A 461373-nucleotide genomic window follows, 5' to 3' on the forward strand; every position below is an offset into this window, starting at 1 on the left:
CAGCATCGTTTCCTTCCGCCTACTGCTTCTTGCGTGAGGCGAAACCGCATTTAACGCAAGCCGCTCGATGCCGTTTAGGCGCAGGGCGGCTATAGTTTTGCCATGGGTTGCTCTGCCAGGACAGCGCCGTTGAGTCGCACTTCACAACAACGTCACTCGAAAAGCTGGGAGGTACCATGAGCGAGAAAGATCAATCGTTTTCCATGGGTCGTCGATGGTTGGTTTTCTCCATCGTCTTCATCATCGGAATTCTGTCGGCGTACAGCATGTTCAAAGCGCCGCCTTTGTTTTCGACGATCATTCCCGAACTCGGATTCACTGACGAGAACATCGGATGGGTCATGTCTATGTTCTCGATCATCGGCGTCGTGCTTGCATTCCCGGCAGGCGCGATCCTCGCAAAGCTGGGTATCAAAAAGAGCCTCGTCATCACTGCCGCGAGTTTGGCCATCGGCAGCGCAATAGGGGCCGTAGCCAACGATGTTCCGGTTCTTTTGGCTTCGCGTTTCATCGAGGGAATCGGCATGGGCTTGATTTCGGTTGTCGGGCCGGCCGCCATTGCGACCATCATCCCGCGTGCGAAACAGGGTCTGGCGATGGGCATTTGGTCGGTATGGTTCCCTGCAGGCACCGTTCTCGCGTTCAACACCGCCCCCGCGCTGGCCGCAAGCCTCGGATGGCGCTCGGTATGGTGGGTCGCCGCAGCGCTTTGCCTGGCGGCCCTCGTATTCGCGCTGGTATGCTATGCGCAGCCGCCGGCCGAGAAGGTCGAAGAAGGGCACGTTGCGGGAGGCATCACACGCAAGCCCGACATGTTCAGCATCATGATGGTCGCCATAGCGTTCATGACATGGAACGCATTCAACGCCGGTGCCATCAGCAGCTTTTACCCCACGTTTTTGGCCGACGTCCATGCGATGGACCCCCAAACGTCGGGCTTCGTCGCAAGTATCACTAACCTGTGCGTACTGGCGCTCGGCCCCATCTCGGGCATCGTATCGGACAAGCTCGGCACGCGCAAAGGACTGCTCGTGTTCGCATTCGTGGGAGCAGTCGTATTCTTGACGTTCGGTTTCTCCGACAACCTCGCGCTCATCTACGTGTTCGTGATCGGGTTCGCATTCTTCTCGGCGTCGTGCGCGACGGGCACGTTCTCCATCATCCCCGAGCTCACGCACCAGCCCGAAAAGATCGGATTCAGCATGGCCATCGTCGCATTTCTGCAAAATCTCGGCATCGTCATCGGCTCGGCCGTCTTCCCGGTAGTCGCCGCCGGACTTGCCTGGGACTGGAACACCGCCTCGCTCGCATTCTGCGTACCGCTGGCTGTCGTCGGATTGATCTGCGTCATCCTCGTACGCGAGAAAGCGAACCGCAGCTGATCGACGCGGATTCGAACCCTTTGGCCGCTTTGGCTCACCTGCGAAGCCTCCGTGCGCAGCGCAGTTGGGCAGGTTGATTTCGACAGAAGGAGGTAGGTATGGACCGAGCGGAATTCATGGCACTGGACCCGTCAAAGAAGGCCGAAAAGCTGAACGCGCTTATCGCCGAAGGCAAAAGCCAAAAGGAAGCTATGGATGCCTGCAACGTCACCATCAGGGATCTCATGGCGACGCAGGTGCTTTTTTCAAAATCAGAAGGAGCATTCATCTCCAAAGCAGTGGGTGGTTTTTCGAACTTCCACAGCGATACGACCGCCGAAGCTGCAAAGTAATGGTTTTTTGCGATTGCGGAAGCCACGCGCATCCAGCTGAGTTGTCTGCGTAACCGCTGGTCAAGCGATGGTTATCCCGTATCGCATGAGTATTCTTTTTATCGCATTGCCGATAAGAGAGGAGGCACAATGTCAAGAGAATCGATCGTAGAAAAGCTGAGCGAGCGCCATGAGGGGGTGGAGCATTTCTACACCACGTGCCACAACAACGGTTGCTGGGATGCAACCTGCCTCATAAAGTGCAGCGTGAAAGACGGCAAGATCGTCTCCATCGAGCCGGACGATTCCGTGAATGCGGGCGTTGCGCGCGAAGATGACGACGAACAAGCCGTGCAGACCGGCATGCTCCAAGCCCGCGCGTGCCCCATGGGGCACGCATGGCGCCAGGAGCTGTACTCCGAAGATCGCCTGCTGTACCCCATGAAACGCGTCGGCGAAAAAGGCGCGGGCAAAGGCCACTTCGAACGCATCTCCTGGGAGGAGGCGCTCGACACCATCGCGAGCAAGATGAAGCAGATGGCGGAAGAGAACCCCGACAACCCGTGGCTGTACTACTGCTATTACGTAGCGTTCGAAAGCTCCGATTTTCCGTTCGCATCCTACATGCCCGGCACCATCACCGGCTGGGGCGACCATTCCACCTCAGGCGGTGCTGCAGCTGAAGATTTCCATCTGGGCGTTCGCCTGACCGACATCCTGATCAAAGGCACAAGCGACGCTTACCCCGGCTTCGAGGCTCCCGACCTGCTGAACTCCAAGCTGGTTGTTCTCTGGGGCTTCGATCCCATGGTCGCCTGGTTCGGTCATGTTCCCTACTACATGAAGCTCGCCCAGGAACGCGGCTGCAAGTTCATCCTGATCGATCCGGTATACAACGTCAGCGCCGAATGCCTGGGCGCCCAGTGGATTCCCATCCGCCCCGGCACCGACACCGCGTTCGGCCTCGCTGTCGCCCACGTCCTCTATACCGAGGATCTCTACGACCACGACTATGTTGCCGAGTGGGTCGAACCCGAGGGGTTCGAAGCATGGCGCACATACATTGTCGGCGAAGTCGACGGCGTGGAGCACACCCCTGAGTGGGCCGAGCCTATCTGCGGCATCCCCGCCGAGACCATCCGTGAATTCGCTCGCTACTACGCATCTATGAAACCTGTACACCTCCAGCAGATGTACGGCGTCTCGAAGCGCAACCTGGGCGATTACGCAGCGGCGGTCGCCATGCTCCTTCAAGCCATGACCGGCAACCTCTCCATTCCGGGCGGCTGCGAAGGCGGCGGCGCGTCTCTGGTAACCCAGCCTCGCGTGTTCCCCCCGGTTCCCGACACCGGCCAGATCAAGGGCGACGTGGTAAATCCCATCACGAACAATAACAACAAGGTCACCGAGATCATGCACTGCCAGAAGCTCTACGCTGCCGGCGAGATCACCGAAGAGGAGTTCCGTCGGCGCATCGGCTGCCCGAAGGGAAGCCCGCTTCCCAACCTCAAGATGGCCATCATCCCGAACAACTACATCAACAACCAGCACGATGTTTCCAAGCGCATGGCAGGGTTCGCCGACATGGAGTTTTCCTGGGGCTGGCAGTACTTCCCCGACCAGCCGTCCATCGAGTTTCTGGACATCGTGCTCCCGTCCCCGATCATCCAATTCGAATCCACCGACATGCACTTCTTCGGCATCAACCGCTACTGGGGCGCACCGGCCGGTATGCAGAACTACTTTTTGTTCGCAGGCAAGGGCGTCAATCCCCCGGGCGAGATCCGCTCGAAGGATTGGGTGTGGATGGAGCTGGCGCGCCGCCTCGGCTTCGCCGACAAGTACTGCCCGAAGATGCTGGACGTCACCGATTGGCGCGATTGGGACGAGCAGGTCATCGAGCGCATCTACAAACCCGCATACGAGGAGTGGGCCAAAGACGAGACCGGGATGCTGGAATACAGCGGGGTCGTGCCGCCCTCGTGGGAGGAGTTCCAGAAGATGCCGATCATCCGCGTTCCCGGCGAACCCGGCGAATGGTTCCATCCCTTCAAGAACACTATCCCGTGGGGCAGGTCTCCCTTCAAAACGCCTTCCGGCAAGATCGAATTCGAAAGCTCGTACGTGAAGAACACCGATCTGACCCAAACCCGTTACGGCGGAAAGATGGACGCCTATCCCCGCTGGCAGCCGACCTACCAGGATCTACCCGCAAACGACAGCTACTACCATCCGTGGACGAAGAACTACCCGCTGTCGATGGTCACCCCAGTTTCCACGTACCGCCAGCACTCCTCAAACGACCGGAACCCTTGGCTGAAGGGCGATTGCTACGATCACATGGTTCGCATGTCACCGGCAGATGCGGCGGACCGCGGCATCAAGACCGGCGACCGTGTTTTGGTATACAACCAGTTCGGCGAAGTGGAGATCACCGCATACGTCTCATCCAAGCTGCTTCCCGGCACAGTATCCATCGGCCACGGCGAGTGGTCCCGGTTTGACAACGTCCGCAAGTCCAAGCTCATGCCCTACGGCATCGACACTGCGGGCAACTGCAACCTCCTCATCGGGGATACGCATCTGCCCCATGTTGTAGGAGCGCTGCTGACAGCAGGTCTTGTGGAAATCAGGAAGGTAGGCGATGAGTAATGACGCAGTACGGTTTTTACTTCGACCAGGGCAGATGCTATGGCTGCAAAGCCTGCACCGTCGCGTGCAAGGATTGGAACGATATCGAGCCCGGGCCAGAAAAGTGGATGAGCGTGTACATGTGGGAGAAGGGCACGTTCCCGAATACCTCTATCGGGATCCTGGCGTTCAACTGCGGCCATTGCGATAACCCGGTATGTGTTTCCGCCTGCGATCGGGGAGCTGTGTTCAAGGAAGAGAAGTACGGTGCTGTCTTGGTCGATCAAGACTTGTGCGAGGGCGACCGCAACTGTTTTGCAGCATGCCCCTACGGTGCTCCGAAGTTCGCGAGCGACGATGCCGGCACCAAGATGAGCAAGTGCACCATGTGCATCGACCGTCTTGAGAAAGGCGAGCTGCCCACCTGCGTGGCGGCGTGTCCGATGCGCGCCTTGGATTTCGGCCCCATCGACGAGCTGGTCGAGAAGTACGGCGACATTCGCCAGATCGAGACGATGCCCTCTGCCGACATCACGACCCCCAACTGGATCGCGAAGCCGAACCCGCCCAAGGAGCAGCTGATTCCCTACGATGTTGAAAAGGCAATCGAACTTACCAAACCGCGCACGAAGACCGACGATGTGTACTCCGACATCAAGAACCTCACGGAATTCGAAAGCGACGTCATCTGCGCAACCGAACTGTGTATGAAGAACGCCACCGTCGCTGAAGTGATGGCCGCTACGTCAAGCGACCAAGGATAAGGAGCCCGCGTACTCGGGGTGCGGCCTTCAGTTCGGGCCGCACCCTTTTTTGTTTCAGATGCCAGCGATCCTCGCATTCGAGCGACGCTGCGAAACACGGCCGCTATCTGGTGCCCGAACCCGTTGCCTACCTGCGCGAGGATGCAGAGTCGCCAGTCACCGGAATGCGAATGACGACGCGGGCGCCGAGAACGCCACCCGCCCTCCCGATCCTGTTGGAAAGCTCCACCGTACCGCCGCACGAGCGCGCTGCCTCGGACGCCGTAGAAAGGCCGATGCCGTAATGCCCGCCTGAAACCGCACCGGTTCGAGAAGCATCTCCGCAAAAGAAGCGCTCGCAGCCGTGCTCGAGGGCTTCGGGCGAAAAGCCCGGCCCGTCGTCTTCGACCTCGATCGCAAAAACGGTGCGCCCATCTTCGAAGCCGAAACCGAGGTCTATTTGGTCGTGCGCGTAATCGAGCGCATTCGCAACAACGTTGAGAACGGCTCGCCCAAGCGCCTCGCGGTCAGCCTCGATACACGCGTCTGCGAGCGCCGGATCGTACGTGGCTTCAAGTGCGACATTCGCCGTACGGGCGAGAGCGCCCGCCTCGCTGCCGAGCTCGGCAGCGAAAGCGTCGAGCGAAACGGGTTCCTTCGCCCCAACTGCCGCTTCGCCGTGCGAAACCTCGATGAGCAGGCGAACGTAGTCGTCGAGCCGCTCTGCCGCCGCAGCAGCATCGCGGGCCGCAGCGGCGATATCCGCAAGCCCGTCGGACGAAGACATGCACGGCGCGTCTACCGCGCCGCAAAGATCGACTCCATGTGCAAGCCCCTCGGGCGCAAGCGAGCCCTGCGTGTCTGCCGTGCCTGAAAGCCCAGCCGTTTCAAGTGCATCCGCAAGCTTGGTCGCTGCAGGCACGCCGTGGGCATCGACTCCATGCGCAAGCCCAGCCGTCTTAGCCATATCCCCTGCTTCTTCGGCGACGTAGTCGGCGTTAGCCCGCACCACGGTGAGGGGCGTTTTGAGATCGTGGGCGAGCGCGGCTACCTGGTTTCGCTGCGCCTGCTCGGCGCGCCAATGGGCCTCAAGCGATTCTTTGAGCGAAAAGCGCATGCGCTCCATCGCCTCGAGCACCTCGTTCACCTGCCGCACATTGCTCGACCCCACCTGAAACTCGAGGTCCTCGTTCGCTATCCTGTCTGCTGCATCGGTAAGCGGTGCCATCGTGCGCGCGATAACGCGGCTCGCACGATGCGAGATGAGCAGAATGGCCGCAACGCTTCCCGCGCATGCGGCAATCAGCATGAGATCTTGGGGGTTGGGCAGCGCATCGCGCAGCGCACGTGAAGTAAACTGCGGCATGAACTCGCTTACCAACAGGCACATCGTGTTGTCGGGAAGCCTGAACACCGTGTAGGTTGCCCCGTTGCGCCCGGTTACCGCAGCAGGTTCTTTTCCGGGCTCGCCGTCCTCGCTGCCGAGACGTTCGCGAACGACATCCAGAGCAGCTTCCCGTTCTTCATCGGGTATATCGCCCGCAAGCACCGCGCCCGTATCGTCTACAAGCAGGTAGCGGTACGCAGTCGGAACCTCGTCGGCGTCGAATACCTCCGCCGAACGGAGCGCCTCGACCGTCTCTTCTATGTGGCCCGCTCCGTAACTGGCAGCATACACAGCGCCCATGTTGATCGCTATCGAGATCGCGATGAACGAAGCTGCCCACACGGCGATAAGGGCCGCGATGACGTACGCGAAATAGCGTACGATCACCAGCGAAAGAGGGATTCCCCGCTTAAAGGGTCTCAAAGCTGCCATTTGTACCCCACTCCCCAGACGGTTGCAATGGGGTCGGCACCTGCCTGGGCAAGCTTTTTGCGGGCGCGGCTCACATGCATCGATATCGCAGCGTCGTCCGAATCGCTGTCCCAACCGAGCGCCGCCTCGCGAATCTGCTCGCGCGAAAGCACCTGACCACGCCGCCGAGCAAGCAGTTCGCATAGTTCGTACTCGGTGGGCGTGAGCGCAACGGGCACGTCTTCCACGGCAATCTCTTTGGCGCCGAGGTTCAGGCGTACGTTGCCGAACGAGAGGACATGCGTGCATTCTCGCTGATCACGCCGTAGATGCGCACATATCTTCGCCCGCAGCTCGGCAGCTCCGAACGGTTTGCGCACGTAGTCGTCGGCTCCCAGGCCCAAGCCTGCGACGGCATCTTCTTCGGCCACCTTGGCCGTGAGAAACACGATGGGCCCGTCGAAGCGAGGACGGATGCACCGCACGAGATCGAACCCGTCGAGATCGGGCATCATTACATCACAGAGGATGAGGTCGAAACGCGCAAGGTCCATGTCGGGCACGCCCGCGGCCTTCGTGGTGCACACAACCTCGTGCCCGTCGCGCTTGAGCACGCGGGCAAGCGCGTCGAGGATCGCCTGCTCGTCGTCAATCGCCAGTATGCGCGCCATCGTACTCCTTTCGCTCGTCGGTCGTACGTATTGCCCTGTGTATCGGTGTCCGTCCTCTTCCGACCGGTTGCCTTCCGCCAACCGCCGCCTTTGCGGCGCTGCGGACACTTCGCCATGATACCCGACATCTTCAATGATTCCATAGCTCCGCTGTAAGCGAATCGAATGCATGATGTCCGCCAACCTCCGGTAAACGACATGTATCGGAGCGATTTATCGGGCTTAGAAAATACGAACAGGTTTTATTCGGATTCTGCATATCTGAAATGTCGTTTACCGGAGGTTGACGGACGGGCGGCGGACCCCCCCGGCGGGACCCCTCAAAGCCCAATAATCGCCGCCGTGAAGGGTTCCGTAATGCATTCCCGATGCAAGCAAATTCCTTGCTAGCGATAACCCCTGTTCACCGACTTGTCGGTTTCTCGGTGCATGCGGCAGCCTCTCACTTGCGCATCCCGTCGGTGCCTTAAAGCCCATTGAACGCTTCACGGCGGCGGTTTTTGGGCTTCGAGGCGACTTTCCGCCGCCGAAACGCCGTCGGCACATGCCCGTGCCCCGGGAAGGGCGCTGCGTCGATCTGGTTTAACAGCGGAGCATACCGTCACCGCCCAACGTATTCAGCTTGCGTCTTCCTGCAGCGCCCGTTCGGCTTCCTCGGGCACGTCGGATTCGTCGACGCCGCGGTAATGGACGCCCGATGAACCCTTAGCGTCGATTTCGAGGTAGCCCTCGCCCGTCGTTTTGCTGCCGAAGGAGATGATCGTGAGCTCGCGGATATCCCCCCGCTCGGTTGCGGCGTCGATTTTGTACACGTAATTCGTCCCGGCACCCGTCGCATCGCTATAGCTGTCCGTGTAGGCATCTGGCTCGGGCACCTGCGCCCACATCGTGATCACGGGATTGGGCATGAGCCGGTCGAGCACCGACTGCGTCGCCGCACCCCAGCCGCCCGAGCAGCTCGGCAGCAGCAGGACGAGCACCACGAGCACAGCCGCGATCGCGATCACCGAAACCGTTCGGCGCTGCATTCGCTTTCCAGAATCACGCATAGCTTCTTCCTTCCTCGAACTTCTCGAACCACACAAAGAGTCCCGCAAGCGCCGCCACCAACACGACCGAGCACAAGGAACCGGCAACCATCGCAGCATCGCCAACCTGCGAAACGACCTCGATCTGCCCTTGCGCCGAGGCAAGAGCGCCCTCGATTGCAAGCGACCCTAAACGCGTCGGCAGAGCGAACGGCTCGAGGCCGAGCAAGCCCGACCCCACCGCCGTAAGCTCGCCGGTCATGAGACCGTGGGCGAGACCCCCCACCGAGAAGAACGCGAGCACGAGGCCCGCCGCACCCACGCCGATGGAAACGTTTCGCCCGAACCGAAGCGCGAGCGCCGTCATGAGCGCATAGAGAGGCGCGCTGCCGAACGCAAGACCCGCAACCGAAAGCACAAGCGTGCCCGCGCCGAGGGCGAGCTTGCCGGCTGCGGCGAGGATGACGGCAAAGAGCGCGACGGCAAAGGCGAGGGCGAGAAATCCCATGAGCCAGAGCGCCGTGCCCTTGGCCGCGATGGCGATGCGGCGCGAGGGAACGGCGGTGAGGTTCGCAAGTCCGCCCGCACGCCGCTCTTCGTCCACCGCAAGCCCGCACACGATGCCCGCCATAAGGGGCATCATCGCGCCGAGCAGCTGCACGTAGGCGTCCGCTCCCATGGAAGCATCCCATGGCGCAACGGCGAAGTACGCTCCGCAGGCAAGACCCCCGGCAAGCGCGCAGGCAAGGTGCGCGAACACGAGCGGCGAGCGCACAAGGCGCACGAACTCGGAACGGAGCGCTCGCGGAAAGGACATGCGCGGCCTCATAGCTCCTCCGATCGTTTGAGCCACGCGGCGCCCGCAAACGAAAGCGCCGCGAACACTACCGCAGCAACCGCGAGCCCCGCCACCGTGAGCGCACTCGATGCGGCGAGCGCGCCGCCGAGCACCGTATCGGCCGCAAGCGGCTCGCCGCTTGGCAGCACCGGCAAAAACGCCGTGGGGATCACCATGGTGGCAGAGGGCGGGAAAAGCTGCGGTACCGGTATCGCCGACCAGGCGAACCCTCCCACAAGCTGCACCGCCAGCGGCACGAAGATGCCTGCGAGCATGCCCGCACGGGCCGTGAGAAAAAGTCCGACCGGGATCATCCATGCGCTCGTTACCGTAACAACGAGCGCCGCCGCCAGCATCGTAAGCGCCGATGCGAACAGCATGTCCGCACTGGGCACTCCCCCGCCGAACACTGCCGCAACAAGATAGATGGCGAATACAACGAGGTTTGACAGGAGCGAAAGCCCGAGACAGTACGAGACTTTGGCCCACCACGATACGCGAAGTGAGGTGCCGATTCCGAGGATCGAGCGGTTTTTGAGGCGCGCATCGGCATTCGCCACGCACGCCGTCACGAGCGCGATCGTCACAGGCATGAGCAGAGCGTACCAGTAGTTCCAAGGAGAGAACGAAAGCGCACCGCCAAAGCCCGTCATTGCCCCGAAGAGCGCAAACGGCAGCGCCATGACGATGGCCAAGCGCAGAGGTGCCGCATGGCGGAATTTGAGCGCTTCGGCACGCAGCGCCGAGAAGAACGGGGTGCGCACGGACACGGCACCGGCCGCCTGTGCTTCGACGCGCCGAGAGGCGTCGGGCGCAGCGGTTTGCGCGAGCTGCGCTACCTGTGCTGGTTTCCTTCCCTGTTGCGCGCCCATCATGCCGCCCTTCCCTTCCGACATACATCCATGAAGAGCCGCTCGAGATCCTCGTCCGGGCGCAGCACGTCCTCGTAGGCAAGCCTTCCTTCGTAGATGATGCCGATACGGTCGGCCATCTGCTGCACCTCGGAGAGTATGTGGCTCGACACAAGCACTGTAATGCCGCGCTCGGGAAACGAGCGGATCAGGTCGCGCAACTCTTCGATGCCGATGGGATCGAGCCCGTTGGTAGGCTCGTCTAAGATGAGAAGGCGCGGGTGCGCGATGAGCGCAAGCGCGATGCCCAGCCTCTGCTTCATGCCCATCGAAAAGCGGCCTGCGCGCTTCTTGTCGGTGTTTGCGAGGTCGACCGTGCGAAGCACCTCGTCGATCCGCTCGTCCGGAAGGCCGAAGAGCGCCGTACGCACTGCAAGGTTCTCACGTGCGGTGAGGTTGGGGTAGATCGGCGCCTCCTCGATAAGCGAGCCGATCGCGTAGAGGTCGTCGCGCTGCCACGGATGCCCGTCGAAGAGGATTCGGCCTTCCGTGGGGCGCAGCATTCCGCAGATCATCTTGAGCGTAGTCGACTTACCTGCGCCGTTCGGCCCCAAAAGCCCGTACACCTCGCCCTTTCCTATATGCAGGTCCACATCGGCCACGGCCGTCTGGGCGCTATCGCCCCGACCGAAGCGCTTGGTGAGCCCCTGCGTTTCGAGCATGCATTCCATGCCGTCTCCCTTCGCTCGCGCCCGCCGTGCGGCGGGTGCTTTTCGGTTACTGCTACTCAGCATGGAGGCCAAATCTAACGAAGCTGTAACGATACAATGAAAAGAAGAGCTTTCGTCGAAATACCGAAGCGATTTTCCGCAACCGCACTCGAAAATCCTGATCTGGGCACCTCAAGCGCTTGCAAAGAAAGCGGGCGGAAACCCCATGGTAGAATGCTGTGACGATATCGAAAGAAAAGGCCATGGCCAAGGGGGCATCGAACGCCCGCCTTGCAGCCGACAAGACAACGAACAGGCGGGTTTTCCATGGTGCTCAATGAAAAGGACATCCGGAAATACTGCAAGGACAAGCCTCGCGTAATCCTCACCATTGCGACGCACGAAAAAGGCATCGACGAGATCAGAAGTTTCGGCAACAACGGCGCGCCCGTCACGCCAGAAACCCGTTCGTACGAAATAGGCTCCATTTCAAAGGTCGTCCTCTCGACCCTTCTTGCAAAATGCCTGGAGGAAGGCTTATTGAGCCTGAATGACACCATCGATCGATACATCGATCTGCCTCCTGAATGCAGCTACCCGACCATCCTTCAGCTTGCAACCCACACTTCCAGCTACGCCGACCCCGATCTTTTCGACTCCAAACTCGCTGCTCTTTCCTGGTCTTTCTCTTCGAGCAAAAAGCAGTTCAACCCGTTCGCTCGCTTCGGATCCAACTGGCTCATCGATTCGATAGTCAAGGCTTCGCGCAAGCCGCGAAAGACGGAAGGGCGCTTCCGCTACTCGAACTTCGGGTATTCGGTGTTGGGGCGGACGCTCGGAGAGGCGATGAACAGCGCGTATTACGATTACATCACCTCTTACATCAGGGAAGACCTGGGGCTTTCGTCTACTTCCTGCAACTCGAACGAATTTCCTATGGTTCACGGTTTCAAAAAAGACAACGATCTGGGAAATTGGATATGGCTCGATGATTCTGCGTATGCTCCCGCCGGATGCATCTGCTCGACTGCGGCGGATATGCTCGCATTTGCCAAGATGAACCTGTACGACGAGAAAAGCTACCTCACTTACAGCCACCAAAAGCGGGCTTCCGACAAGCATCTCGATGTGGGGCTCGGGTGGATACTCGAAAAAGACGACGACATCATATGGCACAACGGCGAAACGGGTTTGTTTCATGCCGTTCTTGCCTTCAGCAAGAAGAGGGAACGAGCCGTGGTGGTGCTCTCGAATTGCATCACCAGCATGCTTATGCCCGAGGATGCGCTTGCCCTTTCGATCATCAAGGGCGAATAGACGCGTGACCAGGTGCTGACGTTGCTGCGATGTCAAACGTTCGGCGGCGTCTGCGAGAACGAGAACGCTGGAACAAGGTACAATACGCCTCGCACCGAAAACGACCGCACCTGCAACGACCCCATACCGAAGGACGGCTATGAACCATATGATTACCGAGGTCACCTCGAATAAGAAAGACTACCTGGACCTGCTGCTGTTGGCAGACGAGTCGGAAGACATGATCGACAGGTACTTGGACGACGGAAGGCTTTTCGTCCTTAACGACGAGGGAGTCAAATGCGTCGCGGTCGTGGTTGCGTTGGGCGCCGAGGAATGCGAACTCAAAAACATAGCCACCTATCCCGAGCATCAGAACAAGGGATACGGCAAGGCGATGGTCGACTACCTTTCCGAGCAGTACCTGGGCGAATTCAAAGTCATGTACGTCGGCACGGGCGACGTGCCGAAGATCCTGAGATTCTACGAGCGCTGCGGCTTCCGCATCTCGCACCGAGACGAGAACTTCTTCATCGACAACTACGACCACCCCATGTTCGAAGACGGCATCCAGCTGCGCGACATGGTCTATCTCCGCAAGGACGCGTGAGGCTCGGTTCGACCGAGCTTACCCCGAGAAACGGAAAGGCAGCCGACCCGGACTCCGTGCGCCGCAATCAGATCCGCCGCCCCAGTTCGAACGCCTCTTCCAGCTCACTGCGGTCTTCTATATCTCCCGGATGATGAACCCCGCCCGCCAGCACGCGGCCGAGATCAGTCCAATCGATATGGGTCATCAGACGCTCGTACCAATAGACGGATTCTTCGAACCCGTTTCCTTCGGCCACCATCAACAGCACGGAACCCTTCACCGGGTTTCGATAGCCGGAATCCCTCTCGGCAACAGCGAATAGGCGGTCGAAAGCGGTTTTGAGCTGGCCGCTTATACTCCAATAATACAGGGGCGAGGCAAGCACCACCACGTCAGCCTCCTGGTAAGCCGGGTAGATCGAATCCATGTCGTCCTTTATCGTGCATGGGCTTTCGGGGTTTTTGCCCCCGCCCCAACAGCCTTTGCAGCCCTTGATGTCCATATCATGCAAAAGAAACGCGGTAACCTCATGGCCGGCTTCTAACGCCCCCTTGGTAAACTCCCGAACCAGAGCGGAGGTATTGCCTTTCTTTCTCGGGCTTCCGTTCAATACGACTATGCGCTTTCCCATGGCGATGCTTCCTATCTTTCGGCGTTTGACTTTACGTCTGTTCACTGCAAAGATACTTCATGCACCACTTGAAACAAGTACGCACATTCAAGTGCGATACTAACCGTAAGGAGAGCGTTAATGAATTTCAGCTCGATCGAAGAAGCCGACTTAGAGCAATCGGGGTTCAGCTACACCCTGTCTCTGATCAGCGGAAAGTATAAAATGGCGATTCTGTACTGCCTCATGGAATACAAGGTGGTCAGATACAACGAGATCAAGAGGTACCTTAAAACCATCTCCCACAAAACCCTGAGCACGGTGCTGAAACAGCTTGAAGCAGACGGGTTGGTTCATCGGGAAGAGTACCCGCAAATACCTCCGAAAGTCGAGTACAGTCTTACCGAAAGGGGCAAATCGCTCATACCCATCCTCGACAGCATGTGCCTTTGGGGAGAGAAGAACCGGTAAGAGGCGCCTGGTGGGGTTTCGAAAACCCGGGGCCAAGCCCGTGCGCTCGGCTCGCAAAGACGACAAGCGCCGCTCGGATGCTGACGATCTGTTTCCCGCTTACGGTACATCCTTTTCACCTGCCTCAATCCGCGCCTTCCGCTTTAATCCGACCACCTGTCCTCGATCCTCTTCCATGCCTCAGTTGTAATGCAACCCTCGTCGATTCCTTCCTCGATTTCTCGGTACAACTGAAAGGGCATCGTCAAGGTGAGAAGCTCTTTGGGAAGTCGATGTCTTTGCGAGATGTCGAATCCGCCCAGTATGGCTTTCGGCTCATCGCTCCCGATTTCGTCGTAGGCAAAAAGAATGGATTGGCAGGCAGCTGCGAAGGGGGCTGAAACATTGAGGCCGCTGCCCCTGGAATATCCCGACATGATGACAAGAGCCGAGAGCTGGTCGGGGTTCGCGAAGAGCAGCGCTATCGCCGGCGGCTCGTCGTCGCTGAAATCCGCAAGGGGCCTGAAGACGGCATACTCGGTCTGCGCATCCGCATAAGGCAAGGCGTCTTTCCAGCGTTGCACGACTTCCGGCGACTTGAAGAAACGCTCGCCGTACTGGACGTGCTTCGGCAGTTCGTTCGGATCGTCGCATTCGATGCCCGTAGAAAGCAATTCTGCGGTCTTATGGTTTCTCCTCGTAAAGGCGTCGCCTCGGCAAATCCCAACCGCACCGCCCGGGCACGCGCACGTTTCATCCGATACGGCAACCGTCTTGCCCTTCGAAGCGGCAAGGAGCATCGATACCACACATACCCTTTTGTCAGGGGGGAATTCGATGGCGTCGTCAGGCTTCTTGTCAGAAAACGATATCCCTATAGGCTGTATGCGGAAATCAAACCTATCAACGATTTTGCTTTTCATGTTCCTACCTCACTTTTGCAGTACATCGCCGTCGAAAGAAAACTCCATAGCCTCGTTGAAACCGGCAGGAGATCGCGATATGCTTCCTCGCTCCGATTGGGGGCGCTCCGATATTCGCTTGCCGGTTCTCCTTTTCCCCTTGAAAGGTTTATATGCCGAGATGCCTATCATGACGATTGACAAGATAAGCTGTACGGCCACCATCGCAACGAGGATAAGAAGATTGGCGTTGAAGCCGTCCATCGTCAGAGCTTCCAACCCGTAGTGTACGACAAACTCCCTCATCCCCTCGAGAAGGGGAAGGAAGAACAGGGCGGCAGGAACACAGGCCACCAAGAAAAGCACCCATTTCAGCAGCACCCATGTATGTGCAGCAAAACCCCAACCGGTACGAAAACCGTACATGAACCCCACGGCAATGCAGAGGGCGACACTCGGAATGATGACGAAGTAGTCGAAAGTCTCAACGAGAGCGATCTGAGCAAGGACGGCTTCCGGGCTGGCCTGCTGCACGGAGGTCAACAAGGCTGCGAGTATGCAGGCGATGCCACCCGTCCATAACATCGCCCCGATCAGGTGGACGATCTTTACCGCTCGCACAGCAGAACCCGTTAGTTTTTTCATAGGGAAGACTCCTTTTCTTTCATTGGACGATGTACCAGATTTGGAAAAACTCAAACGAAATACCAAGCCGATAAGAGCGATGGCCAAAACAGTAAGCCAAAGAAAAAGGGTAGTTTCTTCTAGTGCGAGGGAGAAAGGAGCACCCAGCGAGTTGACGAGCCAAAGAAGCATCGGGGTCTTCACGAACGCATAGCCCCCTATCATGACCGAGCAACAGAGAACGAGCTTTTTCAAGAGCCATGCATGCTTCCCGAAAGAGTATTCCTCTTTTACCTTGACCAAAACCAAGCCGGACAAGACAGCCGCTATCGCGCAAGGAATAACGAGCCACTCATCTATCGCGTGATAGACGCCGAGCCGATCCCCTTCCGCAACGTCAAGAGGAACGGCCAAGCAAGCCAGCATTGCAACGAGCCCCAACAGCCAAAGGCCGCCCAAGGATATGTGAACGATTCGCAATGCCGATGCGTATGTTTTTCGAATCTTCATAGGCCACCTCCGGAAAGAAAGCTTACTCTTTTGCGGAAATATCAGATTTCTTCTCTCTTAACTCATCAACAAGTTTGGTGATAAGCTGTTCGAACTGTTTTCGCTCTTCGGCGCTGAATGCTTCTTGGTGCAAATCGATCAGCTCTCCGAATACTTCGTTTATGCGAGGGGCAATCGCTTTCCCCTCTTCGGTCAGGTAAAGTCGGCTCACCCTCTTATCCATTGCATCGACTTCCTTGCGGACATATCCGGCTGCAATCATGTTCTTCACCGCTTGAGTAGTGGCAGATTTGCTGACCGAAAGGAGGCCGCTTAGCTCCTGCTGGCTCAGGCCTTCCCTATTGGAAATAACGTACAGGGAATCGGCTTGCTGAGCTTCGATGCTGAGAGTGGCAAGCTTTGCTCGAAGGATGGACTGACTGAGCCGATAGGCCGCTGCAATGGCCTTGCTGGGAGTGTAGTGCTCCATGAAACCTCCGTCACATTAGTTTAGATATTAACCAATTATAGTTAAGATGTAAACTAATGTCAAATCGAGTAGCCTCTCGTTTGAAGTCCGTTGCGCGGCGGAAGGCATTTTCTCTATCGAATGACACCTGCTAAACGCCTCTCACCCAGATTGAAGGTTGCAAGTAAAGCGTCAGGATGCTTTGACGGTCAAGCTTCCTGCCATCACCGTATCCATTTCACAAGCGGTAGCTCGTGTTTCGTCGCTGAGTGCCATGGAGGTTTCATAGGAGCAGTGTTTCCCGTGGTAGATGGGATTAGCACCTTCTTCTTTTCACGGGGCTTAGTGCGGAGACCACTAGGGAAAGCGGGAGGTAGAACCCATACGGTAGAATGAAAGCAGCTATACTGGAAGTCGTCGGAAGGTACATTGAATTCGGCGTAGATACTTACCGGAGGTAGAGATAGACGCTTTGGATTACATACTAAAAGATGGTGAAATCTGGTTGCAATATGCCACGAGAATAAACATCTTGAATGAAGACAGAGAGAGCCTAGCCGCCTTGAAGGAGCAGGTTCTTATCGATCCTCGAATCACGGTATACCTTAATGATGTGACCGATTACCACGGTATCCTCGTGCGCAACCATAAAAATCCCGACTTGCCGATCCATAAACTCATTTTTCTTTTAGACATCGGCCTTGGGAGTGAAGTGCCTGAAATACAATGTGCAATTGATAAGATCATGGAAAACAAAGATAGCAATGGCGTGTATAAATCGCTAACCAATATCCCTAAACATTTCGGAGGAAGTGGCGAAGATTCATTCGGATGGTGTCTTTGCGATGCACCATTACTGCTGTATGCGCTGAATAAGGCAGGGTGCGATTATGAGAACCATATAAAGCAGGGAGTGGATCACCTCGTTGGGTTCTACGAGGATTGCGGGTTTCCCTGCACGGTATCCCCCGAGCTTGGAAAGTTCAGAGGACCGGGTAGAAAAGGTGATATCTGTCCTTATGCTTCATTGATTATGCTGAAGCTCATGTCTGGCATTCCCGAATATCGTGATTCTGGGGTTTCAGAAAACACAGCGATGGCTTTGCTGTCTTTATGGGAAAACAGCTTAGAGCGACACCCTTACATGTTCTATATGGGTACCGATTTCAGAAAACTCAAAGCTCCGGCTATATGGTATGACTTGGTGAGCGTCGTTGATGTGCTCAGTAATTTTGAGGTGGCTAAAGCAGATGCCCGCTTTATCGAAATGCTCAACCTGATCAAAAGCAAGCAAGACGAAAACGGGCTGTTCACACCCGAAGCAGTTTTTCAGAAGTTCAAAGGTTGGGACTTTGGGCAGAAGAAAAACCCGTCTCCCTACCTGACTTATCTGTGCTATCGCATCTTTGGCCGAGTGGGCTAGGTTCTAGAAATCCTGAAGCATTTCGTTATTCACACACAATCGGCGAATCTTTCACTCGTTTCCAGACTTAACGCGCTGATGATGCGCTAACCCTGAAACTCGTTGCGCTACAGAAGACATTTTCTTCTTTCAAATCCCAACCCACCCCCGCAATCTCCATCGTTTGTTCGCTTGCGTTGTCGCGCCAATAATGCGAACATCTGTACCCTGTTGAAGAGAACACCTTACAAAGACATGCATACGGCAGTCTCGCGATGATGGGGGTCATTCATGGACGAGCGAATCATCATGCACAGCGACATGAACACGTTCTACGCGTCGGTCGAACAGGCGGAGCACCCGGAGCTTAGGGGCAGGCCCGTCGTCGTGGCGGGCAAGGAGGAGCTGCGCTGCGGCATCGTGCTCACCAAGAGCCAGGAGGCGAAGGCCTACGGCATCAAGACGGCCGAGGCGCTCTGGGAGGCGCGGGCGAAATGCCCCGGCCTTATCGTGCTGCCGCCCGACTACCCGCTCTACAAGAAGTACTCCGCCATGGCGCGCGACATCTACTACCAGTACACCGACCTCGTGGAGCCGTTCGGCCTCGACGAGAGCTGGCTCGACGTCACGGGCTCGGTGCAGCTGCACGGCGGGAGCCCCCGCGTGATCGCCGAGGAGATCAGCGAGCGCATACACGCCGAGCTCGGGGTGACCGTGTCCATCGGCGTGTCGTGGAACAAGATCTTCGCGAAGTTCGGCAGCGATTTCAAAAAGCCCGACGCCATAACCGAAATCACGCGCGAGAACTACCGCGACGTCGTATGGGGCGCGCCCGTCGGGGAGCTGCTCTACGTGGGGCACGCCACCGAGCGCAAGCTCGCCGCCTACGACGTGAGGACCATCGGCGATTTGGCCCACGCCACAGACGCCTACCTCACGCGGCGCTTCGGCAAGATCGGGCTCATGCTGCGCACGTTCGCCCGCGGCGAGGACGCAACGCAGGTGAAGACCTACGACCCTACGCGCAGAGATGTCGAGCGCACCGTGAAGAGCTACGGCAACGGCCTCACCGCTCCGCACGACATCCTCGACGCGGGCGACGCCAAGGCGCTCATCTACCTGCTCTCCGAATCGGTGGCGCAGCGTCTGCGCGAAGACGGCATGCGCGCCCGCACCATCGCCATCGGTGTGCGCGACGGCGATGACCTCACGAGCTACACGCGCCAGACCAAGCTGCCTTTCCCGACGGCCGCCACGCGCGACGTGGCGCGCACGGCCTGGACGCTCGTGCTCGCCAACGAGCGGTTCGACGGCACGCGCCCCATCCGCGGCCTCCACGTGCGCGCGACCGACCTCGTGGCGATGAGCGAACCCGAGCAGCTCTCGCTCTTCGAGTCCAAGCGCGAAGTCGTCGAACGCCTCGACTTCGCGATCGACGAGCTGAGGCGGCGCTTCGGCAACCTCTGCGTCCAGCGCGGCGCCGAGCTTGCCGACGAGACGCTTGCCGGCGTGGACATCAAGGGCGAGAACACCGTGCACCCGGTGGGCTACCTGCACTCGTAAGGCGCGCGCCGTGAAGGGAATCGAGAGCAGGAGGAAGCGCTACGTGGAGGTGATCGCCCGCCACGCCGAGGACGGGACCGTTTTGCCGCTCGCGGTCGTATGGGAGGACGGTCGGCGGTTTGCGGTCGACCGCGTCCTCGACGTGCGCCGCGCAGCCTCGCTCAAGGTGGGCGGCACCGGCGTGCGCTACCTTGTACGCATACAGAACAGAGACACGTTCCTCTTCTACGAGGAACCCCGCTGGTTCGTGGAGGAGAAGATCCGTTAAGCGGGCGCAGCGCCCGAGCTTTCTATCCGTTTAGTTTTCCACAACGCTGTAGTAATTTCATGTACGCTCTTTGTGGAGGCTTTGTGAAATACCGAGCGCTGTTATCATGATTTTCGTGAAGAGGTTGCGAGCCGGTATGTCCGTCGCAATCCGCATGGACCGCCTTCGGGCGGTTTTTGCGTCTAAAAGGGGACGAAACATGGACAAACCATTTAAGACAATCGACGAACAAATCGAATTACTCAACAGCAGAGGCTTGATTACCGACAAAAGAAGTCGAGATATTCTGAGCCGAGAAGGATATTACTGTGTCGTAAACGGCTACAAGGATCTCTTTATCGACAAAAATGCGAAGTCCGCCGCAGGCGGAGATGATCGTTTTTACAAAGGCGTAACCTTTGACCATGTTTACCGCCTTTTTGAATTCGACAGAGACCTGCGCCTGAGAATGTTTAGATACTTTGCCCGTGCTGAAGCAGTCTTGAAGACCGCATGTTCATATTGCTTTACAGAACGCCATCAAACCGAATGCGAACCGTACCTAAACAAAATGCTTTATCGAAGAGAGGATAGATATAGGCGCGATATCGACGCTCTGATACGGAATTTTGAGAAGATTCTCACCAAGGATCCTTCTGGCACCTCTGCGCGCAGACGATCTTACATAGATCATTACTTGAACAACCATGATGAGGTGCCGCTTTGGGTTCTCGCTAATTTTACGAGTCTAGGGATGATATTCAAGTTCTTCACCTTCCAAAAGGAATCCATGCGAAACGAAATAGCTCGGTACTTCTCAACGCTCTATGAAACCACACATGGCGTTAAGAAACGGTTCAACCCCGAGCAATTACGGCTCGCATACGACCACATCAAGGATTTCAGAAACATATGCGCCCACGATGAAAGGCTCTACTGCGCTCGCGTATCGCCATCGAAGGACGTTTCGCTCTCCAACGTGATCGATGACCTTTCCGACATTATGCAAGTTGACGAAATGGTTGAAATGAGAACGGAGGTGTCTCGGCTAATCCTTGGGGTTATTCGTGATACACCGTCGCTTATCTCCGAATCGCTTTTGAAAACGATGGGGTTCTCGTCGGTCAAGGCGCTTATCGAATAATCGCGCATGCCGCCCAGTCTTCGACGCGTGTCCTTTGGCTGAAGCTCTCCTTTCAAGCTGGCTTCTCGAAGGTCGTTGGTGTATACAAGATGCCAACTGGAAAAGCGAAGGAGCGCGATCATGGATGCCGAGCGGTTTCTCCGATTTTTGCACGAGGACATACGGGAATGCGCGTTCGCAACAATCGGAGGCGACGGGCGCCCCGCCATCCGCATCATCGATCTCATGCTGCATGATCGCGATAGCGTGTACTTCCTCACGGCGCGGGGCAAGAACTTCTACCGCGAGCTTACCGAGCAGGGCTTCGTCGCGGTTACCGGGCAGAAGGGCTATCGCATGGTCTCGCTGCGCGGATTTGTCCGCCAGGTCGAACACGAGCTCATCGATACGATGTTCGAGCAGAACCCCGATATGGCCATCCTGTACCCCGGCGAAACCCGCCACGTGCTCGAACCCTTCCAGCTCTTTGCAGGCAAGGGAGAGTACCTCGATCTCACCGTGCGTCCCGTCGTTCACGAAACGTTCGCCTTCGGAGACGACTGCATCGGCGAAGGCGGCGCTCCCCTCGCGAGAAACGCCGATGCCCTCCCCGATGAAGACCGCACCGCAGCCGTCCCTTCGGGATCCTACTTCGTCACCGACCTGTGCACGGGATGCCGCTCGTGCCTCCCCGCATGCCCGCAGGACTGCATCGTCCTTTCCGCCGAATCGCCGAAAGCGCGCATCGAATCGGACCATTGCCTGCGTTGCGGCGCGTGCGCCGAAATCTGCCCGCACAGCGCAATCGAAAGGAGCGCGTAATGGACGGCTTTGACTACGCGGCTCGCATCGAACGGGCACAACGGGCACTCGCCGCCGCCGACAAAGTCATCATCGGGGGTGGAGCGGGACTTTCGAGCGCAGCTGGCCTCGAATACGGCGGAAGCAGGTTCGAGAAGCTGTTCTCCCCCTGGATCGAGCGCTACGGCATCCCCGACATGTACGCGGGAGGCTTCTACCCCTACGCTACCGAGGAAGAGCGTTGGGGGTACTGGGCCCGCCACATCCTTGCGAACCGCTTCGAGGAGCCGCCCCTTCCCCTCTACGCCGAGCTGCTCCGCCTCGTCGAAGAAAAGGATTTCTTCGTCATCACCACCAACGTCGAGAGCCAGTTTGAGAAGACGGGTTTTCCCGCAAGGGGCATCTTCGAGGTACAGGGGAACTACGGGCTCATCCAGTGCGCGAAAGGATGCCACGATACGCTGTATCATGACGAAGAGCTTGTTCGCATGATGGCCGCACGCACCGATGGCGACCTTTGCATCCCGAGCGAACTCGTGCCTGCGTGCCCCGTCTGCGGTGGCCCCATGGAGGTACACGTGCGCAAAGACGCCTTCTTCGTCGAGGATGATACCTGGCACGAGGCAAGCGAACGGTATGCGGCGTTCGTCCGATCATGCGCGGGCACGCGTACCGTTCTGCTCGAGCTCGGCGTGGGGTTCAACACGCCCGGCATTATCCGCTACCCCTTCGAGAACATAGCCTACCGAAACCCGGAGAACGTGACGCTTATCAGGCTGAATCGCAACCACCCGAGCGGTGCCGATGAGAACAGAGATCGTACCGTCGCTTTCACCGAGGACATGACCCGAGTGATCGGCGATCTTCGGGAAGGAGCCGAACGTCCATGACCGAACAATCCTGCGAACCGGAAGGCATGATCGAACTTATAGAAATGCTACTTGCCGAGCGCGCCGATAAGCGTACCGTTACCGTCCCCGGAAACCCGCTCGATCGCTGGAACCTTCTACGCGCGCTTATGAACACGCGAGAGCCCGCGCCCGCGCCCGACGACATGCTCGCGCTGCAAGACAACGTACTCGCCCGGATTCACGCACTGCGCGAGACAACGCACGTCTCGAACCTTTCGCACGTACCTCTCGATGAACGGATGGCTCTTTGGCAAGGCGACATCACCACGCTTGCAGCCGATGCCATCGTCAACGCCGCAAACAGCAAGCTGCTCGGATGCTTCGTTCCCGGGCACCGCTGCATCGACAACGCGATCCACACGTTCGCCGGCATGCAGCTGCGACTTGCCTGTAACGACATCATGAGCGTGCGCGTGCGAGACGAACCCGTTGGTACCGCAACCGTCACATCCGCCTTCAACCTGCCCGCAGCCCATGTGATCCACACGGTGGGCCCCTTCGTCTTCGACGCGCCGACGATGAGCCACGTAAGCGAGCTCGCCTCGTGTTACGCTTCGTGCCTCGAAGCGGCTGCCGAACGGGGTTTCGCATCCATTGCGTTCTGCTGTATCTCGACAGGAGAGTTCCGTTTTCCGCATGAGCAAGCGGCCGAGATAGCCGTACGCAGCGTCAAGGACTTTCTTGCAACCGACACCACGCTTGAAACCGTGGTTTTCAACGTGTTCACAGATGAGGACCGTCGCATCTACGAGCGCTTGCTCATGGTATGATCGCCGAAGACGAGCAGGAAGGAACGGTATGTGCGGGCACTTCATCATGGTTCCTCGCGACGAGATCGAGCTGATCATCCGCGACATCGAGATCGAAAACCATGTCAACGTCATGCCTGACTGGCCCGCCCGCATCGTCGACGCCTATCCGGGCTCAACCGTCCCGCTTATCGTTTCGACCCGGGAAGGTCTCAAAGCGGAGGAAATGACCTGGGGCTACACCATCCCGAACAAAAGCGGCCTCGTATTCAACGCCCGATCCGAAACCGCGCTTTCCGAATCGAGCATGTGGCGCGACTCCCTGACGAAACGCCGGTGCGCCGTTCCTACGTTCGGATTCTTCGAGCCGCATAAAACCGAGTTGTCGGTAAGCGAGCGCACAGGCAAGCCGATCAAGCGCCCTTACCGCTTCGACGGACCGCGCAGCCTGCTGTTCTTGGCAGGAATCTACCAAAGCGGTCGCTTCTCGATCATGACCACCGCCCCGAACGCCTCAGTCGAGCCCGTCCACGATCGCATGCCCGTGGTGCTGCTGGAACACGAGCTTCCCTTATGGTTTTCACCCGACTTCATGCACCTGTTCGACCGCACCGGCATCGAGCTTATAGCGACTGCCCAAGAACCTGCCGCAACCGATCTGCCCGCACCGCCGAGCAAGTCGTCTTTTCCCGACCAGCCCGCACTGTGGTGAGAAACCGCCCGGGGCACCGCTCGCTCAATACGCTTGCCTTTCGTGAATGAGACCGTATACGACGGCACGGTTTTCAGAAGGAAAGTACTCGTAGATTATCAAAAACGGCGGGCAGGAAATCTTTCGCACCCCGTTTCCGAACTGCTGCAGGATAGACTCGGGAAGATGAGAAGACCCGACTGTCGGAATCGTTTGGATCGTGGTAATCGCATACTCTATATCGTTGAGAACTCTGAGCGTTTCGACGCGACCGGCAACGTCTTCATTGAAGGTGTCGGTTCGTTCAACCGTCACCATTACGCAAGGCCCTCTCTGATCGCCGCGAAGAAATCTTCATGGTCCGAATGCACTCTCCCGGCATTCATGTCGGCCCTCCCGGCTATGATGGTATCGCGCAATCGAGCCTCGTACACCGCTTCCTCTTGAGCCCTGCGTATTGCCTTTTCGTATTGTTCTTCAGAGCTGAACACGTATGCTCCCGCACCCTGTTCGGTTATCCGCACAACTCCGCGCTGTGCCGCTTCCTTGACTTCTTTCTGCTTCTTTATCAGTGCGCTGATCGGGTATATCTCATCCAACGTACCTGCTGTATCCATGCTGGGCTCCTTTGCTTTCGCCTTGTGCCGACATCTTTTCCTAGGTGCATAGGTAGTATTATAGTTATGCTTTTGTATATACTATTATTTGTATAAAATGTATACTTTAACCTTGAAAACAGCATCGCTATTCCATTGACACCTCTAACAGCGAGCACGGCTCTGGCATAAGCCGGAGAAAAAACACTTGCATTTCCCGTCGAGTCGTTTATGATACATACCGTTGGTATGTTTAAGGTATCTGCAACCGAACGAGCGCGAAGGAGGACCGATGGCCCGAAACAAGCATCCCGAAGAAACCGTCGCCAAGATCCTCGACGTGGCGCTCGAGCTCTTCTTCACCAAGGGCTACGACAACACGAGCATCCAGGACATTATCGATCAGCTGGGCGGACTTACCAAAGGAGCGGTATACCATCACTTCAAATCGAAGGATGAGATCCTCTCCGCCGCGCTCGACCGGGAGAACGAAACGCTGTACCGCGAGCTCAAGCGCATCCGCGACGACGGCGAGATGACGGGCGGCCAGAAGCTCCAGGCGCTGTTCGAAACCTCCATCAACGGCCCGCAGCTTGAAATCTGGTCCACCATCGCGCCGGCGACCGATCCGGTGAAGAATTCCCGGCTGCTCGGCTTGCAGTACCAAGCAGTGCTCGAGGAAACCGTGCCCTTCTACGTCCAACCCATCATCGAGCAGGGTGTCCGCGACGGAAGCATCGTGACGGATCATCCGAAGGAGCTGAGCGAGGTTCTCGTGTTCCTCGCCAACCTCTGGGCCGGCCCGATGTTTCGCAAATCGACGCCTGAAGACCTCAAAGGCCGCATCGCCTTCTACGTTGACCTCGCCCGCTCCCTCGGCGTCGAACTGGCTGATTCGGGCATGTCCGAAGCCCTCGAGCGGTACCGCTCCACCTTCGAATCGCGTACCGATCTTTTCGATGACGAAGAGGAGGCATCGTGATGATATAGCAGAAACGCAAACCGAAGCTCCCCGGTTCCACCCGGCGAATCCCGCCCCGCTTCCTGAGTTTTGTCCTACGTTGACTGAGCTTCGCAAGTCCACTCGTCCCGCTGCCTCGCAGCTTTTTATTTGCCCTTGATACATACCAACTGCACGTATGTATAGTTACGAAACGATCTAAGGAGCCACCATGTCAGAAACCTCGCAGCAGCAAAGCCGCCTGTTCACCAAACCGTTCGCGGCCATCGCCATCGCGCAGCTGTTTTCGTTGCTCGGCGGCGCTATTCTCAAATTCGTCCTGCCGCTGTACCTGCTCAACCTTTCCGGATCCGCAACGCTTTACGGCATCGTCGTGGCCTGCGCCTTCGTGCCCTACATCTTCCTCACCCCCATCGGCGGCACGCTGGCCGACCGCGTGAACAAGAAGTACATCATGGCAGTGCTCGACCTCGTCATGGCTGCATCGGCGGTCGCCTACATCGTGCTCGCCCAGACGGCGGACCTCGTGGTGGTGACCATCGTCATCCTCATGCTTCTGTACGCGGCCCAAAGCGTCTACCAGCCGACGATCCAATCGTCGGTGCCCTCCGTCGTTGCCTACGATCGTATCCCGTCGGCAACGGCCATCGTCACGCAGGTCAGCGCGTTGACAGGGCTTGTGGGTCCGGTGGTCGGCGGCCTCGTGTTCGGTTTCTTCGGCGTCATGCCCATCGCCATCGTTTCGGCCGTCGCGTTCCTCGTCTCGTCGGGCCTCATCGTCGCCTTCGTCAAAATCCCCGTTGCGGAGCACCGTTCGGCCGGCAACCCCTTGTCCACGCTGAAAAGCGACATCAAAGATGCTGCCTCCTTCCTCAAGAAGAACCCCATCATGTGGAAGACGATCCTGCTACCGTAGTCAACCTCGTCGCTTCGGCCTTCATCATGGTGGGCACCCCTTATATGATCACCGAGGTGCTCGGACTGTCCAACCAGCTCATGGGCTTTGCCGAAGCGTCGCTTGCGCTCGGCGGGCTCATCGGCGCCGTCCTCATCTCGATCAAGCCCGCCCTCTTCCCCATTACGCGGGCCCCGCGCTTTCTGTTCGGCGCAGCGTTCGGTTTTCTGCCCATCGCCGTCGTGATGGCATCGGGAGCAGCACCCATGGTCGCATACGCGGTCCTGCTCGTCAGCCTTACGTGGACTATGGCGATGTGCACGTTCTTCTCCATCGTGGGAATCTCGTTTCTGCAGATGAACACGCCTGGCGATCTCATCGGCAAAGTGATCGCGCTCACGATGTCGGCTGCGAACGTCGCCTTGCCGGCAGGACAGCTCATCTTCGGATTCGGCTTCGATGCGATAGCGGCACCCATCCTCGCGACGTTCGTGCTGGCGGTCATGCTCGGTGTTTCGGTATTCGCGGTTCGCACGTTCAAAAAGGCGTTTGGCAAGGGCGCACCTGCCGCTCAAACGGCTTTTGCAGAAAGGACGGATGCCGAGGGCTCAGCCGCCCTGTAGCCAAACGCCCATCGAGCCCGACCGCTGCGCGCCTCCTGAGAAACGAGCGCCCCTCAGGAGGCGCGCAGTCCCTTTTCTTCCATAAGCGTGCAGGCCACCGAAGGATGATCGCGGAGCACGCGCATCAGCGTATCGGCGGTTCCGTTTTGAAACACCGTTCCGTTTTCCCAACGAACCACCGTTTTCGGTCCCGCTCCCAATAGCTTTTCGAAGCGGGCTTGCGACAAGCCCAACTTCTCGCGCAACGCACGGATCTCGGTACCCGAAAGCAACCCGTGTCTCTGTTTGTACTCATCAACCGCCCGACGGTGAACATAGCTCGAAACATCGCCTTCGAAGTAGACCTCGCCGCACTGCGAGCACATCGCATGCTCGACGCCACTTACGGCAACGCATTCGCCTTTCACATCCCACTCAACCGTACCGTGCATCGCCGTTACCGAACCCCCGCAGATAGGGCATGTATCAACCATAGTCACCACCCATACCCCCATTCTTTGCATGACATCAATACTAAGGTGAGTTCGTCATCGGTAATGACAAATTTCACGTAAAACCGCCCACCGATCTCGTCGTCTTCGTAATCGCATCGGTATACATCGGCCCATAAACCCTGTTCGTGTTTCGGCGGAAGAGATTCCATGTACTCATCCTCCGCCAAAGAGAGTATCAATCTCTTTGCAATACCGGGATCGTACCCGTGGGCTCTCAACCACCGTGTGCTCGTCTTGGTTTCGATGTACTTGCTCGTACGCACAAGGCGCTGAGCTCGTGCGAGGCTATACCGTGGCGATCTGTATTTCATGGTAGCATCACGCTACCTTTTTTACAAGATTTAGTAGGAAAACACGATAAGAAATGAACCGCTTTCCGGTATCGCATCATGACAGCCTCCAAAAAAACACGGCTGTCCTCTGGCTAAGCAGAGTTAGGGGTATCCCAGCCTTAGCGCAAATCGCCTAATAATTTATGAGCGAAGTATAGAACGTATCCATCCCCTTTTCAAGATAGGTGCCAAAAAATAGCGCGCCTATATCCTAAGCATGTAAACCTTTAGCTCATAAGCGTGCAGGCTACCGAGGGGTGATCGCGGGGGCTACACGTTTCCGAGGTACACGTGCGCAAGCGATGCTTCCGCGATAGACCGGAACCGCTCAAGCACAGCCAAATCAGTCGGCTTTTCGCGGTAGGCGCGATAGGCTGGAAAGAACCGCGAGAGGTGAAGCGGGATCTCGGGATCGATTTCGGAAAGCCAGGCGCACTCCTCGCGAAACAAAGCCTCGTCATCCGACAACCCCGGCACCACGAGCGTCGTCACCTCCACATGCACGCCGGCAGCTGCCGCCGCCTCGATCGAGCGCTTGACAACGGCGAGTCCCCCGGGGGCGCCGAGCAAACGGTAGCCCTCTTCGGAATAGCACTTCACATCGATGTTGAGCGCATCGAGGTGCGAAAGCGCATCAGCCCACACATCCGATGAAACGTACCCGTTCGTGACAGCGACGTTTACCAGTCCCGCCTCATGCGCAAGCCGCGCGCAATCCATGAGGTATTCGGGCGCGATGAGGGGCTCGTTGTACGTGTAGGCGATGCCGATGGTTCCGCGTTCGCGCAGATCGAGCGCACGCTCGACAAGCTCTTCGGGCGACACGAACCGGGCCGCGCTCGCAACCCTGCCTTCGGCATCGGCCATCGAGATGTCGCTGTTCTGGCAGAACGGACAGCGCAGATTGCATCCGAAGCTCCCGTACGAAAGCACAAGCGATCCCGGATGAAACCGGGCGAGCGATTTCTTTTCTATCGGATCGAGCGCAAGCGCCGTAGCCTGTCCGTAACTCAGCGAGACGATGCGGCCCTCGCGGACGGTGCGGGTGCCGCAGACGCCGAACGACCCCTCGCGAAGGCGGCATTCGTGAGGACATACGGTGCAGGTACGCGCATCGGACATGCGACTGCGGTCGAGCAGCGCTTCGGGTGCTTGAGCGCGGTCGGCTGAGACGTCGTATGCTTCATGCATGGCGCACGACCTCGAACCGCTCGATGTCGATGGCATCGAAGCCCGCGCGCGGGTCGATACCCGCCTTCATGCAGGCGATGTGAAGCTGTTCGCGAACCGTATCGACTCCTTCGAGGTCGGGAAGGAGCAGCCCGCGTTTGAACCCTTGGCTGACGATGACCCCGTAGCGCTTCGGGTCAAGATCGCCTACCGTCGCCGACTCGGGAGGAAACAGCACGTCGACGCTGATTTCAAGGTCGTCCAGTTCGGGGACCGTGATGGCGGGAAAGCGCGGATCGCGCGTAGAAGCCGAGACGGCGTTTTCGATGACCTCGTCGGCAAGCGTTGCCCGCACGGGATCGATAGTGCCGATGCAGCCGCGCAGCTCACCGGTCGAAGCGGTGTGGATCGACACGAAGCAGCCCGCTCGATTGGGTAAATCGCCGGGCAGCGTCAGCGCCACGGGCACCGTACGGGTGCGCACGTACTGCTCGATCGTGGCTCGGGCAAGCGCGACCAGCGGATCGGCTTTTGAAAGGGCAGGCTCCCTTCGCTCGAACGCCGCAACGCCGTACCCGACGCCGAACGGACCTTCGAGGGAGAGCAGCTCGGAAGTGAATTTCACACCATCTTGCGAACGTGCCTCGGCGAGTGCGCCAGCCAGCATGATGAACCCCGACAGTCCGCATTCGGCCGCGTCCTCGCACAGAGCGGGGTCGAGGTCCGCAAATCCTGCAGGATCGCCCGATTCGACTACGCGCGCGAACGCCTCGTCGAAGCGCGGACCGGCAGGATCGAACCCGTAGGGTCCGTCGGCCTTGAGCTTGTGGGAAAGATCGCCGCTCACCAGCAGGACCGTCCGCCTTCCGAGGCCGTGGGCGGTCCTCGCCATGCAGCGCCCGAACGCAAGCAGCTCCTCGCGCGGCACACCCGAACCCCCGATCGATACGGCGCGGTACCGATCGCTCGGATAGCATTCCTCAAGATAATACAGCGGCACCATTATCCCGTGATCGAGCTTTTTCGCGCGCGCCGAAACGCACCCGACCGACAAACCCTCGCCCTCGCCGCACGCAGCAAGCGCATCACGGAATTCGCCGTCGTAAACGAGCGAAGCGCGCACCTGGGGAGTTCCAAATTGCTCAAACGAGCCGCATGCGCCCTCGCCTGCCCCAAGATAGATCCAATCGCCGAAGTAGGCGCTGTGGGGGCTTACGACCAGAATGGTTTCAGGCTCATGCGCAGCAACGCGACGGGAGACTTCGCGGTATCCCGCAAGCGTATCGGCGATTTTCAACTCCTCGCCCCTCCCGACTTCGGGAACGGCGAGCGGCGGATGGGGAACGATGTATGCGGCTACAAGCGACATGGCGGCCTCCTGTCCGAATATCTTACCCCGATTGTACCGCGGATGCTCGCCGTACGTACAGCATCGCCTCGTTAACGGATCGCCAGTCAATCTCCGGATACGCCGCTTCCCGCCGCGACCCGCTCCACGAGGTAGCACTTGTGGATCTTAGGGTTGCGGGCGAAATCCTCGGGGATCGTCTCGGCTGAAATATCGGTCAGGTGCACGCCGTAGCGCTCGAGTTTTTCGGTGTCGGGCTTGAATGAACGGAGGTTGCACGAGAAAACGGCACGCCCCCCTTGCGCAAGCAAGCGGGAGACGCCGATTACTAGCTCAGCGTGGTCGCGCTGCACCGACCACGTTTCCTTGCCCATCGATTTCGAGTTGGAGAACGTCGGCGGATCGACAAAGATAAGATCGTAGCGCCGCTTGCTCGCCCGCTCTTCTGAAATCCACCGCAGGACGTCAGCCCGCACATAGGTGTGGTTGCGGCCCTTGAAGCCGTTCAGGCGCATATTGCGCTCGGCCCACGAGAGGTAGGTTTGCGAAAGATCCACCGTCACCGTGCTTACCGCACCGCCCCCGGCCGCATGCACGCTGGCCGTTCCCGTATAGGCGAACAGGTTCAGAAAGCGCGCACCCTTCGCCAGAGAGCCCACGAGCTCTCGCGTTTTGCGGTGATCGAGGAAAATACCCGTATCGAGGTAGCCACCCAAGTCGACCTCGAACCGGTAGCCCGATTCTTCCGTGCACACGATATGCGAGCGCCCACGCGCATCGCGGTACTGCCCGCCGCCCTTGTCGCGCCTGCGGGTTTTCGAGAACACGTGCGAGGGGTCCAATCCCAAAACGGTCGGCACGATAGCAAGCGCATCGCGGAACCGCCGCTGCGCCCGCTCGGCATCGACAGTCGGCGGTGCCTCGTATTCCGAGATGTGCACGTATCGCTCGCCTGCCGAGCTCGCACCTCCCCCAATCGAGGTGCTGTTCTCGCCCACCCCGCGACGCGCCTTGCCGCAAGCCTGTTCGACAGCATCGACAACCGACGGACCCGCAGTTTCGTAGAGATCGACGGCAACAGCGAAATCGGGCAGATCGGCGTCGTAGAGGCGGTAGCACGAGATCCCGTTTTTCCGCGCCCACTTCGTGCGCTCCTTCGCCACCTTGCGAAACCGTGCGATGAACTGGTCGCTCGTGGGCTCGGCTACCGTCACGTACCGCTCGTCGCCGGCAAGCGAAACGACCTTGAGCTCGATGCGCGCAGAAGGAGCCGTCTCGTAGATACGCAGATCGGCTGCCAAAGGGCCGTTGTACAACCCCAGGGTTTCGCGCGGCACGAGACCGAGGGCGGTATCGATAGTCGCGTCGGGCGTGATGACGGCGAGCGTCCATCCATCGGGTACCGCAGAGACCCCTTGCGCGAGCGCGGCGTACACGCCGGGAAGCTGCGCCTCCGACGAAAGGCGGCTTCCGTAAGGGGGATTGACCGCCACAAGGCCCGGCGCATCGGTTGCGCCCGTAGCGCCATCTGCTAGAATCTCGCCCATCTGCGCGGCATCCCCTCCGCGGAAATCCACGTACCGGGCAAGACCAGCGCGTTTAGCGTTTTCCCGGGCGATTTGCACGCTCTTTTCGTCGACATCGGTCCCCACGAGGCGCGGCATCGATTCGAGCCCTGCGGCTAGACGGTCGTCAGCTTCGTCGATAAGAGCATCCCACAGATCCTCGTCGTGCAGCGCCCATCCCGAAAAGCCCCAGTAGTCGCGCATGATGCCCGGCGCCCTATCGGCTGCGATCATGGCAGCCTCGATAACGAGCGTCCCCGAACCGCACATGGGGTCGATGAATGTGCCGCACACACGGGCGGTCCGTTCCCATCCCGCCGCGAGCACGATGCCTGCCGCAAGCGTCTCTTTGAGCGGTGCCTCGGTTTGCACGCCGTCGGTCCGGTAGCCGCGGCGATGAAGCGGCTCGCCCGAAAGGTCGAGCGAAATCGTAGCCTTCTCGCCGCGCACCGCAACGTCGATTGCCACATCGGGACGTTTCGAGCGCACGTCGGGCCGCGCTCCCCGCGCCTCGCGCAGTGCGTCGCATACGGCATCCTTCACCTTCACGGCAGTAAACTGGGTGTTGCGCAGATTGTCGTTCATGCCGTGCGCGTACACGGCGATCGTTGCTCCTTCGCCTACGTGCTCGGTCCAATCGAGGGCCTTCGCACCTGCATAAAGCGCCTCAGCGTCGGACGCATCGACACGGGCGAGCACGAGCAGTACGCGCGATGCGACGCGCGACCACAGGCAGGCGCGATACGCTTCTCGCACGGTGCCGAAAAACGCAACGCCCCCTTTGAGGGGACGTACGCGCTGTGCTTTCAGATTCTTCAGTTCGGTTGCCAGAAGCGCCTCGAAGCCGCTTGCGCACCGTGCATAAAACTCGTAGGTTTCCACGTTGTCCGTTCTAGTCTTCCAAGTAATCTTTCAGTTTGGAGGAACGGGAGGGATGGCGCAGCTTCGCGAGCGTCTTGCTCTCGATCTGGCGGATGCGCTCGCGGGTGACGCCGAATTCGCGGCCTACTTCCTCAAGCGTGCGCGGGTGCCCGTCCTCAAGCCCGAAACGCAGAGAAATAACCTTGCGCTCGCGCTCGGCCAGTCCGTCGAGCACCTTGGAGAGCTGTTCTTGCAGCATCGAGAAGCTTGCGGCGTCGGGCGGCACCACGGCTGCGTCGTCTTCGATGAAGTCGCCGAGCTGACTGTCTTCCTCTTCGCCGATAGGCGTCTCGAGCGATACCGGCTCCTGCGAGATCTTCTGGATTTCGCGAACGCGCTCGGCAGGCAGGCCCATCTCCTTGCCGATCTCCTCGGGGGTGGGTTCCCGTCCGAGCTCCTGAAGGAGCTGGCGCTGGATGCGGACAAGCTTGTTGATGGTCTCGACCATGTGCACCGGGATGCGGATGGTGCGCGCCTGGTCGGCGATTGCGCGGGTGATTGCCTGGCGGATCCACCAGGTAGCGTACGTCGAGAACTTGAAGCCCTTCGTGTAGTCGAACTTCTCGACCGCACGGATGAGCCCAAGGTTGCCTTCCTGGATGAGATCCAAAAACAGCATGCCGCGGCCGACATAGCGCTTGGCGATGGACACGACGAGGCGCAAATTCGCTTCGACGATCTGCTGTTTGGCGTCGAGGCCGACCTGTTCGATGCGTGAGAGGCGGCGGCGTTCCCGACGCTCGAGCTCGATGCCCTCGTCCTCGGCCTTCTCAAGCTGCTCGCTCGCTTCGATGCCGGCTTCCATCTTCATGGCGAGGTCGATTTCCTCAGCGGCAGTCAACAGCGGTACTTTACCGATTTCCTTCAGGTACATGCGCACCGGATCGCCCGTGAGCATGGTGACCGAGGTATCGGTTGCACGCTTGCGCGATTTGACCTTGCTCTTGCCGCCCACCTTGGGAAGCGGAAGCTCGGCGGCCGCCTTGAGCTCGTCTTCGGGAATGTCCTCGAGCAGCTCGTCTTCGTTGAAGTTGGTATCGATCTTATCGTCATCGAGAGAATCGGAAACCGACGAGTCGTCGATGACCGAATCGGCATCGGGTTCGACGTCGAGGTCGTCATCCTCGATCATATCTTCTTCTAATTCAGTGTTCTCGCTGATGGGTTCGTTTGTTGAGGAGATGTTCTTGGAGGCTGGAGCCACGTAGTCTTCCTTTCCGATCAACGTGTTGCCCATGCTACGGATATCCTGTTTTTGGGCGCAAAGATTCAGCGAATTAATATACCACAAAAACGGCTTGAGCAGAAGACGGTTTTTTATTCGTTGAGAAAGGTAGAGAAAGCTCAGCTCCTCAGCACCTTTTCCATGGTTTTGCCCTTCGCCAGCTCGTCAACCAGCTTGTCAAGCCAACGGATCTGCTGGATCAGCGGATCTTCGATATCCTCGACTCGGATGCCGCACACGGAACCGGTGATCTTGTCGGCATCCGGGTTAATGCGCGGAGCTTCCGCGAAAAACGTCTCGAAATCGACTCCGCGCTCGATGCATGCGCGCAGCCCTTCCTCGTCATAGCCGGTCAGCCAGCATATGGCCGCGTCCACTTCTTCGCGCGCACGCCCTTTCTTCTCGGCTTTCTGAACGTAGAGCGGATATACGCTCGCAAAATTCATAGCGTATAGTTTCGGTTTCGTTTGTTTTGTCATGCGCGCTCCTTCACCGTCACATGCACCGAATCGCCTATGTGCTTGCCAAGCTCGGCGCGGATACTTTTAAGAATCCCGATCACATAGCACACCGAGCCGTCCTCGTGCGTGCTCCCCATATTGACCACACTGCCGTCATACGGTATGCCGTCGAACGTAGCATGGACCTTCACGCGCCCTTTGCCGAATTCCTCGCGCACGTTGTAAGGAAACGTCACGTATGCGCCTCCCTTGCCGACCTCGGACGCCTGGATCATCGCATCGAATTCGTAGGTACGCGGATTCACGACCGCCCCCAACTTGCGCATCCCCCGATACGAGCTGCACGCCATTGAGCGATCTCGGCAATCAAACCGTAGTCGATCGGCTCATCGTAGGGAAACTGGATCGCGCCCTTCGTATGGCGAAGCGTACCCACCCTGTCCTGGAACGGGGTAAGCGACAAGTCTCCCGGATAGATTCCGAGATGGTGCTTGAACGCTGCGAAGTGGATGATGTTCTCGCCTTGCCAGTACGTCGGCATGCGCCACGAAATCTTCTCCTGCGCATTCGGCACCGCCGCGCGGATGGTTTCCCTCACCTTGTACAGCAGCGGCTGAACCGCCTCGGGCTGATCGGCGATATAGGCATCGACCGCTTCAACATCACCGCCGTAGCAGCTCGCCGCAGCGTTCTCAAGCCTCCGATCGCCGTTCGGGCCTCGCTTCATGGCACGCCTCCTTTCATATGCGAATGCATACAGGGTACCCGTGCGGATCGAAGCTGCTGCGGTAAAAGGTAATCTGTTTTCAAGCTGGCATGCAAAAGTGCGAATCCGCCCCTGCCTGAAACCGCGCGCTCCCTCGGCAACGGACCGTCACGCAACCACCACAAGCTCGTAGGTCTGCGAGAATCCTGCCCAACGCGGCGCTCCAGTCACGAAGTCTCCACGCCACCCCCATCAGCTCAGTTCGCGCCGCGCTCCTTCCGTCTCAGAAACTCCCTGAGTGCGTCGTAGAGCTGTTCGGCATCGAAGGGCTTGGGAACGAACCCGTTCATGCCGGCCGCTTTCGCGCTGTCGCGGTCCTCCTGAAACGTATTGGCGGTAATGGCGATAATCGGAACCGTACGTGCATCGTCGCGGTCGAGCGCGCGAATAGCCTTGGCGGCCGCGAGGCCGTCCATCACGGGCATCTTCACGTCCATGAGCACGAAGTCGAAACCGCCGGGTTCGCTTGCAGCGAATAGGTCGACGGCCTTTCTGCCGTTGTCGGCCCTCACGACCGACACGTCTTCCATCTCGAGCAAAGCGATGGCGATCTCAGCGTTGAGGTCGTTGTCTTCGGCGAGCAAGAGCTTCGATCCAGAAAGCGATACCGCCGCGCGATCGTCGTGCGTATCGGACGCAATCGCGCATTGGTCCGAGATAGGCAGATCGATGGAGAAGTAGAACTCGGTGCCTCTTCCCACCGTGCTGTTGACGCGCAACGTTCCGCCCATCATCTTCACAAGGTTGCTACTGATGGAAAGACCGAGGCCCGTACCCTGCACGTTCGTGCGGTTCTCGGCTGCCTGCTCGAACGATTCGAACACGCGCTCAAGATCCTCAGGGGCGATGCCGATGCCCGTATCGCGTACGGCGAACCGGATGCGCGCCGATTTCTTGTCGCGGGCGACTTCTTTGATGACAAGCGTGACCGTTCCGCCGGGATCGGTGAACTTGAACGCGTTCGAAAGCAGATTCGCTAGCACCTGCTGGATACGGATCGAATCGCCTACCACACAGCCGTCCTCGGCCTCGCATTCGGTCACCATCGAAAGACCTTTTTTCTCGGCCTGAATGCCCACCATGCTCTGCATCTGCTCGGCAAGCGCCAACACGTTGAACGGCGCGCATTCGAGCTCCATTTTGTTGTTCTCGATTTTGGACATGTCGAGGATATCGTTTACAAGCGCTAGCAAGAACTGGGCCGAAGTGTTGATCTTCTCGAGGCTCGTCCTGATGGCGGGCGTCGCATCGCCCGATTGCGAGGCGATGGTCGAAAGTCCGATGATCGCGTTCATGGGCGTTCTGATCTCATGGGACATGCGCGAGAGGAAGTCGGACTTCGCGCGGCCCGTCTCTTCGGCCTTCTCGAGCTTAAGCGCAAGGATGCGGTTTCTGATCTTGGAGCGCGCGATCAAAAGGATGATGCCGATGATGAGGAGCAAGAATATAACGCCGAACGCGAGCGTGGCCACGGGGTTCTCGTACATGAACGATTGGAGGGATATCTGGCGATTCGCAACCGAAATGACGTTATTCGATAGGACGGTTTCCATCTCTTCGGCAGTAAAGCTGTTGATGGCCTTGTTGATCACCGAATACAGTTCGGAATCGACTGGCTGGGGAAACGCGATCGAAAACGTCGATTCGATATGGTCTGCGGCCACCGGCGTCAGGTTGGCGTAGTAGTGGTCTTGGTAGAGCCCCTCGGCGTAGGACGAGGGAAGGCACGTCAGATCGACCCTGCCCGTGTTCACCGCCTCGAGGCACAGCTCGTAGCTCGGGTAGTACTCGATGCGGGCGGCCTTGATGCCGGCGGGCTTCGCTCTTCCTTCGGGCAGAGCGAGCGTCAGATCGCTCGAGGGGTATTCCGACGATTTGTTCCTCAGCACCACCGCATCGAGCTTGGTATAGCTTTTCGTGAGCGCAAGGCCCATGTCGTTCGCGAAGTACTCATCGTCCATGAACCCGCCCGCAACATCGGCCTCGCCCGAAAGCACGAGATCGATCATGTCTTGGTAGTTTTCAGCCTCGACGTATTCGAACGTGAGCCCGGTATGTTCGGCTATCAACTCGAATGCGCCCTTGACGATGCCGCGGTACGTTCCGTTGCGCTCGTAGTACACCGGGTACAGATCCGAGATGACCGCGACCCTGACTGGATCGGCCTTTTCGATGAACGCACGGTCCTCGTCAGTGAAGTTGATGGAATTGACGTGCGCATCTGCGTAGTATTTTTCGTACAGCTCGTCGGAGAAGCCGGGGTCGGCCGCATAGATGTTCTCCATCGCCTGGTTGAGCTCCGATGCAAGCGAGGGCTCGTCTGCTGCGGCAACGATATAGTACGGCTCCGATTTGAACCGGGCGGCCACATCGCAATCGTCGCGCATCTCGATATCGCTGCTGAGCAGCACATCCACCCCGTCCGAATCGAGGCATTGGCGAAGCGCCACCTCATCGTCGTAGTAGCGGATCGCGCAATCGAGGTTGTTGAACTCGAGGAAGTTCTCGAGCCGCTCTATCTTATCGGTCGCCTTCGAAAGCACGCCGATCGTCTTGCCGTTAAGCGTATTGAGGTCGAAGCTCTTGATGTCGGGATCGGTTTTCTTGTACAGCAGCACCGAGTAGTTCGATCCCATGATGTAGTCGGGATACAGCACGTCTGCCGTAAGCTCATCGCGGTAGAACATGCCTCCCATGAGGTCGTATTCACCATCAATCATGGCGGGCAGCAAATCGTTTATATCGCCCGTGACAAACTCGTAGTTCCACCCGGTGTACTTGGATATCTCGACGAGCCAATCGTAGAAACTCCCGGAATGGATGCCGTTCTCGTCGGTTTCGCTGATGCCCTTCGCGTAGGGGAAAGCGACCTTAAGCGTGCGTCCCGCGTCGGCATGCATGTCGACGTCTGCGCCTTCGCCTAAAAACGACGAGGCACGTTTCGTGTCCGTACCGGAAGGGGCATCCGAACTCGAAGAGCGGGTACTGGATGCATCTGTATGCGGAACCGAGACACCGTCTTCGGCGCCGGCGACTCCGGGAAACAGCGAGATGACGAGCATCGCGGCGCATACGACTGCCACTAGCCTTCTCATCGACCGCACCGTCCTTCCTAAACCCCGATCCGAACCCGCGCATCGCGCGAGCACCACCGATTGGTATGGTAGAACGAGCAAACCGATTTGATGCCTACTGACAATCAATCGTTACCGTAGGGCTACAGCATGTCATGGGGATCGACGTCGACGGCGACGTTGACGGTTTTGCTCGCCTTGCGTTTACGGAACAGCGGCAAGAGCACCGACGAAACATCGCTTCCCATCGGCGCCTTCACCACGATGTGCCAGCGGTACGTACCCCGCAAACGCGAAAGCACGCACGGGTTCGCAGGAAGCACCGACCACTGCTCGCCCGCCTGCTCGAGCACCGTTCGCTCGATATCGGCCGAGAGCTCGCGGGCGGCACACTCGACTTCGGATTCATCTTTTCCCCACACGAGTACGTTGGCCATACGAACATAGGGCGGATACCCGAGCAAACGCCTTTTGGGAAGTTCGTCTTTTAGGAAAAGGGCGCGGTCGTAGGTTGCCGCCGCCTGTATGGCGCACGAATCGGCCCAGTAGGTTTGCACCATGACACGCCCCGGCAAATCGGCGCGGCCAGCGCGGCCCGCCACCTGTTCGATAAGGGAGAACGTCCGCTCGGCGCTCCTGAAATCGGGGAGCTTCAACATCGTATCGGCATTGATGACGCCCACGAGCGTCACATCGTCGAAATCGAGTCCCTTCGCAATCATCTGCGTGCCGAGAAGCACGGCGGCCCCCGCCGAAGCGAACTCTTCGAGAAGCTTCTGGTGCGCGCCCTTCGCCGACGTCGTATCGGCGTCCATGCGCACGACGCGCGCCCCCGTGCCTTCGAGCACGCTGACGAGTTCTGCTTCGACCCGCTGGGTGCCCGCTCCGAACTTCTTCAAATACGGGCTGCCGCATTCGGGGCATACGGGCGGCACCGGCTCCTTGTGCCCGCAGTGGTGGCACACGAGCACGCTGCCCTTTTCGTGGTAGGTCAGCGATGTCGAGCACGACGGGCACTCGGGCACGAACCCGCACTCGCGGCAGAGCAGAAAGCTCGCGAACCCGCGTTGGTTCAGGAGGAGCACCGCTTTCTGACCAGCCTCGATTGTTTCGATCAGGGCTTTCGTGAGCTTGCGCGAGAACATGGAGCGGTGCCCGCTTCCGAACTCGCGGGCCATGTCGATTACGGTTACTTCGGGCATCGGCTTGCCGTTGGCACGCTCGGCGAGCACGACGCGGTGCCAGTTGTCGTACTTGTCGCAGCGGTAAAGGGTCTCGATCGACGGCGTGGCCGAGCCGAGCACGAGCGTCGCGCCCCTCTCGGCCACCATCCATGCCGCTACGTCGCGCGCCACGTAGCGTGGTGCGGAATCCTGCTTGTAGGAACCTTCGTGTTCCTCGTCAATGATGATAAGGCCGAGATCGGGCATCGGGGTAAAGAGCGCGCTGCGCGCGCCTACGACTACGCGCGCCGCTCCCGAGCGGATGAGGTCCCATTGGTCGTAGCGCTCGCCTTGGCTCATACGCGAGTGCATGACGGCGACGGTATCGCCGAACCGCCCGCGAAACCGCGCAACCGTCTGGGGCGTGAGCGATATCTCGGGAACGAGGACGATGGCCCCGAGCCCGGATGCGAGCGTCGTCTCTATGGCACGCAGATACACTTCGGTCTTGCCCGAACCGGTTACGCCGTCGACGAGCACCACATCGCCCGCCGAACGCTGCTGGGCCGCGTCGATCGCCTCGAGGGCCTTCGCCTGGCCGCACGTGAGATCGGGCTTCGCGCTCGGCACGAACGACTCGGCGCGCGCACCGTGCGAGCCCGCTTCGCCGGCCCCCGTCCCCCGAAGCCGCCGCCGCGTCTCAAGCACGACGACCTCTTTTTCGGCAAGCGTCTTCAGCACCGACGAGACCGATCCGAGCTCCATCGAGAGTTCCGCCACGCGCAGCTCGCCAGATGCGAGCGCATCGACGATGGCCTTCTGCTTGACCGCGGTCTTCTTGGGTTCGAATCCGGCTGCAGCGGGCCCAAGGCGCACCCACCGGTCGTCGACGGGACCGATCTGAGGCTCTTCGAGCCGCCAGTACTTTCCGGTATGGACCATACGCGGCACGCCGCCCGGAGGCGTGAACAGACGAACGCACGAGCAGAGGGGAGCTATGTACTCCTCGCTCAGGTAGTGCGCGCACGCCGCCCCCAGCTCATCGAAATACGAATGCGACAGCACGCGCTGGACAGCTTTGAGCTTCACCGGATCGACGCCGCGAACCACAAGCGCGCTCGCATCTTCGGCATCGACTTCCTCGAGCGCGACCGCATAGCCGATCGCCTGGCGGTTGCCGAACGGCACGAGTACCGCGCAACCTACCTCGGCATCAACGAGATCGTCGGGCACTGCATAGGTGTAGGCCGTATCGAGCGACTGCGTGGGAATGTCGAGTATGATCTGCGCGAGTCTCACGAGACGTTGCAAGCGGCCTTCAACTCATCGACCTTATCGGTGCGCTCCCAGGTGAATTCGGGAAGCTCACGGCCGAAGTGCCCGTACGCAGCCGTTTTGCGATAGATGGGCCTTCGCAGATCGAGTTGATCGATGATGGCGCCGGGACGCAAATCGAAAACCCTTTGCACCGCTTCGGCAATCGTCTCCTCCGAAACGGCGTTCGTGCCGAACGTGTCGACCATGACCGAAACCGGTTTTGCCATGCCGATGGCATAGGCGATCTGGATTTCACAGCGCTCGGCGAGCCCTGCGGCCACGACGTTCTTCGCCACCCATCGTGCCGCATACGCAGCCGAGCGGTCGACCTTCGTGCAGTCCTTGCCCGAAAACGCGCCGCCGCCGTGGCGGCCCATGCCGCCGTACGAATCGACGATGATCTTGCGGCCCGTAAGGCCCGCATCTCCCATGGGGCCGCCGATGACGAAGCGGCCCGTGGGATTCACGTGTATCTCCACGTCGTCGGCTAGCGTCACGCCTTCGCGCTCCACGACCGGCATGATGACGTTCTTGACGAGTTCCGCGCGCAAAGCTTCGTGCTCGATGTCCTCGGCGTGCTGGGTCGACACGACGATCTTTTCAACCTGCGTGGGCTTGTTGTCGACGTAGCGCACGCTCACCTGCGTTTTTCCATCGGGGCGCAAATACGGCATCGTACCTTCTTTGCGCACGCGGGAAAGCTCTTCGGCAAGTCGGTGAGCCAGATAGATCGGCATCGGCATGAGCGTTTCAGTCTCGTTGCAGGCGTATCCGAACACCATGCCCTGATCGCCCGCGCCTACGTTGTCGTATTGGTCGCCGGCTTCGCCGTGCTGGGCTTCCCACGACGTATCGACCCCGAGCGCGATGTCGGGCGACTGCTCGTGGATGGCGTTCATGACGCCGCACGTTTCGCTGTCGAAGCCGAACTTCGCACGGTTGTACCCGATGTCGGCGATGACGGAGCGCACGATAGAAGGAATGTCGATGTAGGCCTGCGTGCGGATCTCGCCCGTAACGACCACAAGCCCCGTCGTCGCAAGCGTCTCGCATGCGCAGCGCACGGCCGCCGGATCGGCGGGCATGCCGCCTGGTGCCACGTAGCCCGCTTCCGCAAGCTCGATCTCCTTTTCGAGAATCGCATCGAGGATCGCATCGGAAATTTGATCGCATACCTTGTCGGGATGACCTTCGGTCACCGACTCGGATGTGAATAAATACGTTGTTTGCTGGTTTGCCAAAACTTCCTCCTCATCGGTGTCGGCAGGACCACCTTGACGTGTTCGCCAGGTTGGTGCCGGGATCTTCGAGCCAACTCTCTTCCCCGGCTCTTGATAAAAACGGACAAGTACCCAAGAACTCGCAGACGTGTCTGCGAGCCTGACGATGGTACCCCAAACGAGCGGGCCGCGCAAGGCTCGCGAAGCACGATCGGGTCATCGGCCGTTTGCCCCCGAACATCGGACAGACGCGAGCGAGAGGCGAAGGAAGGGACATGCGGCGATGCGCTGCGAACGCGTCCGTCGCCGCAGCGGTCAACGAACGGGAAACCGTTCTATGGTGGTCGTACGCGAATACGCACGGCGAACCGAAGCGCATGGTACACTTTCCGCCGAAGATCAGACGAACGAAAAAGGAACAGCCATGCCTACAAACGCAGACTACACAAGCGAATACCTTGCAATCATCGACCGTCTCGACGGCGATGTGCGAAGCCGCCGAAACGCCCTTGCGTACATGGAATCGTCTACCGCCATCGTGCACCACCAAGTAGTCGCATGCTCGTTTCTGCCGCGGCTTTTCAACGCAGAAACCTACACTACCTTCAAACGCACCGCCGAGACTGTGCACCGCATCCTCGTCAGGGTGATGCAACGCTACCTCGACGACCCCGAGTACCGCACGATCTTCTCGTTCGACCCCCGACTCGAGGAGCTCATCTTACTGCCCCGCGGCTACGATGCGCTGCTTCCATTCGCCCGCGTCGACGTCTTCCTCGACGAGGACACCTACCGCATCGGGTTTTGCGAATTCAACGCCGATGGTTCTTCGGGCATGAATGAAAATCGTGAGATCACAAACTCCATCGTCGACTCCGAAAGCTTTGCACGCTTCGCCAACCAGCACGAGGTCCATTCCTGCGAGCTGTTCGAATCGTGGGTCGATGAGTTCCTTGCCATATACGAAACCTACGAGCACCGCGTCGATCAGCCCCATATCGCCATCTGCGACTACCTAGAAAATGCCGTCGTTGACGAGTTCAAAGTGTTCGCATCGCTCTTTGCCGAGCGCGGTGTCGCATGCAGCATCTACGACGTGCGAGAACTCTCGTTCGACGGAAAAGAACTCACCGGACCTGATGGAAAGCGCGTCGACGCAATCTGGCGGCGCAGCGTAACGAACGATGTCATCGAGCATTGGGACGAATCCCAGGCGCTCATCGAGGCGGTTCGCGCCGAAAAGGTCGCCCTCATCGGTAGTTTCGCCGGGCACATCGTCCACGACAAGCAGATATTCGAAGCGCTCACGCATCCCAAAACCGTCGAGATGCTCGATGCCGACGAAATCGATTTCATCGAGCAGACCATCCCGACGACCGCGTTTTTAGACGACGAGCACGTCGACCTCGCGCAGATACGCGCGAACCGCTGCGAATGGATCATCAAGCCGACCGACCACTACGGCGCCGACGACGTTTACGCCGGAGCCTACGTGGATGAGGCTACATGGAACGAGCTCATCGACCGCTTCGCGAACGGGGCCGCAGGCGAACCCTTCCTCGTCCAGCGCTACATCACACCGTTCAAGACCGTTACGCTCCCGCCCGATACGCACATAAGCGAACTCACCGACGAACAAGTGCGAGCTCAAACACAAGGCGAGCTGTACAACAACCTTTCGGGCCTGTACCTCTACAACGGCACGTTCCGGGGCGTGTTCTCGCGCCTGGGGCCCCGGCCTACCATCTCCAAGGATATGGCGGGTATCACAGCCGCAACCATCTGGGTTGACTTCGATCCCAAAACCTTCAATGAAGCCATCCGATCCGAAGAGGAAGGCCGGTAGCGCCCGATGCCGAAAACCGAATCAACGCATCGCGGCGGGCCTCTCGCCAGCGTGCTGACCGCGATCGCCGCCGTCACCCTCGCCGTCACGCTCGTTGCCGCAGGGCTCGCCGCTTGTTGCGCGCGCCCCGCAACCGCCATGCTCTCGCAGGCCACAAGCGCCGCCGACCTCTCGCCCTATTCGAGGGGGACGCTCATCGACCTCGCCGTCGCCACGCGCGATTACACGGTCGACGGCATCCCGCGCGAAGACGTGCTCGAAGCAATCGCGGCAGCCGCACGCGCCGAAGCGCCCGAGGTGCTCGCCGACTCAGACGATCCGGCCATAGCCCTCGCCGACGCTCCCGAGCGCTACACGCTTACCGAAGATGCGCTCTCGCACCTCGACGACGTGTACGCCGTCATCTCCACAGCTGTACCCGTGCTCATCGGCTGTGCGATCGTTGCACTTGCGAGTCTCATTGCGCTCGGATTCTTAGCGGGACGGCGGCGCGTCGGCAACACGCTCATCGCTGCACCGATCATCGTAATCGCAGCCTTCGCTGCCCTCGCCGCATGGGTTATCGTCGACTTCAACGGCTTCTTCGCCGCGTTCCACTCGCTCTTTTTCGCGAACGGCACGTGGACGTTTTCAGCCGATTCGCTTCTCATCTGCATGTATCCGCCTGATTTCTGGATAGGCATGGGAGCTATCTGGCTTGCGACCACGCTTGCGGCAAGCATCGTTGCCATCCTCGTCGGCATTGCCGTCAAAGGAAGAGCGACGAGGGCTTGACCACTCCCATTCGACGACTTACGTTCGATCTATCCTGAAGCCGAGTGCCCACCGCGAGTCCGAGCATGAACCCAATTCGAGACACGTCACGTTTGGCAAAGCCAGATCGCCGTCGAGTGCTTCTGGCATCCGAACAACAGCGGTTCGATATCTGCTCAACAGCAAAATTGCTTTCTTTCGCACAGTTTCTCGCGTCGTGTTGCGTTTGGAACCCTCATGATGCACAACGGCCATCGCCCAACACGCATCCATGGGGTGTTTCAGCAGGTGGCTTGTAAAGAATGGCCTGGGCGAAAGGAATGCAGGCCGCTAAAACGCAACACGACGCGAGAAACTGTGCAGACTGGAGCGCTTCCGCTGTCACACCCCTGCCGATACGCTCTCGTTCGAGTTGATAGGACAACCAGATCGCTGCCAGACGCACTGCGGGGCCGGAAAGCATAACCTCAATAGCCGGCAATCTCCCAATCCATTATTCATATCCCACAGAAAGGCCCAGTTGTCTTCTCAACTTCAGCTTCCTTGCATGATAATCGGAAACGCGAGGCTGCGAGCGTTTCCCAAGATGCCGACGAAGCGTCTGCGCTATCGTTTCCGTTGCGGCAAAGCTGTCCAACTCGTCATTGGTAATGCCGACTACCGTCCAGCCCATAGCCATAAGAGCATTCGTTCTCCTCGAATCCGCAAGCCTGCTTTCCTCCCCCTCATGGCATTCCCGGCTTTGATATTCCACATCGAGCTTGTGCTCGGGCCAGCATAAATCGCAGCGAAAACTCGACTTCCCCGATATCGCACGCGCTGCTTTGTTGGCGTGCACTTCGTAATTCATGCGAGGGATGCCCAAGCCGTAACCTCCATATCGCATGGGAAGCCCGAAAACAATGGCTTGCTTCGTTTCGCGCGGCGAAGCTGAGCCGTCAGCAAGATAGCGTATTGCATGTTGCGCTTTTCTCGCACCTTTGAGAGATGGGTTTTTCGACACGTAGCAGCGCAGCGCGCGAACCGACGCAAGGGGTTTGACCTGATAGCGCGTCGGCACCCCCGTTAGCCAGCTCTGATATGTCCCACACAGCTCGTATCCTAGCTGGAGAAGAAAAATCAGGTCGTTTCGTTGTGCCGCCTGGTGAATGAAGGCGAGGGCTGGAGCACTGATGCAGACATCGTTTTCGAGTCGGTAGAACGAGGTTCCCGCAAGGCGAGATGTGCATACGTGAAGTTTGTACGCGCTCGATGCCCTGCATCTCGATGAGCTGCCCACAAGTACATGGGCGGGCCTTTCAATGGAAAGCCCCGGATACGCCGACTCCGTACCCCCGATCGCATTCTCTATCTGACGCTTGCAAAGCCCCCGATCGGGAAGGCTCTGCGTTGCAATGCGTGCCGGAGCAAGCGTACGAACGTCTACGGTTCGCAGTATCTGCAAAGCGGTTTTGTATCCAAAATAGATGCGACTGTCCAGTGAAGCACGGGAAGCAGAATCAGGCGTTGTCGCATGAGAAGATAAAGCAGGCATAGTACCTCCTTCGCCCTTGGCTTGAGAGGATCCCGCAAGCGTGGTACGGGAAGGAGGGCATCACTTCCACAATGGGCCGCTCTGCGTGGCAAAGGGCACTTGCACTGGCTCTGTGTATAGGCGATTCTAGCATCTAAAACCATTTTAATTGCGCAGAAATCTTCCTAAATGTTGCGTTTCCTGACCACAGACAGCTGGTTTCGGGAATCGCGGCAGCACTCTTTTGGATCCGCGTTCGAAACAAAGCCTTGATCAGGCAATATTATTCTAGGAAAAACAGAAATTCGTTGGCAAAGCCCAAACGCAACACTTGGGAGGAAAACGTGCAAAATGCAGCTTAGCGCATTCTCGCGCGAACCGACGATACCGCACGGTACGCGCCTGGCCCATCTCGGCGCATGCCGAAAAAGCGAAGACGGGGGCTCATCGTAGTATGACGGCCTTTCTTGCAGTAGAATATGCGAATCAAGGAGCGCGAGCAGAAGCACCGCCGCGACGAATCGGCGATGCGGATCGCCCAGCCGCTCCTGCTTGACGAAACCCGTTCACCCTGTAGAAAAGGAACGACCCCAGATGACCGAATCCTCATCGAACCGACCCGTACGCGTGCGCTTCGCGCCCTCCCCGACCGGCATGCTCCATATCGGCGGCGCCCGTACGGCTATCTATAACTGGGCATTCGCCCGCGCCATGGGCGGAACGTTCGTCCTGCGCATCGAAGATACCGATCCCGAGCGCTCGACCGATGAGAACACGCGGATAATCCTGCTCGCCATGAAATGGCTCGGGCTCGATTGGGATGAAGGCCCCGAAATCGGCGGCGAGTTCGGGCCGTATTTCCAGATGCAGCGCACCGACACCTACGCCGAAGCGCTCGAGCGGCTCAAGGCGAGCGGAAACGCCTACCCGTGCTTCTGCACCAAAGAGGAGCTCGACGCCAAACGCGAGATCGCCGAGAAGACCGAGGGCGGCTATGCTGGATACGACCGCACCTGCCGCGACCTCGACCCCGCCGAAGCCGCACGCCGCATCGAAGCGGGCGAGCCGCACGTGTGGCGCCTGAAGGTGCCCGACAACCGCGGCGTGATCGAGTTCACCGACGCCGTGTACGGACCCATGAGCTTTCCCGCCGACGTCATGGACGACATGATCCTCGTGCGCACCGACGGGACACCCACCTACAACTTCGCCGTCGTATGCGACGATGCGAACATGCAGATCAGCCACGTTATTCGCGGCGACGACCACCTGTCCAACACCCCGCGCCAGATACTCATTTACGAGGCGCTCGAATTCGAAGTGCCGATGTTCGCGCACCTTTCCATGATCCTCGGCGCAGACGGCAAGAAACTCTCGAAACGCCATGGGGCCACGTCGGTCGAAGAGTACTGCGAACGCGGCTACCTACCCGACGCGCTTGTAAACTTCCTCGCGCTTTTGGGCTGGTCGCTCGATGGTGAGACCACCATCATCCCCCGCGAGGTCCTCACGCGTGAATTCTCGCTCGAGCGCGTCACCAAGAAGGATGCGGTGTTCGACGAAACCAAGCTCGATTGGATGAACGGCGTGTACATCCGCGAGATGAGCCCCAACGAGTGGTTCAAGGCGTCGCTGCCGTGGCTGTTCAGGGCAGGTGCCACGCTCGAAGACATCGAAGCCCGCCCCGAGTGGTACCTCGCGTTGTACCCGCTTGTGGCCGAGCGCCTCGTGCGGCTCGACGAAACGGCGGATAAGCTCGCCTACCTGTTCTGGGGCGCTGATGTGACGCTTGATGAGAAAAGCGTTTCCAAGGTGCTCACCAAGGAAGGTGCACGTGCTGAGGAGGCACTGCGCGGATGCCGCGCCGTGCTCGCCGACGAGACCATCCCATGGGAGTGCGAACCCTTGCAAGAGGCGTGCCGCGCGCTCACCGAAACGCTCGACATGAAGGCGAAGCTCGTGTTCCAGCCCTTGCGCGTAGCTGTATGCGGCAATATGGTGTCGCCGCCTTTGTTCGAAAGCATCGAACTTTTAAATCGCGACGACGTACTCGCGCGCATCGACAAGACGATCGCGGAGGTGTTCGGTGGCTAGCGAGCGAGACGTTGCCCGCACGGCCGCAAACGACGGCGCGCCCCAAAATCTCGACGCGTCCGCCGAGATTTTGGGCGATGCCCTTGGTGCCGAAGGCGCAAACGCATCCGACGCGATGACCGACGAAACGTTCGACCAGGCGATGGCCGAAGAACTCGACCGCGAAGAAGCGGGCGAAGGGCCGCGTCGGGCTCCGGCTAAAGTGATCGTCATCCGAGACTACTGCGTACGGCACAGGGGAGCTGCATGCAACCGCTGCGAGATCGCGTGCCCGAAGGGCGCCATTTCGTATTCGGAAGAGGAGCTGCCAATCATCGACGAGGCGCTCTGCACGCGATGCGGCATCTGTTTCGGCATCTGCGACGCGCTCTCCTCCACCCGCATCACGATGATCGACCTGCACGCCCGCATACGCCGCATCGCATTGCGCGGCGAAGACGTGTACCTCACCTGCAAAGAGAACATCTTTCCGGGCCTCGAGCCCGCAGCGAACGTGGTCGTGCTCCCGTGCCTCGCGTGCCTTTCCCCCGAGCTTTGGACGCTCATCCTTGCAGAGAACATCCGCGTGAAGGTCGCCTGCGATTTGAGCTACTGCGCCGACTGCGAACGGGCGGGAGAGATGGCGGAAATGCTCTACACCCACGCTATCGAATCAGCAGAAGCATGGACCGACGAGAAGGTGCTGTTCTCCAAAGAGATTCCCGAGAAGGAAAAACTCATCGAAAGCCTCGCGAACCCCACGGGCGTCGATCGCAGGTCTGCGTTCACGAACCTCGTGGGCGATGTGGGCGACATCGCTTCGGGCAAACGCCGCCTGCGGAACTCCGAAGTGCTCCAGCAGTTCTACGAGCGCCGCGAGCGCGCCCGCGCCATCGCACGGCTGAACCTCACCGACGAAGATCTTTTCAACGACTTTTTGCCGATGGGAACCACGAAAAAGACGATGACGCCCAAACGCCAGCTTCTGCTCGAGGCCATCGACCGCAAACCCGCCATCGCGCCGCGCGTGCCGATCTACCTGTCCCAAACGGATTGCGAGCGATGCACGAACACGCTCGAATGCGCGAAGGCCTGTCCCACCGGAGCCCGTTTCCCCGATCCCGAAACCGGCGTCATTTCGATGGACGTGCGCTACTGCATCGGGTGCGGCATCTGCGTCGAGGCATGCCCCGAGAATGCTGTGGACATGATCGAGACGACGGCGGAAGCGCTTACGACCGTCGAAGATGAGGTTGGAGAGAACGCCGGGGAGCAGGAATAGGCTCGTTGCGGTAGCCTATCGCTACTCAAGGAGCGTTCCCCCGTTTAGCTCGATCATATGCGACAGCTTTCGCTCGAACCCCTCTTTGAAGAAGGTGCATGCGGCGGGATCCGAAGCGAAGTAGTCGTTCTCTGCGATCAGCGCCGAGGCGCGGCAACCGCCTCCGCAAAACAAGAACTGGTCGCAGGTTCGACATGCTTCGTTTTTGTCGGCGAATTCGCGCAACGTCGTATCGACGGACTGGGCATACATCGGTGCGGATAAAGCCTCCTTCAACGGCATGGATACAAGATCGGGCATGGATTGCTGGAAGGAAAGTCCCGAGAGCGGGATACACGGCAGCAGCCGGCCGTCGGCGCTGATATACATCACTTGGTTTGCACAACCGCACAATGGCGAATCAAGAGCGTCTTCGCGTCCACCGAATCGCTTGAGGGGAACGGTGCATGCTCTGCTTCCCGCGTTGCAGGCAAAGAAACCGCCCAGCATCAAGTCGAGGGGAGATCCGCTCCGAAGAAATTCCGAAATCACGTCGAGCCAGGCACCCATCAGCTCCGCTGCCGTTAGATGATACTCCCCTGCCTGCGCAATCCAGTTTCCAGAATCGCTGCACGGACTCACCTTGCAGCTTTTGACGCCGTGCTCCGAAAGGAACAGGATACTGGGCCACACGGCTGGCAGGCTCTTTTTATGAACCGCCATCTCCACCCCGACCTCGAAACCGTTCTCGATGATCAGATCGATCGCCTCAACAGCAGCCTTTTCGGCACCGGGGACCCCGCGCAGCCAATCATGCCAGCCCAGCCCGTCGAAACTGAGGCAAAACTCCGGACGCTCGCCGCGTCGACGGATGTCGTCGAGAAACTCCTGTGTCACCAGGACTCCGTTGGTGTATATCTGGTGCAGCCGGATATCCGCCTCGGACAACGCGTCGAGCAGCGCGGGCAGATCATCCCGAACCAGCGGCTCCCCACCCGTAAGGCACACAAGCCCTATGTTGGCTTCAGCCAGCTGGCGCACGATGTCCAGACACTCTTCCAGGGAAAGCTCCCCGTATTTGCCTTGCGGTGCGGACAGATAGCAGTGCCGGCAACGCAGATTGCACAAACCCGTTATCGACCACAGGGCCTTGCCGACCATGCGCATGTCCGCTTTCGCATAGCGCTGGCGATCCGAAATCGTTTCGCTGGGCGCAGCGAGGCGCACGATTCCGTTTCGCGCGAGCATCTCGATAATGTTGCGATGGGCAGGAAGCACCAGCGCACTGTCCGAATCGATGCCGCCCGTGCAAAACCCGAGAGCATGGAAGACGCTCTCTTCGATAGCCACCGTTCCGCCAGTGGCAAGATCGCGCAGAGCGTAGGGTCGGTCGACCCACCCGCGCAAGGCGTATTTGGGATCCAGGATGTATTTCGGCACGAAGCGTCCTTCCGCCATCAGAATTCGCCCGGGCATGCAATCATCGAGCATGCGCATGTCGGACCCACAAAAAATAATGGAAGCAAACCGAGCTTGCTTCCATGAGGCATTGCGGCGCGCCGTCGGCCTTTACACGAGATAGCCGACTCCGACGCAACAGATGAAATGTCTATAGGAATCCTTGCTGCCTCCGCCTCCGAAAAAGCAGAAGCACTTGTGGTCCCCAGCGCTGCTTTTTTGAAACCGCCTATGGAGCATACAGCACCGGATCGAACCAAGGCGGAAAATCCGGGGCAAGGGGTTGGGGAAGCGGGGATCGACGTAATACGCGCAGCCGCTCGCCGCATCCAGTTGATTCTCCACAACGGGGTTCGGCAGGCTCTCCTGAAACGAGATAAGATCGCCTTTAGTGAAATCGTATCCCTCCGATTGGGCGAACGCAACCACCTTTTCGAGAATCTGATCCATATCTAAACTGCTTACCGAATCGGTAGACACCTCGGACTCATGCTGCATCCGTTCCTGTAGAGCATCGCTTGTTGACAGATCGTCAAAATACCGTTTTACCTCAGCATTCATCTAGAACACCTCCTGGGACGGGGCGATCGATTCACTTGGTGCTTCATACGGATTTAATGTATCACATTAAATCCGTATGAGCAATCTATAAGCACTGTACATATAATATTGCTGCCAACGAAAGACTCGGATGCCAACCGTGCCATCCACCTTGCCGCCGCAAGGGATACGGTATACTACGTGCCGTCCTTGCACGACGAAGCCGACGCACGCTTTGCACCGCCCGAACGGAGCTTATGGCACTCTACGATGACATACTCGCTTACGAGCCCTTCAACGAGCAGGAAGCCGTCGACAAGGCCGTCATCCTCGAAGAGCTCGCCACGCGACGCGACGTGTTCGATCGGACTGCTCTCGCGCATATGGCATGCTCGATTTGGACGGTCGATCCGACCAAGACGCGTACGCTCATGGTGCATCACAACATCTACAATTCGTGGTCGTGGATCGGCGGTCACGCCGACGGGGAACGCGACCTGGCTGCCGTTGCCCTGCGCGAGCTTGAGGAGGAAACGGGCGTGCGAGAGGCCCGGCTTGCCCCCTGCGGCATCTATTCGCTCGAAGTCCTTACCGTGAACGGGCACGTCAAGCGCGGTGCATACGTGGGATCGCATCTTCATTTGAACGTGACGTACCTGGCCGTGGCATCGCCCGACGAGCCGTTGCGCGTGAAAGCCGATGAGAACAGCGGGGTGCAGTGGGTCGCCCTCGACGATGTCGTCGGCATATCGAGCGAGCCATGGATCGCCGAGCGCATATACAAAAAGCTCATCGCCAAGCTTCCAACCGTCGACCTCGCATAGCATCCTCGAAAGTGACAGCTCGAACGAAGGCGAATCGCGCAAGCGCTTCCTTAAGGTTTCCTTAAAGCCTGTGGGAACGGTGCGCTTTCTCGATATCGCGCAGCGCGCAAATGCCGGTCCTCGCGAAACGCTGTGATATCATGCAAGAGATTACTCTGAACGATCCGAACGCGTACATGCACAAGGAGATACGATGAGCGACCAGAATACCGGCGGCGGCGTCGTCCCGCCCGCAAACGACGACACGCAAAGCGACCCCGGCCCCTCCCCTGAACCAGTCGGAGCAACCCGCGAACGCCCCCGAAGCCGATCCCCAGAACACCTCCGAGCCCGGGGCAACCTGCACGAATCCAGCTGCGTAGAAAATGCGGATACGCAGCAGACGCCGCCTCCCCGCCCTCCCCGTACGGCACGCCGCCTGCGCAGCAGCAGGCCCAGCCCTACGTAGCGCCGAGCGCACCGCAACCCGCGGCGCAACCCGAGCAAACGGCGAATCAGGCGCCCGCCTATCCCCAAGGCTACACGCAGCAGATCCCGCAACCCCCCGCCCAGCAGGCATTCGGGGCACCGGCACCAAGCCCTTACGGACAGCAGCAGCCGGCGTACGGGCAGCCAACCCACGGACAACCGATGGGACAGCAACCCCAAGGGTATCAGCAGCCCCCCGCATACGGGCAGCCCTACCAGCCACCGCACCAGCCCTACGGCGCAGGCGGCTACCAGCCCCCGCAACCCCCGCAGACACCGCAGCCCCCGTACGGTTCGTACAACCAAGAGCCTCCCAAGAAAAAGGTCTGGCCCTGGGTGCTCGTCGGCTGTCTGCTTATCGGATTGCTCGGCCTCGGCGGATGCGTCGGCTGCGTAGCGTGCTCAGCCATCGTCTCCTCTGACTACGATCGTTCGAACTCCCGATACTACGACTCTTACGATTACGATCCGTACGAGTACGACTACAACTACGATTACGACGACTTGTACGACGGCTATTTCGACGATTACTCGTCGATGTACACCTACACGTATTCCGAAATCATGTCCGATAAGAACAGCTACGACAACGTGATCGAGAACGGCAGGATCTCCAACGGCGTCTACGAAGTCGGCGTCGACATCGAACCGGGGCGATACTTCATGGAAGGCGATCCGACCGAAGAAGGCTACTACGTTCTGTACGATCCCGACGACGATAGAGCCGACAGCTACGAAATGGACGAGTCGGTCGCGTACTTCGGCAACTACTACGTCGATCTCGACAGAGGCGACATCATCGTGTTCAGCCCTTCGGGCGATCAGTCGATGATGGCCGCAGCCGATGCCTCGTTCGCCCCGACGGCCCCGTATGCAGGGGGGCTCTACCTCGTGGGAACCGATATACCCGCCGGCACGTACACGGTGAACCTCGACGAAGCCGCTGCCGCGAACGCGGCGTCGGAAGCCGCGGCGTTCATCATGAAAGACCTCGAATGGGACGATGACAGCATCACCGACCGGTACTACACGGTCAAAGGCGGAAGCCATACCATCACCGTCAAGAACGGCCAGTGGCTCGAGGCGTACGCCGTAACGCTCACCCCCACCGACGCCTCGTAGGAACGGGGCGGGTACGCATATGTCCGAACAAGAAAAAGCCCCCCTCGAAGAAGGTGCGTCGCTTGAAGAAGTGCGCGCCTTCTTCGCCGACGACCGGTTTGCAACCAAGGCGTGCAATGCGCGCATCGTTGAAGCCGGGCGCGGGCACGCCGTCTGCGAATTCGTCATCGAGGAGATCCACCGAAACGCCATGGGCGGGGTGATGGGCGGTGCCATATTCACCCTCGCCGATTTCGCCCTCGCCATCGCTTCGAACGTCGGCGAAGCTCCCACCGTGTCGGTCAGCAACTCCATCGAGTTCGTTGCAGCCGCCAAGGGAGAAAAGCTCAGAGCCACCTGCGACGCCGACAAATCGGGCCGCTCGCTCGGCTTCTACACGGTCCGCATCGTCGACGACTTCGACAGGCTCGTCGCGATCATGACGGCCACCTGCTACCGTTAGCAAAGCCTGCGCATTACAGCACCTCATTGCGCTCGAAGAACGCAAGCGCGTTGTCGAAGCACGCCTTGTCGGCCATGCGGCGGCCGAAGTGGTCGGCGATGAGCGCATGGAGGCTTCCCACCTTGCTCGCAGGCACAAGCCAGCTCGGCACGTCGCAGCCGTCGTAGTCGCTGCCGAGCGCGAGCACGTCTTCCCCGCCGACTTCACAGATGCGGTCGATGTGGCGCAGCACATCGTCGCGAGACGGATCGGCATGCGCCTCGCTTAAAAACTGCGTACAGAAATTGAGTCCGACGATGCCGCCCGCCTCGGCGATCGCGCGTATCTGCGCATCGGTCAGATTGCGCTTGTGCCCGCACACCGCACGCGCGTTGGAATGGGATGCGGCGAACGGACGGGTGGCAACGTCGCATACATCCGAGAATCCGCGGTCGTTCAGATGAGATACGTCCACGACGATCTTCTCGCCCTCAAGCGCAGCCACAACGCGTTTGCCGTAAGCAGTGAGTCCCTGGGTCGTATCATGGCCGCTGCCGACGGCGTTCTCACCGTTCCAGGTGAGCGTGAGCATCCTCACGCCCGCTTGGGCGATCCGCTCGATCCGCTCGAGCGATGTTCCGTCGAAGAAGGCCCCGCCCTCCACGGTAAGGAGCGCCGCCGTCTTCCCGCTTTCGAGCACCTCGGGTATGCGCCGCGCGTCACGCACCTGCTCGACCCGGTTTGCATGCGCAGCCATCTGAGCGTCGAAGTACGCACGCACGTACTCGAAGAAATCCCAAGCCGCATCGCCGCGCAGCTCGTCGGGTACGAATACGGCGAAGCACTGGCACCACGCGTACGCTCCGATAACGTCGAGCGAGATATGCGCGTCGTTATCGACAAGCGAGCTCATACGCTCGTGGGGCACCGCCTTATCCTGCGGCGCGAACGGCGGATACTCCTTCGATGCATGCAACGCAAGTCTGTCAAGCGTATCGCAATGCAGGTCGAAGATGCGCATCGCGCCTTCGAACGGCACGTCGATGCGGGGATTCGCAGACGCGTCGAACAGCGCCGCCTCATTCTTTTCGCATGTCTCGATCGCACGTTGCGTTTGTCCGTTCATCGCAAACCGCCTTCCGCACAATTTCTCCGTCTTGCTGGGGCCCTCCGCCCGACACCAAGAATATCATGGCTATCATGATCACCATGCCTGCAATGTCCCATCCGGAAAACGCGGTGCCCAGCCACAAGGCCGAAACCACCGTAGCGCTCACCGGCTCCACCGCGCCCAGAAGGCCGCCGCGCACCGAGCCTACGATGGACACTCCGTGCAGATACAGTGCGAACGCGGCGAACGTGCCAACCAACACGAAGAGGGCGAGTACGGCGAAGCCCGCACCATCCAGTATCGGAAAGGTGAACGGTGCGCCCGAAAGCCAGCCCACCGCCAATACGGCGCACGCAACGACGCCGCCCAAAAGCATCCCTGCGCCCACAGGCGCGAAGCTGCCCCAACGGGCGAACAAGCGCTTCGGATACACCAGGTAGAACGCTACCGACAACCCGTTCGCCAAACCCCACACTAGCCCGGGCACAGGCAAGCTCAACGTGCCGGGATCGCCCTGCGTGGCGATCATCCAGGTTGCAGCGACGGCTGCGACGAGCCCCGCCGCCTCGCGCAACCGAGGCAGTGAACGAGCGACGAGACACGCCCAGACCAACACGAAAACGGTGCCGGTCATCTGGAGCACCGTCGCCGTGCCCGCGTTCGTATAGCCGATGACGATCGTATAGGTGACCTGACTCAGATACAGCGCGATGCCGAACGCGGCCAGCTGAACGAGCGTTCGTCGATCCGCAACCATAGCCCGAAGCACCGCGCGGTGACCGAGCGCGATCACAGCGAAAAACACCGCGCCCGCGCCCACCATCCGCACTGCCGTAAGAAGCGCCGGATCCATTCCATAGCCGTTCAGCAGAAACTGCGCGCACGCTCCCGAGAATCCCCAGAGCGACGCTCCCGCAAGCGCGCACGCCACCCCGCGCAAGAACCGTTGCCGTGACAGCGCCCCTCGCGCCTTTCCACCCTCGCTCATCCCGCCAATTCCTTCAAGAACGCGAACACAGGACCCAGCAGGTTATCGCCTTCATCCAGTTTGAAGTGGCGCAGGGGCAGCTGAAGCTTACGCTTGTCCGCCAGATACCGGCCGCCAGAGCGGCGCAGTTTCGTCATCTGGTCGCGCGAAACGTCGATCGGCTCGACCACAAGCTTGCCCCCCGCCACCGACACGGTCTTGATGTGGCGTTCGGCGGCGAACGCCTTGATGCGCGCCTTCTCGAACAGGTTCTTCGCCGCTTGCGGCATGTCGGGACGCTTCTCCCCCAAATCCTCGTAGACGTCTTCGACCGCACGAGCGGTTGAGGCAACGGCGATCTTGCGGTACCACAGCACCCGTTCGTCGGCATCGGGCACGTAGTCTTCGGGGAGGTACGTGTGCCCGGGCACGTTCACCGTGATGTCGGAAAGCGCCGGAGGCAGCGCGTCCATCGCTTTGAGGTCGCCCTCGCGGGTAGCGTTGACGGCCTGGGAGAGCATCTGCGCGAACAGATCGAAACCTACGGCGCTCATGTTGCCCGACTGCTCGGCCCCGAGCAGGCTTCCCGCGCCGCGGATTTCCAGATCGCGCATTGCGATGCGCATGCCGCTGCCCAAGTCGGTATGTTCGTCGAGCGCGGTCAGACGCGCCTGAGCCTCCTCGGTGAGGCTGATCTTCTCGGGGAACATGAAGTAGGCGTACGCCTGCGTGCACGAACGGCCCACGCGCCCCTTGAGCTGGTACATCTGCGACAGGCCATAGCGCTGCGAGTCTTCTATGATGAGCGTGTTGGTGTGCGGATTGTCGATGCCGCTCTCGATGATGGTCGTCGCTACGAGAACGTCGAGCTCGCCTGCCGAGAAATCCTCCATGACGCGCTCGAGCTCGTCTTTGCCCATCTGGCCGTGCGCCACACCCACGCGCGCCTCGCCCGCAGCAGCCGTCACGCGCTTCACGGCCTCGTCGATCGAGCGCACACGGTTGCTGACGTAGTACACCTGACCCCCTCGGGCAAGCTCGCGGCGGATGGCGGCGCTTACCAAGTCGGGGTCCCACTCCCCCACGTGCACCTCGACGGCGCGGCGGTCGTCGGGCGGCGTGAGGATAAGGCTCATGTCGCGCACGCCTGAAAGCGACATCTGCATCGTGCGCGGGATGGGGGTAGCCGAAAGCGTGAGCACGTCGATCGATTCGCGCAGGTTCTTCAGCTGCTCTTTGTGGCCCACGCCGAACCGCTGCTCTTCGTCGATGATCACGAGTCCCAGATCATGCGGATTCACGTCACGCGAAAGCAGCCGATGGGTGCCCACGAGCACATCGACGTCGCCCTCGGCGAAGCCCTTGAGCGCCTCGGCTTGCTGTGCGGGCGTGCGGAACCGCGAAAGCACTTCGACGCGCACCCCAAATGGCTCGAAGCGGTCGCGGAAGTTCGCGTAATGCTGCTGTGCCAGAATAGTCGTCGGACACAGCACCATGACCTGCTTCGAGTCCTGCGTCGCCTTGAACGCGGCCCGCAAGGCCACCTCGGTTTTACCGAATCCAACATCGCCGCAGATCAGCCGATCCATGGGTTTCGCCGATTGTATGTCGGCCTTCACATCGGCAATGGCGGCCAGCTGGTCGGGCGTCTCCTGGTAGGGAAACGCCTCCTCCATCTCGCGTTGGGCCTGCGTATCGGGCCCGAACCGGTATCCCTGCACCGTCGCCCTGCGCGCATATACGTCTACAAGGTCGAACGCAAGTTTCTTGGTAGCGGCGCGCGCCTTTTTCATCGCCCTCGACCAGTCGGCAGTGTTCAGGCGCGTCAGGCGCGGGCTCGCGCCCTCCGGTCCCACATAGCGGGTAACGCGGTCGAGCTGCTCTACCGGAACGTAGAGCTTGTCGCCTTCGGAGTATTCAAGCAGCAGGTAGTCGCGCGACGTGCCGTCCACATCGCGGCGGACGAGTTCCTTGAAGTGCGCAACGCCGTGAGCCGCGTGTACGACGTAATCGCCCGGTTTGTAGGGAAACGTGATCTCGGTGATGTCGACGTGCTTGCTCGGACGGGCGGAGGATGCGCCCTGGGTGTCCGACACGCTTACGAGCCCGAGCTTCGCCTTCGGGATGATCATGCCGAGCGGAATATCCACGTCGACCACGTTCACGACCCCGCGCCTGAGCCTGCGCTTGGCAGCACCGGGTTCCTCATCGCCCGCAGCCGAATCGAGCCATTCCTGAATGGGAAGTCCTTGGTCGACGAAGGCAAGCTTCATATCCTGCCGTGCGCGAAAGTTCGGTGCCGAGAACACCACGGTGTAATCGGTGTCGACCAACGTCCGCAAGCGCCCGAACAGCTTGTCGGGATGGCCCGCCACCTCGACCCGCTTCACCGGCAGCTCGTCGTCCACCTGGCCGCCCACGCGCATGATCGAAACGTAGGTAGCCCGCTGCCCTTCGCCGAAGCTCACCTTGGCGGGTTCTGCGAACAATCCCTCGACCGGGATGCTCGTGCCCTTCGCGCGCCCGGTTACGTCGTCGAAGAGATGCGCCATATCGTCGAACAGCGAGCGCGGCTCCACAAGCACGCTCAGCGCATCGTTGCGGACGTACTCGCCCAGCGTCGCCGTATTCGCATACAGATACGGCAGAAGCGCATCCGAGCCGTCGAAGCGCAAGCCCCCGTCGAGCTTCTCGAACAGATCGCGCATCACGGCGTTGGTTCGGGCGGGCCGTTCGAGCTTTTTACGGGCGCGGGCGAGGGTTTCGGCGGAGCAGTCGAATTCCATGACGGGATAGATGCTCACCGAGGGAAGCGAGGCGATGGTCTGCCCCGTCGTGGGCACGATGCGCCGTATCTCATCAAGTTCGTCGCCGAAGAAATCGAGTCTGACCGGATAGATAAGGTTGCCGGGAAACACGTCGATCGTGCCGCCGCGCACGGCAAATGTGCCCGGGCCGTCGAGCTCGCCGGTGTTCGCGTAACCGCGGCTCTCAAGCGCGCGAGCCACCTCCTCAAACGACGATACGCCCGCTTTTCCGGAAGCTTCATCATTCGAGAGGTCGCACCCCGCCTCGAACGTAAGCGGGCGGAAAGCGCCGGCTCCGACAGGCGCGAGCGCGCGCACCAGCGCCCGAGCGCTCGCCACCACGACGGCCTTTTTGCCGCTTGCGAGCGCATGGGCCGCTTCCATGCGGCGTGCAACCTGCATCGGGTCACTCGGCTTCGGGGCGAAGGGGTAATCGGTACGCTCGGGAAAGCGCATGACGCGCTCGTCGCCGAGATAGGCCGCAACCGACCGCGCGAACGCAACGGAGGCATCCTCCCCCGCCACCACCACGAGCGTCGTTTGCGGCTTGTGGGCGAAGCGGGCGGCCACGAGAAACGGGCGCGCCGACGAAGCGACGCCGAGCGTGCCGTCCTCGCCCGCATCGAGCTTGCCCCAGAATCCGTCGAGGCTCCCAGATTCTTCGAGTTTGAAGGTGAGCGAATCTATGAGCATGGCACTGTCCTCTTCCGTATCAGAGCAGCACGAAAAGCCGCGATGCGCGGCTCTGTGCGAGGCTTCAACGCTGCCCGCATCATACGCGAGCAGCGTTGCCCAGTGTATCACAGCTACGGACCCCGTCGTACAACGGTGGGCTTCCGAGAACCTGGCCGTTGCCTGCTCGGCAAAGAGTCCTTGCACTGAGAAACCCTTTCGCTTCCAAGTGAATCCGATGAGGTATCATTGGTGAAATGACTTAGAGGAGGTCTTATGCCCCGCGAAACCAAACAAGCAAAGCTCGAGCGCGCGCTCGCCGTAGCAGACCGCATGAACGAGCACTATCCGCAAGCCGAGTGCGCGCTTGTGTACGGAGGCAACCCGTTTCGCCTCCTGATCGCCGTGCTGCTCTCGGCGCAGACCACAGACAAGGGCGTGAACAAGGTAACGCCCGCGCTCTGGGAGAAGTACCCCACCGTAGCCGATCTCGCCCAGGCGAACGTCGCCGACGTCGAGCAGATCATCAAGACGATCGGCTTCTATCACACGAAAGCCGCGAACTGCATAAAGTGCGCCCAGATGGTCTTGTCCGAGTACGGCGCCGAAGTTCCACGCGATATCGACGAGCTGCAAAAGCTCCCCGGCGTCGGCCGAAAAACCGCGAACGTCGTGCTCAATGAGGCGTTTGGCATCGTCGAGGGCATCGCCGTGGACACCCATGTGTTCCGCATCGCGCACAGGCTCAAGTTCTCCGCCTCAGACACCCCGTCAAAAACCGAGCAGGATCTGCTCAAGCTCTACCCGCGGGAATACTGGGGGCCGATCAACCACCAGTGGGTGCTCTTCGGACGCGAGACGTGCATCGCCCGCAAGCCGAAGTGCGACACGTGCTTCATACAAGACCTCTGCCCCACGTACGCCGCAAGCCGCAAAGCCGCCGAAAAGCGTGCAGCGAAAAAATAACCCGATTCTTCCCGACAATTTTCTGCGCACACTCGTATCCGATACAGAAAGGAAAACCCTCTGCGAACGAACGAGGACATAACCGCGCTGTACCACCGTCACGTCAAGACGGTTTACCGCCTGTGCTTTTCGTTCCTCAAAACCGAGGCTGATGCAGAGGATGCCGTGCAAAACGTGTTCATGAAGCTCATCCGCTCGGACAAGCCCTTCGAAAGTGCCGAACACGAGAAAGCGTGGCTCATCGTGTGCGCGTCGAACCACTGCAAAGACGTTCTCAGGAGCGCTGTGCGCGCCAAGGCCGGCGTCATGCCCGACGATGTGCCCGACGAGCGTTCGAGCGCAGCACCCTTTGATGAGACCCTCGAGGCAGTGCTCGCCTTGCCGGAGCGCTACAAAGAATGCGTGTATCTGCATTACTACGAAGGTTACAAGACCGATGAGATCGCCCGCATGCTGGGCCGCACACCCTCGACGGTCAGAAGCCACTTGAGCGAAGCGCGTGCATTGCTTCGGGAAACCCTGGGAGGTGAAACCCGTGAACGGTAACGACATCAAAGGAGCCTTCGAGCGCATGGGGCCCACCCCCGAGGCCGAAGATCGCATGCTCGCCGCCATCCTCGCCGAGAACGATGCGCTCGGCGATTCTGACGATTCGATGAATACGAACGGCACCACCCTGAAAAAGTCTCCCGCAAAAAGGCTCGTCTTTCCCCTGGCAGCCTGCCTCGTATTGCTTGTCGGCATTGGGGCGTTCGCAGGCGCATCGTATTTTGCGAGCCTCAATAGCCAGCTCGGCGGTGCAAGTCCCCATGCCGCATCGACGGCAACGCTTTCGGAAGAAGCCGAAGGCGAGAAGTCCGCCGCTTCGCCATCCGATGCCACCCCCGCAACACCCTCGCCTGCCGCGAGCATGCCTCGTATCGAACTCGAAGACGGAACGCTCCTTCGCATTGCAAGCGTAGGCGAAACGGAAGCGGGCGAATCCGAAGTGCTCACAGCCGATTCGAACCTTGTCGGCGACGAGATCGGCCAGGCGACGGCGCGAAGCGAAAGCGGTGCGGAGGTGATGGATTGTACGGTGTATGCGTACCCCGACGAGCGCAACCCCTACGCAATCCGCTACACTGCCGGCACCGACCTCTACCTCGCTGCCCGCGACGACGCACAAGGCGAACCGGCACCTGCAGCATAAAAACCCGACAATCCTTTCGTTTCGCTCGTATCCAAGGCGAAGGGAAAAGGGGGATTGTCATGTCCGCAATCAAAAAGCCCGTTGGTTTCCTCGTCTGCGCATGCCTGTCTGCAGCGCTCTTCGCCGGCATCTCCGGCTGCGCGATGCTCGACGCGGGCGGCAGCGCTTCGCTGAACGCTGCACCGGAATCCGGAAGCACCGCAGCCGATACGGCGTACGGCACAACCGAGGAGCCCTACAGCAAAGAGGCGCCCGTACCGCCCGATATGCAGTATCCGAAAAACACCGAAGAGTACAGCGCGCTCGACGAGCCGGGATTCGTCTCGACCGCCGCCGCTCCGCTCTCGACATTCTCGGCCGACGTCGACACCGCCTCGTACTGCAATCTACGCCGCATGGTTTCAGAAGGAATGCGCGCAGAAGACATACCCAGCGGTTCTGTGCGTATCGAAGAGATGCTCAACTACTTCGACTACGACTATGCGCTGCCTGAAAACGGCGACTTGTTTGGCGTAACGTCCGAACTCGCAAACTGCCCTTGGAATCCCGATACGCAGCTACTCGTCATGGGCTTCGCCACCGAACCTGTCGACTATGACCGTACAGCAGGCGCTAACCTGGTGTTTCTCATAGACACGTCGGGCTCCATGGGCACGCCTGACAAGCTCCCGCTGCTGAAGGATGCCTTCGCCGAACTCGTCGGGGGATTAAGCGAGCGGGATCGCGTCTCCATCGTCGCGTATTCGGGCTACGAGCGCATTGTGCTCGAAGGCGCGTCGGGCACCGACAAACGAGCGATCATGCGCGCTATCGACAGCCTCGTCGCAGACGGGTCCACAAACGGCGAAGCAGGACTTGCCATGGCGTATCACGTTGCCGAGCGAATGCGCATCGAAGGCGGTGTGAACCGCATCGTCATGGCGTCCGACGGCGATCTCAACGTCGGGATATCCTCGGAAAGCGAGCTCCACGACTATGTGAGCGCACAACGAGACGAAGGCGTATACCTTTCGGTGCTCGGCTTCGGATCAGGAAACTACAAGGACAACAAGATGGAAACCCTCGCCGACAACGGTAACGGAACATACCACTACATCGATTGCATCGACGAAGCACGCAAAGTGTTCGGCGAAGACCTCGCTGCGAACGTCGTGCCGCTTGCCGACGACGTGAAAGTGCAGGTCGAGTTCAATCCCGCCTACATCAAGGGCTACCGCCTCATCGGGTACGAGAACCGAGCCCTCGCCGACGACGACTTCGCCGACGACGCGGCGGATGCAGGCGAAATCGGCACGGGACACCAGTTCACCATTGCCTACGAAATCGTCGCGCACGATTCCGCGCTCGAAATCCCCACGATCGAACTCAAATACGGAGATACAGGCGATGCCGGCAGTAGCGGGAACGGTTCATCGAGCAGAACCGATGCCGAACTAAGCAACAACAGCTTCGTAGACGACGGCACCCGGGAAAGCGCCGAAACGAACGGCGATGCTCTTGCTGAGAGCGCAGATGAGCTCAGCGGCGAGCTGCTCACCTGCTCTGTGCGCTATAAGCCCGCCGGTACGTCTGCCTCCGTCGAGCGCTCCTACCCGATCGACAACACGTGTTTCACTGAAAACCCAAGCTCCGATTGGACGTTCGCCGCAGCGGTCATCGAGTGCGGCATGGTGCTGCGCGATTCGAAGCACTGCGGCACGGCGAGCCTGCGCGAGGCGCGTGCGCTGGTGGATGAGCTCGACCTGAAACGGTCCGATCCGAAGGCGGACTTCGAGCGGCTCCTTGCCAAACTGTAGCGCTACAGACGCTCGTCGATCATCGTTTTGAGCACCTCGACGTGGCTGCGGCGCTTGTGTGTGGCAGTGCCGAGCAAACAGACGCTTGCACGGTCGCCGTAGACGTCGAAAAAGTGGTCGATCGAGCCCCGCTTCTCGATATCGGCGCGGTAGCTCGCTGCATACTCGTCCCAGCCTATCGCGCCTTTGAGATACTTCTCAAGGGTCATCGGCTCGGGCGCGAACAGCAGGTCGTGGACGTAGTCGGCATGCACGATGGTGGGTACGAAGTACTCGAGGTCAGCCTTCTTCGTGAATCCCGCAAGCTGGTTGGTGTTCTTGCGCCGCGTGTCGATGAGCGCATCGACCTTCCATGCGATGAGGTCGTTGAAGAAATCCTCTGCTGTGATTTCATATGCACTGATGGTTCTTACTTCCATGAAACGTCCCTTGTCCGCTGAACAACCGTATCTCGTTTGCCTCCATGGTAGCTAATCACCGCATGCGGACGGATACAGCGTACGATCGCTTGCATCCTCGTCGGCAAACCGTTGCGGCACCGTAACCCGCAGAGGACAGCTACGGGGGAACCATCGGTTAGCCAGGTCCGCATCGGCCTGACTCGCCCATATGTTTATTGATAATGCGATTTCGCACGAAAACAGCCTCGAAATGGTTGCGAAGGCCCGCTTTGCGAAACTCGTGCGCGCTTTCGCGCCCGTTTTAAGGTAGAAAGTTCTCCTTGGAAAACCGCGATCAGGGTATACTGTGAAGCGATTCTTGCTCGAAGCCCTGCGGAAAGCCTTCGCGCTTCGCAAAGCGGGCCTTCGCAACCATCGTGGAGCTGTTTTTCGACAAAACCTCGCGAAACGGATCCACGATTGAGGTCATGGCACTCGGTCCGACGAAACGAATCGCAACGCCCAGCCCAATGGGAGATCACGGCGCCACCCGTGCATCGAGTCGATGGAGATCGCAGCGCGACCTGCGCAACAAGCTTCCGCTCAGCGGACCCTACGCGCAGCCTTCCGTGGGCTCGGGTTCCATGACGTGGCGCCATGTAGGGCCGACCGTTTCGCCCGTTGCCTTGACCCGGACAGCGGCGCCTGCCCTCGTGAGGTCGGCGAGCACGGTGTCGACGAGCCGGGGCAGCGCCTCGTATACCGGCGGAGTGAGCCCGATCGTGAGGTCGAGCGGATTCATGTTCTCAACCTGCATGCCGAAGCAGCGACCCTCGGCCTCATAACCCATGAGTGCCGCCGCATCGAACAGGTCGACGAGCTTCAAATCGTGAAGCGATTGCATGGCACCGGTATGGCGCGCCATGTCGGCGGGCTCGAACTCGAAGATGGTGCCTGGCTCGGCACCTGTGCCGTCGACCGCATCGACGGTGATCAGATAATCGTAATCGCGCACGTGCGGCAGCATATCGAGACCCATGCATCCCACATCGAACAACGTCACCTCGTCGGGCATGTCGTAGGCGGCAACGAGCTCGTCGTATACCGCAGGCCCGATGCCCTCGTCGAGCATGAGCTTGTTTCCCACGCAGAAGACCGCAATGCGCTTTGAACTCGAAGCTTCGGCACCGCTCACGCTACGACCGCCAACGTCGGACGCTGAAGGACGACGCGCAGCTGACTCATCGCCGCTCACGCCCGCAGCCGAGCGCTTGGGCGTATCCTCGGCACCGCTCACGCTACGACCGCCAGCGTCGGACGAATGACCAGGTTGTAATAGGTAGCCGCGGCGATCATCGCAAGACCGACGATGACGCACACAATCGCCCAGATTCGCTCGCGCTTGAGGTAATCTTCCTTCGAAACCCCGCGACCTGCCGCCCGATGGGCCGCAAGCGGCTGACCGACGAGAGCGAACGCCACCGTTCCCGCCGTCAACGTGACGAAGATGATAAGCGCGATCACGATCGAGAGCACGGTGCGCTCGGTAAAGGCGGCGTAAAACGCGTTATCGGCGAACAGCCAGATGGGATACCAGAGAATCGTCGCCCAGATACCGTGGGCAGGGCCCCAGATCGGCGGCAAGAACAGCGCTCCGATGTTCACCCGCGGTATGCCTTCGAGGAATTTCTCTTCCCGTGCAATCTGCTCGTCAGTCAGCTCAGCCATAGTTCCGCCTATCGTGTACGCCCGGTCACCGCCAGGGCCTCAGGTATCGGCCCCATTATAGACAAACACACGGCTCCCGTGACGCTCGTCTTTCAGTTTCACGGTTGGCGGCATCCGGGTGCGCCCGAAACCGAACGTTGTGCTAGCATGGAAGAGAACTTCGATAAGGTACCAGCCGCGAAAGAAGGACCCATGAAGATACTCGCCATCGTCGGATCGCTGCGAAAAGAAAGCTACAACCGAAAGCTCGCCGAGGCAGCGCGATCGGTTCTAGCCGAAAACCACCCCGACGTCGAATTTGAGATTCTCGATTGGGCCGATGTGCCGCTCATGAACCAAGATATCGAATACCCTGCTCCCGAGCCGGTTGCACGAGTTCGCGGGAAAGTAGACAGCGCCGACGGCGTATGGCTGTTCAGCCCCGAATACAACCACTTTTTCCCCGGCACGCTCAAGAACCTTCTCGACTGGCTCTCGCGCCCGATGAGCGAAACCCAAGGGCAGGTGCTCGCCGGCAAACCCATCGCGCTCGCCGGCACGACGCCCGGCATGAGCGGCACTACCCACGCGCAAGACCATCTCGTCACGATGCTCTCGTTCCTGCAGGCCGACATCATGAACGCACCGCGCCTTGCCATCCCCCATATCGGACAGCAGATGGGACGCGGCGAGCTCTCGCTTGCAAGCTCCGCACCTTATCTCGAAAAGCAGGCGGCGGCCTTCGTCGAGTTCATCGGGAAGCGGCAAGCTTTCTAGCGCCCAACCGTACCCTGCCTCGCGCTCTCACGTCCCGTTCCCTTGCGCGCCGCCGCGCTCGCACTTCCCTTCCCCCACTCTGAGATAACGAGTCCTGCACAGGTGAGAATAACGCCGCAGGCAATGAGCGCGGTCAGCGGCTCGTGCAAAATCGCAACAGAAGCCGCCACGGTGATGACGGGTACGAGGTAGATATAAGCGCTCGTCTTAACCGCGCCGAGCGTCCTGATCGCGAGGTTCCACGTGACGAAGCACGTCGCCGATGCCCCGAGTCCGAGAAAAGCCATGTTGGCCGACATGAGCGGATCGGCGAACCGCTCGAAGCCGAACTCGAATCCGCTTGCGCCGAGCGCGGGCAGCATGAACAGCAGCCCCCAGAAAAACGTGCGCTTCGTCATCTGGATGCTATCGTAGCCGAATGTGCCGATCTTCTTCGTGATTACGGAGTACACCGCCCATACTGCCGCAGCTCCCACCGCGAGCACATCCCCGAGCGTACCGCCCGCAAGGCCTTGCGAGCTCATGAGAAGGATTCCCGCCATCGCGATGGCGAAACCCACGAAGAAACCTGGACGCAGCCGCTCGTCGCGGGCTGCGAAAAACGAGACGATCGCCGTGAAGAACGGAGCCACCGCAACGATCACGCCCACGTTCGACGCCGTCGTATGCACCAGCGCGATGTTCTCGAGCAGAAAGTACAGCGTCACGCCCGTGAGTCCCGCACCAGCGCACAGCACCTCCTGCTTGAGCGTGAGCTTGATGTGCCGCGGCCTCAGCGCAAACAGCGCGATGAAGCCGATGAGGAAACGGTAGAAGAGAATCTCGACCGGCTGGAACTCGGTCAGAAGCACCTTCGTCGACACGAACGTCGTTCCCCAGATGAGTATGGTGACGAGGGCGAACGCATGCCCCCGCACCTCAGAGGACACTGCCATCGAATCCGCCTCCGATGCGCGATGCACGGTACGCACCCGGCGCTATGCCGGTGATATCTTTGAACACGCGCCCGAAATGCGCCTGATCGGCGAACCCGAGCGCACCCGCAACTTCTGCTGGCCCCGCCCCCGACGCAAGGAGGCCGCGCGCTTCGATTATGCGCAACGTGAGCATGTAGCGATACGGCGTGATGCCCTTCTCGCGCGTGAAGGCGCGGATGAGTGCGTAGCGGCCGACACCGGCTGCCCGAGCCATATCGTCGAGCGTCATCCGCGAACGGAAATCCTGCTCGATAAGGCGGCACGCCGAGGCGACGGCTTCGGATCCGGGAAGCGCCTCGAAAGCTTCAAGCTCTTCGCGACGCACGGCGCTTGCAGCCAGCAAGCGCTCGATGAAAAGGTAGAACGGCTCGACGTTCTCCACCGCCCCGTCAACGCATCCTTGATCGGCGCACCCCCGCACATGACAGTCGAGCGCGAGGGCGAACAGGCCCGCATCGCGTACGATCGGCTCGGGAAAGAGCGGTCCGGTCTCCCTGTCGAACTCCGCGCCGAAATCGGCGAGCAGCGCATCCATGACCGGGGCGGCGATGCTGAAGCTGCGGTATTCGAGTTTTGTGCCGTCTATCGACTCGCATGAATGAGGGTCGCCTAGGTTGATGACGAGCAGGTCGCCTGCGCGAAGGTCGTACTCGCGCCCGGAAACAGCGAGCCGGCGGTTCCCGCCCGCAACGACGCCCACCATATAGTAATCGTGAAAATGGCTCGGGAACGGCTCTATCACCCCGAGCAGGGTGCAGAGCTCTACGGTGATTCCGCTTCCGTACGTCCGCACCGCGACGCTTCTCGCCGCCGATTCGATATCCTGTTGCACGCATATCCTTTCCCGTAGCGGACCAGTATACCGCTCCCGTCCCTTTTGCTCTTGAACGATATTGCACTCACCAGCATGCGCTGGGTACACCTTGGAGCAGACGCACCTTCACCAAGCGGCTACGCATCAGAGGCGCTCGAGGTGCTCATCCGCAAGAAGGCGCACTCCGTCTACCGCCATCAAAAAAGGAACCCGACTCGAAAGCCGGGTTCCTGCAGTGCGCGGATATCGGTGCATCGAGCTAATGCTCCATGCGATCCTCTCCGACGATGGTGTGCTTCTCGGGGTCGTACACCAACCCGCCGTGCTCCTTCCAGAAGAACATGAGGAGCGTGGGCGAGATGCCTTCGATGTTCGCCAGGTAGATGTGGATGAACATGAAGACGATGAAGACGTACATCATAAAGTAATGGATGATGCGCATCGACATGAGGCCGCCTACAAGGTTCGTGCCCGCCGAGAAGAAGCCGAGATCCATCGTGGGAGCCCACAGGGCGAAGCCGGTGTAGGCCATGAAGATGATGAGGATCGGGATCAGCAGGTACGAGATCTTCTGCGGGACGCCGAGCTTGGCGCCGAGCGGATGATCCTTCTTGAAGAACAGGTAGTACTTGATCCACGCACCGAGCTGGTGGCGGTTATCGGCCTGGGGAAGCCAGGTCTTGTAGTCGGTAACCTGCTCGCGCGTGCCGCCCGTGGGCGAGCTCTTCACGAAGAACGCCATGATGAGGCGCACGATGCAGTTGATCAAGAGGATCGCGCCGCAGAATACGTGCACGCCGCGGGCGATACCCATGAAGTACGGCCAGAACGGGAAGTGGATGGAGAAGCCGGTGACGATCAGAAGAATCATGCACACGAGGTTGATCCAGTGCGTGATCACGAACGGCATCGGATGCGCTTCGCGGTAGTGTGCGAGATGTGCCATCTTATTTCACCCCCCAGGGGCTCGTGACGGTCTTGAAGCTCTTGCCCGTCGCAGGCTCGGTCACATGCACGGCGCACGCGGTGCACGGGTCGAAGCTGTGCACGGTACGCAGCGCGTTGATGGGCATCTCGATGTCCTCCACGGGAACGCCGATGAGGGCTTCTTCCATGGGGCCGTTGTTGCCCTGCGCGTCGTGGGGTGCGAGGTTCCACGTGGACGGGATGATGATCTGGTAGCCCTTGATCTTGCCGTTCTCCACCTTTTCGCTGTGGTAGAGAGCGCCGCGCGGAGCCTCCCAGAAGCCTGTGCCTTCGCCGGTGATGGTTTCGGGCTTGCGGAAGTACTCGGCGTCGCCGCCCTTGAGGGCTTCCATGAGCTCCTGCACCCATTCCTTCATGAGACCGGCGATATAGAGCGTCTCGATCTGGCGCACGGCGGTACGGCCGAGCGTGGACTGCGCCGCGCCGAGCTGGATACCGAGTGCCGACGTGAAGGCGTTAACCTGCTCGACGATGAACGGCACGTTGCGCTTGTAGGCGACGAGCACGCGCGAAAGGCCTCCGGCCTCGGCTGCTTTGCCGTCGTACGCGGGGCACTTGACCCACGTGTAGCGATCGCTCACCGTATCGGTACCCTCTTTGTAGTACTCGGTGAATTCGGGTTCGGTCACGAAGTACGGAGAGGTGAGGGTCTCATCGCCCTTGTACCAGGAATGACCCATGTACTCGGTGATCTTGCTCTCTTCAACGTCGGAGAGGTTCAGGCTCTCGTCGAGAACGCCGGCCGGCAGATAGCGGTCGTTCATTTCCATGTTCTCGTTTTCGAACACGCCCCAGGCGATGTAGCGGCCCACGCCCTTACCCCAGTTGAGCGCGTCAGCGTAAGCCGGAGCGATCGCGAGGGTGTCGGGGATCATGGTCGCCTCGACCCAGTTGTAGATCTCGTTGACGAGCGCCCACAGATCGTCGAGCTTCTCCTCGGTGGGCACCCACATGGTGCCGCCCGGGATGAGCGTCATAACATGGGGCATCTTGCCGCCGAGCAGACCTGCGACCTCGGACGCCTTTGCCTGCATCTGCAGAGCTTCGAGGTAGTGGGCGGTGCAGATGAGATCGAGCTCGGGATCGAGCTTGTAGGCCTGGCCCTTGTCGGCCTCGAACCATGCGCCCGAGAAGATCGAGAGCTGGCCGTTGTCGGCGAACTTGGTCAGGCGTTCCTTCAAAGCGACGAAATCGCTGTTGGTGGAGGTGCCTGCCGCAAGCGCCAGATCGTACGCATCGGCCGGATCAGCGGTGAGCGCGTTCAAGGGGTTCACGTAGTCGAGCGCAGCCAGGTTGTAGAACCACAGGATATGGCTGTGGAGGAACTGGGCGCCCTCGATGAGGTTGCGGATGATGCGCGCGTTGTTGGAGATCTTGATCCCGTAGGCATGTTCACCGGCGATAGCCGATGCGTGCGCATGGGAAACAGGGCATACGCCGCAGATACGCTGCACGATCTGCGCAGCATCCTCAGGCGTGCGGTCCTGCACAACGAGCTCCATGCCGCGGAAGCAGCCGCCTGAAACCCAAGCCTCCGATACCTTGCCGTTGGTGACTTCCATCTCAACGCGCAGGTGGCCTTCGATTCGGGTGATCGGATCGATGATTGAACGAGTCATTACTCCTGGCCTCCTTTCGCGTCGTCATCGTACTTGCCGATGGATTTATCGGGGTGTTTGGCATCCCATGCGCGCTTCTTCTCGAAGTCTGCGCCGCCGTCCATGCGGCCGGAGACCTTCATGCCGAAGCCGTGGACGATAAGCGCCCCGGCGACGACTGCGGTCACGATGAGGGCCACGGTACCGGGCTGGAACACGAAATCGCCTACGCGCAGATCGCGATGGCGCTTGTAGAACGGGGTGTTGGTCTCGACCCAGTTCTGACCCGGATTCATCGGATTGGCCTCGCAGCATCCGATGCAGGGAGCGCCCGACTCGACACACCAGCTGCGGCGGTGGTTCCAGCGAACGATTCCGCAGTTCGACTTGGTCTGCGGGCCGCGGCAACCGACCGGATACAGGCAATAGCCCATGGCCTCTTCGGGAGAGCCGAACTCGTACACGAATTCGCCGTTCTCGAAATGACCGCGACGCTGGCAGTTGTCGTGGATCGTCTGGCCGTAGATGACCGACGGCTTGTTCTCGTCCGTGAGGGCGGGAAGCCGCTGCATCATGACCACGTCGACGAGCACCGCGACGAGCCACTCGGGGTTCGCCGGGCAGCCCGGAACGTTGATGACCGGCGTATCGACGCCGGCTTCCTTCAGGTACTGCTGCACGCCGAGGGCCCCGGCAGGATCCGGATGAGCGGCCATCCAGCCGCCGTTGACGGCGCAGGAGCCGAGCGCGACGACCGCGTTGGCCTTCTCGGCCGCGTGGACGAGGATATCGGTACCCGTCTCGTTGGCCACACGAAGAGCCTGGCCACCCCAACCTTTGAGCACACCGCCCTCGTACACCAAAATGTAGTTGCCCGCCTCGATCGTCTGCTCTTTCGCTTCCTCCATCGACCAACCTGCCGCAGCGGAAAGGGTCTCGCAATAGTTCAGGGAGATCATTTCCAAAACGACGGTCGCCGGATCAGGCGCATCGGCCTGGGCGAACGATTCGGTACAACCCGTGCAGGACGCTCCCTCGATCCAGATAACCGGATACAGGTTGCCCTTGGTTGCGCCGATCACAGATTTTTCGAGGGCCTGGGCTACCTGCGGTGCCGCGAGCTCGGTCAAACCGGCCGCCACCGCAACAGCGCCGCAGAGTTTCATGAAATCGCGGCGGGTTACCCCGCGAGCGGATAGCATTTCCTGAAACTCTGATACAGTGGCCTCTGTTTCCATGTGCACACCTCCTCAGGTGCTCTCGTCTTACTACTACTGTTGATATTTTCTCCGAGGATGGTTTTTTTGTCGTGCTCGGACATGCCAAGTGATGCTTTTCAGCCGCAAATGGCACGAAAATGTTACAAAGTCATGCGCTCGTAACATAGGTACGACATTCCTTGCATAAAGGTGTGCCGATATGCAGCGACCCCGCGCTCTCACGGGGTCGCTTTTGCATGTTCATGCAGAATTCTGCATCGCCGATCACCCGCGCGATTGGGCGGTCGGTGCACGGTACGAAACATCCTCATTGCAGGTGGTCACCGCGCATTTTGTACCCCGTCGTACGACGGGGTGTCGCGGCGCTGTGCCATATCGAATGTGGCAGAGGGCGCAACGAACCCGTATCGGCGCATTCCGCCTAGTAGTTCTCGCAGCGGATTTCGAAATGATCGCGCGGATGAGCGCACACGGGGCACTCCTCGGGAGCCTCGGTGCCGATGTGGATGTGGCCGCAGTTGTTGCACTTCCAGGCGTACACTTCGCCGCGTTTGAACACCTCGCCGCTGTTGATGCGCTCGATGAGCGTGCGGTAACGCTCCTCGTGCTCCTTCTCGACGCCGGCAACGCCGTCGAACAGCTCGGCCAGATCCTCGAAACCCTCTTCACGCGCTACGGTTGCGAACTCGGCGTACATCTGGGTCCATTCCTCGTTCTCGCCCGCTGCCGCGTCAGCGAGGTTCTCGAGCGTCGTAGGGATCGCGCCGCCGTGCAGCGCTTTGAACCAGAGCTTCGCATGCTCGGCCTCGTTTTTCGACGTCTCCAAGAAGATGTTCTGGATCTGCACGTAGCCGTCTTTCTTCGCCTGCGACGCGTAATAGGCGTATTTCGTATGGGCCTGCGCCTCACCCGCAAACGCGTACCACAGGTTCTTCTCGGTTTGGGATCCCTTAAGCTCCATGATGCTTCTCCTCACTGCTGCGGGCGCATGCCCGCTCGCGGTCCGACTGACGCCGTGCTCCGCATGCAGGGCATGGGAAACGCGGCATACGAGCACTATAGAGCATCGCGGGGGCACAGGTGCCTATCGTGGAAATATTCCGATAACTCTTCCAAAGTACCCGATGGGTCCCGTTGCTATGGCTACTATGGTTTGATTATCGAAACGCCGTTTTCAACCGCATGCGCAAGACGGCCCAACCGGAGGATGCACCATGACCGAACCGCACGCTCTCGCCTACCTCGGACCGCTCGGAACGTACACGCACGAGGCCGCCCGCGCTTTCGCCGCGCGCTTACGTATGGACGATCCCGAATTCGTCGAATGCTCTTCGTTCGACGAGGTGTTCGAGTGCGTCGACCGCGGCAGGTGCGAATACGGCGTCGTCGGCATCGAGAACTCGCTCGAGGGTTCGGTCACGGCCACGCTCGACAACTTCGCGTTCAACAGCACAGCGAACATTCTCGGCGAAGAGGTGCTCGACATCCACCACAGCCTGCTTCTGCACCCCGAAGCGAAGCTCGAGGACGTCACCACGATCGCATCGCACCACCAGGGGCTCGCCCAGTGCCGCCGCTACATCGCAGAGCACCTTCCCGGCCGCGACACCATCACCACTTCGTCAACCGCCGAAAGCGCGCGCCTCGCCGCCGGCAACAAGCATATCGCGGGCATCGCCAACGCGTTTGCAGCCGATCTGTACGGCGCCGTTGTGGCCGACGAGCAGATCGAAGACCATTTTGGCAACCAAACCTCGTTCGCGCTCATCGCGCGCCAAGGACATCAGGCGGTGTTTCAGGGCGATCGCCACAAGACGTTTCTTGCCCTGTTCATGCAGATCGACCGCGCAGGCACGCTTTCGATGATCCTCTCCGAGTTCGCCTACGCGGGCATCAACCTCACGATGATCCAGTCGCGTCCCACCAAACAGGCGCTCGGCGACTACATGTTCTTCGTGAGCTTCGAGCGCTCGGTCGCCGATCCCCAGGTGCAAACCGCCCTCAACTGCCTGCGCCTGAAACTGCGCGAGGTGAAGGTGCTCGGAAGCTATCCCGTCTAGCACCCGCGCTGACCGCCAAAGCCCCTTATGCGAACGGATGTTTCACGTGAAACATCCGTTCGTGTTATATGCCCATCCGCGCTTACCTCCGCAGACGGCAACGGGCATCCGAAGCTATCCGATGATGCCCAGGTGCTCGAGCAGGATCTTCACGCCGATCAACACGAGCACGATGCCACCTGCGATGCTCGCGGGCTTGCGGAAGCGAGATCCGAACGAATTGCCGGCCGCCACGCCGACGAACGAGAGCACAAACGTGGTCACGCCGATCGTAAGCGCAGCCGACACGATGTCGACCCGCAGAAACGCGAACGTGATACCTACGGCGAGCGCATCGATGCTCGTGGCGATCGCAAGCATCACGAGCTCTTTGACATCGAGGCGGTCCTTCTCTTCCTCACTGCACGCAACGCACTCATCGTCGTCCTCGTGAAACGCATCCCAGAGCATCTTGCCGCCGATAAACGCAAGGAGTCCGAACGCGATCCAGTGATCGATGCTCGCGATATAGGCTTCGAACTGCGTGCCGAGCGCCCAGCCGAGCACGGGCATGAGGCCTTGGAACGCCCCGAAGAACAACGCGATCACGAGCGCATGCCCCCAATTGAGTGAGCGCATGCCGAGCCCTTTGCACACCGACACGGCGAACGCGTCCATCGAAAGCCCGATGGCGACAAGCGCCAACTCCACGAAACCCATGGGTATCTCCTCTCGCATGCGCCGCTCGCAGTCCTCTTCTGCAGGCGCAAAAAAGCCGATGCATCGCACCGGCCATGAAAAAACGATGCGACAATACGTCACACCGCAAGTCTTGTCAATTAAGGCCAGCCAGCTTCTCGAAGCAGTATGTTGACATGGCCGCGGCCGAAACCGCCGACTACTCCCCTACGGGTTTTCGGTATCCTACCACATATCGCTGCTCACGCAAACAGCGCGTTTTCCTCGCATCGAAAAAAACCTTCTGCGAGCATGTCGGCGAGGATCGAATCGTACTCGGCCCGATCGGCGCTTCCCCTGCCCGCTTCACGCTCGAATCCGTCGAGCCGGTCGAACAGCACATCGGGCGCTATGCCGGGTTCGGCGAGCACGCACCTGAGCAGCTCGGCGCGCTTCTGACGGCGCGATCCCGTAAACGCGCTCTGCCTCGTATAGTGGGCGCTGCGCCGGGAGGGGTTCACCGTCACCTGCTTGAGGTGCGCGCCCCAATCGAGCAGCGCGTAGTACCACGCGCGGGGGTTATCGGCCGAGCAGGTTGCTTCCACAAGGGGCCGAAGCTCCTTGTCGGACACCGATTCCGCATCGGGAAACAATTCGTGCAGAAAGACGGTTCGCACGTTGGTTTCAAGGTAGACCGACGGCTTGTTGTACGCGAACGCCATAACGCCCGCAGCCGTAGCTGCACCGATACCGGGCAGCTCGATAAGCTCGTCGTACGTTTCGGGCAGCGCGCCGCCGAAGCGAACAGAGCATTGCTCGGCCGTGCGTTTGAGCGCGAGCGCACGGCGGTTGTAACCGAGCCCCTGCCATTGTTCGAGCACCATCGCCGTATCGGCCGCCGCAAGCGCATCGGGCGTCGGAAACAGCGCCAGAAAGCGCTCCCAATGCTTGAGCACGCGGACTACCTGGGTTTGCTGCAGCATAACCTCCGACACGAGCACTGCATACGCATCGTCGATATTACGCCACGGAAGCTCGCGGTAGCGCGATCCGCCCTCAGCCCAGACGCGCTCGACGAACCGTTCGAGCGCAAACGGCTGTATGCGAGCCTCTGATTGAGCCATACGCGAAAGATCCTAAACCGCTTCGGCGCGGTCTGCCTTGTCCGAATCCCCTTCGTCGGCAGCCTTCGGCCTTACGCGCCCCGCGCACAGCCATTTGTCGTATTGGGCCTCAGGCCCGAGCACTTCGACGACTTTCGGATGCTCGTCGCCGAGCGTGAGGATATCGGCGAGCGTGAAGGCGGCGAAGTAGTCGTTCAGAAGCTTGTCGGCCCCTTGCCACACGCGATTGTACGCGCATCCGCCCTGTTTCTCGCAGTACTCGGGATCGACCGAGCACAAAGCCACACTCACCGGCCCCTGCACCGCCTCAAGCACATCGAGCAGCGTCACTTCGCCCGGATCGCAGTTGAGCACAAGTCCGCCGCGCGCGCCGCGGACCGTCTTGATGAGGCCGCCCTTCACGAGGTCGTGCTGAATGCTGCGCGCGAACGCGTACGGAATGTCCTCCTTTTCGGAAATCTCGGAAACCGAAACATAGGTATCGCCGCTTTCGAAAGCAGCACGGAGAATACGGCACGCGTAATCGCAGCGTCGTGTTACATCCATCGGTTAATCACCCACCCCATTCAGAAGGTCGTCCATCCGGTCTATCTCGGCGCGGAAGTCCTCGATCACAGCATCTTCGAGCTGTCGGTACTCCTCGGAGTCGAGCGGCTGATAGGCAGCCAACTTCTCGTACATGTTGTCCGCCTTCACCGGTTGGTAGCGACGCGCCACCAAACTCGCCTTGTAGGCATCCTCCACCGCTTCGCGGGCAGCCATGTATATATCGAAACGGGACATGCCCGCCGAGTATCGCACGAGCGCGGAGCGGTCGATGGAGCGCATCGACGGGTGCTCCGACGCGATATGTATCCACAGATCGGCGCGCTCGGAAGGCGATGGGTCGTCGATGTCGACAACCGTGACCGGATCGAGCAGATCATAGAAGAACCCATCGACCTCGCCGTCGCCGCCAGCGCTGGCGAGCACGTACACATCGGGGTTCTCAACTGCGGATCGGATGAGGTTGATAGCTTCGCGCGCACCGCGCGAAAGCTGCGCGTACGCGAACATGCCCATATCGTCGGCAGCGGCGTCGGCGATGGGCGAACCCCACAGGTCGATGTCTTCGAGCACAAGCACGCCGCCGCCTTCGAACGAGTTTCTCGCAGCATTGAGCTTGGGCTGGTTGTCGGCTTGGGCCATGACGCAAAGCACCGGCATGCCCTGAAGGTTCTCCTCCATGTGCATGCGGATGGCAGGCAGGCCGATCTCACCGAGCGTTGCGGACATGAACTGGTTCGCATCCTCGCGCACCGGCGCGCGGAACAGATAGGTGTCGATGATGGGCATCTTCTTGAGGCCATGGCGCACGTTGAGCGTCTCCACGAGTTCTTTGAACTGAGGATCGTCCTGCATACCCACGCCGAATCCGTTCATCGTGGCCACCGCATCGCGAAATCCGACGATATCGCGGTACGTGAGTCGCTCGATGTACTCGGTGGTTGCAACCTGATCGCCCGTCTTCTCGACGGCTTTGCCCTCGTCGGGTTTTTTCTGCAGTTCCTTGACGTCGTCGTGCCCCGAAGGCACCGATGAGGGCGTTTTGCTTTGGCGGTGCTCGACCTTCATCATGAAAGGCGCAGCCGATAAGCCGAGGAAATCCTGGGAAATCATGTCGGTCATATCCTCGAGGTCCTCGCGCGTGAGCCCGAATTCCTCGAGCTTGTCGAGCGCAAGGCGCTGAAGCTGCTCGGCGCTTTGGGCAACCTCTTCAGGAGTCATGTACGGCTCGAGCTTCTCGAAGATGTACTCGGCCAGCGAACGCTCTTTGAGCTTGCAGGCCAAGCGCCACGCCTGGCGCAGCCCGTCGACGGCGGCGCTGTCGGACAGGTAGGCACCGTGGGACGCCTTTTCGAAGGCGGCCAGATAGAGGTGCATGCCTAAAACGGCATCGCCTGCCGAACACGCCTGGGCGGCGCGGCGCAGGTACTCTGCCGATGAGTTGTTCGTATCGTTGTTCTGGCTTGGTGAGCTGTTCGTATCCGCATCGTTTTCAAACATGGTCTCTCACCCCTTTTCGCTCGCATCTCTGATTCGTCACAAATGTGTAAGTTCAGGTATCATTTTAATATGCCGACGGCGTATGCACGTGCTAAAGATCGTAATATGCAGAAAACGTCACACAACCGGGAGGCTATCGCCATCATCCGCATACACCATAGCACAGGTGCCCTCGGTAAGCTCCTACGGTTACGGCCGAAGGAAGAAACGCACAATCACGACCAGTCGAGAATCTCCCACCCTTTGCGCCGTGCCGTACGCGCGAGCGGCTTGTCGGGCGTGACCGCGAAAGCGCGGTCGGCCGCTTCGAGCAGCGTTCGGTCGGAGTGGTGATCGCCGTACGCGCAGGCGAGCTTCCAGTTGCCCTGCCCGTAGCGCGCATCGGCGTATTCGGTGATCGCGGCGACCTTCTGCGCACCCTCGACCGGCAACCCGTCCACCTCGCAGGTGTAATGCCCGTTTTCATCGATCTTCATACGGGTTGAAACCTGCTGGTCGAAGTCATGGCGCTCCATCGCACGCAAGATGATCGGCTCGAACGTCGCCGACACCACGACGACCTCGCGCCCCGCAGCCCTGTGGGCGGCCATCGCCTCATCGGCCTGCGCACGGAATTTCCGATCCACCTTCTCGTCGTAGAATGCGCGCATGAACGCATCGGCCTTTTCGTGCGGCATGCCGAGAAACGCGCGGAATACGAGCCCGCGCACCCAGCTCTCGTTCTGCGGAAGGCGGAGCTTGTACGCGGCTGCCCACAAGACGATGCGCAAAACGACGCTGTTCTTGAGCATGCCGCGCTGCTTGAGGTAGCGAACCAGCATGACGGGCGAGTTTCCCGAAATGCTCGTTCCGTCGAAATCGAACACCGCAAGCTCGACGGGTCCGCTCTCATTCGACGGCTGCACCGAAGCCGATGCAGCCGTCAAGGTATCGTTTTGTCTCTCAGCCATGCCCACTCTCACAAGATGTGCTCGACTCGTGGGTCGCAAGCAGGCAGCGGCATGCGCCGTGCGGTTTACTCTTCCACTTCGTCGATACAGTCAACGAACTGTGAATTATACAGCTCCGAGTAAAAACCGCCAAGAGCGAGCAATTCTTCATGCGTTCCCTGCTCGACGATATCGCCGCTTTGGATCACGAGGATCAAGTCCGCGTTTTTGATCGTAGAGAGCCGGTGCGCGATTACAAACGACGTGCGGCCCTTCATGAGGTTGTCCATCGCCTTCTGGATGCGCTCTTCGGTGCGGGTGTCGACCGAACTTGTGGCCTCGTCCAAGATGAGCATCCGGCGGTTCGCGAGAAACGCGCGCGCGATTGTCAAGAGTTGGCGCTGGCCTTGGCTTATGTTGCTCGCATCCTCGTTGATCTCCATATCGTAGCCGCCGGGCTGCGTCTGGATGAAGTGATGCGCGTATGCCGCCTTCGCAGCCGCCTCGACCTCTTCGTCGGTCGCGTCCAAATCGCCGTAGCGGATGTTCTCGCGGATCGTGCCCTTGAACAGCCACGTATCCTGCAAGACCATACCGAACATCGAGCGCAGATCATCGCGCGAGAAGTCGCGGATATCGTGACCGCCCACGCGGATGGCGCCCTCGTTGACGTCGTAGAAACGCATGAGAAGCTTCACCATCGTGGTCTTGCCCGCACCGGTCGGTCCGACGAGCGCCACCGTCTGGCCCTCGGTCACTTTGGCGGAGAAGTCGTTGATGACGATCTTGTCGGGCGTGTAGCCGAACCGGACATGGTCGAACTCGACGGTGCACTCGACGTCTTCCGACTTCACCTTTACGTCATCGGGTGCCTCTTCAGGCTCTTCGAGGAATTCGAATACGCGCTCGGCTGCGGCAGCCATCTGCTGGAGCACGTTGGATACCTGGGTGAGTTGCGTGATCGGCTGCGTGAAATTCTTCACGTACTGGATGAACGCCTGGATATCGCCCACCGTGATAATGCCCTGCACGGCCAAGAAACTGCCGGCAATGGCCACGGCGACGTAACCCAGGTTGCCGACAAACGTCATGATCGGCATCATGAGGCCCGATATGAACTGCGATTTCCATGCGGATTCGTACAGCTTCGCGTTCGTCTTGTCGAAGCGCTCGGCCGCAGCGTCCTCTTGGTTGAACGCCTTCACGATGGCGTGGCCCGAGAACGTTTCCTCGACTTGGCCGTTGATGGCGCCGAGCGTGCTTTGCTGCGCCTTGAAGTAGCCTTGGCTGCGTTTGACGACTACGGCGATGAGCACGATGGAGATAGGCACCATAACCACGGTGATGAGCGTCATGAGCGGATTGATGGAGAGCATCATGATGAACACGCCGATGATGGTCGTGATTGAAGTTATGAGCTGCGTGACGCCTTGGTTCAGGCTCTGACCGAGCGTATCGACGTCGTTGGTGATGCGCGAAAGCGTATCGCCCACCGAGTTTCGCTCGAAGTAGCCCATGGGCATGCGGTCGATCTTCTCCGATATGCGCTTGCGCATAAGGTAGCTCGTGCGCTGCGATACCGAGCTCATCATCCAGCCCTGCACAAACGAGCAGAGTGCCGAGAGCACATAGAGCCCGAGCGTGAACACGAGGATGCGGGCAACCGCGTCGAAATCGATGCCGCCCGTACCCGCGATCTTCGCACCGATGCCGTTAAACAGCTCGGTCGTGGCGGTTGAGAGGACCTTGGGACCGATGATGTTGAAAATGGTCGAACCGATGGCGAACACGAACACGATGACGAGCGCCACCTTGAAGTTGCCCATGAATTTGAGCATTTTCAGAAGCGTGCCCTTAAGATCCTTCGGCTTTTCACCGGGAATCATGGCTCCGGGACCGTGCCCGCCTCCGCCGAATCCGCGACGGGGGCCGCGTTTGGTTTCTGCTGCGCTCATGCTGCATCACCTCCCCCAAGTTCCGCGGCCGAGAGCTGCGAAAGCGCGATCTCCCGATACGGCTCGCATGTTTTCATGAGCTCGTCGTGCGTACCCTTGCCGACCACGCGGCCCTCGTCGAGCACGATTATCTGATCGGCGGAGAGCACCGTGGAGATACGCTGGGCCACGATGATGACCGTCGCACTCCCAAGCTCGTTCTTGAGCGCTTGGCGCAGCGTCGCGTCGGTCTTGTAGTCGAGCGCCGAGAAGCTGTCGTCGAACAAGAACGCGCGGGCGTCGGTGGCAAGCGCGCGGGCGATCGCGAGCCGCTGACGCTGACCGCCCGAAACGTTCGTGCCGCCCTGCGACACTTCGCTTTCGAAGCGGTCGTCTTTCGCGTCGATGAACTCGGTCGCCTGCGCGATCGAAGCCGCCTGCTCGATACGGTGTTCGGGCATATGCTCGTCGGAGTACGCGATGTTCGATGCGATGGTGCCCGAGAACAGAAACGCCTTCTGCGGCACGTAGCCGAGCATGCTTCTGAGCTTGTCCTGGGACAGGTCGCGCACATCTATGCCGTCGATGGTGACCGAGCCGTCCGTCACGTCGTAGAAGCGTTCGATGAGTTTGATGACCGTCGACTTGCCCGAACCGGTCGAGCCGATGATCGCGGTGGTCTTGCCGGGCTTTGCCGTGAAGTCCACATGCTCGAGCACGCATTCGTTCGAATCGGCGTACTTGAAGCACACGTCGTTGAAGGCGATGGTCGCTCCGCCCGCCGGGCCGATCCGATCGTCTGCGGGTGCGCTCGGATCGCAGATGGTCGGCTCGGTTTCGAGCACTTCGTTCACGCGCTGGGCGGCTACATCGGCGCGGGGCAACATGATCGAGATCATGCCGATCATCAAAAACGACATGATGATGACCATCGAGTACGTGATGAACGCGATCAGATCGCCTGTCTGGATGGTGCCGGCATCGATGTAGGAGCCGCCCACCCACACGATGAGCACCGAGATGCCGTTCATGACGAGCATCATCACGGGCATCATGAACGTCATGACACGGTTCGTGAACAGCTGCGTTCTCATGAGCTTCGTGCTTGCTTTATCGAAGCGCTCCTCTTCGAAGTCTTCGCGATCGAACGCGCGGATGACGGGAAGGCCGGTAAGGATCTCGCGCGAAACGAGGTTCACCCGGTCAATGAGCTTCTGCATGATCTTGAACTTGGGCATCGCCACGACCATGAGCACGACCACGAGCACACCGATGATGGCTACGGCGAGCACAATGATCCAGCTCATGGCGAGATTCGTCTGCGAAACCATGATGATGCCGCCGATGGCGAGGATCGGCGAGTACAGCACCATGCGCAAAAGCATTACGGTAACCATCTGTATCTGCTGGATATCGTTGGTGCCCCGCGTGATGAGCGATGCCGCCGAGAAGCTCTGTACCTCGGCATCAGAAAACGAGATAACCTTCTTGAAAAGCCTCTCGCGCAAACCCCTGCCGATCTTCGCGGCGGTCCGCGACGCGATGAGGCCTATGAGAATGGCGGCGACCATGCCGAGTCCGGCAAGTCCGAACATGATAGCCCCGATGCGCAAAAGGTAGTTCATCTGCATGGCGCCCATATCGTAGCCGAGTTCTTCGTATTCGCCGATGGCCGCTTGGATGGCCTGCTGCTTCACCAAAGAATCGCCCGCCTCGCCCATCTTGGCCTTCGCCTCGTCCACCATCTCGAGCAGCTGGTCTTTCGAAACTGCTCCCGAATCGTAGGCAGCTTTCAGCTGATCGAGATCGAAGTCGGGAATCTGGCCCGCGTAATGGACTGCCACAAGCGGCACAGCCAAGATGGAGTCGAGCTTCTCGATTTCGCTTCTGCCCGTGTCGTTGAGCTTGTAGGTTCCTTCGTCGGTTTCGGTGTAGGCCGCACGGATGGTCGCCTCGTCGTCGGCGGGCGCGAGCATGCACACCTTCTCGAACGTGTCGGCGCGCATCTCGTCGAGCGCGACGTTTTCGACGCCCGACTGCTGGATGCCGACGTCGACGATGTGCGACGTGTAGCGCGGTAGCGAAAGGTCGGTGAACGCCTGCACGATGAGCAGCATCACCACCAACAAGACCGCGACTTTGGAATCCTTGAGATAACGGATTATGCGCATGGGTATCCTTCTTGAATCGTCGTTAAGCTTTCTGGTCATTTTCGCCCCGAACGGAGTGTCCGCTCGGTATCGTTTCGCCTTTGTTATCGCGTTGTTCGCGCGCAGTGATGATGCTCAAGGCGCTCGATCCTGCCCGACTCCGCCTGCCGCTCGTGGAAATCCAGAACCTTGTGCAACGTGGCGATGAGGTGGTCTATGTCGTCAGCGCCGACGTATTCCACCAAGTCGTTCAAGTGCTGCTCGCGCATCGCTTCGGCCTGCCGGGCGAGGCGCTCGCCCTGGTCGGTAAGCTCGAGCGACACGGCACGGAAATCGTCGCTGACACGGTGGCGCTCGACGTAGCCCTTCTCTTCGAGAAGCTTGAGCGTCTGCGAAAGCGCACTCGGCGTCATGCGCATGCGTTCGGCGAGAAACCGCGGTTGGACGGTATGCTCACCTTCGAGCTGCGCTGTGTAGATACCGAGTACGACGCGCGATTCCGAAAACGTGAGCCCCTCGGGCGTGACGAACGGGACATACGAGTTCTTATGGAACCGCCGCATGATGTCGAGCAGCCCCTGCTTGGTCTCTTTAGGTATATCAGCCATGGCTTCGTTCCCTCTCGTGGCGTCCAAATGCTCCTGCGGCGAACCCTGCCAGCCCGATGCCGCGCTCGACAGACGTCCTCGAACAGAGGGCGGCCGCGCACGAGCAGACGGCGAACGGGCGCGTTCGAGCCAAGCCGCAAGACGGGCCGCTCGATGCCGGGCCCGACCGTGCGACCGCGAACGACCCGCATGGTAGCGAGGAGGGGCACGTCGCTTCGTTTCGAACCTGTATCTGCAAGCAGGAACAGGAACCCGAAACAATTTAGCTTCTAAACAATATCACTCCTTAATTGTTTTGCAACCTCGATACGAAGCCGTAAGAAATCTTTCATAGTCCGCACATCGCCGAGCGGGATCTGGCAGGAGCCGAACGGCAGACAAGCGGGTGTAGCGTGGGAGCCAGCAGGAGTCTCGCGGAATCCAGCGAAGCCCCGAATCACAGATCGTGCCATATGGCACGATTTTGGTCCAACAAGATGCGCTCACTCCCGCCGTATCGTGGGCATGCATGCATCGTGCCTGATCGAAGGTCCTTACCCTGAGGTCCTTCGATTTATCCTAAGAAAAGATAATGCCAAATGGCACGATTTTGGTTTCGGTCCCCTCGTGCTGCCGAAAAAGTCGAAAATAGGGTATTGCGCAAGTCTTGGTTGTCCAGTAGAATATCCAACGCTGCTGAAAGCACGGGGTGTTAGCTCAGTTGGTTAGAGCGCCGGCCTGTCACGTCGGAGGTCGCGAGTTCGAGTCTCGTACATCCCGCCATCTGAAATCAAACCTCCCTCTTGGGAGGTTTTTTCATGCCCGAACATTCGAAAAACAGGCTTAAAGGCTTATAGGACAAAACGTGTGCCCTAGCTTTATCAGTCGTAGTCCATCTTATAACCCCCACTCGAATGAAGCTCGTGCCATGCGACAGCAGTTCCCCATTGGGCGATTGCAGATTCGGTGTCGTTTGATCCTTCAAGCGAGCGATACAGATCGGCTATGGAGCCATCGGTTGGCATCTCTTGCAAGATGGCCGCTGCCGAGGGCGGGTTTTCGGTATGCATGAGGCACCACCACGACACGGCCTTGATACGTCTGTCGATCTTCATGCCGCGGTGGCATCGAAGCATCGCGCGCAGCTGTGCATTCACCCCGCCTTCGATCAGGTTCGTGGTAGCAGGAACGCCGCCTTGCTCGAGCAGGCTCTCATCGATGTAGGTGAACAAGACGTTTGCACGGACAAGCTTCTCGAGTCCTCTCCGGGCGCGTCTGAGCCTTTCGTGCCTGTACTGCATCCTCCCCTCAACCATGGTCTTCTGCTTGAGATAGCTCTCCCACCGCGAGCACCACATGGCAAACTCCGCCGTCCATGCCGCGGCTCCGTCGGCGTCGGCAACGTGCAAAAGACCCTTGGCGACGCCGTAGAGCTCGACTCCCGCCTGAAGCTTCGGTCTTGTCGTAGTTTGCCGTTTCACCTGGCAAAAGGCATGGAAGGTGCATCGCTGCACGCGGGTATGCGGCCACACCGCACGTCGCGCCTTCTCGAATCCGCTTCCCCCGTCGGTCGCTACGACATCGGGCGGAGCGATACGGGCCATGAGGGCCGCCCATGCGCCTGAGTTCTCGCTTCTTGCCGCATGCCATCCGATAACGTGGTCTTTCGTGCAGGCGATGAGCACTACGGCATTTCTGCCAAGCCAAATCCCGTCTACGTATACGACGTGGTGGATCTCGTCGCACGCAGGGGCTATCGGCCATATCTTCCAGAACCTTTCGGCCGCTCTTCTGAAGCTGCGTCCCTGCCCCGGCATCCCGGCTTGGGTCTTTGCAGACAAGAGCCACCCGAGAAAGGCGTCGAGCTTCTTTGCGCCGCTGTCTATCTTGCGCGTTTTAGTCGCCTTGCAGGACATGCACTGCCACCTCTGGGAGCCGGCAGCGGTCTTGCCATGGCGCTTCATATTGCCCCCGCACACAGGACATCTTTGGGAAGTCATCGCCCTATTGAACCAAAAAGCGACCCGAGTGCGGGGCTTAAGTGCTCCGACCTGCGCTGTCAAGCGGATTCGGGGCACACGTTTCGTCCGACCTCGAAGTTGCGCCGAGACAACTCCACGACCAAAAACAACTCTTGCATCAGCGATTACACGGTGATTCGGGGCACACGTTTTGTCCTATAACCCGAAAACAAGACGCAGAAGCGACGCGCATCGGCATGAGATGCATAAACCCATGTGCCGTACCGAGCTGCCGGCTACCCCGCCCGCTGCTCGGTACGAGTGATCGAAAGCGCGTAGATCCCGGGGCTTTTTTTGAGCAATTCGGCAAGCAACACGTCGGGGCGCAGGCTGCCGGTCGGCTTGGCACAGAGCGTGAAGGTTAGGATGTTCTGGTTCTGCTCGATATCACCTACGAGAAATTCCGAAGGCACGAGCACCCTTTCCTTCTTCTTGCGCACGACGGTGATCTCGTCGGGCACAGAAAGCTCGTCGGGGGCAGCCGAGAGCACAACGCGGTACGTGCTCACCGGATACGCCACCGAAGCGGCCGCATCGCGCGGACCGATGTACTCGCACGAGGTCACCATGAGATCGGGTACGCTCGCCTCGACAAGCGCATCGGCCGCCTTCTCAGGTGCGATGTAGCGCGTCATCTGCAAATCGAAGCACTCGCGCGAGCCGCCGACGCCTACAGGTAGCGCCGCGCCAAACGCGATCTTCATATGGGGCGAGAATCCTTGCGAGATGGCGTAGGGAAGCCCTGCGCGTCGCACGGCGCGTTCGAGCGCGCGGGCCACTTCGAGATGCGACAGCATTGCGAGGCGGCCCGTCTTGCGGAAATACACGCGCATGCGGAAGTTCGACGGATCAGGCATGGCGAAACTCCCTCGTCACGATATCGGTTTCGAGCGCGGGGCACGCGCCGCAAGCCGTGCACGAGGCAAACGAACAATCGGACGTCGTCTCGCCCGATTCGGCCCGCGTTCGCTCGAGGCGCATGAACGCATCGCTCACGCCCGTCGAGATATGGCTCCACGGCATGGTATAGGAGGTGTCGAACGAACGCTGGGCAACGGATGCAGGATCGAACCCGAGCTCGTCTGCCGCAGCCTTCCACGCCTGCTCGTTGAAACACTCGGTCCATGCGTCGAACCGCGCTCCGTGCGCGAACGCACGCTCGACCCACTCGGCGCACTCGCGGCCTCCCCTGCTCATCACCGCTTCCACGAAACTCGTTGAGGGATCGTGCCAATGCACGTCGACAGCGCGGTACTTCACCGACGAGCGCAAAAGGTTCACCCGCCGCATCGCCTCCTCGGGCGCTATCTGGCCGTCCCACTGAAACGGCGTCTGGGCCTTCGGGACGAACAGCGCGCACGAAACGCTCATGCGCACGTGTCCGCGCTGCTCGGGCGCAACTGCCGCCTTCGCGCGGTCGTAAGCGCGTTGGGCGAGGCTCGCGATGCCCTTGATATCGTCGTCAGTCTCGGTGGGAAGCCCGATCATGAAATAGAGTTTGCAGCGTCTCCATCCCGTCCCAAACGCCGCGTCGATTGCGGCGAACAGATCGTCTTCGGTGACGTTTTTATTGATGACGTCGCGCAAACGCTGCGTACCCGCCTCGGGAGCGAACGTGAGGCCGCCCTTCTTCTGACCGGCGACCAATCCCGCCATATCCACCCCGAACGCGTCGAGTCGCTGCGAGGGAATGGAGATGCGGATGCCCTTGCCCTCGCATGCGCGGTTGAGACGCGTGAGGATATCGCCGATCTGCGAATGGTCGGTCGAGGAAAGCGAGGTGAGGCTCACCTCGTCGTAGCCCGTCTCCTCGAGGCCCTTCAAAACAGATTCGACGATGTTGTCCGCGGAGCGCTCGCGCACGGGCCTGTACATCATACCCGCCTGGCAGAATCGACAGCCGCGCGTGCAACCGCGCAGTATCTCGACGTTCAACCGATCGTGTACGGCCTCGGTGAACGGTACGATGCACGGCTCCCACGCCGAGCTTTCGGCAAACCCGGTAAACAGGCGCTTGGTAAACGTAGTCGGCACCCCCTCGCGGATCGGGCGGATCCACGAACCTGTTTTCTGCGCTTCGTCCTCGCTCGCCCAATCGTAGAGCGAGGGTACGTAGCATCCGGGAAGCTGCGCGAGTTCGAAAAGCGTCTCTTCGCGCGTTGCCCCCCTCTCTATACAGGAGCGGTGCACGGCGAGCATCTCGGGCACCGACTCCTCGCCCTCCCCGATCGAGAACGCGTCGAAGAACGGCGCGTACGGTTCGGGGTTGAACGCGCAGGGGCCGCCCGCGAACACGAGCGGATCGTCCTCGCCGCGATCGGCCGCATGCAAGGCAATGCCCGCAAGGTCGAGCGTCTCAAGCACGTTGGTTGCCGCAAGCTCGTGCGGAAGCGTGATGCCGATAGCGTCGAACTCGCAAAGCGGCGCACAGCTCTCGAGTGAGAACAGTGGAAGACCGTGCTCGCGCATGAGGTCGCAGAATTCGGGAGCCGGGAGAAACGCCCGCTCGGCAGCCATGCCCGCATGCGCGTTCACGGCGTTGCACAGGATGCGGATAGCCTGGTTCGCCTGGCCGAGCTCGTAGGTATCGGGATACACCATGCAGAACCGATACGGCGCATCGGACTTGTAGGTGCATCCCCACTCATGGTTGATGTAGCGGGCCGGGCGCTCGGCGCTGTCGAGAAGCGCGGTCAGGCGCGGCCACAGATCGGTCATGCGCGAGCGCCCTTCTTGAAACGGTGCACCACCGTATCGGTCAGACGTCCGGCAACGTCGCTCGCGGCTTGCGCAGCCGGTTTCGGCACTACGCCCGACGAAGCCACGGCATCGACTGCCGAGTTGGCCACCGACGCTGCCGTGGGAACGACGCGGCTTGCAGCACCGCTTGCGGCTTTGCCCACCTTCGAAACGGCGCTTTTAGCCGCTGCCTTCATGCTCGGTTGCTTGCGCGCCGAATCGGCGGCCATGACCGCCTTATCGCGCGCACGGCCCACCACTTCGGCGAGATGGTCGATCTTACCGTCGCCCTCGAAGTATTCGATGGCGGCACGGCCCATGGCAAGCGTTCCCGTGTAGCCGATGGCGGCCTTGATGGCCCAGCCGAGCGCCGGCACGAACGCGATGAGCTGACGGGCGACCGCACGGCAAGCGAACGCGCCGCCCACAACGGCCGCAAGCTCCTTCACGCGGGCGATCTCCATAGGCTGGCCGTACGCGGCGGCTATCTGCAAAAGCATTTTAGCCTGGTTGAGCGTCATGATGGGCATGTCGGCGCCGGGTATGAACACCACGAGCCCGATGCCCGCGTTCTGCGCAGCCGTCGCACTGACGGCTTCGAGCGAAAGCGGCTTGCGCACGAAGCGGAACGCGAGGGCGAACGCGAGGCGCTTGTCACGGCAGGCCTCGATGACCCACTCCCCCATCCTCATGTTGAGGGAGGCGGCACCGTCGACCGTGAGCGGATACGGCTCCGCCTTGCCGTTTGCCTCAGCAGGCAATGCGAGCACATCGTCGATCGAGGGGGCCACGGTGTCGTCTTCGAGCAGCGGATACCCGCTCTCGGCGGCGATTTCGGCCGCGAGGTCGGGAAGCGTGGTCACGACCATGACCGGCACGCCCGCTGCCCGGATTTCCGATGCGTACTTTCCGACGTGTTCGTCGAGACCCGCCACGATAACCGCCATATCGGAACCTGCGGCTGCGACCACGGGAAAGCTCGGAAAATAGACGGTGCTCACCCGCGCATGGACGCTTGCGCTCGCGAACGCCTGGCGAACGTGCGCCTGCACATCGCCCGGTGCCGTCTCATCCATGTAAATGCTCACCGAAATCGGCGTGGCGCGGGCCTCATCGATGTTGGTAGCCTCGTCGATGACCGCCTTGATATCTACGGGAATCTGCATGGTGCCTCCTATCTATCGGCCGTTATGGGCCCAAACCGACCCGATGAGCCCGAGAAGCATGAAGTTCACGACCATGAACGACGATCCGTAGCTCATAAACGGCAAAGGTATGCCGGTGATCGGCATGAGACCGCACGTCATGCCGATGTTTTCAAGAATCTGGAACAACCACATGCCGACGACGCACATGACAATCACCGTTCCGAACAAGTCGGATGCAGCGCCGGCAATTCGGAAGCATACCAAAACGAGCGCGGCGTAGAGGGCGATGAGGACCGCTACACCGAAAAACCCGAGTTGTTCTGCCAAGACGCAGAAGATGAAGTCGGTCGGCGCTTCGGGCAGGTACCCGAGCGTCGCCTGCGTCGCATTGAAGAGCCCCTTGCCGAACAGGCCGCCCGATCCGATAGCGATCTGGGCCTGGCGCAGGTTGTACCCCTCGTCGGAGAGGTTCACGCTGTCGTGCTCGAGAAACACGAGCAGGCGGTTGCGCTGGTACTGCTTGAGGAGCTTGTACTCGCCGGTCGAATTGTAGATCAGCTGGTCGATGGCGAATACAGCCGCAACGGCAAGAATGCACGCCACGAGCGTTATGAGCAGAAACTTCGGCCGCGCACCGCCCACGACGAGCGCGACGGCGGCGATGAACAGGTACACGAGCCCCGTGCCCAAGTCGGGCTGTGTCATGATGCAGAGAAACGGGATGAGCATGATGCCGAGCGCCTTGAGGTACTCGCGCGGATCGTCGAGTTTGCCGCCGTAGCGCGACATGACGCTCGCCGCCAGAAGGATCACCGTGAGCTTTGCGAATTCGCCCGGCTGTATCTGCGTACCGATATTGATCCACGACTGCGCACCCTTCGCATAGACACCGATGATAGGCAGGTGCGGCGAGAGGATAAGCACCACGTTCACGATGATGAGCAGCACGGTGAAATCGGACAGGTTACGGTAATCGAAGCGCCAGATCGCCATCATGAGCACGGCACCGAGCACGACGGTGGTAAGCTGGCGGCTGAAGCTGTAGTCCGGCTCGTTGTACACGGCCGTGTACACGATGAGCAGACCATAGCCTACAATGAGCGCGACGATGGCGAGAAACGGCAGGTTGAGGTACTTGAAGCGGCGCGGCTTCGTCGCGTCGACAACGGCCTTGTCAGGAGCCTTGACCGTGCTGATTTGAGGTAACTCAGGCATCGGCGCCCCCTAGTCCGTTCGTCCCGAGCCGTCGCTCTTGAGCGGCAGATCGATGTATTTGCCCGAGGAACCCGCGACAACGCCGATCGTCGGTTCGAGCTCGCCCGCATCGTAGCGCAGCGCGGTCGCCATGATGTCGACGCCGAGCGGCGCTGCAACCTCGCTGCCGCCGCCACCGTGGTTCACCTGGCAGACGACGACGTACTTCGGATCGTCGTAGGGAGCATAGCACGCAAACCACGCCGATTCGATCTGCCCGTCGGAATATTCTGCAGTACCCGTTTTCGCCGCCGCGTCGATGCCGTATTCGGCGAACAGCTTTGCGACGCTTTCGTTTTCTGTCGCGACGCCGTGAAGCGCGTCGCGCATGATTGCAAGGTTCTCTGCAGGCACATCGGGCACACCGACCACTTCGGGCTCGTGTTCGACAACGACGTCGTTGGATGAATTGCGCACCTCTTTCAGGAAGTGGGGCTTCATGAGGTTGCCCGTGGCGATGGCTCCGTAGGCAACCGCCACCTGCAACGGCGTGACGAGCACGTCGCCTTGGCCGATGACCATATTCGTCAGATCGCCGCCCACCCACTGCTGGGCCTCGGGCACATCTTTCCAGTATTCGGCCTTCCATGTCGGAGTCGGGATGCGGCCGGCCCCTTCGCCGGGGATGTCAACACCGGTCAACGTTCCGAACTGGTACTTCTTCACGTAATCCTGCATAGCGGTATCGCTGATCGTACCGCCTTGCGACTCACCTGCCTGAAAGAAGCTCTTGCCGATTTCGTAGAACACCGTGTCGCACGACTCGACGATGCCTCCACGGAACCCGAGCGCGCCATGGCCCGTACGCAACCAGCATCGCTGGGGCGCGCCCGTGTTGAAGCCATCCCACGAACCCGTACAATCCCAGCTTCTCGACGTGTCGGCGAAGCCGTAGGCCAATCCCGCAAGCCCCGTGAACGCCTTGAACGTCGAAGCTGCGGCGTATTGGCCCGCGATGACGCGGTTCAGCAGCGGCTCGAATTTCTTGTCGGTGCTGTAGAGCGACCACAGATCGTCGCTTATTTCAGGAACGAAGCCTCCGGGCGTAAACGTGGGATAGCTCGCCATCGCGACGATGCTGCCGTCGCGCACGTCCATCACGATCGCGGAGGCGGAATCGCCCTTACCCGTGCCGATCGTCGAATCGGTGGGGGCGACCAAATCGGCGAGCATTCTGTCGACCGCGTATTGTACGGGAGCCTTAAGCGTGAGGTAGATATCGTTTCCCTTTTCCGGCTGGCTTTCAGACACGATACCCTGAACCGCTCCTTTGGCATCGGCCACGACTACCTGCATGCCGTGCGCGCCCGCAAGGTAGCGGTTGTAGCTGTATTCGACCCCCGATTGCCCGACCACATCGCCCATCTCGAGCTCTTCGCCGTCCACAACCGCTTCGAGGCCATCGGATGTCACGGTTCCCACGTATCCGAGCGCATGGGCGGCAAGCGCGCCCCACGGATACTCGCGCACCGCCCGGTCCTGAGTCGTCACACCGGGAAACGCTGCCTTGTGCTCGTCGATGAACGCGATGGCTCTCAGATCGACGTCGCTCGCGACAACGCGCTGACTTTGCGCCCCGGTAGTCTCGTCGAGAATGCGCATGCGGACGATGTTATGGGGAATGCCGAGCACCGCCGAGAGGCGCTGGACGACGGTCCGGTCCTGTGCGACCTCCGCGTCGGCGAGCACGGTGAGCGAGGTGCGGTTGCGCACAAGTTCGTAGCCGTCCGCATCGTAAATGTAGCCGCGCGGGGCGGGTGTGTACACCGTGCGGTACTGGTTTTCCTCGGCTTCCCTGCGATACGCCTCGCTGTCGAGGATCTGCAAGCTCCACACCTTCGCCGTCAACGATCCGAAGACCGCCGCCGCAAGCACGCCCATGGCCGCAAAGCGCGATTTAAGCGTTTCGCCGAGATTCACGGCAGAGGTTTGGGGCGCGTTCACGTGGGTGTCGCGGCTGGCACCGCGACCGGCGGGCATGCCGACGGTCTTGATGGCGCGCACATCCATGCGCTTGCTCGATGCCTTCGGAGCCTTCGTACGGTTGCGGATCGTGAACGCGATCACTACGGCGATGACGAGCACGACGAGCGTCGCTATGGTTGCGATGATTGCTGCAAGCATGGCAAGCCCCGATCAGCGGCGCTTGGGCTTCGACGACGATTTCAGCACGGGTCGGGCCGTCGGGGCGGCCGTCGATTTGACGAGGGGGCCGGCCGAGGGGGCGGAACCCCCGAGCGGCGAGCCCGATTGCAGAAACCGGACGGCGATCGGATAGAGCACGAGTGCGATAACGCAGTCGTAGAGCGCACAGGGAAGCGCCCGGTACAAAAACGCATCGACGAGACCTGCCGTATGGCCGAGGGCAATGAGGAACACCGCGTAGAACGCCTCGATCAAAAGCAGCGAAACGACGAGGATCACAAGGGGCATGAACAGCGTGTCGTTGTTGAGGACCGAAAACGCCCGCGAAGCGGCGAACGCCGCAAGCACGAGCAAAAACGCCATCGCACCGACCGGGCCGTACCCCAAAAGATCGTAGATGAGACCGAGCGCGAATGCGAGCACGAGAGACGAATTGGTCGGCCGCACGATAGCCACCACGAGCACGTAAGCGGCGAGGAAGTTGGGAACAGCAGAAAGGATAGCGATGTTGGGCGCAATGACCACCTGCGCAAACACGGCTATCACTGCACCGATGAGCACGGCGAGTGAATCACGATTCATTGGAAACACCTTCTCCCGGGTTGTCTGAAGACGGATTCGTTCCGTCAGCATCCCCGTTGCCCCCCGCAGTGTCCGATCCGTTTGCATCGCCCGAAGCCGAGCCGTTTGCATCGCCCGAAGCCGAGCCGCCGTCGGAACCGGGATTGCGAAACGTGCTCGACGCCGCGCCCTCGGTTTGCATGTCGAGCACGACGAGCACCTCTTGGAGGGGGGCGACCTCCCCGTTCTGCGCCACGACGGCGCGCACGGTCGAGCCGCTCGCGTTCTTCTCCACCTTCGTAACCGTGCCGATGATAAGGCCGCGGAAGAAATTCCCGCCCACACCCGAGGTGATGACGACGTCCCCTTCCTCTACCGAAGCGTCGGCAGCCATATCCTCGAGGTACAGCACGCCCTCCACCGATCCGTGCACGATCCCCTCGACACGGCTGGATTGCACCATCGCCGAGACACCGCTTTGCGCATCGTTCAAAAGCAGCACTTCGGCCGTTGTCGGCGTCGTCGAACGGATCATGCCGACAAGCCCCGCCTGTCCCATAACGGGAAGGCCGCTTCGCAAGCCGTCGTTTCCGCCCTTGTCGATCGTGACGATCCGGTTCCACGCATCGGTGCTTCTGCCGATCACGCGCGCGCCGGTTGATTCGAACCCGTACGCATCTTTGATGTCGAGCAGATCCTGGAGGCGCTCCGATTCCTGACGGTATTCCTCCAGCTGCGCATTAAGTTCGCGAAGCTGCTGGTTCTGGTCGCGCAGGCCGCTCATGGTCGAGTCGGACGCGGTCGCATCGGAAAGCGCGGTACCCGCCGTATCGAGGGCCGACCCGCCGAGCGAACCGACAAACTTGAACGGCGCGACGATGCCCGACACGGCGTTTTGCACCGTGTGGAGCACGCCTGAGTCCTCGTCTTCAAGGGCGTAAAGCGCCATGCTCGCAAGCGAGAGCGCTAAAAGCACAATCAGCAGCACAGGGCCGCCGATTGCAAGGGGTTTTCTCTGCTGGTTGAGAGCCACGGGGTGCGTCCCACCGCCTTATTTCGATCGCATGAGGGTCTGTTTGAGCGCTGTCGGGGTCTCGAGCACCTTGAGGCATCCGGTAACGACGTTGGTGAGCGCCGTCTCGCTGACCCACACCGGAATTTCGAGCTTGTCGGTGAGGTAGCGGTCGAGGCCAGAAAGCAGGCCGCCGCCGCCGGTGAGCAGGATGCCGTTCTGGATGATGTCGGAGGCCAGATCGGGGTTGGTCTTCTTGAACGTTTCCTTGATGTGCACGACCATCTCGTCGATGGGCGCCTGCAAGGCAGCACGCACGTCTTCGGATTGGATGGTGACCTCTTTGGGCTGTTCGGTAACTACGTCCTGGCCGGAGATGATCATATCGCGCTCGCGACCGTCTTCGAACGGGAGGATCGAGCCGATCTTGATCTTGATGACCTCGGCGGTGCGCTCGCCGATCTTGATGCCGAGCAAATCGCGCAGATGCACGGCAATCGCCTCGTCCATGCGGTTGCCCGCAAGGCGCAGCGACGAAGACGTGACGATACCGCCGAGCGATATGACCGCAACCTCGGTGGTGCCGCCGCCGATGTCGACGACCATGGAGCCCGTAGGCTCGGTCACCGGCAGATCGGCACCCATCGCCGCAGCCATAGGCTCCTCGATGAGGTAGGCTTGGCGGGCGCCCGCCTGGATGGCGGCTTCGAACACGGCTCGCTTCTCGACAGAGGTCGCGCCGCAGGGAATGCAGATGACGATGCGCGGCTTCGCCTGCCACGGATACTTGCGCACCGACGCTTTGCTGATGAATGCCGAAAGCATGGCCTCGGTCACATCGTAGTCGGCGATCACGCCGTCGCGCAGCGGGTGCTCTGCGGAAAATGCGTCGGGCGTATGGTTGATCATGTTCTTCGCCTCATGACCGACGGCTAAAACGCGATGCGTGCTCTTTTCGATGGCGACGACCGAAGGCTCGTTGATCACGATACCCTCGCCCTTTATGGCGACAAGCGTATTTGCAGTCCCGAGGTCGATGGCCATGTCGGACGACATCTGACCCCCGAACCCCGAAAACATATCGAAAATGGACATAAAGGCAAACCCCTTTATCATCATTAAACATGCGAACCTGCATTTTAGCACAGGGCAAAATGCAGGTGCGAAAATCCACAGGTGGTACATGCTGCGCTTGAAGCGCGCACCCACGCAAACGGGGTCTTTGCCCATCTGGGCAAAGACCCCGTGATCGCGCGTTTCGCTGCAAAAGCGCGGCTAGTGCACGCTGCAGGACAGACACGGGTCGTAGGCCCGCACAAGCTTCTCAATTTCAAGGCGGATCGCATCCTCGGTGCACCCTTCCCCGCTCATCTTCTCGGCGAGCAGGCGCATGTCGGCTTCGAGGTTCGCGACGTTTTGCGCCGTCGGTGTCATGATGGACGCGTGCAGAACCTTGCCGGCCTCGTCGAGCTCGAGATCGTGGAAGAGCGCGCCTCTCGGGGCTTCGGTGAACCCGACGCCGCGTCCCGCCCTCACCTCGAAGTCCACGGGCTTGCTCGATCCTTCAACTTCGTTCGATGCGAGCATGCGGCAAATACCTGAGCATCTATCGAGCGCATCGACAAGCTCGACGGCCTGCGCGACGTTGTTCATGAAGGGATTCAACTCGGGAGGCCGAAGGCCTGCCTTCGCAGCCGCGACCTTCGCCCGCGAGCTCAAATGAGCCCATGACGCGTTGATGCGCGCGAGCGCGGCCGTCATGTACGGCGATCCCGTCTCTCTGACCCGCGCGAACAACGCGCCCGAATGGGTGACGGCGTACTCTTCGATATGTTCGCCGACGTCGTTTGCGTCGAACTCGATACCCGCTTTCAAGAAGCGCGCCGTGTCGGAGCATTCGATGGGATAGTACTCGTCCATCACCATGGCGAGCATGTCGCCCTGCGTAGCGATATCGGGCGTTTCGAAGGAGTCGAACAGATCGACCGTCTTAAGCACGAACGGGATCATGGCCTCCATCTTGTCGGCGAGCTTAAGGTAGTCCGGAGCCTCTATCTCGTGGGTGAATCCGCCTACGACCGCCGTGATGGGATGGACGCTTCGGCCCCCCACCTTCGTGCAGAGCTCGTTTCCGAGCGCCTTGAGCTCGAGTGCCTGCTGGAACAGCATCGGATCGCTCTCGGCAAGCGGAAACACGCTCGGCAACCCCACGAAATCGGGGGCGGCGAACACGAACAGGTGCGTCGCGTGGTTCTGCAGATACGATCCGTAGATCAAAAGCTCGCGCAACGCGCGGGTGCGAGGCGTCGGCTCGACGCCGAAGATGCGCTCGATGGCCTTCAGATCGGTGACCACGTGGCTCGCCGAGCAGATGCCGCAAATGCGCGAGGAGATGTAGGGGATTTCAGAGAATATCCTGCCCTTGACCATGCTCTCGAACAGGCGGGCCGGCTCGACGACGTTCATCTCGACCGTTTCGACGATGCCGTCTTTGATGACGACGTGCACGTTGCCGTGGCCTTCGATGCGGGCGATGTGATCGACGTGTATGGCTGTTTTCGTCATGGCTTACCCCTGGCCCTTCGCTGATCTGGCAGGATTGGTCTGGTTGAACATCTCGAGCGCCTTGTCGAACGCCTCGACCGAAACGCCGTAGCGCGCCACCGACTCACGGGCCGATTCGAGGTTCGCATCGGGAGAGATGCCGCGGCATCCGTTGCACGGACGACCGAGGTTCACGCAGCGCGCCCCGCACCCGGCAAGCGTCACCAACCCCAAGCAGAGCGTCCCTTCGCCGTAGAAGCAGCCCGTCTCGTTGCGTTTGCAATCGCCGCACATCGTACGTGTGGAAACCGTCGCGTTCGAGCCGTACAGCGCGCGGGTAAGCGTTTCGATGAACTCGAACGGATCGATCGGACAGCACGGCACACGGTACTCCACCTCGATGACGCTCGGTACCGAACGCGGCGCGATCATGCCTCCGCACGCCTCGGGAACCGTATCGTACACCTCGGCCGGACGCGAAAGGTGATGGGCGGCCGCCATACCGGGAATGCCCGCAGTGTTGGCGCACGCGCCTATGGCGATGACCGCTTTCGCCTTATCCCGCAGCTCCCGTACCAGCGATTCGGACTCCTCGGTCGTTACCGCGCCCTCGATGATGACGACGTCGAACTCGTCGGGCATCGGTTCGCTCGAAGCGAGCTGCCAGTACGTAAGCTCGATCTGTCCGAGCACGTCGAGCAGGTGGGATTCGACGTTGGTTATCTGCAGCTGGCAGCCGAAGCAGCTGGCCAGACCCACGATTACCACGCGAGGCGGCGTGGGTTTCTCATCGCATGCTATACAGTTCGCGCACATATCACATCGACCCCTGGATATTCTTGGCTTCCCAATAATTGAATACGGGCCCGTCGATGCAGACGTATTGGTGCCCGATCTGGCAATGGCCGCACTTGCCCATGCCGCACTTCATGTGGCGCTCGAAACTCACGTAGATATGGTCGTAGCTGATGCCCTTCTTCCGCATCTCGTCGATGACGAACCGGTACATGACCGGCGGTCCGCACAGCGCCCCGAACGTGTTCGACGCGTCGAGCTCGAGGTGCTCGAACGGCTTGGTCACAAGCCCCACTTCCCCGTCCCACGTCTCGTCGGGCACATCGACGGTGAGGTAGAGGTCGAAATCCTTGCGATGGCGCCACATCTCGAACTGGTTGCGGAACATCACCTCGCTCGGATTCTTCGCCCCGTAGATGATCGTGACCTTGCCGAACTCGCTACGCTCGTCGTGGATGTTGTTGATGAGCGAGCGCAAAGGCGCGATGCCGAGGCCCCCTGCCACGCACAAGATGTCGTGGCCCTTCATCTCCTCGAACGGGAAACCGCGCCCAAACGGGCCGCGCAACCCCACGATGTCACCGCACTGCATCTTGTGGAGCACTTCGGTGAATTCGCCGGTACGCCGCACGCACAGCTCGATGAAGCCCTGCTTCGAGGGCGAACCCGATATGGATATGGGAGCCTCGCCCACGCCGAAGATGCTCACCTCGACGAACTGGCCCGGCTCATGGCGGAACGCCTCGCGCACCCGCTCATCGATCAGGCGGAACTCGAAGAGCTTCTCGGTCGGGGTAATCTCGACGATCGAGGTGATGCGGGCGGGCCACGGACGATACGGATTCGCCGCCATCATCTCCTCGCCCGTGAGGGGACGCGTGTACTCGGCAACGGGAGACACGTGCACCGTGTTCGCCGCACAGCTATTCGCCATCTTCGGCCCCCTTTCGCTCGAAGAACCTGAGCACCTCGATCGGGTTGATGTTCGCCTTGCATGCCTTCACGCAGCGACCGCAGCCCACGCACAGCATGCGGTCGTGGTTGGCGAGAAAGCCGTTGAGCTTGTGGTACATGCGGTGCCGCACGCGCCCGCGCCCGTTTTCGCGGAAGTTGTGACCGCCTGCGACGAGCGCGAACTGCGGTGCCGTGCAGGCATCCCAGGACCGCTCGCGCCTGCCGGTTTTCCCGTCGGGGTCGAGGGTGTCGCGGATGTCGAAGCAGAAGCAGGTAGGGCACACCGCCGAACACGCCGTGCAGGCAAGGCAGCGCCCGCCGAGCTCTTCCCAGTACGGATCCTTGTGGAAGGCGTCCATGAGCATGGCGACTTCTTGGATGTCGGGGATGTCGCGGTTGAAGCTCTCCTGCCGAGTGCGCGTAGCGTGGCGAAACGCGATGCGGTCCTCGTCGGTCGCAACACGGGGATTACAGGCCGCTTCGAGGATGTTCGCCGCCTCGACGCTCGAGATGCTCACGAGGTACTTCCCGCCGATGTCCTGCAAGAACAGATCGTAGCCGAACCGGGCCTCGTCGCTTCCGAGGATGTTGCAGAAGCACTTTTCGCCCGGCGTACAGGAAACCCCCACGATGAGCGTTGCTTCGCGGCGGGCGACGTAATAGGGATCAGGGTATTTGCCGTCTTTGAACACGAGATCGAGCCGGTTGATGGCGTTGATATCGCAGGCATGCGCGCCGAAGATGACGCGCGGCGTGATTTCCACTGCGAATTCGGTAACCTCGTTCACGGTCGCATCGAATTCGAACAGCGTTTCGGTACTGGGAAGGAAGTACTTCTTGGGCGATACGATAGTCGTATCGTAGTCGAGCGCTATCTCGTCGGGGCTTTCGATCGCATCAAACACGTAGCCCCGGTCGCGTTTGACCGGAGCTACGACTTCGTACGAATCCATGAAAGCCGAAACGAGTGAGGGAAGCTCTGTCGCGTCGATAACACGATATAGCATGCACCTGCTCCTCTTCTTTCGAACCCGTCGTATGAAACGGCCTGCTTCGCAGGTCCGCCAGGCTTTACGCGAAGAAGATACCCATCTCGCGCTCCGCCGACTCGGGGGAATCCGAGCCATGGATGACATTCTCGTCCATAACGAGGCCGAAATCGCCGCGAATCGTGCCGGGGGCAGCATCGGCGGGATTAGTGGCACCCATGAGCGTACGGCACTTTGCAACCGCGCCTTCGCCCGAAATGATCATCTTGACCACAGGACCCGAGGTGATGTACTCGATGAGCCCGTTGTAAAACGGCTTGCCCTCGTGCTCCGCGTAGTTGGCGGCCGCCTGCTCGGGCGTAACATTTCCGAGTTCGAGGCGCTCGATCGCAAGGCCTGCGCGCTCGAAGCGGTTGACGATCTCGCCGATATGCTTGTTCTTTACGCCGTCGGGCTTGATCATGATGTAGGTTTTCTGTACTGCCATGGTTTTCCTTTCGAATGGTATCGCGTTGTCGTGCATGCGAAAGCGCAAAGCGCAGCCGCACAAACTCCAGGGGGATCGGGCATGATTGCAGCATGCCCGCATCGGTCGGACGGCTTTGCGCCGTCCGACTCGGTTGATGCTATTGGTTTTGGGATGCGAAGTACAGCTCGACGTTCGAGACTTTCCACCCGATGAGGTCGCGCACCAGCGAAATCTGGTACGTCACTTCGCCGCCCTCTGCCGTTTTCGCATTGACGAAGGCGGTCGATTCGCTCATCGACTTGTTGACGCCGTCGATGGTCGCATTGGGATCGGCCTCGACGGCAGCGAGCATCGATTGGATCTTCTCATCGGAAAGATCCTTCGCGAATACCGAAGACGAAGCCGCCTCGGGATCGGCGAACAGCTCTTCGACAACCGTTTCCTGACTCGGGATGCCAAAGCCCTGCGTGAACAAAAACACCCCGGCCGCAAGCGCGATCAGGATCAGCGCAATGAAGAACACGAGGATCTTGAGGCCGACGTTGCGACGTTTGCGATCCTGCTTCGCTAAACCCTTAGACCACTGCTCGAGCTCTTCGTCGCTCGCGTTGAAGAAACGGTCGTCGGGAGCGTAGCCGGGCATCTGCTCGGCGCCGTAGGGCTCGTTGTAATAGTAGGCATCCTGCGGATTGCCGTACGCGTACGGATCTTCGACCGGATAGGCAGGCGTCCCGTCGGCGGGAACGTCGAGGCCCGACATGTCGGCGCTCACCGGCGACATGATGGCCGTCATCTCCGACGTGCCGCTTGCGACCGACCCGACGGCTCGCTGGTAATCGACGTTGGCGGAATCGCTCAGGAAGTACGTCTTATCCGCGAGCGCCGACTCGAACGCGGATACCGCCTTCTGCATCTGACCGCAGGCGACGTAGGCCTGCCCGAGGTTAGCGAACAGCTTGTTCCTCGTCGCCGGAGGCATGTCGAATTGCAGAGCGCTTTCGTACGAGGTCACCGCATCGGAGGGACGGTCGAGCGCCATGAAGCAGATACCGAGGTTCAGAAGCGATTTCGTCGGATCGGGATTGCCCTCGTCAAGCGCCGCCTGGCGAAACGCCACGCCTGCCTCAGCCGACTTGCCGAGCTTCAGAAGCGCGCTTCCCATAGCCGCATAAGCCTTGTAGGGCGTGTCGTACTTCGCGTCGGACACCGAGATCTCGAAATGCCTGACCGCATCCTCGTAGTCGTGAAGCGCCGCATACGCCATTCCCAGATTGTAGTTGACCGCGCCGACCGCGTCGTACACCGAATCAGCCGTTGCCTGGGTGTAGGCATGGATAGCCTCGTTGTAGTCGTCCAGCTTGACGAGGCAGTTGCCTATCTGGTGGTACAGAAGGCCCATCTCCCCCGGAGCCAGCGGATGGCTGACATCCTGCAAACACTGCGTGTACGCAGCGAGCGCCGCTTCGTAGTTCTTCGAAGCGTATGCCGAGCGGGCATGCTGGAAAATCTCGTTGTTCATCTGCTTCCTTTGAGTGTCGTTTGGTTCGAGATGCCGAGCGCGCTGGCTTTATGCGTTGGCGTTCTCGATTTCGATGCCCTCGATCACATCGCCCACACGCAACTGGGAGATGACATCTTTGCCCTCGATGGTCTGGCCGAACACGGTATAGCCCGAGTCGAGCGAATATTGGGGGCCCAGGCACAGGTAGAACTGAGAACCCGCCGAGTTCGGATCCTGCGAACGGGCCATAGCGAGCGCACCGTCCTCATGGACGTTGTTGGGATTGGTGGAGAACTCCTCTTTGATGGAGTAACCGGGGTTGCCCGTCCCGAGTCCTGCGCGGGGGTTGTTGGCCGCGGCCTTCACCTGCTCGGGATCGAGGTCGCGCGTCTTGGGACAACCGCCCTGGATGACGAATCCGGGAACGTAGCGGTGAAACTTCAGGTTGTCGTAAAAACCCTTCTGCGCAAGCTCGATGAAGTTGCCCACGTGGATCGGGGCGTCCTTGCCGGCGAGCTGTACGCGGATATCGCCCTTGGAGGTTTTGATGACGGCGATCTCGTCGCCCGTGGGCTGATACTCGGGAGTATATAACGCCATGGTATGGCTCCTTTTCGCATCGCTTCGACCTCCCTTGTCGCACGCGGCGCGCCTTGCGGGTGCCAACGTCGTCCGAACAGGGCGAGGCCATGGTTTTTCAACATACACGATTGGAGATTTTAGCAGGTAAGTACGCGACCTGTCCAAAAACCTTTCATCTTGACCTCAAAACCACACCCGCGAAGCTCGGCGCATGAGCCTCAAGGCTTGCAGGAGCGCGACCGTGCGGCCGTTGTACCAGCGGATGTGCCACTTGATGTACCAGCGACAAAAAAGAGGCCGGAAACACCTTCCGACCTCGCATAATCAAAGTGGTGCCCTTGACAGGATTCGAACCTGCGGCTTTCTGCTCCGGAGGCAGACGCTCTATCCCCTGAGCTACAAGGGCACGGGATGAGATTATACGCTATTATGTCTCAATCGTAATAATAAGTTCGCAAGAATTCACAGGGGCGTATGGAAGAGACGATTTGCATCGAGCGGCTGAGCTACGGAAGCGCCGCTATCGGACATCGGGCCGACGGAAAGACCGTCTTCGTTGAAGGCGGCGTGCCAGGCGATACGGTGCGCATTGCCGTTGACGAGGAAAAGCCGTCGTTCTGCACTGCGCACATCGTCGAAGTCGTAGAAGCCTCGCCCGCGCGCGTGCAGGCACCGTGCCCTTACGTCGATGTATGCGGGGGATGCCCATGGCAGCACATCGCGTATCCCGCTCAGCTCGAGGCAAAGCGGGCGAACGTGGTGTCGGCCCTCGTGCGCACGGCGCGTTTCGATCCGCAGGCTGCCGAAAGCCTTGTTGCAGCCCCCCTGCCGAGCAAACGCGAGACCGGCTACCGCAACAAGCTCGAATTCGGGGCGGAGCGCACCGATGCGGGCCGTTTCGCACTCGGGTTTCGCAAAGAGCATTCCCACAAGCTGTTCTCCCCCGACACGTGCTTGATCGCGCACAAAGCCATCGCCAAAGCCCCCAAGGCGCTGCGCGGGGCGCTCGGGTACCTGCAGCGGTCCCAAGACCTCGGCATCTTCCGCGTCGGCGTGCGTCATAGCGTGCGCACGCACGATTTGGAGATCGCTCTCTGGACCGAGCCGGGGCCGTTTCCCCGCAAGGCAGTCGCGAGCACGCTCAGAAGCGCTCTTCCCGCCACGAGCATCGTGCGCGTTATGGCCGATCCGGGCAAAATCCGCACGATCAAAGGCGTGGAAGCGCTTGAAGGAAAGGGCTTTTGGGAAGAAGATCTTGCGGGCAATCGCTTCCGCACAAGCGCCCCCTCGTTTTTCCAGGTGAACACCGCCCAGGCGGAGCGGCTCGTCGAAGCCGTCCTGCAGGGCCTCGAGCTCGAGGAAGGCGACCTCGTCGCCGACCTCTATGCAGGCGGCGGCACGTTCTCGATTCCGCTTTCGAAAGCGGGGGCCGAGGTGCTTGCCGTGGAGTCGGCTGCGTCATCGGTAAGGGACCTGCGCCGCAACGCCGAGGCGAACGATGCCTACGTGGAAGTCATCGGAGGCGATTCGGCACGGGAGCTGCCGCTTTTGGGAGACCTCGATGCTCTTGTAGTCGATCCGCCGCGCACAGGCCTCGCCAAAGGCGTAGCGGAAAGCATCGCCGAAGCCGCCCCGGCGCGTGTTGCGTACGTAAGCTGCGATCCGGCAACCTGGGCCCGCGACGTGACGCGCTTCCAAGAGGTCGGTTACCACCTTGCCCGCGTGCAACCGGTCGATATGTTCCCGCAAACGTACCACACCGAGATAGCAAGCATCTTCGAGCACCGCAGCTAAACGGCGCTCGAAGACACGCGAGGCGATCTAGGGAAAACGCCACCTCGGTTCTATGCACCCGAAACGGCGTTCTCGGCATCCTTCGCACCTTCCGCCCGAGCGGTCGACGCAAAGGCGCTTGAGTCGAAATCACCCCTCTTTGCCCTTTACCGACAACCGCTTCATGGGGCTTACTGCAATAGCTACGAGGAACAGCACGAGCGCTGCGATGCCGCACACGGCAAGCACGATGAACCCCATGTTGAATCCGAGGTTCTGCATAACCGCCGCCACGATCACAAATACCGCTGCACCGCCAAGGTAGAACCCGCCCATCCCGAACGCGTTGATCGACGTGTAGTCCTTCATGCCGAACAGCTGGGGAATGAACAGGGCGGGAAGAATCTGAACCGGCCCTATAAGCGCGCACGGCACCAAGCTACCGACAGCAACGGGAAGCGCTCCCCCGTCAGCCCACGCCACCATCAAGCCGACGCCCACCGCAAAGCCGACGAACACGATGACCGATGTAATCGACGCGCCGAGCTTCTTTGATACGCTACCGGATACCAAGCTGATGACAGCGACGATCATCGCGAAGACGGAAAGCAGCGTTGCCGCCAGCGAGGCGGACAGGCCGTTGCCGACGAAGAAGTACGATGCGTAAGCCGAATACCCGTTGAGCGGAAACGATGCGAGCACCATCGCAAAGAAGAACAGGTAGAGGGCTGGCGAGCGTAAAGCATCGTGCAACGTAAAGCCTGACTCTTCCGCATCCGAGGAAGCGGAATCGCTGCGAAGGCCTTCGTCATCGCGCCCGTCGGCGGCATCAGCCCCGACGCCGGCCGCCGAAGCCTTTCCGGCACCCTCAGACGGCAACTTTCCGATGAGGACGAGGTTCGAGAACAAGCCGAACACGAGTGTGACGGCCGCGAAAATGTAGACGATCGTTCGGTAGTCGAGCACATTGAGCATCACGGACTCGACAAGAACCTCGCCTGCCACGAGGAAACTCATGACGCCGACAACGATACCGAAGACCGTCGGCGTTCTCGCTCCGTAGAATTCGGCGAGAACGCCCGCAGCGGCGGCGTGGGCCCCGATAGCAAGCACAATGCCGTTGATGACGTTTGCGACATACCAGAGCGCTGTGCTTGTCGCCGTCGCTATGAGGCACAGAACAACGCACACGCAGATCGTCCCGATGAGAAGACAGCGCCGCGCCCCGATCTTCGTGATGAACTTTGCGCCGATCAAACTTCCGACGAATGCGAAGATCGTTGCGAGCATAGGCCCGAACGAATAATCGGTGACAGTAGCCCCCATGCCCTCGATGAGCAAGGGCGCAATGGCGTTCAAAACAGAGGTGGATCCGATACCGACCGCAAGGATGATCGCGCATCCCGCAGCCGCCATCGCAGGTCTTTTGCTACGCGTTTCAGCCATAATAAAACCTTTCCTTCGGTGTGCGAGGAATAGAGATACTGAAATCCCGAAGCCGGGCGTCGGCGATGCATACGGAAACATCGAACCGCCCGATTGCCGGAAGCCGCTGGCCCTGGCGGGCCGCAGCGGCTTCCGTTCTTATGTATTTGGGTGCATAAACCGGCTACGCCGTGAAAATGGTGCAGTGGCGTCCTTCGGCTTCGCGCACCATATCCATGAGCGAACCTATCTTGAGCGCTCCTGCGGGGCAGCCCGTCACGCACAGCGGGGTCGGATCGTCGTTGTAGCAAGCGCGGCACTTGTCGAGCACCGGGGCTACCAGGTGGTACTGGCGCAGTTTGCCGTCGACGAGAAACGGCGCACGGCGCTCGGTTTTCATCCAGTCTTCGTCGTACGGATAGCGATGCGTCTCGCGGCAGGCCGATTCGCATCCGAAGCAGCCGGTGCAGTCGTCGAGATCGAGGAGCAGGGCGATGCCTTCGCCGTCAACCCGTTTCATCACAAATCCCCCCTTCCGGATTCGATCTTGCACAAAGACGAGCGCATGGGAGTTGCGCCGTATCCCGGTTCGGCAGGAACCGACGGAACGAGGATGTTGCCGTTCGCCTTATCCCAGCCGTACCCGGGCAACCCGAGCTCGGGGCATTCGTCACGCCAACCGGGACGGGGAACCGCGATGACACCCTTCTTGGTTTCGCGTGTCACCTCGGCTTTTGAGATGATATGTCCACGCGGAGATGAGATCGTGATCCATTCCCCGTCGGTGATGCCGTACGCGCGCGCATCGTCGGGGTGCACAAGCACGAACGGATCGGGATAGAGGTTGCGCTGCGAGGGAATGTTCGTCCACGCGGAGTGGAAGAACGAGTACACGCGATGGCCTGTGATGAGTGTCAGCGGGTATTCCTTCGCAAGTTCGGGCTGGCTGATGGGGCTCTCGGCCGGCTCGGTGTAATCGGGCAGAGGATCATAGCCGAACGCCGCCATGGTCGCGCAGGAGAATTCCACGCGCCCGGAAGGCGTCGGGAACCCGGGGCTGCCATCGGGCCGGAGCATGCCTTTCTCGTACTTCTTGTACACGGGCTCGCCCGCCTGACCGCCCGGCTCGGTGGAGCGTACGGGAACAGCCTGGAACTCGTCCCATGTCACATCGAAGCCGTAGAACTCCTTCAAACGCCAGAGCACCATGTCTTTCTCGTTTTCCCATGGCCAGTCTTCGGGTTTGATGCGCTTGCCCCACTGAAGGAAGAAGCGCCAATCGTCCCAGCACTCCCCCGGCGCTTCGACCGCTTGATCGAACGCGAGGATGAGGTTGCCGTCGAGTTCTTCGTCGTAGGTGCAGCGCTCAGACCAGTCGGCAGAGGGCAGTACGATATCGGCGAGCTTCGCCGTCGGAGAGAAGTAGAAATCCTTGACCGCGATGAACTCGAGATTGGGAGACGTCAGAGCTTCGTACGTGAGATGCGTATTCTCGTAGCACAGAAGCGGGTCGTTCGCAATGGCGATGAACGCCTTCACGGGCCGAGGCTCGCCGGTGATCATGGCTTCGAACGTCGCATGCGGATCGTTCGAACGCCCGAACGATTTGTACAGCGGGTGCTCCTCGCCGCCGAACGTGAACAGGTCGGGACGTCCCGGATCCTTGCCGTCCCACAGCGTGATCTTGTCATCGAGCATCACGGAAAACGAAAGCGGTACGCTGACACCGCCCGGCACGTCGATCCAGCCGAGAAGCCCCTGCAAACAGGCCAGGGCGCGGCCGTTCTGGATGGCGTTTGAATGCATGCATCCAGGTCCGAGGCCGATCATCATGCCGACAGGGCCTTCCGTCCCCATCATTCGAGCAGCGGTAATAACCTCTTCGGGCGTGATCTCGCACACCTGGGCCGTCTTCTCGGGGGTCCATTCCTCGACGCGCTCGGCAAGCTCGTCGAATCCGTACGTCCACTTATCGATCCAATCCCGGTCGTACCATTCGTTGCGGATGATCTCGCGCATGATGCCCAATGCGAGCGCCGCATCGGTGCCGGGGCGCGGTTGGATGGCGAGGTCGGCGTGCTTCGACATGTCCTGAAAGCGCGTATCGATGACGATGAGGTTCGCGCCCGCCGCCTGGTTGTCGTACAGGATCTTCGTGAAGGCGCGCTCCATAGCGGGGTTCTGACCCCAAAGCACCATGGTCTTGGAGTTGCCGAGATCCCCCGAAGCCGGACTGTAGATGCCGAGGCTTATGGCGTTGGGCAAGATATGGGGCATGAGGCACACGTGCGTCGGTACGAGCGACCAGCCCTCGAGACCGAGCGACGAGTTCAAACGGCAATGCCAGTGATTCGTCGTGCGGCCGGTGCCCTGCCCGGTGATGATGGCCTCGGGTCCGTATTCCGCGATGATGCGCTTGCAGTTGTCCGCGATGGCATCAAGCGCCTCATCCCACGTGATGCGCTCCCATTCGCCCGATCCGCGCTCACCGACGCGCTTCATCGGATAGAGGATGCGGCCCTCGGTGTTGTTGTGGATTTCGCGCTGGGACATGCCCGCACCGCAGATGACTCCTGCAGACTTGGGATTATCGGGGTCACCCTCGACTTTGATGATCTTGTTGTCTTCGTCGGAGTACACGATCACCCCGCATCGCGCGTGGCACGTCGTGCACATGGTCTTGGTTTTCTTAACGCCCATAACCGCTCCTTTCGCGTATCCCGTCTTGGCTTCGACCCCGCAAACCCCCTTTCGGTACAGTTCGGTACGAGCGCCGACGTTTGCGCACGTCGCCGCCTTTTCGCTCATCGTAGAGCGGCCGATGGGCTTTGTCCAACAGAGAAAGGTTCTCGATAGACAACCGCACGTTGTAAACGGACCGAATGCTCTTGAGCATGGGAGGTGCGTGGGCAGCGAGCATGCACGGAACGTATCTCCAAGGAGTACGTCCTGCCGAGCCGAGCAAACCGTGCGGGGTTTTGCTATCATGTAAGAAGGTTCGGTACAGGTTGGGGGCACGCATGCGGATCGAATCGCTTCAGTATTTCCTCGAGGTGGCTAAAACCGGCTCGTTCTCCTTAGCCGCCCGCCAACTCTACGTCTCCCAGCAAGGGCTCAGCAAAGCCGTGCAGACGCTCGAGCGCGAACTCGGCGTAGATCTGTTCGAGCGCATGGGCAAGCGCATCCGCCTTACCGACGCAGGCCGCGATCTCGTACCGCTCGCCCGCACGTGCATCGAGGACCAGAAGGCGCTCGAAGAAGCCATGCGCATGCATGCCGAACGCTCCCAAGCACACGAGCCGATGAGGCTCATCGCCATGCCGTTTGCAGCAAGCGGGCTGTTCACGCTCATGAAAGACGTGCTTGAAGTCTACGGGCTGCGCGACGTGATCCTCGTGGAGAAGAGCCTTCCCGAAATACTGCACGACGCAGCCGCCCCCGCCCGCCGATCCGCGACCGCTGCGATGGTAGTCGTTCCCGACAGGATGCTCGCCTGCTTGGAGGAAAACCTCGAAGCCGACTACGTGCCGCTGTTTCGGTCGAACATCGTGATCGCAGGCACGAAGGCGCTGCTCTCGCCGCGCAAACGCGCCTACTCGATCGACGAGATCGCACGCATGCCCATCGCCTACTACAACGAACCCGTACTCGAAACCATACTCGGCGACATGTTCCACGAGCACCCGTTCGAACAGGTCATCATGCACGCCTCGAACCTCTCGATGATCAACGAGTACGTCGCAAGCGGACGAGCCGTCACGTTCAGTGATTCTTTCAGCGCCTACATGAGCGAAAACGACGGCGAAACCCTTTCGCTGCCGATCAAAGGTGCCGCCTCGTTCACGGTGGGGTTCGTCTACGCGCCCGACGCCGACACCGATGGATGCACCCGCTCCTACATCGACCGCTTCAAATCCTGCATTGAAGAAGCCTGCGGGCCGTATCTGGCGAAGCATCCCCTCACAGGCGCGCGTCGGTCGTAGCAGTGCGTCGACAGCGCCGGTTGCCGTTGCGCGACATTCTGCACTGCCCGGGCAAAGCTCGTAGTACAATGCCAGCCATACGTTGATCGAAGGGACAACCATGTTCGAACAAGCACGCCTCGAAGACCTGACTGCGTTTCGGTTCGGCCACGCGCACAATGCCCAAGCCGCCACCGGGTGCACCATCATCATCGCTCCTCAGGGGGCGGCGTGCGGCGTCGACGTGCGCGGCGGAGGTCCGGCCACACGAGAAACCGACCTCCTCAAACCCGAGAACATGATCGAAGCGGTGCATGCAGTCGTGCTGTCGGGCGGCTCGGCCTTCGGCCTCGAAGCGAGCTCGGGCGTGATGGACGCACTTGCCGAGAGGGGCATCGGGTTCGCCGTCGAGTGCGCACGGGTGCCCATCGTAGTGGGCGCATGCTTGTTCGATCTGCTGGTAGGCGAGCAGGCTCATCCCGATAAAGCCATGGGTCGGGCGGCCGTTGAGGCGGCGTTTGCGGGCGAACCGCTTTCCCAGGGCAATGTGGGTGCAGGCACGGGAGCCACCGTCGGCAAGCTTCTCGGGGGCGAGCGCGCCATGAAATCCGGGTTCGGATACCATGTTATGCGGTTCGGCGAACTCGTCGTCGGAGCGCTCGTGGCAGTGAACGCGCTCGGGAATGTGCGCGACGAGGACGGCACCTGGATCGCGGGTTGCCGCGCTGACGACGGATCGGTGATGGACGGGGGCGTTGCCTTCGAGGTTGCGGCCCGCGCAATGACCGCTCAGACCGCCGCAGCTTCGGCTGAACAACCCTGCCCCAACACGACGATCGGCGTCGTCGTCACCAACGCGCGCCTCTCGAAGGCGCAGGCCACAAAGGTATCTTCGACCTGCCACGACGCCTATGCGCGCGCCATCAAGCCCGTGCACACCTCCAATGACGGCGATACCGTGTTCTCCTTCGCCTCGGGCGAAATTGAAGCGCCCGCCGATCTTGTAGCCGCCATGGGAACCGAAGCCATGCAGCAAGCCATCTATGCCGCCGTATCGTCGGCAGAACCCGCCTATGGGTACCCTGCGATGGGCGAGGAAGCGTAAGGGCTATGGCTGTCGATTTCCACAAGCTGCGCAACCGCTCGCTCTTCCTCGTCGCGGTCATCCTCACCGGGGCGCTCGCGGGCGCTTTTATCTGGCTGTTCTTCTTCCTCATGAACATCGGCTTGAACTTCATCTGGAAGACGCTGCCCGAAAAGCTCCACTTCGCATTCTTCCCCCTCGTAATCTGCACCATCGGCGGCCTTATCATCGGACTGTACCAGAAGCGGTTCGGACCGTACCCCGAAGAGCTCAACTCCGTCATGAAGAAAGTGAAGAAAAACGGCCGCTACGAGTACAAGGACATCGGCGTATCCTCGCTCGCCGCGCTCCTGCCGCTTTTGTTCGGCGGCAGCATCGGCCCCGAAGCGGGACTCACCGGGGCGATCGCAGGACTGTGCACCTGGGTCGGCGACCGCATGAAGCGCTTCGGCTCCGATTTCAAGAACCTCACGGCCATCGGCACCTCGGCTGCGCTTTCCGCCATCTTCACCGCACCCCTCTACGGATTCGCCGCACCCCTGTACGGCAGCGCCGACGGAAACGACGACGAAGACGAACTCGTATTGCCAAAAACCTCGAAGATCATCGTGTACCTCTGCGCCATCGCCGGTGCGCTCGGGGCCTTCATGGGACTCGGCGCCCTTATTGGGGGCGGCATGGGGCTTCCCCGGTTCACCGACATCTCCATCGGCGCGACCGAGCTTATCTGGCTCGTTCCCCTCACGCTCATCGGAGCGGCAGGCGGATGGCTCTACCATCTATTCGACCGTTTCTCGGAAGGCTTTTCGACACTGCTCGGCAACAGGCCGGTCATCAAGGCGGTCATCGGGGGCGTCGTACTCGCATCGTGCGGCATGGTGTTGCCGTTCACGATGTTCGCCGGCGAAAGCCAAACCCATGTGCTCGAAGCCACTTGGACGACGATGCCCGCGCTTGTGCTTGTGCTCACCGGGTTCGCGAAGCTCTTCACGACGCCGTTCTGCATCCACACCGGCTGGCGCGGCGGACACTTCTTCCCCGTCATTTTCGCCGGCATCTCGATCGGCTACGGATGCGCGATGCTCACGGGAGCCGATCCCGTATTCTGCCTGTGCGCTTGCACGGCCGCCGTGGTCGGGGGCGTCATGCGCCAACCGCTCATGGCAGTACTGCTTTTGTTTCTGTGCTTTCCTGTCAAGGGCGTCGTGATCATGCTCGTGGGGGCCGTCGTGGGTTCGGCGATCCCCCTGCCTGCGTTCCTTAAGCCCGAGAATTCCTCCGAACCTCTTACGCCCGAACGGCAGGCGGAAGGCTAAGCGTCCGTTTTTGCGCGTGCAGCCTCGAGAAGCTTGGCGATCCGTTCGGAGTATTCCATATCGGTCAGTCCCGCTTCGACCGCAAGATCGAGCACTGGGGCGTCGTTCCACAGCGCCTCGAGACGGTAGTACTCGCGCGTTTCGGGCTGAAACACGTGCACGACGAAATCGCCGTAATCGAGAAGCGCCCACAGGCCGTCTGTCGTGCCCTCGCGATGCAGCGGCTTTACGCCGGCGAGCGATCGCTCCTGCTCTTCTATCTCATCGATGATCGCTTCGACCTGATGGCTGTTCGCCGCAGTCGCGATCACGAAGTAGTCGGTAACGGAGATGAGGTCTTTGACCTCCTGGACCATGATGTCGGTCGCCTTCTTCTCGTCGGCGGCGCGCGCTGCGATGAGCGCGCACTCCTTAGCGGTCGGCGTGTGCGTCACGTGCTTCCTTTCCCTGTGCATGTCTGAGGTTCTTCTTCGAGCCGGGCAATTTGGGCGCCGGAGCGCTCCTCGCCCGCTCAACGTAATAGTTCCATACCTTGACGGTATCGGGATGCATCCTGCGCTTCTTCTCCACGAGAAAAGCGATCACGTGTTGAAACGTGCCCAGGAACAGCTCTTCCAGGCTCACCGCGCCGATTGAATCCCTTACGGCTGCCATGCTGTCGAAGGGGCGCAGCGGCTCGATCGCATCGGCGGTGTAGACGATCATGTCCAGATCGGTCATGCCCACCTCGGCTGACGTGTGCCGTGCGATCGCCTGGAGCACATCTTCGCCGATTCCCGGGAATTCGCGCGCAAGTTCGATGGCAGCCGTCGGCCCGTGAAGAAGGCGCGGCATGCTCTCGAGCACGACGGGGTTCGCCGCAACGCGAAGCTCTTGGGCGCGCTCGGTGATGTCTTTGTCGGAGTAGCCTTTGTCCCAATCGTGGAGGAGTCCGGCAAGGCGGGCCTTGCGCTCGTCGACACCGTACGCGCGTGCAAGCTGCACGGCCGTATCGGAGACGCTCAGCGAATGCTCGTAGCGCTCTTTGTCAAGCCGCATGCGCAACCGCTCTTTCGCGGCCTCGAAATACTCGTCGGTCAACGTTTCATCTGCCATGGCATCGTCCCTCCTTCCACACATTCAGTATCGGCGAGGCGACGCTTGAGCGCAAGTACCGATCCAAGCCGTGTCCCCCGCGGCACCGTTTCGACATGAGTCCGTACGGCTTGGCAGATCAGCATGCGTAGAGTCCGTGTTCGGCGATGTAGTCGAGCACGCTTTGCATGACGAGGTAGCGGATCGACTTGCCTGCGCGTACCCGCTCGCGCAACGCGCTCGACGAGATGGCGAGCGCCGTGACTTCAGTATAGGATACCGAGAAATCGGAGCGTTCGGCCAAATAGCGTTTCTTTTCGGCCGAAAGCTCGTATCCGGGGCGCGTTACGCCGATGAGCTGGGCGAGTTTCGCGATTTCCGAGCTTTCGCGCCACTTCACGATACTGAATACCGCGTCGGCCCCGGTGATGAAATGCAGCTCCACGTTTGCGGGATAGTGCGCCTTGAGCTGTCTGAGCGTGTCGACCGTATAGGTATCGCCGCCTCGTTCGATCTCGATAGAGCTCGCATCGAATGCGGGGTTGCTTGCAACCGCAAGCCTGCACATCGCAAGGCGGTGCTCGGGCGAAGTGACCTGCTTGTCGCGTTTGAACACGGGATTGCCCGCCGGCACGAAGATGACGGCGTCGAGCCCGTAGATCTCGCGCACCTGCTCGGCACAGGCGAGGTGTCCGATATGGATGGGGTCGAACGTGCCGCCCATGATGCCGAGACGATAGGTTTTGCGGGGATCGGCGAGGCCGAGGCCGTCGAAGCGTTCCGATACGACGGCCATACTAGCTGCGCACCTGCCCCGTGCCGCGCAGCTCATACTTGTACGAGGTTAGCGCTTCGAGGGCGAAGGGGCCGCGGGCATGGAGCTTTTGAGTGGAGATGCCGATTTCGGCGCCCATACCGAACTGCCCGCCGTCGGTGAACGCCGTCGACGCGTTCGCGTACACCGCCGCTGCATCGACCTGCGAAAGAAACGTCTCGATAGCCGCCGCGCCCGCCGCATCGCTTTGATCCGCCACGATGGCCTCGGAATGCTTGGTGCCGTAGCGGTTCACGTGCTCGACGGCCTCGCACACGCCGCTTACGCATTTGACGGCCAGCTCGGGAGCCAGGTATTCGGTGTCCCAATCTTCATCGGTTGCCGCCACGAACTGCGCCCCCCGAACAAGGCCCGCAGAAGAGGCACACGCGTATGCCTCCTCGTCGCAGTGGAGCAGCACCCCCTCGCCCGCAAGGGCGGCCAGCATACCGGGTAGAAACGCGCGCGCGATCGATGTATCCACAAGCAGCGTCTCTGCGGCATTGCACACGCCAAAGCGGCGGCACTTCGCATTCATCACGATGTCGCGCGCCATAGCCTCGTTCGCCGTAGCGTGCACGTACACGTGGCAGTTGCCCGTCCCCGTTTCGATGACCGGCACCTTGGAATGCTCAACGCAATGGCGGATGAGCCCCGCACCGCCGCGCGGAATGAGCACGTCCACGATGCCGTGAAGCGCCATGAGCTCGTCGGTCGCCGCGCGATCGGTCGTTTCGATACCGCGGATGCAGTTTTCAGGAAGCCCGGAGGCCACGGCAGCCTCGTGGAGAATGCGGGCGATTGCTGTATTGGAGCGCGCCGCAAGCGAACCTCCGCGCAGTACGCATGCGTTCCCCGTTTTCACGCAGATGCCTGCCGCATCGGCCGTAACGTTCGGACGCGCTTCATAGACCATGCCCACCACGCCGAGCGGCACGCTCACGCGCTTAAGATCGATGCCGCTTTCGAGCTCGCGGTGCACCTGCACGACGCCGAGCGGATCGGGCAGCGCCCCGAGGTCTTCAAGTGCCGCAGCCATCGCCTCGACACGGTTTTCGTCGAGCATGAGGCGGTCGAGCAGACTTTCTGCGGTACCCGCCTCGCGGGCGGCATCCATGTCCCGTACGTTCTCGGCGACGATTTCGCGTGCGTGCTCGCGCAGCGCCTCGGCCATTGCGAAAAGGGCCGCGTTGCGCGCCTCGGCCGAAGTACAGCCGAGCTTGAGCGAAGCGCCTTTCGCCGCAAGCGCGACCGAGCGCACCGATTCCGTTTCTTGAACCTGATCGGTCATTCGAACACCACCAATTCGTCTCGATGTATTACCGGTTTATGGGAGAGCCCGGCCAAAAGCCGATTCGCCTTGAGCACGTCCTGCGAAAGCCCTTGGGCAAGCTGGAGCTCGTCGCTCGACGCCGAAACCTTGCCTCGGGCGAACAGATGGCCCGATCCGTCTTTGATGTCCACGATATCGCCCGCCTCGAAACTCCCCTCGACGCCGGAGATACCCACCGGCAAAAGCGAGCTTCCCTTCGCGATGAGCGCGGTTTTTGCACCCGCATCGACCATGAGCGCACCCCGTGCGGAATCGCCGAGCGCGATCCAGAGCTTCTTAGGCGTGATCTCGTGAGGCTTCGAGGCGGCCACGAACCGCGTTCCCACCGCCTTTCCTCCTGCGATGTCGATGAGCGCATTGGGCGTCCTGCCGTTGCAGATGACCATCGGGATGCCCGCCACCATGAGCACGCGCGCCGCTTCGATCTTGGTTATCATGCCGCCGCTGCCCACTGTCGTGCCCGCTTCCCCCGCTACGCTCATGACAGACGCATCGATCTTCTCGACACGGGAAATGAGCTTCGCCGTGGGCACGTGGTGGGGGTTCGCATCGTAAAGCCCGTCGATATCGGAAAGGATCACCATAAGATCGGCATCGACCAAGCAGGCCACGAGCGCCGCAAGCGTATCGTTGTCGCCGAAGCGAATCTGCTCGACCGACACCGTATCGTTCTCGTTCACGACCGGCACCACGTCGAGCTCGAGCAGGCGCGAGAACGTATCGCGCGCATGGAGGTACGCCGATCGGTCGGCGGTGTCGCGGCGCGTGAGCAATACGACCGAGGTCATGATGTTGTAGGGTTTGAACGCTTCGGCATAGGCGGTTGAAAGCACGCTCTGCCCTACCGATGCCGCAGCCTGCAAGCTGGGCATATCGCTTGGCCGCTTTTCAATGCCAAGCGCTTCCAGGCCGCAGGCGATGGCGGCGCTCGTGACGATGATCGGCTGCCATCCGAGTGCTTTCACCCGCGCGATCTGATCGACGAGCCGGCTGAGGTACGCGTAATCGATCGAGCTTTCGCTTGTCGTAAGCGTCGAGGAGCCGATTTTTATGACGAGAGTCTTCTTCACCGCATTGCCTTAGATATCGAGATCCTTGTACATGTCTTCCGCCGTGTTCGCCGATTCGAACTCGAAGGAGCGCCCGACGATGCGTATCTCGTCCCCGTCGACAGCCCCCGCACGTTCAAGTGCGCGCTCAACGCCTGCCCGCTTGATGCGGTGCTGCAAAAACGCGATCGCCTCGTCGTTTTCCCAATCGGTCTGCACGACCATGCGCTCGATGAGGGGACCCTGGACGCGGAAGATGTTATCGGAGAGCTTTACCACCTCGAAGCGCTTGTCGCGCTCCTCGCGTTTGTGCTCCCAGATATGATCGTACTGCACCTCGCCCGCCAGCTCATCGCGGGCCGCCTCGCGCAGTTCGTGCACCTTCGCCGCAACGGCAGCCTTGAGCTCGCCGACGCCCGCGCCCGTGAGCGCGCTGATGCGGTACAGCTTCGGATCGATCGGACTCGGCGCGTACTCGTCTCCTCCGGCAGCCTCGATCGAATCGGCCCGTACCTGTGCGGCAAGCTTGTCTGCCGCCTCTTCGGTTCCTGCGACGTCGATTTTGTTCGCCACGACGATACGGGGGCGCTGCGCAAGCTCGTCGGCGTAAAGCGCCAGCTCCTCGTTGATGATGCGGTAGTCTTCGAGCGGATCGCGCATCTCGTAATCGCCCGTAAGATCGACCACATGCACGATGAGCGCCGTGCGCTCGATATGGCGGAGAAACTCATGCCCGAGCCCTTTGCCCTCATGCGCACCCTCGATGAGACCGGGAACGTCGGCCACCACGAAACTGTAATCGCCGCTTTTCGCGACGCCGAGGTTCGGAACGAGCGTAGTAAACGGATAATCGGCGATCTTAGGTTTAGCGGCGCTCAGCTTGGCGATGAGCGACGATTTACCCGCAGAGGGCATGCCCACAAGCGCCGCATCGGCCATGAGCTTCATCTCGAGCTCGATCCAGCCCTCCTGAGAAGGTTCGCCGAGCTCGGCGAAGGCAGGCGCCCTTCGCGTCGGTGTGACGAAGTGAATGTTGCCGCGCCCCCCGACGCCGCCTTTCGCGACGATGACGCGTTCGCCGTCATGCGTCAGATCGGCGATCATCTCGCCGGTTTCGCGGGTTTCTTCGCTGTACTCGCGCACGACCGTGCCAACCGGCACCTTGAGCACAAGGTCCTCGCCGTTGGCACCGTGCATCTTCGATCCCTTGCCGTGCGTGCCGCGCGTTGCCTTGAAGTGGTGTTTGAAACGGTAGTCGATAAGCGACGAGACGCCCGCATCGGCCTCGATGACCACGTTGCCGCCGTGCCCGCCGTCGCCGCCGTCGGGGCCGCCTTTGGGAACGTGCGCCTCGCGGCGAAACGACATGCACCCGGCACCGCCGTTGCCGCCTTTTACGAAGATTCTGACTTTATCGATGAACATAGGGGTAAAAACTCCTCGCATGTGTGCGAATCGGGTTGCTCGACCATTGTATACGAAAATGCCCCCTGCGATGGCAGGGGGCACCGGGTTCACGGTTTGCGTACGCCGTTGCGCCGCAGTTGCGTTTACGCGCTGGGACGGACGTGCACCTTGCGGCGATTGCCCTTGGTGAACTCGACCGTACCGTCGCACAAAGCGAACAGGGTATCGTCTTTGCCACGGCCGACGTTGTCGCCAGGGTGGAAATGGGTACCGCGCTGGCGAACGATGATGTTGCCGGTGATCACGCTCTCGCCGCCAAACTTCTTGACGCCGAGTCGCTGTGCATGCGAATCGCGACCGTTGCGGGTAGATCCAAGACCTTTCTTGTGTGCCATGTCGAATCCTCCCTTCCGTTATTCAGCGTCTTCGGATGCAGCTTCGGACTTCTTCGCTGCCGGCTTCTTCTCGGCGGCGGGCTTTGCCTCCGCGTCGTCCTTCTTGGCAGCGGTCTTCTTAGCCGCAGGTTTCTTGTCTTCGGCAGCCGCAGGCTTCTTCTCGGCAGCAGCTTTAGCCGCAGGCTTCTTCTCGGCAGCATCCGCTTTGGCAGCCGGTTTCGCATCGGCCTTCTTCGCAGCCGGCTTATCGGCCTTGACATCCGCCTTAGCAGATCCTACAGCCGCAATCTGGATACGGGTCAGGTTCTGGCGATGGCCGCGCATCTTCTTGTAGTTCTTGCGCTTCTTGAACTTGAACACGAGCTGCTTCTCGCCCTTGAACTGCTCGAGCACCACAGCCTCGACCTTGGTTTTTGCAGCCTTGGCCGGATCGGCCTCGACCTTTTCGCCGTCGACGATGCAGATTGCCTCGAGTTCGACCTTTTTGCCCGGCTCGACTTCGAGTTTCTCAACTTCCAGAACGTCTCCGGGAGCAACTTTATATTGCTTTCCACCGGTTTTCACAATAGCGTACATTAGTTATGTCTCCTTGAAATGTGTCAAAACGCAAGGCGATATCTTATCAGCCGAAAAAGCCCAAGTCAATAAAATACCCGTAAATATTCGAGGCGCACATAGTATCCGCGCACCCAAGCATAGAGCGCTCGGCCACTGGAATGCTCGATGCGCATCGAACGCATGAAAGCCGCCCTGCTGACCGAAGTTGCCGCGCTCCTTTTGCAACGCCTAGTGCGCTTCGGCCCAGTTATCTCCGTAGGATATGTCCACGTCGAGCGGCACCTTGAGTTCGGCGGCGTTTTCCATGATATCGCGCACGATCTCGGAAAGCGGCTCGATCTCGCATACCGGCACCGAGAAGTCCAGCTCGTCGTGCACCTGCAGCAGAAGCTTCGCCTCGAATCCCTCTTCGGCAAGACGCCTTTCGACGCGCGACATCGCAAGCTTGATGATGTCGGCCGCCGATCCCTGCATGGGATGGTTCATGGCGGTGCGTTCTCCGAAACCGCGCTGCACCTGATTGCCCACCGTGAGCTCGGGGATATGGCGCTTGCGCCCGAACATGGTGACCGCGCAACCCGATGCCGTGGCCTGCTCGATCGTTTCGTCAAGATAGGTTCGCACCCGCGGATACGCTTCGAAGTACCGGTCGATCATCTCCTTGGCCTCGCCGTAAGGTATGTCGAGGCTCTGGGCGAGCCCGTAGGCCTGCTGCCCGTAGACGATGCCGAAGTTAACGGCCTTCGCCCGGCTGCGAAGCTCGGGCGTGACCTGGTCGACGGGGATGTCGAACACGCGCGAAGCGGTACGCGCATGAAAATCCTCGCCCGAGCAGAACGCTTCGATGAGCCCTTCGTCGCCCGAAAGGTGGGCTAAGAGCCTGAGTTCGATCTGCGAATAGTCGGCTGAGAGGAACTTGTGGTCGGGTTTGAGCGGGATGAAGCATTCGCGGATATGCCTGCCGAACTCGGTACGGACCGGAATGTTCTGTAGATTAGGATCGGAAGACGAGAGCCTGCCTGTGGTCGTGACCGTCTGGTTGAACGAGGTGTGGAGCCGCCCGTCGCCTCCGCGCATGCGGGGCAAAGCGTCGATGTAGGTAGATTTTATCTTCGCGAGCTCGCGGTAACGGATGATGAGCTCGGGAAGCTCGTGCACCTTGGCGAGCTCTTTGAGGACCGCTGCGTTGGTGGAGTATCCGCGCTGCGTTTTCTTGGTCGGCGTAAGCCCGATCACCTCGAACAGGATATGGGCAAGCTGCTTCGGGGAATCGATATTGAATTCCTCGCCCGCCGTCTGGTATATCTGGGCGGAAAGCTCGTCGAGATCGGCTTGCGTGCCTTCGCCGAGGGCCTTGAGGCGCTCAACGTCGATCTCCGCCCCCGTCCTCTCGACGATGGCAAGCACGGCCACAAGCGGGAAGTCGATCTCGCTGCACGCTTCCCAACCCCCGTCCTCGACGAGCGCCGAAGTCAATGGCTCGATGAGCGTGCGCGCGGCGGCGGCGTTCAGAACGGCTGCACGCTCGTCGCTCTCTGCCTCGGGCATCACGCCGCCGCAGAAGCCATCGAGCAGCGCGTTGTAGGTGTACTCGCTCACCGACGAGTTCATCACGTATGCCGCAAGCCCCAGATCGAACGCATCCATGGCCAAAAGGTCCCGATCCGCCACCAGCGATTTGAGCGATGTGTCTGCAGGATACACGTACTGGATGGCCTTCTTTACATCGAGCGCCGCGAATGCTCCTTCGCACACGATGCGAGCAAGGGCGCCGAGCGCATCGTCTTGTTCGAACAGGGCCGTTCCATCCGAGGCGTTCACCGCAAGAATCAGCCCCGCATCGAACAGCGATGCTTGGTCGCTTTCCTGAAACGCGATGCCAAGGCGCTCCCCCCTCGCGATCGCCTCTTCGAGAAGCTGATTTGCGGCTTGGCCCTTTACAATCGGCTCGCAGGCGAGATCGGCTTGGCTTCTGCTCGTTCCGCTTGCAAGCGAAAGCACCTTCTTGAGATGGGCGTTGAACCGAAGCGAACCGAACGCTTCGGTCACCTTCGCTTCATCAAAAGCCGGGAAGGCAACGGCTTCGAGATCGAGGGGAAAATCGAGATCGCACACGATGGTCGCAACGCGACGGCTCGAAAACGCTGCATCCTTGTTGTTGCTGAGGTTCTCGAGCTGCTTGCCGCGGAACTTATCGAGGTTCGCATATACGTCTTCGAGTGATCCGTACTGCTGGAGAATCTTGGAGGCGGTTTTCTCCCCGATGCCGGGGACGCCGGGGATGTTGTCGGACGGGTCGCCTTTCAGACCGAGGTAATCGGGTACCTGCGAAGGCTCGATGCCGTAGCGTTCCACCACCTCGCGAGGCCCGTACATCGCCACATCGGTGATCCCCTTTTTCGTGGTGACGATGCGTGTAAGCTCGGATGCGAGCTGGTAGGCATCCTTGTCGCCCGTTACGAGCAGCGTCTCGTAGCCGAGCGCTTCGTCCCGAGCGGCGATCGTCCCTAAAATGTCATCGCCTTCCCAGCCTTTGACACGTACGACTGGAATCGCCATCGCTTCGAGCAGCTTCTCGATCATAGGAAACTGAACCTTGAGATCGTCGTCCATGGGAGGCCGTTGGGCTTTGTACGCTTCAAGCGCCTCCATGCGAAACGCAGGGCGACCCTCGTCGAACGCGCAGATGATGGCATCGGGATTCTCCAGCTCGACGAATTTCAAGAGCATGGACACGAACCCGAACACGGCGTTGGTGGGCCTGCCGTCGGGAGCGTTCATGGTAGGCGGTACTGCATGGTAGGCACGGTGCATCAGCGAATTGCCGTCGATAACGGCTATCTTTTTTGGCATAGGGGTGTCCTCCATCGTTTTCGTTCACGGGAAAGTATAGACTAGAATCGATTCGACGGTATGCGCGATACCCAAAAGGACGGCGGATCACACGTCTGCTCTACGAAGCCCGCAGATTCGGTGCAACACGACCGCGCGCTGCGTATCCGAAGCCCGCGAACCGCACGCGCTTAGGCAGAATCTTGGTCGGGCAGTCGGTAGATCGCGTTATCGGGCCCCGCCAGGCACTCATCTGCCGGCAGTGCAAGGTAGCCAACCTTCGCGGCGATGTTGAGGATGCCGAGCGGCGTCTGTTCGATCTTCGTCGCTTTCCACTCGTGCACAAGTTCGCACTCGTTTCTCACGGTGTCGTAGAACGCGAGCGCTTCCGCATGCTCGGGATTGCCAGGATCATAGCGCTCGTACATGTAGCTGCTGATGATGACGTACTCGATATCCCTGCCGTCATCAAGGGGGATAAGCGAGGTCGCATCGGTGAACGCGTTTTTCGCATGTCCCGCAAGCCGTAAGTTGAGCGGGCTATAGCCGTCGTACGCGCTGTTTTCGTACGCGATGTTATGCTCTTCGCAAAAAGCGAGGGCTTCGATTCTCGTCTGGGGCACCACGGCTGTTTTGACCAATACCGCAGAACTTACCAGCGCATTTAAAGCGATTACAGCCGCAAGGGCTGCAGTTGCACCAGCCACGGCAACGCGTGCCGCACGAAAGCCCCCGCCCTTCGAATCGCCGAACGCGCCTCGGTCACGAGCGAGAAAAACAGATGATGCGCCGACCATGGCATAGAGGCCCAGTCCCGCTAAAACGAGCGGCCCTACGTACATGGGCAACGCCCACCTGAGCCAATGGAGGCTGAATACGCTCAGCACAACCCAGAACATCAGACACAGGGCAAACGGAAGCAGAAGACGCGCCTTGGTTCGAGCAAGACAGAAGACGCCGATCACCAAGGGAATAAAAGTTTCGAAGTTCGTATAGGGAGTATCGTTGTACGTCGCATCGGGAATGGAGAAAAAGCCCGTCGCATAAAACTGCAGATTGCCGAAGAAACCAAGACCGTCCGCACCCAGATGGTTCGGGCGAGACTCGTTTTTCAACGAGGCGAGTACCGAGCCTAGGTCGGTTACCAGGTTGGGCGATATGGCAAACAGGCACACAAACGCAACCGCAGCCACGAGCAGAACGCGCAGCGCCACGGCTTTTGCGCCGCGGGTGCGAAAGCCTTCGAACGCGATAATGCCCGCTACGTAGAAACAGCAGATGGCGGCAGGGTACTTGGTCGTCATGCCGATGGCCGTCGCAACGCCCAGGGCGATCACCAATCCGAGTCTCCCGTTCTCGATATAGCGTACCCCGAGGTAGATGAGCACAAGTACGATGAGCGACAGCGGCACATCGGGAGACGCATATCCCGAATGCGTGATGTAGGCGGGGAAAAAAGCAACCGCAAAAGCACCGAACACGCCGGCTCCCTGCTTGATTCGCTCAAGCAAACCGTGGGCAAGTGGGATCATTGCGATTCCGCAGAGGGCCGTGATCAAGCGCGCGATGACGTAAAAGGCAGGAATGACGCCCACGGTAGCCGCGTCCACACCGTATCGGATAAACGAGTACGCGTTAAACAGCAGTGCGCAGAGTTTGATCTGCATATGATCGGGATGAAAGTACACGTACGTAAGGTACGAATCGCGCGCAATCATGTCGACGGCAGGCTCGACCACGTTCATCTCGTCGGCATGCAATTCGAACGGAAACCCGATGAAGCACATTGTGATGCGTGCAATAGCTCCGAGTACGATGATGACCGCAAGCGCCGAATACCGTACACGAGCGTTGAGAAACGGGTTTTTCCAGTCCGAAACGGCTGTGCCGAGATTACCCAGTACGCCCATGCTACTCCGCTACATCCTCGACGATATAGCGGGGCCGATGCTTTACCTCAAGGTAGATCTTACCGACATACTGGCCGACGATCCCCAAAGAAAGCAGCATGAGGCCGCCCAAAAACCACACCGACACGATAAGGCTCGGCCATCCAGCGACGGTGTTTCCCAACGCATACTGCACAATGAAGTATACGAACAGGACAAGGGAGAGCGCAGACACACCCCCCCCCAGCAGCGTCACGAACTTGAGGGGCTTCGTGCTGAAGGACGAGATACCCTCGAACGCGAACGACAGCATTTTCCCAAGCGGGTATTTGCTCGTGCCCGCAAACCGCTCCGCCCGTTTGTAGTACACGACGCTGCTCGGATAACCGACGAGCCGCACAAGTCCCCGCAAGAACAGATTGACTTCGTCGAATTCGGACAGCGCCGACAGCGCACGTTTGCTCATGAGGCGGTAATCGGCATGGTTGTACAACACGTCCGAACCGAGCTTTTCCATGACCTTGTAATACAGTTGGGAGAACGTTCGTTTTGCGAAAGAATCCGTCTCGCGCGATTCTCGTACCGCATACACGATATCGCTTCCGCCTCGGTACCCCGCGAGCATGTCGGGAATGATGTCGATGTCGTCTTGCAGATCGGCGTCGAGCGAGATCACCGCATCGAAGCGATCCTTCGCATACATGAGCCCCGCCAGAAGTGCGTTTTGGTGTCCGCGGTTGCGGCTAAGTTTAAGCCCCGTGAATAGGGGATCTCTCTCGTGAAGTTCACAGACGATGCGCCATGTCTCATCGATCGATCCGTCGTCGACGAACAGAATACGGCATGCGCGCACCTGACCCCTCGCGCTGAGATCAAAGACAAGAGCCTTCAGGCGCGAAGCCGTCTCGCCGAGCACCTCTTCTTCGTTGTAGCACGGCACGACAATGCAGAGGCTCGGTGCCTCGTGAGCTAGCTCGTCGTTGCGGTTCCCTGAAACAGGCTGAACAGTATCCATGATCCCTATGGTCTTTAACGGCTTCGACTATCGTAAGAAAGAAATATACCACAGTTTCGAAGCAGGAAGGTAACTACATGGACCAGAGGTATCCCACGCCGCGCACCGTTTCGAGGCGCTGCGCCAACTCGGGGCCGAGCTTAGCCCTCACGCGGCGCACGTGCACGTCGACCGTACGTGAACCCCCGTAGTAATCGAACCCCCACACCCGCCGCAAAAGCGCATCGCGCGAATAGGTGCGTCCCGGATGGGTGACAAGGAAGGCCAGAAGCGCGTACTCGAGATACGTGAGATCGAGCGGTTCGCCTGCGATCTTCACCTGATACGTCGCAAGGTTAATGGTCATAGCATCGACGGCGATGTAATCGGACGTGGAGCTTTCGTTTCCCGGCCACAGAAGCTGGCGGATGCGCGCCGAGCATTCGTCGGCACTCGAGCCGTGGACGACGAAATCGCTCTTCACTTGAACGGGAAGACGAAATTCGGCAAGCTGATCGTCGTTGACGATGACGAGCAGTGCGCCGCACCCATCTTCGAGCAGCGCCGCCTCGACTCTGGATATGTTCTGCATCGCGTCGCCACGCGCCTCGTATACGACGAGATCGCAGCTCGGATGCTGTTCGAGCAACCGCTTGAATTGAACGGAAGACCCCGCGGCAACATCCACGTCAAGCGCTGAGAGCACCGCTTGGAACTTGTGCGCGTTATCGAGGCTGTCTGCCACGAATATGACCTGTTTACTCTGCATGCGCGCCCCCTACAACGCGGCCAGATAGCGATCGAGTTCCCATCGGGTCACGTTTCGCTGGTAGCTGTTCCATTCCGCACGTTTCGCCTCCACAAGATAGCCGTGAATGTGCTCGCCGAGCACGTCGCGCATCAGCTCTGATTCAGCGAACAGCTCGATCGCTTCGCCGAGGCTATCGGGCAGCGTTGCGATACCGAGCTTTCGAAGCTCTTGGCGCGACAGCCTGAACAGGTCTCGATCCTCGGTGGGAGGATCGAGTTCAAGCTCGTCTTCGATCCCCCTGAGACCCGCCGCAAGCATGACCGCGAACGCAAGATAGGGATTGGCGGCCGGATCGGGGCTTCGTAGCTCGATGCGGCATGCGCTTTCCTTCCCAGGCTTGTAGCCGGGAATGCGTACGAGGGTGGAGCGGTTGCGCTGCGCCCACGAGACGTACAGAGGTGCCTCCCCCCCGTCGACGAGGCGTTTATAGGAGTTCACGTACTGGTTCGTGATGGCGCAGAATTCAGGGGCGTATTTCAGAAGGCCCGCGATGTAGTGCTTGGCGACCTTCGACAGGTTGTAGCCCTCGGGATCGGCAATGTCGAAAAACGCGTTGTTGCCGTCCATATCGAAGAGGCTCTGGTGCACGTGCATGCCGCTTCCCGCTTCGTCGGCGAGAGGTTTGGGCATGAACGATGCGTGTACGCCGTGCTTCATGGCGATTTCCTTCACCACGAGCTTGTAGGTCATGACCGCGTCGGCCATGGAGAGCGCATCGGAATAGCGCAGGTCGATCTCATGCTGCGAAGGGCCGTTCTCATGGTGCGAGTACTCCACGGGAATACCCATCTTCTCGAGCGTGAGCACGGTATCGCGCCGAAGATCGCTTGCCGAATCGAGGCAGGTGAGGTCAAAATACCCGCCACGATCAAGCACTTCGGTCCCCTCGGCATCCTTGAAGTAGTAGTACTCGAGCTCGGGTCCGACGTTGTAGACGTAGCCCATCTGCGCAGCCTTATCGACGACGCGCTTGAGCACCGCACGCGAATCGCCCTCGAACGGCTCGCCTGCAGGTGTCTTGATCGAGCAGAACATGCGCGCGACGGCATTGGAGTCGGGGCGCCACGGCAGCACCTGGAACGTCGACGCGTCCGGATAGGCGAGCATATCCGATTCCTGCGTGCGACAGAAGCCCTCGACGCAGCTTCCGTCGAAACCCATGCCCTCGATAAACGCGTTTTCGAGTTCGCTCGGGATGACTGCGAACGATTTCATGGTGCCGAGCACGTCGGTGAACCAGAATCGGACGAAGTGAACGTCGCGGCTCTTGATGGTTTTGAGCACGAAGTCCTGATCGGGGTTTGTCGTCATGGAAGCCTTCTTTCGATTGCGGTACGGCGCTCGATCCCTGGAAAAGCTTATCTGTGATGGCTTCCATTATAAAGGCAATGGTTTCAAATATGTTACGGGCGCAGCGCTTCCAAAAACGTTGGACCGAAAAACGGCACGGGCCGAATGACGAAAAGAGGCCGACTTCCAGAAGCCGACCTCTTTCGGTAGAGCGTAATGCGGAGAGAACCGCATCACGCCTGAATTGTGTGCTGGTTAGAACGTTGCGATAACCGCCCCATCGTAGGTGGAGTCGATGAACTGCTTCACCGTATCGCTTGTAAGCGCCTTCACGAGCGCCTGGATCTTCTCGGAGTCCTTGTCGGCGGGATTGACCGCGACGACGTTGACGTACTTCTCGGCAGCCTCGGAATTCGCCTCTTCGCTTGCGATGGCGGTAGAGGGATCGAGTCCCGCGCCGATGGCGTAATTGCCGTTGATGACGGCCAGGTCAACGTCGGCAAGCGTACGCGGAAGCGCGGCGGCTTCGGCTTCGATGATCTCGACGTTTTTGGGATTCTCAGCGATGTCATTCTTCGTTGCGGTCAGACCAGCGCCGTCTTTGAGCGTGATGACCCCCTGCTCTTGCAGCAGGAGAAGGGCGCGGGCTTCGTTGGTGGCATCGTTCGGGACGGCGATCTGGGCGCCCTCAGGCAAATCGTCGAAGCTTGCGGACTTGCCGGGATAGACGCACAGCGGCTCGAAGTGGATGCCGCCCGCGGAAACGAGGTCGAGGCCGCGCTCGGCGTCGAAGTCCTCAAGGTAGGTGATGTGCTGGAAGTAGTTCGCGTCGAGCTCGCCGTTCGAAAGCGCGAGGTTCGGCTGCACGTAGTCGGAAAACTCCTGGATTTCAAGCGTGTAGCCCTGGTCGGCAAGCTGGGCCTTGACCTGTTCGAGGATCTCGGCATGGGGTGCCGGCGATGCGCCGACCTTGATGACCTTGTCCTCGCTTGCAGGAGCGTCGCCCGACGACGAGCCGTTCGAGTCGCCCGATCCGCATCCGGCCAGAAGGCCGAGGGTGCCGCAGGCGAGCGCAGCGGCAAGTCCGATCTTAAGTACGTTTCTCAATTTCATGGTGTAACCCTTCCCTTTTCTTACGATACACGAATACGCGTATGAATTTTGGATTCTAGTACATGTACGAGGAAAAACCTGTTCGGGCGATGCCGATTTACGGTGAACGCGCTATCTCGTGCGCTTGTCGACGCGCCGCGCGACCACGTTCATGATGCTCTGCATGATCTGCACGAGCACGATGCAGATCAGAAGCGCCGCAACCATAACCTCGACCTCGTAGCGCTGGTAGCCGTATCTGACCGCAATGTCGCCCAAGCCGCCCGCGCCCACCATGCCGGCGATGGCCGAATAGCCCAGAAGCGTAATGAGCGTAATGGCCGCACCGCGCACGAGCGAAGGCACGCTTTCTTTGAGGTAGACCTTGATAACAACCTGCCAGATGTTCGCACCGAAGCTTTGCGCCGCCTCGACGAGCCCCGCATCAACCTCGGCGAGGCTCTGCTCGACCATGCGCGCAACGAACGGGATCGCAGCGATGATGAGCGGAAACACCGCACCGGGAACACCGAGCGTCGTGCCGGTGACAAAACGCGTGGCGGGAATCAGCACGACGATGAGGATCACGAACGGAATGGAGCGCCCGATGTTGACGATCCAGCCGAGCACCGTGTTGAGCACCCGGTTGGGCCTCAGGCCCCCAGGTGCGGACACGAACAGAAGCACCCCGAGCGGAATGCCCACAAGATAGGCGATGATGGTTGGTATGCCCATCATGAGAATCGTGTCCCAGGTGCCCTGGGCAAGCAGACCTCCGTACTGCGCGAAAAACCCTTGCAGCCACTCCATGCTACCCCACCTGCCTTTCGGCGGGGTCGCCCGGCAGATAGTCGCTTCCCAGTAGTTCGCGAGTCACAGCGCTTCGCGGGTTCGAGAACACGGCTCTCGTATCCCCCGTCTCGACGATGCGCCCCTGGTCGATGACCGCGATCTTGTTGCAGATCTTCTCGGCTACGGCAAGCGAGTGGGTGATGACGACCATCGTCACCCCGAGCTCTTCGTTGATGCTCTTGAGAAGCTTGAGTATCGAAATGGTCGTCCGGGTGTCAAGTGCGCTTGTAGCCTCGTCGCACAGCATCACGCGTGGGTTGTTGGCAAGTGCGCGCGCGATGGCAACACGCTGCTGCTGTCCGCCCGAAAGCTGGCTCGGATAGCTCTTCGCCTTCTCGGTAAGCCCTACGAGCTCCAAGAGCTCCAGCGCACGCGCCTCGCGATGCTCTTTCTTATCGTGGCGCAGCTCGAGCGGAAACGTCACGTTCTTCAAAACCGTGCGCTGCTGGAACAGGCTGAAATTCTGGAAGATCATGCCGATGGATGCGCGCAGCGAAAGCAACTGCTTGCCCGCGTAGCCCGTGACATCCTCGCCGTCGATGACGATACGGCCGGACGTGGGTCGCTCGAGCAGGTTGATGCAACGCACGAGCGTCGATTTACCCGCACCCGATTCGCCGATGATACCGAAGATATCGCCATCAGCGATAGTGAGGCTGACGTCGGTAAGCGCATGGTGCTTCGACGCGCCGTCGTATGTTTTTGACAGATGCTCGATCTGGATCATTGTTCAGATTTCCTCGTACAGAATAACTAACATGATATGCGGCCGTACATGGTTTGAGATATGGCCGCTCGGAAGCTAGGCCTGAGTGTCTGCGCGCACGCCGACGAACCCAGGCTTGGGCATGCACATCATCATGCTATGTACGAATTCGAAATTCATAACGGGTCAATACTACTCGATGATTTCGAGATGTCAAGTACGCACATCCCTTAAAATCCACGACAAGCTGTGTATAATAGCTCGGATGAACAGCGCAAGGAAAAAAATCGCAGTGGTAACCATGGGCGTGAAGCTCGGCGACGAGACGCGCGGCTACACCCGGTTCCGCTTCCTTTCGGAATTACTGGTCCGCGAGGGATTCGAAGTCGACCTCATCACGTCGAGCTTTCAGCACTGGGACAAAGCGCACCGCGACACCTCGAAGGCGTGCTATCGGAACCTTCCCTACTCCCTCGTGTTCATCGACGAGCCGGGCTACACCAAAAACCTCGATCTCGGGCGCATCAGAAGCCATGCGGTGGCAGCCAAAAACCTCCGCGCCCACCTCGAAGCGCACCAAGGCGAGTATGCGCTTATCTACGCCGAGATTCCGCCGAATGACGTCGCTCGCGCATGCGCTGAATACGCGAGCGGACACGGTATTCCATTCGTAGCCGACATCAACGATCTATGGCCTGAAGCCATGCGTATGGTCGTGAACATCCCCGTCGTAAGCGACATCGCATTCTACCCGTTCGCCCGCGATGCGAGACGCGTGTACGAGCTTTTGTCAGGCGCGGTCGGAACCTCTGACGAATACGCCGATCGACCGACGAAGGATCGCGAAAAGCCCTACCCCAAAGCAACGGTCTACGTGGGAAACGTCCTCGCCGATTTCGATGCCGGCGTGCGGGCTCATGCCGCCGAGATCGAGAAACCGCAGGGCGAGGTGTGGGTAACCTATGCGGGCACGCTCGGCGCGAGCTATGACATCGCGACGCTCGTCGAAGCGGCATCGCTGCTCGCAAAACGCGCGGACTGCGTGCGCGTTAAGATCCTCGGCGACGGTCCCGACCGGGAGAAACTCGAAGCGCTCGCGCACGAAAAGCAAGCGCCGGTGGATTTTCTCGGCTACATGGATTACCCGCACATGGCCGCCTTTCTCGCCGCCTCCGACATTACCGTGAACTCGCTTGTGCAATCGGCCGTGCAAAGCATCGTCACGAAGATCGGAGATTACCTGGCAAGCGGAAACCCTCTCATCAACACCGGCACGAGCCCCGAGTTCAAAAAACTCGTTGCAAGCGGCGGTTTCGGCGTGAACGTCGAGGCGGAAAACGCCGAGGTGCTTGCAGAAGCTATCGAGAAGCTCACCCTGAACCCCAGCATGCGCAAGATCATGGGCGCGAAAGCGCGCGCCGTCGCCGAAGAGTCGTTCGACCAGCCGCGTTCGTATATGAGAATCGTCGACCTGATTCGAACTCTGATCTGATTTCTGTGGTGCAATCGACCGCACGGCGCGCCTTGCCCTATAATGGACGCATGGAAGCAACCCGACATATCTCATTCTCCCCGCCCGACATTACCGAGGCGGAGATCGACGCCGTTGCCGAGGCCCTGCGATCAGGCTGGATAACCACCGGCCCGAAAACAAAAGAGCTCGAACTGAGCATAGCCGCCTACACGAAAGCAACGAAAGCCGTATGCCTTTCATCGGCAACCGCAGCGCTCGAATGCGCCTTGCGAGCGCTCGGCATCGGTCCCGGCGACGAGGTCATAACCTCGGCCTACACCTACACCGCATCGTGCTCGCCCATCTGCCACGTGGGAGCAACGCCCGTGCTCGTCGATACCGCGCCCGGCTCCTACGAAATGAACTATGCCGAACTCGGCGACCTCATCACCGAACGCACGAAAGCCGTTATACCCGTCGACATTGCAGGCAGGATGTGCGACTACGACAGGCTTACAGGCGTTCTTTTGACGAAGAAGGCCCTGTGGCACCCGGAAAATGAGCTGCAGCGCGCTTTCGACCGTGTCATCATCGTGGCCGATGCCGCCCATTCGCTCGGTGCAGACTACCACGGGCGCGCAAGCGGTTCGGTTGCCGATTTCACCACGTTCTCGTTCCATGCCGTGAAGAATCTCACGACAGCCGAAGGCGGGGCGCTCGTATGGCGCGAAGGCGGATTCGACTCCGAGGCGCTCTACCGAGACCTCATGCTGCAATCTCTCCACGGCCAAACGAAAGACGCGCTTGCCAAAACGAAGGTCGGCGCCTGGGAGTACGACATCGCGTTTCCGGGCTGGAAGTGCAACATGACCGACATCCAGGCGGCGATGGGGCTGGCTCAGCTTACACGCTATCCGAAACTTCTCGCCCGCAGGCGCGAGATTATCATGCGCTACGAAGCGGGTCTCGCCGAAACCGGAGCATGCGTGCTCAAGCACTTCGGTGACTGGGCGAATTCGAGCGGTCACCTCATGCTCGTGCGGCTGCCGGGCAAGGACGAGGCGTTTCGCAACCGAGTCATCGAGCTCATGGCCGAGGCGGGCGTTGCAACGAACGTCCATTACAAGCCCCTGCCCCTGTTCACTGCGTACCGTACCCTCGGATTCGACATCGCCGACTTCCCGAACGCGTATGCCCAATACCGAAACGAAATAACGTTGCCGCTCCACACCCTGCTCTCCGACGAAGATGTCGACTACGTGATAGGAACGTTCAAGCGGGCTCTCGAAGCTGCGGACGAGCAGGATACGCGAGGGCGCGGCTGATGTACGCCCGCTTCGTGAAGAGATGCCTCGACATTCTCATCGGAATCGTCGCCTCGCCCTTCGTCGCCCTGATACTGCTTATCCTGGCACCGTTCATCCATTTCGAGGACAAGGGGCCCGTCTTCTACAACGCGCCGCGCATCGGCAAAGACGGACGGGTTTTCAAGATGTACAAGCTCCGGTCGATGAAAGTGGATGCGCCCGATCTCACGATGCCCGACGGATCGACCTATAACGGAGCAGATGATCCGCGCATGACGCGCATGGGACGCTTCATGCGAAAGACGAGCATCGACGAGCTTCCTCAGATATTCAACGTGGTCAAAGGCGATATGAGCCTCATCGGCCCCCGACCCGATCTCGAACGCGAAACCGAACTGTACGTGGGCAACGAACGCGAGAAGCTACTCGTACGCCCCGGCATCACCGGCTACGCCGCCGTGTGCGGCAGAAACGCGCTCCCTTGGCACGATCGGCTCGCGCTCGATGTCTACTACGTGCACCATCTCACGTTTCGGCTCGACGTGAAGATATTCTTCAAGACGTTCGCGACGGTGTTCGGACAGGAGGGCGTGTTCGTCGAAGACGAAGAATAGCTCCGCCTTGCCTTCTATCCCGCACGACTCCGAGTCCTAAAATCGCCCTGCACTGTCCTACTCGGATTGGATTCCGAACGGATCCCACGTATCCGATATGCCCTCGAATGCGCCGCGCTTCTCAAGCTCGCGGTAGAAATCCTTCGTATACCGGTACATCGTCATCGGATATTCCCCGAACTCCTGCCCGAGCGCCTGCTTGTACTCCGCCCACATGCACCAGAGGAATCCGCCGAGCGCCACGTAGAGGTAATGGCGCGTCCATTCGTTCTCCGTCGGCTCATCCCCAACGTACAGACGCAGAGCAAGGTCGATGCGTTCTTTATCGAGTTCGGCGAAAATGGCGTACATCGCAACGTCCATGATCGGATCGCCCATGCCCGCAAATTCCCAGTCTATGACACGCCCCTCGCCGTCCGGCAGCATGAGGATGTTGATGTGAGCGTAATCGCCGTGGCAGAGAATCTCGGGCACCTCGACGCGCTTTTTCAGCGCGAACAGGCGACGTACCTTGCGATTCGTCTCCTCGATGTCGCGAAACCGAATCGCATGGGCGCTTTCGGCGAGTGCATAGTAGTCGGCGATCATGCGCGCGATATCGAAGCGGTGCGGAATCTCGATCGCAAGCTCGTGCACCTTTTTTATCTGCTGCATCGATATTTCGAGATCGCGATCGTCAAAGGGATCGGCGGAGCGCACGTCGTGCCAGTACCGCGTGATCTTGATGCCCGTTTCGGCATCGAAGCGCACCACCTCGTCCGATATGCCGAGCGGCGCGATCGAGTCGTACACAAGCTTCTCGCTTCGCCGGTCGATCTGCTTGTCGGTGCCGATGCCGGGTACGCGCAGCACATATTCGTCGCTTCCGAGGGCGAAGTGGAACGAATTGTTCGTGACGCCCTCTTTGAGCGGGAAGATGTCGGTGATGGCCGACTCTTCGACGCCGAACGAGTCCGCGATGAAGCGCATGACCTCGTTGCGCGAATCGGTGGCGTAGGAAACGTCGTACGCGCGCAGCTCTTCGAGGCACTCGAACTCGTGCACGTTGCCCGTCTGGTCGTTCACGTACATGACGAGTTCGTCGATATGGTCCTTGAGAACCTGCTCCCAATAGAAATCATCGGCATCCGGACAGCGTGCGTACTCGTCCATGAGCTCCTTGAAGCGGTTGGAGAACGCTTCGTCGAAGAACGCGGGGCCGACGATGGCAAGCGCATCCGCTCCCCCGATTTCGATGCTTGTAATTCTACCGCTTTCATCGGACTCGATGCACCACTCGTCGGTCGGCCCGTCGAATCTGAGGCACGAGAACCAACTGTGCGACTCGTGCGCATTGAACGGCGATCGCTCGATCCAGTTATCGGCCATAAGCACGTAGGAATTCTTCAGATACGGCGCGGCCAAACGCAGGCTTTCGAGGTTGTTCTTCGTCGCATAATCGGGATTGTAGATGAGCTTCACGCCGTAGGCGTCGACCAGGTACTCGAAGGCTTCTTTCATGTATCCGATGACTATAACGATGTCGGTGATCCCCGCCTCGATGAGCTGTTCGATCTGCCGTTCGAGCATCGGCTTGCCGTGTACTTCGAGCAGCCCCTTCGGAGTATCGTAGGTCAGCGGCACGAACCGCGATCCGAAACCCGCCGCAAGGATGATCGCGTTGTCGACCGGCTTCAAATATGCTTGCGTATCCCCCATTGCTTTATGCCTTCTCGTTTACGGGAACGAGTGCCAGGATCCGCTCTTCCTCGGCTTCGAGCTGCTCGTCTTCAGCCTCAAGTTGTTCGGCCTTCTTCACCGCGAGAAGCGTCGCAAACGCAATAGCGCAAATACCTGCCGAAAGCTTACCGATAAGAACCGGAACGATCATCGAAGGTTGGAAATTCGCCGTAAACGAAAGGTGATCGCCAAACAAAAACGCGCAGCAGACCGCAAACGCAAGGGTGATCACCTTATCGCGAGCCCTCAAATCTTTAACCATGGCTAGAAGCGCTAGCACGTTCGCCGAAGCAGCAAGAAGACCGGTCGTGGCATCAGAGCTGAGACCGAAGACGCCGCCGATTTTCGCGAGCGGCTTAGCGAGGTAGCGCTTGATGAGATACACCATGGGAAACGCGCCACACAGCATCATGCCGATCGCTCCCGAGACCTCGAGAGCCCTAAAGATATCTTCCTCGTCGGCAATGATCGGATCGAAGCCGAAGGAGCCGAAGATCGTTGTAAACGCACCCGTGAAGTATTCGATGACGGCGAGAACGAACACGAGCTTGAGCACGCTTTCGAGCACACGGCCGAACACGATGAAGCCCTTGATCATCGCATCAGGCGCGAACCGCAAGCCGAGAGCAAGCGCCACGCAGATAATGATGAGGGGAACGAGGTTCACGCCGATTTGAGCAAAACTCAACGCAAGCTGATAGGTCGCATCAGCGTTAGTCGATACCACCTCGCGGATGACGGGGTTCGCAAGCGCAATGATAACGCTGCCGACAAGCACGCCGATGGGGATAGCGAGAAGCCCGCTCATGACGCCGAGCGCAAGGTACTTACGATCCTTCTTCTGAAGCATTTTCAAAGCGACGGGAATCGTGAATACGATGGTTGCCCCTGCCATATAACCGGTAATCATGGCCATCATCCAGCTCTCGCGCGTTTGGGCGAGCGCGTCGGCGAGCTGATAGCCGCCCATATCGACGGCAATGAAGGTCGTCGCCGCCATAGCGGGATCCGCACCGAGCGCCCCGTAGACCGGACCGAACACCGAGCTCACGAATGCGGTCAGAAACGGTGCCGATGCCATGATGCCGGCAACAGGAAGAAAGATCGGACCGATCGAATCGATACCCGCCACAAACTGCTGTCCGAGTTCGCTTTCGGGTTTGAAGATCGAGGCGACGCAGCCTGCGAACGCGCACGCCATGATAATGTAGACCACAATGGTCCCGAACAACTCCATATGATTTCCCCTTCTTCCGAAAGACCGCGAGAAGCGGCTTCCTTGCATTTTCAACCGCTGTATGCAACCGCATGCAGCGGCTTTTGATTCCTAATCCATTGCCTCGTAAAGGCAAAGCGCAAGCTTTCCGTATGTTTTCGCCGCGCGATACCACAAGTAAAGCCAATTCCCGACAGGATCCCCCGTCGACTCTTTATACAGGGCCCATACGAACCAGTAGTAAGCGCTTATGCTCACGTATGCGAGACAGTGCCTGCGCTCGGCAGCGGTTGGAGGCCTTCCGAAATACTTCGCGATGACCTCTTCGGCCTCGGCAACTGTATAGTCGGAGCAGCATACGAACGTGCCCAGATCGCTTGCGTAATCAGACATGGCCGAATACTCCCAATCGACGAGGTACATCACATCGTCGCGAACGAGAAAGTTCGGGTTGTAGAAGTCGTTGTGACACAGCACTCGCTCAATACCGTCTGATTGTACGAAATCGTTGAGCCGCTTTGCACGATCGGCCAACTCGGCAAAATCGGGAAACGAAGGATACGACTTGCTTCCGAGAAGCACGACTATCTCCTCGGCTTTTTCGTACACGTCAAACGACCACGCCGACACTTCTCCGCTTGCATGGAGCTTGCGCACCAAGGCGAGTCCGCGCTCAACGTGATCGGGGTCGTGATAGTCGAACGCTATGCAATCAGGAATGAATGCCGACAGCTTCCATCCCCTTTCGGGATCCTCGAAGATGAACGTCTCATCGATGCCGAGCTTTTTGGCGACGCCCTGCGAATACGCCTCGCTCTCGCGATTGATGATCTCCTCGGTCCCAGCACCGGGATGACGATACACGTATGTCGAGTCGCCGCATGAAAAACGAAACGACAGGTTAGTGAGTCCTTCTTTGATGGGCGCGATGTCGATTATTGCCGAGCGAGGACATCCAAGTACCGCACAAATATTGTCGAATATTTCCGAATCGACGTTATCAATGAAATCATGGTCGAATTCGCGCAGATCATCGAGCGAATCGAACTCGTACACAACGCCCTCGTCGAAAGGTTGCATGACCATTTCGAGTTCTCTGATATGGTCGACGTAGATGTCCTCCCACAATTTCGGTGCCGTCTCGGGCTTGTCGTACTCCTCTTCGAGGATTTTGACGAATCCTTCCGAAAACGTCCGATCGAAGTATACATGCCCGAGCATTCCGTAAGCATCCGCTCCCCCGTAGCTCACCTTTACGATACGGTTGCCCGCTCCCACCGTTATGCAGTATTCGTCGGTTTTGCCGGGAAAGTACCGGGCTGCGTAAAACGCTTGGTACTCGTAAGCTGAAAATACGTTCTCAGTGAAATAATCGTCCGACGAGCAGACGTACGTGTTGCCAAGCCGCTCTCTTACAAGCATGAGCGTAGAGTTGTTGTTTCGCGTTACATACTCCTCGTTCACGACGATGCGCACGCCGAACTTGTCTTCCAAATGAAAGAACGCTTCCTTCATATAGCCGACCACGACGGTGATGTCTTCGATGCCGGCCTCTTGCAACTGGCGGATCTGGCGCTCTATCAGCGCTTCGCCGCGCACCTTCAACATTCCCTTCGGCCTATCGTAGGAAATCGGCGCAAAGCGCGATGAAAAACCTGCGGCCATGATGACCGCGTTGTCGACCTTGTAGGGAACAAGGGCATCCATGCCGCGTGGGGTTATCCGGTATTCCCCCTCGAGCAGCCCGTCTTCGATGAGCTGTTTGCACGCCGCATTGATCGACCCGAGCGACAACCCGGTCGCGTCAGTCAGGTCTCTCTGCGTCAGCGGACCTTCGCCCTTCGAACATTCCCGAAGCACTAAGAACTCTTTCTTCTCGAGAGACATATCCGCCTTCTCACTCCTTACTCATTCGACCTTGCTATACCAGTAAGAGATGTTTTATCCGATGCACCCGCAACCCCGCTAAACCGTCTTTGGCTCCAGCTCGTGCTCCACCTTGCCTTCCAGCCCGTCTTCAAGCAGCATGTCCTGCTCTTCGAGCTGCTCAGCCTTTTTCACCGACAGCCACCGAGCAAAGACGATAGCGCAGATGCCCGCAACCAATTTACCAAACATGATAGGTACGATGAGCGTTGGTTGGAAGTTCGCGGTGAACGAGAGGTGATCTCCGAGGACGAAGGCACAGCACACGGCAAACGAAAGCGTGATCACCTTGTCGCGCGCCTTCATCGATTTGAACATCGCAAGCAGTGCGAGCAGGTTCGCGCATGCAGCGAGGATGCCCGTCATGGCATCGGAGCTCAGTCCGACCGTCCTGCCAAGCGTATCAAGCGGTTTGGCAAGGAATTTCCTAATGAGCCATACCATGGGAAACGCACCGCATAGCATCATTCCCGTTGCGCCGCATGCCTCGAGACAGCGCATGAGATCGTCCTCGGTGGCAAGGATAGGATCGAAACCCCACGCCGCGCCGAGCGTCGACGAGAAGAAGCCGGTGAAGTATTCAACCACGCACAACACGAGAATGATCTTGAGCGCCGATTCGAGCACACGGCCGAATACCATGAACCCCTTGATCATGGCATCGGGCTTGAAGCGCAAACCGAGCGCGAGCGCCACGCAGATGACGATAAGGGGTACGAGATTGATTCCGATCTGACTGAATGTGAGCGCAAGTTGGTAGGTCGCTTCGGTGTTGGTTGCAGCAGTTTCGCGGATGAAGGGGTTCGTAAACGCAAGGATGACGCTTGTCACAAGAACACCGATCGGTATCGCGAGGAATCCGCTCATTGCACCGAGGGCCAAATACTTCTGATCTTTGCGCGGGATCATCTTGAGTGCGACTGGAATGGTGAACACAATAGTTGCTCCAGCCATGTAACCCGTGGTCATGGCCATGATCCATCCCTCATAGGTCTGCGCAAGCGTTTCTGCAAGCTGGTAGCCGCCCATATCGGAAGCTATGAATGTCGTTGCCGCAAGAGCGGGATCGGCCCCAATCGCGGCGTATGCCGGTCCGAATACCGCGCTGATGAACGCTTTAAGATACGGAATCGAAGCCCACACGCCTGCAACCGAAAGAAAGAGCGAGCCGATCGCCTCGATGCCGAACTGCCACTGGAGGCCGAGCTCGCTTTCGGGTTTGATAACCGAGGCTGCACACCCCACGATCGCACATATCATTACGATGTACACGACACCTGTGCCGAGCATCTCCATCTTTCTCTCCCTTTCCTCTAATCCAATCGCGCGTGGATATGCGGCACCACCCCGCTCCCAGGCAGATCGGGGTATTTCCGTACTACTTTTCGTACAGACCGAGTGCTTGCTTCATCATCCTCTTGCAAAACCGGTACCAGTTGAATTCGTCTTCGCCGATGGGTTGATCGAGATACGCCTCGTAGCCCGCCCACACGGTCCAATAGAACTTGCTCAGACCCGTTCCCGCAACGCTGTGGCGATATTCTTCCTCGGTTGCCTTACCACCGAAATACTGGTCGATGGCGTACCTCGTTTCCTCTTCGGTCATAAAGTGCTGCAGAAACGATCCCATATCGAGCCCGTAGTCGCCTGTCGCGGCGTATTCCCAATCGATGAGGTCGAAGCCGTCTTCCGATACGAGGATGTTGTTGCCCCATGCATCGCCGTGCACGAGCACGGGAGCAACGCCGTCGGCATCGACGTAACGCTTCGTTTCTTCGGCCAGTTTGAAAAGTTCGCGATAGCTCTCCGGATAGCGGTCTGCGCTTCCGTACATCAGATCGGCGAGCTTGCGCGCCTCTTCGTAGGCATCGAAGCGACGCGGTACGGTTTTGCCGGCATCATGCAGCGTTCGAACCATCTTCATAGCGGTATCGACATGTTCTTTCTTGCCGTAGTCGAACGTCTCGACCACCTCGACGAACCGACTGATTTTCCACCCCTGCTCGGGATCCTCGTATACAAAAGTACGATCCAACCCCAGTTCGCGAGCAAGATGCTCCGCTTCGGTCTCGCTTCTGCGATCGACAAGGTTCTCGCTCCCGTTGCCGGGATGTCGGTAGACGTATTCGCTGCCGCACGCGGAGAACCGAAACGAAAGGTTGGTAAGTCCCTCCTTGATGGGCTGTACGCCATGGATGTCCGTCCGGGAGCAGCCGAGGATCGAGCAGATGTTATCGAGTATGGCCGAATCGACGTTGACAATGAAATCGGGATCGAAGGCCCGCAGGTCGTCAAGCGAATCGAATTCGAGTATCGAACCCGGCTCAAACGGCTTCATAACCATGTACAGGTCTTTCGTATGCTCCGCGAATATCTGATCCCATAACTTCGGCTTCGTTTGAGGGAGATCGTATTCGCGTGCGAGTATTCCGACAAACGCTTTGCTGAATGTTCGGTCAAAATACACCTGCCCGAGCGCCACATAACGATCATCGCACGTCGTTTCCCCGTATTCGATAATCCGATCGTCTTTTCCAAGCTCCATGACCCATTCCGTCACGCGGCCCTCAACGAGCACGCCCGGTATATTCGCCTCATACTCGTAACGGGAAAACACATTGTTCGGAAAATAGTTATCCGACGAGCAGACGTACGTGTTGCCGAGCTTTTCGCGAACGAGCCATAGAGAAGAATGGTTGTTCCTCACGGTATACTCCTCGTTTACGACAAGGGATACGCCGAATAGATCCTCAAGATAGAAGAACTGCTCTTTCTTATAGCCGACGACAATCGTGATGTCGTCGATACCGGCCTCCTTGAGCTGGCGTATCTGCCGTTCAATGAGCACATCGCCTTTGACGTTCAGGAGTCCTTTAGGCTTATCGTAGGAAATGGGGGCAAAGCGGGAAGCGAACCCCGCGGCCATGATAACAGCGTTCTCCACACGATAAGGCTCGAGCCGCGCATACGCCACTTCGGTTAGCCGGTATGCTTCGCCGAGCATATTTTCTGCTGCAAGTTTTTTTGAAACCGCATTAACCGTTCCAAGCGAGAGCCCCGTGCTTGCCGCGATCTCGCGTTGCGAGCGCGTGCTGTTTCGAAAGCATGCTTCGAGTACCAGAAATTCCGGTTTCGAAAGCGGCAGTGCATTGCTTTGCATAGTCTGACACTCCTTGCTAGACCGAATACGCAGGATCTATTTCCTGCAGTTCGCGAAACGTATCGATTTCCACAACGTCTTCGAATCCGCATTCCCGGATGCGAACCGTGTAGTTCTTGGCGAAGTAGTTGAGCGGAACCTCGTCCCAGTAGCGTTCTTTGCCTCCGGGCATAGTGAATGTCGCTTCGATATCGCTTGAGAGCTTTTTCCCATCCTCGGAGGTCCAGTACGATATCCCGAACATGTGGTGGCAGTTCGTACCCCCAACCGTAAGCTTCGTGATAACGCCTCGCTTAGATTCGAAGCACCAATCGTCGGTCACTTCGACAGGCACGCCAAGGTAATTGGAGTCGTATTGGTATCTCGTGATGAGCGAGCGGTTGTATAAAAGCAGGTCAGATTCCATAACGTATGCGTTTTCAAGCAAGTCTTTGGCAGCGAGCGCAGACGATATGTTGTTCGCCTCGTTGTAGAACGGATTTTCTATGAACTCGATATTCGGATAGCGGTAGCGCAGTTGGTCGAACTGTTCGGAAAGGTATCCGCGCACGATGTACACCTCTTCAATCCCCGCCGCGCTGAGTGCTTCGAGAAGCGAATCGATAATACGATCTCCGCGGACGCGGATGAGGGGCTTGGGCGTATTGAGGGTAATCGGTACGAGTCTCGTACCGAACCCCGCCGCAATGAGCACAGCGCGCTGGACACGATACGGCTCGAGCGCTTCAAACCCAGCCTGCGTTACCGATCCTTCGGTCATGAGGTCGGCACCTGTCAAATCGGCCACCACCTTGTTCACGGTGCCGACCGAAAGGCCCGACATCGCGGAAAGCTCCCGTTGCGTCACGGAAAGGCCGCGTGTCTCATCGAGCGTTGTCAGTAGTTTGAATTCCTTATAGTTGAGCTGGCCACGCATTGTTCCTGCCTTTTGCCGTCATGTATCGTTGTATCGAGAAATTCACGTGAGGTGTTCCATCGCACGCATGCGCTTCGGGACCTTGCTTCACGCCCGCGCCCTTACGGCCTTCTTCACGCCCGTCATAACGAGCTTGAGCGCCACGTTCGTCCCGAGGATCATGAGCGATACGAAGGCGGTGCACTCGGTCAGACGCTGGGCGTCGAGGTCGGTGATCAAGAGCGCAAGCGGCATATCGAGCGTCGTCGCCAAAAACGCTACAGCCGAAATGGTCACCATGCAGTTCACGAAGAAATACGAGAACATCTCGATGATCGTATCGGCCGTTTGGGGTATCAGCACGTCTTTCAAGATGCTCGCCCTACTGATACCCATGGTCGATCCGACCGCCTCGAGGTTTTCGTTCGCTTTTCCGAGCGAATTGTAGGCCATGAGATACGGGGAGGCGAAGAAATGAATGAGGTTCGCGAGAATGAGTATGGCGAACGTGCCATAGATAAACGTACCCTTGAAGAACAGCACGTACGACAAACCGAGCACGATACCGGGAATCGCAAGGGTCGTGATCGCAACGAGATGCAGAATTCTGCCCGTGCGTCCCTTGATGCGGGCGGTAATGTAGCCGGCAAAGTACGCGAGTACCGTGCCGATGGCGGCAACGGCGAATGCAATGAGCACCGAGTTCACCCAGTAGTCGCCCGCGTTCAGATTGAACGCGCGTCCGATGTTTTCGAGCGTGAACGTCATGTCGATCGGGTACTTCGCCACGAACGACACGATCGCGAACGAGCAGAGCGGAAGCAGGATGAACAGCGACATACCGAGGCTCATCGCGTACCCGAGCGCATCGCGCAGACGGTTCTTCGCAATATCAAAGCCTTTCGATACGAAGGAAAGCTTGCCCTTGTCGGCATTGAGCATATCGACGAGAAACGCCACCACTGCGGGAATGAGCAACACGAACCCGATAGCTACCCCGGTATCGAAGTTCATGAGGCCTATGACCTCTTGGTACATGAGCACGGGAAGCGTGGTGCACTTGCCGCCCACCATAAGCGGTACGCCATAGTCGGTCACCACAAGCGTGAACGTTGCAAAAACCGCCGATATCAACGGCTTTCGCAAATACGGTAGCGTGATGTTGACGAATTGACTGAGTTTGGGGATGCCGAGAATGTCAGCCGCCTCGTAGGGCAGCGCATCCTCATACTTAAGCACGTCATATACGATCAGGAACGCCGAGGGGAACGAGTAGAGCACCGAACCCATGACGATGCCCCAAAACCCGTATATCGAGCCATCGAGACCGAATAGGTTCGTGATGATACCGTTTGAGCCGAACAGGAATACGAGTCCCATGCCGTGAGCCAAGGAGGGAATGAGCATCGGCAGTGTCATGAGAACACCGAGAGCTCCTTTGAAGCGAATGTTCGTACGGCAGAGAACCCAGGCCATGGCGATAGCGAGCGCGATAGCGATGACCGTTGAAGTGAGCGCAACAGCTACCGAGTTGAGGCATGCCGTGACGAACTGCTCGGTGCCAAAGACCGCGCGCGCTTCGGGATTCGCCAAGTTCGCGAAGAGCGTGATGAGCGGCAAGATCGCTGCAAAAAGAAAGAACAGCGCAAGCACGACGCGCGTGACGGTAAGTTTTCCGTTGCCCTTCACGCGCCTTACGCCTCCATGAATCGTGCGAGCGAGTCCATCTTTATACGGAGGTTTTCGACGACGAACGCAGAGACGTACTCGTCAGCCGGATGCGCGATGATCTCCTCAGGTGTTGCAAGCTGATGAATCCTGCCCTCCCCCATGACCATGACGCGATCGGACAAGGCAAACGCTTCTTCTTGGTCGTGGGTGATGTAGATCATCGTCGTGCCGAACTCCTTCTGAATGCGTTTGAGTTCGCCACGCAGCGAAAGCCTCGTCTCGACATCGAGAGCGCTCATCGGTTCATCGAATAAGATGATATCCGGGTTGAGCGCGAGCGTGCGCGCGATACTTACTCGCTGCTGCTGACCGCCCGAAAGCTGATGCACCTTCTTGCCAAGGTGTGCCGAAAGCCCCAGCTGATCAAGGATGGCGGTCGCGATTTCACGCCGACGGCCCTTGAGCTCGTCGTTAAACTTGAGTGCGTACTCGACATTGCCAAGCACGGTCATGTTTTCGAAGAGCGCGTAATCCTGAAAGACAATCCCCATATGGCGCTTATCAGGTTGCTCGTGGGTGATATCCACACCGTCAAGTAACACCGTGCCCTCATCGGGAGCGAGCAGGCCGATGAGTATGCGCAGCGTAGTCGTCTTGCCGCAGCCCGACGGTCCGAGAATGGAGAGGAACTCGCCGTCGTACACGTCGAAATCGAGCGCGTGGAGCGTGTCGTTCCCATCGAAGCGCTTGGTGAGACCCCGTATGGACAGTTTTACCGTATCGCTCATGGTTCTAGTACTTCCATCTCTCTAAAAGGCGTTGCTTTTCGTCAATGTCGAAGATGCCAGTCATATCGGCGTATGCTGCATCCGTCGGATAGTTCGGAATCGACGTATCCTGCTCAATGAAAACCCTGTCGGGCACGAATTCTTGCTTATCAAGCAGTATTCCCTTGTCGTACATCCAATCCATAACGGCCTGAACGCCGGGTTTTTCTTCTTTTCCCTCAATGACGCCAATACCGTTCATAGTCCAAGGAGATCCCTCCGTAAACTCGACGATCTCGATCGGTACGTTCTGATTGATTTCTGAAACCGCCTGGTACGTCAAACCGAGACCAACGAGTGCTTCTCCTTGCACAAGCGCGTTTACGGGTCCTGAGCCCGAAGAAGTGAACTGGTACACGTTTTCGGCAAGGCCGTCGAAATATGCGAATGCCTCTTCTTCACCCCGTTCGTTAACGATGCTCTTCACAAAGTTATAGCCCGTACCCGAGGATTTGGGGTTCGGCATACAGATGAGTCCCTTATACGCAGGATCGAGCAAATCGTCATACGTCTCGGGCACGGCAAGCCCGCGCGCCTCGAGCTCGCCCCGGTTGACCGCGATACAAGCGCTTTCCCGCCGAAACGGCAGGTACTTCTGCGTTCCGTCGAGCAAGTCATCCTCGAAAACGGAGAAATCGTATGCAAGAGGAGCGAGCACATCCTCGATCTGACGCAAATAGCCGCCTTCGAGCATGAGGATGATGTCCGCCTCGCTCTGCACGCCCTCGGTTTTGATGCGGGCGGCTCCCGAACCCGTCGACACGTAGTGGAGCCTGATGTCGTATTCGGGAAGATCCTCATGCATTGCGGTGAGAAGCATTTCGTTGGCAGCGCCCTCCCCGCACGAGTAGATGACGACTGTGTTCTCGTTTGCGGGCGAGCAGCCCGAAAGAAGCAACGACGATGCGAGCAGGCAGCCGACGGCCACCGCCCCCCTTCGGGTTATCGGGTATGCAAGATACGCTGCCAGATCTTGTTGGGTGTGTGTGGTGGTAAGCATAGCGACCAGTGTAGCCGTACTGTTCATTTTTGTAAAGAAAAAGTAAAATTTGAACAAGCAAACTATCAAAAGCGCCTTGCAAAAGACCCAGGCCTTACTTTGCTGAGAATATGCTGCACCTCCGATGCAGTTCGCCGCGACCGAACCGCTCGTGGTACGGAAGGAAAAAATCCCGCCTACTTGGACGTGCTTTCGTCATCTGCCTCGTCGGGATGAACTCGACGCCATCGATCATTCTCTTTAAGGGCTATCTCCTGCGAAAGGATATCGAGTCGCTCTTTGAGATTCGATACCTCTACCGTCAGCGTAAAGCACCTTATGAACAAAAAAGCAATCACGCACAGAAAAATAAAGTTCGAGGGGGACTCGATGCTGAGCAGATCGGAAAAGAAAAACACGACAGGGGGAAAGACCGCTGCAATCACGAGCGCAGCAGCGAAAAGGAGCCAGAATACCGAATTGGCAATGCTCATCTCGGTTTTCTTGAGCTTTCTCAAAACGAATAGAAAAACGATCAAGGCACCGAGAACTAGAACCGCCCGAAAATACCAACTCATCGTTTCACCTCAGCCATTGCACGATAAGTATCGACACGAAGGCACGCGCCATGTACATGATTGATTTCGAAAAGCTTAAATAGCTCTCCCCTGTTTCCCGATCCCTCATTTCAGCCTGCACCTCTACAACTTTAAAACCCTTCCTCATAAGATAAGCAAGCGTATCGGGTTCAGGACCGAAGTCCGATCGGTTCACGAATTCCTCTATCGTCCGACGATTGTACATGCGCATACCCGATGTAGGATCGAAAAGCTTCTTGCCCGTTGTAAGCTTAATGAGAGACGAAATGAGCATCGAGCCAGCCATACGGGCGGACGCATTTTTCTTCTTCGTCACAAAGCGAGATCCGATGACGATGTCGGCACCCGTTGCCTCCATGGCCTCGAGCATCGGCGTAACGTATTCGGGCCGGTGCTGGCCATCGGCATCGAATTGCAGCGCGCAATCATACCCGTTTCGCCATGCGTACTTCATGCCCGCCTGAAAACCCGCTGAGAGCCCCACGTTAATCGGCAAATCGAGGAAGTTGTATCCTTCGCGACGGCATATCGCACCCGTTTCATCGGTAGAGCCATCGTTGATTACAAGGATATCGACGTCGGGCACCGCCTGACGCAACTCCTCGATCGTCCCCACGATGCAGTCTTGCTCGTTGTATGCTGGAATAATCGTTAATAGCTTCATCGCTCTATTATAGCCTAAATAGATCGCCATCGTGCAGAACCGCACTGCCCTGTGCGCACCAGCAGAGCGCTCATGCCCCGCTACCTCACGGACGTTTCGAAACGCCTGCAGCGCGTTTGACGAAATACACGTTGAGCGCAGCGAATATTACAACGAGCAGCACCATGACGCCGTCGTACAGATATGCGGCTCCCATCATGCCGAACTGTTCGATCGAGAGCCGGGAAAACAGAAGCGCTGCCAGGGCAGCGATGGCGTATCCGGGCAATATGGCACCCTGATGCCGCGTGGTAATAAGCCCATAGTACAAGATAACGCTCGCTGCATTGAACGCCCCGCCCACGAGCAGAGTCATGAGCACCGGCCGATACCCCGACAAATCAACACCATACAGAAACGAAAGGACGGGTATCCCGATGAAGTATGCAACGACGAGGGCAAAAACCGATGTGACGGCGACAGCGGCAAGCCCCTTGGCGATAATCGACGCAAACCCCCGCCTCGAGCCGTTTTTCCAATGGTTCGCCAATGTGGTAAGCAGTGGCTTGAATATGAATCCGCTGATGAGATTGATTACCATGGCGGGCATGAACAGGATGGCGTAGTAGGTTTGGAATTCTTTCGAAAGCACCTCTTCGATCCCGTAGCGCGGCGCATTGACAAGATACATGAGCAGGAAAGACCCGAGGAACAAAGGGAAGCACGCGACGAGCAGTTGCCGGATTTTCTTGAAATCGAATATCGGTTTGATGGTGACGAACGAACGCGCGGGTGGTATGTTGAGCACGACGAACGTAATCGTCGAAACAACGATCGACACGACGCACGCGACGAAAATGTCGCGAGCCAGAAAAGCCGTCACCGAGAACGAAACGACCGTCGAGAGAACCCGCCAGAAGAACGCTTTGCCCGCAATATCCAACCTCCCCCTCTGTTGGAACATGCCGTGGAATACGTCTTCGAACGCGTCGAAGAACCTGAGCCACCCGACAAGAACGAGAAGCACGGCTTCGTAGCCGAGTCCGTTCGAATAGATCGCGTATAGGACGATGCCCGCTATCATAAGGCCGCAGGTGACGATACGCGCAGCATAGTACACTCCGAAGCTGAACTTGTCTTCGACATCGGTTGCCTGATAGGGGCGCACCTCATACTGCCCGAGCGTTTGAAACTGCTGCGCGACGGCAAAGGCGAGGGCAAAGATACCACCGACATACGCGCCGAGCGATTGCGTTACCACCATGAGCAGAAGGACGCTTGCAACCGCGCTCATAGCGCTGCCGAGCGTATTCCAAAAGTAATCCTTCTTTATCTGAGTGTTCGAGGACATGGATGAAAGTCGCCGACGAATCAGTAGCTTCCGAAATCAAGTTTCGAGGGCAGATGGTTCCATCGGTCTTCGACAGGGGGAAGTTTAAGGTAGTCGCCGTAAATGCGCCTGAGCATCGCGTCGTCGTCTCGCGCGGTTTGCACTGCAAGCCCCTCGAACGCAACGGTCTTCGTCGGAAACAGCTCGTCGAGTCGCGCGCTGCACGACTTCGGATCCTTGTCCATGAAATCCGCAACGCACACGCCATCCGTGCCGTTGTAGAGCGTCGCAGCCTGCTCCCATTTTCGGTAGATCCATTGCGGGGATACGTTTGCGACCTTCATGACCGAATAGGCAATCCGGCAGGCTGCGAGAACCAATCCGCGCTTCCATCCACGCAGCGAAAGATGAGGCGTCGGCGTAGCGCGCAGAAAGGCGAGACGGCCCCACATCCACGTCCTTCTGCTCTGACGCTTGTAGCGTTTTGGATCGTCTACGAGTTTGTCGAACGCAAAGATACCGATGCCGATGGCGTACTGGTACGGACAGTCGTCGAACTCCTCGGGAACGCCCAAAGTACCCTTGAGCGACAGATTGGCGTTGCAAGCGGGAAAATAGCGTTCGGTATACGAGCTCACCACTTCAAATCGATCGCCCACCACAGCGGGAGCTTCAGCGAGAAACCGGTTATAGTCCTCGCGCAGAAGACCGACGTCGATGTCGTCATCCCATGGAATGAACCCCTGGTGCCTCACCGCGCCGATGGCGGTTCCCGCGTAGATGAAGTACGGTATGTCGAGAACCTTGCATACCCGGTCGAACTCTTCAAGAATATCGGTCGAGACCAGTTGCAACTTCCTCAACTCTTCGGGGTTCTCGTATTCTTTGTATGTCATGGCTGTCGCTCTTGCTCCTTATCACCTGAATACGATATCGTTGTTTGGACATTGCCCCATACCGAGCCTACACTATACAGGAAGTAACTATGTACTCGTCATCAAACCACACTTTTGCCGTATGCGCTTACAAAGAAAGCCCGTATTTAGAAGAGTGCCTGCAATCGCTTCTCGCACAAACCGTCGAGGCGAACATCCTTATCGCAACATCGACTCCAAACGAGTACATCGAAAGCCTGAGCAAGCGCTATTCCATTTCGCTCCACGTCAGCGACACGGAGCCAGGGATCGCATCCGACTGGAACCATGCGGTCGATTTCGCCGAAACCGAGCTCGTTACCATCGCCCATCAAGACGACGTATACGAGCCGGCTTATCTTGAAAACATGCTTCTGATGATGAACGAATCGAACGATCCGCTCCTGTATTTCACCAACTACGGGGAGATGAGAAACGGCGAGCGCATAGACGACAACCAGCTTCTCCGTGTAAAGCGAACCATGCTCGCTCCCCTCAAACGAACGTCGCTTCGCCGCAGCAGGTTCGTCCGAAGGCGAATCCTTTCGTTCGGCTCCCCCATCTGCTGCCCCTCGGTCACTCTCGTCAAAAACAAGATAACCCCGAACTACTTTAAAGACGACTACCGATCGAATCTCGATTGGCAGGCATGGGCCGCTCTGGCCCTCCAAGAAGGCGACTTTCTGTACAATCCGTCGATCATGATGTATCACCGCATCCACGAGGACTCGGAAACGTCTCACCTGATAGAAGACAGCAGCAGGGGTGCTGAGGACCTGCGGATGCTCCAGAGCTTCTGGCCGAAGCCAATTGCAGCGTTTGTGTACCGCTGGTACTCCAAAGGCGAGAAGAGCAATCAAAAAGGCTAGCCGTGTACCCTTCGTACAGCAAAGCGGTTCGCGCAGAATCAGTACGGCCCGAAATCCAACCGGGCGGGAAAATGGTTCTTGCGCTTTTCTTCGGGGGGAAGCGTCATGTAGTCGCCATACAAATCGACGAGATGCTGTTCGTAATTCGAGGGAAAGGCGATCTGGCGGCCTTCGTACTCGAGCTTTTTCAGGGGAAGCAGGTCGTCCCATGCGATGGTCTGAGAAAACCGATCGGTATCGCATAGGTAGGCGATACGCTTGGTTTCGCAATCCCGATAGCGATTGCGAGCCGCTTCCTCGTTTTTGAACGCCCTCTCGCTCGTCATGCCTACTTTGTTGAAGAACCATGAGGCGAACTGGCATATTTTCGAGGCAACCGCTTTGAGCCCCCCCCCGAAAGGAAGAACCGGTTTGGGAATGCTGAGCAGGATGCGTACATGCGACCACCACCACGCATCCCATGCCTGCTTGCGGTAGGCCTTCTCATCATCGGCAACCGCGTCGAACGCATACAGGTCGAGGAATATGCCCATGAAGCACGGTACGCTCTGCAGTGCTTCTTCGCAAAACTGCGTGCCCTTGAGCATCATACGCGTGGTCGGTAAGGGATAGTGGATGTCTTCGGCCGCGTTCATGATCACGTATTTATCGGAGTAATCGGCCTTCACGACTTCGATAAGCCGTTCGAGGTCTTTGCTTGGAAGCCCGACATCGATGTCATCATCCCAGGGAATAAAACCCTTGTGCCGCACAGCGCCGAGCGCCGTACCGGCGAGGCCGAAATACGTGAGCCCTTCGGAATCGCAGATATGCAGAAAATCGTCGAGTATCATCAACTCGCATTGCTGCAAATGCCCGAGCGTTTCGTCGTCGTATTCTCTCATTGCCACCCAACCTTCATCGCGCTAGCGCTGCCCCCTGTCGGCATCGCCTGCTATGCCGACGATTTGCTATGGTATCAGATAACAGCAGCGATGTCCTTGAGGCATGGATGCTTTTTGTCTTTGTCGCTCAAGACCAGTTCCATGCCCTCGGGTATGGGCCATTCGATCCCGATTGCGGGATCGTTCCACATAAGCCCCCCCTCGTCGTTGGGATGGTACACGTCGTCGCATTTGTAGCAGAATTCCGCAGAGTCGGATAGCACGAGAAATCCATGCGCGAAACCATGCGGCATGAAAAGCTGACGTCGGTTTTCGGCAGAGAGGATCACTCCCTCCCATGTGCCGTATGTGGGGCTTCCCGCCCGAAGGTCCACAACCACATCGAATACTTCGCCAGATACTACACGCACGAGCTTGGACTGCGGATGCTCAATCTGGAAGTGCAGTCCGCGCAGCACGCCTCGCGTCGATGCCGATTGATTGTCTTGCACGAACTCGGCATCAATGCCGCCAGCAACGAAATCGGGTTTCTTATACGTCTCCATGAAATAGCCGCGTTCGTCGTCGTATCGGACGGCATCGACAACGATGACGCCCTCGATCGATGTTCTCGTAAAGATGAAGTTGCCGAACGTAGTGCTTGATTCCAGAGTCATTATCGATCCCCTTCTTGCGAAGCCGCCGAACGCCCTCGATACATCTTCTCGTAATAATCCTGATACGATCCGTCGGTAACGCCAGCCATCCACGCTTCATTTCTGAGATACCATTCGATCGTCTTGACTATACCCACCTCGAACGGGGTCTCAGGATACCATCCCAGATCGGCCTTGATCTTGTCGGGCGCGATGCCGTACCTACGGTCATGCCCTTTGCGGTCTTCGACATACGAGATGAGCGTTTCGTCGATCGCAGTATCCTCCGCAACATTCGAGGTTTCCTCGATGATCTTTTGAACGATGAAAATGTTGGGCCGTTCGTTGTGGCCTCCGACATTGTACACCTCGCCCACAATGCCTCGTTCGAGCACCAGGTCGATGGCCTTGCAATGATCTTCGACGTAGAGCCAATCCCGCACGTTCAGACCGTCTCCGTACACGGGCAGCTCTTTATGAGCAAGTGCATTGTTGATCATGAGCGGAATGAGCTTCTCGGGAAACTGGAAGGGACCGTAGTTGTTCGAACACCGTGTGATATTGATCGGAAGCCCGTAGGTATCGCCGTACGCCATCACGAACAGATCGGCCGAGGCCTTCGATGCGGAATAGGGGCTGTGGGGATCGAGCGGCGTGTCTTCCCTGAAAAACGCGTTTGGATCATCGAGGGGGAGGCTTCCGTACACCTCGTCAGTCGACACCTGCAAGAAGCGCTTGCCCGAAGGGTACGATCCGTTTGGCTGCTCCCATGCGCTTCGGGCGGCGTTGAGCAGCGCAACGGTACCCATAACGTTGGTCTGAGCGAATACCTCGGGGGTTTCTATAGAGCGGTCGACATGGCTTTCCGCTGCAAAGTTAACCACGTAGTCAACGTCATGCTCCTCGAACAGGCGCTCGAGGACAACTTTATCGCAGATATCCGCTTGAACGAATACGTGGCGCGGATCGCCCTCCACCTCTTTGAGATTCTCGAGGTTTCCCGCGTAGGTGAGTTTGTCAACGTTGACGAGGCGGATATCTTCGTGCTTGCGCAGAAGGTAGATCACGAAGTTGCTGCCGATGAAGCCGGCACCGCCGGTAACTAAATACGTTTTCATAGCGTCGTTAGCCTTCCAGATCAGGGAAATTTCTCATGTATTCGGAAAACGCTTCGCGCCAAGAGCGCATGTCGTCGCCGATTGTCTCTTCGAGATGCGCATTGCGCAATGCGGAATACGCAGGGCGTCGAGCCGCATTGGGATGCGCCGCGGCGTACTCCTCGGACGTGCAGCGCACCACTTTGCACGCAAGCCCCGCCTCGTCCATAATGGTCTCGGCGAAATCGGCCCACGAACATATGCCGTTGTTGGTGCAATGATAGATTCCGTACTGCTTCGTTGCCGCAATCCGAAGAATTTCGTAGGCCAGATCGTTGGCCGAGGTGGGGTTGCCCACCTGATCGTCGACCACCGCCACTTCGTCGTGAGTTTTGCCGATCCGCATCATGGTTTTGACGAAGTTTTTGCCCACGTACCCATACAGCCATGCCGTACGCACAACAAAGCAACGGCTGCAGCCTTCGAGAGCCTTTCGCTCCCCCGCAAGCTTTGTGCGTCCGTATACCGAAACGGGACCAGTCGGATCGCTTTCGAGCCGCGGCCGCGGCTCGGTTCCCGGAAACACATAGTCGGTCGATACCTGGACGAAAGTTGCCCCCGAAGCCTCCGCCGCACAGGCAAGGTTGCCCGGAGCTTCGGCGTTGACGCGCCACGCATCGTCTTCAGCCGCTTCGCAACCATCGACGTTGGTCATGGCGGCGCAGTTGATGATAACATCGAACCCGCCCTCCGAAACGAACGAGGACACGGCATCGGCATCGGTGATGTCAAGCGTCTGAACATCGGTCGAAACGACATCCGCATGCGCGTAAACGGCGGGCAAAGGGCCCAACTCGGCCTCACCTGTGCGCACTATGCGCTGAAGTTCACTGCCGAGCTGACCGTTTCCGCCGGTAACGAGAATCCTCATGCCCGCTCCTCCCCATCCTGAGGAACGATCCTGCCCTCGGCAACCTTCCTCAGATGTCGGCCGTACGGCGACTTCCCGTAGCGCTCCGAGCATTCCAGCAGTTTGTCGCGGTCGATCCACCCGTTTCGATAGGCGATCTCCTCGATGACGGATATCGCGAGGCCCTGGCTACGCGCGACGGCGCGCACGTAGTCGGACGCCTCGAACAGGGATTCCATCGTGCCCGTATCGAGCCACGCGTACCCCCGCCCGAGGGTGACCACGTTGAGCGAGCCCTCGTCGAGGTACATGCGGTTGAGGTCGGTGATCTCGAGTTCCCCCCGGGCGGAGGGAGTGACCCGCTGCGCGAGTTCGCACACCCGTGCATCGTAGAAGTACAGCCCCGTGACGGCGTAGTTGCTTTTAGGGTGCTTCGGCTTCTCTTCGATGGACACGGCGTTGTACCGCTCGTCAAATTCGACCACGCCAAACCGCTCGGGGTCGTCCACGTGGTAGCCGAAGATGGTCGCGCCGCCGCACGTCTCGGCCGTTTCGACCGCACGGCGCAGATGCCGCTCCAAACCGCTCCCGTAGAAGATGTTGTCGCCCAGCACGAGCGCGCAGCTGGAACCGCCCACAAACGTTTCGCCGATGATGAAAGCCTGGGCAAGGCCGTCGGGCGACGGCTGCTCGGCATAGGACAGCTTCACACCGAAATCCGAGCCGTCACGCAGAAGCCGCTCGAAATTCGGCAGATCCTGCGGAGTCGATATTATGAGGATGTCCTGTATGCCCGCCATCATAAGGACCGACAGCGGATAGTAGATCATCGGCTTGTCGTAGACGGGCAAAAGCTGCTTGCTCGTCACCGTTGTGAGCGGGTAGAGACGGGTTCCGGAACCTCCGGCAAGTATTATTCCCTTCATCCGCGCTTCAAGACTCCTTCGCTTTGGACTGTGCAATCAGAATATTATAGTGTGAGAGCGCTCGAAAATACGATAATCATAAACTTGACTCTTCTTGCATCCATTGTAATCGACAAACGTCGGTACACCCAACAATGCGTATCGCGCTCTTCGAACCGTTTTCACGAAATATCTTTTCGAGAAGCATCTTTGAGGGTACTATGCTCTAGACGTACAAGGAGCCCTATTCGTGAAAACAAAACTAGCCGAGGTGGCATCATCTCGAGACAACAACCTCGATATCATCAGGTTCGTCGCGGCGATCGCTGTTATTTTCTCCCATTCGTATACCATAACACTTGGGATTGATGCCTCGGGGCACCTTTCAAACTGGACCGACGGACGCCTGAGCACGGGCGGTGTGGCCGTCGGCGTATTCTTTTTGTTCGGAGGATTCCTCATCGCGAAAAGCTGCGAATCGCATCGCTCGGCGAAGCGCTATTTCGCCTTGCGTTCGTTTCGAATCTTTCCGCAGTTGATCTTCGTGGTTGCCCTGATGGCTCTCGTAATCGGACCCTTGCTCTCGAATCGATCGATTCCCGAGTATTACAGCGATCCAAAGACGTACCGCTATCTGCTTAACGGCATTCTCGTCATGCAGCACAATCTGCCAGGCGTATTCGAAAACAACCCCTATCCCAACGACATCAACGGAGCGCTCTGGACGCTGCCCGTTGAATTCGCCTGCTACGTCTTATGCTACCTCGGGTTCAAGCTTACGAGCTTCGATAAGAAGAAGTTTGCGCTTTGTTCGATTCCCTGCATCGCTCTGATCGGCGTGTACTTCGCCGTCTTCAACTTGTTTCAACTCAGCGTCGTGCGAGCGATCGTCCTGTTTTATATTGGAGTTGCGTTTTACGTGTATCGCAATGCGATAGCGCTCACGACGAAAGCGGGTTTTGCCGCACTTGTGCTGTTCGTTGCGCTGATCGCGCTCAAGCTTGACGTACCGGCGATGCTGCTCGCTTTCCCGTATGCGTTCTTCTGGCTCGGGTACGGTACGAAAAAGAAATTCAGCGGCTTCGCCCGGCGCGGGGAATACTCCTACGGCATCTATCTTTGGGGATGGCCCGTCCAGCAAATGCTCTGCCTCTTCTGGGCACATCCCATGCTGCCGATCGTCAACGCCGTCCTCGCGAGTCTGATTGCCGTAGGTTTGGGCGTTGCGAACTACCGCCTCGTCGACGTTCCCGTTAAAAAGCTGCAGCGAAAAGTCATGGCCATGCGACGCATGCAGTAAGCCGGTGCATTACGGCAACGAAGCCAGCTTCGCAGAACATCGCACCGCCCTGCGCGAAATACGTTCGATCGTATGCATTGCCGATGATCTGCTTCCAACAGCGACAGGTTCAAACCTGCTCGACAACCGGCCTTCCGATCGACTCGTAGCGGACACCCGTACCCTCAAACGACTCGGGCGGATACAGGTTGCGTCCATCGTACAGCTCCGGGTCGCGCATCAGCCTGCGATACTCGCTCGGCGAAAGCTGCGAGAACTCGTCCCATTCGGTTAGGATGAACGCCATGTCGGCACCGTCGAGCGCAGCCTGCGGGCTTTCTGCATACACGATCGAGCCCTCTTGCTCCGGATAGCGCTTTTCGAAAGCCGGCATACCGCAGGGGTCGTACAGCGCCATGGTCGCCCCCTCGTCGGCAAGCATGCGCACCACGTCGAGCGAGGGAGCGTCGCGCAAGTCGTCGGTGTTCGGTTTGAACGTGAGGCCGAGCACTGCTATCCGTTTGCCGCGAAGCGATCCGTGCCGCTTTTTCGCCTTCGCGACGAGTAGCGTCTTCTGCTCTGTATTCACCTCGATGGCGGCCTTGATGGTTTTGATCTCGTGTCCATGGCACACGCTGAGCCAATGGAGCGCCTTCGTATCCTTCGGAAAGCACGATCCGCCGTAGCCGATGCCCGCACGCAAGAATTTCTCGCCGATACGCGGGTCGGCCCCCATACCCTCAGCAACGCGCTCGACATCCGCACCGACCAGATCGCACAGGTTCGCGATCTCGTTGATGTAGGATATCTTGAGGGCCAAAAAATCGTTGCTCGCGTACTTGACCAGCTCGGCGCTGCGCAAGTCCATAGCCATGACGGGAGCATCGAACGGTTGGTACAGTTCGCGCATGATGCTTTCGGCGCGCTCGCTCTGCACGCCGACGACGATGCGCGAAGGATACAGCATATCGCGCACGGCCGTACCCTGCGAAAGGAATTCGGGATTCGAAACGACTTCGAACCGTGCGTTGCCCTGCATGCCCGTCAGCTCGTCGAAATACGCCTGGATACGGTCGTTCGTACCCGGAGGCACGGTTGATTTGATGACGACGAAGCATCCCTCGCCTCTGCTTTCGACGATTTGGTTGCACGCCTGCATGACGTAAGACAGCTCCGCCGAGCCGTCCTCCTTCTCGGGCGTCGGCACGGCGACGAAGATCGCCTCGGCATGCGCGTACGCCTCGCGGTAGTCGGTCGTGAACGCGAGATTGCCCGTCGACTCGGCCATGAGCTCCTCAAGCCCCGGCTCGAAAAGGGGCGATACGCCGCGCTTTAGAAGCGCTACCTTGCGATCGTCGATATCGAGCCCGACGACCGTATGCCCCTTCGAAGCAAAGACAACTGCGGCAACCAGACCGACGTAGCCCGTACCGCATACCGTGATGTTCATGCTGATGCGCCCTTCTTTGAAAACACGTCCTTGATGGCACAGGGTAGGGCCATAAGGGCCTTTCCTACGGTATACGTTCTTGATTGCAGCACTTCCTGCTTCTCGCGCTGCAGACGTTCGATCGTCTCGTCGCGCCATGCCAGCTCGCCGTCAAGCTTCTCGGCATGGGTGCGCAACCACGCATTGTCGCTTCTCAGATGGGCGGCCTGCGACGCGAGCAGCATGCCGCACCGTATGGCGGTTGCGCGGTCTGCTCTCAAAAGCTCTGCGGCAACGCGCTCACGCTCGTCGAAGTAAAACCCGTCGGGCGGATCGGCGGGCAGCTTCGGCGCAAGACTGTGCTCCAAGCTTTCGACCAGCCCATCGCGCGCCTCGCCCTCAAGCGTTTCGAGGTTCCACAGCGAGAAATTGAGAAACCAGTTCAAGTAGCTTTTTTCGAACGCGTCGTAGCGCTCGCGCTCTTCGAGCCCTTCTCCGATAGCCAGCGCAGCGTTGACGGCGTTGGCCCACGATCGGCTTCTCGTACGTTCGAGAGAGCCGGCGTTGTTCGTCCGATGGAAAACGTACTCCTCGTTCGAAAACGCGATGCGGTCGGCGAGCATGAGTGCCATGAACACGAAGTAGGCGTCGTTCGTCGTACGCGTATCTTGGAACTGCAAGCCGTGACGGCGCACGAAATCGACCCGGAAAAGCTTGTCCCACGGCCATCCGACGCAGAACCTGAACATGACGTCTTGGAGCGCAGAGCCTGAATACACTTCGGTTGGATCGACGTAGAGCAGACAAAAATCGATGGGCTTGACCTCTTCGGTCACGTCGTCGAAGAACAGCGAGCGGCACACGACGACATCGGCTTCGGTGTCGGCCGCGCGCTTGACGAGGCCGCCGATCATGTCGGGTTCGAAGAAATCGTCGGCGTCGAGAAATGCGACGTACTCCCCTCGTGCATGGGAAAGCCCGTAATTGCGAGCCACGCCCGCATAACGGTTCTCTTGCGTAAGAACCGTTATGCGGGCATCCTCGATCGCATGGTTGCGCACATGCTCAAGCGTGTCGTCGGTCGAACCGTCGTCGACGACGATGATCTCGAGGTTCGCGTATGTTTGCCCCTTGATGCTCGTCAGGCATTGGTCGATATACGTGCCGACGTTGTACGCCGGCACGACGACCGAAACAAGCGGTGCCATCGATCCCGGCGTATGATTATCCACCATACTGCATCCTATCTTCCCCTCAGTCTCCTTGCAGCAGCGCCGAGAGCCACCCTAAGCCCTTCGTATTTCACATAAAACCGGAACAACGCAAGTGAGCCTGCTTCATGTGCCTTATTATAAGCCGTCTTTTTCTCGATTTGATAGTTATATTCGGCACAATACGCACGGGGATCGGCCATGATCTGTTGCAGCGCATCCCACTCCTCGGGCCAAAACAATGTCTTGTCAAGCTCATCCAGACGTTCGGCTTCGCGGTACTCTGCGGCATACCGCTCAAGAAACGGCATCTGAAACTGCGGCGCCAAAAGAGAGAACGCAAAATTGAGATTATGCATCTTCTTGTAGTGGAACACACCGATGAAACGCTTCTCAAGCTCGGGGTTCGCAGCGAGAAACTCGCGAATCCAAGCGTACTCGTCAGGCATGCAGAACACTTTGTTGTTCTGGTTGATCGAAGAAGCTGCGTTGTCTTGCCGATAGCAGTAAAACGCCTCGGGAAGCGCGTATATCCGTTTCGCCCAGCAAAACGTCTGGAACCAGAACCCGTTGTCCTGATACGACGCACCTGGACTCTCATGGTGCACGATACGATGCTCGCGGATGAAATCGGTGCGATAGATGCCCGTCCAGTTGAGCATCTGCATGTTGAACACGTCGAGGTTTTCCGCAGGGTTCATGACCGCGTTGTAGTACTCGTCGTGCGGCGTGAGCTTCTCTTCCCAGAACACGCGCTCGCCGTCATCGCCCGTCTTGAATTTCGTGAAGTCGGACCGCACGAAGTCGACGTCGTGCTCGATTGCCGCCGCATAGAGCTTCTCGTACATGGTGGGACGGATGAAATCGTCGGATTCCACGATTCCGATGAACTCGCCGGTGGCCGCCTCCATGCCCCTGTTCATGCTGTGACCGTAGCCGCCGTTGGGCTTGTCGATGATCACGACGCGCGGGTCTTTTGCGGCGTAGCGCTCGATGACGGCAAGCGTACCATCCGTCGACCCGTCGTTTACGCAGATCGCCTCGATGTTCTCAAGTGTTTGGCCCAAAACGCTGTCGAGCACTTCGGGAAGGAAGGCTTCGACGTTGTAGCAGGGAATCACAACCGAAACGGCCGGACGAACTTCTGGGATGCTCTCGCTCATCGGTGTTCCCCTTTCACGGGATCGCTTTGCTCAGACGAGCACCTGTTGACATAGGGAAGCAGCGCCCCGCGATCCTTCGCGCGGCGCTGCGCATCGCTGTCCTGAGCCTTCATCTTCCCGATAAGCCAGTAGACCACATCGCCGACGGCCGATTTGAAGCCGCGCTTCTGCGCTTCGGCGAAGAAGGCCGTCACATAGCTGAGGCGCGGATGCTTTTCGTTTTCGCGCGGATTGCAGGGGGCGGCCCCGTCGAGCTCTCTCACCAAGCTTGCATACCTTTCATGGCAGTCGGGTATAAGCGTGAAGTATCCGACGCCATGGTGCATAAGCTCGATCTCGGGAAAACCGTCTTGCGAGAGCCTCTGGATAAGCTCGAGCCTCACCGCCCCCTCGGGAAGCGTTTCGATATTCCACAGCGTATAGTCGAACGCCCAGTTGAGAAATCCCCACGACAGACGCTCATAGCGAACCGGCTCTTCCCTGAGCTTTTCTTTGAGAAGGCATATGCCCTCGTAGAAATCGGTTGGATTGGCCGTACGCGAATTCGACACCGAACCGGAACGGTTCACCCGATGCCGTATGAGCACTTCGTCGAAGAAGCTGATGCGCTCGGCCAAAACGAGCGAAAGAAATACGAAATACAGATCTTCGCTGTTGTTCAACGCGGGAAACCGCAGGCTGTACTTTTCGATGAACGAACGCCGGTACAGTTTGTCCCACGGCCATCCGATGAATGCAGTCAGGATATAATCGTTCATGTCGCCGCATGAGAAAGGGTCTTTCAGAGGTATCTGCTCCACCTTGGCCGTCCAAGGCGCCTTCGACACGGTTTGCGTGCAGTGATCGTATTCGACCGAACGGCACACCACAATATCCGCATTCGTTTCTTTTGCGCGGGAAAAAAGCTTCTCGATCATGTCATGATCGTACAGATCGTCCGAGTCGAGGAGCATGACGTAATCGCCCGAAGCAAGATCGAGCCCGCGATTGCGGGATCGGGCCGGACCGACGTTTTCCTGCGTGAATACCGTCACCCGCCCATCATCGCGTGCGCACTGCTCGAGGATCTCAAGCGACGTGTCGGTCGAGCCGTCATCAATGCAGATCACTTCAAGATTCCGATACGTCTGCGACAAAACAGAGTCCATGGTATCGCGCAAGCACGACTCCATGTTGTACACGGTCAGGATAACCGAAACTGTATCCGCCAAACCGGCTCCTCAATCCTCGACGATACGCTCAACAAGGGATGCAATTCCCTAGGGCTACGATAGTAGCAATACACGCGGTTCGTGACTAACGAAAATGAGGCAAGAAGCCTCTATTCCACCTTATCAGCATCTGGGCTTGCAGCTTTTCGCTTCGCAAACGATCCGAGGGCGCGAGCGGCTCCGATACAACCCTGCGCCCTGAGCCGTACGGCGAATTCACGCGCAAGGTGGCATGCGTAGGGGAACACGGGGAAGCTTTTCCCCTCGCACCCCGTCTGCTCTACGTAGAACCGCTTTTTCGCAGGTGAAAGCTTGGGATGGTCGAGCACGATATCGCGCTCCATCAAAGCCATGTCGTCGACAATCGCGCCTTTGACCCGCTCGCTTTCCCATCCGCCCTGGGCGATAACGTCGTCGATGTAGTTGAACCCCCGCTGGTAATGCGCCTGCCAGACCGCTCGATCGACCGTACCGTATGCGCGAAGGGCCTGCGTCATATCCTTCCACCGGACAAGCGGCATGACGAGCCGCTCTTCGGCGACTGCCGCACCGGTTTCGGGCGGAAGCTCGTTTCGGTAGCAGTAGTGCATCGCATCGAGATACACGATAGTCCGAGCTTGGCAGAGCGTATCGATGAGAAACGGGTTGTCGGCCCATCCCGCTCCGGGATACTCGTTGAACCTGATCCCGCATTCGACGAGAAATTCCCGTCGGTACAGCGCCGACCAGATGGCGGGGTGGCCCTCGAGGAGTACCGGCATCGCTTCGATGGCCTGGGGAGCCTTCGATGTGCTCAGCCGCTTGTACAGATAACCCGGCACCCTGCGCTCGGTTGCCGGATCGTCCCACGCAAGCACGTCGAACCACGCTTCCTTCACCACGTCGATGGGTTCAAAGAACGCTTCGGCAAACGACGTCAGGGCTTCGTACATGTCGGGAAGCAGGTAATCGTCTGGCTCGACGATGGCAACGTAGGTCCCCTTCGCCTGATCGATCCCCCGGTTGCACGTTGCCCCGTAGCCTTCGTTCGCCTTATCGATCACGCGGATGCGCTCGTCTTGGGCGGCGTGGCGCTTGATAATGGCAAGCGAGTTATCGGTCGATCCGTCGTTCAGGCAGAGTATTTCGATATCGCGCAGCGTTTGCGAGCGAATACTGTCAAGGCACTGATCGAGAAAGCGGCCCACGTTATAGATAGGAACGATAACCGACACGCACGGCGATGTTGATTCGAAGCTCATGCTAGCGCCCCATGATCTTTCCCAGTTTGGCAGCATCGACGCCGAAATAGTGCAGAGCCAGCGCTTTTCGGTAGCGCTTATCTGTAAGCTCGGCATAGGAAGGATACCGCTCGTGCAGCCACGTGCGAAACGCTTTAGCACGTGCAAGCCCCTGTTTGCGATCCTTGTCGAAGATGAGCAGCACGTTGTAATGCGTGTTGATGACGAGCTGGATCTTGCGCGTCACATAGGCTTGAATCGCCGCGCTGAAAGCGTTTTCTTCATCGAACTGCAGCAGCTCCCTCACCACGGTTTCATGATGACGGTAGCGCTTGACCCAGTTTTCGGCCGCAACGCTCTGGTTCGCGTTGCCGACGAGGTATTGGTATATCTCTATCGGGAAGAACGTAACCGTATCGGCACGGCTCGTCGCCTTCACGATGTATTCGTAATCGACGTAGAAGATGTGCTCGCGAATGGCGATGCCGCTCGAACGCAGCAGATCGGTTTTCACGGTGAGCGTGTGGATGGTGATACAGGATTCGGTGTCCTCGCGATTGCATACCTCGGAAAACGACAGCTCGGTTCCGGTTTCGACGTACTCGGGCAAAAACACGACGTCGCCTTGCATCGAGGCCATGTCGACCTCGCGTTTGACGTCGACGACTATGTCGGAATCGGCGGTTCGCAACCGCTCGAGCAGCAGCACGAGATTGTCCGTGTTGACCCAATCATCGCCGTCGACGATACGGAAATATTTACCCGTCGCATGCGCGATACCCGCGTTGATGCCCGATCCGTGCCCCCCGTTCTCTTTGTCGATAAGCGTGAATATCGACGGATGGGCGTCAACGAACCGCTGCGCGATCTCCTTTGTCGAATCGGTCGAGCCGTCATTTACGATGAGAACCTCGAGATCGTCGGAAAAACGCTCATCGGCGAGCGAGTCCAGACCGCGCTCGAGATACGCTTCCACGTTGTAGCACGGCATGGCTATAGTGAGCAGCTTACCCACGGCTGCCTCCTTGTTCGCCACGCGATGCCGCCCGAAGCACTTTGAATTCAAGGCGGAGCAGACCTGGGCAGTGCTTGAGCTGCCATGCCGCGATCTTCTTGCCCGCCGACATCGGCGATTTCATCAGGCGAGCGTAGTTGTCCCCGAAATCGTCGAACAGTCGCGCCACCGTCGATTCCTCGTCGAGATCCGGGTCGGTCACGCCGAACCGCGCCCACTTGATGAGCAGCGAGAACGAGCTTTTGGCGGCACGGTCCTGCGCAAGCGAAAGCACCTGCTCGCCTGCGCACGTTCGCAACGTTTCGACCATGATCCGATCGGCCTCGAGCAGATCGAGTCCGCGCGCATCGAGGCCGTTGTACGAAATGCTCCCGAGGTTCTGGAAATAGAAGTACTCCACACGGCTCGATACCGCAACCCGCCTCGCCTGCGAGAGCAGCTTCGCGTTACCCACACGATCCTCGCAGGTGAGCCCCTCGGGAAAGCACGCAGGTCCGCATGCTTCGAACAAACGACGGCTGTAGATGCGGTTCCACACCGCGTACTCCTCTTTGACGAGCATGTCGGCAAGCGCCTCTTCCGAAGACAGCACCTGCACGGATTCGACCCCGTTTTCCACGGTGCGCGGCCCAGAGCACAGCACGTACTGCACCTGCGCTGCATCGCTTTCGGTTTCGGTCGCTATGCGATAGAGCGTTTCGAACAGGGTGGGCGCCGCCCAATCGTCCGCATCGACGAACCCGACGTAGGCACCCCTCGCCGCTGCAACTCCTGCGTTGCGCGCCGCAGAGACGCCGCGTGCCCGCTCATGGCGGATCACCTGCACGTTCTCGTGCGCAGCGGCGAATTCGTCGCAGAGACTCCCCGATCCGTCGGTCGAACCGTCGTCGACGAGGATCGCTTCGCAATCGCGAAACGTTTGCGCCTTGAGGGAATCCAGGCACCGTGGCAGATACGCTTCGGCGTTATGGATCGGTATGACGATGCTGACAGCGGGCTCGCCCATGCTATTCCCTCATCGACCGGTACGCTTCGCACACCTCTTCGACCGAGCCGTTCATGCGCAAGTGGCCTTTCTCGATCCAGATGGCCTTCTCGCATACGCGTTCGACCTGTTCGATGCTGTGCGACACGAACAGAACCGTCGTGTTATGCTTTTCGATAAGCTCGCTGATGCGCTTCTCGCATTTTTCCTGGAAGAACATATCGCCCACCGACAGCGCTTCGTCGACGATGAGGATATCGGGGACGATAACCGTAGCAACCGAAAACGCTACGCGCGCGATCATGCCCGAAGAGTAGTTTTTCATGGGAAGCTCGAGGAAATCCCTCACCTCGGCAAAATCGACGATCTCTTCGAAATGCTCGTCGATGTAGCGTTTCCGATACCCGAGTAAAGCGCCGTTGAGATAGATGTTTTCGCGAGCCGAAAGTTCCAGATCGAAGCCTGCTCCCAGCTCGATGAGCGGTGCGATGTTGCCGTTGATGCTGCAGGCACCCTTCGACGGCTCGAGCACCCCGGCGACGATCTTGAGCATGGTAGACTTGCCCGACCCGTTCGTGCCGACGATGCCGTAGACATCGCCCTTGCGGACCTCGAAGCTCACCTTATCGAGCGCAACGAATTCCTTGAAGAAGAGTTCGCGCCGCGCGAAGGCAATGAAGAATTCCTTCAAGCTGTTGAGTTGCTGGCTTGCCATGTTGAAGATCATGGTTACATCGTCGACCTTAACGGCAAGGTCGAGCGCATCCATTTCTTTGGGGTTTAAAGGCCGGACGCCTGTTTTGTTTTTTTTCATAGCTGCAACCCTACACGTTTACACATAGAGGATGAATTTCTTCTGTGACTTGTTGAATACGACGATACCGACGGCGAGGGTGATCGCTCCCATCGCAAAGCAGAGCAGATTGCTTTCGAGGCTGGGCGTTTGCGCATAAAGGGCTATCTCGCGAAAGTACGTGACGAAGTGATACATGGGATTGAACTGCATGAGCACCTTCATCCAATCGATCAGCATATCGAACGGGTAGAACAAAGGAGTCGCATAGGTCCAAGCCATGATTATGACACCCCAAAGATGGATGACATCGCGGAAAAACACCGCAAGCGACGCGAGAATCAAAGCCAAACCCGTGCAAAACATAATCATGTACACGAGCAAAAGCGGGAGGAACAGAATGTTCCACGTCGGCGCAACTTGAAAGTACAGCATGACGATAACGACCGCAACGAGGGAGATGACGAAGTTGACGAGCTCGAAGATGACCTTTTCGAGCGGAAACACCATCTTGTTGATGCGGATCTTTTTTATGAGCGAGGCCGAATCGAGAATCGACATCATGCCGCCGTTCGTGGCAGCCGACATGAAGTTGAAAAGCGTCGTTCCGAGAATGAGATAGAGCGGAAAGTTATCGATCCCCGCTCGAAAGATGAACGAGAACACCGCTGAAAGCACGATCATCATGAGCAATGGATTGAGTATGGACCAAACCACGCCCAACACGCTGCGGCGGTACTTGAGTTTGAAATCCTTCGTCACAAGCGATGCGAGGACGAACCCGTCTCGCTTGAAGTTGAAGTTCGCGGTATTCATATATGCTGCAAGCCTTCGCTTTCATCCCGTTCATGCAACCGAATAACCAAGCAATGATAGCACGCACTGCTGCACCCTGCCGAGGTCTCCATGACTCCCACGTAAGCAGAACCCATCATCGAAACTTGCGCCGAAGCTTACATGTATTGCGCCGAGCTGCACCGAACCGACTTCACCAAAACCAGCGAATGACCGTCATGAGAGAAAACGCGTTGATGGCGAGCATGGCGACGGCGAAAGCCGTCACTGGAATGCGGTCGAGCCTCGTCGGTCGCGAAAGCACGAGCGCATAGAGCAGAAGGAACGCCGGCGGGATGAAATACCGACCCTGAAGCCACGTGACGGCGCCTTCGGCCCCCATCCACAAGGCGGCAAATACTACGATTATCTCGAAAAGACCGACCGCAACCAAGCAGATGCGCTCCCACCGTTTGAAGGCTGCCTTCTCATCGGCACTCGCAAAAGCTGCGAGAACGAGCAGCGCCAGAAACACCGTCCAAACCACCGGTACGCGCACGGTCGCACCTGCATCGACGTAGTTCATGTAGGGCCATCCGAGATTGCCGCCCGCGAACTGCCAGAGCATCGTTACGCCCTCCTGCGCAGTCGTGGCGCCGAGGGAACCGAAGAACGTATCCACCTGAAACGTACCGAGCAGCCGGGAGAGAGAATCGCCATAGCCCCGAAGAACGACAAATGCGACCGCTCCGATCATCAACGCGACGATGACAACGGGAAGGGCCTTCTTTACCGCTGTGCTCCGTATCTTCGGATAAAGGATGATAGCCGACAACAGCAAAGGCAGATACACGTACTTGCACACCGCGACGAGCACGGCGAACGCGAACAGCACGAACCATTCCCGCTTCGGGAAATGCGATTCGCGCCCGAAACGCATCGCGATAAGCTGCACGAAGAAGCAGAGTATGGCGATATTGCACAGCGCATCGGCAGAGCACGATGCCTCCTGCTGAAGCAGCATGGGATTGAGCAAGAAGACGAACGCGAGCTTCTTACCAAACGGAAGCCGACCGATCATCCAGTAGCATGCAGCGAGATACAGTGCGGCGTTTGAAAGTCTCGCAACGAAAATCAGCACGTAGCCGTTGATGCCGAAAAGCTTCCCGACGGCAACGACCAGTGCGGGGGGAAGATAGTTGATCTCCGAATACGTCGACGCGCAGAACTCGGTTTCCTTGGTAAGGGAATAATCGAAATCCAGAGCAAGAAAACCGCCGAGCGTTTGATAGGTGTCAATCCAAGCATACGCATCGAGCAGTTGCGCAGGCGTGGTGAGGGGGCAGGCAGACCGATTGTCGAAGACTCTGTTGATATGGGTAAACTCATCGGGCACCGCGAAGGGCATCATGAAGAGAGCGAACCCCGCCAAAAGCGGCGTGGCAACCAGTATGAAAAGCGTTTGCTCCTTCTTGTGCGCCCTGCTCCAAAGCATGAAGAACAAAGCTGCCGCCGCAATGAGAAAGACGAGAGCAACGGCGGTCTCGAACGTGAACCAACCATCCTGATAGTGATAGCAGATGGAAGCGAGCAGGCCCGCTTCCCCGATGATGACGAAAAGACCGTACAGCAGAAACTGGGCGACGTATAAGGATCTGCTTGTACCGAGCATCCGAGAATCCGCTTTCGTAAGAACCATGGTATCCAATCCGCTCGCCGCCGTATACAAATCTGCTCGCCCAGAGAACAGGTAATGCTATTATGAGATTCTGATAGGATACCATACCGATATGCAACGCTCCATGCGGGCTTCGCAATGCCTCCGGTGGGGCTTTCACGTTATCTTTTCTGGGGGGATAATGGCAAAACGAACACTGTACTTCGACCTGCTTACCATCGTATCGTGCTTTGCAGTCGTCTGCCTTCACTGCAACGCGCTCGTGCACTCGTTCGAGCCCACCCCCTCGTGGGACGCCGCGCTCGTCGTCGAGGTCGTCGCCTACTTCGCCGTTCCGGTTTTCTTCATGCTGACCGGTGCCAACAATATGCGCTATCGCGAAAAGTACGGCACGGGCGAGTTTCTCAAGCGGCGTCTCAAGAAGCTCGTCATACCGTTTGTCATCTGGTCGCTTCTCATCTATCTCCTTCAGCATGTCGTCGTAGCCCAACCGATCGATGCGACGATCGGCGGGTTTCTCACGAGCTTCATGGCCGGCACCATCGAACCCATCTACTGGTTCTTTTTCGCAATCATCTCGCTGACGTTGGCGATGCCCGTCCTTTCGCTGCTCGCCGACCACCGAAAAGCACTCTGGTATCTGGTCGGGGTTTCGTTTGCCCTGATGTCGGTAGCGCCGCTTCTTTTCAAGGCGGTCGATCTTCCCTGGAATTCGTCGCTCAACCTCCCCGTAGCAGGGGGCTACGTCATGTACGCCGTACTCGGCTACCTCGTGGCAACCGGTGACGTCCCCAAGAAATATCGGATCGCCGTCTACGTTGCGGCAGTCGCCTGCCTGGTATTCCGCTACGCTTTCACCTACGTCGGTTCGTACGAACTCGGCGCAACGGACAGAACGCTGTTCACCTATACGGCTTTCACCGCGGTACTACCGGCACTGGCGGTGTTCCTCTTGTTCAAACAGCACGATTGGAGCTCGCCGTTCTTCTCCAAGCACGCGCGCGCCATCACCGCGATATCCGGCTGCAGCTTCGGCATATACCTCATACACAAGATCATCCTCGACTACCTGATCGTCGGATACCTGGATATCGGCTACGACCGGATCCTTTTGAGAATCGTCTGCCCGTTCGTCTTATATCTGGGCACCCTGGGAATCGTGTATCTCATAAAAAAGATACCCGTGATCAGAGGCATCGTTCCCTGATTGCACGGTTCGCCCGAAAGAGAAGATCGCTTGGTGGCCTTCGCTTTGCATAAAGAAAACGCGCGCACCGGTTTACGGATGCGCGCGTCGTGCGGATAAGGAAATGGCTATCGAACTTTAGCGATACCGCGGCACGTCGAAGCGCAGGCCCGCCTTGTCCACCGGGATGCTGTTGTAGGTGTAGCAGTCGAACATGACGCTTGAGATGCCCGTCGCCCAGGTGCGGCTCGTGGCGTACTGATGCCATACCTCGCCTTTCAACACCGCCCGTTGCACATCCCATTTCATGCGGTACAGCGTGTTCTGCGGACCCGACACCGCGCCCGACGAAACCGTGGGCTTGTGGTAATTGGCCGAAATCCACTTCGCGGCGCCGAGGATGGCTTTCTTCGGCGTATTCCAGCCCTCCTTGATGGCCATGGAACGTCCGCCAGCCAAGGGAGAACCGTCGTAGGCACCGATGCCGAAGAAATTGTAGTACGTTCCCGCAGGGTACTTCTTTCCGCCGATCTCCGTCTTGCCGTCGTAGTAGTACCCCTTGGCGAGCGTCGACGTGCCCCACCCGCTTTCGAGGATCGCGTTCGAGAGCAAGTACACCTCGTTCATACCGTAGGTTTTCGCCGCTTCGACGAAGTACTCGCCGGTTCCCGCGAGCATGCCGTTTCTCCCGTTAGAAGTGCTCGCGATGAACGAATTCAGCTGCGAGGCCGAAACGATGCCCGAGTACCCGTCGGTCAAAACGGCGAACTGGTAGTACGACCGCGTGCCGAACGCGAAGTTGTTCGGGTCGAGGGATTCGAGCACTTGACTCTTGCTGTACTGGGGGTAGCCCTCCCCCGAAACTGCCTTAACCTCAAGATCGGCGAGCGCACTCAAGGAGATGCTGTAGTCGGTATACGCCACTCGCGCCAAGTTGAGAGCCGAGATGAGGGTAACTCGTGAAGTCGAGGAAACCGAAGGGGTATCGCCGAAGAACTTCACGTAGCTGACTCCCGAACCCTTGAGCACACTTGTAGCGTAGCCGCACCACCCGTCGTCCACGAGCAGGAGCGGCGAGCGCTCCCTGCCCTGCAGCGCGCCGCCGCCGAGCGCGTCTGCCGGGTTCTGGCCCGTGGCGAACGCGGAGCCCTCCCAGGAGCCGAGGAAGCCGTTCTGGATCCCCCACTTCGCGACGCGCGCGCTCGTGTCGTAGCGGTCGGCCCCCGCGAAGCGCTCGGTGCGCCCCGAGGCTGCCGCGGCGGCGGACTCGGCGGCCTTCGAGACCCGGTTCGTATCGCCCATGACGAGCGCCGTCGCGAACCCGCCGGCCGACGAGAGGGCGGCAAGCTGGTCGGCGTTGAGCGAGCAGGAGGCGTCGGCCAGGAAGACCGGGGCCTTGGCGCAGAACGCGACCGGCGAGGCCGACAGGGCGTCGGCGGGCGACACGCCCGAGGCGAGCACCACGGCGTCGGAGCCCCAGAGCACGCGGCCCTCGGGGTTCTTCGACGGGTCCGCCCCGTAGCGGTATATCTCCATCTGGGTGGCGTAGCGGTCCGCGCCCCCGAGGCGCTCGACCGCGATGCCCTTGGCCCCGATCGCGTCGGCCGCGGCGGCCGAGACCGCGTTCTCGTCGCCCACGACGACCACGTGCGACACGCCGAGCGAGGAGAGCGCCTGCGAGGCGGACGCGTCGAGGCCCTCCTTGGGGGTGAGCAGCACGGGGCAGTCGAGCGCGCCGGCCAAGCTCGAGGCCGTGAGCGCGTCGGGCCAGCCGTAGCCGCCCGCCACGACCGCGTAGCGCGAGCTCTGCCAGCCGTAAGTCGCCTGCAGGGCCGCGGTCTCGTAGCGGTTCGCGCCGGAGAACGGCCGCACCGCCCCTTGGGCGGAAACCTCGCGGGAATCGACCGACAAGGGGACGATCAAGGCATCTTGGGCTTCGCTATCCGATTCCGATAGTACGGAGGCGATCTCCTCGTCGGTTATCGCGCTCGCGAACGGCGTGCCTTCCGACTGCTCGTACGTCTCGCTTTGCCCAGCGTCTTCGGCGAAAGCGAGCGAGGGCATCAAGCCGACGGCAAGCATACAGGCAAGTGCAACACGCACGGATGCGCGCGCCATGCCACTGCGAAAACGGGACTGCTTTGCATTCGTTTGAGATTGTTTTTCCATGATCAGCTCGCTATTCCCGACGCGATCGCTTTCGCTACAGCGTCTTTTCTCCCAAGGTAGGTACGTATGTCGGATGCGTTGTCGATGAAGCAAACCTCCAAGAGCACTGCGGGAAGCTCGCCCCCGCACACGGCGAATTCGGCATCCATCGTGCCGCGATCGCGAAGTCCCATGGCCTTAACGAGGCTCGGATGGACTTTCGCTTGCAAGTCTGCCGATTTCCAATCAGCCCTGTAGGAATGGATGTAGGATTCGGTACCCGAGCCGCAGCTTGCGTTGAAGTGGATGGATACGAACAGATCGCACCCGCGATTGTAGGCATCGGTCTGGCGCAGCTTGTACCAGCCGCCTGTGTTGTTCACGTACACATCCATACCGTACTCGTTCTTGAGCTTTTTACCCACGCGATCGGCCAGATCCTTGGTAAGCTCCCATTCGGTGAGCCCGTTGCCGGTCGCGCCGTAATCCATGACGCCGTTATTGCTCGAATTCCACCCGTGGCCCGCATCGATGTACACCTTCAAGCCGGGTATGTCGGCATAGGTCATGCCGTTTATCGTATCGGCGATCTCCATGCGGATGGAGCCCGACACCGCATAGCGGTCGCCGAACACCTTGACCGACGACACGGTTTTGATGTTGGGCATGGCGTAGCCGCACCACCCGTCGTCCACGAGCAGGAGCGGCGAGCGCTCCCTGCCCTGCAGCGCGCCGCCGCCGAGCGCGTCTGCCGGGTTCTGGCCCGTGGCGAACGCGGAGCCCTCCCAGGAGCCGAGGAAGCCGTTCTGGATCCCCCACTTCGCGACGCGCGCGCTCGTGTCGTAGCGGTCGGCCCCCGCGAAGCGCTCGGTGCGCCCCGAGGCTGCCGCGGCGGCGGACTCGGCGGCCTTCGAGACCCGGTTCGTATCGCCCATGACGAGCGCCGTCGCGAACCCGCCGGCCGACGAGAGGGCGGCAAGCTGGTCGGCGTTAAGCGAGCAGGAGGCGTCGGCCAGGAAGACCGGGGCCTTGGCGCAGAACGCGACCGGCGAGGCCGACAGGGCGTCGGCGGGCGACACGCCCGAGGCGAGCACCACGGCGTCGGAGCCCCAGAGCACGCGGCCCTCGGGGTTCTTCGACGGGTCCGCCCCGTAGCGGTATATCTCCATCTGGGTGGCGTAGCGGTCCGCGCCCCCGAGGCGCTCGACCGCGATGCCCTTGGCCCCGATCGCGTCGGCCGCGGCGGCCGAGACCGCGTTCTCGTCGCCCACGACGACCACGTGCGACACGCCGAGCGAGGAGAGCGCCTGCGAGGCGGACGCGTCGAGGCCCTCCTTGGGGGTGAGCAGCACGGGGCAGTCGAGCGCGCCGGCCAAGCTCGAGGCCGTGAGCGCGTCGGGCCAGCCGTAGCCGCCCGCCACGACCGCGTAGCGCGAGCTCTGCCAGCCGTAAGTCGCCTGCAGGGCCGCGGTCTCGTAGCGGTTCGCGCCGGAGAAGGTTTTCATCATGGTACCCTCGACGACAGCCGTCGGAGCCGCCTCGGAAAGGGCTTCGACGCCGCCCTCGTCGTTCGGTGAAATAACCTCGCCGCTCTCGATGGCCGCTTCGATTTCCTCGTCGGAAAGAAGCGATTGGTCGCCCTCGACGAAGGCCCACGCCGGCTGCACGCCGAAGATAAGCGTGATCGCCACGGTGAGGGAAAGTGCAGCTGCTAAGAAGCCGCTTGTGCGTTTTTGTTCCATTTCAGCCTCGTATACACTCGTTGGTAGCCGTTCGTGCGGGATTATAGCATGTCCTTCGGATCGGGTATCGTAACGTTTCGCCACCAGCACTTCTTATCAAGAGGCCGTCCATATCCCGAACCCTTCCGAATCTGGGTGCCCGAGAGGAACCGACGCGTGAAGGCAGCCTACTCCCAGTAAAACCCGAACCGCTCGATATCGTCCTCAGTGAGCATAGGGCCGAGCTGTACTTCGACGATATGCAGGTCGGTGCGAGCCCTTACCCCGTGAAGCGATCCGTGGGAAATGCTGACGGCGTCGCCTCGTGCAACAGCACGGACCTCCCCGTCCACAACCACTTCGCCCGACCCGTCCACCACGGTCCATATCTCGTCGCGCAGCGTATGGCGTTGGTAGCTAATCTGCCGCCCTGCGGCGATCTCCAAGTACTTGGTGAGCGATTTGGTTCCCGAGTTGTACACGGAGTGGTCGAGCACGCGATATTCACCCCAGTTCCGGGATTCGCACATAGCCCGCCCCTCGGCCACCTGCTCGACATACGGCTTCATAGCCGCGCTTGCCTTTTTATCGGACACGAGGATTCCGTCGGGCGTCGCCACAATGACCGCATCCGGGATACCGAGGGCCACAAGCGGTATGTTGAGCTCGTTGACGATATGGGTGTTCGGGTTGCCGCTTCCGATCGCCCTTCCCGCCTGAGGGTCGCGCATCTCCTCGGTAAGGGTGTTCCACGTGCCGAGATCCTTCCACATGCCATCGTAGGCGATCACCGACACCGATTCCGCCTGCTCGACCACCTCGTAGTCGAAGCTCTTCTTGGGAAACGATCCGTATTCGGCAGCAACTTCATCGTACGAAGTTGCTTCGGTGTACCGGGCCGCGATAGAGCGGATATAGCCTAATTTGAAAGCGAAAACACCGCAATTCCAAAGAGCGCCCTCGTCGATAAGGCGCGCAGCATCGCTCGAGGAGGGTTTCTCCTTGAATGCCCGCACGGCAACGGCACCGCCGGCACCCGTGCCCGAAGCTTTGCTGTCAGGCACGATATACCCGTACGATTCGGCGGGATGCGTCGGTTTCACGCCAAGAAGCACGATGTCGGATTCGCCGCTGCGTACGGCCGCATCGAGCATCCCGATAAGCTCGAAATAGCCGTCGTCCACGTACGAATCGATGGGCATCACAACAATCGGCTCGTCGTCGGCAAGGTGCTTTTCAGAGTGCAGGTACGCACCTGCGAGCATAATGGCCGGAGCGGTATCGCGGCGCGACGGCTCTACAGCAACGCCGAAGTCGCCGTCAACCTGCGCGTATAGGGACGATACCTGCGAGGCGCTCGTTGCTATGACGATATCGCATGCGGGATCGGCCTTGCGTATCTGCGCGATAACGCGCTGCACCATCGATTGGGAAGCCCCGCTGTCGTCGCGCAGCACTTTGAGGAACTGCTTCGAGCGCGCTTCGTTGGAAAGGGGCCACAGCCGTGTGCCCGAGCCGCCCGACAAGAGGACAACGGTGCTCACGATGCCATCACCGACCAACGATCCGGCGGTAGAGGCGTCGCACGCACCCGGGCTCGTCGGCAGGCTCAGAGGCTCGGCTCTGCGCTTCGCGCTCCTCGATCGCCTGTACCAACGTGCGCTCTTCTGAAGGATAGCGCTCGAAGAGGACTTTGAGGATGTCGTTGTTTCGCCCGCCGTTGAGGTTATCGATATACAAGCCGCCATCTTGCGTGCCGGGCACGTAGGTCAGGTTTTCGTTGCAGCCGGTACTGACTACGAAAACGCCGAGCCTCAATTCGTTGACCATGAGCCACAAGTCGTCGGCCATAAGCGAGGTTTCACGAATGACAGCTTCATCGAACGTGGCCTCGTCGAACACATGCGGCGGATACAGCACGCCGCCGACCCCGGTCGCCAGAAGATCGCGCCTGGGGGTACCGCAAAGTGCCGACTGCTCGAACACCCAATCGCGGTACGGCGCCACCGCACCTTCCGCATTGCGGGTTACGATGTGCGTACGATTGGCGATAACCGCTTCGGGAAAACGGTAATGCATCTCAAGCAGCTTTTGCACGAGATCGAGCGGATAGACGATGTCGTCGTCGACGGTGATAACGATATCATCGGGGTGCTCGCGCAATGCCCCGTAGTACTTAGTGTGGGGTTTGAGGCTTCGCGGCAGCCACTTGATCGAGAGTCCCGCCTGCACGGATTCTTCCAAGCACGCGGGCAGACCGTCAAAGCGCGACACCTCGTCTTCGGCAAGCCACAGCTCGATGCCATCGGGCGCCACAGTCTGCTTGAACAGGGGCTCGAGCGTTTGCGCAACGGCCTCGAACCTCGCAGGATACGAGGTAAGCGATACGATCACTCTCGGAAACGACATGCACGTCCCTTCGACAAAAGCACGGATTCGGTCTTCCCCATTCTAACCGATTATGACCCGTGTCACAGAAAGCCCGCAGCTGAACGCGCGAAGGGCGCTACCCGAGGCGGGAAAGCACGGCAGCGCGCAGCGACGAGTTGAGCGTGTCGGTCGAGCCGAGCCAGTACACATGGTTCACCTGCCCCGACGAAGCCGCGGCATCGACGGCCGAATACGATCCGGAGTCGACGAGGAGCAGCACGGATCGCTTGCTAGCGCACAACGGTCCCCCGGCCAACGCATCGGGGAATTTCTTTCCCGTCGCGCATGCGGCATTGTTGTATGAGAACCCTTTGCCCGACTGGGAGACAGTCCAATTCGCAATGGCAGCCGATGTGCCGTACCGATCGTTCGAATACGCGTTTCCCACGCCCCCCGCCAGGCGGACGACTTCGAGCGAAGAGCCCTTGAGCGAGCTTTCCACCTTGCCTGACACCGAATCGGTGCTGCCCACGATGATGACGCGCTCGTAGGCGGCAAGTTCTTTGAGCATCGCCTTGCTCGGCGCCGTACCCGGGGCGATGAGGAACAATCCCGCATAGGAAGCCGCACAATACGGCGAAATCGAGAGCGCATCGGGGTAATTGTCGCTTCGTGCGATGACCGCCGTCGTTGCGCCGGCCCCGAGCTGAGAAACGGTAGAGCGGAGTCGCGCAGCCGTATCGAAGCGATCCGTTCCGCCGATGCGAACGCACGACGACACGAGACCGGATACGCTCGTCTGAACGCGCGATGAGAGCGAGTTTCGATCTCCGATGAGCACCGCCTGCTTGACGGTCGGCGTGCTTCGTAGGTAGCTCGAAACCGCCGACGACAGCGAGCCTGAATCGCTCATGAGGATGGGATAGCCGAGCGCGCCGGAAAGCGACGAGGCAGCAAGCGCATCGGGGAAGTTGTCGGAGCGTACGATGATGACGCCGCCTGGGCCGCTTGGATACGCTTCCCGGGCAATGGCAACGCTCGTCGCTACGCGGTCGGCTCCCGAGAGCTCGGTAGACGTGAGAGGTGTCGGTTGGGGCGGGTCCGGGTTCTCCGGAGGCTGTCCCGAGCCTAAGGCGATCGCGCGCGTGACGGCGCCGTACGCATTCACCTTCCCGTGGCCGTAGTACTGATCCCATCCCAGAGCCCCCGCGTCGGTAGCGGTATCGTAGAGGGCCTGCCGCACCTCGCTTCCCGAAAGATCGGGGTTCGCCGCGAACATGAGCGCGCATACCCCCGCCACGACAGGCGAAGCCATCGACGAGCCCGATTTCATGCCGTACGACCCGACGCCGCTGTAGAGCGTACTATAGATGTTCGTACCCGGAGCGGCGATGGTCTTTCCCGGACCGTAGTCGGAACGCTTGTCGATCGTGCCGGAAGCATCGTACCATGTCACCGAAACGACATCGCGGAGATCGGCGGGATAGGACGGCTGCGTGCCCTGAGGTTTGTCCCCCTCGTTTCCTCCTGCCGCCACAATCACGATGCCTCTGTCCGTAGCAACCGAAACGCTTGTGGCCAGAGCCTGGTCGTAAGCGTAGCCGCCCATGGAGATGTTGACGACGCGGATGTCGTTGAGCTCTCGGTTGTTGAAGTCCAGAATGTAGTCGAGCGCCTCGATGAAATCGGCCGTGGTGCTTTTCCCGGCGTACTGGCCGCTCGGATGCACGACGTTGATAGGGATCACCTCGGCGTTGAAGGAAGAGCCCGCAACGCCTGTGCCGTTGTCTGCCTCTGCGGCGATGATACCTGCCACATGGGTTCCGTGACCGTAGCGGTCCTCTGCTGCATCCCTTCCCGTTTGGTTGGTGAAGGTGTTGTAGGCGCTTGCCAGGTTCAGGTTGTTCTTGAGATCTTGATGGTCGGTTTTGACGCCGCTGTCGATGGTGGCCACCCGAACGGCTTTGTTCGCCTTCGCGCTGTCCCAGGCACGGAATGCGTCGATGTCTTCGAGGTGCCACCATCGGCTCTCGGATTCCTGAAACACCGGATCGTTGGGAACGTACTCGAACGAATACAGATAATTCGGCTGCGCGTAGGCAACCTCTTCGGCTTCCATGAGCTCGTCGACCTTCTGGGCAACCGAGGCGCCGTCCTCGACCGTTACGGCAACGGCGCTCTGGCCCCCGATCGCGGGCTCGTCGAGCGGTTCTATCGGCGCCACGCCCGCTTCGTCGAAGCGCTGCTCGACTTCGCTTGAGGCAGCCTCGGGCGCAAGCACGACGAGCACCTCGCCCTCGGCGTACGCAGTTCCCTCTGCAGCTTCGTCGACCTCGGCGGGCGCTTCTTCTGCAAGCAGCTCGGCCAGGGGGACTGCTGCCGATTCATCAGAAAGCGCCCCGCCCTCTTCCATAGTCGCTTGTTCAACAAGTGCGCGATCGGGTGAAACAGGATCGGCCCAAGCGCTCTGCATACCCGAAAACCCGCCCCAGCAAGCAAGCGTCAAGGACAGGAGCAGGGCTATGGCGGGGCGAATTCTAACCATCGGTATCTCCTTGCAACCGACCCGCCTTCAGAAAGCGGATCACGATGCGGACTTCGTATCCGCTCATTGTGCCATAGTTGCTTAGCTGGTTACCGTTTTGTTTCCGAAAACCGCACGAGACATCGACAAGCGCGCATGCATGCGACCCCGACGAACGCAGCCCACCAAACCCCAAAGAAGCGATCGACTCCGCAAAGGGCTATGCATCCTCGGACAAAACGATCCGGTACAGTCGCATGTCACCCTCGGCAAGCACGATCTCGAATCCGGGCGTACTGTCGTCGATACGGTCAATGCCGAACCAATCGTTGGCCTCGTACGAGAACAGGAAATGGTTCCCGTCATGCTTCCCATTCTGATCGAGCTGCAGCACGTACTCGGCTCCCAGCGAACGTACCGCGTCAGCCACGCTCGGATCGGAAGCGATCACATCGAGGCTGCGCCGAATGATCTTGCTCTCTTCGGATTCGGTTTCGCCGCCCCATCCCGATACGTAGCGTTCGTACACATTCACGTCGTTCGCACCGTACGCGAACACCGATCCGTCGTTCGGCTCGTTCAAGATGAGCGATCCTTCGGGCACCACGCGCTTTGCCTTCTCGATGAACGCTATCTCTTCGACGCCGTAGAGCTTGGGGCCCGAGAGGCTGTAGGCCACATGGAGGAAATTATTCGAGGCGCTGAAGGCGGACGTGGGCCCTGGCTCTCCTTCCTGAAGATAGCCGGGGTAGTAGTTCACCGCAGCGAACGCCACCGCAACCGACACCGACATGCCGACCGAAAGCGCCTTGCCCGGCGCACCGCCTTTACGCACCCGTTGTGCGCCGCGTATAAGGGTGGCAGCGACCACCTGCAAACCAACGCTCGCCAACGGCACGCCAATCATGATCATGCCCGCCGTGATGCGCAGCGCGTCGGTGTACCAGAATCCGGTGAGCAGCTGCTTGGGCAAACCCCCGAACGATGCGGCCGCAACGAAGAGAAAGCACATGATCGCATACGATGCCGCAATCCATCGATACCCCTTGATCGTCAGAACGCGCACGAACCCGACTGCGACGACCATACCTAAAACGGCTTGGGCGACCGTTTCCTTCGATGAATAGAGAAGCACGTGCGCGAGCGCCTGGGGCACATCCGAAAGCGGTTTCCACACATAGGATACGACCCCGCTCATGAACGGCGCATTGAACAGCCCGATCCATACCGCAGCTACGACGATGACGAACAGACCCACGAACAGAGCCTTGCATCTTAGCACGTGCGAACGGTTTCCATCCGCGCGCACCTCGCATGCCGAACGTATCCGATCGATGCAGAAGGGAATCAAAAGCACCCCTGCCGAGAACACCGCATTGGGTTGCGAGAACACCAACGCGATCGACCCCGTGAAAAACAAACAGCCCGAAGCGATGCGCGCCCGCCGGTCAGTACCGATCGAAAACAGCGATACGAAGCAGAACAGAACCGCCGGAAGCAGTGAGAACGCGGTGAGGTTCGGAAGCAGGGGGCCCCACGCGAGGAGCTTCCAGGGAAACGCGATGAACGCAAGCGAGGTAAACGCACCGAAGAGAAGCACTTCTCGTCGTGCAGCGAACAGCTTTCTCATGAGCACGAACATGGAGCAGGGAAACACGATCGCGCACAGCATGAAGTTCACCGCATTCGCACCGAGCGCGACGGGCACGCCGAGCGCATCGACGAGAAGCGTTGCGAGGCAATGCCATGCCGAGGGGTAGAACGCCGATCCCGAAAACGGGGGCTGAAACGAGGTGATGTTTTCGGGATAGAGCGTGCTCGACATCGAAGACCAGATGCCCGAGTCCAAAAACGCGCGGATCGTATTGATATGATGGACGTTATCGAACTCTTGCACGAACGACGCTGCGTCGTCGAACGTTCCCATGAACACGCACGAGGTCACGGCAATGCCGAGTGCCGCATACAGCGCAAGATACCGTGCATCCTGCACGCACGTGTTCTCGAAACGCGCCCCCGCGCCGTTTGGATCGGCCCCGAAAGCCGCCGCTTGCGGGCGAACGAGCACCCGGATCAAAGCGAACAGCAGAAGGGAGCACCCGAACACCGGCAAAACCACCGATTCCCATGAGCTCGCTATACCGAAACGCTCGTAGGCGATGGGAAGAAGGCTGTACGCCACGATTGTGACGAGCGGCGCGCACGCAACCGACACAGCGTGCGGCAGCTTGAACGCCCGCAGGCACAGGTAGCCGGGAGCGTACAGAAACAGCACGCCCACCGCGACGGAAAGAAAGAACGTATCCCACATACAGCCCCCACCGCCCAGGCGCTCGGCTGGGCGTCGATCACAAACAACGAAGCTCTATACTATACCAAAAGAGCAGGCATGACGCACGGTTCGCGCGGCAAGTACCCTGCTTATCTCTCGGTTCCTGCGTCGAGAAACAGTTTCCGAGTCACGAAATTCCACACCATAACGATTGCCGTCACGACTATCTTCGAGATCCGGTAATCGATGCCGAACACGTCGACACCAAGCCAGAGGCATACGTTGTTAATGAGAAGACCGATTACCGACAAGATGACGAAGAGGGCGAATTCCCGACGGCGGCTCAATCCTTCTTTGTGCGCGAATACGTAGCGCATCGATGCGAGGTAGTTGAACACCACGGACACCGTAAACGATATCGTAGCGCTGATGAGGTATTCTATGCCGAACACTTCCGTGAGGAAAACGAGCAGGCCGTAATCGATGACGAAGGCAATAGCTCCGACGACGCCGAATTTCATGATCTGCGCGATGAGCCTGTTCATGACGCTGAGGTGTCCGACCCTTCCTTCTGTTTGAAAAACTCGTCCATTTTGTCATACACGCTCTGAATGGCAAGGGGTTTGCTGATATGGGCATCCATTCCACACGCAAGGCTCTCCCGCACATCCTCGGCAAAGGCGTTCGCCGTCATCGCGAAGATGGGCACCGAAGCCGCGTCGGGCCGATCTGTAGACCGTATCTCGCGCGTCGCCTCGTATCCGTCCATGACAGGCATCTGCACGTCCATCAGGATGAGATCGAAATGCCCTGCCCCCGACGAGCGAAACGCCTCGACCGCATCCTTTCCGTTGACGGCAGTCTCAACCGATGCGCCCGTCATCGCCATGAGCTCGGCTGCTATTTCTAGGTTGAGCTCGTTGTCCTCGACGATAAGGACCGTTCTGCCCGTGAAATCATGCGTCGCACGCCCGCCGTCTGTCGCGGGAGCATACGCCTCGCCGATGCCCGCGCTCATCGAACCGGAATGGTCCGCAAGCCCGTAGGGCAGCTCGACGGCGAAGGTGCTGCCCGCCCCCTGCACGCTGTCAACCGAAACAACGCCTCCCATCGCTTCGGCCAACCGCTTGGTTATGGCAAGTCCAAGCCCTGTTCCGCCGTGCATGCGCGCAACGTCAGCGCTCTCCTGCTCGAATGATCTGAACACCTTATCGATGTTCTCGGCGGCGATGCCGCATCCGGTATCGGTGACCACAATCCGAAGCCATGGGCACTCGCCGCCCTTCTCGAGCTTCTCGAACCGCAGCTCCACGCGACCTCCCGGGGGCGTGAATTTGAACGCATTCGATAAAAGGTTGTAAACGATCTGGTTGATACGCAGGGAATCGGCTACGATGGCCTCGTCGACTTCACCGACGAGGATCGTCTCGTATTCGATGTCCTTCTCGCTCGCCTGCACCTGGAACACAGCCGTAATCGACTCGACAAGGCGTTCGAAATCGAATCGCTCGCGCTTGATCTCCAGCTTGCCGCTCTCGATTTTCGACATGTCGAGTATGTCGTTGATGAGCGAGAGCAGATGGTTCGACGACATCGTGATCTTTTGCAAGTACTCCCCCATTTTAGCCTCATCGCCGAGATGGTGGGTGGCAATATCGGTCATGCCGATAATGCCGTTCAAGGGCGTTCTAATCTCATGGGACATGCGCGAGAGGAAATCGCTCTTCGCCATGTTCGCATGCTGCGCCGCCGAAAACGCCCGCTCGGCGCGCTCCTTCTCTTCGAGAATCCTCTTTTCGTTCACCCGCGTCACGGTGTAGGAGAACAGCGCCGTCAAAGCGAGCACCCCGAGCACCGCAAACGACACGATCGCGACGTTGCGCATGAGCGTCGCGCTGAATGCACCGACCTGTTCGTCGATGACGTTGTACGGCACCGCCGTGTAGAGAAACCAATCGGTGCCGGGAATGGGCGCGAGATAGAGGTACTCGTGCATCCCATCGAACACAAGCTGCGTAACGAACACCGATTCGGTCTCGAGCGCTTCACGGATGTCGTCGAGCGAATGATCGCTGCCGAGTTCGGCATAGGAAGCGAACAGATCGAAGAGGTTGTCGTCAACCGGAGCGTTCGATGTTGCCGGCGAGTACAGAATGTAGGTTCCGTCTTTCGCAACGATGCTCGAATGCGAGTTTCCAATATGTCGGCTCATGACAAGCTCGCTGCCGAGCACCGACGTTTCGAACGACGCGATAGCTCCGATGAACACCGTATCCCCGTATTCAACCGGATCGACCGCATCGACGCACACGATATCGGATACCTCGAACGGCACGTCAGAGGATGCGAGCATCGAAGGGCCGCCTTCGACGAGCGCAAGGATCGAAGCGGTATCGTACTCGCCATCCACATACCCGTCGGCAGAAAAGCATGCACCCTGATCATCGACTAGATAAAACGTTTCGAATCCAGTGATGCGCTTCTGTTCCGCAAGGTAGCTCATAAGCGCCGCCTCGTCCAACTCCCTAGGGCGAAGCGCCGTGACGATGGTGTCCATCTGAGCTATCTTGCTTTCCCTGCCCGCATCGAAATACGCAATCGTCTGCAAGCTCATCTCTTCGAGGTACATCTCGTTGATTTTTTCGATAGTTCGATCAGCGGCCTCGTTCGACGTCACCGTCACAAACGCCATGATGACGGCAAGCGTTGCCGCAACAGCTGCCGCAACGCCGGCAAACCGCCGTACGCTTTTGCGCTTCCTGTTTTCACCCATAGTACTCCACCCGATAATCGTCGGATTCGCGCAAGCGAACCCGGGAATCCGCAGACTATTGTAACATCTAACCTTTTCACGTCGAGTGCACACACCGTAAATGCTGTGGCGAAACGCCCGTTGAGAGCGCGCATGGGCCGCCGTTTGTGTACAATACGCTCTACGAAACCGACGCATCCGAGGAGCCGCCCGCAAGGCGGACGGAGGGAAGAGGGCCGTGAGAGAACCCGCAACGGGCGGCGCCGCGCGCATCGCCGTGCTCATACCGTGCTACAACGAGGCCGTGACGATCGGCAAGGTGGTCGACGACTTCAAACGCGAGCTGCCGGGCGCCGAGGTCTACGTCTACGACAACAACTCCTCCGACGGCACCGCCGACATCGCGCGGGCGCACGGCGCGACCGTGAGGATGGAGCCCAGGCAGGGCAAGGGCAACGTCGTGCGCCAGATGCTGCGCGACGTCGACGCCGACTGCTACGTCATGGTCGACGGCGACGACACCTACCCCGCCGAGGCCGCGCGCGCCCTCGCCGCGCCGGTGCTCGCCGACGAGGCCGACATGGTCGTGGGCGACCGGCTCTCCAACGGCACCTACGGCCAGGAGAACGACCGGGCCTTCCACGGCTTCGGCAACGACCTCGTGCGCGCGCTCATCAAGTGGATCTACGGCTTCGAGTACTCCGACGTCATGACCGGCTACCGCGCGTTCAACCGCGTGTTCGCCAAGACCATGCCCGTGCTCAGCCCCTCCTTCGAGATCGAGACCGAGCTCTCGATCCACGCCGTCGACAAGCGCTGGCGCGTGGCGGAGGTGCCGGTGGCCTACCGCGACCGGCCCGAGGGCTCGGAGAGCAAGCTCGACACCTTCTCCGACGGCGCGAAGGTGCTCCTGACCATCGGCTCGCTGTTCAAGGACTACCGGCCGCTCGCGCTGTTCTCGTGGGTGGCGCTCCTTTTGTGCCTGCTCGGCCTCATCGCGGGCGTGCCCGTGATCGTGGAGTTCGCGCAGACGGGCCTCGTGCCGAAGCTCCCCTCGGCGCTCCTCGCCGTCGCCCTCGTGTTCGCGGGGCTTCTGAGCTTCTCGTGCGGTCTCGTCCTCGACACCGTGGTCAAGGGCAGCCGCAAGGCCTACGAGCTCGAGGTGACGAGGGTCTACGGGGAGATGCGGCGGGAGCCCTAGAGCAAACCTTATGCGCTCAAGTCCCCTGAAATACGCACTCATCGTCTTTCTTGCCGGCGCAAGCTACGGCATCATGGCCACAACGGTCAAGTTCGCCTATCGGGAGGGCTTTGCGTGGACCCAGGTTGCCGCTAGCCAGGCCTGCTTCGGAGCGTTCATCTTCGCCGCCGTGCTCATCGTACGTCGCTTGTTCGGAGCTCGTCTGCAACGGCTGGGCCTGAAGCAGGTTCTCAAACTGCTCGGTCTGGGCATGACCACGTGCACGACCTGCTTGCTGTACAGCTTCTCGCTTACCATGCTTCCCGTGTCGGTTGCGATCACGCTGCTGTTCCAATTCACCTGGATCGGCATGGTCATCCAGATCGCAACGACCAGACGCGCGCCGAAGCCGGCCGAAATAGCCGCTCTACTCGTCATCATCGGCGGCACGTTTCTCGCAAGCGGCGTGTTCGAGGCCGATCTGAACCCGAACCTCGATCCTCTCGGCATCGTATGCGGGTTGCTTTCGGCTGTAAGCTGTGCTGCGTTCGTGTACCTGTCGGGCAGGGTAGAAACCGCCGTCGCCCCCATCCAAAGAGGTCTCGTCGTCTGTTGCGGCGCATCGCTTCTCGCGCTTATCGCATGCCCCGATTACTTCGTCTCGGGCGCACTGCAGGCGGGCATTTGGAAGTACGGCCTCGTGCTCGGGTTCTTCGGATTGTTCGCACCCGTCATCCTGTTCGGCATCGGCACGCCCCATCTGCCCGCAGGCGTATCCACCATCATGGCTTCGTCCGAACTTCCCGCAGCGATCCTCATTTCGGTGTTCGTCTTGCAGGAGGCTATCAGCGCGCTGCAGGGCATAGGGGTCGTCGTCATCCTCGCAGGCGTGGTTATCTCACAACTTCCCAACCTTCTGCGCCGCGCTGATCGACCTCCGCGAAACTCTGTGGCACAATAAGCGAAACGAAGTTGCACCCACCCGTTACAGAATCGAAGCCGAAAGGGAGCACGAAATCGCCGTGGCCCAGATCCATCTGAACATACAGCAAGAAATGGAGCTCATCCGGCTCATCGAGTTCGAGCGCGCGAAATCAGCCACAGCCGAAGGCCAGGGACGGCGCTGCGCGTTTCCCCTCAAACCCGACGACCCGCTGCAAGCCGAGCTCATCTCGCTCGGCGCACTCGCCGTCGCAACGCAGACGCTGCCCGATGGCCGAGCCAACCCGATCGTCGCCATCACATCTGCCGGCTATACGTTCTTTACCGAAAAAGCCCGCAGGGAACGCGAGCTGCGCAGACAGCAGCGTCGCGACTACCTGCTCGTGCTCATTTCGGGCGCGTTCGCCATGCTCTGCACCGTGATCGGTTTTCTCGTCGGCCGCATGGCGTAGCCGCGAAAAACAAAACGAACGGGTAATCCCGTCCGTTCAAATAAGCTATGGTGCCCCCAACGAGAATCGAACTCGTGTCTCAGCCTTGAAAGGGCCGCGTCCTAACCTCTAGACTATGGGGACGGTTCTGCGCGCGATTTCGTTCCCGAAAAAGCAGCTTGAACATTATTGCAAAGCCTCATCGGGAATGCAAGAGAAAATATTCGAACTCATGCAATACGGGTTTTCACTGGTCGGCTCCGCCGTCTTCGCAGGTTCAACGGGCGAATGCGAACAAACCCGGCAGCCGTATCCTACGATTTCGCAGTGAACGAGTGCTTGCACTTGGGACAGGTCACTTTCACCGTCCCCTTCCCCTTCGGAACGCGCAGGCTCTGGCCGCACTGTTCGCAGCGGTAGATGCGATGCGTCGTATGGTATGCCTTCCATTCTTTGAAGCGAGCGTACGCGCTGCGCAGAGGCGCGGTGAGTTTCGTGCGGAGGCTCACGTAGGCGCGGTTCTCTTTGAAGCGGTTCGCCTTTTTGCGCGAGAACACGCGAAAATAGCAGTATGCGACGCCTGCGAACGCGCACGCCATGAGCACCTGGCTCGCAAGCGCATCGTTCACGAACACGCTGACAAGCATGAACGCGAAGGCGACCGCAAGCGAAAAACGCGCAAGGTCGTCGGGGCCGTTGCGTCCGATCATGAACTGTTGGAATTTTCGACCGAGCTTCTGAAACATAGGACCTTCCGAATTCTCTCAAGCGCGCGTGCGGGCGCGCGCTATGCCGAGTGTGCGCGCCCACCGCACTCGCACAGCATAGTGTAACCGCCGCCCGACTCGGCGGATCCACAAGCGCGCACCGTCACCCGATCGTTACACATCGTACTCCATCAGGTGTACAGGCCGAGCATATCGATGAGTTCGTCACGCGAATGGATATCGAGCTTGCGGTAGATGTGGCGGATATGGGTCTTCGCGGTGCCGTTGGCGATGAAGAGCTCCTTTTCGATAGAGCCGACCGTCTTTCGCTGGGCGAGCAGGAGCAGCACTTCCTCTTCGCGCTGCGAAAGTCCGAACTGCTTGGCCAGGTCGTGGCAGCGGTTGGCAAGCTCCTGCTTCTTCACGATAACGCTGTCGCCTTCCTCGTCGTTTCCCCCGAGAAACGTGACACCCCACCTGCTCGAGAGCTCCTTTTCCGAGAACAGGATCATCGTCATCGCCACGACGAGCAGGATCACGATCGCGTTGAGCATGAACTCGGAAGGCACGCTCGCAAACTCGAAGCCCGAAAGCGCAGCCTCCGTTTCGCGGCCGAGCAGGCTGAACAGCGCGCGCACGCCACGTTCGATGCCGAACAGCCAAATAGCCGAGATACCGTAGCGGTAGCTCATGTTCGCAAGGATGAGCATGATGAGGATGGAGAACGCCGTATACGAGGCGGTCACGCAGAAGTCGGCGGCGGCGCTGTTCAAGAACCCGAGGCTCGGCAGAACGAGGAACGCCGCCACCATGAGGGGAAGCGCCACACGGTAGATCGCCCCGAAGTCGAAGCGGCCGCCGCGGGCCACGATGCCGACGAACACGGCTAGCGCCACCGCAAGCGTGCCGAACGCCGAGTGGGGCCCGAACGATCCGGCGTACGTCGAGGATTCCTTGAGACCGTACGCGAACGCGTACACGGCCATGAGCAGCACCGGCTTCCATGGAAACGAGAAGGCGCCCCCGAGCGAGCGCGGCAGTTCGTTTTCGGGAAGCGAGCGAAACCCGAACGCAAGGCAGGCAAGCGACACGAACGGCATCGAAAGCGCGGCCGCGAAAAGCCACGGGTACAGAAACCCGCGGCAGATATAGAGGATCATCGCCGCGGCGATGATCGAGGCGGAGTAGTACAGGGCGACCCGTACGGGATTGAGGCAGCTGTAAAGCTCCGACCAGAACAGGATCACGAGCGCGATGCCGAATCCGCCGAGGATCGCGGCGGGCGTCGCCGCGTACGGCGCAAGCTCGGGCACGTACATCGAGGCGAACACCATAACCGTTGAGACGGCAAGCGCAAGGCCCGCTATCCAGTGCAAAGAGCGCTTGCGGTAGAACACACCGAGCCTCCGCGCGCCGAACGCGCACGAGAACAGCGTCGCGATCATGGCGATGTCGAATACGTTGTGCCCAGCTAACGGCGCTGTCGGGAAGTCGACGAACGAGCCGACGAAGACGACTTCGATCCACGCACGGTACACGCCGAGACCGAGAAAGAACAACGGGATATGGGGCAGCCGGTCGATGATCCCGCCCGCTCGCTCAGGCGCATTCCCGTCCTCGGCGCATTGCTCGGCTTTTCGCTCTGTCACGGCATCGTCCCCTTGCTCGTACGTGAGATCGTGTGCTTTCCTACCGTTCGCCATTGTAGAGGATCATGCGCCTTTGACCAACCCGCCGATCGTGCGCCCGAGGAACAACCGCATCGTTTTACCTGTTCATTATAGGGTTATACGGAAGGATTACCGAAATCATCCCCCCGTGCTGGCTTTGGACGAATGACAGGCGGCCTTTTCGTACGTACAGTTTTCCAAGGCGGACGAAAGCTCGCCGACAAACGGTTACGGCGCACGACATAGATGCGGGCGCCGCAGATTCAAGGAGGTATCCATGGGAGGATCCGTTCGCACTTCAGGCGTTACGCGCCGCGACCTGTTCAAGTTCGGAGGCATTGCAGCAGCCGGCGTCATCAGCGCAGGAACGCTTGCTTCGTGCAGTCCGAGCTCGAACACGGCAAATGCGGAAAACAGCGCAGCGCAGCCGTCCGAGGGCACCACGACGGCAGCCGGCCACACAAGAGACGGCCTGCCGAGCTTTCTCAAAGCTCCCGCGCCCATAACCGACATCGCTGAAACCAAGGACTTCGACGTCGTCGTAGTCGGCGCGGGCGCCGCAGGCGTGCCCGCGGCGCTCTCCGCCGCAGAGGCAGGGGCGAAGGTCGCGCTCATCCAGAAGGAGGCGACCGCCATATCGCAGGGCAACACCGGCTCGGGCATCGATCTGTCGAAAAGCGATCCGGCTGATGTGCAGAACCTCGTCTCGGTGCTCATCGAAGAGGGCCAGCATCGCACGAAACGCGAGCTTCTGGAGCTTTGGGCGAACCACGGCGGCGAAGCGGTGAAATGGGTCATCGAACGGTCTGCTGAAAGTGGCGGCCCCATCATCGACCAGGGAAGCCAGCAGCAGGCAGCCACTATCGCAAAAAACGGCTGGACCATGGAGTTCGTCACCTCGTTCGCAGGTCCGAAGCCCCTCACTGCGGGCGATGCCATGCGCGCGCTTGCCGAAACGGCCGAAAAGGAAGGCGTCGAGATCTTCTATTCGACCCCGGCCGAGCAGCTCGTGCGTGACGGCGATGCGGTCACGGGCGTCATCGCGAAGGGCTCGGGCGGATACATACAGTTCAACGCAAGCAAAGGCGTCATCATCGCCACGGGCGATTACCAAAACGACGAGGAGATGAGCTCGTATTACCTGCCCGACCTTGCAAACTTCACCCGCAAGCAGATGAACAAGACCGGCGACGGCCACAAGATGGTCATCTGGGCAGGCGGTGCCATGGAGCCGATCAACCACACGAAGATGCTCCACGACTTCGATGCGGGTCCTGCCTCCATGTGCGACATGCCGTTCCTCGCCGTGAAGAACGACGGCACCCGCTTCGTGAACGAGGTCGTGGAGATGTCGCTTCTCAACAATTACCTGCGAAGCGCCGAGGATCAGGGCTGGTATTCGCAGATCTTCGACGCGAACTACATGGAGCAGGCGGCGGATTGGCCAGGCAAGCTCTACTCCCCCGAGGAGCTCGCGCTCTACATGCCCGAAGAGGACGTCGACCGCGACGGTGTGTTCAAAGACCTCATCCGCACCTTCAAGGCCGATTCACTCGAAGAACTCGCCGAGAAGCTCGAGATCACCGACGTGGCGGCATTCGTCGCCACCGTCGAGCGCTACAACGAGCTCGCCTCTGCTGGCGCCGACGAGGATTTCGGCAAGCCGACTCAGTATCTCAAGCCCATCGACACGCCCCCGTACTACGGCATTCACCGCTGGCTGCGCGTATCGGCCCTCTGCTCGGGTGTACAGGTCGACGAAAACCACCAGTGCCTCGATGCCGAAGGCGCGCCGATCGGCGGGCTGTACGCCATCGGCAACTGCTCGGGCGAATTCTACGGCGGCGTGGACTACCCCATGACCATTCCGGGCCTCTCGCTCGGCCGCTGCTACACCGAGGGCTACCTCGTCGGCCGAGCGGTCGCCGAACAGTAGGCGCACAAGACGCACCATCGCCAACCCGTCGGGTGCTCGGCGATCCGAGCCGGCACCCGAAGCCATACGGCCGCAGCTTCGCTTTTCCCTCCCTCGTAGCGAAGCTGCGGCCATCTCTGCTATGATGGTCGTCATGGAAAACGACGCACACACTACGCAACCCCCCGAACCTCAGACCGCGCTCGCCGAAACGGAGTTTCCCGAGCTGTTCGCAACTCCCGTACCGGCGCAACCCTGCGAACGGCCTGCAGACGACATATCCGAAGTCCCCCCTCGCCCTACCGTCATCGTCATGCACGCTTCGGTGGGATCGGGCCATCGCAGTGCCGCGAATGCGACCGCCGAGGCGCTCCGCATCCTGCGCGACACCGACGACCCCGATCTGCTCCAGGGCATCGAGGTGCCTGAAGATCTCGACATCGAAGTGCTCGACATCCTCGAATTCGGTCGGCACGTCTTCGACGGCGACCATGCGGCGAGCCTGTTCACCGGCGCAACGCGGCCGCTCTACGACCTCACCTGGCGCTATACGCTCACCGGGCGGCTTCTGTGGGGAGGCGGCACCATTTGGTCGCACGTCAACTTCCCCAAGTTCACCGAGCATGTGCGTGAGAAGCAACCGCTCGCGATCATCTGCACGCATATCACAGCGGCCAACGTCGCCGTGGGCGCGCGCATGATCACCGGTCAGCGCTACCCGATTCTGAGTATTCCGACCGACTACGAAACCGAGGGTCTCTGGCCTCACCGGACAACCGATCTGTTCTGCGTGGCAACCGAATCGATGGCAGAAACGCTGCGTCCCCGCAAAGTGCCCGACGACAACATCCTCATCACCGGCATCCCCACGCGCGACGATTTCCGCAAAACCTACGACAAGGCCGAAACGCGCAGAAAACTTGATCTTCCCGAAGACAAGATGGTCGTGCTCGCCCTCGCAGGGGCCTACCTTCCCCGCCCCTACGTGCACTTCAGGGATACGCTCGACAAACTGCTTCCCTACCTGCACACCTATCCGTCCATGCACTTCGTGTTCATCGCGGGAAGCGATAAGCACTATGCCGAGCATATGCGCCAGCAATGCGCCGAGTTGGGCCTTTCGAACACGACTGTGCTCGGCTACGTGAACGAGATGGCGGCGCTCATGGCCGCAAGCGATCTCGTGATCTGCAAATCGGGAGGCCTCACCGTAACCGAGTGCCTCTGCGCGCAGGTGCCCATGATCCTTTTAGGCCGCGCCTACGGACAGGAGAAGGCCAACGTCCAGATGCTCACCGCCGTCAGCGCCGCCATGCACGTGACCACCGCCCGCGAACTGCTGGAAAGCTTGCGCCACATCGCCAAGCACCCGCAGAGCACCCAGGCCATGCTCATCAACGGCGGCATCATCCGCCGCCCGAACGCCGCGCTCGATGTAGCGCGCGCGGCGTTTCGCCTCATCGAGAAATCGAGGGCAGGCGAGCTTGCCGAGCACCGCAAGCGCTTTTTATGGCTTTACTGGGGAAAGAAACCCGCACATATCCGCTAGGAGGAAAGAAACCTATGGCATTACCGTTCAACGAACTCGGCTTGTCCGAGAAAACCCTCGCCGCCGTGAAGCGTCTGGGATACGAAGCACCCACCCCGGTACAAGAACAGGCCATCCCGCTCGTGCTCAAAGGCCGCGACATCATCGCGGCAGCAAAAACCGGGACCGGCAAAACCGCTGCGTTTTCGCTGCCCGCGCTTGATCGGCTCGGCCACATCCAACGGGGCCAAGGGCCCCTCATGCTCGTCGTAAGCCCCACGCGCGAACTCGCCGACCAGATCGGCGATGTGTGCCGCGCCATCGCCACCTCCACCCACCATCGCATACTCACCGTCGTCGGCGGCCTTTCGCTCGATCCGCAGATCAAGCAGCTCAAGCACGGCGTCGACATCCTCATCGCCACGCCGGGCCGCTTGAATGACCTCATGGAACGAGGAGCCGTACGGCTCTCCAACGTGGAAATGCTCGTGCTCGACGAAGCCGATCGCATGCTCGACATGGGCTTTTGGCCGCAGATGAAGAAGATCATCGCCGCTTGCCCGAAAAATCGCCAAACGCTGCTCTTTTCAGCCACCATCGACGACCAGATCGAGAAAAGCGTCGGCTCGCTTCTGCACGATCCCGCCTACGTCGAGATCGCCCACCGCGGTGAAACGGCCGACACGGTCGAGCAGTTCGTCATTCCGGCAACGCAAACCACCAAAGCCGATCTGCTCAAGGCAGTGCTCGAAGAGAAGGGCTCCGATCGCGTGATCGTATTCGCCCGCACCCGTTCGCGCGCCGATTCCTGCACGAGAAGGCTCAAGCGCGCAGGTTACACCGTCGAAGCCATCCACTCCGACCGCTCCCAAGCCCAGCGCAAACGCGCACTCGACAACTTCAGCAGCGGAAAGACCCACGTACTCGTGGCAACCGACGTCCTCGCCCGCGGGATCGATGTGACCGACGTCGACTACGTCATTAACTACGACCTTCCCAACCAGCCCGAAGACTACGTGCACCGCATCGGACGCACCGGGCGCGCCGGCGAGACGGGCTTCGCCGTATCGTTCGTAAGCCCCGAACAGGAGCCGTGGCTCAAAGACATCGAGAAGCTCATCAAGCAGAAGATACCCACCATGGAGCTTACGAACTTCGACCCCGAACAAGCCGAAGCCGACGCCGCCGCGCGAGCGACGCGCGCTGCGGGCAGGCGCGATCCCGAGCTGGCAGCTGCGGCCGCCGAGTATGCGAAAGCGCAGAAGAAGAAAGCGGCCAAGCCCGCCACCGATGCGCCAAGCGGTAAGCCGGCAAAGAAGAAGAGCTCTCGGGCACCGCAGCAGCAGCCTGTGAAAACGAATCGAAAAGCGCCGAAGCAGACCCAAGCCCACCAGGCGGGAGCGAAGCCATCGAAGCAGGGGCAGGCAGCTCAGGCGAACTCGAAAGGCCCGAGGCAGGGGCAAGCCCTCCCATCGAAGGCAAACGCACCGAGACAGGGACAGGCTGCGAAGGGATCCGGCCGCACGCAAGGATCCGATCTGCGTCCCGGCCGCGCCCACCGCGCCGCCGTGGCTCGACGCCGCAGCCGGTAACGGAGCCGGGCGGCGCATCGGCGAGGCTGGACTAAGCTGGCTCACAGCTGCGTTTCAGGCTGCACACGGACCCGAAAGCGCCCTACCCCATCGGATCTTTGTTCTGGTTGGCAGCGATTCGCATGACCCTGCCCAATATCCACACCAGCAGGAAGAATGCTGCAACCGACAAAACGGCGAGGAGCCAATCGGATTGGATCAGCCCGGCGAGTGCGAAAAAGCACGCTGCCGCCGCTGCAACCACGATGATCACCGCAAGGACCGCAACAACGAGCGTTCCCAGTATACGCGCGCTTCCGGGCGCCTCGCCCACCTGCCTCCGTACAGCGGTTTCTTCCGATTGTTCGGCACCGCCCGCTAGGCACAACCCATCCTGTTCGGCAGCATCGTCCGGCTCGCCTTTTTCAGCCGATCTGGAGGTTTCGTCCAAATCACTGCTCTCTTCGTCAACCACGCGCAACTCCTGTCATGTTCACCTGCTGCCTCCTGCCTATCGAAAAGCTTAGCGCACCTCGGTCAGCTCCACGCCTGCGATACGCCCCTCTTTTCACGAGCGGCCTCTTTTCCGAGCTCGCGGAGCACCTTGTCGTATGCGGTATCGGGAGCGTAGGATTTCGCGCGCGCGTAGCCTTCGCCCACGAGTATTGCATTGACCATGACCTCGGCGGCGGCGTGGTGGTCAAGCGCGCCGTCGGGCTCGTCGAGCCACACGTAGCGAAGCAGCCGATCGTACTGATCGCGATCCGATACGTCCTGCTCGAGATACACGACTGTCCGAGCAGGCAGGAGCTCATGCAGGTACGCAGAGGCAATGCGGCCCTCCTCGGTGTTGCGGCTCTCGTCGGATGCAACGCTTTCAGGAGCATCGATGCCGATGAGCCGCACTTTTTCCTCCGATCCGTCAAGGCGTTCGACCACCACCGTATCCCCGTCGACCACCCGCACGATCTCGACCTGCTCGATTTCGCGCGACGAGGACTGCTGCGGATTCACCGAAACGTCGTCAGACGCTTGACTCCCACCGAAGGCAGATAACGCGACACCTGCGACAAGGAAGAAGACGAGCGCGAGCAAAGCGGCAAGCTGCCGGCGGCGGTGCGCAGGCTCAGACGAAAGGCGAAGCCGCATCAGGGAATATCCTTGGTCGCGATAACCGCAATGCCCGTTGCGCAGACGTCCTCGATGAGCACCGCACCTGTCCGCACGGGGGCCTCAAGGCGCAGGGCGCGGATCGCTTCGAGAACCTCGGCGATCGATTCCTTGGGTACGGGCGATGCGGTTTTCACACTCAAAGGCTCGAGGCACCCCTTGGCGCACACGATCGCCGTAACCATTCGCTCGGGCCGTATCGCCTCGTTCGCCGCGTATTCCTTACCCCGCGCACAGCTGTAGCCCGAAACGTCGGTCACGCAGCCGTCTTCGTCGATCGACACCTCGATCGAACATCCGAGCGGACAGCAGATGCAGGTATAGGTTCTCACTTCAGTTGCGAGCTGCATCAGCAAGCACCTCTTTCATCGGCTGCAAAACGGCGTGCCGCGTTCTGCGCACATGCTCCTTGCATCAGTCGGCACCTCCCCCCTCGACCATGGTTGCAGCACCTTTCGCACGCGGTGCCGAACCGTGGCTTGACTGCTTCGCCTCATCGCCGCTTTCGGCCCACACGCGCACAACCGGATAGCCGGCGACGTCTGAACCCTTGAGCTTGATCTGAACCATTTCAGCAGGAACCGCAACCATCGTCTTTGCCGTCTTCACCGCATGCACGGCTCCCGTATCATCGATGCCCTCCACGAAGAAACGCGGTGTGCGAAGCGTGCGCGCAACCCGAAACGAAAGCGTTATCGCATCATCGGAAGCTGTGGCTGACGCTATGCGCTGAGGCACCGCGTAGCGCACGTTCTCGCCTGCGACGACCGAAGCATCTTTTCCACGCAACACACCGGACGCGCCGCATGCGAACCGAGCCGCAGAGCGCCCCGCTATCTCGCCCTCGTCGGATGCATGGTCGACTAGATCGTGGACATGCAGCGCGTTGCCGCATGCGAAGATGCCCGCTACATCGGTTTCGAGGCCGTTATCAACCGAAGCGCCCCCGGTTACCGGATCGAGCGTCACCCCGGCAGTCTTCGCAACCTCGTTCTCGGGAAGCAAACCCACCGATAAAAGCAACGTGTCGCATGCGATGCGGCGCTCGGTTCCCGGAATCGGGCGATGCGTTTCTTCGTCGACGTCGGACACGTACACGGCGCTCAAACGGCCTTCGCCCTCAAGACGGGTGACCGTGTTGCCCAAATACAGAGGAATGCCGTAATCGTCGAGGCACTGGACGATGTTTCGCCGCAGGCCCGACGGATACGGCATGAGCTCGTAGACGCCGAGTACGTTGGCCCCTTGCGAAACGAGCCTGCGGGCCATAATGAGCCCGATATCGCCCGAACCGAGTATGACGACGTTTCTTCCCGGCAGGCAACCCTGCAGGTTCATGAAGTTCTGGGCGCTGCCTGCAGAGAACACGCCAGAAGGCCTCGAGCCCGCAACGTTCAAGGCACCGAGACCGCGCTCGCGGGAGCCGGTTGCAAGAACAACAGCCTTCGCCGACACGATACGCTCGCCTCCGCGCCCCACGGACACCGCTTCGTACAGCCCTTCCCTGTTCGTTCTAAGCGAAAGCACCGTGGTGTCGCCAAGGACGTCGATCCCCGACTTCGCGAGTGCAGAAACCTCGCGAAGCGCGTACTCGGGGCCCGTCAACTCTTCGCCGAACCGATGGAGGCCGAACCCGTTGTGGATGCACTGCTTGAGAATGCCGCCGAGCTTCATCTCGCGATCGACAAGGGCGACGCGCAGTGCTCCCTCGCGTGCTGCCGCCTTCGCCGCAGCGATGCCCGCTGCCCCACCCCCAACCACCACGACATCGTAGGGTTCACCAGCAGAGCAGAGGCGCTCCGAGCATGCAGAATTCGAGTGCGAAGGGGCTTGAGCACGGCACAGATCGAGATAATCGCCACGCGACGAAGCGACCACGGACGAGCCTAGCAGCCGCTTGTCGATGCGCTCCGGCGGCTGATCCGTCACCCGAGCCATGATCTTTACGATCTCGGGCGAGCAGAATCCTCCATGGCAGCGCCCCATCATCGCCCGAGTGCGCCACTTGAGCGTATCGAGCGAATTCACGGGAAGAGGACTCGCAAACGCATCGGCAATCTCGGCTTCGGTCACGTTGCAGCATCGGCACACCACATGGCCGAAACGCGCGTCCCGTTCGATCGCTTGCGCCCGCTCGCTCTCGTCCATGAGGGAAAACGGCTTTGCGTGGGCGCGCGCAGGATCGAACGACTCGTTGGGCGCGGCGCCGAGGCGTGCGGCGACAGCGCGCGCGACATCGACAGCGACAGCCGGAGCCGAGGTGAGCCCTGGTGAATCGAAGCAGGCGATATTGAAGAACCCCGGCGCGTCGCACGCTTCGCCGATCACGAAATCGCCGCTTTCACCGCTTGCCCGTAATCCCGCGAAGTTCGTGATCATGCCGCGCATCGAAAGCTCGGGCCAGGTTTTCTTTGCCGCCTCGAGCACGAAGGCAAGGCCCTCGGCCGTCGTCGACACGTCGCTTTTGCTCGATTGAGCCACTGCGTTCGGGCCGACGAGCAGGTTGCCGTGCACGGTGGGCGTCATGAGCACGCCTTTGCCCGACGAAGAGGGAGCCTGGAACATCGTGCTCGTAAACGTATCTCCCATATCATCGTCGAACAGGCAGTATTCTCCGCGGCGCGGTGTTATGTGCAGCGCATGCGCGCTCACCTGGTTGTTGATCTCATCGGCGTACACCCCGGCGGCGTTCACCACCGATGCAGCCGTCACGCGCCCGCCCGCTTCGGTGACAAGCTCGTATCCTTGCCCGACATCGAGCGGCCGGACTGTGCGTACCCGTTCGCCGAAGAAGAACGATACCCCGTTTTCCGCAGCGTTCTCGGCAGCGGCGAGGGCAACTTCGTACGGATCGCAGATCGCCCCGGACGGGGCGAAGAGCGCGCCGAGCGCAAGACGGGATACGTGCGGCTCCTTCGCTCTCAGTTCGGCTTGCGAAAGCTCGCGCACGCCCGCGATGCCGTTTTCCCGCGCACGCTCGACGAGGCCGCGAACCGCCGCAAGTTCCTCGTCGGTGAACGCGAGTACGATAGAGCCGTTGTTCACGTAAGCGAATCCGAGCTCTTTGGCGAGTGCGGGATATTGTGCCGATCCTCGCGCATTGTAAAGGGCTTTGAGCGTACCCGGCTCAGGGTCGTAGCCGGCATGCACAATGCCGGAATTGGCCCTGGTTGCACCCGAAGCGATATCGGTGCCTTCTTCGAGCACGGCAATCGAAAGGTCGAAGCGCGCCAATTCGCGCGCTGTACATGCGCCGGCTATGCCCGCACCGATCACGACGACGTCGTAGGAGGAATCGTGTAGTTTCATCATGCCGCAAGCTTACTATTTCTTCCCGCTTGGCGGAAGGAGGAACATTCAATACCTAGAATCGCGTATTGTAACCGTTACAAGGTTGCCACGAAAGGAACGATATGAGGATTGCAGTCGCGAGCGAGGGCCTTGACGTTTCTCCTTATTTCGAACACTGCACCAGCTTCACCTTCTATACCATCGATTGCGGCATCATCGCCGAATGCCAGAATATGCCCAACCCGCAGCTGCCGTCCGGCAGTCTTGCATCGCTGCTCGTCGAACTCGAAGTCGACGTGCTCATCGCCGGTTGCATCAAACGCACGTCGATCCATGCGCTCATGGAAGCGGATATCGAAGTCGTGTCGGGTGTCGTGGGCACAGCGCGCGCCGCCACCGAAGCGTATCTTGCCCAGACGCTCATCGGCTGCGACGAATGGTGCGATTACGACGATGAAAGCGATGTTGAACCCCAACTCGCCGAAGCGTAAACGCAAAAAGCAGCCAAGCCAAGCCAAGCCAAGCCAAGCCAAGCCAAGCCAAGCCAAGCCAAGCCAAGCCAAGAGAATTCTCCCATACAAAAAGCCCGGCACCACTGGTGTCGGGCTTTTTAGATTACGCAAGCAGCACGTGTCGTGCCCGTTTACAGGGCCTTCTTCGCCACCTCGGTCACCGCAGCAAACGCAGCCGGGTCGTTCACGGCCATGTCGGCGAGCACTTTGCGGTCGAGCTGCACGCCTGCCTTCTTGAGGCCGTTCATGAGCACCGAATAGGAAAGGCCGTTAATGCGGGCGGCGGCATTGATGCGGGTGATCCACAAACGACGGATCTCGCGCTTCTTGTTGCGACGATCGCGATACATGTACTGAAGCGAATGCTGCACCTGCTCCTTCGCGGCACGGTAGGAACGGGATTTCGCACCGTAGTAGCCCTTCGCACGGTTGAGAACGGTACGGCGCTTCTTATGAGCGTTGACTGCACGCTTTACACGAGGCATTGTTCAATCCTTCCTGATCGATTAGCGGAGTCCAAGGTTGCGCTCGACGACCTTCTTGTCGGCGGCGGATACTTCGGTCTCGTGGCGGAAATTGCGCTTGCGCTTCTGGCTCTTCTTCTCAAGAATGTGGTTGCGGCCCTGCTTCGAGCGCATGATCTTGCCGGAACCGGTAACGCGGAATCGCTTGGCGGTGCCGCGATGGGTCTTCATCTTAGGCATTATTCGTCGTCCTTTCCTTCTTCTTGCTTTTCAGCTTCCTTTTTCTTCTTCGCCGCTGCGGGCAGTGGCGCAATGAGCATGTGCATGTTGCGGCCCTCCATCTTGGGCTGGCTTTCGATGACCGCTTGATCTTTCAAGTCATCCGCCAAACGCTCCAAGATCGTCAGCCCCTGCTCGGGATGCGCCATTTCGCGACCGCGGAACATGATGGTGATCTTCACCTTGTTGCCCGCATCGAGGAAGCGCAGCACGTGCTTTTTCTTGGTCGTGTAATCGCCCACGTCGATCTTGGGGCGGAATTTCATTTCCTTCGTTTCGATCTTGCTCTGGTTTTTACGGGCCTGTTTGGCCTTGATGGCCTGATCGTACTTGAACTTCCCGTAATCCATGATGCGGCATACCGGCGGTTCCGCATTCGGAGCGATCTCGACGAGATCGTAGCCCTGTTCGTCGGCGATCCGTTGAGCCTCGGAAACCGCGTAGATCCCGAGTTGCTCACCGTCGTAGCCGATCAGTCGGCATTCCCTGACAGTAATTTCTTCGTTGAGCCGTGGCTCCTGAGCAGCTATCGCGCTCACCTCCTCTTTCTTGCGCTTGCGCGCAAACAAAAAACCCGCAGGCGCAGGCCGCGGGTTCGCATTCGATTTCGCACCGCTTTCGCGGCTTGTATCCAAGCAACCCATCAGCAGCCGAAGCGCCGAACCAGGTGGGGGTTTGGGCCCCTCTTGAGTAATCAGCTTGCATACTTTAGCACATGTGCAAGCGATTGTGCGGATGTTTTTCCGAAAACGTAGGTTTCTGCACGAACAGGACGCCTGGGAACGCCCGAGGACAGAGAGCCTACCGATCGAACAGCGCGTCGAAATCTTTGCGGGAATGCACGCCGAACTTGTCGTAGATCCGGCTGGAATGAGCGCGCACAGCCCCGTTCGAGATGAACAGCTCCTCGCTGATTTCGGTCGCGCTCTTCCCCTTCACAAGCAAATGGAACACCGTCGTCTCGCGTGCCGAGAGACCCCTCGATGCGGCGATGTCCTCGAGCCGTTTTCGCTCGGCCGATTCGCCCTCGGGCTGAAACCGCGAATAGTCGCGCTGGCTTCCCAAAAGCGGAACGAACACCGCGATGCCCGCCGCAAGCGTCGCCAAAATGGTCACCGTCACGAGGACGCCCCTGTTCCACGACAGGTTCAAATGCATGAGCAGGATGGCAAGATCGGCCGCGATGAGGGCGAGGATGCGGATGCAGGATCCGGGCAGCATCGCTGACGTTCTGCTCCGATACGCGTTCGAGCATACCATGGTGTACACCAAAAGGTCGAACGCCGAATACGCAGCACTCACCATCACCTGGGAAAACGAAAGGGATATCCCCAGAAATTCGACACCGATGAGGCCCACCGTCATCAGCGGCAACGCGATCGCGTAGAGAATCGTACGGTCGAACCGATCACCCATCTTGAACGCGAGGATCAGGATGACGAGAGAAGGCAGGAGGTTTCCCACCCCCGTCTCATGCGTCGAATGGGAAAGCTGCGTCGCACTGCCGCCCACCCCGTACGCGAAGGCGAACACGCACACGAACAGAAACAGCATACCGTACCCGGAAAGGCCCTTGGCGCCGAGCCCCTCGCGAGGTCGGTCTTCGGCAATCGGGATGGCGCTGAAGCAAAACGATACCTGGACAAACGACGTGGCCGCCAGACAGATGATGACGAGCGTGCTCAAGAGCTCGTCGACTCCCGTGATGATCGGCAGCAATACGAAACGCGCTGCGAACGAGATCGCGAAAACCTGGATCACTTTCACAGGGGGTAGGCACCCGCAGAACTCGATCCATTGCCCGAACAGCATTCCCGCTCCCGCGCCGATAAGGACAAGGCTCGCGAGGATCGCCGTTTCGCCCGGATCGAGTCCGAGCACCACGCCAAGCGGAACCAAGCACCCGACCACGATGAGAGCGCTCGGCAAGATGAGCAGCACGCTGCTCCTCCGATGTTTGTCGAAGCCGTAGCACAAGATGAGATAGACGATCAAACCCACGACTTTACCGACGTCGACAAGCAGAAAAAAACTTTCGCCGACGAACAGCGGCGGCACGCCCACCTGGGTAACCGTCGCATTGAACCATAGAGGCCATTCATGAGCGCATCGATAGATGCCCATGCCGATACCAGCATAGAAGATGAGCGCGTTTTTCCGAATGAACGCGAACAGCTTTTCGAGAAACCGATCCACGAACAACAGCCTCCATCGCAACCGCGAGAATGCGCGGACAATGCACGGATGATACTCGTTTTAAGCATCCTGCACAACGTTTAAGCACGTTTAAACATCCGTGCGCACTTGCTTGGCAGTAGGGTGTGCTCGATTCGAACCCGTCGCTGTGCAGGCATTGAAAAAACCGTGCACCTGCAAAAGGGTCGAACGACCAGACTATACGTACGGAGGAAGGGAAGCATCATGCAATCATCGAAACGAACCCAGCTGGATCGACGCGGTTTCCTCAAGGGAGCCGCAGTCGGCGCGGCGGGACTGGCAGCATTCGGGCTTGCCGGCTGCGCGCCTGAGGCGCAAGGCGAAGCGGGCGGGCAGGCGGCGAAAGCACCAGAATCATGGGATCGCGAAGTCGATGTCGTCGTCATTGGCAGCGGCGGCTCGGGACTGTCGGCCGCTATCGAAGCTGCGGGGGCAGGGGCGGACACGCTCGTGCTCGAAAAGGGCAGCGTCGTGGGCGGAACGACCGCGCTCTCTGCCGGCATCACGCAAGCCGCAGGAACGGAATACCAAAAGAAGTTCACCGAATATCCGGACGACACCCCGGAAAACCACTTTAAGTGGTACATGGCGCTCGGCGAGGAGTGGGTCGACGAAGAGCTTGTGAAGGATTTGGCCTACGGGTGCCCTGAGGTTATCCGCTGGTATGTGGAGGATCTCGGTATCACGATCGGCGATTTTTCAGGCCAATCGCACGTGCCGTATGCCGACGAGTACTACGCCGTGCGCATCCACCGTCCCGACGGCGAGGGCGCGGGTCTCATCGCGGCAATGAAGGCGAAGGCCGAAGGCAACGGCGCAGTCATCGAAACCGGAACCGAGGTTACGCGTCTCATCACCGACGCCGAGGGAGCCGTCATCGGCGTCGAAGCCGAAACGAAAAAGGGCTCCGCTACGATCAAGGCGAACAAAGGCGTCGTCGTCGCCACGAGCAACATCGACCACAACACCGAAATGGCCCGCCAGTTCTGCCCGCAGCAGGTATGGGCGATGGAACTCGCCGATTGTCTGAGCGCCCCCACCAATACCGGCGACGGCATCCGCATGGGCATGGAGATCGGTGCCGACATCCGCAACCTCGGAAGCGGCATGGACGCGATTCTCGACCTCAAGCTCACTTCGGGCAAAGACGCTTGGGGCCTCATCTTCGTGAACCAAGCAGGCACGCGCTACGTTTGCGAAGACGCGCACTACGCCTACAAAACCCGCATGCAGTTCCAGATGGAGCGCTCGACGGGACACCCCTGCTACGCAGTCTGGGCCGAAAGCAACCTTGAGAACTGCCGTGCATGGGATGCAACCACCATCAACGATGCGGTAGCCGACGGCACCGTTGTCGCAGCCGCTTCGATCGAGGAACTCGCGGCTGAGATCGGCGTCGACGCTGCGGGCCTCGCGAACACCATCCAATACTGGAACGACGTCGTGGTTGCCGCAGGCGAAGACAGTCAGTACGGCCGCATCAGCGGATTCGAGCGCATCGAGGGCGCGACGTACTACGCGAACCGCATGCGCCCCGAAATCATGGGGCCCTGCGGCGGTCTGCGCATCGACGTCGAGGCGCACGTGCTGCGCCCCGACGGCTCGCAGATCCCCCGCCTGTTCGCAGCGGGCCTGTGCACCGGCGGCTGGGTCGGGCCGTTCTACCCCGGGTCGGGCACGGCTATGGCCGCGAACGCGCACTTCGGAAGGAAGGCTGGGAGAAACGCCGCGGAGATGGCGTAACGACCCAATGGATGCGAAACGAGGGGGCCATCCCGCCCCCTCGTTTCGTGCGACACAAGCTATCTGCTTCCGCTACAAGCTATCTGCCTGCCTCTTGCGAAGCAGCGTCAACGGCAATGCGCCCGAAGACGTAGCCTTGACTCAGGCCTGACGTGTAGAGCAACCCTTCTCGAATCTCCGAGGATGCGCACACCTCACCGCAGGCAAAAAGACCCGGTATCGCTGTACCTTGCTCATCGAGCACGTGGGCGTGTTCATCGATATCAAGACCGCCGTACGAGTAGTAGATGCACGGTTCAATGCTCATTGCGTAGTAGACGGGACCGGTTATCGGAGCGAGGTACGTCTCCCTTCCGAAATCTTCATCGACGCCAGCTTCCATCATTTCGTTGTAGCGGGCGACCGTTGCCGGAAGCCCCGGCGCGTCGATCTCTTCAGCCAGCTCTTCGAGAGAGCTTCCCCCAAGAACAATGCCCTCGTCGAAATACTGTTCAAAAAGATCGTACTCCTGGCGGATGGTTTCATCGAACACATAATAGGCCCTGTGCTCAGGCTGTTTCATGCCGAGCTTTCCTGCAGTGTCGTAATGGGAATCTTCCGCATGGAAACGGTCACCGTCGATATTGACGACGATGCCAGGCGCGCTTGAGGGGGGAACCGACATGTCGGTCATGCTCTCGGTGCTGACAAAGTACGTATGCTCGCCAGCATCGAGAGCAAATGCAGCGGCTCCGATATCCTGAGCCATGATCAACCCGTCGCCTTCGGCTCCGGCACTCGATATAACGCGGACGCCTACGTAATCAGGCACGTATTCAGCCACCATTTCGGGATTGTTGGTAAAGCCCCCGGTAGCCAGAACGACTGCCGAACCCGTATACAGCTCACCTTCTGCGGTAGTCACGCCAACGACACGACCTTCTTCGACAACAAGGGTTTTCGCTGCGGTTTTCGTTCGTATGTTGACGCCCGCATCGATGGCGATCTGTTTGAGGAACGCAATCAAGGCGCCCCCCGCTCCTTCCACGTTGTGGGCTCGCGTATCCCAATCCTCGATCGGTAAGAACCCTAAGCCCCTCGCATTGAGGTCGTCGACCATTTCTACCGCCCCTTCGTAGAGAATGCGGCAGAGAGGTTCGCCCTGCGAGGTGAACTGAGGATCGGGCAACTTCATGTACTCGATATAGGCGTTCACTGAATCGCCGCCGTAACCCTGCGTTTCCTGAAGCTTCGTACCCGGCGCATGAATCGTCCCGGCGCTCAGAGCCGAGTCGCCACCGACCATGGCTTCTTTTTCCAGGACAATTGCCGATTTACCCGTCTCTGCTGCCCTGATCGCCGCACCAAGACCGCCGACCCCTCCGCCAACGATGACGAAATCAGCTGCTACCGATTTCGTGGCATTTTTTTCTGCTTCTTCTTTCGAACACGCGCTCAAGCCCCCGATCGCCATGAATGACGCTCCAGCAACGGCTGCGAGCTGAACGAAGTTCCTTCGAGTAAGATTTGCTTTCATGATGGTTCCCTTCTCCCTATTTTCCGACCCATCGGTCGCATCGAGGAAACCATCGGCTAAAAAAGAGCAGTACGCATCCCTTGGGCGAGGGTAAGCGGAAAATACCCTTGTTTTAGGTATGCGCGACGAGGACTTTCGATATGGCGCACGACGACATACCGATATAATCGTGCTCGAACGATTCGGAGGCTAATGAAACGCTTACGGGCAAACATAACATGGGAGGCCTGCGGCTTGGGGCTTTTTTGGGCATGGTGTTATTGCCTCTGGTTCGTTCCGAATTTGTATTCGAGCGGCACCGTCGTATCGCCGGGCCAGAATTACTCGTGGCTCGTCGTGCTCGGATCGGCTGCAGTAATTCAGTTTGCGGTGCCCGCATGCCTTAAAACGCGTCGACTGTCGTCGCATCCCTCACTGGCCTATCTCGTACCGACAATCACCTGCGTAGGCACGATTTGTATTGAGCTTACGAGTACCGTGCTTCCCCTCGAATGGCTATACTACCTCGGCGCAATTGCCTCTGGAGCATCTTCTGCACTCCTGTGGCATCTCTGGGGAGACTACTATGCTGCAGCGAGAAACGACAACGCCGAGAGCATAGCCCTCGGTTTCGGAATAGTCGTTCTTTTTTCGGTCGTCATCACATCAATCTTGCCCCACGTGCTCTCAAACGCCTACGTCGCGGCAACACCGCTCGCATCGGGAGCAATCCTCGCAGGTGTAAAGATGCGGGCGAAAAAAGCAAACTATCCAACGCTTTTGCCGAAAGCAACAAGGAAGACAAGCAGAAGCGCCATTGCAAAAGTCTGCATGATCGCCTTTGCCGTCTGTGTTATCTGTACGTTCACTTGGGCGTCCATTCCGCTCGAAACCCTTCCCCTCAAAGACGATGCCATGTCGATCGGCGTCGCGGTAGGAGCCATCTTCATGATCGCAGCCGCGCTCCCGAAGCTCCTCTTCGATGAACCCATGCCAACGGCAAAGATCCTCAGTTGGATGGTATTCCTTGCCGCCGTTGCATTGGCGCTTTCTCTTGTCGGCAGCGAAGAACTCGCATCCGCCTCCTACATCGTCAGCCTGGCTTCTTCAGTTGTCCTCGATGTTCTGCTCGCGACGTATTTTGTGGCTCTCGTCGTCAAAGGATACGTTGCCTCTTCGACCGCGTTCGGATACAGCGAAGGCTTCATTTGCGCGGGCATGCTTGTCGGTAACATGCTGAGAAACGGTCTCGCCTCATATGGACTGCTCGAAACCGATGATATGCTGTCTATCGGATTGTTGTTGATATGCGTACTTTTTGCGTTGCTCATACTGCTTAACGAACAGCGCCAAGGCATTCACGAAATTATGACCGCGCCACCCGTCGCCTCGGACATCGAGCGTAATTGCGCAGCGATTGCCGAGGAGTTCTCCCTATCGAGCCGCGAGTTCGAGATACTTGTCTTGCTCGGCCAAGGACACACAGCCCAAAGCATCGCCAAAAGGATGGTCATCTCGCCCTTGACCGTACAGACGCACATCAAGCACATCTACCAGAAAATGGATATCCATAGTCGAACAGAGCTACTCGATTACATCAATCTCCAGAAAACGGAATTCAGCAGCCGATAAGGGTATTTCGAAGCATGGTATATGCGATAAAGCCGAGTGCGTTGATAACGGAAATATTTCTTTTGGTTTCCAACCAGTTATGAAACAATTATTTCTGTTATGGGTAGAAAGCGAACAACGGTGATGCCGAGTTCTCGGACAGCGCTCGTCCAGATGGGCGACAATCCCTCACTCGGTTTCTCGCGCACAGGTTCTTAGTTCTTATCCTCGTACAGCTCGATCACCGCGCCGTCCTTCTCGACGAACGCGAGGCGCACGCCCGGGCCCGCATCCATCGGGCCGCAAATCGTACGGTCGGCATCTTCTACGTAGCGATCGAGGTCGTCGACCGCGTAGGCCACGTGCCACCGGCGATGCAGCTCCTCGGGAAACGGCGTGCCCTCTTCGAACTTGAGGTACTCGATTTTGTAGTCGTAATCGTCGACATCGGACACCCAGAATTTCATGTCCTTGTTATACGTCATGTTCGGTTTCTTCTCGGTAATCGGAATCCCGATGTGCATATACGTTGCAGTCATAGTAAACCCTTTCAAATCGCTGGTCGGTACTGCGTCACTTCATCGAGAACAGCTCCATGGCGGCCTCGGCATCCGCCTGCATGGCTTCTGTTGCGGCATGCGCGAGCGTATGGAAGTACTTCGGGTGCTCTTCGGCCAGAACCCGTTCCACTCCGCGCACGCCCGCGTTGCTCATGTAGCTGAAGTAGTTGATCTTGCGGATACCGCATTCGATCGCGTGGCGGGTATCCCCAGCCGAGAGACCCGATCCTCCGTGCATCACAAGCGGCACGCCGCAGCGACGCTTCAGCTCGGCGATGCGATCGAAGTCGAGGTTCGGCTCGACTTTGTAAAAGCCGTGCACGGTGCCGACAGAGGCGGCGAGCGCATCGACGCCGGTCGCCGCCACGAAACGCTCCGCTTCGGTAGGGTCGGTGTAGACGTTCTCGCGCATATCGTCGGCGTTTTCCAAACCCTCGTGGCCGGTTGTGAACCCGATTTCGGCCTCCACATCGACACCGCGCACGTGGCACATCTCAACTACTTTTCGCGTCATGCGCACGTTCTCTTCGAACGGATCCTGGCTCCCGTCGTACATGATGGCCGTGAACCCGAGGCCGAGTGCCTTCTTCACATATTCCAGATCTTCGCCGTGATCGAGCATCACGCACACCGGCACGCTCGCCTTCTCGGCGCACATCACCATGATCGGCCCGATCAGGCTGATCGGCGTTTCCGCCTCATGGAGCTGCGCATGCTGGATGATCACCGGCTCGCCTCGCTTCTCGGCCGCGCCGATGGCGGCGAGGAGCAGTTCGAGATTCGGCGTATCGAACGCTGCGGCCGCGCATTCCATGCGCTCGGCCCACGCGAGGACTTCTCTCATCGATGCGAGCATGGCGCTACTTCTTCAGGTACGGCGTGGTGCAGGGCGCGTTCCACAGCCGCAGGAGCTCGTCGTCCATGCGGGCCATGAACATCTGGAAGCCCGCCTGCTCCTGCACGGTGAGCATCTCACCCACGAAGTTTGCTACAACCTCGATATTCTTCTTCTCAAGCTCCTTCACGGCCGCGCGGTACACAATGAGCTGCTCCATGAGCGTCGTCGCCCCCGAGCCGTTGATGATGAGCATGACCTTCTCGCCGTCTTCGATGCCGATGTCGGCGACCAGTGCATTCACCATAATGGCTGCCGTTTCATCGGCCGATTTCATCGGCTGGCGCCCGCCGCCTTCCTCGCCGTGCTGGCCCATGCCGATTTCCATTTCGTCGTCGCCGAGATCAGCGAGAAGCGCTCCTGTTTGGGGATGGGTCGCACCGCGCACGGCTACCGCAAGCGTGGCCATGCTGTCTGCGAAGCGCTGTGCGACGGCGGCGACTTCTTCGAGGCTTCTGCCTTCCGCAGCCGCAGCTCCGGCGATCTTGTAGGTGGGAATGCAGCCGACGAGGCCGCGGCGGTCGTCGGCGTTCTCGCGGGGAGCGTTCGAAACGTCTTCCTGCGTGACCACCTTCACCACGTTCAAGCCCTGTTTTTTACACTGCTTCATGGTCATATTCCCCGTGAGCATGTCGCCTGCGTGGTTAAGCACGATGTAGAGCACGCCTTTGCCCTTGTCGGCGAGCTTGATGGCATCGACGCATGCCTGGGGGCCCGGAGCGGCGAACACATCGCCTACGACATCGATGTCGACCATTCCCTCGCCTACGAATCCCTCGATCGCCGGTTCGTGACCGCTGCCGCCTTGCGTCACAATGGTCACGCGGTCGGCATGCCCGAGCTTTTTGTTGATGACCATGTTCTGCTCGCCAAGCTCGATGATATCGGGGTTGGCCATCGCCAAGCCTTCGAGCAGTTCAGAGGTGAGGTTGTCGGGATCGTTGATGAACTTCTTCATCTTCATGGTGCTTCTCCTGTCGATCGATGACGTGTCGGGCGCGCCCGAAAACGAACCTGCCGCTCAAGGCGGCAGGATGAAACCGAAGCAAGAAACTCAATCCGCTTGAGCGGCCAGGTACCCTTCGTAAAGCCCGTGGATGAACAGCGAGGTGGAAACGGCACCCGCATCGGGCGTGCCGATGGTAGCCTCCTTGTAACTTTTCGCTCGGCCGAACTTCGACGCGTAGCGTTCGGAATCGCGTGCGCCGGCCGCGGCTCCGTCGCTTGCCGCTTCCAGAATGGCCTCGACGTCGTCGGCTGCATCAGCGGCAGCCCCGCAGGCGGGAATGAGCGCGTCCATCATGGTCTTATCGCCCACCTGAGCCGTCGTGATGTCCTGCATCTCTGAAAGGCATCCGGAAAACATGCGCTTCACCGCATCGGGGCCGAGCTCGTCCTCGTCATCGTCGAGCTCATAGCCCAAGCCGCTGATGAGCGTACCGTACAACGGCCCCGCCGATCCGCCCTTTACCTCCATAGCCTTGCATCCGAGCGCATCGAGGAAGCTCCCGATGGGCTCGCTGTCCCATGCGGCTACCTCCTGGTCGATCAGTTTGGCTATCTTCGTCATGGTGATGCCGTGGTCGCCGTCGCCGAATTTCGAATCGATCTCGCTCAGAAGATCGCTTTCAGTTGCGAGCGCCTGCGCGCTTTCGGCGAGCATGGCCGACAGTATCCGCTTGTCGATCAACGCGAACCTCCTCTTGGACGGTGTTTCGTCACATCGAACTCTACCACGCGGCGTCAGGCGAGGTCAATCGGCGGTACCGGGCGTTGCATGCACGCTACGCGGCAGGCTCTTCAGCCGGCGGCTCTTCTTCGCCCGGCTCCTCGGTCACCTCGGCTCCCGGAGTTTCCAGATAGATGTAAATCTGCCGTATCGTGTCGGCGAGGTTGCCCGAAGCGTTCGCGAGCTTGTAGTCGTACATGAGCACGGCAGACCAGTTGTATTCGGTGCCGCCGATCTCGACGGTACCCGAGAACGAACACCGCTCCTGCACGAGCGTCGTGCCGTCCGAAGCGTACGTGGAGTACTCCGTCTTATCGTCCGGAAGCTCGACGGTGCCCGCATCAACCTGAATACCTGCTTCGCCGAGCGTCTTCTCCACGATGTTCTCGTTTTTGACCGCATCGGCAAAACTGAGCGATCCGAATCCGAGCGCTGACATGGCAGCGGAATAGCCCGTCATCACAATCGCGTCGTCCTCGTCGAGGCCGAGATACACCGTCGGCGTTCCGAGCCTTGAATCGGCCGGCTCGTCGGTGAGAGCGACGGTGAGCGAACGCTTGACGGGATTGCCCTCCTCGTTCACCTGCCGTTCGCTTGAAACGGTAGCTCCGCGCTTGAGCGTCTCCACCGCTTCGTCCTCGGTCATGCCCATGAGTGCGGAAAGATCGGGTACCTCGGTGGTTTTCGCCGTTGCCGTCGATGCATCTTGAGCTTCGTTTTGGGAAAGCGCGTCGACTTCCTGATCGCTTTGCTGCTGAGCCTGCTGGATCGCCAGATTCTGACTTTCCTCAAACAGGGTCCAGGTGAAGTACGCGAGCGCTCCGATGAGCGCAATGAGCAAGATGACCACGGCGATGAGCAGTCTGCGCATGCGCCGAGATTTTCTCTGCTGCGCCGTAAGTTCCGCCTTCGGCTTCTTGCTGCCGTGCCTACCCTGCGCCGCCGCTTGTTCGGCAACCACCATCTCGGTCTGCAGGGGCTCCTCGTTGTCGAAGAGCAACGGCGCGTCTACCTCGGGTTCGAGGCTTTCGACCGCATCGGGATACTCGTCTTCCAGAAATTCTTCCGTACGTTTGTCGGTTCGTGCATGTTTCGGCATCGTGTAAACCTTCCTTGCGAACAGCGCGAAAAGCGCTCGAGGTCAGCGATATTCTACCGTAAGAACAGGTAGTAGACGACGAACCCGACGATAAAGAGGAACACACACCCGATAACGGCCTTCTGCGTGTTCGACATGGGCTCGACGGTTTCGAGGTCTTCTTTGGTGGTTTCGCGGTAACGGGGTTTCTTTTGCCGCGGCGCGACAGGCTCGCTCTCCGTCTCAGCGGCCTCGGCGTTGCCCCCGGATGCCCGCTCGCTATCGGCTTCGATCGAAGGATCAAGAGCGATACCGGCTTTTCCATGGTAGTCGCCTTCGCGCAGGGCGCCTCCCTCATCGGCGCCTTCGGCCGGCTCGGACTGCTCGCCTTTGGCCTTGCGCACACCGGTTTGGATGACGATCTCTTCGTCGTCTCCGGCGTTCACCGATATGAGGGAATATGTATCGTCTCGGTCCATGGGCACCCTTTCGCGTATAGAGCGATTATAGATTGATTCTAAGCCCTGATGCCCTTGTCCAAATAATATCCATTGGCCGAGAAGCGCTTGCGATAGGTCGTGAAACACGCCATGACGATGGCGATGGTGTTGGCAGCTGAAAGCATGAGCATGACGACGATCTGGTACTTCGCCGCTGCAAGAGGATCGGCCCCCGCAAGCAGCTGGCCCGACATCATGCCAGGAATCGTCACGATACCCGCAGCCGACATAGAGGCGAGCACCGGCGTCATACCCGCTCCGATTGCGGCCTTGAGCGACGGGAACGCAGCTTCGCGCGCGGTGGCCCCGAGCGCGACGAGCGTGAACATCTCGTCTGAGCGGGAGTCCATGTCTGAGAACAGCCGATCAATGGCCACAGCTATGGCAGACATGGCGTTTCCGATGATCATACCTGCTATGGGGATGAGCTGCCGTGCGTTGTACCACGGATCGGCATGGATGACGCCCTCGACCACAATGAGCCCGACTGCAACCGACGAGACGAACAACGAGATGAACACAGCGAAGACGAGGCCCCTGACCTCGCTTTTAACACGCGATGTGGCAATCTGGGTGGCTGCGGAGATCATGAACACGAGCACGAGCAGCACAAGCCACCACGTCTGCCACTCGAACAGGTATTTGAGCACGAACCCCGCAGCGAGCAGCTGCACGAAGCAGCGTACGATCGAAACGGCGATACGTTTGGTCTGGCCGAGTTCGAGCTTGTACGACACGAGGCCCGCCACGAGCATGAGCGCGCTCGCTGCGAAAAGCTCCAAGTAGCCGATATCGACGACGCCGGCGTCCATCAAAGCTCGCCTTCCTGCTGCGACTGGCTGCAACCAGTCGCACCGTCCGCCTTGCGATACGCAAGCAAGCCCCCCGAAAGCTCGAATGTCCCCGCAGCAAATCCGTCTGCCGCACGATGGCGAATGCGCATACAAGTCATACGAGGCCCCACGAGCGCTTTCGTGAGTCTGCCGACGGCGCACGCCGATTCGGCATCGAGCGCCGCATCGACCTCGTCGAGTAAGAGCACGGGCGGGCGCGTGGCGAACGCACGCAGAAGCGCCACGCGCGCCTGCTGGCCGCCCGAAAGCTGCGAAACGTCGCGGGCGAGCCCGACATCGTGCAGATCGGCTTTGGAAAGCAGGTCGGATAGCTCGTCGTCTGACGGGACCGACTCGCCTGCATGCACCTTGAGCGTCCAGGGCAAAACGAGGTTGCGTCGTACGGTTCCCGCGACGAGCGCGGGCTTCTGCGGCACGAGGCACACGCGGCGGCGCCACAACGTCGCTGCCATGGAATCGCTCGACACGCCGTCCAGAAGAAGCTCGCCTCGATCTCGCGCGAGCATGAGCGCGCATGCGCGCAGAAGCGTCGATTTGCCCGAACCGGACGGACCCACAAGATCGTAGATCGTCTGCTCTTCGAGCGCGAACGAGACGCCGGAGAACAGCGGCACCCTCCCGCCGTCGCGCGGGTAGGACACCGACAAGTTTCTGACCTCGAACAACGCCACGGTTTACTTCTGCCGCCTATTCCACCACCACGCGCCCACAAGCAGCGCGCAGAAGACGATGTCCGCGAATGCCGCCGCCGATCCGTTCATCGCACGTCCTTTCGCCCACGGTTCCTCGAAACGGTAAGGCTTTCAGTATAGCAAGGCCGATCGCCCCGCGAGCGCTCAGCCCCGTTTCGTTACCCTCAAAGAGCACAGAGGGACGGTCCTTTTGTGCTGTATCGATCTACGTCGCACTTTCGGATCGAGCAAGGGAGCACAAAAGGACCGTCCCTCTGTGCTCCCCCTCTGTGCTCCCCTCCAGCTCGGTTACTGCACGCCTGGGATACTCGGGATGGTGGCAAATCCTACCTCGAGCTCTTCGTCGGTTGGGATGTGGTCGGTCATCTCGCCTCGGTTGAACGCATCGTAGGCGAACATGTCGAAGTAGCCTGTGCCCGTGAGGCCGAACAGGATCGTCTTGGCCTCGCCCGTCTCGGCGCAGCGTTTCGCCTCTTCCATGGCCTGGAAGATGGCATGGGCGCTTTCCGGCGCAGGCAGGATGGTCTCAAGCCGTGCGAACTCGACTGCGGCGGCGAAGATGTCGGTCTGCTTGACGGCCACGGCATCGAGGAAGCCGTCCGCCTTGAGCTTCGAGACGATCGGACTCATACCGTGATAGCGAAGGCCGCCCGCATGGTCGGGACTCGGCAGAAAGCCGCTGCCGAGCGTGTACATCTTGGCGAGCGGGCAGGTTTGGCCCGTGTCGGCGAAGTCGTAGGCGTAGCGCCCGCGCGTGAGCGAGGGGCAGCTTGCAGGTTCGACGGCGATGAACCGCGTATCGGGATGGACTCCCTTGATCTTGTCGCGCATGAACGGCGCGATGAGACCGCCGAGGTTCGAGCCGCCGCCCGCGCAGCCGATCACGATGTCGGGGTACTCTCCGAGCTCCTTGAACGCCTCGTACGATTCGAGGCCGATGACGCTTTGATGCAGCACCACCTGGTTGAGCACCGAACCGAGCGTGTAGCGCCCTTTGTTTTCGGGAATGTTGAGCGCGCGCTCGACCGCTTCGGAGATAGCCGTGCCGAGCGAGCCGCTCGAATCGGGGTTCTGGGAGAGCATCTTCTTGCCGATCTCGGTCGTATTCGACGGCGAGGGCGTGACGTTCGCGTTGAACGTTTCCATGACGCTGCGGCGAAACGGCTTCTGCTCGTAGGAGCACTTCACCATGAACACATCGAGGTTGAGGCCGAAATGGTCGGCCGCCTCGGCGAGCGCGGTGCCCCACTGCCCCGCCCCGGTCTCGGTTGTGATGCCGTCGAGATCCTGCGCTTTCGCGTAGTAGGCTTGCGCGATGGCGGAATTAAGCTTATGCGAGCCTGAAGTGTTGTTGCCCTCGAACTTGTAGTAGATCTTAGCAGGCGTGCCAAGGGCTTTTTCCAGGTTGTACGCACGGCACAACGGGGAGGGACGGTATATCTTGTACATCTCCTGGACCGGCTCGGGGATGTCGAAATACGCAGTCTCGTCGTCGAGCTCTTGCGCCACAAGCTCGTCACAGAAGACTGGAGCGATATCCTCAGGCTTCGCGATCGCGCCGTTCGTCAAGCGCATCGGCTCGGGCGGCTCGGGCATGTCGGCGCGCAGGTTGTACCACTGCGTCGGAATCTGATCTTCTTTGAGGTACAGACGATGCGGTACTGCTTGTTCCATGACGGTTCCTTTCGTTTCGTTTCAACACGTACCTGCGCTTCGGTTTCGCCCTTGGTGCGCCCGCTTCGCGTGGTTGTGGTTTCCCGGCCAGCCTGCGTTCGCGCAACAAAAAAGCTCCCGGATCACCGAGAGCTGTTCGTTTTGTATGTAAGCGAGAACAGAAGCTTCGATAACCCGAATTATTGCGTTCCGTTCCACCACCAAGCACCGTTCATCGACGCGCGTTGCGCGGTTGCGATGAGAGCGTTGTTCTTGATCGTGAACATGCGAACCTTTCATTCGAGTTGCCGGTTAGTATAGCGCAGATGCCGAGAAACGCAAGAGCGGCTGTGCGGAATATTCCCGTGGAATATTCCCTGGGAATTATTCCACGGGAATATAAACCTATGGAAATGCCGAGAGCGAGGCGAAACCACAGGCTGCACCTCGGCAGCGTCAGAGGAACCCCGAGTCGGCCCCGAAACCGTTAGCGCTTCGCTCTTGCCCGCATACGTCGATAAGCGAAACCGCCGGCAATACCGGCTGCGGCAAGCGCCAGCAGAGCCATGCCCGAAGAGACGGCGATATCGTCGCCGGCGCGAACGCGGGCGCCCCCGTTGCCGTCCGCGTCGGCGGTGTTGGTTGGGTCGGTGATGCCGGGGGCGATTTCCGCCGCCATGACCGTGAGCGTAAAGGCCTGTGCGGCGTCGGGTGTTACGCCGTTTCGAGCCGCAACGGTGAAACGGTATACGCCGACCGCGGTTTCAGGCGCTATCGCGAGTTCGCCCGTGGTGCCGTCCATGCTCACCCCTGCGGGCTCGCCGGACAACGAGAAGGCGGGTGCCGGGTTACCCGTGGCCGTTACCGAAAAACTGCCGCCGACGCCCTGCGTGACGCAGCAGCGATCAGCCGACGTGATTACCGGAGCGCTGTCGATCGGAACCACCTCGGGCCGATAAAAGGTAATGGATAGCTTCGGAAGAGCCGAAAAACTTTCTTTTGCGACTATGTTGAACGGGAGGGAATACCCCAGGGCCGTAAGGTCGACGGTTGCCGGCTGCGAGGAGTCGTACGCAGATTCATCCCATGCAACCTCAGCATACACAGTCTGCGTTACGAATGAATATATTCCCGTGGCCTTGGCCGATATTGTATTCGGCAGCTGCGCGTCCACAAGGCTCGTGCCCATTGGAAGCCTCAGCGCAAGCTCGTCGTCGAAGCTTTTCAGGTAGTAGAGGTAGGCGTTTCCGCTCGGAACGCTTTCGCTATTGCGATGGCTGACCCCGTCGCCGTTCGCCCGAACGGAGAAATACAGCGAGATCCGCCCTCTGCCGTCAAGGGGCGACAGGCCGTCGAAGAAGCTTTTCGCGATTTCCTGCATCCGGGAGGTTACGTCATAGGACGTATCGGTTCCGGTATAGACTTCTTCCGCCACATAGTTTTCCGCCGCGCTTCCATCGGGACGGTTCACGTAGAGCGTGTACGATACGGCATCCGAAGACGGATCCCACTTGGCAACGCCCCCGCTCCACCTGAGGTTCGTCGGCGGAGCTGCATCGGGGATCACCGGTGCGGAAAACGCCTTCAACTCCGGCCCGGCATCGCCGAAAGCCCAGAGGGACGGATCGAACCCCGGGAAATTGGCGGGATCTTTGATTTCCCGAGCGTCCAAGCCGGCCGTCCCCGGAGGAGACGGGTTAAAATCGCCGATGGCGAACACCGGCATGTTCGACGGGCCCTGTAAAAAACGAAGGGACTCGTATACGGGGCTGCCATCGCCAGAACCAACCAACGCGCCGGCAAAGGGATCTTGATCAGGTTGCGAATCGTTTGTTGTTTCCGCGTAGCAATAGGAAATCGTATTGTTGTCATCAAGAGCGCCCGCAATGCCGCCCAGCGCCGTCACGGCCGACAGAGTCACCTGAGCGTAGCAGTTGCTCACCGTCGAATCGAACATGGTGGCGGCGATTCCGGCAGCCCAATCCCCGTGGGCCATGCCCGAGACACGACAATTCTCGATTCTGCTAGCATCACAGTAGCCTACTAGAAGAGCCGCACCGTAACCTTCGTGGAAATTGTTGACAAAGGCCCCTTCGATGTTCAGGTTCTTGAGGGTCGCCCTGTACGTAGCCGAGAACAAACCCGCTTCTTCGTCGAAATCGGCAACATGCAGACCGCTGACGGTATGTCCGTTTCCGTCGAGCGTACCGCTGAAACCCCTGAAGGTAGGGTACTGCACCGCGCATAGGGGCTTCCAACTCTCACCCGTCAAATCGATGTCGTTCATAAGAACGTAATCGGCCGACGGGTTGTCTTCGATCGCCTTCAGCTCGGTAACGTTTCGTATTTCTATTGTTGCCTGTGGCGCGGAGGCATCCGCCAACGCAACGGCCGGTGAAAGCATCAACGATAACGCGACCGCTAGGCAGAAAGCTCGCTTGATGATCTTGATTTGCTTCATGACGATCCTCCATGAACAGGTCGCGCGTACAGCAAAAATATATATCTATATTGCTTGCAGTAACCAGTACAGTATACCCGCAAAAAGAGATGGGGCCTCGAGCGAGCTGACTGGAAGTGCGCGATACTGCGAGAAAAACTTGAAAATCCGTGATTGCGCCCCCACCCTTTACAAAACTAGCAATCGCTAGTATATTTGCTAGCAACTGCTAGTTACAGCACCGAAACAACCATACCTCAGCCGAAAGGAGGTCCGCCATGCCCCGAAACGCCAGTCGCAACACGAAAGCCGCCATCCTCGATGCAGCTATGCAGCTGTTTTCCGAACGGGGCTTCCGCTCCACCACCGTACGCGACATCGCCGCCGAAGTGGGCATCAAGGACGCCTCGCTGTACAACCATTACCCGAGCAAGCAGGCCATCTTCGACGCCATCATCGAACAGGCGATCGAGAACATGGGCGGGGCCTTCCGCAGCCGCGGCGCGCTGTTCCTTACCACCGACGATCCGTCGGGCTACGGAAACATCCCGCTTGGCGCGCTCACCGAGAAAATCGTGAGCACGTTCGAGTACCTGTTCACCGATCCCTACATCGTGCGGACGCGAAAACTCCTCGTCATCAACCAGTTCGAGAACCAGCGCACGATGGAAGTGTACCGCCTCATCTTTTCCGAACAGCCGCTTCGTTTGCAGGAAACCGTTTTCACGTACCTGATGGGCACAGGCGAGTTCAACCGCGCAGACGCCCGTCTGCTCGCACTCGAATTCTACGGACCCGTGTTCCTCATGTTGCACAACGGCACGCCGTGGTCCGAAGCACGCCCGATCATCGAAGCACACCTCGCCTCGTTCTACCTCTCTCACGCCTCGAAAAAGGAGCTCCCATGAAACCCGTCGTCGTCTACTGCTCGCAAACCGGACACACCGAACGCTACGCCCGGTGGCTCGCCGAAGAACTCGGATGCGAAGCGATCCCCCTCAGCAACCGAAACACCGTGCGAATCGACGATTTCGATACCGTGATCTTCGGAAGCTGGTTTCATGCCGCATCGATTCCCGGCTCGAAATGGCTCAAGCAGCAGATAGCCGCCCATCCCGACAAGCGCTTTGTGCTGTTTGCCACCGGAGCAAGCCCCATGCCCGAGCAAGGAGGCTCGGCCGAAGAAATCGAGGAGGCGTTTCGTCGCACGTTTCCCTCGAGCGAGTATCCCGATCTGCCGTGGTTCTACCTGCGCGGCGGTTTCTCAATGGAAAAACTCGGTGCTGTCGACCGCACGCTCATGAAGCTGTTCTTCAAGCGCACCTCCAAGCTTGCCGAAACCGATCCGAAGGCCGCTGAGGCGGACGCGGACATGCGCGCTGGCTTCGACGGGACCGATCGAACCTACCTCGAACCGCTGCTCACCCACATCCGCAACCTCAGCGCCTAGCCTTATGCAAGATACGAAAGCAACCGAGATCGGAGCATCGATGAGCGCATTCTTCGTGCCGGAACAACCTGAGACCGACAAAGACTGCGACACACGCAACGCCGAACCCCATTGCGAGCTGCGTTCGAAAGACGATCGCAAGCCGCACCGTTACGAACAGCGTCCCCGAACCGACTGCGAGCAGCACCGCTTTGCCGACCGCGAGCCGCGATTCAAAGTCGATATCGCCCTGCACATCATCTGCGCCCTGAACGGCGTGTGCGCCGCTGTCTTCGGGGCGATCATGATGATAGGGGCAGACGATGCGCCCCTGGGCCTTTCGGAACTTTTGCCGCTCATCCAAACGATGCCGCTTCCCGCCTTCATGACCGAAAACCTCTTCTGGCCGGGTCTTGCCCTCCTGCTCGTAAACGGCGTTGCCAACCTCGTTGCCGCCTCGCTGTTTTTCGTTCGACCCCGCCTGGCGCGAAGATGGGCCCTAGCCGCAAGCATCTTACTTATCTGCTGGTGCGCGTTCGAGATGCTGTACTTCCCGAACGCCGCCTCAATCGTCTACCTGATCGTCGGAATCGTGCAAGCGGCGCTTGCCTTGGCATCTCGCTTAGAGGATTCGGTGCTCCGCCGATAAACCGACGTACGCCCGCCCGGAGCACCGATGCGCCAGATGGCCGTCAGGTGCCATGCTGGGTCGTGTTAATATTGAGCGGCGGAGCCCCCAAAAGCCCAATAATTGTCGCTGTGAAGGGTTTCGTAACGCATTACCGATACAAACAGATTCCTCGATACCGATAACCCCTGTTCACCAGCTCATTGGTTCCTCGGTGCATGCGTCAGCCTACCGTTTGCGCATCCCGTCGACCCTTTATAGTCCGCCGAACGCTTCACAACGGCGGTTTTTGGGCTTCGGGCGGCCTTCCGCCGCTGAACCGCCGCCGGGACATGCCCGCGCCCCTCGCTGATCCCTTGTGCCGATTCTGGTTTGACAGCGGGCTTTGGCGGACATCATAAGTCGCCGCCACCAAGTCGGCTTCGGCTGCCCCGAAGAGGGCACTAGCCCAGCAAAGACGGCGATCGTAACCGGTTCGCAACGGTTCCGATGGTGATCCGCGAACCCCGCGTCAGCACTGTCGCATTCGCGGTATCATAGTCGACGATACACGAACAAGCGCGTCCTACCCGACTCGCCCGATCGGCCCGATCGGCTCTCGACTGACAGCTTGAGCCCTGAAAGCCGCACGAGCGACGTTCGCACGTTCTGCGCATCCAATAGAGAAAGGCAGCGAACTTTGGCACCCGAAAACGATCTCGCAACCGGCACGAGCCTGCAGGGATTCACCGTCGAATCCGCAGAAGAGCTCGAAGAAATCGACGGCAAAGCTTTCGTACTCCTCCATGAGAAAAGCGGAGCCAAGCTGCTCTACTTGCAAAACGACGACGAGAACAAGGCCTTCTCGATCGCTTTCAAAACACCTCCCGCCGACTCCACGGGCGTATTCCACATCCTGGAACACTCGGTCCTCTGCGGTTCGCGGAAGTTCCCCGTGAAAGAACCGTTCGTCAACCTCATTAAAAGCTCGATGCAGACGTTTCTGAACGCGATGACGTTTTCGGACAAGACGATGTACCCGGTCGCAAGCACCAACGAGCAGGACCTGCTGAATCTCATGGACGTCTACCTCGACGCGGTGCTTCACCCGGCCATCTACGAAAAGCGCGCTATCTTCGAGCAGGAGGGGTGGCACTACGAGCTCGACGAAACAAGCGAGGCCCTCAAATACAACGGCGTCGTCTACAACGAGATGAAAGGCGCGCTTTCCGATCCCGATTCGGTGCTCTACAACGCGCTTTCGGCGGCGCTCTTCCCCGACACCGCCTACGCGTTCGAATCGGGTGGCGATCCGGCCGTCATTCCCGAGCTCACCTACGAGGCGTTCCTCGACGAGCATGCGCGCCACTACCGTCTCGACAACAGCTACATCGTGCTCTACGGCGATATGGACGTTCGCCGCGTACTCGCCTTTCTCGACGAGAACTACCTGAGCGAGGAGCAGAAACCCGTAGGCAACCCGAATCCGCTTACGCTCCAGGCTCCCGTTTCAAATCTTGATGTGGTAAAGAAGATGGAAACCGCGCCCGAAAATGCCGCCATGGGGCTCGGCTACGTAGTCGGCACGTCCGCCGATCGTCTGCGCGTGATCGCCACTGACATCCTCGCCGACGTGCTTCTCGGCTCGAACGAAGCGCCGCTCAAAAAGGCGCTCCTCAAAGCCAACATTGCCGACGATATCGACGGCTACCTCATCGACGCGCAGCTGCAGCCGGCGTTCTACATCCTCACGAAGGGTGTGAAGCCCGGCACCGCCGAGCTGTTTCGCGAAACGGTCGAGAACACCTGCCGCAACCTCGTCGAAGGCGGCTTCGACCGCGAGCGCATCGAAGCCTCGCTCGCCCGTGCCGAGTTCATGCTGCGCGAACGCGATTTCGGAACCGCAGACGGCGTGGTGCTGGCCATGAGCGCGATGTCGGGGTGGCTCTACGACGATTCCATGGCCACCGACTACCTGCGCTTCGAAGACGCGTTCGCCGAGCTTCGCCGCCGTATGGAGCAGGGGTATTTCGAGGATCTGCTGCGCGAAATCGTGCTTCGCAACGACCATAGGGCACTTGCCGTACTCGAACCGGTCGAAAGCCTCGACGAAACCTGCGAAGAAGCGCGCCTTGCCGCCATCCGCGCCGATATGAGCGACGATGACCTCGAAGCCGTTAAAAACGAAGTCGCCGAGTTGAGAAGGCTCCAGGAAAAGCCCGATTCGCCCGCCGCCTTGGCAACGTTGCCGCTGCTCACGCTCGACGACATAGCCGACCCGCCGGTGGAACCCGCTTGGGAGCTCATCGAATCGACGCCGTATCCCTGCTTGTACCACGAAGCGCCCACACGAGGTATCGATTACGTATACACCTATTTCGATATGGGCAGGCTGGCCTTCGAGGACCTTCCCTACGCAACGCTTGCCGCGATGCTGCTCGGCAAGCTCGACACCCGCGAGCACACGGCCGAAGAGCTCGACAAGCTCACGCAGACGCACCTGGGCAGTCTGCGCTTCTTCGTCGACGTGTACACAAGCGAGAAAGACGGCTCGATCGCACCGAAGTTCGTCATCGCAACTAGCTCGCTTTCCGAAAACATCGAGCATGCAGTTGCGCTCTCACGCGAAATCCGGTGCGAGACCCGTTTCAACGATAAAGATAAGATCCGCGACGTGCTCACCCAGACGAGGATTCGCATGGAGCAGGCCTTCGCCACCGCAGGAAACTCCGCGGCGCTGCTGCGCTGCGCATCGTACGTTTCGAAATCGGCGCTCGTGCGCGAGCGGCTGAGCAATGTCGATTTCTATCGGTTCTTGAAAGGTGTCCTCGCACACTTCGATACGGACTTCGAAGCAACGGTCGAGCGCATCGAAGACGTAGCGGCACGCCTATTTGCAGCCGACGGCACGATCGTGAGCTTCACGGGTGCGCCCGAGGATCGGGATCGGTTCTGGGAGCTCGCAGGTACCATGGACCTGCCTGAAGCGAACGCTCCGCGCGTGCTCGCCGTCCCCGAGCCTAAGGTCGGAAACGAGGCGTTCGTGGTTCCCGCCGATGTGTGCTTCGCCGCGAAAGGCTACGATGCGAAGCTTCTCGGCATCGGCTTTGAGGGAAGCTGGCAGGTTGCCGCGAAGGCGATCTCCTACGACTACCTCTGGAACGAGGTGCGCGTGAAGGGCGGCGCGTACGGCGCGGGCTTCAGGGCGCTTCGCTCCGGCACGATGCAGTTCTACTCGTATCGCGACCCCAACCTCGATGAAACGATCGCTCGCTTCGACGGCGCAGCAGCATGGCTTTCGGCGTTCGACCCCGACGAAGCCGAGATGCGCGGCTACATCATCAGCTCGATTGCGGGCATGGACGCCCCTGCGAAACCGCGCGATATCGCCCGGCGCCAAGACGGCGACTTCTTCTGCGAACGGCCGCTGGGCTATCGCGAAAAAACTCGCGAGCAACTGCTCGAGACGACACCCGAAAGCCTGCGCGCTAAAGGCGGCGAGCTTGCCCGCGTGAGCGCCGAAGACGTGCGCTGCGCGTTCGGTAACCGAAGCATCATCGAAAGCTCCGTCGCCGAATACGCAATCGTCGACCTACTCGGTTGAAATACGCCTCGTGCGCGCACGGTGTTACGCCTTTTGCGCGCGCGGACGCCAGATTCGCTCTGATCGGCTAAAATCACGTGCCCGCCTTCGCATTTAACGGTAGAATATGCCCGTGAAACTTAAATGCCGGTTTGATGCTTGACGGCGGTTGCCCGCAATGTTACTTATTGAGTATCAAATAGTACGAGAGACGGAGTAAAGCATGTTAGAGATCAAGGACCTCGTCTTCGAAGTCCCCGTTTCGGAGGGTTCGAGCGAGAAGAAGCGCATCATCGACAAGCTGTCCCTTTCGATCGCCGATGACAAGTTCACGGTCATCACCGGCCCCAACGGCGGCGGCAAATCGACGCTCGCCAAACTCATCATGGGCGTGGAGGTACCCACGTCGGGCACCATCGTATTCGACGGCACCGACATCACCGAGCTTCCCATCGACGAGCGCGCAAAGCTTGGAATCGGCTACGGATTTCAGCAACCGGCCCGCTTCAAGGGCATGAAGGTGAAAAAGCTCCTCGACATCGCCGCAGGCAAGAAGCTCCCGATGCTGTCATGCAACGAGTACCTTTCGAAAGTCGGCCTATGCTCGGCAAACTACCTCACCCGGGAGGTCGACAAGAACCTTTCGGGCGGCGAAGTCAAGCGCATCGAGATCGCTACGATCCTTGCGCGCGATCCGAAGCTCGCCATCTACGACGAGCCCGAGGCGGGCATCGATCTGTGGAGCTTCGATCGGCTGACCGAAACGTTTCGCGACATCCACGAAGCGCGCGACGGCCGCTCGATCGTGATCATTTCGCACCAGGAGCGTATCATCCAGCTCGCCGACGATATCGTCTGGCTCAAGGATGGACAGGTTGAGGCACAAGGACCCGCCGAAGAATTGATCCCCCAGCTCGGCCTCATGGCCAAGGACAACCCCGTCTGCAGCTTCACGCAGCCCCCCGAGCTTCATCTGACCGAAATCCCGACGACGTGCTAAGCGCCGCCTGAACGACAATAAGGAGTACATCATGGCAGTCGATCTTTCCCCCATCGACGAGGGGCTGCTTGCAGAGATTGCGAACATCCACGGCATGCCGAAAGGCGCCTTCAACATCCGCAAGGACGGCGAGCTCGTCGAGCGCCACTCGTCGGCTAATATCGAGATAGCAACCAAAACCGATAATCCCGGCATCGACATCCACATCAAACCCGGCACCAAAGGCGAAACTGTCTACATTCCCGTTATCGTCACGCAAGCGGGTCTGAAAGACGTCGTCTACAACACGTTTTACATCGGCGACGACTGCGATGTCACCATCATCGCCGGCTGCGGCATCCACAACGAAAGCCACCAAACTTCCGAGCACGACGGCATTCACAGCTTTTACTGCGGCAAGAATTCGCACGTGAAATACGTAGAGAAGCATTACGGCGAAGGCAAGGGCACAGGCGAGCGCATCTTGAACCCCGTCACGAACGTGTTCATGGAAGACGGCTCGAACTGCGAGATGGAACTCACCCAACTGCGCGGCGTTACCTCGACCGTACGCGACACGAACGCCGAACTCGGCCGCGACGCCAAACTCGTGCTGAACGAGAAGCTCTTGACCCACGACGATCAGATTGCCACCTCGAACATGAAGATCGAGCTCAACGGCGAAGGCTCGAGCGTGCAGGTCATCTCGCGCAGTGTTGCCCAGGATAACTCCGAGCAGGTGTTCAACCCGCTCGTCGTCGGCAACGCCGCGTGCCGCGGACACGTACAATGCGATGCCATCATCATGGGCAAGGCGAAGGTTACGGCCATCCCCGGCATCGAGGCGGCGAGCGAAGACGCGATGCTCGTACACGAAGCCGCAATCGGCAAGATCGCAGGAGATCAGATCACGAAGCTCATGACGCTCGGCCTGACCGAAGAGGAAGCCGAGCAAGAAATCCTCGAGGACTTCTTGAGCTAAGGGGAATCCGAGCGCATAACCCAGCGAACGAAGAGCTATGCGCTCGGGAAATCTTCCTTCTCTGTCACATCGAGGCAGTCGATCAGGATTGCATCGGTCTTATCTTTCCAGGTAACCTTCTTAACCGTCGAAATCAGCGTACGTCCGTTGTCCATCACTTCGATCGGCGGAAGAATCGATCGTTCACCGAGCATGGCAACCGGGCACAGCCTACACGGTTCGTCTTTGCTTCTAATGGCGCGATAGCAGGCTTTGCCTTCCTCAACCTCAGGCGAGAACAGCTTCAACTGCTGGTTCGCATACAGAATGGTGAGATCGTTCGGATCGACGATATACGTGAACGCATTCGATCCTTCGAGTATCGACTGCTGCGTCGCGCAAAATTCTTGAAGCCTGCGATTGTAGCGCTCGCGCAGCAGAAACGTCGAGATGATCTTCGATACGTAAACAAGCGAGCTTTTTTCGTTTTCGCTCCAAACACGCCCGCCAACGCAATCGTCAACACCAAGCACCGTCGCCACATATCCCTCGTCCTTGACTTGCGCATGGAAAAACGAACGGATACCGTGATCGTCCAACATGCGAGAAGCTCCTGGATGATCGATGTGAGAGCAATCGTCGCACGTTATGGCTCCGTCGGCATCGAGTTCGAACAGCTCGTTCCATGGTTGTTTCTCAAAGTTCTGAAGGCGGTCGATGACAGAAGGCGTCTTCGCATTGCACCATTCGAACGTGTTACTGTAGTGCACACCTTCATCGAACGTTTCGAAAACATAGCATCGGTCGGCCTGCATCTCGGCACCGATGAATTTGATGACCGCATTCACCGAGGTCTCGATGTCGTTCGTTTCGTAGAGAAGGTTGAAGGCGGTCGAGACGAGCGCTGCATCGAAGCGCTCGTATGCCGAGCGATCCGCGTTCTCGACAGCGGTTTTATCTACCGTGGTACCGAAGACCATGCTGGTATCGTATAGAGTGAATCCGCCCTTCGCCCGCTTTTTCGTCTGATACAGCGCCTTGTCAGACGCTTGGTAGAGTTCGCTGAAAGATGTTCCGTCCAAAGGATAGCGAGCCACCCCGACGCTCACCGTGATTCGATAGCTGTCGCCCAACTCGGCACTAACCCGACCGAGCATCAAGGCTATCGTGCGCGCCGTCTCGACAATGGAATCCACGTCCTCGAAACCGTTGGAGAATACAACGAATTCGTCTCCGCCGATCCGCCCTATCACGGCATCCTCTTCGAAGCACGACCGAAGCCCCGCAGCCAACTCGACTAAAACAAGATCTCCGAAATGATGGCCGAGCGTATCATTGATGGCTTTGAAATCGTCGATGTCCACAATGAAGAACGCATAATCGTCATGCGCCCGCGGCGCGTGCGCCGCATTTTGCCCATCAGCCGATGAGGCAGCTGCCCCCCGCTCTTCAAGCGGCATGCGCGCAATGAGAGCATCGACCTCTTCCTCGAATGACATCTTGTTGTAGCACCAGGTAAGCAGATCAATGCGCGCCTTCTGCTCAAGGTCTTTTTCGGCTTGAATGTCGACGGCTTTGCCCGCCGCCATAACGGGCTCGCCGTCTGTTCCGTACAGGCAGTCGTATACGATGCGATACCAGCGGCATTCGCCGCTTGCAAGAACGAGCCTGACGTCGATCGGCTCCACGATACCGGCAAGCATACGGTTACCGAACGTGCGAAACAGCGGAATATCGTCTTCGTACACGATGCCCCGCTCGATAACGCATTCGGGGAAGCCCGTCATGAACGGTTCCATATCGAACGAATTGACCATACGCCCGAAGTTCTCGACCGCTGTGGACGCTATCGTGAGTCGGAAAAACAGCTCATCCGATATGCTCGACACCATATCCCAGAAACTCTTGTCTATCCGCAAGGCATCGATAAGGGCCTTGTTGCTGCTTACGTCGACGATAGTGCACACGACGATGTCGGATCCCACCTCGCTGCGCTTCAGCGAGCCGGTGAGACTGACCCATTTCTCTCCGCGGCCCGTCGAAATGCGGAACTCGAGATTAACGTTATCGCCTCTCGCAAGCTGCTCGCGCCACTCAGAACGCAGTTTTTGCCGATCTTTCGGCGAAACGACGTCGGCAAAACTCGGATCGGGTTCGATTTCGGCAGAACCGTCGTCGCCGAAAACCGTTTCGAGTATGCAGTGATACCCGTCGTTGGCATAGTTCACGGTCATGGCATCATCGGCCGTCAGGATTGCGACTCCGTAGGGCAGAAGTTCCGTCATGTCGTAGAAGAACGCTCCGCTCGACGCTTGGGCCCCTGTGGCGCTTCGCAACGAGGCGCTCCGATCGCGCATATCGCGGGTGAATCCGGCGACGAGGTCATGACCCTCGTCGTCTTGCATGTCGATCTTCACAAGCGTTATCTCGGCGGGTATCTCCTCGCCGCTGAACTTGCTGTGCATCCATCCGAACGTGCATTTGCCGGTTCGAAACGCCTCCTTTACTTTTTCGCGTGCCTTTTCTCCGCTCGGTTTGCCATCGGGTTGGTAAGGAGGCGAGAGGCACTCGAACTCATCGAGGTATTGCTGTTCGTTATCCAGGTCGAACAGCTTAACCGCCTCTTTGTTGCACATGACGTTCTCGAGCCGATGGTTCCATAGGTTCAAGCAAAACGGCATTGCATCGAGAATCGCACTGAGCTTTTGATTGAACCTGCGCTCACGCTGTTCGGCTTGTATCTGCGGACGAAGATCGCGCAAGAAACAGGCAAGGAGGTTCTCGTTGTATTCATCATAGATATCGAGCTTGACGAGCGTTACCTCGACCGGAAGCGGTTCGCCGGTTCTGCTCACGTGCTCCCAGGTAAGCGTCAGCCTACCCCGTGCGCGGACAAGCGAGATCTGTTCGTTCGCCTCTTCAGCGCTCAGCCTTCCGTCTGGCTGGTATTGAGGGGAAAGCTCGTCGAACAGGCCGATCTGATCTTCGTCCGCAGGGCAGCCGAAAAGCTCGAGCATGGCCGCATTGCACATGACTACTTCGTTTCGACTGTTCATGAGATGCATGCTGATGGGCATGGCGTTCACGATGGAACGGAGCAGGTCTCGGTTGCTCGAGAGCTGCCTCGTACGGAACGCAGCATCAGGCGTGAACAAAAGCACCGTGCCGTCAAATCCCGTTTCGAGAAACGCCTTTTCGAAGCGATGTTTGCTTACCGGCCTCGAAACGTAGAATCCTTGGATGTAATCGGCCTGCATCGAATTGATGGCCTGCAAGTCCTCAATCTCTTCGACACCCTCGACGCAAACGCGCTTGTTGCTTTTATGACACAGCTCGACAACCGAATGGATGAAATCGTAGTTCGCAGTGTTCGCGTTGAGCATGGGGACGAATGAGCGATCGATCTTGATGACATCGCAATCCATGACCATCAAACGCGATAGCGACGAATACCCCGTACCGAAATCGTCGACGGCAAAGCTGAAACCCATCTGCCGCAACGTGCTGATATTTCCAACCACGGCCTCGTCGTCGTCGAGGTAATAGCTTTCTGTAAGCTCGAGAACGATTCGCTCGGGATCGACCGCGTACCGCTCGACCAAGCGCATCACCGCATCGCTGAAAGACCGATCTGCAAGCTGCACAAGGGAAAGATTGACATTCATTGCAAAGTCGGGCTGATACTCCAGCCATTCGCTGCATGTCGCAATCGCCCGCTCGAGCACCATGAGCCCCACCGACTTGATGAGGCCGGTTGATTCAAGCAGCGGAACCAGCTCTGCGGGACTTACCGACTTACCCGCTTTCGTGCTATAGCGCAGCAGGGCTTCGGCGCCATGTATCGAAAGGGTGCCGCTCTCGCAAACGGGTTGGAACGCAAGCTCGAATCCGCGGAAGCCATCGTTCACATCGTCGGCAACCTGCAAGACAAGTTCCTGCTTGCGCATACCCTCCGCAAGCAGCGCATCGGTGAACAAAACCGCCTGTCCTCCGCCGTCGCTCTTTGCTTTTTGGAGTGCGAGGGACAGGCTTTTCTCGATCTCATCCCACTCGGTTCCATCATCTGGATAAAAGCCGATGCCTCCCGACACCGAGAAACGGTACGACACCTTGCCGAGCACGTTGCCGTGCTGGGCATATCGGACAATCGCCCAGTACAGCTCGTCCATATCGTCAATGGATTTCCCGTACCCGGCAATCAGCATCTGATCGACTCCGTACCGGCAGGCGACGTAAGGTTCTGAAAACAGAGCTGCAATATCGCCCATGGTCTTTTCGAGGAAGAGATCTCCGAAGCTGTGATCGTACAGGATATTGAATCTACTGAAATCGTCGACATCGACGAGAAGGAACGCAGCCTTAGTAAGGCCATTGCTTTTCTCAGCGTCGAAACGTCTCTTGCATTCGCTGCGAGTCAGAAGATCAGATGCAGTGCCCTCTTTCATGCTCCGCCACCTACGTTGTCCGGCTCCGACACCCGAAGCGAGTGCGTTCGCGCATCGGATCTATCCAGCCGCCACGATGCCCCTGTTTCATATACCCTCGCTATGGTTTCGATATATAATAATGCAACATATATATAAAATGAATACCTAAAATACTAGCAACCCGGGATGCGGCTCGTGCTGCCGCTTCCCGGGTTGCTAGTATGCGACGAGGCCTCTAACCTGCGATCAGCTCGTCGCTCCCGGCTGCTGTACGGCGTTCGACCCAGGCTCCATCTGCTCGTCTTGGGATTCTCCCTCGCCCTCGGTCGGCGCAGTATCCTGTCCTTCGGCCTCCCCCCCTGCCACAGCATCCGCACCTTCGCCTGATTCGGACTCATCGGTTGCAGTGCCCGTCGTAGCACGCACCGCCCCCTCGGTCATCGGCACGGCCGACAAATCGATCGACGTGCCGAGCCATTTGCTTTCGATGAGCGAGATTACGCCCCCCCCCGAAAGCGTTGCGAGCGCATCGCTCACCGCAGTTTTGAGGTCGGTGTTCGTGTCGAGCACACCGACGCTGTAGCCGCTCGGAGTCTGCATGAGCGCGACGATGTGCACGTCGATCTCCGAGGCGTTTGCCGCATATGTTCCGATAACGGCATCGGCAGCAGCGTACGAAGCGGTTCCGGAGCTCACCGCCTCGAAAGCGCCCTTCAAATCGGTCGTAGCGTCAAGCGCGTCTTCGCCGAACTGGTTCGTCACTTCCCAGGCGCTCATCGACGAGCTCTGCGCGGCGATAGTCGGAGCGGAATCCTTGGTGGGAACCGCAGTCGTCGCAGGTGCGGCGAACAGGGCGACGGCGCTTTCGACGTACACTTCGGAGCGCCAGCACGTTACCTGCGTGCTCGTTTTGTCGACACCCATCACGATGTCGACCTGCTTGTTTTCAAGTGCCGTATCAACGTCGGTCCCCACGTCGACGATTTCGAGCTTTAAGCCCAGGTTGTCGGCTAAAGCAGCTGCGATGTCCACATCGAGGCCGACGATTTTACCGGACGCCTGCCCAGCGAAGGGAGTATTGTTTTCGGCGGTGACGCCCACGCGCAGCACGCCCGCCTCTATGATAGTATCGGGCGAAACGGTCGGGCTCTTCTCCTCGGGCTTGTAATCCTGGGTAGCGCACCCCGCCAGCGCGAAGGCCGTTGTGAACGCAAGCATGCATCCGAGCATGAGCGTTCCGAAACGCTTAATCACTGATATGCCTCCATCTAGTTAGTACCGTGTGCGCTTCCTTCGACTGACCTAGTCTTTGCCCCCACACTCGCATACCGGGGATGAGCTTGCACCCATGACCCTCTCGCCCGAGGCGACCGTATGTCGCACGAAATCGGGCGGTACGACTTACCTCTAGGATGCGCCATGCTCGCTTGTCTCCCAAGGGCGACAAACTTACGTGGGTCCTTTCGACCGCATCTGCCGTGGACTAGGGGATCACCCCGCAACTACAGACTCGAAAGAAGCGTGTCTGATAGTGTAGCAGATATGAAATGCGCCGAGTGCAGCGCATCTAAAAAACGCAGGCCCCGTGCTTTCCACCCTGTCAAATGCACCCCTGAAAACCTGCGACCCCAGAGGCGATCAGGCGCGTTTCGCACACAGTTCCCAAGCACATGTAAACCGCGTAAGGTTCGCATGCAGATCGCGTAAGGCCTTTGTGCTAAGCTCGCGCCATGAACAACCCGAAACGCATAGCGAAGACACCCCGTATCGGCGCCGCAGGCTCTTTCCTCGTGCAAGCAGCGTGCGAGACGCTCTGGCCGACGCGCTGCGCGGTATGCGACGAGCAGGGCGCCGTACTGTGCGAGCGCTGCGCACGATCGCTTCCCTACATCGATTTCTGGCGTGCCTGCCCGAAGTGCGGAGCACCGTTCGGCTCAGTGCAATGCACCGAATGCAACCCCGTCATGCTCCGCACGATCGGACGCACCGCCTTGCCGTACCGCTCATGCGCAAGCGCCGTTGCATTCGGGCCTGCAACCGCCCGCATCGTGAGCGCGTTCAAGGATCGCGGCGAGCAACGGCTCGCCCTGCGCATGGGAAGGGCGATGGCGCTAACGGTCGCACCCGAATGGATCGACGGGAACGAAGGTGCTGTAGCCGTTACCTTCGTTCCCGCCACTGCCGCAGCGCGCAGACGGCGAGGGTTCGACCACGCCGAGCTTCTTGCCCGTGCCACCGCCGAAGAGCTCGGTATCGCAACCCTTCCTTTGCTCGCTCGGCCCAAGAGCGTCGATCAGCGCACGCTCGGACGGAGGCAGCGCGCACGCAATATAAGGGGCCGCTTCTTGCCGCTCCCGAATGCAGTCCCCCAAAAATTCGTGTTGCTCGTCGACGATGTGTGCACGACGGGATCGACGCTCGCCGAAGCGGCCGATGCTCTGTGCGCTCTCGGATGCGAAAGTATACGGTGTCTCACGTTCGCCCGCGTCTGGTAAACGCAAAGCGGCGGCCCGACCGCCGCATGACATTGCATGAACCGAGTCGGAAAGCCTACACGATGCGCTCGCCCTTCTTCTGGTTGTGGGCATCGGAGAGCTCGGCGACGTCCACCGAGATGCTGTGGCGGATCGGCTTCCACTGGCATTTCTTCACGAGCGCAACGAGCGCGATCGGAATGTAGGTGAGCATGAAGATCGGGAAGGTGAACATGTAGCGCACCTTCTTCGCCGGCGTCGAATGGATGGAGTCCCACTCGACGAACGTGGTGAGCACGCCGAACATGAACATGAACACAAGGTAGTTGAACAGGCAGAAGAATATCGAGGAAACCGACGAGGCGATGGCGACGCCCGTCGACATGAAGCCCGCGGCCGTGAGCACGAGGATGATGGCGTTGAAGGTAACCGCCACGATGGTGAGCAGCATGCCCGGCGCGATGGTCATGAGCATGTCGTAGCAGGCGAACCGCTTGCCCTTGGGGTTGGTGACGGCGCCTTTCGCAAGCCGCGCACCGTAATGGGCGAACACCTGGTAAAAACCCTTCGCCCAACGAAAGCGCTGGTTCCACGAATCGCGAAACGTTATCGGCTGCTCATCGTAGAGCACCGCCGTCGGCGTGTAGCTGATGCGAATACCGTCCAAGATGCTTTGCGCTGAGAACTCGATATCCTCGGTGAGCAGGTGCCACTTCCAACCGCCGTGCTTTTCGATGATGTCCGCTGAAATATAGAAGCCCGTACCCGAAATGGCGCAGCTCGTGTTGAGCGTGAGGCGCGCCTGCGAAAGGAACTTGGCCTCGCGCAGAAACCACACCGCATAACCCGCCGAGATCCAGTTGGAATCGTAGTTCTTGGAATTGCGGTAGCTCGTCGAAACCTTCGCGCCCGAATCGAATGTCGCGTTCATCTCGCGGAAGTAGTTCACATCGAGCACGTTGTCGGCGTCGAAGACGAAAAACGCCTCGTAGCCGCGGTCGGCGTACCGCTCACGCAAACACGTGAACCCGTAATCGAGCGCATAGCCCTTACCCACCTCTTTGGTGTTGAAGCGCTTGAACACGGTAGCGCCCGCTTCCCGTGCGACCTCGGCCGTATCGTCGTCGCAGTTGTCGGCGATGACGAACACGTCGATAAGCTCTTGCGGGTAGTTCTGGACCTTTATGCTGTGGATGAGATCGCCGATGACTGCACTCTCGTTGCGAGCCGAGATCATAACGGCGAACTTATGATTCTTGGTTGCAACGCGCTTCGGCGGCTTGCGCGTCAGCACGACGAATACGTAGTAGAGCTGATAGGTGTAGCAGATGCTGAACGTGATGAATACGCAGAAATTGAATACGTCGATAAACGATATCTGCGAAAAAAACTGATCGAACACTTCTCTCTAGCTCCTTTTACGGGCCGTCCTACCGTTTTTAGACGACCGTTTGCGCTTAGCCGTGCGTCAGCGCGGAAAGGCGCTTCGCATCTTTCCGTCACCGCGCATATGTTCACTAAGCTGGAGTGATTATAGCCACTTCAGGGGCTTGCGTCTTCGATGTTGAGCCGTTCGTTACCTTTTCTTCCGAAATGCCACGATGAAATGCCCTGTATGCACAAACGTTCTGCATATGAACTCCACAACCGAGGCACCGCGAATATCGGGATCGAAACAGAAAGGCCGGACGATCGATCGCCCGGCCCCGTGTTTTCTGGAGCCAGTGACAGGATTCGAACCTGCAACCCGCAGTTTACAAAACTGCTGCGCTACCGTTGCGCCACACTGGCATGCGCTTTCGCGCGAATGCGTATTGTACGACAAACCTTCCGAAAGGAAAAGCGGCGATATCAAGCTTCCTAGACGGTGCCCATCTCCCACGAGTTCATGTACGCGACCTGCTCGGGGGTAAGCTCGTCGATCTCGACGCCGAGGGTTGCAAGCTTCACCCTCGCGATCTCGTTGTCGATGTCGACGGGCACATCGTAGCAGTCGGGCTCCATGTCCTTGGCATGAGCGAGCATGTATTCGGCACAGAGGGCCTGGTTCGCGAAGCTCATGTCCATGACCGACGCCGGATGCCCCTCGGCCCCCGAGAGGTTCACGAGGCGGCCTTCGGCCAAAAGGACGATCGTGCGACCATCGGCGAGCGTGTATTCGTCGACCATCGGCTTGAGTTCCTGCTTTTTCGAGGCGTGCTCTTCGAGCCAAGGAATGTTGATCTCGGAATTGAAGTGGCCCGAGTTCGCGATGATCGCGCCGTCTTTCATGTTCTCGTAGCACGGCTCGTCGATGACGTTGAGGTTGCCCGTCACGGTCACCCAGATATCGGCGATTTTCGCGGCCTCGGCGCGCGGCATGACCCTGAAGCCGTCCATGTGGGCTTCGAGCGCAGCCGTGGGATCGATCTCGCATACGACGACGTTGCAGCCCATGCCTTTCGCGCGCATGGCGAGACCCTTGCCGCACCAACCGTACCCGGACACCACGAACGTGCGACCTGCAAGCAGGCGGTTCGTCAAGCGCACGATGCCGTCGAGCGTGGATTGGCCCGTACCGTAGCGGTTGTCGAAGAAGTGCTTGGTCTTGGCCTCGTTCACCGCGATGATGGGGTACTTGAGCGCACCCTGCTTCGCCATCGCCTCGAGACGGATGACGCCCGTGGTCGTTTCCTCCGTACCGCCGACGATGCTTTCGAGCGCATCGGAGCGGCTTTCGTGGATGCGTCCGACCACATCGGCACCATCATCCATCGTGATCTGGGGTTTGGCATCGATTATGGCGTCAACGTGGCTGTAGTACGTCTCGGTGTCCTCGCCTTTGATGGCGAACACCGGCACGTCGAAATGCTTCACGAGGGCGGCGGCGGTGTCGTCCTGCGTCGAAAGCGGGTTCGACGCGCACAAATACACGTCGGCACCGCCCGCGACGAGCGTGCGTACAAGGTTTGCGGTTTCGGTGGTCACATGCAGGCAGGCGCCGATGCGTACGCCTTCGAGCGGGCGCTCGCGTTCGAAGCGCTCGCGGATGCTTGCGAGCACGGGCATGTCGCGGTCGGCCCAAAGTATCCTCTCAAGTCCCGCGTCCGCCAATGCAATGTCTTTGATGTCGTAGTTCTCGGGCATGGTGCCTCCGTGTCGGTAACGTTTGATTTCACTGCCGCTAGCGTAGCACACGGGCAAAGCCGAAGCCTTCGATCGCGCACCGTTTCATAAAACTGACGGATGGCCTTACGTGCTGTCGCTCTTTGCCGAAGAGCGACAGCACCGCGCCCGCGGGTGCGATGTCAGCCCGGCCCACAGCGGCGAGCGCTTCGCGCAAACGTGTCCGTGCCGCGCGAAACGCTCGTGCGACTCGAAGAGCCGTTGCCACCGAGCAGGCCGTCGACTAAAATCGGCATCGGGGGTTATCGTCCCTAACCGAATACGCTGAACGGAGCCCCATGAAACCGAAACATCCCTTGCGCTGGATCATCCCCATCGCCTATGTCGTCTCACTCGACGGTTGCGTCGCCCTTTTTCTCGTTGGAGCCTTCTTCGAACTTGAGGAATCGAATGCGTTCGAGACGGCGGTCGTGGCCTTGATGGGTATCGGGGGCATTCTGCTTATCGCGAGCATCGTCGAATGTATCGTTTTGCATGCCGTGAATGCTCCGTACCGCCAAACGTTTTCACGGCGCATCATGCTGCTCACGAAAGTCGGCCTCGTCCCGTTTTTCTGTCTGTACGGATTCGCTCTGGCCATTCTGATAGTCGGTTCTACCGATCCCCTGCTTGCAACAACCAGCCGACTCAGTATTTTCGCGGCAGTCCTGATCGGGTGGACGGCCATGATGGGCGGCTCGGCGTGGGCGATCGCATATGCGTTCAGCCTGTACCGCGAGAAGCTCATGTGCGCAGGCGAATTCGTCGTCCACACCCTTTTGCAGCTGATCTTCTTCGCTGACTTCTTCGACGCACTCGTGCTGTTCGCGGTCGGACGTGCCCGAGAAGCGCTGTCGAAACGGATATCTTTCGCTCAGCCGGTTCGCCCCTAAATCCAGGGCTGGGCCGTTACCTCGAACGTCGCATAGGCGGGAATTCCGTATCCGAACACGTCGAACGACGTCGTAGAACCGGCAGTGAGGTTTCTCGCGAACCCGGTGTAGCCGGCAACGATAGCTCCCGCTTCGTCGCGCAAAAGCACGCTCACCGCAACGCTGTCATAATCGGCCGACTCGTGCAGGTTCGCGATCTCGCCGACGAAATTCACGGTGCCGAATCCGCTGTCCTGAGCAGTCGTCCCGCTGATTTCAAACGCCGTAGCATCGGATGGGGAATCGATCCAGTTCCTCTCCGAAACGCTCACGTTGAACTCGACGGTTTCGGGAGCGGTCCCGGTCCCCGCCTGCCCGCCCCATGAGGCTGTCTGGCCCGGGTGAAGCTCCATGAGCACCTGTTCGTCAGACGACACGACGTTGCCGTCGGCGTCCTTGCCGGTGATCGTGACGGCCGGGAACTGTGCGCTTTGCTTTCCCCTGTTCTCCAAAACGATGCCGTAATGGATATAGCCTTGATCATCTGCCGACCAGCCCGATTCGACGATGACCACTTCGTTGTGCTGCACGGCTTCCGCCGCCTCTCCCGCAGAAGGACGATCGGCCTCTGAAGCGTTCGGTTCGGAGGCCGCCTCGCCTTCGGAAGAGCAAGCGGCGAGCGTCAACGCCAACACGGCTCCGCAGCCGATCAGGGCAATCCTGGTAACAATACTGAGCATAGTGCACTCCTTCGCAATACAGTCGCCGATGCGGCGGCGACACGGTAAACTGATGCCGCCCGAACGGTTGCCGAAAAACAATCGGGTCGACAAAGCGTTTCAAGCGAAGGCACAGGATATACGAGAGCGATGCGCGTTGCCGCGTTGCGCGGTCGCCCAGCAGCGTCGAACGGCAGCACAGTACTCCGAGAACAAAAGGATTCCACGATCGCGGTTTTCCGTACGTCCTGCGAAGTACGCTTTGGAACCGACCGATTGCGAATCGGCCCGATTCGGCTTTCGCTGGAAAAGCGCAGCCCCTTATGGTACTGTTTTCCTGTTTTATCCAAAACTGTACTACCAGACGGACTGACGAGAGAGCGGAAGCATATCCGCGAAACCAACCCCGGCCACCGACAGGAGCAAGCATGCAGGACTCCGACGTGCACGCGTCAGGCAGCGATATCCCCCCAAACGAACACGACCCGAAACCCGATCAGGCACCCGTCGATCCCGACGCTCCGCTCGACAACAAGAAAATCCCCCTGCCGCTCAAGATATTCGGCATCCTCTGCATCCTCGGCGGCGTGGCGACCACCCCCATGATCGCGTTCGTAAGCCTCGTGATGGTGGAGGCGTTTCGCGAAGGGCTCTTCGCCGACGATTCCATCATTTCGAACGTCCTGTTCGTAGCGCAGATCGTTCTACTCGCGGCGCTCGCCATCATGTTCATTGTGCTCGGCATACGCCTTCTGCGCAACAAACGGCGCGGCGCGCGGCAGACCGCTGAAGTGCTCATCGTCGCCACCATCCTCATCATCCTCTGCGACATGATGCTCTTCGGCTTGAACGAAGACGATATCTTCTACGCGGTTATCCTGGTGATCCTGATCGCGCTTTCTAGCTACATCGACCCCTCGCTCGCCGAAGAACGCGAGCTGCAGCGCAAGCTGCGCCTCATGGAGGATCGCTCGATCGCCGAACTCGGCGACGAAGCGGGGCGCGACCTTTCGGGCAAGGGCTTCATCACGCTCAACTTTTTCAACATATTCTGGATATTCGTCGTCTGTTGCGTAATCGGCCTTATCCTCGAAACGATCTACCACTTCGTTCTTTTCGGCGGCTACGAAGACCGGGCAGGGCTTCTGTTCGGCCCGTTCTCCCCCATCTACGGATTCGGCGCCGTCCTCATGACCGTCGCGCTCAACCGGTTCCACGACAAGCCCATCATCGTGATCTTTCTCGTAAGCGCGGTCATCGGCGGTGCGTTCGAGTACCTCACAAGCTGGTTCATGCAGTTCGCCTTCGGCATTGTGGCATGGGATTACACGGGCACCTGGCTTTCCATCGACGGGCGCACAAACGGCATGTTCATGATCATGTGGGGCATACTCGGCGTCGCCTGGATCAAGCTTCTGCTTCCCCAGATGCTCAAACTCGTGAACCTCATCCCATGGAACTGGCGCTACGCCGTCACGACCATAGCCGCCACCCTCATGATCCTCGACGGCGTCATGACGCTCATGTCGCTCGATTGCTGGTACGAGCGGGAGTCGGGCCGCACACCCGATACGCCCGTCGAGCAGTTCTTCGCCGACCATTTCGGCAACGACTACATGGAGCACCGATTCCAGAGCATGTCGATCGATCCGAGCAACGCCACGCGTACCGATCGGTAAAGAGCCCTCGTCGCGAACAACGAAGCGGGAAGCGAAAACGGCGGCCACCTCGGCTGCCGTTTTCTTACATGGCGCATGATTGGGCACTTGTGCAGGCAAACCCCTCTCGCGAGCGTTCGATTCGGCGGTGCTTGATTGCGGGAAGCCTCGAATCAATCGAAGTAGAACAGCTCTTCGAATTTCTTGTCGAGGGCGATGCAGATGATGAGTGCGAGCTTTGCCGTAGGATTGAACTGCCCCGTCTCGATCGACGAGATGGTCTGACGCGATACGCCGATGAGCCGCGCAAACTCGAGTTGCGAGTATCCCGCATCCTTACGTGCCGCAGGAAGGTTGTTCTTGAGGATGAGCTTCCCGTCCATCAGATATCGATCCCGTTCAGACGAAGGATGTACGTACCTAAAAAGAGCAGTCCGCCCAAAGCGAAGATGATACCACCCGCAAGATGCGCCCTATCGCGTGAAAATCGAAAGCGGGTGAAGAACGTCACCGATGCGCCGAAAAACGCCAAACCCATGATGTCGTTCGCCGATTGACCGAGCACGATCGATTTGACCTGAGCGTATATCACCATGAGCGCGAACGATACCCACATGCCAACCGATGCCGCACGGATTTCGTCCCTCTTCTCGCGTTCATCGACAATGCCGTATTCCTCACGGCTCTTTTCGAGTATCTCATCCTTGTTCATGGATGCCTCCTTGACGGGAAACGTTGGAACCAATCGACCTCGCATGCGCAACTACATGCAGCGCATGCTTGCCGCTTTCGCCCATAATGCCAAGTTTTCTTGACATTTCGAGTATACGCTGTGCCAAGTTTACTTGTCAATACCAGGTAGACGATCAGGAGGATTCTTCCTGCTCGCCAGCTCACCGAACGCTGCGCCGCCGAGAACGAGCGCCGCACCGAGGATCTGCACGACAAGCAGTTGTTCGCCGAGAAACACCGCGGAGAACGCGAGTGCCGAGAGGGGCTCAAGGTAGCCCAGAATCGAAACGGACTGAGCCGGAAGGCGCTTGATCGCCGAGAAGTACCAAAAGCACCCAAGCCCCGTGTTGACGACCCCGAGGAAGAGCAAAGGCGCGATGCTCGATGCAGAAACGAGGAGCTCGCCTGTATGATTGGCAACCGTGAATGCGCCCACCGTCACACACGCGAACACGAGCTGCCACATCGCGTTCTCTATCCCCTCCACACCGACGGCCTTCTTGTTGGCGATCACCATGACGGCATACAGGACGGCGGAGAGTATCCCGCACGCAAACCCCCACGATGCTTCACCCGAAAGCGGCGTCAACCCGTTCACGCACACCATGCCGATAAGCACGGCCCCGAAACCCACCGCCATAACAGCCGTCACCCGCTCTTTGAAAACAAGCGGCGCAAGCGCCATGACGATGATGGGACCGCAGTAGTAAAGGAGCGTAGATACGCTCACGCCGATCAAGCGGTACGCTTCGAAGAGCAGCATCCAGCTCGCACCCATGGCAGCGCCCGAAAGAACCACGAACCACGCTCGACGTCCCAGGCTGAAGAGCGTCGGCCTTTTCCTGCGGGCGGCGAAGACGGCTACAAGGAACAAGCCGCCGATCACCGTGCGCGCGAACACGATCTCGTAGCTCGGCAGCGCGATCATGCTCGCGACGATGCCGTTAGTGCCGAACAGGACAAGAGCAGCTATATACAGGATGTACGCGCGCTTCATCGAATCCTTCCAAACATCCAGGTATCCCGATGCGATACCGAGCAGTCCATGATACCCGATGAAGCACACCGCGCCAACGACAACAGGTTACTTATTCTTTGCCGCTCGCTTCCGATACGCCTCAAGCGCCTTATCGTAGCCGCCCGCAATCTTTCTGTAGTACAGCGTATAGCCGACGGATATCACGGCGAATAAGACGAGAAAGATGGCGAAGAACCCTACCGCAGCTTCGATGCGCTGTGGAAACCAACCGGCGATCCATCCGCAGAGGTATATCGCGGGTGCTGCCGTGAGCGCGAACCCCGCGAGCCGTACCGTGTAGCGCATGCGTGCAAAGAACACGCCGCTGAACCAAAATCCCTGCAGCAACGCCGCCGCAAGCGCGGCTGCGAGCATGCCGACGCTCATGTTGAGGCCCTCGCTCGGACCGGCAAACGCGTACGCGAACGGCAGGCTCATAACCATGATCGCCGTAAACAGCACGCACGCGGTCACTGCCGCTCTTCCGAAAAACCGTTTCATCGCAATGCCCCTTCCACTGACGTGCGATCAGCTAGATCGCACCGATCTTCTTCTTGATAGCTGTCGAGTACTGCCGCGTTACAATCACCGATTCGCCGTTTTCCAACACGAGCTGCAGTCGTGCGTTGAAATCGGGGCGGATTGCGCGAACCTTGGCGAAGTTAACAATCATCTGCTTGGATACGCGTACGAAATCGAGTGAGGCGAGCTTGTCTTCCGCTTCGTACAGCCGCAGGGCGCACTCGAACACGCCGTCGGCCGTGTAAGCGAACACGCGACGATCCACCGCTTCGACGTAGAGAACGCCCGACGCGTCGATCAGATGCGTGCTCCCCTCCCGCTTGCCGACGATGCGCTTGTCGAACGCCTCGAGGTTCGCGACGATGCGCCCCACGCGCTCGTCGACATGCGGGCAGCGGATATCGACGAGGATGTCGTCGAGATCGCGTTCTTCGTTGATGGATATGCGCATGGCACGCCTTCCGTTCGCTTTCGTTCACGTTGTAGTATCCCGAAGGATGCGCGCAAGGACAAGCGAGAGGTGCGCAACCTGCATCGAAGGCGACATGAGATGCAGCAAGCGGCATCGAATTGTCGCCCGCACGCAATCGGAAAGAAAGAACCGCAGATCTGCAGTGCTCTATACTAAACGGGAAAACCGAGCATGTCGTCAAGCAGATGCGCGATGCGATGCTGCGCTCTCGTCGCGCAGAGGAAGGAGGATGCCGTGTTCTATGTAACAGGCGACACCCACGGCAGCTTCTCGCACATACGGCGGTTCGCACGCAGCCGCGACCTCGGCACAAGCGATACTATCGTCTCCCTCGGCGATACGAGTCTGAACTACCACGGCGACGAACGAGACGACAAAGCGAAGCGCAAGCTTGCCGCCCTGCCGTTCACCCTGCTCTCTCTGCGCGGCAACCACGACCGCAATCCGCTTGAAGTGGACGGAATGGAAACGCATCCGTGGAACGGCGGAACCGTGCAGTGCGAACCGGCTTATCCGAACATTCTCTACGCCGTCGATGGCAGCGTTTTCGACTTCGAAGGCCTGTCAGTGGCGGCTATCGGCGGTGCATACAGCGTCGACCGCGGTTACCGTCTTGAAAACGGATACACCTGGTTTGCCGACGAACAGCTCGATGACGAGCAAAAGCGCACTGTCGAAGCGGCACTCGAGGCGCGCGGCTGGGCGGTCGACTGCGTACTGACGCACACATGCCCGAAGAAGTACCTCCCGCATGAAGCGCTTTTCGACACCATCGACCAGAGCACCGTCGACGACAGCACCGAAGCCTGGCTCGATATACTGGAAGAACGGCTCACCTACCGAAGATGGTACTGCGGGCACTTCCATATCGATAAGACCGTTGATCGCATGCGCTTCCTCTACCGCACCATCGAAGCGCTGAGCGTTTAGGCAGAGCCTGCGTGCGGCACGGGCAACCGGGCCCGAGCCCTCGCGCATTCGGACTTCCGCCGACTTCGGATTACCGTTTGGCCGTCGGGAAACCCCGGGAAGAAAACCAGAGTCCCAAGCATACCTTCTTGACAACGAACATGCGTTCTCGTACCATAACACAAACAAACATTCGTGTCAGGGAGCAGTATGGACGTAGCGGATAAACTGGAGATACTCGCAGATGCAGCTAAATACGATGTCGCCTGCACCTCGTCGGGCATCGATCGCGATGCGCAGAAGGGCAAGCTCGGCAATACGCTCGCTGCCGGCATCTGCCACAGCTTTTCAGCCGACGGGCGCTGCATCACGCTCCTCAAAGTGCTCATGACCAACGTTTGCGTGTACGACTGCGCCTACTGTGTCAACCGTTGCTCCAACGAAGTCGCCCGCGCCGCGTTCAAGCCGCGCGAGCTGGCAGATCTCACGATCGGCTTCTACCGCCGCAACTACGTCGAGGGCCTCTTCTTAAGCTCGGGCGTCATCAAAAGTCCCGACTACACAACCGAGCTCATGATCCAAACGCTTTCCATTCTGCGCTTCGAACATGGCTTTCGCGGCTACATTCACGCGAAAGCCGTTCCGGGCACCTCCCCCGAACTCGTGTACCAGCTCGGCCACCTTGCTGACCGCATGAGCGTGAACATGGAGCTGCCTTCGCAGAAGAGCCTGCAACTGCTCGCTCCCGAGAAGAACAAGCAGAACATCCTCGCCCCCATGAAGCAGATCAAGGAGAACATCGCCGAGGATAAGGATACGCGCGCTATCATGCGCAAGCACACCACCTACATGGCAGAATGCACGCCGAAGAAGAAAACGCGTGCATTCGTTCCGGCGGGCCAGAGCACGCAGATGATCATCGGCGCCACACCCGAAAGCGATTACCACATCCTCAACCTATCGGCGTCTCTGTATCGTACGCTCTCGCTCAAACGCGTGTTCTTCAGCGCGTACCTGCCGGTGAACGACGATGCGCGCCTCCCAGGAAAGGATGCGATCGAACTCAACCGCGAGCACCGGCTCTACCAAGCCGATTGGCTTCTGCGCTTCTATCGGTTCGACGTCAACGAGATCATCGACGAAAAGCATCCGTTCCTCGATCCGCTGCTCGATCCGAAGGCTAACTGGGCTATCAACAACCTCGACAGCTTCCCTGTCGAAGTGAACACCGCCCCCCTCGATATGCTTTTGCGCGTGCCGGGCATCGGCGTGCGCGGCGCAAAGCTCATCGTGCGCGCCCGCAAGCATTCAACGCTCAGAGAACCCGAACTGCGCAAACTCGGCATTGCCTACAAGCGCGCGCGGTACTTCATCACCTGCAACGGCACGTATGCCGGCACGGGAGCCGATTTCTCGCGCGAAGGCCTGCGCGCGCAGCTGGCAGCGCCCATCCAAGGCGGCAGGCACGGCCGTCGGGCCGACAGGGTGATTCCCGGTCAGATGAGCTTGTTCGAACAAACCGATACGCCCGGGCCCCGAATCACGCGCCCCGATGCGCTCGGTGCGCCGGATCCGCTTGCCGCCTCGGTGCCCGAATGGTTTCGAGCTCCCGGGCAGATGGCAGCCGACAAGCTCGCCATACTCGGCACCCCCGGCCGCGAGCGCATCAGTGCGAAAGCGTCGGCATGATCGATATCGCCTACACCTACGACGGATCGCTCGAGGGCCTGCTGTGCGCCATCTTCGCCTCGTATGCGAACAAGGAGGATCCGACCGACGTCGTTTCGAGTACGGCTCTGCAAGCGCGCCTCGGACAAACCGTTCGCGAGGTGGAAACCGACATGGCCGTCGCGCTGCGCGTGCAGAAGGGAATCTGCCGCAGGTGCGGACCTCTTGTATTCGATGCGGTCAAGACCGCTTCGCTCTCCGACGAGCCGCACACGGGAAGCATCGTCTACCGCTTCGTCCGTTTTGCCATGGCCCGACACACGCCGCACGATTGCACAGGCTGCCCGCGCACCATGCGCTGCGGGGGGCTGTGCACCCGCAACCAGAAAAACAGCGTGCTGGGCGACCTCGCCCATCCGATTGTCGCGCCGTTTCAGAAACTCAACCGCTCGGTGTACAACGAACGCCACCGCATGATGCAGTTCTTGCGCTTCGAGCATCTCGAAGGCGACGTCTGGTTCGCCCAATGCAATCCCGCAGCTTCGGTGGTGCCGCTCGTGATGGACTGGTTCGCCGGTAGGTTCAATACGCAAGCCTTCATGATCTACGACGAGGTGCACCATCTTGCGGGCGTGTACGAGGGCAAGGATTGGTACCTCGTCAAAACCGACTCCCTCATACTGCCCGAGCGCTCGGCCGAAGAGCGCGTCATGCAGGCTGCCTGGAAGCGGTTTTACGATACGATCGCCGTCGAATCGCGCTACAATCCCGAGCTGCGCCGGCAATTCATGCCCAAACGTCTTTGGAAGAACATCGTGGAGATGAAGGAAACGCTGCCGGGCAGCGAGATCGCCCTTTAAGGGCGCATCTCTGCCCACTGCGCCTTATGCGTTCATCGTGACGTGCAGGTCAGACGATCCCGAACTCGATGCGCAGGACGGACATGAGCCCGTTGTGCGCCGATGCGGATCGGCACGCGGCTACACTCCGCTTCCGTCGAATGCGGGAACGAAGCTCTCGCCCACCGCATCGCCCTCTTGCCAGAAGTAGTCCTCTATGCCGAGTTCGTCGGCGAAATCGAGCAGCGCCTCGTAGTCCTCGGCGGGCACCCGCTCGTTCAGCTCGGGGTGGCCGGCAACCTCGCGCAGAGGCGTGTACTGGTTCATGAGGCTCAGGGTGATCGAGTTTCCATAGCGCTCAGCGAGAAACGCGACCAAGGCCTTGGAATCGTCGAGCAGGCCGGGAAGCATCATATGCCGCACGACGGTTCCCCGCGCAAGCATCGGCTGCTCTTCGCCTGCAACCTCGCGGTATATGCACGGACCCGTTTGAGCGACCATCTCGTCAAGCGCGGCGATAGCGACGTCGCGGTAGCCGGGAGCGTGCGAGTAGGAGCGGGCCGGTCCTTCCGACCAGTACTTGAAATCGGTCAGATACGCATCGACGACGCCCGCAAGCGAACGGACGGCCCCGACCGTTTCGTAGCCCGAAGTGTTGTACACGATCGGAACGCCGAGCCCGTTTTCCCGTGCGGCTTCTACGGCATAGCGTATCTGCGGAAGGTAATGCGTCCCCGTCACGAGATTCACGTTGTTGGCACCTTGGTCTTCAAGCTCGAGAAACACGTCAGAAAGCCGATCGGCCGTGATTGCCTTCCCCGCTTTCCCCGCCGCAATCTCGAAGTTTTGGCAGTATACGCACCGAAGCGGGCAATGGGAGAAGAACACCGTACCGCTTCCCGCAGTGCCGCTGATCGGAGGCTCCTCCCAAAAATGCAAAGCCGCACGCGCCACCATGAGTTCGGCCCCAGCGCCGCACACCCCGCGCTCGCCGTTTGCGCGGTCGGCTCCGCACGCGCGCGGGCAGAGCATGCACGGAACACAAGGGGACGGTCCTTTTGTGTCGTACCTCGATGAGGGGGCACAAAAGGACCGTCCCCTTGTGTTCTCTACGTCGGCCATGGTCGGTTAGTTTGCCGAATATCCGCCGAAACCGCCGGAGTACTCGTCGAGGTGATGGTGGCCGCCGCAGTCGCATTCATCTTCGTCGGCTTCGCCATCGCCGTAAGCTTGCTCGGCACGCGTCCAATCGAGGCCTTGAGCCGCACATGCGGATTCCTCGCCGTACACGAGGCTCAGCGACGATACCGCCATGTCGGTGCCTCCGATGATAGCAAGCAGTTCAAGCAGGTGAAGGCCAGCTTCCGCTCCCGGCAGGATCAGATCTATGTCATCGGCGGCCATGAGCGCTGCGGTGAGCTCGGCCATGCAGACCCGCACCGTATACTCGCCCACGAACCGCTTTTCGGCCACAGCAGCATAGAGGCGCGCAGCCGACTCAGTCACGAATCCCTGTTCGCGCGCAAACCGAAACGCGCCGGAACTCGAAGCCCCCGACGCACGGCAGAGCGCATCGGCTTCCATGACCGATACGAGCTGTAACGCAGTATTGAGCGTCAGCGCCGCACGGGCAAGCTGAGCCGAACCCGAGGCACCGGTCGGTTCCACCGTTGCGGCAAGCGCCTTGAGCATCGGTAGAATTTCGGCAACGTCGCCCTCTTCGCCCGCAACAAAGCAGATGAGGTTTTCCGGATCGGAGTAAGCGTGCTCGACCGTGACGTCGCGCACCGCAAGCGGAGCTTCGATAGCCGCAAGCTCGCTTACGATGGAAACCGCGTTGAGTTCGCGGGCGAACCCGGGCGTCGAGGGGCTCAGATCGACGAGAAACGCTCCTTTTTGAGCCGTCTGCACGAGGCCCTCGGTATCGAAGTACACATCCTCGAGATCGGTCTGCGTCGCGCAGAACGTAAACACCACATCGGCGTCAGAGATTCCCGAAGCGGCTTTGTAGCCCGCTTTCACCAGGTTATCGGCCAGCACGGCGCCGATCGCCGTATCTCCCGCATACACAAACGTCTTACCCATCGTACAACCCCATACCTTACTCGGCCCGCAGGCCGCACCGTGGTTCTTCCCTGCCTTCGACAACCCGCGCATCGTCATGTCCGTCGAAGCGCTGCGGAGCAGGAACCGCCATCGAATCGAAGTGCCTTAGCCTTGGCTGCCCTTGACCTTCCGGGCAATCTTATCGGCGACCGACATTTCCTCACGCTGATCGTATCCCCAAAATACCACGGCGATCATTCCCGGACCGACATGGCTTCCGATAACGGGGCCGATGTAGCTTTCCAAAAACAAAATGTTCTCGTCGATTTTCGAGAGGAGGTCCTTCAAGCGTTCGGCATCCTTCGGACAGTCCGAATGCGCGATCACGACGCACTGGCCGGGACTTTTGGAGGCAACGCGCTTCTCGTAGTAATCGGCGAGCTGCTTGATGCCCTTCTTGCGCCCGCGAGCCACGCCCGACAAGGTCAGCTTGCCTTCGATGTCGATCGTCAGAAGCGGCTTCACATCGAGCTTCGATCCGGCGTAGGCGACCGAGCCGGGAATGCGTCCACCTCGACGCAGCGATTCGAGATCGTCGACCATGAATTCGGCGTCCACATAGTTGAGCGCCTCTTCTGCCCACAGGGCGAGCTCTTTGGCCGTCATGCCCTTGTCGCGCTGCCTGATGGCTTCGTATACGAGCAGGCCTTCGGCTACCGAAGCGAGCCTGGTATCGACAAGGTAGAGCTCCGCATCGGGATTCTGGGCTTTGACCTGCTCCATAACCATAGAAGCGACATCGAAGCTCCCTGAAAGACCGCTCGAGAAGCTCAGAAACACTGTGGGTACTTTACTGTCAACCGCACGCTGGAACGCTGCCTGCAGCGTCGGTACCGAAATCTGCGCGGTCGAAGGCGTCTCGCCGTCGCGCATACCTTGGAAGAAATCGTGCGCCGTCGTCGATTGGTACAGATCGTCAGAATGTTCGCCGTCGCTCATGATATAGGGAAACTCGATAAGCTCGATGCCCTCGTGGTTCACGACCTCGAACGGAAGGTCGCAGCAGGAGTCGATGATAAGGTTGCACTGGTGCTGCATGCTGTGAATCCCGCCTTCCTATTGGACGCAGAACGAACGGAGGGAACCGTTTATCTTGTTCTGAATCGCCTGTTTGCATTCGTAGGCGATCCCGACGGCGGGTCCTACATGCAATCCGATGACGGGGCTGACCGGAAGCACGCGCACCGACGAGCCGACGAGCGGCTCGATGACGTTTTTAGCCCATTCAAGCGCTGGCGTCCTGTCGCCGATGTAGTGCACGACAATGTTCTTTAGACCGTGCTCCTCGCAATCGTCGAGAAACGTCTGAACAATCTTCTCGAGCGCCTTTTTCCTAGTCCTCACCTTGGCGAACGTGGTCGCCTCGCCATCGCGCACCGTCAGCACGGGAGCGAGTTGGATGAGGTTGCCCAAAAGCGCCGCCGCACCGCCGATGCGCCCGCCCTTCTGGAGGAAGGTAAGCGTTTCGGGCGTGAAGAGAAAACGGCTTGCGGCCATAGTCGAAAGCGCTGCTTCGGTGCACGCATCGAGATCGCCTCCCGCCTCGGCAGCGTCGGCCGCAGCGAGCACGGCCCATCCCTCGTCAAACCCGCACGACGTCGAATCGACGATGCGGTAGGTGAAATCGATATTGCGCGCTTTAACGGCGCGCGCCGCGCGCAGAGCACCGTCGAATGTTCCGGAAAGGTGCGATGAGATGAATATCCCAAGCACTTCATCGCCCGCCTGGGCGGATTGCTCGAACAGCTCTTCGAGCGTAAGCTGGGAGGGCTGGCTCGACGTCGGGATGTTGTCGACCATGTCGTAGATATCGGCGTAGAACGCATCGAGATCCATCGTAGCATCGGCGTATTCCACGCCTTCCCTGTTCACGTACAAGGTAACGACCTCGACCGGCTTGCCGGCAAGCATATCGGGAGGTATCGATGCCACGGAGTCGGTTATGATCTTGATCATGGTATCCTCTCGTCTTGGTAAAACCCTTCGACCGTCCGCCGAACCGTACCAAAAGGCCCGATCGCAGACCGCTTCCTTAAAACTACTCAAAGCCCCGCAATTGCACAACCAAATTAGTCCGACGCTCAAAAAGACCACATTCCAAACCGACCGGATAGGAATGAGGGTTGAGCATGCGCTTCTGACTCTCGTCGAGCATCGCAACCTGTTCGGCCACGCGACCTTGTGCCGCCATAGCATCGCGATCTGCCGGCGCAAGCACCGTCCGCCCCTTGCGCGCAAGGGGCGCAAGCAGCGTATCGAAGCGCTTGTTCGCAAGCATTTTGCGACGCAGGCTGTCGGCTGGATCGACGATGACTTCGCGCTCTGATACGCCGTGGTTCACGTCGTACACCATATCGCCCGCGATGCGGTTGTCTTCATGGTAGTAGCGCCGCACGTCGAGCACGCCGGGAACGGTGAGCTTAGCAGCTTGTTCGGTGATCTTGATGCGGTCCTGCCACGCCGTATCGGATGCGCTTTTCGTAGCGGAAAGCTTGTACACGCCTCCGAGCGTTGGCTGGTCATACGCAGTGGCGAGCTTCGTTCCCACCCCGTACGACGTAACCTTCGCACCTTGGTCGCGCAACGACTGGATAGTGTATTCGTCGAGATCGTTCGAAAGTACGATGCCGCAGTCGGACAGACCAGCTTCGTCGAGTCGGGCGCGGGCCATCTTCGAAAGCCACGCCAGATCGCCCGAATCGATGCGGATGCCGGCAAGCCGATCCCCCCGCTTTTGCATCTCGAGCCCGACCGTGATGGCGTTTTCGATACCCTGCTTCACATCGTAGGTGTCGACGAGCAGCACGCAGTTCTTCGGCATGGCCTGCGCATAGGCGCGAAACGCTTCGAGTTCGGTCGGAAACGACATGACCCACGAATGGGCGTGCGTGCCCGAAACCGGGATGTCGTAGAGCTTTCCGGCAAGCACGTTGCTCGTCGATGCGCATCCGCCCACGACCGCCGCTCGGCTGGCCCACAGGCCGCCTCCCGCACCCTGCGCGCGGCGAAGTCCGAATTCGGCAACGGGGGCCCCGTCTGCAGCAAGACACACGCGCGCCGCTTTCGTTGCGATGAGCGTCTGGAAGTTCACGCAGTTCAAAAGGGCCGTTTCGAGCAACTGGCAGTGCATGATGGGGCCTGTGACCCTCACGAGCGGCTCGTTTGCGAACACGACGGTACCCTCGAGCACCGCATCGATGTCCACGTTGAGCTCAAGCGCACGCAAGTACTCGAGGAATTCGCGTTTGAAGAGCCTGCCGCCGCCAGGTGCCGGCAGCGAGGCGAGATACGCGATATCGTCGTCGGAAAACGCGAAGGTTTCCACCATCTCGGCGAGCATCGCCATACCGCATGCGACGGCGAATCCTCCCTTGAACGGGTTTTCGCGAAAGTACATGTGGAAGCAGGCGAGGTCGTCTGTTTTGCCCGATTCCCAGTACCCCTGCGCCATAGTGATCTGGTAGAGGTCGGTCAGAAGCGAGTACTCGTAGGTCTCACCGCTATTCATCGGCCGCACCGCTTCCTGCTGCGCCTTCGCCGCTTCCCGCCTTATGGCTGCGGCGGCGCGTCTTGCGGTGCGCTCCCTCGCCCGACCCCTGTTGGCTCGAAGGTTTCTGCCCTTGCCCTTGCGGACGCGAAGCGGGTTTCTTCTGCGAGCTCTCAACGCCGCGCAACCCCGAGGACTTCTGGCCGGGGCGCGGGCCTTGTCCCTGCTTCTGGCCCGCCTTGCCGCCCGAGCGCTGCCCCTGCTTCTTGGATTGCTGGTTTGAGCCTTTGTTCTGGTTCTGGCTCTGCCCGCCTTGGCCCTGAGCTTGCCCCTGACCCTTCTTGCGCTGGCCGGAACGCTTCTTTTGACCGGAGGATTGACCCTGCTTTTGGGGCTCGCCCGCTGTCGCGCCCTTCTCGGCACCGACGGTGGTCGAGCGCCTTCTGCGCGGCTTGCGGCTTTCGGTTGCGGGCTGTTCGGATCCCTTGCGCTTGCCCGACGATCCCGAACGGCTCTTCGATCCGCTCGATTTGCGCGCTTTCGCATCGCCGAGCTTGTCCGATCCGGTGAAATGAGGTGTGATGAGCGGAGACTCGCCGAGAGCATCGAGCACGGTCTTGTTCGCGTAGGCATCGAACACATCGGCGCTCACCGAATCGGGGCGCGCCGCACCTTCCGATGTGTCCATTTCGGCAAGTGGAATCTTGACGGTCTTGCCTTCCGGCGTCCTTAAGCTCACGAGCTCCTTGGGCATGTCGAGCTCGACGACCTTTGCGGGGCCGACAGGTGTTTGGATCATCGCGTTTTGCTTGGGAGCGCGAGCCTTGAACTCCTTGTACGCATCGAACTCGTAGCGCAAGCAGCACATGAGACGGCCGCACACCCCCGATATCTTCTGCGGGTTCAGGGAGAGGTCCTGCTCCTTGGCCATGCGGATGGACACGGGGCAGAACTCGCCGCCGAGCCGTTTGCAGCAGAGCTCTTGCCCGCAGTGGCCGAGGCCCCCGACCATACGAGCCTCGTCGCGCACGCCGATCTGGCGCATATCGACGCGCACATGGAAGTGCGAGGCGAGCTTGCGCACGAGGTCGCGGAAATCGACGCGCTCCTCGGCCTCGAAGTAGAACACCGCCTTATCGCCGTCGAGCAGGTACTCGACCGACACCGGGTGCATGTCTTCGCTCGCCTGGGCGGCCATCTCTTTGAAGATGGGAAGCGCCTCTTTGGATTTGAGCTCCATCTCGGCGGCCTTCGCCTCGTCGTCGGGCGTTGCGATCCTCAAAACCGGCTTAAGTTCGGTTTTGAGCTTTTTGATGTCGGCCTCTTCGACTTCGATGATGTCGTCGGCATGGCCGAATTCGGTTCCCCGCGCCGTCTTCACGACGACCGGATCGCCTGCGTGGATATCAAGGTCCTGGGGGTTGAACCACAGGGTCCTCGGATTATACTGCAGCTTTATGGGTGCTACCCGTACCATAGAGGGTACTCCTTATCTCGAATAGCAGAGCATCGAGGCATGTTTCAGGTGATACATTATACGACAACGCCCGATCGGCTTCGGCGCACGCCGCAAGCGCGGCCGCCACGCGGGCTTCGTCGGTTTTACGGGCCGCCTCTTCGATGGCAGTACGCGCATCCGCGTTGATGACGAGCTCGGGCGTTCCCGCGCACACGGCGAGCACGTCGCGCAGCCATGAGCGGATGATGGCCGTCATTTGATGGAGCGATTCGAAGCTCTTCGCGGTAAGCGCCCGCTTGTTGCGCATCTCGATCTGCCTGATCGCCGATTTAGCGAGGAAGTCGGCCGACTCGGCAAGCTCTTCTTCCTGAGCGGCGCGCACGACGTCGAGCGGTGCCTTCGCCTTTACGACGAGGTCTTCGGCATACGTGATCACATCCCAGTCATCTGCGAGCTGAAGCGAAGCGAGCACCTCGAGGATACGACCGCGAAACACCGTACGCTCGTTGGACTTCAAAAACTCGATCGCTTTGGTGATGGAGCCGTCGCATGCCTGAATGGCGATGTCGGCGGCCATCTTCGTGGCACCGGTGTTCTGCATGAGGATGCCTGCGGCCTCGGTCGCCGGGATATGGCGAAACGGCACCACCTGGCAGCGTGACACGATGGTGGGCAACACGCTTTCGCGCGTGCGGCCCAAAAGGATGAGCACCACGTCGTCAGGCGGCTCTTCGAGCGTTTTGAGAAACGCGTTCGCCGCCGAGGAGCCGAGCAGATCGACGCGATCGAGAATGTAGACCTTCTTCGAAGCGCGGATGGGCGCAAGCGACGTGTCGGCTACGATATCGCGGATCTGATCGACCAGATAGCCGCCTGCACCCTCAGGGGCGAAGTAGCGCACATCGGGGTGCTTTCTGCGCATGACGCGCTGGCAGCAGTCGCATTCGCTGCATCCCGCCTTATCGCAGAGGGTGGCTTGGGCGAACGCGTATGCGGAAAGCGTCTTGTTCGATCCCGCAGGCCCCGTGAACAGATAGGCGTGGCTCACCTTGCCGCCCGCGATCGTCGCACGGAGAAACTCGCGAACCTGTGGCTGTCCCAAGATATTCTCGAAAGCATCGGCCATCGGATACTCACATGCCCTTGCGCGACGCCTCGGCAGCATCGCCAAAACATCCGCCAAACGGAGTCTCGCCGATATCCTCGCCGAACAGGACATCGCCTGTGCCGCATGAATGCTCGCACTCATCGTCGCACGCGCCGATGGCTTTCTTGTTGCCGTAGTAGCCGGTATCGATTTTCTCGAACAGCGCGTCGTCAGCGCACGCAGGATCGCCCATCCACTCGAAAAGATCGGCAAGCTCCGAGAACACCGCACGAGCTGTATCCGATTTCCGCGCAGCGGAAGCCACCACGCGGATGCGATCGGGCTCGGCTGCGGCGATTTCCATGAACCCCTCGTTTACGCGGGCATGGAACCGAGCGCCTTCAAGTTCGAGGCGGTCGGCTTCGCCGTGGTGAGTGGCGCGCTTGAGACCGTCATCGGCCGAACCGCCTACGGCGAGCAGGATAGTGCGATCGGGGCGCACGCCTTGGCTTGCGAACCGGTTGGCGGCATCCACAAACGAGCGGTCAAGACCGCGCCCGAACACCTGGTAGGCAACCGTCGAATCGTAGAAGCGGTCGCACAAGACAACCGCCCCGCGCTCAAGTGCCGGAGCGATCACCTCCGAGACGATCTGCGCGCGGGCTGCCTCGTAGATCAAAAGCTCCGCCTCGTCGGCAAGACCCGCGTTCTCGGGATCGAGCACGATGGAGCGCAGATCCTCGCCGATGGCCGTACCTCCCGGTTCGCGCAGGCATAACACCTCGAAGCCGCGCTCCTCGAGCGCTTCGGCGAGGAAGCGAATGTGCGTCGATTTACCGGCGCCTTCGCCCCCCTCGAACGTTATGAAGATGCCAGGGGCATGCGCCCCGCGATATGGTTTCTCTGTGTCCACGAATGCAGTACCTCTAACCGTTAACCGCTTTACAGCGAGTAGATATCGTTTCCTGAGGCATCGAGCCCCACGAATACCGGAAAGCCCGCAACCTCTATGCGACGCAGCGCTTCCGTACCGAGTTCATCATACGCCAAGGTCTCCGAACTTTCCACGCAACGCGCGAGAAACGCCGCAGCGCCCCCGCATGCCACAAAATAAACGGAACCCGTTTCCCTGCACGCTTCGCGCACGTCAGCCGAACGCGCGCCCTTGCCGATGGTTGCGACGATGCCCGCCCGATAGAGGTCGGGCGCCGCGAAGTCCATGCGCGATGCCGTAGTGGGACCGACCGCGCCGAACGGCCGTCCGGCGGCCGGGGGCGTGGGCCCCGCGTAGAAGATCGTCTGTCCGGCAAGCCCGTAGGGAAGCTCGCCTTGCTCTTCGAGCTCCGCAAGAAGCCGGATATGGCCCGCGTCGCGCAGCGTATACATCGGACCCGTCAGCGTGCAGGCATCGCCCGCGCGAAGGGTTGCGGCTTCTTCTTTCGAAAGCGGAAGCGACAGATTCTTAGAGCTCAACGGTACACCTCCGCATAGCCGAGCACCCCATGTTCACGGCAACGGGCAGCGCCGCGATGTGGCAGGGTGCGGTCTGCACGCGCACGCCGAGCGCCGTCGCGTGTCCGCCGAGCGCGCCCGCGCCGATGCCGGTTGCGTTTATCGCTTCGAGTAGTTCGCGCTCGAACGCCGCGGTTTCCTTGTCGGGGGCAGGTTGGTCGAGCGGTCGCATAAGCGCTCGCTTCGCAAGCCCAGCCACCTTGTCGAATGTCGAGCCGATGCCGACGCCGACGATGAGCGGGGGGCATGCATTTGCGGCCTTCTCGCGCACGCACGAAAGCACGGCTTCGACCACACCCGCTCTTCCCGCACCCGGCACGAGCATAACCACGCGACTCGCGTTGTCCGAGCCGCCTCCTTTGAGCATGATGCAAAGCCTGGCCGCCCCAGGCTCGTCCACAACATGGATATCGGTGAACGCCGGCGTGTTATCGCCGGTGTTTCCCCGGTCGAACAGCGCGTCTTTCACGACCGATTTGCGCAGGTTCGCCTCCTGGTAAGCGCGCGCAACCGCCTCGTCGACGCACGAGAACACATCGCCCAAAACGGCGACGTCGGGTCCTATTTCCAAACTCACCCACACCGTGCCGGTATCCTGGCAGATAGGCACTTGGTCGGCTGCGGCGATGCGGGCGTTCTCGACAAGCTGGTCGAGCACGATACGGCCGCGAGGGTTTTCCTCGGCATCCCGCGCCGCCTTAAGGCCTGCGCGTATATCGGCGGGAAGCTCGCATGCCAGACGCGGAATGGCCGCGTAGACGGCATCGGCTACCTCATGCGCTGTAACGGTTCTGCCCATGCGGCAAGCCTGCTACTCGGGTAAGTTCGCAAGACCCGCGCGAACGCTTGCGGCCGAAGCCTGCAGTGCGGCGAGCTCATCATCGGTCAGGTCGAACTCGACGATCTCTTCGACACCGCCCTTTCCGAGACGCACAGGAATGTTCATGTAGAGGTCCTCGATGCCGTACTCGCCGTCGATGTAGGCGCATACGCTCATGATCTCTTTGGTGTCGCCCAAGATGGCCTCGACCATCTTGGCAATCGAAGCGCCTGGCGCGTAATAGGCAGAGCCGGTCTTAAGGTGCGCCACAACCTCGGCACCGCCCTTGACCGTGCGCTCGACGACCGCCTCCACATCGTCCTCGCTCATGAGCTCGGTGATGGGAGTGCCCTGCACCGTCGTGAAACGCGGCCAGCACACCATGCCTTCCCCGTGCGCACCGAGCGCCCAAGCCTCCACATCTTCGGGAAGGCAGCCGAGCTTCTCGCAGACGGCGAACGACAGACGCGACGAATCGAGCACGCCGCCCATGCCCATGAGGCGGTTGGTCGGCAAGCCCGACTTCTTGTACGCAAGATACGTCATCACGTCAAGCGGGTTCGTCACGCAGATGTAGACGGCATCGGGAGACGCTTCGAGCGCCGCATCGATGACCGAGGACATAATGCCCGCGTTCACACCGAGCAGATCTTCGCGTGTCATGCCGGGTTTGCGGGCGATGCCTGCGGTAATGACTACGACATCGGAGTCTTTCGTAGCCTCGTAGTCGTTCGAACCGGAAACGGTGACCGTGAACTTCTCGACCCCGCGCATGTGCATCATATCGAGCGCCTTGCCCTGGGGTAGCCCCTCAGCGACATCCACGAGCACGACGTCGGCAAGGTTCTTCGACGCGATGATGTGGGCCGCCGTAGCTCCGACGTTTCCTGCTCCGACAATGGTTACCTTAGGCATACTGTATCGCTCCTTACTCGTGAAAGTTTTCATCGGCATTGTATCGCGAACCGGCTCCGACGCACAATGTCTGCGAAAACCTTACGCCGAACGGCATCGCAAAACCAGCGTCGCATCCCGACCGAGCACGATGGAAGAACCTCGTGGCAACCGCTGACGCGGTTCCAGCCGAACAACGATAGGCATGAAGACTCGGCACGAAAACGGACGACTTTCAGCAGATTTTTTCGACTTGTGCACAAAACTATACGGCAGTCCGGTGACGCGGCGACGGAACAGCGGTCGCGCGAACCGTCGCAAAAATGCCATCAGGGCAAACGCAGCCGCGTGCGAGCCAAAGTCCGCATACTCATCGTTTCACGTAACGAAACGAATCTCTCAGTGTGCACAAGTCGCAAAAAACTGGCTGTGTTAGACCACTGTTGACATATTCCAGTACTCTCCGAAGGGAAACGGAGTTGAAGGATAGTTCCTTCTGGTCGTCTCGTATGTTCCGCTTATGGCATTTGAGTACAGCACCTCACGACGGTCAGCATCGCTTTTCCTGAATTGCTCAACGTAGCAAAACCAGTCAAGGTAATGTTTAAGGCGCCTTGTGGAAACACCTTTGAACGGGAATAGGAAATCCCTCAAGCGTGAATGGAGAGCATTGACCATGTTGATCTTATACCCCTTACCCGATGATGTGCAATAACGCCTATGCCCCGCACCGATCGATGCCAAGGCTTTGGGGTAAGCTGCATCCCAGTCACTTGATACGATGGCCCCTTTTTCGACCTTGCCCTTTAGGAGCGCCTCGATATCTTCGATGCTCGATTTGCCCCGACAGCACACCTCGCAGAAGCAGTCTCCCCGGTCACTGATGCCGGTTAAGATGCTGATCCTTTCCCTGGACGACCCCGAAACATGTATGGCGTTCCCCCGCTTATGGGGTTTTCTCGGTAGCGAAACAGACCCTGATCTGGTCCAGTTCCCCGAGAGATTCTCATTGACTATGGTTTCATCGATCTGGCAGGCTGACCCTTTCCCGACACGAAAAGGCATGAGTCTTTTCGCCATCACCTCACAAAGGCGGTGGCGCATGAACCAGGCGGTGGAAAGGCAGGTATTGCAACGCTTGGCAGACTCCCGAAGACTCAATGCATCCACCATGCATGCGGCAAAGCTCATCCACGCCCCTCCGCTGAGCTTCGAGTTTGCCAGCAGTCCTTTGGTCGCACCGGAAAAGGTCCGCGCACAGCCGCCGCAAAGCCATCGTTGTTCTCTTGAGCGGCCATGGCCCTTCTTGGTGAAGCGCGCACAGCCGCAGTGCGGACAAACGGAAGGTCCGTTGCCTTCAGAGCTAACGATCAGCTCTTCGGCAATGGCTTCTTTTAGGTGGGCGAGCATCTCGATTTTCTCAGCGCGGGTTAGCTGGGGCAAAAGTTGGTGTAGAATCTCAAGCATAGGCTCTTCTCCTTACTGGTCGTCTGATAACTTTCAGTATAGTTGGAGAGCCTTTTTGGTACAAGTGTTCTTGTCAACAGTGGTCTAACACAGCCAAAAAACTGGTACTCGATTCGAGTTTTTCCGCCCGCAGTACGTTCGAGGATTCCAGCGCGAAAGAACGCCGTCCATACGGAGGTTCCCGGTACACTCGCTCCCGACGTACCCGGCCACCGCCTCGCCTGCGGCGGTGGTCGGGCATCCGCATCCTATCCGTTCAAGCTAAAGCAGAGAACCCGTGGGGCCCTTCGGTCTGCACTGCAACCCGCGGCACAGCCCGAAGGCGCGAGCTCACACACCTACCGCTATTTCTTCTTCGCAGCAGGCTTCTTCGCACCCTTTTTCGCCGACGTGCTCCGGGCGGCGGGTTTGGCGCCCTTCTTCGCGCCCTTCGCTTCGTCTTTCTCCTTGCCCGGGCAATCGAAGTTCGGGCAGAGCTTCCAGGGTCCGCGGTTCGTGGTGACGATGACCATCGGAGCTCCGCAATGCTCGCACACCTCGTCGGTGGCGGTAAGCTTGCCGTACTGCGGCAACGGATACCCCGTGCCGCATTCCTCGTGGTTCTCGCAGCGGATGAAGCGCTTGAGCGTGCGCGGGTTCTTCTGCGCGATGAGCTTTGCGGTCTTGCCCGCAGCCTTGCACGTGGGGCACTCGCCCACCTCGATGTCGGGTTCCTGGTTCGTCTCGCATGCGGGATCGATGCAGAGCGTTCTCGGTTTCGAACGGAACGCCGTCACCTTGATCTGGGGCATGCCGCAGGTCGGACACGGCTCCTCGGTCGATTCGACCTTGCCTTTGGGTACGGGATAGGTCACATCGCAGTCGGGCCATCCCGAACAGCCGATGAACATCGAACGCGTCTTCTGCGACGCGCGCAGCTGCAAATCCTTGCCGCATTTCGGACATTTCCCGATGTAGGCGTCGGCGGCCACCGCGTCGGCGAGCGCCTCTTTCACCTCTTCGGAATGCGGGATGAGTTCGCCGAGCTGCTCGGAGAGGAGGTTGCGCGAGTTGGTGACGACCACATCCTTCGAGGTCGAGCCGGCCGCTATGTTGTCCATCTCGCTTTCGAGTTCGGCTGTCATGTCGGGGTGCGTGATATGCGGCGCGAACTTGTCGAGCGCATCGCATACGGCCATACCGAGCTGTGAGGGCTCGATCGGGTCGTTCATGATGTACTTCACGGCATACAAACGCTCGATGATGGAGTGGCGCGTCGATTTGGTACCGAGGCCCAAGCGCTCCATCTCCTGGATGAGCTTGCCCTGGCTGTAGCGGGCGGGCGGCTCGGTCTGCTTTTTGGTGCACGTCGCGCCGCCGAACGCAATCTCTTGACCCTCGGAGAGCACGGGCAGCTGCTCGTCTTTCTTGAGACCGTACGGGTAGATTGCGCGGAAACCCTGTTTCACGAGCACATCGCCGCGACCGACGAACGTCTCGCCCCCAACCGAAAGCCCCACCTTCGTACCCTCGACGACAGCCGCCTCGGAGAGCGTCGCCAGAAAGCGGCGGGCGATGAGGTTGTAGAGCTTGTACTCGGCCGCGGGTAGATCGTCGGGCGTCACCGATGCGGTCGGATAGATGGGCGGATGGTCGGTCGTTTCCTTCTTGCCGCGCGTGGCGGTGAGCTTCGGTTTCGCCAGAAGCTCCTTGCAGTACGGTGCGTAAGCGGGATTGCCCATGAGATTCTGCACCGTCTCGGCCAAATCGAGCGAGGCGGGATACACCGTGTTGTCGACGCGGGGATACGAGATGTAGCCGTCCATGTACAGACTCTCGGCGATGCGCATCGTGCGCGCCGGTGAAAGGCCCTCGGCGGATGCGGCGGCCATGAGCGAAGTGGTGTTGAAGGGGGCAGGAGGTGCAACCGTGCGCTTTTTCTTCTCGACCGAAGCAACGGTAGCGGAGGTCTTGCCCTCGATATGGGCCATGACGGCCTGCGCCTCGGATTCCACTTTGAAGCGTGCCGTCTCGTGCGGGGCTTCGAACGCGTCGTCTCCCTCGCCGAACATGCCCTTGATGACCCAGTAGTCCTCAGGCGTGAACGCAAGGCGCTCGCGTTCACGCGCGACGATGAGCGCGAGCGTGGGCGTTTGCACGCGGCCCGACGAGCGCACGTTGCCGTAGCCTGCGAATTTCACGAGCGTGAGATAGCGCGTAAGCACCGCACCCCAGATGAGGTCGATGTCTTGGCGCGAGGCGCCCGCTGAGGCAAGATCGGTATCGAGCTCGACGAGATTGTCGAAGGCGTGCGTGATCTCCTCTTTCGTAAACGCCGAATAGCGGGCCCGCGAAACGGGCGCGGTCGGGTTGACCTCCTGGATGCAGGAAAGCGCATCCGAGCCGATGAGCTCGCCCTCGCGGTCGAAGTCGGTAGCGATCACGATGGAGTCGGCCTTCTTCGCAAGCGTCTTCAGAGAGCGGATGATCTCCTTCTCCTTCGGAAGCTTCTCGATGGGCGCGTACACGAGATACGGCAACGCGTCCATCTTCCATGCCTTAAGCTCAACGCCATCGGGAGTGAAGGGCTTCTTTTTCTTGAAAGGGGGCTTGGGCAGCGTTGCGGGCAGCGTAGCGGGCAGAACTTCGCCCTCTTCCGTGACACCCTGCCAGCCCTTCGATTTCTTGTATACGAGCGATGGCGCGAAGTCGGGCTCGAGGATGTGGCCGCGCAGGCCTATCGTCACCCATTCCTCGCCATCGATGTCAAACCGGTATACCGGCGTCGAATACACCTTATCGGCTTTAGGTTTTGTCGCGCCGAGCAAATCGGCGATCTTCTGAGCCGCGTCGTTCTTCTCGGTTACCACCAGTTTCACGCGGTTCCTCCTGTTCTTGCTGCCAGATACCGTCCGGCGCTTTCGTCCACACGATGCCCCATTCGTTTATTTACGTGTGCGGGGATGGTGCTCGCTTCACTCCGTTACGCCGATTCAGTCGATTCGTTCGGCGAAAGACGGCAGCGGAGCCAAAACAGTTTGTTAGCATACACGATTTTCGCACCATGCAACAGATTTGTTTTTTGTCGATCAGTTTTGGTTAATCCGTAGAGATGTTGTCCGCACCCGTTGAAGATACGGCGCACATTCTATGAATCGCCGCGTTATGGATTACTCTACGGTTACGGGAAGCCGTCGACCTGCCCGATACACGCACCGTAAACGCACCCTGTATACCAGCAGCATCGACGACGCACACATGAACCAGCGGCGGCACCCGTCACGAACCGCAACGAACCGAAAGGAGCGCAGTATGAAGAAAGTCATCGTGGCTTTTACCGGTCTCATTGCACTCCTCATTGCAGGCATCCTCGTCATCATGTTCGTACCCACCATCGCCTCGTCGGATGAAAACGACCCCATAGCCGGTCTCAGAGCGGCCAGCATGAACGCGCTCATAGACGTGAGCGGCCTTAAGAGCAAGGCGGCGAGCGCGCTCCATGACAACCTCGATACGATATCCGCAGCCACCGGCTTGAGCGAAGCCGATTGCGCCCAGATCGTCTACAGCCTCGACGTGCAGAATTGGGAAGCCGCCGTACTGCCGAATTCAGCCGAAGAGCTCGGCTCGATCTCGGGCAGCTACGCGGGCCTCGATGGAACGCTCACCTACTACGATGACCCCGAATACATCACCGTGAACGCCTACGGGCAAAACGTGACTATGAAGATTCCCGAATCGGCTCAGGCGTATCTCCCCTATCTGCAACTCGCCGAGCAGTACCTCGACCAAGCGGCATAGGACGCGCCGCGCACTCGACGCTGCGGTCGGAGCCACAACGAGGGCTCCCTGGAAAGGCCCGCCGGATCGACGGAATCGGCGAGTCGGCTCAGCTGTTTTTGATCGACGGACCACGACCGTTCACCGCGCGCGGACGATAACGCTTTGAACCGATTACCATCCACGACTCAGCATGCTCGGCATAGCTTGGTATGGTATGGCGAAAATCATGCCATATGGCATGATCCGCGAAGGGGAATAATATCCTCAAAAAGGGAGCATACTGCTCTGATCAGGCACGACGCGGAGGGCGCTTTCATTCGTTGAAGCGGAGCGGAGATAGCGCGTCAGCAATCGTGCCATGTGGCTCGATTGCTGACGCGCCTCGAAAACACGGTAGGCAACCTGGTCAGGCACACGTTGCGGGGCTTCCTCATGCTCCGCAATGCAACAACGAGCATGTTTGACCCGACTCGATTCAGGTAACAGCGATGATACGCGTAGGTTCGCCATATCCGGAAAAGATCAACCGATGCGACTCCCACAAACCTGGCCGCACCGCGCTCAGCCCTAGCTTTCCCTTCCCTTCTTCAGCTTGCGCTGATAGGCGCGTACGATCTGGGAGAGGGTGAAACACACGATGAAGTACAGCACGGCCATAATGCCGAAGATCATGAAAATCTGCTCGGTCGAGTTGTAGCTGTTCATGAGGATCATGCCGCGGCCCATGAGCTCTTGAAGCGCCATAGCGCCCCAGAGGAAGCTCGTATCCTTGATCGTGGTCACGAATTGCGAAAGCAACGCAGGTATCATGTTGCGCAACGCTTGCGGCAAGATGATGAGCACGTAGGTCTGCACGAGCGAGAAACCCTGGCTCTTGGCCGCCTCGTACTGGCCGAACGGTACGCTCGCCAACCCGCCGCGCACGATTTCGGCAACGCTCGCACTTGTGAACAGCGTAAACGCGAGTACGGCGGCACCCATCGGCGGCAGTTGCGCCACGAAGAACGTGAACATGATCCACAGAAGCAGCGGCGTGTTCTTGAAAATCTCGATGTACACCGTTGCAATGGCGGAAAGCACGCGGCTGTTCGACGTGCGCATGATCGAGATGATCGTTCCGAGCACGATTGAGCATAGAATCGCGATGGCGGAGATGAAGAGCGTCATGCCGAGACCTTGCAGCAAGAACCGCATGTTCACCCAAGTGAAGAGTTCTGCCATGGCTACTTCGCCTCCCTTCCGTCATCGGATGTGCGCGTATGAGGATCGCGCCCGTCGAACGCGTCTTGCGGATCGGTTCCGGACTCGTCGATCGGCTCGGTGTCGCGGGCGTTCTCGCCATCCGCGCTTTCAAGCTCGGGGTTCGGGTGTGCGTCCTTGGCGCCGCCGCCCTCGCCCGCCGCCTGGCCGCCGAGGCTCTGGTGGAGCTTCTCGAGCGCCTCGATCTGATCGGATAGAAACTCGTTGTCGTCGAACGACTCGACGGAAAGCGCTGCCTCTTCGGCAGCCTTCGCACGTTTTACCTGCTCGTCAGTGATCTTCGGGATGGAACCAGTATCCTTCACCGTTGCGGCGGCTTGCTTCACGGCCTCCTTCGCCTCGGATACCACCTGCACCGTCTCCTGCTTTACGGCTTCAGCATGCTCGGCGGCGCGCATGGCGGCCTTACGGTTCGCCTCGGCACGCTCGACCGACAGGGCGCCTTCAGCCATGCGGTCGGCAAGCGCATCGGCTACTTCGGGGTTCTCCGCCGCCTCTTGGACGATCTTCTTCGCAAGAAGCCTTCTCTTTGCACCGGTGCGGCCCGCTTTGGTGTAGGTTCTGCGCCTCACGCACGCCTCATCGCCATCGCACTCGTCTTCGATCTGCTGCTGGATTTCGCGACCGATCTCGTCGGCGATCTCTGCGGCGCGGCGGCCGGTGATCGGATAGGCTTGGCGGATCGAATCGGGGTCGTTCGGATCGACGATTACATGGAGCGGATGGCGCGGCGAGGGAGCAACGACAGCGGGCGCGATATCCACGGTCTCGTGCATCGTCTGGACGCCGGCAGCCAAACTGTCAGCTGCCGCCTGTCCCGTGATGTCATGCGAGCCAGGCGTAACCTCGGTCGGATCGGCGGCCAAGTGCTCGGTCGCGTCGCCCGTGGTCACATGCTTGTGCGAGCGGGTGCGGTGCTCAAGGTAGAGCGCAAGGCGCGACAGGGGGAAACAGATGATGAAGTACAGCACCGCTGCGATCAGATACACCGGCCCATAGTAGCTCGTGGAGCCTGCGAACGAGTTCGAGAAGTACATGATCTCGCCGCCCACGAAGAATGCGAGGATCGATGTATTCTTTACAAGGTTCGCTGCCTGCACCGCCAAAGGCGGCATGATGATGCGCATGGCCTGCGGCAAAATGATGACGAACATGGCCTGCCAGTACGAGAATCCCTGGCTTTTCGCCGCCTCGAACTGGCCGCGGTGGATCGAGCCGATGCCGCTTCGCACAACCTCGGATATGTAGCCGCCATGGTAGATGCCGATGGCGAATATGCCGATGTAGAGCGTCTCCATGCTGATACCGATGAGCGGCAAAAGCGCATAGAACACGAATGCCTGCAACAGCAAGGGAACGTTCTGCACCACTTCGACGTACACGCGCGTGATCGCGCGCAAAACGGCGAACCGCGATACCGAAAGCACGCCGAACACGATGCCGAGCACAAGCGCCAAGATGAGCGCGAAGAACGACACGAGCACCGTCGTACCGAAGGCTGAGAGGATTTCGGGCCAGCGCGCAAACAGCGCTTCCCACTTGAACCACGCGAACGCATCAAGCATCTTCGAGCCCCCATTTCTCTTCGAGGGAGGCAAGCGTGCCGTCGTCCATCATGTCAGTGAGCGCGTCGTCGATCTGCGAGGCGAGCTCGGTATTGGTCTTCTTGGTGGCGATGCCGTACTCCTGGGGCGCGAACTGCGCATCGAGCAGCATCGTCGAATCGTCGAGATACCCCATAAGGATCGAGCGGTCGACCGAGAACGCGTCGACGCGCCCGGTCACGAGCGCGATCTTGATTTCGGGATAGGTGGCGTACTCGGCGAACTCCATGTGGATGCCGATCTCGTCGCCCGCTTGCGTGAGCTTGTCGCGCGTCGTCGCGCTCGAGGCGACACCGACCGTCTTGCCGTTTAAGTCGGCGAGCTCGCGTATGCCCGCATCCTTTTTCACGAGTACCCCGATGTGGTCGGTGAAGTAGGGCTGCGAGAAGTTGTAGCTTTTCTTGCGCGCTTCGGTGATGGTGAAGGTGGCGAGTGTCGCATCGAGCGTGCCGTTGTCGAGCATGATGCCGCGCGTGGTCACGTTCACGCCGGTGACCTCGAGTTTGTCGGGGCTGCCCTTGATGCGCGCGGCAAGCTCGCGGGCGATGTCCACTTCGAAGCCCTCGATGTTGCCCGATTCGGGATTCTGGAACCCGAAACCCGGCACATCGATCTTCGTCCCGACGCGCAGCACGTCGCCGCTTGCGCATCCAGCCAACCCGCCGCCTATCGCAAGGCTGCCGGCCGCAAGGGCCGCAGTGCGTATGAAATCTCTTCTCGTCAGCATGGCAGCCGCCTAGAGTATCTTCGAGAGGAAGCTCTGGATACGCGGGTTGCTCGTATCGTCGAATATATGAGAGGGCGTTCCCTGTTCGACCACCAGGCCGTTTTCCATGAACACGACTTTGTCGGCCGCCTCGCGGGCAAGGCCCATCTCGTGGGTGACCATCACGATGGTCATGTTCGTTTCGGCAAGCGACTTGATGACGTCGAGTACTTCCTGGACCATCTCGGGATCGAGAGCGCTCGTGGGCTCGTCCAAGAGCATGATATTCGGATGCATGTTGAGGGCGCGTGCGATGGCGACGCGCTGCTGCTGGCCGCCCGAGAGCTGATCGGGGTACTTGTCGATCTTGTCTGAAAGACCGACGCGCTCCAGATAGGCCAGCCCCGTCTTCTCGGCCTCGGCCTTATCCACCTTGAGCACCTTCACCGGCGCGAGCGTGACGTTTTCGAGCACGGTCTTGTGCGGGTAGAGGTTGTAGCTCTGAAACACCATGGCCACTTCGCGAGCGAGCGCTCGCGAGGTAACCTTGCGATCGGACAAATTCATGCCGTCGACGACGATCTCGCCCGAATCGGGAATCTCGAGCGCGTTGATGCATCTGATGAGCACGCTTTTCCCCGAACCGGAAGGGCCGATGATAACGACTTTCTCACCCTCTTCAACCTCAAGCGAAACGCCTTTGAGCGCTTCGACCTTTCCGAAGTTCTTCGTGATGTTGCGCACTGATATCATGACAGCTCCCAAACGTTCGTCCGACACGCTCCCGCGCACGTGAGACAGCAAACGCCTTAAAACCGCGCAACGGGAAGAGACCGTTTGCGTCCATCAGGCCAAACGGATGGCGCTATTGTACCGCTCCGCTTAATCCGCTCGGTAACGAGCGTATGACGGTTGCGTTGCCGTATCGGGACGGCCCAGATGAGAGGCAAGCGCGCAAAAACGGCCAACATAGTCCAAAATACGAGCATGCGTCTATCTCTTTCGCAGAAGGCAAAGCCATGCTGTACGGCGCGGTAATGTTCGGATCAGAAATCTGATAGTTGGCTCATTGTCTTTACAACAGATCAAACTAGATTTATAATGCTCATTATTTATTGATTTTAAGGAATGCCAATGAAACAAGATCGGAAGTTCTTTGTCGAGAAAAAGAGCTGGTCGAAAACCAAGGATGACCTTCTTTCGGCTTACCTGGTACCCTATTTTGCAAAAATCAGCATGAGAGCTGAAAAGCTTATCTATTTTGACGGGTTTTCGGGTCCAGGCTTGTTTCACGATGGATCTTCAGGATCGCCCCTTATCGCTCTAGGAATCTACGACAAGCACGTCAAGGAGCATAACCCTCGATACAATGATGCTGCATTCTTCTTTTCGGAAAAGAAAGCCGACTACAGAGCCAGCCTTGAAGAAGCGATTGGGACAAGGATGCATGCGGCAAGCGAAACGGCCGTTTTCGCTTCTTACGAAGAAAACTTAGCTGCAGTTGTAGATGCTGCGAGAACGACGTCTAAACACCTCTCGGCCTTTTTCTACATCGATCCTTTTGGAATAATCGACTTGGATTTCGGACACATTAAAACGATTCGAAACAATATCACATCATCGGAGATTCTTCTTAACTTTTGCTCGCCAGGCTTATTAAGAGAAATGTTTTGTGTGAAAAAAATAAACGGGATGGTTCCGAAAGACGTGGAATACGGAAACGAAATGCGTTTCGAAGGGAGCGACGAGCAGCGGACGCTCAGACTCGACAGGATACTTGGAGGTAACTGGTGGCTCGAGATGGCGCAGTCGCACAAGTCAGGAACAGATAATTATTGGGATCTCGAAAAGGCCATATCCGATCGATATCGACAAAATGCAGCGAATCTTTATACGTACGTTATCAGCATGCCGATAACCATACCTGGAAGCAAAACGCTCAAATACCGTATGATGCATATGACGAACCATCCCGATGGATGCATTACCATGAATGACAACATGATAGTCCGCAAAAGGCATCACAATCCCCAATCGAGCCTTTTCGATGAGGACATCGACGGCGAACTCTTAGGATCATCTCGCGACGATGAAATACAGCAAACCGCAGAAAAGCTCGTCGCCACCATGCCGTTTGACCGAAAAATACAACTTGGTGTCATAATCGCAAAACTCATTTCTGCAACTGGAGTAACATACAGATCGTCAGAACTCGGAAAAAGATTTATAGCTCCATTCGAACATGACGGCGTAATCCAACGAGCTGATCCGCACGCCAATTCGTCCTCCTGGAGCAATAACCGCATCGAATTCATAAGAAGACGCATGGGGAGCTGAACGACACCTTGGAACACATCACAAGAAAAAGCATGCTATACAAAACCGGCGTCGAATACGGCGATTACACCATGAACCACGTTCAGGGATGCAGCCATGGGTGCAGATATCCGTGCTATGCTTTCTTGATGGCGAAACGGTTTGGAAAAGCAAAAACCTACGAACAGTGGTGCGAGCCGAAATTGGTATCGAACACGCTCGAACTGCTTGATAGCGAAATTCCGCGATACAAGGAAAAAATCAATACTGTTCAGCTTTGCTTCACCACGGATCCATTTATGTACGGATACGACGAAATTTGCTCGATGAGCTTGGCTTCCATTGCAAAATTGAATGAGAACGCAATCCCCGTAGTAGCCCTCACCAAAGGAATCCTCCCTCGCGAGCTGTCTGGGTATTCCGCCGAGAACGTCTACGGAATTACGCTCGTATCGCTTTCGGAAGAATACAGAGTAGAAGCCGAACCAGGGGCTTCACCGTATCTTGAACGCATAGCGGCGCTTAAGGCGCTGCATGATGCCGGATGCAAAACATGGGTAAGCATAGAACCCTATCCGACCCCGAACATCATCAAGCAAGAACTCGATACGCTGCTCAATGCCGTTTCCTTTGCCGACCGCATCATATTCGGACGAACCAACTACAATAAAACGGTATCTTCTTTTCCAGAAGCCAAGAGATGGTATACAGACAGAGCGTATGAGGTCATTACCTTCTGCAAAACCCATGGCATCGATTACCATATCAAAAACGGAACGATGCTTGATTGCGCAAGGCCCACCGAAACCGAATCGAATAAAAGGGTTTTATCGCACCGATAAAACCAGCATCCCGTCCCTATGCGCCGCTTGCTGCTCGCGCCGCTTCGCTCGCCGGCTGACCCGCCGCCTTGGCTTCTTCGGCCCGTTCGCGCTCGAGCACGAGCTGCATGGCAGCGATTGCGCACTCGATCTGGCCGTCATCGGGCTCGTTGGTGGTGAGGTACTGCATTTGCATGCCGGGCCAGAGGATCACCTTGACAAGCGGGTTGTCGGGGTGGCTCCCCGCCCACTTCACCGTGATCTCGTAGGAGATACCGGCGATCACGGGCATGAGCAGGATGCGCACGAGGATGACGAGCGCAAGCTTCGGTGCCCCGTCGGGCACGCCCCATGCGTCGATGAGCGCGTTTATGGGCGTCACCGTGTACACGATGATCGCGATCACCATGACCATGATGAGGAACGCCGTGCCGCAGCGCACGTGCAGGCGCGGGAAGCTGCGGGCGTTCTCGGGCGTGAGATCAAGGCCGTGCTCGTAGCAGTGGATGGTCTTATGCTCGGCACCGTGGTAGCCAAACATGCGCTTGATCTCGCCCATGCGCCCGATCAACCAGATGTAGAACACGAACACCGCAACGCGCAGAAGGCCGTCGACGACGTTCCAGAGAAGCGTGTTCTGGTCATACTCGCCCACGATGAGATTCGTGATGAACGCCGGGGCCACGATGAACAGCACGACGCCGAGCACGAGGCCGAGCACCATGGAGAGGGCCATCTCCTTCTTGCCGAACTCGACTTCCTCGTCCATGAACGATTTCTTCTGCTTTTCTTCAGGCTCCGAGAACTCCCCTTCGAGCAAAGCCGCCTCGGCAGCAGCCACTTCCTCGGCGCGCTTCAGGTGCTCGCGCCCCGATTCCTCGATGTGCTCGACCTTGAGCTCGGTTTGCGCTCCGAGCGCGTCGATTACGGTATCGGGGCGTCCGAAATCGTCATTCCACGAGAAGGGCCGCTCTTCGGCGACGCCAGCGGATCCTTCCGAACTCGCACCGTCATCCGAAGCGATCGGATCCGCAGCAGAGCCCGTCTCGCCGCCGTCAACCGCACCCGTAGCAGGCGAAGCGGCCGCTTCCTGTGTCTTTGCCGGTTTACCGTCTTCCTTCTCGCCGGATTCCTCTGCAAACGCATGGAGCGCGGCGATCTCGAGCGCTTTGTAGCCGAGTATGAGCGACTCGACGAGCGCGCGGCACCCGCGCACGAGCGGCCAGTACATCCAGCCGTTCTTCTTTTTCCCGGAGTTGAGGTCGTGCTCCTCGATGTAGATGGAGCCCGACGGCTCGCGTACGGCCACCGACCAGTTGAACTTGCCGCGCATCATGATGCCTTCGATGAGCGCCTGGCCGCCGACATGGGTCTTGAGCGCGCCGTCTTCTTTGAATGCGCGGGATAGATCGCTCTTGTTTTCCGCCATCGCTACTGCCTCGTAATCCGGGAAAAGGGGTTCCCGCAGGTCATTTTACCCTCAGGACACGCCCCCCGAATGCACGGGGCGCCGGCATCCATGAAAATGTAGGGAGCCGTCGGTTTCGCGAGGGCGAGCATCTCGTCGGCCATCGCGCGAATCTCCCATTGCGCGCGGTTGCAGCAGCGCAACTCGAAGAAATGCAGAAGCTCCCGCACGTTCATCGTTATGACGATCTTCGTCTCGGCGGCATTGGGAAGCAGGTAGCGCGCATCCTCTGCGGGCACCCCCGCTTCGAGCAGCTTCGCGTATGCGGTGAGCGCCGCCCCGATAGCCTCGTCGAACACCTCGCTCGTTGCGGGATCGGCTGCAACGCTTTCGGGCTTGATGACCGAAAGGCCGTCGGTGAACTTCACGTAGCGTTGGCTTTGCTGGTTGAAGCTCGCAATGCGATGGCGCACGAGCTGGTGGGTCAGTGCACGGGACACGCCATCGACCGCGAACGTGTAGCTCGCATGTTCGAGCGTGGAGAAATGTCCGCTCTGCATGATGGTGGACAGAACGCTTTTCACCCGTTCTTCGGGCATCGTCTCCATAAGCTCGGAGGCGCCGACTGGCGCATAGCACAGACGCGCCGCCGTGGCGATGGCGCGTTCGGGGTCGGGGGTGTGGTATAAAAGCTCGACTTGCATGGACGTCTTGCACTCCTCGTCGTATGGTTCGGAACGGCTCGCCGGCCGCCCATCCCGATCCAGAGGACGGCTGGGCCGTACGCGGTCGGATCGGAAGAACGTTTGCGGGCGCGGATCGATCCGCGTTTTGTTAGTATAGTACTAGAAGTTAGGATGCTCCGTACGGCGAAAGGATCCCCATGACGCAAAACTTCACACCTCTGCTCTCGGCGACCGATTGGAACGAGGAGTGGAAGCGCCTGCAAATCGCGCGCCGCAAAGCCGATAACGCGGAGTACTGGGACAAGCGCTCCAAAACGTTTTCCACCAAAGACGCGCCGAACGCCTACGTCGAGCGCTTCCTCGAGTTGGCCCGCATCGAGCCGGGCGAAAGCGTGTTCGACATGGGATGCGGAACAGGGAGTCTGTCTATTCCTCTCGGAGCCGAAGGACACAAGGTCGTCGCCTGCGATTTTTCCCAAGGTATGCTCGACGTCATGGAATCCGAACTGCGCGAAAAGAACGTGACGACCGTCTTCCCGAAGCTCATGAGCTGGGAGGACGATTGGGAGGCGCACGGCGTGCGCGAAAACATGGTGGATGTGTCCATCGCCTCGCGCTCGATCGCCGTTTCCGACATGAAGGCTGCGCTCGTGCGCCTGAGTCGCGTTGCGCGCCGACGCGTATGCATCACGCTTTCAACCGGCTCGTCGCCGCGTATGGACGCACGCATCCTTTCGGACCTCGGCGTGAAAAACGAGTTCGGCAACGATTTTCTCTATGCGTTCAACATCCTCGCGACTGCGAGCATCCTGCCCGAGGTGAGCTACATACAGAGTACCCGCACCGATACGTTCGACAGCGTAGACGACGCGTACGAGGACCTCTCGCGCATGGTACTCGACGCGATGGCAGACAAGGAATCCCCCGAAGCGCACGCAGCGCTCAGCCGACTGCGCGACTGGACGCACGAGCACGTGATCGCTAACCCCGATGCAGGTGCGCCCGACAAGAAGGGGCTTCCCCAAAAGAAGTTCACGCTCGACTATAAGCGCATCGTCACCTGGGCGTTTTTGGCATGGGACGCAAAACACTGAGTGAGCGCGGCATCTAGAGCTCGATTCGCTCGAAGAGCTCTCTGCCGACCCCGCACACCGGGCATATGAAATCCTCGGGAAGCTCGTCGACCTCCTCGATGTGGCCGCAAACGGTGCAGCGCCACGCGATGCGAGGGGTTTCGCTCGCTTCGGCAGTCTCGCCGAGGTAGCTCGAAGCCTTCGGAGGCGTTTTGCCCCCCTTGACGCTGTGGTAGTACGCATACGTCATCGGCTTATCGTCGGAAAGGATTTCCGCCTCGATGACGGTGCCGATGAAGAGAAGGTGCGTGCCGAGATCGATCGAATCGCTCACCTGAACGGTGAAGCGCGCGACCGTCTGCTCGGCGATATAGGGAAAGCCGTAGCCGTCGGCCTGCACCGAATACGATTCGAATTTGTCGACGTCACGGCTGCAGAAGAACCCGAACCGCCCGATGAGCTCCATCGAAGCATTCTGCGACAAGCTCACCGCTGTGTACATGCCCGCTTCGCAGATAACCGAAGCCGTATGGTTTTCTTTGTTGATCGCAACGCTTACCTGCAAAGGATCAGATGTTACCTGCGCGAAGGTGTTGACCGTGCATCCAGCCGCTTTCCCATCGACGTAGGAAGATACGAGGTAGAGTCCGTACGATATGCTGCGAAAAGCGTTCGTGTCGAGCATGGTTGTCCTTTCGGTTGTTGACCGCATGCAATTCTAGCACTTGTAGAGGGATGCGGAACAAAATGGTGACTTTGTGATGATCGGCGGATTTTGCGGTATTTGCAGATCAGATCATTACAGTAGCTTGCTTGTAATCCCTTTTTTGGGTCGCGTTCTCTGAACTGAAGGAGATGTTCAATGAACCTGAACCAATGGCTTGTTCAGCCGCAACGATTCCTCGGGCCCTTCGGGCTCATCGCCCTGCTCGTGGTGACCAGCCTCGCCACTCCCCTCTCGCTCGACATGTACACGCCGGCGATCCCTCACATGACCGAGTATTTCGAGACCGATGCAGGAACCGTCAATCTCACCCTAGCCGGGTACTTTCTCTTCTTTGCCGTCGGATTGCTTTTGTTCGGGCCGACAAGCGACCGCTACGGACGCAAGCCCGTGCTGGTAGCGGGCATGGTCGTCTACACAGCCGCAAGCGCGCTCTGCGCGATGGCCCCCGATATCTGGGTTCTCATCGGCATGCGCGTCTTGCAAGCACTCGGCGCGGGAGCTGTGAGCGCCGTTTCGACCGCCGTCGTGAAAGACGCCATCATTCCCGAAAAGCGCGAAGCGATCCTATCGATCGTGCAGGTCATGTTCGTGGTCGGTCCCGTACTCGCACCGGTGGTGGGAGCCCTCGTGCTACAGATCGCCGATTGGCATATGACGTTTTGGGTGCTTGCCGCCGTCGGGCTTCTCTGCACGGTGCTTGCACTCATGTTTCAGGAAACGCTTCCCGAAAAAAGCCGCTTCGACGGGTCGATTCTCGGAAGCCTCGCTCAACTCGGCACCGTTGCGAAGAACAGGGGGTTCACATCGTTTCTGTGCATCGTCGGCCTCTTCAATCTGCCGTTCATGGCCTACATCGCCGTCGGCTCGTACATTTACATCACGTTCTTCGGCTTGACCGAGCTCGAATACAGCTATTTCTTTGCCATAGCCGCCCTGCTCACCGCCGCAGGCCCCCTCATCTGGCTCAAGGCATCCCACTATCTGAGCGCACGGAGATTCACGACCATCCTGCTCTCGGTGGCGTTCGTCTCGGGTTTAGCGATGCTCGCTTTCGGCGAGCTCTCGCCCTTCCTCTTTTGCGCGACGTTTCTCGCATTCGCCATGACGGAAGCGTGCATAAGGCCCTATAGCACGAATATCCTGCTTTCCCAGCAAAAAGGCGAAACGGGCGCAGCGGCTTCGCTGATCAACTTCGCCCACACCGCGATCGGTTGCGTGGGTATGGTGCTTGCCGTGCTTCCCTGGCCGAACTTCGTCATCGGAGTCGGAGCGATCATCGCAGGCACCATGGTCGTTGCAGGCCTTGCATGGGCTTTCCTGCTGCGTTCGAAGGTCTCGCTTGCAGGAATCAAGGACACCGATCCGTCCTCCCCCGCGCATCCGATAGCCGCACCGCATCGGCGCTGAGGTTGCGTCTGGTACCGTAACGCTTCAACGCGCAGCCCGCGCCTCTCATCAAAGGTTGCGGCACGGGCCCGCAAGCGCTCAATCGTCGCGCTTTATTCCATTCCGTACGCCGCCAAAACCGCATGCCAGCCCGCTTCGTCGGGGCCGATGACGGTCGGCGTGCCCCAAGCATCCTCGAAACGCCGCGCGGCCTGGCCTGCAAGCCAATCCCTCACGACAACGAGGGCGCAGGGCCTAAGCGGCGAGGGGCCTTCATCGAGCAACCGCATTGCCGCATCGAGTCCGCGTTTCTGCTCGAGCTCCAAACGCCCTATCTCGTCGACTATGAGGAATTCCGCAGAACCCGCCGCTGCGGTTGCCGATTGTCCGCCGCATCCGAACGGCACGCGCATTCGATCCGCCGCAGCGCACGCGAGCGAAGCCGTCCCCAGACTTGAGAAGTAGCCATTCACCCGCTCGAGCGCATCGTCGAAGATCGCCCATCCGAGCCGCGCTTCATCGCTTTGCGATGTCGCACCGTCTCTCACCCATCGGAAAGATCGCGTCTTCTCGCAAACGAAAACCGATCCCCAGCAGGAAGAAGTACGTTGTCGATGCCCACCTTCTCCCGATCGCCCTGCTCCGAAGCCTCTCGCCATACACCGGGCGCGAGCACCCCGACGCATACGACGCCTCCCTCATCCAGCGTAGCGGCAAGCCGCTCGAGCCAGCGTGTTTTACCGGTCTGCACGGCCCCAGTCAGGATAAAGAGCATCGAAGACATTCCTCTCGCGTCGGTTTGGGAGTATTATACTGTATCAAAGACAATGTTTCGCGCAAGCGGATGAGCGCTTGCACCCAACAGGGAATCGATAGGAGAAACCAATGGGATGCCCCGAGAAAGACTGCTGCGCCTCGAATCCGAACCAAACCGAGATCGCGTTTCCCGGCACCTACGATCATGCGACGCCGTGGAAGTTCTACAACCATCTGATCGGCCATATCCCCGACGACATACGCGTAACCGATTACTGCCTCGGCACCCATTGGTCCTACGTCGAAGCCGAGTGCGGCATGGGCGTGAGCTTCACCTGCAAGGGCGGCGCACGCCGCACCTACACTACCGATCTGCGCGGGATGCCGCTCAAAGCCGTTGCCGAGCTTTCGAAGTCGTGGTGCTTCGAGGAAGCCTCGCTCGGCGTTGCGGGCCTGAACGCCTGGTATTCTCAACCCGAGCTGCTCGATCCGCTCGGCGCTGTATACGACGAAGCAGTCAACCTACCCGATGGAACCGTTCGCAAAATGGACGCCTTCGAACTTTACCGCCCCCGAATGGGCGGTAAGCGTGTTACCGTAGTCGGACACTTCCCTCACGTCGACCGCATAGCCGAATACGCCGACCTAACGGTGCTTGAGCGTTCCTGCACCCAAGAGCTCGACACGCCTGACCCCGCCTGCGAGTACGTGCTTCCCACGACGGACTTCGCGTTCGTCACCGGCGTGACCATTATCAACAAAACCGCTCCCCGCCTGCTTGATCTCACGAAGAACGCGACAACCGTCATGGTGGGTCCGAGCGTTGTGGCTTCCCCGTTCTTGTTCGATTGGGGCGTCGAATCGCTTGCAGGCAGCGTGGTAGCGGATCCCGACAAGGCGCGCTTTGCCGTCATGTCAGGTGCGGGCAAGCTGTTCGGCGAAGCGCTCGCGATGATGACGATCTCGCGAGAGGCCCGCTAGCCGCACGGGCATTGCTGTGCTCGAAGAACCTACGCGGGAAAACGCAAACCCGAACGACGGGCTTGGTGGGGAGCGTCCAAGTAGGTGCACCACAGGCACTCCCCCCGAGAGGATCGCAGCGGATGAGAAGCGCATCGCAGCCGACAAGGCCCCACGCAAAAGATCCGGCCCAAGACCGGATCTTTGGTTCGTGCTCGATGTTCCTCGATCAAGAAGGGTACTACTCGGCGCTTTCCTCAGCCTTGGCTTCCCCTGCGGGAGCCTCGAGTGCGGTTTCGGCGGCGGCGTCGGCGATAGCCTCTTCGGCAGCCTCAACCTCGGTCGCCGTGGCTTCTTCCTCGGCTTTCACGGCATCGGCTTCAGCCTTCTTGGCAAACTCGGCAGCGCGTTTAGCCTTCTCGGCGGCTTTCGCGTCGCGCTCCGCCTTCTTGGCGGCTTCGGCAGCTTCAATGGCTGCCTGGCGCTCGGCTCGTTTAGCAGCCTCGCGTGCGGCGACGGTCTCTTTTGCGGAACCGAACTTATCGGCGAAGCGCTGGACGCGTCCACCGGTGTCGATGAATTTCTGCTGGCCGGTGAAGAACGGATGGCATTTGTTGCAGAGGTCGATCCTCAGCTCGGGCTTCGTGGAGCGGGTCTGCCAGGTGTTCCCGCAGCTGCACGTAACCGTGCAGTCCATGTAGTCCGGATGAATTCCCTGTTTCATTGGTTTCTCCTTTACAGGCCTTGGTTTCCGACCAAGGCGAAGACAAGCTTTCATATAATAGCACACTCGCGGGTGATTCCACACAGAGTTTCCAGCGGCTGCAGTTTTACCGATTGCCCTCACAAACCCTGCACACAAGAAAACCGGCCGCACTGCGACCGATTCTGCGATGCTTCGATTCAACGATCCGAAGTGCTTAGAGTTCTGCGACCCACAGCCCATGGATGTTGCAGTACTCGTATACCTTGAGCGGTTTGTCGCCCTCGGCGACGGCGAAGTCGGCCACAGGCGCATCCTCGGGGTTCAGTTCGGCGATCTGGTAGCCGTTTTCGGTAACAAGGCAGATGAACGTAATATAGTGCTCGGGCGTCATGGGATGCAGCGTGCTCCCCACTTGCACATGGACGTTCGCGCCGTCCACCTTCACGTCGGGAACATGCTTCTCAAGCGCCGCATCGGTGGTGTTCGCGTTAAGCTCTTCCATCTTCTCGCCGCAGCATACCAGCGGCACTCCCGAATCGAACGGTTTGACAGCGATGTTTCCGCAGTGCGTGCAGTGATAGAACGTAACGTCCATGGTTTCCTCCTCGGTGGGTTTTCGTCTTTTCTTATATGCTACTCTTTTGGTTGCAATTCTGGAAGCCCCTGCTGAGGCAGCTTCATCTTAATCGCATAAACCAACACACCGATGCCCACCACGATCAGGGGCACCGAGAGCAGCTGGCCCATGGTAAGCCACCCGCCCCACAGATATCCTAACTGCACATCGGGCTCACGGACGAACTCGATGACAAACCGAAAACAACCGTACAGAATGAGGAACACCCCGAGAAACGTGCCGCGCGGCCGCGGAGGCAGCTTGCGCGACAAGATGAAAAGCACCGCGAACAGAAGCACGCCTTCAAGCAGCGCTTCGTAGAGCTGCGAGGGATGGCGCGGCATCATGCCGGCACTGCCGCCGAACACGACGCCCCAGGCAGCATCAGCGGGAGCACCCCAGAGCTCGCCGTTGATGAAATTGGCGCACCGTCCGAAGAACAAGCCGAGCGGAGCGCCGATGCAACCCATGTCGGCTAACGTCAAATAGGGGATCTTCGTTATCTTCGCCGCCACGATTCCCGCGAGCAAAGCGCCTATGAGCCCCCCGTGGAAGCTCATGCCTCCATGGTTGAACGCGAGTATCTCAAGGGGGTTTTCGAGGTAGGCTCCGTTGGTGTAGAACAGTACGTAGCCGAGCCTGCCGCCGACGATGACGCCGACGATGACGCAGAGGAGTATCGTGAGCAGGGAGTCCGCATCGATGCGAACCCTCCAGCGCTTGGACACCCGATACATGATATAGCCTGCGCAGATGAAGCCGAGCACGTAGGCGATGCCGTACCACCTGACGACGATCGGACCGAGCGAGAACGCTATCGGGTCGAGGTTCTGGTAGATGTCGTTGAGCATGTATCCTCCAAGAAAAAGCGCCGCTTTCAAGCGGCGCGACTATACACCAGTCAGCTGGACACTTCGAATTATCTTGCGTCCGGCCCGCTCGATCCCTATCGAAGCGCTACTGCCCCGCTCCCATGCCCGCGCCGATCTCGATCGCCGCGAACTTGACTTCTTCGCGCAGCTGCACGGGAATGCCGTGAACCGACGAAACCTTGGCACCGCACTGCGGACAACGCAGGGAGAACAGCGCCGTATCCTTGCTGAGCACCATCATGGAATCGTACTTACATACATCGAGATCGGTGGCCCCGCATGCAGGACAGGTCAGATTGGCCGCCATCGCTCTCACATCTCCCTTCGCACGCTCGCTCTCAGTCATGTGCCTTTCCTGACATTGTAGCAGAACGTTTTCGTCAGAGCAGGAAACGATTGGGATTCCCTTGGCGGGAAACGTCGCTTGCGCGGTCGGCAAGCGCAGGGCCGTTCGACAGGAAGAACTCGCAGAAGCGGCATACCTCTTTGACGGAAGCCTCGTAATCGAGTTCGGGATTGAGCAAAAGCTCGAAATCGGTTGCCACTGCATGCGTTTCGCGGTGGCATGCCGCGTAATGGCAGTCGGCGGGACACGGCTCGCCCGGTTGATTGTGCGGGCACCGCGACTGCATTTCATCATCGCAACCCCGCTTCTCCCAGCACTTTGCCATGACCCGCCGACCTTTCTCGTAAACTCCGTGCAAGCCGCAGGCTACATCGCCGGAACGACTTTGGTTACACCCGGCACGCGCTCCTTCAAGATGCGCTCGACGCCGTTTGCAAGCGTCATCTGCGACATGGGGCAACCTTTGCAGGCACCCTGCAACTCGACGGTCACGGTACCGTCTTCGGCGACATCGACGAGCGAAACGTCGCCGCCATCGGCCTGGAGGCTCGGACGGATGAGCTCGAGCACTGCGGCCACATCGTTTTTCTCTACCATAATGCAATTCCCTTCTCGAAGTATGTTCCGGTCGATTGTATCACACCGCACTCAGCAAGAACCTTTGTGCGGCAAGCGGACTAATTGAGCGGCTGCCAGTCTTTTCCGAGCACGACAAGCACATCGGTCTCGAACGTATAGAACCCGTTCGAAGCGATGGCACGCCCGGCTCCGAGGTCGTGCACCACCGATTCGGCTGCATCCTTGAAATCGTTGTCCTGGTACACCACCAGCGTCTCGTTGTACACGTACTGATCGGCGTTGCCGGTATCGGTTACCTTGTAGCCCTTCCCGACAAGCGCGTCTGACATCTGCTGAGCTCCGCCCGTAATACCCGAACCGTTGCGCACAGTGATCTCGAAGCTTGCGGGATCGACAGCAGGGCCCGCCGCAGCAGCGGGAGCAGGGTCCATCCCCGCGTCGAGCGCTTCGAGCATGGCGGTCCATTCGTCGGTCGAAGCGACGAAGTACTCGTCTCCCGTCGAAGAGCTGGTGACGTCGTATCCGGGCATGCGCACGGCATGGACTTGGGAAAGGTCGATGCCGCGCAGCGCGTCGATCAGCGCAAGCGCGTCGGAGGCCGAGTAATCGGTTCTCACCGTTCCCGCAACGACGTCGAGCGTCGGGATGATGCTCAGCGCATTGGTATCGAGCAGCTTGCCCGCAAGCGCGAGCACGACCTTGCGCTGGTTCTCGGCGCGCACCTCGTCGCCTTCGGCGAAGTTGAGCGCCCGGGAAAGCACAAGAACGCCCTGTCCGTCGAGCGTCTGCTCGCCCGCAGGCACATACAGGTCGCCCGCGTTCGGATCGTCGACTTCCTGAGACACGTCGATCGTGAGGCCTCCGAGCGCATCAACCAGCTCGACGAGGCTTTCCTCGTCGGTCTTGATCACATGGGAGATGCGCGCTCCCGTATAGTTCGCTATCGTCGAGATAAGGTAGCTATCTCCACCCATAAGCTGCGCATCGGCAATACGGTGGGTTTTGCCGTCGTTGAGCGAAACCTGCGCGTTCGCAGGCACCGACACGAGCGAGATCTGTTTGTTTTCGGTGTCGATGCGCGCGAGCATGAGCATGTCGGGACCCTCATAGCCCGCTCCGGGCTTCGAGAACTCTCCGACGAGCAGCACGTAGGGCACCTTGCCCTCTTCAGGCGAAACGAGCGCGCTTTTCGCATCGGAATCGCCGAGGCCCATCTTGTCTGACACAGAACCGAAGTAGGCGGCAACGCCTGCCGCCCCCGCAACGCACGCGACGACGAGCACGACAACAAGCGCGATGACGATGCCCTTCGCTTTCGCCTTCCTTTGGAGGCCGCCCTGGAAATCGCGCTGCGCGACGCGTTTCGAGTACGCCGAGTCGCTTTCGCGCGTCGACGTTGCGGGCGTGACGTGGTCGACGATGCCGCGCTTTGCCCGCGAGCTCTTACGCGGATTGGAGAATTCGACCGTACCGCTGCGCACCTTGCCTGCAGCGCGCCGCGCGCTCGCGGGATTGTGCGTCCCGATGCTCGCATTGCGGATGCGACGCGACGTGTGCTTCGAATACGATGCTGATACCTTTCTCGGCTTGTACGCCATACAGATCCTAACCTATCGCAGACAGACCCTAGGAAAGGGCCGTCCTCTCGACATCGGCGCCGAGGGAGCGCAGTTTGCCTACGTAATCCTCGTAGCCCCGGTCGATATGGGATATCTCGTGCACCTGGGTCTCGCCGTCTGCAACGATGCCGGCCAACACGAGCGCCGCTCCGGCGCGCAAGTCGGTTGATGAAACCGGGGCACCCTGCAATCGCTCGACACCGCGCACGAGCGCATGGTGGCCCTCGATCGTGATGTCGGCGCCCATGCGGACGAGCTCGGATGCGAACATGAACCGGTTTTCGAACACGTTCTCGGAAATGACGGAGTTTCCTTCGGCGAGAGCAGCGAGCAGCATGAACTGCGCCTGCAGATCGGTCGGGAAACCCGGATGGGGAAGCGTCTGGATATCGGTTGCCCGAATGGGGCAGCTGCGCGAGACCGTTACGGAGCTTTCCCCTACCTCGACCGTACATCCCATCGCATCGAGTTTCATGAGCGCCATGCGCAGAAACGACGGATCGATGCCCTCGACGGTAACCGGCCCGCCCACAAGCGCCGCACCGGCAAGAAACGTGCCCGCCTCGATGCGATCGCCCACGGTCGTATGCTCGCACGGGTGCATCGACGCAAGCGGCACACCCTCGATTTCGATGATCGACGATCCGCCGCCCGAAATGCTCGCCCCCATGGAGTTGAGCATGTTCACCAAATCCACGATCTCGGGCTCGCGCGCGGCATTCTCAATGACGGTCGTACCTTCGGCCACAACCGAAGCCATGACCATGTTCTCGGTCGCACCGACGCTGGGAAACTCGAGTACGACGTGCGCCCCGTGAAGGCCGTTAGGCGTAGTTGCCTCAAGAAACCCGTGATCGATTTCGAAATGGACGCCGAGCGCCTCAAGCCCGATCATGTGCATGTCGATCTTGCGTGCGCCGATCTGGCATCCGCCCGGCATGGCAACGCGCGCCCTGCCGAACCGGCCGATGAGCGGTCCGAGCACCGAGATGCTCGCCCGCATCTTGGAAACGAGCTCGTAGGGCGTCTCGCAGCGGGAAATGGCAGTCGTATCGATGACGAGCGTATGGCCGTCGCGCTCGACGGTCGCTCCGAGCTTTCGAATGACGTCTGCCATGATGTTGATGTCGGAGATGAGGGGCACGTTGTGCACCACCGAGACGCCCTGGCCGAGAATCGCCGCCGCGATGAGCTTGAGCGCCGAATTCTTCGCACCCGAAACGGACACGGTTCCTGCAAACGTCGAGTTCCCCCTGACGATGATTATTTCCTCTGGCATAACCCGTCTTTCTGCTCGGATACGTCCCCCTCACGATAAAAGAAGCCGCTGCCTTTGGCATGCCCTACCATCGAACATCCATAACGTTAGCAGAAGGATACGACGAGGGTTCAACGCGCGGTTTGGGCACACGCCGCCGGAGGCGGGCCGTGCTCCGCGGTCGTTCGAGCGGCAAAGCAAAGCGCCGACAGCACAACGGCCGCCGGCGCTCGGTTCGACGCGTATGCGCGAAGTTTATTCGGCCTCGCCCAAAACGAAACGGATGAAGCTCTTGATCGCGATCGAGCCGCCCAGGTTCTTGGCGACTTCGGCGGTGTACTCGGACACGCTCTGATCGGGGTTCTTCACGTATGCCTGCTCGGTCAGCGTGTTCTCCTTGAAGAACTTCTCCAAACGACCGGTCGCCATCTTCTCCTGGATGGCCTCGGGCTTGCCGGACTCGGCAGCTTGAGCCATGTAGATGGCCTTCTCGTGCTCGATGACGGCAGGATCGACCGCATCGCGGTTCGCCGCAACGGGGCACGCGGCTGCTACCTGCATGGCGACATCGCGGCCGTACTGAGCGAACTCGGAGGACGCGGGATCGATGCCCTCGACGTCGAATTCCACAAGCACGCCGATCTTGCCGCCGCCGTGGATGTAAGACGAAACAGCGCCCGCCTCGGCAACTGCAAAACGGGAGAGCTGGATGTTCTCGCCGAGCGTGTGGATGGCGTCGGTAACAACTTCCTCCACCGTCTCGCCGTCGGCATCGGCGGCCTTGAGCGCATCGAGATCGGCGGGCTTGGCGGCAAGCGCGGCCTTGGCGATCTTCTCGGCGTAGGCTTTGAACTTGTCGTTGATGCCCACGAAGTCGGTTTCGCAGTTGAGCTCGATGACGGCGCCCGAAGTGCAGTCATCGGAGACGACGGCCATAACGGTGCCCTCGTTGGTGGCGCGGCCGGCCTTCTTGGCGACGGCGGCGAGCCCGCGGGTGCGCAGGACATCGACTGCCTTCTCGATCTCGCCTTCGGCCTCGACGAGCGCCTTTTTGCACTCCATCATGCCGGCGCCGGTCATCTCGCGGAGCTCTTTGACCATAGAAGCTGTGATGTCAGCCATGGTGGTTCCTTTCTCGATCAAGCGGTTGCGCGGGCCGCGCCCGCGCTGAGTCGTATCGTTTCAGTCGTTCATGCCGACGTTGTCGGCATACGCAGTTCGGTCTGCATCCGCAAGGCGAACGCAGCCCCGTCGCGAAAAGCGCGCTTATTCCGCAGCCTTCTCCTCGGCGTCGGCCTCAGCCGCAGCGGCATCGACGACGGCCTCGACAGCAGCCTCGATGGCGGCCTCGGCAACAACCTCGTCGGCAGCGGCCTTCTCGACGGCCTGGGCGGCCTCGGTCTCGGCGATGGCGGCAACCGCCTGAGCTTCGACGGCAGCGGCAGCGGCATCGTCGGCTGCGGGCGCTTCTGCGTCACCTGCCATGTCGGCAACCGTCACCGGCACAACACCGCCGGCGATAACGGCATCGGCGATGAATTCGGAGAGCAAGCGCACCGAACGGATGGCGTCGTCGTTGGCCGGGATGCCGAAATCAACATCATCGGGATCGCAGTTGGTATCGAGCGTACCCACAACCGGGATGTTGAGACGACGGGCCTCGTGGATGGCGATGGCCTCGCGGTTGGTGTCGATCACGAACACGGCCTCGGGAACCTTCTTCATATTGCGGATGCCGTTCAGGTTGGTCTGCAGCTTGGCGAGCTCTTTGCGAAGCAGGATCTGCTCCTTTTTGGGCAGAAGCTCCATGCGGCCGTCGGCCTCCATGGCCTCGAGCTCCTCCATGCGAGTCACGCGCGAACGGATGGTCACGAAGTTCGTGAGCATACCGCCGAGCCAACGAGCGTTCACGTACGGCATGCCACAGCGGTTCGCCGCATCGGCAACGGCCTCCTGAGCCTGCTTCTTCGTACCCACGAACAGCACGGTGCCGCCCTTGCGCGCGGTTTCAGAAATGAACGTGTAGGCCTTGTCGAGACCGAACAGGGTCTGCTTGAGATCGATGATGTAGATATCCCCGCGGCTGCCGAAGATATACGGCTTCATCTTGGGGTTCCAACGGCGCGTCTGATGGCCGAAGTGGCTGCCCGCATCGAGCAGCGAAGTAATGCTGACCTTAGTCATGTTCTCTCCATTCGTTAATCCTCTGCGCATGGTCTTCCCCAGTCCCGCAGCCTTTTTCGGTTGGCCACTGGCGGTGCCGGGTCGCACACGCATGTGTAATTAGAAACTTGCAAAGTATACCACCGATTGTAAGGAATGCAAGAGCGAGTCTTAATTCCAAATTCCGAATCCCAAGCCCCAAGTCACAAGTCACAAGTCGCTCCGATTTTAGGCCTTGGAAACGCTGTGGGATTCCCTTATACTAACGGTCGAGCCGCACGGAGTTGGTTCCTCCGCACGGCTCTCGGATCGCTTCGGCGGTTCGGGTTGGTTTAGTGCTCCTTGTCCGGCTCTTCGTCGGACGGGAGCTTTTCTATTTTGTCGATGACGAAGTCAACGACCCGCAAGATAAGCCCGATAAGAGCGATAAGAACCTGCCAAACTTCAACCTTCATAGGCGCCACCCCTTCCTGAGTATCTAGAATTCAGAAAATGGCCGGCACGTTTCCCGCGCGGGCTGCACCCCAACATCCTGTATCATGGGAGAAAACGAAACGGCATACAAAAGCGGGCGTTCGCGGCGGCGCAGACGCGAGGGCACCCGTCGAACGAGAAGCCGCATACGGAAGAGGACATCCCATGAACTACAACCTGGCAGCATTCACGGCGGCGTACGGCACATCCGAGCAGCTTCCCCCTTCAGTCCACCCCGAAGTCGCGTTCGCCGGGCGCTCGAACGTGGGCAAATCCTCGCTTCTCAACAAGCTCTTCAACCGCAAGGCGCTTGCAAAGGTCTCATCGGTGCCGGGCAAAACCTCCACCATCAACTTCTTCTCGGTCGAAGGCGTCGATTTCGTCGATTTACCGGGATACGGGTATGCCAAAGTGGCGAAGTCGGAGAAGGCGCGCTGGTCGGAGCTTATCGAAGGCTACTTCAACCAGGAACGCTCGCTCGCACTCGTCGTCTCGCTCATCGACATACGCCATCCGGCAACCGACCTCGATACGGGCATGGTCGAGTTTCTATCAAAAGCCGATCTTCCCTTCGTACTAGCGCTCACCAAAGCCGATAAGCTCTCGAACATGCAGCGACAAAAGCAGGTGGCTGCGCTTCGCAAGCAGCTGAGGCTTCCGAAGGATCAGACGGTCATCCCCTGTTCGGCGGAAAAGGGCATCGGCATCGACGAGCTGCGCAAACACATCGAAAACGCCGTATCGTAGCAGCGCTCTACACAAAACGCAGCTTCGAGCGGACCCCAGATGCACCCAACCAGCGGATAAGCAGGGCACACGTGCGCGCCACGAAGAAACCTCGGAGCTCGCCTTACGCCAACCCCATCGTAGGGCTTGACGCAGCAGCATCGCCGCTCTCGTCGGCACTGTCGTCATCGCTTTGCCAAACGAGGTCCATCATCTCCTGGCGGTCGTGCACGTCCATCTTCGCGTAGATATGGCTCACGTGCGTCTTCACGGTACCGTTCGAAAGCACGAGTTCGTCCTGGATGAACGCGCGGGTGCGGCCCTGTGCGAGCAGCACGAACACCTCGGCCTCCCGCGGCGAGAGGCCGTAGCGGGCGGCAAGGGCCAAACAGGTATCGTGCACGCTTTTCGTCAAGGGCGTGCTGGGCTTTGCATCAACGCGGGGAGCGTGCGCCTCCCAGGTATCCGCTTCATTCCCCGTTCGTGCCTCTGCCGCCCGCCGCAAACCACCGCTCGCGGCCCTTCCCTGCACGATCGCCTCGTCAGTTCGCCTCTTGCCGCCGAACCACGTCGCACTCATAGCGACGATGACGATCACATAAGTGGCAAGCAGCACGAATACGTTGCTGATAACCGCCGATTCACCGAGCAGAAGCACCCATGCGATAGAAGCGCCTGCGTAGATGGCCCCCGCTATGCCGATGACCCGATACGAAGGCAAATCGAGCGCATCGAGCGCGGTGATGACCACGGTCCAGAACAGCAGGTGCGCGAACAGCTCGTCGATCTGGATGACGTCGATGAGAAGCGACATCGAAGCGCTATCGGAACTCGCTTGCACAACGACCACGAACAAGCCGGCAAGCGTAAGCAGCATCGCAGGTTGGAAGCGGATAGCTAAGGTGAAATCGGACATGCGAATCAGAGCGAAGTATGCGAACGCGGCAACGCTCAGCGCCGGCACTACCAGACCCATCAGCCACGGAACGCTATCCGATATGTTCGCATTCGTGTTGCCCCACATGCCCAAATAGCTCACCGAGCGAATGACTGCAAGCAGGATGGCCGATACGGCGACCATGATGAAGGTGTTGCGCCGAAACGTCTGCGACGTCGGCGCCGCAATCTTCGGTTTAGCGGGAACCCCGTATACCGTCCGCACGCTCGCAGAAAAGTCGCCACCGTCATCGCCTTCCGAAGCGCCACGCGCGAGCGAGCACGCCACTTCGAACACCAGCGCCGAAATGACCGGCAAGGCGATGGCCACGACAACCTGCCACTCGGGTCCCATAAGGACGCTCAGCGCAAACAGGATAGGCAGCTTGACGATCAGGCCGCCCGCGACCGACCAGACCGCGCACGAGTAGCCCTGCGTGCGGGCGAGCATGAGGTTATAGCGGGCAACAAGCCAGAAGTACCCGACCCCCGCGACGAACAGGCCGCCTACGGCAAGCACTTGGGGCGCAAAGAACGTCTGGTGGTACGAGAGCCCGAAGCAGGCAGTGCCCGCCGCGGAGATAAGCGGGAGCACGTAGCGCAGTACGCGATCGGACCGCTTGAGTTTGCGCGGTGCGATCACATAGGAAACCGCCAGCGCGAAAATGCCGAGGAGAAAGAATATCCGGGGGTTGACCCACGACTCGATACCCGTAGCCGACGACATGAACCCCATCGTATGGCCCATAAGCGTGCACCATACGAGATTCAAGCCGAGCCCGAGAGCCGCGAACACCCCGCATGGGTTCAAAGGCATGCTGCGCATATGCATGATGTGATGCTTCCCTCTTCTTTCCGTCCCTTGCCGCGCATCCCTGAGCGCCTTGCGCGTCGAACCATTATCGCACGAGACGTCCCCCGATGCATCCCGTACCGCGTCTCATCGAGAAAATCGGGTATTGCGCAGCGGCGTTCGATGCCGGCGAGCATCCGCATCCCCCAAAGTGGACGATGCGGATTTGCCTGGGGTTTTCTAATCGGACCTTTGGGGGATAGTGAGGTCTGTCCGCCCGCGATACCATCGATGCCGAGCCGTAGCGCATACGAAGGAAGGAGAAGAACGATGCGGTGCGGCAGAGGACGCGGCGGTTCCGCCTACGCCTGGCTCGATGCCGGTTTTAACAGCGTAGCGCGAAGCGCCGTATGCAAGGAGCAAAGAGAAAGGGGACCTATGTCGGTCAAAACGAAACTCGTCATCGCGACGATGTGTCTGGCATGCACCTTCTGCCTGATCGCCGGCTGCTCGCCGAATCAAGGCGAAGACCAGCAGCCTTCGGGCAAGGAGCCGTCAGGCGATACGAAACCCGCAGCCGAGGAAAGCCTTACGCCCGAGCAGCAATCGATCATCGACGGCGCGGAAGGCACTACCGATGCGGACATCAACGAAGAGTTCTATCCGGGCAAAGAATACCTCGACGGGCTGTGGGATCGCTGGGATCAGATAGCCGAAGAGTACGCGCCCGAAATCCGCACGCTTCCAAACGGCCAGATGGTGCAGCGCACTCCCACCGAATACGCAGTGAACCCCGATGCCTGGCAAATCCAGGCCGGTTCCAACTCGTACAACACCTACTGGCTCGACGCCGATAACCGCGGATGCGAATCATGCCATCCCGATATGAATTCGCTTCTGAAGAACCTGCCCTACGAGCATCCCGTGGCTTGGAACGATGAACTCGACAACAAGACGACGCTACAGCAATGCCTGTTCTGCCACTCGTACGCACCGGGTTACATCGCCAAGCAGTACGAATTCGGCACGCTCATGCACGGCATCCACTTCAACACGCGCAACAAAGCCGAGTTCAGCACCCAGTTCCAAGGCGACTGCATGTCGTGCCACAACGCCACCGAGAACGACGAAGGGCTCGAAATGTGGGATCTCACCAAATACGACCGTCTCTGGGGCATCAACAAAGTTGCCGACGTCGAGGGCGAGTTCGCTATCGACCAGGAGAAGATCCAGGATCAAGACGGCGTGTTCTCGTACGACTGGATGCACGCCTACTACGACAACATGCGCCACGGCGCAGGCGTGAACGGCCTTAACCTCGAGATGCCGCAAAGCCTCTTCGACGAATGGGAGATCACCGTTTCGGGTACGGTGGCAAACGGATACACTGCGAAACTTCCCGATCTCATCGAGGAAGCCGAAAAAGCCGGGGTCGTCGTAGAGAAGACCTCCAAGATGGTTTGCAACTGGAATCCAGTCGGCGGCGGTGGCGTAACGAACACCGAAATCACGGGCATTCCGGTAAGCTGGCTCATCGAAAAGGCCGGCGGCTACACTGACGACACGACCGGCGTACGCGCGCTTCGCGCCGACGGCAGCTCCAAGCGCGCCTTCCCCGTCGATAAGGTGGACAGCAACGAGGCTTTGCTCGTGTACAAGATCGGCGGCGAGTACCTCGACGCAACGCGCGGATATCCGTGCACGAACTGGGTCGAAGGCGTCGATGCGCAGATCAACTCCAAGCAGATCGACACCTACGAGGTGACGAACGAGGACATCGACTACACCGATAAATGGGCCGGCAACCCCAACGGATGGCAGAACGAGGCGAACGTTCCCATGAACAAGCCCAATGCCACCATCCTGGGCGTGCCCGACGGACTTCTCGTGCAAAACGGCGAGCCTTTCACGTTCGAAGGCTACGCTGACGCGTACGACGAGAAGATCGCTTCGATGGAGTTCTCCATGGACGGAGGCGAAACATGGACGGCCTTCGAACTCGGCGATACCGACCGCAACAAGATGGTCTGGTGGAGCTTCACCTATACGCCCGAGCTTGAGGGGGCGTACTGCCTCACCGTACGCGCTACCACCGAAAGCGGAGCAGAGAGCTTCGAAACCCAAACCGTCATGTTCAACGCCAAGGACAAGCTGCCGAGCGCCGAGGAAACCACCGTACTCACCTCCGGTTCCCTCATTCCGCCGAAAGTCGACCTTGCCGCCACCAACGAAGAAGAGAAGTAAGGAGGACGCACATGCCATTCACTACACCGAAAAAGATAGCGGCAGGCGTTGTTAGCTCCGCACTGCTGCTCTTCGGGGGAGCTACAGCCATCGCCTCGCCGCTCCAATCGCAGACCGATGCGCGAGCCGACGAACCCCAAACGACCACCCACACCGTCGGCGACCGCGAGATCATCTCGCGCTGGATGGGCGACGAAGAAAGCCCCTATACCAAGGTGGCGAACGTTCAGGGAATCTTCGCGTTCAACCAAGAGGGCACAACGCCCAACGACGAGCTGTTCAACATCTTCGGCGCCACGCTCACAAGCATGTGCTCGAAGCCTGCAGCAGACCTTGCTGCAGAACAGGGCGGGGTCGCGAACTACTATGTAAACGTCGGCGGCAATATCAAGAAGAACTTCACGGTGAACGTGGAGGACCTTTCCGAAGATGTGGGCGATCAGGCGCTTATGGCCTGCTCGTGCGCTACGGGATCGCCCTTCGGACAGGTTGCCGTCATGGGTGTGCCGCTCTCTGCCGTGGTCGAAATGGCCGATCTGGAAGACGGCGTGAACACGGTAACGGCCTTTGGCGCGGACGGTTTCGGTCAGCCGCTTCCGCTCGAATACGCGCTTGAGAAGAACGCGCTTTTGGTCTACCAGGTCAACGGTCAAGAGCTCGCGACCACGGGCGAAGGATCGAGCCTGCAGCTGTTCATGCCCGAAACGGTGGCCCGCTACTTCACACGCAGCATCGTGGAGATCGAACTCACCGCCCAGGAGCAGGTACCTGACGTGCAAGCGGTCGATCCGACGTACCGCAACAAGGTTAACATCTTGAACAGCGCAGAAGAGTGCCTGTTCAAGGTCGGCGACGAGATCACGTTTGAGGGGGTAGCCGATGATCTCGGCAGCCCGATCACCGCGATCGAGTTCTCATTCGACAACGGTGCCACCTGGACGAGCTGCGAAACGGCTGGCGCCACCGCCGATAAATGGGTCAACTGGCAGTTCACCACCACGTTTGGCGAAGCGGGCGATTACCGCATGACCGTCCGGGCGAAAACCGCCGACGGCATGGTATCGCCGCTTGAAGCAACGCTAGCCTTCGAAGTCGCATAAAGCCGAGGGACTTTGCAGACCCGTCTGCACCCGAGCGCCCCGTCGGATGCGGGGCGCTTTCGGCATGCTATTTGAACTGGCTCGGATGCTTCTCGAAGAAATCGGTGCGCGGGGGCAGTTCGCGAATGCGATGGCGGCCCTCGGTGATCTCACCGGCGCTGCAGAGTTCCGCGTTGTCTTCGAAGTCGTAGTTCCAGCTGAAGAACTCGTCGAACTCGAAGCTCAAGTAGTCGCAGATCTTCTCGGTTCCCGCAGGCACGACCGGATGCATGAGCAGCGCGGCCACGCGAAGCAAAAAGAAGCAGTCCACGAGCACCTGGCGGCGCATCGCATACACCGCATCCGCGCTCGATGCGCCACCGACGGTGCCGTCAGGGTGGGAATCGAATTCCGACGCGCTCTCACAATGAACGGCATCCGTCGCTCCCGACGCTGCCGCAGCTTGCTCGACTTCGCGAATATGCTCGGTCCAGTACTTGTTCGACCAGCGGATGAACTCGTCCATGATCGACATGATGGCATGGAGCTCGGCTCGGTGCATCGTGTGATCGTAGGCGTTCAAAACCTCGTGCACCTTTTTGACTACGTCGTCCGATACGCTTCCGAGGGGCATGTAGCCCCCGAAGTGCTTTTGCGCTTCGTAGAAGCAGCTGCGCGCGAGGCGGTTGAACACGTTCGTGAGCAGTGCGCCCTCCTTGAGCACGGGATCGGCCACACGCGGATCATCGCGCTTCTTCTCGTCCTGCTCGAACGGCTTGGGCTTGAACCCGACCGATTTCTGATCGAGGCCGAGAGCGAGGAAGTGCGCCCGGAGCTGCTCGGGCGTGTAGTAGTCCAGCAGCTCATCTGCCGTCGGCGGCTTGACAGCGCCCGATGACGAAGCTTTTTTATCGCCGAACAGGATGTGGTAGTTCGCGATGAGGTTCGTCTGCCGAAGCGGATGCTCGGCAATGCCCGGCTGCAATATGTCGCCCGGCCTGATCGCCTCGAACAGCGCCGGTTGCGCTACACCGTAAAAATACAGGTTGTCCTGACCGATGAACTGGTAGACCTCTGCATCTTCCGAGCACCAGAAATCACGCCAGCTGCCGCGCGGCATGCCCATCTTGTCGTTGACCGCCATCGTGAACGACATCGGAGCCCACAGGCTTTCGGGCCAGCACCATACCGTAAGTCCCTCGATGCCCTCGAGAACCGGTGCCTTCACACCCCATTCGATATTGCCCGTGATGCGAAACGGCGTAAGCGTCTTTCCCATGCGGAAGCGAATGTTCGCACGGGCGAGGATCTCGCGAGCCTCGTCGCGTTCGTCGATGGTGGCAAACTCGATCTCGAAACTCTGCTTGCCCTTCCCTGCTTCCCGATACGAATGGACGGGAAGCGTCTCGGCAAGGGCGAGGTACTCGTCGTACGCCTCGTTTTTGATGTAGACCACCGGGGGCGCCAAAAACTCCTTCACCGTGTTGTATACGACGGGGCGCACCTCCGGGTCGGCTTCGAGTTCGGCGGTGCGCGCACGGAGGAACCCCGCGAACGCGGGCAGGTCGAAGTACCAGTTCTCGACGGGCCTCATCTCGGGCGTAACCCCGGTGACAGACGACTTCGGCGCGATGAGATCCTCGGGCGCGTACTGGTGCCCGAGGTCGCATTCGTCGGCGTAGGCATGTTCGCTCTTGCAGCCCTGTACGGGGCAGCGCCCCACCACCTGGCGGCCGTTCAGAAACGTCTCGGCCTCAGGGTCGTAGAACTGCAGCGTCGCGCGCTTGCGCAGATACCCGTTCTCGTAGAGCTTTTCGATGAACGCTTCCGAAATCTGCTGGTGCACCTCGCCCGAATGGCCCATGCCGCTGCCCTCGTAGATGGACAGGCTGATGTTGTAGGCATCGAGCGTTCTCTTCTGCGTCTCGTGGTTTTCTTCGACATACTCGGCAATCGTGCCGTCGAATTCCCCGGCTTCGACAAGCTTGCGGTACCCCTCGTTGATGGGCGAGCCGAAGCAGTCGGTACCCGATATGAACCGCACGTTCTCGGGCCCGATGCGGTCGCGCAGGAAACGCGCGTAGCAGTCGGCTGGCACGAACACGCCCGCTATATGGCCGAAATGCAGCGGTTTGTTGCCGTACGGCATACCCGCCGTCACGACGGCTCGTTTTGGCCAGTTCGGTTTATCGGATGCTGGCACCATCGTGTTCAAGCTCCTTCAGCGCGGCGGAAAGGTCGTCGGTCGAAGCCGAAGCTCCGAGGATGTCGAGCAAATCGAGCATATCGAGCGCCGAAGAGCTCTGCAGCTTGACGGTCGTGTACGAGGAGACGTTCGCAAGCTCCGCCGCCTTTTCCACCGCATCGTCGAGCGTGCCGATCTCATCGGCGAGCCCGTTCTCGACGGCGGTCATACCGGTGAACGTAAGACCGGTCGCGAGTGCGCGCACTTCCTCGACCGACATGCCACGACCCTCGGCGACCGTCTCGATGAACGTCTCGTTGATCTGATCGACCATATCCTGGTAGTAGGCGCGCTCTTCTTCGGTGAGCGCGCGATTGCCGTAACTCGAATCCTTGCTGTCGGCTGAGGTGATGTCCTCGATGCGGATACCGAGCTTCTCGTAGAGACCGGAAAGATCGGTGACCTGCATGGCGGTGCCGATCGAGCCGATCGAGGTAGTTTTCGCCGTGAAGATGTAATCGGCCTGCGACGATATCTCGTAGGCGGCGCTCGCGTTCATCGATGCGCTCGATACGACAACGGGCTTCGAGAACTCTTTAAGGTATTCAGTCATCTCCTCGCCCGCCGTTGCCACGCCACCGCCCGAGTTCACACGCAAAACGAGTGCCTTGACATGCGAATTCTCTTCGGCCTTGTCGAGCTGGGCTTTGAGGCCTTCAGGACTTGAGGTGGTGCCGTCGTATTGGATGGTGCCGTCGATGGCGATGATGGCGACCGCGTCGCCTGTCAGGTAATCGATATCGCTCACCGTCGACGACGAGAACGATGGGAAGGATCCCATCGAGGTGAACATGCTCGTGCACGACACCATACCGATGACGATGACGAGGAAGATGGCGAGCACGGCCACCAAACCGACAATCCACCCCTTGCCCTTCTTCGGGGGCTCGGGTGCGCAGTATGCAGGTTGACCCTGGTAATAGCCGTGCGGCTGGGGCTGTTGCTGAGGTTGGGGCTGTTGCTGGGGTTGCGGCTGCTGCCACGCCTGCTGCTGCCAGTTGCCTTGATCGGACATGTTGTCTCCTTATCGTCCGCTTCACCGTCGTGCCCTGAAACAGGGGAACCGTGTACGGTGCACACGGTTCCCATTATAGTAGCCGACGCGCAAAGCCATCGTTACAGAACCCTTACGGTCTCCATCATGCGGCTCACCTTCCGACCCGCCGCCTCATGCGGCTTCGGCGAAGCTCGTTCGCTTCGCTAAACCCGCTACCAGGGTGCGGTACTCGGCGAAGATAAACCGTGCGCCTTACAGCTCGATGGTATCGTCGGATTTGTTCATCTGCGCTTTCTTCGCCGTCCGCAATAAGAACTCCTGGTTCGTCGTGGTCTGCTTGAGCGATTTGATAAGCATGTCCATAGCGCGCTCGGTGTTGTTCATGTTCGCAAGAATACGGCGGACCGCCCAGATAAGCGGGGCCTCCTGCGGCTCGAGCAGCAGGTCCTCCTTACGCGTACCCGATGCGACCGGATCGATCGCCGGGAAGATGCGGCGGTCGGCGAGATTGCGGTCGAGCTTGAGTTCCAGATTGCCCGTGCCCTTGAATTCCTCGAAGATGACCTCGTCCATCTTCGAACCCGTATCGATGAGCGCGGATGCAAGGATGGTGAGGCTGCCACCGCCTTCGATGTTGCGGGCGGCACCGAGGAACCGCTTGGGCGGATAGAGCGCAGTCGAGTCGACGCCGCCCGAAAGGATGCGCCCACTCGCCGGCTGCGCAAGGTTGTACGCACGCGCAAGGCGCGTGAGCGAGTCGAGCAGGATCACCACGTCGGCACCGTCTTCGACAAGGCGCTTGGCGCGCTCGATGACGAGCTCCGACACCGCGATATGGTTCTCGCAGGGCATGTCGAACGTCGACGAGATGACCTCGCCTTTGATGGAGCGCTCCATATCGGTAACCTCTTCGGGACGCTCGTCCACAAGCAGGCACATGAGGTGCACTTCGGGGTTGTTCGCCGAGATGGAAGCCGCGATGTCTTTGAGCACGGTTGTCTTGCCGGCCTTCGGCGGAGATACGATGAGTCCGCGCTGGCCCTTGCCGATGGGCGCCGCCAAGTCGATAACGCGCGACGTGATGGTGTTCTTGCCGTGCTCCATCCACAAACGCTCGTCGGGATATACTGGCGTAAGATCGGCGAAGCGGACGCGCTTGCCGAGCTCGTCGAGGGATTTCCCGTTCACCGAGATGATCTTCTGAACGGCGGCGTACTTCTCGTTCTCGCGCGGCGGCCTGGTCTGACCCACCACGAAATCGCCCTTGCGAAGACCGTTGCGGCGGATGGTCGATAAGCCCACGTAGGCATCGGTTTCGCTCGGCAGATAGCCCTGCGTCCGCAAAAAGCCGTATCCGTCGGCAAGGATGTCAAGTACGCCTTTGACCTCGATGAAGCCTTCGGCTTTGACGCACGCTTCGTAGACTTTCTCGATGAGATCGGCCTTCAGGAGCCCCGTGTGGTCGAGCCCGAGCTCTTCGGCTTTCGCACGCAGTTCTGCGACTTTGAGCTTCTCGATATCTTCGCGCGTGGTCTGCGGCACGACAGGCTCGCGGTTCGAGCCTTGATGCTGGCGGCGCTGCTTGCGCTGGTTGGCGTTGTTGCCTTGCTGCTGGCGGTTGTTCTGCTTGTTGTTCTGCTTGTTCTTATTCTGATTCTGGTTCTGCTGCTTGCCGCTTTGCTGCTTGTTCTTGCTCTGGCCGTTTTGGCGCTGCTGGCTTGAACGCTCTTCGGACGATTTGTCGGCCTGCGGCGTTTCCGCCTTGCTTTCGGTCTGCTTTTCTGCCGCCTGCTTAGCCGCAGTGCCCTCCGCCTCTTGCTTCTCGGCGGTGCGGGAACGCGCGGTCCTGCGCGCTGCGGGGCGCTTGGTTTCTTCGGTTGCGCCCTCGGTTGGTGCGGCTTCTGCTTTCGGAGGCGCGGCGCTACCCGTTTCGACGACGACGCGCTTGGCACGCGGCTTGCGGACGGGCTTCTTCTCCTCGGTTTCGGGGGCCTTCGCTTCGGACGGTTTCGCCTCCGAACTCTCGGGGGCTTCAGCTGGTGCGGTTTTGCGGGCACGCGGCTTGCGGATGGGCTTCTTCTCCTCGGCAGGGGCGGCTGCCGCTTCTACCGTGCTTGTTTCGGTTTCACTCATGCGTTTTGAACTTTCTCCCAGTCTTTCATGAAGGCATCGAGGCCTCGATCGGTCAGCGGATGGGCCACCATCTTCTTCAACACGCCGAAGGGAACGGTGGCGATATCGGCGCCCATGAGCGCCGCTTGGGTAACGTGGTTGGCGCTGCGAATGGACGCCGCGATGATCTCGACCTGCTCGCCGTTAACGGTGTTGGGGGTGAAATCGTAGTTGTTGATGGCTGAAACGACGTTTTCGAGCTGGCTGAGGCCGTCGTCGGAAATGTCGTCGAAGCGCCCGACGAAGGGGCTGATGTAGCGGGCGCCCGCACGGGCAGCCAAGATGGCTTGCGGTACCGTGAAGCACAATGTCATGTTCACCGGGATGCCTTCGGCTGCAAGCGTGTGGGTGGCCGCTAAACCCTCAATCATCGTGGGCACCTTCACGACGACGTTCGGGGCGATGGCGGCGAGCTCGCGGCCATCGCGCACGATCTCGTCTCGCTCCATCGCGACGCTTTCGGCGGACACGGGCCCGTCGACGATATCGCAGATGCGCTTGATGTGGTTATGGAAATCGGAGAGCTTTCCCCCGATACGAGCGTACAACGAAGGGTTGGTGGTCACGCCCGCGAGAGCGCCCCAGCTTGCTGCCTCCTCAATCTCGCTCAGATCGGCGGTGTCCAAAAAGAATTTCACCCAGGTCCTCCTTTAATACAGGCCTCAAGATATACGACGCGACAAAGCGCGCATTTTCCAGAATGGGGTTGTTAGCTATGAGAATAGGCTATCTTTCAAAAAAGAAGTATAAAGAACTGCGACCATGGTAGCGTATGCGGTCTGCGGTTTCAAGAAAGTTTTTCGATACGTAACAGAAAGAACCCTGCACGACGCCATCGGGCGGAGGCGTTTCTTAGCCCAGATGGGCGCGCGGGGCGTAGCGTTTCGCCCCCATGGCGTCGGGGTGTACCACGCGGAAGCGCCAAGGCGCGCACGCACGTGCGGCGTGCGCGCCGAAACGGATTTACAGCGGGTACGGATGCGGGACGTGCTGGACCGACACCCAGTGCGTACGCGTCATCTCTTCGAGAATCCAATCGCCGTTGAAGCGGCCGAGACCCGAATTCTTCTCGCCGCCGAACGGGCAGTGCTGCTCGTCGGCCACGCTCATGTCGTTCACGTGCGTCATGCCCGCATCGATCTTGAGCGCAAACGCCACCCCGCGGGCCTCGTCCTTCGTGCACACGGCCGACGAAAGCCCGTAGCCCGACATGTTCGCAAGGCGCAGCGCCTCTTCCTCGTCGGCGGCCACGATGAGGGGCGCCAACGGGCCGAACGTCTCGTCGAGCGCAAGCGAGGATTCGGGATCGACGTCGGTGAACACGTACGGAGAGATGACACGACCCTCGATGGAACCTTCGAGCGCCATGGTCGCGCCTTGCGCCTGGGCCTTCTCGATCTTGGCACGCAGTCCATCGAGCTGCGTATCGTTGATGACCGGTCCGATGTTCGTGGCCGGATCGAGCGGATCTCCGCAAACGAGGCGCGATGCACGTGAGACGAACTGCTCGGTAAATTCCTCGGCGATGGACCGATCGACGATGATGCGGTTCGTGCTCATGCAAATCTGGCCTTGATGGAGGAACCGCCCCGCGATGGCGATGTCGACCGCCTGCTCGATGTCGGCGTCATCGAGCACCACAAGCGGGCAGTTGCCGCCAAGTTCGAGCGCGATCCGCTTCAGATGCGCGCCGTTCGTAGCAAGCGCGCCGATGCGCTTGCCCACCTCGGTCGACCCGGTGAAGCTCACCATCTTCGGTGTGGGATGTTCGACGAAGTAATCGCCGATCTCGCTTCCCCGCCCGGTCACAACCGATAGCAGGCCCGAGGGAAGTCCCGCCTCTTCATAGATCTTCGCAAGCAGCAGCCCGCCCGTGATAGGGGAATCGCTCGCGGGCTTGAGCACGACGGCGTTTCCGAGCGCAAGCGCCGGGGCCACGCTTCGGTTCGAAAGGTTCATCGGGAAGTTCCAGGGGCTGATGACCGCGATCACGCCGAGCGGTTCGCGGTAAACGCGGTTCTCTTTGCCGGGCGTGTCGGATGCGAGAATCTCGCCGTGCATCCGATACGGAAACGATGCCGCCTCGGCGGCGATGTTGCGAGCGGCGCCCACTTCGAATTCCGCCTTTGCGCGAATGCTGCCGGTTTCGAGCTGGCACCAGCGCACAAGCTCGTCGTGGCGCTCATCGAAGATGCGCACGACCCTGTCCATAAGCGCCGCACGCTCGGACGGAAGAGCGAGCGCCCACTCCTTCTGGGCATGCACGGCCGCAGCATACGCTTCGTCCACGTCGCCTTTATCGGCGAGCACGTGGGTGGCGAGCACCTCGTCGTTGTAGGGGTTGCGGTCGTGCAGGCTTTCGCCGCTTGCGCCGTCGCGCCACATTCCCGCGATGAACTGCTTGTCGAGTCCGGAATAAGGTTCGGGGGTTTGGCTCATGGGATCCTCCTGCGTCTCAGGAATCATGACAGATAGCCTGATTATACGGAGGATTGCCCCGCACAGCCTCGAAAGCCCGCCCCCGAGACGCAGGCGAGGGCAAACCGTAGGCGTTCGGTTACCCGACGTCTAGAGCGATCGGAAAAAACAGGTGCGCTCGCCGGTGTGGCACGCAGGCCCCGCAGGTTCCACGAGGGCGAGCAGCGTATCGGCATCGCAGTCGTAGCGCAACTCGACGAGCTTTTGGGTATTGCCGCTTGTGGCCCCCTTGTGCCAAAGCTCTTCGCGCGAGCGCGACCAGAACCACATGGTGCGTTCTTTCACCGTAAGGCAAAGGGCCTCGGCATTCATCCACGCCATCATGAGCACGTCTTTGGTCTTCGCATCCTGCACGATGCAGGGTATGAGTCCCGCCTCGTTGTACGCAAGTTCTATCTCGTCCATAGCAACCCTCCTGTTTGGAAGGCCCCCAAAACCAGCCGACCAGAGCGCCGAATGCGCTTGGCCGCCCGTTTACGGAGGCACCTAGCCGACGAACGGCTCTACTCAACGCCCAGGGCTTTCCGTTTCGGCTACAGCCTCACCGGGATGCCCTGGCTTGCCATGTATTCCTTGACCTGGCGGATCGTCAGCTCGCCGAAATGGAACACGCTTGCGGCGAGCACCGCATCGGCTTCGCCTTCGATGATGCCTTGGGCGAAATGCTCGATCGCGCCCACACCTCCCGACGCGATAACCGGTATATCGACCGCGCGGGCAACCGCACGCGTGAGCGCGCAGTCGAATCCGTCGCGGCTGCCGTCGCGGTCCATGCTCGTGAGCAGGATCTCCCCCGCGCCCCTGCGCGCCGCCTCGGCCGCCCAGTCGAGGACGTCGATGCCGGTAGCCTTGCGGCCGCCGTGCACGTACACCTCCCATTTGTTGGGATTGTCGGCCCGCTCTTTCGCATCGATGGCGCAGATGATCGCCTGCGTGCCGAAGGCTGCGGCGGCAGCGGTGATGATCGAGGGATCGGCGATGGCCGCCGAGTTGATGGAAACCTTGTCGGCGCCGGCGGCTATCATGGTGCGGATGTCGGCGACGCTTCTGAACCCGCCTCCCACGCAGTACGGCAGATGGAGCTCTTCGCTCGCCCTGCTTGCCAGATCGATCGTGGTCGCGCGGTCGTCGCTTGTGGCCGTGATATCGAGGAAGATCACCTCGTCGGCCTTCTGCTCGTCGTAGCGCTGCGCGAGCTCGATCGGATCGCCCGCATCGCGCAGGTTCACGAAGTTCACGCCTTTGACCACGCGGCCGTCTTTCACATCCATGCACGGTATTACGCGCTTCGTCAGCATGCGCACCCACCTCCGCACGGATTCTCGGATGCCAACGCCGCCTCGAAGGCCCTGGTTGCAGCTTCGCAGGCCGCCACCGCTTCGGCCACGTCGAGCGACCCTTCGTATACGGCACGCCCCGCGATCACGCCCTCGATGCTTCCCGCGACGCTGCCGAGCCGCACGATGTCGTCGAGGTTCGCAACGCCGCCCGAAGCGGTCACGGGATTGCCGAACACCTTCGCCATCGCCGCGTACGCCGTTTCGTCAATGCCCGTCTGCATGCCGTCGCGCGCGATATCGGTGTAGACGAGGTGCGAAAAACCCATCTCGGCAACCTGGGCCGCAAGCTCTTCGGCGGGAACGCCCGCGCCCTCGCGCCACCCCGACACGGCGACTTCGCCGCCTTTCGCATCGATGCCGGCAACGAGCAATCCCTTGTACCGCGCGATCGCCTTATCGGCGAAATCGGGGTCGGCCACAAGGCTCGTGCCGAGCACCACGCGCGAAACGCCTGCATCGTAGAGGCGCTGTATCGTATCGAGCGAGCGGATGCCGCCGCCGACCTCCACCTTAAGAAGCGTTTTCGCAAGGATGCGCTCGATGAGGGCGATGTTCTCGGGAACGCCCGACTTCGCGCCGTCGAGGTCGACCACGTGAAGCCACGTCGCCCCCGCCTCCTCGAAACGCTGCGCCTGATCGGCGGGATCGTCGTTGTACACGGTCACCTTCGCATAGTCGCCCTTCGCCAGGCGGACCGCGCGACCGTCGAGAATGTCGATTGCCGGTAGCAGATGCATCGGATCACCTACCTTTCGTTTCTGAAATTGCCCGATGGGGGCAGCAGCACTGGTGTATGGTTCGCCTCATGCCCTTACGCTCCCGTCGCACGCCGCGCGATCGCTGCGAAATTGCGCAGGAGCGCCGCACCCGCATCGGAGCTCTTCTCGGGATGGAACTGCACGCCGAACGCGGTGTCGCGGTAAGCGACAACGCTCGGAAAAGCGACCGAGTGCACCGTCGTCGCCACCGTGCAGGGCGTATCGGGCGCGATGTAGCTATGCGTGAAGTAGAAGTACTCGCCCGGCTCGATGCCCTCGAGCAGTGCTGTCGAGGCTTGAGCGTCGAACTCGATCGAGTTCCATCCCACATGCGGCACCTTGTAGGCTGCGCCTTCGGCATCGGTGCGCGGCATGCTTGTGGCCACCCCTGGCAACACGGCAAGCCCGCAAGCGTTTTCGGCCTCGTCGTTGTCGACATCGGTACCTTCGGTTCCCTCGTCGAACATGAGATGAAGCCCCAGGCAGATACCCAGAAACGGCACGCCGTGAGCGATCCGCTCACGGATGGCAGCGGCCTGCCCGAGCGCATGCATCGTATCCGCGGCATCCGCGAACGCCCCCACACCGGGCAGCACGATGGCATCGGCGCGGGCGATCTCTGCGGGATCGGCGGTCACGAATCCATCGGCGCCGACGTGCCTGAGTCCGCGCTCGACGCTCATGAGGTTGCCCTTGCAGTAGTCGACCACCGCGATACGCGGTGCGCGGGCCGATGCAGCGCCGACGTTTCCCGTTTCGGCTTTTGGGCCGTTCTGCCCGACCGTCACAGCGAGCCCTTTGTCGAAGGCAGTACGCCCGCTATACGCGGATTGATGCGTGTCGCGTCGCAGAGCGCGCGACCGCACGCCTTGAACGCCGCTTCGATGATGTGGTGCGAATTCTCGCCCGAAAGGCTTCTGATATGGAGCGTCACCCCCGCGTTCGTCGCAAGCGCGATCATGAACTCCTTCGCAAGCGTCGTATCGAACGTGCCGATGATCTCGATCGGCAGATCGACCGCGTAGTGCAGTTGCCCGCGCCCCGATAGGTCGCACGCGGCCAGCACGAGCGCCTCGTCCATGGGTACGTAGCTCGACCCGAACCGCACGATACCCCGCTTGTCGCCGAGCGCCTGGGCAAACGCGCCTCCGAGCACGATGCCCACGTCTTCGACCGTGTGGTGCGCATCGACTTCGATGTCGCCTCTCGCACGCACCGTGAGGTCGAACAGTCCATGGCGGCCGAACGCGTCGAGCATATGGTCGAAGAACGGCACCCCCGTATCGACATCGGTCACGCCCGTGCCGTCGAGGTTCAGCGTAAGCTCGATGTCGGTTTCCTTCGTCGCACGCGCAACCGTGGCGATGCGCGAGCCGCCTTCGGCGGCACAGTGTTCGGTCATGCCCTCCGCCTTTCTATGAGTATCTGCTTCAGTTCCATGAGGAAACGATCGTTCTCATCGGGCGATCCCACCGTTACGCGGAGGCAATCGGTAAGGTGCTCGGCGCCCGAAAAGTCGCGTACGAGAATGCCCCGGTCGTAGAGTCCCTGCCACACGGACGGTGCACCCTCTGCCCTGAAGAGAATGTAGTTCGCATCGGACGGGTACGCCTTGATTTCGGGAAGCTTGCTCAACTCGTCGACAAGGCGAGTGCGCTCTTCGATGATCGAGACGATGCCCCGCTCGAAGCTCGCACGGTTCTCGTACACCGCTTCTGCGATCGTTTGCGACACCGCGTCGACCGAATAGGGCTGGCGCACCTTGATGAACTGGGTGATCACATCAGCGTTACCGAGGATGTAGCCGAGCCGCACGCCCGCAAGCGAGAACGCCTTGGAGAACGTGCGGAGGATGACGAGGTTTCGGTGCTGGGCCAAATACGGTCTCATGGTCATGCGGGAAAACTCGAAGTACGCCTCGTCTACCATGACAAGCGCATCGGTCGCATCGAGCAGCTCGAGCAAGAACCCCTCGTCGGCGAGTTTCCCCGTGGGATTGTTCGGACTCGCCACGATGAGGTAGTCGATGTCGCCTTCGGCCACTCGGGTCAGCACGGCGTCCTCGTCAATCGTATAATCCTCTCGGCGCGCTACGTTCACGACGCGGGTTCCCGTCAGACGGGCGTTCTGCTCGTAGACCGAAAACGTCGGCGGCACGTTGAGAAACGTGCGATCCGGTCCGCCCCACGCAAGCGCGATGTTGAACAAAAGTTCGTCTCCCCCGTTGCCCACGAGCACGTTTTCGCGCTCGAGCCCGTTCGCTTCGGCTATCTTGTCACGCAGGCCGTTTGCGAGCGGATCGGGATAGCGGTTGAAGCTCATGGTCTTCAGACGGCGGTTTATTTCGGTGCGAACCTCCTTCGGCACATCGTGCGGGTTCTCGTTCGCCGAGAGCAGACACGTTGCCGGCAGGTACTTCGGATCGTAGGGCGAAAGCGCATCGAGGCGCTCACACGAGGGCCGTACGCTATTCATGCGGATCTTCGATTCCGTACAGGTTTCCGGTTTTCATGAGGTTGCAGCGAAGCTCGACGCTCTTGGCGTGAGCCCACAGGCCTTCGTGCTCGGCGATGGTCATGACGGCCGATGCGTCGTTGGCGAGCGCTGCCGACGAGTACTGGATGACGCTCGATTTTTTGACGAACTCGTCAACCGAAAGCGGCGAGGCATAGCGCGCGGTGCCCCCCGTGGGAAGCGTGTGGTTCGGACCCGCCACGTAGTCGCCGACCGCCTCGGGCGTCCAGGCGCCAAGGAAGATGGCGCCTGCGTTGCGAATCATTCCGAGCAGATCGAACGCGTGGTCCATGTGGATCTCGAGATGCTCGGGCGCGATCGTGTTGACGGCCTCCATGGCACTTGGAATATCGGGGCACACGACGATGAGGCCCTGATCGGCAAGCGACGCGCTCGTGATTTCGGCACGCGTCGTCGAGACCATGTGCTTTTCGATGGCAGCCTCGACGGCATCGGCATAGCTTTCGGAGAAGGTGACGAGATAGCAGCTCGCAAGCGGATCGTGTTCGGCCTGAGCCATGAGGTCGATGGCTACAAGCGCTGCTTCAGCCGTCTCGTCGGCGACTACGCACACCTCCGAGGGGCCGGCGATCATATCGATGCCCACATCGCCCGACACGACCTTCTTCGCCGCAGCAACGTACGCGTTGCCGGGACCGGTTATCTTGCACACCGGATCGATCGATTCGGTGCCGTAGGCGAGCGCGGCGATGGCCTGCGCGCCTCCGATCGCGTATATCTCGGTGACGCCCGCGATGCGGCACGCCTCGAGGATAGCCGGATCAAGCGAGCCGTCTTTCGCGGGCGGCGTGACGCACACGATGCGCTTCACGCCCGCCACTGCGGCAGGCAGCGCGTTCATGAGCACCGACGAGGGGTAGAGCGCACGCCCGCCGGGCACGTAGATGCCCACCGAATCGAGCGGCTCGATCTTGCTGCCGACAAGCGCCCCGTCCGCACGCACGCTAAACCAGCTCTGCTGGCGCTGCCGCTCGTGGAAATCGCGGATCTGGTCGGCTGCCTGGCGAAGCGCCTCGGCCGTCTTCTGGTCTACATGCACGATAGCTTCGTCGATGGCCTCATCCGCTACGCGAAATGTCTCGAGCGTGACGTCGTCGAACTTCTCGGTGTATTCGGATAAAGCCGCATCACCCCGCTCGCGTACGTCCTCGACGATCGAGGTAGCCGCGATGAGCGCCTCGGCGTTGAACGCGCCAGTACGGTTGAGGGAGCTTTCCTTGAACGTCTCCCCTGGCTGCAAGACTATCCTGCGCATGGTTCGTATCTCCTATCGGTTGAGGCCCTGGAGGGCTGCTGCTAATTCTACGATACGCGCGTCGGTGCGAAACGAGCATGTGTTGGCAAAGAAGCGGGCGGTCGAGTCGAGTACCTCATCGACGATGGCGAGGTTATTTTCCCGCAGCGTCGTGCCCGTCGCCGTAATGTCCACGATGCGCTCGGCCATGCCCGTGAGCGGCGCGAGTTCGATGTTGCCGTGCAGCTTCACGATTTCTACCTGCATGCCCGCTTTCGCATAATACGCGCTCGTGATGTTGGGGTACTTCGTTGCCACGCGGATGGAGCCGAGACGCCGGTAGTGCTCGTCCACCGAGGGACCAGCGCCCGCAGGCTCGGCAACCACGAAACGGCATGCACCAAAGGCAAGGTCCACGAGCTCGACCACGTCGGCATCGGCTTCAAGCAGCGAATCCTTGCCGCAGATGCCGCAATCCGCCGCGCCGAGAGCCACGAAAGCGGGTGCGTCGGTGGGCCGCACGATGATGTAGTCGACACCCTCGTTCGAGATGATGAGCTGACGGCCCGGATCTTCGAGACCGGCCGTATCGAGCCCCGCAGCCGAAAGCGCCGCGATGGCGTCGGCGTTGAGAGAGCCCTTGGGAACGGCAATGCGCAGGGGACGCTCGGGGAGCGCATCGAGGGGCACAGGTCCGGCGGAGGCGGCAGCCATCGCCTGTTCGAGAGAGAACGCGAATCCTGCTGCAGGGCGGCTCTGACCATAGGCTGCAAGCATGTTGTCGTAGCGCCCACCGCTTCCGAGCGGCGAACCGAGTCCGGGCGCGTACGCCTCCACCACGATTCCCGTGTAGTAATCGAACGAGCTCATGATCGAGAAATCGACAACGATGCTGCTTTCGAGTCCCGCTTCGACAAGCAGGTCGTAGGTCTTCTCGAACGCGTCGAGCCCGTCGACGCATCCGAGCGGCGAAACGAGCGAACGCACCTTGTCGATTGCGTCTTTCCCCCCGCGGATGCGCGGAAGCGACCGTATCGCAGCGGCGTAGGCGGCATCGACCGAACCGTCCGAACACAGTGTGTCGAGGTCCACGAAATTTGAGGCATGGTACGCCTGAAGGACGTCTTCTTTCCAGTCTGCCGCCGCCCCGCTTTGCTCGAGCAGCGCGCGCAGTACCCCGACCGTACCAATGGCTAGCTTGAACCCGACGATGCCGCACGTGTGTAACGCTTCGGCGAACAGCCCGACCATCTCCGCGTCGGCGGCGGGGCCTTCTTCTCCGATGTACTCGATGCCCATCTGGGTAAGCTCGCGCGCAACCGCCTGCATGCCCGATTCGGCCTCGCGAAACACGCGTTGCGTATAGCGAAACCGAAACGGCCCGGGCTGCCCTTTGAGCCGCGTTGCGCACATACGCGCAACTTGCAGCGTCACATCGGGGCGCATGGCCAGAAGATCGCCCTGCGAGTCGAAGAACTTGAACGGCGCTGCGGGCATGCGCCCGCCCGCCCGCATAACGTCCATGACTTCGAGCGTGGGGGTCTCGATGGGTTCAAAGCCCCGCTCGGCAAAACAAAGCTGGACGCTTCGCGTGAGCTCTTCACGCACGCGCGCCTCATCCGATAGCATATCCCTGAACCCTGCCGGGGTAACGAAATTCATAGGTCGGTCCTCTGCTTGCTCATTGCCGTTTTTGCGGCATCCATGGTAATTCTACTCGTAGCAGCCTCGGGGGTAACCCGTCGCCCGCATTCGGCACGAGGCCGTCACGAACGCTATCGTCGAACCGCCCGAACGCCGAACGAATCCATCCCGTTAAGCTTACTGTTGCTTCTTGTATTGCTTCTGCTCGATGTACTTTAGCACAGTAGAGTAATAAAGCAATATAGAATTTCGCGCGATCACGGTATCGACGAAAACCGATGCCCGCAAAATGCTCCGCAGCCCCACATACTCGCATTCTGCAGCCGTTTCGCCACAACCGACGGACCGCTGCTCGATGCATCGACGATAACGCATCCGCATTCGGAGTGGCCTTCTCATGTCGATGTCGCATAGCGCCTGATGGCGAGCTGGTGCATTAGTGTTCCGAGCGATATATCTCAATCCCTGTTTAACGGCGGTTCGCAAGTCCGGTGTCCGCCAAGGCCCGCTAAACGACCTTTTTCGGAGTTATTTTCTAAGCTGAAAAATTTCGAACAGGCTTTATTCGGTTTCTGCATGAATGAAATGTCGTTTAGCGGCGGTTGACGGACACCGTGCGAAACTCTGCTGTCGATCGACTCCGACCGTCCTGAAAAGGTGCCCTGTTGTTTCGTTCATCCCATAGAATTATACTTATTTAAGAATTATATCTGTGCGAACGATCGACAAAGGAGCACCATGGAGACCGAAGCCACGCAATACGATGAGATAGCAGAGCGCTTCTTCGCGCCCATCTACCCCGTAATCGCCGATGCGATCCTCGAGAGGACGCACGCACGAGAAGGAAGGCTTCTCGATCTCGGCTGCGGAAGCGGGCATCTCGGTTTTGCGCTTCTCGAAAAAGGAGCCTACGCGCACGCCGTCTTCGCTGACGCGAACCTCGAAGCGTTGGAAATCACGAAGCGGCGGGCCGCCGAGCGCGGATTCGCCAGCCTCATTGAAACGAGTGTCCAAGACGCATGCGCACTCGATCTGCCTAACGAGAGCTTCGACCTCATCGTTTCTCGCGGCAGCATGCCGTTTTGGGAAGATCAGCGCGCAGCGTTTCTCGGCATCTACCGCCTGCTTGCACCAGGCGGATGGGCGTATATCGGCGGCGGGCTCGGCACCAAGGACCTCGGCGAGAGCATCAAGACAAACATGGCAGAGGCACGGGCTGAAAACGGCGGCGAAGGGTCCCGATGTTTCGACAGAAGGCTCTCGAAAGCACTTGCCGATGAAGAGTACCGCATGCTTTTCAAGCACACGAATGCAATTCTCACCATCGTCAACAACGATGACGAAGGCCATTGGATCATCGTTGGGAAACCTGCGGCCGAGTAAGACGAAACAACCCCTTGCAGCTCAGCCCGTATCGCGTATACCGCTTCGTTACAAACCCAGCTGCATAGTAGCTTGCCACATGTTCCACGACATGTAGACGCAAAACGCCACGTAGATGGTCGCGATGATCTTCACCGCAACGTGCCAATCGCTCTTCCAGCAGATCACGATGCCGACAGGCCAGAATATCAGAAGGAAGAAAACGATCCAGAACGTCTGCTTGTACCATTTCTTCTCATTCGGGTCGCGCATCAGATCGTTGGCGTCTGCACGCTGGGCTTTGCGCTGCCAATCCCCTGCCCTGCGGTTCTCGTCGGTCATGTCGAACTCCTCCTGCGATCGATCTCATCAACGCTATCGTAGCGCGTATCGGGCGGGGCGCTCGAAGCGCCCCGGTTTCGTTGACTTCTCGTTATCTGCATGGGCAAGTGCCAGCTGCAACCTTCCGCACGTGCCTCCGCCTTACAAGCTCCTGCTGGAACCTTCCTGCGAACATCGGCCGGACACCGATACCCGAGCTTACCAGCTGAAGCCCGTTACCCGAAGTGTATCGGCTGAGCCCCGCTATCCGAGCTTCTTCGCCAAAAGCTCGTTGATGACCTTCGGGTTGCCCTGGCCGCGCATTTCTTTCATACACTGGCCGACGAAGAAGCCGATGAGCCCCGTTTTGCCGCCTCGGTATTGCTCGACCTTGTCGGGATTTTCGGCGAGCACTTTGTCCACGACCGCCTCGATGGCCCCCGTATCGGAAACCTGCTTCATGCCGCGCTCTTCCACGATGGCCGAAGGATCCTTGTCCTCGTCGAGGATGGCCGAAAACACCTCTTTGGCTTGCTTTGACGAGATCGTATCCTGGCTGAGAAGCTTCACGAGCTCGACGGCGCGCGCAGGCGAAAACGGCGTGTCGGCAAGATCGACGCCGTCGTTGGCGTTCAGGTACCCCGTCACGTCGTTGATGATGAGGTTCGCAAGCGGCTTGGCAAGCGCCTGGTTATCCGCACAAGCCATGCACGCCTCGAAGAAGTTCGAAGTGCTGCGGTGTTCGACGAGATGACGCGCGTCGTAAGCCGAAAGCCCGAACTCCGCTTCGTAGCGTTTGGCCCGAGCATCCGGCAGTTCGGGAAGCTTCGCGCGAACGCGGTCGATGAACTCGTCCGAGAGGTTGTAGGGCGCGAGATCGGGTTCGGGGAACAGGCGATAATCGTCCGCCGTCTCCTTCACGCGCATGACAATCGTGCGCTTGGCGGACGGATCCCAATGACGGGTTTCCTGGTAGATGATGCCGCCCTCTTCGAGCACCTCCGCCTGGCGGCAAATCTCGCAAGCGAGGCCGTCGTGAAGGTTCTTGAAACTGTTCATGTTCTTGAGCTCGGTCTTCGTGCCGAGGCCCGTCGAACCGCGGCGGCGCAGGCTCACGTTGCCGTCGCAGCGCAGACTTCCCTCCTCCATCGAGCAGTCGGAAATGCCGAGCGCAAGGTATATCTGGCGGAGCTTCTGCATGAACAGGCGCGCCTCTTCGGGCGTGCGCAGCTCAGGCTCGGTAACGAGCTCGATCAAAGGCGTTCCGCACCGATTGTAGTCGACGAGCGAGTGGGTAGCCCCCGCGATGCGCCCCTCCGAACCGCCGACGTGGTTCATCTTGCCAGCATCTTCTTCCATATGGATGCGCGTGATGCCCACATGCGCGCGGTAGCCCTCGGCCGTTTTCGTCACACCGCCCAGGCTCTCGCCCTCGCCGAGCCCATCCAGATCGATACGCTCTTTGGCGGCGGGCCCGTCGACTTCGAGATCGAGCCACCCGCGCATACAAAACGCGACCGGACCCTGGGTGGTCTGGAAGTTCTTCGACATGTCAGGATACATGTAGTTCTTGCGGTAGAACATCGAGCGCTTCTCGATGTCGCAGTTCGTAGCCAGACCCGCAAGCACGATCGATTCGATGGCCGCCTTGTTCGGCACCGGCAACGCTCCGGGAAGGCCGAGGCACACAGGGCAGGTATGGGTGTTCGGATCGGCCCCGTACTCGAGCTTGCATCCGCAGAACATCTTCGTTTCGAGCGTAGTCAGCTCGGCATGGACCTCAAGTCCGATCACGGCCTCCCAATCGCGCAGCACCTCTTCGAGCTTCTTCATTAGGCGCCTGCCTTTCCATCGGCGAAGGCGGGTGCGATATGCTCGATGTCGTAGCACGATTCGAGCGCCGCAGCCACACGGAACATGTTCTGGTCTTTGAACTGCGGGGCGATGAGCTGCACGCCCACGGGCAGCCCCGTTTCGGTGCCGAGGCCCACAGGCAGGCTCATGCCGCCGTTGCCCGCGATGTTGATCGAGATCGTGAACATATCGGACAAATACATCGAAGTCGGATCCGACACCTCACCGAACATGAACGCCGTACGCGGAGCCACCGGGGCGAGGATGCAATCGACCCGCTCGTAAGCGCGGGCGTAGTCTTCGGTGATGAGGGTGCGCACCTGCTGAGCGGGATAATAGTATGTGTCGTACACGCCTGCCGAGAGCAGGTAGCTCCCGAGCATGATGCGGCGGCGCGTTTCGGGGCCGAACCCGCCTGCGCGGCTCGCCTCGTACTGGCTGCCGAGATCGGCGTGGCCCGGATCGCAGTAGCCGTAGCGCACCGAATCGAAGCGGGCAAGGTTGGAAAACGCCTCGCACGGACCGAGCACGTAGTATGCGCTCATGGCTGCCTTCGCGTTCGGCAGCTCCACTTCCACAAGCTCGGCTCCGAGCTTTTCGAGGTTGGCTGCGGCCTCTTCGACCTTCGCCTTCACCTCGGGCTCAAGGCCCTCGGCCTCCATGAACGCCGGAACGATACCGATCTTCATGCCACGCACGCCCTCACCGAGGTTAGCGGTGAAATCGGTCGTGATGTCCTGGCTCGTGCAATCGCGCGGGTCGCGACCCGAGATGGCGTTCAAAGCGAACGCCGCGTCCTCGACGGTTTTGGCGAAGGGCCCAACCTGATCGAGCGACGAACCGAACGCCACCACCCCGTAGCGCGAGACCACGCCGTAGGTGGGCTTCACGGCAACGACGCCGCAGAAACTGCCTGGCTGGCGGATCGAGCCGCCGGTATCGCTGCCGAGCGTGACGGCGGCAAGGCCCGCGGCAACCGCCGCTGCGCTGCCGCCCGACGATCCGCCCGGAACGCGTGAGGTATCCCACGGGTTTCTCGTAGGACCGAAGGCGGACGTCTCGGTCGACGAGCCGAACGCAAACTCGTCCATGTTGAGCTTGCCGAGCGGAATGCCGCCGGCCGCGATGGTTTTCTCGACGCAGGTTGCCGTGTAGGGGGCCACATAGTTCTCGAGCATTCTCGACGAACAGGTGGTATGCGTGCCCTCTTGGTTCATGTTGTCTTTGAACGCCACCGGCACGCCCGCAAGCGGCCCGCACGCAGCGAGGTCGCCCGCAGCAATTGCCGCATCGAGTTTGGCAGCTTGCTCGAGGGCAAGCGCCTCGGTCGTTTCGAGAAACGCGTGAATCTGCGGATCGATCGCGCCGATGCGTGCGATGGATGCCTCAGCGATCTCGCGAGCAGAGAACTCCTTCACGGCCAATCCCTCGCGGATCGCCCGGACGCTCATCTCGGAATAGTTCGCAGCCATCAGCGATCGCCCCCCTCGCCGAGGATCGAGGGAATGAGGAAGCACCCATCCTGCTGTTTAGGCGCGTTTTCAAGCGCAGTCTCTTGCGTGAAGCTTTCCTGCTCCGCATCGTCGCGCATGATGTTGCTCAAATCGCCGATCGGGTGAAACGTCGGCTCGACGCCTTCCAGATCGTATTCGGTGATGGGCTTGAGGCTTTCGATGATGCCGTTGAGATCAACGGTCATCTGGGCAACCTCTTCTTCGGTGAGCCCGATACGCGTATAGACCGCGATATCGCGCACATCCTGTTCGGATACATGTTGGGACATTTGGCTTCCTTCGCTTTTCCCTTGTGGGTGCCTGAAAACGAATGGCAAAACATTCGCCGCCTATGATAGCAAACACCACGTTATCGAGGGAGCGCAAACAAGGGATACCGGTCGATTCTACGATACGGACGAACCGGAAGCATCCAACGTTTTGGGGTCATATACTCGTTTTGCGCGGCTATAGAAATCTTCCCTCGTATCAAAGAGGGAAAATACGATGGCACTCCTTTCGCTGGAATAGTAGTACCCCAGCCGATACGAGACCCCTTTATGCGAGAATCGGTAAACGACCAATCCCGCCAAATCACCGACTTTAGCCGTCCCGCAAGACGGATCCTCTCGAATCGAATCGATCGCAGCCGATATTATCTGTGCTAAATCTTTGCTCTTTATCTTCTTGAGATCTTTCCGCATTGCGGGACCGATGACGTAATCAAGCATAGTGAGCCTAACAGCCAAAAAGATCATCGAGGTCAGGATTGATTTCTCGTTCGTCCAGCGTATCCAAAATATGCTCGTGGTATGCGACGATGCCTTCGCGCAGTGCCTGTTTTTCGGCAGCCCACGCATCGACAAGCTCGTCTCCTTCGAGCCCTTGCGCGATAAGCTCTCTTAAGATGAGCGCATCGAACTCGTCGTTATCGGAAAGCTCGACGGGCTTGACGAGAATGCCCTCGTCGGTGAACACGATGGTGGCGTACTCGTTGAAGCCCCTGCTCTCCAACCATGCCTTCGGAATGCTCACCTGCCCCTTGCTCGAAATCTTTCGGACAAGCGGCTTGACGGCAGCGCCACGAGAGGATTCGCCTGAACGATCACCTTGGGCAGCCTCGTTTTCGGGAGCCTTTATCTTCGCGGTTTTTTCTGCTACCACACCCGCCATCGCTAACTCCTAGTGTATTGTTTACTTGTTTACTTGTTGAACAGTTTACCGTATAACAACGAAAATCGCAATTGCAGCGCATGATTTTCGCTACGCTTGCATCAACTTAGCAGCGAGAGCACCAAGGAGCAGGAAGCAACCCTTTGCTACCTCTTTGCACGAACGGCGACGGGTTGCTTGCTATAATGGTTCGGCAGCAGGGAGCCGCAACGTTACCCGATACCCGCACTCCGCAAGAAAGCAAATCATTGACCGCAGATAACACAGCAGACTTCCCCTATCGGCCCGTAGACGAACCGGGTGATGCCGCCACGCGCAAGCGCTACTGGGCGACAGCTATAGGCCTGCAGAAAGTCGATGGGCTCGAGCCGTCACGCTACCTGCTTTCCCTGGCTGAGCAAAACGCTTCAGGCGAACTCACGTTGCGAGAGACCGCCGAATACATCGCGTCGTATCACAGCAAAGAAGACACGGGCGATCCCGAGCGGCAAAATTCCCGTGAAGCCGACTTGGTAAGCCAGCGGATCGTCGAACTGCTCGCAAGCCGATCGTTTCTCTTCGACCCCGAAATGCTCAGCATCGTTCATGCGGCGCTGTTCAGGGATCTCGATTCCGAAGTTTACCGTCCCGGGCTCTACAAACGCGAAGCGCTCATGAAGCAGGAGGCCATCCTCAACGGCGATAGCGTCGTTTACGGCGACCCAGCCCTCATCGATCGCGCCCTCGCGCTTTTGTTCGAGCGGGAAGAAGGATCCGATTACGGATTCGAATTCGATCGCGAGCGGATTAACCGGTTCAGTTCGTTCATCGCGCATCTATGGCAGGTGCACCCGTTCGAGGAGGGCAACACGCGCACGGTGGCAGTGTTCGCCGAACTGTACCTCGGCCATCTTGGGTTCGACGTGACGAACAACCCCTTCGAGCATCATTCTAAGTATTTCCGCGACGCACTCGTGCGGGCAAACTACCGCAATGCCAAAGCGAAAATCAAACCTGAAATCGATTACCTTGCACTGTTTTTCGAAAACCTGTTGTGCGGTGCAACGCATACGCTCGACTCGACCGATCTCATAGTCGCGTCGCTTTTCGACGATCCGACGCTCCTTCGCAATGTCGATCCATCCCAAGCGCTGAACCGCTAACCCAATCTGATGTCGCCAGCAACATCGCGCCATTGCCCTGGTCGTTTGTCGAAACGCATGATGGATCTAAGCCTGCAAAGAGTATACGATAATCCCCAGCACCAACCGATTGCGAGAGAAGGGCATCATGGACGAAGTGCTGGCATTCCCAAGGAAAACCCGACGAGCGGCATTATGCGCTCAGTACCTCGATCGCATCGATTTCGTCTCGCCGAAGGGAAAGCGCATCCCACAGATCGACTCCGCATTGCAGGTTGAGCCAATACTCTGGCGACGTGCCGAACAGACGCGAAAGACGCAACGCCATATCGGGACTCACCCCCCTGCGCTCCCTTACAAGCTCGTTGACCGACTGTCTCGACACCAAAAGCTTCTTTGCAAGCGCAGCTACGCTCAGTCCGTAATCCGGCATGAATTCCTCGCGAAGAATCGCGCCTGGATGCGTCGGTTTTCTGGTCATCACCTGTAAGTCTTTCGTCCTCATAACGCATCTCTCCTAATGGTAGTCGCACAGTTCTACTTCGAAGGCGTCTCCCGCTTCGAAGCAAAAGCAAATACGCCATTGGCTGTTAATCGAAATCGAATACTGTCCAGCGCGGTCGCCCATCAATGCATGGAGCCTGTTTCCGGGAGGCACATGTAGATCGTCAACGCAGTTCGCTGCATCGATCATATCCAATTTCCGAATCGCACGATCAAGCACTTCAGAGGGAACCTTTTTCGAGCGTCCTTCGAGGAAAAGTCGTTCCGTATTTTTATCTCCGAATGTCTTGATCATAATAGTATTGTAATGTGTATCGTGACACGTGTCAAGAACGGATGACAGGAACCCGATTCAGTTCGCTCCTACCCTTTTCAAGTGGCACCATATCGAGATGAAGCGTTTGCTCGACCACTTTCATAAGCGCCTCGTCGGTAATATCTGGGTTGATTTTCACCAGTCCCACGAGACCGAATATCACCACGCAGAACATCTCGTATACGAGTTCGATTTCGATTTCGTGATAGGCGGCGTACTCGGTGACGATGTGCGCGGTGATACAATCAACCGTCTCGCGCACGGCGCGCACATCGAAGGCGTCGCGCACCCCGAGCTCTTCGAGAACCCCGATCATCGGACGCGGACCGCTCGAATCGTACAGCGCGCGGCGAAACGCTGCGATGCATTTCTTGAGCGAGCCGGGCGTATCGCCGAATTCGCGTGATTCGTTCCACACGATCGCGCTTTCCACAAGGTCCTCGACGTAGTCGTCGAGGACGGCATCGGTGAGCGCTTGCTTGTTCTCGAAGTAGTAGTACACAAGCTCGCGGGTGACGCCTGCTTCTTCGGCGATATCCTTCACCGTCGTAGCCGCGACGCCCTTTTTCTCGTACAGTTTGCGGGCTGCAAGCACGATCTCTCCCGCTTGGCCTTCTATCCGTTTGCTCTCGGTAAGCGACCTGCCGCATTCGCCCTGGATCGGTTGGTATATGGTTTGTCGATTCCCGAGCCGCATCGCGAGCCCCCTTGCCCCGAAACGTGTACGGACCCGCCCGGGTAGTGCTTTCCGAGCGGGTCCATTATACGGCACGGGAAGTTTTTCTCCTCGACGAGCCACACTATGCTCCAAACGCTACTCGTTTTCCTCGAGCACGCGCTGGTAGGCTTTCGTGTCGGCGTACAGTTCATCTTTGAGCGGGTTGAGCTTGTTTTTTCGAATCTTGTTGAACTGGTAGATGGCGAGCGCACCGTTCGAGACGAGCGCGAGCAGGCTCACGACGAAGAAGGCCGTCGGATTATGCGTGGTCGGAATAGGCGCAAGCACATCGGCGAACTGCGGTACCGTCATGACGAACATGATCCAAAGTCCGAGCGTTTGAGCCCGATGCTGCAACCATGCCCCTTTCTTGATGAAGAACGTCGGGATCGTACAGGCGAGCAGAAGCGCCAAACCGCAGTATGCGGAGTGATCCGAAATGCAGTTGTACGTGTAGGCGAAGTTCCACAGATCGTAGGCTATGATCCACGCCCAGATCATATCGGGCCAGATCATATCTTTCGACGAATCTTTCGAGATGATGATGCCGAACCACCCGCAGATCGTGAGGATATTGAGGATGCCGGCGATACCGTTCATGATGTTCCACGGGCCAGAGATCGTCCACAGATTCTCGACCACCCCGCCCGACCACAAGCCGAAACTGAACACCTGAAAGTCGCGCAGCACTGCTTCGGCGATGTTGACGGCGAGGATGAGCGGCGGAAAGCACAACGCCCACTTCTTTTCGTACAGGTAATGGACCGCACCGTCCTTTCCCCGCCATTTCACGAAACGCAGCGCGATGAAGCCGAGACACCCCGCCAAAGCGGAATATGTTTTCACCCAATTGAACCACGTACCCGTACCGTACTCGTTTCCCGGTGCCGCCGTTTCGGGCCATACGAAGATCGTGAGAAAAATCGGCACCATGGCAAAAAGCGCGATGCCCGCCCAAAGCGATGTTCGCCCCAATTCATTGAACGCCATGAGGGCGAAGAGAACGAACAACCAGATGACCCAATACGACATGTCGGCGGCTTGATACAGAATGCCCACGAGATCCCCTTTCCTCTTGCATATGCGCGATGCCATCGTTGGGGCCAGTATAGTGAGCGGCTCGTCTGATATCTTTCACACAAAGGCCTTGCATGTGAAAACGGATGCTCAAGCTGACCGGCGATCATCCGCTTTCAACTTTCTCCCCGATACCCGTTGACACCTTATACTATGTGTCATATAGTATCGTGCGAAAGGAGGTATGCGATGGATGCGCAATTGAAGCGGGGCTTTCTCGATGTATGCGTGTTAGCCTCGATCGCCCGGCAGGATTCGTACGGCTACCAGATCGTCAAGGACGTGCCGCCAACCCTGCACTTAACCGAGTCTACGTTGTATCCCCTGCTCAAACGACTTGAATCGGCAGGAATGCTCACGGTTTACTCTGTCGAGCACAACGGAAGGCTCCGCAAGTACTACCGCATTACCGAGATGGGCATAGCCTATCTGAATGATTTTTTAGCTGAATGGGACGACATAGCAGCCGTCTACGAATACGTGAAACGAGGTGCCACCCAATGAACAAGGCCGAATTCTTAACCGCGCTGCGCCGCGCCCTCGGCAAGCTTCCGTCATACGAGGTCGAGCAGACGATCACCTTCTACGCAGAGATGATCGACGACCGCATAGAAGACGGCATACCCGAGCACGAAGCCGTCGCGGCGCTCGGACCCGTCGAAGCCATCGCCGCACAGATCATCGCCGAGACGCCGGCCATCCCCAAAGCCATCGCGAAGGCGAACACCGGCTCGCGCACCTTGAATATCGTGCTTCTAGCCGTGTTCTCCTTCATCTGGGTGCCGATCGCCCTCGCGCTCGTCATGGCGGCGCTCGCCGTGTACCTTTCGATATGGGCGACCGTCATTGCGCTATGGGCAACCGTTGCGGTTCTGATCCTCTGTGCTCCTATCGGCATCGTCGGCCTCATCTGGTGTCTTGCAAGCGGTTACCAGCTTACAGGGCTCTATATGCTCGGTTGCGGACTTACCGGCACCGGGCTCGGCCTGTTCGCCTGGTTCGGCGTGCTTGCGGCAAGCAAGGGGCTCGTGAAGCTTACGCACTCGTTCGCCAACTGGATCAAAGGCCTGTTCGTGAAGCGCACGGGAAGCAACACGAACGCCACGAGCGTAGATCCGTATGCTCCGCAGACCGCTGAAAGAGGGGTTTACCATGTCTAAAGCGCAGAAAATAACGCTGATCGTCGCAACGGCGCTGCTTGTCGGCGGCCTCGGACTGTCCATCGGCGTGCTTGCGGTGGCGGATTTCGACTTTGGCAACCTCTCGACCACGCGCGACTGGGTTTCGACAACCAACACGCTCGCACCCGAATCCGAAGATGCCCATACCGACATCGTCGTACGCGACAGAGCCGAAGACGTGCGCATTGAGGCAAGCTCGTCGGACTCGATAGAAATCGAGTACTGGGAAAGCGACACGAAGGCATTCAAGACGACCGACGAAAACGGCGTGCTGACCATCGAAGCCTCGTCAAAGCCTGTAGTGCAGTTCTTCGTGATGGACTTTCAGGACCGAGCGACCGTAATCAAGGTGCCGCGCAGCTACGCCGGCTCCCTCTCGGTTGAAACAGCGAGCGGAAACGTAGCGATTTCGAACCTTCCCGCAGCAGGCGCCATTGCAGTAACCACCATGAGCGGCGACGTTGATCTGCACGGCTTCGGCAACGCAGTGTCTGTGGAGGCCGCAACGGCGAGCGGAAACGTCCATATGCGGGAAATCCGCTCGGAAACGGTGCAGATCTCGACAACGAGCGGCACCGTATCGATCGACGGCGCAAGCGCCGACAGCCTTTCTGCAACGAGCGCAAGCGGCGATGTGCTGCTGAAAGATTCGGGAGCGAAGGGCATCGACGTTCGCACGATGAGCGGTGAAATCACCGCATCGCGATGCTCGGGAAGCGTCATCGTCTTCGACTCCACAAGCGGAGATATCTTCGCCCAGATCGCGGGATCCGAAAGCGAGTATGTAATCGACGCTCGATCGATCAGCGGATCGATCGCCGCACCCCGCGGCGCGTCCGACGCCGAAAAGAGCATAACGCTCAACACGACCAGCGGAGAAATCGAGCTCTTCTTGTACGAAAGATCCGGAAGCGAAACCATACCGAAAGACGACGCACGCGCAGAAACGCCACGCGATTCGTCCGATTCGACCGCACCATCCGCGCCAGAAGCACCGGCGCCTCCCGAAGCGCCTGCCGCGCCGAGCGCGCCTGAAGCCCCTGCGGCACCGAAAACGTCCGCAGCGCTTCGCTTCGCAGCGTAGTTTGCGACGCGAGAGTGGCAGGCGCACCGATAAGGGCGACGTCGGGACGTAAACGAGCGCCGAAGCTCGCCTTCCATCGCGCAAAAACGAGCGCCCGCCATCTGCCGAACTATCGACGGATGGCAGGCGCTCACGCGTCGGACACTCGGCTATTCGAACTTCGCAGCAGCCTTCTTCAGCTCGTCGATGATGGCGATGTGCTGGGGACAGACCTCTTCGCATGCGCCGCATTCGATGCATTTGGAAGCCTCTCCCCCCTCGGCGTTCCAGTCGTAGTTCTCCTGAGCACGATATTCGTCGCCGTACGCGATGAGCATGTTGAGCGAAGCGAGGGCTACGGGAATCCGCACGCCTTCAGGGCAGCCTTTCAAACAGTACCGGCAATCGGTGCAGGGGATCACCGGAAGCGCATCGAGCGCTTCGCGAGCCCGAACGATCGCCGCGTGCTCCTTCGCGTCCAAGGGCCCGAAACGCTTCATGACGGCCACGTTCTCTTCGACCTGCTCAAGCGTCGACATGCCCGAAAGCACGCACACGATGCCTTCGAGCGAGGCGGCGAAACGCAGCGCCCACGATGCAAGCGGCGCATCCCGGTCCGCCTCGTGCAGGATCGAAGCCACGGTATCGGGCAGCTTCACGAGCGAGCCGCCCTTGATGGGCTCCATCACCACGACGGGAAGCCCGTGGGCGCGGGCGATCTCGTAGCACTTCCGCGACTCGATGGATTCGCTTTCCCAATCGGCGTAATTGATCTGCAGCTGCACGAAATCGACCTCGGGGTGCGCCTCAAGCACGCGCTCGAACTCGTCGGCCTTATCGTGGAAGGAGAAACCGAGGTTTCTGATAAGCCCGGCCTCTTTCTGGGACCGTGCGAAATCCCACAGCCCGTAGTCGTCGAACAATGCCGTGCGGTTCTCGCCGAGGTTGTGCAGCAGGTAGAAATCGAAGTAGCCGGCGCCACTCTGCTCGAGCGAGGTTGCGAACATCGAGCGCGCTTCATCGGCATCCTTCGCCATCCACGCAGGCAGCTTGGTAGCAACCTGGAAGCTCTCGCGCGGATAGCGCTCGACGAGCGCTTGCTTGAGCGCCGCCTCGGATGCACCACCATGGTAGCCGCGCGCCGTGTCGAAGTAGGTGAAACCCGCATCCATGAACGCATCGACCATGCGCTTCACCTGTTCGATGTCGATCACTTCTGCACCATCGGCCTCCGTCAAAGGAAGCCGCATGAACCCGAACCCGAGTTTCGGTATGTCTTCGCCTACATAGCCCATGTCTGTGTCCTCGTCTAATCCTGTAGTGCGCCCGTACAACACCCCGCAAGGCAAATGCCTTCGCTGCCATAATAGCAAAAGCGGCCCCGCAAAGAGCCGCTTTCGAGCATCGACGTGTACGAGTTGAAGACTTTCGCACTCAGCCGTACGCTACACTGCTGTTTCGCCCGCAGCACTCGCGCCCGCATTGCGCGCTGCCGTCGTATAGTGGCCGAGCGAATTGTGAACGCGCCGCCATCCGAGCACGTTGCCCAACTCGCCTGCTGCATACAGATGGGGGATCACCGGCTCGTCGTCGATCGAAGCCACGGGGACCGTCGGATCGGCGATATCGGCCCAGGCGTCTATCACCTGGGATTTCGTATTAACCCTCAAACCGTTTCGCTGCGTATGGCGGATAAGGCTCGCCTTCGCGCCGAAGAACGGGGGCGTTGCGATCTTGCTGAGCGGACCCGGTTTGCCAAACGCCGAGTCCTCGCCCGCGTCGGCATCGGCGTTGTATTGGTCGACCGTCGCCTTGAGCGCTGCAGCGTCGATGCCCATTTGGCTCGCGAGATCCTCGATCGTATCGGCTTTGGCAAGGCATGCAGGATCGAACATGTTGCCAGTTTTCGGATTTGGATTCTCGATCTGATCCATCGGCCATTTCAGCTCTTCAGCGGCTGCCGAATCGGCGATGAGCCAAACGTTGCGCGGCTGATCGAGCGCGAGATAAGCGGCCATGAACGGCATTTCGGGATTCTCCGAAAGCGCACCCATGCCTTCGGGCAGTTTGTCGGCGGCAGAAGCCTCGTTGACGTAGCGTTCGCCTTTTCCATTGACGAGGATGCTCTTCTGGTACAGATCCGCCGTCCTCGAAAGACCCTTGCCCGCTGCGTAGTTCTCGTTCGTCGTCCAATCGACGGGATCCTCGCCCCAGCCCCAATACGAGCGCGCTCCGAAGAAGAGGTACAGATAGGCTACATACGACATGTCGGAGAACGCCGCGCCGATCTTCGATGCGGCCAGGTGTCCGTCTCCCGAACTGTCGACGTACAGCAGGTTCTCGGCGGGTACGCCGCCGTCGCCGTAGGTGTCGGGTCCGACGATGCGGGGATCCCATCCTGCGGCCATGCGGGCATTATCGGTCCACGTGCCTGTGCAGAGCACGACGCCCTTGGAAGCCTTGAGATTCTTGATGCCGTCGGGAGTCGCGACCTCGATGCCGACGACGGGACCAGCCTCTTCGCGGTACACGCGCGTCATACGGTTGTTGAGGAGGATCGGCACATCGAGTTCGGCAAGTTTCTTTTCCCATAGTTGTGTCCAGCAGATGCCGCTGTTCGGCGTTCCCTTGCCACCTTCGTATACGCCCGGGTTCGGATCGGGGGCAAGCCCGCGCTTCACATCGCCGCCGAGCACACCCGCAGTCATCGGGCCCCAAACCATGCCCAGATCTTCCATCCACTTGACCGTATCGGGGCCCTTTTCCACCAGCATGCGCATGATCTCGGGATTTCCGCGGTATTCGCAGCTGCGCATCTCCGCCTCGAACCACGAATCCATATCGTCTTGGATGCCCTCGCGCTGCTGGACGACGTGGTTGCCGCCCATCGTGCAGCTTCCGCCCGCAGTCATCCACAACCCGCCCGCATGATCGCCCTTCTCGAGCACGACCACGTGCGCACCAGCCTCCGCCGCCTCGATCGCCGCGGCCATGCCGACGCCGCCTCCGACTACGATGACCTCGTATTCCTCATCCCACGTTGCGGGAACGCCCGAACCCGCGGAAGCCGAAGGCTCGCTGGCTGCCTCCTTGGGCGCTTCGCTTGCGCAGCCCACCAAACCTCCCGCCGCGACCCCCGCTGCTGCCAGTGCGGCTCCTGCCAGAAATCCCCTTCTCGACACATCGGTTCCCATGATCTCCCCTTTCCTCGATGACTGCGGGCGCTGCCCGCATAAACCCCTTGGTGAAAAGCTACATTTCCTCGTGGCACGTATTGCATTCGAACACGTTTTCGTGATGGCACGACAGGCATTGCGCCTTCGCAGTATCTGCGACCGCTTCAGACGAATGCATCTTATGGCAATCCGCACACGCGATTGCAGCATGGTTTTCAGTCTGGGGAAGAGCATGGGGGTTCTCGACGAGCCCTTGCGAATCGGCGAGCACCGTGCTTTCAGCCGTTTTCGCCGCGAGCTCTTCGAGGTTGTGGCACGACAGGCACAGGCCTTCGTCTACCTTCGTTTTCACAAGACGCTTCGGCATCGCCGATGAAGGCAGCGCTCCCTCGTGAGCGCTTGCAAGCGCCGTATCGTCTGCATGGCAGCTCGCACAGCTCTCGCCCTCGGCTTCATGCACCGCTGCCGGGTATCCCGCCGTAACCATCGAGGTTGCTTCGTCAGCGTGGCATGCGGAGCAATCGACATCCGCCGACCACGTGAATTCGACCTCCACCGGCGGCGCCTGTTCTTCCCGCTCCCTCTCGCTCGGCGCATGGGGCGCGCACCCCGTCGCCGCAAGCATAAGCACTGCCGAGGCGCATGCCACGCATAACGCGTACTGCGCCGTTCCCCTCAAACGCTTCATCTACCGACCTTTCCCCTTGGCCATGCAGCGAAACCGCTGAATGCGAGCGCTGCATGGCTCGCACGGACAGCTAATCGATCTGCGTTAACCGCTTCCCGCTCGAACGCATATCGTCCGTATCAATGTTGTATAAAGTCATCAATACGTCGCCATTGTAGCACAGTTTGTTGTATAAAATCCGTTGTTATATATAAAACAATTCCCCAGTATGGGGGAATGAATAAACGACTGCAGATAGTTTTAGGCACCCGCATCAAAGCGCTGCGCGCCGAAACAGGTTTAAGCCAAGAAAAGTTCGCGAACAAGATCGACATGGATCGGACGTACTTCGCTTCGATCGAAACGGGCTATCGCAACGTCTCGCTTCACAATCTGAAAAAGATAGCCGACGGATTCGGCCTTACGCTTTCGGAACTGTTCGAAGGCGTGGAATAGCCGCACAGTCTCTGGTAGCGTTCCTGCCCGAACAATCCGAGTGCGCCTTAGCTGCTCGATCGGGCAATCCGGGCGAGCATGGTGGCCCTACTCGCCAACCACCTGTACATGCTGCTCTTTCGGAATATCCCAAACATACGGTTCTTGCGCGTCGAGATCGTGCGCGAACAGATCGATCATGCATATCTGGCTGTTATCGTAGGTCCTGAAGCAGTAGCGGCCGGTTTCGCAGAACATGATGGAAGAATGCTGCGTGTAATCGACTCCGTGATCGGTGGCGACGCTTCCTTTGGGTATGTCGACTGTTGAGAGGAGATGGACGATAGCAGTCATCGCATCCGCTTCGTTCTCGGATGCGAGCGCGGTTTTCTTACCAAAGAGCACACGCAAGAACCGAGAGGGCGGGGTGTAATCTCCCGGGAGTCCGAACGTGCCGGATCCCTGCCCGAATTGCGTAAACGATACGCCATCGAGAACAAGGGGCTTTGTCGGATTCGGATTCACGCCGATGTAGTTGCGAATATTGGTCACATGCCACGGGAATTCAGGGGCGTTCGACATGACGCCGAGCGGGTTGTCGTAGATCTGGATGCCGTCTTCGACCGGTTCGATCACCGCTGTTCTGCCCGAAGCGTCGGTGATGATCCAGTGAAGCGGCGGGGTCAGACCGAGCAATTGGATGGGGATATCGACAACCCGAGCCCCCGAAAGCCCCGCGATTGCCTCTTCGGTCGTAGCGAATGCGGATAGCAACCAAAACACCACTTCGTGAGGAGCGAGGTTGACCGCATCTCTTGCAGCTTCCGATTCGTAGTAAGCGAACCCCGAGAAGTAGAGCGCAGCGCAACAGAGTCCTTTTTCGTTCACCCCGTCTGCAAAAACAAACTCCTTGTCGTTGCGCGCGAGCCCTGCGAAGGCGTAGGCCGTTTCGCGCTCGACGCCATCGACTTCGGCTTTCCATCGATACGCCCGGGGAATGAGAACGGCATCGGGATCCAAGACGAATGCGAAATCCATCGTCCGCGCAAGGGCGTTTGCCTGCGTTTTGTCTTTGTAGGTGAAACTCGTACACATGGCAGCCAACCAATCGTTCGATTTGCATTCATGCCATGATGAACCCGAACCACGCTTGAGCGCGCATTCGTAGGTGCATCGTGTCACGGCTGAAACCGAATCGTTTGGTCGACGTTCGAGCTTCTACATGTGGGTGCGTTGTGTGTTAAAGGCCAAACGGGGCCGCGGGATTGCCTCGAAAAGCCGCTGCCCAGCAGTCTCCGCCCGCCACGCTCAAATCTGCGCTACACGTTGAACTTGAAGTGCATAACATCGCCGTCGGCGACTACGTATTCCTTACCCTCTTGGCGGAGCTTGCCCGCCGCACGGCAGCCCGCTTCGCCGTTGTACTCTACGTAGTCGTCGAAGCTCGCGGTTTCCGCTTTGATGAAGCCGCGCTCGAAATCGGTATGGATGACGCCCGCCGCCTGCGGCGCTTTCGCGCCGATGGGGATGGTCCATGCGCGCGATTCGGTCTCGCCGCTCGTGAAGAACGATTGCAGGCCCAAAAGTCGGTACGCCTCGCGCACGAGCCGGACGAGACCGCTTTCCTCAAGGCCCATGGCCTCCAGGTACTCCTTCGCCTCTTCGGCATCGAGCTCGGCCAAGTCGGCCTCGACTTTCGCGCAGATGGGAACAGGCGCGGTGCCGTCGATTTCGGGGAGATCGGACGTCAACTGGTCCTCGTCGACATTGGCGATGTAGAGCATGGGCTTGACCGTAAGCAAATGCAGGTCGTAGATGCTCGCGCGTTCCTCGTCGGTGAGATCCATGCGAGCGACGCGGTGGCCCTCGTTGAGCCCCTCGAACACCTTCTTCGCCGTTGCGAGCTTAAGCGCGGCAGCCTTATCGCGCTTCGCCTCTTTCTCAAGGCGCGGCAGCGCTTTTTCCACCGTAGCCAAATCGGCCAGGATCAGTTCGGTCTTGATGGTCTCGACATCGCTTTGCGGATCGACTTTGCCCGAGACGTGCACGACGTCCGGATCGCTGAAGAAGCGCACGACTTCGCAAATCGCATCGGTCTCGCGGATGTTGGCCAGGAACTGGTTTCCGAGACCCTCCCCCTGCGAGGCACCCGCTACCAACCCTGCAATATCGACGAACTCCACCGTCGCCGGCACAAGACGCGCCGGATTGTCGATCTTCGCGAGCGCATCGAGGCGCGCATCGGGCACCGGAACGACGCCCACGTTGGGCTCGATCGTGGCGAACGGGTAGTTGGCGGCAAGGCCGCCCTTGTTGGTAAGCGCGGTGAACAGCGTCGATTTGCCCACGTTGGGCAGGCCGACGATTCCGATGGATAACGACATGAAGCTGGCTCCTTCTACGATAGCAAGAAGCCATTATAGTGGATTTCTCGTTTCTGAGTGAGGAAGCCTCGGATTCTACCTTGGGCGAGCACGTCTGAACCATCGGATCGAAGCGGCCTATCGACTGAGGCGTCCCGTTCAGACGGTGCTGCAGACACTCCTCGCCTCTGACCAACCTGGGTTAGGTGGAGCCCAAGCAAGCTTCGCCCCTGACGAAGCCATACATTCTTGCCAAACCGTCGAGTGCCAACCATCGAAGTGCCGATTTCGCGCGAAACTTCTGTTGCACCCAATCGAGATTCGATACGGGCCAACCGTTCGGAACAAAAAAGAAGCCACGGGTCGGACTCCGCGGCTTCAAAGCCATCATACGCTCGAATCGGCGGATAGCCGCATTCGCTTACCCATACGTAACGCCGCCGTAATCCTTAAGGCATCGCAGCGAAGCGCGTACGATGAAAAGCGCTGCCGCCGCAACCGATCAGGAATCTTCTCTGCTCTCGAACAGCGAGCGGTCCGCAATCTTGTAGCCGACGCGCCACACGGTCATGAGGTAGCGAGGCTTCGAGGGGTCGTCCTCGATCTTCTCCCTGATCTTGCGTACGAACACGGTTACGCTGTTCGGATCGGTCGCATCCTTGTCGCCCCACACATGCTCCATGATCTGGTCGCGCGTGAACACGCTGCCGGGATCGGAAGCGAGCAGTTCCAAAAGCTCGAATTCGCGCGACGACAGCGACACGGGCTTGCCGCGCAGAAACACCTCGTAGCGACCGAACAGAAGCTCGAGATCGCCGACCTGGTAGGATTTGTGCTTCTTGGGCGAAATGGCGCGCTCGGGTTCGGAAGCAGTCCCCTTTCTGCGCAGATGAGCCTTAACGCGCATCGAAAGCTCCTCGGGTTGAAAGGGTTTGACGAGGTAATCGTCGGCGCCCATCTTGAACCCGATGCCCTTATCGACGATATCGCCCTTCGCCGACAAAAACATGATCGGAATCTTCCTGCCTTCGCTGCGGATGATCTCGCAGATGTCGTAGCCGTTCGTATCGGGCAGCATCACGTCGAGTATCAGAAAGTCGGGACGCTCGGCTCGCAGCATGACAAGGCCTTCGGCCCCGTTCGCAGCGCAGCAGTACTCGTATCCGTCGCGCTCGACTATCTGCCCGATAAGAACCTGAAGGCTCTCATCGTCGTCTATCAGCATAACCTTAGTCATCGTGCACCTCCGCATGCCGCTTCGCAGGCAGCACCACGCGAAACGTGCTGCCGCACCCGAGCTCGCTTTCAACCGACACCGATCCTTCGAGCATCGCCGCAAGATCCTTCACGAGCGAAAGCCCGAGGCCGCTTCCGCCGTAACGGCGCACCGTCGACATGTTCTCCTGCGCGAACCGCTCGAAAATGAGCTCTTGCTTGTCCGCAGGAATGCCGATGCCGGTATCGGCCACGTCCATGGTCACGGTCGCCGAACTCTCGTCATAGGCAACGTTCACCTCGACCGACCCTTCCTCTGGGGTGAATTTTATCGCATTGCTCACCAGATTGACGAGTATGCGGCGCACCTTTTCCCAATCGGATTCGATCAAGGGAACATCGGGGGCAACGCGCGTCGTAAGCGCGATGCGCTTTTTCAACGCGAGCGATTCGCTCGACGCCTCAACCATGCCCACCACATCGTTCAAGTCCACGAGTTCGAGGTTGAGCTTTTCCGATCCCGCTTGGATACGCGCGGTCTCGAGCACGTTGTCCACCATTTCAAGCAGGATGCGGCCGTTCTTGTCGATTTCCTCGAGCTGTTTTGCAGCGAGCGCATTATCGGAGGAAACGCTATCGGCCATGAGGTCGGTGAACGCGAGAATCGAGGTGAGCGGCGTGCGCAGCTCATGGCTCACGATGGCGAGGAAATCGGATTTGTACTGGTTTTCGCGCTTGAGCTTGTCGTTGATCTTCTCAACGTGGGCGCGCTGCCGCTCGAGCTCTTCGTTGGCGGCGGAAAGCTGCACTGTGCGCTCGTCCACCTCGGATTCGAGGTTCGCATACAACGATGAAAGGCTCTGAGCCATATCATTGAACTGGTCGAACAACGCATCCAGCTCGCGCGACGCATAGACGGGCCTCAGTGTTCCCTCCGATTCGGGAGGCTCGCTCGGCGTGCCGTCCGACATCTTGGCGAACGAACGGCGCAGGCTTTCAAGCGGATTGGTGATGAGGCGCGTGAGCACGAAGTAGATGATCACCGCCATGCAGAGCATCGCCGCGAGAAAGAACAGGACATTGGTTACGATGGCCGTGCGCATGTTCGCAAACGACGTCTCGGTGGGCACCACGACGCTCACGGCACCCGCAACATCCCCGGTTTCCCAGCCCTCTTTCGCATATCCGGTGGGATCGATCTCGCCCTCTGGCTTTCCATGGCACTCGGTGCAGTGCTCGGTCACCTTCATGGCGGACACGTAGCGAAACACCGTTCCGTCTTCCGTCTCGTCGAACCCGTAGTATTCCTCGGTTCCCGATCCGTCGGAAAACGCGGAGAGTGCCGCAAGCTCGTAGTCGTTCGGCTCGTTGTGGAAGTTGCGCGGCACGGTGTTCGTAAAGCGGATCGCGTAATCGTTGTCCTTCGAGAAGAACGCCGCGACCGATTTGCCCGCGATCGCGCAATGGAGGCCCTTGTACTCGTATTCGCCGTCGGACGTGTAGTTGATCGTATCCTGGTTGATCGAGATGAACTCCCAGACCGCATTCATCTCTTCAACGAGCACCCGCGCCTCGTCGAGCAGCACCGATTCGGTCGCCTGTTTCTGCGATTCATAGGTCCAGAGAATATCGACGGCGAGCAGGATGAGAAGCACGACCGTCAGAAGGCCGATGATCTTAGTCTTCAAGCTCACAGTGGGTTTCTGCCCGGCCATCGCTTCCCCTTCCCTCTCGCTATGATGCCTCCGCCCTCGTTTCTGCCTCCCGCGCTTACTCGGCAAGCAGGTAGGACGCCTCGTCGATCGCCTCGGTCGCCTGCGCGCCGAGCGCGTGCGCGAGCGAATCGATACTCGCCTGCGCGATGCCCGCAACACTACGATAGAACGGCTCTTTCGCCTGCGTTCGCACGTTTTCGAGATAGACGGGCGCAAACACGAGCAGATGGTCGGAAAGAAACGCGCGCGCATCGGACAGGGCGCGCGCAGCTTCGCCGTCCGCCGCAGCGGTCGCGCCTTCGCACGAGCCATCCGCACCGCTTTCAGCATCCCCCGACGCTTCGCTGCCTGCGCCCTCTTCGGCAACAACACCCAAAAGATGCGCGAGGAACGAAAACTCGTAACCGATATGGTCATCGGGCGTGTTGCCCTGCTTGGGAACCTGCACGCCGTGCGCATGGTACGCTTTCCTGACTTCGAGCGTCGTAGGCCCGAACATCGTGCGGTCATCGGTACGGTACACCGATTCGTACGGGGAAGTATGACTCGTGCTGATCATGTGGAACAGATACGTGTAGTCGCGCTTTACCCCCGTTGCAAAACCGTCTCGTCCGCGCACGTCCGCCTCGGCCAGAATGTCGAAAAGCTTTGCCGCATCTTCGGGGGCAACCGACGAAAACGGCTCTTCACGCAGAAGCTCACGCTGGTCGATAAGGCGATCGAGCGTCTCTTGATCAGGGTTTTCGGTGAACAGAAGCGAGCAGAATTCGCAGAGCACGCAATACGCCTGCGCCGTCTCGCTCGAAAGACGTAGTTCGCTGTCCATGGGTTTCCTCTCGTTTCGGGCATCGGCCGCAGGACGAGCTGCGCCGCCTTCGCATGATACGCGAAACGGCGGATTCGCGAAAGTCGGAATCCGCCGTTTGCTCGCGTGCTACCGTCCGACAATCGCGGACGGCAGAGGGAATCTAGTGGCTGATCTCGATCGGGTTCAAGATCTCGCCGCCTTTTTCGGCGTCGCGATGCAGCCCGATGACCACGTTCGCCGCCGTCGAATCGGCGAGGGTGCCGATCTCGGAGTTGTCGCCGTACTTCTCGCGAAGCTCCTCGATCTTGCCGAACTCAAGCGCGCGCACCGGGCACGCCTTGGCGCAGACCGGATCGGGCACTCCCTCGGCGTTCTCGTCGCTGCAGAGCACACACTTGTGCGACAGGCCGTCCGCAAGCTGGACCGGATGATTGTACGGGCAGCTCTTCTCGCACGTCATGCACCCGATGCAGACTTCCTTATCGTTGTTGACGATGCCCGTCTCGGGGTCTTTCGCCATGGCGCCGGTCGGGCAGTTCGAAACGCACGCCGGGTTATCGCAGTGGTTGCAGGTGAGCGAGGTGTAGTAGGTGAACGCCGTCGAGGTGTACGCCCCGTCATCGCCCTTGGCCCACTCGCCGCCGCCGAATTCCCATACCTTGCGGAACTTCTGCGGCACCTCGAGATCGTTGCGGTCGAAGCACGCCGTCATGCACGCCTTGCAGCCGGTGCAGATGTCGGTGTTGACATAGAATCCGTATTGGTCCATTGGTTAGCCCCCTTACGCCTTCTCGATCTTGCACAGATTGGAGTGGACTCCGTTGCCCTTCGAGATGGGCGTGGGCCTCATCGAGGTGAGCACCGAAATGCAGCCGCCCTTGTCGAGCACGTCCTTGCTGCCGATGGTCTCGGCATCGCGCGTCTCGGGATCGTACCATGCGCCCTGCGGGATGGATACGACGCCCGGCATGATGCGCGGGGTCACCTTCGCCGAGAGCTGCGTGCGGCCGCGCTCGGTAGACACGATGACGTCATCGCCGTTCTCCACGCCGAGCTCCGCTGCGTCCTGATCGTTGATCCAGCACTGCTGGGGAGCAACCGACTTGAGCCATTCCACGTTGCCGTAGGAGGAATGCGTGCGGGTCTTGGTGTGATGGCCGATGAGCTGGAAGGGATACTCCGCCTTCGTCGCCTCGTCGCCGAAGCCCTCGACGTTGTTGTAGTAGATGGGCAGGCCCGTGATCTGGTCGCGCCCATCGTCGGGAACGTAGCCGCCGCACGTGAGGTCCCATTGCTGGGAAATGTTGTACGCCTGCTTGGAGAAGACCTCGTACTTGCCCGAAGGCGTGCCGATCTTCTCGGGCTTGGCGATGGCCGGCGTGTGGTTGTCGGTCTTCTTGAACAAGCCCTGCTCGCGGAACTCCTCGAACGTGCCCGGCAGGTCCTCGCCCGCCTCGACGCCCTGCTCGTAGCACCATTTCACCCAATCGAGCTGGCTCTTGCCCTCGGTGAACTCGTCTTTGATGCCGAGCTTGTCGGCGATGAGCGTGCAGATCTCGTAGACGGGCTTCGCCTCGAACAGAGGCTCGATAGCCGCAGTTTCGCAGCATACGAAGCCCGTCCACGCCGAGCCGCCCGTGATGATGTCGTCCTCTTCGAAAGCGGTGGTACCCGGCAAGATGATGTCGGAGATCATGGCCGTGGGGGTCATGTAGCAATCCACCGTCACGATCATGCGCACGCCCGAATCCTTCTCGTCGGGAAGGTTGTAGATGCGCAGGCATTCGTTGATGTCGGCATGCTGGCCCATCATAACGTTTGAGGCATAGTTCCAGATGAACTTGATGGGGGCCTTGAGCGTGATCTCGCCCGGAACCTCGGCGTAGGAGGTGGCGCCGGTCTCGTCGATGTGGCGCACGCCCCAGGTGGCATCGTTCATGGACTGGTAGTCCTCGATGGCCTGGTACCAATCGAAGAACGAGACGCACACGTCGACGCCGTTCTTCTCGGCGAAGTTCGGCAGCGCGGTGGCAACCTTATAGGGAACGCCGCCCACGCCTTCGCGGGCACCCGTGCCGCCGCCCGAGATGCCGACGTTGCCCGTCAGCGTCGCGATCATGGCGATAGCGCGCGCATTGTTGCCGCCGTTGCTGTGGCGCTGCGGACCCCAGCCCTGAATCGTCGCGGTCGGGCCGTCGACGAACAGATCGGCGAGCTCGCGGATCGTATCGGCCGAAACGCCCGTGATGGCAGCGGCCCACTCGGGGGTCTTCTCGCCTGTGCCCTCATAGGCGCCGGTGCCCATGAGATAGGCCTCGTAGGAAAGGTCTTCGTTAATCTCGAGCGCGCCGTCCTTGTCGAAGCCCATAAAGGTCGTGTCCTTGGGCTCGGCCTGCTTCACGTCCTCGATGAAGGTATCGCTGTAGAAGCCGACGAACTTATCGCGGATGAAGGCCTCGTCGAGCTTTCCTGAGGTATGCAGGTAGTGGATCATGCCCGCAACGAGCGCCATGTCGGTGCCGGGATGGATGGGTACCCACTGATTTGCCACGCCGACGGCGGTATCCGACAGGTGCGGATCGACAACCACGATCTTGGCCTCGGGATTCTGCAGACGCACCTGCGTGATGAGGTACTGCATGGCAGAGCCGCTCATGCGGGTGTTCGCGGGATTGTTGCCGAACAGAACGATGTTCTTGGAGTTTACGAGGTCGGTGACTTCGTTGTTGGAGTACGCATCGCCGTTGAACAGCGGCAGCTCCCAGTTGATCTGGCCGGTCGAATAGTCGCAGTAGTGGCGCAGGTAGCCGCCCCACAGGTTCATGAGACGGGCGAATGCCGTCTGGTCGGGATGCCAGGATTTGGCAACCGATCCGCCGAGCTGGCCCGTGCCGTACTGGATGTAGAACGCGTCGTTACCGTACTCTTCCTTGATCTCCTTCATGGTGTCGGCGATCGTCTGAATTGCCTCTTCCCAGGAGATCTCGTCGTAGACGCCTTCGCCGCGCAGGGTACCTTCGGCGCGCTTGAGCGGTTTTTCGATGCGCGTCTCGTTGTAGATGCGTTGGCGGTTGGTGCGGCCGCGCACGCACGAGCGCATCTGGTAGATCCCGCCCGGCTCGAAGTCGTCGGTGCCTTCGTTGTCGTTACCGACGCGCACGACGGTGCCGTCCTTCACGTACATCTTGAGCGGGCAGCGGCTGCCGCAGTTCACATGGCAACCCGACCAGGTGACGGTGTCGTACTCGAAGGTTGTTTCCGGCGTTTCTTTAGCGGCTTTCTCGTCCTCGACATGCGGCGCGCAGCCCGTGAGCGCGACGCCCGCTCCTACGAGTCCCGTCCACGCGAGAAACGAACGGCGGCTGATGCCGGGCGACCGAAACGTCGATCCGGTGGCTTTCTGAACCATACTTCCCCCTTTCAAAGCTCCCTTCGGAGCCTTTCCGGCGTTTCCAGCAGGTGCCTTTCGGCGGCCTGAGGAAACCTCTCTCCTCTATAGGTTTATAGCCAGGTAACAGTTTAGGTTCCCCACCACAGAACCTCCATATCGCTTGTCTGTATTTTTCCTTATTGAAATGTTATGGAAATATTACCGTTGACAAGGAAGGGGTTACCGACAAAGACGAAGAACGCCTCCGACAGCGTTCGCGTCGGAGGCGTTCAGAGGTCGCAGATCGATGGGTGGCTTCCCGCACAATCCTACATGCTGAACAACCCGAACTGCGCCGCCACGTAGGCGACAAGGATCACGGTGACGAGCACGGGCGCGACGTACTTGACCATGACCGTCCACGCTTTCTCGAACTTGAAGGGGCTCGACTGCTTCACCTCGTCGGCAATGACCTTTGGCTTGATGATCCAGCCGACGAACACGCAGGTCAAAAGCGCCGCGATGGGCATCATGACCGAGTTAGAGATGAAGTCGAAGAAGTCGAGCATCGAAGATCCCGGCCCGAGCGGCTCGATGAACGAAAGCGCGTTATAACCGGCGTTAATGAAGATACCCACAGCGGCTATGAACACCATCGCGACGACGAGCGAGCGCTTGCGCGACCACCCTGCCCCGTCGGCGATAATCGACACGCAGGTCTCGGTGAGCGAGATGGCGCTCGTGAGCGCCGCGAATAACACGAGCAGGAAGAAGAGGAATCCGACGATGGAAGCCGCACCGCCCATATCGTTGAACACGCCGGGCAGCGTAATGAACATGAGCGACGGACCCGCGCCCGAAGCAACCGCTTCGCCCGAACCCATGGCAACAAACGCCGCAGGCACGATCATGAGACCGGCGAGAAACGACACACCGATGTCGAAGCCGCCGATGCGCACGACGCTTTGCGTGAGGCTCTCCTTCTTGTTGAGGTACGAGCCGTACGTGATCATGATGCCCATGGCAAGCGACAGGCTGTAGAACATCTGCCCGAGCGCTCCGATCACGAGCTCGGGCGAGAACTTGCTGAAGTCCGGCGTGATGTAATACAGAACGCCATCGAGCGCACCGGGCATGGTGATCGTGTAAATGGCGATCGCAATGGCCATGACGATGAGGGCGGGCATCATGAAAAGGTTCGCCTTCTCGATACCGCCTTTCACGCCAAGCGCCACGATGATGAACACGACGGCCATGAAGATAAGCATCCACAGATAGCTCTCGGTGCTGCTCGAGATGAAGCTCGTGAAGAAACCGCCGCCGTCGGCGAGCGCAGCCGGACCCGTGGTCAGATACGACGCCGTGTACTTCGTCACCCAGCCGCCGATGATGCAGTAGTACGGCACGATGATGAACGGGATGGCCGACGTGATGATGCCGATGAACGCGTACTTCTTACCGAAGCTCTTAAAGGCACCGATGGCCGAAAGTCCCGTTTTGCGGCCAAGCGCCGTTTCGAGGAGCAAGAGCGAAACGCCGAACGTGAACACGAGCACGAGGTAGGTGAAGAGGAACGTGCCTCCGCCGTACTTCGCAGCAAGATACGGGAAGCGCCACATATTGCCCAAGCCAACCGCCGAAGCGGCTGCAGCTAAGATGAACGCCCACTTTCCCGACCATGCCGAACGGGCATGTTTTTCCGTTGTCATAAGCTCCTCCTGTGCTGGCGGCGTGCGGCGCCGCAATTGACACGAACCCTAGGTATCGCATGATTCCGCTTGTCGCACAGGCAAGAACCGGAAGCATGCGGCACCCATCGCGATTGCACCGAGCCGCAAAGGCGCGCGCACCCGCGAAAGAAACTTGATAATTATAGTATAGAAACGCCCGCTAGGAGGGATGATTCTTGCCGATGGGAGCGAGATATCGTCCCTGTCCGCCAGCCGCTCCCGTCAAAACATCCGACCACTGTGCACTTTTAGTCGGATCACTCGGCAAACGAGGAGGCTTCCTCTATGATGGGTAGTTGCTGAAAACACGAGAAGATCGAATGCGAGGAACACGACGCTATGTGCGGTATCTGCGGCTTCACCGGTGCTGACGAACACGACGCTCCCCTACTCAAAGCCATGTGCGACATCATGGCCCACCGCGGACCCGACGGCGAGGGCCAGTACCTCGATGCGCCCATCGCGCTCGGACATCGCCGCCTCTCGCTCATCGACCTTGAAGGCGGCAACCAGCCCATGGTGCGCTCAAGCGCCGATAAAAGCGCAACCATCACCTCACCGGTAATCGAGCCCGCAGGTTCCTACACGCGCGGCGATTTCGCGATCGTGTTTAACGGAGAAATCTACAACTATCGGGATCTTCGGACCGAGCTTGCGGCAGAAGGCTGGGAGTTCAAGACGGACTCCGATACCGAAGTGCTCTTAGTCTCTTACCTTGCCTGGGGCAAGAACCTGCTCGAAAAAGTGCGCGGCATGTTTGCATTCGCCATCTGGGATGCGAACAAGCAGGAGCTCTTCTGCGCGCGCGATTTCTTCGGCATCAAACCGTTCTACTACACGGTTGCCGAAGGCCGGTTCATCTTCGCCTCTGAGATAAAATGCATCCTCGAACACCCCGCCTACGAACGCGAGCTCAACGAAGCGGCGCTCGAACAGTACCTTTGCTTCCAATTCTCAGCGCTGCCCGAAACGTTTTTCAAGGGCATCTTCAAGCTTGCGCCCGCCCACTGCCTGACCGTGCATGCCGACGGGTCGCTCGAAGATGAGCGCTATTGGATCCCCTCCTACGACTTCGACGAGAACCGCAGCCGCGAGGATACCGTCGAGGAGATCGACGCCGCCATGCACGATTCGGTGCGCTATCACAACGTCGCCGATGTAGAAGTGGGTTCCTTTCTCTCGTCGGGCATCGACTCGAGCTACATGGCGGCATGCCTTGCCGAAGAGAATCCCGCCATCAAAACGTTCACCGTCGGTTTCGCCGAATACGAGGGCGAAAAGGACGAGATTGCCTGGGCGCGCGAGCTGGCCGACCAGTTGAACATCGAAAACAACTCGAAGACCATCACCGAGGCCGAGTTTTGGGACGTGCTCGAACGCGTGCAGTGGCATATGGACGAGCCCTCGGCCGATCCGAGCGCCGTCGCACTTTACTTCGTCGATCAGGAGGCCGCTAAGAAAGTGAAGGCTGTGCTCTCGGGCGAAGGCGCCGACGAGTTTTTCGGCGGCTACCGCATCTACCAGGTGCCGTTTGCCAACGAGAAGCTCTCCTGGTGTCCGAAGCCGCTTCTGCGCGGCGCCTCGCGCGTGGCCCGCACGCTCGGCGTGCGCGGTGCGAACTACCTTGAACGCGCATCGGAAACCGCGGAAGACTGGTACTACACCAATGCGAACGGTGTAGCGTTTTCCCCTTCCGAACGCGCCGAACTGTTAAAGCGACCTGTGGCTGGCCCCCTTCCCCAAGAGCTCACCGCCCCGGTATACGCAGAAGTCGCGGAACTCGACGAGACGACGCGCATGCAGTACGTCGATCTGTATTTTTGGCTTGTGGGCGACATCCTGCTGAAGACCGACAAGATGTCGATGGCCCACTCGCTTGAAAGCCGCGTGCCGTTTTTGGACAAGGAAGTCTGGAACGTGTCGCGCACCATCCCCACCCCGTTCAAAGCCGATGCCGAGCAGACGAAGATCACCCTGCGCGAAGCAGCCATGCGCACGATCCCGCAGGAGTGGGCCCAGAAAGAGAAGCTCGGCTTTCCCGTGCCCGTGAAATCGTGGCTCAAACAGGACCGCTACTACGATCAGGTGAAAGCGTGGTTTACAAGCGATGAGGCCGAGCGGTTCTTCGAAGTCGAAAAGCTCGTGAAGCTCTTGGACGACCACCGCGCAGGCTTCGCCGACAACACGCGCAAGATCTGGATCATCTACATGTTCCTTATGTGGTACAAGATATATTTCGTCGATCAGACGGTCCCCGAGAAGCCGGCGGTTTCGTAAGGGCAGCGGTTTATGGCGCTGCCCTTACGACGTCTTATCCCGATACGTTGACGGCGCTGCGCCGGCCCATGCCCCGACCCGGCGGCGCTGCGCCGATTCCCGCTTCCCCTTGGCGCTGACGCGCTGCTCCGATAACGGATTCCGCCCCACCAGACTCTTTCGAGCGGGCAACGGCCCTGCATCGGGCGTCTTCCCTGACGCCGTGCATGAAATCACGGTCGTTTATGGCCAATTGTCTCGGCCGTCCCACACCGTATTCCGTCATGCACGATGCCCGGATTCGCACCAGCTCCCTCATCAGGGGAAATGCTGAGCCTCAACGAAGCGCCACCAGAAGGGCGGCGTTTTCGGCCGAGAATTTGTGGGACGACCGAGACAATTGGCCACGAAACCCTGCATTAGCATGCACGCTATCGGAAAAGCGAATGAGGTAGGAGAAGCGAAGGGTCTAGGCGACCTCGGGCCTACAACCAGCAACCCATGAGCACAGTCACACTCTTAAAACGACTCGATTATGCTGGATAGCGCATTGCGGCGAAAAGATTCGCCCGCAAATCCCTCCTCCGAACATCGCAGTCGGCAACTCTTTCGCGAATGCGAAACCCTGCCCGCTTGGCAAACTGACGCGCAAACCGATCGAAGGCCCCGTAGTCGAACACCTGCCCCTTCGTCACCGTCATAACCTCGTACCCCAGCGAGATAAGATCGTTGCGGCGCTTCGAATCTCTGGCAATCCGAGATGATCCTGTATGGAAGAGGTCGCTGTCGTATTCGATGGCGATTTTCTCATCCGGCCAGCACAGGTCGCATCGATAGAAGCCTTTCTCGACCATACGGGACGCCTTGCCCACATCGATCCGATGGTTCAAAATCGGCCACGGCAAACCGTATCCCCCAAGCGAGCAAGGAAAGCACAGCAGTATAACAACGACGGTCTCCATCGGCGAAGCCGATCCCCTGAGAACCAAGCGGAGAACGCGCCGCACGGTACCAATTCCGCGCAACCCTGCTACCACATCGAGAAAAGCATTCAGCTTTTCGGGATCCGTCAAAGGTGGTCGGGTTACAAATCCCGCCATTGACGACTCCCTCAAGGAATACGTGCCGCACAGCTCGTACGCCAAGCAGACCGTTTGAGCAAATTCGAGCGATCCAGCCTCTTGGATGACGCATAGTTCGGGGGTGGCAACGTACACGTCGCCCGAAGCACGCACGAACGAACGAGCAGGCACCGTGCCTTGCCAAACATGGCTTGTAACCAGCTTCGAGCGCATGCGCGACCCCCGATCGGAAACAAGTACGTGAATTGGAAAACGAAAGGGCCCCGCGCCGTCTGCCACAAGATGCTCTATGCGAGAAACGATTGTGCTTTCGTCGTCCGTCCGAGCGATCGACGCGACGCGGGCACTCGGCAGCTGCTGGAAAACTTGCGGACAAGAACGCCAGTAGTCGAGAGCGGAGCTATGGGAAAGATACAGAACCATAGCGACAGCATAAACCCTCTTTCGCCTCGTAGAACGAGAATTTTTCTCCCGTCAAACTTCGAATCCCCCACAGGTAAGAACTAGGTTGAAAACGGGTAAGGTTCATATGCAAAACAAGTAGGCTTCAGGCGTCATATGCGTAAGCCCTCCGTCAAACGAATCGGCGGCTCACTACCTGCTCTCTCCCGCATACGCTGGATCGTCGGGTAGGAAGCGGACATCCCCGAAGTTACGCTCCCGTAGGAGCAAGCTCGTCGGGATCGAGAACCGCTCCTTCGCAGCCGCCGTTCGCCGCAGCTTCACGCCGCGCGATCTCCTCTTTCGAGAAGCCCTTCCATGTGGGTTCGATGCCCCGTTTCTTATCTTTGGACTGCGAGATAAGGCCGGGCACGATGTAGGCGGCCCAACAGATGATCGCTCCCCACAAGTTCACGCCAAGGAAGTTCGCGTACGTGCCGCCTCCGATGTTCATGAAACCGAGTGCGGCGGGTGCAAACGTATTCACGATGCCGAGCGCCATACCGATCCAGAACGCGAGCTGGAAGCCCACCTTGGTGGGTTTGACTACGCCGTGCATGAGAAAGATCGGCCCCAAACCCATGATCATCGTGCCCGAAATGGTGGTAGCCGCGATGATATCGGCTCCCATGATCATGGGCAGGTTGCCCACGATGCCAAACACGATCATGAAGATGATACCGATGATGCGAGGGTTCATGTTCGGCACGATGTTGAGAATACCCGGAAGGTCGCGCGCCGTGAGTTTGGCAAGCGAACTGAACGTCGAATCGAGCGTCGAGCCTGCCGTAGCTATCATAATGATGGCCATCAGGAAAAACGCAACGATGCCCAAACTCTGCGCCACCACCACCGGTGCGCTCGAGCCCGCAACGCTCATGTTGTTGAGGTACGCATGCACGCCGATGAGCGAGAACAAGACGATTGCGACGAACCCGAGAAGGCCCGCCACGATGAACGATTTCAGCATGCTCTTCTCTTTGCAGATGAAACCGCGGTCGGTGAGCACCGCATCGTGAAATCCGTACGAGAGGCACTGCAAGCCAGCACCCAAGATGAAGTCGACTCCGCCTTCGAGCGACCAGACGCCCGACACCACGTAATCGACGGGGTTGTTCTGCGGCACGATCCACACGAGGACGGCGATGAGCAGCACGGCAAACAGTATCGCCTGCGCGACGTCGGTGATGATGGAGCCGCGCATACCGCCCCAGCAGCAGTAGCCCACCGTGATGGCGGTGAACAGAAGCGCTGCGATGATGAACGGCGCCGACCCTGAATCGCCGTAGTACGCGCCGACAACCGACGTGTTCGACCACACTTCGTTGAACAAGCGGACGAGGATGGCCGCTGAGAAGCAGAACGCTGCGGCTATGCCGTAGTGCTTGGTCAGAAAACTCACGGTGCCCATTGCCCCGAACTTACGGCGCAAGCGATACAGAGCCCAGCCCGTCAGCGGAATGCACAGCCAGTACATGGCATATCCGATTCCGCCCACGATACCGAAGTTCGCACCCATGTTGGCCGCATTGGTAACCGACTTCGCGAAGATCCACGCGATAAAGATGGAAGCGGTGATCATCCACGGGTTCGCTGGGCGGCCTTTTTTATCTTCGCCTTTGAAGAATCCACCTAAACTGACGGTCTTCGGCGAAAGTAAGAACATGACGATGCCGTATACGACAAGAAAGCCCCAAAAGAAAATTCCCGTCGATGAATCCATGCCCACAGCCCCTTCCGATGAGAAACGACGCCTTTGAGCCATGGTCACTACATTCCGATACGCAGCGCAACGCCACGGCGAAAGGCAGTCATCATCGCTCACGCTTGGTATTGGATTATATCTATTATTTGATATTTGCCAATAAAAGACTATATCTTTTTCATTTCCAACATCGACTGAGAAGCCACGGCTTCGTATGGCCGACGCACCGAAAGCCGTCCTGCGCGTCCATCCGGAAACGCAGGATGCCACGATGGATGTGCTACGTCTGCACGAGCGTCCCGGTGCAGCTCGAGCCGAATCCGGCCGTACACGCGTAGCAGTGGTTGCCGAATAGGATCGAGCGGCCAAGCGGCCGGTTCGGATCGGCGGCGTAATCGAAGATGCTGAGGTCGTGCCCATCTGCTTGCTGGCAAAGCCCTACGGCCTGGTTGAAGTCGCAGTCGTACATGCGACCGTCGTAGCCGACCGAGACCTGATGTCGGCACATCATGCTCGCGACCGATTCGGGATTGAACGCATCCATGAGCGTATCGAGGTATCCGTCGAATTGCCCCGTCGATACGAGGTGCGCCCCGTAGCGGCCGATCGGGTTGTTCGCAACGGCGAACAAGGTATCGAACGTAATGCCGAAATCGTCCGCAAGGCGGCGCTTGTACACGCGCTCAAGCTCTCCTTGCTCAGGAGGCAGAAGAGGCCATTGGGGATTGAACACGAGATCGAGCACGAGCCCGCTTCCCGCACCGTAGCCCCTCTCGTTCAGCCGCCGCAGCACCTCGAGCGATCCGGAAAACGTATGCGCACCACGCTGCTTTTCCGATTGGGCGGCGTTGACGTTGGGAAGCGATGCAACCACCTCGATGCCGAGCTCGGCGTACCGATCGACAAAGTGTTCGAAGCCGGGTTCGAGCAGGATGACGAGATTGCTCCTGACCATCACGCGCCCGATGCGGCGAGCAGCTTCGCCGATGAACCAGGCGAAGTCGGGGTTCATTTCGGGCGCACCGCCGGTGATATCGAGCGTCTCGATGCCGTGGGCCTCCATGACATCGAGAATCGCTTCCATGCAGCGTCTATCCATGAGTTCGGTTCGCGCAGGCCCCGCCTCAACGTGGCAGTGCGCGCAAGCGAGGTTGCACAGCTTTCCGATGTTCGCCTGAAGGATATCGAGGTGCGGTTCAGTAACCAAATGGCTCTCGTCGAGTAAATCCTCGAAGTACATGAGACGGGCAAGCGCCAACTCAACGTCGTGCTCGGTCGCTTGCTCCCTCGGGCGCGCAGCTTTCTTGCGGTACGCGGCATCGACCGAAAAACCGCCGAGCAGCGCATCTTCGATATAATCGTCAGGGCCCGCCACGATTCTCTCGCGATACGAAATCGAGGCGGGGCTTGTATCCGACCAGAGATCGTCGAACCAGGAAACGTAGGCATCCTGATCATAGCGCAAAGGAACCGCATCGACGAACAGATCACCCGTCCGAGTACCGAATACCGCCTCTTGTGCAGGCGTGATCGAGATACGCGTAACGATACCGAAATCCTGTCCGGAAAAATTGGGCAGCCCCGCCGCGCCGTTGTTGATGACGATCCCGTCCGCCAGAACCATCGCCGCAGGCGAGCAGGTATGGGTCGTCGCGAAAACCTCGATGCCGGTTTTTCGAAGCCAGCGAGAAAGCTCGTCTTGCCTGATCGGATCTTGCAGCGATTCGCGCGAGCAGCCCCAACCGCCTATGAGCTTTTCGTCCCCATGCGTGATGCCGACCTTTCGACCCCCCACCGAAACGTTCAACGCAGGCAGTCGGCCCTGCAGAAGCTCGCGCAGATCGGGACGATGGAACAACGCCGTCGAAAGCATGTTATGAATGCGGTTCGAACGGCTCACGTCGTCATCGGGTGTGCACTCGGGATACGAGCAGCCGCATCCCACCCCGATATCGGTCTCGCGCCTCAACTCCGCCTCAACGTTGCCGACGAGAAGCGTGTGGCGGCTTGCCTTGCGTTCGATGGCCTCGAAGTTCTCGGCAGTCTTGTCGAACCAGTGCACGTCGCCGTTGAGCACCACGAGCACGTCGCCCGACTCAGCGCTCGCGAGCCTGTCAACGGCATCGAGAGCGTAGGGGTTGCCGTACAGGCCGCCCACCACGAACAGCGTATCGCACGAGCATGCGGGGTCGGCCGCAAAGAGATGCTCATCGAGCCGATAATCGACCGGGCACACCCTGCCGGCATCCTTGAAATTGCGCCGCTTTGCTCCCCTGGTCGAACAGCTGCTCACAAGGTCTCCTTTTTACATCGACGAAACGGCTAGACCGGTTGTCGGTCCAGCCGTTATTAGATTATAGCAAATAGTTGCGCTCGTCTATGCAAATCGCGAAGGATCCACGGCAACAAGGTGGCCGTCGGCATCCTGATACAAGCACAGGCTTCCCTTCTTGTTCGAGTAGACGTGCTTGAACCGGGCAAAGTCCTGTGTGATCTGCGCTTCCTGATATGCATCGGGACACTCGGGCGAAGAAGAACACTCGGCAGCCGTTTCGGTATCGACACTGCCCCCGTCGGAACGAGGCAGACCCGCATCAACCTCGACCGAGGTGCCGCCGCCGGCACTCGTGGAGTCGATAGCCGCATCGGATGCGTCCGGACGCGAAGCAGGTTCGGCACCCGGCAGCACTTCGTTTCCTATAGGTTCGGGAACAGGCGCGCACGAAGACGCTACGGGTTCCTGGACCTGCATCTCTTCTTGAGCAGGAAGGGGATGATCCTCGACCGGCTTGCCCATAGGTATGCTGAACACCGCCGCATCGCGTCTGTCGCGGCGCTTCTGCTTATCGAGGCGGCGCTTCTTCTTGAGCACTCCCCTCGTTTCGATGATTGCATCGTCCTTGGATGCATGGCGGGGCGAGGGGGTTTGAGCCCGTTCGCATCCGGACTCGGATTGCCGCTCAGGCTGCGGCTCCGAGCGCGGCTCTTCGCTCGGTTCGGGCTGGGGATTCGATTCGGGCTTCGCTGGGGACTCCTGATCAGGTTCGGCTTGCTGCTGCTGTTGTTGCTCTCCCGCTCGAACTTCACACTCGGGCTGGACTTGGGACTGCGGTTGCTCTCCCGCTCGATCTTCTTTCTCTGGTTCGGCTTGAGCCTGCTGCTGTTCGCCTTGCGCCACCAGTGAATCGTAGAGCGCCTCGAGCGCCCTCAGCTCCGCCTCTGCATCGCTCAGCGATTCGAGCGGAAGTTCCGGCTCGATGGTCGGCAGATCGAGGTTGCGTATCCGGGGGATCTCGCCGGTAGGATCGTCCGACGAGGCGGCAGTCGGCTCGTCGCAAGCTTCGTGAACAGGCGAATCCTCACTTGAGCCATCTCCGGCGGCAGGCGCGCTCGGCTCGGGCCAATCCTTCGATTCGCGCAAAGACACAACCGCATAGTACAACCCCGAGCTATCCGGCGCATCGGCAAGGGTCCCGCCGTCTGGTTCGGATTCGTCGGAAAGCGCTTCAGTACGGGATTCGGGAGCTTCGGCAAAGACTTCGATGCGCGCATCGGCAACCGGTTCGCTCTCAAGCGATTCCCCCGACGCCGAGCTGGTCGCAGCAGAATCGGATGCCGCTTCGGGGACTCCTGCAATCTGACCCTGAACTGCGTCAAGGTCAGATGCAGCTCCGGATCGATCTGCGGCGGCGAACCATTCCGCCTCGGGCACTTCCGCACTCTCGGATCGAGCCGTGTCGACGGCAGGTTCGGGCACTTCTGCACCTTCGGATCGGGTCGCAGCGACAGCAGGCTCGGGCTCGGGTGACGGTACAGCCTCGGATCGGGTCGCAGCGACGGCAGGGTCGGGCTCGGGCTCAGGCGACGGCGCAGCTTCGACGGGCGCAGCCCCAACAGAAACGCCCTCCCCCGCCGACGGTATTTCCGCTGCCGTCGTTTCGCTGAGGTAGCGGTCGTGTTGCTGCATTTCGATTCCTGAGGGAATGACCTGTCCCGTCATATCGTCGGCGGCAACGCCGAACTTGTCGAGCACCCACGAATTAGTACGGGCGATGGACTGCAGTTCGCGCGCCCACTCGTGGCGCTGCTCTTCGGTATGATCCTCTTGCAGCAGCTTTGCGATCTCCGTCACGCGGCTCCACGACATGGCATCGATGTCCTCTTTCATGGACACGAGCTTGTCGGCTCCGCGCATGATCTGCTGCTCTGTGCTCTTCCTAAACACGATTACCCTCTTTCCGAAAAGACTGCTCGGCACAGCCGTAGTCAACGTGCCAGAAAACCAAGCCGCATGCCGGGGCGTTTTCCCCTGCCGCGCGACGATCGCACGCGTCGAGCACGCGCTTCACCCACAACGGATCGCGCTGCCCGATGCCCACCGACGCAAGCGTACCGACGATCGTGCGCACCATCGAATGGAGAAACGCGTTTCCGACGATTCTCACTGCGACGACGCGCTCCCCTAAAAGCTCTTCGCGACCGATGGTTATTTCTGAGACGTTTCTGCACGTCGGCTTGCCCTCGGCCGATGCCGCCAGACAAAAGCTCTTGAAGTCGTGCTCGCCGACAAGGAAGCGCGCTCCCTCGGCCATCGCCTCGATATCGAGCGTTTTCTTCAGGTGCCACACGCGATCCGCAATGAGTACCGGCCGCTCTTTTCCCTCGTAGATGAAATATCGGTATTCGCGCGACACCGCGTCGAAGCGGGCCGAGAATCCGCGCGGGGCCTCCCACGCGCGCTTGACCGCCGCCCGCTCGTCGATAAGGGCGTTGAGTGATCGGATGAGCGTCGAAAGAGATCGTGCGCCGAACTCGTCTTCGTTCAGATCGAAGCTCGTCACCTGGCCGCGCGCATGAACGCCCGCATCGGTGCGCCCGGCGCACGTGGTTTCAACCTGCCGCTTGTACAAAAGCGAAAGCGCATCCTCCAAAGAACCCTGCACGGTAAGCTGCGCCGGCTGACGCGCGAACCCCGAAAACGGAGCCCCGTCGTAGGCAAGCTCAAGACATACAGTATGTTCCCTGTTTTTTTCCATATCCGATCAGTATAGAAGAAACGGCTGCTCCGCACAGCAGAACAGCCGAATCGTCAGCATTTCGTGATAACCAGAGTGTCGTTTTGCCCGACAGTCGCCCAGACCGCCACCGCGCGCAAAAACGTGCCCAACCGCAACGCCGAACCAGGAGCATCACCCAACCGCCCGTTCGACCCCCGCAATGCCGAACTGGGAGCATCGCTCAACTGCCCGTCCGACCTCGCAGCGCATAGGGCTTACGAGGCCATCCACACCGGTTTTCCGAACAGATCCTGAATTTCGGAGCGCATGACCTGGCTGCGCGCGTCTACGGTAACCGGCAGTTCAGCCCGGAATTTACGGCCGTCGGCTTGGCTGATGAAAAGCACCACCCCATCGCGTCCAGGATACGATTTCAAGATGCGGTTTAAGCGCATCGACGTATTCTGGTCGAAGTCCGACGAGGCGATTTTCAACTCGAGGTGCGAAGGGCGCGCGTCGTCCTCGGAAAGCTCGATGACCTCCATCTCGTAGGCGATGAGCTGGTTGCCGCGGTCGCTGTGCTCGAACTTGCCCTTCACCTTCACGATCGCGTCTTCCGTGAGCGCCTCGGCATTATCGTCGTACTTGAAGCAGATAGCGTCCACATGCCCCGTCGTATCCTCAAGCGTGAACGTAGCCATGCGCGTACCGCGCTTCGTCAGTTTGGTAGCCACCGTCGACACCATGCCCACAAACACCGCGTTCGCGATATCCTTCTCTCGCTCCGCAAGGTCGCCGAGCGAGAACTTCGTCATACGCGAGAGAAGGCCCTCGTACGGACGCAGCGGGTGATCCGATACGTAGATCTTCAAGATCTCCTTCTCGTAGGCGAGCTTGGTGCGCTTGTCCCATTCGACGCCGTCGGGAGCAGGGATTTCCTCCTTGAACCCGGAATCATCGTCGTCGGCGAACAAATCGAACATGCTCACCTGGCCCATGTCGCGATCTTTCTGGCGCTTCGAGGCCCCTTCGAGAAGCGGTGTCTCCTCGATGAAGTACATGAGCTGCTTGCGCGTGTAGCCCGTCGAATCGAACGCGCCGGCTTTGATAAGCGCCTCGAGCGTCTTGCGGTTGTAAGCCTTCGAATCCATACGGTTCACGAAATCGTGGAGCGAAGAGAACCTGCCGTTCTGCTCGCGCTCGCGGATGATCTCCTCGGCCACCTTCTCGCCCACGCCGCGCACGCCGGCAAGCCCGAAAACCACGCCTTCGTCGGTCGGCGTGAACTCAAGGTTCGACCTGTTGATGTCGGGCGGCAGTACGGGAATACCCGAACGGTTGCAGCTGGCGATGTAGCGGATGAGGCGATCCGAGTTTCCCATGTACGATGAGAGCACAGCGGCCATGAAGTCATGCGGGTAGCGCGCTTTGAGATACGCGGTGCGCATGACCAGGATGGCGTACGCAGCGGAATGGGACTTGTTGAACGCGTACTTAGCGAACTTCTCGGCATCCTCCCAGATTTGCTTCGCAATCTGAAGCGAATAGCCGTTCTCGACCGCGCCGTTGTTCCAGTCTTCCTGAAGCTGGCGCATGATGTCGAGCTTCTTCTTGCCCATTGCTTTACGCAGCTTGTCGGCCTTGCCAGCCGAGAACCCGCTCATCTCCATGGATATCTGCATGATCTGCTCTTGGTAAACCATCGTGCCGAAGGTCTCTTCCAAAAGCGGGCGCAGCCGATCGTCGTAGTAGTGGACCGGCGTCTTGCCCTGCGCCACTTTCACATAGTCGTCGACCATGCCCGACTCGAGCGGGCCCGGGCGGTTGAGCGCGATCGAGGCGACGATGTCGGAGAAGCGCGTGGGGGGAAGCCGTGCGAACAGACTCACGTACAGCGCGCCCTCAACCTGGAACAAGCCGTCCATATTGCCCGAGCGCATGAGCTCGAAGGCCTTCTCGTCGTCGATGGGTATCTCTTCGGGAACCACTTTCGTGCCGAAACGCGCCTCGATGTTGCGGCATGCGCGCGAGAGCACGCCCAAGGTGCGCAAACCCAAGAAGTCCATCTTGAGCAGGCCGAGTTCCGGCGTATAGTGGCCGTCGTACTGCGTGATGATGCCGCCGCCCTTGGTGTCGCGCTTCATGGGAACGTGATCGGACATGGGATCGCGGCAGATGATCGTCGCGCAGGCGTGCACGCCCTCGCCGCGAACATGGCCCTCGATGGAAAGAGCCGCGTCGAGGACGGCTTTCACGTCCTCTTCGGTATCGTAGGCCTTCTTGAGGTCGGGATTCGTATCGAGCGCCTTGGCGATCGTGATACCGAGCTCGTCGCCGATGAGCTTCGCGATGCGGTCGCCCACACCGTAAGGGTAATCGAGTACGCGCGCGGCGTCACGCACGGCGTTTTTAGCCTGCAGCTTACCGAACGTGATAACGCCCGACACGTGGTCTTCGCCGTACACTTCCTTGATGTGCTCGATGACCTCGCCGCGACGCTCGTCTTCGAAGTCGACGTCGATATCGGGCATCTCCACGCGTTCGGGTGAAAGGAAGCGCTCGAACAGAAGGCCGTTTGAGAGCGGATCGAGGTCGGTGATGCCCATGGCGTACGCCACGATGGCGCCTGCGGCCGATCCGCGGCCCGGGCCGACGCCGATGCCCTGGCTACGGGCCCACTCGATGTACTCCTGCACGATGAGGAAGTACGCCGGGAAGCCCTGCTGGATGATGATGCCGGCCTCGTAATCGGCACGCTCTTGCGCCTCCGGGGGGATAGGATCGCCGTAACGCTTGACGAGACCCTCCTGGATGCGCTTTTTGAAGTAGCTGTCCTCGGTTTCGCCTTCAGGCAGCGGGAAGCGCGGCAGGATGGAATCGCGCTCGAGCACGACATTGACCTTTTCGGCAAGTTCGACGGTGTTGTCGCACGCCTCGGGGAAATCCTTGAGGGCTTCGCGCATCTCCTCTTCGGTCTTCATATAGAACTGGTCGTTCTCGAACTTCATGCGGTTCGTATCGTTGACGGCAGAACCGGTGCCGATGCAGAGCATGATGTCCTGCGCGCGCGCATCTTCCTGCAGCAAATAATGGAAGTCGTTCGTAGCGATGGTTTTGAGACCTGCGGTCTGAGCGACTTTCGTGAGCTGATGGTTCAGTTCGGTCTGCGTGAGGCCTGCGTCGGTCACGATGCCTTGGTTCTGCAGCTCGATATAGAAATCGCCCGGTTCGAAGCAGCTCGCGAACTTCTTCGCCCATTCCACCGCATCGTCGAAACGGCGATCGTCGAGCATCTTCGGAATGATGCCTGCGATACACGCGCTCGAGCCGATGATGCCCTTGCCGTATTTCTGAAGCATCGAGAACGTGGTGCGCGGCTTGTAGTAGAAGTTGTCGACGTGCGACTCCGATACGAGGCGCACAAGGTTGTGATAGCCTTCGTTCGTTTTGGCCAGCAACAGCAGATGGTAGAGCCGGGGCTTGCCGTCTTTTTTGAGCTTGCCTTCTTCATCGCGACTTTCGTCGGTGGTGAAGTAGACCTCGCAGCCGTAGATGGGCTTGACGCGGATGCCCGTTTCCTCCTCGACTGCATCGCATGCATCGGAGAGTTCGGGGACGCCGCTCATGACGCCGTGATCGGTGACGGCCACGGCGGGCATGCCTAAATCGGCCGCACGGCGCACCATGTCCTTAATATGCGTTGCGCCGTCGAGCAGGGAGTATTCAGTGTGGTTGTGCAGATGAACGAATGCCATATCATGTGCCTTTGCGGTTTCTCGTATGCTTTCTCTGGTGTCGTGTCCATGATAACAGCTTAGCCGCGCAACCGCTGAGGATAAAGCGTGGATTTTCGGCTACAGAGCCGACCGCCTGCTGCCCTGGGTAGCTCATCGCGTCGATGCGCGGCACCGCTCGAAGGCCGTACATCGGCGAGGCACCCGAACGTGGGCAAGCGGCGGGCTGCACTCCAACTTGGAAGATTCCACCTTTCGAAAGCCCAAAAAGTCGCACCGTGAAGGGATCGGGCAGGTTTTCCAAGCCGCATCGGGTCGCGGGCGGCGACCGCTCTGGTAGCCTTCGATATCACAAGCAGCTGACCTGGTGTTTTCCAAGTTGAGAATTCGATGCGAAAAGGTTCCGCGTTACCGGGTCCTTCACACCGCGACTTTTTGGGCTTTCGGCCCCCGTTTCAGCCGCAATACCGATGTCGGGAGCCGCTGAGCGCCCCGGCACGTTTCGAGCTGCGGGCGGAAGGATCCGCCGAGCGCTTAGCGGCCATCCAATGTTTCGCAGCAGGGAGCAGCACGCCCCCGCAGCGCCCTGGGCGACATTCCGCAACCGCGGGCGAACACTCTCGTCGATCCAGGTTCGGCGGCAGACGGAAAACCCCTCCCGATCCGCATCGAATGCTATTCCACTCCGTACTTCTCATAGTACGCATCAAGCGCCGCCTTCACGTCATCGTCGATGATTACGCGACCTTGGCATTCCTTGTTGTGCAAGCACTCCGTGACCTCTTCCATGGTGACGATGGCCGCCGTTGGGAAGCCGTAGCGATCGCGCACCTCGTCGAGGGCGCACACCTGGCCGCCTTTGCCGACCTCCATGCGGTTTAGCGACACCATAAGCCCCTTGATCTCCACATCGGCCTGGCCCTTGAGGATAGGATGGGTTTCTTCGATGGACTTGCCCGAGGTGGTCACATCCTCCACCATGACCACGCGGTCGCCGTCGCGAAGCCCGCTACCGAGCAGGATGCCCGTATCGCCGTGGTCCTTGACCTCCTTGCGATTCGAGCAGTAGCGCACTTCGACGCCGTACAGTTCGCTCAAGGCCATCGTGGTGATGACCGCAAGCGGTATGCCCTTGTATGCAGGGCCGAACACCACGTCGAAGTCGAGTCCGAACGTGTCGTGGATGGCGCGGGCGTAGTACTGGCCCAGCCGACGAAGCTGCGAGCCAGTCACGTACGCGCCGGCGTTCATGAAAAACGGGGACTTCCTGCCGCTCTTCAGCGTGAAATCGCCGAACTTCAGCACTTCGCTTTCCACCATGAACTCGATGAACTCCCGCTTGTACTGCTCCATGTGACCCATCCTATCGCCAACCCGGTTTTCCTCTGCATTCGGCCGATCATGGGACCGCGTCCTACCGGCACGATCCCATGATACAAGACCCGATGGCTGCACGCACGAGATAATCTTCGTCCGACGCGCGGCAAGCCGCCGAGCGTACCTGCGAAGGCGCACGGGGCGATCCCCCTGCCTGCGCAGCGAACTGCCGTCCACCCGCAGCGCCTGCGCGCAGGCAGGCACCGAGCATACGGCCATCCGGCATTAGCCAGCAAGCGCAGCCGAGCCATCAACCCATCGCCGCCTGCTGTCCGCCGACGTCCCACAGTGGGAAGGGCGGATTCGCGAGCGGTTTCGTGGCGATCGACATCAAAAGCACACTGTTATCGTCTGCCGCGATCCTGTTCGATACAATTTTGCCGCATGACGAACAGCGATGGATGAGGGCCCATTCCCCGTTCTTGCGTACCCAAACGCCGATCGGCTCCATCACTCCTTTGCAAAGCGACGCACGATCTCCCGGCTTGTTGTCCACATGTACGCTCGACAAGCACTGGGGACAGTGGTTTCGGTGGCTGCTTCCCGCATGCTCAGGCACGACGACAGCGCCGCAGACTGCGCAGGCGAAGGTCTCGTCGCATGCCTCATGGCGATAATCGGGCATGTCGGTGCGGCCCGGCTGCTTCATCTGCCGTATCTGCTTGGACAAACTCTTCTCCCATTGCCGCTTCTCACGCAGGAAGCCTTCCTTATCCCGGGACAGACGCGTTTCGGTTTTGAGTTTTCGGTAGCTTTCCCACCGCTCGGGAGCGAGCTCGCCTTTACGGATCGCTTCGACGATCGCGCACCCTGGCTCACCGTCGTGGTTGCAGTCTCTGAACTTGCAGGCACCGAAGTACTGCTCGACATCGGCGAAACCCTGGGCGATGCCGTCGTCCGCTTCCCACATGCCCAGCTCGCGCATGCCGGGCGTATCGATCAACATGGCTCCGCCATCGAGCATGATAAGCTGCCGGCACGACGTGGTATGCCTGCCGCGGCCGTCGCTTGCGCGGACCTCTCCTGTTGCATGAACGTCTTCGCCTGCAAGCGCGTTCACCAAACTCGTTTTTCCGACACCCGACGATCCAAGCAATACGATAGTCGTGCGGGGCGCAAGGTAGCGCTCGAGGTGCCCCATCCCCTCGCCAGTGCGAACGCTCAGCGCGAATACGTCGACTCCGAGCGCAAGACTCTCGGCGATCTGCACCTGCGTTTCGACATCGTTCGCGCAATCGGCCTTCGTAAGCACGACTACGGGAGTTGCGCCCGACTGCCAGGCGAGCGCAAGGTAGCGCTCGAGGCGCCGCTCGTTGAAATCGCGGTCGAGCGCCTGCACGACGAAGACGTAGTCGAAGTTAGCCGCTACCGCCTGTTCACCATGGCCCGCCGACGACGGATCGCGCCTCGAAAAATACGAAGTGCGGGAAAGCGTGGCGAGAATCCTGCTCTCGCCGTCTGGCTCCCAGTCGATCGTCACGAAGTCGCCGACCGTGGGATGATCGTTTTTTCGATTGCGGTACGCACCTGGCTTCACATGGGCGAATCCGCAGCCTTTGTCGCAGACGATCTCGAACAGCCCGCGATGGACGGCGGTGATGCGGGCGGGGATACCCTGTATGGTCTCGGGTCTGCTGCGAGGATCGAACCCGTATGCTTGCATGGTCTCGGGTCGACAAGGTGCGGACCCGTACTCGTTCCTGTTCATTGCTTGATGCTCCTTGAATCACTAGCATTTCGTGTACGTTCGGTTCTTTCGAATGCTGCTTTCCAGGGCTCATACGAAAACGATCCCGTCAACCGACGCCTTTGCGAAAGTCGAAAACGGGATCGTATTGAAGCAAGATCGGAATACAGATGTACGTATACCTGCGATAAGGAAGAACGAACGATATGCGCGAAAGGCGGCGGATGGCTGCACGGCCGTCAAGCGGGCGCAGTGCAATCATCCTCGGTATGAGGTTTTAGAGGAAAGCGACCTTTACAACCGCCGACATCAAACAACTCTTTTCTAGCGTTTACGCGTTCGTGTGCGTATCAATGCCTGCACATGGTAGCAGCATACAGAGCCCTTGCGCAAGAGGCTCTCACAAGAAAGGTGCATCTTACTCAGCCCGCGCTGGGTCGTACATGCGCCCACCAGTACAACAAAGGCCAATACATCATGCTCAAACCCACCCGTAGCCAGAGTTTCACCCGGTAGTTCAACCTTCGCCACAGCGAGAGTCTAGGTTCTTCCATTTTTCGAGCACATCGCGCGCAGGTTAGGTATCATAGCAATAGCCGCATAAACATCGAACGAACCACGGAGGCATCGCGTGAAGCACGTCATCCTGAGCGCAGACAGCACCTGCGACCTCAGCCCCGAACTGAAACAGCGCTACGACGTTCAGTACTATCCTTTTCACATCATCTACCGGGATACAAGCTATACCGACAACGTCGACATCAAACCCGAAGACCTCTACGAGGGATACTACGAGGACAAGAGCCTTCCGCAGACGGCGGCTATCAACGTGCAGGAGTACCTCGACCACTTCAGGCCGTTCGTCGAAGCGGGATGCGAAGTGATCCACCTGAATCTCGGCGGAGCGCTTTCGAGCGCGTACGAAAACGCTTGCAAGGCGGCCGAGCAGCTGTCGGGCGTCTATCCCATCGACAGCCGCAACCTTTCGACCGGCATCGGACAGCTCGTCATCCGCGCCGGCCGCATGATCGAGGAAGGCCGCTCGGCCGAAGAGGTCGCTCGGGAGATCGGCATGATGCGCAGCCGCGTGCACTCGTCGTTCGTGCTCGACACGCTCGATTTCATGGCGGCAGGCGGACGCTGCCCCCAAGTTGTCGCCCATGTCGGCAAGATGGTGAGCTTCAAGCCCGAGATACTCGTCGACAACAAAAGCGGCTCGATGGGCATCGGGCGCATCTACCGCGGCAAACTCAAGAAGGTGCTGCCCCGCTACGTCGAGGACACGCTTGCGCGCTTCACCGACATCGTCTGCGACGATTTGTTCATAACCCATTCGGGAGTGGCATCTGAGCTCATCGAGCTCGTCCGAAGCGAAGTGCTCAGCCGGCTTCCTGTGGAAAACATCCACGTCACGCAAGCAAGCTGCACGATCTCGAGCCATTGTGGACCGAATACGCTGGGAATTTTGTTCGTCACAGAACACTAGCTTCGGATTATTCGAAAGGAAGCTTCATGGCGGTAATCGTCGGCGCCCTCATCATTGATGCTCTGCTCATCGGACTCGGAGCGCTCATGCGTACGGCAGAGTACGATCCGAACCCTGTATTCGGGTACCGTACAACCCGCTCCATGCAAAGCCCCGAGGCATGGGCCTATGCGAACCGCAAAAGCGGATCGCTCATGGTCGTCGTCGGGCTCATGGGACTTGCCGTTGCACTCATCGTCGCCGCCCTCGCTGCCGCCACGCCCCTTGCCTCGACCGATACGGGTAGCATGGTGGCAACGTGCGTTTCCATGGGATTGCCGCTTGCGGGCGTTCTGATTGCAACAGCACTCGTTGAGCGTGATCTCAAGAAACGGTTCCCCCTTGCGGGCGCAGAGACGCCGAAAGGGGTTGCAGAAACGCAGGCGAACAACGTGGGGGCGAACGGCTCAGGCGAGGTTGCACGATCCCGCACCGTTTGGCTCGGCACCTCCCAAAAGGCGATTTTCGGAGTCCTGTGCGTTCTGCCGCTTGTCATAGCTGCATGCAGTTTTTTCGTATTGCCCGACATCATCGCCGTGCACTTCGACGCCGCGGGCGCCGACGGATGGGCACCGAAAACACAGGTGTTTTTGTTCGCAGCGATCTTGGTGGCAAGCAACGCCGCGCTCATCTTCGCCTACCGCACGTTCCTGCGGGCGCAGACTCGCCCCGCCGTACCTTCCGTTCGCTCTGTTCCCTTCCTCGCCTTCTCGGCGTGCATGCTCGCTTCGAGCTGTGCGGTTCTGTACGTCATCGCGTACAACCTCGCCTGAACGCCCCTCGCGCTAGGGCGACGACGACTCTCTGGCTGCGCCCATGATTCACCGAAAATCGGAACACAGTGGCAAAGGGCACTACTCGAGGCAGGGTTTTGTCGAAAACAGCGTCCTTCGGTGGCGCCCGATGCGGTCCGAACGAGCGTGGGTGAAGCAAAGATCGTGCCATATGGCATAATCCGCGATCGGGGATAATCCTCACGATGGAAGCATGCTGTCCTGATCAGGTGCGACGCTGAGGGCACTTTTCGTTCGCCGAAGCAGCGCAGAGAGAGCGGTACAACAATCGTGCCAAATGGCACGATTGTTGTCCAAGCGGATCGCCCTGCGGGAGCAGGTTGGGGGACGTCCTCCGACAACTTTGTGGGAGCGGGCCGAAGGTCGTCCTCCGATAAGCCTGCGGGAGCGGGTCGGAAGTCGTCCGTCCTACCCAATCGCCTCGCCTGGCGGCTTGAAGGCAGGAACCTTCGCGCTTCCCTTTTCGAGGGCCGCATGGAAGCGTTCCTCCATGATGCGGTTACGCGTGCTCCACGTCGCGCCCGCCACCGCATCGATCAAGTCCTGCACGTCGTCATCGGACGCGTTGGATCCATCGACGAGACCTTTGCCCTTCTCATCGGGCTGACAGCCTTTCGAGCCGTCGACAGTCGGCCGTCCCGAAACCGAACCCGACCCCCGCTCGAAAGCGGGGGTCGCACCGGAACTCGCATCCGCAAGGTACCGCTTAGGCATGGACAGCCTCGTCGGTTGCCGCATCGGGTACCTGCGCGAAACGGTCGGCCGGCTTCACGCAAAGCTTGGCCAGGCCGCCTGCCGCCGGATCGGACAGAAACGCCACGATCACGATGGTCGGCCAGAACTGGATGCAGAGCGCCGCGAAGCGGTCGAACAAATTCACCGGATCCACCAGACCAGTCATCGGGTTCACAGCCTCCGTGATACCCACGCCCGTCATGAACGCAGTCATGACGATGCCGAGGATGAACATGATGAGCGTGCTGAAGAAGATGTTCTGCACGATGCGATAGCCGAGCGTACCAGGCTTCGCGTCGTAGTACTCGGCTGCAGCCCCCGCGATGCGGGCCATCGGAATGACCGCCGTCACCACAAACGACGTGACGAACGCGATGCCGAAGCTCATAAGGTAGAACATCGGATCGATGTGCGCGATCCCCTGCGCGAACGTGAGCGCCAGACACAGAATGGCCGCCACGATGAAGGAAAAGAACAAGCCGTAGAAAATGTAGTACTTCTTGCTATACATAGCCGATCTCCTTGTCTTCGGGCGATCGGTCCCACCGGCAAGGCGAATGCTCGCCTGCGGACGTGAACCGCCGCCCGGGTTTCCCCTTGGCGGGCACCGGGCCTCCGGTGCCCGCGATGGTATGCAATAGCTGACTGCGGTCAGATCGTGCGGAACCGCATTCAGATGCCGGCTGGCGCCCATCAGGTTTCGAACAGGCGCGCAACCGGCCGGGTCATGCGGGTCTTACGCAACCACGAACAGCGTCTTCTGCTTCTGATCAAGCGTCTGGCTGAGCTCTTCGAGGGGCCCGAACTCAAGGCACTTCGACTGGCAGTGCTGCACGCAGGTGGGCACCTTGCCGAGTCCGCGACGTGCGGCGCAGGTATCGCACTGCTTGGTCGGGATGGGCAGGTACGAGAACTGCCAGTTGTCGTCGGCTTCGTCGCCGATGGGCCAGGGGCCGATCTTCACGACTTGGATGCCGGTCTGGCCGACGGGCAGCCCGTGTTCCATCTGGCAGGCGATCTCGCAAGAGTGGCAGCCCGAGCACCACTGGGCATCCACCAAAATTCCGAACTTTGCCATGGTTTATTCCTCCCCCTCTACTTTGTAAATCTTGCAGATCGAGCTCTTATAGTTGGATCCGAATCCGCTCTTGCCGGGGATCCAAGGCAGCGTGTTGTTGATGTTGAGGTCGAACACGTCGTAGAACTTCTCGGGATCGCCCTCGGGGAACCACCAGCCGTGGTCGCACGATACGATGCGGCGGTCCATGATGGGAGTGAGCTTCGCCTTGCGCTTCGCGCGTCCCATCGGGCCCTCCATCCACACCCAGTCGCCGTCATTGATGCCGTACTTCGCAGCGGTCTCAGGATGGATCTCCATGAGCGGCCAGGGGCGGTAGTAGCGCATGCGCTCGATCTGGCGATGCTCGGAGTGGAACATGCCCCAGAAACGCGCGCCGCTCGTCATGACCAAGGGGAACTCTTCCATGAGCTCAGGCGTCGACGTCGGGCCGGGCTCGGGCTCCTCGAAGTACGGAAGCGGATCGAGGCCTGCTTGGTTGTAGAAGTTGCTCCACAGCTCGATACGGCCAGTCGGGGTGTTGAAGCCGGGCTTGCCGTCGGCGCGGAGCTTGCCTGTCTTGTAGCGGTAGTACTCGATGGGCTGGTAGGCAGGCGCCACTTCCTGCAGTTCTTCGAACGACATATCGGTGGGCTTGAGCATGTCGGTGAACATCTCATCCACGTTGTCCCACGGCCATGCCTCGGGGTTCCACATCTTGCCGAGCTCTAAGTTGATCTGCATGTCTGACTTGCACTCGCCCACGTCGGTCACCTTGTTGATGGTGCTTCCGCGCTGCGCGCCCGACACGAATGCGATGCCGTTTCTTTCGGGGAATGTCTGAGCGGGCAGGACCACGTCGGCAAGCGCCGCGATCGTCGGGGTCTTGAACAGGTCGACGACTACGATGAAGTCGAGCTTGTTGAGCGCGTTGTACAGACGGACGGGATCGGCGCCCATGCACGCGATGGGGTTGGTGGTCTGCAGCCATGCGCCGTGGATCTCGTACGGATCGCCGGTCTCCATGGTCTTCACCGTCTCGTCGGGCTGCGATACCGCAAAGCCGAAGTTGTAGAGCGGGTAATCCTTGATGCCGATGCGCTTGGCTTCCTGCTCAGGCCCCAGCACCTCGCGGCCCCAGCCGCCGGCAACCGAGAGGATTTCGGGAGCGACGATCATGCCGCCCGGGCGCTCCATGTTGCCCGTGATCTCCCAGAGTGCGAGGATGGCCTGACCTGCCGGCATGGCTTCGCGGGTCATGTCGACGGCGACGCCCCACTGCAGCGTGGAGTTCTTCGCGTTACCGAGCATGCGTGCGGCGGCGATGATCTTATCCTCGGGCACCCAGGTGATCTCAGAGACGCGCTTCACATCGAACTCGGCAGCTCGTTCCTTGAGCTCCTCGAAGCCGTAGCACCACTCGTCGACGAACTCGTGATCGTAGAGGTCCTCTTCGATGATGATCTTCATCATGCCGAGCGCGAGCGCGGCGTCGGTACCGGGCCGCACGCGCAGGTGCAGTTCGGACTTCGACGCGAGCCACGTGACCTTCGGATCGACGGTCACGAGCTTCATGCCGCGCTTCATGAGGTCGATGACCCAGTGGCCGTAGAAGCCCTCGATGTTCGACTTGAGCGGGTAGTTACCCCAGACGAACATGACTTCGGGCACTTCGTAGTCGGGATGGTCGTAGCGCTCGGGGAACTGCTGCGCGGCATCGGGAATCCAAGGATGACCCGTCGTCGCCGCCATGCCGGCGATGCGCGGCAGGTAGCACGCCTGGCCCGAAAGAAGGCCCGTGTAGTTAGGAGATCCGAACGACCAGGACAAGCGCGTGATGTACGCGGCGATGTCACGACCAGTGCCCTGTGCGAAGATAACGGATTCCGCGCCGTACTTCTCCTTCATATCCATGAACTTCTCGGTGATAAGCTCGTAGGCCTCATCCCACGTGATACGCTCCCAGATGTCCTTGCCGCGGTCTTTCGGATCGCGCTTCATGGGGTACTGCAGGCGCTCTTTGTGGTTGGTTACCTCGGGCACGTCGAGGCAGCGCATGCACAAACGTCCGTCGGTCCACGGGTCCTCCGGATCGCCCTCGCATTTGACGAGCTTGCCCTCATCGTCCGTATACATGATGACGCCGCAGCCCAAATGGCAGCCCGGACCCGTCCATGCGCACCCGCGTGTAACGTCGTAGTCCCCCTCGCGATAGTGGAACGGTTTCTCATGGTCTACCAGTTTGTAATCGGTTTCCATTCCTACCTCCTCAAGCTTTCTTCCTCGTCTTGCACGACATCCGAAGCGCATCGCAATCGCATGGTGCCCCGGATTTGAGAATGGTCGGCGGCTGCCCTGAAAGCTGCCGCCGCGCACCCTCAACTTGTCTTTACTCTAGAGACCGCGTATCATGAACGCCATCGACCGATCGACTGGTTTTTACGGGGGAACATGCGAAACGAACCTATGGAAAAAAGCATGAGTGCCGAAGTTTTCCCACGTCAATCGCTATCATCGGCACTTCTCCTCGTAGCGGTCGGCGGGTTTTCGCTCTTCTGGGCGGTCTTTCTTTCCATGCTGATGCGCAACTCGTTTCTCGATGTCGATATCGAGAACCTCTGGCATCATCTCGTATTGAGAATCGCCTTTTTCATCGGGTTCGGCCTATGCAGCTTCGCGCTGTCGCGCACCGCCGACGGCACCATCGGAAAGCGGCGGCGGGGCGCCATGTACGCTCTCGTCGTGCTGTTCTCGGTGATCGCAGCGGCTTCTTCTGCGTCGTATTTCGTCACGCAAACGGCTCATGCCCTGCCGTTCGATCTCGTTGCATGGGCGCTTTCGGGCATTGGGTTGTGCTGTTTGTTCTTTCTCTGGATCGAAGCGGTTGCTGCCGTCTCGCCCTCGTCGACCGTGAAATGCCTCGCGCTTTCCGTCGTGTGCGGAAGCGGCTTCTACCTCATCATCACCATGCTTCCCTCCCCCTTCAACATCGCCATGCTCGCCGTATGCCCGCTTATCAGCCTCGGCATCCTCAAGGCCATGCCGCAAAGCGGCGAGCAGCCCGAAGCCGCTGAAATTCCCTTGAGCGAATCGAAGAAGAACGCCCATCTGTCGGGGGCGTTCGGCGCGATCTACGTGATATACGGCATCGTATTCGGCTTGGGAGCAGGATCGATCACCCAGATCGCGGGCGATGCGACGCTGTTCGTGGGCATCGCCGCGCTCACGGCACTCGGAGCGCTCGCAGCGTTCGGCTTCATGACGCGTTTTTCGGGCCGCATCGAGCAGGGCAACATGCTCAAGATGGTGTTCCCGTTTCTCGTGATCGCGCTCGTGCCCATGTCGTTCATGTCCGATATGGTCTATGCGCTCTGCAACCTGCTGCTCATGGGCGCGTACGTGTTTCTGCTCTTATCGAGCATCGCGTTCGAGCTCCAGACGGCCCGCGCACGACGCGCGTCGTACCTGTTCTTTGTCGGCATGAGCCAAACGGCGCTTTCGGCCGGCCTCGCCGTAGGCTACGGGCTCGGGCTGCTGGCTTCGGGCACGGGAGCCGTGAACCTCTCGGTGCTCTCGGGTATCGCGCTTGGCCTTGTCGTCCTGCTTGCCGCGTTCGTCACGTTCGCGCCGATCGAAAGGCCCCTGATGCACGAAGCGGTTGCTCCCGAGGCCCAAGGCGATGCGCAGCAGGACGAAGCCGACACAGGCGACCGCGACGTCGACCACGAGCAGGGCCACTGGAAGGCGAGCTGTACGGCCCTCGCAGAGCGCTACGGGCTCTCGCCGCGCGAAACCGAGGTGTTCTTCTACCTTGCGAAGGGACGCGGCATCGAGCACATCCAAAACCAGCTCTACATTTCGAGCCATACGGTCAAAACGCATACCTACAACATCTACCGCAAGATGAACATCGGCTCACGCGAAGAGCTTCTCGACCTCATCGAGGCCGAGAAGCAAACGCTGCGCGGCGAATGACCGCAGCCGCGCACCCGCCGCGACGGCTGTAGCCTCCGCCCCCGCTCACGCGGGCGCATGGACGGCTGTCTCGCGCCGTCGTCTGCCGGAGTCGGTACCTGCTGCCTACGACTGCTCGAACGCCGGCTTCGCCGCAGCGGCCTTCACCCGCGTGCAGTGCCGTCTTCGCAGAAGCACCCCCGCCACGCAAGCGAGAATCATCTGCACGACGGTTACCGACAGCCAGATGCCGTCGAGACCGGCAAGCCGCGCCAAACCGAACACCACGAGCACCACGAGGACCGCCTCACCGTACACGATCGTATTCGAGGCCCGCGCATCGTCGACCGCGTAGAAGTACGATGTCGACGCATGGGTGAACCCGTAGAAGATGTAGGCTATCGAGAAGATGGGGAGCGCCCACGCGACGAGCACGGCCGCGTCTCCCGTTGCACCGAACAGCAGCGGTATCTCTTCACGGAAGGCGAACATGGCCGCAAGGCCGAGCACGCCGATGCTGATGGTGATGAGATAGTTCGTGTTACGGAACCGCCGCACGCCGTCGGCGTCGCCCGCGCCGTAGTGTTTCGAGATGAGCGGCTGGCTGCCGTCGCCGACGCCCTGGATGAGCATCTGGATCACGCAAGCGGTATACGCGATGACCGCATACGCGGCAACCGCCGTTTCGCCGCCGTATGCGACCGCGTTCACGTTGATGGCCACAACGGTTGCCTCGGGCAGCAGCGTGAGCCCGAACGGCGCGAGGCCAAGCTTGAGCACGTGCGCGGCGATGCCGCCGTCGATGCGCAGATCGCGCCCCGCGATGCGGTTTCTCTTCAGCAGGAAGAACACCGCCACGAGTACGAACGCAGCAACCTGAGAGAGCACCGTCGCAAGTGCGGCACCAGCGGTCCCCCATCCGAAGAGGATCACGAACACATAGTCCAACACCACGTTCATGAGACCGGCGAACACCTGCACCACCATAGCGTAAGCCACCTTGCCCTGGTTGCGGATGAGCGGCGTGCAGCCGGTTACGAATATCTGGAACGGCACGCCCCATGCAATGACGGCAATGTAGGAAACCGCCTGGGAAAGCGTCTCCCCCCTGCCGCCGAGTGCGGTAAGGATGGGTTCTGCAAACAGGAAAAGCGCAGCCATAATGGGAAGCGCTGCAACGAGCAGCATGAGAAACGTCGTACCCACGGCGCACCGCGACTTGGCATCGTCTGCCGCACCCTTCGCGATGGACGAGATAACGCCGCCGCCCATGCCAATGCCGGTACCGATTGCCATGACGAGCGCAACAAGCGGAAACGCCACGTTGATCCCGGCTAGTCCCGCATTTCCCACCGCATGGCCTACAAACACGCCGTCGACAATGCTGTAAACGCTTGCCAGCGTGAACGTGAGCATCGTAGGCACGATGTACTTGAGGTATTCCCTCACCATAGAACGCGTAATCATGATTCACTTCCGTTACGTTGTTGCTTGATTTTTGTCCAGGTGATACTCTAAACCTTAAAGTAACTTTAATGTAAAGGGAGCAATTCGCCATGTTCTCCGAATCTCCAAATACCACGTTGTACGATGATAAAACCGCGAAACGCTATGACATCAAAGACGCGGCCCGCTACCTCGACATCGCACCTTCGACGCTGCGCTATTGGGAAAGCGAAGGGCTCGTGCGCTCAGAGCGCAATCCTGAAAACGACTATCGCCAGTATTCGCTTCACAGCCTCATCGATGCGAGCGAGATCGCCTTTTATCGTCAGATCGGTGTTCCGGTGAAGGAACTGAAGCACTATCATGCGCTCACCGTGGACGCGCTCGATGAAGCGCTGGAGCGTACCGAGGCGAGCATCGAGCGTCGCATGGCCGAGCTTGCGGCTTCGCGCGAGCGGCTTGCGAAACAGCGTGGCCTCAACGCGCAAGCCGAAGCGCTCCGATCAGCCGGCATGCGCCCGAGAACGCCGAGCATCGATCGGCTCGTCGCCATAGAGTACGACAATCCCCTGCATTGGATGCTGCTCGTCGACGAGCCGTGGCGCTACGGCCTGTTCATCGACGCCGCCGATCCCGACACCGCACTCGAAGGCATCGTCGAGGGGCCGGCGGCACAGGGCGATGCGGATGTTCGGCTCGCAGGCGTTTCGGGGGGAAGCGCATCGAGCGAACCTACGGGCGAAAGCACCTCGGTCCTCTGGGAGTGCCGCAAACGAGGGCATCGCCAGCCGAGCCTCGAGTGCCTGCTTCGCATCGCCCCGTACGGCAGCACATCGAACGTGCAGGATCTTCTCTCGAAAGCCTCGCAACGCGGCATAAACCCCACCGCCATCGTAGCAACCTATCTCGTCACCGGTGCTGAAACCTCCGACGGACCCCGCTGGGACTACTACCACGCCTGGATAATCGGCGACGAACGCGATAACGTTGTACCGCGCTGAAGTTTGCATGCATACCACACTGAAACTCTGCGGTTCGCTGGTAACCCGGGATTGATGCAGCCCCGCATGGCGCCAAACTGCGATCCGACGCTTTGGCGCTCCGAGCGGGTATATGTCAATGGCGGTTTAACGGCGGAATGGCTTCCTTTTACACAGTTTCTCACGTTGTGTTGCGCTCGGAGCCCTGATGTTGCAGAACGGCTACCGCCCAGCACGGACTCACGGGTTGTTTCTGCAGGTGGCTTGTAAAGAATAGCCTGATCGAAAGGAATTCAGGCTGCTACAGCGCAACACAACGCGGAAAACCGTGCAGATTGGGGCCATTCCGCCGCCGAGTCAGTATTGATGCGACCTCGCATGGCACCGATGGCGATCCGATGCTGGCGCTTCGAACGGGCACATGCCGATCCTGGTATAGCAGCGGGTTCTGCGGGGCATGCCGCTGCGAGCCAACGTGTCGATCTCGTCACTTCGCTCCGGCTGGGCATCGGACGGCACCGTCGGCTCGGGCTAGGCATCGGACGGCTCCGTCGGCTCGGGCTGGTGCCTGCCCGCCATGACGCGCCCGCCGTGCGTCCAAACAGTCCCAAGCACCCATGCGCAAGCAGGCATCCTGCAACGAAAAAGGCCCCGGGATCGCTCCCGAGGCCTCAACCGATTCAATGCTAGCGGATCGTGCGCGCGTGTTACTCGACTGCGGCGATCTGCAGTTTGCACCAGGCAATGTCCGAGCTAAGCGGAGTCTTTCTGGCTTCCTCTTCGGAGAGCGCCGCAAGCTGGGCCTCGAGTTCGCCGAGCTTTTCGCGGGCGGCTGCCGCGTCGATATCAGACACCGGAAGCGCGCGGTCGGCAAGGATGATAACCTTATCACCCGTCACCTCGACATACCCGCCCTGCAGTGCAAAGCGCTGCTTGTCGCCGCCCTCTTTTTCGCGCTGGATGCGGACGATACCGTCCGCGAGCGCTGAAACCAGCGGCACGTGGCCGTGCAGATAACCCATTTCGCCTTCGACGCCGGGTACGACCACCATATATGCTTCGTCGGAGTAAAGCTTAGCCGCAGGAGTCACGATGTCGCATATCAGCTTTGCCATTAGTCTTCCTTCGCCATCTTATCGTACGCTGCGTACACGTCCTCGATAGCGCCTTTGTACACGAAGCACTGCTCGGGGATATGGTCGCACTTGCCGTCCAAGATCTCGGCGAACGAACGGATCGTGTCCTCCATCTTGACGTAGATGCCCGGGTTGCCGGTGAAGACCTCGGCCACGTGGAACGGCTGGCCCAGGTACTTCTGGATCTTACGGGCGCGGTTCACGACGAGCTTCTGCTCTTCGGAAAGCTCGTCCATGCCGAGGATGGCGATGATGTCCTGAAGGTCCTTGTAGTTCTGCAGGACTTCCTGGACGCCGACCGCAACGCGGTAGTGCTCCTCGCCGACGATCTCGGGATCGAGTGCACGGGAGGTGGACTCGAGCGGATCGACAGCCGGGTAGATGCCGAGCTCAGCGATGGCGCGGGAAAGAACCGTCTTCGCGTCGAGGTGAGCGAAGGTCGTCGCCGGTGCGGGGTCGGTCAAATCGTCGGCAGGCACGTACACAGCCTGCACCGACGTGATCGAACCGGTCTCGGTCGAAGTGATGCGCTCCTGCAAGTCGCCCATTTCGGTAGCGAGCGTGGGCTGATAGCCTACAGCGGAGGGCATACGGCCGAGAAGCGCCGACACCTCGGAACCCGCCTGCGTGAAGCGGAAGATGTTGTCGATGAACAGAAGCACGTCCTGGCCCTGATCGCGGAAGTACTCCGCCTCGGTGAGGCCGGCGAGGCCTACGCGCAGACGAGCTCCGGGAGGCTCGTTCATCTGACCGTACACAAGGCAGGTCTTGTCGATAACGCCCGACTCGCTCATCTCGAGGTAGAGGTCGGTACCCTCACGGGTACGCTCGCCTACGCCGGTGAACACCGAGGTGCCGCCGTGCTCCTGAGCGAGGTTGTTGATGAGCTCCTGGATGATAACGGTCTTGCCGACACCTGCGCCACCGAAGAGGCCGGTCTTGCCGCCCTTGACGAACGGCTCGATGAGGTCGATGACCTTGATGCCGGTCTCGAAGATCTCGGTCGTGGTCGTAAGGGTGTCGTAATCGGGAGCCGGATGGTGGATAGGCATCCATTCGGCGATCTCGGGCATGGGCTTGCCGTCGACGGGCTGGCCGATCACGTTCCAAATGCGGCCCAAGGTGTTCGGGCCCACGGGCATCATGATGGGGTTGCCGGTGTCGACAGCCTCGACGCCGCGGACCAAACCGTCGGTCGACGACATGGCAACCGCGCGGACGAGGTCGCCGGGAAGGTGCGTTTGCACCTCGAGTACAGTATCCACTTCCCCGATAGGGGTCTGTGCATGCACGGTCAAGGCGTTGTAGATCGCCGGCATCGCATCCGGCGGGAACTCAACGTCGACGACAGGGCCGACGATTCGGACGATGCGCCCCGTCGCTCCCTGCTTGGCCGATGCATTATTCATAGTTTCAGCCATTTAATCCTCCAATGCCGCGGCGCCGCCAACGATCTCCGAAATCTCGGTGGTGATGGCGCCCTGGCGAACACGGTTGTACAATCTGGTCAAAGAATCGACCATGTCGTTAGCATTATCGGTTGCCGACTTCATTGCCGTACGGCGAGCACCCTGCTCGGCAGCGGCAGAATCGAGCAGCGCGTGGTAAAGGGTGGTCCGAACGTATGCCGGGAGCAGCCTATCGAGAACGGTCGCGGCGTCAGGCTCGAACACGACATCGCCCGGAAGAGCGTCGCGCGAACGGTTGACCTGCAGCCTTTCCGCCTCAGAGGTCGCCTCGTCCGGGTGATCGCCCGAAGGCATGACCACGTTGTCGGCTATCTCCCCGAGCAAAACCTCCGAGTCGATCGGCAAGACGAGCTCTTGGCGCAGCACCTGTTCGGCCGCATTCTTCGCATGGTTGAACACGACGATGACCTCGTCGAGGCTCCCATCGACGTACCCTGCGATAGCGTACGTTGCAAGCGCGGCGGCCTCGTCGACCGTCGGGTCGGCGGACAGATCCTTGAACTCGATGACCGGCTCGATCTTGCGGTAGTTGAAATAGCCGATGGCCTTTTTCCCGCAGGCGGCGATATGGACGTTCGCGCCTTGCGCGCTCTTCTCCTTGATGAGGCGCTCGACGTGACGCAGCACGTTGCTGTTGAAGCCGCCCGCAAGGCCTCGGTCCGACACGATGACTACAACGAGCACGTTTTTCACTTCGTCATGCTTTTGCAGCAAGGCGTTCTCAGAGCCACCTACACGCTCGGCGACGTTCGCCAGAATCTCAACCATGGAGATGGAGTACGGCGTGGCCGCGACGGCGCGCTCGGTTGCGCGACGGATCTTGGCAGCAGCGACCATCTCCATGGTGCGCGTGATCTGCTTCGTCGAAGAGACGGATTTGATTCGTCTTTCTATGTCGTGAAGGTTGGGCATGATCTACCTGCCTTACGCCGAAGCCGAGGGCGAGAACTGGTTCTTGAACGACTCGATAGCGGCGTTCAGATCGGTCTCGATCGCTTCGGTGAATTTCTTCTCTTTCACGATGTTCTCGAAGATCTCCGAATGCGAAGCACGCAGGAACTCGAGCATCTCTCCGCGGAAGCGAACGACGTCGCTCACTTCGATATCGTCGAGATAGCCGTGACCGCCGGCATAGATGGCGACAGCCTGCTCCTCAACCGGCATCGGTGCGTAACGACCCTGCTTCAGAAGCTCGGTCATACGCGCACCGCGGTTCAGCTGATCGAGCGTCGCCTTGTCCAGATCGCTTCCGAACTGGGTGAACGCCTGGAGCTCGCGATACGATGCGAGGTCGAGGCGCAGCGAGCCTGCAACCTGCTTCATGGCCTTGATCTGAGCGGAGCCGCCCACGCGCGACACCGAGATGCCGACGTCGACCGCGGGACGCTGACCCTGATAGAACAGGTCGGTCACGAGGAAGATCTGGCCGTCGGTGATCGAAATCACGTTGGTGGGAATGTAGGCCGACACGTCGCCTGCCTGCGTTTCGATGATCGGAAGCGCGGTCATAGAACCGGAACCGTTCTCCTCGGACATCTTGACCGCACGCTCCAACAGGCGCGAATGCAGATAGAAGATATCGCCAGGATACGCTTCGCGTCCCGGAGGACGGCGCAGCGTCAACGACATCTGGCGGTAGGCCACAGCCTGCTTGGACAGATCGTCGTAGATGATGAGCACGTGGCGACCCGGGTTCTCGGCCGATGCCGGCTTGCCGTCTTCGCCGTTGTACATGAAGTACTCGCCCATGGCAGCACCGGCCATCGGCGCGATGTACTGCAAGGGAGCGGAATCGGAAGCCGAAGCGCTCACGATGATCGTGTTGTCCATGGCGTTGTAGCGCTCAAGGGTCTCGACGATGCCCGCAACGGTGGACGCCTTCTGACCGATGGCGACGTAGATGCAGATCATGTTCTGGTTCTTCTGGTTGATGATCGCATCGACCGCGATGGCGGTCTTGCCGGTCTGGCGGTCGCCGATGATGAGCTCGCGCTGGCCGCGTCCGATCGGGATCATCGAGTCGATCGCGAGGATACCGGTCTGCATGGGCTCGTGTACGGGCTGACGAGAGATAACGCCGGGAGCTTTGAACTCGACCGGGCGCATGCCGTCTGCCTTGATCGGGCCCTTGCCGTCGATCGGCATGCCGAGCGGGTTCACGACACGACCGAGCATGCCTTTGCCCGAGGGAACTTCTACGATACGGCCGGTCGTTTTGACCTGGTCGTTTTCCTTGATTGCGGTGACGTCACCGAGGAGCACGGCGCCGACTTCGTCCTCTTCGAGGTTCTGAGCCAAGCCGTAGACGACCTGTCCGTTCTGGCCGACGAACTCGAGAAGCTCGCCTGCCATAGCGTCCTTCAACCCGTCGACGCGCGCGATACCGTCGCCCACCTGGATGACGGTTCCGACCTCGCGCGATTCGACACTGGTATTGAGGGCATCGAGTTGCTTGCGCAGTGCCTCGTCAATAGACTTTGCGGTGATTTCAGTCACTAGCATTCACCTCCATCTGTTGATAGTTTTAGCACGTTGCGAGCGCTTTCGAGCTGCGACAGGACGCTTGCGTCGATGCGCTTGCCGTTTGCACTCATGATAACGCCGCCCAAAATGGACTTGTCGATGTGCTCGCGCAACACGACGTCGGTGCCCAGATCGGCTTCGGCTTTCTTGCGTATGACCTCGCGCAGGTTCTCGTCGAGGGGCACCACGGTCGTGACGTCCACTACGGCGATGTTCAGCTTGCTCTCGATCTGCTCCTCGTAGCTGTTCAGCACGCGAGGAAGCAGTGCGATGTCTCCGCGCTCCGCCATAACGGCCAGCACGTCCGCGAGCACCTTCTCGTAGGGGGCGAACACGCCCCGGGCGATCTCGATGCGCTGTTCGGGCGTGTAGGTCGTATCTTCCAGAGCGTTGGAAAGATCCATGTTCGAACGCATGAAGCCGACGATTTGCTCAGCTTGGTCGCGCACCTCGAGCACGGCGTCCTGTCCGCCCGCCTCCGCAGCAGCGTCCAGAAGGACGCTCGCGTAGGTGGCTACTTCTTCCTTGATGACAAGACGGTTAGTTGGCATTGAAACTACCTGCCTCGTTCACGTAGCGCTCGACGATCGCACGGTGCTCGTCGTCGTTGAGATCGCTACCGATCAAACGCGACGCAACGGCGATCGAGGTATCGGCGACCGAACTCTGAAGCTCCGCGATAGCGGCCTTCTTCTCTGATTCGATGGCGGCTTTCGCCTTCGCGATCATGTCGGTGGCTTCTTCCTGCGCCTTGGTGGTGATGTCGGCTTTCACCGATTCACCGGTTTTCTTTGCATCGGCAACGATCTGGGCTGCCTGCGTTTTCGCCTCGGCGAGTTGCTGCTTGTATTCCTCAAGCAAACGCTCGCTCTCGATGCGAGCGGCTTCGGACTTCTCAAGAGAATCCTTGATGGTCTTCTCACGCTTATCGAGCATTGCGGCGAAAGCGGGCCAACCGAGTTTACCCAGCACTACGCACAGGATGATGAAGCAGACGAGCATCGGGATGAACTCCGCCATATTGGGCAGAATCGCCGAGATGCCGCCTGACTCTTCCTCAGCTGCGAGCGCGAGCGCGGGAAAAGCAACAGACATGCCGCTGACAGCGAGTGTTACCGCACCCGTGCGAGCTATTGCTTTTTTCGCTCCTGCTTTCACTTGCTTTCCTCCTTAAAGCCTTTTTCTACGGCTAGATTTCCGAATAAAGGCCAAAGGTTAGACGATGAACGCGAGAACGAAGCCGATCAGGCCGAGGGCTTCAGCAAGGGCTGCGCCGATGATGAAGTTCGTGAACAGACGTCCCTGCAGTTCGGGCTGGCGGGCGGTAGCCATGCAGCAGCCGTAGCAGGCGATGCCGATGCCCAGGCCAGGCCCGAGCGTTGCGAGGCCGTAGCCCACGAGTTTCAGCGCCGCAAGTCCAAGTGTAATTTCCACAATTTCCTCCTTTAACCGTCTTTGAGTCTGCTCTCAAAAACACTTAGCAACTTATTTTCGACCAGCAGTGGAAGTGCCGGCGAAACCCAATCTTAGTGGTCCGACGTAGCCAGACCGATGTACACTGCGCTCAGGATGGTGAACACGTAGGCCTGCAAGAAGGCCACGAGCACCTCGAGGGCGTACATGCACAACAGAAACGCAACCCAGCCGATGGCCGGAAGAGCGGTGACGAAATCGGCGTTCACAATGGCGGCGTTGATAAAGACGCTCGTCGCGAGTGCGAAGATGCCGAGCACCATGTGGCCTGCGAACATATTGCCGTAGAGTCGGACGGCAAGGGTGAGCGCACGCAGGATCGTCGAGAAGAGCTCGAGGAACCACACGACCGGCACCATGACGACGGGCAGGCCCGACGGGGCGAACGACTTGATGTAGCCCAAGCCCCCCTTGGTCTTGAAGCCCCAGTAATTGAAGTACACAAACGAGATGATGGCGAGCGCCCACGTGACACTGATCGAGCCGGTCGGCGTTTTGCAACCGGGGATCAGGCCTACGAAGTTGCTGATGAGGATGAAGAAGAACAGGGTTGCGAGAAACGGAATGTGCTTCTTGTAGCCGTGCCCGATGGGATCTTCGCCCATGTCTTTGCGGACGAACTGATAGCCGTACTCGACCATGTTGACGAACTTGTTGTTGGGAACGAGCGTGAGCCTCTTCGAGGCCGCCAGAACCACCACAACCGTGAGGATGAGACAGATGATCATCCAAAAGGTGTACTGAGTGAGACCGAACGCACCCGACCCGACGATGTAAGCCGAGTCGAACGAATGCACTAGATGTTCGGCTCCCTTAGAGAGTTCTGCAAGAGCGTCCACGTATCAACCCTTTCCTCGTTTTACTTCCGAACCAACTTGTACGCGCCGAATGCGATGGCGGAGGCGCTCAAAGCGACGACTTCCGCGAGGGCAAACGGCAAAACTGCATCGCGGGCTCCCACGATGCAGACGATCAGCGTTCCGATGAGCAGCACAAACGAACCGAACACCCCGAGAAGCAATGCGCCTGCGTGACCGATGTTGCTGGTCGGCGTAGCCTTTCGGGCGAGTCTCAAGCCGGCTATCAAGGGTAAGAACCCGAGAACCCCGCATACCGCCCCGAGCACGATCGGAAGTATCATATCCTGCTTTCTACCTAGAAACTCATACAAGTCATACAAAACCATCAGTATGGTAACGGAACTTCAACAAGCTTCCGCGAGAAAGCGGCGAAAATGAAGAAAAAACTTGGTAAATGGAGCCGGTTGATGAGAAAAACTGAATAAAGCTGCACGCATAAGCCTGCGATATGCGAAAACGCCGCACCGTTTCTGCATAAAATCAATCTGAAACCGGATCAAGGTGCAACCGTTCGCCGACAGGCTCGCACGGTCGCACCTCGGAATCGATGGAACCGCAACCGCCCGCCGACAGGTTCTGCACGGTCGCGCCACGATGCTGCAAAGAGCTCAGCGCCCGAAACGGAGAAGTCCGGTCGCGCGCGGCCGCTCCCGAATCCGGGGTCGAAACCGCACGCCAGCTCGGCTTCCCGCTCGGTCGCGCTTTGGTCTCGCGATCCCTAGCGTTCGAACACCCGGATTGCGATGCCCGACTCTTCGAGCATCGACATGGCGAGCTCGTCGGGATAGGGGTTCTGATACACGATTTCCTCGATACCCGCATTGATGAGCATCTTGGCGCACACGACGCACGGTTGCGTAGTGATGTAGATCGAAGCGCCGGTTATATTGATGCCGTAGCGGGCAGCTTGGATGATAGCGTTCTGCTCGGCATGGAGCCCGCGGCATATCTCGTGGCGCTGGCCGCTCGGGACGCCGAGCTCGGCGCGGAGGCAGCCCGTCTCCTTGCAGTGGCGAAGCCCCGTGGGTACGCCGTTGTATCCCGTAGCGAGGATGCGGCGGTCCTTTACGATAATCGCCCCCACCCCGCGGCGCATGCACGTGGTGCGCGTGGCAACCTCGGTCGCGAGCTTCATGAAGTACTCGTCCCACGAGGGACGCTCGTCGGCGTCGAGAGGATGGTCGATGTGATCGGTCATGTGCGGATTCCCTTTCTAGCAGGTACGGTAGATGCTCGGCGCTTCGCACCGTCGAGCATCTACCGCTCGACGAACAGCGGGCGCGCTACTTCGTTCCGAAGATACGGTCGCCCGCATCGCCGAGACCCGGCACGATATAGGCTTCGTCGTTGAGGTGATCGTCGATGGCGCACGTAAATATCTGCACGTCGTCGTCTGAAGCGAGCACCGCCTCTATCCCGACAGGGGCCGCCACGATCACCATGAGCTTGATCGTGCCCGCCACGCCGCGCTTGCGCAGGTACCCGATGGCAGCCGTGGCCGATCCGCCCGTAGCGAGCATGGGATCGACGACGATGACCTCGCGCTCGGCGATGTCTTCGGGAAGCTTCGCGTAGTACTCGACCGGCTCATGCGTCTCCTCGTTGCGGTACATGCCCAGATGTCCCACGCGCGCTGCGGGCATAAGCTCCTGCACGCCTTCGACCATACCGAGCCCGGCGCGCAGAATCGGCACGATGGCAAGCTTCTTGCCGCTCACCTTCTTGCACGTCGTCTTGCACAGAGGCGTTTCGACCTCGACGTCGGCGAGCGGAAGGTTGCGCGTTGCCTCGTAACCCTCGAACAAGGCGAGCTCCTTGATGAGTTCGCGGAACTTCTTCGAGGACGTCTCTTTGTCGCGCAGGATAGAGAGCTTGTGCTGCACCATCGGATGGTCGACAAGCGTCACGCGTTCGTATTCGGTGGCCATGGCGGAGATTCCCTTTCGTCGGATCGGACAATCGGCAGGACGCATCGCATCGAGCCGCCCGAAGCGTTGGCATTCGGACGGCACATTTTCCTATGCGTGCTGGTATTCAGGATACAGCGGATGCGCGTCGAGCATGGCGTTTACCTTCGAGCGCACGTCGGCGAGCATCGCGTCGTCTTCGGCGTGGAACACCGTGGTTGCGATGAGCTGGCCTACCTGGTAGAAGTCTTCGGCAGTGAAACCGCGGGTAGTGGCAGCTGCCGAACCCACGCGGATGCCGCTTGTGACAAACGGCGAGCGGGGCTCGTTGGGAATGGAGTTCTTGTTCACCGTGAGGCCCACGGTCTCAAGGAGCTTTTCGGCATCCTTGCCCGTTACATCGGCGGGCGTGAGGTCTACGAGGCACAGATGGTTGTCGGTACCGCCCGACACGAGGCGAAGGCCCCCGTCGATCATACCCTCGCCGAGGCGCTTGGCGTTCTCGACCACGTGCTCGATGTAGGTTGTGTACTCGGGGCGCAGCGCCTCGCCGAACGCGACCGCCTTGCCGGCGATCACGTGCATGAGCGGGCCGCCCTGTGCGCCGGGGAATACGGCTTTGTCGACCTTCTTCGCGATATCCTCGTCGTTGGTGAGAATGAAACCGCCGCGCGGGCCGCGCAGCGTCTTGTGGCTTGTGGACGTGACGATATCGGCATAGGGCACCGGGCTCGGATGGGCTCCGGTAGCAACGAGGCCCGCGATATGCGCCATGTCGACCATGAAGTACGCGTCGACCTCTTTGGCGATGGCGGCCATACGCTCGAAGTCGATCGTGCGCGGGTATGCCGAAGCGCCGCCCACGATGAGCTTGGGGCGGACCTCCTTCGCAATGCGCAGCACGTCGTCGTAATCGATCGTTTCGGTTTCGGGATCGAGGCCGTAGGCGGCGAAGTTGTAGAACTTGCCCGAGAAGTTCACCGGCGAGCCGTGGGTGAGGTGTCCGCCCTGGTCGAGACTCATGCCGAGGACGGTGTCGCCGAGCTCGATGACGGCGGTGTACGCGCCGAAGTTCGCGTTCGCACCCGAATGGGGTTGCACGTTGGCGAAGCCTGCCCCGTAGAGTTCGCATGCGCGCGACCGGGCGATGTCCTCGACGATATCGACCTTCTCGCAGCCGCCATAGTAGCGCTTGCCGGGATACCCTTCAGCGTATTTGTTGGTAAGGACGCTGCCGACCGCCTCCATGACCGCCGGCGACGTGAAATTCTCCGATGCGATCAACTCCACGCTGCCGCGCTGCCGCGCCAGCTCCTGCGATATGGCATCGGCAACCTGTGGATCTTCCTTCGAAACGTAAGACAGCGGCATTGCCCGCACCCCTTTCAACGTATGCGACAAAATGGTTTTTCACATGCTAGCACAACGTGCGCCCGCTCGCGCCAGACGAACGAAAAAGGGCCGATCCATCAAGCGGATCGGCCCCTGGCCTTCGGGATGCGCAGATGCATTCGCTCTGCGGTGCGCGCGAATGCCGTCCCACCACGCACGGTTCGCCGAGCCCGGACCATCATCGACCGGATGAGGCAGCAACCCTTTGCGTGCGCTTCGGCACCGCTTCGCACGCACGCGAACGTCGGCGAAACCCCTTGCGTGCTACAGCGCGCCTCCGGCGAACGCCTCGCTCAGCGCGGTGTCGAACCCGGCGCCCGGCTCCCAGGTGTTGCCGTTGAGCGCATAGGGAAGATCGACCGTGTTGGTCTCGAGCGGAGCTTCGCCGAGCGACTCCATGAGCATGGTGCCCATCTGCAGGTTCAGCTCTTCCATCGGCTTGCTCATGGCCTCGGTGTCCTCGGTGAGCGCGGTCACCTTGTCCATGAAGATGGTCATGCCCTCCATGAGCGATTTGCAGGTGATGGTGACCGTGGCGGTGGCGTTTTCGCCGTCGACCGTCACGTTGTCGACCGAGTAATCGAAGCCCTCGAGCCACGTGCGGCAGAACTCTTCCATGTCGATGCCGTACTCGTCGAGCCCCGCATCGGCGGCGCCGGCGCCGGCCATGATCTCGTCGAGCGCAGCCTGGTCGAGGTTCTTGATGCTCTCAAGCTCCTCGGTGACGCCCTTGCGGATGACGTCCTCGGCGGATTCTCCCCCGCACGCGGTGAGCCCGACGAGCATCGTGGCCGACAAAGCGGCGGTAAGCGCGAGCATCGCCCACTTTGTCAGATGTTTCGTTGCAGTTTTCACTGTCCCTCCTCAATAACCGTACCTATCTACCGTGCCCAGTATACAAGAAGTCATGGACGAGGTCGCGAAATTAACCAAGTTTTGCTACTTGATATATAACACATTAGATAAGACTTCGAAAACGGCGCCGTCGACAACAATCGTGCCATTTGGCATTATCTTTGACAAGGATAATTTGGAGGTTTGAGAGGTGCGAGCCTCCGAACAGGCATGATGCGCGCATGCCCTTAACACGGCGAAATCGAGTGAGCCGCATAGGACAAAGATCGTGCCAAATGGCACGATTGTTGCTCCGTACACGAGACGGAATCCTGCGGCACGGCTTGACCCGCGCATTCCGAGGGCCGCGGTCGCGTGCCGCGCCCAACCCGGGCTTACCGCGCAGCGAGGCTTGGCGATGCCGGCGTTAATCGAGCTCCATGATCTTCGCGACGCGGCCCGCGTGGCGCCCTCCACCGAAATCGGTGGAGAGGAACGCGTCGAGAATCCGCTCGTTCACCTTAAGATCGACGAACCTGCCCGAAAGCGCGATCACGTTCGCGTCGTTGTGCTCGCGGCAGAGAACCGCGAATTCGGCATCCACGATGTTCGCCGCGCGGATGCCGGGCACTTTGCCCGCCGCCATGGCCATGCCGATGCCGGTGCCGCACACGAGCACGCCGCGCTCGGCGCGACCCTCGGCTACGTCGCGGGCGACGAGGGCGGCGTAGTCGGGATAGTCCACACGGTCGTCGTTATCGGGACCGCGGTCGGCGACGTCGTGGCCGCGCGAAACGAGGTAGTCGACCAGCTGCTGTTTCTGTTCGAATCCCGCATGATCGCTCGCTATCGATATCTTCATCGCACACCCTTTCGTTTCGATACCGTCGGCCTTACGCCGCGCGCGTGCGGGCCACGGCCTCGTGCCAGCCCTCGATGAGCGCGACGCGCGCAGGTTCGGGCATGTCGGGCGAAAACGACGTGTCGCCCGTCCGCCTGTCGCACAGCTCGCCGGTGCTCTTCCAGAACCCCGTGCGCAGACCCGCCAAGTACGCGGCTCCCAGCGCCGTCGTCTCCGTATTCTGAGGGCGCGCAAGCGGCGTGCGCAAGAGATCGGACTGGAACTGCATGAGAAAATCGTTTGCCGACGCTCCCCCGTCCACATTGAGCACGCGCATCCGCTTGCCGGCATCGGCCTCCATGGCGCACGCGAGGTCGTGCACCTGGTATGCGAGGGATTCAAGAGCCGCCCGCACCACGTGCGCCTTCGTCGTTCCCCGCGTGAGGCCGAAGATCGCGCCGCGCGCATCGGCATCCCAGTACGGAGCGCCGAGGCCCGTGAACGCGGGTACGATGTAGACCCCGCCCGTATCGCCCACGCTGCGGGCGAGCGCTTCGGTTTCCTCGGCGGCGTCGATGAGGCCGAGTTCGTCGCGGAGCCACTGCACGAGTGCGCCGGCCACGAACACGCTGCCCTCGAGCGCGTATTCGGTATGGCCCACCCCCGGCGCCGAAGCCGCGATGGTGGTGACGAGGTTGTTTCTCGAGGCGCACGCCTCGGCCCCGGTGTGCATGAGCAGAAAGCAGCCGGTGCCGTAGGTGTTCTTCGCCTCGCCCGCCGCGTAGCAGCACTGGCCGAACAGCGCCGACTGCTGGTCGCCCGCCACGCCCGCAAGCGGAATGCCTCCGAAGATGCCGGGGTGGGCGGTCTCGCCGAAGAACGAGGAAGAGGGCTTCACCTCGGGAAGCATCGAGGCCGGAACGTCGAAGAGCTCGCACAGCCACGGATCCCAGCACCCTTTGTGGATGTCGAAGAGCATGGTGCGGCTCGCGTTGGTGACGTCGGTTGCGTGCACCTTGCCGTAGGTGAGCGACCAGACTAGCCAGCTGTCCACCGTGCCGAACGCGAGTCTGCCCGCGAGCGCCGCCTCCCGGGCGCCGGGCGTGTTGTCGAGGATCCACTTGATCTTGCTCGCGGAGAAGTACGCGTCGGGCACAAGCCCGGTCGAGGCGGTGATGCGCTCGGCTACGGCGGGATCGGAGCACAGCTCATCGATGATGGGAGCCGTGCGGCGGCACTGCCACACGATGGCGTTTCCCACGGGGACCCCGGTTTCGCGGTCCCACACGATCGTGGTCTCGCGTTGGTTGGTGATGCCGATGCTGTCGATCTCGTCGGGCCCCACATCGCGCGAGACGAGCAGCTCGGTCAAAGCCGCCATCTGCGACGAGAGGATGTCCTGCGGATTGTGCTCGACCCAGCCCGGCTGCGGGTAGATCTGCTCGAAGGGATGCTGCGCCATAGCGACAAGCCGGCCTTGGCGGTCGAACAGGATGGCGCGCGATGAAGTCGTGCCCTGGTCGAGCGCGACGACGTATTTCTTCGGCATGGCGGTCAGCCTTTCGGTCCGGGAGACGATGCGTCCATGATAGGCCAAACGAAAGCGGAAGCGCAACCGGCGGACCGCACGGACATGCCGACGACCGGCGGGAAACGACAGCGCAGACATCCGGAGAACGGCGGCGCAGAAGGCGGCCGCGCGGGCCTTGCCGGCGGGTGGCTACCTCCTTTCGCGCGTGCGGCGCGCTCTCTGCACGAGGGCGATCGCCGCGAGCGCGGCGGCGGCGAGCGCGGTTGCGGCCGACGCGGCGAACGGCAGGCACGCGGCGTCGCCGGTCGAAGGCGTTGCGGCCCCCTCCCGACGCTCGCCCGACGACGGTGGGTCGGAAGCGGGCGGCAGCGGGATCGCGGCTTCCGGCTTTTCCGCGAACACGGCGGACACCGTCACGTCCTCGTCCGGCATGACGAACGAGCCTTTCTCGACCGCGCGGCCGTTCGCGCGAACCTCCTCAAGCTCGTAACCCTCGTCGGGCACGGCGGCCACGACGACGGTCTCGCCCTTGACGGCCTGCGTCTTGTCCACGGCGAGCGTGCCGTGCTCGGGCGCCTCGACCGTGATGGTGCGCAGGATGTCGTAGGCCGGCGCGTAGGTGCTGAACATGTCGCTCGCGAACACGCGCGCGCCGTCGGCGCGGACGGCCACGCCAAGCGCATCGGCCGCGCCGCCGTGCACGCGCAGCATGCACTCGTTGGCGTGGTCGAGCCCGTCGTCGGGAAACGCCATGGAGAACACGATGGGCTGCTCGGTCACCTCGACGACGACCCGCCTGACGAGCGATCCGTGGCCGTTCTTCTCGAATACGTCGATCGAAAGCTCGATGGAGAAGCACTCGCCCAGCACGCTTTCGCCCGCCGCTTGAAGCAACAGGGCGCGCTCGGCCTCGGCCACCTCGCCGTCCGCCAAAGGCGCGATGGCGAGCGTGACGCGCGCGACCTGGTTGTCTTCGAGCAAAGGTAGGTCAAAGGGGTTGATGGCCGCAAGCAGGTTCGACGTCTCGACGGCGAACCCCGTCTGGTTGTCCACCACGGCGGTCGCCCAACCGGTGCACATGAGCATGATGGTGGCGCTGTCGCTCGCCGTCTGCCCGTACGCGGTCACCTTGATGCGCGCCGACTTCACGCCGGGCGCGATCACAAGCCGCGTGCCCTCGATCTGCACCGCATCGGCCGGCGCCGCGCCGCCGTCGAGCATCGCGACCTCGAGCGCTTCCAGCTTGACGCGGTCGTCGGCCAGCACGCCGCCCACCTGGGGCGTGAGGGTAAGCGCCGTCGCGCCGCCTTCGCCGGGGACGAGCGCCGCAGCGTAATCGGCCTCGTCCCGGCCCACGTAGACGGCGCTGCGCGGCGAGCTTTCCCCCTCGACGTCCAACAGCAGGTCGCTGATGCTCACCGTGTCGCTGGAGCCGGAAACGGAGAACGTCCAATCTCCCTCGGCCAAGCCGTTAAACGGCTTGCCGTACGTTTGCGTGAACAGCGTGCCCGGCCCGCAGGTCACCGTGTAGGTGCCGTACGGCTCGAACGCGTCGGGCAGACGCAGCTTCACCGTTTTCCCGTCGTCGGAAACCCTCACCCGCAAAGCGCCCACGTTGAGCTTCGCGAACTCGGTTTTGTTCGCATCCGTTATCGTGAAGTACCCGCGCCCCTTCTCGATCGGCTGATCGAACGAAAGCGTAAGCACGGTGTTTGCCGGGTCGTGGTACTGCTCGCCGTGCGCAGGGGAAAGCGAGGTCACCGTAAGCGGCTTGGTGAACAGGTTGAAGCTCGTCTGCGCCGCCGAGGTGTAGGCGCCGGTGGCGGATTTCTTCACCATGAGCGCGAGGTCCACGGTGCGCGGCGCGTCGTCGCTCGTGTACGAGAGCGAGGAATGCCACGTGGCTCCCCCGTCGTCGGACACGAGGTCGTAGCCGTCCCGGCCGTCCGGCGCGACGGTCACCTCGCCCACGTACCACTCGTCGTGGCCGCCATCTCCCTTCTGGCCGCTCACGGTGAAGCGGCCGTCGGCACTATCCTGCTTCACGGTAAGCGTGCCGGGGGTGGTCGCGATCTCGTAGTTGTTGTCGGTTGCGGCGGTGAACTCGATGGGATAGGCGCCCACACCGGAGGTCGCGTCGGCCGCACAGGCAAGCTCCACCGCGTCGAGCACGTCGGTCTTCTCACCGTTAACCAGCCCCTCGGCCGCGTACGTGAGCTCCGGGTTCTCCTCGCCCACCAGGCGCGTCTTGTTCTCGGCTGTAAGCGCGAGCGGCGCTTTGCGAATGGTCTGGTAATAGACGTGCGTCGAGGGTTCGAGATCCGGGTTCTCCTCGACGTTCACCCTCGTGTTGACATGATAGGACCCTGCATTCACGGGCGGCGTTTCCGATTCCTCGTACACCGTGCCGCTGGAGCCCGCATACGTGACGGTGCACGTGGGCGGTGCGGTTTCCACTCCCTCGCAGAGCGACGGTATTACCGTAGCCGCATGCTGCGTGCCGTCGTATGTGACATCCAGGTTCGATACATCGAGTTTTACCGAATACCCCATGGTGCGGAAATGGGCCCTGCCCGGCCCGAGCGGCTCGCTCACCGCGCCCGCCGTGCTGCACACGGGGCCCACCCCTTGCGTGAGGATGTCGATTTCGGCGTTGGGCAGCAACGGCGCTATGAGGAAGTCGATATCGCTGGAGCCAACCTTGAGCAACCGGTCCTGTTCCTCTTTTTGAGCGTCCTCGATCGGATCGATGGTGTAGGAAAGCTCTCCGTTCACATACACCAGAAACACGCCGCCGCCCTCTTGCATCAGCTCAATCGTATTGCCCCAAACAAGTTCAGGCACCAGCTCGGGCATCTGGGTGCCCGAAGGCGTATAGGTATACGCAAGCGGTTTACCGTAGTTGAAGGTGACGCTTCCGCTATCCGACGTTGCCCCCGTCTGGGAATTCTTCAACGTGAAGGACACCTTGTGGTTCGCCGTGTCCTTGTCGAGCTCGACGACGAGGGCTTTCTCCCAATCCTGATCGGTTTTTATCAAGTCGTAGCCGTTCGTCGGGGTGATGGTCACTGGCCCGATGAGCCAATCTTCATGGCCGTTTGCGCCCTTCGCCGCATACGCGAGGTCGTAGTGGCCCTCGATAGGTTCCCGCACGTTATGCAGCTGTCCGTAGGGGCTTCCGGCATCGGTGATTTCGTAGTTGTTGTCGCTCGCATGAGAGAGCGTGATATCGTAATCTCCGAGGGAGCTCGGGCTGTAGTTCAGGCAGCGCCACACCACCTCGTCCAGACACGATTCGTCGTCGGTGCCGAGCAGTCCATAGGCCGTAAACGTGACCTCGTCCAGAGAGAACTCTTCCATGTACTGGGCGTTCGCGTCGTTCGCCCTCACGGTGAGGGGCGCCTTCGTGATGTGCATCTCGGCGTATTCCAAACGGTAGCCCACCGCTACGCCCGGGTCGGTGAACCTCAGCAGCACCAGATACTCGCCTACGTCTTTGGGGCACCCGCGGTTGAGCGAGGTCGGCGCCGCGAACGGCGTGGCGGCCCTCGTGCTCACCATGCGGGCGGCAAGCGCGGTCTTCTCCGCATACCCGATCGCCTCGTAGGTCGCCCCGTTGTAGAGCGACTCATGGTAGGCGATGGGAAACCCGGTGTACACGTACGAGGCAACCACGTCGACCTTCTGGTCGTAGGGCTCGACCACCTCCTCGCTCGACCAATCCGTGTTGCGCAGGTCGAGGGAGGGGTAATACGCCGTGTAGTACACGTTCTGGTCGCCGTCCCCGATGTGCGCGCTTCCCGACGGCTTGGTCCGCCAGACGCCGTCTTTGTTGAGCGCGGTCATCTTGCCCGCGGCCTCGAGCGCATCGTCGCCGGTCATGTTGGCCGTTGAAAGCCCTGCGATGGTGTTGGCCTGAAGGTACGCGTCGTCGAACACCTGCGAAGAATCGCTGCAGATGAGCGCAGGGCTTCCGCAGAAGAGGTTGAAGTACAAACGCTTGAATTCCGCACTGATTTTCACGCTTGCATCCACCAGCGCGATACCCGCGCGGTTCACCTGCGAGCCGGGGGGCACCGTGCTTATGAAGTTGCCTGCGAAGAAGCTTTGCTGCAGCTTGAAGACGCCCTGCGGATTAATGTCGTTCTGAGCGTACCCCACAAGGCCGCCCGCATTGAACGTCTGCGTTTTATTCTGCGCCCCCGTGCAGCGGATGTCGCCGACGAAACTGCAATTGGAAACGTCGAGGTGCCAACAGTCGGCAAGACCCACCAAACCACCCGCGGTGTACCCGCCTCCATCGCTCATCGTTTCGGCGGACAGCGCCACATCGGCTTGCACCATGCACGAAGCAAGGGATGCCGAACCCATCACGGTGCCCACCAGCCCGCCGACACGAATATGCCCGGTCACGGTACTTGCGGCAGAGGTGAAGCAGTTCTGTATCCTGCACTCGCTGCTTCCCTTGTCAACCGAGCCGAGCAGCCCGCCCACGTAGTCTTTGCCCGTCACGCTCCCCCTGTGAGAACTTTCCCGTATTTCCATACGACCTTGCCCTTGCGGAACGCAACCGACCAGGCCGCCGGCCTTCCAGCTGCCGCTCACCGTGCCGTAGCTGCTGCAGTTGTCCACGATGGCGTTCTCCCCCGCAAGACCCGCGATCCCGCCCGTGCACTGGCCGCCATTCGTCACCGTTCCTCTGTTTTCGCTATACTGCACGAACCCGTACAGCTCGCCGGCGATGCCGCCGACGTTCGCGGCGTTACCGGTGTCGGTATCGCCGCGCACCGTGCCGTAGTTGATGCAGAAGATGCCCTGTTTCGTTGTATCTTCCGAGCTCTGGGGCACGTAGCTCACGCCCACAATGCCGCCGACCGTGCGGCTTCCCGCAACCACGCCGTCGGTTTGGTTGGCGCAGTTGTCGATGGTTGTATTCACATTGCCCATCGCGCGACCCACGATGCCGCCGGTGTAGGCACTGCTACCGCCGTCGACAGTGGCATTGTTCATACACCAGATAACGCTTGCATTCATGCCGTCCACCACAGCGGCGATGCCTCCGACCGCGGCATCGGGGCCACCGTCAAGCGTGATGTCGACCAGGTTCGTGCAGCGGTACAGCGTCCCCCCGTTGAGCACCAGGTGGGCGAAAGCGCCCACGTCACCCGTGGAGGCCGCGCTGGAGCGAATGGAGCCGTCCAGCTTGAGCCGCATCACGCGCCCGTTAAGGGTTTTTATCAGGCCGTGCTCGGAATCGATGTCGGTGATGGTGTTGTCCAGGCCGTCCAACATGCCGGAAAATTCGCCCTCGCCGCCCAGCCACGGAAGCGGGGCGCCCTGCATGCTGATGTCGTTGGCCAACACGTAGCAGCCTTGAGAATTGTTCTCGACGCGCTTGAGATCGTCTGCAGTGGTCAGGTTCTCGAACAGCTTATAGCACACCTCGTCGCGCTCCGGGATGCCGAAATCGTGCATGAGAATGCTCGGGTAGTTCACCTTGTACGGCTCGCTCAGTTGCGTAAACTCCGTGATCATCGGATAGAGAAAGCGATAGGTTCTCTCCTGATCCGTCGGCTCGGCCTCGGCTTTGAAGCTCCACGATGTCCACTCGCTGCCGAGCTCTTCTGCAAGCTCATCGCCGACCATCGTCACCGTCGTGCGTCCCTCGATATTGCGGTCGTACGCTTGGCTGACCTTATGGCTGCCGAACGGGGGAAGGTCGCCCGTGAAATCGGTGTTGTAGTACAGGTCGTGCATCCAGCTGATAGAACTGGAGTCGTTGCGTATACCCACGAGCGCGCCAAGGTTCTGCTCGTCTCCGCCCCACCCCAGCACCCGTCCGGTGCTATAGGAAAAGGAGACGGCGTTGGTGGCCATCAGTCCGCTCGAGTCACCCACGAGGCCACCCGCCCCGTTGTTGCCCGTGACGTCGCCGGTGTTGTAGCACGAGGACACGGCGACCTCGGCCTCGCCCACGACGCCGCCTACCCGGTCGTCACCGGTGACGGTGCCCTCGTTGAACACAAGCTCGACGAGGTGCCCTTCAGCGCGACCCACGACGCCGCCAACTACATCCCCGTCGTCGCCGCCCGGTATGTCGTCATTGATGTCGCCTTTGACCTCGCCGTAGTTGCCCGCCACCGCGAACGCGTGGTCGAGGCCGATGTTCACCTTGAAGTTGACCTGGGACGCCGTGGTCCTACCCACAACACCGCCAACCATCGAGTTGCCCAATACGCACCCGTAGTTGAACACGTACCCGGCGTTGCCGAATTTGGAATTGAGGCCGATGACGCCGCCCACCTCTTCATCGCCGGTCACCTCGCCGTGGTTGATCAGGTTCTTCGCGCCGCAGTTGTTGAGGCCGATGACGCCGCCCACCTGTTTTGCACTTCCCGTGACCTTTCCGTAGTTCGTGCAGTCGGTCACGTAGCAGTCTACGCTGAATTCCGCGCCCACCTCGCCCACGATGCCGCCCACGCGGTGCTGGCCGCTCACGGCGCCGTAGTTGACGCAGTTGGTAACGGTGTTCTTCCCCTCCATCTCGCCCACGACGCCCGCCGTTCTGCCCGCGGCCTTCGCGGTGACGGTGCCTTTGTTGACGCAGTTCACCATGGTGGCGGCATCTTCCATTCTGCCCACGACGCCGACCACGCGGTTATCGTTGTCGGGCTGATCGGCATCGGGGAACCACACCTCGCCGTAGTTGGTGCAGTTTTCAACCCGCACAGTGTCGTGCACGCCGATCGCGATGCCCGCCATTTCACCCGCGGAATCGTCGCTTGCGGCAATGCGCCCGTAGTTTTCGCAGTTCGTGAGCGACCCGTTGCCGCTCACGTATTCCACGATGCCGGCGCAGCGGTGTCCCGTGTCGTTGCCGACCGCCGCGCGGTTCACGCACCCGTCGATGGTTCCCGTGCCTTCCCCGACGAGGCCCACGGAAGTGCTCGCCGCTATAACGCTGGCTTCGTCGGTTGTGCAGTTCTCAACCCGGCCGTAGTTGTATTTCACCAGACCCACGGCGTCGTGACCGTTGTTGTTGCTGTCGAAGTGCGATTCATCCATGTTCCCCGTGACGACGCACCCTTTCAGGTGGACGCTGCGCACCACCCCGTCGTTCGTTTCGGCCAGTCCGTAGGCGTTTTCGGCGCTGGTCATGCTGCCCGTCAGCGTCAGGTTCTGCACGACGCTTCCGGAACTCAGGTGATAGAACAGCGTCGCCAGCACGTAGTGCCACTTCGGCTGGTTGTGATCCCGGGCCTGCGACAGGTCTTCAGTGACGTTCAGATTGAACCGGAGCGTCTTGTTGTTGCCGTCGAATTTGCCGGTGAACGTCGCGGGGTAGGCTTGGTCGGTGGGCACGCCGATGGGGCGAAAGCCCGCCGGCAGCTCGATGCCGCTGTCGGGAACGGAATCGGCCAGGAAGTAGTTCGCATCGAGCGGGTAGGCCGCGTCCGCGCCGATCTTGGCCAGCTCCTCGCCCGAGGCGATGGGGATGGCCGAGAGCACGCCGTAGCCTTCGCCGAAATCGTGCTGTACGGGCGTCGGTGCGGACAGGTCGCGCACGGTGACATCGCTCGAAGAGCCGTTTGCGGGGACAGGTGCGGAGTCGGGCGCGGGGGCGCTCGGCTGCGAGTCGTCCTCGGGCTGCGCGCCCGGATCGGGGGCGGAGCCGTCAGCCGGCTGGTCTCCCTGCGGCTGGCCGCCGACCGGCGGGGTGGCAGCATCGTGCTGCGGCTGCCCATCGGCGGCGGGGGTATCCTGCGGATCGGGCGCGGGGGTGTCGGCGGGTTGGTTCTGGCCTTCCTGCACAGGCTGCGGATCGACCGGCTCGACCGCAAACGAGGCCGAGGGCACCAGGGCCGCCACCATCGCACAAGCGGTGAATGCCGCTATGAAGCGCCGTGTTCTATCCATCGCGCTACCCTTCCGCTCGCCCGCATGGGAATCGCCGCTCAAGGCTTTCAACCGGGCTTCTGCACACGTCGCCTTTTATTTTCCCAAACGTTGTTCCCCCCGTGCGTCCCTGCGTCGTATCGGTATCTTTTTGCGCAAAATTAGTAAAGGGAGCATCGGGGGTCGCAGGTGTGCTTTCCCCGTGGTTGCTTTCGTCGGTTGCTTTCCGCTAAAATGAGTACAACATTTACGGATGCAATGTCACTACATTTACGGAATAATTCTTACTACATTTACGGTTTTTTGCTGGTCATCGTCTTTTCAGGAGGAGCGCAGAACATGGAAATAGAGGGAAATCGTTACCTACCGCGGCTCATCGATCCTTCCGTCGAACTGCACCTTCGCGCGTTCGGCGCCGTCGAAATAACCGGAACAATGTGGTCGGGGAAGACGTGGACCTCACGTGCGCACGGCAAAAGCAGAGTGACCTTCGACAGTAAACAGACCCGGGAGCTCGCTGAAATCGACGTCGATGCCGTGCTTAAAGGCGAGGCGCCGCATATCATCGACGAGTGGCAGGAGGTGCCGCAGGTTTGGGATGCGGTCCGCAACAAGGTGGACGAAGCCGGCGGGAAACGCGGCCTGTTCATCCTGACCGGCTCGTCTCGGCCAGCCAAGGGCAAAACGCGCCATACCGGCTCCGGAAGGATAGCGAGGCTGAAGATGTGGCCCATGACGCTTTCCGAATCGGGCCATTCACGAAAGTCCGTTTCTCTTGCAGGACTGTTCGAGAAAACGTTCGAGCCCGGCCCCGTCGAGACAGACTTGGAGCAGCTTGCCGAACTCGCATGCCGCGGCGGCTGGCCTGCGGCCGTCGACCTCGACAGCGAGGCGGCTCGAATCGTGCCCGCGCAGTACTTGGACGCCTTGTTCGCGAAAGAGGACGATAAGGCACCCGGATCCGAGCGGGAACTTAGGCTGTTTTTGCAATCTCTCGCACGTAACGTGGGCAGCGCCGCCACCTTGGAAACGCTTGCGAAAGATATGGGGCTCGATGATGGCGGAAAGGTGTCCGACGCGAACACGCGGAGGGTGAGCACGTTTCTCGATTACTTCCTCGGCCGCTACGTAGTATGCGATCTGCATGGCTGGGACGCGCCCATCAAATCGAGAAGCCGCTTGCGCACTAAACCGAAGTACGGTTTTGCAGACCCTTCACTGCCCGCCGCTCTGCTCGGCGCTGGACCGGATACGCTCATGGGCAATCTTCAGCTCTTCGGACAGCTCTTTGAGGAACTATGCCTGCGCGACTTGCGGGTATACGCCTCCACCATGAGTCAAGCGCAGCTCGACCCGTTGCGCTACTATCGGGATGCCGACGGTTTGGAGGTTGATGTCATCATCGAATTGCGCGACGGCCGCTGGGGGGCGATAGAAGTAAAGCTGGGAGCCAACAAAGCGGATGCCGGCGTGCGAAACCTGCTAAGGCTTAAGAACAAAATTGCCGCGAATCCGGCAGCCCGCAATCCCGAGCCCAGCTTCATGCTCGTTCTCGTCGGGAAGACGGACTACCAGTACAGGACGCCTGAGGGCGTCATCGTGGCCCCCATAACCGAGCTGACCGCATAAGCGGCGCCAAATCCCCGACCAAGCCAGAGGTGCCGGGGCCTCGAACTTCGCTACAGTTCTACTTTTGCAGGATTTGGCCGTTTTCCAATGCGACTTTTGCGGTATTTCTTCAAAAAAACGTCGGCGAAGTGGACTTCCTCATAGAGGACGGTCTCAACCCGGCCGTGTTACCCGTGGAGGTGAAGAGCGGCAAGTACAGCACGAAGCATGCGGCGCTGGACAGGCTGATGGACGTGAAGAATTACGGAATAGAGCGCGCCTGCGTGCTGCATCGCTACAACGTGGCCAACGAGGGAGCGGTGACGTACCTGCCCCTCTACATGGCCGCGTTCCTATGATGCAAAAACGGGGCGAATCCCCGACCAAACCCTACCCGCGCCTCCTTGCCAGCGCCAGTCCGCCGACGGCGAAGGCAGCCAATGTCAGCACTGCGCCGGCGGCAAACCCGAGCGGGTCGCCGACGGCAACGAGTGACGCGCCGCCCGTTTCATCGCCGCCGCCTTCAGGCAACGGTTTCGGTGCGGGTGCGCCCTCGATGGTGAACACGGCTGTCGACGAACCATCCGTAAATGTCACGTCCAGCGTGTGCTCGCCCGCAGCCAGCCCGGCAAGGTAGGTCGGACGCAGCACGATCACCGTGCTGCCCGCAGTGGCGTCGTAGTCCTTTCCAGCGGTCAGCCGGGTACCGTCCACCGCCACATCGAGGAACTTGTCGAGTGAGGCGTCTATCTTGAAGCGCATGCCGTCCGAGCCATCCTTATTCCACGTGCCTTTGTCGCCCTCTACCACCGGATAGACAAACGCCGCCTTGACGGTCACCTCGGCAGTGGCCGTAGCAGCGGCATAGGGCTCGCCCCCCACCGTCTTCGCGGGCAGGGTTGCGGTTACCTCCCATGTGCCCTCGTTTGCGGGAAGGCCTGCCGTCGGGGCATCCTGCGTGCCCTTCGCGCGGTAGGAGAAGGTCACGTCCGCCTTCGCGTCCGTCGTGCCGTACGAAGCCGCCTCCAGCACGTCGTCGGCCGCGAAGGCCTTGCCGTCGTAGGTCTTCTCCACGCCCTGCTTGAGCTTAAGCGCAGAGGTCTTGGCGACGTAGAACGGGTATACGGCCGCATCGGCGCCCTCGTTCGCCCATACCTTGAAATCGGCCTGCGGCGTAATGCCGTACACCGTCTGCGCGGTCGCGTCGCCCACACCGAAGTACCCGCCGCTGATCTCCGCGCCCGCGTCGATGGCCGCCGTGGTGCCCTTCGCGGTCACCTTGCCGCCCGTGATGACGACCGTTGCCGGCGCGCTGGTGCTCCCCGAGCCGATGCCCTGGGCGCCGTAGCCCTCTGCCGTCACGGTGCCGCCTTCGATGACGATGGTCCCGCCCTCGCCGGTGCCGCTTTCGGGGCCCTCCCCGCCGCCGCCGATGCCACAATGAGAGCCGGTAGCCGTGATGGTGCCGTCCTTGATGGTGATGGACTCGAACGATTTGCAGCCTTTTCGCCAGTTGCCGCCTATGCCGGCCGAGGCGTCACTCCCCTTCGCCACGAGCGATCCCTCGCCGGAGACGGTCAGTACAAGCTTGTTCTCGGCATCGACCGCATTCCCCAGGCCGCAGGAAAGGCGGGAGTCGAGCACGTTGTCGCCCACGAGCTCCAGGTCGAGCCTTCCCTTCTTCACGCCGAGGGCGGGGTCGTCGAATACGCTTTTGACCTTCAGCCCGTTTATCGTCAGCCGAGCCGTGTCGGTCGATTCGGGGCATTCCACCTGGATGCGGGCATTCGTCGAGACAACGTCCTCAGCCATGGAGATGTCCAGGGGCGTGGTGGTGAGCACCTTCAGCAGCTTTTTGCCGATGTCGTAGCTCCAGTCGGTTCCCTCCGTGCCGCCGGCCACGACGAAGGGGTTCTTTGTGGATGCAACCTGGTACGGATAGCGCGACTCCCCGGAGTCGACGACCTTGCATCCCTCTGCCGCCTGGATGCCGTACACCGTGTTCGCGCTTATGTTGCCCTCCTTGAAGAGGCCTGCGGTGATCGTCGTACCCGACGAGAAGGCCGGTGCGGTGGTAACATTGAAGGAGCACGAAGTTGGCCTTATCCCGTTGTGCCCTTCCTCGATGACGATGCCTGAAGCGCTGCCGCCAGCACCGGCGCCCACGCCCGCACCGCCGTTGTCGGCGGTCAGCTTGTACGTGCCTTGCTTGAACCGCAGGTTGCTCGCCGTGCCGCTCGTGCCGCTGCCGATGGCCGCGCCTCCTCCGGTTGCGGTGAAGGTATACGTAACGTTGTCGTTGTCGTTGTCGAACAGCAGGTCGGACGCGTTGCCGCCCTTGCCGCCGCCGATGGCCGCGCCGCCTCCTGTGGCGGTCACGGTGTGCCCCTTCCCGGCAGTGAACTTTATATCCGAAGCGCTGCCGCCTTCGCCGCCGCCGATGCCTGCGGCACCCGCGCCGCCGATCACGTTGAGAGGGGCGCTGCTTTCCGTGAACGACAGGTTGGTCGCGCTGCCTCCCTCGGCGCCGCCGATGCCCGCGCAGCCCGGCGCGCCCTTCACGGTGACAGCCTTGTCGGCGCCGGAGGACAGGGCGAAGTTCCCCGCGTCCCTGCGGCCATCGGCATCGACTCCACCGATGCCCGCGCCGCCTTTGGAGGATTCTATCGTGATCTTCTCGCCAGAGGAGCCGGTGCCGGCGACCGAGAGCTTGAGAGGGTTCGTGCCATGCTCGATGCCGGCCCCGTTGGACGACACGAGGTTAACGGGATTGTTAGCGGCTATGAAAGCGGTTTCCAGCTTCAGGTCGAGCGCGCCGCTCGCCACCTGCAAAGCGGATCCTTTGTCGGTGTTGATGTTGACGGAACTGAGCGTGACGTCCGCGGTCTCGCCCTCGCCGCAGTCCACCACGATGCGGACGTTCTTTACCTCGATCGTGTTCAAGGCGGTCGCCACGCCGCCGACGATCACCGGCGTGGCGGTTCTGATGGTGAGCACGGTGTTGTTGTCCGACCAGCTCCAGTCTTGGTCCTTGACGCCGCCTCTCACCGTGAAGGGCCAGTTTGACACGTTGACCGACCAATTCGAGGCATTGTCGCCGAAGGCGCTCTTCATCCACTCCTCGTCGAACCCGGAAGCATTTCCTTCTTCGCAGATCAACATGCCCGCAGAGTACGAGCCGAAGGCATCCGCCGCCACCGACGTCGGCGCTGCGCCCACGAAGGTCAGCTGGGTGAGATAGTGGCTTGTGCCGTCCGAGTACGCTATATCGAACGCGCGGGACCCGATCGTCTTCACCTTGGCGGGGAACTTCATGCGCTTCAGGTCGGTGCAGCCTTGGAAGGCGCCGTCGGAGACCGTCTCCGCGTTGTCGGGCATCTCTGACAACCTGAGGCTCTTGCACCCCCTGAACGCCTCCTTCCCGATGCTCTTCACGCTGTCCGGCAGGTCGCTCAAGGTGAGGGTTTTGCAACCGTAGAACGCGCCGTCCCCGATGGTTTCGACTATGTTGCCGAAGCTGATGTCGTACAGGTTCGCGCAGTTCCGGAAGGCGTGGTTGCCGATGGTCTTGGGCTGCGCCCCATCCCAGGAAAAGCTCGCTTTTACAAGTTTGGAGGGCTCCGACGTACTCGCAGAGGAGGTGAAACCGACGCTCTCGATATTGGGCATAACTCTGAAGTTGAGGTACTTGAGGGCGTCCCAGCCGCTGTCCGCCGTGAAACAAGCCCGGAGGGCCTCCCAGTTGCCGTCGGTTATGTCGGTCGCGGCTCCGGTGACCTTGATGACGGTGACGGTTGCCTTAGCTGGCGCGCCTTGCGCCGCGAGGGCATCGGCGATGGCGGTGTCCATCGCGCCTTCCGCATTGTCGTTGTACGTGACTGCGAGCTCCACGTCGGCGGCCAGCGCCGTCGCCGGCAAGAGCGCGCATGCGAGCACCGCTCCCGCCACGACCGTCCAGAACCCCAGCAGCAACCGTTTCGCCATCGCCATGCGAACCCTCTTTCGACCATGCCGCCTGCGCGGCTCATCGCACACTTTGAAAACAGTTTCGCAAAGAGACCCCCCCCCGTGGGGCGTTTGCGAAGCATCAGCGCCGTTTTGCGCAGAATCGGTTCGTTGCGCCCGGCTCGCGGCAGCAGAACCCCTTGCTCAAGGAGGGCTTCCGGAATGCCGACAACCCGCCAACCAAGAACCCTTTGCGCTGTTCGCCTTCGGCCCGTGGTACACTTCTGCTGCAAACCGCCCCGATGCGCCCGAGGGGGATGCTATGGCCGACGCGCTGGCAACCGAGCTGTTCTGGGAATCGTTCTTCGACGTGCTCCGGCAGGACCTGTTCTGCTGGCTTTCCGTGTACGCGCTCATCGTGCTTGCCGTACGGCACCGCCTGCGCCCGCCGGCCGTGCGCAACGTTTCCTTGGGGGCCGCCGCCATCGTCGTCGGCGACGCCTTCTCGGCCGCCTTCATGACGCTCGTACCGTCGCTCAACTTCAATCTCTCCATGATCGTGCTGCTCCCGGTGTTCTTCGGCGTGCTGCACCTCGTAGCGCGCGTGCCGCTTCGCATGCGCGCGTTCGCGTTCTTGTCGGGAGCGGCGGTCGCGGCCTTCACGGTGCTCGCAGTGGACGTGGCGCTGCTGATCATGGAGATGCAGGACATCGCCGAGGCGGCCGTGCTCGCCGTAGATGCGGCGCTGTCCCTCACGCTGCCGCTTTCGCTCGCGCCGCTGTTCGGCGGGCGCATGGCGTGGGCCATCGACGAGACGACCGACGATGCGATCTGGGGCGGGCTCTGGATCGTGCCGAGTGCGTTTTGCGCGGTGGCGGTTGCCGTGTACTCGTTTCGCTGGGAGGTTGCCATGGAGTCGCCTGCGGCGATCGGGTTCTACGCGGCCGCCTGCGTTTTGCTGGTGGCGCTTCTGGCCGTGGCGTACCGAGCGCTGTTCGCCACCATGCAGACGACGATCGAAAACGAGCGGTTGAAGGCCGAAGCGCAGATCGGCGCGCTGCAAGCCGCCCGCTACACCGCGCTGCGCGATCACATGCGCGAGACGGCCGTCATGCGCCACGACTTCCGGCATCGCGCGCTCGTGCTCGCAACCCTCGCCGACGAGGGCGATTTGGACGGCCTCAAGGAAGAGCTCGGCGACTACCGCCTTTTGGCGAACGAGGCGCCCGAGCGCGGCGCGCTCTGCGAGAACCCCGCGGTTGACGCCGTGTCCGCGCACTTCACCGAACGCGCCCGCGAAGAGGGCGTCGAGGTGCGCTGCCGCCTCGACCTGCCCGAGCGCCTCCCGGTGCCCGAGGGGGATTTCTGCATGGCGCTTGCGAACCTGCTGGAGAACGCCGTAGAGGCCGCAGCCGAAGCGGGCGGCGCGAACGCCGTCGGCGTGCGGGGCGAGGTGCGTCCGGGGGCCGTGGTGCTGACGGTGACCAACAGCATGAGCGAACGCGCCCGATCCACCGTCGCAAACCCGGCGCGCCTCGACGAGGGCGACCTTGAGCAGGGCATCGCCTCCACGAAGCACGAGGGCGCCGGCATGGGCCTCGCGTCGACGGCCTCGCTTGCCCGCAAGCGCGGCGGGGCCTTCCGCGTCGAGCGAGACGACGATTCCTTCACGGCCTCGCTCGCGCTGCCCTTCGACGCCTTGGCGGGCGCATCGGACGCCACGCGCTGACCGGCGAAGCGAAGGCGGCCGGGCGCAGCGCACCGGTCGGCGCGGCGGGCGCAACCCGGGCGCAGCGCACCGGATACCGAGGTGGGCGGCCCATGCGGCGCGGCGGACGGCGAGGCGCGGCAGGACGAGCGCTGCACATGGGATGCGAAACATCGGCGCTGTTTTGCGCAAAATCGTCAAGATGGTGTCATCGCAGGCGGCGAAGATCAGAACTACAATGGTTTTCGACCGATGCCGAGCGCACAAACGACGCGTTTTGCGAAGATTCGCCTTATCGGCAAACACCGCCCCTATTTTCGAGGAGGAGACCTTGACGACAATCGCCTTGTGCGACGACGACCCCCGCGACCTCGCCCGCATTGCGGAGGCGATCGGCGCCTTGCAGCCGCACGACGGCGATGAACTGCTCGTCTTTCCGTTCGCCTCCCCGCTCAAGCTGCTCGACCATGTGGAGCGGCAGGGCCCGTTCGACGTGTATCTGCTCGACATCATCATGCCCGGCTCCCCTACCCAGGGCATCGAGGCCGCACGCCGGATCCGCGAGCTCGACGAGGACGCCTGCATCGTGTTTCTCACCGTGTCGCCCGAATTCGCGCTCGACGCCTTTTCGGTCCACCCCTTCGACTACCTGCTGAAGCCCGTCGAGCCCGCCCGCCTGAAGAATGTGCTGGACAAGGCGCTCAAGCACCGGGAAGCGGATCTCGTCCCCTCCGTCGTGGTCAAGACGGCGGCGGGGCTGGTCAGGCTGCCCCTGAACGACATCGTGTACGCCGAGACCGACCAGCGCGCCGTTCGCTACCACCTGCGCAAGGGCGACGACGTGCGCTCGCTCACCCGCCGCACGTCGTTCAAGGAAGCCGTGGCGCCCCTTTTGGGAAGCGGGCGGTTCGTGTGCACCTCGTCGTCGCACGCGGTGAACCTGCACTTCATCGAGACGATGGGCAAGACCGCGCTGCGCCTGAGCGACGGAACGGAGCTGCCCTTGACGCGCCTGCAGGCCGAAGGCGCCCGCCGCGCCTGGCTGGAGCACTGGCTGGACGGCGGCGAAGGCGCGAAGGACGCCGCAGGCCCGAACCGCGCGTTGTAACGCGCGCAGCTACGAAAGGTGCACTCCGATCCATTCGGCCACGTCGGCGTACACCTGGGCGCGGCCGGGCTCGTTGAGGATCTCGTGGCGCATGCCCTCGTAGAGCGTGAGATCCACGGTCTCGATGCCCGCGCGGCGGTACTGCTCGACGGCCTTCTCGACCCCTTTTCCCATCTCGCCCACCGGATCGAGCGCGCCTGCGATGAACAGGATCGGCAGACCTTTCGGCACCGCTTCGGCCGCAGCTGCGCCTACCACTTCGCCCGTGAGGTCGGTGAGCGTGGCGTAGCCGCCCGCCGAGAACATGACCCCGCACGATTCGTCGGCGATGTAGGCGTCCACCACCGCATCGTCGGTGGATATCCAGTCGAACTCGGTGCGCGGGTTGTCGATCTTCTTGGCGAAGGCCCCGGCCCCGAGCCCGTCGAGAAACGCGCTCTTGTAGTTTTCGCCCTTTGACGAGGCGATGCGGCGGGCGACGAGGTTCCCGAACTTCGAGAGCAGCAGCGGCTGCTGCCCCGTTCCGCAGATGACGGCCGCGCTGAGGCCTTCGGCATGGCGCGCGAGGTAGGCGCGCACGATGAAGCTGCCCATCGAGTGGCCGAACATGACGTAGGGGGTCTGCCGGGAATAGCGCGACCCGACCGTTTTGCGCAGCTCGTGCACGTCGGCGATGAGCACGTCTTTGCCGCCGACGCTGGGAAGGCAGCCCCATTCGCTTTTGTCGGTGACGCTCTTGCCGTGGCCGACGTGGTCGTTCGCGCACACGATGTAGCCCAGACCCGCGAGGTAGCGGGCGAACTCGTCGTAGCGCTCCACGTGCTCCGACATGCCGTGCACGATCTGCACGATGCCCACAGGCGCTATGCCGGCACTTTTCTCGGGTTCCCACAAAAGAGCTCTGATCTGGGTTTTTCCATCAGCTGAACGATAGCCGATCTTGCTCGCCTTCACTGCATCGCGCACGTCGGCGCGCTGGGCGCGTGTAACCATGGCTTCCCTCCCGCGGTCGCTGAAACCCCATTATACCGCGAATCGCACGATCGCCCGGTAACGTTGCGCACCCGGTCCAACACGCGGCGCACACGCGGCCCGCGCTCGGCCTCGGGCCGCGTCGAGGCCCGCGAAGCCGCAGCGCGCTGCACGTCCGCACCCGCGCAGCGCGCTTCTCCGGACAAAGCGCGCCCGGTTCGCTATCCGAGCGCCTGGATGTCGGCGATCGAAACGCCGCCTTCGCGAACCATCACCGGGTGATCGCCCGTGCAATCGACAACCGACGAGGCGACACCGCTCTTCTCGCTCCCGTCGCGCACGGCAACTTGAACGCGGCCGAGCAGCACCTCGTCGAGTTCGTCGAAGGAACGCGGCGGCTTTTGTCCGCTGATGTTCGCCGATGTGGTGGCAAGGGGTACTCCCAGCCGTCCGATCAGGGAAAGCGCAAGCTCGTTGTCGGGCATGCGCAGAGCGATCGTACCGCTTTCGGATTGGAACGGCCCAGGCACGTTCGCCCCCGCCTTCACGACGAGCGTGAGCGGTCCCGGCCAGAACGTGCGGGCGAGCACGCAGGCGAACTCGGGTACGGCAGCGCCATAGAGCGCAAGCGCCTCGGGGTTCGCCACAAGCCACGCGACCGGCTTGCCGTGATCGCGCTCTTTGATGTCGTAGAGTATCTCCGGCGTTTCGGCTACGCCTACCGCTACGCCGAGCCCGTAGACCGTATCGGTCGGAAAGATGACAGGCTGACCTGCGGAGAGCGCAGCTACAGCCGCGGTAAGATTGTGCTCGTCCGGCATATCGTGCTCCATGATCGCTTCGTTTCGACTCGGGTTGCGGCACAGCCGACCGCGCGCTGCGCCGTTGCAGCGCATGATCGCTTCGCTTCGGCTCGGGTTCGCTGCACTATCCGCACTCCCGAACCGCACGCTCGGTGAAGCGCCGTACCGCTCGATTTCGGGCATGCATTGTAGCACGAAACGGTTCGCTCGGGTCAGATTCCGTACTTGCGTTTGATGCGCTCGAGCTTCTTCTTCCACGGCTGGTAGAGGATGCCGAGGAAGATCACCGTCGCCACCGCATGCGTCAGGTCGAATGCGATGCCCGCAGCGTAAGCGAGCAAGGCACTCTCCCAGGTGATGGGGTGCACGAACCCGACGATGTGCCACGTATTGAGCAAGAATCCGTACAGCAGAGGCGAAACGAACCCGTACGCGTACAATAGCGGCGTGCGCTCGAACACCCCGCGCTCGGCGAGGAAGCCGGCGAAGTACCCGATGAGCCCCCATGCGTACATCTGCCACGGCGTCCACGGCCCCTGACCGAGAAACAGGTTCGAGACGAGCGCCGCTATCGCCCCCACCATGAAGCCCGCCTGCCGACCGAACACGGCGCCTGCGATGATGGCGATAGCCGAAACCGGTTTGAAATCCGCAACCGCCGCGAAGAGCAACCGTCCCGCCGCAGCAAGCGCGGCGAGCACGACCACGGGCATAATCTGGCGCAGCGCCGGTTTCGAGGTTTCGAAGCGGGCGAAGAACACGGCTATCGCCGCGAGGACCACGACAAGCACGAGCAAAGCGGTCTGATCCGTCTGCATGATCGCTCCCAAACCGAGCGCAACCGGCACGGCGAGCAGTGCCGGAATTTCAAGGTGGCGAAGCGCGCGCGATACCATGCTAGCTCGCCGTTCCATCTGCGTTCTCGGCGCGCCATAGGCGCAAAAATTCGTCTTCGCGGTACCGGTAGAACAGGTTTTCCGAAAAGAACGATGCGGTTTTTTCGGTGCTTACCACCTCGCCGTCGAACAGCATGGAAACCTCGGTTGCCATGACCGAAAGGAATGCGAGATCGTGAGTGGAAAATACGATCGTCTTACCCTGCCTGTGCAGCTCGGTAAGGTTTTCGGCAAGCTTGAGCTTCGAGGGCGCATCGAGGCCTTTGGTGGGCTCGTCGAGCAACAGAAGTTCGGGGTCGGTCAAAAGCAGCTTCGCGAACGCGAGGTTCTGCTGCTGCCCGCCGCTCAGATCGAACGGATGACGGCCCTCGAGGCCGTCGAACCCGAAGCGATGCACGGCTTGGGCTACCGCCTCGTCGCCGTACCCGCGGATCTTCTGCCACTCGCGCAGCTCTTCGCCAACGCTGTCGCACACGAACAGCGCCTTGGGGTCTTGGGGCAGAAGCACCTGGCTGTTTCGCAGCGCGTTTCTCAGAGAGCCCCGTTCGGGTTTGAGCACGCCCGCCATCAGGCGCAGCATCGTCGATTTGCCTGATCCGTTGCCGCCCACGAGCGCATGGACGCCACCTTGGCGCACACGGATGTCGGCGCCCTTGAGCACCCATGCGGCTTCGCGCGCATAGCGGAAGAACACGTCGGCTGCTTCGATGCATGCGGCAGCCGCGTCTTCGGGCGCGACGGAAGGTGGCGTGGCGGCGGCCAGCTTTGCGGAAGGCGTCGTGGCAGCGACGGCCGGATTCGCGGCGGAAGGTGGCGTGGCAACGTAAGCCTGCGCGGCAGCGGAAGGCCGCGTGGCGGCGAGCGGCTCCATGGCGGAAGGCGGCGTCTCGGCCACGCCCGCTTCCCCGATCGAATTCGCACCCGCGCCCTTCGCTGTACCCGTTGCCGGCGAGACGCTCTCGATGCGGCCTTCCGCAATGCAAAACGCTTCGGTGGCGTAATCGGCCATCGATTCGGGCGCATGGGTGGCAACCGCGACGGTGATGCCGAGTTCGCGATTGATGCGGAAAAGCGCGTGGAGGAAGTTCTTCTCGGCGATGGGATCGAGCTGGGCCGTCGGCTCGTCGAGCAGAAGCAGCCTCGGCTGCAGGGCGAGGATGCCCGCAAGGTTTACGAGCTGCTTCTGCCCGCCCGAAAGCTCGGCCGTCTGCGCATGCAGCCAAGGTTCGATGCCGAAGAACGCCGCCGTCTCGGCCACGCGCCGGCGCATCGCATCGGGATCGATACCCGCGTTCTCGAGGCCGAATACGAGCTCATGCAGCACCGTATCGCAGACGATCTGGTTTTCGGGATTCTGAAACACGTATCCCACCAGGGAATTCGACGACACGCCATCCGCCGCGGCGACCGACCGACCGAACACCTGCGCGCTTCCCGCACGCTCGCCGACCGGTGCGATCTCGGGTTTCAGGCACTTGAGGAGCGTGGTCTTGCCGCTTCCCGTCCTGCCGACGATAAGCGCGAACGAACCAGACTCGATGCGCAGGTCGATGCCTTGTAATACCGGTGCGCAACCGGGATAGGAAAACCCGAAGCCCCGAAGCTCAACCGCGTCCATCGAACACCTTCCTCGCGTCGGTAATCTGCGCCTCCCGACGCTTCCACCGCGCACGGTCGATACCCTCTGCGAGCAGGGGGAGAAACGCAAACAGCACATAGGGCACGTAGCCCCACCAGAGCACAAGCGGACTCATGACCGGATAGAACGCGTACTGCGAGCAGGCGATCCAAACGAGTACCGCGTTGCCCACGGCCAGAAGACCAACCGCCGTGCACGCCGCAGCGTCCGCCCCCCTAAAGCGGTAGGGCTTGTACTGCGTCCGCTTTCCTGCAGAGCCCCAACCGCGCGCCCGCATCGCATCGGCGCGTTCGAGCGAGTCTTCCATCGACCACCCCATGAGCACGGTAACCACGCGCCCCTTCCACGCAACGCGCTGGCCGAGCGTCTCAGGCACCGCCACCGAGCAGGCGCGCTGCGCGGCTTCGATATCCCGCCCGCGCCCGACGAACTGCGGCACGAGGCGCGCCGTCATCGAGAGTACGAGCGCGATCGCAGGAGACGCATCGCCGAACAGCGCCATCACCTTGTCCGACGTGAGGATGCGCGAAGCATTCGAAAACCACAGGAACACCGCCATGAGCATGAACCCCATGCAGATGCCGTAGGCGAAGCTTTCGGCGTAGACCGCCCTGTGCCCGATGCGGAAGAGCTCGGTCGAACCCATAGCGGAAAACAGCGGGTTGATCACGGCGATGAGCGCGACGAGCGGAAGCTGCCAGGCCGTCGTTCGCAGGGCGTTTTTCCAACCGCGAAGCCACGCGTTGGTGCACCAGGCAGCCGCCACCGTAATCGCAATGCAGACCGGCTGCATAGCCGCCATGGTGAACACGAGCACGGCCGCGAAGAAGACGAACGGCACGACCGGATGGTACCGGTCGAACACCGTCGGCTTCGATTCCGCTGTCGCCGCACCGATCATGCGCTAGACGTCGCTTCCCAAATCGAGCGTGTACACCCACGTGATGCTTTCGCCACCGTACAGGGGGTAGCCGCCGCTGCCGTAGCCGGGCGAATACCCGTTGACGTAGTAGAGCCATCCGCTCGTGGCCCCGCAGCTGAACTCGGCGAGTCCGCCGATAGAGCTCACATACGAGCCCGAACCGCCCACGCCCACACCTGTGGCGCAGAGGGCGTCGTAGACCGAAGCGCCCTCGGGAAGCGTCACCGACGTCGAGGCCAAGCACGAAGGATAGCCGTAGCTTGCGGCGCGCGAACTGTCGACGTACACCGACACCGTGATGGTCGCAGGCTCGGGCGCAGGAGCAGGCTCCGGAGCAGGTGCGGGGGCGGGAGCCGGGGTTTCGGCAGGAGCGGGCCCGGCAGAAGCGCCTTCGGACGGAGCTTCCGGCTGGTTTGCGGAGACGCCGTCTTGTGTAGCGGCCTCGGCATCCTCTGAAGCCTCCTCCGCCGCAGCAACATCGTCCGCTTCCTCTTCGGTTTTCTTGTCTTCTTCGACCTTCGGCTCAGGTGCTTCGGGCTCGGCCTCTGGCTCTGGCTTCGGCGCTGTTTGCTCGGTCGTGCGGAATAGATCGTCGGGAAGGATGGAAAGCCCCGCAGCCTGCGCCGTCGCAACGCCCACGACGCAGACGAGCACGAGCGCTATGCAGGCCGCCGCAAGGGTTGCCGGCCGCTTCCAAGCAGGCCGCTTCGCCGAGGTACCGACATTGTCGGGCTGAACGGCCTCGGCGATGCCGGGAGCGACCCGACCTGCCGCGTCGGTTATATCGCTTGCGGGGAAAGCTTCGGGCATCGCCGCCGTTGCGGCAGCGTCAGGCGATTTTCCCTGTTCGCCGCTCTGCTCGGACACCGCCGCCGTGGCCGCAGCGTCGGGCGCATCGTTTCGGCATGGCTGAGGCATCGCCGCCGTTGATGCAGCGTCGAAAGAATCCTCCTGCTCGACGCTCTGCTCGGGCATTTCGGACGTCGTGTCGGGATCGGCCGAAAGCCCCCGTTTCTCGGTGTTCTGTTCGGAATGCTCTGACACGGTACGCTCCTATCGGTCTGCGGTGCGGGCAGCTTCGGTACGCCTGCGCACCGCAAGGGCGACGCCTGCAATCGCGCAGACTCCAAGCGCCGCGATCGGTGCGACCGCAACGCCGTCCCCTGTTTGCACGAGCTTGTTCTGAGGATTGTCCTGCTGATCACTGGGCTTCTGAGCGTTCGCCTCAACTCCGGGAAGCCCCGCCACTCCGTCGGCAGCCTGCAGGTACACGTTGTATGCTGTACCGGTGTTCTTGAAACCCTGATAGGCGACCATCGCGCGGAAACCCTGCTCAGTTGCTATGTCGTTCACGCTGGTGCCGAAGATGAACCCGGTGCGCGACTCGTTGGCGAACGACAGCAGAGCCGACACGGGCGTCGCACCGTTCTCGACGGCCCACGACGAAGCCGGGTCGATGCCTGCGGCAGCAAGCGCGATCACCGCAACTGCCGTCGAGTTCACGTTGGACTCAGTCGCACCCAGCGAAGGGAAGCCGCCGTCGGCGAGTTGCAGGTTCTGGAGCGCGGCAAGTGCGGCCTGCAACGCCGTCTCGACGCGCGCATCGCTTCGGTACGGGGCGAGAGCGGCGATCACCATAGCCGTTATGTCGGCATCAGCAGTGGCGCCCTGAAGCGCGAATCCGCCATCATCAAGCTGACCTGCAAGTATATCATTGATCAGCTGCTGCTCGGTTTGGACTCTCGCAAAAGCTGCGTAGGATCCGCTCTTGTAGGCGAGCAGCGCGAACGCGCGTCCGTTGACCATACTCGTGGCCATCGCTGTCGAACCGAGCGCATCGATCAGGCTCGTCCCGTTCTGGTCGACCACCGAGGCCGCATCGACGCCGAGAGCCGTAAGGGCAAGGATGTTCTTCTGCAAGGCCGTCGGGTTGTCAACGCCGATCGAGGCGCGTGCCGCAGCGACGAGCGCGTTTTCGTCGGCGGCAGACGCCTGGCCGATCGCGGCGAGGTCGAGCGCTTCCCACGGCTCGGCTGTTCCCGCAAACGAGCCCGCGATCGTCGAGAACAGCTGGGTATACGCTTTGCTATCGAGGGCGACCGGGGTGTACTTCGAATCCTCGGGCTTCTGAACCGGCTTTCCGGGCGCAATTTCCGATCCGTCGGTTGCGGCCGCGATGATGGCGGCCCAATCCGAGGGCGCGACCGCAGTCGGATAGCTCGACCATGCGAACTGGTAGGTTACCCCGTCAGCGAGCGGCTCGCTCTTCTGGCCGTCTGTTCCGCTGGCATACGTTTCGTCCTTGTACGTAGACCACAAGAGCGAAAAGTCGGACGCGTTCGCAACCACGGTGCCGTCGTTCATCGTTACCGATGACAAGTAGTCACCCGAAAACGCATAGCCTTTGATATCCCCCGCAGCTTTCGCGGCAGCGAACAGATCTTCCACCGTCGCACCGGATGCGAACTCGTACTTCTTGTTCATGACGATGTCGGGGTCGCCCGTGAAACCAAGCCCGTAGACGATCGTCAGCGTAGCCGTGCCGGCCTTCGCACCGGTGCCAGCCATCCCCGTTCCATCTGTTGCCGCCGAAACGATAGGAGTCCAATCAGACGGCGCTGCAGCTGTCGGGTAGCTCGACCATGCGAACTGGTAGGTCACCCCGTCGGCGAGCGCCTCGGTACCCTGGGCTTCACCGGGATTAACAACGTACGAGCCGTTCTTGAAGTTGCCCCAATACAGCGAGCCCGCCGCATTGTTCTTGATCTCCGTTCCGTCGTTTTTGGTTACCGAGTTGAGGGTGGATCCGTACCCGCCGTCGACGAACGCGTAATCCTTGATATCCCCCGCCGCCTTTGCAGCTGCGAAGAGGTCTTCGACCGTAGCGCCTTCGGCGAACGGGTACTTCTTGTTCACGACGATATCGGGATCGCCGTTCATGCCGAGCCCGTACACGATCGTGAGCGTCGCGGTCCCGACCGCTTGCTCCGGCGAGGCGGCGGCTGGCGCTGCAGCGGCTTCGGCCCCCTCGGCGTACGATGCTGCCGGTACCATACCTAAGCAGAGCGCCACCGCAAGCAGTACGGCCCCGAGCTTCATGAATACCTGCTGATACGTGCCCGATCGGGCGATAGAGCGAGCGCTTGTTCGATGCACTGTCCTTCTCCTTTCATCGCATCTGACATCGAAAAAAGAAGACAGCATCGATTCCGCAGCATACGCTGCGGCCCGCTTCGGCCTTGCACGTCGAGCCGAGGTCGCACGCGACTCTCGGGTTTGCGCTCGCAGTAACTCGCTGCTTACGCAGACACGCTTCTCGGTAAGTGTTCTGGCTGAATGGCATGAGCCATATCACAGTGGCGGTACCGTGCGGGATTTGCACCCGACTTTCCTCACGCGAGACGTCTTCTTTCGTTCGGGAGATTATACACCGCCTTCGAACTGCGCAACAGGCAAATCGCCGCCTATCCTGTGATATCCTACCGATCGTGCTACGCGTGCGCGCAAAACGGAGCAAGATAAGCATTCAAGCATTAGGAGGCACGTATACCGTGGCGGAGTTTTCCGAACGCGTTCTCGACATTGTGAAGCAGATTCCCCGAGGCAAAGTTGCCTCGTACGGGCAGATCGCCCGCATGATGGGATCGCCCCGCTCGGCGCGCTACGTCGGCTATGCTTTGCGCGGAAACCACGACCCCATCGTTATCCCGTGCCATCGCGTCGTATTCAAAGACGGCCGCATCTGCGAAGGCTACGCGTTCGGCGGCCCCGAGGTGCAGCGCGCGCTCCTCGAAGACGAGGGCGTGGCGTTTCTCGATGACATGCATATCGACATGGACGCGTGTCTGTGGCAACCTGAAGCCGATCGCCTTTCTCGCCCGCCCGACATCGACTGGGAGAAAGAGATGGGGCTCTAAGTCGCATCGGACGCACCGAGCGCAAAGGGCGAGCGATAGCCGCCGAAACGCGAACGTGCCTTAAGGGATTCGCTGCCCTGAGGCTCGGAAGCGCATTGTGGCGAGCATACCCCGACGGGTTTCGAGGCATGGGATCGCATTGCGCCCTCTTTCGCCGGTTCGCATGCCGAGGTTTTGTCGGAAAACCGTCCCGAAATGGCGGCGAACCTCCGCTTTGCGCTGCGAAAACGCCTCCGAATGCCCCGTCGGTGGCGTTTTGTTAGATGCAGCTAACCGCAACCAGGCGTTTTGGCAAGCCTTCTCGCACCCGAAAGCGGCGGAAACTCGTTTGGTCTTCGCAAAGCGGGCCTTCGCCGCCATCGGAGGGCCTTTTTCGCGCAGAAACGCATTATCAATAAAAGGGTCCTAAAGGGACGTGGAATTACGGGCGAAGACGAGGCGAAACGAGAAATCGGGGGGTTGTTCCTGACCGAGGGAGCAACGAGGCTTTCCTGTATGCAGGAGCACCCGCGGCTTTCCCCATCCGAGGGAGCAGCGAGGTTTCCCCGCCCGCGGGAGCAACGGGGTTTTCCCCGCCTGCGGGAGAAGCGGGGGTTTCCAGGGCGGACCGGTCAGATCGCTGCGGGTTGAATCAATCAGCGATTACCCAATCAGCCGCAAGCGCCTCGGCCACGCGCAGGCCGTCGACGGCGGCGCTCATGATGCCGCCCGCATAGCCCGCTCCCTCGCCGCAGGGATAGAGGCCCGTCGCCGCCGAACGCCGCGCCTCGCCGCCCGAGCCGTCGCCGCTGCCCGAGGCACGACCGGCGCCCGAGCAGTCGCCGGTGCCCGAGCCGCCGCCCGGCCCCCCGACACCCGCCGGACACGCGGAACCGTCCGGGCCGCCGGACGGCTCGCCGGCCCACTGCGCCTGGAAGCCGCCGTCGCGCACGATGCGCACGGGGGAGGAACTGCGCGTTTCGACGCCGGTCAGCACCGCCTGCGCGTCGGCGAAGCCGGAAAGCTTGCGATCGAGCAGCGGCAGGGCCTCGGCGAGCGCATCGGCCACGAAACCCGGCAGGCACTCGCGCAGATCGCACCAGGCGACGCCGCGCGGGCAGGTCGGCCGCACGCGGTCGGACGGGCAGCCCGCACGCCCCGCGAGGAAATCGCCGACCGTCTGCGCAGGCGCGGCGTACGGCGCGCCTCCCGCTTCGGCGGCGCACCGGTAGGCGGCCCGCTCGATCGCGCGCTGAAACTCCACGCCCGCAAGCACGTCGTCGCCTCCGAAGTCCGCAGGGTCGACGCCCACGAGCAGCGCGCTGTTCGCGTTTTCGCCGTCGCGCGCAAAGCGGCTCATGCCGTTGACCGCCACGCCGCCCCCCTCGCTCGCGGCGCACACGACCTCGCCGCCGGGGCACATGCAGAACGTGTACACGCCCCGCCCGCTCGGCAGGTGCACGGCGAGCTTGTACTCGGCTGCTCCGAGCGCCGGATGGTCGGCGGCGCTTCCGTACTGCGCCCGGCTGATATCCCGCTGCGAATGCTCGATGCGCACGCCGACCGAAAACGGCTTGCGCTCCATCGCGATGCCTGCATCGCGCAGCATCGCGAACGTGTCGCGGGCGGAATGGCCGCAGGCGAGGACGACCTGCTCGGCTCCCACGGTTTCGCGCGCGCCCGTGCGCACGTCGAGAAGCTCGACTGCGCTGAGCGCGCCCTTTGAAAACGAAAGCGAAGAAAGCTGCGTTTCGAACCGCGCGCTTCCGCCCGCACGCTCTATCTCCTCGCGCATCGAACGCACGACGGAGACGAGCCTATCGGTTCCGATATGGGGTTTCGCCTGCCAGAGTATCTCTTCGGGAGCGCCCGCCTCGACGAACCACGCGAGCACGTGCTTCGCGTAGGGGTTCTTGGTGTTGGTGGTAAGCTTGCCGTCCGAAAACGTACCCGCCCCGCCCTCGCCGAACTGGATGTTCGCCTGCTCGTCAAGGCGGCCGGTGCGCTCGAACTCTGCGACCGCCCGGATGCGCTCTTCGACTGCAGGCCCGCGCTCGACGAGAAGCGGCCGCAATCCCGCACGCGCAAGGTAGAGCGCCGCGAACAGCCCCGCGGGGCCCGCGCCTGCGACGACGGGCCTCGATCCGGATTCCGTGCGCTTCGACAGATCGCGGACGGAAAGCGGCTCGTAGGGGACGTGGCGCTTCGCCCCGGCGGCAACCAAGCGCTCCTCGCGCGCGGCATCGGCAAGCCCGACGACGAGCGTACACGCGAAATGGACGTCGGACTTCTTGCGGGCGTCGACGCTGCGCTTCGCAAGCCGCACCTCGCTAAGCTCGCCGGGCGCGAGGCCGAGCGCCTTAGCCGCAGCCGCGCGCAGCAGGGGCCCGCGGTCGCATCCCGGCGAAAACGCGTCGAGCGGCACCTGCACGTTGGGCACCTCGATCATCGCGCCACCCGCCTGACGGACGAACGCCCGGCGAGCATGCCGCTCGTCCACGCCCAATGGAGGTTGAATCCCCCGCACGGCCCGTCGACGTCGAGCGCCTCGCCGGCCGCGAACAAACCCGGATGCGCGCGCGACTCCATCGTCTCGGGACCGAATGAGTCGACGGCGATGCCGCCCCGCATCACCTGGCATTGCCGCACGTCGCCGATGCCGCGCACTTCGAGCTCGAACGATTTGACCGCGCGCGCGAGCTTCGCCCGTTCGCCGCGGGAAAGCGGGCCGTCGGGCCGCACGCCGGCGGCGCCCAGGACCGCGCGCGCCACCGGAGCGAGCAGCATGCCCGAAAGCAACTCGACGGCGCTGCGCGAGCCGAAGCGCTCGGTGCGCGACGCGATGTCGGCCGCAAGCTCTTCCTCGGAAACGCCGGGAACCAGATCGATCGAGAGCACGTCGCCCGGCTCGGCGAACCGCGACAGGTCAAACACCGCAATGCCCGATACCCCGTACTCGCGAAAGAGCACCTCGCCGACCTCGCGCGCCTTGAGCGCATTCGCGCCGTGTTGCGCCCCGCCGGCCCGCGCGCGAACGCCGGCGTCGTCGAACACGACATCCGCACACGCGTCCCCCCTCGCGCCCCGCAGCGACGCCGCACACTTCACGCGGATGTTGTTGAGGCCCTTGATCGGCGCCGTGTCGGTTTCGAGCGGCCCGAGCACGGGGAGGGCGGCGGCGAACGGATAGCCGGGCGGCAGCATCGAGCGCGCAACCGATCCCCCGCAGGCGACCACCGCCGCGTCGGCGAACACCGTGCCCTCGTCGGCGAAGCTCACGAGGAAGCGATCCTCCACGGGCGTCACGGCGATCGCCTCGGCTTTGCACCGCTGCTCGATCCCGAGCTCGGCGAGGGCGAAGCGCAGCACGTCGAGCACCGAGCTCGCCTTGTTCGCAAGGGGGTAGAGCCGCCCTTCGGACTCTTCGCGCACGCACAGCCCGAGCTCGGCAAACAGCGAGAGGACCTCTTCGGGCCGAAGTGCGCGCAAAGCGGCATCCACGAAGCCGGGGCTGCGGTACGCATCGGCGCGAATGTCCGAATTCGACAGGTTGCAGCGGCCGTTGCCCGTGGCGAGGATGCTCTTGCCCACGCGGTCGGCCGCCTCGTACACCGTGATTTCCGCGGGAACGCCTAAACGCCGCGCCGCGCGCCCGGCCTCCACGGCGGCGGCGAGACCCGCGGCCCCGCCCCCTATGATAGCTATCGTCTTCATGGGTTCATGATACCGCACTTCGCACCCATCGCGCCCGCGCCGTGCGGGCGCCGCCCAATCCCCGCCGCCGCGCGGACCCGCAGCGCTTCGAGGCCCGGGCAGCTTCGAGCCCGCGTTCGAAAACCGCAGATGCACCCGAGCCGGAATATGCGCGACCGCCGAGGCGCTGCACCCGCAAAGTGTTCTATAATACACAGGCGTCGGGTAGCGGCTTCAGGTTCATCCGGCTCAGCGGCAGCGTCGTTCATACGTGCACGAGGGGGATCCATGCTAAACGCGAATGCGGAATCGTTGCGGGAGAAAGCCACGGCGCTCAGCAACGCTCTGTACCTTGAAAGCCCGTTGGTCCTCGGGTTCGCCATACAACTCCTCTGGCTGTTCATCCTGTTCTTCCAAGCGTCCTTCTACTTCGACAACCTGCACGCGATCGACAAGCCGCACTACCTCCTTCTCACGCTCGCGTTTCTGATCGCGTTTCCCGCAACCTGCTTCGCCGTCGGATACTACCGCGAAAAGGTCACCGCGCAGCTGCGCAAGAAATCGGTGCATTTCCTCACGGGGCTCTGCGGGACGATCGGCATGCTGTGCGCGAGCTGCATCGTGCTGTCGGCCGGCCAGGCGCCCTTTGCGCTCGCCTTGGCGGGAACCGTGCTCGCAAGCGTTGCGTGCGCGCCCTCGACGCTTCTGTGGGGGGAAGCGGCGCGAAGGCGGGATCAGAGCATCCTGGCAATCGCAACCATCCTCTCGCTTTTGCTGGCGTTCGCCTTCATACTCGTCATGGCCTACCTGACCGAGGTGAGCTCTGCGAGCATAACGGTCGTCGCATGCCTCTGCCCCCTTTTCTCGGTCGTCTTCGTCTACAAGGCGCAGCACGACAACGAAAGCTACTTCAAGCCGCAGGAGTTCGTAGTTCTGCCCGACGGCACCAAACGGGCGAAGGAGGGCAAGGCCTGGGTGGAGACTTTCCATAATCTGCGCATCAGCAAGCGGGCGTTTGCGCTCAGGCTGGGCAAGAGCGCGCTTCCCTTCGGCATCGTGTACGGCTCTTTTCTGCTCGAAGGCTATCGCTCGCTCCTCTGGAAAGCTCCCCTTACCCAGGATTTCCCCTTCGAGACGATCTGCCCCCTCATCGCCATCCTGCTGTTCACCGGATTGTTTTTCTGGCCCTTCCGAAGCGACGACGGCTCGTACGCCTCCCACCGGCTCGTGCCCTTTTTCCTGGTGTTCCTGCTGTTCTCGTGCTCCCAAAGCTTTTTCGACGCGGGCAACCCGAACTACGCCTGCGTGGCCCTGCTGGCGTTGGCAAGCGTCGCGTTCTGGCTTTACCCGGCCGAGCTCACCACGAGGTACCGCGTTTCCTCCATGATCACGTTCGGGTTCTTCAACGGCTTTCTCACGATCGGGTTGCTCGCGGTGTTCGTCTTGAACGTCTTCGTGCCCCTCGAAACCATCCCCTACCTCCCCGTCACCCTCGTCCGCCTCGCACTGCTCTTGCTCGGCTACGTTTCCCTCGTCACCAACGACCAGATGCGCGAGATCGCAACCCTTGCCAGCCCGCAGGCCGAAGAGCTCGCGCACAAGAGCGGCGAAAAGCCGCATCGCGCGCACTTCAGCGAGCGCTGCCATCTCGTGGCGGACACGTTTTTGCTCTCGCAACGCGAGCTGGAAATCCTCTGCCTCTTGGCGAAGGGCCGCAACGCAGCCTACGTGCAGAAGGAGCTCGTCATCTCCGAAGGCACCGTGCGGACGCACATGAGGAACATCTACCGCAAGCTCGACGTGCACAGCCAGCAGGAGCTCATGGATCTCGTCGACACCGTGGGCCGTCGCCCGACCGGTCCCGCGCGCTGAGCACGCGGGACGACGCGAGGAGATGCCCGCCGAGCATGTTCGGGGCGACGCGAAGGCCCTTCCCGACGCCGTACGCCCGACGCGAAGGCCCTTCCCGACGCCGTACGCCCGACGCATCCGCGAGGGCCCTCCCGCCGCCATCGCCGCCGACTGAAAAAGGGGCCTCCCGGCAGCTTTGCCGAAAGGCCCCCGGCCGCGAAACGCCTCCGACGATCCGCAGCCCGCGCCCGCTCAGTACCCCATCATCGTCACGAGGGGAAGCAGCACGGTCGCGTGCAGGATCATGAGCGCGATCGTCGGGATGATGCCCGACTTGAAATAATCCACGAGCGTCCAGTAGTTGTACTTGTGCACCACCATGCTCGCGCTCTCCAACCCGTTCGCAAACGAGGTGGACGCGCTGATGGCCACCACGATCGTGAAGAACACCGGGCTGATGCCGAACGCGTCGCCGATCATGCACAGCGGCAGAAGCGTGGTGCCGATGAGCGCAGGCCCCACCGGTATGAACAGGCGAATCAGGGGAACCACGATGGCCGTGGCCACCACGAGCAGCCCCGCGCCCACCGCGAGCTTGCCGATCGACGCCTGCAGAAACCAGCTCGCCGAGCCCTGCTGCCGGATGCCGCCAGCAAGCGCCTGCACCGAGCCGATGAGCAGGATCACGTTCCACGACACGCTGTCCACGAACTCGTCCCACGAAAGCACCTCGATGCCCGGGACGAAGCACAGCACGAGCGCGAGAAGCGCGATGCCGGTCAGATCCCAGCCCGTCCAGTTGCTGCCGAGCCACAAACCGAACGTCAGCACGAAGATGGCGAGCACCTTCCAGTCGAGCGCATCGAACTTCTCCTTGTTCGCCGAGAATTCGGCGATGCGCTCGAGCGTCTTTGGGGACAGGGGATCGGGCTTATGCACCAGCACGACCGAGAAATACGCGACGAACAGCAAAACGACCGCGATGGGCGTGCACATGACCGCCCAATCGAGAAACGAGATCTGGATACCCGTACTCGCCTCGAGCATCCCCATCGCCATGATGTTCATGGAGCTTCCCGACGGAAGCGCCCCCCCGCCGATACACGCGGCGTACGGTATGGATATCATGAGCGTGCGGCCGAATCGTGATCTTCCCGGTTCGGCACCCTCGATCTGCAAAACGCTGCTCACCGCAATGCCCGCAAAGAGCGCGCTGCAGGGTAGGTCCGATATGAACATCGAGCACAGAAACGTCGCCGCCATGAACGCGAAGATGACGCGCTTCTCGTTGCCCTTCGTGAACCTGAGCAGAAACGAGACGATGCGCATGGGTATCTTGGTTTTCAGCAGCGCCGCCGAAAGCCCAAACGAAGCGAGCACGAAGAAGATGACGCTGCTCACCCACGCAAGCCAGACCGTCGTTCCCTCGCTCGACGAGAACGGCAGAATGCCGAACACCGGCAGCGCGATCATGATGGCGATGCCGGTGATGGCGAAGGGAACCGGTTCGGCCACCCACAAGAGGATGCCCGCAACCAGCAAAGCGAGGCTCATCTTCCCCGGAAACGAGAGCCCTTCGGGTTCGGGCAGCACCATCGCCACGACGATGATGCCGAGCGCGACGAGAACGCATGCGATCCGTGCAGCTACCGACTTGTCTTTCAACATAGTCCTTATCACCCCCACACTAGATGTCAGCCATGCACGCGGCTTCCGCACCGAATCGTGCGGAAGCCGCGCCGAAATTCCTTACCGAAGGGTCTTTCGCGTGATGATCAACATGAGTGCGACGACGATGATGATCGGAGGCAGGCACAGGATGTGCGATCCGAGCGACCAACCGAACGGGCCGACGAAGTACCCGAGCGCCATGCCGCCCAGGATGTTGCCGCCGTTGCGGAACACGTTCATCAGGCCCATGCCCATCGCGTTTTGGGACGGATCCTCGAGAATTTCGGGGATGGAGGTCTGCACCATGGCGGGAATCCAGCCCTGGCAGAACCCGTTGACGACGGCGATCACGTACACGAGCGTCAGATCGACCGTCGAGAACGCGAACCAGAGGAACACGAGCACGACGACCCACGCGGCCACGATCATCCACTTGCGCGTGCCGAGCTTATCGGAGAGCCATCCGCCGAACGGAATGCCGATTGCGCCGAGCACGGTGCAGAGGCTCACCGCGAAGGCCGCGACGGAAGCGTCGATGCCCGCGACTTCGCGCAGGTAGAGCGACCAGTACGAGCTCGTGGTGCCGGTCGTCGTGAGCGCGAACACTAAAAACATGATGCAGAGGATCCACAATGAGGGATTCTTGAACGCGGCGAACTTGTTGCCGCTTCCCACATCTTCCACGCGCTTGCCGGCAGTCGCCGCCATAACCTCCTTGGACGGCTCCTTGAAGAACAACATGAGCACGATAAAGGCCACGACGCAGTACGCGCACGCAAGCCACCAGACCGATTTCCACCCCATCGAGGCAGCCATGACGGGTGCGATGTTCATGGTGATGAGCGTGCCGAGCGGCATCCACGTCTGGAATACGGCTACCGCAAAGCCCTGCCGGCTTTTCGGAAACCACAGGCTGATGGCCGTTGGGCCCGCCACGCCGATGAAGCCCATACCGCAGCCCTCGACAACACGGGATACGAGCAGCATTTCGAAGCTTGTCGACAAAGCGCCGATCAGAGATCCCACGAACAGCGATATGACCGAAACCGCCAAGGATTTCTTCATACCGAACCGGTACACGAGCCCTGTTGCGGGAAAAGCCAGAATCAGGCCCATGATCGAGAACACCGACATGATCCAGCCGTACGAAGACCCTGGGATGCTAAGCGCCTGAATGATCTCCACCGAGATCGTCGCAGGCTTGAACATATTCAACGGTGCCGCAATGGCCACGATCCACACAGCGATCAGTATCGCCCATGCGCCTTTCGGGACAGCCTCTTTGGCCGGCTTCGAAGCCGAGCCGCTGGTCATTTCCATACAAATCCCCTTCCAATCGATTGAAGCAGATAGCATTGATGACGAAGCTCGCGCCACGTTATACAGAGTGGCGCTTTTCGAGCTCCTGCTTCGGGGAAAGCCTCGCTCCGCACGAGGAGCACACCTGGGCGCGAGGCCCGTTCAAGGTGTTGCAGCGTTGGCACAATCCCCGTGGAACGATTTGCTTGCGTTTTCCCGTGCCTTTGCATTCGCCGCATCCAGTACACGAATACCCGCACATAGCTTCCCCCTATCAGAATTCCCTCGTCGCCACCCTACCGAGGGTCTTTTGGAGCCGACGGCGCCGCAGGGGCACCGGGGGCCTTCGGAGCGGATGGAGCCGCAGGCGATGCCGATGCAGCCGGTTTGGGCGATGCGGGCGCCTCGGGGAACTCCACCCCGCAAAACGGACATTTCTTCAAAGCGATGCCACCCATGCTCTGGATGGTCTTGCCGCAGCTCGGGCACGCGGATGGCCCTGCAGCGGATGCGTCAGCTGGTCTAAAACACATGGTAAGTATATACCTTTCATCCTGGATTTTTGGATGCGCTGCGTCCGGCTTTCGCAACCCGACGCAGCGCACGTTTTAACAGTACGGCGAACGATCAGCCGAGCTTGGTCGGTTTCGTACGCGCATACCCGCGGGTCGGCTTCAGCATGAAGCGGTTCTTCACCACGAAAAACCCGACGCGAGCCATATCCATACGGGTCGTCGAGAGATCGGTGCATATCTCGTCCACCGTTTTGCCTTCGTCGAGCTGGCCGTTCAGAAACTCGATCTGGGCGTCGTCGTCGAGCTCGAGCAACTCGTCAATCGTCATGGCATTCCTCCGTTCTCGTTTATGGCAGATACACGGCGACCTTGTGATCCAGTTCAGCCGCGCGCTTTTGCATGTATTCCAAACTGCCGTATTCCAAACAGAACGACTGGCAGTGCTTCACACAGGTCGGCTCCTTGCCCTCTTCCAGACGAGAGGCGCAGTGGTCGCAGAGCGCCGTCGGAACCGGAAGGTAGATCCAATCCCATGCATCGACCGCACCTTCGGCGATTTTCATCGGCTCCGTTTCGAGGAGCTTTATCCCGTACATACCTATATCGAAATCATGTTCGTTCTTACAGGCGACTTCGCAGCTATGGCACCCGGAGCAGTATTTGTAATCAACAAGCAGTGCAAAATCCTTGCTCATCTGCTTCCCCTTTCGTCTAATCGCTCAGTCCGTCAACTTTTTTGATATCGCACATCACGCCCTTGTAGGGAGCACCGAACCCGAGTTTGCCGATCTCCTTGTGCGGAAGCAGCTCGTTCACGTTGGATTTCCACACGCCGAACAGGTTGGGTTCTTCGCCATCCTGCTCGGGGTACCACCAGCCGTGACGAGTATGCACAACGCGCGGATCGATGATGCCGGTGATGTGGGCCTTCTCGCGCGCCTTGCCGAACGGGCTTGCGATCTCCACCCAATCGCCCTCTTCGATGCCGTAGCGTGCAGCGGTTTCCGGATGGATTTCGACAACGGGCCACGGCGTGATCTCGCGCATCTGAGCCAGCTGGCGATGCTCGGAGTGGAACGACGCGTAGTCGCGGGCGCCGGTGGTCATGATAAGCGGATATTCCTCGGCAAGTTCCGGGTGGCTCGTCTCGTCCCATCGGGGTTTCTCGAAGTACGGCAGCGGGTCCTCGCCCCACGCCTCGTACACGATGGAGTACAGCTCCACCTTGCCGGTGACGGTGTTGAACCCGGGCTCGCCGTCGGGACGCAGCATGCCCTTCTCGTACTTCTTGTAGGTGTAGCTCGGCTGATAGCAGCCGATCTGGCGCAGATCGTCGAACGTGAAACCGTATTCGGGCACGAGCAGCGAATCGAAGAAGTCCTCGACCGAATCGTAGGGCCACCCCGCTGGGTTCAGACGCTTGCCCAGCTCGAGATCGATTTCGAGGTCCGACTTGCACTCGCCGCGCTTCGACGCTTTGTTCATGCAGCCCAAGAACACCGAATTGCGCCCGTAGTGAGGAAGCACGATGCCGTCGTGCTCGGGGAAGGCCGAAAGCGGCAGGAAAACGTCGGCGAACGCCATGGCGGTCGGGGTCATGAACAGGTCGGTACACACCGCGAAGTCGACCTTTTTAAGGGCTTCATACCAGCGATGCGGCTGCGCAGAATTGGTGGGAGCGATCAGGTTCGTGGAATTGAACCAGCTCATATGGATCTCGTACGGATCGCCCGTCTCGAGCACGTCAAGCGTAACGTCGGGATGGGTCGTCGCATGGGTATACGCAAGCGCAGGGTACTCCTCTGCCCCAATGCGCTGCGCCCAATCCTCTTCGGCGACGAACTGGCGGCTGTCCATGCGCCACTTGCCCATGAAGCTGTTGGGCGCGCCGACCGTAAGTCCGCCGGGAACGTCGAGGTTGCCCGTGATAGCCGCAAGCGCGAGGATGGCGTGTCCCGCCTGGATGCCGTTGGACTGCTGGTCGATGGCAAGGCCCCACGCCATGGCGCCCGGATGATGCGTACCGAGGTAGCGGGCAAGCTCCAAAATCTGATCCTCGGGGATCCACGTCACCTCGGACACGTACTCTACCGGGAACTCGGCGGCGCGTTCGGCGAGCTCCTCGAAGCCGTAGCACCAGTTCTCGACAAAATCGTGATCGTAGAGATCTTCTTTGACGATGATGTTGATGAGACCGAGCGCCAAGCACGTGTCGGTCTGAGGCTTGATCTGAATCGTCCAATTGCCCTCGCGGCAACCGAGCCAGGTGACGCGCGGATCGATGCAGATGATCCTCGTACCGCGCTTCATGAGATCCACGAGCGCATGGCCGTGCAAGCCGTCGGGGTTCGATGCAAGCGGAGCCTTGCCCCAGCACACGATGTAATCGGGTACGACGTACTGCGGATCGTCGTAGCGCTGCTCGAAGAAGCCCGCGTAATCGATCTCAGGGTACCCGGCACCCAAAATGAAGTCCGATACCGTCGTTCGGGGGCCGTAGCACGACCACCCTGACTGCGAATAGCAGTAGTTCGGGGTTTGCAGTACGGAGAATGCGAGCGGGTAGCTGTACATGACCGCCTCGCGGCCCGTTCCGCCGTGCACCATGATGGAGCGTGCGCCGTACTTCGCCTTGATGTCCTTGACGTTCTCCTCGATGATGTCGTAGGCCTCTTCCCACGTAATGCGTTCCCATTTGTCTTTGCCGCGATCTTCGCGGGCGCGCTTCATGGGATAGATGATCCGATCGGGGTGGTTCACGTACTCGACCAGATCGAGTCCCGTAGCGTTCAGACGCCCCTGGTAAATCGGATGCTCCTTGTCTCCCTCGACCTTGATGAGGTTGCCATCGGCATCGACCGTCAACTCCATACCCCACCCCACGGGGTGCTCGCCCGGAGGAGACCACGCACAAGTTCTGAAGATGGTGGTGCCATCATCTTGAACGCGTTTCCATTCCTTTTTCATCGGCATAACGCTCCTCTCGCCTCTTGCGCACGGGATTCGCCCGTGCAACTCGAACCGTGCGTCCACGTTTCGCGGACACGATGGAGCTTAGGGCCTGCGCAAAACGCGCCTTACCATGGCCGCTATGAATTGTTGCAGACGCGATCATACGAATCGAGGTAATACCCCTATTTAAGCTTGCTTGAGGATACTCATACCGGGAATGGTAGCGAGCGATCTAGCTGGGAAGATAGGGCGACGGTACGAGCGGCGAGACGCATCGGCGCTACGAGCGGACGAACGCCAAACCCGATTTCGCAGCGGAGTGCGAGTGCGGGTGCCAAAAACCGTCCATATGGATGATCTTTGGCGAGGATAATCGGCGGACCCTGCACCGCCTATTGTCTGAGCTGGCACGATACCCGCGGCTTTTCGAAGCGGCCGGAACAGCGCGCGCAGCCTTGCCAAAAATCGCCCATCTGGACGATTTTTGGTAAGGGCGGCCGGCGCGAGGATCGCGTTTCCGCTGTCCGTCAACCGCCGCTAAACGACATTTTTCAGTTCTTTTTTTGGATTAGCAATCTGCGAACAGGCTTTATTCGATTTCTGTATAACGCAAATGTCGTTTAGCGGGCCTTGGCGGACATCGCGTGAACGAACCGCCTTCGGGCCGACGTCGTCATGCGGCCAACCGCCTGCCCGTTGCCGCAGCGAGGGCGGTCGGAGCTCGGGCAAACGGCTCCGGCGACAAAGCTTCGGAAGAGCAGGTGCGGACCGCCAAACGCCCAGAAAACGCACGTCGGCCGCGGGATCGAATTCCTGCGGCCGACGACGAAAGCGCTTGCGATTGAGGGAAGCTCGCTACTTGTTCTCGAGGATGGGGATGGGCGTCTCGTCCTTCTCCATGAGATTGTCTTCCCATACGTAGTGCTTGGTTTCGCGGGCGATGAGACCCGAAAGCAGCAGCACGACGATGATGTTGGGCACAGCCATGAGCGCGTTGGTGATGTCGGAGATGGTCCACACCAAATCTCCGATGCCGATCGCACCGAGGAACGCCACGATCACGTAGAGCACCTGGTACGGACGAATAGCGCGCTTGCCGAACAGGTAGGTGATGCAGCGGTTGCCGTAGTACGACCAGCCGAGGATGGTCGTGTACGCGAAGAGCACCATGCCGAACACGAGGATGGGCGTGCCGATGTAGGGAATGCTTGCAAACGCCGCGCTCGTGAGATCAGCGCCAGCGCTGATCTGGCCCGATTCCATGATGCCAGGATTCGCGAGCATTGTGGATACAAGCACGATGCCCGTAAGCGCGCAGATGATGACGGTATCCCAGAACGTGCCGGTCATCGAAACGAGCGCCTGGCGGGCGGGGTTGCGCGTGGTCGCCGCCGACGCGACGATGGGAGCCGAACCCATGCCCGATTCGTTGGAGAACAAACCGCGGGCGCACCCGAACTGAAGCGCCATCATCAAGCCCGAGCCCACAGCGCCGCCGAAGGCCGCTTTGGCCGTGAATGCACTCTCGCAGATCAGGCAGATGGCGGGCCAGACGAAATCCCAGTTCATACCGATGATCACGATGCAGCCCCACGCATAGGCTATCGCCATGAACGGAATGAGTTTCTCGCACACCTTCGATATGATCTTGATGCCGCCGAAGATGACGATGGAAACCATGATCACGATGGCGAGGCCGATGCCCCACGCGGGAACGCCGGGCATGTTCGAGGTGATGATGCCGGTCATGGCGCTCGACTGGACCGCCGAGCCGATGCCGAACGAGGCAATGGCTGCGAACAGGGCGAATGCGCCTGCGCCGATGAGCGCCCACCACGGCGCCTTGCCATCCTTCTCGAACGCGCGGCGCCACGCGTACATCGCGCCACCAAGCATGTTGCCGTTATGGTCCTTCACACGGTATTTAACTGCTGCGTAGGTCTCGGAGTACTTCGTAGCGATGCCGAACACGCCGGTGAGCCACATCCACAGTACCGCGCCCGGACCGCCCGCAAGGATCGCCGTAGCAACGCCCACGATGTTACCGGTACCGATGGTGGCCGAAAGCGCCGTAGTCAAAGCGCCGAACTGGCTGATGTCGCCTTCCGCATCAGGATCTTTCGTCACCGAAAGCTTGATGGCCTTCGGAAGCTTCCGTTGGATGAATCCGGTCCGAAACGTCAGGAACAGATGCGATCCCAGAAGCAGGATGATCATGGGAGGTCCCCATACCGCTGCGTCGATATCGTTGATAAGCTGAACGATGTCCATGCAGCCCCCTTTCTCTTCGAGTGTTTCCCTCAAAAACGCGAAGAGAGCCGATGCCGAAACCGATTTTCGATACCGCCTTCACGGCACGTGCCAATGCCGTTTCGGTATGAGCACTTTTCCGCGCTAAAGCAATGTCGCCCATTATAGCGAGTGCGTCTGCGCGAGTTTGTTAACAACTGCGAAATTAACCCCCATTCTCAGGGGGAACGGCGACATAGCAGGGGGAACGGCTGCCAGGCGGGCGAGCGAGCCTAGGGCACCGAAGCGCTGCCGTCCTACTTGCCCTCGAGAACGGGGATGGGCGTCTCATCGATCTCGTTGAGATTGCCTTCGTAGACGTAATGGCGCGTTTCGCGGGCAACAAGGCCCGAAAGAAGCAGTACGACGACGATGTTGGGAACGGCCATAAGCGCGTTGCCGATGTCGGATATGGTCCACACCACATCCCCTACCCCGATGGCTCCGAGAAACGCAACGGCAACGTAGAGGATTTGATACGGAAGGATGGCTTTCATGCCGAACAGGTAGGTGATGCAGCGATTGCCGTAATATGACCAGCCGAGAATGGTTGTATAGGCGAACGTGACCATACCGACCACGAGTATGGGTGTACCGAACAAGGGAATGTTGGCAAAGGCCGTACTCGCAAGCTGCGCGCCGGTGAAGATCGTGGGACTTGCGAGAATCTGGGCTTGGATCTCGGGGTTTGCGACCATCGTCGATACGAGCACGACACCGGTGAGCGCGCAGATGACCACCGTCGACCAAAACGTGCCCGTCATGGCCACGAGCGCTTGCTGGGCGGGGTTTCGGGTGGCGGCAGCCGAGGCGACGATAGGTGCCGAGCCCAAGCCCGACTCGTTCGAGAACAGGCCGCGGGCGCATCCGAATTGGAGCGCCATCATGAGCCCCGAACCCACAGCCCCGCCGAACGCGGCCTTCGAGGTGAATGCGCATTCGAATATGAGGCCGATCGCATCGCCCAGATACGGGGCGTTGAGCACGAGGATAACGATGCAACCGAGCGCATAGGCAACGGCCATGACCGGCACGAGCTTCTCGCACACCTTCGAGATCGATTCCACGCCCCCGAAGATGACCGCGGATACCAACACAACGATGACGATGCCGAGAATCCACACGGGAATCTGAGGGATGTTTGACGAGATGATGCCCGCCATCGCCGAAGCCTGGACGGCTGATCCGGTTCCGATAGCGGCAATGGCGGCGAAAGCCGCGAATGCCACTGCCCCCACATGCGCCCACCAGGGAGTCTTCTCGGTGCCTTTCGAGAACGCGCGCTCCCAGATGTACATGGCACCGCCGAGCATCTCGCCTTTGTGGTCCTTCACGCGGTACTTGATGGCGGCGAACACTTCGGAGTACTTGGTGGCAATACCGAATACGCCGGTAAGCCACATCCAGAACACAGCTCCCGGGCCCCCGGCAAGGATCGCCGTTGCCACGCCGACGATCGAGCCGGTGCCGATAGTGGCTGCGAGCGCGGTGGCGAGCGCACCGAAATGCGAGATGTCGCCTTCGGCGTTCGCATCGGAGGTGAACGAGAGCTTGATGGCCAGCGGGAGCTTGCGTTGAATGAAGCCCGTCCGCACGGTGAGGAACAGGTGGCTTCCGAGGAGAAGGGCAATCATCGCCGGTCCCCACACAAAGCTGTCAACGGTAGTGAGTAATTCGATCATAATCGGATTAGTGTAGCCGAAAGGAGACGGATCGGGCATGCGACCAGCATATCTTCATCTGACCGCAACCGACCCGAAGCCGTCTCGATACACAGCTTCGCCTTTTTAAGCCTCATCGTCTTTCGGAACGGGCGGGAAATACGAGGGGAACGAATCCTCGCTGATCACGTTGCCGTCGGCATCCTTGACGGTACGATAGTTCGTGATCGATTTGCCCTCGTCGTCGCTGCCCGACCAATCGCTGTTCACACTTTCAACCGTGCGGTGCGGACTCGTACCCCAGATGCTGATCGTCATGTCGACGCCGTCGTACTCGGCGGTCACGAGGATGTAGTGGTCGGTATCGTTCGTGAAAATGAGCGTCGGATACTCCCACGATACCGCCGCATCGCGGCCGAGGGGATAGTTCGGCTGATACAGACTGTGGTTCGAGCGCTCGACGATGGGCAGGCCCGCTTCGTATGCGGCATTGAACACGCCCGTCGCCACGTTGCAGATACCGCCGCCCGAAGATTTCTCGTACTTGTTGTTCACGATGACGTTGGCTTCCTTGTAGCCCGCCGCTTCGTCGCAGTTGCCCACGATGTCGTTCCAGTTCCAGTTCTGGCCGGGGGCGATCAGGGAGCCGTTGAGCGTATCGAGGCACAGTTCGATGTTGTATTCGCGGTTCGTGCCGCCGTTCGAACCGTACCCGAGCTTGTAGGAGGTGATGAGTTCGACCACACCCATGTTCGCTGCATCATCGGCCGTGATCTCGGGCTCCACTTCCGCTTCCTCGAGCACGATCGTCCGATCGCCCGCCTCGGCCCCGCCGTAGAGCATGTCGCCAAGCGTATGGACGCCTGTTTTGATGTCGGGACCGATACCCATCGTGCCTCCCGTAATGACGGGGGTTCCGCTCGACACGTCGAACGTCGCATTGCCCGCGCTACCGTAGCCGACCGAACCCATCTGGCCCTGCAGGCCGTCGTAGGCTTTTGCCGCGTCGATGGAGGGTACGAGTTTCGCCGCGTCGCCCTCGCCCTCGACGGCAACCGCAGTCCACTCGCCGAGCATGGGAGCCCATATCTGCCACGAATCATCGCCGTAGGCAAACGTGACGGGATCGGCGATGGCGGAGGTGATGGAATCGGCGACGGTCTGAGCCTCGTCCGAATCGATGTCGAGCGGGATATCGGTCATCGGAACCTCGAACGAGGTCGTCTGCTCGCCGAGCAGCATCTTAGTCGCCTTAGGTGCGAACGCCTCGGCATCGACCCTCTCGCCCACTCTCCCCGCCGTCACCGCTGCGACGCCGTCGGCGTTTATCGTGATGCCGCAGTTCACCATGTTGACTCCGATGGTGTCATCGATCGTCTGCAGCGCGGTTTGAAGCGCCTCTTCGCTGAAATCGACGGTGGCAGGAAGGTCGACCTGACCGAGCCAGCTCTGCAACCGCTCGCCCGCACCGCTTACCGCATCGTCGAAACCCGAGATGCGCCCGACGCCCATGGCTTCGTCTACGAGCGCTGCGGCATCGACGGTTGCCCCGAGCTCAGCAGCAGAGAACGACCAGGCAAGAGCCTCGCCCCCCGATTCGGCAGGAGCATCCGCCCCCTCGCCCTCGCCAGACGCTTCTCCCTCGCCGGAAGCTTCGCCGTCTGCGGGCGCTTCCCCGCTCGTGTCGTTGACCGTGCTTTCGGCGAGACGGGAGACAACCTCGTCGCTCGGCACGACCCGCACGCTCGAACCCGCAAGCTTGGAATCGAGAGCGGTCTGAAGCGTCTGAGTCGCCTCGGCCTTGTCCATACCGCCGATGTCGACGCCCTCTATCTTGATGCCGTGATGGACTTTGCCGTCGTTCAACCCGAATTCGAGTCCGACGATAGCCCCGAGAAATACGACGATGACGAGCACCGCGATGACGGCGACCTTGGCACCCGAGCGCTTCTTCGGACCGAGATTCATATACGGGTTCGAGCCGGAACCCTTGCGTCCGCCCCTGCCAGAGCGGCGCACGTCGGCCGGATTCACTACCGGGGCGAACGCACCGGTCTGCTGCCGACGGGGTGCCGGCGCGCCTTGGGGCGGCATGCTCTGAGTGGATTGGGGCTGCTGGCGGGCATGGTTGCCTGCGGCGTGGCGGCCGATCGGCTGGTCGTCTTGAGTGCTGGGATCGTTATCAAAAGCCATAATAAGTGCTCCTGGTGCGATTAATCTACGTTCGTGCCATCATACAACAGGTCATCGCGGGGGGCAAAGATTACACATTCGCTCCTAGGAATATCCCCGAAACAACGTATTGCATAGCGAAGGCAATCCCTATACAATACGTGCCATGAATTCTGTTTCAGGGCGAGGTGCAATTCCTCACTGGCGGTAATTCGGCGGTCTGCGCAAGCAGTACCAAGCCGAGAGTCCGCGACCCCGCAGATCGCGCTTCCGAAAAATGCAAGCGCAGATGGCGGGCTGATTCTGGTGAGATTCCAGAACCAACGGTCATAGTCCGGATGGAAGAGGCAGAGCTTGTACGGTTCATCGTCGTTGTACGATGGCCATGCAAACCCGAGAAGCCTGTATGAAGAAGAATTCGTACAGGTTCGTTTCTTTTCTGGGCCCGGAATCGACACCTGCCTGACTGGGGCCTGCACGAGAAAGGGTTTGGTATGGCAGAGCAAGCGAACGACTATCAGTTTACCAACACGAATAAATGGGAGACACGCCAGCTCGTAACGATGGCGCTTCTGTGCGCGATCGGCGTGCTGCTTTCCTTCATCGAGTTTCCGTTGCTTCCGGGAGCAACCTGGCTCAAGTACGACGCGTCAGCGATGCCCGCCATGGTCGTCGGCTTCGCATACGGGCCGGTTGCGGGCGTTTCGGTCGGCATCATCGGCGCAATCATCCACGGCATCATGCTCGGCGATTTCTCAGGTGCGGTCATGAACATCATCGTCGTCACCTTCTACATCCTGCCCGCAGCGCTCATCTACAAGAAAAAGCACTCCATGAAAGGCGCGGTCGTCGCCCTCGTGGTCGGTTCGCTGTGCGCCACCGTGGGGGCGATCCTTGGGAACCTCATCATCACACCTGCATGGCTCGGCGTGCCTCTCGATGCGGTCATCGCGATGATCATTCCCATCCTCACACCGTTCAACCTGCTCAAAGCGCTTTTGAATTCGGTGCTCACCCTTATCGTGTACAAGAGCATCTCAAATCTCATCACGCCGAAGAAAAAGCAGGTTCGAGGCAGGTAATCCGGCTGCGTCCGCGTGGCAAACGGACCCGAACATCAGAGAAAGACAGGCTGCATGATCGAATTCGAACATACCGGTTTCACCTACGACGGCGATGCGTTCGTACTCGAAGGCATCGAGCTTTCGATTCCCCAAGGGCAGTTCGTCTGCATCCTCGGCGGCAACGGGTCGGGCAAATCGACGCTCGCGAAGCACATCAACGCGCTGCTCGTGCCCGACGAAGGCAGCGTCACCGTACTCGGACACGATACGCGCGACGAGACGGCCACGTACCTCATCCGCAGCAATGCGGGCATGGTGTTCCAAAACCCCGATGATCAGCTTGTGGCGAGCCTCATCGAAAACGATGTGGCATTCGGACCCGAGAATCTCGGCGTGCCGACCCGGGAGCTGCGCGACCGCGTGACGCTCTCGCTCGACGAAGTGGGGTTGCAGGGCTTCGAAAAGCACGAGACCAACGCGCTTTCGGGCGGACAGAAGCAGCGTGTGGCCATAGCGGGCGTACTTGCCATGAACCCCGAAATCCTCATTCTCGACGAAGCGTCCGCCATGCTCGACCCCCGCGGCAGGCGCGGGCTCATGCGCGTGTGCAAAGAGCTCAATGCTCGCGGCATGACCATAGTCATGATCACCCATTTCATGGAAGAGGCGGGCCTCGCCGACCGCGTGGTCGTGCTCGACAAGGGCACGGTCGCCCTCGACGGGACGCCCGGCGAGGTGCTCACGCAGACAGAACGACTCGAACATCTGAACCTCGACGTGCCGTTCGCCTGCGAGCTTTCGCGCGAACTCCAAAAGCGCGGCGTACCCGTATCCACCCATGTAGACGACAAGAGCCTAAAGGAGGAGCTGTGCCAATTGCTTTCGAACAGGTAAGCTACTCGTATTCGGCGCCAGCCAAGAAAAAGCGCGGGAAGAAGCGCGCATCGGGCGAACCCGCCCTCACGCCTTCGCCCGATGCGTCGGCAGCCTCCGCCGGAGAACCATCGCCCGATGCCGCCCCGCGCGCCGCCGACGCATCAGCTTCAGGCATCGCCCCGTGCGCCGCCGACGCGGCAGCCGCCCTCGCAGCCGATACGCCAAAGCCGCTCTGGGGCAACCCCGAGGGCAAGCAGTGGGCTCTCTGCAATATCACGTTCACCTTGGAAGACGGCGAGTTCTTCGGCATCGCGGGGCACACGGGAAGCGGCAAGAGCACGCTCATCCAGCACATGAACGGCCTCATCCACCCCACTTCGGGTCGCGTGCTCGTCGACGGAATCGACATCGCCGACAAGAAGGCGGCAGCGGCGGCTCGCAGCAACGTAGGCGTCGTGTTTCAGTATCCCGAGCATCAGTTGTTTGCGGCGACCGTGTACGACGATGTGGCGTTCGGACCGCGCAACATGGGGCTTTCGTCAGACGAAGTCGATGCGCGCGTACGCGAATCGCTCGCTCAGGTGTCGCTTGATTTTGACGAGATCGGCGAGAAGAGCCCCTTCGAGCTCTCGGGCGGCCAGCAGCGGCGTGTCGCGTTTGCAGGTGTCCTTGCCATGCGGCCTTCGAAGCTCATCTTGGACGAGCCGGTTGCGGGCCTCGATCCCGCAGCGCGCGCCGATTTCCTCAACCTTATCGCCGAACTGCATACAAGCGGCCTCACCGTCGTAATGGTTTCTCACACGATGGACGACCTCGCGCGCTACTGCGACCGCATCCTCGTTTTAAAAGAGGGATCGACGTTCGCGCTCGGCACACCCGAAGAGGTGTTTTCCCATGCCGCCGAACTACGGGAAATCGGCCTCGGGGTGCCTTCTGCGCAAAAGCTCGCGAACGACCTCAAGGATGCCGGCATCGGCCTGAACGGAAGGCTCTACGACACCGCGTCGCTCGCCGATGCACTCGCGACGCTATACCGCAAGGCCGGGGAGGAGCCTGCGGGGGCGGATCGCGTAGCCGACGCTGCGACGTCTCATCCCTCGTCGTCCGAAGCGAGCAAAGCAGACGCATCGACCGCAAACGCCCCCGGCGAAGGGAATGGGGAGCCGTGCCCGAAATAGCCATGTTCGGAAAATACTGGCCGGGATCGAGCCCCATCCACCGCATGGACCCGCGCGCGAAGCTACTGCTTTCGCTCGCGGTCATGGTGATCATCTTCGTCGCCCAGACGTTCTGGGGACTCGCGGTGTGCGCGGTGTTCACAGCAGCGCTCTTCATCATCGCGAAGATACCGCTTGCCAAAGCAGTACGATCGATCGCTCCGCTCGCTTTCATCCTCGTGTTCACCGCGCTCTTGAACGTATTCTTCGTCCAAGGCGGAACCGTATACTTCGAATGGTGGATCATCCGCATCAGCGAAGCGGGTCTCGTGCAGGCGGCTTTCATCGCTGTGCGCTTGTTCTTGCTGCTGCTCAGCATGAGCCTGCTTACGCTCACCACCGCCACGCTCGACATCACCGATGCGTTCGAGTACCTTTTGAAACCCTTCGCCCGCATCGGCGTGCCCGCCCACGAGCTCTCGATGATCATGGGCATCGCGCTGAGGTTCCTGCCCCAGTTCGCAAGCGAGCTGCAAACGGTATACCGCGCCCAGATAAGCCGAGGCGCAACGTTTTCGCAAGGCCCGTTCAAAGGCGGTGTGCGCATGTTGACGTCGCTCATGATACCGCTGTTTACGAGCGCGTTTCGCCATGCGGAAACGCTGTCGCTCGCCATGGATGCACGCTGCTATCACGGCGGACCCGGGCGTACGCGCCTAAAACCCTTGCGCTACGGTCCGCTCGACCGCAACGCTGTCGTCGTGCTCGCCTTCATGCTCGCCGCGGTGTTCGCGACAAATTTCATTCCGCACTGACAAGCGTCTCAGCTGACCGAAAGGCAGCTGAGCGCCTTTGATCGCTGGGCACGGCAAGCACCATCGGACTAAAACCGACCGCCGATGCGCTGCGCAGCCCGCATGGCTGATCGATCTACCGACAAGGCAGCTGCCGCCGCAGCGCCTCACCGAGAAAGGAACGACATGACCGGAAACGAACAGGTACTCGACTATCTCACCAACATTCCCGCCTGGTATCTCGCCACCTGCGAGGGAGATCAGCCCCACGTGCGACCGTTCAGCTTCGCAGCCGAGCAGGATGGCAAGATCTGGTTCTGCACCGCCACAACCAAAGACGTGTACCGCGAACTCGAAGCAAACCCCAAGTTCGAGCTTTCCGGCTGGCATCCCGGACACGGCTGGATCATCCTACGCGGCATGGCAGGACTCGAGGATAAAGCCAACGCCGATGTGAGGCGCGCGGGCTACGAGCACATGTGCGGCCTCGGTGAAACGTACGAGAACGAAAACGATCCCGTTCTCACGTTCTTCTCGGTCGAAGAACCCCAAGCCTGGATGTGCGACATAGACGGCAGCTGGGTACCCATCGAGTTCTAGGGAAATGGCCTGTGGCGCCAATGGGACGCCCGACGTCTGCGGGACGTCGCTTCGTTATGCCGAAATGTATCGATAACACGGTTTTGCGCGAATACGGCCCTCGGATGGCGGCGAACCGCAGCTTTGCGAGGACCAGACGGGTTTCCGCCGCTTTCGGGTGCGAATCGGCTTGCCAAAACGCCTAATCGCGGTTCGCTAAGTCTAACAAAATGCCGACAACGGGGCATTCGGAGGCGTTTTTGCAGCGCAAAGCAGCGGTTCGCCGCCATTTCGGGACGGTTTTCTGACGAAACCTCGGCAGGCGGCCTTACCCGAGCCTGCAGTTCAATGAGCAGCCTTAGCCCGAACTTGCAGGGCATTAACCAAACCTTACACATTTTGCACCTAAACCTTACAGCTACGATGCCTCAACCTTACCTATTTTACACCTAGAGTATACATGTGATTTTTGTATTCCCCCAGTTCAATAACTAATTTTTAACCTTTCCAGTGTTGTTCCATGGTAGCCTTTCGCCATGACGATTATCCTCTGCGACATATCTGCCCTTGAGTTCTGGCGCTACGACTGCTCCACGACGCAGCGGCGACTCGTCCACGGGGGTGCGCTCCGAAAGAACTCCTCGACATTCACCAAGCCAGACGGCGAGCAGATCGAAACGCTCATACACACTGGGTTTTCTTTTCTCTCTGAACCGATCCACGTGCTCGTACCAAATGCAGCGGCCCGCACGAGGAACGCCCGGGTACGCTGCCACGTCAGGCCCGCACAACTCCCCCGTAATGCCTTTGTCCAGATCGCCGAAGATGTCTTCGTTTGCCGATCGGAGCTGAGCTTCATCCAGCGAGCACGCAATCAGTCACTCGCCCTCGAAGTGCTCGACGGATTGGAGCTCTGCGGGACCTATCGCCGGACGGTTGGCAGTCGACCGACCGTGTATCAGGTGCATCCAGTTACAAGCGCCGCCGAGCTCGCCTCGTTCGCCGCGAAAGTCGGCAGCATGTACGGAGCCTCTGCGGCGCGGCAGGCCCTCCGCTATATCAGAGATGGATCCGAGTCGCCAATGGAATCCGTGCTCGTCGTGCTCTTTTGCTTTCCCGTGCGCCTCGGCGGCTACGGTCTCCCCCTGCCTGACCTCAACTTCAGGATACCCACGTCCGATTCGGCGAGAAAAGTGACGGGAAGAAGCGAATTTCGCTGCGACTTGTTCTGGCCCGAAGCCAAGCTGGTCGTTGAGTACGATGGACACGGGAGTCACGACGAGCTAAAGAACCGATCGAACGATGGGTCGAGGCATGCCGCCCTCGTCAGCATGGGATTCCAGACACTCCGAATCACAAGCGAGAATGTGAAGAATGTAAGGGAGCTTGACGCAATCGCCGCCTCGATAGCCAAGAAGCTCGGTATCCGGACACGGCCCACGGAACGCGATTGGTCCGCAAAGAAAGATCAATTGAGAAACGAAATACTCCCCTGGAAGATCCCTTTGCCATAGGGAACACTATTCCCAAGAGGGCCTTGTTCGGCTAGCCTTCCTTACGTGCTCATGGCTCCTTTTTTGCCGATAAGCGGGTTTCCGCGTCCTAACGACCCTCGGATGGCGGGGAACCGCAGCTTGGGAAGACCAGACGGGTTTCCGCCGCTTGCGAGTGCGAATCGGCTTGCCAAAACGCCTAATCGCGGTTCGCCGCATCTAACAAAACGCCGCCGACGGGGCAATCGGAGGCGTTTTTTGCAGCGCAAAGCGACGGTTTGCCGCCATTTTGGGACGGTTTTCCGACGAAACCGCGGTCGGCGGGCGGCACAAGCTCGAAGGACGACTTAGTTTCGACGGAGAGTGGAGTTTGGCAGGAGGTTTTAGCCTGGCAGCCAATGGGGTTTGGCGGGCGGCGTGAATCCGACAGCTTATGGGTTTGGCGGAAAGCTTCAGTTAGCCGACCCTTGGGACTCAACGGTCGGCGAAACTCAAACGAACAGCAGCGATTCAGACCCTATTCGAAATCGTACAAATCGGCGGTGGCCTTCTTGAAATCCTCGTACACCTCGGCGGCGATCGCCTCGTCTTCGACGAGTTCGAAGGCAGCGGGTTGGTCTTCCTCGTCGAGTTCAGTTACCTCGAGCAGCACGACCTCGCCCGATGAGCAGGCGGGATTGTCTTCGTCAACCGGGAAGAAGAAACCGTAGCGCTTGCCCTCGTGCAAAATCAAGCCGAGGAACTCCAGATCGATGTGCTCGCCCTCTTCGTCCTCGAACGTGAAGACGATGCCCTCCTCGGTGGGCGGGCAGAAGTTCGGGGCACTACCCTCTCTCATGATCGGCTCCTTTCAAGTCGTACAAAGCGGATGCGCTGCCAACGCAACGCAACGCCGTCCTAACGGCCCGCATGCGCAAGCCCGCTTGGTCACAGTCAGTCGTTTCTTACCGCTTCTTCTTGCGGTAGTGATGGTTGCTCTTCGCACCGCCCTGGGAGCCGCTCTTCGCGCTACCCTTCGAACCTTGCGAGCCGCCCTTCGCGGTGCCCTTCGCACCCTGGGAGCCGTCCGGTTCTGCGCCGCTTCGAAGACCCCCTGTCGCCGCATCCTGCGCTCCGCCGTCTTTAGTCGAGGCACCGTTTGAAGCCTTTCGCGATGCGGTCCCCGATGCGGCCTTGCCAGCCACAGCTTTCGCGTTCGCGGGTTTCTTCGTTGCCATCACCGGAGCCCCAACGCCCGGATGCGCGAACTCGAAGCGTCCGATCTCGGGACCGTACTTCTTCGCAAGCTTCGCATAACGCGGCTCACGCGTCTTCCACATAGCGTAGAGCGGAGCGGCCACCGCAATCGAGGAGTACGAGCCGCAGACGAGGCCGATCGTCATGGCGAACGCGAAGTCCTTCAACGTCTCGCCGCCGAACAAGAGCATGGCGATGACGGGTATGAGCGAGGTGAGCGTCGTGTTGATCGTACGCACGAGCACCTGGTTGATCGAATGGTTCGCCATCGTCATGAACGTGCACTTGATGTCGGTATCCTGCATGTTGTCGTTGATGCGGTGGAACACGACCACCGAATCGTAGAGCGAATAACCCAAAATGGTGAGCAGCGCCGCAATCGTGTTCGGGTTGACCTCGCGTCCCACGAGCGCGTAGATGCCCATGACAAGGACGAGGTCGTGCAAAAGCGCGACGATGGCCGTAATGCCCATCTTGTATTCGAACCTGATGGCGATATAGATGATGATGAGGATGATCGACACGAGAAACGCGATGACCGATGACTGGATGACGCTCGCCCCCCAGTCGGGCCCGATGGTCGTCACCTCGAAGCTCTCGTTTTCGAGGCCGAGCGCTGCTGCAACCTGATTGGCCGTCGCCGCAGCGTCTTCAGCGCTCGTCGTGGTAGTGCGAACGAGGAAGCCCGCATCGCCCTCGGCGGTCGTGGTCTGCACGACCGCATCGGGCTCGCCCGCGTCATCGAATGCAGAGCGAATCTCCTCGGTGGTGACGTCGCCCGTGTTGTGGAACGTGACCGAGGTGCCTCCCACGAACTCGATGCCGAAGTTCAGGCCCTTCACGCCCACGATCGCGAACGACGCGATCACGAGCACGGCTGCCACCGAGAGGAACACCTTGCGATGTCCGAGGAAGTTGATGTCGTGCTTGATGAACTTGCCTCGGGGTTTGCGTGCGCCTTCGGCAGCCTGCGCACCCTCGGCGCCGTCTTTCGCCTCGGCGAGCTTCTCGCTCTCTTCGGCATCGAGCGCCTCACCCGTTTCGGCGGCGGCGACGCTTTCGCCCTCGGCAGCAGCAAGCGCTCTATAATCCCCGGCAGCAGCGAGGCTGTCTTTGATGCCCCAGAACCCGGGATGCTTCGCGATGGAGCGCGGCGCGAGAATGCGTATGAGCGGAGCTTTGAACAAGAGCATCATCACGATGTCGCAAAGAATGCCGAGCGCAAGCGTGAGGCCGAAGCCCTTGACCGAAGCCGAGGCGAGGAAGAACAGCGAGAGCGCCGACACAAGCGTGACGAGGTCGGCGTCGACCGAGGTCACGATAGCGTGCCGCACGCCGGTGATCGACGAGGCGCGCACGCTTCGGCCCATGCGGATCTCCTCGCGGAACCGCTCGAGCGTGAGGATCGACGAGTCGGCAGCCATGCCGATGGTAAGCACGATGCCCGCAATGCCCGCAAGGGAGAGGCTAAACAGGCCGAGCGCGGACAAGGCGGCGAGGATGCCGAGGTAGATGACCGCGAAGATGGCCATGGCCGCAGCGGTGATGAGGCCGAGCCCGCGGTAGAAGAACAGCAGGTAGAGCATGACCACGATCAGGCCGATCGCAGCGGCGAGCACGCCTGCGAACAGCGCTTCCTGGCCGAGCGTCGGACCGACGACCTGGCTTTGCGCGTATTCGAAGCTCACAGGCAACGAGCCGCTCTCGAGCACGGTCTGGAGCTCTTTTGCATCATCGAGCGAGTAGTTGCCCGTGATGGACACCTCGCCGTTCGGGATTTCGGAATTGACGGAAGGAGCGCTTTGCACCTGGCCGTCGAGGATGATGACGATCTTGCCGTTGGTGGTGACGAGCTCTTTCGTGGCGTCCGCGAACGCGGCGGCACCGTCGCTGTCAAGCTTAACGTTGACCTTGTAAGTGCCCGGGTTCTGCGTATCCTGGTCGATAGTCACGTTCGTGATGTCGCCGCCGGTGACGAGCGGCGTATAGGTGCCAGGCTCGACGTCAAGGTAGGTGGTCTCGCCGGTGGGAAGCGAGTTGCCCACTTCGTCGGTGTACGTTTCCTGGGTTATGTACTGGCCGTTCTCGATCTGAGTCTTCACCGTCTCGTCGGTGAACGAATCGAGGCGGGCGAATTCGAGCTGGCCGGTCTTGCCGATGGTGCTGAGCGCCGCCTCGGTATCGGAGAGGCCGGGAATCTGCACGAGGATCTGGTCGGTACCCTGGGCCTGGACCGTCGCCTCGGAAGCACCGAGGGCGTTTACGCGGCTTTCGATGATAGCGCGACTCGCCTCCATGTCCTCGGCCGTGATCTCTCCCCCGTCGGTGCTCTTTGCGGTGAGCACGACCGAAAGGCCTCCCTGGATGTCGAGCCCTTGGTTGATCTTCTCAGCCGGAGGTGTGAACAGGAAGATCGAACCCACTACGAGAAGCGTCGTAACCACCAGAAGCCACATATTGCGCCGATCGGTGGATGCCTTCTTCTTTTTCTTCGTTTGCGCCGCCATGCCGAGTCTTCTTCCTGTCGTGCCAGTAGTCATCGTTCGGTTTTTCTTTTGTGCCCGCGCACATCCGCAAGGGAAATGCTGCCGCACGAACCTTCATATTGTGCCACAAGTCCATTCCCGTAGCCATACGGGCAGCCGAATTCACGCGCTGCTTCAGCGTAAGTTGAGCCTATCTGTCAGTAATCGTTCGCCGCCGAAGACGCCATCCACGCCTCGTAGAATGCTTCGTACTCATCGGCCAGCACCGCTTCGCGTGCACGGCGCATGAGGTCGAGCAGGTAATGGAGGTTGTGCACCGAAAGCAGCATACCGCCGAGCATTTCACCCGACTTAACGAGATGGCGAAGGTAGGCGCGCGAATACTTGGCGCACACGGGACACGTGCACGCACGATCGAGCGGTCCGAAGTCGCGCGCGAATTTCGCGTTGCGCATGTTCATGCGGCCGGTCGAGGAAAACGCCGTGCCCATGCGAGCGGTCCGGGTAGGCAGCACACAATCGAACATATCGACGCCTTCGCGCACAGCTCGCACGAGCGTCGTAGGGTTTCCCACCCCCATGAGGTAGCGAGGTTTGTCCTCGGGAAGCGCGCGGGCGACCTCACCCAGCGTTTCGAACATCACATCATGCTCTTCCCCTACCGAATAGCCGCCAATGCCGAAGCCTTGAAAATCCTTGTGGCCCGCCTCGACGCTTGCACGGCCCGCCTCAAGCAGGCGCTCGACCGATTGCAGGCGCAGATCGAGGTGCATGCCGCCCTGCACGATGCCGAACAGCGCCTGATTCTCTTTCGTGTGGGCGGCGAGACATCGCGCAGCCCAGCGGGCGGAGAGGTCCACCGCGCCTTCTACAAATTCGCGCGTTGCCGGATACGGAGCGCACTGATCGAGTTGCATGACGACGTCGGCCCCGAGCTTCTGCTGGATGTCCATGTTGCTCTCGGGCGTCCAGCGGATCTTCGCGCCGTCGTAGATCGACTGGAGCGTTACGCCATCGTCATCGAGCTTGCGCGTATCGGCAAGCGAGAATATCTGAAAACCGCCCGAATCGGTGAGGATCGGGCCGTCCCACTGCATAAACTCGTGAAGCCCGCCCGCCTCGGCGATGAGATCGGCTCCCGGGCGCATCGAAAGATGGTAGGTATTGGCAAGTACGACCTGGGCTTTTAGATCACGAAGCTGGTCGGTTGTGACGCCTTTCACGGTGGCATGCGTGCCGACCGGCATGAACATGGGCGTCTTCGCCGTACCATGTGCCGTTTCAAACGAAAGGGCGCGCGCGTGACCGCTTCTCGCCTCGACCGCGCAATCGAACAGGGCCATGCGTCACCTACGCTTCATGCGCAACGGGCCCCGACACGATGTCGGCCGCAGGTGCCTCGCACACGGGCAGCGCCTCCGCCCAGTCGGCGAACGCGGCCATGCGCGAGTGCTTCACCGTCGATAGATCGAATTTCGCCGGATCGAGCAGGTGATCGGTTACGAGGTAGGCGTCCATCCCGAGATCGAGGCACGCGAGGTCTTCCAGAGTGTTATTGCCCACCATAAGCACGTCTGAGCCGTCGAGCCCTGCAGCGCGAAGGTTCTCGGCGTAGTAGGCGAGCTTGGGTTTGACCGAAGTCGAGTTCTCGTAGTTGGTGATGCGCGAAAACGCGCTCGGATCGATACCCGCCCAACGAAGTCGCCATTTCACAGCGGCGAGCGGGAACATGGGCATCGTGGCGAGCACGAGCGGGTAGCCCTTCGAACGCAGGGCCGAAACGGCACGGGCAGCATCGGGGTCAGCCACAACGCCTCGGCCGATTTCCCCGAAGTCGCGCTCGTAGAACTCGCTCACCAGCGGAATCCAATCGGCCGCGCCTTCGTCAACGATGGTGAAAAACGCCTCCCAGTACGCCTCGGAATTCAAACGGCTATCGTCGTGCGACGCCATCGCCTTAATGCCCGCCTTGAGACCTGCGGTAAACGTTTCGGGATCGACGCCGTGCGCGGCCACGTAGCCCGCGAGACGCTCGAAATACGACTGCATGAACTCGCCCAGATCCATCGGCAGAAGCGTGCCGTCAAGATCGAAGAAGATTGCGCGGTAAGGTGTTTGCTCCATGAAATAATCCTTCGGTATCAGGTTGCATATATGCTCGCATGGTAGTATAGGACAGGTTGAAGGAGCTGGCGAGAAGCATATGAAATTACTACTCCACGCGTGCTGCGGCCCCTGCTCGCTCGAGCCGACGAGGCTTTTGGCGCACGCGGGCCACGACATCGCGATCGCATACATGAATTCGAACATACACCCTGCCGAGGAATACGCACGCAGGGCCGAAACGCTGCGCGCTTGGGCAGCATCGGGTGGGTTGCCCGTCGTCGAGGGCCCATACGATCCCGAGGCGTGGGAGCGCACGGTTGGAGCCGTTGCCGCAGATGCCGCAAAGAGCCGCGAAGACCGGTGCCGCGCCTGCTATCGCCTGCGTCTCGAGGAAACGGCGTGCTACGCGAGCGCGCATGGTTTCGATGGAATCTCCACCACGCTCACGGTGAGCCCCTATCAGTATACCGACGTTATTCGAGAGGAGCTCGAACGGGCAGCGACGGCTCACAAGCTCGCCTACGTGTTCGAGGATTTCCGCCCCTTTTACGACGAGGCGACGCGCAGAAGCCGCGAGCTCAACATGTACCGCCAGAACTATTGCGGCTGCAGGATATCGCAAGCAGAAGCAGAAACGGAGCGGCGCGAGCGAAAGGCCGCACGGAAAGCCGCACGCGAAGCGGAGCAGCTCAAACGTTCTGCCGAGGCGGCTGTAGCCGAGGAAGAGCGCTTAAGAAAGCGAGCCGAGCGGAAGGCCTACGCCGAGAAGCAGGAGCGCAAGCACCGAATCCTCAAAGAGCTTCGTGAAAAGAACCGAGACCGATCAGAAAGACCGAACGCATGAAAACGAGCGATTTCGATTACATCCTTCCCGAAGAGCGCATCGCACAAGCGCCTGCTGCAAAGCGCGACGAATGCAAGCTGCTCGTGATGGACCGCAACACCGGCGCGATCGAGGATCGCATTTTCCGCGACATCTACGAGTACCTGAAGCCCGGCGATCTGCTCGTCGCCAACGAAACACGCGTCATGCCTGCCCGCCTGCTTGGAGCGAAGCGCGGTACCGGAGGCGCAGCGGAAGTGTTTTTGCTCCGCGAATCGTTCGGCCACAGCGCATCCGGGAGCGACGCATCGCCCAAGCACAACGGTACGCGCAGCCACAGCGCATCGGCCAGTACGAACGAAGCGCCCGATCACCGCATGCCATCGAACCAGACGGCTTTCTGGGAGGTGCTCGTCAGACCCGGCAAGCGCCTCAAGCCGGGTGCAATCGTCGATTTCGCCGATGCTGCAGGCAATGTGGCGATGAGCGCCGAGATCGTCGATTGGGTCGAAAGCGCCGAAAAGGGCGAGCGACTTGTGCGCCTTGTAACTGAGCGCTACGCTACGCTTGACGAGGCAATGCACGCAGTCGGCCATACGCCGCTTCCCCCCTACATAAAAAACTACGCGGGCGACGAAGAGCTGTACCAGACCGTGTTCTCGAAGCGGGAACGGTCCGCGGCAGCCCCCACCGCAGGCCTGCACTTCACCCCCGAACTGATCGAGCGACTGCAAGAAAAGGGCGTTTTTTGGGAAACCGTAGAACTGGAAGTCGGACTCGACACGTTTCGCATCGTCGATGAGGACGACCCCGAACAACATCGCATCCATACCGAGTTCTACACCGTGCCCCAGCACGTCGTCGATGCGGTGAGCGCAACTCGTGCACGCGGCGGGCGCGTCGTTGCCGTCGGCACGACAAGCGTGCGCAGCCTGGAAAGCGCATGGGACGACGATGCCGGAATGCTTAAAGCGCGAAACCGCGAGGCGACATCGCTCTATATCCTTCCCGGATACGAGTTCCATGCGGTCGACGCGCTTGTAACGAACTTTCACGTGCCGCGCTCGACACTCATGATGCTCGTCAGCGCGTTTTCCACCCGCGACAACATCATAGCCGCCTACGAGCACGCGGTCGCGCAGAAATACCGCATGCTCTCGTTCGGCGACGCCATGTTCATCGCGTAGGACTCGACTTTTTTCAGTCAGAAACGTCCTTATCGGAAATGGCGCTTTCGCCCCTGCTCGAAACCCGCATGACCCGATCAGCCCCGTAACCCGCATTTCCGCAGCGGCGATCAACCCCTTGCACGGTTCCTTCGGCACGCAGATCGCCGAATACGACGAAACAGTTCTTGCCGAGCTTTTTAGCATGGTACAAGGCCGTATCGGCGTTTCCGATCAGCGTTGCGAAATCGCCTCCGTCATCCGGATACACCGCCACGCCCGCGCTGGCCGACATTTTCCATGCGATCCCCTCGGTTTCACACGTCGCATCGAGTGCCCTGATGAGGGTGCTAGCCTTCGCTTTCGCCCACGCTTCTTTGGGTATCTCGACGAACGCTGTAAATTCGTCTCCCCCGACGCGACCGAGCACAGCGCCCTTGCCGAACTGTTCGCGCAGGATGTCGCAGAAGGCGACGATAACCTCATCGCCGAACTGATGGCCGTGCGCGTCGTTCGCCTGCTTGAAATCGTCTATGTCGATCATGAAGAGTGCGAAACGTCGGTCGAGCTTTTCGGAGAGCAGCGCTTCGATATAGCGTGCCGTTGCGCCCTTGGATGCAAAGCCCGTCATCTCGTCGGTTTCGGCGCGCTCGATCATCTTGCGCTCCTGGCGTTTTTCGGCGTCGATGTTCTGCCGATACGAAAGCATGTGGACCGTTCCCTCGCTTTCGAGCTTCACGATGCGCGCTGTGATGCGCATCCAGTAGTACTCGCCCGCTTTATCGGCCATCAAGAACTCGTATTGGAGCATTTCGCGTCCCTCAGAGAACGCCTTCATAACCGAAGACGGCCTGAACGTATCGATGTAGCCCTGACGGAATTCTTCTTTAATCTGCTTTTCTGCGACGATTTCGAGCGCCTTGTCAAACGGTGTGCCCTTCGGGGCGCCGAGGCTTTCGAAGTAGCGTTCTGTAGCATCGTTCGCCGAGCAGTTGTTCGTGATGTCGAGTTCGTAGATGTGCTCGAACAGATCTTCAGTAGCGCGTTCAAAAGCCGTGCGTCGCTCGGCTTCGGCCATGCGGGTCACTTCGACGATTCGCCTATTGAACGCCCTGATAGTCTGCGTGATGATACCGAGTATGGCAACGATGACTACGACGATGATGAGCATCGATTCGAAAAAGCGCTGCTGTAGACCGGCGAGCAGCTCGCCGGTATCCCGTTCCACGACAAGGTTCCAGTCAAGATCGGGTACCGTGCGCACCACCATGTACGAGTCGACCGCGACGCCCTCGGCCGAATCGATCCAGAAGCCCTTCGGCGTCTCGTCCTCGCCGAGCGAAAGCACGCACTCGCGTACATCGTCGCCATAGGGGTACACGTCGAACAGGTTCGCCTCGTCGTAGCCGACGTGATCCCTCGAAAGCTGAATCGTGCCGTCTTCGCTCACGAAGTAGACGTCGGCATCGAAGGTTTCGGCATAATCGGCGAGAACCGCCTGGAGCTCGCTTGTGCGCACCCCTACGCCCACGATGCCCAGAAGATCGCCTTCCTCGGAAAGAACCCGGCAATTGACGAATACGGTAATTTCATCGTTGGTCACCTGGTCGTTGTCGACTTCCAGCAGATAATCCTCCGTACTCTCAATCGCCTCGAAGTACCATCCGTTTTCAGGATCGCCTTCGACGAGCGTGCGGTCGTAGCCCGCGTAGCTGTAGTAACGGGCCGTTGCGGCGGACACGAGGAAGACCGACTCGTAGCCGAACGCCTTATGGTATGCCTCGAGGTACCCGACGACTTCTTCGGTGAAATCCCCATCCTCGCCCGTCTCAACCCCTCGCTCAAGCAATTCGGCGAGAAATACATCGCCTGCCATCGTGCGCGACGCCATAACAGGTTTCGCGAATATCGCCGACTGCTGATGGAAGATGTCTTCAGAGACGAGCAGCGAAAGGTTTTCTATATCCTGGGCAGATGAGCTGTAGTTAGCGCGATAACCGAGAAATGCCACCAAGAGAAAGCCCGTCGCTACGACAAGACATACGAGCACATTCGTACGCGCCAGAGTACTTTTCCCCATGAACTGCCTTTCATGCCTCGATGCCAAAGCCCTCGACCACGACGGCACTCGCTAAAGAGGGCGCCATCCTCGAGCCGAAGGTTCGAATTCGAAATAAAAAATTAGTATATGACTGGCAGTACACCAAAACGTCAACAAACTCCTGATGTGCCCAGATGTTGTAGGTTGCCCAGGGTTTTGCGGGTTAGGTCTAACGCGGCTTGCGAACCAGTCGAGCGCACATCTAAGTTTGCTGCGTGTGATATCGAGACGAAAAAAAACGACCCCGCTTTTGCGGGGCCGATTCTGGCATATGTAAGACAAACCCGAAAGTTAAGCCTTCGTCACATTGCTCGCCTGGAGCTTGCCATTCTGGCCGGTGGTGACGTCGAACTGCACTGCAGCACCTTCGTCGAGGGTCTTGAACCCGTCCATCTTGATCTCAGAGAAGTGGACGAAGAGATCTTCGCCATCGTTCTGGGAGATGAACCCATAGCCTTTTTCCGGGTTGAACCACTTAACAGTACCTTCCGCCATTGTTTCCTCTTTCCTCTTCCCCTACCCAGGGAAGGTCACTCTTCGTGCTGCATGGCGGCAACACTTGGCCCCCATTGCTGGGGCTTTGTTCCACTTTACACTAAACTGAAGCGGTTGGGTGCATGATTTATCGTGTTTCGCGTTTTTTTACCGTCCCGTAAAGCATTTGAAGCTTAAACGAGCGCTGCAACGCCGTTCTCGAGCGGGTCACGTTTTCCGCCGCGCGCAAGCCTGCGCGAAAACCCGAAGCATGCAGAACGCTACAGCCCTTTTTTGCTTTCCTCGAACAACGTCTCGAATTCCTCTGCCGAAATCGATTCCTCGGTAAGATCGATGCCGTACGAATCGGCAAGGGCGCGGGCCTGGCTCGCTCGTAGCGCAGCTCGCTCGGTATCACCGGCATCTTCGAGATAGCGCGATTCGAGCAGGAGGCTGCGGGCAATGTATTCGACCACCCGCGGATCGGTCCCCGAAACCGAGAGGATGCTCGCAATGGATTCGGGCGCAAGCGAAAGGAGCACGCCCCCATCGAGTTCGGTCGCCTCGCCAATCGCGGTCTCGAGCATTTCGGCAGCTGAAGCGGGATCGAGCTTGCCGTTGGCCTTTTCCATACTGCGCCTGATCGCCTCGGCGAACTGGAGGAATATGCGCATCAGATAATCTTGTTGAAACATGGTTGCCTCTCGGTTTGCATGGGTCCGGATTACCCTGTAGCGGGTGCCGGAATACCCAGATGGTCGTATGTTCTTTCGGTCGCCTGCCTGCCGCGCGGCGTACGGATCATGAGGCCCTGTTGCAGCAGGTAAGGCTCGTAGACGTCTTCGAGCGTTTCGGGATCTTCGGATAGGGCCGACGCGAGCGTGGTTAAGCCCACGGGCCGCCCCCCGAAGCGAACGGCCAGAAGCTCCAGGATGCGATTGTCCATGATGTCGAGCCCGAGCGAATCGACCTCGAAGAAGCTCAGGGCCTGCGCTGCAACGTCTTCGTCGATCGTACCGTCGCCGCGCACCTGCGCCCAATCGCGCACGCGTTTGAGCAGGCGGTTCGCCAGACGCGGCGTTCCCCTGCTGCGCCGAGCGATTTCGAGTGCACCGTCGCGCTCGATACCGATGTCGAGAATCGAGGCGGATCGCTGCACGATGGTGCACAGCTCGTCGGGCGTGTAGTAGTCCAAGCGGAAGAGCATGCCGAAGCGGTCGCGCAAAGGTCCGGTAAGAAGCCCCGTACGCGTAGTAGCGCCGACGAGCGTGAACCTCGGAAGGTCGAGGCGGATCGAACGGGCAGCCGGACCCTTGCCCACCACGATGTCGAGCACGTAATCCTCAAGCGCCGGATACAGCACCTCTTCGACCATGCGGTTCAACCGGTGGATCTCGTCGATGAACAGCACATCGCCCTCTTCGAGGTTCGTGAGTATCGCGGCAAGATCGCCCGTACGCTCGATTGCGGGGCCGCTCGTCGTTCTGATGTTGGCGTTCAGCTCGTTGGCGACCACCGTGGCAAGCGTGGTCTTGCCGAGGCCCGGCGGACCCGAAAACAGAATATGGTCGACCACTTCGCCTCGCGCTTTCGCGGCCTCGATCAGAACGGAAAGGGAATCCTTGACCTTTTCCTGACCGGCGTAATCGGCCAAAAGCTTGGGACGCAGGCTCCGATCGAGCGCAAGATCGTCCTCCGTAAGATCGGGAGTGACCGCGCGCGATGCGCTGAGCGCACCGTCGGCTTCCGCCGCCGAGAACACCATGCCTTCTATTTCGATGCTGCCGTTTTCCATAACCGCCTAATTTCGTACGCTGGGCAACCGATTGCCGCGATGCGGGCGCATAGCCTATTCGCCCATACGCTTCAAAGCGTATTGTAGCAGCATGGCCTCGTCGGCTTGGTCGGGAGCGCCCTTGAGTGCTAGTTCGATCTCGGCAGATGTGAATCCCATGGACAAAAGCGCATCCTGCACGCCCTGCACGGGACCGCCCGTTGCGGCCACGGCCGTGGGCTCGCCGAGCAGATCGGCATCGAGCGATCCTTTGAGTTCGAGAATGATGCGGGATGCCGTTTTCTTTCCGACGCCGGGTATTTTCGATACGAGCGCAACATCCTGCGAGGTGATGGCCGCGACAAGCTGTTGGGGCGAGAACACCGACAACGCCGAGAGCGCCACTTTGGGCCCGATGCCCGAAACGCTGTTCAGCCGCAGGAACAGTCCCTTTTCTTCCTGGGAAAGAAACCCGTACAGCGACACCGCATCTTCCCGCACGTTCAGATGCGTATGCACAAGCACGCGTTCTCCCGTCGCGGGAAGTTTCGCAAGGCTTCCCGCAGCCATGCCGACCGCGTAGCCCACACCCCCGACGTCGATAAACGCCGTATCCTGCGTTTTGCCTGCCAGTATGCCGTTGAGAAACGCTATCATAGTGCTCCTTTATGCGTGGTATAGCAGATGGCTGCGGCGAGCGCATCGGCTGCGTGGTCGGGATGGGGAACGGCCTCGAGCGAAAGCAGCTGCTTGACCATGTACTGCACCTGCTCTTTCTCAGCCGTACCGGTACCGACCACAGCAAGCTTGATCTGGCGCGGTGTAAATTCGCCGACCGGCAGATTCCCCGTCGCACAGGCCACAAGCGCGGCTCCGCGCGCCTGGCTCGTGCCGATACCCGCCGTGACGTTTTCGCCGAACCACACCGTTTCGATGCCGACGCACTCGGGCTCGAACCGTGCGATCACAGCTCCCATCTGATCGTGGATTTTCTTGAGGCGCTGGCAAAGCTCGGTATCCTTCGACGTGGAAACGCAGCCGTACGCAAGGCACGTCAGCCTCGGGCCCCGTTGGGCCACAACGCCCCACCCCGTATTAGCAAGCCCCGGATCGATTCCGAGGACGATGCGTTCAACCGATGCCATGAAACCCTTTCGCCTATCGGTTTGCGATGCCGTTCGAACCCCGCTTACAACAAGCCGGCTCGAACGTATATGCGACAACAAACACTTGTTCGCATGATACCACAACGAATCCTGCACGAAAGATAAAGGAACGAGAATATGCAAAACAAAAACGGGCGCACCCGAAGATGCGCCCGCTTACAAACAAAAGGGTCAGTCTACTCGCTATCGAGCGCTGCGGCGATTTCGTCGGTTACGTCCATCGAGTGATACACATTCTGAATGTCTTCAAGCTCTTCGAACTTATCAATGAGGCGCATGACCTTCTTCGCGTCGGAAATGCTCACCTCGGTGGGGGTCGTAGCCTCCATGATAAGCTCGGCACCCTTCGTCTCAAGGCCCGACTCCTCAAGCGCCTTCTTCACCGCCATAAGCTCGGTGGGCGCGGTGTAGACGATCCACTCCTCGTCGGCATCTTCGTAATCGTCGCCACCGGCATCGGCCACAGCAAGCATGAATTCCTCTTCGTCGCCAGCGGCGCCGTTCGCCTTCATGCCCTCTTTTTTATCGCCCTCGATCTCTTTCGGGATCATGATCTGGCCTTTGCGCTCGAACTGGAACGCGACCGAACCGGACGTGCCCAAGCTGCCGTTCGCATGAGAGAACGCGCTGCGCACGTCGGCGGCGGTGCGATTGCGGTTATCGGTGAGCGCCTCGAGGTAGACGGCGACGCCCGCAGGCCCGTAGCCTTCGTAGATGACCGTCTCGTAGTTGGCCGCATCTTTGCCGCTGCCGAACGCCTTGTCGATGGCGGTTTTGATCTTGTCTTTAGGAAGCGAGTAGCCCTTCGCCTTTTCGATGGCGGCCGCGAGCGACGCGTTGTTGTCGGGGTTCGGGTCGCCACCCTCCTTGGCTGCCACCGTGATGTTACGGGACAGTTTGGAGAACAGAGCCGAGCGCTTAGCGTCCTGCGCGGCTTTGCGGTGCTTCGTGGTTGCCCATTTTGAATGCCCTGACATATGGTTTCCCTAACTCTCTGATGCAATTCCAGCGCGTTATTGTATCACACCAGCTCCCTGCGCTTCAGAGAGTGCGAACGCTCTCCATAATAGGACGTGCGGCGGCACAGGGCGAACAGGCGGCAACTTCTCGTCTTGCGTAGCGCCCCGCGACAAACTCCACGATGTCGAGATCGGCGTAGCCGCGAATCGCGAAATCGGACAGCTCGGCAAGCTCGTCGAACGTACCCGAATCGTCGCGGTCATGGATGCCGATCGTACGATAACCTGCTCCGCGAAGCGTGCGCAACGCGTACGCGGCATCCTCGAACACCCATGTTTCTTCCTTCGGCGTTCCCAGAAAGGCCCGAGCATAGTCGTATACCGCCGGCTCGCGCTTCGAGGCGCCCACGTCGTCGGTCGAGGCGACAATCGAGAAGAATTCGCGCAGCCCCGCATGTCCGAGACCGATCTCAAGCAGGTGATTCGGGCTTGACGACGCCACTCCCATCTTGATCCCGAGCGAAGCGAGCGCACGGACGAACTCAAGCGCCCCCAAACGGGCTTCGACCGAAAGCGCATAGTGGCCGACGACCAGATCCTGGATCATGTCGGCAACCTCTTCGGCGCACGTTCCGACTCCGTACTTCTCGTTAAAGAACGCACCCGCCTCGGGCACGGTCAGCGTAGTGAGAATGTCCACGTCGCGCGCATCGAGCGAAGCCCCCGCCCGAGCCGCAAGCGTACGCTCCGCACGCCTCCATGCCCCCATCGTATCGAGCAGCGTTCCGTCGCAATCGAATATGACTCCTGAAACCTGCATGCACAACCTCAACTTTCGTTTCGTCGCTTCCTCCGTTATACGGGTCCACCGTACCAAGGAGGAATCAAGCGGCGATAAGAAGCGGGTAAAACTTGTGCAATATCAATTCCGCAGAACCAGTCGGCCTTGCGCTACAGCGATCGCGGTGCCGTGCCGTCGCCGAACACCATGTCCTCGAACTTATCGACGGGTACCGGTGTCGAGAACACGTATCCTTGTACCGCATCGCATTCGACGCTGCGAAGGAACTCGACTTGCGGAATGGTTTCAACGCCCTCGGCAACGGTTCCCATATCGAGCTTCTTCGCAAGCTCGACCACCGACTCGACCACAGCGCATCCCCGCTCGTCGTTGCCGATGAAGAACTGTCGATCGATCTTCAGCACGTCGACGGGAATCTCCTTGAGAACATTCAGCGACGAATAGCCGCTGCCGAAATCGTCCATGGAGCAGCGGAATCCGCAATCGTGGATATCGTCGACCACGCTGCGCAACTGCTCGATGCTCTCAAACGCAACGCGCTCGGTCAATTCGAACTCGAGCAGGTGCGCTGGAATGTCGTAGCGCTCCCGCACTTCCTCGAACGCCTTGAGGAAATCCCTGCGCCGCAAATGGACGGGCGATAGGTTGACCGAAATAGGAAGCGTCTCGCGACCCGAATCCATCCACATGCGCAATCGTTTGCATACCTGCTCGAACACGTTGAGGTCGAGTTTGATGATGAAGCCGTTGCGCTCGAAGAACGGGATGAACTCGTCGGGCGGAATCAGCCCGCGCTCGGGAGAATCCCACCGCACGAGCGCTTCGGCACCGATCACCTCGTTGGTATCGAGGCTCACCTTCGGCTGCAGGTACACCACGAATTCGCCCGTCTCGAGCGCATGGTCCATCTCGTTTTCCATTCCCTTTTCCCGCAGCAGCCGAGCATGCTCGATATCGTCGAAGAACATGCACGAGCACAAGGACCCGCCCGACCGCCGTTCGCTCTTGCGCGCTGTATTCGATCGGTCGCGCACGGCCACAATGTCGGTTTCGGATTCGTTCACCAGATACACGCCGCAGTTCAGCTTCAGGAAGTACGGAGCATCGACGTCGACATTGATGCGGTTGATCTCTTCGGCCAGATGGTTCAGCCACACCTCGATGCTTCCGCGATCGAGCTCTTCAAGCACGACGTTGAACACATCGGCGGAAATACGTGCCGCAATTTCCCCGTCGTGGAGGTTCGCGACGATTGTATCGTGAATGTGCTTGAGCGTCGCGTTACCCCGTTCCTTGCCAAACGTATCGTTGATGAGCCTGAAGTTGCTCACATCAAGCGTTACGAAGGTGAAGGGCCGGCGTTTCTGCATGCGCTGAGCTACCAGATGGTCGAAGCGTGCCATGGTGTGGCCGCACGTTACCGGATCCACGAAGGCGATACGACTGATCTCACGGTTCTTGCGCGCCGTCATCCAAAGCAGATAGCCGCCGAACAACCCGAATGCGGCAAGGGCGAGCAAAGCGACGGCAACGATGGCCATATGCGTGAAATTGGTGAGAGAGCTCGTATACACATCGGGAGGAACGACGGAAAGCGCGTACCATCCTCCTTTATCGAGCGGCCAGTAGTTCATTTCGCGAGGCTCGTTATTGATACTGTAGCGAATTCGCCCGCTCTCGCCGCTTGCCATCGCCTGCTGCATGAGGGCTATCTCCGATTGGCTGATATCGGTTTGCTCGGCAAGGCTATCGAATACGTTACTTCCCTCAAGCAATGCGTTCTGGTTGCTGGAGCGCAAGATGAATTCGCCCTCGCGTGAAACGATATGGGAAAAGCCCACCCCGTCTGCCGTATCGGTATTGAGCAGAAGCTCCATTGTTTCAGGGGCGACCAACCCCACGATCGCGCCCATGTCGCCGCTCGGCGCAGGCGCTGCGTACAAAGCACCCCGTTCGCCTTCGAAAACTGAAACGAGCTGGTCGCTGACGCCCGGGTTGCCGGCAATTGCCTTCTTGACCGCGCTAAAGTCCGAGAGATCGACCGATTCCCTGCCGTCAACCAGCAAATTCCCTTTAAGATCGGTGTAGCCGATCCACACAAACGGGCTCGTGGCGATAACCGCATCGATCATTTCATCGCGGGTGCGCTCGTCTTGACCAGCTATTTCAAGCTGCACTCCAAGGTTCGATAGCAACTCGAGGTTGAAGCTCATCCTCTGGTTGATGCGATATGTGGTCTGCTGAGATAGCTCGGCCAGATACCGTTCGGTTTCCTCGGTAGCAATCGCCGTGCTCCGCATCACGGTCGCCCCGCTGATCACTGCCGCCAAAACGATGAGCACCCCGAACAATGCAAAGAATATGCCCAGGTTATTCCTTTGTACCAGAGATTTCACGACCTTCTCCCGCTTCCTTCAGCATGCCGTATCTCACTGCACGGGATCACGTGCGCTTGCAAACAAGCGGATACAATCCTCTATAAGCAGATTAGTCATCGATTATCGCAGGAAACGCTGTATCGGGCAAGAAGTATGCGCTCAGGCTTTCGCAGCGGGCATCCGACGATTTCAATCGTGCAGGATCGTGTCGAGCAGAACGAAAGCTTCCAAGATGCACTATTCGTCTACGAAAACGAATCAGGACCAACAAACAGGAAGAGCCGCATTGGGGGAATGCGGCTCTTCCTATGTTTCAGACCTTGACTAGTATATGATTGTGTCTAGTACTTGACAAGAACTTTTTTATCATGGTTCGATAAGAGGCGGTCCTGTGCGCACAAGCCGCAGGAAGCGCGCTCGCACAAACTATGCGTCGGTCTTGCCGTCTTCATCCATGATACCGCCTGCGACCATGTAGCCGCCGACGAAAGCGAGACCCAGATCGGCGTACATGCCCGTGAGAGGCTTGCCCGAAGGGTTGCCCTCCCCCGACGATCCGCCGGCCGTATGCCAGCCCGCGTACAAACCGGGTATAACCTGCCCCGATGTATTCACCACCTGCATGGCGGGCGTGATGCGCAACCCGGTTTTCGAGCCGAACACATGCCCCCCGAGTTTCGCCCCGTAATAGGGCGGCTCGTCGACGGCGATCATCCACTCGGGTGGATACTTGTACGATGCCGCGTAGTCTTCGCCTTTCGCACACGCTTCGTTCCATTGCTTGACCGCATTGACGAGCACGCCGCCTTCGAGGCCGAGTGCCTCTTCGAGCTCTTCGACCGTATCGCACTTCGCGATAGCTCCGGCATCGACCATCTGCTGGAAACCGGTGTGCCAATCGCGCAGCCATTCGGGAACGCGGTCGATGTACGGATCGTCCGCTTCGACGATCTTCGCCTTGCGGCAGATGATCTGGCCGAAGAAGTTCTGGGTCACAAGCTCGTCGAACTTCGAGTCGAAGCAGCAATAGGTTTTGCCGCCCGGCTGGTTCATCTCGATAGCGGCCGTATCGCACAGGCCCGCCGACGAAGGTGCGGCATCGGTAGAATACGGATAGCTCGTCGCCGACGTGGAGATGTAGGGCACGCGCTGGCCGTCGCGGTTGATGCGCAGCCACGGTTGGCGAAGCGCCTGGTTGCCGTCTTTGTTGATATGCGAATCCATCATGGTGTCGTATTCGTTGTAATCGCGCCACCACACGCCGCCGTCGAAGGCTCCGGTAGAATCGTAGCCCGAAAGATCGGCCCCGACGCCCTGCCCCATGCGGATGCACTCGCCTGTGCCGTTCGGCGGCGTAGCGATGTTGGCTATACCGTGCAAGCACGTTGCCGAGTGTTTTGCCATCATGGCGCGGTTCATCTCCATGCCGCCCGCCGTGAGCACCACCGCCCGGTCGGCGCGGATGAACTTCTCTTCCTTCTGATCGGTCACTTTCACGCCGAGGACGGCGGTTCCGTCGAACACGAGCGTATCGACCGTGCACTGCGTCCGGATTTCAACGCCTGCATCGCGCGCGGTTTGCTCGAGCTCCTGAAACGGAATCAGGTTCACGTTGATGCCGTTCGTGGGCGTGGACATGCCCTCCCATTCGAGTAAACCGGCTCCCGCAGGCGATGGGTTCATGGGAACCCACTTGGCCCCCGCCTTCTCATTCATCCAATCGATGCACTGCGGCCCCTCGACGGCCATGGCGCGCAGAAGGTCGGGATCACCCGTCATCTGCTGGCAGTCCATGAAGAACTCGACGATATTGTCGATGTCGTAGGGGTAGGACGGATAGGCCCACCCGAGCGCTTCCGCCTGTTTATGTCCGCCGATATTCGAGAACACCGACGAGTGCTTCGAATTGCCGCCTGTCTCTTCGCTTCGCTCCAGCATGAGTACGCCGTAGCCCGCCTGCGCGAGACGGATCGACGCGTTCATGCCGCCTGCACCCGAACCGACCACTACGATCTCGGCCTCTTCGTCCCACGATGCGGGCGGCTCAACCGGATCGATGGGAGCCGCAGCCGCTTCGAACGCCGCACGCTCCGACGAGCCGCCCGCCTCCGGGTTGGCAGCCGTTTCTCCCGCGGCAGGCGCGCATCCCGCAAACCCCGCCAACGCCCCCGCTCCCCCGAGCAACGCAGCACCTTTGAGAAAACTTCTTCGATCGAGTTGCATGTATATCCCCTTTCCCAAGTCTGCTCGGCCTTCCCCTGAACGCCGAATCCATAGCGCAATCGTATCGGTCCGCATGCGCAAAACGCGGGAGGGCTTTTGGTAAGGTATGCCGCAAAACTTGCTCTCAGTATGCAAAGAAGGCGCTATGGTGTAAAATTATCTTTACAACTATCCGTCGTCTCAAGGAGGGAAGCCGATGGATACGCGCTACGTGAAAGAGTTTCTCGTGTTCGCCGCCGAGCTCAACTACTCGACAGCGGCCAAAAAGCTGTTCATCACCCGCCCCACGCTTTCGGATCACATACGCGAACTCGAGGAAGAGCTCGGGTGCGAGCTGGTGGGAAAACGCCAAGGCAAAGCGGCGCTCACGCCCGCAGGACGACGATTCGTGCAAACGGGCACGCAGCTTGTCGAAACGGTGCAGGGAATCGTCGATGAGTACCGCTCGCTCGCCGACAACCTGCTCACCGTTACGGTCGCCCAAACCAACCTGCCATGGCTCGAATCGCTGTTGTACAAGACGCGCCACGCCGTCCAAGAGCACCATCCCGGTAAGCGAATCGACATCGTTACGGCAAGCGGGCCGCGCAGCACCGTCGATGCTCTTCGGGAGCAGCAAAACGATATCGTAGTGGCAGGCTGCAAGAGCTACGTTTCGGGTACGGACCGTCGCGTGCTGCCGCAAGGGGTGCAGGGGTTCAAGCTCTGCACCGAGGAAATCAAACTGCTCATGACCCAAGACAATCCACTGTTCGGCGCAGAGACCGTGTACGCGGCCGATCTCGACGGTGCCACGATTATGCTGCCGCCCGACATTTACCACGGGTACCTGCGCGACGGCGTCGTCGATCGGTTCGCCGCCTACGGAGCCCACGTCAATCTGCAGACCATGAGCTTCAGCGACCACTTCGAATACTTTTCGTACGATTTCCAAGACCTGTTCGGAGTTGTGCCGACGACACTTGCTCCGCGCTTCGGCATTGAGGAGCGTGACGAATGCCGCGCGTTCTCGCTCGCCGATTTGCCGTTCGAAACCGATTTCTACGCAGCGTACACCGACGAGTTCGCCTCGTCGGAAAACGGGTGCATCTTCATCGACGAGATGAAGCGCATCGTTGCAGCAGATGACCACGAGGAATGCATCAAAACACGAACAAATGTTTCACGTGAAACATCACGGTATGTGAACGTCAGCGCGAGTTCCCCAACAATATCCTCGGATGCCGAAAAGCGGTCTTCCGCCGTCTAGGCGCGCTCCCACAGCCCCGACTTGCCGCCCTCTTTCTTAAGCAAGCGCACATCCATGATCTCCATGCCGCGATCGACCGCCTTGCACATGTCGTAGATCGTGAGGCACGCCACGCTCGACGCGGTGAGCGCCTCCATCTCGATACCCGTCTTGCCCGTAACGCCGCAGGTCGCAAACACGTGAATGCCCACATGGCCATCTTCGCGCTCGCCTTCAAACACCGGCTCGAGATCGATCTTCGCCTTTGTGATGTTGAGCGGGTGGCACATGGGAATGAGCGCAGAGGTCTGCTTGGCTGCCATCACGCCTGCTACGCGGGCGCACGCGAGCACATCGCCTTTTGCAGCTTTGCCCTCGACGATAAGCGCAAGCGTTTCGGGATGCATCGCTATGAAGCCCTCGGCAACGGCGATCCGCTCGGTGTCGGCCTTCTGCGACACGTCGACCATGCGCACCTCGCCCTTCTCGTCGATGTGCGTCAGCTCTTCGGTCATCGCTATCCTCCTATTTGGGACATGCCGCGTTCGGTGCCCACTTTGTCGTGATGGTCATCGGGTTTCGCGCCGAGCGCTTCGGCGAACACCGCCTTAGCCGCCGCCTCGTCGTTTTCGCGCAGCGCCTCGCGCAGATCGAACTCCACATCGGAGAACAAACAGGGGCGGAGCTTGCCGTCGGCGGTCAGGCGCAAACGGTTGCACTCGGAGCAGAAGTGGCGCGAAAGCGGTGAGATGAACCCGACTGTGCCCAGTGCGTCCGCGAATGCGTAATAGCGCGCCGGTCCCCAACCCTCAGGGCGCGTGCCGCCGGCCGCAACGAGCGGCCCCATGCCCTCGGCTTGCGCGCGCGCATCGATGATCTCGATGAGCTCTTCGGAGGGCACGACATCCTCTTTGCCCCACCCGCAACCCGTAGCGCCCGAGCTCTCGCCTACCGGCATGTACTCGATGAAGCGCACGTGAAGCGGGCGATCGATGGAAAGCTTCGCAAACGCAAGGTAGTCCTGGTTGAGACTGCGCACGGTGACCGCGTTGATCTTCACCGGATCGAACCCGACCTCAAGCGCTGCCTCGATGCCCGCGAGCGTATCTTCGAGCCTGCCACGTCGTGTGATCATGGCGAACTGATCGGGATCGAGCGTGTCAAGCGAGATGTTCACCCGCGAAAGCCCCGCATCCTTGAGTTCTTCGGCCATGCGCGGCAAGAGCACGCCGTTCGTGGTCATAGCGATATGCTCGATGCCGGGCGTGTTCTTGATGGACCGGATAAGGTCAACCACGCCTTTGCGCACAAGCGGCTCACCGCCCGTGAGGCGCACGCGGGTGATGCCCATCTGCGCGGCAACGCGCACCGCCTGCTCGATCTCTTCGATGCGCAGGATATCCTCGTGCGACATCTGATCGACGCCCTCGTCGGGCATGCAGTATATGCAGCGCAGGTTGCACCGGTCGGTCAACGAGATGCGCAGATAATCGATGGTACGGCCATGCGAGTCCTTCATGCCGATCGCCTCTCTTCTCAGTTGAGGATATTATAGCAATCCTTGCGCGTAAAAGCTCGCTCAACCGCTCATGGATCGCAGTTTTTATCACGCTTCGTGCACATTCGTCCCGTTTCGTCATGCGAAGCGGGGCTTTTCGGCCCGCTCTGAAAGAACAGCGCAGCTCATCCGCTGCGATGAATGGGCTACAAGCAGTCACGCCGCCATCCGCCGCAGCCACGCGCCTCGGCGCCGCCCTCAGCGGCTTGCAAGATACAGCCTGTCCCGGGGAATGCGTATCAAAAGCTCGTCGCCTTCCTCGGGCAGTCCTCCCGGCGCGACAGAAAGCTTGTTCACCCGCCAGAACACGTGCTGATGAAGGTACTTCATATCGTCTTCGTCCGCCGAAACGGAAGGAGCCTCGGCCTCATCGCGGTCGAGGAACCCGAGCAGCACCGTGCGATCGAACCGTGAATCGCTCACCCGGTCGGCCCGTACGCGGAACACGTTTTCGCCCGGCTCTTCGGCACGCTCGAGGAAAAACGCGCGCACCCCAAGGCACTTGACGTCTTTCGGCACCGGCTGCTCGCACGCAAGCTCGATACCCCACTTGGGCAGATGCACGCGATGCTTTCCCGCGTACTCGGCAGGCGTCGCGTTCTTGCAGCCCGAAAGCTTGATGCCCGCCTGGCTTTGGGGGCGGTTCACCAGATCGTCTCCCGTACCCTCTTCGACGATGCTGCCGTCCTCGACCACCGCGATGCGGTCGCAGAAGCGCAGCGCCTCGTCGATATCATGACTCACGTAGAGAATCGTGCCGTCGTAGGCGTCGAACAGGCTCACGAGGTTCTGCTCGAGAACACCTTTGAGGTGCGCATCAAGCGCCGAGAACGGTTCGTCGAGCATGAGGATGCCGGGTTTCGCGGCGAGCATGCGCGCAAGCGCCACGCGCTGCTGCTGGCCGCCTGAAAGCTGTGCGGGGTAGCGCTTCTCAAAACCCGTGAGGCCGAAGCGCTTGAGCTCGCTTTGCACGATATCTGCGCGCTGCGCCTTCGCCGTATCCTTGCCGATGCCCGCCGCCACGTTCTCGGCAACGGTGAGGTTCGGAAACAGCATGTAGCTCTGGAACAGAAGCGCGGTCTTGCGCTCTTGCGGCGTGAGGTTGATCTTCGCATTCGAATCGAAGAATACCGTCCCGTTCACGACGATTCGCCCCTCATCGGGCTTTTCGATACCGGCAATGCAGCGCAAGGTGAGGCTCTTGCCACAGCCCGACGCGCCGAGGAATCCGAGCGTCTCGTCCTCGGCCGCAAACGCCACATCGAGCTCGAAGCCCGAGAACCGCTTCTTGATGGCGACTTCGAGGCTCATTCGACCGTCTCCTTTCTATAGCGCGTCGTTCGCCTGCTCCACAGGTTGATGAACAGGATGACGACGAAGCTGAATATGAGGATGACAACCGTCCAGAACAAAGCCACGTCCATGTTGCCGCTCATCCACTCGAAGTAGATGGCGATCGGGATGGTGCGCGTGATGCCGACGTAGTTGCCGGCCAAAAACAACGTCGCGCCGAACTCGCCGAGAGCACGAGCGAACGCGAGCACCGTGCCCGCCGCGATCGAGCTCCAGGACAGGGGCAGCATGAGCTTGAAGAATATCTTCGCGTTCGACCAGCCGAGCGTACGCGCCGCATCGAGCATGTTCGGATCGAGCCCCTCAAACGCTCCGCGGGCGCTGCGGTACATGAGCGGAAACGCCACCACGACCGCTGCGATGACCGTCGCCTGCCAGCTGAAGATGAGCGGAAAGCCTATGTCGATGAACCACTGGCCGAGTGCGGTATTGCGCCCGAGCGCAAGCAGCAGCAGAAAGCCGCACACGGTCGGCGGCAGCACCATCGGTATCGTGAAGATGGTGTCAAAGATATCCTGCGCGCGCTTCGATATCCGCAACGTGAAGTACGCGGCGGCCAAACCGAGTACGAAAATGAGCACGATGGCGGTACCGGTGGTCTTGAGCGTCACCCACAGAGGCGACAGATCGATGCCGTTCAGGAATCGGGCGAGCGAATCGATACCCGTAACGGGCGGCGCGATGTCCACCGCATCGGGTGCTACGATTTTAAGGAAGTCGACGTGAGTCGGGCGCGCAAGCCCCTCTACCGCACTCGACACGACGTCGCTGCCGTCTTCGCCCATGGCGGTGACGTAGTACTTTCCTTCCCCCACCTCAACGGCGAAGCTGTACACGACGCCTTCGACGGTCGCGGTCGGTTCGCTCGTGAAATGCCAGGGAACCGCATCGTCCATGACGATGCCGCCCGTGAGCGATACCTCGTCGAGCGCGAGGAAATAGTGCTTCAGAGCGTCTTTCGACGCGGGATCCTCTACATCGCAGAGCGCATGAGCCGCAGGCGGGATGTAGACGAGCACGTAGGTTTCCGTTGCGACGGCGACGGCGTAGTCAGCCGAGCTTCCCTGGTAGTAGCTGTAGCCGAGATAACGCCCGTCGAGCTCGCGGTTCGAGCCCTTCTGCGCCCGGCTGAAGCTGTCGACGGCAAACGTGGCTCCTTCGATAAGGGCGGCTTCACCTTCGTCCGAAACGACGACGTCATCGATGCGTGCAGCAGTTCCGCCCGAAGAAGAGCCTCCCTGAGCATCAAGGGAGGCCGCTTCGCCTTTCGAAACTTCCCCCGAGTCCGTCTGAGCGGCCAAAGCACCCCCGTCTTCCAGGGAAGGTTCGTCATCTGCGAACGCAAGGCCCGGCCAGAGCGCGGCGGATGCCAACGCGACGGCAATCGCGAGAACGCTCAAACGTTTTCCCATCCTGGTCCTTTCCCCAATACCGGCATCGCCGCTGAGCCAAGCGTACAAACGGGGATGGAAAGCACTGCCTTCCATCCCCGTCGAAAAGCGCGTTGCGCTCAATCATACCGCGAATCCGCGGCTTATGCAGCTAGCTCGAAGCCCCATTCTTGCCAAATCTTGATTGCGTCTTCATTGGAGAAGGCCCAATCGAGAAACGCCTGGGCGGCTTCGGAATTCGTAGACTCGGCGCAGATGGCAGCCGGGTAGATGATGTTCTTGTGCGTATCGGCGGGCACGGTGCCAACGATCTTCACGCCGCCGAAACGATACACGTCAGAGCTGTAGACCATGGCGAGATCGACATCGCCCGAGTTTGCATACGAGCATACGTTGCCCACACTCGAACCCTGGGTCACCCTATCGGCGATCGGCGTGCCTTCGAACGTACCGCCCTTGCCCGTGGAGTCGGCGCCCGTCTTTCCGTCTGCATCGATGTAACAGGCAGGATCAGTGGTAGAGAGCGACTGTTTGGCGTAGTTTCCAGCGGGAACGTTATCGTCGCCCACGGCCAGCTTGTATTCGCCGGTCGCGATGTCTGCAAGCGAGGATTTCTCGATATCGGATCCCTCGCCCGTCACGATCACGAGCTCGTTGGTGAACATATCGAACCGGGTGTTCGGATCGACGTAGCCCTCATCGACCGCCGTATCCATGGTCCCCTTGGAAGCGGTGATGAGAATGTCGGCGTACGAGCCGGCGCCGAGCATCTCGTTCAACGTACCGGAGGCTTCGTACTGGGTATCGGCGAACGTGACGCCCTCATGGTCTTTCATGTAGAGGCTCTGAACCTCTTCCATCGCCTTGGAAAGCGAGTTCGCAGCGAAAATCTGGAGTTCGACGGGCTCTTGCGCGGGCTCGGTTTCGGGGGCCTGCGTGTTCTCTTCCTGCTTGGGCTCCTCGGCCGGCTGCGACGAGCAGCCCGCCAACGCAAACGCTCCGACGAGCGCGAACGAGAGGACGGCGACAAGCATGATGCGTACGTGTTTCTTCATGCGTTCCCTTCCTTGTTTCCTACAGACTACGCCGAACGCTCTGCCCGACGCAGTCCAATATTATCCTTTATACAGTATATAGTCAACGACAATTCGACTGATTTGCGCATAATTGCCTTCAGGAACCTGCACGCGGCGATACGCTGGGCCTGCTGGGGAATCGCCGCCTACCTGCCCCATATATAGCCATCGAGCGGCAAGTCTGCTTCCTTGGTCAACAATCGTGCCATATGGCACGATCTTGGCGAGACGCTAAGTCTATTCTCCATGAAGCATGCTTTTGATCTGCGGCTGCTTTCATCCTTCTTTGAGGTCGTCTCTACGCGGTGGGAAAATCGAGCAATAATCGTGCCATATGGCACGATCTTGGGGGCGCTGCCGCGAGGCGAGGTTCGCGCGGGATCGGGAACGCTTCCGCAAAGCGAGGTTCACGCGGGAATCGGGGTGCACTGCCGCAAGGCGAGAGTACGCGATCGAAGGGGCGGTACGGGGATTCAGCACCCCTACAGCGGCCTGTCCACCCGCACATTGCAGGGTTGCCGCTCGCCGCCAGGCTGCTCGGTTTTGCCCTTGCGACACGGGTTGTAGCAGATCTCGCCGCAGATCGCACACGTAATGGGCTCGGGCGTGGCGAGCTCGGTCAGATCGAAGCCGCATTTGGTGCACGGGTTGACCTCGGACATATGCTCGAGATCCACAGCATTGAACGCGCCGCATTCCGGACACTTGACCGGACGTTTCCTCGGTGGGCGGCAACCGCCGCATATCGGGTTGCAAGACCAGCACATGGCGCTCCCTTTCACGGTTTTCTCGGACGTGCGAAGGCGAAGCGCACAGGCTTCGCCTTGATCGATGGTCGGCCGTGCACTTGTCACGCGGCCTCGCCAGCCGCACACTCGCCACGCGGCCTCGCTAGCCGCGCACTTGTCGCGCAGCCTTATCGGCCCGCATTCGCATACGGATGCCGACAAAAGCGTCCTCAGCGGAAGTCGTCTCCCTGATCGCCGCCCAGAAGCTTCGACTGCTCCTTCAAGTGCGCCGCCTTCTCCGCCGCCGAAACAAAATTCTCGGGAGCATCCTCGATATCGAGCAGCTCAACCTCGAATATGAGGTCCTTCCCCGCAAGCGGGTGGTTGAGATCGAACGTAACCATGCCGCCTTCGATACCCAGCACGGTTGCGGGCGTAGGAGCTCCATCCTCTGCGCTCGAGAGCCAGATCCGTTTTCCGACGGCGATATCGTCAACGGGAATCTGCTCAAGCGGGATCTTCGTCGTATGGCCTTCGAGGTACTCGCCGTACGCCTCGTATTCGTCAACTGTAAAGGTCTTCTTCTCGCCGACCTCATTCATCTCAAGTACGGCCTTCTCGAAACCGTCGATGGCCGCGTCCATGCCGGTCTGGAACTTCATGGGCTTTTCTTGCGTGGCGAAACCGAATACGGTACCGTCATCGAGCTTGCCCGTATAGGTGAGCGTCACTGTTGATCCGATTTCCATGCTACGCCCCCCATTTCAAAGCTTCGGCACCCCAGGGAGCGCCCGCAGGATTGAGCTTGCGCCGACGAGAAAGCTCGTCAGCGAACATAATGCAGTAGCGCAGCCCCTTGAGCGTAACGTACAGACACGCGATCTCGTGTTTGCCTCCGTGGTTGAACACATCGTAGGTCAAGTACTGGCGCTCGATCAGCGGCTCGTACACGGGATTCCCCTTCAATTTATCAAGCAAAAGGTTCACCGACTCCCGACCCAGCTCATCCTGTTTCAAAGATATGTTGTACAGAATGTTTTCCTGCTCAGGCGTCAAACGGCCCAGTTTTTCGATCTCGGCTTTGATGATGTCCTCAGTTCCCATAAGCATTTGCCTCCTTGTGCGATTCGGTATCCACGTTTCCCATGGTTGTCCTCGTTACCAATACGGTGCCGGTAAGGCTTTATCGCCAGTAAAGCGTTGCGGGCACCGCAGTGCTCTCCATTCCAAAAGAGGACTCACTTCGAGCTACAAGCGAGTCCTCTTTTTTGCCTCTGCGCAAACGTATCGCCTAAAGCTTAGCTCACCGGCTTGATATCTTTAAAGCTGCCGCCGAGACCAAGCTCGCTCGCACCTTCGTTACCCGTTCGCTTCGTCGAAGTGTAACCGCCCCAAGCGCGGGAGATGAACTTGTCCTTCACGAAGAAGATCTGCGCCTTCATGAGGTCGGATTTTTCGACTCCGCAAGCGGCCATAGCCTCTTCCTGGCTCTTGCCCTCAGCTAGAAGAGCGTTGAGCTTTTCAGCCGCCTCGGGAGCGTCGAGCTCCAAAAACTCGTCTCGAGTCATAGTGTCCTCCTTTTCAGTCTCTCAACTCGGACGCCGTGGCCATCGGCCGGCAAGACCGATGACCACACCATCCATCTCTTATTGAAAACCTACAGTTGGAACAGAACCATCGGGCGATCGAACTCCGCCATCTTAGCCTGCATGTCTTCCAGAGTGCCGTAGTACATGGACGCGGACTCTTCTACCTGGACAGCCAAGGGACGCTGGCCGGCTTTGTCGCCGCCCGTTCCCCAGTGCTCGGAGAAGATGGACGTCGGGCACGGAAGGTAGAACCATTCCCATGCGTCTCCGTCGTTGCCTTCGCCCTTCTTGAACGGGCCGATCTCGACTTCCTTGATACCGAACTGGTCGATCGGGAGCCCGAGCTCTTCTTTGCACGCGATCTCCGCGGCATGGTTGCCGGAGAAGTAGGTGTAATCGACGAGCAAAGCGTATTTCTGATCTGCCATTTTATGCCACTTCCTTTCAGTTAGTCTTGGTCGAGACTACGGACGCGGCGCATGCTGCACATAACGCCCTTGTACGGAGCACCGAAGCCAAGCTTACCGACGTTGAAGTGAGGCACGAGGCTGTTGAAGTTGGACTTCCACACACCGAACAGATTGGGCTCTTCGCCGTCCTGCTCGGGGAACCACCAGCCGTGAGCGCAATTCAGGATGCCAGGCTTGATGACCGGGGTGATCTCGGCCTTGAAGCGAGCTTCGCCGAACATGTTGGCCACCTCGCACCAGTCGCCATCGGTGATGCCGTATTCCGCAGCGGTCTCGGGATTCATCTGAACCCACGGCCACGGATCGATCTGGCGCAGCGAAGGCACGTGACGGTGCTCGGAATGGAACGAGCTGTAACGGCGCGAGCCCGAGGTGGAGAACAGCGGGTACTGGGTAGCGAGATCAGGCTGGCTGATCTGGCTGTAGTTCGGCTCCTCGTAATACGGCAGCGGATCTTCGCCCCAGGACTCGTACAAGATCGAGTACGCTTCGATCTGGCCGGTGATGGTGTTGAAGCCGGGCTCGCCGTCGAAGCGGAGCAGGCCCTTCTCGTACTTCTCGTACTCGAAGCCGTGGGCACCGGGCTGATAGAGGCCGGCTTCCCTGAACGAATTCCAGTCGTAGCCGATTTCTTTGAGCTGATCGCTGTAGAAATCTTCAACCGCAGTCGTCAGCGCGTCGAGGTCGAGCGATTTGCCGTCGGCAGGCTTGTACCAGGGCCACCACGAGGGGTTGAGGCGCTGACCGAACATGAGGCAGATCTCGACGTCGGACTTGCATTCGCCGACCGTGAGCGCCTTGTTCATGGGGCCCATGAACACGGTGTTGCGGCCGTAGTGCGTGAGCACGATACCGTTGTGCTCCGCCCAGGTGGCCATCGGCAGGAAGTAATCGCCTACCGCCATGGCCGTCGGGGTCATGGTGAGGTCCTGGATAACGACGAACTCGAGCTTCTGGAGAGCCTTGTGCCAACGCTTCGGCTGAGCCGAGCAGGTGGGGGTCAGGAAGTTCGAGCTGTTGAACCAACCCATCTTGAGCGCGTAGGGCTCGTCGGTCTCCATGGTGTTCAACGTCTCGTCGGGCTGAGTGGTCGCCATACCCGTGGAAAGGCCCGGCCATGCAGCGGCACCGATGCGCTTTGCCCACACGTCGTCTTCCATGGCACCGCGCTGCTCCATACGCCACTTGCCGAGGAGAGCCGACGGAGGTCCGAGGGTAAGGCCGCCCGGACGATCGATGGATCCGGAGAGGGCCGCAAGGATGATCATGGCCTGCGAAAGCTGCACGCCGTTCTTGTTCTGGTCGAACGCAAGACCCCATGCCCAGCCGATCGGACGCTCGGTGCCCACGATATGGGCCACGCGCTTGATGTCCTCGACGGGAACGTCGGTGATCTCGGAGACCTTCTCGACCGGGTATTCGGCCGCGCGGGCCTTCATTTCGTCGAGGCCGTAAATCCACTTCTCGGCGAACTCTTTGTCGTATTCTCCGCTCTCGAACATGAGGTTCATGATGCCGAGCGCAAGGGCGGTGTCGGTCTGCGGGCGAACCTGCAGGTTGATGTTGCCGTCGTGCGCACCGACCCAGGTGATACGGGGATCGATGGAGATGATCTTGGTGCCGAGCTTCATGAGGTCGACGAGGCAGTGACCGAAGAAGCCGTCGCCGTTGGAGGGCAGAGGCTCTTTGCCCCACACCACGATCCACTTCGGAACGGTGTATGCCGGATCGTTGTAGCTGCCCGGAAGATGGCCGGCGTAGTCGAGCTCGGGATAGCCCGCACCCAACACGTAGTCGGCGATGGAGCAGCGCGGGCCATAGCAGGACCACCCGGACTGCGTGTAGCAGCAGTTGGGCGATTGCAGAACGGAGAACGTGAGCGCGTAGTAGAAGATGCACGCCTCACGGCCGGTGCCGCCGAACACGACGATGGACTCGGGTCCGTAGGTATCCTTGAAGTACTGCACCTTCTCGCAGATGGTGTCGAGCGCCTCATCCCACGTGGTCTCGACCCATTTGTCTTTGCCGCGATCCTCGTAAGCGCGCTTCATCGGGTGGATGATGCGCTCCGGAGCGTACGTGTACTCGCGCAGCGCGAGGTTCATCGCATTGACGCGACCGGTGGTAATCGGGTTGTCGTCGTCGCCTTCGACGCGGATGAGCTCCCCGTCCTTGGTCACAACCTTGACGCCGTATCCGACAGGATGGCTTCCCGGAGGCGACCACGTGTTACTACGGGTTACGACCGTTCCATCCTCCATCACGGTTTGCCATTGTTTACCGTATGCCATGTTTTCCTTCCTTCTTTCTTTGGTTCGCTTTAAAAAACCTTAGAAACGTCTCGCGCACGCTGAGTCGAGCGCGATATCCGAGCCGTTGCGGATCGCGGCACCACCTCCCCTCGATGTGTCCCCTTGCAAGCGGCATCCGGCATGTACCGAGCCGCTTCGTTACGAGATGCTTCGCCGCTTTACGCTGACGGCGGCTTCGGAGCGCCGGGAGCCTTCGGGGCACCGGGGGCTGCGGGAGCGCCAGGTGCGCCGGGCGCTTTCGGGGCACCGGGTGCGGCCGTCGGCAACGGTTTCGTGCCGTCGAGATACGGCGTGAAGTCGCATTTGCAGAAAGGACAGCTCTTAAGCGTGACGCCGCCCATCGCCTGGATGGTCTTGCCGCACTCGGGGCACTTGTTCACGCCGGAGCCGGCACTTGCGTCTGCTGGTCTGAAACACATAGAGAACCTCTCTTTCGCTTGTTTTCGGTCGAGCCGCATGCAGCGCCGCCGCCCGACCCCGATATCTACAGCTCGCCCGCCCGCGCAGACAGCGCGGCACACAGACGACCCATAAGAAGCTTGCAGCTCACACCTTACCGACCGCGCGGTTGCCCACATCGAATCATGGGGACGTTTTTGCCGCTCGACCCATCGGCCCCATGGGTTGATTTTCCTCGGCCCGCAGGGTTGGTATCTTAAATATCGCCTGATAAATTGCACTTTTTTGAGATGCTCCTTCCGCACCTTGCCCCGCCCGATACGCTATAATCCAGCAATCGCAAAACCGCGTATTCAGGGGGTCCGGTGAAGAACAACAAGGTGTACATGCCCGCAGACGCGATAGCGCGTCATAAGGATTTCGACGTCTGGTACGCTGACGGAGAGCCGTTTCTGAGCATCAGGGGCACCTGGTCGAGTGAGCGCGACAAAGCATGCATCTTCGGGCGCATGGGCGGCGAGATGGGCTCGATCAAGCCGGATGCGAAGGCGCTCACGTACTATTTGAAGCTGGAGCGCTGGGAGTACGTGTTCCATACGCGCCGCATCTTTTCGGACTACTACGTCAACGGGATGCGCTGGCAGATCAACGGCACGTTACGCGAGCTGCCGCTTGACTTCGTATGCGAAGACAACTTCGAGAAAGACGTGCACGTACGCGTGGTCGAGTTCCGCAACCGTGGGGAATGCTACGAGATCAAGGCGAAAGACGTGGCGAAGTTGCGCATTGCAGTTACGGCTGTTATCGCTATGGGCATCAAGGAGGAATACCGGGGGCTGAGCGAAGGCATCGACGATCCGAACGCCTCCAAGCTCAAGAAAGCCAAGCGGTGGATGTTCGCGGGCAAAGGCAAGACGTACGAGCAGCTGCTCGAAGAAGAGGCTGCAAGCGAACAGAGCCGCACGGTTTAAGCAAGCGATCAGCGACGAGCGGCTTGGGCTCGCTGAGTTCCCTGGGCTACTTGGGCTACTTGGGCGCCCTCAGCTCCCTGGTCTACCTGGGTTCCCCGAGTTCCCTGGGCTCCCTGAGCCGCCTAAGTCTCCCCAGGTCGCCGGAGTTGCCATACATTGCAGCCGTGGGTTGAAATCGTTGCAAACAGGGGGTTATCTTTCCCGCACTGCACAGCGTTTCTGCCGTATCGAACCCCAACCACGCAAAGAGCCCCCGACGAGCCGGAGGCTCTTGTTCGCGTACGAGCGGGCAAGAGAGAACCGCGCTACGCCTTCAGTTTCTTGTTCTTAGCAAGTTGCTTTCCGCCGAATACGAAGAAGTACACGAACGGAAGCAAGAGCCCAATCGCCATAAGCGGAAGCGCGTAGGGCTGCTTCGACCAATTCTCGACGACGAGGGGGCATACGATGCACAGGATCGCGAGAATCGCCACGATAACGAGCATGATTATGAAGCGCACGTTGCCGTCCCTCTCGGAGGCGCCGAGCTTCTCCTCTTCCGCCGCCAGCTGATCCATCGATTTGCCGGCCGTCTCCTTCACGAACAGCACCGTGCAGATGAATCCGAGCGCGAAGGGAACGATGAGCACGAGTACCACGGTGCTCCAGTTGGTCGTTCCTGACGCCGTCTGGAAAAACGCCATGCCGGCGATGCCGCCGAGCACGATCGACGAAGCGGAACCGCCGAAGCGGGCGAACGCCTGGCACCACGACGTGCCGGTGTTGCGGATGGCGGTAGGATAGCTTTCGGGCATGAGCGGCTGAACCGCCGTGATGGCGTAGTTCAGCGCGAAGCCGAACAGGAGCATGAGCGCGATGCACAGCATCATATTGTTCGGAGCCACGAAGATGGAGCACAGGATGATGGCAACGATGCAGAACAACCACGAGAACGCGAGGTTGCGCTTACGGCCCACCTTATCGGACACGAAGCCGACCACGATGTTGGATGCGATGGCCGCTACGTTGTTCCAGGTCTGGAGCGCAACGCTGTCCGTCGCCGAGTAGCCGAGCCCCACAAACCATGTGGGAATCCAAGCGTTCATGCCGTACACGCAGAACTGACCGACGAAGTACGCTGCCCAGATGGCGCACGTCGCCACGATGAACTTGCTCGAGAACAGCACCGACGGACCGGTTTTCGCAGGCTTGGGCGGCACGATGAGCAGATCGGGGTCGTAGGTGTGCGAGGTGTGGCGCGTAGCCTGCTCGATCTGGGTGAGGCGCTCGCACGCCTTCGCCTTGTTGCCGGAGTTGGCGTACCAGTGGGGCGTCTCGTGCATCGTGAAGATGAGAATGATGCCGTAGATGAGCGGGATGCCGCCGATCAGGTAGCACAGACGCCAGTTCGCGAACATGGTAGCCGTACCGCCGTCAGCGGTCATGTAGGTAACCTGGTTCGTGAATTCGCCGAGCAACGGCACCGATGCGTTGCAGATGGGATTCGCAATGAGGCCTGCGAGCACCCAGCCGACGACCATGAAGGCCATGCCGAACGTCACGAACACGCCGCGCTGCTTGGAAGGCATGCTCTCGGAGAACACTGTCGTGACAACGGGGATGCACGAGCCGACGCCGAATCCGGCGATCAGACGGAATGCAGCGAAAAATGCGAGGTCGTTCGCGAACGCCTGCGGCAGCGTGAACAACCCGTAGAACATGACGGCCGCGATGAGCGTCTTCTTGCGACCGAGCTTGTCGGACATGATGCCGCCGACAGCACCGCCGATGACCATGCCGAGCAGGCCCCATGTGGTAAGCGAGCCCATGAGTGCGCCCGGGTTCGCGTTATCCGGCCAAAACGTATGGGCGACGAATAGGTTCGTTGAATTGACGATCATGAAATCGTAGCCGTCGAAGATCATGGCGAATGCCAGGAGCACGAAGACTATCCATGTATGCGAGCTGATGCCAATAGAGTCGATGACCTCTGAGACCGTAAACTCTTTTTTGTCCATCAGTCCCTCCTTTTAATGTGAATTCGATTGGATGGCGCCCCGACCGCTCGAGCGAACCACCCTCGGTCTGATATCCCCTTCGGCGCAATGGCAAGACTGAGCCCTCACGTGTCTGCAGCAAATTACGGACGCTTCAGTATTTCAGCTTCAGTATTTCAGATACCTTCGGTTCTTGAAATAACGGATGCTTCCGTAGTTTCGAACGCCATCCCTATCGGCTTTCTCAACCGCCCAAACCGCACGCTGCCCAGAAGAAACGACTGCGCGTATCCTCCTTCCACGTTTCTCTCATCTCAGGCTTCGTTTTCCCTTTGCATTCGGAAGACCGCAGTCGATTCCGAGCAAAAGAACCATGCACACCGAAGGGTACGAAACGACGCTGAAACGGTCATCGTCTCGTCGGGACGCTTTCCGATCCGCTCATCGGCCCGAGGGATCGATTTATAGAGACATAGTGAACCAGCGAAAAAATCTTTCGGATAACGCGGACGGCAGAAGTCGGCGAAACAGCGCTCCGAGGGCCGACGGCACCCTATAGCGAATAACGGTAAATGTGCGTTTTCGCAGGAAAAACCATCGGCCCCAGAGGTTGATTTTTATCGATCTCAAAGCAGGATCATCATCATTGCACCAGATGAAAGCCATTTTTTGCAGATTTATCGTTATTTGAATAGGAATGTGGTTCCGTTTATGATGACGAGCAATGTTTCCATGGGCCGCAAAGCGGGCCCAAGCTCGGCACATAGGGCGCAAAGGCCGCGCCTCTCAGGGAATCGCTACGCGATCGTACGACCGCAACGACAGGGGAAAAGCGAGGTTCCGCTCATGGCAATTACGTTTCCGCGAATCAGTATCACGGTAGACGACGATCGGGGCACGGGAACGCAGGGCGAGCTGAACATACTCGCGCTCGGATTCGGCATCCACCAATCGTGGATCTACACCGCGATGTTCGGCACGACGACCATTTTCCAAGCACCCCAAGCCCTCGGCCCCGAAGCCGAATCGTCCATTTCGCTCGTGTTCCTCATCTCCATCGTCGTGTTCGGCTTGTCGCTTTTATTCGCCGCAGCAACCGATCAGCGCTTCCTTAAGTTTTACACCGCAAAGCGCGCGATCATTGCCGCAGCCGCCCTCACCGCAATCGGCACGTTCGCCGTCTTCGCCGTCAACGTACCCGGCTTTGTCGGCATTGCTGCCACATGGTTCGCCGGCATCTCTACGGGCATCGGCTCGGCGCTTCTGCTCCTGTTCTGGGGTATCGCGTTTTCGCGCCACGGTGCCGCGACCATCGTCATGAACACGGCCGTGGCCATCGTGATCGCCATAGCTCTGTACTCCTTTGTACTCCATATCATTCCCCCACCCTTCTCGGGCATACTTACAGGCTGCCTGCCCTTGCTCGAGCTTCCGCTTCTGTGGCGGCTCACGCCGGTAAGCTACGCCCTTCGCCATGCGGTGCCCATCTTCAACCCGCTGCCGGTCCGCAAGATGCCTTTCTCGGTCAGACTCGCTATACCGACGCTTTTGTTCGGATTCGCTCTCGGCGCACTGCGCTCCATCTCAACCCAGATCATCCTGCCTTCGTCGGATCTGACAACGCAGTTGCTCGCCCTGTTCGCAGGCGGCGCTGCGACAGTGCTCCTTCTGGTTACATCGTTCTGCATCGACAAACGCAGCCACTGGGATTTCCTGTTCAGACCGCTCATTCCGTTCATCGCGGTCACGCTGTTCTTCCTACCGACACTGCCGCTCGGAAGCTCGGTCCTCGAACCGCTCGTACTGTTGACCGGGTATATGTGCTTCGAGGCGCTCATGTGGGTGTTCTTCGGCGAGATGGCCCAGGAGTTCCGTCTCTCCCCCATCTTCGTGTTCGGTATCGGACGGGGCTGCTTGGCGCTCGGCTCGCTCGCCGGATCGCTTTCGGTCGCCGACCCCTCGATTCTCGGCTCGCTTACCCCGTTCGGCGAGGCAGGCGGCGCCGTGCTCATCATGTTCGTCATGGTAATGGCCTACGCGCTCTTGCCGCGGGTGCGCGACATCAAGCGCATCGTTATACGCCCCGAACCGCAAGGCTATCCCGCCATCGCCACATTCAACCGCCAGGTCGAGCTCGCCGCAGGGAGGCCGGATCGCGCCGAAGCCGACGCTGGCGGTGCCCTCGAGCACGCGACGGAATCGGAGCATGCGCCGACGAGGCCCGACATTCGCAGAACGCGGCAGCCCCTTTCTGAACAGGTGGAACAGGGCGCTTCCTCGGCCAGCTCAGCCTCTTCGCCTGCGCGTGCAGGATTGCGCGCCGCGAACGCGAACGGGATGATCGGCCACCCATCCGAGGCAGCAACGCCTGGCATGTCGGCCCGAGCGGCCGAAGAAGCCGACACGGCCCGCAAGAGCGGCAGGTTCAGGGCGCAGTGTGAGGCAATCGCCGACCGCTACCTGCTCTCGCGACGCGAGACCGAAGTCATGTTCCTCCTCGCGAAGGGCTACAACGCCGCTTACATCCAAGACAAGCTCTGCATCTCGAAGAGCACGGCGAAGACGCACATCGGGCATATCTATCGCAAGCTCAACATTCACAATCAGCAAGAACTGCTCCTCATGGTGGAGGAGACCGACGACGATTCCCGCATGGGAGATGCGCGCCGGTAGCTTCTCTTGCCTGGCGGCTACAGGTTTTCGTACGCTCGAATGTCTTCTTTCGTAAGCGCGTTCTTTGCACTGAGTTCATCGATGCGCCGACCGCACTTCGCGTAATCGGTGCTCGCAAAGCCGGCAAACGCCGCAAGCGCAATGGCGATGAGAAACATCGCGCCTGCGGCGATCATGCTACCTTCGGGTATGATCCCCATCGTTTCAAGCAGGGGCTTTCCCGCGATGACGAGAACGACCACCATGATCGCAAAGGCGCACTTGATGATGTCGGCGCGACGCTTACCCTTAAGCGCGAGGATCTCTTCGAGCGCGGCGATCCTGCGGTTGTTCTTCTTCGCACTCATTATCGCTCGCCAGCCTCGACGCTTTTTCTCCGGGCATCGAGCATGCGCATATCTTTGTTCCACAGTTTCGAGAACGGCAACACATCGAGCGCCGCAACGACGGAGAGCACGCCCATGACCACGAACACGGCAAGACGGTTGTCAACGCCGCCCACCGCCGCCTGGATCACGATGTTCAGAATCGAACCGAACATGATGGCGAAGTTAGCAAGCGAGAGATTGAGCGGGTAGTTCTTAGCGCCGAAGCGTTGCCGCGCGAACGCCGAGGCCACCACCGGCACACCGCCGTAGCAAAAGCCGCAGCAGAACGCGCCCACCACGTAGAGAGCCGAGATGCCGGTCGTGAAAGCACCGACAATGCATACGCATGCCGCCACGGCGATAAGCCCGTCAATGAGCATGGTGACCTTCACGTTGGTCTTATCGTAGATAAGCCCGATGACCACGCGCGCCAGGCCGTTACAGGTGGATACGAGGCCGACAAGCAACGTTGCGAATCCAGCATCGAGGCCGACCGCCTGGGCATCGGATGCGGCGTTGCCGATCGTAGCGAGGCCGATGGCTATCACGATGATCGCCCATATCCAGTACACGTAGAACGTCGGCGTCTTGAGGGCGGCGTCTTGCTCGCCTGGATCATACCCTGTGCCGGTTGCCTTCTCGGGTGCCATGCGCGCAACGATGTCGGCGGGTGGGCGGCGCAGCATGAAAGCGAGCGCTACGACCACGACGGCCGTTAATACGCCGATAGCCACAAACACCGTGCCGAGACCCACCGCGGAAACGAGGTTCACCGAAAGCGTTCCCAAGATGAGAGAGCCCAAACCGAAGCCCATCATAAGCACGCCTGAGGAGAATCCGACTTTGTCGGGAAACCAAATGTTCGTGGTCGCAACGATGCAGTTGTACCCCACGCCGACACCGAGGCCGCCGAGCATGCCGTAGCACACGTACAAAACCGCGATACTGCCGTTGCCGAACAAGCCCGTTCCCGCAAAACCGCAAAAGAACAGCACGGCGGAAACGATGAGCGAACCCCGCGTACCGACTCTCTTCTCAATCTGCGATCCGGCGATGGCCCCGAAGCAGAACGTGATCATCATGATGTTGAACGTGAGTCCCACCGATGACTTCTCGAGACCGAACGCAGAGGTTATCGGAGCAGCGAACATCGAGAACGCGTAAATCAGCCCGAGGAACAAAAGCGCGACGGTCGAAAGGGCCAAATACTGCAGTCGTTTGGCCTTGATCTGCTCGTCAGTCATTTCTGGCATGAAAACCCCCTTTTTGCCGAGCGGTCGATTCGGGTGCCGGACATCGACATCGCATCGCCGCACAGCTTCGGTATGCAAACGGATGAACCAAGTCTAACGAGCGTGCGGGAAGCAACCTCGAACCCTGCGTACTAGGCCGAGCCGATTTTTATCGCCACGCCGGTATGACCTCTGCGTGCAAACGCTTGTCCGAGAGCGCGTCGGCGCAGATCGCGGCTTGGAATGGCTCTGCTGGGGCGATGCGGGCAAAGCGGCACCGCTCTAGAATCAACGCTGTGCTCGGCACGTAGGAATGCGGATGCACATCGGATGCCGCAAAGAGGAGGATGTCATGTTCGAAGAACTGTACGAACCGTTGCCCGACCCCGCCCGCTATTGGAGGCGCCTGGGCCTCGATCCAGCCGACGTGCCGCTCACCCGCGACGGACTCGATCGGATCATCTTCGCGCACCAGTGCGCCATTCCCTTCGAAAACCTCGATGCCTGCGAGTACCATGTTCCGATCTCGCTCGGCATAGCAGACATGTTCGAGAAGATCGTTGCGGGAAAGCGCGGAGGCTATTGCTTCGAGCTCAACGCGCTGTTCGCCGCCCTGCTCGCCGATGCGGGCTTCTCCGTTTCACCGTGCTTCGCCCGCAGCCTCAAGGACCGCGGGTACGTACAACCCGTCGCGCATCGCGGAGCCATCGTCACCATCGGAGACGAGAAGCTGTTCTGCGACGTCGGATACGGCGGACCTATGCCTTCGTGCGCTTTGCCGCTCAAGGATGGCCTCGAGGCTTCATCGACCGGGCAGACGTTTCGCATCGAGCGCATGGAAGGTCCTTGGTGGCGCATCCTCTACTGCGGTCGCGAGCATGCCCCGCGAGCATCGGCCGAGCCCGTACTCGCATTCATGGACATCGAGCAGTACGAGGTTGATTTCGTTGCCCTTTCCCTTTACTGCTCGACCCACCCGAGCTCGATCTTCACCCAACAGCGCATGCTCAACCGAAAGACCGGGGACGGCAGCGTGTCCATCACCGCCGATCAGTTCATCCGTACAACCCGTGAGGACAAAGAGCAGCGCACGATCGAAACGGACGAAGAATTTCGCCGGCTCGCCAAAACCCACTTCGGCATCGAGCTTCCCACAAGGAACTGACCCGCGCCGCGATTTCCTGAGAGGCCTCGCCCTCAATATGGGCAGGGCTTTGTAACGCGCGTCGGCGGCGTTGGCGCTTCGATCCGTGCACCAACGTGGATGTACGGCTTGGCTTCGGATGACCTGCAACGGACGATCGGTTTCGGGTGCCCCGTGACCGGCAGTCAACTCAGGTGACCGGCGACGCCAGACTCGGGAGCACAGCCTCGACTCGAGCACCTCGCAACTACCAAGCCCTTGTTCCGGACAGGGGAGATTTCGGCACAAAATTGGAGGTTTGACAATTATGGAATATCATATATTTCCATTTTGAGAGGTTGTAAAAATGCGACCAGGCGTTTCGTGTCGTTGCAGTTCGAATTTCAATATATACCTAGTTATATAATTGTCAAACCGGAGGTGCGGCAGGAAGTTGGACCGCCGGCAGGCGGTCCACGACCGATCGAGCGGCCCCCGCGGGGGCCGCGAGGAGGGAGCCGCATGTACACGGAAAGGGAGAAGGTCCGCTACGTCGAGACGATGTGGGCCGAGGGGCTCACGCCCCGCGCCGCCGAGCGGAAATGGGGGACCCCGTCCAGGGAGTCGCTGAGGCGGTGGCTGGAGCAGGCCGAGGAGGGCTCCCTGCCGGCGGAGATGCCCAGGGTGAAGGGGCGCGCCGAGCACGCGCCCCACTCCCGC

General features: G+C 60.0%; 395 protein-coding genes, 4 tRNA genes and 3 riboswitches (1 of these 402 running past the window's edge). Of the genes, 102 read left to right on the forward strand and 297 right to left on the reverse strand.

Annotated elements, in window-relative coordinates; genetic code table 11:
* Positions 1-176 precede the first annotated feature (176 nt).
* The 4 genes from FJE54_RS13305 to FJE54_RS13320 all read left to right on the forward strand — a co-directional run bounded on the left by FJE54_RS13305 (position 177) and on the right by FJE54_RS13320 (position 5088).
* A complete protein-coding gene (locus FJE54_RS13305) occupies positions 177-1382 on the forward strand; it encodes an MFS transporter (RefSeq protein WP_139653291.1) in 1206 nt (401 codons plus the stop codon).
* A 98-nt stretch (positions 1383-1480) separates the two neighbouring features.
* Entirely contained in the window at positions 1481-1714 is a 234-nt protein-coding gene (locus FJE54_RS13310) for a hypothetical protein (RefSeq protein ID WP_139653292.1), read from the forward strand.
* Positions 1715-1843: 129 nt separating this feature from the next.
* Positions 1844-4345 (forward strand): molybdopterin-containing oxidoreductase family protein, encoded by a 2502-nt coding sequence (locus FJE54_RS13315; RefSeq protein ID WP_139653293.1) that lies wholly within the window; start codon positions 1844-1846, stop codon positions 4343-4345.
* Complete coding sequence (locus FJE54_RS13320; protein ID WP_139653294.1) at positions 4345-5088, forward strand: 4Fe-4S dicluster domain-containing protein; 744 nt, start codon at positions 4345-4347, stop codon at positions 5086-5088. Before FJE54_RS13315 ends, FJE54_RS13320 begins: the two co-directional genes overlap by 1 nt.
* Before the next feature lie 127 nt (positions 5089-5215).
* Here FJE54_RS13320 and FJE54_RS13325 read toward each other — a convergent pair whose 3' ends face one another.
* The 6 genes from FJE54_RS13325 to FJE54_RS13350 all read right to left on the reverse strand — a co-directional run bounded on the left by FJE54_RS13325 (position 5216) and on the right by FJE54_RS13350 (position 10984).
* On the reverse strand, positions 5216-6886 hold the full coding sequence (locus FJE54_RS13325; protein WP_139653295.1) for a sensor histidine kinase: 1671 nt from the start codon (positions 6884-6886) through the stop codon (positions 5216-5218).
* Positions 6874-7536, reverse strand: coding sequence for a response regulator transcription factor (locus tag FJE54_RS13330; RefSeq protein WP_139653296.1), 663 nt, complete (start codon positions 7534-7536; stop codon positions 6874-6876). The genes FJE54_RS13325 and FJE54_RS13330 overlap by 13 nt, the downstream gene beginning before the upstream one ends.
* A 617-nt stretch (positions 7537-8153) precedes the next feature.
* Complete coding sequence (locus FJE54_RS13335) at positions 8154-8585, reverse strand: hypothetical protein (protein ID WP_139653297.1); 432 nt, start codon at positions 8583-8585, stop codon at positions 8154-8156.
* Complete coding sequence (locus FJE54_RS13340) at positions 8578-9381, reverse strand: ABC transporter permease (protein WP_255467435.1); 804 nt, start codon at positions 9379-9381, stop codon at positions 8578-8580. Before FJE54_RS13340 ends, FJE54_RS13335 begins: the two co-directional genes overlap by 8 nt.
* An 8-nt stretch (positions 9382-9389) precedes the next feature.
* Entirely contained in the window at positions 9390-10277 is an 888-nt protein-coding gene (locus FJE54_RS13345) for a lantibiotic immunity ABC transporter MutE/EpiE family permease subunit (RefSeq protein WP_218971935.1), read from the reverse strand.
* On the reverse strand, positions 10274-10984 hold the full coding sequence (locus tag FJE54_RS13350; protein ID WP_139653299.1) for a lantibiotic protection ABC transporter ATP-binding protein: 711 nt from the start codon (positions 10982-10984) through the stop codon (positions 10274-10276). Before FJE54_RS13350 ends, FJE54_RS13345 begins: the two co-directional genes overlap by 4 nt.
* A gap of 306 nt (positions 10985-11290) precedes the next feature.
* Between FJE54_RS13350 and FJE54_RS13355 the strand changes: the two genes are divergently transcribed.
* Positions 11291-12280: a serine hydrolase domain-containing protein gene (locus tag FJE54_RS13355; RefSeq protein ID WP_139653300.1), complete on the forward strand. Its 990-nt coding sequence runs from the start codon at positions 11291-11293 to the stop codon at positions 12278-12280.
* A gap of 139 nt (positions 12281-12419) precedes the next feature.
* Positions 12420-12869 carry a GNAT family N-acetyltransferase gene (locus FJE54_RS13360; protein WP_255467436.1) on the forward strand — a complete coding sequence of 150 codons (450 nt, stop codon included), beginning with the start codon at positions 12420-12422 and terminating at the stop codon, positions 12867-12869.
* 67 nt (positions 12870-12936) lie between these two features.
* Here FJE54_RS13360 and FJE54_RS13365 read toward each other — a convergent pair whose 3' ends face one another.
* Entirely contained in the window at positions 12937-13482 is a 546-nt protein-coding gene (locus tag FJE54_RS13365) for a flavodoxin family protein (RefSeq protein ID WP_139653301.1), read from the reverse strand.
* Positions 13483-13602: 120 nt separating this feature from the next.
* On the opposite strand from FJE54_RS13365, the gene FJE54_RS13370 reads away from it, so the two are divergent.
* Positions 13603-13932: a winged helix-turn-helix transcriptional regulator gene (locus tag FJE54_RS13370; RefSeq protein WP_139653302.1), complete on the forward strand. Its 330-nt coding sequence runs from the start codon at positions 13603-13605 to the stop codon at positions 13930-13932.
* A gap of 143 nt (positions 13933-14075) precedes the next feature.
* Here FJE54_RS13370 and FJE54_RS13375 read toward each other — a convergent pair whose 3' ends face one another.
* From FJE54_RS13375 to FJE54_RS13385, 3 genes are read right to left on the reverse strand one after another with little or no spacing between them, the layout of a single operon-like run.
* On the reverse strand, positions 14076-14834 hold the full coding sequence (locus tag FJE54_RS13375) for a DUF169 domain-containing protein (RefSeq protein WP_139653303.1): 759 nt from the start codon (positions 14832-14834) through the stop codon (positions 14076-14078).
* A gap of 9 nt (positions 14835-14843) precedes the next feature.
* Positions 14844-15947, reverse strand: a complete 1104-nt coding sequence (locus tag FJE54_RS13380) for a DUF2269 family protein (RefSeq protein ID WP_139653304.1) — start codon at positions 15945-15947, stop codon at positions 14844-14846.
* Between the two features lie 22 nt (positions 15948-15969).
* The gene (locus tag FJE54_RS13385) at positions 15970-16416 is read right to left on the reverse strand and encodes a MarR family winged helix-turn-helix transcriptional regulator (protein ID WP_139653305.1); all 447 of its coding nucleotides are present in this window, start codon (positions 16414-16416) and stop codon (positions 15970-15972) included.
* 451 nt (positions 16417-16867) lie between these two features.
* On the opposite strand from FJE54_RS13385, the gene FJE54_RS13390 reads away from it, so the two are divergent.
* The 8 genes from FJE54_RS13390 (at position 16868) to FJE54_RS13425 (ending at position 23903) form a co-directional block, all read left to right on the forward strand.
* On the forward strand, positions 16868-17818 hold the full coding sequence (locus tag FJE54_RS13390) for a hypothetical protein (protein WP_139653306.1): 951 nt from the start codon (positions 16868-16870) through the stop codon (positions 17816-17818).
* Between the two features lie 270 nt (positions 17819-18088).
* Positions 18089-19360: a DNA polymerase Y family protein gene (locus FJE54_RS13395; RefSeq protein ID WP_139653307.1), complete on the forward strand. Its 1272-nt coding sequence runs from the start codon at positions 18089-18091 to the stop codon at positions 19358-19360.
* A 10-nt stretch (positions 19361-19370) separates the two neighbouring features.
* Positions 19371-19628 carry a hypothetical protein gene (locus FJE54_RS13400; protein ID WP_139653308.1) on the forward strand — a complete coding sequence of 86 codons (258 nt, stop codon included), beginning with the start codon at positions 19371-19373 and terminating at the stop codon, positions 19626-19628.
* A gap of 199 nt (positions 19629-19827) precedes the next feature.
* Positions 19828-20751, forward strand: a complete 924-nt coding sequence (locus FJE54_RS13405; protein ID WP_180326741.1) for an Abi family protein — start codon at positions 19828-19830, stop codon at positions 20749-20751.
* A 120-nt stretch (positions 20752-20871) separates the two neighbouring features.
* A complete protein-coding gene (locus tag FJE54_RS13410; protein WP_139653310.1) occupies positions 20872-21552 on the forward strand; it encodes a 4Fe-4S binding protein in 681 nt (226 codons plus the stop codon).
* Positions 21552-22421: an SIR2 family NAD-dependent protein deacylase gene (locus tag FJE54_RS13415; protein WP_139653311.1), complete on the forward strand. Its 870-nt coding sequence runs from the start codon at positions 21552-21554 to the stop codon at positions 22419-22421. The genes FJE54_RS13410 and FJE54_RS13415 overlap by 1 nt, the downstream gene beginning before the upstream one ends.
* Positions 22418-23212: a protein-ADP-ribose hydrolase gene (locus FJE54_RS13420; RefSeq protein WP_139653312.1), complete on the forward strand. Its 795-nt coding sequence runs from the start codon at positions 22418-22420 to the stop codon at positions 23210-23212. Before FJE54_RS13415 ends, FJE54_RS13420 begins: the two co-directional genes overlap by 4 nt.
* 28 nt (positions 23213-23240) lie before the next feature.
* Positions 23241-23903: an SOS response-associated peptidase gene (locus tag FJE54_RS13425; protein ID WP_180326742.1), complete on the forward strand. Its 663-nt coding sequence runs from the start codon at positions 23241-23243 to the stop codon at positions 23901-23903.
* Positions 23904-23927: 24 nt separating this feature from the next.
* Here FJE54_RS13425 and FJE54_RS13430 read toward each other — a convergent pair whose 3' ends face one another.
* Together FJE54_RS13430 and FJE54_RS13435 are read right to left on the reverse strand one after the other, a co-directional pair.
* A complete protein-coding gene (locus FJE54_RS13430) occupies positions 23928-24200 on the reverse strand; it encodes a hypothetical protein (protein WP_139653314.1) in 273 nt (90 codons plus the stop codon).
* A complete protein-coding gene (locus FJE54_RS13435) occupies positions 24200-24499 on the reverse strand; it encodes a hypothetical protein (protein ID WP_139653315.1) in 300 nt (99 codons plus the stop codon). The genes FJE54_RS13430 and FJE54_RS13435 overlap by 1 nt, the downstream gene beginning before the upstream one ends.
* Positions 24500-24770: 271 nt before the next feature.
* Here FJE54_RS13435 and FJE54_RS13440 point away from each other — a divergent pair, with 271 nt between their 5' ends.
* From FJE54_RS13440 to FJE54_RS13450, 3 genes are all read left to right on the forward strand, one after another.
* Positions 24771-25460: a TetR/AcrR family transcriptional regulator gene (locus FJE54_RS13440; protein WP_139653316.1), complete on the forward strand. Its 690-nt coding sequence runs from the start codon at positions 24771-24773 to the stop codon at positions 25458-25460.
* A 190-nt stretch (positions 25461-25650) separates the two neighbouring features.
* The gene (locus FJE54_RS13445; protein WP_139653317.1) at positions 25651-26355 is read left to right on the forward strand and encodes an MFS transporter; all 705 of its coding nucleotides are present in this window, start codon (positions 25651-25653) and stop codon (positions 26353-26355) included.
* Entirely contained in the window at positions 26331-26957 is a 627-nt protein-coding gene (locus FJE54_RS13450; protein ID WP_139653318.1) for an MFS transporter, read from the forward strand. Before FJE54_RS13445 ends, FJE54_RS13450 begins: the two co-directional genes overlap by 25 nt.
* A 53-nt stretch (positions 26958-27010) precedes the next feature.
* On the opposite strand, the gene FJE54_RS13455 is transcribed toward FJE54_RS13450, so the two are convergent.
* The 12 genes from FJE54_RS13455 to metK form a co-directional block, all read right to left on the reverse strand.
* A complete protein-coding gene (locus tag FJE54_RS13455) occupies positions 27011-27430 on the reverse strand; it encodes a type II TA system antitoxin MqsA family protein (protein WP_139653319.1) in 420 nt (139 codons plus the stop codon).
* Positions 27431-27432: 2 nt separating this feature from the next.
* On the reverse strand, positions 27433-27762 hold the full coding sequence (locus tag FJE54_RS13460; protein ID WP_139653320.1) for a type II toxin-antitoxin system MqsR family toxin: 330 nt from the start codon (positions 27760-27762) through the stop codon (positions 27433-27435).
* Positions 27763-28053: 291 nt separating this feature from the next.
* Complete coding sequence (gene amrS / locus FJE54_RS13465) at positions 28054-28974, reverse strand: AmmeMemoRadiSam system radical SAM enzyme (protein WP_218971936.1); 921 nt, start codon at positions 28972-28974, stop codon at positions 28054-28056.
* Positions 28967-30322, reverse strand: a complete 1356-nt coding sequence (amrA, locus tag FJE54_RS13470) for an AmmeMemoRadiSam system protein A (RefSeq protein WP_139653321.1) — start codon at positions 30320-30322, stop codon at positions 28967-28969. The genes amrS and amrA overlap by 8 nt, the downstream gene beginning before the upstream one ends.
* Before the next feature lie 86 nt (positions 30323-30408).
* Positions 30409-32748 carry a bifunctional 23S rRNA (guanine(2069)-N(7))-methyltransferase RlmK/23S rRNA (guanine(2445)-N(2))-methyltransferase RlmL gene (gene rlmKL, locus FJE54_RS13475; RefSeq protein WP_255467437.1) on the reverse strand — a complete coding sequence of 780 codons (2340 nt, stop codon included), beginning with the start codon at positions 32746-32748 and terminating at the stop codon, positions 30409-30411.
* Positions 32749-32758: 10 nt separating this feature from the next.
* A complete protein-coding gene (gene rpoD / locus FJE54_RS13480) occupies positions 32759-33919 on the reverse strand; it encodes an RNA polymerase sigma factor RpoD (RefSeq protein ID WP_180326807.1) in 1161 nt (386 codons plus the stop codon).
* Positions 33920-34131: 212 nt separating this feature from the next.
* Positions 34132-34491 carry a DUF2200 domain-containing protein gene (locus tag FJE54_RS13485; RefSeq protein ID WP_218971937.1) on the reverse strand — a complete coding sequence of 120 codons (360 nt, stop codon included), beginning with the start codon at positions 34489-34491 and terminating at the stop codon, positions 34132-34134.
* Positions 34488-34778 carry a DUF1905 domain-containing protein gene (locus FJE54_RS13490; RefSeq protein ID WP_218971938.1) on the reverse strand — a complete coding sequence of 97 codons (291 nt, stop codon included), beginning with the start codon at positions 34776-34778 and terminating at the stop codon, positions 34488-34490. The genes FJE54_RS13485 and FJE54_RS13490 overlap by 4 nt, the downstream gene beginning before the upstream one ends.
* Positions 34775-35200 carry an iron chaperone gene (locus FJE54_RS13495; protein WP_139653325.1) on the reverse strand — a complete coding sequence of 142 codons (426 nt, stop codon included), beginning with the start codon at positions 35198-35200 and terminating at the stop codon, positions 34775-34777. Before FJE54_RS13495 ends, FJE54_RS13490 begins: the two co-directional genes overlap by 4 nt.
* Before the next feature lie 236 nt (positions 35201-35436).
* A complete protein-coding gene (locus FJE54_RS13500; RefSeq protein WP_139653326.1) occupies positions 35437-38334 on the reverse strand; it encodes an ATP-binding protein in 2898 nt (965 codons plus the stop codon).
* 122 nt (positions 38335-38456) lie between these two features.
* A complete protein-coding gene (gene priA, locus FJE54_RS13505) occupies positions 38457-40775 on the reverse strand; it encodes a replication restart helicase PriA (protein WP_139653827.1) in 2319 nt (772 codons plus the stop codon).
* Positions 40772-42034 carry a methionine adenosyltransferase gene (gene metK, locus FJE54_RS13510; RefSeq protein WP_139653327.1) on the reverse strand — a complete coding sequence of 421 codons (1263 nt, stop codon included), beginning with the start codon at positions 42032-42034 and terminating at the stop codon, positions 40772-40774. The genes priA and metK overlap by 4 nt, the downstream gene beginning before the upstream one ends.
* Positions 42035-42041: 7 nt before the next feature.
* Positions 42042-42134, reverse strand: a riboswitch (SAM riboswitch).
* Between the two features lie 303 nt (positions 42135-42437).
* Between metK and FJE54_RS13515 the strand changes: the two genes are divergently transcribed.
* Entirely contained in the window at positions 42438-43859 is a 1422-nt protein-coding gene (locus FJE54_RS13515) for an ATP-grasp domain-containing protein (protein WP_139653328.1), read from the forward strand.
* A 6-nt stretch (positions 43860-43865) separates the two neighbouring features.
* On the forward strand, positions 43866-44633 hold the full coding sequence (locus FJE54_RS13520) for a lipoprotein intramolecular transacylase Lit (RefSeq protein ID WP_139653329.1): 768 nt from the start codon (positions 43866-43868) through the stop codon (positions 44631-44633).
* 472 nt (positions 44634-45105) lie between these two features.
* Here FJE54_RS13520 and FJE54_RS13525 read toward each other — a convergent pair whose 3' ends face one another.
* Positions 45106-46146 carry a putative endonuclease domain-containing protein gene (locus FJE54_RS13525; RefSeq protein WP_180326743.1) on the reverse strand — a complete coding sequence of 347 codons (1041 nt, stop codon included), beginning with the start codon at positions 46144-46146 and terminating at the stop codon, positions 45106-45108.
* A 573-nt stretch (positions 46147-46719) separates the two neighbouring features.
* On the opposite strand from FJE54_RS13525, the gene gltX reads away from it, so the two are divergent.
* Complete coding sequence (gltX, locus tag FJE54_RS13530) at positions 46720-48219, forward strand: glutamate--tRNA ligase (protein WP_139653330.1); 1500 nt, start codon at positions 46720-46722, stop codon at positions 48217-48219.
* Entirely contained in the window at positions 48212-49480 is a 1269-nt protein-coding gene (locus FJE54_RS13535; protein ID WP_255467438.1) for a 4Fe-4S binding protein, read from the forward strand. The genes gltX and FJE54_RS13535 overlap by 8 nt, the downstream gene beginning before the upstream one ends.
* 21 nt (positions 49481-49501) lie before the next feature.
* Here the strand turns inward: FJE54_RS13535 and FJE54_RS13540 are convergent, their stop codons facing one another.
* Together FJE54_RS13540 and FJE54_RS13545 are read right to left on the reverse strand one after the other, a co-directional pair.
* Positions 49502-50899, reverse strand: coding sequence for a radical SAM/SPASM domain-containing protein (locus FJE54_RS13540; protein WP_180326744.1), 1398 nt, complete (start codon positions 50897-50899; stop codon positions 49502-49504).
* A 129-nt stretch (positions 50900-51028) separates the two neighbouring features.
* Complete coding sequence (locus FJE54_RS13545) at positions 51029-51367, reverse strand: Nif11-like leader peptide family natural product precursor (RefSeq protein WP_139653332.1); 339 nt, start codon at positions 51365-51367, stop codon at positions 51029-51031.
* 347 nt (positions 51368-51714) lie between these two features.
* Here FJE54_RS13545 and FJE54_RS13550 point away from each other — a divergent pair, with 347 nt between their 5' ends.
* The 3 genes from FJE54_RS13550 (at position 51715) to FJE54_RS13560 (ending at position 54313) form a co-directional block, all read left to right on the forward strand.
* The gene (locus tag FJE54_RS13550) at positions 51715-52281 is read left to right on the forward strand and encodes an NUDIX hydrolase (protein ID WP_139653333.1); all 567 of its coding nucleotides are present in this window, start codon (positions 51715-51717) and stop codon (positions 52279-52281) included.
* A gap of 630 nt (positions 52282-52911) precedes the next feature.
* Complete coding sequence (locus tag FJE54_RS13555; RefSeq protein ID WP_139653334.1) at positions 52912-53871, forward strand: hypothetical protein; 960 nt, start codon at positions 52912-52914, stop codon at positions 53869-53871.
* Between the two features lie 19 nt (positions 53872-53890).
* Positions 53891-54313 carry a PaaI family thioesterase gene (locus tag FJE54_RS13560; protein WP_139653335.1) on the forward strand — a complete coding sequence of 141 codons (423 nt, stop codon included), beginning with the start codon at positions 53891-53893 and terminating at the stop codon, positions 54311-54313.
* 13 nt (positions 54314-54326) lie between these two features.
* Here FJE54_RS13560 and FJE54_RS13565 read toward each other — a convergent pair whose 3' ends face one another.
* The 3 genes from FJE54_RS13565 to mfd are packed head-to-tail and all read right to left on the reverse strand — an operon-like array spanning position 54327 to position 59870.
* Complete coding sequence (locus FJE54_RS13565; protein ID WP_255467440.1) at positions 54327-55418, reverse strand: dipeptidase; 1092 nt, start codon at positions 55416-55418, stop codon at positions 54327-54329.
* Positions 55372-56391, reverse strand: coding sequence for a DMT family transporter (locus FJE54_RS13570; RefSeq protein WP_139653336.1), 1020 nt, complete (start codon positions 56389-56391; stop codon positions 55372-55374). The genes FJE54_RS13565 and FJE54_RS13570 overlap by 47 nt, the downstream gene beginning before the upstream one ends.
* Positions 56388-59870, reverse strand: coding sequence for a transcription-repair coupling factor (gene mfd, locus FJE54_RS13575; RefSeq protein ID WP_139653337.1), 3483 nt, complete (start codon positions 59868-59870; stop codon positions 56388-56390). The genes FJE54_RS13570 and mfd overlap by 4 nt, the downstream gene beginning before the upstream one ends.
* A 255-nt stretch (positions 59871-60125) precedes the next feature.
* Between mfd and nth the strand changes: the two genes are divergently transcribed.
* The 4 genes from nth (at position 60126) to FJE54_RS13595 (ending at position 63803) form a co-directional block, all read left to right on the forward strand.
* Positions 60126-60815 carry an endonuclease III gene (gene nth, locus FJE54_RS13580; RefSeq protein ID WP_139653338.1) on the forward strand — a complete coding sequence of 230 codons (690 nt, stop codon included), beginning with the start codon at positions 60126-60128 and terminating at the stop codon, positions 60813-60815.
* 87 nt (positions 60816-60902) lie between these two features.
* The gene (locus tag FJE54_RS13585; RefSeq protein ID WP_255467479.1) at positions 60903-61361 is read left to right on the forward strand and encodes an RNA polymerase sigma factor; all 459 of its coding nucleotides are present in this window, start codon (positions 60903-60905) and stop codon (positions 61359-61361) included.
* Positions 61351-62007: a hypothetical protein gene (locus FJE54_RS13590; protein ID WP_139653340.1), complete on the forward strand. Its 657-nt coding sequence runs from the start codon at positions 61351-61353 to the stop codon at positions 62005-62007. Before FJE54_RS13585 ends, FJE54_RS13590 begins: the two co-directional genes overlap by 11 nt.
* Before the next feature lie 59 nt (positions 62008-62066).
* Entirely contained in the window at positions 62067-63803 is a 1737-nt protein-coding gene (locus tag FJE54_RS13595) for a vWA domain-containing protein (RefSeq protein ID WP_139653341.1), read from the forward strand.
* A 2-nt stretch (positions 63804-63805) separates the two neighbouring features.
* Here the strand turns inward: FJE54_RS13595 and FJE54_RS13600 are convergent, their stop codons facing one another.
* From FJE54_RS13600 to FJE54_RS13610, 3 genes are all read right to left on the reverse strand, one after another.
* Positions 63806-64222, reverse strand: a complete 417-nt coding sequence (locus FJE54_RS13600; protein ID WP_139653342.1) for a DUF488 family protein, N3 subclade — start codon at positions 64220-64222, stop codon at positions 63806-63808.
* A gap of 574 nt (positions 64223-64796) precedes the next feature.
* Positions 64797-65480 (reverse strand): hydrogenase maturation protease, encoded by a 684-nt coding sequence (locus tag FJE54_RS13605; RefSeq protein ID WP_255467442.1) that lies wholly within the window; start codon positions 65478-65480, stop codon positions 64797-64799.
* A complete protein-coding gene (locus FJE54_RS13610) occupies positions 65477-65911 on the reverse strand; it encodes a viscotoxin-A3 (RefSeq protein ID WP_139653343.1) in 435 nt (144 codons plus the stop codon). Before FJE54_RS13610 ends, FJE54_RS13605 begins: the two co-directional genes overlap by 4 nt.
* A gap of 192 nt (positions 65912-66103) precedes the next feature.
* Between FJE54_RS13610 and FJE54_RS13615 the strand changes: the two genes are divergently transcribed.
* A complete protein-coding gene (locus FJE54_RS13615; protein WP_139653344.1) occupies positions 66104-66667 on the forward strand; it encodes an NADPH-dependent FMN reductase in 564 nt (187 codons plus the stop codon).
* On the opposite strand, the gene FJE54_RS13620 is transcribed toward FJE54_RS13615, so the two are convergent.
* The 6 genes from FJE54_RS13620 to rbr all read right to left on the reverse strand — a co-directional run bounded on the left by FJE54_RS13620 (position 66664) and on the right by rbr (position 73224).
* Positions 66664-67602, reverse strand: coding sequence for a DMT family transporter (locus FJE54_RS13620; protein WP_139653345.1), 939 nt, complete (start codon positions 67600-67602; stop codon positions 66664-66666). The genes FJE54_RS13615 and FJE54_RS13620 overlap by 4 nt on opposite strands.
* Positions 67586-68476: an AraC family transcriptional regulator gene (locus tag FJE54_RS13625; protein ID WP_139653346.1), complete on the reverse strand. Its 891-nt coding sequence runs from the start codon at positions 68474-68476 to the stop codon at positions 67586-67588. The genes FJE54_RS13620 and FJE54_RS13625 overlap by 17 nt, the downstream gene beginning before the upstream one ends.
* A 241-nt stretch (positions 68477-68717) precedes the next feature.
* Positions 68718-69404 carry a cytochrome b/b6 domain-containing protein gene (locus tag FJE54_RS13630; RefSeq protein WP_139653347.1) on the reverse strand — a complete coding sequence of 229 codons (687 nt, stop codon included), beginning with the start codon at positions 69402-69404 and terminating at the stop codon, positions 68718-68720.
* Between the two features lies 1 nt (position 69405).
* Positions 69406-71064 carry a nickel-dependent hydrogenase large subunit gene (locus tag FJE54_RS13635; protein WP_139653348.1) on the reverse strand — a complete coding sequence of 553 codons (1659 nt, stop codon included), beginning with the start codon at positions 71062-71064 and terminating at the stop codon, positions 69406-69408.
* Positions 71064-72281 carry a hydrogenase small subunit gene (locus FJE54_RS13640; RefSeq protein WP_139653349.1) on the reverse strand — a complete coding sequence of 406 codons (1218 nt, stop codon included), beginning with the start codon at positions 72279-72281 and terminating at the stop codon, positions 71064-71066. The genes FJE54_RS13635 and FJE54_RS13640 overlap by 1 nt, the downstream gene beginning before the upstream one ends.
* A gap of 403 nt (positions 72282-72684) precedes the next feature.
* A complete protein-coding gene (gene rbr, locus FJE54_RS13645; protein WP_139653350.1) occupies positions 72685-73224 on the reverse strand; it encodes a rubrerythrin in 540 nt (179 codons plus the stop codon).
* Between the two features lie 253 nt (positions 73225-73477).
* Between rbr and pheA the strand changes: the two genes are divergently transcribed.
* Positions 73478-74323, forward strand: a complete 846-nt coding sequence (gene pheA, locus FJE54_RS13650) for a prephenate dehydratase (RefSeq protein WP_139653351.1) — start codon at positions 73478-73480, stop codon at positions 74321-74323.
* Positions 74324-74437: 114 nt separating this feature from the next.
* Here the strand turns inward: pheA and FJE54_RS13655 are convergent, their stop codons facing one another.
* The 8 genes from FJE54_RS13655 to FJE54_RS13690 all read right to left on the reverse strand — a co-directional run bounded on the left by FJE54_RS13655 (position 74438) and on the right by FJE54_RS13690 (position 83771).
* The gene (locus FJE54_RS13655) at positions 74438-75022 is read right to left on the reverse strand and encodes a manganese efflux pump MntP (RefSeq protein WP_139653352.1); all 585 of its coding nucleotides are present in this window, start codon (positions 75020-75022) and stop codon (positions 74438-74440) included.
* Between the two features lie 221 nt (positions 75023-75243).
* Positions 75244-76104, reverse strand: a complete 861-nt coding sequence (locus FJE54_RS13660; RefSeq protein ID WP_139653353.1) for an HhH-GPD family protein — start codon at positions 76102-76104, stop codon at positions 75244-75246.
* 12 nt (positions 76105-76116) lie between these two features.
* Positions 76117-76650, reverse strand: a complete 534-nt coding sequence (locus tag FJE54_RS13665) for an RrF2 family transcriptional regulator (protein ID WP_139653354.1) — start codon at positions 76648-76650, stop codon at positions 76117-76119.
* A 3-nt stretch (positions 76651-76653) separates the two neighbouring features.
* Positions 76654-78150: a ribonucleotide reductase subunit alpha gene (locus FJE54_RS13670; RefSeq protein ID WP_139653355.1), complete on the reverse strand. Its 1497-nt coding sequence runs from the start codon at positions 78148-78150 to the stop codon at positions 76654-76656.
* A 215-nt stretch (positions 78151-78365) separates the two neighbouring features.
* Complete coding sequence (locus FJE54_RS13675) at positions 78366-79100, reverse strand: HAD family hydrolase (RefSeq protein WP_139653356.1); 735 nt, start codon at positions 79098-79100, stop codon at positions 78366-78368.
* Positions 79101-79165: 65 nt separating this feature from the next.
* Positions 79166-81034: an ABC transporter ATP-binding protein gene (locus tag FJE54_RS13680; RefSeq protein ID WP_139653357.1), complete on the reverse strand. Its 1869-nt coding sequence runs from the start codon at positions 81032-81034 to the stop codon at positions 79166-79168.
* Complete coding sequence (locus FJE54_RS13685) at positions 81031-83184, reverse strand: ABC transporter ATP-binding protein (protein WP_139653358.1); 2154 nt, start codon at positions 83182-83184, stop codon at positions 81031-81033. The genes FJE54_RS13680 and FJE54_RS13685 overlap by 4 nt, the downstream gene beginning before the upstream one ends.
* Before the next feature lie 83 nt (positions 83185-83267).
* A complete protein-coding gene (locus FJE54_RS13690) occupies positions 83268-83771 on the reverse strand; it encodes a MarR family winged helix-turn-helix transcriptional regulator (protein ID WP_139653359.1) in 504 nt (167 codons plus the stop codon).
* 685 nt (positions 83772-84456) lie between these two features.
* Here FJE54_RS13690 and FJE54_RS13695 point away from each other — a divergent pair.
* Positions 84457-84533 (forward strand) — tRNA-Asp (locus FJE54_RS13695).
* A 98-nt stretch (positions 84534-84631) separates the two neighbouring features.
* On the opposite strand, the gene FJE54_RS13700 is transcribed toward FJE54_RS13695, so the two are convergent.
* The 17 genes from FJE54_RS13700 to FJE54_RS13780 all read right to left on the reverse strand — a co-directional run bounded on the left by FJE54_RS13700 (position 84632) and on the right by FJE54_RS13780 (position 102870).
* Positions 84632-85750: an IS1249 family transposase gene (locus FJE54_RS13700; protein WP_139651764.1), complete on the reverse strand. Its 1119-nt coding sequence runs from the start codon at positions 85748-85750 to the stop codon at positions 84632-84634.
* Between the two features lie 257 nt (positions 85751-86007).
* A complete protein-coding gene (locus tag FJE54_RS13705; RefSeq protein ID WP_139653360.1) occupies positions 86008-86628 on the reverse strand; it encodes a TIGR03936 family radical SAM-associated protein in 621 nt (206 codons plus the stop codon).
* Complete coding sequence (locus FJE54_RS13710) at positions 86621-88489, reverse strand: TIGR03960 family B12-binding radical SAM protein (RefSeq protein WP_139653361.1); 1869 nt, start codon at positions 88487-88489, stop codon at positions 86621-86623. The genes FJE54_RS13705 and FJE54_RS13710 overlap by 8 nt, the downstream gene beginning before the upstream one ends.
* On the reverse strand, positions 88486-89676 hold the full coding sequence (locus tag FJE54_RS13715) for a hypothetical protein (protein WP_180326745.1): 1191 nt from the start codon (positions 89674-89676) through the stop codon (positions 88486-88488). Before FJE54_RS13715 ends, FJE54_RS13710 begins: the two co-directional genes overlap by 4 nt.
* A gap of 12 nt (positions 89677-89688) precedes the next feature.
* Positions 89689-90873 carry an FtsW/RodA/SpoVE family cell cycle protein gene (locus FJE54_RS13720; RefSeq protein WP_139653362.1) on the reverse strand — a complete coding sequence of 395 codons (1185 nt, stop codon included), beginning with the start codon at positions 90871-90873 and terminating at the stop codon, positions 89689-89691.
* A gap of 9 nt (positions 90874-90882) precedes the next feature.
* Positions 90883-93036, reverse strand: coding sequence for a penicillin-binding protein 2 (gene mrdA / locus FJE54_RS13725; protein WP_139653363.1), 2154 nt, complete (start codon positions 93034-93036; stop codon positions 90883-90885).
* A gap of 12 nt (positions 93037-93048) precedes the next feature.
* Entirely contained in the window at positions 93049-93639 is a 591-nt protein-coding gene (mreD, locus tag FJE54_RS13730; RefSeq protein ID WP_139653364.1) for a rod shape-determining protein MreD, read from the reverse strand.
* Positions 93629-94651: a rod shape-determining protein MreC gene (gene mreC, locus FJE54_RS13735; RefSeq protein WP_255467443.1), complete on the reverse strand. Its 1023-nt coding sequence runs from the start codon at positions 94649-94651 to the stop codon at positions 93629-93631. The genes mreD and mreC overlap by 11 nt, the downstream gene beginning before the upstream one ends.
* 18 nt (positions 94652-94669) lie before the next feature.
* The gene (locus FJE54_RS13740) at positions 94670-95725 is read right to left on the reverse strand and encodes a rod shape-determining protein (protein ID WP_102378410.1); all 1056 of its coding nucleotides are present in this window, start codon (positions 95723-95725) and stop codon (positions 94670-94672) included.
* 180 nt (positions 95726-95905) lie between these two features.
* Positions 95906-97195, reverse strand: a complete 1290-nt coding sequence (locus tag FJE54_RS13745) for a Ni/Fe hydrogenase subunit alpha (protein WP_139653365.1) — start codon at positions 97193-97195, stop codon at positions 95906-95908.
* Between the two features lie 3 nt (positions 97196-97198).
* Entirely contained in the window at positions 97199-97990 is a 792-nt protein-coding gene (locus FJE54_RS13750; RefSeq protein ID WP_139653366.1) for an NADH-quinone oxidoreductase subunit B family protein, read from the reverse strand.
* Between the two features lies 1 nt (position 97991).
* Positions 97992-98903 carry an FAD/NAD(P)-binding protein gene (locus FJE54_RS13755; protein WP_139653367.1) on the reverse strand — a complete coding sequence of 304 codons (912 nt, stop codon included), beginning with the start codon at positions 98901-98903 and terminating at the stop codon, positions 97992-97994.
* Positions 98893-99930, reverse strand: a complete 1038-nt coding sequence (locus FJE54_RS13760) for a 4Fe-4S dicluster domain-containing protein (RefSeq protein ID WP_139653368.1) — start codon at positions 99928-99930, stop codon at positions 98893-98895. Before FJE54_RS13760 ends, FJE54_RS13755 begins: the two co-directional genes overlap by 11 nt.
* Positions 99931-99994: 64 nt before the next feature.
* Complete coding sequence (gene ndk, locus FJE54_RS13765; RefSeq protein WP_139653369.1) at positions 99995-100399, reverse strand: nucleoside-diphosphate kinase; 405 nt, start codon at positions 100397-100399, stop codon at positions 99995-99997.
* Between the two features lie 139 nt (positions 100400-100538).
* Positions 100539-101900, reverse strand: coding sequence for a tetratricopeptide repeat protein (locus tag FJE54_RS13770; protein WP_139653370.1), 1362 nt, complete (start codon positions 101898-101900; stop codon positions 100539-100541).
* 48 nt (positions 101901-101948) lie between these two features.
* Positions 101949-102482 carry a peptidylprolyl isomerase gene (locus FJE54_RS13775; RefSeq protein WP_139653371.1) on the reverse strand — a complete coding sequence of 178 codons (534 nt, stop codon included), beginning with the start codon at positions 102480-102482 and terminating at the stop codon, positions 101949-101951.
* Between the two features lie 312 nt (positions 102483-102794).
* Positions 102795-102870: transfer RNA gene (locus FJE54_RS13780), tRNA-Arg, on the reverse strand.
* A gap of 68 nt (positions 102871-102938) precedes the next feature.
* Between FJE54_RS13780 and rlmD the strand changes: the two genes are divergently transcribed.
* On the forward strand, positions 102939-104258 hold the full coding sequence (gene rlmD, locus FJE54_RS13785) for a 23S rRNA (uracil(1939)-C(5))-methyltransferase RlmD (protein ID WP_139653372.1): 1320 nt from the start codon (positions 102939-102941) through the stop codon (positions 104256-104258).
* 129 nt (positions 104259-104387) lie between these two features.
* On the opposite strand, the gene FJE54_RS13790 is transcribed toward rlmD, so the two are convergent.
* From FJE54_RS13790 to FJE54_RS13800, 3 genes are all read right to left on the reverse strand, one after another.
* Positions 104388-105683: an MFS transporter gene (locus FJE54_RS13790; RefSeq protein WP_180326746.1), complete on the reverse strand. Its 1296-nt coding sequence runs from the start codon at positions 105681-105683 to the stop codon at positions 104388-104390.
* Positions 105684-105846: 163 nt separating this feature from the next.
* Entirely contained in the window at positions 105847-106182 is a 336-nt protein-coding gene (locus FJE54_RS13795; protein WP_139653374.1) for a 4Fe-4S dicluster domain-containing protein, read from the reverse strand.
* Positions 106182-108362 carry a molybdopterin-containing oxidoreductase family protein gene (locus FJE54_RS13800; protein WP_139653375.1) on the reverse strand — a complete coding sequence of 727 codons (2181 nt, stop codon included), beginning with the start codon at positions 108360-108362 and terminating at the stop codon, positions 106182-106184. Before FJE54_RS13800 ends, FJE54_RS13795 begins: the two co-directional genes overlap by 1 nt.
* Before the next feature lie 320 nt (positions 108363-108682).
* Between FJE54_RS13800 and FJE54_RS13805 the strand changes: the two genes are divergently transcribed.
* From FJE54_RS13805 to FJE54_RS13815, 3 genes are all read left to right on the forward strand, one after another.
* Complete coding sequence (locus tag FJE54_RS13805; RefSeq protein WP_180326747.1) at positions 108683-109645, forward strand: LysR family transcriptional regulator; 963 nt, start codon at positions 108683-108685, stop codon at positions 109643-109645.
* Between the two features lie 100 nt (positions 109646-109745).
* On the forward strand, positions 109746-110729 hold the full coding sequence (locus tag FJE54_RS13810) for a P1 family peptidase (protein WP_139653377.1): 984 nt from the start codon (positions 109746-109748) through the stop codon (positions 110727-110729).
* Between the two features lie 5 nt (positions 110730-110734).
* Complete coding sequence (locus FJE54_RS13815; protein ID WP_139653378.1) at positions 110735-112024, forward strand: chloride channel protein; 1290 nt, start codon at positions 110735-110737, stop codon at positions 112022-112024.
* Here the strand turns inward: FJE54_RS13815 and rsfS are convergent.
* The 16 genes from rsfS to FJE54_RS13895 all read right to left on the reverse strand — a co-directional run bounded on the left by rsfS (position 112021) and on the right by FJE54_RS13895 (position 129141).
* On the reverse strand, positions 112021-112479 hold the full coding sequence (rsfS, locus tag FJE54_RS13820) for a ribosome silencing factor (protein WP_139653379.1): 459 nt from the start codon (positions 112477-112479) through the stop codon (positions 112021-112023). The two genes, FJE54_RS13815 and rsfS, sit on opposite strands and share 4 nt — an antisense overlap.
* Positions 112436-113119 (reverse strand): bis(5'-nucleosyl)-tetraphosphatase (symmetrical) YqeK, encoded by a 684-nt coding sequence (gene yqeK / locus FJE54_RS13825; protein ID WP_139653380.1) that lies wholly within the window; start codon positions 113117-113119, stop codon positions 112436-112438. The genes rsfS and yqeK overlap by 44 nt, the downstream gene beginning before the upstream one ends.
* A gap of 118 nt (positions 113120-113237) precedes the next feature.
* Complete coding sequence (gene nadD / locus FJE54_RS13830) at positions 113238-113894, reverse strand: nicotinate-nucleotide adenylyltransferase (protein ID WP_139653381.1); 657 nt, start codon at positions 113892-113894, stop codon at positions 113238-113240.
* A gap of 1 nt (position 113895) precedes the next feature.
* Positions 113896-115203 (reverse strand): glutamate-5-semialdehyde dehydrogenase, encoded by a 1308-nt coding sequence (locus FJE54_RS13835; protein ID WP_139653382.1) that lies wholly within the window; start codon positions 115201-115203, stop codon positions 113896-113898.
* Positions 115200-116315: a glutamate 5-kinase gene (proB, locus tag FJE54_RS13840; RefSeq protein WP_139653383.1), complete on the reverse strand. Its 1116-nt coding sequence runs from the start codon at positions 116313-116315 to the stop codon at positions 115200-115202. The genes FJE54_RS13835 and proB overlap by 4 nt, the downstream gene beginning before the upstream one ends.
* Positions 116316-116324: 9 nt before the next feature.
* Entirely contained in the window at positions 116325-117719 is a 1395-nt protein-coding gene (obgE, locus tag FJE54_RS13845; RefSeq protein ID WP_139653384.1) for a GTPase ObgE, read from the reverse strand.
* 125 nt (positions 117720-117844) lie between these two features.
* Positions 117845-118096, reverse strand: a complete 252-nt coding sequence (rpmA, locus tag FJE54_RS13850) for a 50S ribosomal protein L27 (RefSeq protein WP_139653385.1) — start codon at positions 118094-118096, stop codon at positions 117845-117847.
* A gap of 18 nt (positions 118097-118114) precedes the next feature.
* Entirely contained in the window at positions 118115-118672 is a 558-nt protein-coding gene (gene rplU, locus FJE54_RS13855; RefSeq protein ID WP_139653386.1) for a 50S ribosomal protein L21, read from the reverse strand.
* A 210-nt stretch (positions 118673-118882) separates the two neighbouring features.
* Positions 118883-121507, reverse strand: a complete 2625-nt coding sequence (gene polA, locus FJE54_RS13860; RefSeq protein ID WP_139653387.1) for a DNA polymerase I — start codon at positions 121505-121507, stop codon at positions 118883-118885.
* Positions 121508-121677: 170 nt separating this feature from the next.
* On the reverse strand, positions 121678-123396 hold the full coding sequence (locus tag FJE54_RS13865) for an ArnT family glycosyltransferase (protein WP_139653388.1): 1719 nt from the start codon (positions 123394-123396) through the stop codon (positions 121678-121680).
* Between the two features lies 1 nt (position 123397).
* Positions 123398-124390: a glycosyltransferase family 2 protein gene (locus FJE54_RS13870; protein ID WP_139653389.1), complete on the reverse strand. Its 993-nt coding sequence runs from the start codon at positions 124388-124390 to the stop codon at positions 123398-123400.
* Between the two features lie 73 nt (positions 124391-124463).
* Positions 124464-125138 carry a winged helix family transcriptional regulator gene (locus FJE54_RS13875; RefSeq protein WP_139653390.1) on the reverse strand — a complete coding sequence of 225 codons (675 nt, stop codon included), beginning with the start codon at positions 125136-125138 and terminating at the stop codon, positions 124464-124466.
* Between the two features lie 9 nt (positions 125139-125147).
* Positions 125148-126491, reverse strand: coding sequence for a glutamine synthetase family protein (locus FJE54_RS13880; RefSeq protein WP_139653391.1), 1344 nt, complete (start codon positions 126489-126491; stop codon positions 125148-125150).
* A gap of 234 nt (positions 126492-126725) precedes the next feature.
* A complete protein-coding gene (locus FJE54_RS13885; RefSeq protein ID WP_139653392.1) occupies positions 126726-127583 on the reverse strand; it encodes a MetQ/NlpA family ABC transporter substrate-binding protein in 858 nt (285 codons plus the stop codon).
* A gap of 111 nt (positions 127584-127694) precedes the next feature.
* A complete protein-coding gene (locus FJE54_RS13890; RefSeq protein ID WP_139653393.1) occupies positions 127695-128372 on the reverse strand; it encodes a methionine ABC transporter permease in 678 nt (225 codons plus the stop codon).
* Position 128373: 1 nt separating this feature from the next.
* A complete protein-coding gene (locus FJE54_RS13895; protein ID WP_139653394.1) occupies positions 128374-129141 on the reverse strand; it encodes a methionine ABC transporter ATP-binding protein in 768 nt (255 codons plus the stop codon).
* Positions 129142-129421: 280 nt separating this feature from the next.
* On the opposite strand from FJE54_RS13895, the gene FJE54_RS13900 reads away from it, so the two are divergent.
* Genes FJE54_RS13900 through FJE54_RS13910 form a run of 3 tightly spaced genes read left to right on the forward strand, consistent with a single transcriptional unit; the run spans position 129422 to position 132494 of the window.
* On the forward strand, positions 129422-130612 hold the full coding sequence (locus FJE54_RS13900; RefSeq protein WP_139653833.1) for a glycosyltransferase family 4 protein: 1191 nt from the start codon (positions 129422-129424) through the stop codon (positions 130610-130612).
* 50 nt (positions 130613-130662) lie between these two features.
* On the forward strand, positions 130663-131898 hold the full coding sequence (locus FJE54_RS13905; RefSeq protein WP_139653395.1) for a DegT/DnrJ/EryC1/StrS family aminotransferase: 1236 nt from the start codon (positions 130663-130665) through the stop codon (positions 131896-131898).
* Complete coding sequence (locus tag FJE54_RS13910; protein WP_139653396.1) at positions 131898-132494, forward strand: sugar transferase; 597 nt, start codon at positions 131898-131900, stop codon at positions 132492-132494. The genes FJE54_RS13905 and FJE54_RS13910 overlap by 1 nt, the downstream gene beginning before the upstream one ends.
* 57 nt (positions 132495-132551) lie before the next feature.
* On the opposite strand, the gene FJE54_RS13915 is transcribed toward FJE54_RS13910, so the two are convergent.
* The 13 genes from FJE54_RS13915 to FJE54_RS13975 all read right to left on the reverse strand — a co-directional run bounded on the left by FJE54_RS13915 (position 132552) and on the right by FJE54_RS13975 (position 148355).
* The gene (locus FJE54_RS13915; RefSeq protein ID WP_139653397.1) at positions 132552-134192 is read right to left on the reverse strand and encodes a phosphotransferase; all 1641 of its coding nucleotides are present in this window, start codon (positions 134190-134192) and stop codon (positions 132552-132554) included.
* 4 nt (positions 134193-134196) lie between these two features.
* Positions 134197-135450 (reverse strand): ethanolamine utilization protein EutH, encoded by a 1254-nt coding sequence (eutH, locus tag FJE54_RS13920; RefSeq protein ID WP_139653398.1) that lies wholly within the window; start codon positions 135448-135450, stop codon positions 134197-134199.
* Positions 135451-135540: 90 nt separating this feature from the next.
* Complete coding sequence (locus FJE54_RS13925) at positions 135541-137316, reverse strand: NTP transferase domain-containing protein (protein WP_139653399.1); 1776 nt, start codon at positions 137314-137316, stop codon at positions 135541-135543.
* Positions 137317-137394: 78 nt separating this feature from the next.
* Positions 137395-138651, reverse strand: coding sequence for an ethanolamine utilization protein EutH (gene eutH / locus FJE54_RS13930; protein WP_139653400.1), 1257 nt, complete (start codon positions 138649-138651; stop codon positions 137395-137397).
* An 82-nt stretch (positions 138652-138733) separates the two neighbouring features.
* Positions 138734-140515 carry a phosphotransferase gene (locus FJE54_RS13935; RefSeq protein WP_139653401.1) on the reverse strand — a complete coding sequence of 594 codons (1782 nt, stop codon included), beginning with the start codon at positions 140513-140515 and terminating at the stop codon, positions 138734-138736.
* A 16-nt stretch (positions 140516-140531) separates the two neighbouring features.
* Entirely contained in the window at positions 140532-141431 is a 900-nt protein-coding gene (locus tag FJE54_RS13940) for a sugar phosphate nucleotidyltransferase (RefSeq protein ID WP_139653402.1), read from the reverse strand.
* 87 nt (positions 141432-141518) lie between these two features.
* Positions 141519-143099, reverse strand: a complete 1581-nt coding sequence (locus FJE54_RS13945) for an ABC transporter permease subunit (RefSeq protein WP_139653403.1) — start codon at positions 143097-143099, stop codon at positions 141519-141521.
* 5 nt (positions 143100-143104) lie between these two features.
* Positions 143105-143869, reverse strand: coding sequence for an ABC transporter ATP-binding protein (locus FJE54_RS13950; protein ID WP_139653404.1), 765 nt, complete (start codon positions 143867-143869; stop codon positions 143105-143107).
* A 4-nt stretch (positions 143870-143873) separates the two neighbouring features.
* Entirely contained in the window at positions 143874-144836 is a 963-nt protein-coding gene (locus tag FJE54_RS13955; RefSeq protein WP_255467445.1) for an extracellular solute-binding protein, read from the reverse strand.
* A gap of 248 nt (positions 144837-145084) precedes the next feature.
* A complete protein-coding gene (locus FJE54_RS16480) occupies positions 145085-145465 on the reverse strand; it encodes a DUF2304 domain-containing protein (protein WP_139653406.1) in 381 nt (126 codons plus the stop codon).
* Positions 145466-145469: 4 nt separating this feature from the next.
* The gene (locus FJE54_RS13965; RefSeq protein ID WP_139653407.1) at positions 145470-146150 is read right to left on the reverse strand and encodes a glycosyltransferase family 2 protein; all 681 of its coding nucleotides are present in this window, start codon (positions 146148-146150) and stop codon (positions 145470-145472) included.
* 85 nt (positions 146151-146235) lie between these two features.
* On the reverse strand, positions 146236-147480 hold the full coding sequence (locus FJE54_RS13970; protein WP_139653408.1) for a lipopolysaccharide biosynthesis protein: 1245 nt from the start codon (positions 147478-147480) through the stop codon (positions 146236-146238).
* A 20-nt stretch (positions 147481-147500) separates the two neighbouring features.
* Complete coding sequence (locus tag FJE54_RS13975; protein ID WP_139653409.1) at positions 147501-148355, reverse strand: LicD family protein; 855 nt, start codon at positions 148353-148355, stop codon at positions 147501-147503.
* An 89-nt stretch (positions 148356-148444) separates the two neighbouring features.
* Here FJE54_RS13975 and FJE54_RS13980 point away from each other — a divergent pair, with 89 nt between their 5' ends.
* Positions 148445-149242, forward strand: coding sequence for a glycosyltransferase family A protein (locus FJE54_RS13980; RefSeq protein WP_139653410.1), 798 nt, complete (start codon positions 148445-148447; stop codon positions 149240-149242).
* 38 nt (positions 149243-149280) lie between these two features.
* On the opposite strand, the gene FJE54_RS13985 is transcribed toward FJE54_RS13980, so the two are convergent.
* The 5 genes from FJE54_RS13985 to rfbA form a co-directional block, all read right to left on the reverse strand.
* Positions 149281-150126 carry a LicD family protein gene (locus tag FJE54_RS13985; protein WP_139653411.1) on the reverse strand — a complete coding sequence of 282 codons (846 nt, stop codon included), beginning with the start codon at positions 150124-150126 and terminating at the stop codon, positions 149281-149283.
* Positions 150127-150200: 74 nt separating this feature from the next.
* Complete coding sequence (gene rfbC / locus FJE54_RS13990) at positions 150201-150782, reverse strand: dTDP-4-dehydrorhamnose 3,5-epimerase (protein WP_139653412.1); 582 nt, start codon at positions 150780-150782, stop codon at positions 150201-150203.
* On the reverse strand, positions 150782-151879 hold the full coding sequence (gene rfbB / locus FJE54_RS13995) for a dTDP-glucose 4,6-dehydratase (protein ID WP_139653413.1): 1098 nt from the start codon (positions 151877-151879) through the stop codon (positions 150782-150784). The genes rfbC and rfbB overlap by 1 nt, the downstream gene beginning before the upstream one ends.
* 7 nt (positions 151880-151886) lie before the next feature.
* Entirely contained in the window at positions 151887-152789 is a 903-nt protein-coding gene (gene rfbD / locus FJE54_RS14000; protein WP_139653414.1) for a dTDP-4-dehydrorhamnose reductase, read from the reverse strand.
* Positions 152786-153694 (reverse strand): glucose-1-phosphate thymidylyltransferase RfbA, encoded by a 909-nt coding sequence (rfbA, locus tag FJE54_RS14005; protein ID WP_139653415.1) that lies wholly within the window; start codon positions 153692-153694, stop codon positions 152786-152788. Before rfbA ends, rfbD begins: the two co-directional genes overlap by 4 nt.
* A 229-nt stretch (positions 153695-153923) precedes the next feature.
* On the opposite strand from rfbA, the gene FJE54_RS14010 reads away from it, so the two are divergent.
* Entirely contained in the window at positions 153924-154973 is a 1050-nt protein-coding gene (locus FJE54_RS14010) for an acyltransferase family protein (protein WP_139653416.1), read from the forward strand.
* Between the two features lie 109 nt (positions 154974-155082).
* Here the strand turns inward: FJE54_RS14010 and FJE54_RS14015 are convergent, their stop codons facing one another.
* The 10 genes from FJE54_RS14015 to FJE54_RS14060 all read right to left on the reverse strand — a co-directional run bounded on the left by FJE54_RS14015 (position 155083) and on the right by FJE54_RS14060 (position 166452).
* Entirely contained in the window at positions 155083-156402 is a 1320-nt protein-coding gene (locus FJE54_RS14015) for a UDP-glucose dehydrogenase family protein (protein WP_139653417.1), read from the reverse strand.
* On the reverse strand, positions 156399-157616 hold the full coding sequence (locus tag FJE54_RS14020; RefSeq protein ID WP_139653418.1) for a glycosyltransferase family 2 protein: 1218 nt from the start codon (positions 157614-157616) through the stop codon (positions 156399-156401). The genes FJE54_RS14015 and FJE54_RS14020 overlap by 4 nt, the downstream gene beginning before the upstream one ends.
* 8 nt (positions 157617-157624) lie before the next feature.
* A complete protein-coding gene (locus FJE54_RS14025; RefSeq protein WP_139653419.1) occupies positions 157625-158755 on the reverse strand; it encodes a glycosyltransferase family 2 protein in 1131 nt (376 codons plus the stop codon).
* On the reverse strand, positions 158752-159966 hold the full coding sequence (locus FJE54_RS14030) for a glycosyltransferase family 2 protein (RefSeq protein ID WP_139653420.1): 1215 nt from the start codon (positions 159964-159966) through the stop codon (positions 158752-158754). Before FJE54_RS14030 ends, FJE54_RS14025 begins: the two co-directional genes overlap by 4 nt.
* Positions 159967-160076: 110 nt before the next feature.
* A complete protein-coding gene (locus FJE54_RS14035) occupies positions 160077-161207 on the reverse strand; it encodes a glycosyltransferase (RefSeq protein WP_180326748.1) in 1131 nt (376 codons plus the stop codon).
* A gap of 1 nt (position 161208) precedes the next feature.
* The gene (locus FJE54_RS14040; RefSeq protein ID WP_139653422.1) at positions 161209-162201 is read right to left on the reverse strand and encodes a glycosyltransferase family 2 protein; all 993 of its coding nucleotides are present in this window, start codon (positions 162199-162201) and stop codon (positions 161209-161211) included.
* Positions 162194-163207, reverse strand: a complete 1014-nt coding sequence (locus FJE54_RS14045; protein ID WP_139653423.1) for a glycosyltransferase family 2 protein — start codon at positions 163205-163207, stop codon at positions 162194-162196. The genes FJE54_RS14040 and FJE54_RS14045 overlap by 8 nt, the downstream gene beginning before the upstream one ends.
* Before the next feature lies 1 nt (position 163208).
* Positions 163209-164000, reverse strand: coding sequence for an ABC transporter ATP-binding protein (locus tag FJE54_RS14050; RefSeq protein ID WP_139653424.1), 792 nt, complete (start codon positions 163998-164000; stop codon positions 163209-163211).
* 18 nt (positions 164001-164018) lie between these two features.
* Positions 164019-164795: an ABC transporter permease gene (locus FJE54_RS14055; protein WP_139653425.1), complete on the reverse strand. Its 777-nt coding sequence runs from the start codon at positions 164793-164795 to the stop codon at positions 164019-164021.
* Positions 164796-164967: 172 nt separating this feature from the next.
* Entirely contained in the window at positions 164968-166452 is a 1485-nt protein-coding gene (locus FJE54_RS14060) for a DUF2142 domain-containing protein (protein WP_139653426.1), read from the reverse strand.
* 160 nt (positions 166453-166612) lie between these two features.
* Here FJE54_RS14060 and FJE54_RS14065 point away from each other — a divergent pair, with 160 nt between their 5' ends.
* Positions 166613-167638, forward strand: coding sequence for an acyltransferase (locus tag FJE54_RS14065; RefSeq protein WP_180326749.1), 1026 nt, complete (start codon positions 166613-166615; stop codon positions 167636-167638).
* A 117-nt stretch (positions 167639-167755) separates the two neighbouring features.
* Here the strand turns inward: FJE54_RS14065 and FJE54_RS14070 are convergent, their stop codons facing one another.
* The 8 genes from FJE54_RS14070 to FJE54_RS14100 all read right to left on the reverse strand — a co-directional run bounded on the left by FJE54_RS14070 (position 167756) and on the right by FJE54_RS14100 (position 181425).
* Complete coding sequence (locus tag FJE54_RS14070) at positions 167756-169786, reverse strand: cell wall-binding repeat-containing protein (RefSeq protein WP_139653428.1); 2031 nt, start codon at positions 169784-169786, stop codon at positions 167756-167758.
* 2 nt (positions 169787-169788) lie between these two features.
* The gene (locus tag FJE54_RS14075; protein WP_139653429.1) at positions 169789-171507 is read right to left on the reverse strand and encodes a cell wall-binding repeat-containing protein; all 1719 of its coding nucleotides are present in this window, start codon (positions 171505-171507) and stop codon (positions 169789-169791) included.
* Positions 171508-171674: 167 nt separating this feature from the next.
* Positions 171675-173030 (reverse strand): sugar phosphate nucleotidyltransferase, encoded by a 1356-nt coding sequence (locus FJE54_RS14080; RefSeq protein WP_218971939.1) that lies wholly within the window; start codon positions 173028-173030, stop codon positions 171675-171677.
* A gap of 7 nt (positions 173031-173037) precedes the next feature.
* Positions 173038-173895 carry a hypothetical protein gene (locus FJE54_RS16190; protein WP_218971940.1) on the reverse strand — a complete coding sequence of 286 codons (858 nt, stop codon included), beginning with the start codon at positions 173893-173895 and terminating at the stop codon, positions 173038-173040.
* Between the two features lie 97 nt (positions 173896-173992).
* Complete coding sequence (locus FJE54_RS14085) at positions 173993-176401, reverse strand: S8 family serine peptidase (protein ID WP_139653431.1); 2409 nt, start codon at positions 176399-176401, stop codon at positions 173993-173995.
* Between the two features lie 199 nt (positions 176402-176600).
* Positions 176601-178691 (reverse strand): DUF6541 family protein, encoded by a 2091-nt coding sequence (locus FJE54_RS14090; protein WP_139653432.1) that lies wholly within the window; start codon positions 178689-178691, stop codon positions 176601-176603.
* 110 nt (positions 178692-178801) lie between these two features.
* A complete protein-coding gene (locus FJE54_RS14095; RefSeq protein WP_139653433.1) occupies positions 178802-179197 on the reverse strand; it encodes a GtrA family protein in 396 nt (131 codons plus the stop codon).
* A complete protein-coding gene (locus FJE54_RS14100; protein ID WP_180326750.1) occupies positions 179194-181425 on the reverse strand; it encodes a hybrid sensor histidine kinase/response regulator in 2232 nt (743 codons plus the stop codon). Before FJE54_RS14100 ends, FJE54_RS14095 begins: the two co-directional genes overlap by 4 nt.
* A gap of 217 nt (positions 181426-181642) precedes the next feature.
* Between FJE54_RS14100 and FJE54_RS14105 the strand changes: the two genes are divergently transcribed.
* From FJE54_RS14105 to FJE54_RS14115, 3 genes are all read left to right on the forward strand, one after another.
* Positions 181643-182605 (forward strand): glycosyltransferase family 2 protein, encoded by a 963-nt coding sequence (locus FJE54_RS14105; RefSeq protein ID WP_139653435.1) that lies wholly within the window; start codon positions 181643-181645, stop codon positions 182603-182605.
* A gap of 10 nt (positions 182606-182615) precedes the next feature.
* Positions 182616-183545 carry an EamA family transporter gene (locus FJE54_RS14110; protein ID WP_139653436.1) on the forward strand — a complete coding sequence of 310 codons (930 nt, stop codon included), beginning with the start codon at positions 182616-182618 and terminating at the stop codon, positions 183543-183545.
* A 61-nt stretch (positions 183546-183606) separates the two neighbouring features.
* Complete coding sequence (locus FJE54_RS14115) at positions 183607-183978, forward strand: hypothetical protein (protein ID WP_139653437.1); 372 nt, start codon at positions 183607-183609, stop codon at positions 183976-183978.
* A gap of 48 nt (positions 183979-184026) precedes the next feature.
* On the opposite strand, the gene FJE54_RS14120 is transcribed toward FJE54_RS14115, so the two are convergent.
* From FJE54_RS14120 to FJE54_RS14130, 3 genes are all read right to left on the reverse strand, one after another.
* Positions 184027-184101: transfer RNA gene (locus FJE54_RS14120), tRNA-Glu, on the reverse strand.
* A gap of 170 nt (positions 184102-184271) precedes the next feature.
* A complete protein-coding gene (locus FJE54_RS14125; protein ID WP_139653438.1) occupies positions 184272-184703 on the reverse strand; it encodes a zinc ribbon domain-containing protein in 432 nt (143 codons plus the stop codon).
* Positions 184704-184855: 152 nt separating this feature from the next.
* Positions 184856-186313: a helix-turn-helix transcriptional regulator gene (locus FJE54_RS14130; protein ID WP_255467447.1), complete on the reverse strand. Its 1458-nt coding sequence runs from the start codon at positions 186311-186313 to the stop codon at positions 184856-184858.
* Between the two features lie 298 nt (positions 186314-186611).
* Between FJE54_RS14130 and FJE54_RS14135 the strand changes: the two genes are divergently transcribed.
* From FJE54_RS14135 to FJE54_RS14145, 3 genes are all read left to right on the forward strand, one after another.
* On the forward strand, positions 186612-188270 hold the full coding sequence (locus FJE54_RS14135; protein WP_139653440.1) for an FAD-dependent oxidoreductase: 1659 nt from the start codon (positions 186612-186614) through the stop codon (positions 188268-188270).
* 133 nt (positions 188271-188403) lie between these two features.
* On the forward strand, positions 188404-189798 hold the full coding sequence (locus FJE54_RS14140) for a glycosyltransferase (protein WP_139653441.1): 1395 nt from the start codon (positions 188404-188406) through the stop codon (positions 189796-189798).
* Between the two features lie 14 nt (positions 189799-189812).
* Positions 189813-191369 (forward strand): DEAD/DEAH box helicase, encoded by a 1557-nt coding sequence (locus tag FJE54_RS14145; RefSeq protein ID WP_139653442.1) that lies wholly within the window; start codon positions 189813-189815, stop codon positions 191367-191369.
* 82 nt (positions 191370-191451) lie between these two features.
* On the opposite strand, the gene FJE54_RS16355 is transcribed toward FJE54_RS14145, so the two are convergent.
* The 4 genes from FJE54_RS16355 to FJE54_RS14165 form a co-directional block, all read right to left on the reverse strand.
* Positions 191452-191823: a hypothetical protein gene (locus tag FJE54_RS16355; protein ID WP_255467448.1), complete on the reverse strand. Its 372-nt coding sequence runs from the start codon at positions 191821-191823 to the stop codon at positions 191452-191454.
* 62 nt (positions 191824-191885) lie between these two features.
* Positions 191886-192497 carry a thermonuclease family protein gene (locus FJE54_RS14155; protein WP_139653443.1) on the reverse strand — a complete coding sequence of 204 codons (612 nt, stop codon included), beginning with the start codon at positions 192495-192497 and terminating at the stop codon, positions 191886-191888.
* On the reverse strand, positions 192497-192868 hold the full coding sequence (locus FJE54_RS14160; RefSeq protein ID WP_139653444.1) for a DUF1667 domain-containing protein: 372 nt from the start codon (positions 192866-192868) through the stop codon (positions 192497-192499). Before FJE54_RS14160 ends, FJE54_RS14155 begins: the two co-directional genes overlap by 1 nt.
* Before the next feature lie 64 nt (positions 192869-192932).
* Positions 192933-195830, reverse strand: coding sequence for an FAD-dependent oxidoreductase (locus FJE54_RS14165; RefSeq protein ID WP_139653445.1), 2898 nt, complete (start codon positions 195828-195830; stop codon positions 192933-192935).
* Positions 195831-195931: 101 nt separating this feature from the next.
* Between FJE54_RS14165 and FJE54_RS14170 the strand changes: the two genes are divergently transcribed.
* A complete protein-coding gene (locus tag FJE54_RS14170; RefSeq protein ID WP_139653446.1) occupies positions 195932-196300 on the forward strand; it encodes a NifB/NifX family molybdenum-iron cluster-binding protein in 369 nt (122 codons plus the stop codon).
* 152 nt (positions 196301-196452) lie between these two features.
* Here FJE54_RS14170 and rplT read toward each other — a convergent pair whose 3' ends face one another.
* From rplT to FJE54_RS14190, 4 genes are all read right to left on the reverse strand, one after another.
* Positions 196453-196806 (reverse strand): 50S ribosomal protein L20, encoded by a 354-nt coding sequence (gene rplT, locus FJE54_RS14175; protein ID WP_102375026.1) that lies wholly within the window; start codon positions 196804-196806, stop codon positions 196453-196455.
* Positions 196807-196827: 21 nt separating this feature from the next.
* On the reverse strand, positions 196828-197025 hold the full coding sequence (gene rpmI / locus FJE54_RS14180; RefSeq protein WP_139653447.1) for a 50S ribosomal protein L35: 198 nt from the start codon (positions 197023-197025) through the stop codon (positions 196828-196830).
* Positions 197025-197603: a translation initiation factor IF-3 gene (infC, locus tag FJE54_RS14185; RefSeq protein ID WP_180326811.1), complete on the reverse strand. Its 579-nt coding sequence runs from the start codon at positions 197601-197603 to the stop codon at positions 197025-197027. Before infC ends, rpmI begins: the two co-directional genes overlap by 1 nt.
* A gap of 262 nt (positions 197604-197865) precedes the next feature.
* Positions 197866-199260: a helix-turn-helix transcriptional regulator gene (locus tag FJE54_RS14190; protein WP_139653448.1), complete on the reverse strand. Its 1395-nt coding sequence runs from the start codon at positions 199258-199260 to the stop codon at positions 197866-197868.
* Between the two features lie 225 nt (positions 199261-199485).
* Here FJE54_RS14190 and FJE54_RS14195 point away from each other — a divergent pair, with 225 nt between their 5' ends.
* A complete protein-coding gene (locus FJE54_RS14195; RefSeq protein ID WP_139653836.1) occupies positions 199486-201024 on the forward strand; it encodes an FAD-dependent oxidoreductase in 1539 nt (512 codons plus the stop codon).
* 79 nt (positions 201025-201103) lie between these two features.
* On the opposite strand, the gene FJE54_RS14200 is transcribed toward FJE54_RS14195, so the two are convergent.
* A complete protein-coding gene (locus FJE54_RS14200; RefSeq protein WP_139653449.1) occupies positions 201104-202540 on the reverse strand; it encodes an FAD-dependent oxidoreductase in 1437 nt (478 codons plus the stop codon).
* A gap of 192 nt (positions 202541-202732) precedes the next feature.
* On the opposite strand from FJE54_RS14200, the gene FJE54_RS14205 reads away from it, so the two are divergent.
* The gene (locus FJE54_RS14205; protein ID WP_139653450.1) at positions 202733-204151 is read left to right on the forward strand and encodes a helix-turn-helix domain-containing protein; all 1419 of its coding nucleotides are present in this window, start codon (positions 202733-202735) and stop codon (positions 204149-204151) included.
* A 194-nt stretch (positions 204152-204345) separates the two neighbouring features.
* On the opposite strand, the gene FJE54_RS14210 is transcribed toward FJE54_RS14205, so the two are convergent.
* The 10 genes from FJE54_RS14210 to FJE54_RS14255 form a co-directional block, all read right to left on the reverse strand.
* A complete protein-coding gene (locus FJE54_RS14210; RefSeq protein WP_139653451.1) occupies positions 204346-204669 on the reverse strand; it encodes a VOC family protein in 324 nt (107 codons plus the stop codon).
* A 34-nt stretch (positions 204670-204703) separates the two neighbouring features.
* Positions 204704-205546 carry a class II fructose-bisphosphate aldolase gene (locus FJE54_RS14215; RefSeq protein WP_139653452.1) on the reverse strand — a complete coding sequence of 281 codons (843 nt, stop codon included), beginning with the start codon at positions 205544-205546 and terminating at the stop codon, positions 204704-204706.
* Positions 205547-205550: 4 nt separating this feature from the next.
* Complete coding sequence (locus FJE54_RS14220; RefSeq protein ID WP_139653453.1) at positions 205551-206549, reverse strand: dihydroxyacetone kinase subunit DhaK; 999 nt, start codon at positions 206547-206549, stop codon at positions 205551-205553.
* Positions 206550-206639: 90 nt separating this feature from the next.
* Positions 206640-207275 carry a DAK2 domain-containing protein gene (locus tag FJE54_RS14225; RefSeq protein ID WP_139653454.1) on the reverse strand — a complete coding sequence of 212 codons (636 nt, stop codon included), beginning with the start codon at positions 207273-207275 and terminating at the stop codon, positions 206640-206642.
* Between the two features lie 94 nt (positions 207276-207369).
* Entirely contained in the window at positions 207370-208413 is a 1044-nt protein-coding gene (locus FJE54_RS14230) for a histone-lysine N-methyltransferase (RefSeq protein ID WP_139653455.1), read from the reverse strand.
* Between the two features lie 53 nt (positions 208414-208466).
* Positions 208467-208871 (reverse strand): hypothetical protein, encoded by a 405-nt coding sequence (locus FJE54_RS14235; protein WP_139653456.1) that lies wholly within the window; start codon positions 208869-208871, stop codon positions 208467-208469.
* Between the two features lie 38 nt (positions 208872-208909).
* Complete coding sequence (locus FJE54_RS14240) at positions 208910-209704, reverse strand: ABC transporter permease (RefSeq protein ID WP_139653457.1); 795 nt, start codon at positions 209702-209704, stop codon at positions 208910-208912.
* Positions 209704-210417, reverse strand: coding sequence for an ABC transporter ATP-binding protein (locus FJE54_RS14245; RefSeq protein WP_139653458.1), 714 nt, complete (start codon positions 210415-210417; stop codon positions 209704-209706). The genes FJE54_RS14240 and FJE54_RS14245 overlap by 1 nt, the downstream gene beginning before the upstream one ends.
* A gap of 309 nt (positions 210418-210726) precedes the next feature.
* Complete coding sequence (locus FJE54_RS14250; protein WP_139653459.1) at positions 210727-212112, reverse strand: TrpB-like pyridoxal phosphate-dependent enzyme; 1386 nt, start codon at positions 212110-212112, stop codon at positions 210727-210729.
* Between the two features lie 466 nt (positions 212113-212578).
* Positions 212579-214552, reverse strand: coding sequence for a putative Ig domain-containing protein (locus FJE54_RS14255; protein ID WP_139653460.1), 1974 nt, complete (start codon positions 214550-214552; stop codon positions 212579-212581).
* A gap of 257 nt (positions 214553-214809) precedes the next feature.
* Here FJE54_RS14255 and FJE54_RS14260 point away from each other — a divergent pair, with 257 nt between their 5' ends.
* The 6 genes from FJE54_RS14260 to FJE54_RS14285 all read left to right on the forward strand — a co-directional run bounded on the left by FJE54_RS14260 (position 214810) and on the right by FJE54_RS14285 (position 222111).
* Positions 214810-215439: a TetR/AcrR family transcriptional regulator gene (locus FJE54_RS14260; RefSeq protein ID WP_139653461.1), complete on the forward strand. Its 630-nt coding sequence runs from the start codon at positions 214810-214812 to the stop codon at positions 215437-215439.
* Positions 215436-215981, forward strand: coding sequence for a flavodoxin family protein (locus FJE54_RS14265; RefSeq protein ID WP_139653462.1), 546 nt, complete (start codon positions 215436-215438; stop codon positions 215979-215981). Before FJE54_RS14260 ends, FJE54_RS14265 begins: the two co-directional genes overlap by 4 nt.
* A 40-nt stretch (positions 215982-216021) precedes the next feature.
* Positions 216022-216609, forward strand: a complete 588-nt coding sequence (locus tag FJE54_RS14270; RefSeq protein ID WP_255467449.1) for a hypothetical protein — start codon at positions 216022-216024, stop codon at positions 216607-216609.
* A 658-nt stretch (positions 216610-217267) separates the two neighbouring features.
* The gene (locus FJE54_RS14275; protein WP_180326751.1) at positions 217268-220171 is read left to right on the forward strand and encodes an insulinase family protein; all 2904 of its coding nucleotides are present in this window, start codon (positions 217268-217270) and stop codon (positions 220169-220171) included.
* Positions 220172-220373: 202 nt separating this feature from the next.
* On the forward strand, positions 220374-221150 hold the full coding sequence (locus FJE54_RS14280; protein ID WP_139653463.1) for an ABC transporter ATP-binding protein: 777 nt from the start codon (positions 220374-220376) through the stop codon (positions 221148-221150).
* A 31-nt stretch (positions 221151-221181) separates the two neighbouring features.
* A complete protein-coding gene (locus tag FJE54_RS14285) occupies positions 221182-222111 on the forward strand; it encodes a SufB/SufD family protein (protein ID WP_139653464.1) in 930 nt (309 codons plus the stop codon).
* Positions 222112-222146: 35 nt separating this feature from the next.
* Here FJE54_RS14285 and FJE54_RS16400 read toward each other — a convergent pair whose 3' ends face one another.
* The gene (locus FJE54_RS16400) at positions 222147-226535 is read right to left on the reverse strand and encodes an EAL domain-containing protein (protein WP_139653465.1); all 4389 of its coding nucleotides are present in this window, start codon (positions 226533-226535) and stop codon (positions 222147-222149) included.
* A 228-nt stretch (positions 226536-226763) separates the two neighbouring features.
* Positions 226764-227771: a substrate-binding periplasmic protein gene (locus FJE54_RS14295; protein ID WP_255467450.1), complete on the reverse strand. Its 1008-nt coding sequence runs from the start codon at positions 227769-227771 to the stop codon at positions 226764-226766.
* 476 nt (positions 227772-228247) lie between these two features.
* On the opposite strand from FJE54_RS14295, the gene FJE54_RS14300 reads away from it, so the two are divergent.
* A complete protein-coding gene (locus FJE54_RS14300; RefSeq protein WP_139653466.1) occupies positions 228248-229012 on the forward strand; it encodes a phosphoribosyltransferase family protein in 765 nt (254 codons plus the stop codon).
* A 55-nt stretch (positions 229013-229067) separates the two neighbouring features.
* Here the strand turns inward: FJE54_RS14300 and FJE54_RS14305 are convergent, their stop codons facing one another.
* The 3 genes from FJE54_RS14305 to ahcY form a co-directional block, all read right to left on the reverse strand.
* Complete coding sequence (locus FJE54_RS14305) at positions 229068-230393, reverse strand: glycosyltransferase family 2 protein (RefSeq protein WP_139653467.1); 1326 nt, start codon at positions 230391-230393, stop codon at positions 229068-229070.
* Positions 230394-230707: 314 nt separating this feature from the next.
* Positions 230708-230782 (reverse strand) — tRNA-Thr (locus tag FJE54_RS14310).
* 69 nt (positions 230783-230851) lie between these two features.
* Positions 230852-232117, reverse strand: a complete 1266-nt coding sequence (gene ahcY, locus FJE54_RS14315) for an adenosylhomocysteinase (RefSeq protein WP_139653468.1) — start codon at positions 232115-232117, stop codon at positions 230852-230854.
* Positions 232118-232434: 317 nt separating this feature from the next.
* On the opposite strand from ahcY, the gene FJE54_RS14320 reads away from it, so the two are divergent.
* Positions 232435-233028 carry a DUF6652 family protein gene (locus tag FJE54_RS14320; RefSeq protein ID WP_139653469.1) on the forward strand — a complete coding sequence of 198 codons (594 nt, stop codon included), beginning with the start codon at positions 232435-232437 and terminating at the stop codon, positions 233026-233028.
* Here the strand turns inward: FJE54_RS14320 and FJE54_RS14325 are convergent.
* On the reverse strand, positions 233025-233747 hold the full coding sequence (locus FJE54_RS14325; protein WP_139653470.1) for a hypothetical protein: 723 nt from the start codon (positions 233745-233747) through the stop codon (positions 233025-233027). The genes FJE54_RS14320 and FJE54_RS14325 overlap by 4 nt on opposite strands.
* A 407-nt stretch (positions 233748-234154) precedes the next feature.
* Between FJE54_RS14325 and FJE54_RS14330 the strand changes: the two genes are divergently transcribed.
* Positions 234155-235405 carry a putative ABC transporter permease gene (locus FJE54_RS14330; protein WP_139653471.1) on the forward strand — a complete coding sequence of 417 codons (1251 nt, stop codon included), beginning with the start codon at positions 234155-234157 and terminating at the stop codon, positions 235403-235405.
* 152 nt (positions 235406-235557) lie between these two features.
* Here the strand turns inward: FJE54_RS14330 and FJE54_RS14335 are convergent, their stop codons facing one another.
* From FJE54_RS14335 to FJE54_RS14355, 5 genes are all read right to left on the reverse strand, one after another.
* On the reverse strand, positions 235558-235767 hold the full coding sequence (locus FJE54_RS14335) for a helix-turn-helix transcriptional regulator (RefSeq protein ID WP_139653472.1): 210 nt from the start codon (positions 235765-235767) through the stop codon (positions 235558-235560).
* The gene (locus FJE54_RS14340) at positions 235767-236096 is read right to left on the reverse strand and encodes a DUF6442 family protein (RefSeq protein ID WP_139653473.1); all 330 of its coding nucleotides are present in this window, start codon (positions 236094-236096) and stop codon (positions 235767-235769) included. The genes FJE54_RS14335 and FJE54_RS14340 overlap by 1 nt, the downstream gene beginning before the upstream one ends.
* A gap of 129 nt (positions 236097-236225) precedes the next feature.
* A complete protein-coding gene (locus tag FJE54_RS14345) occupies positions 236226-237113 on the reverse strand; it encodes a DMT family transporter (RefSeq protein ID WP_139653474.1) in 888 nt (295 codons plus the stop codon).
* A gap of 87 nt (positions 237114-237200) precedes the next feature.
* Entirely contained in the window at positions 237201-237635 is a 435-nt protein-coding gene (locus FJE54_RS14350) for a DUF3021 domain-containing protein (RefSeq protein WP_139653475.1), read from the reverse strand.
* 31 nt (positions 237636-237666) lie between these two features.
* Positions 237667-238107 carry a LytTR family DNA-binding domain-containing protein gene (locus FJE54_RS14355; RefSeq protein WP_139653476.1) on the reverse strand — a complete coding sequence of 147 codons (441 nt, stop codon included), beginning with the start codon at positions 238105-238107 and terminating at the stop codon, positions 237667-237669.
* A 255-nt stretch (positions 238108-238362) separates the two neighbouring features.
* On the opposite strand from FJE54_RS14355, the gene FJE54_RS14360 reads away from it, so the two are divergent.
* The 3 genes from FJE54_RS14360 to FJE54_RS14370 all read left to right on the forward strand — a co-directional run bounded on the left by FJE54_RS14360 (position 238363) and on the right by FJE54_RS14370 (position 241565).
* A complete protein-coding gene (locus FJE54_RS14360) occupies positions 238363-239058 on the forward strand; it encodes a metallophosphoesterase (RefSeq protein ID WP_139653477.1) in 696 nt (231 codons plus the stop codon).
* A 189-nt stretch (positions 239059-239247) separates the two neighbouring features.
* On the forward strand, positions 239248-240726 hold the full coding sequence (locus FJE54_RS14365; RefSeq protein ID WP_139653478.1) for a putative DNA modification/repair radical SAM protein: 1479 nt from the start codon (positions 239248-239250) through the stop codon (positions 240724-240726).
* Positions 240723-241565 (forward strand): TIGR03915 family putative DNA repair protein, encoded by an 843-nt coding sequence (locus FJE54_RS14370; protein ID WP_139653479.1) that lies wholly within the window; start codon positions 240723-240725, stop codon positions 241563-241565. Before FJE54_RS14365 ends, FJE54_RS14370 begins: the two co-directional genes overlap by 4 nt.
* Before the next feature lie 120 nt (positions 241566-241685).
* On the opposite strand, the gene FJE54_RS14375 is transcribed toward FJE54_RS14370, so the two are convergent.
* The 13 genes from FJE54_RS14375 to FJE54_RS14435 form a co-directional block, all read right to left on the reverse strand.
* Positions 241686-242576, reverse strand: coding sequence for a radical SAM protein (locus tag FJE54_RS14375; RefSeq protein WP_255467451.1), 891 nt, complete (start codon positions 242574-242576; stop codon positions 241686-241688).
* A 96-nt stretch (positions 242577-242672) separates the two neighbouring features.
* Positions 242673-243629 (reverse strand): NAD(P)-binding domain-containing protein, encoded by a 957-nt coding sequence (locus FJE54_RS14380; protein WP_139653481.1) that lies wholly within the window; start codon positions 243627-243629, stop codon positions 242673-242675.
* A gap of 126 nt (positions 243630-243755) precedes the next feature.
* A complete protein-coding gene (locus tag FJE54_RS14385) occupies positions 243756-244688 on the reverse strand; it encodes a DegV family protein (protein WP_139653482.1) in 933 nt (310 codons plus the stop codon).
* Between the two features lie 18 nt (positions 244689-244706).
* Positions 244707-245606: a DegV family protein gene (locus tag FJE54_RS14390; RefSeq protein ID WP_139653483.1), complete on the reverse strand. Its 900-nt coding sequence runs from the start codon at positions 245604-245606 to the stop codon at positions 244707-244709.
* An 82-nt stretch (positions 245607-245688) separates the two neighbouring features.
* Positions 245689-247158: a nicotinate phosphoribosyltransferase gene (locus FJE54_RS14395; protein ID WP_139653484.1), complete on the reverse strand. Its 1470-nt coding sequence runs from the start codon at positions 247156-247158 to the stop codon at positions 245689-245691.
* Positions 247151-248614, reverse strand: a complete 1464-nt coding sequence (locus FJE54_RS14400; RefSeq protein ID WP_139653485.1) for a PSP1 domain-containing protein — start codon at positions 248612-248614, stop codon at positions 247151-247153. The genes FJE54_RS14395 and FJE54_RS14400 overlap by 8 nt, the downstream gene beginning before the upstream one ends.
* Positions 248580-249722 carry a DNA polymerase III subunit gene (locus tag FJE54_RS14405; RefSeq protein ID WP_139653486.1) on the reverse strand — a complete coding sequence of 381 codons (1143 nt, stop codon included), beginning with the start codon at positions 249720-249722 and terminating at the stop codon, positions 248580-248582. The genes FJE54_RS14400 and FJE54_RS14405 overlap by 35 nt, the downstream gene beginning before the upstream one ends.
* 7 nt (positions 249723-249729) lie before the next feature.
* Complete coding sequence (gene tmk / locus FJE54_RS14410; RefSeq protein ID WP_139653487.1) at positions 249730-250596, reverse strand: dTMP kinase; 867 nt, start codon at positions 250594-250596, stop codon at positions 249730-249732.
* Between the two features lie 29 nt (positions 250597-250625).
* Positions 250626-251156 carry a FumA C-terminus/TtdB family hydratase beta subunit gene (locus tag FJE54_RS14415; protein ID WP_139653488.1) on the reverse strand — a complete coding sequence of 177 codons (531 nt, stop codon included), beginning with the start codon at positions 251154-251156 and terminating at the stop codon, positions 250626-250628.
* Positions 251146-251994 (reverse strand): fumarate hydratase, encoded by an 849-nt coding sequence (locus FJE54_RS14420; RefSeq protein WP_139653489.1) that lies wholly within the window; start codon positions 251992-251994, stop codon positions 251146-251148. Before FJE54_RS14420 ends, FJE54_RS14415 begins: the two co-directional genes overlap by 11 nt.
* Positions 251995-252006: 12 nt before the next feature.
* Positions 252007-252930, reverse strand: a complete 924-nt coding sequence (gene mdh, locus FJE54_RS14425) for a malate dehydrogenase (protein WP_139653490.1) — start codon at positions 252928-252930, stop codon at positions 252007-252009.
* Positions 252931-253341: 411 nt separating this feature from the next.
* A complete protein-coding gene (locus FJE54_RS14430; protein WP_139650786.1) occupies positions 253342-254376 on the reverse strand; it encodes an IS1595 family transposase in 1035 nt (344 codons plus the stop codon).
* Between the two features lie 344 nt (positions 254377-254720).
* Positions 254721-257234, reverse strand: coding sequence for a DNA topoisomerase I (locus FJE54_RS14435; protein ID WP_139653491.1), 2514 nt, complete (start codon positions 257232-257234; stop codon positions 254721-254723).
* A gap of 433 nt (positions 257235-257667) precedes the next feature.
* Between FJE54_RS14435 and FJE54_RS14440 the strand changes: the two genes are divergently transcribed.
* A complete protein-coding gene (locus FJE54_RS14440; RefSeq protein ID WP_139653492.1) occupies positions 257668-258156 on the forward strand; it encodes a hypothetical protein in 489 nt (162 codons plus the stop codon).
* A 549-nt stretch (positions 258157-258705) separates the two neighbouring features.
* Here FJE54_RS14440 and FJE54_RS14445 read toward each other — a convergent pair.
* The 4 genes from FJE54_RS14445 to FJE54_RS14460 are packed head-to-tail and all read right to left on the reverse strand — an operon-like array spanning position 258706 to position 262461.
* Positions 258706-259359: an amino acid ABC transporter permease gene (locus FJE54_RS14445; protein WP_139653493.1), complete on the reverse strand. Its 654-nt coding sequence runs from the start codon at positions 259357-259359 to the stop codon at positions 258706-258708.
* A 2-nt stretch (positions 259360-259361) separates the two neighbouring features.
* Positions 259362-260963 carry an ABC transporter permease subunit gene (locus tag FJE54_RS14450; RefSeq protein WP_139653494.1) on the reverse strand — a complete coding sequence of 534 codons (1602 nt, stop codon included), beginning with the start codon at positions 260961-260963 and terminating at the stop codon, positions 259362-259364.
* Positions 260956-261729, reverse strand: coding sequence for a transporter substrate-binding domain-containing protein (locus tag FJE54_RS14455; protein ID WP_139653495.1), 774 nt, complete (start codon positions 261727-261729; stop codon positions 260956-260958). The genes FJE54_RS14450 and FJE54_RS14455 overlap by 8 nt, the downstream gene beginning before the upstream one ends.
* A 9-nt stretch (positions 261730-261738) precedes the next feature.
* A complete protein-coding gene (locus FJE54_RS14460; protein ID WP_139653496.1) occupies positions 261739-262461 on the reverse strand; it encodes an amino acid ABC transporter ATP-binding protein in 723 nt (240 codons plus the stop codon).
* A 381-nt stretch (positions 262462-262842) separates the two neighbouring features.
* Between FJE54_RS14460 and tcmP the strand changes: the two genes are divergently transcribed.
* Positions 262843-264045, forward strand: a complete 1203-nt coding sequence (tcmP, locus tag FJE54_RS14465; RefSeq protein ID WP_180326752.1) for a three-Cys-motif partner protein TcmP — start codon at positions 262843-262845, stop codon at positions 264043-264045.
* A 32-nt stretch (positions 264046-264077) separates the two neighbouring features.
* The gene (locus FJE54_RS14470) at positions 264078-264866 is read left to right on the forward strand and encodes a radical SAM protein (RefSeq protein ID WP_180326753.1); all 789 of its coding nucleotides are present in this window, start codon (positions 264078-264080) and stop codon (positions 264864-264866) included.
* A gap of 16 nt (positions 264867-264882) precedes the next feature.
* Here FJE54_RS14470 and FJE54_RS14475 read toward each other — a convergent pair whose 3' ends face one another.
* Together FJE54_RS14475 and thyX are read right to left on the reverse strand one after the other, a co-directional pair.
* Complete coding sequence (locus tag FJE54_RS14475) at positions 264883-266274, reverse strand: DUF1385 domain-containing protein (RefSeq protein ID WP_139653499.1); 1392 nt, start codon at positions 266272-266274, stop codon at positions 264883-264885.
* Between the two features lie 2 nt (positions 266275-266276).
* Entirely contained in the window at positions 266277-266957 is a 681-nt protein-coding gene (gene thyX, locus FJE54_RS14480) for an FAD-dependent thymidylate synthase (protein WP_139653500.1), read from the reverse strand.
* 179 nt (positions 266958-267136) lie between these two features.
* On the opposite strand from thyX, the gene FJE54_RS14485 reads away from it, so the two are divergent.
* A complete protein-coding gene (locus FJE54_RS14485; RefSeq protein ID WP_139653501.1) occupies positions 267137-268033 on the forward strand; it encodes a class I SAM-dependent methyltransferase in 897 nt (298 codons plus the stop codon).
* A gap of 13 nt (positions 268034-268046) precedes the next feature.
* On the opposite strand, the gene FJE54_RS14490 is transcribed toward FJE54_RS14485, so the two are convergent.
* Positions 268047-268697 carry a flavin reductase gene (locus FJE54_RS14490; protein WP_139653502.1) on the reverse strand — a complete coding sequence of 217 codons (651 nt, stop codon included), beginning with the start codon at positions 268695-268697 and terminating at the stop codon, positions 268047-268049.
* A gap of 177 nt (positions 268698-268874) precedes the next feature.
* On the opposite strand from FJE54_RS14490, the gene FJE54_RS14495 reads away from it, so the two are divergent.
* Positions 268875-270146 carry an MFS transporter gene (locus FJE54_RS14495; protein WP_139653503.1) on the forward strand — a complete coding sequence of 424 codons (1272 nt, stop codon included), beginning with the start codon at positions 268875-268877 and terminating at the stop codon, positions 270144-270146.
* A gap of 92 nt (positions 270147-270238) precedes the next feature.
* Here FJE54_RS14495 and FJE54_RS14500 read toward each other — a convergent pair whose 3' ends face one another.
* Complete coding sequence (locus FJE54_RS14500) at positions 270239-270673, reverse strand: hypothetical protein (RefSeq protein ID WP_139653504.1); 435 nt, start codon at positions 270671-270673, stop codon at positions 270239-270241.
* Positions 270670-270900 carry a hypothetical protein gene (locus FJE54_RS14505; protein ID WP_139653505.1) on the reverse strand — a complete coding sequence of 77 codons (231 nt, stop codon included), beginning with the start codon at positions 270898-270900 and terminating at the stop codon, positions 270670-270672. Before FJE54_RS14505 ends, FJE54_RS14500 begins: the two co-directional genes overlap by 4 nt.
* A 110-nt stretch (positions 270901-271010) precedes the next feature.
* Between FJE54_RS14505 and FJE54_RS14510 the strand changes: the two genes are divergently transcribed.
* Entirely contained in the window at positions 271011-271862 is an 852-nt protein-coding gene (locus FJE54_RS14510) for a DUF364 domain-containing protein (protein ID WP_139653506.1), read from the forward strand.
* 220 nt (positions 271863-272082) lie between these two features.
* Here the strand turns inward: FJE54_RS14510 and rpmE are convergent, their stop codons facing one another.
* The 11 genes from rpmE to FJE54_RS16370 form a co-directional block, all read right to left on the reverse strand.
* Entirely contained in the window at positions 272083-272565 is a 483-nt protein-coding gene (gene rpmE, locus FJE54_RS14515; RefSeq protein WP_139653507.1) for a 50S ribosomal protein L31, read from the reverse strand.
* Between the two features lie 196 nt (positions 272566-272761).
* The gene (locus tag FJE54_RS14520) at positions 272762-273142 is read right to left on the reverse strand and encodes a desulfoferrodoxin family protein (RefSeq protein WP_139653508.1); all 381 of its coding nucleotides are present in this window, start codon (positions 273140-273142) and stop codon (positions 272762-272764) included.
* A gap of 38 nt (positions 273143-273180) precedes the next feature.
* Complete coding sequence (gene lgt, locus FJE54_RS14525) at positions 273181-274014, reverse strand: prolipoprotein diacylglyceryl transferase (protein WP_139653509.1); 834 nt, start codon at positions 274012-274014, stop codon at positions 273181-273183.
* 106 nt (positions 274015-274120) lie between these two features.
* On the reverse strand, positions 274121-274381 hold the full coding sequence (locus FJE54_RS14530; protein WP_255467452.1) for a CpXC domain-containing protein: 261 nt from the start codon (positions 274379-274381) through the stop codon (positions 274121-274123).
* Between the two features lie 34 nt (positions 274382-274415).
* Positions 274416-274706, reverse strand: a complete 291-nt coding sequence (locus tag FJE54_RS14535; protein WP_139653510.1) for a hypothetical protein — start codon at positions 274704-274706, stop codon at positions 274416-274418.
* Positions 274707-274747: 41 nt separating this feature from the next.
* Positions 274748-274978 (reverse strand): NifU family protein, encoded by a 231-nt coding sequence (locus FJE54_RS14540; protein ID WP_102378559.1) that lies wholly within the window; start codon positions 274976-274978, stop codon positions 274748-274750.
* Positions 274979-275058: 80 nt separating this feature from the next.
* Complete coding sequence (locus FJE54_RS14545) at positions 275059-276558, reverse strand: LCP family protein (protein ID WP_139653511.1); 1500 nt, start codon at positions 276556-276558, stop codon at positions 275059-275061.
* Positions 276559-276586: 28 nt separating this feature from the next.
* A complete protein-coding gene (murA, locus tag FJE54_RS14550) occupies positions 276587-277858 on the reverse strand; it encodes a UDP-N-acetylglucosamine 1-carboxyvinyltransferase (RefSeq protein ID WP_139653512.1) in 1272 nt (423 codons plus the stop codon).
* Positions 277859-278092: 234 nt separating this feature from the next.
* Positions 278093-278959, reverse strand: a complete 867-nt coding sequence (gene tsf / locus FJE54_RS14555; RefSeq protein ID WP_139653513.1) for a translation elongation factor Ts — start codon at positions 278957-278959, stop codon at positions 278093-278095.
* 144 nt (positions 278960-279103) lie between these two features.
* Complete coding sequence (rpsB, locus tag FJE54_RS14560) at positions 279104-280021, reverse strand: 30S ribosomal protein S2 (RefSeq protein ID WP_139653514.1); 918 nt, start codon at positions 280019-280021, stop codon at positions 279104-279106.
* Positions 280022-280332: 311 nt separating this feature from the next.
* Positions 280333-280455 (reverse strand): hypothetical protein, encoded by a 123-nt coding sequence (locus FJE54_RS16370; RefSeq protein ID WP_255467453.1) that lies wholly within the window; start codon positions 280453-280455, stop codon positions 280333-280335.
* Between the two features lie 184 nt (positions 280456-280639).
* On the opposite strand from FJE54_RS16370, the gene yihA reads away from it, so the two are divergent.
* Complete coding sequence (gene yihA / locus FJE54_RS14565; protein ID WP_139653515.1) at positions 280640-281221, forward strand: ribosome biogenesis GTP-binding protein YihA/YsxC; 582 nt, start codon at positions 280640-280642, stop codon at positions 281219-281221.
* Between the two features lie 103 nt (positions 281222-281324).
* Here yihA and FJE54_RS14570 read toward each other — a convergent pair whose 3' ends face one another.
* Positions 281325-282968 carry a response regulator transcription factor gene (locus FJE54_RS14570; protein ID WP_139653516.1) on the reverse strand — a complete coding sequence of 548 codons (1644 nt, stop codon included), beginning with the start codon at positions 282966-282968 and terminating at the stop codon, positions 281325-281327.
* 399 nt (positions 282969-283367) lie between these two features.
* On the opposite strand from FJE54_RS14570, the gene FJE54_RS14575 reads away from it, so the two are divergent.
* Both FJE54_RS14575 and FJE54_RS14580 read left to right on the forward strand, forming a co-directional pair.
* Positions 283368-285173 (forward strand): molybdopterin-dependent oxidoreductase, encoded by a 1806-nt coding sequence (locus FJE54_RS14575; protein WP_139653517.1) that lies wholly within the window; start codon positions 283368-283370, stop codon positions 285171-285173.
* Positions 285174-285184: 11 nt separating this feature from the next.
* The gene (locus FJE54_RS14580; RefSeq protein WP_139653518.1) at positions 285185-286273 is read left to right on the forward strand and encodes a molybdopterin-dependent oxidoreductase; all 1089 of its coding nucleotides are present in this window, start codon (positions 285185-285187) and stop codon (positions 286271-286273) included.
* Between the two features lie 67 nt (positions 286274-286340).
* On the opposite strand, the gene FJE54_RS14585 is transcribed toward FJE54_RS14580, so the two are convergent.
* The 13 genes from FJE54_RS14585 to hisZ all read right to left on the reverse strand — a co-directional run bounded on the left by FJE54_RS14585 (position 286341) and on the right by hisZ (position 301673).
* Positions 286341-288458, reverse strand: coding sequence for a methionine--tRNA ligase (locus tag FJE54_RS14585; RefSeq protein ID WP_139653519.1), 2118 nt, complete (start codon positions 288456-288458; stop codon positions 286341-286343).
* Complete coding sequence (sppA, locus tag FJE54_RS14590; protein ID WP_139653520.1) at positions 288439-289512, reverse strand: signal peptide peptidase SppA; 1074 nt, start codon at positions 289510-289512, stop codon at positions 288439-288441. The genes FJE54_RS14585 and sppA overlap by 20 nt, the downstream gene beginning before the upstream one ends.
* Positions 289513-289746: 234 nt before the next feature.
* Positions 289747-291627: a transcription termination factor Rho gene (gene rho, locus FJE54_RS14595; RefSeq protein WP_139653521.1), complete on the reverse strand. Its 1881-nt coding sequence runs from the start codon at positions 291625-291627 to the stop codon at positions 289747-289749.
* Positions 291624-292304 carry a fructose-6-phosphate aldolase gene (gene fsa, locus FJE54_RS14600; protein ID WP_139653522.1) on the reverse strand — a complete coding sequence of 227 codons (681 nt, stop codon included), beginning with the start codon at positions 292302-292304 and terminating at the stop codon, positions 291624-291626. The genes rho and fsa overlap by 4 nt, the downstream gene beginning before the upstream one ends.
* Before the next feature lie 325 nt (positions 292305-292629).
* The gene (locus tag FJE54_RS14605; RefSeq protein ID WP_139653523.1) at positions 292630-294105 is read right to left on the reverse strand and encodes an aldehyde dehydrogenase family protein; all 1476 of its coding nucleotides are present in this window, start codon (positions 294103-294105) and stop codon (positions 292630-292632) included.
* Positions 294106-294234: 129 nt separating this feature from the next.
* Positions 294235-294549: a phosphoribosyl-AMP cyclohydrolase gene (hisI, locus tag FJE54_RS14610; RefSeq protein ID WP_139653524.1), complete on the reverse strand. Its 315-nt coding sequence runs from the start codon at positions 294547-294549 to the stop codon at positions 294235-294237.
* Positions 294550-294677: 128 nt separating this feature from the next.
* Positions 294678-295442, reverse strand: coding sequence for an imidazole glycerol phosphate synthase subunit HisF (gene hisF / locus FJE54_RS14615; protein ID WP_139653525.1), 765 nt, complete (start codon positions 295440-295442; stop codon positions 294678-294680).
* Positions 295436-296221 (reverse strand): 1-(5-phosphoribosyl)-5-[(5-phosphoribosylamino)methylideneamino]imidazole-4-carboxamide isomerase, encoded by a 786-nt coding sequence (hisA, locus tag FJE54_RS14620; RefSeq protein ID WP_139653526.1) that lies wholly within the window; start codon positions 296219-296221, stop codon positions 295436-295438. The genes hisF and hisA overlap by 7 nt, the downstream gene beginning before the upstream one ends.
* 74 nt (positions 296222-296295) lie before the next feature.
* Positions 296296-297030, reverse strand: coding sequence for an imidazole glycerol phosphate synthase subunit HisH (hisH, locus tag FJE54_RS14625; RefSeq protein WP_255467454.1), 735 nt, complete (start codon positions 297028-297030; stop codon positions 296296-296298).
* Positions 297027-297644: an imidazoleglycerol-phosphate dehydratase HisB gene (gene hisB, locus FJE54_RS14630; RefSeq protein ID WP_139653527.1), complete on the reverse strand. Its 618-nt coding sequence runs from the start codon at positions 297642-297644 to the stop codon at positions 297027-297029. The genes hisH and hisB overlap by 4 nt, the downstream gene beginning before the upstream one ends.
* Complete coding sequence (hisC, locus tag FJE54_RS14635; RefSeq protein WP_139653528.1) at positions 297641-298717, reverse strand: histidinol-phosphate transaminase; 1077 nt, start codon at positions 298715-298717, stop codon at positions 297641-297643. Before hisC ends, hisB begins: the two co-directional genes overlap by 4 nt.
* The gene (gene hisD, locus FJE54_RS14640; RefSeq protein WP_139653529.1) at positions 298710-300032 is read right to left on the reverse strand and encodes a histidinol dehydrogenase; all 1323 of its coding nucleotides are present in this window, start codon (positions 300030-300032) and stop codon (positions 298710-298712) included. Before hisD ends, hisC begins: the two co-directional genes overlap by 8 nt.
* A gap of 12 nt (positions 300033-300044) precedes the next feature.
* On the reverse strand, positions 300045-301673 hold the full coding sequence (hisZ, locus tag FJE54_RS14645) for an ATP phosphoribosyltransferase regulatory subunit (protein ID WP_139653530.1): 1629 nt from the start codon (positions 301671-301673) through the stop codon (positions 300045-300047).
* Between the two features lie 720 nt (positions 301674-302393).
* On the opposite strand from hisZ, the gene FJE54_RS14650 reads away from it, so the two are divergent.
* Positions 302394-303038, forward strand: a complete 645-nt coding sequence (locus FJE54_RS14650) for a class I SAM-dependent methyltransferase (protein ID WP_139653531.1) — start codon at positions 302394-302396, stop codon at positions 303036-303038.
* Positions 303039-303086: 48 nt separating this feature from the next.
* Here the strand turns inward: FJE54_RS14650 and FJE54_RS14655 are convergent, their stop codons facing one another.
* The 6 genes from FJE54_RS14655 to FJE54_RS16090 all read right to left on the reverse strand — a co-directional run bounded on the left by FJE54_RS14655 (position 303087) and on the right by FJE54_RS16090 (position 307858).
* A complete protein-coding gene (locus tag FJE54_RS14655) occupies positions 303087-303359 on the reverse strand; it encodes a holotricin-3 (protein ID WP_139653532.1) in 273 nt (90 codons plus the stop codon).
* A gap of 243 nt (positions 303360-303602) precedes the next feature.
* Positions 303603-305171: an Asp-tRNA(Asn)/Glu-tRNA(Gln) amidotransferase subunit GatB gene (gene gatB / locus FJE54_RS14660; RefSeq protein WP_139653533.1), complete on the reverse strand. Its 1569-nt coding sequence runs from the start codon at positions 305169-305171 to the stop codon at positions 303603-303605.
* The gene (gene gatA, locus FJE54_RS14665; RefSeq protein ID WP_139653534.1) at positions 305171-306664 is read right to left on the reverse strand and encodes an Asp-tRNA(Asn)/Glu-tRNA(Gln) amidotransferase subunit GatA; all 1494 of its coding nucleotides are present in this window, start codon (positions 306662-306664) and stop codon (positions 305171-305173) included. Before gatA ends, gatB begins: the two co-directional genes overlap by 1 nt.
* The gene (gene gatC / locus FJE54_RS14670; protein ID WP_139653535.1) at positions 306664-306975 is read right to left on the reverse strand and encodes an Asp-tRNA(Asn)/Glu-tRNA(Gln) amidotransferase subunit GatC; all 312 of its coding nucleotides are present in this window, start codon (positions 306973-306975) and stop codon (positions 306664-306666) included. The genes gatA and gatC overlap by 1 nt, the downstream gene beginning before the upstream one ends.
* Before the next feature lie 117 nt (positions 306976-307092).
* Positions 307093-307443 (reverse strand): type II toxin-antitoxin system RelE/ParE family toxin, encoded by a 351-nt coding sequence (locus FJE54_RS16485; protein ID WP_369406390.1) that lies wholly within the window; start codon positions 307441-307443, stop codon positions 307093-307095.
* Positions 307424-307858 (reverse strand): AbrB/MazE/SpoVT family DNA-binding domain-containing protein, encoded by a 435-nt coding sequence (locus FJE54_RS16090; RefSeq protein ID WP_180326755.1) that lies wholly within the window; start codon positions 307856-307858, stop codon positions 307424-307426. Before FJE54_RS16090 ends, FJE54_RS16485 begins: the two co-directional genes overlap by 20 nt.
* A gap of 248 nt (positions 307859-308106) precedes the next feature.
* On the opposite strand from FJE54_RS16090, the gene FJE54_RS14680 reads away from it, so the two are divergent.
* Positions 308107-309000, forward strand: coding sequence for a Fic family protein (locus tag FJE54_RS14680; protein WP_139653537.1), 894 nt, complete (start codon positions 308107-308109; stop codon positions 308998-309000).
* Positions 309001-309172: 172 nt separating this feature from the next.
* On the opposite strand, the gene FJE54_RS14685 is transcribed toward FJE54_RS14680, so the two are convergent.
* From FJE54_RS14685 to FJE54_RS14700, 4 genes are all read right to left on the reverse strand, one after another.
* Positions 309173-309484, reverse strand: a complete 312-nt coding sequence (locus tag FJE54_RS14685; protein ID WP_139653538.1) for a HigA family addiction module antitoxin — start codon at positions 309482-309484, stop codon at positions 309173-309175.
* A gap of 12 nt (positions 309485-309496) precedes the next feature.
* Positions 309497-309778, reverse strand: a complete 282-nt coding sequence (locus tag FJE54_RS14690; RefSeq protein WP_139653539.1) for a type II toxin-antitoxin system RelE/ParE family toxin — start codon at positions 309776-309778, stop codon at positions 309497-309499.
* Positions 309779-309809: 31 nt separating this feature from the next.
* Positions 309810-310496 carry a TetR/AcrR family transcriptional regulator gene (locus FJE54_RS14695; protein ID WP_139653540.1) on the reverse strand — a complete coding sequence of 229 codons (687 nt, stop codon included), beginning with the start codon at positions 310494-310496 and terminating at the stop codon, positions 309810-309812.
* 117 nt (positions 310497-310613) lie between these two features.
* Positions 310614-311576, reverse strand: a complete 963-nt coding sequence (locus FJE54_RS14700; RefSeq protein ID WP_139653541.1) for a DUF5692 family protein — start codon at positions 311574-311576, stop codon at positions 310614-310616.
* A 207-nt stretch (positions 311577-311783) separates the two neighbouring features.
* Between FJE54_RS14700 and FJE54_RS14705 the strand changes: the two genes are divergently transcribed.
* The 3 genes from FJE54_RS14705 to FJE54_RS14715 are packed head-to-tail and all read left to right on the forward strand — an operon-like array spanning position 311784 to position 313859.
* A complete protein-coding gene (locus FJE54_RS14705) occupies positions 311784-312098 on the forward strand; it encodes a PadR family transcriptional regulator (protein WP_139653542.1) in 315 nt (104 codons plus the stop codon).
* Positions 312095-312754: a DUF1700 domain-containing protein gene (locus FJE54_RS14710; RefSeq protein WP_139653543.1), complete on the forward strand. Its 660-nt coding sequence runs from the start codon at positions 312095-312097 to the stop codon at positions 312752-312754. Before FJE54_RS14705 ends, FJE54_RS14710 begins: the two co-directional genes overlap by 4 nt.
* A complete protein-coding gene (locus FJE54_RS14715; protein WP_180326756.1) occupies positions 312747-313859 on the forward strand; it encodes a DUF4097 family beta strand repeat-containing protein in 1113 nt (370 codons plus the stop codon). Before FJE54_RS14710 ends, FJE54_RS14715 begins: the two co-directional genes overlap by 8 nt.
* A 149-nt stretch (positions 313860-314008) precedes the next feature.
* Here the strand turns inward: FJE54_RS14715 and FJE54_RS14720 are convergent, their stop codons facing one another.
* The 3 genes from FJE54_RS14720 to FJE54_RS14730 form a co-directional block, all read right to left on the reverse strand.
* Positions 314009-315133, reverse strand: coding sequence for an aldo/keto reductase (locus tag FJE54_RS14720; protein ID WP_139653545.1), 1125 nt, complete (start codon positions 315131-315133; stop codon positions 314009-314011).
* Between the two features lie 150 nt (positions 315134-315283).
* Complete coding sequence (locus FJE54_RS14725) at positions 315284-317032, reverse strand: FAD-dependent oxidoreductase (protein WP_180326757.1); 1749 nt, start codon at positions 317030-317032, stop codon at positions 315284-315286.
* 58 nt (positions 317033-317090) lie between these two features.
* The gene (locus FJE54_RS14730) at positions 317091-317702 is read right to left on the reverse strand and encodes a cytochrome c3 family protein (RefSeq protein WP_139653547.1); all 612 of its coding nucleotides are present in this window, start codon (positions 317700-317702) and stop codon (positions 317091-317093) included.
* Between the two features lie 216 nt (positions 317703-317918).
* Here FJE54_RS14730 and FJE54_RS14735 point away from each other — a divergent pair, with 216 nt between their 5' ends.
* Positions 317919-318137: a helix-turn-helix domain-containing protein gene (locus tag FJE54_RS14735; protein WP_139653548.1), complete on the forward strand. Its 219-nt coding sequence runs from the start codon at positions 317919-317921 to the stop codon at positions 318135-318137.
* 87 nt (positions 318138-318224) lie between these two features.
* On the opposite strand, the gene FJE54_RS14740 is transcribed toward FJE54_RS14735, so the two are convergent.
* The 8 genes from FJE54_RS14740 to FJE54_RS14775 all read right to left on the reverse strand — a co-directional run bounded on the left by FJE54_RS14740 (position 318225) and on the right by FJE54_RS14775 (position 329296).
* Positions 318225-319211, reverse strand: a complete 987-nt coding sequence (locus tag FJE54_RS14740; RefSeq protein WP_139653549.1) for a choloylglycine hydrolase family protein — start codon at positions 319209-319211, stop codon at positions 318225-318227.
* Positions 319212-319435: 224 nt separating this feature from the next.
* On the reverse strand, positions 319436-320500 hold the full coding sequence (gene ychF / locus FJE54_RS14745) for a redox-regulated ATPase YchF (RefSeq protein ID WP_139653550.1): 1065 nt from the start codon (positions 320498-320500) through the stop codon (positions 319436-319438).
* 481 nt (positions 320501-320981) lie between these two features.
* Positions 320982-321716: a response regulator transcription factor gene (locus FJE54_RS14750; RefSeq protein WP_139653551.1), complete on the reverse strand. Its 735-nt coding sequence runs from the start codon at positions 321714-321716 to the stop codon at positions 320982-320984.
* A complete protein-coding gene (locus tag FJE54_RS14755) occupies positions 321709-323409 on the reverse strand; it encodes an ATP-binding protein (RefSeq protein WP_139653552.1) in 1701 nt (566 codons plus the stop codon). Before FJE54_RS14755 ends, FJE54_RS14750 begins: the two co-directional genes overlap by 8 nt.
* A 55-nt stretch (positions 323410-323464) precedes the next feature.
* Positions 323465-324235, reverse strand: a complete 771-nt coding sequence (locus tag FJE54_RS14760; protein WP_139653553.1) for a TorD/DmsD family molecular chaperone — start codon at positions 324233-324235, stop codon at positions 323465-323467.
* 142 nt (positions 324236-324377) lie between these two features.
* Positions 324378-324986 carry a 4Fe-4S dicluster domain-containing protein gene (locus FJE54_RS14765; protein WP_139653554.1) on the reverse strand — a complete coding sequence of 203 codons (609 nt, stop codon included), beginning with the start codon at positions 324984-324986 and terminating at the stop codon, positions 324378-324380.
* A 12-nt stretch (positions 324987-324998) separates the two neighbouring features.
* On the reverse strand, positions 324999-327626 hold the full coding sequence (locus FJE54_RS14770; RefSeq protein WP_255467455.1) for a DMSO/selenate family reductase complex A subunit: 2628 nt from the start codon (positions 327624-327626) through the stop codon (positions 324999-325001).
* 290 nt (positions 327627-327916) lie between these two features.
* A complete protein-coding gene (locus FJE54_RS14775; RefSeq protein WP_139653555.1) occupies positions 327917-329296 on the reverse strand; it encodes a sodium-dependent transporter in 1380 nt (459 codons plus the stop codon).
* A gap of 360 nt (positions 329297-329656) precedes the next feature.
* Here FJE54_RS14775 and asnB point away from each other — a divergent pair, with 360 nt between their 5' ends.
* On the forward strand, positions 329657-331594 hold the full coding sequence (gene asnB, locus FJE54_RS14780) for an asparagine synthase (glutamine-hydrolyzing) (RefSeq protein ID WP_139653556.1): 1938 nt from the start codon (positions 329657-329659) through the stop codon (positions 331592-331594).
* Between the two features lie 512 nt (positions 331595-332106).
* On the opposite strand, the gene FJE54_RS14785 is transcribed toward asnB, so the two are convergent.
* The 8 genes from FJE54_RS14785 to rsgA form a co-directional block, all read right to left on the reverse strand.
* A complete protein-coding gene (locus FJE54_RS14785) occupies positions 332107-332868 on the reverse strand; it encodes a putative endonuclease domain-containing protein (RefSeq protein ID WP_139653557.1) in 762 nt (253 codons plus the stop codon).
* A gap of 439 nt (positions 332869-333307) precedes the next feature.
* Positions 333308-334819, reverse strand: a complete 1512-nt coding sequence (locus FJE54_RS14790; protein ID WP_218971941.1) for an SLC5/6 family protein — start codon at positions 334817-334819, stop codon at positions 333308-333310.
* 262 nt (positions 334820-335081) lie between these two features.
* Positions 335082-337094 (reverse strand): arsenosugar biosynthesis radical SAM (seleno)protein ArsS, encoded by a 2013-nt coding sequence (gene arsS / locus FJE54_RS16195; RefSeq protein WP_218971942.1) that lies wholly within the window; start codon positions 337092-337094, stop codon positions 335082-335084.
* An 84-nt stretch (positions 337095-337178) separates the two neighbouring features.
* On the reverse strand, positions 337179-339026 hold the full coding sequence (locus FJE54_RS14805) for a hypothetical protein (protein ID WP_139653558.1): 1848 nt from the start codon (positions 339024-339026) through the stop codon (positions 337179-337181).
* On the reverse strand, positions 339019-339837 hold the full coding sequence (truA, locus tag FJE54_RS14810) for a tRNA pseudouridine(38-40) synthase TruA (protein ID WP_139653559.1): 819 nt from the start codon (positions 339835-339837) through the stop codon (positions 339019-339021). Before truA ends, FJE54_RS14805 begins: the two co-directional genes overlap by 8 nt.
* 236 nt (positions 339838-340073) lie before the next feature.
* Positions 340074-343553 (reverse strand): DNA polymerase III subunit alpha, encoded by a 3480-nt coding sequence (gene dnaE / locus FJE54_RS14815; protein WP_139653560.1) that lies wholly within the window; start codon positions 343551-343553, stop codon positions 340074-340076.
* 654 nt (positions 343554-344207) lie between these two features.
* Positions 344208-344885: an orotate phosphoribosyltransferase gene (gene pyrE / locus FJE54_RS14820; protein ID WP_139653561.1), complete on the reverse strand. Its 678-nt coding sequence runs from the start codon at positions 344883-344885 to the stop codon at positions 344208-344210.
* A gap of 274 nt (positions 344886-345159) precedes the next feature.
* A complete protein-coding gene (rsgA, locus tag FJE54_RS14825) occupies positions 345160-346617 on the reverse strand; it encodes a ribosome small subunit-dependent GTPase A (RefSeq protein WP_218971943.1) in 1458 nt (485 codons plus the stop codon).
* Positions 346618-347227: 610 nt separating this feature from the next.
* On the opposite strand from rsgA, the gene FJE54_RS14830 reads away from it, so the two are divergent.
* Both FJE54_RS14830 and FJE54_RS14835 read left to right on the forward strand, forming a co-directional pair.
* Positions 347228-348082, forward strand: coding sequence for a DegV family protein (locus FJE54_RS14830; protein WP_139653562.1), 855 nt, complete (start codon positions 347228-347230; stop codon positions 348080-348082).
* Between the two features lie 26 nt (positions 348083-348108).
* Positions 348109-348894 carry an SdpI family protein gene (locus FJE54_RS14835; RefSeq protein WP_139653563.1) on the forward strand — a complete coding sequence of 262 codons (786 nt, stop codon included), beginning with the start codon at positions 348109-348111 and terminating at the stop codon, positions 348892-348894.
* A 429-nt stretch (positions 348895-349323) separates the two neighbouring features.
* On the opposite strand, the gene FJE54_RS14840 is transcribed toward FJE54_RS14835, so the two are convergent.
* The 4 genes from FJE54_RS14840 to FJE54_RS14855 all read right to left on the reverse strand — a co-directional run bounded on the left by FJE54_RS14840 (position 349324) and on the right by FJE54_RS14855 (position 352966).
* Complete coding sequence (locus FJE54_RS14840; RefSeq protein ID WP_139653564.1) at positions 349324-349629, reverse strand: hypothetical protein; 306 nt, start codon at positions 349627-349629, stop codon at positions 349324-349326.
* Complete coding sequence (locus FJE54_RS14845; protein ID WP_139653565.1) at positions 349622-350161, reverse strand: hypothetical protein; 540 nt, start codon at positions 350159-350161, stop codon at positions 349622-349624. Before FJE54_RS14845 ends, FJE54_RS14840 begins: the two co-directional genes overlap by 8 nt.
* Positions 350162-350386: 225 nt before the next feature.
* Positions 350387-350728 carry a 4Fe-4S dicluster domain-containing protein gene (locus FJE54_RS14850; protein WP_139653566.1) on the reverse strand — a complete coding sequence of 114 codons (342 nt, stop codon included), beginning with the start codon at positions 350726-350728 and terminating at the stop codon, positions 350387-350389.
* Positions 350729-350731: 3 nt separating this feature from the next.
* The gene (locus tag FJE54_RS14855) at positions 350732-352966 is read right to left on the reverse strand and encodes a molybdopterin-dependent oxidoreductase (protein WP_139653567.1); all 2235 of its coding nucleotides are present in this window, start codon (positions 352964-352966) and stop codon (positions 350732-350734) included.
* A gap of 219 nt (positions 352967-353185) precedes the next feature.
* Here FJE54_RS14855 and FJE54_RS14860 point away from each other — a divergent pair, with 219 nt between their 5' ends.
* On the forward strand, positions 353186-354682 hold the full coding sequence (locus FJE54_RS14860) for a helix-turn-helix transcriptional regulator (protein WP_180326758.1): 1497 nt from the start codon (positions 353186-353188) through the stop codon (positions 354680-354682).
* 105 nt (positions 354683-354787) lie between these two features.
* Here the strand turns inward: FJE54_RS14860 and FJE54_RS14865 are convergent, their stop codons facing one another.
* A complete protein-coding gene (locus tag FJE54_RS14865) occupies positions 354788-356128 on the reverse strand; it encodes an MATE family efflux transporter (RefSeq protein ID WP_139653569.1) in 1341 nt (446 codons plus the stop codon).
* Positions 356129-356217: 89 nt separating this feature from the next.
* Between FJE54_RS14865 and FJE54_RS14870 the strand changes: the two genes are divergently transcribed.
* Entirely contained in the window at positions 356218-357108 is an 891-nt protein-coding gene (locus FJE54_RS14870) for a MerR family transcriptional regulator (RefSeq protein ID WP_139653570.1), read from the forward strand.
* Between the two features lie 686 nt (positions 357109-357794).
* Here the strand turns inward: FJE54_RS14870 and atpC are convergent.
* The 16 genes from atpC to FJE54_RS14950 form a co-directional block, all read right to left on the reverse strand.
* On the reverse strand, positions 357795-358202 hold the full coding sequence (gene atpC / locus FJE54_RS14875) for an ATP synthase F1 subunit epsilon (protein WP_139653571.1): 408 nt from the start codon (positions 358200-358202) through the stop codon (positions 357795-357797).
* Positions 358202-359644, reverse strand: a complete 1443-nt coding sequence (gene atpD, locus FJE54_RS14880) for a F0F1 ATP synthase subunit beta (RefSeq protein ID WP_139653572.1) — start codon at positions 359642-359644, stop codon at positions 358202-358204. The genes atpC and atpD overlap by 1 nt, the downstream gene beginning before the upstream one ends.
* Positions 359645-360604, reverse strand: a complete 960-nt coding sequence (atpG, locus tag FJE54_RS14885; protein ID WP_139653573.1) for an ATP synthase F1 subunit gamma — start codon at positions 360602-360604, stop codon at positions 359645-359647. It lies immediately after the preceding gene.
* Positions 360605-360616: 12 nt separating this feature from the next.
* Complete coding sequence (atpA, locus tag FJE54_RS14890) at positions 360617-362194, reverse strand: F0F1 ATP synthase subunit alpha (protein ID WP_180326759.1); 1578 nt, start codon at positions 362192-362194, stop codon at positions 360617-360619.
* Positions 362188-362766, reverse strand: coding sequence for an ATP synthase F1 subunit delta (gene atpH / locus FJE54_RS14895; RefSeq protein ID WP_139653574.1), 579 nt, complete (start codon positions 362764-362766; stop codon positions 362188-362190). Before atpH ends, atpA begins: the two co-directional genes overlap by 7 nt.
* A complete protein-coding gene (atpF, locus tag FJE54_RS14900; RefSeq protein WP_139653575.1) occupies positions 362756-363373 on the reverse strand; it encodes a F0F1 ATP synthase subunit B in 618 nt (205 codons plus the stop codon). The genes atpH and atpF overlap by 11 nt, the downstream gene beginning before the upstream one ends.
* Before the next feature lie 57 nt (positions 363374-363430).
* On the reverse strand, positions 363431-363649 hold the full coding sequence (gene atpE, locus FJE54_RS14905) for an ATP synthase F0 subunit C (protein WP_139653576.1): 219 nt from the start codon (positions 363647-363649) through the stop codon (positions 363431-363433).
* Between the two features lie 92 nt (positions 363650-363741).
* Positions 363742-364527, reverse strand: a complete 786-nt coding sequence (gene atpB, locus FJE54_RS14910; RefSeq protein ID WP_139653577.1) for a F0F1 ATP synthase subunit A — start codon at positions 364525-364527, stop codon at positions 363742-363744.
* A gap of 20 nt (positions 364528-364547) precedes the next feature.
* Entirely contained in the window at positions 364548-364829 is a 282-nt protein-coding gene (locus FJE54_RS14915) for a hypothetical protein (RefSeq protein WP_139653578.1), read from the reverse strand.
* Positions 364830-365266: 437 nt separating this feature from the next.
* Positions 365267-365746, reverse strand: a complete 480-nt coding sequence (locus tag FJE54_RS14920; protein WP_139653579.1) for a deoxycytidylate deaminase — start codon at positions 365744-365746, stop codon at positions 365267-365269.
* Between the two features lie 85 nt (positions 365747-365831).
* Positions 365832-366476: a uracil phosphoribosyltransferase gene (gene upp, locus FJE54_RS14925; protein WP_139653580.1), complete on the reverse strand. Its 645-nt coding sequence runs from the start codon at positions 366474-366476 to the stop codon at positions 365832-365834.
* Between the two features lie 90 nt (positions 366477-366566).
* Entirely contained in the window at positions 366567-367826 is a 1260-nt protein-coding gene (gene glyA / locus FJE54_RS14930) for a serine hydroxymethyltransferase (protein WP_139653581.1), read from the reverse strand.
* Between the two features lie 285 nt (positions 367827-368111).
* Positions 368112-368702: a hypothetical protein gene (locus FJE54_RS14935; RefSeq protein ID WP_139653582.1), complete on the reverse strand. Its 591-nt coding sequence runs from the start codon at positions 368700-368702 to the stop codon at positions 368112-368114.
* 406 nt (positions 368703-369108) lie between these two features.
* Positions 369109-369543, reverse strand: coding sequence for a ribose 5-phosphate isomerase B (rpiB, locus tag FJE54_RS14940; RefSeq protein WP_139653583.1), 435 nt, complete (start codon positions 369541-369543; stop codon positions 369109-369111).
* A gap of 31 nt (positions 369544-369574) precedes the next feature.
* Positions 369575-371071, reverse strand: coding sequence for a glycerol kinase GlpK (gene glpK, locus FJE54_RS14945; protein WP_139653584.1), 1497 nt, complete (start codon positions 371069-371071; stop codon positions 369575-369577).
* Between the two features lie 171 nt (positions 371072-371242).
* Complete coding sequence (locus tag FJE54_RS14950; RefSeq protein WP_139653585.1) at positions 371243-378970, reverse strand: MBG domain-containing protein; 7728 nt, start codon at positions 378968-378970, stop codon at positions 371243-371245.
* A gap of 318 nt (positions 378971-379288) precedes the next feature.
* Between FJE54_RS14950 and FJE54_RS14955 the strand changes: the two genes are divergently transcribed.
* Both FJE54_RS14955 and FJE54_RS14960 read left to right on the forward strand, forming a co-directional pair.
* Positions 379289-380578 carry an ATP-binding protein gene (locus tag FJE54_RS14955; RefSeq protein WP_180326760.1) on the forward strand — a complete coding sequence of 430 codons (1290 nt, stop codon included), beginning with the start codon at positions 379289-379291 and terminating at the stop codon, positions 380576-380578.
* Positions 380579-380706: 128 nt separating this feature from the next.
* Positions 380707-380916: a hypothetical protein gene (locus tag FJE54_RS14960; RefSeq protein ID WP_139653587.1), complete on the forward strand. Its 210-nt coding sequence runs from the start codon at positions 380707-380709 to the stop codon at positions 380914-380916.
* A gap of 31 nt (positions 380917-380947) precedes the next feature.
* Here FJE54_RS14960 and FJE54_RS14965 read toward each other — a convergent pair whose 3' ends face one another.
* Positions 380948-384547: a leucine-rich repeat domain-containing protein gene (locus FJE54_RS14965; protein WP_139653588.1), complete on the reverse strand. Its 3600-nt coding sequence runs from the start codon at positions 384545-384547 to the stop codon at positions 380948-380950.
* A 277-nt stretch (positions 384548-384824) separates the two neighbouring features.
* Here FJE54_RS14965 and FJE54_RS16095 point away from each other — a divergent pair, with 277 nt between their 5' ends.
* Together FJE54_RS16095 and FJE54_RS14975 are read left to right on the forward strand one after the other, a co-directional pair.
* Complete coding sequence (locus FJE54_RS16095) at positions 384825-386231, forward strand: GHKL domain-containing protein (protein WP_180326761.1); 1407 nt, start codon at positions 384825-384827, stop codon at positions 386229-386231.
* Between the two features lie 310 nt (positions 386232-386541).
* Entirely contained in the window at positions 386542-387318 is a 777-nt protein-coding gene (locus tag FJE54_RS14975; RefSeq protein WP_180326762.1) for a LytR/AlgR family response regulator transcription factor, read from the forward strand.
* A gap of 9 nt (positions 387319-387327) precedes the next feature.
* Here the strand turns inward: FJE54_RS14975 and FJE54_RS14980 are convergent, their stop codons facing one another.
* The 7 genes from FJE54_RS14980 to FJE54_RS15010 form a co-directional block, all read right to left on the reverse strand.
* Positions 387328-388311 (reverse strand): alpha/beta fold hydrolase, encoded by a 984-nt coding sequence (locus FJE54_RS14980; RefSeq protein ID WP_139653591.1) that lies wholly within the window; start codon positions 388309-388311, stop codon positions 387328-387330.
* 200 nt (positions 388312-388511) lie between these two features.
* The gene (locus tag FJE54_RS14985) at positions 388512-389123 is read right to left on the reverse strand and encodes an L-threonylcarbamoyladenylate synthase (RefSeq protein WP_255467456.1); all 612 of its coding nucleotides are present in this window, start codon (positions 389121-389123) and stop codon (positions 388512-388514) included.
* A gap of 182 nt (positions 389124-389305) precedes the next feature.
* Entirely contained in the window at positions 389306-389989 is a 684-nt protein-coding gene (locus FJE54_RS14990) for an ECF transporter S component (RefSeq protein ID WP_255467457.1), read from the reverse strand.
* A gap of 1 nt (position 389990) precedes the next feature.
* On the reverse strand, positions 389991-391607 hold the full coding sequence (locus tag FJE54_RS16375; RefSeq protein ID WP_180326763.1) for an ABC transporter ATP-binding protein: 1617 nt from the start codon (positions 391605-391607) through the stop codon (positions 389991-389993).
* Positions 391594-392529, reverse strand: coding sequence for an energy-coupling factor transporter transmembrane component T family protein (locus tag FJE54_RS15000; RefSeq protein ID WP_180326765.1), 936 nt, complete (start codon positions 392527-392529; stop codon positions 391594-391596). The genes FJE54_RS16375 and FJE54_RS15000 overlap by 14 nt, the downstream gene beginning before the upstream one ends.
* 3 nt (positions 392530-392532) lie before the next feature.
* Entirely contained in the window at positions 392533-393594 is a 1062-nt protein-coding gene (locus FJE54_RS15005; RefSeq protein WP_139653594.1) for a DUF4430 domain-containing protein, read from the reverse strand.
* Between the two features lie 9 nt (positions 393595-393603).
* Positions 393604-395706 carry a peptidase gene (locus tag FJE54_RS15010; protein ID WP_139653595.1) on the reverse strand — a complete coding sequence of 701 codons (2103 nt, stop codon included), beginning with the start codon at positions 395704-395706 and terminating at the stop codon, positions 393604-393606.
* 117 nt (positions 395707-395823) lie between these two features.
* Positions 395824-395967: riboswitch (adenosylcobalamin (AdoCbl) riboswitch) on the reverse strand.
* 134 nt (positions 395968-396101) lie between these two features.
* Between FJE54_RS15010 and FJE54_RS15015 the strand changes: the two genes are divergently transcribed.
* Entirely contained in the window at positions 396102-396467 is a 366-nt protein-coding gene (locus tag FJE54_RS15015; protein ID WP_139653596.1) for an MGMT family protein, read from the forward strand.
* Positions 396468-397098: 631 nt separating this feature from the next.
* On the opposite strand, the gene FJE54_RS15020 is transcribed toward FJE54_RS15015, so the two are convergent.
* Together FJE54_RS15020 and FJE54_RS15025 are read right to left on the reverse strand one after the other, a co-directional pair.
* Positions 397099-398895, reverse strand: a complete 1797-nt coding sequence (locus FJE54_RS15020) for an NAD(P)/FAD-dependent oxidoreductase (RefSeq protein ID WP_139653597.1) — start codon at positions 398893-398895, stop codon at positions 397099-397101.
* On the reverse strand, positions 398892-400178 hold the full coding sequence (locus FJE54_RS15025) for an aminoacetone oxidase family FAD-binding enzyme (RefSeq protein ID WP_255467458.1): 1287 nt from the start codon (positions 400176-400178) through the stop codon (positions 398892-398894). Before FJE54_RS15025 ends, FJE54_RS15020 begins: the two co-directional genes overlap by 4 nt.
* Before the next feature lie 249 nt (positions 400179-400427).
* Here FJE54_RS15025 and FJE54_RS15030 point away from each other — a divergent pair, with 249 nt between their 5' ends.
* A complete protein-coding gene (locus FJE54_RS15030) occupies positions 400428-402011 on the forward strand; it encodes a response regulator transcription factor (protein WP_180326766.1) in 1584 nt (527 codons plus the stop codon).
* Positions 402012-402242: 231 nt separating this feature from the next.
* Here FJE54_RS15030 and FJE54_RS15035 read toward each other — a convergent pair whose 3' ends face one another.
* The 9 genes from FJE54_RS15035 to FJE54_RS15075 all read right to left on the reverse strand — a co-directional run bounded on the left by FJE54_RS15035 (position 402243) and on the right by FJE54_RS15075 (position 414570).
* The gene (locus FJE54_RS15035; RefSeq protein ID WP_139653599.1) at positions 402243-403658 is read right to left on the reverse strand and encodes an SLC13 family permease; all 1416 of its coding nucleotides are present in this window, start codon (positions 403656-403658) and stop codon (positions 402243-402245) included.
* An 81-nt stretch (positions 403659-403739) separates the two neighbouring features.
* Positions 403740-404981 (reverse strand): MFS transporter, encoded by a 1242-nt coding sequence (locus tag FJE54_RS15040; protein WP_180326767.1) that lies wholly within the window; start codon positions 404979-404981, stop codon positions 403740-403742.
* 275 nt (positions 404982-405256) lie between these two features.
* Positions 405257-405493: a hypothetical protein gene (locus FJE54_RS15045; protein WP_139653601.1), complete on the reverse strand. Its 237-nt coding sequence runs from the start codon at positions 405491-405493 to the stop codon at positions 405257-405259.
* Between the two features lie 94 nt (positions 405494-405587).
* Positions 405588-405803 (reverse strand): hypothetical protein, encoded by a 216-nt coding sequence (locus tag FJE54_RS15050; protein ID WP_139653602.1) that lies wholly within the window; start codon positions 405801-405803, stop codon positions 405588-405590.
* A gap of 19 nt (positions 405804-405822) precedes the next feature.
* On the reverse strand, positions 405823-406170 hold the full coding sequence (locus FJE54_RS15055; RefSeq protein WP_139653603.1) for a 4Fe-4S dicluster domain-containing protein: 348 nt from the start codon (positions 406168-406170) through the stop codon (positions 405823-405825).
* Positions 406171-406186: 16 nt separating this feature from the next.
* Positions 406187-408442: a molybdopterin-dependent oxidoreductase gene (locus FJE54_RS15060; RefSeq protein ID WP_139653604.1), complete on the reverse strand. Its 2256-nt coding sequence runs from the start codon at positions 408440-408442 to the stop codon at positions 406187-406189.
* A gap of 840 nt (positions 408443-409282) precedes the next feature.
* Positions 409283-410698, reverse strand: coding sequence for an alanine/glycine:cation symporter family protein (locus FJE54_RS15065; RefSeq protein ID WP_139653605.1), 1416 nt, complete (start codon positions 410696-410698; stop codon positions 409283-409285).
* A 275-nt stretch (positions 410699-410973) separates the two neighbouring features.
* Positions 410974-412398 (reverse strand): alanine/glycine:cation symporter family protein, encoded by a 1425-nt coding sequence (locus tag FJE54_RS15070; RefSeq protein WP_139653848.1) that lies wholly within the window; start codon positions 412396-412398, stop codon positions 410974-410976.
* A gap of 105 nt (positions 412399-412503) precedes the next feature.
* A complete protein-coding gene (locus tag FJE54_RS15075) occupies positions 412504-414570 on the reverse strand; it encodes a VanW family protein (RefSeq protein ID WP_139653606.1) in 2067 nt (688 codons plus the stop codon).
* Between the two features lie 149 nt (positions 414571-414719).
* Positions 414720-414903: riboswitch (FMN riboswitch) on the forward strand.
* Positions 414904-415043: 140 nt separating this feature from the next.
* Between FJE54_RS15075 and FJE54_RS15080 the strand changes: the two genes are divergently transcribed.
* From FJE54_RS15080 to FJE54_RS15105, 6 genes are all read left to right on the forward strand, one after another.
* Positions 415044-415631, forward strand: coding sequence for an ECF transporter S component (locus FJE54_RS15080; protein WP_139653607.1), 588 nt, complete (start codon positions 415044-415046; stop codon positions 415629-415631).
* A 54-nt stretch (positions 415632-415685) separates the two neighbouring features.
* Complete coding sequence (locus FJE54_RS15085) at positions 415686-416507, forward strand: energy-coupling factor transporter ATPase (protein ID WP_139653608.1); 822 nt, start codon at positions 415686-415688, stop codon at positions 416505-416507.
* Positions 416483-417667 carry an energy-coupling factor transporter ATPase gene (locus FJE54_RS15090; protein WP_255467459.1) on the forward strand — a complete coding sequence of 395 codons (1185 nt, stop codon included), beginning with the start codon at positions 416483-416485 and terminating at the stop codon, positions 417665-417667. Before FJE54_RS15085 ends, FJE54_RS15090 begins: the two co-directional genes overlap by 25 nt.
* A complete protein-coding gene (locus FJE54_RS15095; protein ID WP_139653609.1) occupies positions 417655-418461 on the forward strand; it encodes an energy-coupling factor transporter transmembrane component T family protein in 807 nt (268 codons plus the stop codon). The genes FJE54_RS15090 and FJE54_RS15095 overlap by 13 nt, the downstream gene beginning before the upstream one ends.
* Before the next feature lie 165 nt (positions 418462-418626).
* Complete coding sequence (locus FJE54_RS15100) at positions 418627-419040, forward strand: pyridoxamine 5'-phosphate oxidase family protein (protein WP_139653610.1); 414 nt, start codon at positions 418627-418629, stop codon at positions 419038-419040.
* 515 nt (positions 419041-419555) lie between these two features.
* Positions 419556-420533 (forward strand): endonuclease domain-containing protein, encoded by a 978-nt coding sequence (locus FJE54_RS15105; protein ID WP_139653611.1) that lies wholly within the window; start codon positions 419556-419558, stop codon positions 420531-420533.
* A gap of 496 nt (positions 420534-421029) precedes the next feature.
* Here FJE54_RS15105 and FJE54_RS15110 read toward each other — a convergent pair whose 3' ends face one another.
* The 4 genes from FJE54_RS15110 to FJE54_RS15125 form a co-directional block, all read right to left on the reverse strand.
* Positions 421030-421350 carry a DUF1292 domain-containing protein gene (locus FJE54_RS15110; protein ID WP_139653612.1) on the reverse strand — a complete coding sequence of 107 codons (321 nt, stop codon included), beginning with the start codon at positions 421348-421350 and terminating at the stop codon, positions 421030-421032.
* A 106-nt stretch (positions 421351-421456) separates the two neighbouring features.
* A complete protein-coding gene (gene secD / locus FJE54_RS15115; protein ID WP_139653613.1) occupies positions 421457-424255 on the reverse strand; it encodes a protein translocase subunit SecD in 2799 nt (932 codons plus the stop codon).
* 176 nt (positions 424256-424431) lie between these two features.
* On the reverse strand, positions 424432-425577 hold the full coding sequence (gene tgt / locus FJE54_RS15120; protein WP_139653614.1) for a tRNA guanosine(34) transglycosylase Tgt: 1146 nt from the start codon (positions 425575-425577) through the stop codon (positions 424432-424434).
* A 7-nt stretch (positions 425578-425584) separates the two neighbouring features.
* Positions 425585-426358 (reverse strand): HAD family hydrolase, encoded by a 774-nt coding sequence (locus FJE54_RS15125; protein WP_139653615.1) that lies wholly within the window; start codon positions 426356-426358, stop codon positions 425585-425587.
* A 79-nt stretch (positions 426359-426437) separates the two neighbouring features.
* Here FJE54_RS15125 and FJE54_RS15130 point away from each other — a divergent pair, with 79 nt between their 5' ends.
* The gene (locus FJE54_RS15130; protein ID WP_139653616.1) at positions 426438-427184 is read left to right on the forward strand and encodes an epoxyqueuosine reductase QueH; all 747 of its coding nucleotides are present in this window, start codon (positions 426438-426440) and stop codon (positions 427182-427184) included.
* Positions 427181-428350 (forward strand): tRNA preQ1(34) S-adenosylmethionine ribosyltransferase-isomerase QueA, encoded by a 1170-nt coding sequence (queA, locus tag FJE54_RS15135; protein WP_139653617.1) that lies wholly within the window; start codon positions 427181-427183, stop codon positions 428348-428350. The genes FJE54_RS15130 and queA overlap by 4 nt, the downstream gene beginning before the upstream one ends.
* A gap of 13 nt (positions 428351-428363) precedes the next feature.
* On the opposite strand, the gene FJE54_RS15140 is transcribed toward queA, so the two are convergent.
* The 10 genes from FJE54_RS15140 to FJE54_RS15185 form a co-directional block, all read right to left on the reverse strand.
* Positions 428364-430409, reverse strand: a complete 2046-nt coding sequence (locus FJE54_RS15140; RefSeq protein WP_139653618.1) for a sensor domain-containing diguanylate cyclase — start codon at positions 430407-430409, stop codon at positions 428364-428366.
* A 312-nt stretch (positions 430410-430721) separates the two neighbouring features.
* On the reverse strand, positions 430722-430925 hold the full coding sequence (locus FJE54_RS15145; protein WP_102375198.1) for a cold-shock protein: 204 nt from the start codon (positions 430923-430925) through the stop codon (positions 430722-430724).
* Positions 430926-431185: 260 nt separating this feature from the next.
* A complete protein-coding gene (locus FJE54_RS15150; RefSeq protein WP_139653619.1) occupies positions 431186-431599 on the reverse strand; it encodes a hypothetical protein in 414 nt (137 codons plus the stop codon).
* A gap of 29 nt (positions 431600-431628) precedes the next feature.
* Positions 431629-432699, reverse strand: a complete 1071-nt coding sequence (gene ruvB, locus FJE54_RS15155; protein WP_139653620.1) for a Holliday junction branch migration DNA helicase RuvB — start codon at positions 432697-432699, stop codon at positions 431629-431631.
* A 54-nt stretch (positions 432700-432753) separates the two neighbouring features.
* Complete coding sequence (gene ruvA / locus FJE54_RS15160; protein ID WP_139653621.1) at positions 432754-433335, reverse strand: Holliday junction branch migration protein RuvA; 582 nt, start codon at positions 433333-433335, stop codon at positions 432754-432756.
* Positions 433332-433823: a crossover junction endodeoxyribonuclease RuvC gene (gene ruvC / locus FJE54_RS15165; protein ID WP_139653622.1), complete on the reverse strand. Its 492-nt coding sequence runs from the start codon at positions 433821-433823 to the stop codon at positions 433332-433334. The genes ruvA and ruvC overlap by 4 nt, the downstream gene beginning before the upstream one ends.
* 197 nt (positions 433824-434020) lie before the next feature.
* Positions 434021-434821, reverse strand: a complete 801-nt coding sequence (locus FJE54_RS15170) for a YebC/PmpR family DNA-binding transcriptional regulator (protein ID WP_139653623.1) — start codon at positions 434819-434821, stop codon at positions 434021-434023.
* A 64-nt stretch (positions 434822-434885) separates the two neighbouring features.
* Positions 434886-435623: an HAD family hydrolase gene (locus tag FJE54_RS15175; RefSeq protein ID WP_139653624.1), complete on the reverse strand. Its 738-nt coding sequence runs from the start codon at positions 435621-435623 to the stop codon at positions 434886-434888.
* Between the two features lie 131 nt (positions 435624-435754).
* Positions 435755-438001: a putative bifunctional diguanylate cyclase/phosphodiesterase gene (locus FJE54_RS15180; protein WP_218971945.1), complete on the reverse strand. Its 2247-nt coding sequence runs from the start codon at positions 437999-438001 to the stop codon at positions 435755-435757.
* Positions 438002-438409: 408 nt separating this feature from the next.
* The gene (locus FJE54_RS15185) at positions 438410-440206 is read right to left on the reverse strand and encodes an FAD-binding protein (RefSeq protein WP_139653625.1); all 1797 of its coding nucleotides are present in this window, start codon (positions 440204-440206) and stop codon (positions 438410-438412) included.
* A gap of 196 nt (positions 440207-440402) precedes the next feature.
* On the opposite strand from FJE54_RS15185, the gene FJE54_RS15190 reads away from it, so the two are divergent.
* On the forward strand, positions 440403-441455 hold the full coding sequence (locus tag FJE54_RS15190; protein WP_139653626.1) for a LysR family transcriptional regulator: 1053 nt from the start codon (positions 440403-440405) through the stop codon (positions 441453-441455).
* Here the strand turns inward: FJE54_RS15190 and moaC are convergent.
* The 12 genes from moaC to FJE54_RS15250 all read right to left on the reverse strand — a co-directional run bounded on the left by moaC (position 441452) and on the right by FJE54_RS15250 (position 452330).
* Positions 441452-441949 carry a cyclic pyranopterin monophosphate synthase MoaC gene (gene moaC / locus FJE54_RS15195; RefSeq protein ID WP_139653627.1) on the reverse strand — a complete coding sequence of 166 codons (498 nt, stop codon included), beginning with the start codon at positions 441947-441949 and terminating at the stop codon, positions 441452-441454. The genes FJE54_RS15190 and moaC overlap by 4 nt on opposite strands.
* A gap of 2 nt (positions 441950-441951) precedes the next feature.
* A complete protein-coding gene (gene moaA, locus FJE54_RS15200; RefSeq protein WP_139653628.1) occupies positions 441952-442953 on the reverse strand; it encodes a GTP 3',8-cyclase MoaA in 1002 nt (333 codons plus the stop codon).
* Positions 442954-443190: 237 nt separating this feature from the next.
* Positions 443191-444303: a sulfate/molybdate ABC transporter ATP-binding protein gene (locus tag FJE54_RS15205; protein WP_139653629.1), complete on the reverse strand. Its 1113-nt coding sequence runs from the start codon at positions 444301-444303 to the stop codon at positions 443191-443193.
* A complete protein-coding gene (gene modB, locus FJE54_RS15210) occupies positions 444300-445757 on the reverse strand; it encodes a molybdate ABC transporter permease subunit (RefSeq protein ID WP_139653630.1) in 1458 nt (485 codons plus the stop codon). Before modB ends, FJE54_RS15205 begins: the two co-directional genes overlap by 4 nt.
* 122 nt (positions 445758-445879) lie before the next feature.
* Positions 445880-446791, reverse strand: coding sequence for a molybdate ABC transporter substrate-binding protein (locus FJE54_RS15215; RefSeq protein ID WP_139653631.1), 912 nt, complete (start codon positions 446789-446791; stop codon positions 445880-445882).
* Positions 446792-447294: 503 nt separating this feature from the next.
* Positions 447295-447474, reverse strand: coding sequence for a hypothetical protein (locus FJE54_RS16100; RefSeq protein ID WP_180326768.1), 180 nt, complete (start codon positions 447472-447474; stop codon positions 447295-447297).
* A 296-nt stretch (positions 447475-447770) separates the two neighbouring features.
* Positions 447771-448289 (reverse strand): FKBP-type peptidyl-prolyl cis-trans isomerase, encoded by a 519-nt coding sequence (locus FJE54_RS15225; protein WP_139653633.1) that lies wholly within the window; start codon positions 448287-448289, stop codon positions 447771-447773.
* Between the two features lies 1 nt (position 448290).
* Positions 448291-448650, reverse strand: a complete 360-nt coding sequence (locus tag FJE54_RS15230; protein ID WP_139653634.1) for a hypothetical protein — start codon at positions 448648-448650, stop codon at positions 448291-448293.
* A gap of 188 nt (positions 448651-448838) precedes the next feature.
* Entirely contained in the window at positions 448839-449108 is a 270-nt protein-coding gene (locus FJE54_RS15235; protein WP_139653635.1) for a hypothetical protein, read from the reverse strand.
* Between the two features lie 89 nt (positions 449109-449197).
* On the reverse strand, positions 449198-449557 hold the full coding sequence (locus FJE54_RS15240) for an oxidoreductase (protein WP_102378685.1): 360 nt from the start codon (positions 449555-449557) through the stop codon (positions 449198-449200).
* Between the two features lie 20 nt (positions 449558-449577).
* Positions 449578-451890, reverse strand: a complete 2313-nt coding sequence (locus FJE54_RS15245) for a molybdopterin-dependent oxidoreductase (protein ID WP_139653636.1) — start codon at positions 451888-451890, stop codon at positions 449578-449580.
* Positions 451891-452069: 179 nt separating this feature from the next.
* Positions 452070-452330 (reverse strand): hypothetical protein, encoded by a 261-nt coding sequence (locus tag FJE54_RS15250; RefSeq protein ID WP_139653637.1) that lies wholly within the window; start codon positions 452328-452330, stop codon positions 452070-452072.
* A gap of 345 nt (positions 452331-452675) precedes the next feature.
* On the opposite strand from FJE54_RS15250, the gene FJE54_RS15255 reads away from it, so the two are divergent.
* A complete protein-coding gene (locus tag FJE54_RS15255) occupies positions 452676-453281 on the forward strand; it encodes a hypothetical protein (RefSeq protein WP_139653638.1) in 606 nt (201 codons plus the stop codon).
* A 305-nt stretch (positions 453282-453586) separates the two neighbouring features.
* Here FJE54_RS15255 and FJE54_RS15260 read toward each other — a convergent pair whose 3' ends face one another.
* Complete coding sequence (locus FJE54_RS15260) at positions 453587-455278, reverse strand: MFS transporter (RefSeq protein ID WP_139653639.1); 1692 nt, start codon at positions 455276-455278, stop codon at positions 453587-453589.
* An 825-nt stretch (positions 455279-456103) separates the two neighbouring features.
* Here FJE54_RS15260 and FJE54_RS15265 point away from each other — a divergent pair.
* Positions 456104-457930, forward strand: coding sequence for a helix-turn-helix transcriptional regulator (locus tag FJE54_RS15265; protein ID WP_139653640.1), 1827 nt, complete (start codon positions 456104-456106; stop codon positions 457928-457930).
* 17 nt (positions 457931-457947) lie between these two features.
* On the opposite strand, the gene FJE54_RS15270 is transcribed toward FJE54_RS15265, so the two are convergent.
* Together FJE54_RS15270 and FJE54_RS15275 are read right to left on the reverse strand one after the other, a co-directional pair.
* A complete protein-coding gene (locus FJE54_RS15270) occupies positions 457948-458277 on the reverse strand; it encodes a hypothetical protein (protein WP_139653641.1) in 330 nt (109 codons plus the stop codon).
* Positions 458277-459551: an MFS transporter gene (locus tag FJE54_RS15275; RefSeq protein WP_139653642.1), complete on the reverse strand. Its 1275-nt coding sequence runs from the start codon at positions 459549-459551 to the stop codon at positions 458277-458279. Before FJE54_RS15275 ends, FJE54_RS15270 begins: the two co-directional genes overlap by 1 nt.
* A gap of 331 nt (positions 459552-459882) precedes the next feature.
* On the opposite strand from FJE54_RS15275, the gene FJE54_RS15280 reads away from it, so the two are divergent.
* On the forward strand, positions 459883-460695 hold the full coding sequence (locus FJE54_RS15280) for an arylamine N-acetyltransferase family protein (RefSeq protein ID WP_180326770.1): 813 nt from the start codon (positions 459883-459885) through the stop codon (positions 460693-460695).
* 480 nt (positions 460696-461175) lie between these two features.
* Positions 461176-461373, forward strand: the start of a protein-coding gene (locus FJE54_RS15285; protein WP_139653644.1) for an IS3 family transposase. The gene runs 1248 nt beyond the window's last position; 198 of the gene's 1446 nt are visible here — the first part of the coding sequence; it begins with the start codon at positions 461176-461178; the stop codon falls past the right edge of the window.

This window comes from Raoultibacter phocaeensis (assembly GCF_901411515.1).
Classification (GTDB): domain Bacteria; phylum Actinomycetota; class Coriobacteriia; order Coriobacteriales; family Eggerthellaceae; genus Raoultibacter; species Raoultibacter phocaeensis.

Excerpts from the sequence above, each read along its gene's own strand:
- FJE54_RS14135 (WP_139653440.1), top strand. The coding sequence starts at position 186,612 with ATGGGAGGATCCGTTCGCACTTCAGGCGTTACGCGCCGCGACCTGTTC.
- FJE54_RS14955 (WP_180326760.1), top strand. The coding sequence starts at position 379,289 with ATGGAAATAGAGGGAAATCGTTACCTACCGCGGCTCATCGATCCTTCC.
- FJE54_RS13740 (WP_102378410.1), bottom strand. The coding sequence starts at position 95,725 with ATGTCCATTTTCGATATGTTTTCGGGGTTCGGGGGTCAGATGTCGTCC.
- FJE54_RS14145 (WP_139653442.1), top strand. The coding sequence starts at position 189,813 with ATGGCATTACCGTTCAACGAACTCGGCTTGTCCGAGAAAACCCTCGCC.
- FJE54_RS14985 (WP_255467456.1), bottom strand. The coding sequence starts at position 389,123 with ATGGAGCACGATATGCCGGACGAGCACAATCTTACCGCGGCTGTAGCT.
- murA (WP_139653512.1), bottom strand. The coding sequence starts at position 277,858 with ATGCCAGAGGAAATAATCATCGTCAGGGGGAACTCGACGTTTGCAGGA.
- mdh (WP_139653490.1), bottom strand. The coding sequence starts at position 252,930 with ATGCCTAAGGTAACCATTGTCGGAGCAGGAAACGTCGGAGCTACGGCG.
- FJE54_RS14285 (WP_139653464.1), top strand. The coding sequence starts at position 221,182 with ATGGCAGTCGATCTTTCCCCCATCGACGAGGGGCTGCTTGCAGAGATT.
- FJE54_RS13770 (WP_139653370.1), bottom strand. The coding sequence starts at position 101,900 with ATGAACAACGAGATTTTCCAGCATGCCCGCTCGGCATACGCTTCGAAG.
- FJE54_RS13555 (WP_139653334.1), top strand. The coding sequence starts at position 52,912 with ATGGGACAGCAACCCCAAGGGTATCAGCAGCCCCCCGCATACGGGCAG.
- FJE54_RS16375 (WP_180326763.1), bottom strand. The coding sequence starts at position 391,607 with ATGGACGCGGTTGAGCTTCGGGGCTTCGGGTTTTCCTATCCCGGTTGC.
- FJE54_RS13715 (WP_180326745.1), bottom strand. The coding sequence starts at position 89,676 with ATGCAGATTCCCGTAGATATCAAGGCGGTCATCGACGAGGCTACCAAC.
- FJE54_RS13805 (WP_180326747.1), top strand. The coding sequence starts at position 108,683 with ATGCGGATCGAATCGCTTCAGTATTTCCTCGAGGTGGCTAAAACCGGC.
- FJE54_RS16190 (WP_218971940.1), bottom strand. The coding sequence starts at position 173,895 with ATGTCGTTTCCGAGAGTGATCGTATCGCTTACCTCGTATCCTGCGAGG.
- mrdA (WP_139653363.1), bottom strand. The coding sequence starts at position 93,036 with ATGCTTGCAGCAATCATCGCAACCATAGCGACGCTCGTCGTGCTCGTC.
- FJE54_RS14695 (WP_139653540.1), bottom strand. The coding sequence starts at position 310,496 with ATGCGGCTCGGGAATCGACAAACCATATACCAACCGATCCAGGGCGAA.
- rfbD (WP_139653414.1), bottom strand. The coding sequence starts at position 152,789 with ATGAGGATTCTCGTTACCGGCGGAAACGGTCAGCTCGGCAGTGAACTT.
- FJE54_RS13675 (WP_139653356.1), bottom strand. The coding sequence starts at position 79,100 with ATGGCTGAGAGACAAAACGATACCTTGACGGCTGCATCGGCTTCGGTG.
- tcmP (WP_180326752.1), top strand. The coding sequence starts at position 262,843 with ATGAAACAAGATCGGAAGTTCTTTGTCGAGAAAAAGAGCTGGTCGAAA.
- rbr (WP_139653350.1), bottom strand. The coding sequence starts at position 73,224 with ATGGAGCTTAAGGGATCCCAAACCGAGAAGAACCTGTGGTACGCGTTT.
- FJE54_RS14570 (WP_139653516.1), bottom strand. The coding sequence starts at position 282,968 with ATGCATATGCGCAGCATGCCTTTGAACCCATGCGGGGTGTTCGCGGCT.
- mreD (WP_139653364.1), bottom strand. The coding sequence starts at position 93,639 with ATGAATCGTGATTCACTCGCCGTGCTCATCGGTGCAGTGATAGCCGTG.
- yihA (WP_139653515.1), top strand. The coding sequence starts at position 280,640 with ATGAACTACAACCTGGCAGCATTCACGGCGGCGTACGGCACATCCGAG.
- FJE54_RS14850 (WP_139653566.1), bottom strand. The coding sequence starts at position 350,728 with ATGGCAAAGTTCGGAATTTTGGTGGATGCCCAGTGGTGCTCGGGCTGC.
- FJE54_RS14300 (WP_139653466.1), top strand. The coding sequence starts at position 228,248 with ATGAACAACCCGAAACGCATAGCGAAGACACCCCGTATCGGCGCCGCA.
- FJE54_RS15020 (WP_139653597.1), bottom strand. The coding sequence starts at position 398,895 with ATGATCGAGGTGCCCAACGTGCAGGTGCCGCTCGACGCGTTTTCGCCG.
- FJE54_RS14845 (WP_139653565.1), bottom strand. The coding sequence starts at position 350,161 with ATGTATAGCAAGAAGTACTACATTTTCTACGGCTTGTTCTTTTCCTTC.
- FJE54_RS14705 (WP_139653542.1), top strand. The coding sequence starts at position 311,784 with ATGGATGCGCAATTGAAGCGGGGCTTTCTCGATGTATGCGTGTTAGCC.
- rpiB (WP_139653583.1), bottom strand. The coding sequence starts at position 369,543 with ATGAAGATATCGATAGCGAGCGATCATGCGGGATTCGAACAGAAACAG.
- queA (WP_139653617.1), top strand. The coding sequence starts at position 427,181 with ATGAAAACGAGCGATTTCGATTACATCCTTCCCGAAGAGCGCATCGCA.
- FJE54_RS15060 (WP_139653604.1), bottom strand. The coding sequence starts at position 408,442 with ATGAAAAAGGAATGGAAACGCGTTCAAGATGATGGCACCACCATCTTC.
- hisC (WP_139653528.1), bottom strand. The coding sequence starts at position 298,717 with ATGAATAGCGTACGGCCCTCGTGTGAGCGCCTCGATGCGCTTTCGCCC.
- ruvA (WP_139653621.1), bottom strand. The coding sequence starts at position 433,335 with ATGATAGCGTTTCTCAACGGCATACTGGCAGGCAAAACGCAGGATACG.
- FJE54_RS13980 (WP_139653410.1), top strand. The coding sequence starts at position 148,445 with ATGTACTCGTCATCAAACCACACTTTTGCCGTATGCGCTTACAAAGAA.
- FJE54_RS13355 (WP_139653300.1), top strand. The coding sequence starts at position 11,291 with ATGGTGCTCAATGAAAAGGACATCCGGAAATACTGCAAGGACAAGCCT.
- FJE54_RS13815 (WP_139653378.1), top strand. The coding sequence starts at position 110,735 with ATGGCTGTCGATTTCCACAAGCTGCGCAACCGCTCGCTCTTCCTCGTC.
- FJE54_RS14450 (WP_139653494.1), bottom strand. The coding sequence starts at position 260,963 with ATGCTTGATGCGTTCGCGTGGTTCAAGTGGGAAGCGCTGTTTGCGCGC.
- FJE54_RS13905 (WP_139653395.1), top strand. The coding sequence starts at position 130,663 with ATGGAAGCAACCCGACATATCTCATTCTCCCCGCCCGACATTACCGAG.
- FJE54_RS15280 (WP_180326770.1), top strand. The coding sequence starts at position 459,883 with ATGTTCGAAGAACTGTACGAACCGTTGCCCGACCCCGCCCGCTATTGG.
- pyrE (WP_139653561.1), bottom strand. The coding sequence starts at position 344,885 with ATGGAGCAGTACAAGCGGGAGTTCATCGAGTTCATGGTGGAAAGCGAA.
- FJE54_RS16100 (WP_180326768.1), bottom strand. The coding sequence starts at position 447,474 with ATGTCCGAGGTCAACCCGTGCACCAAATGCGGCTTCGATCTGACCGAG.
- FJE54_RS15075 (WP_139653606.1), bottom strand. The coding sequence starts at position 414,570 with ATGGCTTTTGATAACGATCCCAGCACTCAAGACGACCAGCCGATCGGC.
- nth (WP_139653338.1), top strand. The coding sequence starts at position 60,126 with ATGCCCCGCGAAACCAAACAAGCAAAGCTCGAGCGCGCGCTCGCCGTA.
- FJE54_RS14475 (WP_139653499.1), bottom strand. The coding sequence starts at position 266,274 with ATGGCGGAAAACAAGAGCGATCTATCCCGCGCATTCAAAGAAGACGGC.
- FJE54_RS14730 (WP_139653547.1), bottom strand. The coding sequence starts at position 317,702 with ATGAAGCGTTTGAGGGGAACGGCGCAGTACGCGTTATGCGTGGCATGC.
- FJE54_RS14380 (WP_139653481.1), bottom strand. The coding sequence starts at position 243,629 with ATGGGTAAGACGTTTGTGTATGCGGGAGATACGGCGATCGGCGCCGTG.
- FJE54_RS15245 (WP_139653636.1), bottom strand. The coding sequence starts at position 451,890 with ATGGCATACGGTAAACAATGGCAAACCGTGATGGAGGATGGAACGGTC.
- FJE54_RS13420 (WP_139653312.1), top strand. The coding sequence starts at position 22,418 with ATGACCGAACAATCCTGCGAACCGGAAGGCATGATCGAACTTATAGAA.
- FJE54_RS14110 (WP_139653436.1), top strand. The coding sequence starts at position 182,616 with ATGCGCTCAAGTCCCCTGAAATACGCACTCATCGTCTTTCTTGCCGGC.
- obgE (WP_139653384.1), bottom strand. The coding sequence starts at position 117,719 with ATGTTCATCGATAAAGTCAGAATCTTCGTAAAAGGCGGCAACGGCGGT.
- FJE54_RS14765 (WP_139653554.1), bottom strand. The coding sequence starts at position 324,986 with ATGGACCAATACGGATTCTATGTCAACACCGACATCTGCACCGGCTGC.
- FJE54_RS13895 (WP_139653394.1), bottom strand. The coding sequence starts at position 129,141 with ATGATCCAGATCGAGCATCTGTCAAAAACATACGACGGCGCGTCGAAG.
- FJE54_RS14430 (WP_139650786.1), bottom strand. The coding sequence starts at position 254,376 with ATGCTTGAGATTCTACACCAACTTTTGCCCCAGCTAACCCGCGCTGAG.
- FJE54_RS13615 (WP_139653344.1), top strand. The coding sequence starts at position 66,104 with ATGAAGATACTCGCCATCGTCGGATCGCTGCGAAAAGAAAGCTACAAC.
- gatB (WP_139653533.1), bottom strand. The coding sequence starts at position 305,171 with ATGAAGAAGCTCGAAGAGGTGCTGCGCGATTGGGAGGCCGTGATCGGA.
- FJE54_RS14070 (WP_139653428.1), bottom strand. The coding sequence starts at position 169,786 with ATGGAAAAACAATCTCAAACGAATGCAAAGCAGTCCCGTTTTCGCAGT.
- FJE54_RS14790 (WP_218971941.1), bottom strand. The coding sequence starts at position 334,819 with ATGGATTCATCGACGGGAATTTTCTTTTGGGGCTTTCTTGTCGTATAC.
- FJE54_RS13440 (WP_139653316.1), top strand. The coding sequence starts at position 24,771 with ATGGCCCGAAACAAGCATCCCGAAGAAACCGTCGCCAAGATCCTCGAC.
- FJE54_RS13495 (WP_139653325.1), bottom strand. The coding sequence starts at position 35,200 with ATGAAGCGAGGCCCGAACGGCGATCGGAGGCTTGAGAACGCTGCGGCG.
- FJE54_RS15175 (WP_139653624.1), bottom strand. The coding sequence starts at position 435,623 with ATGCAGGTTTCAGGAGTCATATTCGATTGCGACGGAACGCTGCTCGAT.
- FJE54_RS13810 (WP_139653377.1), top strand. The coding sequence starts at position 109,746 with ATGTTCGAACAAGCACGCCTCGAAGACCTGACTGCGTTTCGGTTCGGC.
- FJE54_RS14025 (WP_139653419.1), bottom strand. The coding sequence starts at position 158,755 with ATGAGCGAGAGCATCCCAGAAGTTCGTCCGGCCGTTTCGGTTGTGATT.
- FJE54_RS15065 (WP_139653605.1), bottom strand. The coding sequence starts at position 410,698 with ATGGACATCGTTCAGCTTATCAACGATATCGACGCAGCGGTATGGGGA.
- FJE54_RS14240 (WP_139653457.1), bottom strand. The coding sequence starts at position 209,704 with ATGGACGCCGGCGTCGTCGATATCGGCTACTTGGAGCTTTTCGCAGCG.
- FJE54_RS14510 (WP_139653506.1), top strand. The coding sequence starts at position 271,011 with ATGGGATGCCCCGAGAAAGACTGCTGCGCCTCGAATCCGAACCAAACC.
- FJE54_RS15275 (WP_139653642.1), bottom strand. The coding sequence starts at position 459,551 with ATGCCAGAAATGACTGACGAGCAGATCAAGGCCAAACGACTGCAGTAT.
- FJE54_RS13385 (WP_139653305.1), bottom strand. The coding sequence starts at position 16,416 with ATGGAGCACTACACTCCCAGCAAGGCCATTGCAGCGGCCTATCGGCTC.
- FJE54_RS13415 (WP_139653311.1), top strand. The coding sequence starts at position 21,552 with ATGGACGGCTTTGACTACGCGGCTCGCATCGAACGGGCACAACGGGCA.
- FJE54_RS14405 (WP_139653486.1), bottom strand. The coding sequence starts at position 249,722 with ATGGCCGATGCTTTCGAGAATATCTTGGGACAGCCACAGGTTCGCGAG.
- FJE54_RS14400 (WP_139653485.1), bottom strand. The coding sequence starts at position 248,614 with ATGGTACGGGTAGCACCCATAAAGCTGCAGTATAATCCGAGGACCCTG.
- atpD (WP_139653572.1), bottom strand. The coding sequence starts at position 359,644 with ATGGCTGAAACTATGAATAATGCATCGGCCAAGCAGGGAGCGACGGGG.
- FJE54_RS14065 (WP_180326749.1), top strand. The coding sequence starts at position 166,613 with ATGGCAAAACGAACACTGTACTTCGACCTGCTTACCATCGTATCGTGC.
- eutH (WP_139653400.1), bottom strand. The coding sequence starts at position 138,651 with ATGGAGATGCTCGGCACAGGTGTCGTGTACATCGTAATGATATGTGCG.
- FJE54_RS15150 (WP_139653619.1), bottom strand. The coding sequence starts at position 431,599 with ATGTTTCAACAAGATTATCTGATGCGCATATTCCTCCAGTTCGCCGAG.
- FJE54_RS14445 (WP_139653493.1), bottom strand. The coding sequence starts at position 259,359 with ATGGCAGAACTCTTCACTTGGGTGAACATGCGGTTCTTGCTGCAAGGT.
- rpmA (WP_139653385.1), bottom strand. The coding sequence starts at position 118,096 with ATGGCACACAAGAAAGGTCTTGGATCTACCCGCAACGGTCGCGATTCG.
- FJE54_RS13370 (WP_139653302.1), top strand. The coding sequence starts at position 13,603 with ATGAATTTCAGCTCGATCGAAGAAGCCGACTTAGAGCAATCGGGGTTC.
- FJE54_RS14260 (WP_139653461.1), top strand. The coding sequence starts at position 214,810 with ATGCCCCGAAACGCCAGTCGCAACACGAAAGCCGCCATCCTCGATGCA.
- FJE54_RS14855 (WP_139653567.1), bottom strand. The coding sequence starts at position 352,966 with ATGGAAACCGATTACAAACTGGTAGACCATGAGAAACCGTTCCACTAT.
- FJE54_RS13600 (WP_139653342.1), bottom strand. The coding sequence starts at position 64,222 with ATGGAAGTAAGAACCATCAGTGCATATGAAATCACAGCAGAGGATTTC.
- dnaE (WP_139653560.1), bottom strand. The coding sequence starts at position 343,553 with ATGGCATTCGTTCATCTGCACAACCACACTGAATACTCCCTGCTCGAC.
- FJE54_RS13680 (WP_139653357.1), bottom strand. The coding sequence starts at position 81,034 with ATGAGCGCAGCAGAAACCAAACGCGGCCCCCGTCGCGGATTCGGCGGA.
- FJE54_RS14230 (WP_139653455.1), bottom strand. The coding sequence starts at position 208,413 with ATGCCGAAACATGCACGAACCGACAAACGTACGGAAGAATTTCTGGAA.
- FJE54_RS14755 (WP_139653552.1), bottom strand. The coding sequence starts at position 323,409 with ATGGCCGGGCAGAAACCCACTGTGAGCTTGAAGACTAAGATCATCGGC.
- FJE54_RS13315 (WP_139653293.1), top strand. The coding sequence starts at position 1,844 with ATGTCAAGAGAATCGATCGTAGAAAAGCTGAGCGAGCGCCATGAGGGG.
- FJE54_RS14870 (WP_139653570.1), top strand. The coding sequence starts at position 356,218 with ATGTTCTCCGAATCTCCAAATACCACGTTGTACGATGATAAAACCGCG.
- FJE54_RS14365 (WP_139653478.1), top strand. The coding sequence starts at position 239,248 with ATGGACGTAGCGGATAAACTGGAGATACTCGCAGATGCAGCTAAATAC.
- FJE54_RS15265 (WP_139653640.1), top strand. The coding sequence starts at position 456,104 with ATGGCAATTACGTTTCCGCGAATCAGTATCACGGTAGACGACGATCGG.
- FJE54_RS13760 (WP_139653368.1), bottom strand. The coding sequence starts at position 99,930 with ATGCTATATCGTGTTATCGACGCGACAGAGCTTCCCTCACTCGTTTCG.
- atpC (WP_139653571.1), bottom strand. The coding sequence starts at position 358,202 with ATGGCAAAGCTGATATGCGACATCGTGACTCCTGCGGCTAAGCTTTAC.
- hisI (WP_139653524.1), bottom strand. The coding sequence starts at position 294,549 with ATGGACGAGATAGAACTTGCGTACAACGAGGCGGGACTCATACCCTGC.
- rsgA (WP_218971943.1), bottom strand. The coding sequence starts at position 346,617 with ATGAACAGGAACGAGTACGGGTCCGCACCTTGTCGACCCGAGACCATG.
- FJE54_RS13750 (WP_139653366.1), bottom strand. The coding sequence starts at position 97,990 with ATGTGCGCGAACTGTATAGCATGCGATGAGAAACCCACGCCGCCTCGC.
- FJE54_RS13430 (WP_139653314.1), bottom strand. The coding sequence starts at position 24,200 with ATGGTGACGGTTGAACGAACCGACACCTTCAATGAAGACGTTGCCGGT.
- FJE54_RS13620 (WP_139653345.1), bottom strand. The coding sequence starts at position 67,602 with ATGGCAGTGTCCTCTGAGGTGCGGGGGCATGCGTTCGCCCTCGTCACC.
- FJE54_RS14545 (WP_139653511.1), bottom strand. The coding sequence starts at position 276,558 with ATGGCGTACAAGCCGAGAAAGGTATCAGCATCGTATTCGAAGCACACG.
- FJE54_RS14965 (WP_139653588.1), bottom strand. The coding sequence starts at position 384,547 with ATGGCGATGGCGAAACGGTTGCTGCTGGGGTTCTGGACGGTCGTGGCG.
- asnB (WP_139653556.1), top strand. The coding sequence starts at position 329,657 with ATGTGCGGTATCTGCGGCTTCACCGGTGCTGACGAACACGACGCTCCC.
- FJE54_RS13435 (WP_139653315.1), bottom strand. The coding sequence starts at position 24,499 with ATGGATACAGCAGGTACGTTGGATGAGATATACCCGATCAGCGCACTG.
- FJE54_RS14920 (WP_139653579.1), bottom strand. The coding sequence starts at position 365,746 with ATGACCGATCACATCGACCATCCTCTCGACGCCGACGAGCGTCCCTCG.
- FJE54_RS14055 (WP_139653425.1), bottom strand. The coding sequence starts at position 164,795 with ATGAATACCGCGAACTTCAACTTCAAGCGAGACGGGTTCGTCCTCGCA.
- rho (WP_139653521.1), bottom strand. The coding sequence starts at position 291,627 with ATGAGTGAAACCGAAACAAGCACGGTAGAAGCGGCAGCCGCCCCTGCC.
- FJE54_RS13360 (WP_255467436.1), top strand. The coding sequence starts at position 12,420 with ATGAACCATATGATTACCGAGGTCACCTCGAATAAGAAAGACTACCTG.
- FJE54_RS14710 (WP_139653543.1), top strand. The coding sequence starts at position 312,095 with ATGAACAAGGCCGAATTCTTAACCGCGCTGCGCCGCGCCCTCGGCAAG.
- FJE54_RS16400 (WP_139653465.1), bottom strand. The coding sequence starts at position 226,535 with ATGAAAGAGGGCACTGCATCTGATCTTCTGACTCGCAGCGAATGCAAG.
- FJE54_RS13685 (WP_139653358.1), bottom strand. The coding sequence starts at position 83,184 with ATGCGCATAATCCGTTATCTCAAGGATTCCAAAGTCGCGGTCTTGTTG.
- hisD (WP_139653529.1), bottom strand. The coding sequence starts at position 300,032 with ATGCGCAGGATAGTCTTGCAGCCAGGGGAGACGTTCAAGGAAAGCTCC.
- FJE54_RS14460 (WP_139653496.1), bottom strand. The coding sequence starts at position 262,461 with ATGATATCAGTGCGCAACATCACGAAGAACTTCGGAAAGGTCGAAGCG.
- FJE54_RS14100 (WP_180326750.1), bottom strand. The coding sequence starts at position 181,425 with ATGGGTGAAAACAGGAAGCGCAAAAGCGTACGGCGGTTTGCCGGCGTT.
- amrS (WP_218971936.1), bottom strand. The coding sequence starts at position 28,974 with ATGCATGAAGCATACGACGTCTCAGCCGACCGCGCTCAAGCACCCGAA.
- FJE54_RS13950 (WP_139653404.1), bottom strand. The coding sequence starts at position 143,869 with ATGAGCGATACGGTAAAACTGTCCATACGGGGTCTCACCAAGCGCTTC.
- FJE54_RS14020 (WP_139653418.1), bottom strand. The coding sequence starts at position 157,616 with ATGGTGGATAATCATACGCCGGGATCGATGGCACCGCTTGTTTCGGTC.
- hisA (WP_139653526.1), bottom strand. The coding sequence starts at position 296,221 with ATGCATCTGCTACCGGCAATCGACATTCTCGACGGTCGCGCGGTCCGC.
- FJE54_RS14345 (WP_139653474.1), bottom strand. The coding sequence starts at position 237,113 with ATGAAGCGCGCGTACATCCTGTATATAGCTGCTCTTGTCCTGTTCGGC.
- FJE54_RS14605 (WP_139653523.1), bottom strand. The coding sequence starts at position 294,105 with ATGAGCCAAACCCCCGAACCTTATTCCGGACTCGACAAGCAGTTCATC.
- rplT (WP_102375026.1), bottom strand. The coding sequence starts at position 196,806 with ATGCCTCGTGTAAAGCGTGCAGTCAACGCTCATAAGAAGCGCCGTACC.
- FJE54_RS13745 (WP_139653365.1), bottom strand. The coding sequence starts at position 97,195 with ATGACGAAAACAGCCATACACGTCGATCACATCGCCCGCATCGAAGGC.
- FJE54_RS15170 (WP_139653623.1), bottom strand. The coding sequence starts at position 434,821 with ATGTCAGGGCATTCAAAATGGGCAACCACGAAGCACCGCAAAGCCGCG.
- FJE54_RS14440 (WP_139653492.1), top strand. The coding sequence starts at position 257,668 with ATGAAGAAAGTCATCGTGGCTTTTACCGGTCTCATTGCACTCCTCATT.
- FJE54_RS13720 (WP_139653362.1), bottom strand. The coding sequence starts at position 90,873 with ATGCCTGAGTTACCTCAAATCAGCACGGTCAAGGCTCCTGACAAGGCC.
- FJE54_RS14170 (WP_139653446.1), top strand. The coding sequence starts at position 195,932 with ATGAGGATTGCAGTCGCGAGCGAGGGCCTTGACGTTTCTCCTTATTTC.
- FJE54_RS13940 (WP_139653402.1), bottom strand. The coding sequence starts at position 141,431 with ATGCGTGGCCAGCTCAACTATAAGGAATTCAAACTACTGACAACGCTC.
- FJE54_RS15070 (WP_139653848.1), bottom strand. The coding sequence starts at position 412,398 with ATGATCGAATTACTCACTACCGTTGACAGCTTTGTGTGGGGACCGGCG.
- FJE54_RS13970 (WP_139653408.1), bottom strand. The coding sequence starts at position 147,480 with ATGTCCTCGAACACTCAGATAAAGAAGGATTACTTTTGGAATACGCTC.
- FJE54_RS13975 (WP_139653409.1), bottom strand. The coding sequence starts at position 148,355 with ATGACATACAAAGAATACGAGAACCCCGAAGAGTTGAGGAAGTTGCAA.
- FJE54_RS13755 (WP_139653367.1), bottom strand. The coding sequence starts at position 98,903 with ATGGCGAATAGCTGTGCGGCGAACACGGTGCACGTGTCTCCCGTTGCC.
- FJE54_RS14585 (WP_139653519.1), bottom strand. The coding sequence starts at position 288,458 with ATGGTGCCAGCATCCGATAAACCGAACTGGCCAAAACGAGCCGTCGTG.
- FJE54_RS13320 (WP_139653294.1), top strand. The coding sequence starts at position 4,345 with ATGACGCAGTACGGTTTTTACTTCGACCAGGGCAGATGCTATGGCTGC.
- FJE54_RS14715 (WP_180326756.1), top strand. The coding sequence starts at position 312,747 with ATGTCTAAAGCGCAGAAAATAACGCTGATCGTCGCAACGGCGCTGCTT.
- sppA (WP_139653520.1), bottom strand. The coding sequence starts at position 289,512 with ATGTCCGATCAAGGCAACTGGCAGCAGCAGGCGTGGCAGCAGCCGCAA.
- FJE54_RS14155 (WP_139653443.1), bottom strand. The coding sequence starts at position 192,497 with ATGCGGCTTCGCCTTTCGTCTGAGCCTGCGCACCGCCGCCGGCAGCTT.
- FJE54_RS13485 (WP_218971937.1), bottom strand. The coding sequence starts at position 34,491 with ATGACAAAACAAACGAAACCGAAACTATACGCTATGAATTTTGCGAGC.
- FJE54_RS14255 (WP_139653460.1), bottom strand. The coding sequence starts at position 214,552 with ATGAAGCAAATCAAGATCATCAAGCGAGCTTTCTGCCTAGCGGTCGCG.
- FJE54_RS15130 (WP_139653616.1), top strand. The coding sequence starts at position 426,438 with ATGAAATTACTACTCCACGCGTGCTGCGGCCCCTGCTCGCTCGAGCCG.
- lgt (WP_139653509.1), bottom strand. The coding sequence starts at position 274,014 with ATGCTCAACGACATCTACCAGAACCTCGACCCGATAGCGTTCTCGCTC.
- FJE54_RS13365 (WP_139653301.1), bottom strand. The coding sequence starts at position 13,482 with ATGGGAAAGCGCATAGTCGTATTGAACGGAAGCCCGAGAAAGAAAGGC.
- FJE54_RS13395 (WP_139653307.1), top strand. The coding sequence starts at position 18,089 with ATGGACGAGCGAATCATCATGCACAGCGACATGAACACGTTCTACGCG.
- FJE54_RS13705 (WP_139653360.1), bottom strand. The coding sequence starts at position 86,628 with ATGCCTGATCCGTCGAACTTCCGCATGCGCGTGTATTTCCGCAAGACG.
- FJE54_RS15250 (WP_139653637.1), bottom strand. The coding sequence starts at position 452,330 with ATGTGTTTCAGACCAGCAGACGCAAGTGCCGGCTCCGGCGTGAACAAG.
- FJE54_RS14090 (WP_139653432.1), bottom strand. The coding sequence starts at position 178,691 with ATGTGGGATACGTTCTTTCTTTCCGTCGCGGTGGGCGTGCTGTTTCTG.
- moaC (WP_139653627.1), bottom strand. The coding sequence starts at position 441,949 with ATGACCGAAGAGCTGACGCACATCGACGAGAAGGGCGAGGTGCGCATG.
- FJE54_RS14320 (WP_139653469.1), top strand. The coding sequence starts at position 232,435 with ATGAAACCGAAACATCCCTTGCGCTGGATCATCCCCATCGCCTATGTC.
- FJE54_RS14355 (WP_139653476.1), bottom strand. The coding sequence starts at position 238,107 with ATGCGCATATCCATCAACGAAGAACGCGATCTCGACGACATCCTCGTC.
- FJE54_RS15045 (WP_139653601.1), bottom strand. The coding sequence starts at position 405,493 with ATGTGTTTTAGACCAGCTGACGCATCCGCTGCAGGGCCATCCGCGTGC.
- FJE54_RS13350 (WP_139653299.1), bottom strand. The coding sequence starts at position 10,984 with ATGGAATGCATGCTCGAAACGCAGGGGCTCACCAAGCGCTTCGGTCGG.
- FJE54_RS14395 (WP_139653484.1), bottom strand. The coding sequence starts at position 247,158 with ATGAATAGCGGTGAGACCTACGAGTACTCGCTTCTGACCGACCTCTAC.
- FJE54_RS13935 (WP_139653401.1), bottom strand. The coding sequence starts at position 140,515 with ATGCAAAGCAATGCACTGCCGCTTTCGAAACCGGAATTTCTGGTACTC.
- FJE54_RS14520 (WP_139653508.1), bottom strand. The coding sequence starts at position 273,142 with ATGGACGTTACGTTCTATCACTGCACGCACTGCGGAAACATCGCTGTC.
- FJE54_RS13660 (WP_139653353.1), bottom strand. The coding sequence starts at position 76,104 with ATGGCTCAATCAGAGGCTCGCATACAGCCGTTTGCGCTCGAACGGTTC.
- ruvC (WP_139653622.1), bottom strand. The coding sequence starts at position 433,823 with ATGGCATCGGTTGAACGCATCGTCCTCGGAATCGATCCGGGGCTTGCT.
- hisF (WP_139653525.1), bottom strand. The coding sequence starts at position 295,442 with ATGCTGACGAAGCGCGTAATACCGTGCATGGATGTGAAAGACGGCCGC.
- FJE54_RS14950 (WP_139653585.1), bottom strand. The coding sequence starts at position 378,970 with ATGGATAGAACACGGCGCTTCATAGCGGCATTCACCGCTTGTGCGATG.
- FJE54_RS14390 (WP_139653483.1), bottom strand. The coding sequence starts at position 245,606 with ATGATCAAGATCATAACCGACTCCGTGGCATCGATACCTCCCGATATG.
- FJE54_RS14915 (WP_139653578.1), bottom strand. The coding sequence starts at position 364,829 with ATGATACTTCCGATCGTGCTCGGGGCGGTATGCGGGGTTCTCGGGTTC.
- FJE54_RS13915 (WP_139653397.1), bottom strand. The coding sequence starts at position 134,192 with ATGGGGGATACGCAAGCATATTTGAAGCCGGTCGACAACGCGATCATC.
- rsfS (WP_139653379.1), bottom strand. The coding sequence starts at position 112,479 with ATGCACAGGGAAAGGAAGCACGTGACGCACACGCCGACCGCTAAGGAG.
- rpoD (WP_180326807.1), bottom strand. The coding sequence starts at position 33,919 with ATGATCGAGGATGACGACCTCGACGTCGAACCCGATGCCGATTCGGTC.
- FJE54_RS13870 (WP_139653389.1), bottom strand. The coding sequence starts at position 124,390 with ATGGATACTGTTCAGCCTGTTTCAGGGAACCGCAACGACGAGCTAGCT.
- FJE54_RS14015 (WP_139653417.1), bottom strand. The coding sequence starts at position 156,402 with ATGAACATCACGGTATGCGGTACGGGCTACGTCGGTCTGGTTGCCGCA.
- FJE54_RS14335 (WP_139653472.1), bottom strand. The coding sequence starts at position 235,767 with ATGGACGGGAAGCTCATCCTCAAGAACAACCTTCCTGCGGCACGTAAG.
- gatC (WP_139653535.1), bottom strand. The coding sequence starts at position 306,975 with ATGTCCCAACATGTATCCGAACAGGATGTGCGCGATATCGCGGTCTAT.
- FJE54_RS14470 (WP_180326753.1), top strand. The coding sequence starts at position 264,078 with ATGCTATACAAAACCGGCGTCGAATACGGCGATTACACCATGAACCAC.
- FJE54_RS13880 (WP_139653391.1), bottom strand. The coding sequence starts at position 126,491 with ATGACGACAAACCCCGATCAGGACTTCGTGCTCAAAACCATCAAGAGC.
- atpH (WP_139653574.1), bottom strand. The coding sequence starts at position 362,766 with ATGCCAACTAACCGTCTTGTCATCAAGGAAGAAGTAGCCACCTACGCG.
- FJE54_RS15235 (WP_139653635.1), bottom strand. The coding sequence starts at position 449,108 with ATGACTCGAGACGAGTTTTTGGAGCTCGACGCTCCCGAGGCGGCTGAA.
- rplU (WP_139653386.1), bottom strand. The coding sequence starts at position 118,672 with ATGTACGCTATTGTGAAAACCGGTGGAAAGCAATATAAAGTTGCTCCC.
- FJE54_RS14540 (WP_102378559.1), bottom strand. The coding sequence starts at position 274,978 with ATGGTAGAGAAAAACGATGTGGCCGCAGTGCTCGAGCTCATCCGTCCG.
- FJE54_RS15215 (WP_139653631.1), bottom strand. The coding sequence starts at position 446,791 with ATGAAGAAACACGTACGCATCATGCTTGTCGCCGTCCTCTCGTTCGCG.
- FJE54_RS14050 (WP_139653424.1), bottom strand. The coding sequence starts at position 164,000 with ATGAAAAAAAACAAAACAGGCGTCCGGCCTTTAAACCCCAAAGAAATG.
- FJE54_RS13410 (WP_139653310.1), top strand. The coding sequence starts at position 20,872 with ATGGATGCCGAGCGGTTTCTCCGATTTTTGCACGAGGACATACGGGAA.
- polA (WP_139653387.1), bottom strand. The coding sequence starts at position 121,507 with ATGCCAAAAAAGATAGCCGTTATCGACGGCAATTCGCTGATGCACCGT.
- FJE54_RS14455 (WP_139653495.1), bottom strand. The coding sequence starts at position 261,729 with ATGCTGACGAGAAGAGATTTCATACGCACTGCGGCCCTTGCGGCCGGC.
- FJE54_RS13310 (WP_139653292.1), top strand. The coding sequence starts at position 1,481 with ATGGACCGAGCGGAATTCATGGCACTGGACCCGTCAAAGAAGGCCGAA.
- atpG (WP_139653573.1), bottom strand. The coding sequence starts at position 360,604 with ATGCCCAACCTTCACGACATAGAAAGACGAATCAAATCCGTCTCTTCG.
- FJE54_RS15145 (WP_102375198.1), bottom strand. The coding sequence starts at position 430,925 with ATGGCGGAAGGTACTGTTAAGTGGTTCAACCCGGAAAAAGGCTATGGG.
- FJE54_RS14835 (WP_139653563.1), top strand. The coding sequence starts at position 348,109 with ATGGCGGTAATCGTCGGCGCCCTCATCATTGATGCTCTGCTCATCGGA.
- FJE54_RS16480 (WP_139653406.1), bottom strand. The coding sequence starts at position 145,465 with ATGAGTTGGTATTTTCGGGCGGTTCTAGTTCTCGGTGCCTTGATCGTT.
- FJE54_RS13455 (WP_139653319.1), bottom strand. The coding sequence starts at position 27,430 with ATGGTTGATACATGCCCTATCTGCGGGGGTTCGGTAACGGCGATGCAC.
- FJE54_RS14580 (WP_139653518.1), top strand. The coding sequence starts at position 285,185 with ATGCCATTCACTACACCGAAAAAGATAGCGGCAGGCGTTGTTAGCTCC.
- FJE54_RS15035 (WP_139653599.1), bottom strand. The coding sequence starts at position 403,658 with ATGTTGAAAGACAAGTCGGTAGCTGCACGGATCGCATGCGTTCTCGTC.
- moaA (WP_139653628.1), bottom strand. The coding sequence starts at position 442,953 with ATGAAGGACTCGCATGGCCGTACCATCGATTATCTGCGCATCTCGTTG.
- FJE54_RS14035 (WP_180326748.1), bottom strand. The coding sequence starts at position 161,207 with ATGAGCTTCGAATCAACATCGCCGTGCGTGTCGGTTATCGTTCCTATC.
- FJE54_RS13700 (WP_139651764.1), bottom strand. The coding sequence starts at position 85,750 with ATGACTTCCCAAAGATGTCCTGTGTGCGGGGGCAATATGAAGCGCCAT.
- FJE54_RS15240 (WP_102378685.1), bottom strand. The coding sequence starts at position 449,557 with ATGGCAGATCAGAAATACGCTTTGCTCGTCGATTACACCTACTTCTCC.
- FJE54_RS13515 (WP_139653328.1), top strand. The coding sequence starts at position 42,438 with ATGCCTACAAACGCAGACTACACAAGCGAATACCTTGCAATCATCGAC.
- FJE54_RS15100 (WP_139653610.1), top strand. The coding sequence starts at position 418,627 with ATGACCGGAAACGAACAGGTACTCGACTATCTCACCAACATTCCCGCC.
- FJE54_RS13665 (WP_139653354.1), bottom strand. The coding sequence starts at position 76,650 with ATGGATGTAACACGACGCTGCGATTACGCGTGCCGTATTCTCCGTGCT.
- FJE54_RS13885 (WP_139653392.1), bottom strand. The coding sequence starts at position 127,583 with ATGAAATTGAGAAACGTACTTAAGATCGGACTTGCCGCTGCGCTCGCC.
- FJE54_RS13375 (WP_139653303.1), bottom strand. The coding sequence starts at position 14,834 with ATGAAAAGCAAAATCGTTGATAGGTTTGATTTCCGCATACAGCCTATA.
- yqeK (WP_139653380.1), bottom strand. The coding sequence starts at position 113,119 with ATGGCAGATGAAACGTTGACCGACGAGTATTTCGAGGCCGCGAAAGAG.
- gatA (WP_139653534.1), bottom strand. The coding sequence starts at position 306,664 with ATGGCTGCGAACTATTCCGAGATGAGCGTCCGGGCGATCCGCGAGGGA.
- rpmI (WP_139653447.1), bottom strand. The coding sequence starts at position 197,025 with ATGCCTAAGATGAAGACCCATCGCGGCACCGCCAAGCGATTCCGCGTT.
- ahcY (WP_139653468.1), bottom strand. The coding sequence starts at position 232,117 with ATGCCCGAGAACTACGACATCAAAGACATTGCATTGGCGGACGCGGGA.
- FJE54_RS14735 (WP_139653548.1), top strand. The coding sequence starts at position 317,919 with ATGAATAAACGACTGCAGATAGTTTTAGGCACCCGCATCAAAGCGCTG.
- FJE54_RS13710 (WP_139653361.1), bottom strand. The coding sequence starts at position 88,489 with ATGACCGATCTGTGGCCGCGCCTGACCGCGCTTCTCGACAGCGCCGAG.
- FJE54_RS14860 (WP_180326758.1), top strand. The coding sequence starts at position 353,186 with ATGAGTGCCGAAGTTTTCCCACGTCAATCGCTATCATCGGCACTTCTC.
- rfbA (WP_139653415.1), bottom strand. The coding sequence starts at position 153,694 with ATGAAGGGAATAATACTTGCCGGAGGTTCCGGAACCCGTCTCTACCCG.
- FJE54_RS14650 (WP_139653531.1), top strand. The coding sequence starts at position 302,394 with ATGGAGACCGAAGCCACGCAATACGATGAGATAGCAGAGCGCTTCTTC.
- FJE54_RS13670 (WP_139653355.1), bottom strand. The coding sequence starts at position 78,150 with ATGTTTGAAAACGATGCGGATACGAACAGCTCACCAAGCCAGAACAAC.
- FJE54_RS13325 (WP_139653295.1), bottom strand. The coding sequence starts at position 6,886 with ATGGCAGCTTTGAGACCCTTTAAGCGGGGAATCCCTCTTTCGCTGGTG.
- FJE54_RS13925 (WP_139653399.1), bottom strand. The coding sequence starts at position 137,316 with ATGTCTCTCGAGAAGAAAGAGTTCTTAGTGCTTCGGGAATGTTCGAAG.
- atpA (WP_180326759.1), bottom strand. The coding sequence starts at position 362,194 with ATGCTAGTGACTGAAATCACCGCAAAGTCTATTGACGAGGCACTGCGC.
- FJE54_RS16370 (WP_255467453.1), bottom strand. The coding sequence starts at position 280,455 with ATGAAGGTTGAAGTTTGGCAGGTTCTTATCGCTCTTATCGGGCTTATC.
- FJE54_RS13445 (WP_139653317.1), top strand. The coding sequence starts at position 25,651 with ATGTCAGAAACCTCGCAGCAGCAAAGCCGCCTGTTCACCAAACCGTTC.
- FJE54_RS15140 (WP_139653618.1), bottom strand. The coding sequence starts at position 430,409 with ATGGGGAAAAGTACTCTGGCGCGTACGAATGTGCTCGTATGTCTTGTC.
- FJE54_RS13520 (WP_139653329.1), top strand. The coding sequence starts at position 43,866 with ATGCCGAAAACCGAATCAACGCATCGCGGCGGGCCTCTCGCCAGCGTG.
- FJE54_RS14095 (WP_139653433.1), bottom strand. The coding sequence starts at position 179,197 with ATGAACAGGCTCATCGCGCAGATCATGAAATTCGGCGTCGTCGGAGCT.
- FJE54_RS14195 (WP_139653836.1), top strand. The coding sequence starts at position 199,486 with ATGCAATCATCGAAACGAACCCAGCTGGATCGACGCGGTTTCCTCAAG.
- FJE54_RS14220 (WP_139653453.1), bottom strand. The coding sequence starts at position 206,549 with ATGAAGATGAAGAAGTTCATCAACGATCCCGACAACCTCACCTCTGAA.
- FJE54_RS13460 (WP_139653320.1), bottom strand. The coding sequence starts at position 27,762 with ATGAAATACAGATCGCCACGGTATAGCCTCGCACGAGCTCAGCGCCTT.
- FJE54_RS14575 (WP_139653517.1), top strand. The coding sequence starts at position 283,368 with ATGTCGGTCAAAACGAAACTCGTCATCGCGACGATGTGTCTGGCATGC.
- FJE54_RS15080 (WP_139653607.1), top strand. The coding sequence starts at position 415,044 with ATGGCAGAGCAAGCGAACGACTATCAGTTTACCAACACGAATAAATGG.
- FJE54_RS13965 (WP_139653407.1), bottom strand. The coding sequence starts at position 146,150 with ATGAAGCTATTAACGATTATTCCAGCATACAACGAGCAAGACTGCATC.
- FJE54_RS15055 (WP_139653603.1), bottom strand. The coding sequence starts at position 406,170 with ATGAGCAAGGATTTTGCACTGCTTGTTGATTACAAATACTGCTCCGGG.
- FJE54_RS13525 (WP_180326743.1), bottom strand. The coding sequence starts at position 46,146 with ATGCCTGCTTTATCTTCTCATGCGACAACGCCTGATTCTGCTTCCCGT.
- FJE54_RS14085 (WP_139653431.1), bottom strand. The coding sequence starts at position 176,401 with ATGGTTAGAATTCGCCCCGCCATAGCCCTGCTCCTGTCCTTGACGCTT.
- FJE54_RS13835 (WP_139653382.1), bottom strand. The coding sequence starts at position 115,203 with ATGACCGATCAGGTTCAAGAAACGGAATCGGTGCGCTCGGTCGCGCTT.
- FJE54_RS14980 (WP_139653591.1), bottom strand. The coding sequence starts at position 388,311 with ATGGTTACACGCGCCCAGCGCGCCGACGTGCGCGATGCAGTGAAGGCG.
- FJE54_RS14740 (WP_139653549.1), bottom strand. The coding sequence starts at position 319,211 with ATGTGTACGAGTTTCACCTACAAAGACAAAACGCAGGCAAACGCCCTT.
- FJE54_RS14280 (WP_139653463.1), top strand. The coding sequence starts at position 220,374 with ATGTTAGAGATCAAGGACCTCGTCTTCGAAGTCCCCGTTTCGGAGGGT.
- thyX (WP_139653500.1), bottom strand. The coding sequence starts at position 266,957 with ATGCAAGTCGAGCTTTTATACCACACCCCCGACCCCGAACGCGCCATC.
- hisB (WP_139653527.1), bottom strand. The coding sequence starts at position 297,644 with ATGACCGAACACTGTGCCGCCGAAGGCGGCTCGCGCATCGCCACGGTT.
- FJE54_RS13330 (WP_139653296.1), bottom strand. The coding sequence starts at position 7,536 with ATGGCGCGCATACTGGCGATTGACGACGAGCAGGCGATCCTCGACGCG.
- FJE54_RS14350 (WP_139653475.1), bottom strand. The coding sequence starts at position 237,635 with ATGAAACGGTTTTTCGGAAGAGCGGCAGTGACCGCGTGCGTGCTGTTT.
- FJE54_RS13630 (WP_139653347.1), bottom strand. The coding sequence starts at position 69,404 with ATGGCACATCTCGCACACTACCGCGAAGCGCATCCGATGCCGTTCGTG.
- FJE54_RS13545 (WP_139653332.1), bottom strand. The coding sequence starts at position 51,367 with ATGGATCAGATTCTCGAAAAGGTGGTTGCGTTCGCCCAATCGGAGGGA.
- FJE54_RS13500 (WP_139653326.1), bottom strand. The coding sequence starts at position 38,334 with ATGAGAAGGCTAGTGGCAGTCGTATGCGCCGCGATGCTCGTCATCTCG.
- FJE54_RS16095 (WP_180326761.1), top strand. The coding sequence starts at position 384,825 with ATGGCCGACGCGCTGGCAACCGAGCTGTTCTGGGAATCGTTCTTCGAC.
- amrA (WP_139653321.1), bottom strand. The coding sequence starts at position 30,322 with ATGTCGCTTGTAGCCGCATACATCGTTCCCCATCCGCCGCTCGCCGTT.
- upp (WP_139653580.1), bottom strand. The coding sequence starts at position 366,476 with ATGGCCACCGAATACGAACGCGTGACGCTTGTCGACCATCCGATGGTG.
- FJE54_RS15260 (WP_139653639.1), bottom strand. The coding sequence starts at position 455,278 with ATGGACAAAAAAGAGTTTACGGTCTCAGAGGTCATCGACTCTATTGGC.
- FJE54_RS13380 (WP_139653304.1), bottom strand. The coding sequence starts at position 15,947 with ATGAAGATTCGAAAAACATACGCATCGGCATTGCGAATCGTTCACATA.
- FJE54_RS15085 (WP_139653608.1), top strand. The coding sequence starts at position 415,686 with ATGATCGAATTCGAACATACCGGTTTCACCTACGACGGCGATGCGTTC.
- rpsB (WP_139653514.1), bottom strand. The coding sequence starts at position 280,021 with ATGACTAAGGTCAGCATTACTTCGCTGCTCGATGCGGGCAGCCACTTC.
- FJE54_RS14165 (WP_139653445.1), bottom strand. The coding sequence starts at position 195,830 with ATGATGAAACTACACGATTCCTCCTACGACGTCGTCGTGATCGGTGCG.
- FJE54_RS15040 (WP_180326767.1), bottom strand. The coding sequence starts at position 404,981 with ATGGAAATGACCAGCGGCTCGGCTTCGAAGCCGGCCAAAGAGGCTGTC.
- FJE54_RS13335 (WP_139653297.1), bottom strand. The coding sequence starts at position 8,585 with ATGCGTGATTCTGGAAAGCGAATGCAGCGCCGAACGGTTTCGGTGATC.
- FJE54_RS14270 (WP_255467449.1), top strand. The coding sequence starts at position 216,022 with ATGAGCGCATTCTTCGTGCCGGAACAACCTGAGACCGACAAAGACTGC.
- FJE54_RS15125 (WP_139653615.1), bottom strand. The coding sequence starts at position 426,358 with ATGGAGCAAACACCTTACCGCGCAATCTTCTTCGATCTTGACGGCACG.
- FJE54_RS15110 (WP_139653612.1), bottom strand. The coding sequence starts at position 421,350 with ATGAGAGAGGGTAGTGCCCCGAACTTCTGCCCGCCCACCGAGGAGGGC.
- FJE54_RS14760 (WP_139653553.1), bottom strand. The coding sequence starts at position 324,235 with ATGGACAGCGAACTACGTCTTTCGAGCGAGACGGCGCAGGCGTATTGC.
- mfd (WP_139653337.1), bottom strand. The coding sequence starts at position 59,870 with ATGCTCATAGATTCGCTCACCTTCAAACTCGAAGAATCTGGGAGCCTC.
- FJE54_RS14210 (WP_139653451.1), bottom strand. The coding sequence starts at position 204,669 with ATGACTGCAACGTATATGCACATCGGGATTCCGATTACCGAGAAGAAA.
- FJE54_RS16485 (WP_369406390.1), bottom strand. The coding sequence starts at position 307,443 with ATGATCTTTTTGGCTGTTAGGCTCACTATGCTTGATTACGTCATCGGT.
- FJE54_RS15205 (WP_139653629.1), bottom strand. The coding sequence starts at position 444,303 with ATGAGCCTCGAAGTCGCCATCAAGAAGCGGTTCTCGGGCTTCGAGCTC.
- FJE54_RS13655 (WP_139653352.1), bottom strand. The coding sequence starts at position 75,022 with ATGGGTTTCGTGGAGTTGGCGCTTGTCGCCATCGGGCTTTCGATGGAC.
- FJE54_RS14125 (WP_139653438.1), bottom strand. The coding sequence starts at position 184,703 with ATGTTTCAGAAGCTCGGTCGAAAATTCCAACAGTTCATGATCGGACGC.
- FJE54_RS14325 (WP_139653470.1), bottom strand. The coding sequence starts at position 233,747 with ATGCTCAGTATTGTTACCAGGATTGCCCTGATCGGCTGCGGAGCCGTG.
- FJE54_RS13345 (WP_218971935.1), bottom strand. The coding sequence starts at position 10,277 with ATGATGGGCGCGCAACAGGGAAGGAAACCAGCACAGGTAGCGCAGCTC.
- FJE54_RS13900 (WP_139653833.1), top strand. The coding sequence starts at position 129,422 with ATGGGCGTGAAGCTCGGCGACGAGACGCGCGGCTACACCCGGTTCCGC.
- tgt (WP_139653614.1), bottom strand. The coding sequence starts at position 425,577 with ATGGCCCTGTTCGATTGCGCGGTCGAGGCGAGAAGCGGTCACGCGCGC.
- FJE54_RS13635 (WP_139653348.1), bottom strand. The coding sequence starts at position 71,064 with ATGACTCGTTCAATCATCGATCCGATCACCCGAATCGAAGGCCACCTG.
- FJE54_RS13405 (WP_180326741.1), top strand. The coding sequence starts at position 19,828 with ATGGACAAACCATTTAAGACAATCGACGAACAAATCGAATTACTCAAC.
- FJE54_RS15050 (WP_139653602.1), bottom strand. The coding sequence starts at position 405,803 with ATGACGATTGACGAGTTGCTCGAGCTCGACGACGACGCCCAGATCGAG.
- FJE54_RS14265 (WP_139653462.1), top strand. The coding sequence starts at position 215,436 with ATGAAACCCGTCGTCGTCTACTGCTCGCAAACCGGACACACCGAACGC.
- rpmE (WP_139653507.1), bottom strand. The coding sequence starts at position 272,565 with ATGAAACAGGGAATTCATCCGGACTACATGGACTGCACGGTTACGTGC.
- ychF (WP_139653550.1), bottom strand. The coding sequence starts at position 320,500 with ATGTCGTTATCCATCGGAATCGTCGGCCTGCCCAACGTGGGCAAATCG.
- FJE54_RS13910 (WP_139653396.1), top strand. The coding sequence starts at position 131,898 with ATGTACGCCCGCTTCGTGAAGAGATGCCTCGACATTCTCATCGGAATC.
- eutH (WP_139653398.1), bottom strand. The coding sequence starts at position 135,450 with ATGGAGTTGTTCGGGACCATTGTGGTCTACATTATCATGGCGTGCGCG.
- FJE54_RS14770 (WP_255467455.1), bottom strand. The coding sequence starts at position 327,626 with ATGGTTCAGAAAGCCACCGGATCGACGTTTCGGTCGCCCGGCATCAGC.
- FJE54_RS13595 (WP_139653341.1), top strand. The coding sequence starts at position 62,067 with ATGTCCGCAATCAAAAAGCCCGTTGGTTTCCTCGTCTGCGCATGCCTG.
- FJE54_RS14215 (WP_139653452.1), bottom strand. The coding sequence starts at position 205,546 with ATGCTCGCATCGATGAGAGAAGTCCTCGCGTGGGCCGAGCGCATGGAA.
- FJE54_RS14505 (WP_139653505.1), bottom strand. The coding sequence starts at position 270,900 with ATGCTCTTTATCCTGACTGGGGCCGTGCAGACCGGTAAAACACGCTGG.
- FJE54_RS14200 (WP_139653449.1), bottom strand. The coding sequence starts at position 202,540 with ATGAAAGCAAATCTTACTCGAAGGAACTTCGTTCAGCTCGCAGCCGTT.
- FJE54_RS14490 (WP_139653502.1), bottom strand. The coding sequence starts at position 268,697 with ATGCTCGACACGAACGCTTTTCGCAGCATATCGTACGGACTCTACCTC.
- FJE54_RS14375 (WP_255467451.1), bottom strand. The coding sequence starts at position 242,576 with ATGCTCTGCCCGCGCGCGTGCGGAGCCGACCGCGCAAACGGCGAGCGC.
- FJE54_RS15030 (WP_180326766.1), top strand. The coding sequence starts at position 400,428 with ATGCTAAACGCGAATGCGGAATCGTTGCGGGAGAAAGCCACGGCGCTC.
- FJE54_RS14785 (WP_139653557.1), bottom strand. The coding sequence starts at position 332,868 with ATGCGCTCGAAGCTGGTTACAAGCCATGTTTGGCAAGGCACGGTGCCT.
- FJE54_RS15270 (WP_139653641.1), bottom strand. The coding sequence starts at position 458,277 with ATGAGTGCGAAGAAGAACAACCGCAGGATCGCCGCGCTCGAAGAGATC.
- rfbB (WP_139653413.1), bottom strand. The coding sequence starts at position 151,879 with ATGAAAACGTATTTAGTTACCGGCGGTGCCGGCTTCATCGGCAGCAAC.
- FJE54_RS13890 (WP_139653393.1), bottom strand. The coding sequence starts at position 128,372 with ATGGAGTGGCTGCAAGGGTTTTTCGCGCAGTACGGAGGTCTGCTTGCC.
- FJE54_RS15225 (WP_139653633.1), bottom strand. The coding sequence starts at position 448,289 with ATGGAAATCGGATCAACAGTGACGCTCACCTATACGGGCAAGCTCGAT.
- FJE54_RS14655 (WP_139653532.1), bottom strand. The coding sequence starts at position 303,359 with ATGACCGACGAGAACCGCAGGGCAGGGGATTGGCAGCGCAAAGCCCAG.
- FJE54_RS13875 (WP_139653390.1), bottom strand. The coding sequence starts at position 125,138 with ATGCAGAGTAAACAGGTCATATTCGTGGCAGACAGCCTCGATAACGCG.
- FJE54_RS13790 (WP_180326746.1), bottom strand. The coding sequence starts at position 105,683 with ATGGCTGAAACGCGTAGCAAAAGACCTGCGATGGCGGCTGCGGGATGC.
- FJE54_RS13550 (WP_139653333.1), top strand. The coding sequence starts at position 51,715 with ATGGCACTCTACGATGACATACTCGCTTACGAGCCCTTCAACGAGCAG.
- FJE54_RS14330 (WP_139653471.1), top strand. The coding sequence starts at position 234,155 with ATGCAGGACTCCGACGTGCACGCGTCAGGCAGCGATATCCCCCCAAAC.
- FJE54_RS15190 (WP_139653626.1), top strand. The coding sequence starts at position 440,403 with ATGGATACGCGCTACGTGAAAGAGTTTCTCGTGTTCGCCGCCGAGCTC.
- FJE54_RS14060 (WP_139653426.1), bottom strand. The coding sequence starts at position 166,452 with ATGGTTCTTACGAAAGCGGATTCTCGGATGCTCGGTACAAGCAGATCC.
- glyA (WP_139653581.1), bottom strand. The coding sequence starts at position 367,826 with ATGCCGCTGTCTTACGTTTCGAAGGAAGATCCACAGGTTGCCGATGCC.
- nadD (WP_139653381.1), bottom strand. The coding sequence starts at position 113,894 with ATGGCCGTCGTATCGGAACGCTTCGACGGCCTCGGCCTCGCCGATCCC.
- FJE54_RS13865 (WP_139653388.1), bottom strand. The coding sequence starts at position 123,396 with ATGGGCGTACTGGGTAATCTCGGCACAGCCGTTTCGGACTGGAAAAAC.
- FJE54_RS14140 (WP_139653441.1), top strand. The coding sequence starts at position 188,404 with ATGGAAAACGACGCACACACTACGCAACCCCCCGAACCTCAGACCGCG.
- truA (WP_139653559.1), bottom strand. The coding sequence starts at position 339,837 with ATGGAAAAAAACAGGGAACATACTGTATGTCTTGAGCTTGCCTACGAC.
- FJE54_RS13610 (WP_139653343.1), bottom strand. The coding sequence starts at position 65,911 with ATGGCTGAGCTGACTGACGAGCAGATTGCACGGGAAGAGAAATTCCTC.
- FJE54_RS13795 (WP_139653374.1), bottom strand. The coding sequence starts at position 106,182 with ATGAAACGGGTTGACGGCGAAGGCATCGCCCTGCTCCTCGATCTCGAC.
- FJE54_RS14530 (WP_255467452.1), bottom strand. The coding sequence starts at position 274,381 with ATGACTGAGAGCGAGCGTGCGAAGGGAGATGTGAGAGCGATGGCGGCC.
- FJE54_RS14420 (WP_139653489.1), bottom strand. The coding sequence starts at position 251,994 with ATGGGCAGAACCGTTACAGCGCATGAGGTAGCCGATGCCGTCTACGCG.
- FJE54_RS13640 (WP_139653349.1), bottom strand. The coding sequence starts at position 72,281 with ATGGAAACAGAGGCCACTGTATCAGAGTTTCAGGAAATGCTATCCGCT.
- FJE54_RS14990 (WP_255467457.1), bottom strand. The coding sequence starts at position 389,989 with ATGGTATCGCGCGCGCTTCGCCACCTTGAAATTCCGGCACTGCTCGCC.
- hisZ (WP_139653530.1), bottom strand. The coding sequence starts at position 301,673 with ATGAATTTCGTTACCCCGGCAGGGTTCAGGGATATGCTATCGGATGAG.
- FJE54_RS14720 (WP_139653545.1), bottom strand. The coding sequence starts at position 315,133 with ATGGGCTATGTAGGCGAAGACATACCGAAACTCGGGTTCGGGTTCATG.
- FJE54_RS14865 (WP_139653569.1), bottom strand. The coding sequence starts at position 356,128 with ATGATTACGCGTTCTATGGTGAGGGAATACCTCAAGTACATCGTGCCT.
- FJE54_RS13565 (WP_255467440.1), bottom strand. The coding sequence starts at position 55,418 with ATGAACGGACAAACGCAACGTGCGATCGAGACATGCGAAAAGAATGAG.
- ruvB (WP_139653620.1), bottom strand. The coding sequence starts at position 432,699 with ATGGAAAACGGCAGCATCGAAATAGAAGGCATGGTGTTCTCGGCGGCG.
- FJE54_RS14250 (WP_139653459.1), bottom strand. The coding sequence starts at position 212,112 with ATGGAACAAGCAGTACCGCATCGTCTGTACCTCAAAGAAGATCAGATT.
- FJE54_RS14495 (WP_139653503.1), top strand. The coding sequence starts at position 268,875 with ATGAACCTGAACCAATGGCTTGTTCAGCCGCAACGATTCCTCGGGCCC.
- gltX (WP_139653330.1), top strand. The coding sequence starts at position 46,720 with ATGACCGAATCCTCATCGAACCGACCCGTACGCGTGCGCTTCGCGCCC.
- glpK (WP_139653584.1), bottom strand. The coding sequence starts at position 371,071 with ATGCCGAAGAAATACGTCGTCGCGCTCGACCAGGGCACGACTTCATCG.
- FJE54_RS15000 (WP_180326765.1), bottom strand. The coding sequence starts at position 392,529 with ATGATCGGTGCGGCGACAGCGGAATCGAAGCCGACGGTGTTCGACCGG.
- FJE54_RS14775 (WP_139653555.1), bottom strand. The coding sequence starts at position 329,296 with ATGACAACGGAAAAACATGCCCGTTCGGCATGGTCGGGAAAGTGGGCG.
- FJE54_RS13340 (WP_255467435.1), bottom strand. The coding sequence starts at position 9,381 with ATGTCCTTTCCGCGAGCGCTCCGTTCCGAGTTCGTGCGCCTTGTGCGC.
- modB (WP_139653630.1), bottom strand. The coding sequence starts at position 445,757 with ATGGGAAAACGTTTGAGCGTTCTCGCGATTGCCGTCGCGTTGGCATCC.
- FJE54_RS15105 (WP_139653611.1), top strand. The coding sequence starts at position 419,556 with ATGACGATTATCCTCTGCGACATATCTGCCCTTGAGTTCTGGCGCTAC.
- FJE54_RS13560 (WP_139653335.1), top strand. The coding sequence starts at position 53,891 with ATGTCCGAACAAGAAAAAGCCCCCCTCGAAGAAGGTGCGTCGCTTGAA.
- FJE54_RS13800 (WP_139653375.1), bottom strand. The coding sequence starts at position 108,362 with ATGGGCGTTAAGAAAACCAAGACCATGTGCACGACGTGCCACGCGCGA.
- FJE54_RS14235 (WP_139653456.1), bottom strand. The coding sequence starts at position 208,871 with ATGGACCGAGACGATACATATTCCCTCATATCGGTGAACGCCGGAGAC.
- FJE54_RS16090 (WP_180326755.1), bottom strand. The coding sequence starts at position 307,858 with ATGGCGGGTGTGGTAGCAGAAAAAACCGCGAAGATAAAGGCTCCCGAA.
- secD (WP_139653613.1), bottom strand. The coding sequence starts at position 424,255 with ATGGCGGCGCAAACGAAGAAAAAGAAGAAGGCATCCACCGATCGGCGC.
- FJE54_RS14685 (WP_139653538.1), bottom strand. The coding sequence starts at position 309,484 with ATGAGGACGAAAGACTTACAGGTGATGACCAGAAAACCGACGCATCCA.
- ndk (WP_139653369.1), bottom strand. The coding sequence starts at position 100,399 with ATGGCAGTACAGAAAACCTACATCATGATCAAGCCCGACGGCGTAAAG.
- FJE54_RS14340 (WP_139653473.1), bottom strand. The coding sequence starts at position 236,096 with ATGAACAAGGATGAGATACTCGAAAAGAGCCGTGAGGAATACGGCATT.
- tsf (WP_139653513.1), bottom strand. The coding sequence starts at position 278,959 with ATGGCTGACATCACAGCTTCTATGGTCAAAGAGCTCCGCGAGATGACC.
- FJE54_RS14725 (WP_180326757.1), bottom strand. The coding sequence starts at position 317,032 with ATGGGAACCGATGTGTCGAGAAGGGGATTTCTGGCAGGAGCCGCACTG.
- FJE54_RS14205 (WP_139653450.1), top strand. The coding sequence starts at position 202,733 with ATGAAACGCTTACGGGCAAACATAACATGGGAGGCCTGCGGCTTGGGG.
- FJE54_RS15230 (WP_139653634.1), bottom strand. The coding sequence starts at position 448,650 with ATGCTTATGGGAACTGAGGACATCATCAAAGCCGAGATCGAAAAACTG.
- FJE54_RS14160 (WP_139653444.1), bottom strand. The coding sequence starts at position 192,868 with ATGCAGCTCGCAACTGAAGTGAGAACCTATACCTGCATCTGCTGTCCG.
- FJE54_RS14690 (WP_139653539.1), bottom strand. The coding sequence starts at position 309,778 with ATGATCAAGACATTCGGAGATAAAAATACGGAACGACTTTTCCTCGAA.
- rfbC (WP_139653412.1), bottom strand. The coding sequence starts at position 150,782 with ATGACTCTGGAATCAAGCACTACGTTCGGCAACTTCATCTTTACGAGA.
- FJE54_RS14750 (WP_139653551.1), bottom strand. The coding sequence starts at position 321,716 with ATGACTAAGGTTATGCTGATAGACGACGATGAGAGCCTTCAGGTTCTT.
- FJE54_RS13690 (WP_139653359.1), bottom strand. The coding sequence starts at position 83,771 with ATGGCTGATATACCTAAAGAGACCAAGCAGGGGCTGCTCGACATCATG.
- FJE54_RS14075 (WP_139653429.1), bottom strand. The coding sequence starts at position 171,507 with ATGGAACAAAAACGCACAAGCGGCTTCTTAGCAGCTGCACTTTCCCTC.
- FJE54_RS14370 (WP_139653479.1), top strand. The coding sequence starts at position 240,723 with ATGATCGATATCGCCTACACCTACGACGGATCGCTCGAGGGCCTGCTG.
- FJE54_RS14840 (WP_139653564.1), bottom strand. The coding sequence starts at position 349,629 with ATGCCTAAGCGGTACCTTGCGGATGCGAGTTCCGGTGCGACCCCCGCT.
- FJE54_RS13570 (WP_139653336.1), bottom strand. The coding sequence starts at position 56,391 with ATGAGCGAGGGTGGAAAGGCGCGAGGGGCGCTGTCACGGCAACGGTTC.
- FJE54_RS14485 (WP_139653501.1), top strand. The coding sequence starts at position 267,137 with ATGACGCAAAACTTCACACCTCTGCTCTCGGCGACCGATTGGAACGAG.
- FJE54_RS13425 (WP_180326742.1), top strand. The coding sequence starts at position 23,241 with ATGTGCGGGCACTTCATCATGGTTCCTCGCGACGAGATCGAGCTGATC.
- pheA (WP_139653351.1), top strand. The coding sequence starts at position 73,478 with ATGACCGAACCGCACGCTCTCGCCTACCTCGGACCGCTCGGAACGTAC.
- rlmD (WP_139653372.1), top strand. The coding sequence starts at position 102,939 with ATGGAAGAGACGATTTGCATCGAGCGGCTGAGCTACGGAAGCGCCGCT.
- FJE54_RS14385 (WP_139653482.1), bottom strand. The coding sequence starts at position 244,688 with ATGCAGCACCAGTGCAACCTTATCATCGACTCCTGCTGCGACCTTCCG.
- FJE54_RS13775 (WP_139653371.1), bottom strand. The coding sequence starts at position 102,482 with ATGGCGTTATATACTCCCGAGTATCAGCCCACGGGCGACGAGATCGCC.
- FJE54_RS13305 (WP_139653291.1), top strand. The coding sequence starts at position 177 with ATGAGCGAGAAAGATCAATCGTTTTCCATGGGTCGTCGATGGTTGGTT.
- FJE54_RS15185 (WP_139653625.1), bottom strand. The coding sequence starts at position 440,206 with ATGCAACTCGATCGAAGAAGTTTTCTCAAAGGTGCTGCGTTGCTCGGG.
- FJE54_RS14535 (WP_139653510.1), bottom strand. The coding sequence starts at position 274,706 with ATGGCAAAGTGCTGGGAGAAGCGGGGTTGCGATGATGAAATGCAGTCG.
- FJE54_RS13985 (WP_139653411.1), bottom strand. The coding sequence starts at position 150,126 with ATGAGAGAATACGACGACGAAACGCTCGGGCATTTGCAGCAATGCGAG.
- FJE54_RS14045 (WP_139653423.1), bottom strand. The coding sequence starts at position 163,207 with ATGGGCGAGCCCGCTGTCAGCATCGTCATACCGATCCATAACGCCGAA.